The organism is Kitasatospora herbaricolor (assembly GCF_030813695.1).
GTDB lineage: Bacteria > Actinomycetota > Actinomycetes > Streptomycetales > Streptomycetaceae > Kitasatospora > Kitasatospora herbaricolor.
Genome location: NZ_JAUSVA010000002.1, coordinates 1,769,243 through 2,222,265, shown reverse-complemented (window position 1 = coordinate 2,222,265; position 453,023 = coordinate 1,769,243). Strand labels below are relative to the sequence as shown.

The window sequence follows — 453,023 nt, the reverse complement described above, 5'->3', positions numbered from 1 at the left end:
TGCCGCAGGGTGCCCGGCGTGGGCGGCATGTTGGGGATCAGGGCCTCCACCTCCGCGCGGCCGATCGCGTTGAGGAAGCCGCGGCTGAACCCGGTCATGGCCACGCTCCGGCCGAAGGAGGCGGGGTCGCTCACGCCGAGGTTGCTCCACAGGGTGAAGAGGTTCCGCAGGTACTCGTCGCCGTCGGTGTGGGCCCAGCCGGCCACCAGGACCAGGCGCCGGACCAGGTCGGGACGCAGGGCCGCGACGGCGGCGGCCACCGGGGAGCCCATCGAGAAGCCGAGCAGGTCCACCGGGCCGTCCGCCACCTCCTCGACGACGGCGATGACCTGGGCGGCGAGGCCCTCCACGGTCAGCGGCCCGCCGCCGTCGGTGGTCCGGTCGGTGCCGGAGAGGTCCGGGGTGACCACCGTGCGCCCGGTGAAGCGGGGGGCCGTCCGGCCCCAGGTGAGTTCGGCGCCGGCCGAACCCGTGCCGTGCACGAGGACGAGGACGGGGCCCGAGCCGGTGCTCCGGTAGTGGACCTGGGCGTCGGCGACGGTGACGGTGGCCATGTGCTGCTCCTTCGGTGCCCGGCGCCTGCGGCGTCGGTGCCCGGCGCCTGCGGCGCCGGCGGGGTGGTCGCCGGTCGTTCGCTCCGGCACCGAGAACACTGCCGCGGCCGGGTCGCGGCCGGGAGAGCCCCGCCGACCCTGGGACCGGCAGTCCCAGGCTGGGCGCGGCGGCCCCCGACCGGAGCCTGCCGCCCTGTCAGCTGCCTTTCTGTCCAGGGGAGAAGGCGCTGGTCACGGCCCCGGAGGATCCGGCAGGATGGGCGGTATGACGATCGACCGACGAGAGCTCGCCGACTTCCTGCGCCGTTCCCGGGACCGGGTCCGCCCGCAGGACGCCGGCCTGCCCGCCGGCCCCCGGCGGCGCATCCCGGGCCTGCGGCGCGAGGAGGTGGCCCAGCTGGCCGGGATGTCGGCGGACTACTACATCCGCCTGGAACAGGCCCGGGGCCCGCAGCCCTCGCCCCAGATGCTCGCCGCGCTGGCCCGCGCCCTGCGTCTGAGCACGGACGAGCGGGACCACCTGCACCTGCTGGCCGGTCACCGGCCGCCGGCCGGGCGGGTGGCCGGCGACCACGTCGCCCCCGGCCTGCTGCACCTGCTCGACCAACTCCCGGGCACACCGGCGCAGGTGCTCGGCGAGCTGGGCGACGTGCTGGCCCAGAACGCGACGGCCCGCGCGCTGCTCGGCGGGGTGTGCACGGTCTCCGAGCACGGGCGGAACGTGGTCTGGCGATGGTTCGCGGACCCGGCCGCGCGGGCTGCCTACCCGGCGGAGGAGCACGAGCACTACAGTCGGGTCCATGTCGCCGACCTGCGCGCGGCCGTGGGCCGCCGGGCGGGCGACCCGGCCGCAACCCGCCTGGTGGAGCGGCTCCGGGGGGCCAGCGAGGAGTTCGCCGGCCTCTGGGAGCTGCACGAGGTGGCGGTCCGCCGGCACAGCCGGATGCGGGTGCTGCACCCGGTGATCGGGCCGGTCGACCTGGACTGCCAGATCCTGCTCGCCCCCGAGGGGGACCAGCGGCTGGTCCTGCTCACCCCGCCGCCGGGGAGCGACACGGCGGACCGCCTGGCCCTGCTCCGGGTGGTGGGCACCGAGCAGTTCGCCGGGGTGGACTGAGCGGGGAGCCCGAAGGCCCGTCGGCCCCCGGGCGCGGGTCGACGCCGCAGTGCGCCGCGCCGAGCCGATCATGCTTGCCTTCGAGCGCACTCGAAGGTGCAGGCTGTCCCCGTACACCGGTCCCGTACCTGAAGGAGCATCAGTCATGCGTAGCAGCACACTCGGAGTCGGCGGTCCCGAGGTCGGCGTGGTGGGTCTCGGCTGCATGGGCATGACCTGGGCCTACGACCCCCGTGGACGGGACGACGCCACCTCCACCGCGGTGATCCGCGGCGCCCTCGACCTCGGGGTCACCCTGATCGACACCGCCGACGTCTACGGCCCCTACAGCAACGAGGAGCTGGTCGGCGCCGCGCTCGGCGGCGGCCACCGCGAGCGGGCCGTGCTGGCCACCAAGGTCGGCCTGGTGGTGAGCGACGGCGAGCGGCCGGTGGTCAACAACGGCCGGCCCGACCACATCCACCGCTCGATCGACGAGAGCCTGCGCCGGCTGGGCACCGACCACGTCGACCTGTACCAGCTGCACCGGGTCGACCCGCAGGTGCCGATCGAGGAGAGCTGGGGCGCCCTGGCGGAGGTGGTGGCGGCCGGCAAGGCCCGGCGGATCGGCCTCTCCGAGGTGAGCGTCGAGCAGATCCGGCGGGCCCAGGCCGTCCACCCGGTCGCCTCCGTGCAGTCCGAGCTCTCGCTCTGGACCAGGGACGCGCTCGCCGAGGTGCTGCCGTACACCGAGGAGCAGGGCATCGCCTTCCTGCCCTTCTCGCCGCTCGGCCGGGGGTTCCTGGCCGGCCGGTTCAGCTCGGCGGACGACCTGCCGGACGACGACTTCCGCCGGCGGCTGCCGCGCTTCCAGCAGGAGGCGCTGGCGGCCAACCAGGCGATCGTGGCCGGCGTCGGGAGGATCGCCGACCGGCGCGGCGCCACGCCGGCCCAGGTCGCGCTCGCCTGGGTGCTGGCACAGGGCCGCCTGGTGCTTCCGATCCCGGGCACCAAGACGCCCAAGTACCTGGAGGACAACGCGGCTTCGGCCGATCTGCTGCTCACCGCGGAGGACCTCGCCGAACTGGACGCGCTGCCCGCGCCCACCGGTACCCGGTACTGAGCCCGGACCCGGGCCCGGCGACCGCGCCGGGCCCGGGCGGCTCGCGGCTCAGGAGAGCACCAGCAGGTCCATCCAGCTGGTGGCGGGGTGCCCCGGCTCGGCCGCCGCGGTGGCCCGCAGCCGGGCCATGCCGCGCTCGAACTCCTCGTCGGTGAGGCCGCGCAGCTTGGAGTCGGCGTCCCGGCGGATCCGGGCGGCGAAGGTGCCCAGGTCGGCGGCGCTCTCCTGGGGCACGGCGCGCAGGGCGGTCCGGGTGAACCCGGCGGTGGCGAAGGCCGCGCAGACCTGCTCGACGGTCGGGTACCCCTCGATCAGGCGCTCGGTCCCGGGGAAGAACCGCACCCGCAGGTCCCGGTCGGCGCGGCCGGGGAAGATGTTGCGGATCAGCACCGGGGCCCCCGGCTTCAGCGCCCGTCGCAGTTCCGCGGCGGCGCCCGGCAGGTCGGGCAGGTGGTGGACGACGGAGCCCAGCCAGGCGGCGTCCGCGCAGCCGTCCGGGACGGGCAGGGCGTCGGCCCGGCCGTCGAGGACCTCGATGCCCTCCGTGCGGGGGATCATCGCGCGCATGGCCTCCGCCGGGTCGACGGCGAGCACCCGGACGCCGAACCAGTCGTGGAAGGCGGTGGCGAACGCGCCCGTCCCGGCCCCGACGTCCAGGACGGTGCTGCCGGGGGCGAGGGCGGTCTCGGCGGCGATGGCCGCGCGCCAGGCGTCCAGCCCGCTCCGGGGCACCTCCCGGGCGATCCGGTAGTCCTCGGCGGTCTGTCTGTCGTAGGCGATTCCTGCCATGGTTCCTCGGTCTCCCGGTGGTTTCTCGACGGGGTGGTGGGGGCGGCTCCGCGTCGGCGCCCGGCCGCGGCCGGTGGTCGGGGCGCGGTCGGGTCAGGACGGGGCGCCGGCCGCTCAGGACGGGGCGCGGTCCTGGACCCAGATCATCTTGCGGCCGGTCTCGCCGGGTGCGCCGACCGGTGCGGCGTCGGTCCGGTCCAGCCGGTAGCCGAGCCTGCGCGGGACGGCGGCGCTGCGGGTGTTGGCCTCGTCGCAGTGGATCTCCGCGCGGGTGATGCCCGGCAGGGCGAGCACGGCGGCGGTCAGCGCCCGCGCGGCGGCGGTGGCCAGACCCCGGCCGCCGTGGCCGGCGTCCGTCCAGTAGCCGATCTCCAGGGTGCCCGGGCCGACCCGGCCGTGCAGGCCGAACGCGCCGACCACGGCGGTGGGTTCGGCGTCGGGGACGAGCACGTACAGGAAGTCGGTGCCGGCCTGCCAGGCGCTGTCGCCGGCCCGGACCATCGCCAAGGTGGCCTCCGGGTCGGGTGCGTGGCCGGCCCAGGGCATCCACGGGCGCAGGTGGTCGAGGTTGGCCCGCACCAGCGCGTTGAGCGCCGGCGCGTGGACGGCCGCGCGACGGTGCAGGGAGTACCCGTCGGCGACGGTCAGCAGCTCGGGCGGTCGGGCGGTAGTGGTCTGAACCAAGGTCTGGACCACTGTGTGGGGCGTTCGGCTCATGGCCGCGAGTATCCCGCCCCGCCCGGGCCGCCGACCAGCGGATTTCCGGCCGTCAGAGGCGGACCAGGATCTCGTCCAGCTCCTTGCGCCGCAGGTCGGGGACGCGCGCGTCCGCCGCCGGGTAGCCGACCGGGATCACGTACGCGGCCCGCTCCTCGGCGGGGCGCTCGCAGACCTCGTTCAGGAACTTCATCGGGCTCGGGGTGTGGGTCAGCGTCGCCAGCCCGGCCTGGTGCAGGCAGGCCAGCAGCAGGCCGACCGAGATGCCCACCGACTCCTTGGTGTAGTAGGGGCGGGGGCTCCGCGGCCCCTTGTGCACCTCGAAGACCACGATCACGGCGGGGGCGTCCTCCAGGAACGGCTTCCGCCAGTCGGTGCCGATCGGCGCCAGCGCGGCCAGCCACTCGGCCGAGGCCCGGTGGTCGTAGAACTCGCGTTCCTCCGCCTCGGCGGCCTCCCGCAGCCGCCGCTTGCGCTCCGGCTCGGTGATCACCACGAACCGCCAGGGCTGCACGTGCGCGCCGCTGGGCGCGGTGGACGCCGTCCGGACCGCCCACTCCAGCACGCCGTCCGGGATCGGGCGGGTCGAGTAGTCGCGGACGGTCCGGCGCCGGGCCATCACGTCGTGGAAGGACCTGCTGCGTGCCTCGGCCTCGTGGGCGGGCACGGTCATGGGGCGGTGCGGGACGCTCGGGTAGGAGGTCCCGGCCGCTTCGATGTCAACCATGGTGGTCAGCACAGCACATGACGGCCCGTCGGCGGAAGGGCGCGGCCGGGGCCGGCCGGTCAGCTCTCGTGGACCAGACCACCGCGGACTTCGAGCCGCCGGTTGACGGTCACCGCCTCCAGCATCCGCCGGTCGTGGGTGACCAGCAGCAGCGTCCCGGTGTAGGAGGAGAGCGCCGACTCCAGCTGCTCGATGGCGGGCAGGTCCAGGTGGTTGGTCGGCTCGTCCAGCACCAGCAGGTTCACGCCGCGGGCCTGCAGCAGGGCCAGCGCGGCCCTGGTCCGCTCGCCGGGGGAGAGGGTCGCCGCCGGGCGGGTCACGTGGAAGGCCTTCAGCCCGAACTTGGCGAGCAGGGTGCGGACCTCCTCCGGGGTGAGCTCCGGCACCGCGGCCTCGAAGGCCGCCGAGAGCGGCTCGCCGCCGAGGAACAGCCCGCGGGCCTGGTCGACCTCGCCGACCACCACGCCGGAGCCCAGCGAGGCGCTGCCGCCGTCCAGTTCGAGCCGGCCGAGCAGGGCGGCCAGCAGGGTCGACTTGCCGGCGCCGTTCGCGCCGGTGATGGCGACCCGGTCGGCCCAGTCGATCTGCAGGTCCACCGGGCCGAAGGCGAAGTCCCCGCGCCGCACGGCGGCCCCGCGCAGGGTGGCGACCACCGAGCCGGAGCGTGGCGCGGCGGCGATCTCCATCCTCAGCTCCCACTCCTTGCGGGGCTCCTCCACCACGTCCAGGCGCTCGATCATCCGCTGGGTCTGCCGGGCCTTGGCGGCCTGCTTCTCGGTGGACTCGGACCGCATGTTGCGGCCGATCTTGTCGTTGTCGCTCGACTTGCGGCGCGCGTTGCGCACGCCGTTCTCCATCCAGCCGCGCTGCATCCGGGCCCGTGACTCCAGGCCGGCCTTGGTGTCGGCGTACTCCTCGTAGTCCTCGCGGGCGTGCCGGCGGGCCACCGCCCGCTCCTCCAGGTAGGCGTCGTAGCCGCCGCCGTAGAGGTTGACCTGCTGCTGGGCGAGGTCCAGCTCCAGCACCCGGGTGACGGTGCGGGCCAGGAACTCGCGGTCGTGGCTGATCAGCACGGTGCCCGCACGCAGGCCCTTGACGAAGGCCTCCAGCCGGTCCAGGCCGTCCAGGTCCAGGTCGTTGGTGGGCTCGTCCAGCAGGAACAGGTCGTAGCGGGAGAGCAGCAGCGAGGCCAGCCCGGCGCGGGCGGCCTGGCCGCCGGAGAGCGCCGTCATCGGCAGGTCCAGGCCGACCTTCAGCCCGAGCGAGTCGGCGACCTCCTCGGCCCGCTCCTCCAGGTCCGCGCCGCCGAGGTCCAGCCAGCGGTCCAGGCTCACCGCGTACGCGTCGTCGGCCCCGGCGCGGCCCTCCACCAGACCCTCGGTGGCCGCGTCCAGCGCCGCCTGCGCGGCGGCCACGCCCGTCCGGCGGGCCAGGAAGTCCCGGACCGACTCGCCCGCGCGCCGCTCGGGCTCCTGCGGGAGGTGCCCGACGTTGGCGGTCGGCGGGCTGAGCCTGAGCGAGCCGCCCTCCGGCGTGTCCAGCCCGGCCATCAACCGCAGCAGGGTCGACTTGCCGGCGCCGTTGGCCCCGACCAGGCCGACCACGTCGCCCGGGGCGACGACCAGGTCCAGGCCGGAGAAGAGGGTGCGGTCGCCGTGGCCGGCGCTGAGGTCTTTGACTACGAGAGTGGCGCTCATGATGCCCCGATCCTATCGGGGGCGCCGCCGTGCTCCCCGGCCGCGAGCGGGCGGTGGGCGGTGGTGACGCCGGCGGTGACACGGGCGGTGACACCACCGGTGACGCAGTGCGACGGCCCCGGGCCGCTGCGCGGGGCCGGGGCCGTCGTGGGTGGTGCGGTGCTACGCCGGTGGCGTCACTTCTTCGACATGAAGTCGAGCGCGTGCGCGGCCACGTCGTCCAGGTACGGGCCGGCCTGCCAGCCGCCCTCGTCGTTGCCGATCGAGGTGTCGCTGACCAGGGCGGGCTTGCCGTCCCTGGTACTGAACCAGCCGCCACCGCTGCTGCCGCCGGTGTTGCTGCAGCCGACGGTCAGCAGCGGCGGACGGCTCGCGTCCTTGGAGAGCCGCACCGGCTTGCCGCCCGCGCAGGTCTCCAGCTCGAAGCCGTCGTACGGCTCGGCGGCGGGGTAGCCGAAGGTGTTGATGCTCAGCTGGTCGCGCGGGGCGTTGAACCAGACCGGGACGGAACCGCCGACGGTCTCCTCCAGCGACTTGCCGCCGGCCTTGGGGTTGGCCACCTTGATGATCGAGAAGTCGTAGTGGATCGACCCGTTGAGCGCGCCCTCGGGCTCCGCCTCGCCCGCCCATTGCGGGGAGACGACGGCACCGACGGTGCCCCACTCGCCGTACGGCTCGGCCTGCTCGATGGCGCCCTTCTTGCCGCCGCTGAGGGTGGCGGCGCTGTTGAAGGCCGGGGCGAACATGATGTTCTCGTGGTAGCCGGCGCCCTTGCCCTCGTGGGTGCAGTGGCCGGCGGTCCACACCAGGTTGCTCTTGCCCGGGTGCGCCGGGTCGGAGATCACCGTGCCGGAGCAGACGTAGTCCTTGCCGCCGGACTGGAAGAAGACCTTGCCGTTGACGTGGAACTGCTTGGCGAACGGGTGCGCGACGGGCTTCGCCTCGATCCGGGCGGGCCGCGGGTCGTTGCCGCCGTCGGCGGGCTTGGCGCTGGGCTGGCCGCTCGGCTGCCCGGTCGGCTTGGCGCTCGGTGCCGGCGCGTCCGGTGCCTGCGCCGGCGGCTTGGCGTCGAGCATCCGCTGGATGTTCCAGTAGCCCGCGACGGCCGGCTTGACCACGTTCTGCTGGGCCCACTTGTCCCAGTCCTCGAACTTCCAGCTCTTCAGCTCGTCGAGGGTCGGCAGGTGCAGCGCGGCGGCGGCCCCGCCCCCGCCCGGGGTGCCGGCGGCGGACGCGGGCGGCGGCCCGTCCGGGACGGGCTCGCTGTTCTCCGGGCCGCAGGCGGTGGCCGCCAGCAGGGTCAGCGCGGCGACGGACGTGGTGAGCGCGGCGCGGGCGGTGCGGGCGCCTCGGCCGGTGCGGGCACTCTTCGCGTGCTGGTCGCGGGCAGCACGAAATACAGGTGACACGAGATCATTTCCCCCTTGGACTCCCCCGAACGGCCTCAGGCCGCCGGTAACGCAGCAGGGAGTCTCCCACGTCGGGTTCCGGCCACCGACAGGCACCCCCCGGTCGGTCCGGCCGGGCCGGTGGCCGGTGACGGATACGATCCGTGCCGCCGCGGCGCCGTGCGGGGACGGCCTGCGCCGGGCCGCCGGCCCGAAATCCGTTTGCGGGTCGGCGCGAGCCCCTCGTACCGTGGAACCCGTCGCCCCCGCCGGAACAGGAGAAGGCCGTTGCTCTACTGAGGTCCTGAGACACCGCCCCCGCGCCCTCGAAGAGCGCGGCGCGCGAGCGTGCGACCCCAGTGGTGAGCCGGCCCCGTAGGCCCAGGCAGCCCCGTAGGCCCAGGCAGCTCCGTCGACCCGGCCCGGCCGGCCGTCGCGGCATCCCCGTCGTGCCCCGCCGCACCCCGTCGTGCCCGCGGTGTCTCCCCGTGTTGCTACCTCCACCACCCCCAGCAACCGACCGGGAGGCCGACCATGGCTCAACCGACCACCACCTCCGTCCGCTGCACCGCCCTCGGCTTCGAGTGGCCGGACGGCACCACCGCCTTCGACGGCCTCCAACTGGCCGTCGGCCCCGGGCGCACCGGCCTGATCGGCCTCAACGGAGCCGGCAAGTCCACCCTGCTGCGGCTGATCGCCGGCGAGCTCGCCCCGAGCGCCGGCACCGTCCGGGTCGACGGCGAACTCGGCTACCTCCCACAGGGATTGACCTTGGACACCACCCTCAGGGTGGACGAGGCGCTCGGCATCAGGGCCGCCCGCGAGGCCCTGCACGCCATCGAGTCGGGCGACACCGACGAGCGGCACTACGACGCCGTCGGCCAGGACTGGGACGTCGAGGAGCGCGCCCGCGCCACCCTGGACCGGCTCGGCCTCGAACGGCTCGGCCTGGACCGCACCACCGGCGAACTCTCCGGCGGCGAGGCGGTGCTGCTACGGCTGGCCGCCCTGCTGCTGCGTCGCCCCGACGTCCTGCTGCTGGACGAACCGACCAACAACCTCGACCTGGCCGCCCGGGAGCGGCTGTACCAGGCCGTCGCGAGCTGGCACGGGGTGATGGTGATCGTCAGCCACGACCGCGAACTGCTCCAGCAGGTCGACCAGATCGCCGACCTGCGGGACGGCACGGTCACCTGGTACGGCGGCAACCTCGCCGACCACGAGCGGACCGTCGCCGCCCAGCAGGAGACCGCCGAGCGCCTCGTCCGGACGGCCGAGGCCGACGTCCAGCGGCAGAAGCGGGACCTGGCCGAGGCCAGGATCAGGCTGGAGCGCAGCGCCAGTTACGGCAGGAAGCGCTCGGTCACCCGCAACGATCCGAAGATCTTCGCCGGCACCTTCCAACGCCGGGCCCAGGAGACGGCCGGCCGCCTCCAGGGCATGCACACCGACCGGCTCGACGAGGCCAGGCAGCGGCTCACCGCCGCCGAGGAGGCCGTCCGCGACGACGCCGAGATCCGGGTCGACCTGCCGCGCACCTCGGTGCCGGCCGGCCGGACGGTGCTCGGCCTCGCCAAGGTCCGGCTGCCGTACGGCGTGACGGCCGACCTGGAGGTGCGCGGCGCCGAACGGATCGCCCTGGTCGGGCGCAACGGCTCCGGCAAGACCACCCTGCTGCGCACGATCGCGGGCGAACTCGCCCCGCTGGAAGGAGAGATCATCACCCCGGTGCCGCTGCGCCACCTGCCGCAGCGCCTCGACCTGCTGGACGACTCGCTGAGCGTCGCCGACAACGTCAAGGCCTTCGCCCCGGCCGCCGGCGACAACGCGATCAGGGCCAGGCTGGCCCGGTTCCTGTTCCGCGGCGGGCGCGCCGAGCAGCTCGCGGGCACGCTGTCCGGCGGCGAGCGGTTCCGGGCGACGCTGGCCGCCCTGCTGCTCGCCGACCCGGCCCCGCAACTGCTGCTGCTGGACGAGCCGACCAACAACCTGGACCTCGCGAGCGTCCGCCAGCTCACCCAGGCGCTGGCGGCCTACCGGGGTGCGCTGGTCGTGGCCAGTCACGACCTGCCGTTCCTGCGCGAGATCGGCGTCACCCGCTGGCTGGAACTGGACGGTGCGCTGCGGCCGGCCGCGCCGATGTGACCGGCCGCCCCGGCCAGGGGCCGGCCCGGTTCCCGCTCCGGCGGGGTACCGCGGCCGGTACCCCGCCGGTACCATCGGCGCCATGCCGGCCCTGAACATCGAGTACACGGAGCACGAACTCGCGGCCATCCGCGAGGCGGCGGCCGCCGACGGCAAGAGCGTGAAGGCGTACGTCCACGACCTGAGCGTGCGCGAGCAGCAGCGGCGGACCTTCGTCGACCACGCGGTGGCCTTCTGGAACGAGCACGTCGAGGAGTTCGACGCGGCCTTCCCCGAGGACGCGCCCCCGGCGAGGCCCGCCGCGGCGTGATGATCCTGCACGTCGACATCCGCTGGCTGCTCGACGTCCAGGAGCAGGCCTCGCCCGAGGATCTCAGCGTGCGGGACTACTCGGCGCTGCAGGCGGCGGTGGCCCGGCACCGGGTCAACACCGCCCAGCTCGGCCACACCGCCGACCCGGCCTGGTGCGCGGCGACGCTGATGCACACCATCGTGCTGCTGCGGCCGCTTCCGGTGCGCAACAACCTGTACGCCTGCATGGCGACCGCCGCGTACATGCACGCGGCCGAGGAGGGCATCGACCCGCCGTACGGCGCCCTGGTGGAGCTGGCCCGGGACGTGGCGGCGGGCACGGCCGACGTGTTCGCGGCGGCCGGCCGGATCCGCGCCTGGCGGATCTGAGCGCGGCGGGAACCCGCCTGGCCGCCGGGGCCCGGTGACGCCATGCGAGGCATCGCGCGCCGCCCTGCGGCGCGTCAGGTCCGGCCGGGAGCGGCCGTGTCCGAGCATGACGCCCATGACGAGAAGCACACGTGTGACCGCGGTCGTGTCCGCCGCCTGCGCCCTGGTCCTGCTGGCCGCCGTGCCCGCCTCGGCGGGCGGGGCCGAGCCCGGCGCGGCCGACGCCCCCGGCGCGGGCGATCCGTACTTCCCGCTGTCCGGCAACCGGGGGTACGACGTCCGGCACTACGACCTCGACCTCGACTTCACGCCCGCCTCCCACGAGTTGGTGGCCGAGGCGACCGTCACCGCGACGGCGGGGGAGCGCCTGGAGCGCTTCCGGCTGGACTACTCGGGGCCGCGGATCGAGAGCGTCCTGGTGGACGGGCGGCCCGCGGAGCACCTGCGCAGCGGCCAGAAGCTGGTGATCCGCCCGGCGCGCGCGATCCGCGCCGGCGCGGAGTTCACCGTCGAGGTCCGCTACCGGGGCGTCCCGGAGCGGATCAGCGACAGCGTCCTGGGCGACTACGGCTGGTTCAACACCGACGACGGCGCCGTGGCGCTGAACGAGCCGGACGGCGCGCGCACCTGGTACCCCGTCAACGACGACCTGCGGGACAAGGCCACCTACACCTTCCGTCTGACCACGCCGAACGGCGTGCGGGCGCTGGCCAACGGCGAACCCCGGGGCGAGCCGCGGATCCACGGCGACCGGACCACGACCGTCTGGGAGATGCGCGAGCCGATGGCCGGCTACCTGTCCACGGTGGCGATCGGGAACTTCACGGTGACGCGCGGGGACGCGGACGGCATCACGAACATCACGGCGTACGACCCGGCCGGCGGCGACGGCTCCTTCCTGCAGCGCAGCACGGCCGAGGCGGTGGCCTGGGAGGCCGAGCGCTTCGGCCGCTACCCGTTCGACTCGACCGGCGGCATCATCGACCGGGTCGGGGCCGGCTACGCCCTGGAGACCCAGAGCCGGCCGGTGTACGACGGCGCCCCGGACGAGCTGACCGTCGTCCACGAGGTGGCCCACCAGTGGTTCGGCGACAGCGTCACCCCCGGGACCTGGCAGGACATCTGGCTCAACGAGGGCTTCGCCACGTACGTGGAGTGGCTCTGGCAGGAGGGACACGGCGGTCCGAGCGCCCGGGAGACCTTCGAGGGCTACTACGCGACGCCGGCCGAGGACCCGTTCTGGCTGCTGAAGACCGGCGACCCCGGGCACGACGACATCTTCAACGGGGACGTGGTCTACACCCGGGGCGCGATGACCCTGCAGGCGATCCGCGACGCCATCGGCGACCAGGACTTCTTCGCGCTGCTGCGGGAGTGGGCCGCGACCTACCGGCACGGAAACGCCGCCACCTGCGACCTGCTCCGGCTGGCCGAGAAGATCTCGCACCGGGACCTCGGCCCGCTGTTCGACGCCTGGCTCTACACGGCGGCGAAGCCGGGGCCGACGGCCTGACCCGGGCGGTCGCGGACCCGGCGCCCGGGCCGCTCGCGCGATCGGCGGGGCGGACAGGACGAAGGGCGGTGCGGTGTCCGGGCCGGACACCGCACCGCCCTACGCGGGGCCGCGCTCAGGCCTCGGCCGGGACGGTCCGCCGCAGCTTGCCGGCGACCAGGGTGCCGAGCCGGTCCAGGCCGACCACGACGGCCGCGAGCACCACGAACTCGACCGTCAGCAGCACGATCTGGCCCCAGACGTAGCCGTAGCCCTTCTCGGTCGGGTCGAAGAAGAAGTACGGGTACGGGGTCGGGTAGTTGGAGAACAGCGCCGCGCGGGCCATCACGATGCCGGCGTAACCGAGCGGGAAGGCCAGCCAGAGCGGGATGTCGCGCCAGTGCGAGGCGTTGCGCGGGCGCAGGGTCAGCCAGTCGAGGATCACCAGCACCGGGGTGACGTAGTGCAGGAAGAACGAGGACCAGTGCTGGAGCTTGTCCGGTCCGTCGAACAGGCCGGGCAACGGATTGGCGCCGTGCTCCAGCAGGATGTGCGAGACCAGCCCGGTGATCAGGATGTAGAGGGTGACGGCGCCGCGCAGCCGGGGCGCGGGGGCGTCGACGGTGCCGCGCTGCTTCATCCAGTAGACCGCGCCGGCGAAGTAGGCCAGCACGAAGACGTTGCTCTGGATGGTGAAGTAGACCAGGGAGCCGGTGCCGAGGGTCAGGCCCGTGGCCGCCGATATCACGATGGCCAGGCGCCACCAGAGCGCGGGCCGGGTCCAGACGGTCATACTGTCACCTGATCTTTTCGGGAGGTATCGGACGGGAAGGTCGTCGCACTCTACTGGCTGGTAGGGGCGGGCGTGAAGGAGATCGTCCCGGGTCGGAGCCGCCGGGCCGGCGGTGTGCGGGGCGGCCGGCCCCGCCGGAGGTCCGGGCGGGGCCCTCGCCGCGGCGAGGGCCGGGTCAGCCGGGCAGGACGAAGCCCGACTCGTAGGCCGCGATCACCGCCTGGGTGCGGTCACGCGCGCCGAGCTTCGCCAGCACGGCGCCGACGTGGGTCTTGACCGTCTCGGTGCTGACCGCCAGCCGGCCGGCGATCTCCGCGTTGCTCAGCCCTGCCGCCATCAGCCGCAGCACCTCGCCCTCCCGCCCGGTGAGCCGGCCGACCGGGCCCGGGTCCGGGCGCCGCGCGGGGGCCTGCCGCCGGGCCAGCTCCCGGACGGCGGCCGGGAACAGCAGGGAGTCGCCGCGGGCCACCAGCCGGACGGCCTGCACCATCTCCTCGGCCCTGGCCCGCTTCAACAGGAACCCGGCGGCGCCGGCCCGCAGCGCGTCGTAGACATGGTCGTCGTGCTCGAAGGTGGTCACCACCAGGATCTTCGGCGGCTCGGCCATGGTCGCCATCAGCTGCTCGGTGGCCCGGATGCCGTCGATGCCGGGCATCCGGACGTCCATCAGCACCACGTCCGGCCGCAGCTCGCGCACCAGCGGTACCGCCTCCGCGCCCGAGGCGGCCTCGCCGACCACGGTGAGGTCCGGCTCGGCGTCGATCACCACCCGCAGTCCCAGCCGCACCAGCCGCTCGTCGTCCGCGACCAGCACCCGGACCGGCCCCGGGGCCTCGCGCGACGCGCGCCCGGCCGTTGCGCCGTCCGCCCGTGGGCCGTCCGCTGCCGGAACGTCCGCCGTCGGACCGTCCGTCGTCGTCATGTCGTAGCCCCCGTCATCGTGCCCCTCCCGTCGTTCCGCGGGTTCGCGGCCCGGCGGCGTCCGGCCGCCCCGGTGACGCCCGTCATGGCGTTGTCCCCGTCATGGCGTTGCTCCCGTCGTACGGCCGCCCGGTGCCGGGCTCCCCGCCGGTGCCTGGTCCGCCTCCGTGCGCAGCGGCAGCCGGACGGCCAGCCGCCAGTGCCCGCCGTCCGGGGTGGGGCCGGCCTCGCAGCCGCCGCGCAGGGCGGCGGCCCGTTCGCCGATCCCGCGCAGCCCCCGGCCCCCGCCCGGCGGCCAGCGGATTGGTCAGCTCCAGCTCCAGCCGGTCCACCCGCAGGTCGATGCGCAGCACGGCCGGCGCCGCCCCCGCGTGCCGCAGCACATTGGTCAGCCCCTCCTGGACGATCCGGTACGCCTCGCGGGAGACGGCCGGCGGCAGCCCGGGCAGGCCCGGCGGGAGCGCGGCCCGGACCGTGACGCCGGTCCGCTCCAGCTGGCGCAGCAGGTCGTCGAGGACGGCCAGGGTCGGCCCGGCCGGGGCCGGGTCCGCCGGCTCCTCCTCGCGCAACAGGCCCAGGACGGTGTCCAGTTCGCTCACCGCCTCGCGGGCCGTCCGCTCGATCGCCCGCAGTGCCTCGGCGGCGAAGGCCGGGTCGGTGACCAGCACCCGGGAGGCGGCCGCGGCCTGCAGGCCGACGGCGCTCAGCGCGTGCCCGACCGAGTCGTGCAGTTCCCGGGCCAGCCGGTTGCGCTGGGCCAGCACGGTGGCCCGCCGCTCGGCCGCCGCGAGCCGCTCGTCCGGGGTCGGCCCGAGCAGCGCCGGCGCCGACCGTGCGAGCAGGGCGCCGGCCCCGGCGTTGGCGGCCAGCAGCAGGAGGAGGAGCGCCAGGCCCAGCGCCGGGCCGCCGATCCACTGGTGCTCCCGCCACCAGGCGGGGGCGTGGTCCAGGGCGCCCAACGGCAGCAGCAGCGTGACGGCGGCGGGCGGGACGGCGAGCGACAGCCCGCTCACCACCCCGCCGAGGAAGAGGTGCAGCACGTACCAGGCGGCCGTCCGGCGCCGGGCCGCCCAGGTCCGGGCGGGGCCGGTGGACAGTTCCCCGGCCGCCCCGGCGCAGAGCACCCGGGCGGCCGTGGCCTCCAGCACCCGGACCATCGGCAGCAGCGCGGTGACCGCGGCCAGCGGCAGCGCGGTGCCGAAGGCGACGAACTGCAGGGCGACCCGCCGCAGCGGGTCGCTGCCCGGGAGGAGCGCGCCCAGCACCACCGAGGACAGCAGCCAGTACGGCATCAACAGGGCGCCGCCCAGCACCAGATGCACCCACCGCCGGCGCGGCCGCCGTCCGAGCAGCGCGCTGCCGATCCCCCGTACCCCCGCGTTCACCGGACCGACTGTACGTCAGGTGCTGGTCGGCCGACCCGGCGCACCGGGCGGCGCCGGCGTCGGCAGCCCGGGTGCGGGGCGCGGGCGGGGCGGGGCACGGGGGAGCGGGGCGCGCCGGCCGGTGGCCCGGTCCGCGGTCGGCGAGTGCCCCGGGACCGGGTGCGCGCCGCCCTTGTTACCGGCGGGTCGCTTATCTATCATCGCCAGTGTTACAGCTTTACTGTCAAACCGACGAAGGGGGCAGCAGGTGGACGGCGCGACCAACCCCGGCCCGCTGGCCGGCGTGCGGGTGGTGGAGCTCGCGGGCATCGGCCCGGGCCCCTTCGCCGCCATGCTGCTGGCCGACCTGGGCGCCGACGTGGTGCGGGTCGACCGCCCCGGCGCCGGGCCGCTGAGCATCGACCCGGCGTACGACCTCACCAACCGCAACAAGCGGTCCGTCCTGGTCGACCTCAAGTCCCCCGAGGGGCCGGGCCAGGTGCTCGGCCTGGTCGAGCGCGCCCAGCTGCTGATCGAGGGCTACCGCCCCGGCGTCGCCGAACGCCTCGGGGTCGGCCCGGGCGCCTGCCTCGCCCGCAACCCCGCCCTGGTCTACGGCCGGATGACCGGCTGGGGCCAGGACGGCCCGCTCGCCGCCCGGGCCGGCCACGACATCGGCTACACGGCGCTGGCCGGCACCCTCGGCATGATCGGCGACCCGGACGGCCCGCCGGCGATCCCCGCCAACCTGCTCGGCGACTACGCGGGCGGCTCGCTGTACCTGGTCGTCGGCCTGCTGGCCGCCCTGCACCACGCCCGCGAGAGCGGCGCCGGCCAGGTCGTCGACGCCGCCGTGGTGGACGGCGCCGCCCACCTCACCTCGATGCTCTGGGGCCTGCTCGCCGCCGGCAGCTGGCAGGACCGGCGCGGCGTCAACCTGCTCGACGGCGGCGCGCCCTGCTACGCCGTGTACGCGGCCTCCGACGGCGGCCACCTCGCGGTGGGCGCGCTGGAGCCCCAGTTCTACGCCGAGTTCGGCAAACTGCTGGGCCTGGAGGCGGACGCGCCGGGACAGTTCGACATCCCGCGCTGGCCGGAGCTGCGGGCCCGCATCGCCGCCCGGTTCGCCACCCGCACGCTGGCCGAATGGACCGCCGTCTTCGACGGCACCGACGCCTGCGTCGAGCCGGTGCTGACCATGCGGCAGGCGGCCGGCCATCCGCACCTGGTGGCGCGCGGCACCTACACCCGGGTCGACGGCGTCACCCAGCCGGCCCCGGCCCCGCGCTTCTCCGCCACCCCCGGCACGCTGCGCCGGCCCCCGGCCCGACCGGGCGCCGACACCGCCGAGGTCGCCCGCGACTGGGGCGTGCCCGCGCTCGCCCCCCGCTGACCGCCGCCACGGCTCCGACCGCCCCGAGAGGACACCGCAGTGCAGCGAGACATCTACACCGAGGAGCACGAGGCCTTCCGGGAGACCGTCCGGGCCTTCCTCGCCAAGGAGGTGCTCCCGCACCACGACCGCTGGGAGCGGGCCGGCATCGTCGACCGCTCCGCGTGGACGGCCGCCGGCGCGCAGGGCCTGCTGGGCCTGGCCGTCCCCGAGGAGTACGGCGGCGGGGGCAGCGCCGACTTCCGCTACAGCGCCGTCCTGGCCGAGGAGTTCACCCGGGCCGGCGCCTCCGGCCTGGCGCTCGGCCTGCACAACGACATCATCGGCCCGTACCTCACCTCGCTGGGGAACGAGGAGCAGAAGCGCCGCTGGCTGCCCGGCTTCTGCAGCGGCGAGCTCGTCACCGCCGTGGCGATGACCGAACCCGGCGCCGGGTCGGACCTCCAGGGCATCCGGACGCACGCCGTCGACCAGGGCGACCACTACCTGCTCAACGGGTCCAAGACCTTCATCTCCAACGGCATCATCGCCGACCTGGTCGTGGTGGTCGCCCGCACCACCCCGGAGGGCGGCGCGCACGGGCTGAGCCTGCTGGTGGTCGAGCGCGGGATGCCCGGCTTCGAGCGCGGCCGCAACCTCGACAAGATCGGCCAGAAGGCCCAGGACACCGCCGAGTTGTTCTTCAACGACGTCCGGGTGCCGAAGGCCAACCTGCTGGGGGAGGAGAACGGCGCCTTCGTCTCGCTGATGCGCAACCTCGCCCAGGAGCGGCTGGCCATCGCGGTGTCGGCGATCGCCGGGGCCGAGCACCTGGTCGAGATCACCACCGAGTACGTCAAGCAGCGCGAGGCCTTCGGCCGGCCGCTCGCCAAGCTGCAGCACGTCCGCTTCGAGATCGCCGAGCTGGCCACCGAGTGCGCGGTCACCCGCGCCTTCGTGGACCGCTGCATCACCGAGCACAACCGCTGGGCGCTCACCCCGGTGGACGCCTCGATGGCCAAGTGGTGGGCCACCGAACTGCAGAAGCGCACCGCCGACCGCTGCCTCCAACTGCACGGCGGATACGGCTACATGGCCGAGTACCCGGTGGCGAAGGCGTTCACCGACGGCCGGATCCAGACCATCTACGGCGGCACCACCGAGATCATGAAAGAGATCGTCGGCCGCTCCCTCCTCGGCTAGACCCTCCCGGAAAGGCACCCACCGTGACCACCGAAGCGTACGTCTACGACGCTGTCCGCACCCCGCGAGGCCGGGGCAAGGCGAACGGCTCGCTGCACGGCACCAAGCCGATCGACCTCGTGGTCGGCCTGATCCACGAACTGCAGGCCCGGTTCCCCGGGCTGGACCCGGCCGCGATCGACGACATCGTGCTCGGCGTGGTCAGCCCGATCGGCGACCAGGGCTCCGACATCGCCCGGATCGCCGCCATCGCGGCCGGACTGCCGGACACCGTCGCGGGCGTCCAGGAGAACCGCTTCTGCGCCTCCGGCCTGGAGGCCGTCAACCTGGCGGCGGCCAAGGTCCGTTCCGGCTGGGAGGACCTCATCCTGGCCGGCGGCGTCGAGTCGATGTCCCGGGTCAAGATGGGCTCCGACGGCGGCGCCTGGGCGATGGACCCGATGACGAGCTACCGGACCGGCTTCGTCCCGCAGGGCATCGGCGCCGATCTGATCGCGACCATCGAGGGCCTGTCCCGCACCGACGTGGACGCCTTCGCCGCCGAGTCCCAGGCCCGCGCCGCCAAGGCCCAGGCGGACGGGTACTTCGACCGCTCGGTCGTCCCGGTCAAGGACGTCAACGGCCTGGTCGTGCTGGACCGCGACGAGTTCATCCGCCCCGGCACCACGGTGGAGACCCTGGCGGGCCTCAAGCCCTCCTTCGCCGGCATCGGCGAGGCCGGCGGTTTCGACGCCGTCGCCCTGCAGAAGTACCACTGGGTCGAGTCCATCGACCACGTCCACCACGCCGGCAACTCCTCCGGCATCGTGGACGGCGCGGCCCTGGTCGCGATCGGCTCCCGCGAGATCGGCGAGCGGTACGGGCTGCGCCCGCGGGCCCGGATCGTGTCCGCCGCGGTGTCCGGCTCCGAGCCGACCATCATGCTGACCGGGCCGGCCCCCGCCACCCGCAAGGCCCTCGCGAAGGCCGGCCTGACCGCCGACGACATCGACCTGGTCGAGATCAACGAGGCCTTCGCCGCCGTGGCGCTCCGCTTCATCCGCGAACTCGGCTTCCGGCACGACCAGGTGAACGTCAACGGCGGCGCGATCGCCCTCGGGCACCCGCTGGGCGCGACCGGCGCGATGCTGATCGGCACCCTGATCGACGAGCTGGAGCGCCGCGACCTGCGCTACGGCCTGGCCACCCTCTGCGTCGGCGGCGGTATGGGCGTCGCCACCGTCATCGAGCGCATCTGAAACGGGAGACCTCCACCTCATGAGCAACACGACTGCCATCCGCTGGGAGCAGGACCAGGACGGTGTGGTCACCCTCGTCCTCGACGACCCCGCCCAGTCCGCCAACACCATGAACGCCGGCTTCACCGACGCCCTGGAGGCGACGGTCGAGCGGCTGAAGGCCACCGAGGGCCTGCGCGGGGTGATCGTCACCTCCGCGAAGAAGACCTTCTTCGCCGGCGGCGACCTGCGGCTGATCTCCGCGGCGACGCCGGAGAGCGCCGACCAGGTCTTCGCCAACTCGATGCGGATCAAACGCGCCCTGCGCACCCTGGAGACCCTCGGTCGGCCGGTGGTCGCCGCCATCAACGGCGCGGCGCTCGGCGGCGGGCTGGAGATCGCGCTGGCCTGCCACCACCGGATCGCGCTGGACGCGCCCGGCAGCAGGATCGGGCTGCCCGAGGTCACCCTGGGGCTGCTGCCCGGCGGTGGCGGCGTGGTGCGCACGGTGCGGATGATGGGCATCACCGACGCGCTGCTCAAGGTCCTGCTGCAGGGCAGGCAGTACCGCCCGGCGCAGGCCCTGGAGAACGGCCTGGTGCACGAACTGGCCTCCACCCGCGAGGAGATGCTGGAGAAGGCGCACGCCTTCGTGGCCGCCAACCCGGAGGCCGTCCAGCCTTGGGACGTCAAGGGTCACCGGATCCCCGGCGGCACCCCGAGCACCCCCGCCTTCGCCGCCAACCTGCCGGCCTTCCCGGCCAACCTGCGCAAGCAGCTGGCCGGCGCGGACTACCCGGCCCCGCGCAACATCCTGGCCGCCGCGGTCGAGGGCGCCCAGGTCGACGTCGACACCGCGATGGTGATCGAGGCCCGGTACTTCACCGAGCTGGCCTGCGGCCAGATCTCGAAGAACATGATCCAGGCCTTCTTCTTCGACATGCAGGCCGTCAACTCCGGTGCGGGCCGCCCCAAGGGCGTGGCGCCGCGCGAGGTCCGCAAGGTGGCGGTGCTGGGCGCGGGCATGATGGGCGCGGGCATCGCGTACTCCTGCGCCAAGGCCGGCGTCGAGGTGCTGCTCAAGGACGTCACCCCGGAGGCGGCCGAACGCGGGAAGGCCTACTCCGCCGGGCTGCTGGACAAGGCCGTGGCGCGCGGCCGCTCCACCGAGGCGCAGCGGGCGGAGCTGCTGGCCCGGATCACGCCGACCGCCGACGCCGCCGACCTGGCGGGTTGCGACGTGGTGATCGAGGCGGTGTTCGAGAACCCGGAGCTGAAGCACAAGGTCTTCCAGGAGGTCCAGCAGGTCGTGGCGCCGGACGCGCTGCTCTGCTCCAACACCTCCACCCTGCCGATCGGCCTGCTCGCCGAGGGCGTGGAGCGCCGGGCGGACTTCATCGGCCTGCACTTCTTCTCGCCGGTCGACAAGATGCCGCTGGTGGAGATCATCAGCGGCCCGGAGACCGGCGCCGAGGCGCTGGCCCGCGCCTTCGACCTGGTCCGCCTGATCGGCAAGACGCCGATCGTGGTCAACGACTCGCGCGGCTTCTTCACCTCGCGGGTGATCGGGCAGTTCATCAACGAGGGCGTCGCCATGGTGGGCGAGGGCGTCGACCCGGTCTCGGTGGAGCAGGCCGCCGCCCAGGCCGGCTACCCGGCCAAGGTGCTCTCGCTGCTGGACGAGCTCACCCTCACCCTGCCGCGCAAGATCCGCGGCGAGGCCCGGCGGGCCGTCGAGGAGGCCGGCGGCACCTGGACCGAGCACCCCGGCGACGTGGTGATGGACCGGATGCTCGACGAGTTCGGCCGCCCCGGCCGCAGCGGCGGCGCCGGCTTCTACGGGTACGAGGACGGCCGCCGGGTCCGGCTCTGGCCCGGCCTGCGCGAGCACTTCACCGGGGGCGCCGAGGCGCAGATCCCGTTCGAGGACATGAAGGAGCGGATGCTCTTCGCCGAGGCACTGGACTCCGTCCGCTGCCTGGAGGAGAACGTGCTGACCTCGGTCGCGGACGCCAACGTCGGCTCGATCCTCGGGATCGGGTTCCCCGCGTGGACCGGCGGTGTGCTCCAGTACATCAACGGCTACCGGGGCGGCCTGCCCGGATTCACCGCCCGGGCCAGGGAGCTGGCGGCGGCGTACGGCGAGCGGTTCGAGCCGCCGGCGCTGCTGGAGCGGCTGGCGGCCGAGGGCGGCCGTTTCGCGGACTGAGCCCGATCCGTCCGGACGGCGCCGCGCGCGGGGAGACCCGCCCGCGGCGCCGTCCGGCGTCGACGGGCCGGGGGCTGGTGGTTGGTGACGCGGTGGCCGAGTGGCCGGGTCAGCCTTCGGCGGGCCCGTCGGTCCGGTCGCCCAGGTCCTCGCCGAGCTCCTCGCGCAGCGAACGCTGGAACGCCGTCACCAGCGCCTGCGCGATCATCGGCTGGATGTGGTCGGTGAGCCCCTTCATCCGCTCCAGCTCGGCCGGCGCCGGGCCGCTCTCCCGGTACGGCTTCCAGACCGTCTCGCGGAACAGCCGGTGCAGCTCGTGCGCCGTCGCCCGGCTGTGGCCGAGCACCACGGCCCGGGCCGCCACCAGGGTCTCCAGCGGGATCGGCACGTCCAGCACCCGCACGCCCAGCGGGAGCAGACCGGGGTCGACCCGGAACACGTCGGGGTGGGCCGTCCGCTCCAGCGCCCCCATCGCGGCCAGCCGGGCGATGTCGGTGTCCGACAGCGCCCGCCCGGCCCGGCGCTCCAGCCGGGCCCGCCCGGTCTCCTCGGCGGTCTCCGGCATCCAGGACGCCACCAGCGCGCGGTGGATCGCGAGGTCGAGCGAGCTGATGTCCTCGGGCAGCCGGGCCAGGTAGCGCTCGATCGCGGCGAGGGTGAGGCCCTGTCGCTGCAGCTCCTCGATCAGCTCCAGCCGGTCCAGGTGCGCGACCCCGTACAGACCGACCCGGCGCGGGCCCAGTTCCGGCGGCGGCAGCAGCCCCTTGGTGCTGTAGAAGCGCAGGGTCCGGACGGTGACCCCGGCCCGCGCGGCCAGCTCGTCGACGGTGAGCCGCAGCGGGGGCGTGCCCGGGGTGCCGGGGGCGGCCGGTGCGGACACGGCCCCGGTCGGGCTTCCGGACAGGCCGGGCGTGGCGGGCGTGGCTGTCATGGCTCGGCGCCTTTGCTGCTCGGGGAACCTGTCGGCGGGAACCGGTCGGAACACTCTCGCTGTGACAGTAGCAGTGTGACACCGCCCGTAGCCGGTCTGTCCGCGTCCGGTCCGGTCCTGCCGCGGTCCCCGCCCGGCCCCGGTCCGGAGGCCGGCCGGCGGTTCTGCCGGACGGCCGGCGCCGGGCCGCTGCCGGGGGGCGCCGAACGGCGGGGCGTCCTTGCTTATACGCCTGAAACGCTCCGTCCGCAGGGGTTTCGGCAAACATTTCACATGTCCCGGCAAAGACTTCCGCCCGGGCCTTGCCCTACCCGTGGTTACCCGATGGGATGCGCGAGTCCTTCCGCCGATCTTGGCCGGCGTCCCCCGACGCCCGCCGCCCCGCCCGCTCCGGCCCGTACCCCCGGCCTGCCCTCACCGCCTCCCCGCTCCGCCCGCCGCCAGCGCCACCACGCTGCTCCCGGCTACGAGCGGCCGGCGGCCGGGCCGGCAGGTGACGCGTCCGGCAGCGCCGGCGTCCCCGATCGGACGGCGGACACCCCCCAGAGCGCCCGGACGATCCGGTGCGCGTGAAATTCGAACATCGAGGTCGGGCCCCATCGTGCGTCTCCACACCCCTGCCGCCGGACTCCTTGCCGTCGCGGTGCTCCCGCTGGCGCTGACCGCCTGCTCCTCCAGCACCCCGCAGGCCGCCGCCCCCGCGCCGGCCACCACCGCGGCCGCCCCGGCGACCCCGGCCGCGGCGCCGTCCGCCACGCCGTCCGCGGCCCCGGCCGCCGCCGACCCCAACGCCGGCCTGCTGACCGGTACGCAGCTCAAGGCCCTGCTGGCCCCCGCCACCGCCTTCGCCACCGGTTTCGCGATCGACGCCGCCAGCACCCGCGACACCGGCGACACCTACCAGCTCCCGGCCGTCACCGAGGTGCCCACGCCGGACTGCACCCGGCTCGGCGGGACGTCCTGGACGGAGATCACCGGCATCGCCGGGGTCTCCTTCGCCGAGAACGCCTACATCGACAAGAACGCCTCGGCCGAGTCGGCCCAGGAGATCGACGTGTACCGCGACAAGACCGCCCAGACGGTCGTCGGGGCGCTCGGCAAGCTCTCGCTGGCCTGCCCCGGCTACACCGACCCGCAGACCAACGGCAAGGTGACGGTCGCCGAGAAGGCGCTGCCCGCCGTCGGCGACGAGGCCTACGTGATCACCCTGACCAGCCCCGCCTGGAAGGGCGGCACCACCCTGGTGGCGGCCCGGGTGGGCACCGCCGTGGTGACGGTGCTGGCGAGCAGCGGCACCGACAAGGGGACGGCCACCGCGACCAAGCTGGCCGGCCAGCTGGCGACGGGGCTCAAGGGCAAGGCCTGAGGCTCCCGCCCGGCGGGCCCGGTCCGGTACGCCGGCCCGGGCCTGCCCCCGGCCCGGGCCCGCCCCCGGCGCGCGCCCCGCCGCCGCGGCACCGCCGACCGGGTCCCACCGGGGGCGCACACGGGCGAGGCGCCGGGGTCGCACGGCCGTGAGCGGCTAACTTGCTGCGGGGGCCGCCCGACCGACGCTCGCGGGAGAGCCATGACTTCGAACCAGTCCGGGGCCGGGGTGAGCGCCTGGCAGGTGCTGCGCAACCCCAAGGTCTGGGCGCTGCCGACGATCATCGTCGGGGCGGTCGCACTGCTGCTCTCCCTGCTCTACATGGGCGGCATCGTCAATCCGCGCGCGGATCTGCACCGGCTGCCGATCGGCCTGGTCAACTCCGACCAGGGGGCCCAGCTGGGCGGGCAGCAGGAGAACCTCGGCGCGCGGATCACCGCCGGCGTCCTCGCCGCGCCGGACCCGAACCAGCAGGTCTCCTGGCGGCCGCTCGACAAGGCCGCCGCGACGGACCAACTGGCCTCGGGCAAGCTGTACGGCGTCCTGGAGGCGCCGGCCGGCCTCACCGCCGCGGTGGCGGCGCTCGGCGCCGCGGCCCAGCCGGAGCCGGCCCGGCCGAGCATGCTCGTCCTCACCAATCCCGGGGTGGGCAGCCTGGCGTCCTCGCTGGCCTCGTCCATCTCCCAGGAGGCCGCGCACCGGGCCTCCCTGCAACTGGGCGCGAGCCTGAGCGCGCTGCCGGCGGCCCAGGGCGGCACGGCGACCAACGCGGCCCGGCTGCTGGTGTCCGACCCGCTGGCGGTGGTGGTCGAGGTGGGCCACCCGATCGGCCCGCACAGCGGGCTGGGGCTGACCGCGTTCTACTACACCCTGCTGCTGGTGCTCTGCGGGTTCCTCGGGGCCAACATCATCAGCAACGGCGTGGACGTCTCGCTGGGGTACGCGGCCAGCGAGCTGGGGCCGCTGCGCACCCAGCTGCCGCTGGTCCGGATCAGCCGCACCGGGACCCTGGCGGTCACCAGCGTGATGTCCGCCGTACTGGCGATGGTGACGTCCAGCCTGGTGATGCTCGCGACGGTGGTGATCCTGGACATGGACGCCTCGCACCTGCCGCTGCTCTGGGTGTTCTCGGTCTGTGCCAGTGCCGCGGTGGGGCTCGGGGTCCAGGCGCTGCTCGCGGCGTTCGGCGGGATCGGGCAGCTGATCGCCATGTTCATCTTCATCGCGCTCTCGCTGCCCTCCTCCGGGGCCACCATCCCGCTGCAGGCGCTGCCGACCTTCTACCGCGGGCTGGCGGTCTTCGAGCCGATGCGCCAGCTGAGCGACGGCGTCCGGTCGATCCTGTACTTCGGGGCGCAGGCCGACGCCGGGCTGGCCCGGGCCTGGGTGATGATCGCGATCGCGACGGTCGCCGCGCTCGTCTTCGGCTTCGCGATGACCACCTACTACGACCGCCGTGGCCTGCACCGGGTGCACCCCGAGTCGAGTTGAGCGGCCGGGCGGGCCGTCCCCCGGGTACCCCTCCGGGGCGCCGGGCGGCGGCTGGCATGCTGGGCGCATGGCGGAACTCAACGGCAGGCCCGTCGGGGCGGACGAACTGCAGGCGCTGGCCCTGACCAACTACGGCCACTTCACCTCGATGCGGGTGGAGGACGGCCGGGTCCGTGGGCTGGCGCTGCACCTGGAGCGGCTGGCCCGGGACTGCCGGGCGGTCTTCGGCGTCGAGCTGGACACCGGGCGGGTCCGCGAGCTGGCCCGGCGCGCGGCGCCCGCCGCCGGCGCCGGGGTGGTGCGGGTCACCGTCTTCGACCCGGCGCTGGACATCGGCCGGCTGGGTGCGGGCGGCCGCCCGCAGGTGCTGGTGACCACCCGGCCGGCCGGCGTGCTGCCGCTGCCGCCGCTGCGGGTCCGGTCGGTGGAGTTCGTCCGGGACGCGCCGGAGATCAAGAGCGTCGGCCTCTTCGCCTCGCTCCGGCAGCGCAGGGCGGCCCAGCTGGCCGGTTTCGACGACGCCCTGTTCGCCGACGCCGAGTCGGCCGTCTCCGAGGGCGGCACCTGGAACGTCGGTTTCGTCCGGGACGGGCAGGTCCTCTGGCCGGCCGCCCGGTGCCTGGTGGGCACCACGATGGAGCTGCTGAAGCAGGTGCACGGCAGCGTGACGGAGCCGGTCCGGCTCGGTGACCTGGCGGGTTTCGAGGCGGCCTTCGCCACCAACGTCGCGATCGGGGTCCAGGCGATCTCCGCCGTCGACGGGCTGGCGCTGCCGGGCAGCCACCCGGTGATCGACCTGCTGCGGCGCACGTACCTGGACCTCCCGGGCGACCGGCTGTAGCGGCGCCGCGCGCCGGGCCGCGCGCCTGCGGCCGGCGGCCCGCACCGGACGGGCTCCCGCAGGGCCGCGGCTCAGGCGGGCTTGCGGGCCTCGATCAGGTACCGGGTGGTGCTCGCCGTGAAGGGCCCCTCGGCCTCGATCCGCCGGTGCAGCTCCAGCAGGCGGTCCCGGTGGCGCTCGACGGTGAAGCCGGGCACCATCCAGATCACCTTGCGCAGGAAGTAGACCACCGCCCCGATGTCCCGGAACTCGGTGTGCAGCGATTCGAGGCGCAGGTCGACGACCTCCAGCCCGGCCGCCGCGGCCTCCCGGCGGGCGTCGTCGGGGTGGCGGCCCCGGCGGACCGCCTCGGGCTGCGGGCCGAGGAAGTACTCGACGAGTTCGAAGACGCTGGCCGGGCCGACGTGCTGGGCGAGGTAGCTGCCGCCGGGGCGGAGCACCCGGGCGATCTCCGCCCACCGGACGGTCACCGGGTGCCGGCTGGTGACCAGGTCGAAGGCCTCCGCGGCGAACGGCAGCGGGCCCTCCTCCGCGTCGGCGACCACCACCGCGCCGAGCGGGTGCAGCAGCCGCGTCGCCAGGGCGACGTTCGGCGGCCAGCCCTCGGTCGCCACCATCACGGGTGGCAGCTCGGGGACGCCGGCCAGCACCTCGCCGCCGCCGGTCTGCAGGTCCAGCGCGGCGTGCACCCGGGCCAGCCGCTCGCCGATCGTCCGCTGGTACCCCCAGGAGGGGCGCTGTTCGCTGGCGCGGCCGTCCAGCCAGGAGAAGTCCCAGCCGTCCACCGGGACGGCCTCGGCCTCCCCGACCAGCTCTTCGAAGGAATGTGACATATCCGAATTGTCGGGGTGTGCGGGTACGCCGGGCAACGGAATTTCGGCGGCGGGCCCGGGTGGCCCGGGCGGAGCCGGCGGTCAGGGCCCGGGCGGGCCGTCCGCCGGCGGGGGAGGAGCCTCGGCCGCGAGCCGGGCGGCCCGCAGGGTGAGGTGGTGCCGCTCCGCCAGGCTGGCCGTGCGGTCGGCCGCCGTCCGGAGGTTCTCGACGGCGCCGGCCGGGTCGCCGGCCTGCTCCAGCAGGTGCGCGCGGACCACGTACAGGCGGTGGTGGCCCGCCAGCCGCCCGTCCGCCTCCAGCTCCGCCAGGATGCCGAGCGCGGCGGCCGGGCCGTGCACCATCGACGCGGCGACCGCGCGGTTGAGGGTGACCACGGGGTTGGCCGAGACGCTCTCCAGCACCCCGTACAGGGCGAGGATCTGCGGCCAGTCGGTCGCGTCGGCGGTCGGTGCCTCGTCGTGCACGGCGGCGATCGCCGCCTGCAACCGGTACGGGCCGACCGGGCCGCGCGGCAGGGCGGCGGTGATCAGCGCGACGCCCTCGGCGACCAGGGCCGCGTCCCAGCGGGTGCGGTCCTGCTCGGCGAGCGGGACGAGTTCGCCGTCCGGGCCGGTCCGGGCGGCGCTGCGGGCGTGGGTGAGCAGCATCAGCGCGAGCAGCCCCGCCACCTCGCCGTCCTCGGGGAGCAGGGCGTGCAGCGCCCGGGCCAGCCGGATCGCCTCGCGGGACAGCTCCACCCGCTGCAGGTCGGGGCCGGCGCTGCTGCTGTAGCCCTCGTTGAAGATCAGGTAGAGCACGTGCAGCACGGTGTCCAGCCGGCCCGGGCGGTCCTGCCGGTCCGGCATCCGGAACGGCAGTCCGGAGGCCCGGATCCGCTGCTTGGCCCGGCTGATCCGCTGCCCCATGGTCGACTCCGGCACCAGGAAGGCGTCCGCGATCTCGGCGGTGCTCAGCCCGCCCACCGACCGCAGGGTGAGGGCGATCGCCGAGGCCGGCGAGAGCGAGGGGTGGCAGCAGAGGAAGAGCAGGGTCAGCGTGTCGTCGTGGCCGGCCGGGTCCTCCTCGTCGGCGGGCGGGGCCGCCAACCGGTCGGCCGGGACCTGCCGGGCGGAGAGGTCCTCGCGGCGGCGGCGCGCCTGCTCGTTGCGCACCTGGTCGACCATCCGGCGGGAGGCGACCTGGATCAGCCAGCCCCGCGGGCTGCCCGGCACGCCCTCCGCGGGCCACTGGGCGGCGGCCGCCAGCATCGCCTCCTGGACGGCGTCCTCGGCGGCGTAGAAGTCGCCGTGGCGGCGGGTGAGCACGCCGACGACCTGCGGCGCGAGTTCGCGCAGCAGGTCGTTGACGGTGTCCCCGGAGCGGGTCAGCGGACGGCTCCGCCCACGGCCCGGTCCCCGGCGGCGTCCACGGTCGCCGTCACAGGTGCGCTCCCGTCACAGGTCCGACGGCGGGCCGGACATCACCTGGCGGACCTCGATCGGCATGTTCAGCGGCTCGCCCTTCGGACCGGGGGCCGCCGAGATGGCCGTGGCGATCTCCACCGCCCGTCCAGGCTCCTCGCAGTCCACGATCCACCAGCCGGCCAGGAACTCCTTGGTCTCGGCGAACGGCCCCTCGGTCACCACCGGGGCGCCGTCCGCCCGCGAGCGGACGATCTTGGCGGTGTCCGGCATGGCCAGGCCCTGGGCGTCCACCAGCTCGCCGGACCCGGCCAGCTTCACGTTGGTGTCCCGCATGAAGCCGATGTGCGCCCGGAGCTCCTCCTGGGTCCAGCTGTCGATCGGCGCGAAATCGGCGCTCTCCCGGCTGAACTGCATCAACAGCATGTACTTCACGGCCTGCTCCTCTGATCGGTGCGCCCGGTGGGGCGCTTTCACGGACAGGTCGAAGCCGGCCCCGCGCTTTCGACGTCCCCGGCGGGATGCCGCGAAAAGAATTTAGCGCCCCTGGAACTCGGGCGGGCGGGGGCGCACCGGCACCCGCCCGCCGGACCGGGGGCGTCCCGGGTCCGGCGGCCGGGCGGGGCCGAGGCCGGCGGGATCAGGGGCCCGTCGGCAGGGCGTCGAGGTACACCCAGGCGCCGTCCACCCGGACGAAGCGGCTGTGCTCGCGCAGCACGTCCGGGGTCCCGTCGTCGGTGAAGTGGGCACTGAAGTCGACCGTGCCCTCACGGTGGAACGGCCCGCCCTCGGTGGTGGCGTGGACCTCCAGCCGCTGCCAGCGCAGCCCGGGGTCGAAGTCCACCGCGGCCGGCCGGGTCTGCGGGTGCCAGGAGCGCAGCAGGTACGCCTCGTCCCGGACGACGAAGGCGCTGTACCGCGAGCGCATCAGCCGCTCGGCGGTGGGCGCGGCGGCCTCGCCCCGGTGGAACCGGCCGCAGCAGTCACCGTAGGTGGCGGACAGGCCGCACGGGCAGGCGGCGGCGGGGGAGAGGGCGGGCGGCGGCTTTCGTCGTGACATGGGGCCAGCCTAGGGCCGCCCACCCGCCCGGGATCTACCGCGAGCCGCTCTCCAGCAGGTCGGCGTGGTGCCGGCGGGTCACCTCCGGGTGCGCCCGCAGGTAGCCCTTCAGCTCGTTACGGCCGAAGTCGGCGAAGAGCGGGTTGCCCGGGTCCTGGGTGGCGCCCGGCGCGTGGTGGGCGAGCGGGAAGTCCAGCGGTTCGATGTGGGCGTCCAGGCGCGGGTTGTAGAAGAACGGGACGGAGAACCGTTCGCGGGCGCCGGACGGGCTCACCACCCGGTGGTTGGTGGCCTTGAGGTACCCGTCGGTGGCGACCTCCAGCAGCTCACCGAGGTTGACCACGAAGGCCCCCTCCATGGGCGGCACCTCCAGGAAGGACCCGTCGGCACGCTCCACCTGGAGGCCGCCGACGCTGTCCTGCAGCAGCAGGGTGATGAAGCCGTAGTCCTTGTGCGCGCCGACGCCCTGGCCGGCGCCGTCGGGGGCGGTGCCGGGGTAGCGCACCAGCTTCAGCCGCAGGTGCGGGTGGCCGGCGAAGGCGTAGTCGTAGAAGTCGGCCGGCGCGCCGATCGAGGCCAGCAGCTCGTGCAGCAGCCGCTCGGCGACCGCGCTGAGCCGGTCGATCCAGTTCAGGGCGGCGGTGCGCAGCCCGGGCAGGGCCTGCGGCCACTGGTTCGGGCCCTCCAGCCACCAGTACGGCGGCTCGCCGGGGGCGGGGACGTGCGGCGGCAGCTCGGCGCCGATGTCCAGCTGGTCGCGCCAGTCCTGGCTGCCGCCGGTGCGCTCGTCCCCGGTGCGGGTGTAGCCGCGGAAGTGCGGGGAGTTCAGGTTGCTCACGGCCAGCCGGTCGGCCTCGGGGAGGGCGAAGAAGGCCCGCATCGCGTCGGTCAGCGCCGCGGTCTCCTCGGCGGTGATCCCGTGGCCGGTGAGCTGGAAGAAGCCGACCTCGGTGGCGGCGGCCCGCAGGTCGTCGTGCAGCCGGGTGCGGTCGTCCGCGTCGCCGGCGGCGAGCGAGAGGTCGATCACCGGCAGTCCCGCGGCGGGACGGCCGTCGGGGGTGGAGCCGGTGGGAGGGGTGGGTGCCTGCTGCGTCATGGGTGACATCCGCTGTGTCTCGTCCCGGCCGGGCCCGGTGGTGACCGGGGACGCCGAAGCCGCGCCGGGTAGGGCGGGGGCCGCGGGGCCGGAAGGGGGGATGCGGGCCCCCGGGGGGCCGCGCGGTGAGGGTGGGGGGAGGGTCAGCCGGAGCGTCGACAGGACATGCTCGTGACGCGGAGCAGGTCCACGTGGCGACGGCTGACGAGTATGAGCACGTCGTCCAGCCTAGATCACCCGATCGGCGGCGGGCGAGCAGCCTGTTGTGGGGTACGCCACGCCACCGGACGGGAATGGCCCGCCCCGAGTCCGTCCATCGCCGATCCTCCCCGCACCGGGTGGATTCTCAACGCCAGGCTCCGCGAGCCCGGACGGTTCGTCAAGAAGCCGGGCGCGCGGCCGGCGGGGGGCGAGGAGGGCCACGGAGGGGCGAAGAGGGCAACCTGGGAGTAGGGGGGCGCCCGCAGGTGACCCCAGCATGGACCGTCCGTCCGTCCGGTCGACCCCGCGGAGAGAACAGTCATGCCCCACATCAGCATCACCAACGGTCTCCCGGGCATCAGCGGCCTGATGGCCCAGCGCCCCGACACCGCCGCCCCGCTGAACCAGCTCGCCGAGACGCTGCTGCGCAGCCCGTCGTCGCTGAGCCGCGGCGAGCGGGAGCTGATCGCCGCGTACACCTCGGAACTCAACGAGACGGAGTTCTGCTCGGGATCCCACAGCGCCTTCGCCGCCGCGCAGCTCGACGGCGGCCCGGAGCTGGTGAAGGCGGTGCTGCACGGGCTCGACGAGGCACCCGTGACGCCGCGGCTGCGGGCGCTGCTGCGGATCGCCGGCGCCGTCCGGGGGCCGGTCCGGGCGCTGCCGCCGGAGCTGGTGGCGCAGGCCCGGGCGGCCGGCGCCGACGACGACCAGATCCACGACACGGTGCTGATCGCCGCGGCGTTCTGCCTGTACAACCGCTACGTGACCTGCCTGGACACCGAGCTGCCGGCCGACCCGGGCTACTACGAGGAGGGCGCGGAGCGGATCGTCACACGCGGCTACGCCCCGGCGGCCCGCTGACCGCGCACCGCTCGGCGGGCCGGTCGAGCACCGGGCCGCCGGTGGTAGGGGCCGATGGCGAGGACGGCCGGACGGCGCCCGGGTACCCGGGCGCCGTCCGGCCGTTCGTGGCGGGGCGGTCGGGCGGGCCGTTCGGGCGGGGGCGGCTCACCATTCGGCCGCGGATTGTGTAAGGGTGTCCTAACAAGAGCGCGGGTCCGGGCATAGGCCCGGACTATGGGTCCATAGGTTCAGCACGTCTACCGGACGGGCGCCGTCCGGGAAATCGTGGTCCCTGCAGCACCGGGCCGCCCGGCCCGCCCGGATCCGTCGCCCGCCCGCTCGCCCGCCCTGCCAGTCGGAGGAACACCCCCATGCCCCGTCCCATACGTGTGGCCATCGTCGGAGCCGGCCCCGCCGGGATCTACGCCGCGGACGCGCTGATGAAGTCCGACGTGGCCCAGGACCCGGGTGTGTCGATCGACCTCTACGAGCGGATGCCCGCGCCCTTCGGCCTGATCCGGTACGGCGTCGCCCCGGACCACCCGCGGATCAAGGGCATCATCACCGCGCTGCACCAGGTGCTGGACAAGCCGCAGATCCGCCTCTTCGGCAACGTCGACTACCCCGGCGACATCGGCCTGGACGAGCTGCACCAGTTCTACGACGCGCTGATCTTCTCCACCGGCGCCGACGCCGACCGCGACCTCACCGTCCCCGGCATCGAGCTGGACGGCTCCTACGGCGCCGCCGACTTCGTCTCCTGGTACGACGGCCACCCCGACGTGCCGCGTGACTGGCCGCTGGACGCCGAGAAGGTCGCCGTGCTCGGTGTCGGCAACGTCGCCCTGGACGTGGCCCGGATCCTGGCCAAGACCGCCGACGAGCTGCTCCCCACCGAGATCCCCGCCAACGTCCACCGGGGGCTGGCCGCCAACAAGGCCGTCGAGGTGCACGTCTTCGGCCGCCGCGGCCCCGCCCAGGCCAAGTTCAGCCCGATGGAGCTGCGCGAACTCGACCACTCCCCGAACATCGAGGTCATCGTCGACCCCGAGGACATCGACTACGACGACGGCAGCATCGCCACCCGCCGGGGCAACAAGCAGGCCGACATGGTCGCCTCCACCCTGGAGAACTGGGCCATCCGCGACATCGGCGACCGGCCGCACAAGCTGTTCCTGCACTTCTTCGAGTCGCCGGTCGAGGTGCTCGGCGAGGACGGCAGGGTCGTCGGGCTGCGCACCGAGCGCACCGAGCTGGACGGCACCGGCAACGTGAAGGGCACCGGCCGGTTCCGCGACTGGGACGTCCAGGCCGCCTACCGCGCCGTCGGCTACCGCTCCGCCGAACTGCCCAAGCTGCCCTTCGACACCCTCTCGGGAACGGTCCCGCACGAGGCCGGCCGGGTGGTCGAGAACGGCACCCACCTGCCGTCCACCTACGTCACCGGCTGGATCAAGCGCGGCCCGGTCGGCCTGATCGGCCACACCAAGGGCGACGCCAACGAGACGGTCGCCTGCCTGGTCGACGACTTCAAGAACGGCCGGCTGCGCGCCCCCGAGACCCCCGCCGAGGACGCCGTCACGGCCTTCCTGGAGGGCCGCGGCGTCCGGTACACCACCTGGGAGGGCTGGCACCGCCTGGACGCCCACGAGCGCGCGCTCGGCGAGCGCGAGGGCCGCGAGCGGATCAAGGTCGTCGAGCGCGAGGAGATGCTCCGCGCGAGCGAGCCGCAGGACGGCCCGGCCGGGGCCTGACCGGCCCCGGGTCGGCAGCGTCACCGGCCCCGGCACCGTTCCGTCCGGCGGCGGGGCTGACGGTGCGTCAGAGAGGCCGCCCCAGCCGGGCGGTGACGGTCTTCGGCCCGCTGCACCGTGAGCAGCGGGCCGAAGACCTCCTCCAGCACGGCCGGGTCTTCGCCCGGCAGGTCGGCCAGCACCCCCGCGCCCAGCGCCTGCCGGGCGTGCACGTCCGGCCGCGCGGGCTCCGGGAGTTCAGTTCCTGACGGCCCGTAGGATGACGAACTTCGGATCGCTGCTGACGACCTCGCAGTTGCCGAACAGCCGGCGCAGCTTCACGTGGTAGCCCAGGTGCCGGTTGCCGATCACCCAGAGTTCACCGCCGGGCCGCAGGGCGTCCCGGGCGCCGGTGAACATCCGCCGGGAGGTCGCCTCGGTGGTGGCCTGATGGGTGTGGAACGGCGGGTTGTTCAGCACCAGGTCCACCGAGCCGGCCGGCACGCCCGCCAGGCCGTCGCCGGTGAGGAACTCGGCGCCGGCGTGCGTGGCCGGGTCGGTGTTCGCCCGGTAGGTGGCCCGCGCCGAGGCCACCGCCTGGTGCGACTCGTCCACGAAGAGCACCTCGGCCTCGGGGTTGGCCAGCGCCGCCGCCGTGCCGACCACGCCGTTGCCGCAGCCCAGGTCGACGACCCGCTCGGGGCCGCGCCGCTCCGGCAGGTGGCGCAGCAGGAACCGGGTGCCGATGTCGAGCCGCTCGGCGCAGAAGATGCCGGCGTGGTTGACCACCGTGCGCCCGCCCGCCACACCGATGTCCTCGGGCAGCTGGTAGCTGTGCGGCCAGGGGCCGGGCGTGCGGGGGATCGCCGGGTCGGGCACGCAGAAGATCAGCCGGGCCTTCTTCGCCGCCAGCGAGGTGCGGGTGTGGCCGAGGATCCGTTCGAACAGCTTCAGCGTGGAGGTGTGGATCTCGGTGACCATGCCGGTACCGACCACCACGGTGCCGGCATGCACGCCGGGGGCCAGCCGGTGCAGCTGGTCCTCCAGGAGCGCCAGGCTCTTGGGGACCCGGACCAGCAGGACGTCGATCCGCTCCGGCGGCGCGTCCCGGGTGGAGAGCAGCTCGACGGCGCCGGTCCCGCCGGTCCCGCCGGGCCGGTCCGCGTCGCCGGAGCCGTTGCGGGCCAGGTTGGCGAGGGTGGCCTGCTGGCCGAGGTAGGAGTCGCTGATCTGGACGAGCCGGGTCGCCCCGGGCTCCACCCGCCCGGCGAGCGCGGTGACCAGGGCACCCCAGCGGTCGCCCAGCACCACGACGGTGCCGCGCAGGTCGACCGGGCGGGCCGCGGGCTGCTCGGCCGGGGCCCCCGGGCCCGGGGCCGCCCCGGTGACCGGCGCCGCGCCGGCGCTCGGAGCGGCGGCGGTGACGGCGGTGCCGTCGAGGTGCCGCAGCAGGTACTCGTCGGCGGCGTCCCAGGCACGGAGCTGGTCGCGCGGGTCCTCGGGGAAGCGGGTGAGGTCGTACTCGCCCCACGATGTGGTCAGACGGTTCATGGTCGACCCAGGCTATCCGAGGCGCTGAGCGGGCCCGGTCATCACCGCAGGCGGGGGCGCCCGCCGGCGGCCGGTGCCGGCCGGCCCGCGCCCGCCCGGCGCCGGATCAGCCCGTCCCGGACGTGTCGTCCGGTCCGTTCCCGGTGGGCCCGTTCCCGTCCGGTCCGGCGGAGGCGTCCCCGGCCGGTCCGGCGGCCGGCAGCCGCAGGTCGGCCAGCAGCGCCGAGAGCACCCTCCGGGTCACCGCCGCCATGTCGACGGACCGGGGTGCGAGCAGCCACTGCACCTGGAGGCCGTCCATCACGGCGACGACGGCGCTGGCCACGCCCTCGACGTCGAGCGCCGGGTCCGCCTCGCCCAGCTCGCAGGCCTCGCGCAGCGCCTCGGCGACCAGCGCCCGCAGGCCGTCGTAGCGGTCCCGGAAGAACTGCTGCGCCGGGTGCCCCTCGGTGACGCTCTCGGCGGACAGCACCGCGTACAGCCGCACGATGCCCTCCCGGGTGGAGTTCAGCCGGACGGTCTCCACCAGGTGGTCCAGGAAGGCCGTGCCGCGCGGACGCTCCGGGCCCAGCTGCTCGATCTCCGAGGTGTCCCGGAGCTCCAGGACACCGCTCAGCAGCGCCGTCTTGGAGCGGAAGTGGTGCAGCAGCCCGGCCTGGGTCAGGCCGGCCCGCTCGGCGATCTCGGCCAGCGAGGCGTTGTGGTAGCCGCGGGTGGCGAAGGTCTCGACGGCGATCCGCAGGATCTCCTCGCGCCGCTGCGCCCCGGCGGCCCGGCGGGCGGCGGTCGCGGGCGCCGGGCCGCCGCCGGTGGCCTCGTTCGTGCTTCTGGGTGTCACCGGGCGAAGTCTACGGGCCCGGCCGCACCGGCCCGGGGGCCGATCCTGAGCCTCCGGCGGCCGGATATGTCATGTCCTGAAAAAAGCCCGCGCACGATACTTACCAAGTGGTCGGTAGGTCTGATTTCATGTCAGCCGTCGCACCCGGCCGGACACGGCGTCAGGGCCCGTCCGGTCGGCGTGCGGGCCGCCGCACCCGTTCCTGGCATGCCGTCAGGTCAGCTCCCTCGGGCTCCGGTCCGCTGCTCGCAGCCCGCACCCCGTTCGCCGCACCCAGCTCGCGGCACGCGGTCCCACCCCGTTCGTGGCACCCCTTCGAGACGGAGAGACACCGGTGAAACCCCACCCCAACGGCACGACCGGCCGCGCCCGCCGCCGGACCCTGCTGGGCGGCGCGCTGCTCGCCGCCACGGCTCTGGCCGTCGGCGCGACGCCCGTCACCGCGGCCCAGGCCGCACCGGCCGGCCAGGAAGCCACCAGCTACCTCAACCCGCGACTGCCGGTGGAGCAGCGGGTCAGGGACCTCCTCGGCCGGATGACCGTCGAGGAGAAGATCGGCCAGATGACCCAGGCCGAACGCAACTCCGTCGAGTCGGACCAGAGCCGGATCACCAGCCTGGCGCTCGGCTCGCTGCTCTCCGGAGGCGGCTCGACCCCCACCCCGAACACGCCGCAGGCCTGGGCGGACATGATCGACGGCTACCAGAAGCGCGCCCTCGACACCCGGCTGCACATCCCGCTGCTCTACGGCATCGACTCGGTGCACGGCGACAACAACCTGGTCGGCGCCACCGTCTTCCCGCACAACATCGGCCTCGGCGCGACCCGTGACCCGGACCTCGTCCGGGAGGCCGCCCGGATCACGGCCGCCGAGACCCGGGCGACCGGCCCGCAGTGGGTCTTCGCGCCCTGCGTCTGCGTCGCCCGCGACGACCGCTGGGGCCGTACCTACGAGAGCTACGGCGAGGACCCGGCCTTGGTCACCCGGATGGAGACCGCGATCGACGGCCTCCAGGGCGACAACCCCCGGGACCTCGCCCGCCCCGACCGGGTGCTGGCCACCGCCAAGCACTTCGCCGGGGACGGCGACACCGCCTACGGCAGCTCCACCAACGGCGGGTACAAGCTCGACCAGGGCGTGACGATCACCGACCGCGAGCACTTCCGGACGATCGACCTCGCCCCCTACGTCGCGGCCGTCCGGGAGCACGGCGTGGGCAGCATCATGCCCTCGTACTCCAGCGTGGACTGGACCGAGGACGGCATCGGCAACCCGGTCAAGATGAGCGCCGACAAGGAGCTGCTGACCGACGTCCTCAAGGAGAAGATCGGCTTCGACGGCTTCCTGATCAGCGACTGGGACGCCGTCCACCAGCTGCCCGGCGACTACCCCACCCAGGTGCGGACCGCCGTCAACGCCGGGCTCGACATGTTCATGGAGCCGTACAGCGCCGACACCTTCGAGCGGACCCTGCTGGCCGAGGTGCGGGCCGGGCGGGTCACCACCGCCCGGATCGACGACGCCGTCCGCCGGATCCTGCGCGCCAAGTTCCGGCTGGGGCTCTTCGAGCACCCGTACACCGACCGCTCGGGCGCGGCCGCGATCGGCTCGCCCGCCCACCGGGCGGTGGCCCGCCGGGCCGTCGCCGAGTCGCAGGTGCTGCTGAAGAACGACGGCCACGCGCTGCCGCTGAGGCCCTCCCAGCGGATCTACGTCGCCGGCGCCAACGCGGACGACATCGGCAACCAGGCCGGCGGCTGGACGGTGACCTGGCAGGGGCGGTCCGGCGCCACCATCCCCGGCACCACGATCCTCCAGGGCATCCGGCAGAACGCGGCGCGGACCACCTACAGCGCGGACGCCTCGGCGCCGACCGACGGCTACGACGTCGGCGTGGTGGTGATCGGCGAGACCCCGTACGCCGAGGGGGTCGGCGACGTCGGCAACGGCCACACGCTGGAGATCTCGGCCGCCGACCGGGCCGTCATCGACCGGGTCTGCGGCGCGATCCGGACCTGCGTCGTCCTCGACGTGGCGGGCCGCCCGCAGATCGTCACCGACGAACTGCCCAGGACCGACGCCTTCGTGATGTCCTGGCTGCCCGGCAGCGAGGGCGCGGGGGTCTCCGACGTGCTCTTCGGCAAGCGGCCGTTCACCGGGAAGCTCCCGGTCAGCTGGCCGCGCAGCGAGGCCCAGGAGCCGATCAACGTCGGCGACAAGCAGTACGACCCGCTGTTCGCCTACGGGTTCGGCCTGACCACCCGGCGCTGACGACCCGGACCGGGCCCCGGCTCGGGGCCCGGCCGGACCGGCGCGCCCGGGGGAGCCGTCCCCCGGGGGCGCCGGTGCGGGAGTCAGCCCGCCGGGGCCGCCGGGGCCGCCGGGGCGACCGGCGCCACGGGCAGCCGGTCCAGTGTGATGCCGAACCACGTCCGGTACGCCTCCAGCGCCTCGCGCTCGTCGAGGTCGGTCTCCGTGCGCTCCTCGCCGGCCGTCCGGATCAGCCGGGTGCCGCTGAGCGTGATCCGGCCGTCCCCGGTCGGCAGCGAGCAGGTCAACCCCTTGGTGAAGGGCGACTCGGGCGAGGTGGTCTGCCACCAGCAGGTCGGCCCGAAGTCCGCCAGCGCGTACCCGCGCGGCTCCAGCCGGTACTGCAAGGATCCGTCCTGCAGGACATCGAGGTCCTCCCCGTGCTCCGACAGGCGGAACACGCCCGCGGTGTCCTGCTGGTCGCCGCGCTCGTCCAGCCGCAGCGGGGCCTGACTGAAGCGGCCGAACCCGACGTCCACCAGCCACGGCTCGTCCAGGTCGACCCGCAGGGCCAGGTGGTCCATCGGCGGCCCCAGCCGCTCGGCGAAGAACACCCGGGCCCCGAGCAGGGTCACCCGGTGGCCGAGGGCGGTGAGCAACGCGGCGAAGGCGCCGTTCAGTTCGTAGCAGAAGCCGCCCCGGCGCCGGTCGACCACCTTGGCCAGCAGCGCCTCCTCGGTCAGCTTCACCGGCTCGCCGAGATGGATGCTGAGATTCTCGAACGGGACCGCCCCCAGATGGGCCCGCTGCAGCACCCGCAGCGATTCCACGTCCACCCGCGCCGGCCGCTCCGCCCCGATCCTGGCCAGGTAGGCCTCAACCTGAGACTCGTCCATCGACAGCTCCAATCCCCTTGGTCCGGGTCCTTCGGCCGGCTTCCGGGTGCACCGGCACCGGACCATGATCCCCAACCGTCCGCCGGCCCGGCCGCCGGGCCCCCGGCGACGCGTCACCGGGGAGTCCGGCCGCACCTGGGCACCCGCTGCTCGCCGCAAGGAAGGTGAGGGACTGTCAGCCGTTCTCCACTCCTGCCCGGATGCCCCGGGCAGACCGGGGAGACCACCGGCCGGGTCTGTAGGATCGGCCCATGACATCCCAGGAACTCGTGGAAACGCACGGGGTTTCCGTCCTCCGCCTCGGCCAGGACGGCCCGACGCTCGACGACGGCAGCTCGGCCCTCGACCTGATCGGCGAGGCCATGGGATGTCAGGCCGAGGTGGTGGCCCTCCCGGTGGAGCGGCTCGCGGAGGAGTTCTTCTCGCTGCGCTCCGGGCTGGCCGGGGAGGTCGTGCAGAAGTTCGTCAACTACCGGCTCCGGCTGGTCGTCGTCGGGGACATCTCCGCCCACGTCGCCCGGAGCGACGCGATGCGCGACTTCGTGCGCGAGGCCAACCGGGGGAACCAGGTGTGGTTCGTGGCGGACCACGCCGAACTCGACGAGAAGCTGGCGCCCGCACGCTGACGGCAGGGCCGGCGGGGAGGCCCCGGGGCGCCTGCCCGGCCTTCCCGGCAGGCCCGCGTCCATCGCACGACGACCCCAGGAGGAGGCCGCGATGAGCCCCGGTCCGACGACCCACCCGGTCGACGCCGAGACCATGATCGCGCTGCCCGCCGGCGAGATCGTCCTGCGGGACGAGGGCACGCTGACCGAATGGACGGCCCCGGTCGACGCCTTCCGGCTGGCCCCGTACCCGGTGACCCGCGAGCTGTACGCGTCCGTGCTGGGCCGGGCGCCCGGGAGCGCGGCGGGCCCGCGGACGCCGGTGACGGAGGTCTCCTGGCAGGATGCCGTCCGCTTCTGCAACCTGCTCTCCCGGCAGGCCGGACTCCGGCCCTGCTACACGGAGGGCGAGGACCCCGACGCGCAGGACGTGCGCTGCGATCGGCGGGCCGACGGCTACCGCCTGCCGTCCGAGGCGGAGTGGGAGTACGCCTGCCGGGCCGGGAGTACCGGCGTCCGGCCCGGCGAACTGGACGCCACCGCCTGGTACGACGGGAACTCCGGCGGCGCGGTGCACGAGGTCGCCACCCGGGAGCCGAACGCCTGGGGCCTGCACGACATGATCGGCAACGTCTGGGAGTGGTGCTGGGACCTCTACGACCCCCGGGTCTACGGCGCGTACCGGGTGTTCCGCGGCGGCGGCGCCTACGACAAGCCCCGCTCCTGCCGGGCGTCGTGCCGCCGCAAGAGCCACCCCACGCTGCGGATCGACGACCTCGGGTTCAGGCTCGCCCGGTCGCTCTGAGCCCGGATCTCCGGACGCGGTCGCCCTGGACCCGGTTGTTCCGAACCCGGTAGCTCCGTGCCCCAACCCTGCGGGCCAGGGCACCGCCGTCCGGCCCCGGGACGGCCCGGCCGGAGAGGCACCCGGGCGCGCTGGCTAGAATCGCCGACCGTGGACACTGCCCTGATCGTCGTACTCATCCTGGTCGTCGCCCTCGGGCTGCTGGTCTCCGGCATGGAGAGCCGGCTCCGCCGGATGGACCGCCGGCTCACCGCCATGGACCGCAGGCTCGGCCTGATCATCGATCACCTGGGCGCCCACCCCGCCGACGCCGGCCCGGAGCCCGCCCTCCAGCAGGTGGCGGCCCTGCTGCGGGACGGCAAGAAGATCCACGCGATCAAGGCCTACCGGGAGATCACCGGCGCCGAGCTCCGCGAGGCCAAGGAGGCCGTCGAGCGGATGGCGCAGTGGCGCTGAGCCCGGGTGGTCCTAGCACCCGGGTGATCCTTGCAGGCGCGCCGCGCCCGTGACTGCGGGGGCGCGTCTGGGTGTACGGGGCGTCAGGACCGGCCCGCCGGCCCGAGGCGGGCGGCGAGGTTGCGGGCACCGAGGCCGAGCCGGGTGGCGGGGACGAGCAGAGCGGCCGAGCGCTTGATGCCGCGCTGTTTGGGGATCACCCGGGCACGGTGGGCGGCCTCGTAGCGGGCCAGCGCGGCGGCCGGGTCGGCCGGGTGCTCGGCGAGGGCCGCGGCCAGGGCGTGGGCGCCCGCGACGGCGAGGCTTGAGCCGTCCCCGAGCAGGGAGACGCAGGAGGCGGCGTCGCCCAGCAGGGTGACGCGACCCCGCGACCAGGAGGGCAGGTCGACGGTGCTGACCGAGTCGAAGTAGAACTCGTCGCTGCTCGCCACCCGGTCGAGCAGCGCGGGCACCCGCCAGCCGAGCCCGGCGTGGGACTCGGTCACGATCCGCCGGTGCAGCCCGGTGTCGTGGTGGTCGAAGGTGGTGATGTCCGGCCGCCGGAAGATGAAGGCGGCCAGGGCGGAGCCCCGCGAGGGGTGGACGGAGACCAGCCGGCCCGGGGCGTTGTGGATGTGCACCTCGTGCGGATGGTCCGCGGGTTCCCCGAGCGGCAGGGTGGCGACCAGGATCCCGGTGGGACGCACGAATTCGCGCTCGGGGCCGAATGCGAGGCGCCGCACGTGGGAGTGCAGTCCGTCCGCGCCCACCACCAGGTCGAAGCGGCGCGGCGCGGCCCGGTCGAAGGTGACGTCCACCCCGTGATCGTCCTGCCGGAGCGCGGCGATGCTGTCGCCGAAGAGGAACTCGGCCTCGCTCCGGGCCGCTCCGTGCAGGACGGCGGCCAGGTCGCCGCGCGGGACCTCGACCTCCCGCCGCTCGGCGCCCGCCCGGTGCCCCGGCAGGGGCAGCCTGGCGATCGAACGCCCGGAGGCGTCCAGCAGGCGCATCGCGGTGGCCGAGGTGGCGGCGGCGTGCAGCTGCGGCAGGACGCCCATGGCCTCGACCACGGGCAGCGCCTCGCCGCGGACGTCGACCGGGTTCCCGCTGGAACGCGGGTTCGCGGCCTTCTCCACGACGGTCGGACGGAACCCGTGCCGGGCCAGCCAGTAGGCGAGGGCGGGGCCGGCCACGCCGGCCCCGGAGACGAGGACGCTCCGAGGTGTCATGCCCGCCAGCATAGGTGCACTCGCTGCATTTCTGCAATGAGTGCAGAAATGCAGCGAGTGCAAACCTGCATCGCACGCTAAGGTGTCCGGATGTCCCTCCGTGACCGCAAGCGCGCCCGCACCCGTCAGGCCCTCGTCGACGCCGCGACCGAGCTCTTCCGGCGACAGGGCTACGACCGGACCACGGTGGCGGACATCGCGGCGGCGGCGGAGATCGGCACCCGCACGTTCTTCAGCTACTTCGCCAGCAAGGAGGAGCTGCTCTTCCCCGAGTCCGACACCCGGGTGCAGGCCGTGATCGCGGCCATCGACTCCCGCGCCCCCGGGGAGGGGCCGGCCGAGGTGCTGCTCCGAGCTCTGAGCGCGGTGCCGGACACCGGTGACGACCTGGTCGGCCCGCTGGCGGCCCTGCGCCTCGACCTCATCCGCACCGTTCCGGCGGTGCGCGGCCGGGCCCTGCAGATCCAGCTCGACGCCCAGCAGGAGATCGCACGCCGGCTGGCCGAGGCCTTCGCGGACCGGATCGACCTGGTCCGGGCGGCGGCGCTCACCGGCGCGTTCGTCGGCGCCGTCACCGGCGCCCTGCAGGTCCTCCTCGACGACCCGGAGCACCTCGCCGCCCCCGGCGACCTGCATGCCGCCGTCCGGGCGGCCACCGACGCCGCACTCGCCCCCTGGCTGCGGCCCGGGATCTGAGGGCGGACGGGGCCGGGGGCGGGTCGGCCGTCCGGGCGGCCGCTGGGCGCGCAGCCGGGACAGCGTGGCCGGGGTCAGGTGCCGAGCCAGCGTCTCCAGGGCGGTGGTGACCTCCTCGATGTCCGCGCGGTCGTCGGTGCCCAGGGCGGCCGCGAGCGCCGCGTCGACGTCCCGGTACGGATCTCGGCGACCCGGGCCGGTATCCGCCGGACCCTGGACGGGATCGTCCGTACCCACCGCGCCGAGGGCTGGGCCCCCGCCATGCGGAAGATCGCCGCCGCCGTCGCGCTCGACCCCTCGGGGATGGACGCCGAGCCCGGTTCCACGACGCCGCCGGCCACCGCGCAGCGGATCGCCAACATCGAGTTCTTCCTGTCCAACGACCTCCCCGAGCTGCGCGACAGCACCCTGTGCCCGGCCGACCTCGCGGCCCCGGCCACCCGCCGGGTCCGGATCGTGCCCGCCGCCGGGCGGACCTCGGGCCAGGCCTGGAACCACCGGTGCGCCGAGGAGCTGGCCGCACTGCTGGGCACGGGCGTCGCGGAGTTCCCCGGCGGCCACAACGGCAACACCACCCACCCCCGGGCGTTCGCGGCCCGCCTGCGCGAAGTCCTCGACGCGTCCCGGTGACGCCGCGGCCTTCCGGCGCTCCCGGGCGGGCGCTCCCGGACAGGCGCCGCAGGTGCGGCTCGCGTCAGCGCGCGGGTTCGTCGTCGAGTCCGGTGATCCGGCGGTCGGCGATCCGGACGGTGTACCTCACCTCACGGGTGGTGCCGTCGCCCCAGCTCTCGCCGAGGCGCACCGAGGCGTAACCGGGTACGGCCCCGACCTCCCGCACCGACCAGGCGGTCGGGATGCTCCGGGTGCGGAACACCGGATCCGCGCCGCTGCGTGCCGCCCAGGTGTCCAGGGCCAGGTTGAGGGCCGGGCCGAGGTACTTCTGCCGGACCGCCCGGGGCGAGTCGTCGATCTCCCCGAGCACCGCCAGCCGGTACTCCTCGAAGAAGGTGTTGACCTGCGTCTCGGCCGGACCGGCCCGGACGGCCTGGCTGATCGGCGGAGTGTCGCTGGGGGAGCGGGTGGCGGCGCCGGCCGGGGCGGCGGCGAGGCCGCCGCCGGCGGCCAGCAGGGCGGTGGCGCCGACGACGGCGGTGCGGAACCTCGGAGTGGGGAGCATGGGAGGGATCACATCATTCGTCGGCGAACCTCCGCCATCCCCGAAAGGTGTGGTTTGGCTTTGTGGCGGTCATATGGACGTACCGTCAGTTTGCGGACGGGCCCGCGGTGCCCGCGGTGCCCGCCTTCCGGCCCTTTCCGGGCGGGCCGGCGAAGGCCTGGGCGATCGGCAGCCAGGCCCGCGCGGTCGGGCCCGAGGCCGTCAGGGCGAGATCGTCCCGGTGCCGCCGCTGGGTGACCAGCAGGCAGAAGTCCAGGGCCGGCCCGGTGATCCGGTCCGCCGCCTCCTCGGGCCCCCACGTCCACACCTCCCCGTCCGGGCCGGTCAGCTCCACCCGAACCGGCTCCTGCGGCACGGGCAGGCCGTTCTGCACGAAGGCGAAGCCCATGGTCCGGACGCCGAGATGGGCCACCTGGCGCAGCCGGGCGGTCGGCGCCCGGGTCACGCCGAGCGCGTCGGCCACGTCCTGTCCGTGCGCCCAGGTCTCCATCAGCCGGGCGGTGGCCATCGAGGCGGGCTTCATCGGCGGCCCGAACCAGGGCAGCCGGACGTCGCCCGGCGCCGAGGCCAGCACCGCCAGCACCTCCTCCCGGCCGGCCCGCCAGCGGGAGAGGAGCCCGGAGGGCGGCCCGGCCGCCCCGATCGCCGCGCCTTCGCCGACCGGGTCGGTACCGGGGACGAAGGCCCGTTCCACCGCGCCGAAGAAGCCCTCCGGGTCGCAGGCCGAGAGCACCGTCCAGTCGTCGGTCCAGGCCAGGTGGGCGATCTGATGGGCGATCGTCCACCCCTCGGCCGGGGTCGGGCGGGCCCAGTCGGCCGGGTCGAGCGCGGCCACCAGGGCGTCCAGCTCGGCGTTCTCCGCGCGCAGATCGGCCAGCAGGCCCTCCGGGCTCGTCATGATCGTCTCCCCTTGGTCTCGGGCCGGGGCGGTCGACCCGCCGGCCCGGCGGCGTCCGCGGGCCGGGGGCCGCGGGTCTGTGGCACAGGCTACGGCCGCAGACTACGGCGGGAGGCCGACGGGGACCAGGGACGGCGGGGGACGACCGGCGATGAACAGGACCGACCGGGGCCGACCGGGGCCGACCGCCACGGCCGGGCCTGTCCGGCGCCGCGCCCGGCAGCCTGGAACAGGCCCTGCACAGGTCTCGCCAGCCGTCCCGGCGCGTGTGAGAATCGCGCGATGACAAGGGCTGCGGACACCCCCGCCCGGGCGGCCGACGGCCTCGACGCCCGGGCCGCGGAGCTGGTCAGATCGGCGGTGCTGGCCGATCTCGCCCGGCGGGTGGTGGCGGACTGCGGTGTGGACGTCGGCCTCGTCGGGGTCCCCGACCGGCCCCGGGGCGGCCCGGCGCCGGGGGCGGCGACCGCGGCCACCGCGACGGCTCCGGAGCCCGCCGGCGGCCCGGCCGGGATGGTGCTGCGGCATTGGTCCGGCACCCGGGCCGGCCTGCTGCACGACCTGGTCGTCCCCAGCGGGACCGGCCTCGGCGGCCGGGCTCTGGCCGAACGCGCGCCCACCTGGGTGCCCGACTACCGGGCCGCCACCACCATCTCCCACGAGCACGACGCCGCCGTCGACGCCGAGGACCTGTACGCCATGCTGACCGTGCCGCTGCTCCACGACGGCGCGGTGCACTGCGTGGTGTACGCGGCGTTGCGCGCCGTCGTCCCGTTCGGCGACGTGCGGATCGGGGCGGTCGCCGAACTCGCCGCCACCGCCACCCGCGCGCTGGCCGGGGCCGCCGCCTGGACCGGGCCGGCAGCCCGGCAGTCCGCCGCCCGGCCACGTCCGCGGTCCGGCGGGCCGGGCGGCCCGGCGCCGCACCGGCCGCCGGCCGGGCACCCGGCGGCCGACCGGCGGCCGCCCACCGGGCTGACCCGGCGCGAGCACGAGGTGCTCCGCTGGGCGGCGACCGGCCGGACCAATCCGGAGATCGCCGCCGAGCTGGGGCTGACCTGCAACACCGTCACGGGTTACCTGAAGGGCGCGATGCACAAGCTGGGCGTCCGCAACCGGGTGGAACTCGCCCTGGCGGCGCGGGAGTCCGGCCTGCTGGGCCGAGACGCCGCGCCGCCCGGTGGGAGCGGCCCGACGGGCGGGGTCAGTTGACCCCCCGCTCGCGCCCCTCCCAGTAGGGCTCGCGCAGGCGGAACTTCTGCAGCTTGCCGGTGGTGGTCCGGGCCAGCGCCTCCCGGAACTCCACCGAGGTGGGCGACTTGTAGCCGGCCAGCCGCTGCTTGCAGTGCGCGATGAGCTCCGCCTCGTCGGTGGCCCCGCCCGGCTTGAGCACCACCAGGGCCTTGACCGTCTCGCCCCACTTCTCGTCCGGCACGCCGATCACCGCGACCTCGGCGACGGCCGGGTGGTCGTAGAGGCAGTCCTCGACCTCGATCGAGGAGACGTTCTCCCCGCCGGTGATGATGACGTCCTTCTTGCGGTCGGAGATGGTGAGGTAGCCGTCCGCCATGGTGCCGCCGTCGCCGGTGTGGAACCAGCCGTCCTTCAGCGCCTCGGCGGTCTCGGCCGGCTGCTCCCAGTAGCCCTCCAGCACGGTGTTCGAGCGGATCAGCACCTCGCCCTGGGCGTCCACCCGCACCTGGCCGCCGAGCGCCGGGGCGCCGGCCTGGACCAGCTTCTCGGCCCGTTCGACGGCGGGCAGTCCGTCCCACTCGGCGCGGCCCCGGTTGACCGTGGCCAGCGGGGAGGTCTCGGTGAGTCCGTAGATCTGCATGAACTCCCAGCCGAGTTCGGACTCGATGCGCTGCACCACCGAGGTGGGCGGCGGCGCCCCCGCCACGATGATCCGCACCCGGTCACGGCCGGGCACCGGGCCGTCCCATGCGGCGGCGGCCTCCAGCACCATGGCGATCACGGCGGGAGCGCCGCACAGGAAGGTCACCCCGTGCCGCTCCACCCGGCGCAGGATCTCCGCGCCGTCCACCTTGCGGAGCACGATGTGCTGCGCGCCCAGCCCGGTCAGCGCGAACGGCAGGCCCCAGCCGTTGGCGTGGAACATCGGCAGCGTGTGCAGGTAGACGTCGCGGTCGCCGGCGCCGAAATGCAGGCCCATCAGCACGGAGTTGAGCCAGATGTTGCGATGGGTGAGCTGGACGCCCTTGGGCCGGGCGGTGGTTCCGCTGGTGTAGTTGATGGTGGCGGTGTCGGACTCGGCGATCTCGTACCGGTTCGGCGCGTTGTCGAAGTCGTACAGCAGGGCGTCGCTCTCCGCCCCGATCACGAAGGTGTGCCGGGCCTTCACGCCCGCCAGCGGTTCGGCGAGTTCGGGGTCGACCAGCAGGACGGAGGCGCCGCTCTGCTCGACGATGTAGGAGACCTCGTCCGCGCGGAGCCGGAAGTTGACCGGTACCAGCACCCGGCCGTGGCCGCTGACACCGAACATCGAGGTCATCAGGCGCGCCGAGTTGTGCGAGACGATCGCGACCCGCTCGCCCGGGCCGACGCCCAGGCGGTCGAGTCCGGCGGCCTGTGCGCGGGCGAGTTCGGCGACTCTGCGGTAGCTGAGCTCGCCCCAGGACGGGGCCGGCTGCAGCGGCTCGTCGACGATCCCGACCCGGTCGCCGTAGACCAGCTCGGCCCGGTCGAGGAAGTCCATCACGGTGAGTGGAGTCTGCATACCCTTCACTCTGCTACCGGCCCTGCCCGCTGCACACCCCCGAACGGGGGTGTCGTCACCCGGACGGTCGCGCCGTCGCCGCCGTGCCGGCCGCCGGTGCCGGCCTGTTCCGCTCCGGCGCGGAGGGCGCCGCTGCGGGCGCGAGGCCCGCACCGACCTCGTCCAGGGCGGCCGCCAGCCGGTCGCGGACCTCGCTCCGGGCGGCGATCCGCCGTTCGAGAACGGCCAGCCGCTCCCGGGCGATCCGCAGGGCCCCGGCGGACGGTGGCCCGGCCGTCACGTCACCGTCCAGGCAGGGCAGGAAGGCCCGGACGTCGTCCAGGGTGAGCCCGGCGGCGAGCAGGCGCCGGATGTTGCCGACCCGGACGGCGGTCCGCTCCCCGTACACCCGGTAGCCGTTGTGGGCCCGCTCCGAGCTGATCAGCCCGGCCTGCTCGTAGTGCCGCAGGGCGCGGGGCGAGGCGCCGGTGGCCAGCGCGAGTTCGCCGATCAGCACGCGCCCGCACTCCTTTCCCGTCAGGACACGACGGCTCCGCCGTCCACCGGCAAGACTACTCCGGTGACGAACGACGCCTGGGGGGAGGAGAGTCGGGTGATCGCCCAGGCCACCTCGACGGGCCGGCCGATCCGGCCGAGCGGGGTGTGGGCCAGCTGCCGGCGCCGGAGCGCCGCCTGCTGCTCCGGGCCGAACCCGGAGTGGTCCGCGATGGGCGTGGCGATCGCCCCCGGCGCCACCGCGACCACCCGGACGCCGCGCGGCGCCAGCTCCACCGCCCAGCTGCGGGTGAGCAGTTCGAGGGCCGACTTGGTGGCCGGGTACACCGCGTTGCCCGGCCAGCCGCGCTGGCCGACCGAGGTGGTGACGTTCACCACCACCCCGCCCGCCGACACCAGCGCGGGCAGCGCGGCCTGGGTCAGCAGGACGGGGGCGGTGAGGTTGGTGGCCACCTGCTCGTCGATCAACTCCTTTGTGTAGGAGCCCAGTCCGCCGCCGCGGACGATGCCGGCGTTGTTCACCAGGACGTCCAGGCGCCCGAACCGGTCCAGGGCGGCCCGGACGATCTCCTCGGGTGCGCCGGCGCCGGTGACGTCCGCCGCGAAGGGGTGGATGCGGTCCGGCGCCGCCGCCGCGGTCCCCGCCAGCGGGCCGGGCCGGCGCCCGACCGCGAGGACGCGTACGCCCTGGGCGGCGAAGGCCTGTGCGGTGGCCCGGCCGATCCCGCTGCCGGCGCCGGTGACCACGGCGACGCGCGACGCGGTCGCGGCGGGCGGGGAGCCTGGCTCCTCAAGGGGGGCGGAGGTGTCGACGGGCGGTGCGGAAGGGGCCGGGGGCCGGTTGCCGGTAGTCATGGCAGCAGCTTGGAACCCTGCCGCCGGTGACAAGGTCAAGCCGCCCGCCCAGGCCGGTGCGACGGCGGCCGCCCGGCCACGGCGGCGCCTGCCGCCGGTGACAAGGTCAAGCCGCCCGCCCAGGCCGGTGCGACGGCGGCCGCCCGGCCACGGCGGCGCGGGAGGGCCGGAGCGCCCGAAGAGGATCACCGCCTTCCACTCGGTGAGCCGACCGCGAACATGCCCGGCGCGAAGCCGGCGGCCGGGCATCCTGGGGTGACACCGACCTTGGGAGGGTCCGATGACCGGGGAGCAGAACCCGAGCGAGAGCCTGTACGACGCCGTCGGCGGGCTGGAGGCGCTCCGGCGCCTGAGCAACACCTTCTACGACGGCGTGCTGGCCGACCCGCTGCTCGCCCCCGTCTTCGCCGACTTCACCCGCACGCACATCGAGCACGTCGCCGTCTGGCTGGCCGAGATCTTCGGCGGACCGGCCGACTTCACCGACCGGCTCGGCGGCCATCAGGCGCTGTTGAGATCCCACCTGGGCCTGGCCATCACCGAGGAGCAGCGGGTCCGCTGGATGGAGCTGATGACCGTCGCGGTGCGCAAGGAGCTCCCGGACGACGAACTGCTGCGCCGCCGGGTGCTGGAGTACTTCGACTGGGGCACCAGGATCGCCCGCGACGTCTCGGCCGCACCGGTCGGCGAGGACCTGGGCGACCCCGGGCCCACGCCGCGCTGGGGCTGGGACGGTCTGCAGGGCGGGAGCTGAACGGCGATGACCACAGGGGGGATCGCCGGGCAGGTCGTGCTCCGGGCGGGGGCCGCCGGGTCCGGGCCGCCGCTGCTGCTCCGCAGGTGGACGGGTGCGGACGCGGACGCGCTGGTGGAGGCGTACCGCGATCCGGTGCTCCGCGCCTGGACCAGGCTGGGGGTGCCGGACGCCGGGGCGGCCGCCCGCTGGATGGAGGTCCAGCGGGCGGGCTGGGAGCGCGGCGACCGGCTGAGCTTCGCCGTCGTGGAGGAGGAGGCGCCGGGCGGCGGGCGGGTGGCCGGCAACGTGGTCCTGAAGCGCCCCGAACCGGCGGGCCCCGCCGGCGAGGTCGGGTACTGGACGGCCGCGCACGCCCGTGGCCGGGGCGTCGCCCCGAGGGCCCTGCAGGTGCTGACCGACTGGGCCTTCGAGACCTTCGCCGGCCAGGGGCTGGCGTACCTGGAGCTGATGCACCAGGTGGACAACACCGCGTCCTGCCGGGTTGCCGAGAAGGCCGGCTACGGCTTCGAGCGGGTGCTGCCCGTGGTGCCGCCGTTCCCCAGGGACGGTCACCTGCACCTGCGCTGGGCCGCCGGCGTACCGGTCCGGTGGTGATCCCGGGACGGAGCGGCCGGGGTCGGTGAAGGTCCGGAAAATCGATGGGCAGCCGGGCCCGGCCGGGGGATAGTGGGGATCATGGCTTCCCTTGTGCGACACGTGACCTTCGACTGCGCCGACGCCTACCGGCTCGGCAGTTTCTGGGCGGAGGTGCTGGGTGCCTCGGTGCACGAGGACGACAAGCCCGGCGATCCCGAGGCCCTGGTGGCCTCCGAGGGCGCGGTGCTGCTCTTCGTCACCGTGCCCGACACCAAGACGGTCAAGAACCGGGTCCATCTGGACATCCAGCCGCAGGACCGCACCCGTGACGAGGAGGTCGAGCGGCTGCTGGCCCTCGGCGCCGTCCTGGTCTCGGACCACCGGCGGGAGGACGGCCTGGGCTGGGCGACCCTGGCCGACCCGGAGGGCAACGAGTTCTGCGTCGAGCGCAGCGCGGCCGAGCGGGGCTGATCCCGGCTGATCCCGGCCGGCCCCGGCGGAGCGTCGGCCGGACTCGTCGGGCCCGGTGTTGATCCTCGGTCGGGGAATCCGTCCGGCCGACGGCCGCCTGCCGGCTCCACGAAGTGAGCCGGGGGCGGCCGTCGAGTTCGGCCCGCCCGGTCGACCGGAGCAGGACCTGGACCGGGTCGCCCGCCGGCCCCCGCCGCAACAGTGCGGCGGGGGACTGGGCGGGGAGCGGCGGGTGAGGCGCGCCCGGGGTCTTCAGCCGAGCTGGACGGAGCGCTTGGCGAGGCCCATCCAGAAGCCGTCGATCACGCTGCGCTGGGTGGCGAGGTCGGCCTCCCCGGCGCCCAGCGTCACGAAGAGCGGCGCGAAGTGCTCGGTGCGGGGGTGTGCGAGGCGCCCGGCCGGGGCCTTGCGCTCGAAGTCGAGCAGGGCGTCGAGGTCACGGGCCTCCAGGGCGCGCCGGCCCCAGTCGTCGAACTCGGCCATCACGGACGGCACCGTGCCGTCGGGGCTGATGGCGCGCAGGTTGTGGGTGAAGAAGCCGCTGCCGACGATCAGCACGCCCTCGTCGCGCAGCGGGGCGAGCCGGCGGCCGATCTCCAGCAGCCGCTGCGGGTCGAGCGTCGGCATCGAGACCTGCAGGACGGGGATGTCGGCCTCGGGGAACATCTCCACCAGCGGGACGTACGCGCCGTGGTCGAGCCCGCGGTCGGGAATGTCCTGCACAGGTGTGCCGGGGGCGCGCAGCAGCTTGCGCACGCTCTCGGCGAGTTCGGGCGCTCCCGGGGCGCCGTACTGCACCCGATAGTAGTGCTCGGGGAAGCCCCAGAAGTCGTAGACCAGCGGCACGGTGGTGGTGGCGCCGAGGGCGAGCGGGGCCTCCTCCCAGTGGGCGGAGATCATCAGGATGGCCTTGGGGCGCGGCAGCCCGGCGGACCAGGCGGCGAGCTGCCCCGGCCAGATCGGGTCGTCGGCGAGCGGCGGCGCGCCGTGCGAGAGGTAGAGGGCGGGCATGCGCTCGGGGGCTGCGGTGCTCATCGGGGCCTTCCTCGGGTGGTTCCGCCGGTGGTTCGGGGTGCTTCGCCACAGGGTAGTTCAAATTTGAACCTCGACACGTGAAGAGTACACCTTGGTTCGAATTCGAACAACGGGAGTACGATTCCCCCATGGACGAACCCCGCTGGCTGGACCAGGACGAGATGGCCGCTTGGCGGGGCTTCGTGGCCGCCAGCAACCTCCTCAACCGGCGCCTGGAGCGGCAGCTCAAGGACGACTCAGGGCTCTCCCACACCCAGTACGAGATCCTGGTCCACCTCTCCGCCGCCCCCGAGGGGTCCCTGCGGATGACCGAGCTGGCGGACCGGCTGATCACCTCCAAGAGCGGCCTCACCTACCAGGTCACCCAGCTGGAGAAGGCCGGGCTGGTGAGCCGCCGCTCCTGCCCCAGCGACGTACGCGGCATCTTCGCCGACCTCACCGAGCAGGGCCGGGAGGCCGTCCGCAACGCGGCGCCCGGCCACCTCGCGATGGTGCGCGAGCTGCTCATCGACGTCCTCAGCCGGGAACAGCTGACCGTCCTCGCCGACGGCCTCGGCGAGGTCAGCCGGCGCCTGCGGGCGGACGAGCGCGCCTGACCGTCCGGCCCGCTTCCCCCTGCGCGGACGCCGCCGCGCCGCCGCCCGGGGCACGGGACCGGTCAGGGTGAGTAGCGCGCTGAGTACCCGGACTCAGGCCCGCGGGGCCGAGCCACCGCCACAATGGGCGGGCGGCGGCCGCCCCGGCCGCGACGCACCCGATCCCGACCCCGAGGACCACCCATGCTGAGCGCCGTCGCCCGCGCCGTCGTCCCGGCCCTCGGCCGGTTCACCGTGACCACGGACGAGGCCGCCGTCCTGGCCCCGGGCAGCATCGTCGCGCCCAACCATTCTTCGCTGGTCGACCCCGGTGTGGTGCTCGCCGCCGTCCGCCGGCTCGGCGTCGAACCCGTCGTGCTGGCCACCGCCGGGCTGTGGCGGATCCCGGTGCTCGGCGGGGCACTGGTCCGCGAGGGCCACATACCCGTGCACCGCGGCACCGAGCGGGCCGCCCAGGCGCTGGAGGCTGCCGCCGCCGCGCTGGCCGCCGGCCGGGTGGTCGTCATCTACGCCGAGGGCCGGCTCCCGCGCCGGGTGGACGCCGCCGACAGCGCGCCCGGCCCGTTCCGCACCGGCCTGGCCCGGCTCGCCGCCGACGGCGCGCCGGTCGTCCCGCTCGGGCAGGCCGGCGCGCGGCGGATCAGCTCCGGGTCCACGGCGAAGCAGGTCGCGGGCCTGTTCACCGCACCGCTGCGCCGCCCCGGCGTGCACGTCCACGTGGGGGCGCCGCTGGTGCTCGGCGGCGACGTGGAGGCCGCCACCGCCCGGGCCCACGCGGCCGTGACCGCCGCCTGGCGGACGGCGGCCGGCCACCTGGCCGACCGCCGGGGCTGACCGCCGTCGGACCGGCCGCCGGGGGGGCGCCCGCGCCCTGCCGCCACGCACCCGGTGACGGCCCCGGTCAGCTCTCCAGGACCTTGAAGCCGATGCCCGCCGCGACCAGTCGCCCGGTCAGCGCCTCACCCATCGCGACGGCCGTGGTGACCTGGCCGGCGGTGTCCGGGAGCCGGTCGAACGCCAGGCAGAGCGCCGCCTCCGCGAGCATCTTCGCCGTCTCGCCGTACCCCGGGTCGCCGCCCGACACCTCGGTGACCACCCGCCGCCCGCCGCCCTCGCCGAGGAAGACCACCCGGAACCAGGACTTCGCCCGCTTCTCGGCGGACGGCCCCTCGCCCGGCCGCCGGCGGCCCAGCAGCCACTCCCGGACGGGCCGGACCTGGGCCAGCACCAGCAGGGCGCCCGCCCCGGCCACCAGCCCGGCCGCGGCCGGCAGCCGGCGGACCGCCAGGTGGTGGCCGTAGCGGAAGTCCGGGCCGTAGCGCTCCAGGGCGCGGGCGGAGCGCAGCACGATCTGCGGGTCGATGGTGGGGGCGGGCAGCGCCCAGGCGCCGATCCGCCGCTCCCGCCGGGGCAGGCCGGCCACCCCGCGCACCCGGCGGCCGGACGGTCCGGGCTCCGCCCGGTGGCGCTCCCCGGCCGCCCGCGCGCCCTGGCGCAGCCGGGAGAGCACGGTGAGCGCCGAGTGGAAGGTGCCGCCGGAGAAGGTCGCGGACGCGCTCACGAACCCCTGCACGGTGACCGGAACGCCCTGCGGCAGCTGCTCGACGGTGAACCGGACCCCCAGGTCGTAGGGGACGGAGTCGAAGCCGCAGCAGTGCACCAGGCGCGCGCCGCTGGCCACCGCCGTGGCGTGGTGCCGCAGGTAGCTGCGGTCGACGAACTCCGGCTCGCCGCTGAGGTCCAGGTAGTCCGTGCCGGCCGCGGCGCAGGCGCCGACCAGCGGGTCCCCGTGCCGCAGGTACGGTCCGACCGTGCTGATCACCACCCGGGCCGCCTCGGCGACCGTCCGCAGCGCGGCCGGGTCGGCGGCGTCCGCCGTCAGCAGGTCCAGCCCGGCGAGGGCGGGGTCGACGGCGGCCAGCCGGTCGCGGACGGCGGCGAGCTTCGCGGGGCTGCGCCCGGCCAGCGCCCAGCGGGTGCCGGCGGGCGCGTGCCGCGCGAGGTACTCGGCGGTGAGCTCACCGGTGAACCCGGTGGCGCCGAACAGGACGATGTCGTAGCTGCGGCCGGTAGGCATGCCGGAACCTTACTCATCGGTAATCAGGGTCGTCCAGAGCCCGAACCGGGCGCCGTGCCCCCTGGTTCAGCGCCCGGCCGGTGCGCAGAGCAGCGCGGCCCGCAGGTCCAGGCGGTCCTGCAGCCTGGCCAGGTTGCGGCCGGTCAGTTCCTCGATCCGGCGGATCCGGTAGTGCACGGTGTTGACGTGGATGTGCAGCGACTCGGCCGTCCGGGCCCAGGAGCCGTCGTGGTCGAGGAAGACCGTGAGGGTGCCGACCAGCGAGACGGCGTTCTCCCGGTCGTGCGCGGCCAGCGGGGCGAGCAGCCGGGTGTGGAAGGCCGCCGTCACCTCGGGCGGTATCCCGCGCAGCAGGCCGGCCAGCGAGTCCAGCTCGGCGGTGCTGCCGATCGGCCCGGCGGCCCCGGCCAGCACGTAGCGGGCCTGGACCAGGGCGGCGCGCAGCGGCCCGGCGACCGCCGGGGAGGCCGGCCCGACCCCGGCGCGCAAGGTGCGCCGGCCGGTCAGCCGGGTCTGCAGGGCCGGCCGGGCCCGCCGCAGCCGCTCGGCCACCCGGGCGGCGGGCGCGGCGACCAGCGCGGCGGTCCGGCCGGCGGGGTCGGTGCCGGCGGCGAACGGGACGCCCAGCGGGTGCAGCGCCTCCGCGAGGGCGTACGCCGCCCAGTCGTCCGGGCCGCCGTCGATCCGGGCGGCCACGGTGACCAGCGGGCCCTCGGCGGGCAGGGCGCAGGCGGCCAGTGCCTCGCCGAGGTCGGCCGGGCCGTCCGCGGCCAGCAGGCCGAGCAGTCGCCCGGCCGCCCGGCGCCGGGCGGCGGCCTCGGCGTGGGCCCCGGTGGCGAGCGGGGCGAGCAGGTCGGCCAGGCCGCGCAGCATCGGGGTGGCCGCGCCTTGGGCCGCCGGGCCGCCGTGCAGCAGCCAGCCGTCGAAGGGGGAGTTCTCCTGGGGGCCGACCGGCAGCGCGGAGCCGGTGCCGCTGCCGGTGGCCCGGTCGGCCGGCGCCGCGGCGGCCACCGCGGGCGGTTCGGCGATGACCCGACCGCCGGTGGTGCTCACCGAGCACTCGGGCACGCCGAGCCGGTTGACCGCGTGCGCCAGCACGTCGGCGGCCTGCCCACCGGAGTCGATCAGGCCGACCAGCTCCCGGCGGGCGGCCTCGGGGATCGCGGCCGCGTCCCGCACGCCGGCCTGCAGCCCGCCCCAGAGCCGCAGGTAGACCCGGTCGGTCACGGCGCGGAAGCTGGTGCCGGCCGGGACGGCGAGCACCGGGATGCCGTGGGTGCGGCAGGCCTCGGCGAGGCCCGCGGGCACGGCGCCGTGGGTGCCCTCGCCGGCCATCAGGGCGGCGACCCGGGCGCTGCGCAGGGCGGTGGCGAAGCGCAGGGCCGCCGAGCCGTCCTCGGGCTGCCACCAGACCAGGCCGGTCAGTACCAGCTCGCCGGGCTGCAGGTACCGGGCCGGGTCCTGGAGGTCGGTGGAGGTCACGCCGGTGATCCGGCGGGCGAGGAGTTCGGGCGTGCCCCAGGCCAACCGGATGTCCAGGTCGTCCAGGTGCAGCAGGTCTCCGACGATCATGCTCTTCGCTCCTTGTGCTCCGCGCCCGACTCCGCCTTGCAAGTGCAAGCGCGAAGTGCGCACAGGCATCGTAAATGCAAGGCGGGGAACCGGAATCCGCCTTGGTCGATCCTCCAGGAGGGGCGCCCTCGGACGGCGCTCGGATCCGGTCGTCCCTCACATTGCGCTCGTGCTCGAATCGGTGGGGGCGGCCCCGGCGGGCGACGCCGGGGGGAGTGCGCGGCCCGGTCCCGCGGCCCGGAGAGCTTCCGCAATTGCGAGGGCAATCAGGTGCTACGCCTTGCTGTTACGGCTGGTGGAATGATTCCACGGCCGCATGTGCGAATGGGCGACGGCCTCCTCGGGTACCACCCTCCAGGGCCGCACCCCGCGGGCCGGGAGGAGCATGCCGTATGAGACACCCAGCCACCGTCCGGCTGCACGGCCACCTGGACCGGCCCGCCGAGTTGACGGTCGGCCGGCTCCGCGACCTGCCGTCGCACCGGGTCGAGGTCACCTTCGACTGCCGCACGGAGGGCGAGCAGCGCCACGGGTACGAGGGGCCCACCCTCTGGGACGTGCTGTGCGCCGCCGGGCCCAGGGTGGACCTCGCCGCGCGCAAGCCCCGGCTGACGTTCCTGCTGGCCGTCACCGGCGCGGACGGCCACCGCGCGGTGGTCTCCTGGGCCGAGATCGACCCCGACTTCGGCGGCCAGCGGATCCTGCTCGCCACCAGTATGGACGGCGCCCCGCTGGACGAGAGCGGCCCGCAGCTGGTCGTTCCGGCCGACCACTGCGGCGCCCGCTACGTCAGCGGCGTCACGGCCGTCTGGCTGGGGCCGGTCCCCGCCCCGGAGCCCGTCGGCGGGCCCGCCGACGCGGAGCCGGCCGGCGCCGCCCGCGGCTGAACCCGGCCGCCCCGGGCCTGTGCCGCCCCCGTTCCAGGCTCGCCCGGCCGGCTCCTCACGCCCCGGCGGGGTCGTCACCCGGCAGCAGCGGGACGAAGGAGTCCCAGCGGGCGATCTCGCAGCCGTCGCGGCGCGAGAAGCGGGCGTCCACGGGCCGGCCGGCCCAGTGACCGGTCACCCGCGCGGTGGCCGGGCCGCCGTACTGCAGGGTGCAGACGGCGTCCGGCGCCACGGGCGTGAAGAGGTCCCGTCCCCAGACGGTGAGCGAGTCGAGCCGGTCGCAGGCCTCCTGCACGGCCGGGTGGTCACCGCCGGCAGGGTGGCAGAGGAGCTCGTGGGTACCGCCGGAGGCGGGCCCGTCGCCGTCGGAGACCGTGACCGTGAGCCGGTCCCCGGTGACGCCCTCCGGGAGCGGGGCCGGCTGGGCCGTGACGGCGTGGGCGAAGGTGCTGAAGGTGGCGGCGAACACGGCGGTGGCCGCCGCCGCGCGCCACCGGAAGGAGCTGATCATGTGTCAACAGCTACCGCCCGCGGCCCGGCCGCCCCGGCATCTCACCCGGACGAGGGCGTGGCGCGGCGCCGTCCTGTCCCGCCCTGACCTGCCACGTCCTGACCCGCTACGTCCGGGCCTGCCACGTCCGGACCTGCCACGTCCCGCGCCGACGCGCCGCCGGCCGACGCCGCCGAGCGGTCCGGTGTCAGACGGTCGCGAGCGACACCTCGGTCGACTTGATCAGCGCGACCACCGGGGTGCCGGCCGCGAGGCCCAGGTCCGACACCGCGTCGGCGGTGATCGCCGCGGTCAGCTCGCCGCCGTCCACGGCCACCTTCACCCCGGCCATCGCGCCGCCGGTCGCCACCTCGACCACGGTGCCCGGGATCTGGTTGCGGATGCTCAGCCCGGTCACCGGGCCGGTGGCCAGCGACACCTCGGTGGACTTCACCAGGGTGCGGACCTGGCTGCCCTCGACGAGGCCGAGGTCCTTCACGGAGTCCAGCGTGATGGCGGCCGTGACCTCCTGGCCGGAGCCCAGCCGTACCTTGACGGTGGCCATCACCTCGCCGGTGGCGATCGCGGTCACGGTGCCGGGGAGCTGGTTGCGGATGCTCAGGCTCATGGGTAACGCCTCGTTCTCGATCAGGGAATCGGATGACTTCCGATCGTGCCGATGCCCACCCTAGTGGCTGTAAATGCCCAGGTCAGGACCGGTTCTGACGAGACGTCGCAGATGCGGGCCGAACGGGCGGGCCGGGCTCGCAGCTGCCGCCCGCAGCGCCCGGTGGGCCGCCCGGAACCGGCTCGGGCCGGCCCGTCCCGCCGGGCGTGTCGCGGATGGCGGGACGGGCCGGACCTCAGCCGATCACGGCGGCCCGGACGCAGAGCACGTCCGGCAGGTGGGAGATCAGCAGGCGCCAGCTCGCGCCTTCGTCCGCGCTGGCGTGCACCTCGCCGTTGCGGTTGCCGAAGTAGAGGCCGGCCGGGTCCGCGTCGTCGGTGCGCAGCGCGTCGCGCAGGACGACGCCGTAGTGGTCCTCGCCCGGCAGGCCCGCGGCCAGCGGCTGCCAGCTGTCGCCGGCGTCCTCGGTGCGGAACACCCTGCAGCGGCGCCCCGGGGGCATCCGGCTGCCGGCGCCCTCCAGCGGGAAGACGTACGCGGTGCCGGTCCGCCGCGGATGGGCGGCGATCGCGAACCCGAAGTCGGCGGGCAGGCCGTCGGCGATGAACCGCCAGCTCTCCCCGGCGTCGTCGCTGCGGTACACGCCGCCGTGGTTCTGCAGGTAGAGGCGGTCCGGGTCGACCGGGTCGGTGGCGATCTTGTGCACGCACTGCCCGAACTCCGGGTACTGGTTCTCCTCCGGCAGGAACTCCGCCCGCAGGCCCCGGTTGGACGGCTGCCAGCTCCGGCCGCCGTCCTTCGTCCGGTAGACGCCGCCGCTGGAGACCGCGACCAGCAGCTTCTGCGGGTCGCGCGGGTCGGTGATGACGGTGTGCAGGCCCTGACCGCCGTAGCCCGCGCCCCACTCCGACCGCTGCGGGTGCGTCCACAGGGACTCGACCATCGTGAAGCTCTCGCCGCCGTCCTCGGAGCGGAACAGGGCGGCGGGCTCGGTGCCCGCCCAGACCACCCCGGGCGCCTCCTCGCCGGCCGGCTGGAGCTGCCAGACCCGGGTGAGCGAGGCACCGGTGTGCTCGGGGAACCTGATCGTGGGCCGCGGCGGCTCGAACCAGCTGGCGCCGAGGTCGTCCGAGCGCCAGACCGAGGGCCCCCAGTGGCTGCTGTCGGCGCCCACCAGCAGGCGGACCCGGCCCCCGCGGCGGTCCACCGACACCGAGTAGATCGCGTTCATCGGGAAGTGCGGCCCGCTGAACTCCCAGTCCAGCCGGTCGCGGCTGCGCCCGAGGAACAGGCCCTTCTCCGTCCCGACGGCCAGCAACACTTCGGTCATCACAACACACCACCTGGTCAGCGTCTCGGCCCCTGTGCCAGTGTCCCGCCGACCGGCCGCCGGGTCACCGAGCCGCGCCGGTCGTGCCGCGTCCGCCGGTCGCGCCCCTCCGCCCGGGGCCTGAGCGGACCGGGCCGGCCCGGGCCCCCGCGCACGGCGGGCGCCCGGGACCGGTGAGGGGTCAGCCCCGGCAGTCCTCCAGCAGGCGCAGCCAGACCTCGCTCATGGTCGGGTAGGAGGGAACCGCGTGCCACAGCCGGTCGATCGGCACCTCGCCGACCACCGCGACCGTCGCCGAGTGCAGCAGCTCCGCCACCCCGGGGCCGACGAAGGTCGCCCCCACCAGCACACTCCTGTCCAGGTCGAAGACCACCCGGGCCCGGCCGCGGTAGTCGTCGGCGTACAGCGAGGCGCCGGCGACCTTGCCCAGCTCGTGGTCGACCGCCTTCACCCGCAGACCCGCCCGTCCGGCCTCGGCCAGGCTCAGGCCCACCGAGGCGGCCTCGGGCTCGGTGAAGACCACCTGCGGCGGGCCCGCGGTGTCCGCGGAGGCCACGTGCGCACCCCAGCGCCCGGTGTCCAGGCGGCCGCCTCCGGCCAGCACGCCGATCGCGTTGCCGGCGATCCGCGCCTGGTACTTGCCCTGATGGGTGAGCAGCGCCCGGTGGTTGACGTCGCCGGCCGCGTACAGCCAGCCGCCCTCGACGCCGCGCACGGCGCAGCTGTCGTCCACCTCCAGCCAGGACCCGGGCTCCAGGCCGACCAGCTCCAGGCCGAGGTCGTCGGTGCGCGGCGCCCGGCCGGTCGCGTACAGCACCTCGTCGGCGGTGAGCCGCTCGCCGTCCGCCAGCACCACCGTCACCGGGCCGTCCGCCGCCGGGCGTTCCAGAACGGCGACCGACGCGCCGGTGCGGACGTCGACCCCGGCCCCGCGCAGCCCGTCGGCGACCAGCTCGCCGGCGAACGGCTCCATCCGCGGCAGCAGGCCGGCGCCGCGCACCAGCAGCACCACCTCGGCACCGAGCGCCCGCCAGGCGGTCGCCATCTCCACGCCGACCACCCCGCCGCCGACCACCACCAGGCGACCCGGCACCTTCGGTGAGGCGGTCGCCTCCCGGCTGGTCCACGGGCGGGCCTCGGCCAGGCCCGGTACGCCCTCGGGCAGCACGGCCCGACTGCCGGTGCAGACCGCGACCGCGTGCCGGGCGGTGAGCCGGCGCTCGGCGCCGTCCGGGCCGGTCACCGTGACGGTCCGCTCGCCGGTCAGCCGGCCGTGGCCGCGGACCAGGTCGATGCCGGCACCGTTCAGCCACTCCACCTGGCCGTCGTCGCGCCAGTGCGAGGTGAAGGAGTCCCGTCGGGCCAGCACGGCCGCGGCGTCCAGGGCGCCGTCGCCCACCGCCTCCCGGGAGCCGGCCACGGCCCGGGCGGCGGCCAGCGCGGCCACCGGGCGCAGCAGCGCCTTGCTGGGCATGCAGGCCCAGTACGAGCACTCGCCGCCGACCAGCTCGCTCTCGACGATCACCGTCCGCAGCCCGGCGGCCGTGGTGCGGTCCGCCAGGTTCTCCCCGGTCGGGCCGGCGCCCAGGACGATCACGTCGTACTGCTCGGGCTGCTCGCCCATCAGTGCTCCTCGGTGGTGTCGATCGCGACGCCCGCCCGCAGGGCGAGGGTGACGGGGGTGCGTTCGCAGATGTCCAGCAACCGGGCGCGCTGCGCCTGGTCCAGCTCACCGCCGAGGGTCACCCGGCGGGAGATCCGGCCGCTCAGGCCGTTGGTCTCGTACCCCAGCCGGACCTTGACGTCGGCGAGCGGCCAGCCCTTGCGCCCGGCGTACATCCGCAGGGTGATCGCGGTGCAGGAGCCGAGGGCGGAGAGCAGCAGCGCGAACGGCTCCGGCCCGCTGTCCGACCCGCCGCGGCGGACGGGTTCGTCGGCCGTGAGGTGGTGCGCCCCCGAGCGGACGTCCACGTGGTACGGGACGCCGGCGGCGCTGCCGGTCACCACGGCGGTGGTCACCCGCCGGAACTCCGGCGGGGTCTGCTCCGGGCCTTCGGACGGGCCTTCGGACGGGCCCTCGGACGGGCTCTCGGACTGGCTCTCGATGGGGATCTGGCTCTGGGTCATGACGGGCACACCCTCGCTCTCTCGGTCGGCGTCCTGGGGCCGGACGGGTCACCGGTTCGCGGCCCATCCTCCGTCGCCGGCGGTCGTCCGCGCAGGTGAACACGCTGACCCGGCCGGCTCCGGGGGCACCCTCGGCCACGGTCGTCCGTCCCCCGCCCACCACAGAAGTGGATCAAGGTTCAGGGTGATCATATTCCTGCCCCGGGACGTTCGGGCCGGCTCCCGGACGACGGACCACGGACGACCGACGACGGACGAGGGGCGAGGGGCGAGGGCTGACGGCCGGCCTAGGTGCGCGGGCCGGAGAGCAGGACGGCGAACAGTCCCCGCACGCGATCACCCTCCGGCGTGGTCCAGGGGCCGGCGACGTGTCCCGTCGCGTCGGCCGGCAGCAGCGGCTCGCCGTCCGGAGCGGGACGAAGGGCCCGGTACAGGCGGAGGACCGCACCGTGCGGTGCGGTCAGGTCGGTGCCGTCCCGGTGGTCAACGGCCGCGGCGGTGGTGAAGTCCGGGCGGGCGAGGCCGTCGCCGGCGCAGGAGCGGGTGACCTCCGGATCGGGGACGTCGCTGGTGTTCTGGTCCTGGGCCTGCGCCCGGCCCTCGATCAGCGCCGTCAACCGGCCGACCAGCACCGGGTCGTGGCAACCGTCGTAGGCCCAGCGCCGCCCCAGCACCCCGTGCTCCATGGTGCCCACCAGGGCGTGCTCCGCCCCGTCGAGCGGGGCGCCGCGATAGGTGAGCGGCACCAGGTAGGTGGCCGGGTGGGCGCCGGAGGTGTCGGTGATCACCATGAACTCGATCCCGACCTCGCCCTGCGGGTCGTCCAGCCGGAAACCGCCGGCCTTGGCGAGGTCAGGTCCGCCCGCGCCGCCGAGGTACCACGGCCGGGAGGGGAGCCAGGAGGTGAGCAGCTCCAGCTTGCCGGGCTTGAGGGAGGTGCGGTGGATGACGGCCATGCCAGGGGCTCTCTTCCGTCGGGCGGGCGGGGTCCGCACATCCTCCCAGCTGCCGGCCGGGCGGTCCGCGGCCGGTGGGCCCTGCCGTGCGGGCCCGGCGTACCCGGCCGGTGCGTGATGCGTCGCCGGTAAGTCCTGGCGGCGTCGCGGCAGTGCCCGGTGTCCGGGGTGTCCCCGCGCGGGAGCGGGGACACCCCGGACACCGGGGGCGCCGGTGGGTGGCCGGGGCTCAGTGCACGGCCGGGGCCAGTTCGTCGCGGTCCGGGGTGCCGAGCTGTGCGCCCGCCCGCATCAGCCGCTGGGGGCGCCGGACGAGCAGGTAGCCGAGGCCGGCCAGGACGACCAGGCCGACGCCGAGCAGGGCCGCCCAGACCTGGTACCAGGGGGCGCCCGGCGGGGCCAGGATGGTGCGCGGCCAGCAGATGTTGACCACTTCGAGGCCCGTCCACAGCACGGCCAGCGCGTTCAGCAGGGTGCCGGCCCGGCCGTACGAGACCTGGCCGGCCGGGGTCCAGGTGCCGCGCAGCCGGGCGATCAGGGCCGCCAGGCAGAGCAGGAAGAACGGGGCGAAGGTCGCGGCGGTGCCGAAGGTGATCAGGCTGCCGATCGCGGTGGACTCCAGGCCCAGCGGCAGCGCGGCACTGCTGACCAGCGTCGCCGCGACCAGGCCGCCGATCGGCGCCTTGTGCCGGTTGACCTTGCGGACCTGCGCCGAGAACGGGAAGACGCCGTCCCGGGCCAGCGAGTAGAGGCCGCGGGCGGCGCCGCCCTGCGAGGCCATCAGGCAGGCGGTGAAGGAGACCAGGACGACCACCACGAAGGGCTTGGCCGACCAGTCGCCGAAGCCGGTGACCACGGCGGTGGTCACCGGGTCGAGGTCGCTGCCGGCAACCACGGCGGCCGGGTCGGGGTGGGCGAGCGCGACGGAAACGGCGTTGAGGACGACCACCACGCCGACGCTGAGCAGGGCCCACCACATGGCGCGGGGCACCTGGCGCCCGGCGTCGCGGGTCTCCTCGGCGGTCGAGACGCAGGCGTCGAAGCCGATGAACGCCCAGCCGCCGACCGCGATCACCGCCAGGAAGGCCGCGCCGGTGGAGACCCCGGCGGTGGCCGGGGCGTCCAGGGTGTCGGTGAGCAGCGAGAAGCCGTGCTCCCGGAAGAACAGCAGCAGGGCCAGGCCCACCACCACGGAGGCCAGGGCCTCGGCGGCGATGCCGAGCGAGACGAAGCGGCGCAGCAGGTTGATGCCGTACGCGTTCACCAGTGTGCAGAGCAGCATGAACCCGGCCGCGACGAAAACGAGTTGGGCCGGTGAGGGGGTGAGGCCGAAGAGCGCGAAGAACCAGGGGGAGGCGAGGTAGGCGACAGTGGTGTTGGCGAACATGATGGCGAACTGCCAGAGCCAGCCGGTCATCCAGGCGAAGGAGGGCCCGGCGAGGCGCCGGCTCCACTGGTACGCGCCGCCGGCCAGCGGCCACTGCGAGGCCAGTTCGGAGTAGACGCAGACCACCAGGACCTGGCCGAGCAGGCAGAGCGGCAGGGCCCAGACCCAGGCGCCGCCTGCCACGCTCATCCCGACCTGGCTGACGGCGTAGAGGCCGACCACGGGGGAGACGACGGCGAATCCCATCGAGATGTTGCCGAGGACGCCCAGGCTGCGGCGCAGCTCCTGGCGGTAGCCGAGGGCGGCCAGCCGTTCGCTGTCGGAGGGGGCCGGGGTTCTCGGGGGGCTCTCGGTCATGGCTCGTCCACCTTGCCGTCGTCGAAAACTAACTTTGTTAGTTCCGGACCGTAGCCGCTGCACCCGGGGCAGCGGAAGAGGCCGACACCAGGCTGTAATAACGTTTGCCGGGTCGGCACAGACGTGAAGGGGCGGGCCGTGGGGAGACCGAGCAGAGCGCTGCTGAGCAGGGAGATCATCGCCCGGTCCGCGCTCCAGGTGGTCGACGAGCACGGCCCGGACGGCCTCACCATGCGGGCCCTCGCCGAACGCCTGGGCGTCAAGGCCGCCTCCCTCTACAACCACATGGCCGGCAAGGACGAACTGCTCGACGCGCTCGCCGACCTCGTCAACGCCGAGATCGACCTCACCCCGCTGGCCGGCCTCACCACCGCCGACTGGCGGCCCGGCCTGGCCGCCTACATCCGTGGCTACCGCGCGGTCTTCCTGCGCCACCCCCACACCATCGCGCTGCTCGCCCGCCGCCGGGTCGAGGCCGAACGCCAGCTGCTCGGCTACGACACCCTGCTCGCCGGCCTCGGCCGGATCGGCCTCGCCCCCGCCGACGCCGCCGAGGCCGCCGCCGCCGTCGACTACCTCGTCCTCGGCTCGGCCCTGGAGACCTTCACCGCCGGTTTCACCCGCGACCCGGCCGAGTACCGCCCCCGGCACCCCGCACTGGCCGAGGCCCTGGAGGCGTCGGCGCTGCGCGGCGGCGGCCCGGGCGGGCTCGACGACCGCGGCTTCGAACTCGCCCTGAGACTGCTGCTGGACGGGCTCGCCGCCCGCGGCTGATCCGGGGCGGACGCGGCCCGGGTCCGAAGCCCGGACCTTGAAGGAAGCCGGTCCCTGAGAGAAGTCGGGGACGGGCTGGGGACGGGCCGCGGAGCAGGCCGGGGCCCCCGAAATCTCCTTGCGGACCCCACCGGGGTCGGTGCGAGGATCGTCGGATGAGCCACCACATCAGGGCCGTCCGGCAGGAGGACTGGCCCAAGGTCAAGGAACTGCGCCTGGTCGCCCTGCGGGACCCGGTCGCCCACCTCGCCTTCCTGGAGACGTACGAGCAGGCCCTCGCCAGGCCGGACGAGTTCTGGCAGGAGCGCACCGACCGCGCCGCCCAGGGCCGGAGCACCCGGCAGTTCGTCGCCGAGCGGGCCGACGGGCGGTGGCTCGGCACGGTGACCGCGCTGGTCGAGCCGGCCGGTGAGAAGACCTTCTTCGAGGACGTCCCCGAGCAGTCGCAGACCCACGTCGTCGGCGTCTTCGTCCGGCCCGAGGCCCGCGGCACCGGAGTGGTGGACGAGCTCTTCCGGGCCGCGCTGGCATGGTCCTGGGAGCTCACCGAGCCCCGCGTCGAGCGGGTGCGGCTCTTCGTCCACGAGCAGAACGCCCGGGCCGAGGCGATGTACCGCCGGGCGGGCTTCACCCGTACCGGTGACTTCGTGCCTGCGCCCGGCGGGGCCCCGGCCAGGGACTACGAACTCGCCCTCGCCCGGAGCTGAGCCGCCGGCCGCGCTGCCCGGCAGGAGCCGGCAGGAGCCGGCAGGCCGGCGCGGGCACAGCGCGACGAGGGGCCCGGGGTGACCTGCACCCCGGGCCCCTCGCGTCCGGCGGCCGAACCGGCCGCCCCGGATCAGACCGTCCCGGCGGACTCGGCGGCCTTGCGCTTCACCTCGTCCATGTCCAGCTCACGGGCCTTGCCGATCAGGTCCTCGAAGACCGCCTCGGGGAGCGCCCCGGGCTGGGAGAAGACCAGCACGCCCTCGCGGATGATCGCCAGGGTCGGGATCGACTGGATCCCGAAGGCCGCCGCCAGCTCCTGCTGCGCCTCGGTGTCGACCTTGGCGAAGACCAGGTCGGTGTGCCGCTCGGCCGCCTTCTCGTACACCGGCGCGAACTGCCGGCACGGGCCGCACCACGCCGCCCAGAAGTCGATGAAGACGAAGTCCTTGCCCTCGGGGCCGGGAACGACCTCGTCGAAGTTCTCCTTGGTCAGCTCGACCGTGCTCATGTGCGAGTTCCTTCCTCCGGGCGGCGTCATCAGGCGTCCGCTGGCGTCAACCCGACCACCGTACGAGGTATTCCGCCCCGGGCCCCCACCCCAGGCCGCACCCGGTGCGCGAGCCCCCGGCGGGACGGTGCGCGAGCCCCGGCCGCGATCGCGGGCGCCGCCCCCGCGGTCCGCCGAAAAAATATCGCCGGACATTGAGCACCCCGGGCGCCCGGCCCGTACTGAAGGGTGTGGGCGCGGGGAAGGCGCCCCCGCCGCCGGGGATCCCCCGGTGGCGCTGTCCGGCATGTCCTTTGGGGGATACCACCATGCGCATCACCAGCCGAGCCGCACTCCTCACCGCCACCGCCGTCACCTCGCTGGCCCTGGTCACGGCCTGCGGCTCCAGCGGATCCGGTTACTCCGGGTCGACCGGCACGAGTTCCGCGCAGCCGCCCGCCGCCACCGCCCCCGCGAGCCCCGGCGGTGCGAGCGCGCCCGCCCAGGGCGGCGCCACCGCCCTGCAGGCGGGCACCGACGCCAAACTCGGCGCGATCGTCACCGACGGCGCGGGCTTCACGCTGTACCGCTTCGACAAGGACACCGCGCAGCCGTCCGCGTCCAACTGCAACGGCTCCTGCGCCACCACCTGGCCGCCGGTCGCGGCCGGCGCCGACGTGAGCGTCAAGGGCATCGACAGCAAGCTCGTCGGTACCGTCACCCGCGCCGACGGCAGCAAGCAGCTCACCCTCGGCGGCTGGCCGGTCTACCGCTACGCGCCCGACACCAAGCCCGGTGACACCAAGGGCCAGGGCGTCGGCGGTACCTGGTTCGTCATCACTCCGGACGGCAAGAAGGCGGGCGCCCCCGCGGCCCAGCCCGCCACGCCCGCGCAGCCCCCGGCCACCACTCCCGGCGGTTACGGCTACTGAACCGCCCGGCCCGTCGAGGGCCGGGGCGGGCAGCCCCGGCCCGGGCCGTCGAAGGAGACCACGGCCACCACCGGCCCGACGGGCGGTCCGGTGCCGGCCACGGACGGACATCGTCGAGCGGAACGGCGAGTTCTCGACCCGGAGGTACGGGTGCGCAAGGATAGCGCTGTGACCGATCAGCATTCCCGTGACGCCGAACGCGGCGGCGGGCCGCCGTACGGCCCGGGGCCGGACGAGGTGCTGATGCGCACCCTCTACCAGGAGCACGCCGGGCCGCTGTTCGGCTTCGTGCTGCGCCTGGTCGCGGGGGACCGCCAACGGGCGGAGGACGTCGTGCAGGAGACGCTCGTCCGGGCCTGGCGCAACATCGACCGGCTGGACGCGGCCACCGGTTCGCTGCGCCCGTGGTTGGTGACGGTCGCCCGGCGGATCGTGATCGACAACCACCGCAGCAGCCTGGCCCGGCCGCGCGAGGTGGACCCGTCGCCGCTGGAGCTCCTGCCCGCCGAGGACGAACTCGACAAGGCATTGAGGCTGATGACGATCTCCGACGCGCTCGACGACCTGACCGAGGCCCACCGGGCGGTTATCGTCGAGACCTATCTGAAGGGCCGCACGGTCACCGAGGCGGCCGCCGAACTCGGCATCCCCGCAGGCACCGTGCGGTCCCGGATCTTCTACGCGCTGCGCTCGCTCAAGCTCGCGCTCGAGGAACGAGGAGTGACATCGTGACGCCGCCAAGGGAAGACCACGTCGATGTCGGCGCGTACGTCCTCGGCGTACTCGACGCGGCGGACCGCGGCGCCTTCGAGAAGCACCTGGCCGGCTGCCCGCAGTGCGCCGAGCAGGTGGCCGAACTCGGCGCGCTGGAGCCCATGCTGGCCGAGTTCCTGGCCGCCGGCGGAGCGGACGCCGCCGACCCGGCCGACCCCGTGCCGCGCCCGGGGGACGAACTGCTGACCCGCCTGGTCGACGAGGTCACCGCCACCCGCCGGCGCGGTCGCCGGCGTCGGCTGGTGCTGGTCGCCGCGGCGGCCGTGCTGGTCGTCGGAGGGCCGGCGGTCACCGCCGCGGTCACCGCCGACTCGGGCAGCCACGCCCCGCAGGTGGTCGCCCAGCAGCAGTTCAGCGCCACCGACGCGACCACCGGCGCACAGGCCACCGTCGGTGTCGAGGGCAAGAAGTGGGGCAGCCAGATCAGCCTGCAACTCTCGCACGTACAGGGGCCGTTGAGCTGCGACCTGGTCGCCGTATCGCGGGCCGGGGAGCGCCAGACCGTCACCACCTGGACCGTCCCGCCGGCCGGCTACGGCACCACCGGCTCCCCGGACGCCCTGCGCACCAGCGGCGGGGCCGGGCTCCAGCTCAAGGACATCGACCACTTCGAGGTGCGCACCCTGGACGGCAACCAGGTCCTGGTCACCGTGCCGGTGGCGGCCTGACCGGCGGGCCCCGCCACCCCGCGGCCGCCGGCGGGGAACGTCCGCAGGTGCCGGGCCGGGCCCGCCCTGCCGCCCCGCCCGGCGGTCGTGGGGGCGGCGGGGCCCGCGGGTACGGTGGCGCCCATGCGTTCCTCCGTGATCGCGCCTCCCGCCCGCCGAAGCGGGTCGGCCACAGCTGACGGCGCGCCGGGCCCGAGGCGCGACACGCGGACCGGTGGCGCCCACGCACAGGACCCCACGACCACCTCCTGACGTCCGGAGGACGCACCCGTGTCCCGAACCGCCGCAGAACCCCTCCTGCCCGCCGACGGTCAGACAGGTCCGCAGCGCGCTGTGCCGCCGGCGCGGCGGCAGGGCCTCGTCGAGGACGATCGCGCGGTGGGTCAGGAAGCTGGCCGTCGAGGGGGCCCGGCGACGGACGGTGCGGAAGTGGTGGCCGGCGCGGGGCCGGTCGTGATCATCGGCCGATTCCGCCGCCGGAGGGTCACCGGACGCATCCGGGTTTCGGCGCCGGGCCACCGGGTGAGGTCCGCCGCGCCCACAGGGATCAGGGCCGGCGTCCGCCGGGGACCGGCCCGTCGGCCGGGGGCCGGTCATGCTTGGCATCCTGCCGGGCCGCTCCGGGGGCCCGACGCCCCGCGGGCCGCGATCCGGGCCACCACCCGGCCGCAGCGGCGGGCGAACATTCCCTGGGCGAGCGGGAGCAGCGGGCCCGCCGCGCGGGCGAACCAGCGGTCCGGGCGGCTGAAGGCGGTGACGGTGAACCAGACGGCCTTGTCAGGGCCCATCTCGACCAGGAAGGCCTCCTCGCCGCGGGCCAGGTGCCCGGGCCGGGTTCCGTACGCGAACCCGATCCGCTCCGGGGTGTCGACCGTCCAGACCACCTCGCAGGGCGCGCCGACCCGCAGCGGGCCGAGGCCGAGGGCGCACCCGACGGCGGCGCCGACGGTGGCCCGGTCCGCGGTGGTGGTGATCAGGACGCCGGCCGCGCGGTGCATCCGCCAGCTGGTGATCGCGGCGCCGGCGGCCTCCAGGGCGGTCCGGCCGTGTCCGATCAGTACGCGGTGGCGCAGGTGGCGGTAGCCGGCAGGGAGTGCGCCGGGCCGGGTGCTGGCCAGCCGCTCGGGGTAGCTGAGGGAGGTCGCGGACGGGTGCGGTCCGGTGCTGGGGCCGGTGTTCACGGGTGGGTCTCCTTGAGTCGGCGCCAGGCGAGCAGCGAGCAGAGGGCGAAGCCGAGCGCGTTGCCGAGGCCGTGGGTGGCGGCCATCCAGGTCAGGGTGGGGTGCGGGAGTCCGGCGGCCTCCCCGAGTGCCCACCAGAGCGCGAGCAGCATGGTGAGGGCGAGGACGGCGGCCGAGACGGCGAGCAGGGCGCCGGTGACGCGGTCGGCGGTGCGGTCGCGCAGGTCGCGCCAGGTGATCAGGCCGACCGCCCACATACCGGTGGTGAGGACGACCGCGCCGAGCAGTTCGGCCCAGTCGTCGACGAAGTAGCCGGCCAGCACGAGCAGGGTGCCGAGCGGCACGCTGAGCGCCGCGTACCGGGCGGCGGGGTGGTCGGGGGCGGCCCGGCAGACCAGTCCGGCGACCAGGGCGGCGGTGAAGCCGGCGTAGTGGAAGTGCGGGACGGTCAGGGCGAGGATGTCCAGGTCGAAGCCGAACAGCCGGTGGCCCGAGCGTTCGGCGACGAGGGCCAGTCCGGCCACGGCAGGGGTGGCCAGAGCGGTGAGGACGGCGATCTCCCGGGGCGCCGCCGAGCGGGTGCGGGCCAGCCGTCGCGGGGCCTGGACGGCGAGTGCGGCGGTGGCGAGCGCGTAGAGCGCGGCCAGGGTGGTGGCGGCCGGCCCCCGGGGGAGCCAGAGCGCGACGGCGCCGGGGACGGCGGCGGCCGGCCAGCAGCGCCGCAGCGCGGCCGTGCCCGGTCCGTCGATCAAGGTGAGGCCGACCGGGACGACGACGAGCATCCCGAGCATGACGAGGAGGTTCACCAGGGGGATCACGGCCGGCTCCGGCGGGGCGTGGGCCGATGGCCCGTGCTGCTGGGAGGCATGCTGTCACGACCTTGCTTGAACGTGTTCAAATCCTTCTGGCGCAGACCCTACGGGAGGAATTGAACGCGTTCAAGTCGCTGCTGGGGTTGCCCTCGGCCGCCCCTCTGGAATTCGGCGGGCACCCGGCGCACCCTGGAAGTGGTATCCGCTGGAGGTGGTCCGCATGCAGACTCTCGTCGGTTGGCACATCGAGATGGAGTTCCGCGAGGAAGGGTCGAGGACGGCCGCGGCCGCCCTGCTCAGGCTCGCCGACGGCTCGGAACTCCGTGCCCACGGCTTCACCAGCCGCCACCCCGCGGACTCGGAGCAACTGCGGGTCGGCGAGGAGATCGCGGCCGCCCGGGCGCTGAACGACCTGGCGTCCCAGCTGCTGACCAAGGCGCACGCCGAGATCCAGAGCAGCAGCACCGTCCCGACGCATCCACTGATGTGAGAGTGCCCGGCCCCGCGCCCGCCGCCCGGCCGCGGGCCGTACCGCCCGCCGCCGCGGTGCCTGCGGACTCCGTCGTACGGCCGCGGCCGCGAGGTGCGCGGGGGTGACCGGGTGGGAGGTGGTCCCATGGAACGAATCCCGCTGATCTGCCCGCGCTGCGGCCGCCCGCAACGCGTCGTGCCCGGCGGCGCCGGCCGGGTGGTCCGGGTGGTGCACTCGGACACCGGTCGTGAGGCCTGCGGACCGGACAAGGACGATTCCGCGCCCGATCCCCATGCCGGTCCCGATGGCGCCCCGGGGGACGGCCGGGCCGGCCCCGAGGGCTGACGTCGGCCGCCGGGGTCCGCCTCCACCGTCCGGCCGGGTCGGCGCGCCCGGACCGGGTGCCCGCTCCTGACGGGAGCCGACGGCTCCGTCTCCACCTTCCGGTGGGGGCGGAGCCGTTCTGCGTGTCCGGTCGGATGTGCGGTCCGGTGGTGTTGGTGGCGTTGGGTGTGGTGGGTGTTGCGGTGGGTGGTGGTTGTGGTGGGGGTCACGGTGGTGGGTGGGTGTGGGGGTGGGTTGTTGGGCGGTGGGTGGGGTGGTGGTGACGGTGGGTGGATGGTGTGGTGGGGCTCACGTGGGGTGGGGTGTGAGCGGGGGCACGTGGGGGGCTGGTTGGATCTTGGTTTTGGGGTGTTTTCGGGGGGTTCGGGGGTTTTTTCTTGATCGGTACGGTCGGTAACGGGCGGCTGGCCTGGGGGAACGTGGGATTGCTTGATGTAAACCTGCTGGGTCCGTAGCTTCGTTGTTGTCGGTGCAGCGAGCACCGCCCGGGTTCATCCCGCAGCACGGCCCCGCCGGGTTTCTTCCGGCAGGTTGCGTCCTCCGACGTGGCCGGGGTCGTTGCTCGTCCAGTCGAGGCGTGGAAAGTCGGCCCCTGTCGTAGGGGTCTGGTTCCGTGTGCCTGCCCGGGGTTCTGGAGAGGACTGTGCATGATCTTCCGTAACGAGACCGCCGCTGCCACCACCAGGACCGCCGTCAAGCGCAACCGTGTGCGGACGGCTCTGATGGCGGGTGCCGTGCTGGCCCTGCCGGTGGCAGGCCTCGTCACGGCCAACTCCGCCTCCGCCGCTCCGGCGTCGACCTGGGACAAGGTCGCGCAGTGCGAGGCGACCGGCAACTGGGCGATCAACTCGGGCAACGGTTTCTACGGCGGTCTGCAGTTCACCTCCTCCACCTGGGCGGCGTTCGGCGGCACCGCGTACGCCCCGCAGGCGCACCAGGCCACCAAGGCGCAGCAGATCGCCATCGGCGAGAAGGTCCTCGCCGCCCAGGGCCCCGGCGCCTGGCCGGTCTGCTCGGTCAAGGCCGGCCTCACCAAGTAGCACCCCCGGCGGCAGCCACCGCAGCCGCACCAAGGGGCCTGGTCCCGCTCGCACGAGCGGGACCAGGCCCCTTTTCGCCGTCCCCACCGCGGGCCCATCAGCCGGCCGACGAACCGGCCGGGCACCCGGAATGGCCGGTCCACGGCCGGTTCAGAGCCGGTTCAGGGCCGGGACCGTCTGCTCAGCCGAAGTCCAGGCCGCCGGTGCGGGTGCGCTTCAGCTCGAAGAAGGTGGGGTGGCCGGCCAGCAGGCGCACGCCCTCGAAGATCCGGACCGCCTCCTCGCCACGGGGTATCGCGGTGAGGACGGGGCCGAAGAAGGCGGCGCCGTCGATGTGCAGGGTGGGCGTGCCCACCTCCTCGCCGACCGGGTCCATGCCCTCGTGATGACTCTTGCGCAGGGCCTCGTCGTAGTCGTCGCAGTGGGCGGCGTCGGCGAGTTCGGCCGGGAGCCCGACCTCGGCCAGCGCCTCGCGGACGAGCGCGTCGGAGGCGGTCCGGCCTTCGGCGTGGATGCGGGTGCCGAGTGCGGTGTAGAGCGCGCCCAGGACGGCCTCGCCGTGGTGCTGGGAGGCCGCGACGCACACCCGGACCGGGCCCCAGCCGGTGGTGAGCAGCCGCTGGTAGCGCTCGGGCAGGTCGGTGCGGCCCTCGTTCAGCACGGAGAGGCTCATCACCCGGAAACGGAGATCGAGGTCGCGCTGCTGCTCGACCTCCAGGATCCAGCGGGAGGTGATCCAGGCGAACGGGCAGACGGGATCGAAGTAGAAGTCGACTCGGTTGGTCACCCGGCCGAGACTAGGCGCCGGGTGGACCAGGCTGAAGAGCCATTCCGAGCCGGTTTTCTTGGGCCAATCCTGCCATCGGCCGCCTGTCGGGCACCGGCCCCGTGGTCAGAACTGCCGCACCTGCTCCGGCCAGCCGTCCTCGTTGGAGCAGCTCTCGTAGTCGAACTCGGTGACGACGTCCCATTCCTCGCCGGTGACCTCCTCGTAGGCCTCCTCGGCCAGGTGGAGCAGGTCCTCGCCGTGCAGGGTGGTCGCGGTGTGCGGGGCGAACAGGGCGGGATCGGCCAGTACGGCCTCGTACTCCGCCCGCCCGGCCGCGACCACCGCGCACCGGGAGTAGAGGAAGGAGTCGCCGGACTGCGGGAACGGCTTTCCCGGGCTGCCCATGTCGATGACCGGCAGCGCCCCGAACTCGCGCCGGTCCAGCCGGTACAGGGCCTGCGCCAGGCGCTCCTCGAAGTCGACGATCCTGGCGGGCGGCAGCTCGGCCAGTGCTTCGGCCGGCGGCGTGATGTAGTCGCAGTGGCGCCGGTCGCCCAGCAGGCCGATCAGGCTCCAGAAGTCGTCCCAGGTCATCATGGGTGGCATTGTGCCCGCTGCCTCGCACACGCAGGTCCGCGGGCCCGGCCGGGGCCCGGACCGGGAGGTGCCGGACCCGGCTGCCGCCGCCGTCAGCAGCCCGCCCGGCTCGACGGCGGGACGAGGGTCGCGTCGATGGCGCGGTCGGCCTTCACCTGGACGGTGGAGGCCCCGCGATCGATCGGGGAGGACTCGAAGTGGAGCGAGTCCGGCAGCTCCGCGTCGGTGATCGGCTCCCCGAGATGGACGACGCTGAGCGTGCCCCGGCAGGTCTCCGGGGCGGGCGGACCGCTGCCGATGACGGTGCCGGCGCCCAGGGTGAGCGCCAGCGGAGTGGTGTTGATCAGCTGGTAGGTGAACGTGGGCTCCTGGCCGCCCCGGGCGGTCGGGGTGGGGTCGGTGCCCGTGCCGGGGAGCCCCGGCAGGGGCGGGAGCGTCCGCTTGCTGCCCGGGAGGCCGGGGATGCCGGACCGCCAGTCGTCGGGGTTGAAGGTGGCCTTGCCGCCACCGGTCACCACGACCCAGAAGTGGGTGACGTTCACGTACAGCGTCCTGCACGGCCGGTGGTCGACGGAGGGGTTGTAGTGCACCCCGTCGTAGGAGGTGTGCAGGCCGTTCAGCCCGCCGGTCTCGCTCGGCAGCTTGGCCAGGTAGTCGTGCAGCTGCTGCTGGCTGAAGGCAGCGGTGTCCGTGCAGTCCGCGACCGGCGGCGGGGTGTGGGCGGCCGTGGCGGTCGGGGAGGGGCTGGGGGAGGCCGACGGGCTCTGCGTGGAGGCGGAGACCGATGCGGACGCCGAGCGCCCGGCGTCCGCCGACGCGGGGCCGGGGTCGGAGCCCGAGCAGCCAGCGAGGGCCAGCCAGGAACAGGCCAGCAAGGGCCCCGTGCGCCGCCAGGACCACCGCATGCCCACTCCTCCGCCGTCGCCGCGCCCGATCTGACGTACCGTCACCGATGGTGGCAGAGGTTCCGACGGCGCGCAGCGTTACGGCGGAACTACCCGGGCGGGCGAGGGCCGCCCGCCCGGAGGGACCGCCCGGGTGACCTCAGAAGACCGACCAGCCGGTCGCCGTGGTGAAGGCGTCCAGCGCGGCGACCGCGCCGATCGAGTTGCCGGCCGGGTCGAGGGCCGGGCCCCAGGCGCAGAGGGTGCCGCGGCCGGGAACGACGGCCAGGATGCCGCCGCCCACGCCGCTCTTGCCGGGCAGGCCGACCCGGTAGGCGAACTGGCCGGCCGCGTCGTAGGTGCCGCAGGTCAGCAGGACGGCGTTGATGCGCTTGGCCTCGCTGCGGGTCAGCAGCCGGGAGCCGTCCGCGCGCAGTCCGTGCCGGGCCAGGAAGAGCCCGGCGAGCGCGAGGTCGCGGCAGCTCGCGGTGAGGGCGCAGTGGTCGTAGTAGTGCTGGAGGACGGTGGCGACCGGGTTCTCCAGGTTGCCGTAGCTGGCGATGAAGTGGGCCAGGGCGGCGTTGCGGTGGCCGTGCTCGGCCTCGGAGGCGGCGACCACCGAGTCGCTGTCGAGCAGCGGGTTGCCGGACTCGGCCCGCAGGAAGTCCCGGACGGCGGCCCGGGCGTCGCCGGTGAGGCTGTGCAGCCGGTCGGTGACGACGACCGCGCCGGCGTTGATGAACGGGTTGCGCGGGATGCCGTGCTCGGTCTCCAGCTGCACCAGCGAGTTGAACGGGCTGCCGGAGGGCTCGCGGCCGACCCGCTGCCACAGCTCGTCGCCGCCGACGGCGAGCGCCAGCGAGAGCGTGAAGAGCTTGGAGATGCTCTGGATGGAGAAGGGCTGTTCCCAGGCCCCGACGCCGTGCACCTCGCCGTCCACGGTGGCGAGCGCCAGCCCGAAGGCGGCGGGGTCGGCGGCGGCGAGGGCCGGGATGTAGTCGGCGACCCGCCCGGTGCCGAGCACCGGACGGGCCGCTTCCATGGCCTGGTTCAACTGGTCCTGAAGATCCACCAGGCCATCATTGTGCACTCGGCCGCTGGTGTCGCGGCCGGGGCGGGATCAGTGCGCGAGCACCGGGACGGCGTTGAGGTCCTCGTCGCTCGCACCCGCGCCGGCCGGGGCGCCGCCCTGGTGGCCGGTGTTGATGAAGGTGAAGGCGATGCCGGCGGCCAGCACCAGGATGCCGAACGACCACCAGATGGCGGTGGAGAAGCCGTGCACCATGGACTGCAGCTGCAGGGCCTGCGGCGAGCCGCCGGACGCCGCGTGCGCGGTGAAGTAGGCCGTGGTGGCGCTGGCCGCGATGGTGTTGAGCAGCGCGGTGCCGATGGCGCCGCCGACCTGCTGCGAGGTGTTCACCATGGCGGAGGCGACACCGGCGTCGCGCGGCTGGACGCCGTGCGTGGCCAGGCTCATGGCCGGCATGAACGCGGTGCCCATGCCGAGGCCCATCAGGACCAGACCGGGCAGGATCAGCGCCGGGTAGGAGCTGTCCGTCTTGATCTGGGTGAGGATCAGCATGCCGACCGAGGCGACCAGGAAGCCGGGGGCCATCAGGTGGCGCGGGGCCACCCGGGTCATCAGGCGGGCGCCGATCTGGGTGGAACCGGTGATCATGCCCGCGACCATCGGGAGGAAGGCCACGCCGGTGAGCACCGGGCTGTAGTCGAGCACGACCTGCAGGTAGTACGTCAGGAAGAGGAACAGGCCGAACATGCCGATCACGGCCAGGCCGAGCGACAGGTAGACACCACCGCGGTTGCGGTCCAGAACGACGCGCAGCGGCAGCAGCGGGGCCTTGACCACGCGCTCGACCACCACGAAGGCGGCGAGCAGGACGGCGGCGGCCACGAACAGGCCGATGGTGAGCGGGGCGGACCAGCCGTCGGACTCGGCCCGGGTGAAGGCGTAGACCAGCGAGACCAGGCCGGTGGTGACCAGCAGCACGCCGGGGATGTCCAGGCGGTTGCGGTTGCGGCCCTGGGCGGGCTCACGGATCACCATGACGGCGCCGAAGGCGGCGATGATGGCGAACGGGATGTTGACGAAGAAGGTCCAGCGCCAGTTCAGGTACTCGGTGAGCAGGCCGCCGAGGATCAGGCCGATGGCACCGCCACCGCCGGCGATGGCGCCGTAGATGCCGAACGCCTTGGCGCGCTCCTTGGCCTCGGTGAACATGACCGCGAGCAGCGAGAGCGCCGCGGGGGCGAGCAGGGCGCCGAACACGCCCTGCAGGGCGCGGGCGCCGAGCAGCATGGCGGTGTTGGCGGCGGCGCCGCCCAGCGCGGAGGCCAGCGCGAAGCCGGTCAGGCCGACCACGAAGGTGCGCTTGCGGCCCCAGAGGTCGGCGATCCGGCCGCCGAAGAGGAGCAGCCCGCCGAAGGCGAGGGCGTACGCGGTGATGACCCACTGGCGGTTGCCGTCGGTGATCCCGAGGTCGCGCTGGGCGGAGGGCAGGGCGATGTTCACGATCGTCGCGTCGAGCACGACCATCAGCTGGGCGAGGCCGATGAAGATCAGCGCTTTCCAGCGCCGGGGATCGGGCTGCAGGGCTGTTTCGGGCATGGGGGTACTCACTTTGCGGTGCGTGGCTTGCAAACTCAGGGCAGTTGGCGTGCGGAACGGTCGCCGCGGCGGGCTGCGCTCCGGCGGGCGATGTCCGACAGGTCGGGCTGGGCGGCCGCCGGTGGGCGGGCCGCGGGACGGGCTTCGGTCAGGTGCCTGAGGGGGCCGTCAGGCTGCGGTGCTCGGTCGGCGTGGTCAGGCGCCGGGTGTCGCGTCGGTGTGGTGCTGGAAGTCCTCGAAGGTGATCGCCCGGCCGGGCAGGGTGCTCGGGGCCGGTGTCCGCATGCCGTCCAGGAACAGCTGCAGGTGACGGTGGACGAAGTCGGCGAAGTTGACGCAGGTGGTGCCGGGGAGCGGTCGGGTGAGCTGGCTGATGGCGACGAAGACGTCCCCGGGGCCGACGTCCGGGCGCAGTGCGCCCGATCGCCGGGCGCGGTCCAGCAGCTCGGTGACGGTGCCCTCCAGCCGCGAGCGGGCTTCCACCAGCTCGGGGTCGAACGGGTCGAAGCGTCCGGACATCATCGGGCACAGGGCGCCGAGCTTCTCGTCGGCGGCCGCGTGCACGAAGTCCTGCAGGGCGTCGAACGGGTCCGAGCGGTCCGCCAGGGCGGCCTCGGCGTGCGCGACGATGCGGGTCTTCACGTGGAGGACGACGGCCCGGAAGAGGGCCGCGCGGTCCGGGAAGTTACGGTACAGGGTCGCGTTGCCCACTCCCGCACGCTTGGCGATCTCGTCGAGCGGGGCGTCGGCCCCGTGTTCGACGAAGGCCTCGCGGGCCGCCGTGATGATCCGCTCCCGGTTGCGTGTGGCGTCCGCGCGCAGCTTGGGCGCGCGCGGTGCAGCGGTGGCGGTCACGGTCTGCTCCTCTCGGGTTCCGGGGAAACCTTCCCCGTTTCGTCCTGCAGAAGAGCAAACGGGGAGTTGGTCCCCAGAAATTTCACGGCGCGATGTGATCCGGGTCACATCGCGCCGTTCCGGTCTCCGGCCGGGAACGTCAGCGGGCCGCCGTCGCGACGGGGGAGGCCGCGCGCACCGTGAGGGCGTGCTCGGACCGGACCATCCGGAGCATCGGGCAGCGTTCGTCGGCGGCGGCGAGCAGCGCCGCGGCGGCCTCGGCGGGGAGCGGGCCGCGCAGGTCGACGGTGGCGGTGAGGTCGTAGGGCACCGGCGGCGCGTCGGTCGGGACCTCGAAGAAGCGGGCGTCGTTGTTGCGGGCGGTGACGGCGACCTCCACCCGGTCCAGCGGCAGGCCGTCCAGCGCCGCGATGCACAGGACGGTGTGGGTCAGGCAGGTGCTGATCACGGCGCAGAGCAGTTCGGGTGAGGACGGCCCGAGTCCGTAGCCGCCGATGTCGGGGCCGCCGTCCCCGACGAAGGACCAGTCGCCGACCCGCACCTTGCGGACCCCGGTGGCGTCGTCGGCCACGCAGACCGCGCCGATCTCCTCCTCCCAGTCCTCGCTCGCGGGCCGGCGTCCGGCGGCCGCCCGCATGGCGGCGCCCTTGTCGCGCAGATGCTCGGCGAGCCCGGGCCGGCGGGGTTCCGGTGTGATCGTCATGCTCGGCAGCGTACGGGCCGGGGCGGGCGCCGCAGGGCCGATTTCGAACAGCCGGCCCCGGCCACCCGCACCGGCCGCGGGTCAGTGCTTGGAGTGCCGGCCGCGCCGCGCCGTGCCGGCGGTGGCGGGAGCGGGAGCGCGGCCGGCCGCCAGCCGGGCGATCAGCGCGGCCACCAGCAGCAGCCCGGCCGGCACCGCGATGTTCAGCATCTGCCGGATCCCGTCCGGGTCGTGCAGGGTGTCCAGCGGCAGGCCGATCCGGCCCAGCAGGTAGAAGGAGTCGTAGGTCGCCGCCAGGTAGGCCACCGCGCCGAAGAGCAGTGCGAAGGCGAGCAGCGGCAGGCTGCGCTCGCCCGCCGCGAGGGCCAGCACGGTCACCGCGACCAGCAGGACCGGCGTGGCCCCGTTGAAGAGCAGCAGTTCGGCCGTCTCCAGCAGCGCCGAGGGCCGGCGGAACCCCTCCCAGTGGGTGGCCGTCAGCCAGGCCGTCCCGCCGGCGAAGGCGGTCGCCGCCAGCAGCGCCGGCACCAGCCGGCCGAGCGTGCCGGCCCGCCGGTAGCGCCGGATCAGCAGGACCCCGCCGATCAGCATCGCCAGCAGGGCGTACGCCTCCAGCAGCCGCGGGCGCGGGAGTTGGCCGACGGTCAGCAGACCGCTCGGGGTCGAGACGCCGATCGAGCAGCCGCCGCCCGCGCAGGACGACCCGGACGTCAGGTACAGCGGTAGGGAGAGCAGCAGCAGCCCGCCGAACACCGCCAGAGCGAACCAGTACCGTCGCGTTGCCATCCGAGCCACCCGTCTGTCGCCTGGAGACCCTGCTTTTCGGCCGATTCTCCTCCGGCTGTCAAGCCCCGCCGGGCGCCCCGGCGGGGCTCCGCGGCAGCCGTCCGAAGCCGGTGCCCGGCGGGGCAGTTGGGTGCCGCCGACGGAGGGCGCGGGGGGCTCGGGCCCGGTGCCCGGCCGGGGTCCGGGCGGCGGGGCGCCCGAGGGGCCCGCGCCCGGTGCGGACGGGAGGAGAGGTCCGGGCAAGGCGCGTGCCGTGCCGCGCCGGGACCGGCCGGTGACCCTAGGCTGAGGGCGGCGGGCGGCCATGCGGCCGCCTGTTGCCGGGACCGGCCCGGCTCCGGGTCGAGGAGGTACCGCGAATGGGCAGCCGAACCGCCAGCGTGCGATGCGTGGCGGCCGCGCCGTGCTGGGTCAGCCTGATGGCGCGCGACCTCGACGCGGCGCAGGCCTTCTACGGGCAGTTGCTCGGCTGGGAATTCGAACCCGGACCGGACCGCTTCGGCCCGTACGTGCACGCGGTGGTGGAGGGGGAGGCGGTCGCCGGCCTCGGCGTGTCCGGCAGCGGCTGGGTGATGCCGGTGGCCTGGACCGGTTACTTCGGGACGGAGAGCGCGGACACCGCGGCCGACGCGGTGCGCGAGCGCGGCGGGACGCTCGCGGTGGGCCCGCTCGCCTTCGACGCCGGCCGGGTGGCCTTCGCGGCCGACCCGGCCGGAGCGGTCTTCGGCATCTGGGAGGGCCCGCCCGGCCCGGCCCGGCGGCTGGCCCTGCCCGGCTCCCCGGTCTGGATCGAGCTGCGCACCCCCGACCCGTTCGCCGCCGCCCTGTTCTACGGCGAGGTGTTCCGCTGGGACGACCGCGACCCGGCGCACTTCGAGGTCCGGTACGAGCACGAGCGGGTGGTGCTGCGGGTGGAGGGCCGCAGCATCGCCGCGCTGCGGGCGGAGAAGGCCACCGGGCCGGTGGGCACCCCGCCGCACTGGGAGGTCTCCTTCTCGGTGGCGGACGCGGACGCCGCCGCCAAGCTGGCCGAACGCCTGGGCGGCGGCCTGATCGGGCCGGTCCTCGACACCCCGTACGGCCGGGTGGCGCGGCTGTCGGACCCGGAGGGCGGCCGGTTCGCGGTGATCAGCCCTCCGGCTTAGCCGCCGGTTCCGCGGGGGGCGCGTCCGGCCGGATCTCCCGCCGGCCCTCCCGCAGCCGCTCGCCGAGCACGGCCAGCAGCTCCGGGGTCATCGCCGCGCGGACGGCCGGGAAGAGCCGTTCGTCCTCCTCGGCCAGATGGGTGTGGACGGCGCTGCCGAGGCCCTCCAGCAGGGGCGCGAAGGCCGGGTCGCCGGGGGAGAGGCCCTGCAGGTCGGTGAGGTACTGCCCGATCGCCAGGTGGTCGGCGAGGCTGGTGAACACCAGCGCCCCGCCGTCCGGCACCTGCTCGTGCACGGCGGGGAAGAGGTACTCCTCCTCCTCGGTGCAGTGGGTCAGCAGCAGGTCGGACAGCGCCTCGACGCGCGCCACCACGCCCGGGTCGGCGGTGCTGCCGGGGGCCGGGGGCGTGCCGGCGCCGTCCGGGGTCACGACCCCGTCGGGCCCGGCCTGCGGCGGTGCCTGGGGCGGTTCGGCCGCTCCCGGCGGCCGCGCGTCCTGCGGCCCGGCGGCGGGCGGTGCGGCCGTGCCGGTGCCCGTACCGGCCTGGCCCGGCGCGCCCTTCTCGATCCGCGCGAGCAGTTCCGCCACCGCGCGGTGGTCTGCGCTCAGCTCGTCCACGACGTCTGCCCTGCGGCTCATGGCTCGCCTCGTTTCGGTTCGCCCCGTCACCTCGGCCGGCCCGGCCCGCCGCGATGGGTGTCCGCTGAGCGGGTCGGGTGTATCCAGTATCCGGCGTCCGCCGGGTGAGCGTGCTCCGTTCCCGCGGGCCCGGCCCGGTCGCCGGGTGGCCGCAGGGCCGACGGGGGCGCCCGTGGGCCGGATCCGGACGGGCCGGGGGCCCTGCCGCCGGGCGGGGGAGCGGCCCGGTCAGGGGCCGTCCCGGCGTCCGGTGCGGGCGAGCAGCCGGGTGAGCGCGCTCGCGCCCTCCGGCACCGGCAGGGCGGGGGCGAACAGGCCGGTGCCGGCCAGGTCGCCCCAGCTGTCGATCTCGGCCAGCGCGAAGTCGACCAGCTCGCCGGAGAGGCCGGGGTCGGCGCCGAGGCCCTGGGCGAGGTCCCAGGTGTGCACCACGGCGTCGGCGGTCAGCTGGGCGCAGTAGCTGGTCGCGGCTACGTCGCCGAACGAGAGGTGCACGGTGACGTCGGCGGCCCCCGGCACCCGGAACGCCTCCTCGGCGGCCTCGGCGGCGTTCTGCCAGAAGGCGGCCGGGTCGTCGTCCAGTACGTCCCCGTCGAACCGGGTGCCGACCTCGGCGACGGTCGAGCCCATCAGCAGTTCGGGGACCCAGAGCTGCTCGGCGGTGAGGTGGTTGACGAGGTCCCGGACGGACCACTCGGAGCATGGGGTCGGGGCCGGCCACTGGTGCGGGGTGATCAGGCGCACGTGGCGGCCGAACGCCTCAAGGGCCTTCGGGAACAGGCGCAGCACGGGCGCCTCCGGTCGTTCGGACATGCCTCCAGCCTGCCCCCGATCGCGGCGTGTTGCCCGTCGGGCACCGGCTCCGGAGCGGCCCCGGAGCGGTCTCGGGGCGGCCTCGCGGAGTGCCGTCCGCAAGGTTGTTCAAATTCGAAAGGACAGGTACGGTCGACCCGAGTTATTCGAATTTGAACTACCGGATGGACGCACCAGGCCGCCCGGGCCCGCCGGGCTGCCCGGATCCACGACCGACCCCAGGAGACGGAATGCCGAGCACGACCGCCCCCGCCCCCGCACGTCACGCCGACCCGAACACCGCCGCTCCGGCGGGCTCCCCGCACGCGTACGACGCCGGACTCCTGCTGCTGCGCCTCGCGCTCGGCCTGACCATGGCCGTCCACGGCAGCCAGAAGCTGTTCGGCTGGTTCGGCGGCGGGGGCATCGACGGCACCGGTCAGTTCTTCACCGCGGTCGGCTACCCGGCCGGCCGCACGATGGCCGTGGTGGCCGGCCTCACCGAGACCTTCGGCGGCCTCGGCCTCGCGGCCGGACTGCTCACCCCGCTGGCCGGCGCGGCCCTCGTCGGCACCATGCTCAACGCCCTGGCCGTCCGCTGGGGCGGCGGTTTCGTCGCCCCCAAGGGCGTCGAGTACGAACTCCTGCTGACCGTCGCCGCCGCCGGCCTGACCCTGACCGGGCCCGGCCGGCTCGCCGTCGACCGCTACCTGCCCGTGCTGCGGGAGCACCGGCTCGGGTACGGCGCCACCGCCGTCCTGCTGGGCCTGGCCACCGCCGGCGTAATCCTGCTGGTGCGCCACTGACGGCTGCACGGCCGACCTCGCCGGCGGCCCCCACGCCACGGGCCCTCACCGGTCCGGCGGCGGACGGGGCGCGGTCCGGCGCAGGCCTCGGTCCGGACGGGACGACGATCCCGGCCGGGCCGAGGCCTGCGTGCGTCCGGGCCGGCCCCGGCGGGCGGTTGGTGGCCCGTTGGCCGCCCGTTGGTGGGTGCGGGCAGGATCGGGGGCAAGGAGCGCGGCCGGCGTGCCGATCGGGGGCGGCGGCCCCCGGACGCACCGCGATCGCTCCTCCCGGGCGATCGCCGGCCGGTGCGGGTCGGCCGGCGGGCACCGTCGGCCGCACTCCCTGCCGGCCGAACACCCCCTGGGCGCAACCGCCCTGAGGGCGGCCGGCCGCTGGGCCCCGACCCGTCGGACGTTCCCGCGCCCGGCCTCGGCGGCCCGTTGGCCGTCCGCCGTCGGCGTCGGCCACGATCGGGGTCGGGGTTCGTCCGCAGCCCGAGGAGAGGTGGGCCCGTGCAGGGACGTCGGGTCGGTGGTCCCGTCAGGAGCGACCGACAGGGGGAGCCGGGCGGGGCCCGGCGGAGCGGGACGCTCGCCGTCGTGGTGGGGCCGGTGGCCCTGGCCGCCCTGGGTCTCGCGGCCGGTCCGTCCGGCGCCGGGGACCAGCTCCGCCCCGGCCGCAGGGGCGGCGCCGTCGAGCTGCTGCAGACCGCGCTCAACAGCTGGTTCGACACCCCTCTGGTGGTGGACGGGGACTTCGGTCCGGTCACCCGGCGCCGGGTGACCGAGTTCCAGCGGAGCCAGGGCCTGGAGCCGGACGGGGTGGTCGGGCCGCGGACGGCCGGCAAGCTGCTCTGGATCGAACTGCGCCTTCCGCTCGGCGGGTGCCCCGACTACACCCGGGACAGCGCCGCGCCGGTCTGCTGAGCCGGCTCCGGGTGCGCCCCGCACCGGGTCGCTCCCGGTCGGGGTCACCGGCGGACGGGCTCATTCGCGGACGCGGACCAGGGCGAGGGTGATGTTGTCCGGCCCGCCCGCCTCGATGGCTGCCTTCCACAGCTCGAACGAGGCCCGGGCGTCGGCCCGTTCGGCGTCCTCGTGCGGCTGCGCGAGGACCGCGGCCAGCTCCTCCTCCGGGACGGGGTCGGTGAGGCCGTCGCTGCACAGCAGGAAGCGGTCCCCGAAGCCCAGCGGGGAGCTGCTGACGTGCGGCCGGACGACGGTCAGGGCGGTGGATCCGCCGAGGGTCTGGGTGACGAGCGAGGTGGTGCGCCGCCCGGGTTCGAGGGGCGGGCTGTCGTCGACGCTCAGCCGCAGCAGGCCGTCGTCGGTCACCCGGTAGGCCCGGCTGTCGCCCACGTTGAAGGTGATGACCGACTCCGCGAGCAGGACGACGCCCGCCACCGTCGTCCCCATCGCCGTCAGCTCCGGGTCCGCCCCGGCCGCCTCGAACACCGCCCGGTTGCAGGCGTGCAGCGCGTTCCGGACGTCCTCCTCGCTGCCCAGCCCCGGGCCGGCCACGGCCAGCCGCCGGACCACCAGCGCGCTGGCCACCTCGCCGCCGGGATGGCCGCCCAGTCCGTCCGCCACCGCGACCAGGCACGGGGCGCCCCCCAGCGGGAACAGCAGGGTCTGCGGGTTGCCGGTCACCGTGGCGCAGAGCGTCCAGGGCCCGGCCACCAGGCTGTCCTCGTTGTGCTCGCGGATCAGCCCCTCATGGCTCAGCGCACTCACCGCGATGTAGGGCATCGCCTCTCCGCCCTTCCGGGTCGGCCGTCGCTTCCCTCCATTGTGGGCGCGCCCGGCGCCGGCGCGCCCGCCGTGCTCCCGGGCCGGGAGGGGGAGGGTCCACCGGGCGGTGCGCCGGGCGGGGGAACAACGCGGGGAGGGGGAGTGCTACAGTGGTTGAAGTTTCAATGACATGGGATGTGGTGAGCAGTGGTGAACAGCATGCAGTTCGGAGTCTTCACCGTCGGTGATGTCACGCCCGACCCCACCAGCGGCCGGACGCCGAGCGAGCACGAGCGGATCAAGGCGATGGTGGCGATCGCCCTGAAGGCGGAGGAGGTCGGGCTGGACGTCTTCGCGACCGGCGAGCACCACAACCCGCCGTTCGTGCCGTCCTCGCCGACCACCATGCTCGGCTTCATCGCCGCGCGGACCGAGCGGATCATCCTCTCCACGTCCACCACCCTGATCACCACCAACGACCCGGTGAAGATCGCCGAGGACTTCGCGATGCTCCAGCACCTCGCGCAGGGCCGGGTCGACCTGATGATGGGGCGCGGCAACACCGGGCCGGTCTACCCGTGGTTCGGCCAGGACATCCGCCAGGGCATACCGCTGGCGATCGAGAACTACGCGCTGCTGCACCGGCTGTGGCGGGAGGACGTGGTCGACTGGGAGGGCCGCTTCCGCACCCCGCTGCAGTCCTTCACCTCCACCCCGCGCCCGCTGGACGGCGTGCCGCCGTTCGTCTGGCACGGCTCGATCCGCAGCCCGGAGATCGCCGAGCAGGCCGCCTACTACGGGGACGGCTTCTTCGCCAACAACATCTTCTGGCCCAAGGAGCACTTCAAGAAGCTGATCAACCTCTACCGCGAGCGCTACGCGCACTACGGCCACGGCACCGCCGAGCAGGCCGTGGTGGGTCTGGGCGGCCAGGTCTTCATGCGCCGCAACTCCCAGGACGCGGTACGGGAGTTCCGCCCGTACTTCGACAACGCCCCGGTCTACGGCCACGGGCCGTCGCTGGAGGAGTTCACCGACCAGACCCCGCTCACCGTCGGCAGCCCGCAGGAGGTGATCGAGAAGACCCTCGCCTTCCGCGAGAGCTTCGGCGACTACCAGCGCCAGCTGTTCCTGATGGACCACGCCGGCCTGCCGCTGAAGACCGTCCTGGAGCAGCTCGACCTCTTGGGCGAGGAGGTCGTCCCCGTGCTGCGCAAGGAGTTCGCCAAGGGCCGGCCCGTCGAGGTGCCGGACGGTCCCACCCACGAGGCGCTGGTCGCCAGGCAGGCCGCCGCGGCCGCACCGGCCGCGGGCAGCACCGTCCGACCCGGAACGAGCACGGAAGCAGAGAGGTGAGCACCATGGACGCCCTGAAACTCGTGGTCGTCTCGGCCGGGCTGAGCAAGCCCTCCTCGACCCGCATGCTGGCGGACCGTCTCGCCGCCTCCACGGCGCGCCGGTCGGGGGCCGGCCGGGTCGAGGTGCAGGTGATCGAGCTGCGGGACCTGGCCACCGGGATCGCGGAGAACCTCGTCACCGGGTTCCCGGGGGCGGCGCTGCGCGAGGCCGTCGAGGCGGTGGCACTGGCGGACGGCCTGATCGCGGTGACGCCGATCTTCTCCGCCTCCTACAGCGGCCTGTTCAAGTCGTTCTTCGACGTGATCGACAACGACGCGCTGACCGGCAAGCCGGTGCTGATCGCGGCCACCGGCGGGACGGGCCGGCACTCGCTCGCACTGGAGCACGCCGTCCGGCCGCTGTTCAGCTACCTGCGGGCGATCGTCGTCCCGACGGCCGTCTACGCGGCGACCGATGACTGGGGCAGCGGCGGGGACGCGCACACCGACGAGCTGCCGGCCCGGATCGACCGGGCGGCAGGGGAGCTGGCGGGCCTGATGGACCGCCGGCCGGTGGTGCCCGAGCTGGCCGCCGCGGTGGTCCCGTTCGCCGAGCAGCTGGCGGCGCTCCGGGTCTGAGCGCGTGCCCCCGGACCACCCCGGGTACCCCGAGGGCCTGGCCGAGGGACGCCTGGCCGAGGGGCGGCGACGGGCGGCGACCGCGACGGCAGGGGCCCGGTACGAGCATGCTCGTACCGGGCCCCTGCCGTCGCCGGGAGACCCGGCGGCGCCGGGCGGGCGGGCCCCGGGCAGCGTGACCGGGCGGCCCCACCCCGGGACGGCCGGAGGCCCGTCCGCCCGGCGCCGGCGGTCCGCCGTCCGGGGCCCGCCGCGCTCCGCCGAACGGGTGGGCCGGGTGGCGGCGGGCGCCCCGTCCCGGGCCCGCTGCCGGTCGGCGCGGGCCCGCCCGGCAGGCGCCGGGCAGGCCCCGGACCCCGGCCCCGTCCGGGTTCCTGCCACCCGCCGCAGCGGTGGCCGGGGCCGTGATCCGCGCCGATACTCGGCCGGAGGGCCGCCGTGACCGTGGCCTCTCGCCGACCCCCCCAGGATGTGTGCTGACATGACGCCGCCCGCGGGCCAGCCGGCCCGGAGCCCCGCCGCCCCGCCGATCGCCGACCTCCAGGCCGTGCTCAGCCCGCTCACCAGCGCCGCCGTGTTCCTGGTGGCCACGGTCACGGCCGGGGGCGAGGGAACCGTCCGTGAGCTGCTGCCCGAGCTGGCCGGGCTGCGCAGATCGGTCGGCTCCCGCGTCCCCGCCGCCGGGCTGACCTGCGTCACCAGCGTGGGCGCGGCGCTCTGGACGCGGATGTTCGCGGGCCCGCGCCCGGCGGGTCTGCACCCCTTCCGGGAACTCGTCGGCGCCCGGCACCGCGCCGTCTCCACCCCGGGCGACCTGCTCCTGCACATCCGCGCCGAACGGATGGACCTCTGCTTCGAGCTGGCCGCCCAGGTCGTCGACCGGCTGGCCGGTGCGGCCACCGTGGTGGACGAGGTGCACGGCTTCAAGTACTTCGACGAGCGGGACCTGATGGGCTTCGTCGACGGCACCGAGAACCCGGCCGGCCGGGCCGCCGAGGAGGCCGTCGTCATCGGGGCGGAGGACCCGGACTTCGCCGGCGGCAGCTACGTGATCGTGCAGCGCTACGTCCACGACATGAAGGCCTGGAACGCCCTGCCGGTGGAGGAGCAGGAGCGGGTGATCGGCCGCACCAAGTCCGCCAACATCGAGCTGGACGACGAGGCCAAGCCCGCCAACTCCCACGTCGCGCTCAACTCGGTGAACGCCCCCGACGGCTCGCAGCTGCAGATCCTGCGCGACAACATGCCGTACGGGACGGTCGGGCGGGGCGAGTTCGGCACGTACTTCATCGCCTACTCCCGCACCCCGGCGGTGACCGAGGAGATGCTGCGCAACATGTTCCTCGGCAAGCCGCCGGGCAACTACGACCGCATCCTGGACTTCTCCACCCCCGTCACCGGGTCGCTCTTCTTCACCCCCTCGGCCGCCCTGCTCGGCGACCTGCCCGGGCCGCCGGCCGAACAGACGCGAGGCCGGCACCGCACCGACCCGCCGGCCGGGCCGGACCCCGGGCCGGATCCCGCGCCGGACCTCGTGCCCGGCCCCGGAACCGGGCCCGGCCCGGCATCCGCACCCGACCGCGCGCCCGCGCCCGTACCCGCCGGCGCGGACGGCTCGCTCGGAATCGGCAGTCTGAAAAGGAGCACCGCCCGATGAACAACCTGCATCGTGAACTCGCCCCGATCTCCGCCGCCGCCTGGGCCGAGATCGAGGAGGAGGCCAGGCGCACCTTCAAGCTGCACGTCGCCGGGCGGCGGGTGGTCGACCTGCAAGGGCCGGAGGGCGAGACGCTGGCGGCCGTCGGCATCGGCCACCTGGAGGACATCGCCCCGCCGGTCGAGGGCGTCACCGCGCACGCCCGGCGCTCCAAGCCGGTGGTGGAGCTGCGGGTGCCGTTCGCGGTCGACCGGCGGGCCGTTGACGACGTTGAACGCGGCGCCAAGGACTCCGACTGGCAGCCCGTCAAGGACGCCGCCCTGACCATGGCCCGGGCCGAGGACCGGGTGGTCTTCGACGGCTACCGGCCCGCCGCGATCGCCGGCATCCGGGAGAGTTCCTCCAACCCGGCGCTGACCCTGCCGGCCGACGTCCGGGACTACCCGAACACCGTCAGCCGCGCGCTGACCGCGCTCCGGCTGGCCGGCGTCAACGGCCCGTACTCGCTGCTGCTCGGCGCCGAGGCCTACACCGCCGTCAACGAGACCTCCGACCACGGCTACCCGGTGCACAACCACCTGGCCCGGCTGCTCGACGGCGAGATCATCTGGGCGCCCGCGATCGAGGGCGCGCTGCTGCTCTCCACCCGGGGCGGCGACTACGAACTGCACCTCGGCCAGGACCTGGCGATCGGCTACCACGCGCACGACGACCAGAGCGTGCAGCTCTACCTCCAGGAGTCGCTGACCTTCCTGATGCACACGGCGGAGGCGGTCGTCACCCTGGACCAGAGCGGCCCGGCCTGACCCCGGCCCGGTCCTCCCCGCCGGCCGGGGACGCCGCACCCGCCGGCGCCTGCGCCGCGGCCGCCCGGGCGGTAACCCGGGCGGCGTCCTGGGCGGTCACCGGGGTGAGCAGCAGGACCAGCGCCGACGGGTCGTCGACCGGCCGGAACGAGGACAGCGACAGCCGGACCGGCCCGGCGCCCGGCAGTTCCACGGTGACCGTACGGGCGGTCAGCTCCGCGACCGACCGGCAGCCCCACCAGTGCCGCAACTCCGGTACGTCCTGGTCGAGACGGTGGTACAGCTCGGTGGTGCGCGGATCGGCGACGGCCGGCCCGGCCTGGGCCCGGAAGTGCTGGAAGACGTTCATCGCCAGCGGCTCCCAGTCGTGCACGGCGCTGCGCAGCCGCCGGTCCGCGACCATCAGCCACATCAGGTTGCGCCGCTCCTCGGAGACGGCCTCGGGCGCACCCCACACGGCGCTCCAGGCGGAGTTCCAGGCGAGCAGGTCGAAGTAACGGTCCAGCAGCACCGCCGGGCTGGCCGGCCAGGAGTCCAGCACCGGGCGGACGGCCGCGCCCAGCGCGGCGCGGTCGGCGGCCCCGGTCGGCGGGCCGGCCGGTTCGTGGAAGCCCGCCAGTCGCAGCGCGTGCCGCAGCGCGGGCGGGTCCAGCCGCAGCGTACGGGCGACCGCCTCCAGCACCTGCCGGGAGGCCGCCACCCGGCCCTGCTCCAGCCAGGTGTACCAGGCCAGGCCCACCCCGGAGAGCGAGGCCACCTCCTCCCGTCGCAGGCCCGGGGTGCGCCGGCGGGAGGTCGCGGTCAGGCCGACGTCGGCGGGCTTGAGCAGTTCGCGGTGGGCCCGGAGGAAGGCGCCCAGTTCCTGTCCGTGGGCGGGGGCCGGGCTCCGGGTGCCGGCCGCGGCGGCCGGACGAGTCGGGGTGCGGGCCGGGACGGGGGCACGGGACGGCCCGGAGGTGCGGGCGGGGGCCGGGGCATCGGGGTGTAGCGGCATGGCGGGGCGTTCCCATCGAGGGTGGCTGGGCCGCGCCCGGTACGGCGCGGGGAGACGGCGGCGCGGCCGGCCGCGCCATGGGCCGCCGTCGGACCGGGGACGCCGCGAGGCCTGCGGGGCTTCGGACCGGCCTAGGGCGGCCCGGGGGCCTGCCGGGCCCGGCCGAGCGGGCGCCGTCCGGCCGACGGTGTGCGGGCGGCCGGTCTGCGTGCGGTCGGCGGTCGTGCGGTCGGCCGGCGGTCCGGAGCGGAGGTTCCGTGGGGCGGTCAGCGCCCGGCGCGGGCGGGACAGCGCTCGTCGAAGCACCTGCGGTGCCACGAGCCGCCGATGCCGACCAGGGTGAAGTCGGTCCGCCAATCTGCCATGCCACCAGCCTATTTGGGTGCTTCGACGCAGGTCAAGGATGGTCCGAGGGCTGAGCGTCCGGCGCCGTCGGTCCTATGACCCCGGGTATCAGCAGAAACTCCTCACTGGTTGCCGCCGGCCCCGGTCCGGATCCTTCGTCACAGCGGCCGGCGGCCCCGTGAGCCGCGCCGGCGACCCGGGGCCCCCACCCGCCGGCCGCCCCGAGCCGCCTGACGTCCACGGACGTCCCCGCCACTCCGTCCCTGAGACCACCGCCGCCACGGAAGGACCGCTGATGCCCGCCCCAGCCCGCCGGAGTACCACCGGCCGGCCCGCCGGCCCGCCCCGGCGGGAGCACCGATGAGACGGTTCCTGCTCCGCAGGGTGCTGCTCGCCGTGCCCACCCTGCTCGGGGTCACCGCGCTGGTCTTCGCCACCGTCGCCCTCGTCCCCGGTGACCCGCTGACGGCCTTCCTCGGCCCCGGCGCGCCGCCCGAGGCCCGCCGGGAGCTCGCCGAACGCCTGGGCCTGGACGAGCCGTTGCCCCTCAGGTACGCCGTGTGGCTGGGGCACGCCGTCCGCGGCGACCTCGGCGTCTCGATCGCCGGTCAGCGTCCCGTCCTGCAGCTCCTGCTGCCCGCCGTCGGCCAGACCCTGCTGCTGACCGCGGCCGCCTTCCTGCTCGTCCTGGTGGGCGGCGTCCTGCTCGGCGCGCTCGGCGCCGGCCGGCCGCGCGGGGCCGCCGGCCGCCTCTCCGGCGCGCTCGGCACGCTGGCCGTGTCCGCCCCGCAGTACTCGGTCGCGCTGCTGCTGGTCGCGCTCCTCGCCGTCCGGTGGCGGCTGCTGCCCGCCGGCGGCACCCACGACGCCTTCGGCGGCGGCGGGACGGCCGACCTGCTGCGCCACCTCGTGCTGCCCGCCGTGGCGGCCGCCGTCGTCCCGCTCGGCCTGACCGCGCGGGTCTTCCGGGCCGCGCTCGGCGGCGTCCTGGCGGGCGACCTCGCGGACGCCCTGCGCTCCCGCGGCCTGAGCCGCGCCGCCGTCCTGCGGCACTGCGTGCACAACGCCTCCCCGGCCCTGCTCACCATCGGCGGGCTGCAACTCGCCTACCTGCTGGAGGGCGTGGTGTTCGTGGAGACCCTGTTCGCCTGGCCCGGCCTGGGCGGGCTGCTGTACGACGCGCTGTCGGCCCGCGACCTGCCGGTCGTCCAGGGCGGGGTGCTGGTCGTCGCGGTGGCCTTCGTGGGCGTGAACATCGTGGTCGACGCGGCGCACGCGCTGATCGACCCGCGGATCCGGAGCCCGCGATGACCGGCCCGCGTCCCGTCCGGGCCCGCCTCCGGCGGCCGGCCCGGCCCCGTCCCTCTCGGTCGGCGCTGCTGCGGACGGGCGGCCGGGCGCTGCCCGCCGTCCTCGCCCTGCTGGTGGTGCTGGTGGCCGTCGTCGCACCGCTGCTCGCCCCCTACGACCCGGCGGCCGGCTCGCTGCACGAGCGGCTGCTCGACCCCGGCGCCCCCGGACACCCGCTCGGCACCGACGGGCAGGGCCGGGACATGCTCAGCCGGCTGCTGCTGGGCGCGCGGCCGTCGCTGGCCTGCGGGATCGTGCCGGTGGCCGTCGCCACGCTGGCCGGCACCGCCCTCGGCGTCACCGCCGGGCTCGGCGGCCGGGTCACCGAACAGGTGCTGCTGCGCGCGCTGGACGTGCTCTACGCCTTCCCCGGGATCCTGTTGGCGATCGCGATCGCGACCCTGCTGAAGGGCGGCGCCGGCACCACCGTGCTCGCGCTGTCGGTCGTGCTCACCCCGGCGGTGGCCCGGGTGGCCTTCACCGAGGCGCGGCGGATCCGCTCCGCCGAGTACCTGGAGGCCGCCCGGGTCAGCGGCGCCGGGCCGGCCGTGCTCGCACTGCGGCAGGTGCTGCCGGTGGTGGCACCGGTCGTCCTGGTCTACAGCTCGTCGCTGGTCGGGCTGGCCGTCGTGTACGCGGCCGGGCTCTCCCTCCTCGGCATCGGGGTGGCGCCGCCGGTCGCCGAATGGGGCGCGATGCTCGACGAACTGCGGCCCAGCCTGCTGACCCATCCCTGGATCGCCGTCCAGCCGGCGCTGACCGTGCTCGCCGCCTCGGTGGTCTTCAACACCCTCGGCGAGGCCCTGCGCCACCGGATCGGCGGCGAACTCCACGACACCGGCGGACCGCACCACGCCTCCGGACCGCACGACACCGACGGCGCGTCGGCCTCTCGCGGCCGGCACCCCGCCCCGGAGGCCGCCCGATGACCCCGGCCCCCGCCTCGCCCGCCGCCCGGCTCCTGATCGACGACCTCGCGGTCGGCTATCCCACCCCCGACGGCCCGGTCCGGGCGGTGGACGGCGTTTCGCTGACCGTCGCGGCCGGGGACGCGCTCGTCCTGCTCGGCGAGTCCGGCAGCGGCAAGAGCACCGTCGCCCGCACCGTCCTCGGCCTGCCCGGCCGGACGGCCCGGGTCACCGGACGGGTCCGGCTCGACGGCACCGACCTGACGGCCCTGGACGAACGCGCCCTCGGCCGGGTCCGCGGCCGCCGGATCGGCTACCTCCCGCAGGACCCGGCCGGCGCGCTGGACCCGCTGCGCCGGATCGGCCCCCAGCTGGTCGAAGTCCTGCTCCGGCACCGCAGGGCCGCGAACCGCAGGGCGGCCCGGACGGCCGCCGCCGCCCTGCTCGCCCGGGCCGGCCTCCCCGACCCGGACCGGGTCGCCCGGAGCCGTCCGCACGAACTCTCCGGCGGCCTGCGTCAGCGCGCCGCGCTGGCCCTCGCGCTCTGCGGTGACCCCGGCCTGCTTGTCGCGGACGAGCCGACCACCGCCCTCGACGCCCTCGTCCAGGCGGAGGTGCTGGACCGGCTGGCCGCCCTGCGCGCCGAGCAGGGTCTCGCCCTGCTGCTGGTCACCCACGACCTCGCGGTCGCCCGCCGGGTGGGCGGGGCGGTGGCCGTGATGCGGGCCGGGCGCATCGTCGAGACCGGCCCGGCCCAGCAGGTGCTCGCCCGGCCGGCGCACCCGTTCACCGCAGCCCTGGTGGCCGCGCAGCCGGGAGCCGGCCGATGAGCGCGGGCGGACCGGGCTCCAGCCCCGGCGGACCGGGCGCTGCCCGGGCCGGCGGCGCCGGCACCGGTCGTGACCCCGACCGTGACCCTGGCCGTGATCCTGGCCGCGGCCCCGCGCCCGGCCCGGCACCGCTGCTGGCGGTCGAGCAGATCGTGAAGCGCTACCCGGGCGGGCACCTCGCCCTGGACGGCGTCAGCCTGCGGATCGCCGCCGGCGGGGCCACCGGCCTGGTCGGCGAGTCCGGCTCCGGCAAGTCCACGCTGGCCCGGCTCGTCCTCGGCCTGCTCGCGCCGGACGCGGGCACCGTGCGGTTCGCCGGGCAGGACCCGTACCGGTTGCGCGGCAGGTCGGCCCGGGGCGTCCGGGCCCGGCTCCAGTTCGTCCCGCAGAACCCGCGCGGCTCGCTGAACCCGGCCCTGCGGGCCGGCGAGGCCGTCGCCTTCGCCCTGCGGGTGCACGGCACCCCGCGACCGGAGCGGGCGGAGCGGGTCGCCGAGCTGTTCCGCCTGGTCGGCCTCGAACCCGGTCTGGCCCGGCGCCGCCCCCGCGAGCTGTCCGGCGGCCAACTGCAACGGGTGGCGATCGCCAGGGCCCTGGCGACCGGCCCCGACCTGGTGGTCTGCGACGAGCCGACCTCGGCGCTCGACCGCGGCGTCCAGGCCCGGGTGGTCGACCTGCTGACGGAGCTGCGCGAGCGCACCGGCCTGGCCTACCTGTTCATCTCCCACGACCTCGCGGTGATCCGGCACCTGGCGGAGCACGTGCTGGTGCTGCGGCACGGCCGGGTGGTCGAGGAGGGCCCGGCCGCCACGCTCTGGGACGCCCCCGCCGACCCGTACACCCGGGCCCTGCTCGCCGCCGCCACCGGCCGGACCGCCCCCGCGGCACCGCGGCCGACACCGCCCTGAGCGGCCGACCGCCACCCCCGAACGTCCCTCCCCCGTACCCGCACCCCCCGAACGGCAAGGAACCACCACCATGACGCACCATCGTCCGAGACGTCCCGCCGGGCCCCGCCGCACCGCGGGCCGGACCGCCGCCGCACCGTCCGCCGCCGCACTGGCCGCCGCCGCGCTGCTGCTGAGCACGGTCGGCTGCGCAGCCACCGGCAGCGCGGAGGGGGCCGGCGACGCGGCCTCCGGCGGCCGCGGCGGCACCCTCGTGATCGGCGCCACCGGCAAGCTGCCCAACCCCGACACCGTCATCGGCGGCGCCGGTTTCGAGGGCAAGCGACTGGTCAGCTTCCAGCTCTACGAGGGCCTCACCCGCTACGACCTGTCGACGACGGACGCCCCGCCGGAGATCACCGGCGCGCTGGCCGAGACCTGGACGGTCGCCGCCGACGCCAGGACCTGGACCTTCACCCTGCGCAAGGGCGTGAAGTTCCAGGACGGCACTCCGTTCGACGCCGACGCCGTGGTCTTCAACCTGGACCGCTACCTCGCCAAGGGCAGCGAGTTCTACACCGACGCCCTCGGCGCCGCGGCCAAGGAGTACGCGGGCGGCATCGTCCAGTACCGCAAGACCGACGCCGACCACGTGGAGCTGGTCACCAAGGACCCGAACGGCCACTTCCCCGAGGACCTCGCGCACGTCCTGATCGCCAGCCCCACCGCAGTGCGCCGTACCGGATCGGCCGGCTTCGCCCAGCACCCGGTCGGCACCGGTCCGTTCGCCTTCGCCTCGCAGACCGAGGGGCAGCAGATCGAACTGGTCGCGAACAAGGACTACTGGCGCGGGGCACCCAAGCTCGACAAGCTGGTGATCAAGCCGCTGCCGGACGTCGCCGCCCGTACCGCGGCCCTGCGCTCCGGCGGCGTGAACTGGATCGAGTACCCCAACCCGGACGACATCGACAGCCTCAAGGCCGAGGGTGCGCGGATCGCCACCAACAGCTACGACCACCTCTGGTACTGGATCCTGGACGGCTCGAAGGCGCCGTGGAACGACCCCCGGGTGCGGCAGGCGGCCAACTACGCCGTCGACCGCAAGGCCATCGCGGAGAAGCTGCTGCACGGCACGGCCGACCCCGCCTACCAGGCCGCGCCCCGGGCGACCTTCGCCTACGACCCGGCGGGTGACCTCTACTCCTACGACCCGGCCAAGGCCAGGCAGTTGCTGGCCGAGGCCGGCCGCGCCGACGGGTTCACCACCTCGGTGACCGTGCCGACCGCGGGCTCGGGCAACCTGCTGCCGGTGCCGATCACCGAGGCGATCCAGCGCGACCTCGCCGCGGTGGGCATCAAGGTCGAGATCCGGACCACCGACTGGTCCACCCTGATCGGCGCGGAGGCGAAGGGCGAGGTCGCCCTCGGCTCGGACGCCGTCGCCCAGTCGACCACGCTGTTCCAGTCCGAGGCGCTGCTCCCGCTGTTCATCGGCAGCAAGAGCCCCTTCTGGACGGGCCACTACAGCAACCCGAAGGTGGACCAGCTGCTCGGTTCGGCGGCCGCCTCGCCGGACCGGGCGGTGCGCCGGGCCGACTACCGGAGTGCCCTGGCGCAGGTCACCCAGGACGCGCCGTGGCTGTTCGTGGTCAACGACCGCAACCCGCGGGCGCTTTCGCCCAAGGTGCGGGGCCTGGTGCAGCCGCAGTCCTGGTTCCTCGACCTCACCACGGTGTGGGTCGGGAAGTAGCCCCACGCGGTGGACGGGTGCCGCCCCACGCTCCCGTCGCGCCCGTCCACCCCGTCGTCCTCCCGCGGCCGTCCGCCCCGCCGTCAGCCCGCTCGTCCCGCGCCGCCGTGCGCCGCGGCACCGTCCCGCTCCACCAGGAAGGGCCCCACCACCATGACCACCCCCAACGACGCCCCGGGCCGCTCCGGGCCGCCGGCGCCGCCCGGATGGGGCGTCACCCTGCCACTGCCCGGCCTCACCCTCGACCGGCACCGCTTCCTGGTGGAGCGGCTGCCGGACCTGGGCTACACCGACGTGTGGACGGCGGAGGGCGGCGGCACCGACGCCTTCACCCCGCTCGCGGCCACCGCCGCCTGGTCCTCGTCCCTCCGGATCGGGACGGCGATCGTCCCGGTGCAGACCCGGGGCCCGGCGGTGCTCGCCCAGACCGCCGCCACGCTCGCCCAACTCGCGCCGGGCCGGGTGCTGCTGGGGCTCGGGTCATCCGTCCCGGCGCACGTCGCCGACATCAACGGCATCCCCTTCGAGGAGCCCTTCAAGCGCACCCGGGACGTCCTGCGGTTCGTCACCCGGGCCCTGCGCGGTGAACACGTCGCCGGTGACTTCGACACCTTCTCGATCGCGGGCTACCAGCTGCCGCACCCGCCGGCCGCCCCGGTGAAGGTGCTGCTCGGCGCCCTGCGGCCCGGCATGCTCCGGCTCGGCTTCGGCGAGGGCGACGGCGCGATCAGCAACCTGCTCCTCCCCGAGGACGTCCCCAAGGTGCTGGCCGCCGTCGGGCCGCAGCCACCGGGCAAGGAACTGGTGGTCAAGGTGTTCGTCAGCCCCACCGAGGACGCCGCGCACGTGCAGCGCGCCGCCCGGCCCTTCCTGGCCTGGATCCTCAACCGGGAGCCGTACCGGAAGTTCCACGAGTGGCTGGGCAACGGCGAGTTGCTGCGCGAGACGCACCGGCTCTGGGCGGCCGGCGACCAGGAGGGCGCACGGCGGGCGCTGCCGGAGGAGGTGGTCCGGGGGCTGTTCGTCAGCGGCTCGCCCGAGGAGTGCCGGGACCAGATCCTGCGCTACCACCTGCCCGGGGTGACCACCCTGCAGTTGTACGTCTCGCTGCCGGCGGAGGTGCTGGCCGACCGGGACCGACTGCTCGACGTACTGGCCCGGCTGGGGCCGGCGGCGGGCCGGGTCCGGCCCTGAGCCCTGAGCCCTGAGCCCTGAGTTCTGAGCCCGGGCCCCTGGTTCAGCCCGGTACGGGAGGCGGCCGGCTCAGCGGCGGCCGGTGGCCGCGTCCGGGCCGGCGAGCATCGTGGTGAGGGCCCGGACCTGGGCGTCCCAGTCCTCGGCGGCGACCCGGTGGGTCTCCTGCCCCTGCGCACAGGGGTTCGCCGTGCTCTGCGGCAGGGCGGCGGCGAGGTCCAGCCGCAGCGGCAGCTCCCGCCCGCCCCGGGCCCGCTCCAGCGCGAGCACCTGGTCGTTGGTGACCGCCATCGACAGCGTCGCCTCGGCCGCTTCGCCGGTGGGGGCCAGCGGTACGACGGCGGGTACGAGGAGCCCGATCCACTGCGGGCCGCCGCCCAGGTGCTCGGCCCACGCCTCGCCGCCCAGGTGGACCTGGTTGCAGCCGGCGGACGCCAGGACGGTCTCCACCCGCAGGCGGAAGGTCAGCCGGTGCACGCCGAGTCCCGGCAGCAGGGAGACCGACCGCCCGGACTCCGGCGCGCCGATCCTCAGCAGGCCGCCGTCGGCGAATCGCAGGTCCAGCACCATCGGTCTTCCTCCTCCACGGCGGGCACGGCCCCGGCCCGGGGCCGCGGCGGCCAGCGTAGTGCCCCGCCCGCCGCCGGTCGCACACCACCTCCGTGTTGCCGGTGCCGGCCGGGAGTCGCCGGGGAACCGTCGGGGGAGCGTCACCCGAGGGCCGCCACCGGGGCCAGGAACGGGCTCGCCTCCCCGTGCCACGAGACGTGCAGGGCCTCCCGGGCCCGGGTGCAGGCCACGAACAGCAGGCTCAACTCGCCCAGGAGGTCCTCCTGGTGCTGCTGGGCGTCCACCTCGGGCGGGGTGAGTGCGTTGCGCATGGGAACCGTCCCCTCCGACACGCCGGCCACCGCCACGCAGCGGAACTCCAGGCCCTTGAGGCGGTGCATGGTGCCGATCCGGACCCCGGCCGCCGGCTCCGAGGAGGAGCCCAGGACCGTCGCGGGGATCGCGGCCCGGCCGAGGGCGGCGGCGATGTCCTTGCCGAACTGGACGAAGCGGACGGCGACGCCCACCTCCTCGGCCGGTACCGCGCTGTCGTCGATCCACTTCCTGATCTGCCCCACCAGGGCGTCGAGTTCGCCCACCTTGGTCGGATGGCCGCTGAGCACCGGCCGGCTGCCGTGGAAGGCGGAGCGGTAGTCACTGAGCCGGTCGTCGCCGCCGTCCATGTCGTCGACCGCCTCGCCGGTGAGCAGGGCGGCGGACCAGGCGACGATCTCGTGCGTCGAACGGTAGTTGATGCGCAGCCGGTGGGAACGCCCGGTGACGGAGATCCCCATGCTGCGCAGGGACACCTTGTTCCCGTAGATGCGCTGGTGGGGATCGCCGGCGAGGAAGAGGTCGTCGGGCCGGCCGAGTTCGGTGGCCGCGCGCAGCAGCCGCCACTGCCCGGGGTGCAGGTCCTGGGCCTCGTCGACCAGGACGTGGCGGAACAGCCGGGGCCCGCCGCCGGCGCTGCGCCGGTCGAGGATCCGCGCGGCCTCGTCGCACACCTGGTGGAAGGTCCAGGTGTCGGTGGACCGCAGTTCGTCCGTGAACGCCGTCACCGCGCGCCAGACCTGCGCGCGCTTGAGCGGGCCGAGTGCCGTGCCCCGCCCGGCCCGGGAGGCCTTCAGGTACTCGTCGGCGGTGCTGATCCCCTGCGCGAGGATCACATGGCGCCACTCCTGGTCCAGGAAGGCGGCGGTCCGGTCCAGTTCGAGGCGCCGGGCGATCCGGCCCCAGCGTGCCGTGACGTCGCGCTGGTCGGTGAGGATGCTGAGGCGGTCGGTGTTCCGGTCGCCGCGCAGGATCTCGGAGGCGAGGGCGTCGATGTTGACCACCCGGATGCGCCGGCGCTGCTCGGGATCGGTGACGAGAAGGTGCAGGCTGCGCCGGAGTTCGGCGGCGAGGTCACGGGTGAAGGTGGTGAGCAGGATCGCGTCGTCCGGCGCGTCGTCGGGGAGCGCGGCGGCGAGGTGGGCCGCCCGGTGCAGCGCGACCACGGTCTTGCCCGTGCCGGGACCACCGGTGACCCGGGCCGGACCGTTGTACGACGGGCGGTAGGCGATCCGGTGCTGGGAGGGGTGCAGGAAGACCCGCCAGGCGTCGAAGGGACGTTCCAGCAGGTCCATCAGTTCGGCGGGCCCGGAGACGAGGGCGATCCGGTCCTGGGCCCGGGACATGGCGGCGGCGAGGTCGTCCTGCGGGGCCCCCGCGCCGGCGGCGTCGGCGGCGCTTTCGAGGCCCGCGGCGAGCTGGGTCTGGACGATCTCGCGCCAGACCTCGTCCGCGCTCATCCCCACGGCGAGACCGAACAGCACGTCGTACTGGTGCTCGGGAAGTATCGGGCGCAGGGCGTCGAGCATGTCCTCGGTGTCGAGCCTGCGGGCGATCGGGAGGATCTGCGCGTCTATGCCGAGGCGGGTCAGGTCGGCGTCGGAGACGTGGCCGAACAAGGGCCTGGCCGCGCCCTGGGCCCCGACCTTCGCCAGCCCCGGGGCGAGTTGCTCCAGGGCGATGTCGTTGCGCAGCTCGATGCCCTCGGTGGCGGTGTTCACGCTGGCGCGGTGCTTGAGGGCCCACTCGATGGCGTCGTCGTGCGGCAGGACCTTGAGCAGCAGGAAGCTGTCCCCGCCGTCCGGAGCGAGCACCACCCCGCGGTAGAACTTGTCGATCCGGATGGTCTTCAGCCGCGGGTCGCGGCCGTGGCTCAGCTTCTCCAGGTGCTGCCCGGTCGCCGAGGAGTGCTCGAACTTGTCGAAGGCGTCGGCGACCTTCGTCCGGACCTTCTTCTCCAACTGGGCGAACTCCCGCAGGAAGTCCTTGTGGAGGCCGAGCGTCGGCATGCGAGGGTCCCTTCGGGGCGGGCGGCGGACGGGTCGGTGCTGGCGCTACCAGGGATGATCACCCTACTTCCCGCTCCGGGTACCACCGCCCGTCCCGCCGGTGTCGTTGCCGGCCCCTCGGTCGCCGGCGGGTCCGCCGTCGTGCCGTGCCAGCACCGCCCGCTCCTCCTCCGGGGTGAACCCGCTCCGCAGCGGTGGTTCGCCGCGCCCGCGGTCCCACGCGAGGACGTCGGCGGCGGTCACCTCCAGCGGCGTGGCGGTCAGGCCGGCGGCGCGGGAGCGGGCCGAGCTGCGTTGCTGGGTCGGCCAGTTGTCCCGTACGAGGGGGAAGAACGGCTCCACGCCCTCGGGGGAGACCGGCACGATCTCCACCCGGGTGCCGGCGACCCGGGCGCAGGCCCGGATCAGGCCGCCGAGGGTGACCGGCTCGGCCGGGCCCACCGCGTTGAAGGCGCCCGGGCGGTCGTCCGCGAGCAACTGCACGACCAGGCGGGCGAGATCGCGTGAGTCGACGATCTGGACGGGCTGCTCCGGGTCGCCCGGCAGGGCCACCCGGCCGCCGCGGGCGGCCCGCCGCACCCAGTAGGTGAACATGTCGGAGGGGTCGTGCGGGCCGGCCACCTTTCCGGGTCGCACGACGGTCGCCCGCGCGCCGTAGCGGGCCACCACGTCGTCCTCGCAGGCCGCTTTGAGCGGGCCGTAGGTCTCCTCGACGAGTTCTTCGGTGTCTCGCACGGGGGTGCGGCGCGGTGTGTCCTCGTCGGCGCCCGGGGCCACCCCGCTGCGCCGGTAGACCGCGTTGCTGGAGATGAACAGGTAGCGGCCGACCCGGTCGCCCAGTGCGTCCATCGCCCGGCCGACGTGTCGTGGGACGTAGCCGCTGACGTCCACCACCGCGTCCCAACTGCCTTCGCCGAGCGCGGCGTAGTCGTCGGTCAGGCGGTCGCCCACCAGCCTGGTCAGGCCGGGGAAGAGGTCCGCCCCGGTTCTGCCCCGGCCGAAGAGGGTGACCTCGGCCCCCGTCCGCAGCGCGTCCTCCACCACGGCCCGACCGACGAACGACGTACCGCCCAGCACAAGAAGTCGCATGGGTCCCGACCCTAGTCACGACCGGCGGCCGGTCCGACCGGTTTTCCCGAGGCGCGGGGGCCGGCGCGGGGCACCGCCCCGCGTGCCGGGCGCTCCGGTGCCGGGGCCGCGGTCCCGACCTTCAGTCCTCCACCCAGCCCCGGCGGTGGGCCTGCCAGCCGAGCTGGACCCTGGTCTCGGCGTGGGCCAGCTCCATGATGGCCTTGATCCGCCGCTGGACGGTGCGCAGGCCGAGGCCGAGCTGGTTGGCCACGGCCTGGTCGGTGGAGCCCGCCAGCAGCAGGGCCAGGATCCGGCGGTCGGTGCCGACCGGCTCGCCGGCCGGTGCCTCGCCGACCACCGGCAGGCCGGCCTCCAGTCCGAGCGGCTGGGCCCAGGCCCAGACCTGTTCGAACAGGATGGTCATCAGGTGCACCAGGCCGGGGGCGCGGACCAGCAGGGCGGCCGGCTCCCCGGCGTCGCCGGGTGTGCTGAGCGGGACGAGGGCGACGGATCCATCAGCGATGATCAGCTTGGTCGGGACCTGGTCGACCACCCTGATCCGCTGGTCCCGCCCGAGCGCCTCGAACAGGGCCTCGGCGCTCTGCGGGGCGCCGAGCGAGTGCCGTCCGACGACCACCCGGTAGGCCACCCCGCGCTCGACGGCCTCGGTCTCGGCCCCGGTGGCGTCGGCCGGGACGACGTCGTACTGGCCGGTGACCAGGGCCAGCAGTTCGTTCTTCGCGCCGCGCTGGACCTGCTCGACGCGGTGGCCGATCGCCGCCGGTCCGACCACGACCTCGACCAGGTCACGGTGGGCCTCGTCCGAGGTCGCGGCGCGGTAGGCCTCGGCCAGGGCGGCCGCCGAGAGCTCGGCCTGCCGCAGGGCGTGCCGCTGGCCGGCGAGCAGGGCCTCCAGGGCGACGGCGGGCGGCGCGGCGGAGTACCGGAGGGCGGGCGGCCCGGGCACGGCGGGGGAGGCCGCTTCGGCGGGGTCGGGGTCGGGGCCGGTGCCGGTGCCGGGGGTGGTGCCGGCACCGGGGTCGGCGTCGGGGGCCGGGCGGGTGCTGTCCTCGTGCCGGGCGGCGATCAGCCCCTGGGCGGCCAGGGCGGCGAGCGCGGCCCGGGTGTCGTCCGGTGGCGTGCCGGCCCGCCGCGAGAGTTCGACGGCGGTGGACGGGCCGTGGGTGACGAGGTCGGTGTAGAGCCGTTCGGTCAGGTCGGTCAGCCCCACGACAGCCAGCACCGCTTGTACCTCCCAGGCTCGCGCTCTTGGCACACGGCTGGCGGGATCCCGCCCCGGCATGGACCCGCCAGGTACATGATGACTGGCCAGCAGGTGTTTTTACCAGGGTTTGAAGATCGAATTCCGTGGGGCGGCGGTGCCGGGGCGCTCGTCCAGGGCCGGCCCGGCGGACGGGGCGGGCCGCTCCGGGGGCGGCTGTCCCGGTCGCCGGGCGGTCGCGGAGCGGTCCGGAGCCTAAGGGCTGTCCCGTAAATGATCTCCGAGTCGTCTCAGGCGTGATTGGCTTCGGTGTGGCCCGCTGAGCTATCCGGCGAGGGCCAGGTTGTGCATCCGGGCGATGCCGAGCATGGCATGGTGGACGCCGTCGCCTTTGAGGCGGCAGTCGCGGAGGATCTTCCAGGTCTTCATTCGGGCGAAGACGTGCTCAACCCGGGCGCGGACCTGCTTGTGGGACCTGTTGTGGTCCCCTTTCCAGTCCGGGAGGTCGGTCATCCCGCGCTGCCGACGGTGCGGGATGACCAATCCGGTGCCCGGGTAGCCGCCGTCGGCGATCGTGAGGGTCTTGCCGACGGCGGCCTTGGCGCCGGATTCCTCCCATGCCTTGCAGTCGTTGCGGTTCCCGGCGAGCGGCCGGCCGACCACGACGACCAGGCGGGTGTCTGCGTCGATGACGACCTGATGGTTGGTGGAGTACCGGTAGTTCTTCGACCGCTCGGCGATGGTGTGGTCGCGGGTGGGGACCAGGGTGCCGTCGACTATGAGCACGGTGTCCCTGGCGAACCGCTTGCGGGGCTGGAGAGCGAGCATCGGCCCTAGGTGGTCGATGATCCGGTCCGCCGCCGACTTCGACACCCCGAACAGCGGAGCGAGTTGCCGCATGGTGAGATTCGTTCGCCAGTAGGCCACGACCAGCAGGGCCCGGTCCTCCAGCGGAAGGCTCCACGGCCGGCCCTTGCGGACCGCGTCCGCACCCTGGCGCCGCAGAACCGTCACCAGCTTCCCGAAGGTGCGAGGACTCAGCCCGGAGAACGGGGCTATCCAGGAAGATTCCGACGCCGTGATCACACCATCCATGTCAAGATCGTTCCACGGGTGTGATCAGTGGTTCGGCCCACCTCTCAGTTGCCGCTCAGCGGAGACGTCCACGCGGGGTCGTGTCGGGATCTCCTCGCAAGGTGGGTCAGCAGATGCTCCGCCGCGAGGCAGACAGTGTCTTGCGGCGCACCGATTGCAGTCAGGGCGGTGATGAGCCTTGCCGATGCTGCTTCCGGCACGTCCGGATCGGTGAGGAGGGGAAGCAGCAGCAGGAAGCGGGTGACCGTGTCCTGGACGCCTTCGTCCGCAAGGGACGGGCCGTCAGCGATCCGGATCAGTTCGTGCCATGCCAGCCCAGTGCCCGAGAAATCTCCGTCCCAGCTGGCGATCTGCTCGGCGTAGCCTCTGCCTGGATGGGTGAGGAGATAGTCGGTGCCGTAATCGCCTTCCAGGTTGCGGTAGACCACCACGGCTCCGGGGCCCTCGTCTGCCGGCACCCTGAACGCTGGCCAGTGCGCAGGATCGAAGAGGACCTCGGACAGGGCATCGACATCGGCGCCGTCCTCACCGAACCACTCCGGAACCGGGCGCTCGGCACACCCCCCGTCGCTGCACAACGCCAAGAGGTAGTTCGACCAGAAGCCCAGGTGGACCAGCAGTGACTCGCCCGGCACCAACGGGCCGAAGTTGTATCCCTTGATCAGCACTCCTCGATCCTGTCACCAGCCACCGACGCGGTCCGATCCGGGATCGGCAAGAGGGCGCCGTCCAGTTACGGGACAGCCCTTAGGCTTGAGTCTCCTGCGAGGGGAGACCCCAGAGTGGCGGACATGGACGACGACAACCTCCGCAGCATCGGGGAGCTGGCCAGGCTGACCGGCCTCACGGTCAAGACCATCCGGTTCTGGTCCGATGCGGGAGTGCTGCCGCCGACCGACCGCACCCCCGCCGGCTACCGGCTGTACGGCCGGGACGCGCTGGCCCGGCTGGGCCTCGTCCGCACCCTGCGCGACCTCGGGGTCGACCTCGCCGCGATCCAGCGGGTGCTGGCGCGGGAGGTCGGCGTCGCCGAAGTCGCGGCGGTGCACGCCGCGGCCCTGGACGTGCAGATCCGCACGCTGCAACTGCGCAGGGCCGTCCTGCGCGCGGCGGCCGGGCGGGGGTCCACACCCGAGGAGATGGAACTGATGCACAAGCTCGCCAAGCTCTCCGACCGTGAACGCACCGGTCTGATCAACGACTTCATCGACCAGGCCTTCGAGGGCCTGGACGTCGGCCCGGAGTTCCTGGCCGGGCTGCGGGCCGCCGTGCCGCAGCTGCCGGAGGACCCCACGGCGGAGCAGGTGGACGCCTGGGTGGAGCTGGCCGAGTTGGTCCAGGACGCGGAGTTCCGGGCCGGCGTCCGCCGGGCCGCCGCCGACCAGGTCGGCTCCCGCGAGCTGGTGGGGGAGCCGGATCCGCAGGCGGCCGTCCGGCTGGCCGAGCTGGTCCGGGAGCGTACGGCCGCCGCCCGGGCCGCCGGCGTCGATCCCGCCTCGGCGGCGGCCCGGCCGGTCCTGGACGAGCTCGTCGCCGCCTATGCCCGGCTGTCCGGTCGGGAGGACGGCCCGGGGTTCCGGGCCTGGCTGCTGGAGCGGCTGGAGGTCTCCGCCGATTCGCGGTACGAGCGGTACTGGCACCTGGTCGCGGTGATCGACGGGCAGCCGCCCGCGCCGGCGATGGCGCCGGCCGTCGAGTGGCTGGTCGGTGCCCTGCGCGCGGTCTGACCCCGGCCGGTCCGTCCGGCCCCGGCCGCGGTGTCGTCAACCGAGCGCCCTGGGCCCTGGGCCGTGGGCCGTGGGCCGTTCAGGGGTTGCCCGTCCTCCAGGGTTGGGGGCGGGCAACCCCTTTATTCTTTTGTTCCTGTACGCAACCATCTACCGTGGCTGTTCGATCTCCGTCGGCGTGGACGCCGACGGACGGGTCCGGGTGTGGAACTGACGGGGACTTGGTCCGTACCAAGTGCCGATTTCTTCGCCCGACGGCCACATTCGAGGCACCCTCTGCACGCCCAGCATCGATTCGGTAAAGAGGTCTAGGCCTCTGTCCGCAGGTGGTGCACTCTGGCTCACGCGGCAGACGACGGTGGCCCGCAGCCTTGACCAGGCACTGGCGCACACCTCGTGGTCCCGCATGCTGCGGCCGCGCGCACGGCCGCACATCGCGCAGTCGAAAAGTTCAGTCGAAAAGCATCCGGGCGTTCGCGGACCGGCAGCGTCACCTCGGCCCCGATCCTGCCCGACCCCCACTCTTCGAAGCCCCTCCACGGGTGGCTTCAGGTCAACTCATAAGGCGGTAACTCCCATGAACCGATCTGTACTTCTCCTTTCGGCGGCCTGTGTGACCGGTGCGCTGGTGCTGACGGGTTGTGGCAGCAGTGGTGGTGGTTCGGATGCTTCGTCGGGTGGTACGACGACGATCAAGCTGGTGGCGGCGGACTACGGTGACTCGGCGGCGAACGGGTCGAAGGCGTACTGGGACGGCGTGGTGAAGGGTTTCGAGGCGGCGAACCCGAAGATCAAGGTCGATGTCCAGGTGGTCAACTGGAACGACATCGACAAGCAGGTGAAGACGATGATCCAGTCGGGGAACTACCCGGACGTGCTGCAGACGGGTGGGTACGCGGACAAGGTCGCGGACGACCTGCTGTACAAGGCGACGGACGTGCTGTCGCCGGCGACGCAGTCGAACTTCATCGAGACGTTCTCCAAGGCGGGTCAGGTGAAGGGGACGCAGTACGGGATCCCGTTCGTGTCCTCGGCTCGTGCGTTCTTCTACAACAAGGCGATTTTCGCGCAGGCGGGGATCACCGAGGCGCCGAAGACGTGGGACGAGGTGAAGAAGGACGCGGAGCTGATCAAGGCGAAGGTGCCGGGTGTGACCCCGTACGCGCTGCCGCTGGGCCCGGAGGAGGCGCAGGGCGAGAGCATGATGTGGGAGCTGGGCAACGGCGGTGGGGTGACGGACGCGTCGGGCAAGTACGCGCTGAACTCGGCGGCGAACGTGGAGACGTTCTCGTGGCTGAAGGCGAACCTGGTGGACACGGGTCTGACGTACCCGAACCCGGCGACGACGGACCGTAAGACGGCGTTCGCGGACTTCGGTGCGGGCAAGGCGGCGATGCTGAACGGGCACCCGTCGCTGATCCAGAAGTCGAAGGACGGGAAGGTGGACTACGCGGTGGCGCCGATCCCGGGCAAGGCCGGTCCGCTGAAGTCGACGCTGGGTGTGGCGGACTGGGTGATGGCGTTCAAGAAGAACGGTCACCAGGCGCAGGTGAAGGCGTTCCTGGACTTCGCGTACAACAAGGAGAACACGCTGAAGTTCGACGAGCTGTACAACCTGATGCCGGTCACCCAGGACACGCTGAAGGAGATGACGGCGAGCGGGAAGCACGCGGACCTGGAGCCGTTCTTCGCGCTGCTGCCGTCGGCGGCGTTCTACCCGCTGGGTGACACCAGCTGGGACGCGGTCTCCGCGGAGATCAAGAAGAGCGGTGGCACCGCCGTCGCCGGCGACCCCGGCGCCGTCCTCGGCGACCTGCAGAAGAAGGCCGAAGCCGCGGCCGCCGACAAGTAAGGCACCCTCGGGCCGGTGCCGGCCCCACCGCCGGCACCGGCCCGACGCACCGCACCCGCAGCACCCGCGGTCCCCGCACACGGGCACTTGCGCCGCAAGTGCCCACCGCACAACGCCCCACCGCCGCTCACGCACCCGCAAAGCCGCGCCTGCGAAGAGCCGCCACAGCCGACGGTCGCAGCCAGGACCGCGTACGCGACACTCCCGTACGCCGCCGTCCCCGCGCACCCGGCTCCCGCGCACACAGCATCCCTGTACTCCGTGCCGGCGCAGCGCACTCCCCGCGCCCCGCACGCACCGCGCACCACCACCGCACACCGTACGGCGGCCCACACCGCCGCACACCAAGGGAAGGCCTTACCCCGTGTCGCTCAAGACCGCCGAGCCCGGTGCCGACCGGGCACGCCGGGGCACCCCGGCGGGCAGGCGCTCCGGCCTGGCCAGGCTCGGTCCGCTGCCCTGGATCGCCCCGGCCGTCCTGCTCATCCTGCTCGTGGTGCTCTGGCCCGTCTACGAGATGGTCCACACCTCCTTCCTGCGGATCAGCACCACCGGATTCGTCCGGGGATCGGCCGGCTTCGACAAGTACACCAAGCTCTTCGACGAGCCGGACTTCGTCCCGGTGCTCGGCTGGACCCTGATCTGGACGGTCGTCGTGGTCGTGCTGACCATGGTGCTGTCGCTGGCCCTGGCCCAGTTGTTCAACCAGCAGTTCCCCGGCCGCCGGCTCACCCGCTGGGCGCTGATCGCCCCCTGGGCCGCCTCCGTGCTGATGACCGCCATCGGCTTCAAGTGGATGCTCGACCGCACCGCCGGCGTCCTCAACACCGCCCTCACCGACCTCGGGATCATCGACGGCCCGCAGGACTGGCTCGGTGACCCCGGCTCCGCCAAGCCCTGGATGGTCCTGGTCGCGGTGTTCGTGTCGCTGCCGTTCACCACCTACACCATCCTCGCCGGCCTGCAGACCGTCCCCGCCGAGGTCTACGAGGCCGCCAAGGTCGACGGCACCGGCCCCTGGCAGACCTACCGCCTGATCACCCTCCCGCTGCTGCGCCCGGCGCTGCTGGTCGGCCTGGTGATCAACCTGATCAACGTCTTCAACTCCTTCCCCGTCATCTGGGGCATGACCCAGGGCGGCCCGAACAGCGGTACCGCGACCAGCACCGTGTTCGCCTTCCAGTTGATGAACACCGACATCGGCGAGTCCGCCGCGATGTCCGTGATCAACTTCGGCCTGGTCGTGGTCATGGTGCTGCTCTTCCTCAAGGTCAGCCGCTGGAACGAGGGGGAGAACTGATGCCTCAGCACGAAACCACCGCCGCCGCACCCGTCGGCGACCCGGCACCCGCCGGAGCCGCGCCGACCGCGACCGCCGAGGCCGCGAAGCCCGGTGCCACCGGTGCCAGGGCCGGCAGGTCCCGCTCCGGCGAGGGTCGCCCGGCCGCCAAGGTCCGCAAGCCGATCCGGCCGCGGACGGTGGTCGTCGCGGCGGTCGCGTGGCTGCTGGCCGCGCTGTTCCTCGTCCCCTACCTGGAGATGATCGTCACCGCCCTGCGGCCCGCCGACGAACTGCGCGACGCCACCTACCTGCCCTCGCACTTCGAGTGGTCCAACCTGGTCAAGGTCTGGACCGACTCCACCCTCGGCGGCAACCTGCGCGTCACCCTGCTCGTCGCCGCCGGATCCACCCTGCTCGTCCTGCTCGTCGCCCTGCCCGCCGCCTACTACACCGCCCGCATCAAGTACCGCGGCCGCAAACTCTTCCTGCTGCTCGTCCTGGTCACCCAGATGTTCCAGCCCACCTCCCTGCTGGTCGGCCTCTACCGCGAGTTCTACCAGTTCGGGATGCTCAACTCGGTCTGGACCCTGATCATCTGCAACGCCGCCTTCAACCTCGCGTTCGCCATCTGGATCCTCACCGCCTACATCTCCTCCATCCCCGTCGAACTCGAGGAAGCAGCCCAGATCGACGGCCTCGGCCGACTCGGCGCCCTGCGCCGCGTCACCATCCCCCTCGCCATGCCCGGCATCGTCACCGCCCTCATCTTCACCTTCATCTCCGCCTGGAACGAGTTCGTGATGGGCCTGCGCCTCACCACCGTCCCCGAGAGCCAGCCCCTCACCGTCGGCATCAACAACTTCATCGGCAACTACACCGTCCAGTGGAACTACCTCTTCGCCGGATCCGTCGTCGCCATCCTCCCCGTCATCGTCCTGTTCGCCTTCATCGAACGCCAGGTCGTCTCCGGCCTCACCGCCGGATCCGTCAAGTAGGACGAGCACGGCCCGGCCGGGAGACCCGAACGGCCGCCCCGGCCCGGCTTCACCCGCTGCGCCACCTGCGCCCGCTGCGCCACCTGCCCCGTGCCCGACAACGAAGTCGGCCACGGGGCAGGCTCGTTCGGGCCGACGGCCGGACCGCCGGCCGCCCCGTACGTCCCGACGCGCTCAGGACGCGCCGGGGCGTGCGGCGTTCAGGGCGCGGCGTCCGAGAGGCGTACGAACCGGCGTCCCTCCTCCAGCAGCCGGGGGACGGCGGTGGCGATGCCCGCGGCCGTGCCGGCGGCCGGATGGTTCATGTGGGCCAGGACGATCGCCCCCGGCCCGGCCGCGGTGACCGCGTCGTGGACCTGCCCGGCGGTGAAGGTGGCACCGCCGTCCCCGTTGACCGTGAAGCCGGCGAAGCGCTCGCCGAGATCGGAGACGATCCGGGCCGCCACGTCGTCCAGGTAGGCGGTGCCCGAGCGGAAGAACCGCGGTGGGCGGCCCAGCAGTTCGGTGAGCCTGGCCCGGTTGCCGGTGATCTCGTCGACGACTTCGCCGACGTCGCGGGTGCCGGGGATGTCGTAGGCGGACCGCCCGGAGACCGACAGCGGGCAGTGCCGGGTGCCGTGGTTCGCGATCTCGAACAACGGGTCCGCGGCCAGGGCGCGGAAGACCGGCGGATTGGCGTCGATCCAGCGGGAGTTGAGGAAGAGCGTGGCCGGCACCCGCCGCTGCCGGAGGAACCCGATCAGCGCCTCGTCGTAGCCGTCGCCCTGGGGCCCGCCGCAGGCGTCGAAGGTCAGCGCGATCGCTCCGTCGTCGGCCGGCAGCCGGCTGAGCACGCCGGGCCCGTCGAACCCCCAACTGGTGGGCTCCGCCTGCCCGTAGCGGCTCACCAGGTCGGCCCGGGCGACCGCCCCGGCGCGGCTCGCGGCGCCGGGCGGCGGGTCGGCCGAGCCCGGCGGGCCGTCGGTGGCGGGGGCGTCGGGCGCGGATCCGTCGGCCGTGGATCCGTCTGGAGCGGCGGGGGCCGAGGTCCCGGGGGCGGAGGCGCCAGAGCCCTCCGGCCGGACCGGAGCGGCGGCCCGCGCACCCGTGCCGCCTCCGCCGGATGCCTGGCATCCGGTCAGAGCGGCGCAGGCCAGAGCGGCCAGCAGCTCCCGGCGACTGGGTGGCATCTCGTTCCTCCCGTGGTCCGGCGGTCCGGTCCGGCGGCCCGGTCCTGCTGCTCGACCAGGTGCTTCGCACCGGCTGTCTGCGCGGACGCCTGCTGTCGGCCGCCGGGTCCACGGACCGGCCGCCGGTCGTCCGCCCACCGTAGCGAGGGCGGGCCGGGCCTCCCCGGGCGGACACACCCCGTGCGCCCGCCGGGCCCACCCGGACGGCCCAGGGCGGCTCCCGTCCGGTGCCGTTCGGCGCCGCCCCGTCCGGTGCGATGCGGGCCCACCCCGGTTGCCGGGCCCATGGCGGCACCCGGCGAGAATGCCCGGAGGCCTTCGCGGCCGCGCTGCCGGACGCCCTGCACCGGCAGGACCCCGGCTCCGGCGCCGCCGTCCACGCGGAGCGCTTCGAGGCCGGGCTCACCCTGACGCGCACCGTGGCGGGGGAGGTCCTCCACTGGTCGGTGGAGGGCCTGCGCAGCCGGTCCGGGGGCGCCCCGGAGCGGGCGGCGGGGCTCGTCCTCATGGACACGGCGGGCGGACGCGCCTGATCGGCGGGGGTGCGGGCGGCGGCGGCCCGGCCGCCGGGCGGGCGCGGTCCCGGCCCGGGACGGCGCTGCGGCGGCGCGGGAAGCGTTGCGTCCACCACATGTGCAACTCGTTGCATAAAGGCGGACGGCGTCCTACCGTGTGGCGACACCGTCGTACGAGGAGTGACCGGATGAGCGCCTACCCCCACCTGCTGCGCCCGCTCGACCTGGGATTCACCACGCTGCCCAACCGCGTGCTGATGGGCTCCATGCACGTCGGGCTGGAGGAGGCCGAGCACGGCTTCGAGCGGATGGCCGAGTTCTACGCCACCCGTGTCCGCGGCGGCGTCGGCCTCATCGTCACCGGGGGCATCGCCCCCAACGAGCAGGGCCGGCCCTGGTCGGGCGGCGCCAAGCTCACCACCGAGGCCGAGGCCGAGGAGCACCGCCTGATCACCGACGCCGTCCACCGCGAGGGCGGCCGGATCGCCATGCAGATCCTGCACTTCGGCCGGTACGCCTACCACGAGGACCTGGTCGCCCCCAGCGCCCTGCAGGCCCCGATCAGCCCGTTCCCGCCGCACGCCCTCACCGACGAGGAGGTCGAACGGACCATCGAGGACTTCGTCGACTGCGCCGCCCTCGCCAGGTCGGCCGGCTACGACGGCGTGGAGATCATGGGGTCCGAGGGCTACCTGATCAACGAGTTCATCGCCGCCCGGACCAACCACCGCGAGGACCGCTGGGGCGGCTCGTACGAGAACCGGATGCGCCTGCCGGTGGAGATCGTCCGGCGGGTGCGCGAGCGGGTCGGGCCGGACTTCATCCTGATCTACCGGCTCTCCATGCTCGACCTCGTCCCCGGCGGCTCCACGCTGCCCGAGGTGGTCCGGCTCGCCAAGGCCGTCGAGGCGGCCGGCGCCACCATCATCAACACCGGCATCGGCTGGCACGAGGCCCGGATCCCCACCATCGCCACCTCGGTGCCGCGCGGCGCCTACACCTGGGTCACCAGGAGGCTGATGGGCGAGGTCGGCATCCCGCTGGTGACCAGCAACCGCATCAACACGCCCGAACTGGCCGAGCAGCTGCTCGCCGACGGCTTCGCCGACCTGGTCTCGCTGGCCCGCCCGCTGCTGGCCGACCCCGACTTCGTGGCCAAGGCCGCCGCCGGCACGCCCGAGGCGGTGAACACCTGCATCGGCTGCAACCAGGCCTGCCTCGACCACACCTTCAGCGGGCGGATCACCTCCTGCCTGGTCAACCCCAGGGCCTGCCACGAGACCGAGATCGTGCTCACCCCGACCCGCCTGCGCAAGCGGGTGGCCGTGGTCGGCGCCGGCCCGGCCGGCCTGGCCTTCGCCGTCTCCGCCGCGCAGCGCGGACACACCGTCACCCTCTACGACGCCGCCCCCGAGATCGGCGGGCAGCTCAACGTCGCCCGCCAGGTGCCGGGCAAGGAGGAGTTCGACGAGACGATCCGCTACTACCGCCACCAGCTGGCGGCCGCAGGGGTCGACGTCCGGCTCTCCACGCCCGTCACCGCCGACACCCTCACCGGTGAGGGGTACGACGAGATCGTCATCGCCACCGGAGTCCTGCCGCGCACCCCGGACATCCCCGGCGCCGACCACCCCAGCGTGGTGGGGTACCTGGACGTGCTGCGCGACAAGGCCGAGGTGGGGGAGCGGGTGGCGATCCTCGGCGCGGGCGGCATCGGGTTCGACGTGGCCGAGTACCTCACCGACCCGGGGGAGGAGACCGGGCGGACGCCCGAGGCCTTCTTCGAGCAGTGGGGCGTCGACACCGAGCACCGCGGCCCCGGCGGCCTGCGCGAGCCCGTCCGCCGCCCGGCCCGGCGGACCGTCCACCTGCTCCAGCGCAAGACCAGCAAGGTCGGCGCGGGCCTGGGCAAGACCACCGGCTGGATCCACCGCACCGAGCTCAAGCACCGCGGTGTCACCATGGTCGCCGGCGTGAGCTACGACCGGATCGACGACCAGGGCCTGCACATCACCCTGGACGGCGAGCAGCGGATCGTCCCGGTCGACACCGTGGTGCTGTGCACCGGGCAGGAGCCCCGCCGGGACCTCTACGAGGCCCTCAGGGCACAGGGGTTGGCGCCCCGTCTGATCGGCGGCGCGGACGTGGCGGCCGAGCTCGACGCCAAGCGTGCCATCGACCAGGGCACCCGGCTCGCGGCCGCGCTCTGACCGGAGGGCGCCGGCGTGGCCGTCCGGCCGGGGCGGACCCGCCGGGGCCCGGCCGCAGGTGCCCTGACCGGCCCGGTTCCGACCGGCCCCGCCGGGAGCCGCCGGACTAAGCTCCTCCCATGTCGCTGCCGCACGCCATCCTCACCGCCCTGCTGGAGAAGCCGTCCTCCGGGCTGGAGCTGACCAGGCGGTTCGACAAGTCGATCGGCTTCTTCTGGTCCGCCACCCACCAGCAGATCTACCGCGAACTCGGGAAGCTGGAGCAGGCCGGTCTGATCAGCGCCGTTCCCCAGCCGCCCTCCCGCGGGCAGCGCAAGGAGTACGAGGTCCTGCCGGCCGGCCGCGCGGAGCTGGCCGGCTGGACGGCCGAGAGCCAGGACCCGAAGGCCGTCCGCGACCCGCTGCTGCTCCGGCTGCGGGCCGCGACGGTGCTCGGCCTGCCCGGCCTGGACGCCGAACTTCGGCGCCATCTCGCCCTTCACCAAAGACAGTTGGACGACTACCTGGAGATCGAACAGCGGGACTTCCCGCCCGAGAAGGCGGCGGACGAGAACCGGCTGCAGCACGTGGTGCTGCGGGCGGGCATCGGGCTCGAAACCTTCTGGATCCAGTGGCTCGGCGAGGCCGTCGAGGGGCCGGCCGATCCGGCCGACGCGGCAGGCCCGACCGGTTGAGCGCGGTCGGCCGCGCCGCTGACGAGCCGCTGCCGCGCCGCTGCCGAGCCGCTGCCGCGCCGCCGGAGCGAACGAGGCGCGGACGAGGAGCGGGAAACGAGGACGCGCCCGGGCCGGGGTGGCGGCCGGTGTGTCCGGCCGAGGGCGGGGACACTCGGAGCAGCGGCCCGCCCACGGGAGGTTCCGCCCACGGGCGGTGCTGCCCGGGGCCGACCCCGGGCGGGGACCGGTCCGTCGAGGCCGGGGCCGCTGCCGGGACACACTCGCTCACGAACAGGGAGATACCGATGACCAGCGACGGCTTCACCACGTGCCTCTGGTTCGACGGGCAGGCCGAAGAGGCGGCCGCGTTCTACACCTCGATCTTCAAGAACTCCCGGCTGGGCCGGGTCGGCCGCTACACCGAGGCCGGTCCGGGGCCGGCCGGCAGCGTGATGACGGTCGAGTTCGAGGCCAACGGCCAGAAGTTCGTGGCGCTCAACGGCGGGCCGGAGTTCCGCTTCAACGAGGCCATCTCGTTCCAGCTCTTCTGCGCGGACCAGCAGGAGCTGGACCACTACTGGGCGAGACTGACCGAGGGTGGTGCCGAGGTCGCCTGCGGCTGGCTCAGGGACAAGTTCGGGGTGTCCTGGCAGGTGGTCCCGGCCGGGCTGGTCGAAAGGCTCGGCGACCCGGACCCGGAGAAGGCGCAGCGGGTGACCACGGCCATGCTCTCGATGGTCAAGTTCGACTTCGACGCCCTGGAGAAGGCCTACAGGGGGGAGTAGGCGCCGGGACAGGCCCTAGCGGGGACCGGCCGGGGAGGTCTCCTCGGAGAGCCGGCGGCGGAGGTTCACCCGGGCCCGGTAGGTGAGCGTCTTGACGGCGCCGACCCGCAGGCCGGTGCGCGAGGCGATCTCCTTGGAGCTGAGCCCGCCCCAGTAACGGAGTGTGACGGCCGTCCGCTGGTGGTCGTTCAGCGCGGCGAGCGCGGCGAATACCCGGTCGGCCTCCACGATGGCAATCACCAGTTCCTCCACGCGAATACCGGCATCGGTATCCGCGACCACGTCGAACGCCGACTCGCGCCGGGTCGAGCGGCGTTTGTCGTGGTCGTGCATGAGGTTTCGGGCGATGGTGATTATCCAGGCGCCCATGTCGGTGCCGGTGAACTGGTAGTTACCAATTCCCGTCATTGCCCTGACAAAGGTGTCCTGGGTCAGGTCCTCGGCCAGGGCGCGATTCCCCGTCCGCCGGACCAGGAAGGCGAGCACCCGCCCCTGGTAGAGACGGTAGAGCTCGGTCCAGGCAGCGCCGTCCCCGGCCTTGGCGGCGTCGATCAGCGCTGGTGTGACGGTCATGCCGGACCTCCTGGGTGTGGAAGGGCTGTCACGTTAGGAGCCTGCGTGCAGGCGTGCAAGCGATTCCGTGGAATTGACCCGTCCGCATTTCCTCAGGGTCGATCTGAACTGGTGTGATGATGAGGAAGGGGGGCTTGCGAGCATGCAAGTACGCGCCCTGGGGCGGGACACGCGATAGCCTGCGCGCCATGCAGTTGACAGGGGACACCTCGGACGCGACGACCCCGGCCCAGCGCTTCGGGGCGGTCGTCCACGAGGCCGCGCAGCGAGCCGGCTACGACCTCACACCCGGGACGGGCGGCCGTCTCGCCCTGGCCAGGGACACCGGAATGAGCGCCTCGGCGGTCGGCCGGATGCTGCGCGGCGAAACGCTGCCGAGGCCCTCCCAATTCCAGCGAATTGCCCAGGTGGTGCACCTCGACCTGCGGGAGCTGTTGGTCCGTGGCGGCATTGTTTCCGAGGATTCCGCAAATGATCTAGATCGGGGTGTACGCTCACCCATCACCCCCGAAGAAGCGTTGGACGCATGGGGCATCAGGCATCCCATGATCAGGAAATTCCTCCTCGCCACCATTGCGCAGGCATTCGCCCTGCAGCGGGAAAGCGAGCACGAAAGCCGCGGGGGAGGGGCTGCGCAGATGTAGAGGTGAGGCCAGAAATGCGGAGAATCCCGCCGAGGACGACCGACGGACTACGCGTCGCCGCCGCGGCCGCCGGAATCGCGGCGATCGTGATCGGTACGTACGACTCCCGCTGGATCCCCGTTCTCGGCTGCCTCGCCGTCATCGCCCTGTCCGTGACCGAGTTCGCGCTGGCCAGACTGCGTCGCTGGATCGCGGACGCCGAGTCCCGCAGCGAGCGGCAGCTCGCCCAGGTGACCGCCCGGCAGGGCGGGCGCGGGCGGGAGGCCGGGAGCGCTGCGCAGTACGGGGGGCCGGGGGACCGTTCCGTCCCGTCCCGGCGCCTGGGCCCGGCCACCGGGGCGACGACCCCGGTCTTCGCCGCCGGGCCCGACCTGCCCGCGGACCGCGGTACCGCCCCCGGTGCGACTCCTGAGCCGGTGTCCGACGGGCTGCTGCGCCTGCTCGAAGCCGTCCACCAGGAGTTGAACCTCGCCAACGAGGAGACCGCGCGCGCCAAGGCGGAACTGGCCGAGCTGACCCGCGAGTGGAACGCCCTCGTCCAGGAGTCCGTGTGCCGGCAGCTCGGCTTCTGCGGGCCGCCCGGCCCTGACCGGCCGTCACCGAGGGGCCGCCCCTGGCCGCCCGGCCGGCCGGCACCCCGGCCGCCCCGGCCGGGGACCGATCTCTGACGGTGCGCCGCGGCCGGGTGACGCCGCGTCGGCGGTCCGGGAGCTGGACCGCTCCGTCATCCGCACCTCGTCCGGCCCGGACCTCAGGGGGCCGTATCTGCAGGGCGGCCGGGGGGCCCGTTTCGTACACCTCTCCTGGGGGTCGGTCGACGCCGCCGGCGGCTTCGCCCTGTTCCGGCGGGCGAAGCCGATGCTGGACGCGGTCGGGCCCGCCGTCCTGGAGGACGCCGAGCGGTCCGGGCTGCTGGTCGCCCGGCCGGGCCTCGCCGACGCGAAGGGGCTTCCGCTCTGCGTCGCCGTCCGGCCACCACTGATCACCTGGTCGGCCGGGCGGCCGGTGCCACACGAGACGCCTGACCCCTCGTCCTGATCCCCCGTCCTGATCCTCGGCTGGGACCTTCCCGGTAGGTCCCGGCCGATCCCCCGCGCCCGGCCGGATCCGGCCGGATGGCTCCCTCCGTCCCAAGTCTTGGCGCCCGCAGCGCTGTTGACCCACCGACCGCTTCGGCTGCCCGGAGTTCCCCGGGCTCACTCCGGCCGGGCCGGCCGCCACCGCCCGGTGCTACCGGCCGGCAACTTCCTTCCGCAGAAGGCCTTCCACTCACCATGTGACGTATGCAATGGTACATGTCACACTCCCCACCGTGTGATGGTGAAGCCGCCCCACGGCTCGCCAACAACGGTCCTCACCTCCTTCACGGCCGCGCCCCTACGCGGTCGACCACTGGCCAGGAGGCCCCCCACGTGAGAACCGCCCGGATACCGAAGGACCTCGTCAGGCTGCTGCTGGTCGCACTGACGCTCTGTCTGGCGATCGGCGTCTTCAGCCCCAGGAGCCAGGCCGCCGCACCCCGCCCGGCCGACCGTGCCGCCGGCGGTCCGACGCCCGGCACCTCCACGCCCGCAGGGCAGGCCCCCAGGCCGGCCACCGGTACCGCCGACCAGGACGACAGCCACGCCGGCAGCACCCTCCCCACCAAGGACCGTGCCCCCCTGCCGCTGGACCGCAGCGCGCTGCGACGCGACTACGACCGGCCCGCGACGACCGCCACCTCGGGCGGCCCGGCCGCCCGTGGTCTCGCGGCAGCCGCCTGCAACACCTCGGACTTCACCACCCGTACCGGCAGCGCGCTCGTCCAGCAGATCAAGTCCGCCGGCCTGGACTGCGTCAACACGCTGTTCAACCTGACCGGCAACGACGCCTACGCCGCGTTCCGCGAGGCCCAGATGACCACCGTGGCCAACGCGCTCCGCGACGTCTCGGCCGGATACCCCGGCGACAACAGCACCTCGGCGGGCCAGCTGGTGCTCTTCCTGCGGGCCGGCTACTACGTCCACTGGTACAACGCGTCGACCGTGGGCACCTACGGCAGCACCCTGCAGACCGCGATCCGCGGCGGCCTCGACGCCTTCTTCGCCGCCCCGCGCTCCCGCGACGTCACCGACGCCAACGGCGCGACCCTCTCCGAGGCCGTCACCCTGATCGACAGCGCCGAGGAGAACGCCCGCTACCTCTCGGTCGTCAAGCGGCTGCTGTCGGGGTACACCACCGCCTGGAACAGCTCCTGGTACATGCTGAACGCCGTCAACAACACCTACACGGTGCTCTGGCGCGGCCACCAGTCGGACGCCTTCGTGGCGGCCGTCCAGGCCGACCCCAGCGTCACCGACACCCTGTACGCCTTCGGCACCGCCAACAACGCGCTGCTCGGTGGCGACCAGGGCTACCTGGTCTCCAACGCCGGCCGCGAGCTGGGCCGCTTCCTCCAGTACAGCGCCCTGCAGGCCAAGGTCCGGCCGCTGGTCAAGGGCCTGCTCGGGCAGAGCTCGATCACCGGCCGCACCGCCGCCCTCTGGGTGGGCCTCGCCGAGATGACCGACTCCTACGACAAGGCCAACTGCGCCTACTACGGCACCTGCGACCTGCCGGCCCGCCTCAAGGCGGCCGTCCTGACGGTCAACTACACCTGCAGTCCGAGCATCCGGATCGTCGCCCAGCAGATGGCCGCGGCCGAACTCGCCTCCTCCTGCACCAGCCTGAAGAACCAGGACGCGTACTTCCACGGCGTGGTCCGCGACAGCGGCGCGGTCGCCGGGGACACCAACACCACCATCGAGGTGGTGGTCTTCGACTCCAGCAGCGACTACCAGACGTACGCCGGCACCATCTTCGGCATCAGCACCGACAACGGCGGGATGTACCTGGAGGGCGACCCGGCCGCCGTGGGCAACCAGCCGCGGTTCATCGCCTACGAGGCGGAGTGGGTGCGCCCGGCCTTCCAGATCTGGAACCTCAACCACGAGTACACCCACTACCTCGACGGCCGGTTCGACATGTACGGCGACTTCGAGGCCGGTGTGACCACCCCGACCATCTGGTGGGTCGAGGGCTTCGCGGAGTACATCTCCTACTCCTACCGCAACGTCAGCTACGACGCCGCGATCGCCCAGGCGGCCCAGCACACCTACTCGTTGAGCACCCTGTTCGGCACCACCTACGAGAACGCCGACCAGACCAGGATCTACAACTGGGGCTACCTGGCCGTCCGATACATGCTGCAGTCGCACCGAGCCGACATCGACGCCGTGCTCGCCAAGTACCGCGCCGGTGACTGGGCCGGCGCCCGTAGCCTCCTGACCGGCACCATCGGCACCCGCTACGACGCCGACTTCACCAGCTGGCTCACCGCCTGTGCGGCCGGCGCCTGCGGCGGCACCACCAACCCGCCCGCCAACCAGGCCCCGACCGCCGCCTTCACCGCTGTCACCAACGACCTGACCGCGGCCTTCACCGACACCTCCGCCGACCCGGACGGCACCATCGCGGCCCGCTCCTGGAACTTCGGTGACGGCACCGGCTCCACCGTTGCCAACCCCGCCAAGACCTATCAGACGGCAGGGAGTTGGACCGTCACCCTGACCGTGACGGACGACAAGGGCGCCACCGCCACCGCCACCAGGGCGGTCACCGTGACCACCGTCCCGGAGTGCACCGCCGCCGACACCCGTCAGCTGGGCCAGAACTGCCGCCGCTCCAACCTCGCCGCGACCACCGGCAACTACAGCTACCTGTACCTGTACGTGCCGGCCGGCACCCAGCAGCTGACCGTCACCGCCGCCGGCGGCACCGGCAACGCCGACCTCTACTACAACGCCAACGGCTGGGCCACCACTGGCTCCTGGACCGCGAAGTCCACCAGCACCGGCAACACCGAGTCCCTCACCATCAACAACCCGCCCGCCGGGCCGGTCTACATCAGCCTCTACGCCCAGCAGGGCTTCACCGGCGCCACCGTGAAGACCCTCTACTGACCGCGCCTCCTCCGCACGTACCGGACCGCCCCGGCGGGGACGCGCCAGCGCCCCGCCGGGGCGGTCCGGTGCCCGCTCCCGGCAGCACGGGAACGGCACCCGTCCCGCCGAGAACGGGGTGCGGGCCGGCCCCGGGGCTTAACCTTGATCATGCGGCCGGAGGGGCGGCGACAAGGGGGGCATCACATGGCGGGACCGGAACGTCCGTATCCGACCGAGGAGTTCCTGCGAGCGTGCCGGGCGGAGATCGCCTCGGCCCGCCGGCACGACGGCTCGGCGCGCTCCGCCGACACCGTCCTGCTGCACAGCGGGCGGCAGACCGGCGGCGGGGACCCGCGCGAGTACGTCTTCCGCTGCAAGAACTGGCGGGACACCCTGGACGGCCGCGCCCTGCTGGTCCGCCCCGAGGGATCTCAGCACGACTGGACACCGGCCGAGGTGACCCGCGGACCGGACGGCGCCGTCCGGGTGCTGACCGCCGCCGACCTCGGCACCGACCGGGCCAGGGCCGAACTCCGTGAGGACGACGCCGGCAACTGGGTCGCGCTGGTCAAGCGCCTCGAAGCGGTCGGCGGCCCGGAGAGCCGCCTGGAGACCGCCATGGCCGGCCTGCTGCTCGACCAGGGGGACGCCGCGGTCGCCCAGGTGCCCGACCCGCACCGCTGGGTGGCCGGCTGGCACGGCCTGCAGCTCAACGACCGCCAGCGGCGGGCCGTGGCCCAGGCACTCGGCAGCCGGATCCTCTTCCTCTGGGGCCCGCCCGGCACCGGCAAGACCGACGTCGTCTCGTACATCGCCGAGGGCTGCTACCGGCAGGGGCACCGGGTGCTCTTCCTGGCACCCACCAACGTCGCGGTCGACCAGGCACTGGAGCGGATCTGCGAACTGCTGGAGCGGGAGAGCGGGTTCGACTCCGGCCTGGTGCAGCGCGCCGGCCGGCTCGTGGTCCCCAGCCTCGCCCGGCGCTTCGGTGAGCAGGTCGACGAGGAGCGGATCACCGCCCGGGTGAACGCCGAGATCGACGCCCGGCTCGCCCGGGCCAAACCGGAACTGGACGGCGTACGCGCCGCCTTGGCCCGCCACGACGAGGGCCGGCGGCTGACCGAGAGCCTGGACGGCGCCCGGGCCCGGCAGCGTGCGGCCGCGGCCGAGAGCGACGAGGCCGGCCACCGGCTGCTGGTCGCCGACGCCGCCGCGGCCGCCCTGCGGCTCCAACTCGCCCGGGCCGCACCGGTCCAGGGCCTGTTCGCCGACCGCAAGCAGGCCAAGCTGGACGAGCTGCGGGCGGAACTCGCCGGGCAGATCGAGGCCACCGAGGCCGCCGCCCGGACCCAGCGGGAGGCCGCCGCCCGCGCCACCCGGGCCGAGGCCGACATCCCTGCCCTGGAGGCGCAGCGGCAGCGGGCCGCCGCGGAGCTGGCCGGCACCCCGCCCCGGGGCGAGCTGGAGGCCCGGGCCGAGGCCCTGCACCAGCAGATCCAGGAGCTGGACGCCGAGCGGCGCCGGCTCCAGGACACCGTCCGGTCCCGCTGCCGGGTGCTCGGCACCACCGTCGCCCGGGCCGTGCAGTCCCGCCGGCTGATGGACGAGATCGACGTCGTGGTGATCGACGAGGCCGGGATGGTCGACCTCCCGTCCGCCTGGGTCGCCGCCGGTCTGGCCGGCAAGCGGGTGGTGGTGGCCGGGGACTTCCGCCAACTGCCCGCGGTCACCAAGGCGGCCGGCGACGACGCCGACAAGGACCAGCAGCCGCACTCGCGGCAGTGGGCCGCCCGGGACGCCTTCCACGCGGCCGGGCTGGTCGGCACGGACGGCGCCGCCCGCGGCGGCGACCCGCGGCTGGTCGGCCTGGACACCCAGTACCGGATGCATCCGGCCGTCTGCGGACTGGTCAACGCGGTCGCCTACCCGGACGCGCCGCTGCGCACCGGCCGCCCGGACGGCAGCCGGCTGCCGTCCTCGCCGCTGCTGCCCGGCCCGCTCGTCCTGCTCGACACCTCCGGGCAGCGGGTGCCCGGCGGCGGCCCGGGCGCCCACCGCACCAACGCCGTGCACGAGGCGGTGATCCACGAACTGGTCCGCGGCCTGCAGTACGACGGCGTGCTGCCCGCCCGGGTCTCCGGCACGGGGGACGGCGCGCCGGGGCCTGGTGCGCAACTGGCGGTGATCGCGCCGTACAAGGACCAGGTGCGGCGGCTGAGCGAGGGGCTGCGGCACCGGTTCGGGGAGGAGTACGAGGGCCTGGTCGACACCGTGCACCGGTTCCAGGGAAGCCAGCGGCCGCTGGTGGTGATCGACATGGTGGCCGGCGCGGGGGCCAAGCCGGGATTCTTCTACGAGGGGACGGGCCTGTCCTCCACCACCACCCGGCTGCTCAACGTCGCCGCCAGCCGGGCCCAGGACCACCTGGTGGTGGTCGCCGACGTGGCGCACCTGCGCGAGCACCTGGCTCCGCACAGCGAGGCGCTGGTGATGCTGGACCATCTGGAGCGGCACGCCGTCCGGCTCCCGGTGGAGGAGCTGGTGCCCGTCCGGCAGGCGGCCGAGCTGGCCGGCCTCGCCGAGGACGAGCTGGCGCGCCCCGCGTTCTTCCCCGCCGACGAGGTGGGCCGGGCGGTGTCCTGGGACCTCGGCCGGGCGGTCACCAGCATCGACGTCTTCTGCGCCTTCCTGAACGCCAAGGCCGTGGACCACTGGATCGGGCCGCTGGCCGAGCGGGCCGCCGCCGGGGTCACGGTGACCGTCCACACCAGGGACCACCGCGGGGACACCCGGGCGACCTGGCTGGTGGAGCGGCTCGGCCGGAGCGGCATCACGGTACTGCAGCGGGAGCGGATGCACGAGAAGGTGCTGATCGTCGACGAAACCGTGCTGTGGCACGGCTCGCTGAACCTGCTGGCGAAGATCGGGCCGACCGACCTGATGATGCGGCTGACCGACCCGGAGTCCTGCCGCCGGGTGCGGCGGATCATGGCGCAGGCCAGGCCGGCGGACGAGAGCCGCTGGGAGCGCCCCGGCGGCGACCCGCGGGCCCGGGCCGCGGCCCCCGGCACCGCCCCGGCTCCCGCGCCCGCCCCCGCTGTCGCCCCCGCGTCGCCGGCGCCGTCGGCGCCGGTGGCGGGCAGGGCGACCGGGGCGCCGGCGGGGACCGCCCCGGGTGACGTGGTCGACGGGCGGCTCTACCTCAAGGTGCCGTACCAGGAGAAGGACGAGGCCAGGCGGCTGGTCCGGGCCCGCTGGGACGGCAGGCTCAAGCTCTGGTGGGTGGACGCCGCCGGCACCGACCGGGCGGCGGTGCGGCGCTGGCTGCCGTAGGGCCTTCCGGTGGCAGATTCCGGCCTGCGCGGGGAAGGTGGGCGAGGGGTCACCAGCAGGGAGAAGAGATGCCTGAAGTCACTGATCCGTACCTGCCCGGCACGCCGTGCTGGGTCGATCTGATGGCCGACGACCAGCAGGCGGCGCTGGATTTCTACCGGGACCTGTTCGGATGGCAGGGCGAGATCGGGCCGGCCGAGTTCGGCGGCTACGCGGTCTGCACGCTGAACGGCAAGGCGGTGGCGGGCATCGGCCCGACCATGGCGCCCGAGGGGATGCCCAAACCGCCGGTCGCGTGGACCACCCACCTCGCCACCGACGACGCGGACGCCGCCCAGCGGGCCGTCACCGAAGCCGGCGGCACCGTGCTGGTGCCGGTGATGGACGTCGGCACCACCGGCCGGATGCAGATCGTGGCGGACCCGACCGGCGCGGTGTTCGGGATCTGGCAGGCGGTGGACTTCGCGGGCGCCGAGATCGTCGGCGAGCACGGCGCGCTGGTCTGGAACGACCTGCACACCGGCGACGTCCCCGCGGCGACCGCCTTCTACCGCGCGGTCCTCGGCATCGAGGTGACGCCGATGGAGGGCGCCGAGGGCTACTACTCGCTGAACGTCGCCGGCCGCAGCGTCGGTGGCATGGGCACCCTCGACATGGACCCGCCCGGGACACCGGCGCACTGGCTGACGTACTTCGCGGTGGACAACCCGGACAGTACGGTCGACCAGCTGGTGAAGAAGGGCGGCAAGGCCCTGCTGCCGCCGTTCGACATGGTGGCCGGCCGGATGGCGGTCGTCTCGGACCCGCAGGGAGCGGTCTTCGCGGTGATCGCGCCGCTGCCGATGTAGCAGCCGCCGCCGCGTTCCCGGCCGTGGCCGGGAACGCGGCGAAGCCGCCCGGGCGCCGGTGGTCCGACGCCGGGGCGGCTTCGTACGGTCACCCGGGGCTGCTCGGCCGGTGGCACGCACGGCGTGGCATTCCCACCGTGGCGGCCCCGTGGCACTCACTCCGCGCCGAAGCGCTCCCGCCAGGCTTCCAGGTTCTCGTCCGTGATCTTGGCGAAGAGCACCGGCGGGACGGTGAACGAGGTGCCCGCGCCGACGAACTCGAGCGCGCGGGCCTGCTCGGGGGTCACCCAGGCCAGGTCGGCCGCCGGGGCCTGCGCCGCCGGTCCCCCGTCCGGGAGGGCCTGCTCCGGGCGGGCGAACACGCCGCGCATGACGGCCGCGGTCGACGGGATGAACGGCTCCGAGACGACCCCGTACAGGTGGATCAGGTTCATCGCCGTCCGCAGGGTGAGGGCGGCCGCGGCCTCGTCGGTGCGGATCTCCAGCCAGGGGGCCTTCGCCTCCAGGTAGGAGTTGCCGGCGCTCCACAGGGCCCGCAGCGCCTGGGCGGCCTTGCGGAACCGCAGGGCCTCCAGGTGCCCCTCGTACTCGGCCAGCAGGCCGGCGACCTCCTCGCCCAGGGCGCGCTCGGCCTCGCCGGGCTCGTTCCCCGCCGGGACGCTGTCGCCGAAGCGCTTGAGGCTGAACGACAGCACCCGGTTGACGAAGTTGCCGAGCGTGTCCGCGAGGTCCTTGTTCACCGAGGAGGAGAACAGCTCCCAGCTGAAGCTGGTGTCGTCCGACTCCGGGGCGTTGGCCATCAGGAAGTACCGCCAGTAGTCGGCGGGCAGCAGCTCCAGGGCCGCGTTGGTGAAGATGCCGTGCTGCTGGCTGGTGGAGAACTTCCCTCCGTAGTAGTTCAGCCAGTTGAAGGCCTTGACGTAGTCGACCTTCTTCCAGGGCGCGCGGGTGCCGATGATGGTGGCCGGGAACATCACGGTGTGGAACGGGACGTTGTCCTTGGCCATGAACTCCGTGTAGCGGACGTCGTCGGCCCGGTACCACCAGGACTTCCAGTCCCGGCTCTCGTCGGCCGGCGCCGCGTCGGCCCATTCCTTGGTCGCGCCGATGTACTCGATCGGGGCGTCGAACCAGACGTAGAACACCTTTCCGGCGGCGGCCAGTTCGGGCCACACGTCGCCGGGCACCGGGACGCCCCAGTCGAGGTCCCGGGTGATCGCCCGGTCCGCGAGGCCCTCGGTCAGCCACTTGCGGGCGATCGAGGACGCCAGCGTCGGCCACTCCGAGCCGGTGGCGTCGATCCAGGCGGCCACCTCGCTCTCCAGCTTCGACTGGAGCAGGAACAGGTGGGTGGTCTCCCGGACTTCGAGGTCCCGGCTGCCGCTGACCGCCGAGCGGGCGTCGATCAGATCGGTCGGGTCCAGCAGGCGGGTGCAGTTCTCGCACTGGTCCCCGCGGGCCTTGTCGTAGCCGCAGTGCGGGCAGGTGCCCTCGATGTAACGGTCCGGCAGGAACCGGCCGTCGGCCTTGGAGTACACCTGGCGGACGGCGCGCTCCTCGATGAAGCCGTTGGCGTGCAGCTCGCGCGCGAACTCCTGGGTGATCTCCCGGTTCTGCGCCGAGGAGCTGCGCCCGAAGTAGTCGAAGGACAGCTCGAAGCCGTCGTAGACCGCCTTCTGCGCGAGGTGCTGCTGCGCGCAGAACTCGTCCACCGGCAGCCCGGCGGCCTTGGCGGCCAGCTCGGCGGGTGTGCCGTGCTCGTCGGTGGCGCAGATGTAGAGCACCTCGTGGCCGCGTCGGCGCAGGTAGCGGGAGTACACGTCCGCGGGGAGCATGGACCCGACCATGTTCCCCAGGTGCTTGATCCCGTTGATGTACGGAAGCGCGCTGGTGATCAGGTGTCGAGCCATCCTGGGATGCTCCTCTTCATGAGGTGGGCGCCGGGCTCGGCGGAGCCGGGCGCGGGTCGGCGGGCAGCAGCCGGGGCGCACGGCGGATGCGTACGCCACCGTCACCGGCCGTGGCGGCCGCTGCTACAGGCAGCCATCAGTTTATCGACTGCGCCGAGCCCCCATCGCCGGTGTCCGCCCGGCGAACAGGCGGTGCCCGGCGACGGCCGGCCCCGGCTCCGGCGATCCGCAAACGCAGAAGTGCCGGTCGAGAATTCTCGACCGGCACTTCGGTGATCCCACGGGGATCGATCTGTGTCCGAGGGGGGACTTGAACCCCCACGCCCGATAAAGGGCACTAGCACCTCAAGCTAGCGCGTCTGCCATTCCGCCACCCGGACAGGGTGTGTGCCTCGGGGTTTTCGCTTGCTGTTCCCCTTGGCGACAGAGAGAACACTACCAGGGTTCTGGAGCGCTTCTCACCTGCGTTTCTGTGGTCGGGGAGGGGGCCCGCCGCGTCGCCGGAGCGGGAGGGGGCGAACCGGGAGGATCCGGCCGAAGGGGGCGGCCGACAGGTGGTGCGCCGGGGTGCGCCACGGGGGCGTTCTCGACGCCGCCCAGGCGCGGTGACGGGTCCGGCGGTGGGTCCGGTGACGGGTCCGGCCCGGGTGGCCGGTCGCCGGCCGCCGGCCGGCCGGTGCGGCTGGGGGCGCACGGGGGCGCAGGGCGGAGAACGCATCTGCGCCGTGAACGATCCAGCCGCGCTCGATGCGGGATTTCTGGCAGATCTGCCACCGCAACCGATCGGAATCGGGCGCGAGCGGTCCGACACGGGCAAGTTGTCGACGCTGCCGTGGTGTCCGGCGTGGCTCTCCTAGCCTCTGGGGACCAAGGGAGCCATGAGTGGAACGCCTGATTCCCGACGTCGGCGGCAGCCGGTGACGCCTCCCGTTACCAGCATGAAGGGCGGCTTGACGTGGAACAGATCAGCGGGGCGGCCGAGCCCGGGGCGAGACGGCCCGGTGCCGGTCCGGTCGAGGGCGTCTGGCGGATCTCGGTCCTGGCCCAGGAGTCGTCCGTGCCGAGGACCCGGCACGCGGTGCGGGACAGACTGTTGGCCCAGGGCATGGCGGGCTGGCGCTACCAGGAGCTGATCGACGACCTGCTCCTGATCGTCTCCGAGCTGGTCAGCAACGCGGTGACGCACGCGGCCGTGCTCTCGCCGCAGGTCACCACGGAGCTGACGATCGGCGGGGGCAGCGTGCGGGTCTCGGTCGAGGACGGCCACCCGTACCGCCCGAAGGCGCTGGAGAGCGACCTGGGGCAGCTCGGCGGGCGCGGGCTGCTGCTGGTCAAGAGCGTCACCCTGCAGGCCGGCGGGGTCTGCGACGTCGAGCGGACGGCCTCGGGGGGCAAGGTGATCTGGGCTTCCCTGCCGCTCCCGGCGCCGGGAGCCGACGATGAGCCGCGGGCCCCGGAGGAGCAGGGGCGCCGCCCGCAGGCGCCGGAGCAGCCGAGGCCGCCGCTGGCCACGGCCACCGTGCAGGTGCTGACCGCGCTGCAGCCGTTGACCGCGCCGCAGCCGCCGGTCACGCCGCAGGCCGAGGGCGGGTCCCCGGCGCTCGCCTGACCGGTCCGACCCGACCCGGCCTGGCCGGCCGGGTCGGACGAGCGCCCGGGCCGCCTGCTACCAGTCGCGTCCGGCGATCTCGCGGATCCCGGGCAGGGCGGCCTCGAAGACGGTCCGGAACCAGACCGAGAACGGGCGCTCGGCCTCCAGCTCCTTGAGCTCCTCGGCGCTGACGAAGGCGAAGTCGTCCACCTCGTCGGGGTTCGGCCGCACCGGGGCGGTGACCAGGCCCACGAACAGGTGGTTCCACTCGCGCTCGATCAGCCCGGAGGCCTCGTCGGGCAGGTCGTAGCGGACGGTGCCGGCCTCGCAGAGCAGCGCCGGGGCGACCCCGAGCTCCTCCGCCGTACGGCGGGCGGCGGCCACGAAGGGCGGCTCGTCCGGGTAGGGGTGCCCGCAGCAGGTGTTGGACCAGACCCCGGGGGAGTGGTACTTGCCGAGGGCGCGGCGCTGGAGCAGCATCCGGCCCTGGCGGTCGAAGAGGAACACCGAGAAGGCGCGGTGCAGCCGGCCCGGCTGCTGGTGCGCCCAGAGCTTCTCGGCCGTCCCGATCGTGACGCCCTCGTCGTCGACCAGCTCCAGGAGGATCTCCGGGGCGCCGGTCCCGCCGGCCGGTTCGGCGATGTCGGTCTCGACGTCGAGACCGGTGTCGATCTCGGAGGCGAAGTGCGTCGGGTTGGTCGGGGGACTCTGCGGCATGAGGCCTCTTTCGGGAGCACCGGTGGCGTCGCGCCCCAGTCTGCCGTATGGGCGCGCAGGATTGCCGCCCGACGCATTGTTGGCCGGGTCCTGCGCTTTCGAATAGGAAATCCGTTCGATCGCGACAATGGTTCGATCACTTCCGATCATGAGCGCCTCCCGGCGCCGGCCCGCCCGGGCCTTGCCCCGGCCTCCCGTCCCCGTCCCCGTCCCCGGCCTCCCGCCCTCGGCCTCCGTCCGTCCCCGGCCCCGGCCTCCCCGGCCCCGTCCGCGGGCCCGACCGCCCCCGGACCGGCCCCGCCCGCGGCCGAGGACCGGGCGCGTTCGGGCTGGTCGCCGCGGTCGCCTACCATCACCAGTACGGCGTACCGCCCCCGCGGCGGTACCGGAGCGCCACCGAGAGTGGCCGGCGCGGGCATCCGGCGGGCAGGTCGGCCGGGTGGTGCGGGGTCGCTCCCGCGTGATCACGCCCGCGCGGCCGCGCGCACCCACCTCGTGCGCGGCGCTCGACAAGCGGAGCACGACGGATCAGGAGACACCGCATGATCGGCCTCGTTCTGGCAGCCGGCGCCGGCCGCCGGCTGCGCCCGTACACCGACACCCTGCCGAAGGCTCTGGTGCCGGTCGACGGGGAGCGGACCGTCCTGGACCTCACCCTCGGCAACTTCGCCGAGGTCGGTCTGCGGGAGGCGGCCGTCGTGGTCGGCTACCGCAAGGAGGCGGTGTACGACCGCAAGGACGCCCTGGAGCAGAAGTACGGCGTCAAGCTCACCCTGGTCGAGAACGACAAGGCCGAGGAGTGGAACAACGCCTACTCCCTCTGGTGCGCCCGGGACCTCTTCGGCGAGGGCCTGCTGCTCGCCAACGGCGACACCGTGCACCCGGCCTCGGTGCAGCGCACCATGCTGGACGGCAACGACCGCCTGGCCAAGGAGGGCCGCGCCCCCGGCATCCTGCTGGCCCTCGACACGGTGAAGAAGCTCGCCGACGAGGAGATGAAGGTCGTCGTGGACCCGGCCGCGGGCATGCGCCGGATCACCAAGCTGATGGAGCCCGCGGAGGCGACCGGTGAGTACATCGGCGTCACGGTCATCAACCCCTCCGCCGCCCAGGACCTCTCCGACGCCCTGCGCACCACCTTCGAGCGCGACCCGCAGCTGTACTACGAGGACGGCTACCAGGAGATGGTGAACCGGGGGCTGCGGATCGACGTGCAGCCGATCGGCGAGGTCTCCTGGGTCGAGGTCGACAACCACGAGGACCTGGCCAAGGCGCGGGAGATCGCGTGCCAGTACTGACCCGTCTGGTTCCGTCGCCGGTCTTCGTGGAGATCCGTCCGGGGGCCCTGGACTCGCTGGCCGGCATCCTCGCCGACCAGCGGCTGTCCGCCGCCGGCCGGATCGCGATCGCGATCAGCAACGGGTCCGGCGCGGCGCTGCGGGCCCGGCTGGAGCCGGCCCTGCCCGGCGCCGACTGGTACAACGTCGACGACGGCAGCCTGGACAGCGCGGTGCGCCTCGCCGACCGGATGCGGGCCGGGCACTACGACGCCATGGTCGGCCTCGGCGGCGGCAAGATCATCGACGCCGCCAAGTACGCCGCCGCCCGGGTCGGCCTGCCGGTGGTCGCGGTGGCCACCAACCTGGCCCACGACGGCATCTGCTCGCCGGTCTCGACCCTCGACAACGACGCCGGACGCGGCTCCTACGGGGTGCCGGGGCCGATCGGCATCGTGGTCGACCTGGACGTGATCCGCGAGGCGCCGCAGCGCTTCGTCGCGGCCGGCATCGGCGACGCGATCTCCAACATCTCCTCCTGCGCGGACTGGGAGCTGTCCCAGGCCGTCACCGGCGAGAAGGTCGACGGACTGGCCGTCGCGATGGCCCGTACGGCGGGGGAGAGCCTGCTGCGCCATCCGGGAAACCTCCAGGACAAGGACCTCCTTACGGCCCTGGCGGAAGCCCTGGTACTGTCCGGCATCGCGATGAATATCGCGGGCAGTACCCGGCCCTCCTCCGGTGCCTGCCACGAGATCTCGCATGCCCTGGACGTGCTGTATCCCAAGCGATCCGCCCAGCACGGCGAACAGGTGGGCCTCGGGGCCGCCTTCGCCAGCTTCCTGCGGGGCGAGCGCGAGCTGGCCGGTCTGATCGTGGAGTGCCTGGCGCGCCACGGCCTGCCGGTGACCGCAGCTCAGATCGGCTTCACCGAGGCGGAGTTCACCGAGGCGGTGCACTACGCTCCGAACACCCGTCCGGGTCGCTTCACCATCCTTGAGCACCTCGACCTCTCCCCATCAGCCATCAGGGACGCGTACGCCGACTATGTCCAAGCCGTCAACGACTGACCGCCCCGCGGTCGACCTCACGGTCCGGCCCTCGATCGAGGAGCTGCGGGCCGTCATCCACCCTGAGGGCATGCTCCAGCGCCGGAGCGCGGAGCACTGGGCGGGGCGCCTCTACATGCGCAGCATCTCGCTGCGGATCACCCGGGTGCTGGCGCCGGTCACCTTCATCACGCCCAACGGCCTCACCTACCTGATGATGCTCACCGGCATCCTGGCCGGTGCGGCACTGGTCGTCCCCGGGCTGGCCGGTGCGGTCCTCGGCGCGCTGCTGATCCAGGTCTACCTGCTGCTCGACTGCGTGGACGGCGAGGTGGCCCGCTGGCGCCGCCAGACCTCCCTCACCGGCGTCTACCTGGACCGGGTCGGCCACTACATGTCCGAGGCGGCGCTGCTCACCGGTCTCGGCCTGCGGGCCGCCGACCTGTTCCACCGCGGCGGCGGCGGCTCCAAGTGGGAGTGGGCCTTCCTGGGCACGCTGGCCGCGCTCGGCGCCATCCTGATCAAGTCGGAGACCGACCTGGTGGACGTGGCGCGGGCCCGCAGCGGCCTGTCCGCGGTCGAGGACAGCGCGGCGGTGCCGCGCTCCTCGGGTGTGGCCAAGGCCCGCAAGGCCGCCGCCTTCCTGAAGTTCCACCGGCTGGTCGGCGCGGTCGAGGCCTCGCTGTTCGTCCTGGCCGCCGGGGTGGCCGACGCCGTCCACGGCGGGCTGTTCTTCACCCGGCTCGCGGTGGTGGTGCTGGCGGCCGTCGCCATGCTGCAGACCGTGCTCCACCTGCTCAGCATCGTCCTTTCCAGCAGGCTCCGATGACCGCCCCGGCCGCCGGCGCCGCCGCGACCCGCCCCGAGGACTTCCGCCTCGGTGCGGTCATCATCACCATGGGCAACCGTCCCGCCGAGCTGAACGCGCTGATCGAGTCGGTGCTGGCGCAGCAGGGCCCGGCCGTCGAGCTGGCCGTGGTCGGCCAGGGCGCCGCGCTGCCGCCGCTGCCGGCGGGCGTGCGCTCGGTCGAGCTGCCGGAGAACGTCGGCATCCCCGGCGGGCGCAACGTCGGCATCGAGCTGTTCGGCCCGAACGGCCGGGACGTGGACGCGGTCCTCTTCCTGGACGACGACGGGCGGCTGCCCGGCACCGACTCGGCCCGGCTGCTGCGTGAGGCCTTCACCGCCGACCCGGGGCTGGGCATCGTCAGCTTCCGGATCGCCGACCCGGAGACCGGTGCCACCCAGCGCCGGCACGTGCCCCGGCTGCGGGCCAGCGATCCGCTGCGCTCGTCCCGGGTGACGACCTTCCTGGGCGGCGCCAGCGCCGTGCGGTGCACGGTGTTCGAGCAGGCCGGCCAGTTGCCCGCGGAGTTCTTCTACGCCCACGAGGAGACCGACCTCGCGTGGCGGGCGCTGGACGCAGGCTGGTCCATCGACTACCGGGCGGACGTGGTGCTGCACCACCCGACCACCTCGCCCGCCCGGCACGCCACGTTCTTCCACAACGTGGCCCGGAACCGGGTCTGGCTGGCACGGCGGAACCTTCCCGCCCTGTTCGTGCCTCTTTACCTGGGAACCTGGTTCCTGCTCACGCTGGCCCGCCGCCCCTCCCCCGAGGCGCTCAAGGCCTGGGTGGGCGGGTTCCGGGCGGGCTGGAGCGAGCCCTGCGGCACGCGCCGGCCCATGCGATGGCGTACTGTGTGGCGGCTGACCAGGTTGGGCAGACCGCCGGTCATCTGATCGCAGCGGCCGGCGACCACACCGCCGGCCGGACCTCCCCCGTGATCCCAGTGGATCCCCTTCCGGCGGACGTCCGGCGTACCCCGCCGACCGGCCGCCCGACTCCTGATCCCGCGAAGGACGAATGTGTCGACAGTGAGTGAACCCGTTAGCCTCTCGGCCCCGAGGGGGGCGGACGCGGGCCTGACTCCCAAGCAGCTTGCCAACAAGTACGGCCTGACCATCAGCGGCAAACGCCCCGGTGTGTTCGCGTACAGCCGGCAGCTGTGGGGACGTCGGCATTTCATCGTGGCCTTCGCCACCGCCCGCCTGGTCGCCCAGTACACGACGGCCAAGCTCGGCCAGGTCTGGCAGGTCGTGACGCCGCTGCTGAACTGCGCGGTGTTCTACCTGGTCTTCGGCGTGATGCTGAAGAACCGGGACATCCCCGAGTACATCCCGTGGCTCTGCACGGGTGTCTTCATCTTCCAGTTCACCCAGAGCGCGGTGCAGGCCGGCACCCGGTCGATCTCCGACAACCTGGGCCTGATCCGCGCGCTGCACTTCCCCCGGGCCAGCATGCCGATCGCGTTCACCGTGATCCAGCTCCAGCAGCTGCTGATCTCGATGGTCGTGCTGATCGCCATCGTCCTCGGCTTCGGCATCACGCCGGGCGCGAGCTGGGTGCTGATGGTCCCGGCGCTGTTCCTGCAGTGCGCGTTCAACACCGGCCTGGCGCTGATCATGGCCCGGATCGGCGCCAAGGCCAGCGACATGTCCCAGCTGATGCCGTTCATCCTGCGGACCTGGATGTACGTCTCCGGCGTGATGTACAGCATCCAGGGCAGCATCGCGGGCTGGCCGAGCTGGGCCCAGCGGCTCATGGAGCTCAACCCGGCCTCGGTCTACATGGAGCTGATGCGGCACTCGCTGATGCCGCAGATCTTCGACCCCGCCCTGTACCCCGAGCACTACCAGACCCTCCCGCAGCACATCTGGGTGATCGCGATCGCCTGGGCCGTGGTGCTCTTTGTTGCCGGATATGTGTTCTTCTGGAAGGCCGAGGAGGAGTACGGCCGTGGCTGAGACGACGACCATCACCGAGGACGACACCATGACGCGGGACGCTGTGGCAGCCGCCGACACCGCCAGGGTGCCCACCGTGATCGTGGACGACGTGCACATCGTGTACAAGGTGCACGGCGCGTCGGCGGGCAAGGGCAGCGCGACCTCGGCCCTGAGCCGGCTGATCGCCCGCAAGCGTTCGCCCGCCATCACCGAGGTGCACGCGGTGCGCGGGATCAGCTTCACCGCGTACAAGGGCGAGGCGGTCGGGCTGATCGGCTCGAACGGCTCGGGCAAGTCCACCATGCTGGCGGCCATCGCCGGCCTGCTGCCCACCGAGAAGGGCGGCATCTACACCAACGGCCAGCCCTCGCTGCTCGGTGTGAACGCCGCTCTGATGAACGAGCTGACCGGTGAGCGCAACGTGGTGCTCGGCTGCCTGGCGATGGGGATGACCCCGGCCGAGGTACGGGCGCGCTACCAGGAGATCGTCGACTTCTCGGGGATCAACGACAAGGGCGAGTTCATCAACCTGCCGATGCGCACCTACTCCTCCGGGATGTCGGCGCGGCTGCGCTTCTCCATCGCGGCGGCCAAGACGCACGACGTGCTGCTGATCGACGAGGCGCTCGCCACCGGTGACCAGGCGTTCCAGAAGCGCAGCGAGGACCGGATCCGCGAGCTGCGCCAGGAGGCCGGCACGGTGTTCCTGGTCAGCCACAACAACAACTCGATCCGCGACACCTGCGAGCGGACCATCTGGATCGAGACCGGCGAGATGGTCATGGACGGACCGACCGAGGAGGTCGTCCGCGCCTACGAGAAGGGCGAGCGCCCCTAGGGGCGTGTCCGTACGGCCGGTCCGAGGGGCCGGTGCCGGGGTCGGCGAGGCCGCCCGGGCACCGGCCCCTCGGCTGTGCGGGTGAGGCGGCGGCGGGGCGGCCGGGGCGGTCTTTCCCAGCGCGCCCGGTGGTGTCAGTCTGTACACGGGGGAGGGGTGTGCCGCAGGGGACATTCCCCGGGCGGCCCTGCGCCGCAGGCGTTCCGGGTCCGCCGCCGGGTGGCCGTGCCCGGCCCCGTACCGGGGGGTGCCCCCGGTATCGGACGCGTGTCCGGGCGAGGTCGGTGGTCCGGACGGTGTAGAACGGGGGAGTGACAGCAGTGTCGGCTTCGGCCCATCCGAGAGTTGAGTCAACGGACCCGTCAGCAGGGGTGACGCTGGACAAGGCGGACCTGGAGAACTTCCCGGTCGCCCCGTTCTTCCTGCCGGCCGCCTGGCGCACCGACCTGATGGCGGTGTACGGCTTCGCCCGGCTGGTCGACGACGCCGGCGACGGGGACCTCGCCGACCCCGCGGGCACCGCCCGGCAGCTCGACGTCGCGGCGGCGGCCCCCGCGCGCCCGGCCGCGGGCGCTCCCGCCGGCCCGCCCGCTGCCGAGGAGACCGCCTTCCGCCTCGCCCTGCTGGACGGCCTGGAGCGGGACCTCGACCGGGTCTTCGAGACGGCCCTGGACCCGGCGTCCGCCGACCGCCCCCGGCACCCGCTGATGCGCTCCCTCGTCCCGCTGGTCGGGCGGCACGCGCTCACGCCGGAGCCCTTCCGGCGGCTGATCGAGGCCAACCGGGTGGACCAGACCACCGCCCGCTACCCCGGCTACCAGGACCTGATCGACTACTGCCGGCTCTCCGCCGACCCGGTCGGCCGGCTGGTGCTCTCCATCGCCGGCGTCTCCACCCCCGAACGGATCGCCCTCTCGGACGCGATCTGCACGGCGCTGCAGATCGTCGAACACCTCCAGGACGTCGCCGAGGACCTCGCCCGGGGCCGGATCTACCTCCCCGCCGAGGACCTCGCGCGGTTCGGCGTCACCGAGGCCGACCTCGCCGCCCCGAGTGCCGGCCCCGCCGTCCGTGAGCTGGTCGCCTTCGAGGCGGACCGGGCCCGGACCCTGCTCGATCGCGGCGCGCCGCTGGTGGGTACGGTTCGGGGGAGGCTCCGACTGCTCCTGGCGGGATTCACCGCCGGCGGCTACGCGGCCCTGGCCGCCGTCGAGGCGGCCGGGTACGACGTACTCGCCCAGCAGGCGAAGCCCGACAAGCGCCGCCTCGCAGCGAAGGCGGCGGCAATCTTCGCGAAGGGAAGGTGAACGCCCGAGTGGCGGCATCACCACTGGCGTCGGCGCAGGTCCTGGCGGCCTATCGGTACTGCGAGGCGGTCACCGGCCTGCAGGCCCGCAATTTCAGCTACGGGATCCGGCTGCTGCCGGAGCCGAAGCGGCTGGCCATGTCGGCCCTCTACGCCCTGGCCCGCCGGGTCGACGACATCGGCGACGGCGAACTGCCCCCCGAGCGCAAGGCCGACCAGCTGCTGCGCACCCGCGACCTGCTGGACGAGATCAGGGCCGGCGAGGTCGCCGAGGACGACACCGACCCGATCAAGGTCGCGCTGGCGGACGCCGCGCGGCGCTTCCCGATCCCGCTGGGCGGCTTCGACGAGCTGATCGACGGCGTCGAGATGGATCTCAAGGGCGCCGAGTACCGGACCTACGAGCAGCTCAAGGTCTACTGCCGCTGCGTGGCCGGCTCGATCGGCCGCCTCTCGCTCGGCGTCTACGGCTGCGAGGACCCGGTGCGCGGCGCCGAGTACGCCGACACCCTGGGCCTGGCGCTGCAGCTCACCAACATCCTGCGCGACCTGCGCGAGGACGCCGTCAACGGCCGGACCTACCTGCCCGCCGAGGACCTCGCCCGGTTCGGCTGCGAGCAGGGCTTCGCCCTGGCCAGGCCGCAGGCCGGCGCCGACTTCGCGGGCCTGGTGGCCTTCGAGGCCGCGCGGGCCCAGCAGGCCTTCGCCGAGGGCCTGCGGCTGCTCCCGCTGCTGGACCGCCGCAGCCGCGCCTGCACCGCCGCGATGGCGGGCATCTACCACCGGCTGCTCGGCCGGATCGCCTCGGACCCCGAGTCGGTGCTGCGCGGCCGGGTGTCGCTGCCGGGCTGGGAGAAGGCATACGTGGCACTGTCGGGGCTCGCCGGAGGGCGTTCTTGATTCTCACGTCAGTTATGTCACGCTTTGTCAACGCGGAATCACACACGGGCGGATTCGCGTCGAGCACCTGCTTCCCGTGCGCCGACGACAGGGGGGAGGGCTGATGAGCGTGCGATCCGACACCGCCCGGCCCACCGCCGTGGTGGTCGGCGGCGGCCTGGCCGGGATCACCGCCGCCCTGCGGCTGGCCGAGGCCGACCACCGCGTCACCCTGGTCGAGGGCCGCCCCAGGCTCGGCGGCCTGGCCTTCTCCTTCCAGCGCGGCGAGCTGACCGTCGACAACGGCCAGCACGTCTTCCTGCGCTGCTGCACCGCCTACCGCGGGCTGGTCGACCGGCTCGGCGCCGGCCGGCTGGTCGACATCCAGCCCCGGCTGGACGTCCCCGTGCTCGCCGTCCGGGGCTCCGGGCCGGCCGCCCGCCGGACCCTGGGCCGGCTGCGTCGGGCGGCCCTGCCCGTCCCGCTGCACCTGGCGGGCAGCCTGGCGGCGTACCCGCACCTGGGCCCGGCCGACCGGCTGCGGGTGGTCCGGGCGGCCCTGGCGCTGAAGGGCCTGGACCTCACGGACCCGGCCCTGGACGAGATCTCCTTCGGCGACTGGCTGCGCGGCAACGGTCAGAACGCCGCCACCCTCGCCGCGATGTGGGACCTGGTGGGCGTGGCGACCCTGAACGCCACGGCGGACCAGGTCTCGCTGGCGCTGGCCGCGATGGTCTTCAAGACCGGGCTGCTCTCCGACCCGGGCGCCTCGGACATCGGCACGGCCGCCGTCCCGCTGGGCGCGATCCACCACGACGCGGCGCTGGCCGAGCTGGAGCGCGCCGGCGTGCGGGTCCTGCTGCGTGCCCGTGCCACCGAGCTCAAGCCCGCCGGCCAGCACGCCGTGCGACTGGACGGCGGCGAGCTGCTGGCCGCCGACACGGTCGTCCTCGCGGGGGCCCAGGACACCGCCGCCGCCCTGCTCCCGCCGGACGCGATCGAGGGGCAGCAGCGGCTCGCGGGCTTCGGCACCGCGCCGATCCTCAACCTGCACGTCATCTACGACCGCAAGGTGCTGCGCCGCCCGTTCTTCGCCGCGCTGGGATCGCCCGTGCAGTGGGTCTTCGACCGCACCGCGCACTCCGGGCTGGCCGGCTCCGGCCTCGGCGCCGCGCACCCGGGGGCCCAGTACCTGGCGGTCTCGCAGTCCGCCGTCCAGGACGAGATCGACCTGCCGGTGGCCGAGCTGCGCCGCCGCTACCTGCCCGAGCTCGCCCGGCTGCTGCCGGCCGCGGCCGGCGCCGAGGTGCTGGACTTCTTCGTCACCCGCGAGCGCACCGCGACCTTCGACCCGGCCCCGGGCAGCGCCGCACTGCGCCCGCACGCCCGGACCAGGGTCCCGGGCCTGCTGCTGGCCGGCTCGTGGACGGCCACCGGCTGGCCCGCGACCATGGAGAGTGCCGTGCGCAGCGGCCACGCGGCGGCCGACGCCGCACTGGCGGACGGCGCCCGCCGTCCCGTCGACCGAGGTGACGGGAGGTGGCCCAGGTGACCCCGGGCACCGTCCGCGCCGGCGCCGGGGGAACCGCCGCCGACACCGCAATCACCCGGCCGTCCAGCACGGCCCGGCACCACCAGGGAGAGGGAACGTCCGTGGAGTCACGCATCGGCAGAGGCGCGGGAGGCACGGCGCAGGCCGAGCCGGTCTCGGTGCCCGAGCTGCTCGCCCACGCCCGCACGCTCTGCGCCGCCCCGCTGCGGGCCTCGGTGGCCCGTCTGGTGGCCCCGATGGACACCGTCGCGGCCTACCACTTCGGCTGGATCGACCGGGACGGCACCGCCGTCCAGGGCGACAGCGGCAAGGCCGTGCGCCCCGCGCTGGCCCTGCTCTCGGCCCGGGCGGTGGGTGCTCCGGCCGAGGTCGGCGTGCCCGGCGGGGTCTCCGTTGAACTGGTGCACAACTTCTCCCTGCTCCATGATGATCTGATGGACGGTGACGAGACCCGACGGCACCGGGCCACCGCCTGGACGGTCTTCGGTCCGGCCCAGGCGATCCTGGTCGGCGACGCCCTGGCGACCCTCGGGACGGAGGTGCTGCTGGACGCCGCCGTGACCGGTGGGGCCAGTGCCACCGACGCGGCCCGGGCCGTCCGACTGATCACCACCGCCACCCGCAAGCTCATCGACGGACAGGCCCAGGACCTCTCCTTCGAGCACCGCGACGTCGTCACCGTCGAGGAGTGCCTGGAGATGGAGGGCAACAAGACCGGCGCCCTGCTCGCCGCCGCCTCCGCGATCGGCGCGGTGCTCGCCGGTGCCGACGACCGCACCTCGGACGCGCTCCAGCGCTACGGCCACCACCTGGGCCTCGCCTTCCAGGCCGTCGACGACCTGCTCGGCATCTGGGGCGCCACCGAGGTCACCGGCAAGCCGCACTGGGGCGACCTGCGTCAGCGCAAGAAGTCCCTGCCGGTCGCCGCGGCCCTCGCCGAGGGCAGCGCGGCCTCGCGCCGGCTGGCCGAGGAGCTGGCCGACCCGAAGGGGCGCGGGGAGGAGAGCGAACCGCAGCTCGCCGCCCGCGCGGCACTGATCGAGGAGGCGGGCGGCCGGTCCTGGACCCAGGACGAGGCCCGCCGCCAGCACAAGACTGCCCTCGCCGCCCTGGACGAGGTGCCGATGGCCGACACGGTGCGTGAGCACTTCGTCGCACTCGCCGAATTCGTGGTGGTACGAGAGAGGTGACGTCAAGTTGACAGCAACTGCGGACGGCCGGCTCGACCCTGAGTACGATTCCGAGCCGGTCGCGGTGGGCGAGCGCCCACCGGCGCCTGACCGCCCGAAGGGGCACCAGGCGCCGGCAGCGGCTCCGTCCCTGCCACCCGCGAAAGCCGGGCGGTGGGAGACCGACGGAAGTCAGCCGGTCCGACAAGCTGATGGACCTACTACCGGTGGCACCGGCCCCGCCTCCGCCCAGGAGGCACTGTCCCGCGCCACCACCCACCTGCTGTCACTGCAGAGCTCCGAGGGCTGGTGGAAGGGTGACCTGGAAACCAACGTCACCATGGACGCCGAGGACTTGTTACTGCGCCAGTTCCTCGGCATCCGGGACGAAGAACTGACCAAGGCCACCGCCGAATGGATCCGCTCCCAGCAGCGGGACGACGGCACCTGGTCCACCTTCTACGGCGGGCCCGCGGAGCTCTCCACCACCGTCGAGGCGTACGTCGCCCTGAAACTCGCCGGGGACGACCCCGGCGCCCCGCACATGCAGGCCGCCGCCCGGCACATCAGGGACAGCGGCGGCATCGCGGCCACCCGGGTCTTCACCCGGATCTGGCTGGCCCTGTTCGGCTGGTGGCCGTGGGAACGGCTGCCGGAGATGCCGCCCGAGATCATGTTCCTGCCCCGCTGGCTGCCGCTGAACATCTACGCCTTCGGCTGCTGGGCCCGGCAGACGATCGTCCCGCTCACCGTGGTCTCCGCCCACCGCCCGGTCCGCCCGGCCCCGTTCGCCCTCACCGAACTGCACACCGACCCGGCGAACCCCTTCCCCCAGCGCCCGCTCGCCCCGCCCACCAGCTGGGACGGCATCTTCGAGCGGCTGGACAAGTTCCTGCACGCCTACCACCGCCGGGCCGTCCGCCCGCTGCGCCGGGTCGCCCTCGCGCAGGCCGCCCGCTGGATCGTGGAGCGGCAGGAGGCGGACGGCTGCTGGGGCGGCATCCAGCCCCCCGCCGTCTACTCGCTGATCGCCCTCCACCTCCAGGGCTACGAGCTGGAACACCCCGTCATGCAGGCCGGCCTCGCCGCCTTCGACCGCTTCACCGTGCACACCGAGGACGGCATGCGCTGGCTGGAGGCCTGCCAGTCCCCGGTCTGGGACACCTGCCTGGCCACCATCGCGCTGGTCGACGCCGGCGTGGGCGCCGACCACCCCGCCCTGGTCTCCGCCGTCGACTGGATGATCGGGGAGGAGATCACCCGGCGCGGCGACTGGTCCGTACGGCGTCCGTCGCTCGCCCCCGGCGGCTGGGCCTTCGAGTTCGAGAACGACAACTACCCCGACATCGACGACACCGCCGAGGTGGTGCTGGCCCTGCGCCGGGTCGCGCACCCGGACCCCGGCCGGGTCTCCGGCGCGGTCGGGCGGGCCGTCGACTGGAACCTCGGCATGCAGTCCAAGAACGGCGCCTGGGGCGCCTTCGACGTGGACAACACCAGCACCCTGCCGAACAAGCTGCCCTTCTGCGACTTCGGGGAGGTCGTCGACCCGCCGTCGGCCGACGTCACGGCCCACGTGGTCGAGATGCTCGCCGAAGTCGGCATGGCGGACGACCCGCGCACCCGCCGGGGCGTGCAGTGGCTGCTGCGCAACCAGGAGAAGGACGGCTCCTGGTTCGGCCGCTGGGGCACCAACTACATCTACGGCACCGGCTCCGTCCTGCCCGCCCTGGTCGCCGCCGGGCTCCCGGAGGACCACCCGGCGATCCGCCGGGCGGTCCGCTGGCTGGAGGACCGCCAGAACGCCGACGGCGGGTGGGGCGAGGACATGCGCTCCTACGAGGACCCGGAGAACTGGGCCGGGCGAGGCGACTCCACCGCCTCGCAGACCGCCTGGGCACTGATGGCCCTGCTCGCCGCCGGCGAGGGCCCGCAGGGCCGGGCCAACCCCGCCGTCGAACGCGGCGTCGACTGGCTGGTGCGCACCCAGCTGCCCGAGGGCACCTGGGACGAACCACAGTTCACCGGCACCGGATTCCCCTGGGACTTCTCCATCAACTACCACCTCTACCGCCTGGTCTTCCCCGTCACCGCCCTCGGCCGCTACCTGCACGGCACGCCCGGCATCGGCACCCTGGCCGGCAGCCTGCCCCGGATCGGAGCCGCCCGATGAGCACGGCCCCGCTCCTGGTGCTCTGCGCCTTGGGCCCCGAGGTCTGGGCCCTGCGCGGCGGGGACTGGTCGGGCGCGGCCGGCGGCCCGCCCGTGCTGGTGCGCACCGGAATGGGCCGGCGCCGCGCCGGACTCGCCGTCAGGCGCCTGCTGACGGCCGCCCCCGGCGGGTACAGCGCCCTGGTGGTGGCGGGATTCGGCGCCGCCGTCGCACCGGGAATAAGCCCCGGGGACGTCATCGTTGCGGACGGGGTGCGCGATGCCGAAGGCAACCACTTCGCGATCGGCTCCGGCCCGACCCTGGCCAAGGCCCTCCAGGCCCACGGCCTGACCACGCACATCGGTGTGCACCACACCGCCGACCACGTCGTCCGCGGCCTGGAGCGCCGCGCCCTGCACGCCCAGGGCGCGCTGGCCGTCGACATGGAGGCCGCGGCCGTGCTGGCCCGGCTCCGGGAGCTCCACCCGGCCGCCCGACCCGGCGGCGGCCCCGACGCCGGCCCGCTGCCCGCGGCCGTCCTGCGGGTGGTGGTCGACACCCCCGAGCGAGAGCTGGTCCGCCCCGGCACCCTGCCGGCCGGACTGCGGGCCTGGCGCACGCTGCGCGCCACCGTACCCGCCCTGGTGGCCTGGCACGCGCAGGCCTCCGCCACCGCCGGTGCGGCCCCGGCCGGCGCCTCCCGCGCCGGCCAGCACCCCCCCGTTCACCCCACATCCTCGACGCTCCCTCAGGAGGCGAGCTAGCCATGGCCATGCCGCTGCGCCAGACCGTGCGGGTCAGCACCTACCTCATGCAGCAGAAGCTGCTCAAGCGCCGGGACAAGTTCCCACTCATCGTGGAACTGGAGCCGCTGTTCGCCTGCAACCTGGCCTGTGAGGGCTGCGGCAAGATCCAGCACCCGGCGGGGGTGCTCAAGCAGCGCATGCCGGTCGCCCAGGCGGTCGGCGCCGTGCTGGAGTCCGGCGCGCCGATGGTCTCCATCGCCGGCGGCGAGCCGCTGATGCATCCGCAGATCGACGAGATCGTCCGTCAGCTGGTGGAGCGGCGCAAGTACGTCTTCCTCTGCACCAACGCCCTCCTGCTGCGCAAGAAGCTGGACAAGTTCACCCCCTCGCGGTACTTCACCTTCACGGTGCACATCGACGGCCTGCGCGAGCGGCACGACGCGTCGGTGGCCAAGGAGGGCACCTTCGACGAGGCCGTGGAGGCGATCAAGGAGGCCAAGCGGCGCGGCTTCCGGGTCACCACCAACAGCACCTTCTTCAACACCGACACCCCGCAGACCATCATCGAGGTGCTCGACTACCTCAACGACGACCTCAAGGTCGACGAGATGATGATCTCCCCGGCCTTCGCCTACGAGAAGGCCCCCGACCAGGAGCACTTCCTCGGCGTCGAGCAGACCAGGGAGCTCTTCAAGAAGACCTTCGCCGGCGGCAACCGGCGCCGGTGGCGCCTCAACCACAGCCCGCTCTTCCTGGACTTCCTGGAGGGCAAGGTCGACTTCGAGTGCACCGCCTGGGGCATCCCCAACTACTCGCTGTTCGGCTGGCAGCGCCCCTGCTACCTGATGTCCGACGGCTACGTGCCGACCTACCGCGAACTGATCGAGAAGACCGACTGGTCGAAGTACGGCCGCGGCCGCGACCCGCGCTGCGAGAACTGCATGGCGCACTGCGGGTACGAGCCGACCGCGGTGCTCGCCACCATGGGGTCGCTCACCGAGTCGCTGCGCGCCGTCCGGGAGACCATCGGCGCCAACCGCCAGCACTGACCCGCCGCCCGGCACGGGCTCCCCGTGCCGGGCACCCGTCCCTTCCCGGCGGCCCGGGCGCGCGGTGCTCGGCAGGCGGGCCGGCCGTTCCCACGGCAGGCTGGACACCCCGCTCACCGGTCGGACGAGCCCGAGCCGGCCGGCCCCGAGCCGGGAACTCCGCGTCGTACCAGCCTTGAGCCGTACCAGCCCTGAGCCGAACGAGTCCTGAGGTGAATCCATGTCACTCCTGCCCGCGATCAAGGGACCAGCGGACCTCAGACAGCTTCCCACGTCGGACCTGCCCCTCCTGGCCGAGGAGATCCGGGACTTCCTGATCGACGCCGTCACCCGGACGGGCGGCCACCTCGGCCCCAATCTCGGCGTCGTCGAACTCACCATCGCCCTGCACCGGGTCTTCGACTCCCCGTACGACCGGATCGTCTGGGACACCGGGCACCAGAGCTACGTGCACAAGCTGCTCACCGGCCGGCAGGACTTCAGCCGGCTGCGGGCGAAGGGCGGCCTCTCCGGGTACCCGTCGCGGGCCGAGTCCGAGCACGACCTGGTGGAGAACTCGCACGCCTCCACCGCGCTCGCCTACGCCGACGGCCTCGCCAAGGCCACCCAGCTGCTCGGCCAGCACGACCGGCACACCGTCGCCGTGATCGGCGACGGCGCCCTCACCGGCGGCCTCGCCTGGGAGGCCCTCAACAACATCGCCGAGGCGCAGGACCGGCCGCTGGTCATCGTCGTCAACGACAACGAGCGCTCCTACGCCCGGACCGTCGGCGGCCTGGCCCACCACCTCTCCACCCTGCGCACCACCCAGGGCTACGAACGGTTCCTGGCGCTCGGCAAGGGCGCCCTGCAGCGCACGCCGCTGGTCGGACAGCCGATCTTCGACGCGCTGCACGGCGCCAAGAAGGGGTTCAAGGACGCCTTCGCGCCGCAGGGCATGTTCGAGGACCTCGGCCTGAAGTACCTCGGCCCGATCGACGGGCACGACATCGCCGCCGTCGAGCAGGCGCTGCGCCAGGCCCGCGGCTTCGGCGGCCCGGTCATCGTGCACTGCCTGACCGTCAAGGGCCGCGGCTACCGGCCCGCCGAGCAGGACGAGGCCGACCGGTTCCACGCGGTCGGCCCGATCGACCCGTACACCTGCCTGCCGATCTCGCCGAGCGGCGGCACCTCCTGGACGTCGGTCTTCGGCAGCGAGATGCTCGCCATCGGCACCGAACGCCCGGACGTGGTCGCGATCACCGCGGCGATGCTCCAGCCGGTGGGCCTGGCCAAGTTCGCCGAGGCCTTCCCCGAACGGACCTTCGACGTCGGGATCGCCGAGCAGCACGCCGTCACCAGCGCCGCCGGCCTCGCCACCGGCGGCCTGCACCCGGTCGTCGCGGTCTACGCGACCTTCCTCAACCGGGCCTTCGACCAGGTGCTGATGGACGTCGCGCTGCACAGGCTCGGCGTCACCTTCGTACTGGACCGCGCGGGCGTCACCGGCACCGACGGCGCCTCGCACAACGGCATGTGGGACATGTCCGTCCTGCAGGTCGTCCCCGGCCTGCGCCTGGCCGCCCCGCGCGACGCCGACCAGCTCCGGGCCCTGCTGCGGGAGGCCGTCGAGGTCACCGACGCCCCGACGGTCGTGCGCTTCCCCAAGGCCGACATCGGGCCGGCCGTCACGGCGCAGGAGCGGATCGGCGGCGTCGACGTGCTGCAGCGCACCGGCCCCGCCCCCGAGATCCTGCTGGTCGCCGTCGGCACCACCGCGCCCGCCTGCCTGGACGCCGCGGCGCTGCTGCTGGCCGAGGGCTTCACCACCACCGTCGTCGACCCGCGCTGGGTCAAACCGGTGGACCGGGCGCTGGTCGAACTCGCGGCCGCCCACCGCCTGGTGGTCACCGTCGAGGACAACGGCCGGGCCGGGGGCGTCGGCGCGGCCGTCGCCCAGGCCCTGCGGGACGCCGAGGTCGACACGCCGCTGCGCGTGCTCGGCATTCCCCAGGAGTTCCTCGCGCACGCCTCGCGCGGCGAGATCCTGGAGGAGATCGGCCTCACCGGCACCGGCGTGGCCGCCCAGACCGCCGCCGTCGCCAAGCGGCTGCTACCGACCCGAGGAGCGAACCAGCGCCATGCCGGCTGATCCCCGCACCGAACCGGCCCCCGACCGCCCGGCCGCCGGGCCGGCCTTCGACCTCGCCGCGCTGCTCGCCGAACGCGGCGCCGAGCGCTACGAGCTGCACAGCAGGTACCTCAACCCGCAGCTGCCGCGGATGCTGCGGACCATCGGCTTCGACAAGTACTACGAGCGCGCCGAAGGGCCGTACTTCTACGACGCCGAGGGCAACGAGTACCTCGACATGCTGGCCGGCTTCGGCATCTTCGCGCTGGGCCGGCACCACCCCGTGGTGCGGGCCGCCGTCCAGCAGGTGATGGACCTCTCACTGCCCGACCTCACCCGCTTCGACTGCGCCCCGCTGCCCGGCCTGCTCGCCGAGGAACTGCTCTCGTACACCCCCGGACTGGACCGGGTGTTCTTCGGCAACAGCGGCACCGAGGCGGTCGAGACGGCGCTGAAGTTCGCCCGGTACGCCACCGGCCGCCGCCGCGTCCTCTACTGCGACCACGCCTTCCACGGGCTGACCGCCGGCTCGCTCTCCGTCAACGGCGAGAGCGGGTTCCGCAAGGGCTTCGACCCGCTGCTGCCGGACACCGCGATCCCGCTCGGCGACCTGGGCGCCCTCGCCCGCGAGCTCAGGAAGGGCGACGTGGCCGCCCTGATCGTCGAACCGATCCAGGGCAAGGGCGTGCTCGCCCCGCCGCCCGGCTGGCTGCGCGCCGCCCAGGACCTGCTGCATGCCGACAAGGCCCTGCTGATCTGCGACGAGGTGCAGACCGGGATCGGCCGGACCGGCGAGTTCTTCGCCTACCAGCACGAGGACGGCGTGCTGCCGGACCTGGTCTGCGCGGCCAAGGCGCTCTCCGGCGGGTACGTGCCGGTCGGTGCCACCCTCGGCAAGGGCTGGATCTTCGAGAAGGTGTACTCCTCGATGGACCGGGTCCTGGTGCACTCGGCGAGCTTCGGCTCCAACGCCCAGGCGATGGCCGCGGGCCTCGCCACCCTGCACGTGATGCGGGACGAGAAGGTGGTCGAGAACGCCCGGCGTACGGGCGACCTGCTGCGCGAGCGGCTGGCCGCGCTGACCGACCGGTACGAGCTGCTCGCCGAGGTCCGGGGCCGGGGGCTGATGATCGGGATCGAGTTCGGCCGGCCGAAGTCGCTCAAGCTGCGCACCGGGTGGACGGCCCTGCAGGCCGCCCGCAAGGGCCTGTTCGCGCAGATGGTGGTCGTCCCGCTGCTCCAGCGGCACCGGATCCTCACCCAGGTGTCCGGCGACCACCTGGAGGTCATCAAGCTGATCCCGCCGCTCACCGTCACCGAGCGGGACGTCGACCGCTTCGTCGACGCCTTCACCGACGTGATGGACGACGCGCACCGGGGCAGCGGCCTGATGTGGGACTTCGGGCGGACGCTGGTCAAGCAGGCGGTCGGCAGCAGGTGAGCCGGGCGCGCCGCCCCGCACCCCGGCCCGTCCGGGCGGCGCGGGGCGGCGCGCCGGGGCAGGCGGTCAGAGTTCGGTCTGCCGGCGGTGCAGCACGACCAGCAGGTCCACCAGCGCGACCACGGTCAGGACGGCGCAGGCGACGGCGAACCCGATCAGGGTGCCGCGGGACGGCGCGCCGTCCGGTGCGGCCCGGGCGGCGAGGACCGCGAAGCCGGCGGTGCAGAGCGCGAAGAACGGCGTGAAGGTCAGGGACAGCAGCAAACGGAGTTTGAGGTCGCTGCGGGCGGTCGCGGGCTCGCTGCCGCTGCGCCAGCGCCGGGGGGCCGTCGCACGCACGGTCCTCACCTCCTCGCGGCGGGCACCGCCCCGGCCGTCCGGCCCGGGCGGGTCTACGATTCCAGCGTACGTCCGACCGGAAGGGGGAACCGCGATGACGGAGGAGAACACCCGGGACTTTCCCGGGCTGTCCGTCGAGGCCGCCGAGGAGCTGGCCCGTGAACGCGGCTGGGCCGGCGTCCGGCTGCTGGAGCCCGGCGCGATGATCACCATGGAGTACCGCGAGGGACGGCTGAACCTGGTGGTCCGGGACGGGGTGGTGGAACGCGGCTGGGAGGGCTGACCGCCGCCCGCCCCCGCTGCACGGGCCGCCGCAGGTAGTCCGGTGCCGCGGTCACGGGCCGGTGCGCGCTCAGGGGCCGGCGTGCGGGCGGTCGGGCCGCCGGGCCCGGCGGTGGGCCGCGATCCGGACCGCCGCGGAGGCCAGCAGCGGCTCGGCCAGCGGCAGGGCCAGCAGGACCAGCAGACCGGCCGCCCACCCCGCGAGGACGTCGCTCACCCAGTGCGTGCCGAGGTACACCGTGGTGAGCCCGATCGAGCAGGCGGTGGCGCCGGCCAGCACCGCTCCGGTCCGCCGCCAGCGGGCCGCCAGGTAGGCCAGCACACCCCAGGTGACCACGGCGTTAGCGGTGTGGCCGGAGGGGAAGATGGTGCCACCGGAGAAGAGCTCGGCCGAGCCCACGTAGTGGGCGTAGTGCGGGCCCAGCCGGCCGGTGACGATCTTCACGGTGCCGACCGTGACGTTGAGCAGCAGCAGGGCCGTGCCCATCACCAGCAGCGGGCGCGCGTTGTGGGTCCGGCAGGCGCGCCAGACCAGCCAGCCGCCGGCGGCGATCGCGGACGGACCGCGCTGGCCCGCCACCACCCAGGTGCTCAGCAGCGGCTCCAGTTCGGGCCACCGGTGGTAGGGCCGCGCCAGTCTGGCCCACCAGTCGAGGTCCACCAGGGCGGTGTCCAGGAGCACGCCGGCGATGACGATCAGATACGCCAGTGCGGTCAGGCCGAGCAGGGTGGCCTGCGTCCGGTTCAGCGGGGGCCAGGCGGAGTAGGCCGTGACCTGCTCGGCCGGCGGCCGGCTCGGGGCCGATGAGGATTCGGTCTGGGCTTGCACGGAATGGAGATTACCCGTGCCAAGAATTCATGAGTCATTTTTCCCGAGGAAAAGGCCGCAGGTCACAGTGTGTGCTAAGCAGGCTTCTCGTCAGGTGTTCATGTCGCCGGGGCGGCCTCCGCAGCGAAAGTGGAGATTTTCTCCGATCACTCCTGCGGGTTATTTTGATTCGAATTGATGACCGATGTTCGAGATTGAATTCCGATGGTCGTCCCCGTCGTTCCCGCCCGTCCGGCAGCCCTACGACTCCGCCGCGCGGAGCCCCGCCAGGATCGCCGAGGTGGCCGGGTCGGCCGGCAGGAAGGCCTCCAGTTTCAGCTCGGCCAGGGTCACGTCCGCGGCGGTGGCGAAGGTGGTGACGGTGGTGATCAGCCGCAGCAGGCCGTGCCGCGAGTGCAGCTCCAGCGGGACGGCGAAGCCCAGCGGGGCCGCGGCCGGGGCCCGGGCCGGCAGGTAGGTGCGGAGTTCGGCGTGCAGGGCGTCCAGGCGCTGGTCCGGGTGGCGCTCCGCCTCGCGGCGCAGGCCGTTCAGCACGTGCTGGGCCCACTCGGCGAAGTTCCCGATCCGCGGTGCCAGACCCCGCGGATGCAGCGCCACCCGGTAGACGTTGGTCGCCGGGCCCAGCAGATCGGCCGGTACGCCCTCCGTGAGGAGCCCGAACGCCGCGTTGCCGGCGACCAGTTCGCCGTACCGGTCGACCACCACCGCGGGATAGGGCAGATGGCCGGTCAGGATGTGCTCCAACGCGTCCAGTACCGGGGCGAGTTCGGGGCTGCCCAGGGCGCCGCTCGGATAGGCGGGGGCGAACCCGGCGGACAGCAGCAGGTCGTTGCGTTCGCGCAGCGGCAGCTCCAGCGACTCGGCCAGCCGCACCACCAGTTCACGTCCCGGCGTCGAGCGCCCGGTCTCGATGAAGCTGAGGTGCCGCTGGGTGGTGCCGGCCCGGTCGGCGAGTTCGAGCTGGCTGAGGCGGCGTCGGGTGCGCCGCTCGCGCAGTGCCTGAGGGAAGTCCACGCCCCAGTTCTACTGCCGGGGTCGAGGGAATCGCCATTCCCCGCAGGGAATTGCCCGGCCCACCGGCCCGGCGCAGGCTGGCACCCATGACGGACGAGATGCGTGTGGGTGTGGTGCTGCCGACCGGTGCGGCGCAGTGGGACGGATCCGGCGGGCCGCGCGGACTGCTCGGACTCGGGGCGCGGGCCGAGGCGTTGGGCTTCGACTCGCTCTGGGTCGGGGACACCCTGCTCAAGCCCATGATCGAGCCGGTCACCCTGCTCGGCGCCCTGGCCGCCCGTACCGAGCGGGTCACCCTCGGTACGGCCGCCCTGCTGCCCGCCTTCCGCCGGCCGGTGCAGACGGCCCAGGCGCTCGCCTCGGTGGACCTGTTGTCGGGCGGCCGGCTGGTGGTGACGGTGGGCGCCGGATTCCCGGGCCGGTCCGAGCGCGAGTACGCCGCCTCCGAGGTGCCCTGGGAGCGCCGGTTCGGCCGGCTGGACGAAACCGTGGCGCTCTGGCGCCAGTTGTGGAACTCCACCGGTCCCTCCGCGTTCCACGGCAAGGTGCTGCACTTCGACGACCTGCCCGGCGGGCTCGCCCCGCACCGGGCCGGCGGCCCGCCGGTCTGGCTGGGCGGCGCCACCCCCGCGGCGCTGGCCAGGACCGGCCGGCGGTACGACGGCTGGCTGCCCTACCCGCCGGACCACCGGGCCTACGGGCCGGGCCTGGCCGAGGTCCGGCGCGCGGCCGCCGAAGCCGGGCGGGACGAGGGCGCCGTCGCCCCCGCCCTCTACACCACCGTGCTGATCGCGCCCGACCCGGCGGCCGGCCGGAAGGCACTGGACGCCTACACCCGCACCACCTACGGGGTGCCGCTGGAGGTGGCCGAGACGATCCAGTGCCTGATCGCCGGACCGGTCGAGCACATCGCCCGGGAGCTGGGGCGGTACGCGGAGCAGGGCGCGCGGCACCTGGTGTGCCGGATCGGCGCGCTCGACGCCGCGGCCCAGACGGAGCAGCTGGAGGGGCTCGCCGCACTGCTGCCCGCCCTGCGGGAGCCTCGCGACCGAGCCGGTTCCGCGGAGACCGGCCGGGCCCGGTGACGGCTCGGGCGGAGCCCCCGGGGCCGCGGCATGACCATGGTGCGCACGGGAGCATGCTCATGCCTATATAGAGGAGAGCCCGGGCCGGTCGCGCACGGGCGGGCCCGGCGGACGGAAGGCGCCCCCGGCCGGCCGAGGGCGCCCGTCCGCCGGGGCGGCTCAGTCGAGCGGCCCGCCGGCGACGTAGACGACCTGGCCGGACACGAAGCCCGCGCCCTCGCCGGCCAGGAACGAGATGGTGTTGGCGATGTCCTCGGGGACGCCGACCCGGTTGACCGGGATCTGGGTGGCGGCCGCCGCCTTGAAGGCCTCGAACTCCATGCCGACCCGGGCGGCGGTGGCCGCCGTCATCTCGGTGGCGATGAAGCCGGGCGCGACGGCGTTGGCGGTGATGCCGAACTTGCCCAGCTCGATCGCCAGGGTCTTGGTGAAGCCCTGCAGGCCGGCCTTGGCGGCGGAGTAGTTGGCCTGGCCGCGGTTGCCCTGGGCGGAGGAGGAGGACAGGTTGACGATCCGCCCGAAGCCGGCGTCGACCATGTGCTTCTGCACCGCGCGGGTCATCAGGAAGGCGCCCTTGAGGTGCACGTTCATCACGGTGTCCCAGTCGGACTCGGACATCTTGAACAGCAGGTTGTCGCGCAGCACGCCGGCGTTGTTGACCAGGACGACCGGGGCGCCGAGCTCGGCCGCGATCCGGTCGACGGCGGCCCGGACCTGCTCGGCGTCGGAGACGTCGGCCCCGACGGCCAGGGCCCGGCCGCCGGCGGCGACGATCTTGTCCACGGTGTCCTTGCCGGCGGCCTCCTCGAGGTCGACCACGGCGACGGCGTAGCCGTCGGCGGCCAGCCGCAGTGCGGTGGCGGCGCCGATTCCGCGGGCTGCTCCGGTGACGACCGCGACCCGGGGGGCGGTGCTCTGCTCGGTCATGCTCGGTCTCGTCTCTCTCGTGGGGTTACGGGCCGGGCTGCGCGAAAAAAATCGTGAAGGCCGGCCGGAGGGTGGCGTTGAGAGCGCTTCGCCGACACCTTACCGACGAGTAGTCTGGTGAACCAGAGGACAGAGCCGCAGGTGACCGAGGGTAAGGACCGGTCGGTCGGCTTTCTGCTGCGAGCGGGTGAACGACACCCCGGCCGGGCGTGTAAATATGCCAAGTTCGCCGAAGTTGCGTCTACTATCGGCCCCCGTCTGCCAGCAGGGCCTTGGCGTTTGTATAGTGTGCGCCAGCAGCCACCGGCTGCACGGCTGGCGCGCCCTCCCTCATAGCGGGACGCCCACACGCCGTTACTGCCCCACCCGGGTGTCCCACACACACCGGGTGTGACATCGGGACGGATACATGGTGCTGGGGGAGATCCCGACGACCCGCGTGTCCGCGCGACTGCAGCAGTCGCCCGGACACCTCATCCGCGTTGCACAGCAGGTCCACACCCGTTTGTGGTCCGAGCACGTCGGGGCCGACCTCACGGCTCCGCAGTTCGCCGTACTGCTGGTTCTCGCCCTCGAACCGGGCGCCGACCAGCGCACGGTGGGGGAGCGGGCCTCGCTCGACAAGGCCACGATGGCCGAAATGGTCGCCCGACTGGTGCGGCGCGGCCTGGTGCTGCGGCGCCGCGACCCCGCGGACGGCCGGCGCAAACTGCTGGCGCTCTCTCAGAACGGCGCGCAGGCGGTCCGCGAGGCCACCGGCGGCGTGGTTCGTGTGCAGCGCACGCTGTTCGAGCCGCTCAGCCCTGAGGAGCAGCTGGAGATCGTCCGGGTGATGGCGAGGATAGCCAGGCTGGAGCCGGCCGCGGTGGCCGTTCTGACCGATGCCCGCCCGATGCTCGACGCCCAGCGTGCGATCGGCTACCTGATCCGCGTCGGGCAGCAGGTGCACACCAAGCTCTGGTCGGAGCACGTCGGTTCGGAGCTGACGGCGCCGCAGTACGCGGTGCTGGACGCGCTGGAGCTGGAGCCGGGCGCCGACCAGCGCACGGTCGGCGAGCTGGCCTCGCTGGACAAGGCGACGATGGCCGAGATGGTCAGCCGGCTGGTCCGCCGGGGCCTGGTGCTCCGCCGCCGGGACCCCTCGGACGGTCGCCGCAACCTGCTCTCGCTGTCCTCGGCGGGCCAGGATCTGCTGCACCGCTCGGCGGCGGGCGTGCGCGAGGTGCAGCGACTGCTGCTCTCGCCGCTGGAGGAGCACGAGCACGAGGACGCCCTCGCGCTGCTCGCCAAGGCGGCTCGTCTGTAGACCAGCCAAAACGATTCGCCTGAATTCTGCGGGCCGTCACCCCGATCCCGGGGTGACGGCCTTCGGCATTGACGCGCCGTCAGCATTCGATCGTGCCCGTCCGGGCCCGTCCTGGCCGGGCCCGGACCGGCTCGTCCCGGCCGACCCCGGCGCGGACGGTCAGTTCCAGTCGAAGCCCTGCGGGTCCGGGCCGAGGCGCACGCCGGTCTCGACGCCCTCGATCGCCGCGAAGTCCTCGGCGTCCAGCTCGAAGCCGGTGACGTCCAGGTTCTCCTTGATCCGCGAAGGGGTGACCGACTTCGGGATCGCGATCACGCCGCTCTGCAGGTGCCAGCGCAGCACCACCTGGGCGACGGTCCGGCCGTGCTTCTCGGCGATCTTCACGAGCGCGGGCTCGGACAGCAGGCTCTTGCCCTGGCCCAGCGGGCTCCACGCCTCGGTGGCGATGCCGTGCTGGGCGTGGAAGGCGCGCAGCTGGCGCTGCGGGAAGTGCGGGTGCAGCTCGACCTGGTTGAGCACCGGCACCACGGAGGACTCCTCCAGCAGGCGGGTCAGCTGCTCGGGGCCGAAGTTCGAGACGCCCACCGACTTCACCCGGCCGTCCGCGAGCAGCTGCTCGAAGGCCTTCCACACGTTGAGGTAGCTGCCGTGCATGGGCCGCGGCCAGTGGATCAGGTACAGGTCGACGTAGTCCAGGCCCAGCTTGTCGAGCGAGCTGTCGAAGGCCCTGAGCACCGCGTCGCGGCCCTGCTCGCCCGTCCAGTCGGCGGTGCCCGAGTTCCACAGCTTGGTGGTGATGTAGAGGTCCTCGCGGCGGATGCCGCCGGCGACCGCCTCCGCGACCGCCTGGCCGGTGCCGACCTCGTTCTCGTAGATCGCGGCGGTGTCGACGGAACGGTAGCCCGCCTCGATCGCCGTGCGGACCGCGGCCGTCGCCTCGGCGTCAGGGACCTGCCAGACGCCGAAGCCGAGCTGCGGGATGTGCGCCCCGTTGTTGAGCGAGACGGTGGGGATGGTGCTCACGGGAAGGGGTGCCCTCCTGGTCGTCCGATGGTTCCGGATCTTGCCAACCAGACCGGCGCCGTCGATGTTCCCGGCCCGGAGGGGAAAGTCGGCGGCCGCCGGACGGCCGGAAAACCTGTTGCGTACGTCACACCGCTACGGGCAGGCTCGATTCCCATGACGTCGTGAACCCAGCCCGCCGTGACGCCTCCGGCCCCCGCCCCCACGTGCCGCCCGCCGGCGTACCCCCGCCCGAGCCGCCCTCCGTACCCCTGTGCCCGCGTGCCCCGGCAGCCGCGTACCCACGTGCCCGCCGGTACCCCCGGCCGCGTCCCGTGACCCGGGCCGCGCGCCACCCCTCCCGTGCCCGTACACCCCGCAACGGAGCGTCATGCCGCTCAAACCCCTGCCGCTGCCCGATCCCGGCAGTCCCGATCTCTCCTCGCCGCTCGCCTTCCTGCGCTGGCTCCAGCGCAGCCAACGGCGCGGCCAGGTGCTCTCCACCTGCTGGGCGCTGCTGGAGATGGGCTGCCGGGCGGCCCTGCCGCTGCCGCTCGGCCAGGGCGTCCAGGCCGCCGTCGACGGCGACGCCGCCGGAATCTGGCGGGCCGGGGCCTTCGCCCTGGCGCTGTCGGCCGTCGCCGCCGGCGGCACCGTGCTGCTGCACCGCCAGGCCGTCTGGAACTGGATCACCGCCGCCACCCAGGTCCGCCAGCTGGTCGCCCGGCAGGCCTCCCGGCTCGGCGCCGGCCTCTCCCGCCGGATCGCCACCGGCGAGATCGTCGCGGTGGGCAGCGGCGACGTCGAGAAGATCGGCTGGTACGTCGAGCTGGTCGCCCGGGTCCGGGCCGCCGTCCTGGTCTGGCTCGGCGTGAGCGCCGTCGTGCTCACCGTCCAGCCGCTGCTCGGCCTGGTGGTCCTGCTCGGCGTGCCGGTGCTGGCCGCTTCGGTGTGGCCGCTGCTCGGGCCCTTCGAGAAGCGGTACGCCGAGCAGCGCGCGCTCGGCGGCAAGGCCACCGAGCTGGCCGCGGACACCGTCGCCGGGCTGCGCGTGCTGCGCGGCATCGGCGGCGAGGAGCTCTTCCTGGCCCGGTACCGCGCCGCCTCGCAGAAGGTCCGGGCGGCCGCGGTCCGGGCCACCCGGCTCTCCTCGCTGATGCAGGCCCAGCAGGTTCTGCTGCCCGGGCTCTTCGTGGTCGGCGTCACCTGGTACGGCGCGCACCTGGCGGCCACCGGGCGGATCGGCATCGGCACCCTGGTCTCGGTGTACGGCGCGACGGCCTTCCTGGCCGCGCCGCTGCGCATCCTCGGCGAGGCCGCGCACGCCTGGAGCGTGGCCCGGGTCTCCGCCGGGCGGGCCACCCGGGTGCTCGCGCTGACCCGGACGAGCGGCACCCCGGACGCCGCGCTGGCCCGCCCCGAGCGCGCCGACCTGCACGATCCGCTCACCGGGCTGACCGCCCGCGCGGGCGAGCTGACCGCCGTGGTCTGCGGCGACCCGGACTTCGCCGGGGAGCTCGCCGAGCGCCTCGGCGGCCACGTCCCGCCGGCCGAGGGGGACGCGCCGGCGCCCGAGCAGCACGCCGTGCGGCTCGGCGGGACCTCGCTGGACGCCGTGCCACTGGCCGAGGCCCGTGCCGCGGTACTGGTCCACGACAAGGAGCCGGTGCTGCTCTCCGGCACGCTGGCCGAGTTGCTGGACGTGCCCGCCTCGGGCCGGATCGAGCCCGCCGAGGCACTGGCCGCCGCCCGCGCCGAGGACGTGCTGGACGCGCTGGTGGACGGCTCGCCCGACTGCGGGGGAGACCCGATGCGGGCGGTGATCACCGAGCGCGGACGCTCGCTCTCCGGCGGCCAGCGCCAGCGTCTGGCCCTGGCCCGCTCGCTGTTCGCCGACCCGCCGGTGCTCGTCCTGGACGAGCCGACCAGCGCAGTCGACGCCCACACCGAGTCGCGGATCGCGGCCGGCCTGCGCCGCAGCCGCGCCGGGCGGACGACCGTCGTGCTGGCCACCAGCCCGCTGCTGCTCGACCAGGCCGACCGGGTGCTGCTCGTCCACCAGGGCCGGGTCACCGCCGCCGGCACCCACCGGGAACTGCTGCACCGCGAACCGCTCTACCGGGCCGTGGTCACCCGCGAGGAGGACCCGGCGCCGGTGGCGGCGGTACCCGCGAGCGTGCGGGAGGCGGTGTGAGCGCCGCCACGGCCGGCCGCGTCCCCACGAGGACCGTCCGAACTGCGCGCACCCGCACCGAGAGCACCTGTACCGAGAGCACCCGCACCGAGCCCGCCCGCACCGAGCCCGCCCGCGTCCGGACCGTCCGTGCCCCCGCCCCCCGGCTGGGGTCCGGCCGGGGCCGCGGCGGGTCCGCCCGCCCTCGCCCGAGGAGTACCGAATGAAGCCCCCCGCCCGGTCGGAGAGCGGTCCGGCGACGATGCTGCCGGTCGGCTCCCCGGCGGCCGTCCGCAGCTACGTCCGGCTGCTCGCCCGGCGCCACCGCGGCAACTTCGGCGCGGTCGTCGCGCTGCACGGCGTCGCCACGGTGGCCGGGCTGGTCGGGCCGTGGGCGCTCGGCCGGCTGGTCGAGTCGCTCGCCACCGGCAGCGCCGAGGGCGCCATCGCCGCGGCCGTCGGCTGGTACCTGCTGGCGCTGCTGGTCCAGTCCGCCTTCACCTGGTGGTCCCGGCTGCGCGGCGGGGTGCTCGGCGAGGAGGTGCTCGCCGACCTCCGGGAGGACTTCCTGGTCCGCTCGGTCGCCCTGCCGCCCGGTGTCCTGGAGCGGGCCGGCACCGGTGACCTCGTCTCCCGCGGCACCACCGACATCGACCGGCTCTCCAAGTCGGTCCGCGAGGCGGTGCCCGAGCTGGCCGTCGCCGTGGTCTCGCTGGTGCTGGTGCTCGGCGCCCTGGTGGTCACCTCGCCGCTGCTGGCGCTCACCGCGGTGATCGGCCTGCCGCTGCTGCTGGCCAGCTCCCGCTGGTACTTCCGGCGCGCCCCGCAGTCCTACCGTTCCGAGTCGGCCGGGTACGCGGCCGTCAACACGGTGCTCGCCGAGACGGTCGACGCGGGCCGCACGGTCGAGACGCTGCGACTGGGCGGGGACCGGATCCGCCTCACCGACCGCAAGCTCGGCGAGTGGCTGGCCTGGGAGCGCTACACGCTCTGGCTCCGGTCGGTCTGGTTCCCCACCATCGACGCCGTCTACACGCTTGCGGTGCTGGGCACCCTGGTGCTCGGCGGGCTCTTCACCCTCCGGGGCTGGATCAGCGTGGGCCAGCTGACCACCGGCGTGCTCTACGCCCAGGCGCTGACCGGCCCGGTCGACCTGATCCTGCGCTGGTACGACGAGCTCCAGATCGGCCAGGCCTCGCTGGCCAGGCTGGTCGGGGTCCGGGAGGTGGAGGACCCGGAGACGGACGACTCCGTCCACCCGGACGGTCGCCGGGTGGAGGCCACCGAGGTGCGGTTCGGCTACCGCGAGGGCGCCGACGTGCTGCACGGCATCAGTCTGGACGTGGCGCCGGGCAGCCGGGTGGCGCTGGTCGGCCCGTCCGGGGCCGGGAAGTCCACCCTGGGCCGGCTGCTGGCCGGGATCTACGCCCCGGGCCGGGGGAGCGTCACCCTCGGCGGCGCCGCGCTCGCGCGGATGCCCGCCGAGCGGGTCCGGGCCCGGGTGGCACTGGTCAACCAGGAGCACCACGTCTTCGTCGGCACCCTGCGGGACAACCTGCGGCTGGCCGCGCCGGAGGCCGACGACACCGAGCTGCGGGCCGCGTTGGACGCGGTGGACGCCGGCGAGTGGGTGGACGCCCTGGAGGAGGGCCTGGACACCGAGGTCGGGTCCGGCGGTGCGGCCCTGACCCCGCCGCAGGCCCAGCAGCTGGCGCTGGCCCGGCTGGTCCTGGCGGACCCGCACACCCTGGTGCTGGACGAGGCGACCTCGCTGCTCGATCCCCGGGCCGCCCGGCACCTGGAGCGCTCGCTCTCCCGGGTGCTGGAGGGCCGGACGGTGATCGCCATCGCCCACCGCCTGCACACCGCGCACGACGCGGACGTGATCGCGGTGGTCGAGGGCGGCCGGATCAGCGAGTACGGCAGCCACCCGGAGCTGGTCGCGGCCGGCGGCCCGTACGCGGCCCTCTGGCGTTCCTGGCGGGACGAGCGCTAGTCCTACCGCGCCCGCGCCGGCCCGCCACCTCGGGCGCGGCCCGGCGCGGGCGCCGTCCTGCCCGTCCGCCGTCCTGCCCGTCCGCCGTGCTGCCGGGCCACCGCCTTGCCCCCGCCCCTGTCCGGCCCGGCCGGAGCCACACCGGCCCTCCCGGTCGTCGGTCCGCCCGTCCCGTCGTTGGTCCGCCCGGGCCCGTCCGCTGGGCCGTTCGGGTGGGGCGGCGGGACCGGGCGGGTCAGTCCCGGCCGGGCGAACGGACGAACCGGCGGCCCGGCACCCAGACTGCCGGGGTGACCAAAGTTTCGGACGGTTCGTCGTCGGCAGGCCCCGGGAAGCGCGAGATCGCCGGTGTCCCCGCCCGCTACCTGGCGATCGGGGCGATCGTCGTCCTGGCGGTGTGGTTCCTCTTCGCCAACCTCGACAAGGTGAAGATCCAGTTCTGGGTGTTCACGGTCACCGCGCCGCTCTGGGTCGCGCTGCTGGCCACCCTGCTGGCCGGGGCCGCGCTCGGCTGGCTGCTCAGGGGCCGGCAGGCCAAGTGACGGACCTCCTCGACCCCTGAGGAGGGATCACCCAGGTGAGCACCGCTGTCTTCACCCCGCTGATCGAGCTGAGCGGGGTCAACAAGCACTTCGGCGACCTGCACGTGCTGCAGGACATCGACCTGACGGTGGGCCGGGGCGAGGTGGTGGTGGTGATCGGCCCGTCCGGTTCGGGCAAGTCCACCCTCTGCCGGACCATCAACCGGCTGGAGCCGATCGAGAGCGGCAGCATCCGGATCGACGGCGAGCCGCTGCCCGCCGAGGGCAAGGGCCTGGCGAAGCTGCGGGCCGAGGTCGGGATGGTCTTCCAGTCCTTCAACCTGTTCGCGCACCGGACGGTGCTGCAGAACGTCTCGTTGGCGCAGGTGAAGGTCCGGGGCCGGGGCCGGGCCGAGGCGGACGCGAAGTCCCGGGCGTTGCTGGACCGCGTCGGGCTGGCCTCGCAGGAGGACAAGTACCCGGCGCAGCTCTCCGGCGGCCAGCAGCAGCGCGTCGCGATCGCCCGGGCGCTGGCGATGGACCCCAAGGCGCTGCTCTTCGACGAGCCCACCTCGGCGCTCGACCCCGAGATGATCAACGAGGTGCTGGACGTGATGCGTCTGCTGGCCCAGGAGGGCATGACCATGGTGGTGGTCACCCACGAGATGGGCTTCGCCCGGGCCTCCGCCAACCGGGTGGTGTTCATGGCCGACGGCCGGATCGTCGAGGACCGCAGCCCCGAGGACTTCTTCGACGCCCCCGAGAGCGCGCGGGCCCGGGACTTCCTCTCCAAGATCCTCAAGCACTGAGGGGCGCCATGACGACCGTCCGACGCGCCCTCGGCGCCCTCGCCGTGCTGGTGCTGCTCGCCGCCTGCGGCAAGCCCGGCACCCCGCCGCCCAAGGGCCCGCAGCCCGGCGCGCTCCCCTCGTACCAGGTCCGCACCGGGGAGGCGATCAACGGCTCGCCCACCCTGGACGCCGCCCGCGGCCGCGGCCACCTGGTGGTCGGCGCCAAGGAGGACCAGCCCTACCTGGGCCAGAAGGACCCCGCCACCGGCGTCTACTCGGGCTTCGACATCGAGATCGCCAAGATGGTCGGCGCCTACCTCGGCTTCGGCCCGGACCGCATCCAGTTCCGGACCATCGCCTCCGCCAACCGGGAGACCGCCCTGCAGAACGGCCAGGTCGACTACTACGTGGGCACCTACACGATCAACGCCAACCGGAAGAAGCTGATCGGGTTCGCCGGGCCCTACTTCGTCGCGGGCCAGTCGCTGCTGGTCCGCCGCGGCGACGACAGCATCCACGGGCCGCAGGACCTCGCCGGCAAGAAGGTCTGCTCGGCGGCCGGCTCCACCCCGTTCCAGCGGATCGAGAAGGACTACCCGCAGGCGGACCTGGTCGCCTACGACACCTACTCGGCCTGCGTGGACAACCTGGTCACCGGGCAGGTCGACGCCGTCACCACGGACAACGCCATCCTCCAGGGCTACGCCGCGAAGGTGCCGGACGAGCTGAAGATCGCCGGGGAGCCCTTCTCCGCGGAGCCGTACGGGATCGGGACCCCGCGCGAGGACACGGTGCTGCGACTCGCCCTGGACGACGCGCTGGCCGTGCACGAGAAGAACGGCGACTGGAAGAGGGCCTACGACGCGACGCTCGGCCTGTCCGGGGTGCCCGCCCCAGCCCCGCCGCCGATCGACCGGTACTGAGGAGCGCGCGTATGAAAGTCCTGACCGACAACTGGTCGATCTACTGGCACGGCTTCGTCGGCACGCTGGAACTGACCGTGGTCGGTTCCGCGCTGGCCCTGCTGCTCGGCGCGCTGATCGCGAGCTTCCGGGTCTCGCCGATCCGGGCCCTGCGGGCCTTCGGCACCGGCTGGGTGACGATCCTGCGCAACACCCCGCTGACCCTGCTGTTCTTCATCGTGGTGCTCGGCCTGCCGCGCTTCGACATCGTGCTGCCGTTCTTCACCTTCTCGGTGCTGGCGCTCGGCTGCTACACCTCCGCGTTCATCTGCGAGGTGCTGCGCTCGGGCATCAACACGGTGCCGCTCGGGCAGGGCGAGGCGGCCCGCAGCCTCGGGATGACCTTCGGTCAGACGCTGGGCCTGGTGGTGCTCCCGCAGGCCTACCGCTCGGTGGTGGCGCCGATCGGCAGCGTGCTGATCGCGCTCGCCAAGAACTCGGCGATCGCCGGTTCGTTCAGCGTGGTCGAACTGCTCGGCACCTACCGGACCATCAACGAGCTGGGCTACGGAATCGTCTGGACCTTCGTCTGGATCGCCGTCGGATACCTGGTGATCACCCTGGCGATCAGTGCCGTGTTCAACGTCCTCGAACGACGGACGGCGGTGTCCCGGTGACCGCTCCCCCCTCCGTCCGCCCGGCCGTGCGCCCCTCCGCGCGGCGGTCCGCGCCCGCCTCCGCCCTGTACGACGTACCCGGCCCGAAGGCGGTGGCCCGGCACCGGCTGTACGGGGTGCTCGCGCTGCTGGCGATCGCCGCACTGCTCGGCTGGGTGGTCCACATGCTCTTCCACACCCAGCAGTTCACCTATCAGAAGTGGATGGCCTTCGAGTACCGGGGCGTCCAGGAGCTGCTGCTGCGGGGTCTCGGACGCACCCTGGAGGCCTTCGGCTGGACGGTGCTGTTCGCGCTGCCGTTCGGCGCGCTGTTCGCGGCCGGCCGGCTCTCCGACCACCGGCCGGTGCGCTGGGTGTCCACGCTGGTGGTGGAGTTCTTCCGGGCGATGCCGCTGCTGGTGATGATCTTCTTCATCTTCGTCGCGCTGAAGGTCCAGCCGCTCTGGGCCCTGGTCGCCGGTCTCACCCTCTACAACGGCTCCGTGCTGGCCGAGGTGTTCCGCGCCGGGGTGCTCGCGGTGCCCGCCGGACAGCGGGAGGCGGCGTACGCGCTGGGCATGCGCAAGACCCAGGTGATGGCGGCGGTCCTGGTGCCGCAGGCCAACCGGGCGATGCTGCCGGCCATCATCAGCCAGCTGGTGGTGGCCCTCAAGGACACCTCGCTCGGGTTCCTGATCACCTACGAGGAGTTCCTGCACGCGGGGAAGCTGATCGCCACCAACCTGGACTACGACCTGCCCTTCATCCCGGTGGTGATGGTGATCGCGCCGGTCTACATCGGCCTCTGCCTGGCCCTCTCCTGGCTGGCCCGCCGGGTGGAGCGCCGCAGCCGGCACAGCCCCCGGGCCAGGGGCGGCGCGCCGGTCGCCGAGGCCGGGGTGGTGCCCGGCCTGCCGCCGGGGGTGCCGCCGGAGGCGCAGCAGTAGGCCCGACGGGAGGCCGGGCCTCCCGCGCTACTCGTTGTGCAGCACCTCGGCGATGGTCAGCCGCGCCGCCGACCGGGCCGGCAGCAGCGCGCCGAGGATCGCGATCAGCACCCCGGCCAGGACGAGCAGGGCCAGGCCCGCCGGATGCCAGACGGCCTTCATCGCCTCCGGGAACAGCACCGACCCGACGTGGTCCACGATCAGGCGGTGCCCGGCGATCCCGAGCGGGACGCCGGCCAGCCCGGCGACCGCGCCCGGCGCCGCCACCGAGGTCACGGTCATCAGCACCACCTGGCGCGGCGTCATCCCGACCGCCTTCAGCATGCCCAGGTCCCGGCGGCGCTCCCGGGTGTTCAGCAGCACCGTGTGGAAGACGCCGAGCGCGGCCACGAGGGTCAGCAGCACGGTGAACACCGAGGCGAAGGCGACCACGGTGGTGGTCGCGGTGTTCCCGGTGTCCGCCGGCACCGGGTACAGGCCGGGTTCGGCCGCCCGGACGGCGTCCGCGAACGCCTGGACGTCGCCGCCCGGGGCCAGCTCCACCTGGTAGTTGACCGGCACGGCCGCCGGTGCGAGCGCGGCCAGGGTCGGCCAGGTCGACCACATCCGGTCGCCGCCGCCGCTGATCAGCTCGCCGACCACGGTCACGGCTGTCCGCCGGCCGTCCAGCTCCATGGTGGTCCGGTCGCCGACCGCGAGGCCGTGCTGCTTCAGGAACATCGGCGGGGCCACCACCTCGCCCGGCCCGGCGAGCCAACGCCCGGTCACCACCTGGGCGGCCATGCCCGGATCGTCGTCCCCGCGCTGGAAGAAGACGCTGTCGGGCTGGGTGTACCCGTCGAGCCGGACCTCCACGACCGCCTGCGAGGTCACCCTGGTCACGCCCGGCCGGGAGCGCACCAGCGACTCCAGCTCACGGTCGCCCAGCCGGGGGACGGTCTCCCCGAAGGCGGGCCGCCCGACCCAGACCACCACCTCGGGGCCGCCGGCGGCGGTCTGTGTCCCGCTGTAGGCCACCATGGTGCTGGTCAGCCCGGTCGTCAGGGTCACCGTGGTGACGCCCAGCAGGACGGCGGCCAGGGTCAGGGCGGTGCGCGCCGGGCGGGCGAAGGGCTGGCCCAGGCCCAGGCTGACCGGACGCGGCAGCCGGCTGCCGCCCAGCCGGCGCTGTACCGTCAGCCCCCGGCCGGCCCGCGGGGCGCTGCCCGCGCTGATCGCCTGCGCCGCGGAGAGCCGGTGCGCGCGCAGCGCGGGCACCAGGGCCGCCAGCAGGACCAGGGCCGGCATGCCGAGCAGGCAGACCACGGACACCCAGGGCGCGATCTCGACGACGGCGCTGCCCCGCCGCACTCCCTGGAAGGCGGCGTCCAGGACCGGCTCCGCCAGCAGGCCGCCGGCCAGCGTGCCCGATGCGGCGCCCGCCACGGCCGGCAGCGAGACCATCACCAGGTGGACCGCCACCACCTGGTTGGGGGTGAAGCCCAGCGCCTTGAGCACGCCGATGTGGCGGAACCCGGAGACCACCGCCCCGCCGACCACGTTGCCGACGATCAGGACGGAGACCGCCAGGCCGAGGGCCCCGAACAGGGTCATGAACGGCAGGTAGTCCCGGGCCGTCCCGGCGTAGTCCTCCTTGAGGGTCAGATGGGACTGCGCCGACACCAGCGCACCCGCCGGGAGCCCGGCGGTGACGGCGTCCAGGGCGGAGCGGACCTCCGGCGCGGTGCCGGCGGCGGTGAAGCGGTAGAGCATCTGGACGGCGTCCGGGTGAAGCGCGCCGATCTGCTCCGGCACCACCCAGGCGTCGGCCGAGCGGCTCATGCTGGTGGCGAGGCCCACGACGGTCAGCGGCGGGCTGCCGGGCGCGTCGATCCGCGTCCCCAGCAGGTCCCGCAGGACCAGACCGGTGTAGTCCTGGTTGAGCACCAGCTCACCGGGAGCGGCGGCCCAGCGCCCGGCCAGCAGCGCGGGCCGGTCCACCGCGGCGGTGGCCGGGTCCGCCCGGCCGACCACCTTGAGCGTCCCGGCCGGGAACCCGGGCCAGCCCTTGACGACCTTGACCGAGCCCTGGCCGAACGGGCCCTCGGCCGCCTGCACACCCGGTCGCCGGGCGGCCTCGGCCAGCCCGGTGGCCGACACCCCGGCCGGGTCGTAGGTGACCACCGCATGGGCGCCGCGCTGCCGGCCGAAGGCCTGGTCGAACGGGGCCGAGACGGCGTCCAGCAGGCCCAGCGCGAGCATCACGGTGGTGGTGGAGCAGAGCACCACCAGGCCGATCACCACGCCCTGCAGCCGCCGGCGGCGCACGGCCGCCAGCGCCGCCCGCCAGACCGCGCTCACGAGGAACGCTCCAGCACGCTCTCACGGGCCACCCGGCCGTCGGCGAACTCGATCAGCCGGCCGGCGCACCGGGTGGCGAGCCGCGGGTCGTGGGTGACGATCAGCAGGGTCTGGCCGATCTGGTTGAGGTCGATCAGCAGGTCCATCACCTGCTCCCCGGCCCGGCTGTCCAAGGCGCCGGTCGGCTCGTCCGCGAGCAGCAGGGCCGGGCGGTTCATCAGGGCGCGGGCCACGGCGACCCGTTGCCGCTCGCCGCCGCTCAGGGTCGCCGGGTAGGCGTCCTTGCGGTCCGCGATGCCCAGCTCGTCGAGGAGTTCGAGCGCCCGGCGGCGGGCCTGGCGGGCCGGGGTCCCGGTCAGCTGGGCGGAGAGCGCGACGTTGTCCAGGGCCGGCAGGTCGTCGATCAGGTTGAAGAACTGGAAGATCATGCCGACGTGGCGGCGCCGGAACAGCGCCAGCCCGGTCTCGTTGAGGCCGCCCAGATCCTCCCCGGCGACCCGGACGCTGCCGGCGGTCGGGCGGTCCAGGCCCGCCACCATGTTGAGCAGCGTCGACTTGCCGCAGCCGGACGGGCCCATCACCGCGACCGCCTCGCCGGCCCGGATCTCCAGCGACACCCCGTCCAGGGCCGTCGCCTCGCCGTACTCCTTGCGCACGGCGTCCAGCCGTACGACGACCGGCTGCGCACTGTCGTGGTCTGTAGTCATGGCACGAACCTAGAAGCGCCGCCGGGGCCCGGCATCAGCCCCCCGGTGTATCCGGTGCGGGCCGTCATCCTGCGGATGTACGGCGCCCGTCCCGCAGAACGATGCGGAGTGCCGCGCGGCCTGCCAGAGTGATCTTGTGTGGAGATCCGGGGTGGGGCCGCTGGTGACGGGGCTGGTCGTGGCGTGCGTCGCGGCCTGCTGGCTCGGCGCCGCGCTGGCGCGGGAGCGGCGGGCGCACCGCACCGCGCTGGCCGACCGCGGCTGGCTGCTGGAGCGCGAGCGGGAGAGCGCGGCGGTTGCCGCGGTGGACGCCGAGCGGGCCCGGATCGCCCGGGAGCTGCACGACATCGTCAGCCACAACGTCAGCCTGATGGTGGTTCAGGCCGGCGCGGCCCGTGAGGTGCTGGCCACCATGCCCGAGGAGGCGGCCACCGCGATGCGGGCGGTCGAGGCGGCCGGCCGGGGCGCGATGACCGAACTGCGGCACCTGCTCGGACTGCTCGCCCCGTCGCCGGACGGCGAGGACGGCGACGGCGGCCCCGACGGCCCGGGCGCCGGCCGCCTGGAACCGCAGCCGGGGCTGGGCCGGCTCGGCCCGCTGGTCGACCGGATCGCCTTCGCCGGCCTGCCGGTCGAGGTGCGGATCTCGGGGGAGCCGCGCCCGCTGCCCGCCGGCATCGACCTCACCGCCTACCGGATCGTCCAGGAGGCGCTGACCAACGCCCTCAAGTACAGCGACGGGGGCCAGGCCGAACTGACGGTCCGGTACACCGACCGCTACCTGCGGGTGGAGGTGCTGAACAGCGGGCCGAGCGTGCTCGCCGGCGGAGGCCGGGGCGGGCGCGTCACCCCGGCGGCGCGCGACGGCGCGGGCCGCGGCCTGCTGGGGCTGCGCGAGCGGGTGGCCGTCTACGGCGGTGACCTGGACGCCCGCAGGCGCCTCGGCGGGGGCTACCGCGTCCGCGCCCGGATCCCGCTGGACCGGCCGTGACCGGCCCCGTGACCGGTCCGGGCCCCCGGGCCGCGACGGGCGCCGGGCCGGCTGCGGCGCCGAGCGTCCCGCAGGGCTTCCCGTCGGCCGTCCAGCCGTCCGCCGGGCCGGTGCCGCAGGCCGGACCGTCCGCCGAGCCGGTGCCCCGGGTCCTGATCGCGGACGACCAGGAGCTGGTCCGCACCGGGTTCCGGCTGATCCTGACCGCGCGCGGCATCGACGTGGTCGGCGAGGCCGCCGACGGCGCGGAGGCGGTGGCCGCCGCCCGCGCCCTGCGGCCCGACGTGGTGCTGATGGACATCCGGATGCCCGGCATGGACGGCCTGGAGGCCGCCCGCCGGGTGCTCGCCCGGGACCCGCACTGCCGGGTCATCATGCTGACCACCTTCGACCTGGACCACTACGTCTACGCCGCCCTGGCCGCAGGGGCCAGCGGGTTCCTGCTCAAGGACGTCACCTCCGACCACCTGACCGCGGCCGTCCGCCTGGTCGGCACCGGCGACGCGCTGCTCGCCCCCTCGATCACCCGTCGGCTGGTGGAGCGCTTCGCGGCCGGCGGCGCGGACCGGGGTGCCGGGGGCGGACCGCGGCCGGGCGCCGGCGGCCCGGCGGTCCACCGGGACCTGGCCGCCCTGACACCCCGTGAGCACGAGGTGCTGACCCTGATGGGCGGCGGCCTGTCCAACGCCGAGCTGGCCGCCGTACTGACCCTGAGCGAGGCGACCGTGAAGACCCATGTGGCCCGGATCTTCGCCAAGCTCTCGCTGCGCGACCGGGCCCAGGCCGTGGTGCTGGCCTACGAGACCGGGCTGGTGTCACCGGGCGACACCTTCCCGCGGACCGGCGGCTGACGGCGCCCCGGACGGGAGGGGCGCGGGCGGGGGGCAGAGGGACGGGCGGGGCAGGGGGACGGGCGGGGCCGTGGGGGCCCGCGGATCCCGGGGGTCCGCGGGAAACCCAAGGGAAAGGCGGGACCTGCCCGACGGGCCACAATATTTGCTTATGCTTCGGGAGTGTTCGACACCCGTCACATCAAGACCTTCCACGAAGTGGTGCGGACCGGCTCCTACTCGGCGGCGGCCCGCGAGCTCGGCTACACCCAGCCGGCCGTCACCCAGCAGATGAAGGCGTTGGAACGTTCCGTCGGCGTACCGCTGTTCGCCAGGTCCGGCCGGGGGCTGCGGCTCACCGAGGCGGGGGAGGCCCTGGCCCGGCACGCCGAACTCATCCTCGGCAGCCTCTCCGCCGCCCAGCAGCAACTCACCGCCCTCGCCCGGCTGCGGGCCGGCCGGGTCCGGGTCTGCGCCTTCCCGAGCGCCACCGCCACCCTGATCCCCTCCGCCATCGCCCGGCTGCTCGCCGAGCACCCGGGCGTCCGGGTGGAGCTGCACGAGGCGGAGCCGCCCGACTCGGTCCGCCGCCTGCTGCGCGGGGAGTGCGACATCGCCCTGGCGTTCAGCTACCCGGGCCCGGCGGCCGGGCCGCCGGAGGGGGTCGAGGAGATCCCGCTGATGGAGGACCTGCTGACGGTCCTGCTGCCGGTCGGCCACCCGCTGGGCCGCCGGCACGCCGTCCGGCTGGCCGACCTGGCCGAGGAGCGCTGGATCGCCGGCTGTCCGCGCTGCCGGGCCAACCTCCTGCACGTCTGCGCGGAGCAGGGCTTCGAGCCCGACGTGGTGTTCAGCACCGACGACAACCTCGCCGTGCAGAGCCTGGTGGCAGCCGGGGTCGGCGTCGCCCTGATGCCCGCCCTGGTACTCAGCTTCATGTGCCATCGCAAGGTGACCGGCCGCGCCGTCGAACCGCACCTGCGCCGCAAGGTCAGCGCCTTCGTGCTGCGCGAGCACCGGGCGATCCCGGCGACCACGCTGGTGCTGGACAGCCTGCGGACGGCCGCGGCGGCCCGGTCCGGCTGCTGACCCGGCCGGCCCGACCGTCGAACCGGCCGGCCCGGACCTCGGGTCCGGCCCGGGCCGCGTCCCCGCCCGGCCCCGAGGTCCCCGAGCGTCGCCCCGATCCATAAGCCCTGCCAGGGGAAACCGAAGAAACCGTCGTTGGACGTCGCCGGCGGCCGGCCCGACGCTGCGGACATGACCACTTCCGCGACGGTCGACGCGACCGTCCTCACCGAGCGCATGCGGGCCCTCGTCGGCGAGATCCGCGAGGTAGTCGGCCGGGGCCTGCCGCCCGAACTCACCGCCTACCTGGTGGGCGAACGCCTCGCGCCGCACCTCGGCGCGGGGCACCTGCTGACCGCGGCCCAGCAGGAGGCGGACCCGCAGCGTTACCGGCAGCACGTGCTGCACGCCGAACCGGACGGCAGCTTCTCGCTGGTCGCCCTGGTCTGGCTGCCCGGACAGTGCACACCCATCCACGACCACGTCTCCTGGTGCGTGGCCGGCGTCCACCAAGGGCAGGAGAGCGAGCGCCGCTACCGGCTGGTGTCCGACGGCCGGACCGGCCGCCTGGTCGCCACCGAGGACGTGCTCGGCCCGCAGGGCAGCGTCGCCGCCTTCGCCCCGCCCGGCGACATCCACCAGGTCCGCAACGCCGGGACCACCCTCGCCGTCTCCCTGCACGTCTACGGCGCCGACGTCGGCCGCCTGGGCACCAGCATCCGGCGTGTCTACCGGCTGCCCGCGGACGAGGGGTGAGCCGGGCGTGGCCCTGACCCTGCGCACCCACCCCCGGGCCGCCGCCCGCCCACCGCTGCGCGGGGACGCCCCCGGCCTGCTGCTGGCCTGCCTAGGTGTCGCGGCCGCCCTCGGGGTGCATCAACTTGTGCCGGCCATACCCAAGTTGACCGCCGCCGTGCTGCTCGGCACCGCCGCCGCCCACCTGCCGGGGCTGCGCACCGTCGTCCGCGGCGTGGCCCGGCCGGGCCTGTCCACGGCCGGGCGCCGGCTGATGCGGCTCGGCATCGTCCTGCTCGGCCTCGCCCTCAGCGCGGACGACGTGCTCGGCCTCGGCTGGGCCACCGTCGCGATGGTGCTCGCGGTCGTCACGCTGACCTTCACCGGCACCTGGTGGCTCGGCCGCCGGCTCGGACTGCCCGGAGACCAGTCGCTGCTGGTGGCGACCGGCTACTCGATCTGCGGCGCCTCGGCGGTCGGCGCGGTCGGCCAGGCCGCCGGCAGCGAGGAGGAGGACATCGCCGCCTCGGTCGCCCTGGTCACCCTGTGCGGGACCCTGGCGATCGCCGTGCTCCCGCTGCTGCACCATCCGCTCGGGCTCGACGACGCCGGCTTCGGGCGCTGGGTGGGCGCCGGCGTGCACGACGTCGGCCAGGTGGTCGCCACCGCGCAGAGCGGCGGACCGGTGGCGCTGCGCGAGGCCGTCCTGGTGAAGCTGATGCGGGTGGTGCTGCTGGCGCCGCTGGTCGCCGGGGTGGGCCTCGCCGCCCGGCGGCCGCGCCGGGCCCCCGGGACGGCGAAGGACGGCGCAGCCGTCGGGGCACCCGGGGCCGCCCGCGCGCGGTCCGGCTCCGGCGCGCGGCCGCCGGTCGTGCCGCTGTTCGTCGCCGGCTTCCTGCTGATGATCGCGCTGCGCAGCACCGGAGCCGTCCCGGCCGGCGCCCTGACGCTCGCCCAGGACGCCCGTGAACTGCTGCTCGCCGCCGCCCTGTTCGGCCTCGGCAGCGCCGTCCACCTGCCGACCATGATGCGCACCGGCGGGCGGATCGCCGCCCTGGGGCTCGCCTCCTGGGTGATGATCGCCGGCGTGTCGTACGCCGGGGTGCTGCTCACCTCGTAGAGCCGGACCCCCGTAGTTCCCCGCAGGACCGGCGGGTCGCCCCCCGCCGTAGCTCCCCGCAGGACCGGCAGGCCGCCCCCGCCGTAACTCCCCGCCGGGCCCACCGGGCTCGGATAGAGTCGCCCACGTACCACCGCTGACACGTGAGACCCAGGGGAACCGCCATGACGACCGCACTGCCCGACCGGGACGGATCCGATGCCGTCGACACCCTCGACCGGCGGGAAGGCCCGTACGGCGAGGTGGTGTTGCGGCGGCGCGGCGAGCACTACGAGATCATCGCCAACGGGTGCTTCCTGATGGACACCGCCGACGGCCGGTCGGAGCGGCTGCTGGTCCAGGCCGCCCTGGACGCCCTCGGCGCCACCGCCGACCCGGCGGTGCTGATCGGCGGGCTGGGGGTGGGCTTCTCGCTCGCCCACGCCGCGGCCGAGCCGCGCTGGAGCCGGATCGCCGTGGTCGAGCGGGAGAGCGCGGTGATCGACTGGCACCGCGAGGGACCGCTGGCCGCCGTCTCGGCAGGGGCGCTGGCCGACCCCCGGGTGCGGGTGCTGCACACCGACCTGCTGGAGTACCTGGCCGCCGAGGGGGAGCGCTTCGACGCCCTCTGCCTGGACATCGACAACGGCCCGGACTGGACGGTCACCGACTCCAACTCCGACCTCTACGGCTCGCGCGGACTGGCCCGGCTGCAGGGCCGGCTCCGGCCCGGCGGGGTGCTCGCGGTGTGGAGCGCCCAGCCGTCCACGGCCTTCGAGGAGGCGCTGCGCACGGCCGGGTTCGCCGAGGTCCGGACCCACGAGATCCCGGTCGCCCGCGGCGTGCCGGATGTCGTGCACCTGGCCCGGCGCCCGGCCTGAGCCGGCCGCCGGGCCGCCCGAGCCGGCCGCCGGCGCGGCGCGACGTGACGGTGCCCGCCGCCCCTGGCCGGGGTGGCGGGCACCGTCTCCCGATCGGCCCGCTACTTCAGGCCGTTGTCCACGGCGGCCATCAGCTCGCCGTTCGCGGTGTCGCCGTCGAAGGACCACACCATCGCGCCCGCCAGGCCCTGGGACTTGATCCAGGCGGTCTTGCGGGCGATCTCGGTCGGGTCGTCGTAGGTGTAGAGGACCGAACCGTTGTAGATGTACGCGAAGCCGGCCACCGGGTCGCGGTAGATGGTGTAACCACCGCTCGTGGCCATGTCCTTGAGCTTGTGGTAGTCCTCGTACCCGGCCTCGTAGGTGCCCGGACCGGGGCCCGTGCCGGTCTGGAAGAGGCCGTTGGTGGTGCCGCGCGGCACGCCCGTCCAGCCGCGTCCGTAGAACGGGATGCCCAGCGTCAGCTTGCTCTTCGGCGCACCGCCGTTGACGTAGGCGTTGATGGCGATCTCGGAGCTGAACTTCCGGTCGGCCGGGCTCGGGTCGCCCGCCGGGAGCTTGATCGCCGACTGCTGGTTGGTGCCGGTCTCCCAGCCGCCGTGGTAGTCGTAGCCCTGGATGGTGGCGAAGTCGAAGGCGCCGAACAGGCCGGGGATGTCGATGCCGGCGGTGACCTTCAGCGGGTCGGCGGGCAGGAACGCGCTGAGCGTGTAGTGCTTGCCGTTGGTGGCGCCCAGGGCGTCCAGCTGGCGGCGGAACTCCTGCGCCAGCAGGGTGTAGTTGGCCTTGTCGGCGGGCTTGAAGACGTTGCCGAGGTGCCCGTCGGAGTTCGGCCACTCCCAGTCGAGGTCGATGCCGTCGAAGATGTTCGCGGCGCTGCCGGGGCCGCCCCGGCCGTCGATCACCGGCAGGTTGCCCTTGATGTACAGGTCGATGCAGGAGCTGACCAGCGCCTTGCGGGAGGCGTCGGTGGCCGCCGCGTCGGAGAACCACTTGCTGTACGACCAGCCGCCCAGCGAGATCTGGATCTTGAGGTTGGGGTACTTGGCCTTGAGCTGCTTCAGCTGGTTGAAGTTGCCCGCCAGCTGCTGGTCCCAGGTGTCGGTGGTGCCGGCCACCGAGCTGCCCGCGTCCACGCCCCGGCCGTAGTCGGCCCAGGCGTCGCCGGCGCCGTCACCCGCGTTGGGGTCGGAGTCGTTGCCGGCCGCCTTGTTGGTGAGGAAGCACTGCTTGGTGGTCGGGTGGATGTTGGCGAAGGCGTAGTTGAGCGTGGTGAGCCGCCCGGCCGAGCCCGAGGTGTCCAGCTTCTTCACGCTGTAGCCGCGGGCGTAGATGCTCCACTGGGTGAAGTACCCGATCTTCAGCGCCGGTCCGGGATCACCGCCGCCGACCTGCGTCCTGGCCGTCACCGGGGCCGAGGCGGCCGAGACGTTGCCGGCCGCGTCGCGGGCCTTGACGGTGAAGGTGTACGCGGTGTCCGGGGTCAGGCTGCCGACGCTCGCGGCGGTACCGGTCACCGTGGTGGCCAGCGCGGTGCCGTTGTAGACGTCGTACGCGGTGACCCCGATGCTGTCGCTGCTGGCGGCCCAGCTCAGCGCGATGCTGGTGGAGCTGGTGGAGGTCACCGCGGGGGTGCCGGGCGCCGACGGCGGGGTGGTGTCCGGCACGGTGGTCGGCGGGGTGGTCACGGCGAGCGGCCCGGCGGCGGCCGAGCGGTTGCCGGCGGCGTCCAGGGCCTGCACGGTGAACTGATACGTGGTGGCCGCGGCCAGGCCGGTCAGATTGGCCGAAGTGCCGGTCACCGTCTGGACCTTGGCGCCGTTCTGGTAGACCTCGTAGCCGGTCACGCCGACATCGTCGGTGCTCGCGTTCCAGGCCAGGGCCACCGTGGTGGAGGTGCTCCCGGTGCTGCGCAGACTGCCGGGGGTGCTCGGCGGGGTGGTGTCCGGCCCGGTCACGCCGCCGCACGGGCTGCCGTTCAGCTTGCAGTTGGCGAGCGCCTGGTAGCTGCCCGAATAGGCGATGTTGAAGCCGAAGTTGTACGAGGCGCCGGGGGCGATGGTGGCGGCCCAGCCGGGGTTCTTGACCGTCACGTGGGAGGCCGCGGTGGTGTACGTGGCGTTCCAGAGCGAGGCGACGGTGTTGGCGGCCGGCAGGTCGAACTCCAGGGTCCAGCCGTTGAGTGTGCTGGTGGAGCCGTTGGTGATGGTGTAGCTGCCCTCGTAGCCGCTGCCCCAGTCGCTGCCCTTGGCCAGGGTGGCGGTGGGGGAGGCGGCGTGGGCGGCGGTGGCGGGCAGCGCGACCGCGATCAGCGGGGCGAGCAGGCTCCCGGCCGCGAGCAGGGGGATTCGGATCCGACGTCTGCGCATGGATGTGGCTCCTGTCTGGGGGCGCGTCCGGACGGGACCGGAGCCACCCCGTTACCTGTGGGGAGGTGTCAGGTGCGTGGAGCGGTGTGCGGCTCCGGCCAGGGGCAGCGCGGAGCGGGGACCTCGGGCCGTCGGGTTGCCGTGGAGGTCCTGTGCTAAGCGAGGGTAGGGAGCGTGACGCCACCTGGCAATAGGTCTGTACCACTTGGCGTCGCGGACCTGACACGGTGGGTGACCCGGTCCGCGGCGCCGTGGCGGTCGCACGCAGAGGCGGCGTGCGGGAGCGGCACGGGGGTCGTACCGCCACCGGGGCGGCGCGGAACTGCTCGGCGCCGCAAGGCGGTCGGCGCCTCAGCCGCTGCCCGGCGCCGGCCGTTCGCTGCGGAAGGTGCGCCGGTAGGCGTCCGGGGGCACGCCCAGGGTGCGGTGGAAGTGCCGCCGCAGGGTGGTGGCGGTGCCCATCCCGGTCGCGGCGGCGATCGCTTCCACGCTGTCCTGGGTGGTCTCCAGCAACTCCTGGGCACGGTGGATCCGTTGGGCCAGCAGCCAGCGCAGCGGCGTGGTGCCCGTGGTGGCCCGGAAGTGCCGGGCGAGATTGCGCGAGCTCATGTTGGCCTGCCGGGCCAGGTCCTCCACCGTGATCGGCCGGTCGAGCCGCCGCAGCGCCCAGGCGAGCAGCTCGGCCAGCGGGTGCGCGCCGCGCCGGGCCGGCATCGGGGAGGGGATGAACTGCGCCTGGCCGCCGGCCCGGTGGGGCGGAACGACCAGGACGCGGGCGACCGCGTTGGCGGCGGCGGTGCCGTGGTCGAGCCGGACGAGATGCAGGCAGAGGTCCATCGCCGCGGCCTTGCCGGCCGAGGTGAGGACGCTGCCCTCGTCGACGTAGAGCACGTCGGCGTCGACCCGCACCCGGGGGTACCGGGCGGCCAGTTCCGCGGCGTGCAGCCAGTGCGTGGTGGCCCGCCGGCCGTCCAGGAGCCCGGCGGCGGCCAGTACGAACGCCCCGGTGCAGAGCGAGGCCACCCGGGCGCCGGCCCGGTGGGCCTCGCGTACGGCCTCCAGCAGTTCGGCCGGGGGAGCCGCGTCGAGGTCGGCCCAGGCGGGGACGATCACCGTGTCGGCCAGCGCCAGCCGGTCGAACCCGTGGTCGGGTTCGAGCCGGAACCGCCCGCCCACCTGCGCGCCGGGCCGGCCGCAGACCGCGAACCCGTACCAGGGATCGGCGATGTCGGACCGGTCGACGCCGAAGACCTCGCAGGCGGCGGCGAGTTCGAAGTGCATGACGCCGTCGGTGACGGCGATCGCGACGGTGGGCATGTCCGAAACTGTACGGGGTGCGGCAGTACGGACACTCCCGGACGCCCGAAGTCCTCGGCAGGATGTCCGTCATGGACCTCGTGGACAGCAGTGCAGACGGCCGGACGGCCGTGGTGGTGTTCGGCGCCTACGGCCACACCGGACGCTTCGTGGTGGCGGAACTCCTGGCGCGCGGGCTGACCCCCGTCCTCTCCGGCCGCGACGCCGGGCGCCTCGCGGCGCTGGCGCGGGCCCACGGCGGCCTCGACGTCCGGCCCGCGTCGGTGGACGACCCCCACTCGCTCGACAGCGCCCTGGCCGGGACGGCCGCCGTGATCAACGCCGCCGGCCCCTTCGCCACCACCGCGGCACCCGTGGTCGAGGCGGCGCTGCGCGCCCGGATCCCGTACGTGGACGTGGCCGCGGAGCTGGAGGCGGTCGCCGACACCTTCGCGCACCACGCGGACCGGGCGCGCGCCGCGGGGACACCGGTCGTCCCCGCGATGGCCTTCTACGGCGGCCTCGGCGACCTGCTGGCCACGGCGGCGATGGGCGACCGGCGCGCGGCGGACGAGGTGCACATCGCCTACGCGCTGAGCAGCTGGCACCCCACGACCGGGACCAGGGAGTCGGGCCGGGTCTCCCGGCAGCGGCGGGGCGAGCGCCGGCTCGTCTTCGCCGGCGGCCGGATGGAAGCCCGGACGGCACCGGCCCGCCCCGCCCGGTGGGCCTTCCCCGACCCGGTCGGCGAGCGGTCCGTGGTGGGGGAGTTCACGATGGCGGACAGTGTGACGATCCCGCGCCACCTGGGCGTGCGCGACATCCACACCTACATGTCGACCGAGGCGGTCGCGGACCTGTCGGCCCCCGACGCGTCGCCGCCGGCGCCGGTCGACGAGCGCGGTCGCTCGGCGCAGACCTTCCTGGTCGAGGTGGTGGTGCGCGCCGAGGGCGGGGAGCGCCGCGCGGTGGCCCGCGGCCAGGACATCTACGCCGTGAGCGCGCCGCTGGCGGTGGAGGCGGTCCAGCGCCTGCTCCGCGCGCCGGGGCGTCCGGGCGGGGTGCTGGCGGCCGGCGAGGTCTTCGACGCGGCGGACTTCCTGCGGGCGCTGGCGCCGCACATCCTGGTCGAGCTCCACCCCGAGGCCGGGCCGGCCGGCGGCCGTCACTGACCGGGCAGACCGTACGGGGAGCCCTACGGGAGCCTTGTGCGCGGGGCCCGGGCGGACGCGTGCCCGGGCGGACGGGTGCCCGGGCGGACACGCGGCGGCGGGGCCGACCGGAGCCGGCCCCGCCGTGGGGTGGAGCGTTGGTGCGGTGGAGCGTCGACGCACTGGGCTTCCCCGCGGTGGCCGGCCCGGGAAGCGGCCCGCCGTGCGGTGGATCAGCCGAACGGGCTGGTCTCCGGAGCGGCCGGCGCCGCCTCCTCGGCCTCGGTGGCCGGGGTGGCCATCGGGGCGAAGGGGTTGAAGTCCGGCGGCGGGATCCGCACCGGCGTGCCCTTGGGCGCGGCCCCGTCCGCCGGGGCGGCCGGAGCCGGCACGGCGGCCGGCGGCGTGGTCGGCATCGGCGGGGCGGCCACCGGCGCCGGGGCGGCCGACGGCAGCGTGGTGCCGAACGGGTCGCTCTGCTGAGGGGTCGTCACGGTGCCGAAGGGGTCGGCGGCCTGGGCCGCGGCCGGAGCGGCCTGGGCGGCGGCCGGGGCCGGCTCGGCCGGCAGCGGCGCGAAGGGGTTGAAGTCCGGCGGCGGGATCCGCACCGGCGTGCCCTTCAGCACCGGCTCCTCCTCGGCCTCGGCGGCCGGGGCGGCCATCGGCGCGAAGGGGTTGAAGTCCGGCGGCGGGATCCGCACCGGGGTGCCCTTCAGGACCGGCTCCGCCGAGGCGAGCTCGGTGGCGGCGCTCCCGGCGGCCGGCGCCGGAACGTCCGGCTGCGGGGCGAAGGGATTGAAGTCGGCGGGCGGGATCCGCACGGGGGTGCCGCGGAGCGGCTCGGGCTCGCCGGGCGGTGCCACCGCGACGGCCGCGGCCTCGACCGCCGCGCCGGCGGCCTCGACCACCGAGGGGGCCGGCGCCACAGGGGCGGCCTGGGCGGCGACCGGCGCGCCGGTGTGCCCGGCCACGCCGTCCCAGGCGAACTGGACGCTCTTCAGCAGCTCGGCGAAGACGCCGGTGTACAGCTCCCAGTCCTGGCGGTGGGCGGTGGCGAGCTGGACGCAGAGCACCGAGGCGCCGTCCGGTAGCGGCACGAACGCCTCCACCACGGAGGACACCGCCCAGTGCCGCAGGCCGTCCGCGGCGAGCCTGCCCGGCACCGGGACGCTGCGTCCCTCGACCAGCACCGTTGCCGGCCCGGCCGGCAGCAGGACCGTCCACACCTCGGCGTTCGGGCGGGCGGTGGCGAGTTCGGTGGCCAGCACCTGGATCGGGCCGGCGTGCCGGGAGGTCGAGACGACCAGCGAGGCGTCGGACGGACGCCCGTCCACGGTCAGCGCGGACAGGCCGGCGAAGCTCACGCCGGCCGCCGCGGTGAGGTCCGCGAGGGTGGCGCCGAGGACGGCGAAGTCCCGGCGCTGCGCCGGGCCGGTGCCGCTGAACAGCTCCTCCGCGACCTCCGCCAGGTGGACGGCCAGGTCGGCGCCGGGCTCCGGCGCGGTCAGCGGGTGGAAGACCGGCGGGACGACCAGCCGCGCCTCGGCGCCCGCACCGCCGGCCAGTTCGGCCGGCAGGCGGGTCTGCCGGCCGCTCGCCAGCTCGGCCAGCGCGGGGGTGAACTCCGGGCGCAGCGTCGGGTCCGCGGCCTCACCGGTCACCGGGAGTTCGAAGTGCGCGGCGGACAGGCCCTCGGGGCCCGGCGTGACCCCGCGGACCTGCTCGCCGCCGAAGCGGGCCAGCAGGGCGGCGGTGGCGCTCGCGGAGCGCGGCGCGGGGGCCGGTCCGGCCGTGCCCGCGGCGAGGACGGTGCCCAGCCGGTGGACCGTCCGGTGGGTGTGGCCGGCGCCGGCCGGACGGACCGTGAACAGGGCCTCGGCGTCGGCGTGGGCCCGGCCGCCGAGGGCGGTGAGCGAGGCCAGCGGGTAGCGTGCGGTCCGGTGGTCGAGCAACGCCTCGGCGAGGCTGCCGAGCGTCGCGGAGACCTGCTCGGCCGCCGCGAACGGGGCCACCTCCACGCCGGTGTAGCCGTCCTGGGTCATGGTGGCGAGCCCCCCGCTCTACTGCGTTCGTGATCGTCTGAGATGCGCTCAATTTCTATCAGACGCCGCCGTCCCAGCTGAAGCCGAAGCAGCCCGGGCGGCCGTGGGCGGGCGGCGCCGCGCTGCCGTCCGGCGGGTGGTCAGCCGGCCGGCGGAGCGGCCAGCCGGGCCACCGTGTCGGCCAGGCCCGGTACGGCGAACAGGCCGGCCAGTTCGCGTACCAGCCGGCCGGTCGGGCCGTCCGGGCGCTCCTCCGCGAAGTACCCGGCCAGTTCGAGGGCCAGGGCGGGCTCCCGGGCGGCGGTGAGGGTCAGCGAGGCGATGAACTCCTGCACCAGGCGCAGCTGCAGGTCCTCGCGCGGGACGGCGCGGTCGGCGAGCCACTCCAGCGAGGTGATCTCCGCGTTGGCGATCCAGGCCCGGACGGTCAGCCGCAGGCCGGCGCTGGGCTCGGCGACGGCCAGGTGCAGCAGGATCTGGTCGTGCGCGGCCCGCCGGACCTGGTCGATCACGGCGTTGGTCCCCGGGCTGGCGGCCACCGACCCGCCGCGCAGCAGCGCGGCGAAGCCCGGGCCGTGGCTGTCCACGTAGTCCAGGTAGCGGCCCATCACCCGGTACAGCCGCTCCGACAGCGGGCCGGCGGCCGGCTCCTCGAACCGGCCTGCCAGCTCCTGCCCGGCCCGGCGCAGCGACTCCTCGTACAGCGCCTGCTTGCCGGGGAAGTAGTGGTAGACCAGCGGCCGGGACGCGCCGGCCGCCGCCGCGATGTCGTCGATCGACACCTCCTCCGGCGGGCGGAGGCTGAACAACTGCAGGGCGACGGCGATCAGCTGCTCGCGGCGTTCGTCCACGCTGAGCCGGCGGCGCGGGCGGTCGGCCCCGCCCGGCGCGGCGCCGGTGGGAGCGGTACCCGCCGCGTCGGTGCCGGCCGGGGCGGCGGCGGTCGCGAGGGTGCCGGCCCGGCCGGGGCCGCCGTCGACCGGCGTGCTCGTGGACCTGGGCGCCACCGGCGGGGTACGGGAAGCCATGTCGTCACCCTAATTCGTCGGCGGCGGATCGGGGGCGCCAGGGGGCGGTTGCCGGCCGGTCCGCGGCACGGGGGGCGCTGCGGGCCGGTCAGGTCCCGGGGGCGAGGGGACCGGTGGGGAGGGAGCCGGTGGCGAGGGGGCCGGCGGCGGTAGGGCCTGGTGGCAGGGGGCCGGCGGTGAGGGGGCCGGGGCTGAGCCCTCGGCGGGCGAGGGCGGCCAGGACGAGGGGGAGGGCGTCGACGGTGTTCCGTCGTCCGGCGTCGTGCAGCAGGACGACGTCTCCGGGCCGGGCCGCCGCGACGGCCCCGGCGATGCCGGCCGGGTCGGCGCCGGCCCAGTCGCGGGTGTCCACCGTCCAGAGGACTTCGGTCAGGCCGGCAGCGGTGGCCGCCGCCCGGACCACCCGGTCGCTCTCGCCGTAGGGCGGTCGGAACAGGGTCGGCCTGGTGCCGGTCAGCCGGGACAGGGTGCGCTGGGTGCGTTCGATCTCGGCCTCGATCTCGGCCGGTCGCAGGCCCGTCAGGTGCGGGTGGCCGAAGCTGTGGTTGCCGATCCCGCAACCCGCGCGGTGGATCTCCCGGACCAGGCCGGGGTGGCGTTCGGCCTGGTCGCCCCGGAGGAAGAAGGTGGCCGGGAGGCCGCCGGCGGCCAGGATCGTCAGCAGGGCGGGCGTGGAGTCGGGGTGCGGCCCGTCGTCGAAGGTCAGGGCGACGGTGGCGGGTGGGGGCGAGGGGTTCATGCTGCCTGCCCGAGGGGATGGGGACGGACCGGGGTGGTGGCCGGCGGCGCGGTGCGGTCGGGCCCGGGCGGGCGGACCCGGTCCGTGACGGCGACGGACGGCGCAGCGGGATCGAAACTTTCGGGACGGTTTCTCGAAGGCGGGGTGAAGGCGCGGTCCTGCGCGCCGCCGGATTGAGGCCTCCCGCGTACGGGCGCCCCGGGCCCGTCCCCGGGAGCCCTATTGCGGCGGCGCCGCGGTACTGCTCCGGACCACCAGGCTGGTGGCGATGTCGACCCTGGTCGCGGCGGGTCGCCGGCCGCGGCCGAGATCGACGGCGAGCCGGGCGGCGGTCTCGGCCATCTCGACCAGGGGCTGGCGCACCGTGGTCAGCGGCGGCCCGACCCAGCGGGCGAGCGGCAGGTCGTCGAAGCCGACCACGCTGAGGTCCTCCGGGATCCGCAGCCCGAGTTCGCGGGCGGCCTCGTACAGGCCGAGCGCCTGCAGGTCGTTGCCGGCGAAGACGGCGGTGGGGCGGTCGGGGAGCGTCAGCAGCTCCCGGCCGGCGGCGTAGCCGGCCTCGTGGTGGAAGTCCCCCTCCCGGACCAGTCGCGGGTCGAGCGGGATCCGTGCCGTCTCCAGCGCGGTCCGGTAGCCGTCCAGGCGGGCCCGGCTGCACATCATGCCGGACGGCCCGCCGACCATGGCGATCCTGCGGTGTCCGAGTTCGAGCAGGTGGCGGGTGGCGGCCAGGCCGCCGTGCCAGTTGTTGGTGCCCACCGAGGGCACGCCGTCGGCCGGGTCGCCGGCCGGGTCCATCACCACGAACGGGATGCCGCGGCTGGTCAGTTGGTCCCGCTGGCCGGCGTCGAGGTCGGACAGGACGAGCACCACTCCGGCCGGGCGCCGGGCGAGGACCCCGTCCACCCAGGTCTGGCCGGGGGTCAGGCGCCCGGCCGATTCGGAGAGCACGATGCTCAGGTCCTCCGCGCGGGCGACGTTCTCCACACCGCGGATCACCTCCACCGCCCAGGCGCTGTCCAGCTCGTGGAAGACCAGGTCGAGCAGACGCGACGGCTGCGCGGTGCTGCGCCGGCGCTGGTAGCCGAGCTCCCGCAGCTGCTCCTCCACCCGGGCCCGGGTCTTCGGTGCGACATCGGTGCGCCCGTTGAGCACTTTCGAAACAGTCGGAGCCGAGACGCCGGCGGCGCGGGCGATCTCCGACAGCGTCGGTGTGCTGTCCGAACCCTCGACGAGGTCGATCACCTCGCCGCTTCCCAACTCGATCTCTCCAGCGCTCATGGCAGGAATGGTAGCCCCTGGGCCGGTCGCGGGGGCCGGGCCGGCGCTTCTCCGTCGATCCCGCGCGGTCGTGTCATGGCTCTTGACTCCGTCCGGGCGGCGCCGTAGCTTTCCCGAAACGTTCGAAAAATCGCTGAAACATTCGCGAGGCGGATTCGGGTCCACCGCCTCGAATCCCCGGTGTCAGCCGGGCTCCGGAGCCTCTGAACTCCGCCGCCCGGGTCCCCACGGTTCATCGGCTCCACGGCCTCTCGGCCCCGGTTTTCCGGGATCCGGAGGCTCGACGTCGGCTGCCCGGTCCAGCTCGGTCCGGGCGCCGGCGGCTCCGCACGTCGACGGAACATCGAAACTTTCGCACATGAGCGACTGTCACGGAGGAAGCAATGTCCATTCGCAGACGTACGTACGGCGCCCTGGTCATGGCGGCGTCCCTCGCCCTGGTCACGGCCTGCGGCAGCGGCGGCAGCACCGGGTCGGACGCCGCCGGCGGCGCGACGACCTGGTGGCACAACGGCACCCAGGACCCGCTGAAGTCGGTCTGGGAGCGTGCCGCCGCGGCCTACGAGAAGGCCCACCCGGGTGCGAAGCTCGACGTGGTCCCGATCCAGAACGAGCAGTTCCCCACCAAGGTCCCGCTCGCCCTGCAGTCGGACAACCCGCCGGGCGTCTACTTCAACCAGGGCGGCGGCCTGCTGGCGACCCAGGCCGCGTCCGGCCGGGTCGCGGACATCACCGACCGCACCAAGAGCTGGATCAAGGACCTCGGAGCGGCGGCCCAGGGCTGGGCCTCGGACGGCAAGCAGTACGGCGTCCCCTACGCCTCGCACGTGGTCGGCTTCTGGTACCGCAAGGACCTGTTCGCCAAGGCCGGCATCACCAAGGCACCGGCCACCATGGACGAACTGAAGTCCGCCGTCACCGCGCTGAAGGCCGCCGGCACCGTCCCGATCGCCCTCGGCGGCAAGGACCGCTGGCCCGACGCCTTCTACTACAACTACTTCGCCGTCCGCGAGTGCAGTGTCGAGACGCTCAAGTCCTCGGTGGCGAAGGCGAAGTTCACCGATCAGTGCTTCACCAGGGCGGGCCAGGACGTGATCGACCTGATCGCCCTCAAGCCCTTCCAGCCCGGTTTCAACGGGACACCCGCCCAGCAGGGCACCGGCAGCTCGGCCGGCATGGTCGCCGCCGGCCAGGCGGCGATGGAACTGCAGGGTGACTGGAACCCGGGCGTGATGCAGGGCCTGACCTCCGACCCCTCCTACAAGGCCGAGCTCGGCTGGTTCCCCTTCCCCTCGATCGCCGGAGCGGCGGGCGACCCGTCGGTCGCGCTCGGCGGCGGTGACGGCTTCTCCTGCACCACCAAGCAGGCCGACGCCTGCGTGGACCTGCTCAAGTACCTGACCAGCGCCGAGGTGCAGACCGACCTGATCAGCTCCGGGGCGGCCACCATCCCGGTCAACCCGGCGGCGGAGGCCGCGATCAAGGACCCGGTGGTCAAGGAGGTCTTCAGCTACAACTCCAAGGCGAGCTACGTCCAGGTGTACTTCGACGTCGCGCTGCCCACGGCGGCCGGCCAGGCTCTGAACGACGCCGTGGCGAACCTCTTCGCCGGCCAGGGGGACGCCGGATCGGTCGCCCGGGCCGTGAACTCGGCAGGCTGACCATGACCACCCTCGACCACGCGGACGCCGCCCGCACCGGCGCCCGCCCGGGACCGCCCGGCGCAGTCGCGGCGGCGCCGAAGGGCAGGAAGGGCACCGGACGCCGGCTGAGCGTCCGCAGCCGCTGGGAGCTGGCCCTGCTGCTCACCCCGGCGCTGGTGCTGTTCGTCCTGTTCGTGCTGGTGTCCATCGCGGCGGCCGTCTACTACAGCTTCTTCGACTGGAACGGCTTCGGGCCGCCGACCAAGCTGGTGGGCTTCGCCAACTACACCAAGGCCCTGGCCGACCCGATGTTCCAGGGCGCCGTCCGGCACAACCTGCAGTTCGCCGCCCTGTCGGTCGTGGTCCAGCTGCCGCTGACGCTGGGGCTCGCCCTGCTGCTCAACGGCCGCCTCCGCGGCCGGGCGGTCCTGCGGCTGATCGCCTTCACCCCGTACGTGCTCTCCGAGGCGATCACGGCCGTCGCCTGGCTGGTGATGCTCCAGCCGGGCGGCGCGGTGGACCAGGGCCTGCGCGGCGTCGGCCTGGACGGCCTGGTGCACGAGTGGCTCGCCGACCAGCACCTGGTGCTCTACACCCTGTTCGTCGTCGCCACCTGGAAGTACATCGGCTTCGGCGTGATCCTCTTGCTGGCCGGCCTGCAAGGGGTACCGGCCGAGCTGCGCGAGGCGGCCGCCCTGGACGGCGCCACGCAGTGGCAGACGACGCGCAAGGTCGTCCTGCCGCTGCTGGGCCCGACCATCCGGATCTGGATCTTCCTGTCGGTGATCGGATCCCTGCAACTGTTCGAACTGGTCTGGATCATGACGCTCGGAGGCCCGGCCGGCTCGTCCGCCACGATGGCCACCTACGTCATCGACCGCGGCTTCCGCCGGTACCAGTTCGGGTACGGCAGCGCGGTCGCGGTGCTCCTGTTCGCGGTCTGCTTCGTCTTCGCCCTGCTCTACCAGCGCTTCGCGTTGCGACGCGACACCGCCGGAGCCCTGTCCGGAAGGGTCGACTGATCCCCATGGCCCTCACCGCCCCACGCCGGGCGTCCGCGCCCGGCCGCCACCTCGGCACCCCGCTCTCCACCGCCGCCCGCTACCTGGCCGCGCTGGCCGTGGTCGGCGTCACCGCCGTGCCGCTGCTCTTCGTCGTCCTGGGAGGCTTCCGCACCAACGCCCAGATCAACGCCCACCCGACGGGCTGGCCGCACCCCTGGGTGTTCTCCAACTACACCAGGATCCTCGGCTCGTCGTCCTTCTGGCGGTTCCTGTTCAACAGCACGATCATCGCGGTGACCGCGACCGCCCTGACCGTGGTGCTGGGAGCGATGGCGGCCTACGCGCTGTCGCGGTACGTCTTCCGCGGCCGGGAAGGCCTGTACACGCTGTTCGCCGTCGGGCTGCTCTTCCCGCTGGGCGTCGCCTCCCTGCCGGTCTACCTGCTGCTGCGCCAGCTCCACCTGCTGGAGACCTGGTACGGGGTGGCCCTGCCGCAGGCGGCCTTCGGGCTGCCGGTGACGATCGTCGTGCTGCGCCCGTTCATGGCGGCGATCCCGGGCGAGATCGAGGACGCCGCCGCGGTGGACGGCTGCACCCGGCTGGGCTTCTTCTGGCGGATCCTGCTGCCGCTGGCCCGCCCGGCGCTGGTCACCGTCGCGGTCCTGGCGTTCCTCGGCAGCTGGAACGGCTACCAGCTTCCGCTGCTGGTCTTCAACGACCAGTCCCACTTCACGCTGCCGCTCGGCGTGGCTACCTTCCAGTCCCAGTACTCGCAGGACACCGCGAGCATCCTGGCCTTCACGGCCCTCTCGATGCTGCCGGCCCTGGCGTTCTTCGTCTTCGCCGAGCGCCGGATCGTCGGCGGGATGACCGGGGCGGTCAAGGGCTGAACCGGCCGCCGCCCGCCGTCCTTTCCCCGTGCCGCGCCCCGTGACGCGCCGTCCACCGTGCCGCGCCCCGTGACGCGCCGTCCACCACCCCGTCGTCGACCTCGACAACGTCCCCCGAGAGGAACCCCATTCGATGGCGATCCATCCGAGCCCTCCCGTGCCCGTACCCGCGGCCGCGGGTGCCTGGCGCGATCCCTCGCTCGCCCCGCAGGCCCGGGTCGACGACCTGATCGGCCGGATGACCCTGGAGGAGAAGACGGCCCAGCTGTACGGCGTCTGGGTGGGGGCCGACTCCGCGGGGGACGGCGTCGCCCCGCACCAGAACGCGATGTGCGACCCCGTCGACCTCCCGGCCCTGATCCCCCGCGGCCTCGGGCAGCTGACCCGGCCCTTCGGCACCGCGCCGGTGGACCCGGCGGTGGGCGCCCTCGCCCTGTCCCGCGCCCAGCAGCAGGTCGTCGCCGCGGGGCGGTTCGGCATCCCCGCCCTCGCGCACGAGGAGTGCCTGGCGGGCTTCACCACCTGGGGTGCCACCGCCTACCCCGTCCCGCTCGCCTGGGGCGCCACCTTCGATCCGGGCCTGGTCGCCGAGATGGCCTACCGGATCGGCCGGGACATGCGCGGCGTCGGCGTGCACCAAGGGCTCGCCCCGGTGCTCGACGTGGTCCGCGACCTGCGCTGGGGCCGGGTGGAGGAGACCATCGGCGAGGACCCGTACCTGGTGGGCACCATCGGGACGGCCTACGTCCGCGGCCTCCGGTCGGCCGGGATCGTCGCCACCCTGAAGCACTTCGCCGGCTACTCGGCCTCGGCGGGCGCGCGCAACCTGGCGCCGGTCCGGGCCGGCGCGCGGGAGATGGCCGACGTCGTGCTGCCGCCCTTCGAGATGGCCGTCCACGAGGGCGGCGCCGACTCGGTGATGCACTCCTACTCCGAGGTCGACGGCGTCCCCGCCGCCGCCGACCCGGAACTGCTGACCGGACTGCTCCGCGACACCTGGGGCTTCGACGGCACGGTGGTCGCGGACTACTTCGGGATCGGGTTCCTGGAGACCCTGCACCGGGTCGCCGCGGACCGCCCCGACTCCGCCCGCCTCGCCCTGACCGCCGGCGTCGACGTCGAACTCCCCACCGTCCGCGCCTACGGCGAGGCGCTGATCGGGGCGGTCCGGGGCGGGGCCGTCGCCGAGGGGCTCGTCGACCGGGCGCTGCGCCGCGTGCTGCTGCAGAAGTGCCGGCTCGGGCTGCTCGACCACGACTGGTCCCCGCTGCCGCCCGCGCTCCGGGCCGCGGACGGGCCCACCGACCCGGAGGCGGTCCGCGGCAGCGTCGACCTCGACCCGCCGCACAACCGGGCGCTGGCCCGGCGGCTGGCCGAGCAGTCGGTCGTACTGCTCGCCAACCGGGACGGAGCGCTGCCGCTGGCCGGAGCCGGCCGGATCGCCGTGGTGGGACCGCGGGCCGACGACCCCTTCGCGATGCTGGGCTGCTACTCCTTCCCCGGCCATGTCGGGGTCTCGCACCCTGAGGTGCCGCTGGGCATCGCGATCCCGACCGTGCTGGAGGCGGTCCGGGCCGAGTTCCCCGCCGCCGAGGTGACGTTCGCGCCGGGCTGCGACGTCGACGGGGCCGACACCTCGGACCTCCCGGCCGCCGTGGCCGCCGCCCGCGCCGCGGACGTCTGCGTGGCCGTGCTCGGCGACCGGGCCGGACTGTTCGGTCGGGGCACCTCCGGCGAGGGCTGCGACGCGGCCGACCTCTCGCTGCCCGGCGTCCAGGCGCAGCTGCTGGACGCGCTGCTGGCCACCGGCACCCCCGTCGTGCTGGTGCTGCTGACCGGCCGGCCGTACGCGCTGGGCCGCTGGGCCGGCCGTACGGCGGCCGTGGTGCAGGCGTTCTTCCCGGGGGAGGAGGGCGGTCCGGCCGTGGCCGGGGTCCTCTCCGGCCGGGTGAACCCGTCCGGCCGGCTGCCGGTCGGTGTCCCGCACGGACCGGGCGGTCAGCCGTGGACGTACCTGCAGCCGCCGCTCGGCCTGGCCAACGAGGTCAGCAACCTCGACCCGACGCCGCTCTTCCCCTTCGGGCACGGGCTCTCGTACAGCTCGTTCGACTGGGAGCCGGGCCCGGCGGGCACCGGGGACCTGCCCACCGACGGCAGCACGGACGTCGAGGTCACCGTCCGCAACACCGGTGACCGTGACGGCGCCGAGGTGGTGCAGCTCTACCTGCACGATCCGGTCGCCCAGACGACCCGCCCGGACATGCGTCTGGTCGGGTACGCGAAGGTGCCGCTGTCCGCCGGCGAGGCCCGGCGGGTGCGCTTCCGCTTCCACGCCGACCTGGCCTCCTTCACCGGGCGGGCGGGCCGGCGGATCGTGGAGCCGGGCGCGCTGGAGCTGCGGCTGGCGGCCTCCAGCACCGATGTCCGCCACACCGTCCGGCTGGACCTGACCGGACCGGAGCGGACCGTCGACCACCGGCGGCGGCTGATCTGCGACGTCTCGCTCGACTGAGACCCGGGTCGCCGGGCCCGGCGGGGCGGCTCCCGCCGGGCCCCCGCCCGTCGTGCCGGATCGGAGGAAGTGACGAAACCCTGACGTCCCGCCCCGGGGCCTGGCCCCGGCGTCGCCGACCTGGTCGAATTGAGAGGTGAACGACAGTCCCGCCGGTGACGGCACGCCGCCCAGGCCAGGTCCGCCCAGGCAGGGCCCGCCCGGGCCGGGCCCGTCCGCGGCACCCGGCTCCCCGGCCGGGCCCGCCGGGCCGGCCGGCCGCGGCGCGCCCGTCGGGCGCCGCGTGATCCTCGGCATGCTGGGCCTGGGCGTCGCCGGTGTCGCGGCCGGGCCCTACCTGCAGCGGGCGGCCGACACGGTGGTGTCGAAGGTCAGCGAGAAGGACCCGACCGGCCTGACCGGCCTGCTGCCGGGCGGCGGGTTCCGCTACTACTCGGTGGTCGCCTCCGTCCCCACCCGCACGGCCGAGGACTACACCCTCACCGTTGACGGCCTGGTCGACCGGCCGGGCACCCTGCGCCTCGCCGACCTGCAGGCGATGCCGCAGACCAGGATCGTGCACGACGTCCAGTGCGTCACCGGCTGGCGGGTGCCCGGCACCCCGTTCGAGGGGGTGCGGCTGTCGCACCTGCTGGACGCCGCCGGGGTCCGCCCCGGGGCCACCGCGGTGCGCTTCACCTGCTTCGACGGCAGCTACACCGAGAGCCTCACCCTCGACCAGGCGCGCCGCGACGACGTCCTGGTCGCGCTGCGGATGCAGGACGGCCCGGTGACCCACGAGCACGGCGGCCCGGTGCGGCTCTACGTGGCACCCATGTACTTCTACAAGTCCGCGAAGTGGCTCTCGGGCATCACCCTCACCTCCACCGTCCAACCCGGCTACTGGGAGCACTACGGCTATGACGTCGACGCCTGGGTCGGACGCTCCAACGGACGCGACGACGCCCCCACCGGCTGACCGGTTCGCCCGCTTCGCGCGCGCCGAGCGCTGGGTGCACCGGGGCACCTCGGCGCTGATGCTCACCTGCCTGGTGACGGCGGCCTGCCTGTACGTCCCGGATCTCGCCCAGCTGGTCGGCCGGCGGCGGCTGGTGGTCGTCGTGCACGAGTGGGCGGGACTGCTGCTGCCCGTCCCGCTGCTGCTCGGCCTGGGCTCGCGGGCGCTGCGCGCCGACCTCTCCCGGCTGGGGCGCTTCGCCCCGCAGGACGGCGAGTGGCTGCGGGCGGTGCGCCGCCGCTCCCCGCGCCGCCCGGCCGGGAAGTTCAACGCCGGGCAGAAGCTGTACGCGGCCTGGATCGCGGGGGCGGCCCTGGTGATGCTCGGCACCGGGCTGCTGATGTGGTTCACCCACCTCGCGCCGCTGGTCTGGCGGACCGGCGCCACCTTCGTCCACGACTGGCTGGCGCTGGCGGTCGGCCTGGTGGTGCTGGGGCACATCTGGATGGCCGTCCGCGACCCGGAGGCCCGGCGCGGCATGCGCACCGGGACGGTCGACCGGCTCTGGGCGGTGCGCGAGCACCCGGACTGGGACGGCGACGGGCCCGCCGGCCGGGGGCGCTGACCCGGACGCGGCCGGCCGGACCCCCTCCCCGTCCCGACCCACGCACGGGGGCCGGGGCCCAGGGATCCGTGCGGTCAGGAGGCGGCGAACTCCAGGTAGCGCCGGTAGGCCTCCCGGCCGTCCGGCACGAAGTCCCACTCGGTGAGCCGCGCCGCCAGCTCCGCCTCGGTCAGCCAGTCGTGCCAGGCGACCTCCTCCACCTGCGGCGCGACCGGGCCGTCCCAGACGGCCTCGTACACGTCGCACCACCAGGAGAGCCGGCCCTGCTCGAAGAGGTACTTGAAGAGCGGGCGCGGCCGGACGCCGCTCACCCCGAGCTCCTCCTCGGCCTCGCGCACCGCCGCGACCTCGTAGGTCTCCCCGGCGCCGACCACGCCGCCGACGAACATGTCGTACGCCCCGGGCGCGAACATCTTGGTGTCCGTGCGCCGGTGCACGAAGATCCGCCCCTGCGGGTTCCGGACCAGGATGAAGACGCAGCGGTGGGTCAGCCCCAGCCGGTAGACCTCGCGGCGCGGCGCCGTGCCGGTCACCCGGTCCTGCGCGTCGACGACGTCCAGCAGTTCTTCGGCGGGATCGGCGGGAACCGGGGACGCCCCGGCGGGGGCGGCGTCCGGCAGGCCGGCGGCGGGCGTGGTGTGGTCGGTCATGGCGATCACGGTACCGACGCCCCGGCCCCGGTGCGGGCAGGTCGCCGGGACGCGGTCCGGATAGGGTTTCGACCAGGGCGGCAGCCGGATCGTCGGATGATCGTTCGGTACGGCTACGGGCCGGGACCCGCGACGGCGGCCCGGACCGGCCGCCGCACCAATGGGACACGTCGGAGAAGGTGGCGCGGTGGAGATCTGGGGCGAGACGGCCGAGGGCTTCGAGCCGGTGCGCGAGGCGTTCACCCGGAACTTCCGCGAGTACGGCGAACTCGGCGCGGCCTTCGCGCTGTACGTGCGCGGCCGCAAGGTGGTCGACCTCTGGGGCGGCGACTCCCGCCCCGAGGTCGGCGGACGGCCCGCGCCGGCCGTGCCCTGGACGGCCGACACCGCCCAGGTGCTCCGCTCCGTCACCAAGGGCCTGACCGCGGCCGCCGCCCTGCACCTGGCCGAACGCGGGCTGCTCGACCTGGACGCGCCGGTCGCCTCCTACTGGCCCGAGTTCGCCGCCGAGGGCAAGGGCCGGCTGCCGGTGCACTGGCTGCTCTCCCACCAGGCCGGACTGCCCGCCCTGGACGTGCCGCTGCGCCTGGAGGACGTCCTCACCTGGGAGCCGGCGGCCGCCGCCGTCGCCGCCCAGGCCCCCGCCTGGGAGCCCGGCACGGCGCACGGGTACCACCCCTACACCTTCGGCTGGCTGGTCGGCGAGGTGATCCGGCGGGTCAGCGGGCGCACCGTGGGCCAGTACTTCGCCGAGGAGATCGCCCGCCCGCTGGGGCTGGACCTGTGGATCGGCCTGCCGTCCGGTGCCGCGCCCCGGGTCGGCAGGCTGGTCGACCTGCCCGCCCCGGAGGCCGCCCAGGCCGGGCCCTCCGGGCTGCGGGTGCGGCCCAAGCAGGCGGTGGTGGACGCCTACCGCGACCCCGCCTCGCTGACCGCCCGGGCCTTCGCCTCGGTCCGCTCGGTGGTGAACCTCAACGACCCCGCCGTGCAGGCGGCCGAGATCCCCGGCGCCGGCGGCATCGGCACCGCCCGCTCGCTGGCCCGCTTCTACGCCGCCCTGATCGGCGCCGCCGACCGGGACGGCTGGGCCTCCGGCGGGCCCTCCGCCGCGTCCGGCTGGGAGATGCCGCCGCGCCCGCTGCTCGGGCCCGCGCTGCTGGCCCGGGCGATCGGGCCGGCCGTCAGCGGCCCGGACAAGGTCCTGATCGTCAACTCGACCTTCGGCCTCGGCTTCTTCCGGCACGGACCCACCTCGCTGATGGGGTCGCCCGCGAGCTTCGGGCACCCGGGCCGGGGCGGCTCGCTCGGCTTCGCCGACCCGGAGCTGGGGATCGGCTTCGGGTACGTGACCAACGGGATGCAGCCGGGCGTGACGGGCGACATCCGCTCCCGCACCCTGATCAAGGCCGTCCGGGACTGCCTGGCGGCGACCGGCGGGGCCTGACGGCAGGGCCGGCCCCCGTACGCGCGGAGCCGGCCCGGGCCACGGCGGCCCGGGCCGGCCGCCGGGAGGAGCGGGGCAGGTCAGGCCTGGCCGGTCTCGAAGCGGGTGATCTTCCCGCCGTCGACCGTGAACCGCCAGGCGGTGCGCATCTCGCCCCAGGTGTCGTTGCGGTAGTCGGCGATCAGCGCCCGTCCCGCGGAGGACTCCGACCGGACGTCCATGTGCCCGCGCGAGGAGAAGATCTCCCGCTCGGTCCAGTCGTCGAGGTCGCGGTCGCTCCCGTCGTCGGACATCGTCGCGCCCGGCGCGAGGGTGTCGTGGAACGCCGCCCGGTCACCCGCGTTGATCGCGGCTACCAGGGCGCGGACCGCCGGGTCCGACAGTTTGTCAACGGCGATGGCCATCGGTTCTCTCCTTGGGGTCGGTGTCGCGCCCGGCCGGGGCCGGCGTCGCGCACGGTGGGCGGGCGGCCGCGCCCGGAAAGCGCCGGACACGGCCCCTCCTCCACGGTGAGGGCAGCCACCGCCGCAGCCGCGATCCGCGCGCGGCGCGTCGGCGAATCGGTCCGTTCGTGTGTTTCCATCCGCCTATGGGTGAATCGCGCGCCGAAGGGAGCCCGGCATGGGGCCGGCCGAACTGCTCGTCCTGACGTTCCCGCAGGAGACCATCACCATCGAGGCCGCGGCGGCCCTGGCCAAACTGAGCACCGGCGGCGACATCAGGGTGATCGACTCCCTGGTGGTCACCCGCCGCCCCGACGGCGAGACCACGTACGGCGAGCTCGCCGACTTCGAGCACCTCGACGGGGTGGTCCCCGGCGGCGGCGCCGAACTCCCGCTGATCGGACCGGAGGACGCCCAGGAGGCGGCCGAACTGCTGGAGCCGGGATCGGTGGCGCTGATCGTCCTGATCGAGCACGTCTGGGCGCAGGCCGCCGCCGACGCCCTGCGGGCGGTCGGCGGGCGGATCGCCTCCGGGGTGCGGATCCCGCCGGAGAACATCGAAGAGGCCGTCCGTGCCGCCGAGGCGCGCCGTGCGGCCGGGAAGTGAGGACGACGTGTTCGGACCCATGCGCCCGATCCGCCCGCTGCGGGTCCGCCGGCCGGTAGGGGCCCCGCTGGTCCGCGGGCTGGTGGTGGGCGGCGCGGTGTACGCGGCCGGCCGGGCCGCCCGCCCGGCGGAGGGGGCCGGCCGGCCGGCCCGGCCGCCGTACCCGGCGCCCGTCCCGGGCCCGGACGCCCCCGGCGCCGCCGGCCCCGCCGCGGCGCCCGGGCCCGACCTGGCCGACAAGCTGACCGAGCTCGGCCGGATGGTCGGGCAGGGCCTGCTCACCCCCGAGGAGTTCAGCACCGCGAAGGCCCTGCTGCTCGGCGCCTGACGACGCGCCACCGGCCTGGGCGGGCCGGAGTGCCCCGCCCAGGCCGGGGCGCTCCGGCCGTGTCCGTTAAGATCATCGGCACGGCTCCGGGGGTGACTCTCCCCGGACGACCAGCACGGGGGAGAACATGGCAGTCAGCAGTACCGCATCAGGCATGCCCGGAACACGGCTGAACAGCGCGCAGCCGGCCGACGGCGCGAGCGGCGGCATCAAGGTGAACCCGACGGCGCTCCGGCTGGCGGCCGGCGCCGCCCACGACATCGCGGTCGCGCTGGACGCCGCCCGCGCCCCCGAGGAGCCCAGCTACCGCGCGGCCGACAAGCTGAAGGCCCGGCAGTTCGAACTCGGCGCGGCCCTGGGCGACGCGGCCGAGCGCTGGCGCAAGCAACTGGCCTCGGTGACCGAGGCCGTCGACCTCACCAGCCGCAACCTCACCATCAACGCCGACGGGCACAGCGCCACCGAGACCGCCATCGCGAGCCGGATGGCCGAGATCGGCGCGCACTACCACTGAGCGGTCGTCGACCGACACCGGCAGCAGCACCCGCCCGCCGTCCGCGGGCCGACGACACACGACAGCTTCGGGGGAGACATGCTCAGCTACGAACAGGTGCTGGCCGCACCGCTGGAAGAACTGGCCGAGGCCGCCGCCAAGTGGCAGGCGGCGATCAAGCCGCTCGGGGAGCAGCAGGACGCCTACCGGGACCGGGTCGTCGTCCCGGTCCGCGACTCCGACTGGCAGGGCGCGGACGCCGACGCCGCCAAGCCCTTCATGGACAAGGTCTCCAAGGAGCTCCGGGACGCCACCAAGGAGGCCGAGGCGATCCACGGCGTCCTGGTGGACGCCCACCGCGAGATCGAGATCGCCCGCCTGGAGCTGCGCCGGCTCACCGACGTGGAGGCGCCGAAGATGGGCCGGACCGTCGGCCCGGGCGGCGAGGTGAAGCCGCTGCGCCCCGTGACGACCGACCCGGACACCTGGGGCGGGCGGATCGACTTCTCCCAGGCCCTGGAGTGGGAGGAGGACGTCAGCAAGCAGCTCTCCAAGGCCATCATCAACGCCCGGGCCCGGGCCCACGAGGCGGACCGGGCCGCCGCCTGGGCGCTGTGGCAGGACACCGGCGCCGACGACATGGAGTTCAACCCCGGTGGGTACGGGGACGTGACCGCCGCCAAGGGCGGGCTGGGGGAGTACAAGTTCCGGGAGTCGTCCGAGTTCATCTTCGGTGAGATGAGGACCAACAGCGCCTCCCCCGAGGTGGCGAAGATCCGGGGGCTGATGAGGACCAGCGAGGGGCCGCTGACCGTGATCTCGCCGGGGGCCGGGCTGGGCTCCCGTGGCACCGGCCTCGCGCTCTGGTACCAGCTGGTGAAGACCGGCGGCCCGTGGGACCACAAGCCGCAGCTGGAGAAGAAGTTCGACCTTCAGTCGAAGAACGACTTCTACTTCAAGGTGCCCGGCCGTGAGGTGTCGGTGTCGGACGACATCTACTCCAACATCCACTACGGCTACGTCGGCCGGGCCGCCGGCATCAGCCGCCCGGAGCTGATGGAGGGCGCCAACGGCGGTGTCGCCAGTACCGGGACCAACGACCCCGGGGACGACATGTCGATGAAGGCCGGGATGGACCTGTACGAGAAGTACGGCGACAGCATGACCAAGGAGCAGATGGACGCGGCGATCCTGAAGCTGGTCGACGACATGGAGGCCAGGCGGCGGGCCGGGGACACCGCCATGACGCAGGTGCGGCCCTGGCCGAACTGACCGGCCCGGCGCGGGCCGGGGCGGGCGGCCGCCACGGTCGCCCACCCCGGCCCGCCGCCCGTCGCCGGGTCCGGCAGCCTGCCGGGCGTCATGCCTCCAGCAGCCGGGAGCGGGTCAGGAAGCGCAGGCCGGTCGGGGTTTCGAGGGAGAACCCGCTGCCGCGGCCGGGCACCACGTCGATGGTGAGGTGGGTGTGCGACCAGTAGGCGTACTGGTCGCGGCCGATCCAGACCGGGATCGGGTCGAGCCCCTCCACCAGCAGCTCGCCGAGCAGGTGGTCGGCCTCCGAGGTGAGGAACTCCCCGGCCGGGTAGCACATCGGCGCCGACCCGTCGCAGCAGCCGCCGGACTGGTGGAACATCAGCGGGCCGTGCTCGGCCGCAAGCCGTCGCAGCAGGTCGGCGGCCGCGGTGCTGACGGCCACCCGGGAGGCGGCCACCCTAGAAGAACCCGAGGGCCTGCGGCGAGTAGCTCACCAGCAGGTTCTTGGTCTGCTGGTAGTGCTCCAGCGCCACCCGGTGGGTCTCCCGGCCGATGCCGGAGTTCTTGTAGCCGCCGAACGCCGCGTGCGCGGGGTAGGCGTGGTAGCAGTTGGTCCACACCCGGCCCGCTTGGATCGCCCGCCCGGCCCGGTAGGCGACACTGCCGTCGCGGCTCCAGACGCCCGCGCCCAGCCCGTACAGGGTGTCGTTGGCGATCTCGATGCCGTCGGCGAAGTCGTCGAAGCGGGTGACCGCGACCACCGGGCCGAAGATCTCCTCCTGGAAGATCCGCATGCTGTTGTCGCCCTCGAAGACCGTCGGCGCGACGTAGTACCCGCCGGACAGCGCGCCGCCGAGGTCCACCCGCTCGCCGCCGGCCAGCACCTTGGCGCCCTCGGCCTGGCCGATCTCGATGTACGCGAGGATCTTCTCCAGCTGGTCGTTGCTGGCCTGGGCGCCCACCTGGGTGTCGGTGTCCAGCGGGTTGCCCTGCCGCATCGCGCGCACCCGCTCCAGGCCGTCGCCGAGGAAGCGGTCGTAGATCGAGGACTGGATCAGCGCCCGGCTCGGGCAGGTGCACACCTCGCCCTGGTTGAGGGCGAACATCGCGAAGCCCTCCAGCGCCTTGTCGTAGAAGGCGTCCTGCTCGGCCGCGACGTCGGCGAAGAACAGGTTGGGGCTCTTGCCGCCCAGCTCCAGGCTGACCGGGATCAGGTTGCTGCTGGCGTACTGCAGGATCAGCCGGCCGGTGGTGGTCTCGCCGGTGAAGGCGATCTTCCGGACCCGGCTGCTGGACGCGAGCGGCTTGCCGGCCTCCACCCCGAAGCCGCTGACCACGTTCAGCACGCCGGGCGGCAGCAGATCGGCGACCAGGTCGACCAGCAGGAGGACGGACGCCGGGGTCTGCTCGGCCGGCTTGAGCACCACCGCGTTGCCGGCCGCGAGGGCCGGGGCGAGCTTCCAGACCGCCATCAGCAGCGGGAAGTTCCACGGGATGATCTGGCCGACCACGCCCAGCGGCTCGTGGAAGTGGTACGCCACCGTGTCGTCGTCGATCTGCGAGAGGCCGCCCTCCTGGGCCCGCAGCGCGCCGGCGAAGTAGCGCAGGTGGTCGACGGCGAGCGGCAGGTCGGCGGCCAGCGTCTCGCGCACCGGCTTGCCGTTCTCCCAGCTCTCCGCGACGGCCAGCTCCTCCAGGTGCCCGGCCATCCGGTCGGCGATCCGCAGCAGCACCTGGGCGCGGTCGGCGGGGGAGGTGCGGCCCCAGGCGGGGGCGGCGGCGTGGGCCGCGTCCAGGGCGGCCTCGACGTCCTCGGCGGTGCCCCGGGCGACCTCGCAGAATATCTCGCCGGTCACCGGGGTCGGGTTCTGGAAGTACTGGCCGCGGACCGGGGGCCGCCACTCGCCGCCGATCCAGTGCTCGTACCGGGGGCGGTAGGTGACGATGCTTCCGGGCTGCCCCGGGGGCTGGTAGACCGTCATGCTTCTGGTGACTCCTCGCTGCGACGGGCGCCGCCCCGGCCGGCCCGGGGCGGCGTGTCGGGCCGCGGGCGGCCCGGCGGAAGGACTGGCGGATGCTCGATCCGGGCACCCGTCCACCACGGTGGGGCCGGGTGCCCGCCGCCGCGAACACTAGCCCGGTGCGGCGCCTCCCGCCACGGTGCGTACGGGGACGCCCACGGAAGGTGGCGGTCCGCCCGTCCGCGCGCGGGGTTCAGGCCACCCGGTAGCGGCCGGTCCTGGCCTCCCAGTGGAGGTAGCCGGCGAGCCAGTCGGTCAGGCCCTGCGCGTAGCGCTGCGCGAGCTCCCGTTCGGCCGGGTCCAGGCCCAGCGCCAGGTAGGTCTCGGGGAGTTGGGTCACCAGTTCGGTGCAGCGGCCGATCATCAGCTGGGCCTCGGCGGTGACCAGCGCGCAGGCCGCCTCGGCCGAGCAGCCGTGCTCCCGCTGGACGATCATCACCAGGTTGTTGACGTCGCCGGTGGGGGCTTCCTTGGGGTAGGAGCGGACGTCGTTGCTGAGTGACGGTATGTCGGCCGCCAGCTGGCGGAGCTGGCGCAGCACCGGGTGGTGGTGGGCGGCCAGCGGCACCTGGAAGCGGCCGAGCCGCTCGATCATGTCGAAGATGGTCTCCATGGCGGCGGTCCCGCGGCGCAGCGCGAGGTAGCCGTCACGGTCCGGGGGTCTCTCGGAGATCCGGCCGGCCGCCTCGGCGGGGTGGCTGGCGAAGTACCACTCCCAGTTGTAGGCGGCGCGCGCTCTCCAGCGGGCGGGCATGTCGAGGACGCTGCGCTCCCAGAGGTCGGCGAACGCGGTCTCGGCGGGGGAGTGCGGATCGGGCTTCGCGCCGTGGAGGACCGCTGCGAGCCGGTCGCAGATGACCGCCACCTCGGCGGGACGGCGGCCGAGCGGTCCGTCGAACTGGTCGTCGAAGAGGAAGTAGAAGCCCATCAGGTCGGCGGCGAGGGCGAGTTCCTCGGGCCCGGCGTCGGGGTAGCCGAGTGCGGCGAGGTCGACGACCTCCCAGTGCGCGTAGTCGGTGTGGCCGACGGCGCCTTCGGCGTGGAGCAGCGGATGCCGCTCCAGCCAGGCCCGATGCAGTTCGGCGGCCTCGGCGGTGTGGGGACTGCGCCGGTGCGGGAAGGGATTGCGAAGTGAGCTGCCGTCAGACATCGGACTCCCAGTGTCGTGGGGGTTGTGGGTCACTTGCCGCAAGATCAACTGCGCCCCGCGGGGCTGAGGGTATCTGATGGAATGATCGGACGTTAGGGATAACAGGGCAATTGCCCTGGGCGCCGGTTCCGAACCCTCGATTCCCCCCTCCGCCTGCGCGAATGCCGCCCCAAGCGCCCCCGGCGGCGCTAGTGTCGGCGACAGGGCCATGGATCGGCAGGACCATGGATCGGCGAGGCGGAGGGTGCAGCGGTGGCCGAGGGAAGCGAACTGCGGAGCGGGAACGAGCGCGCGGACGGACGCGGGGCCGAGGGCGGGCTGACGGATCGTCGGACCGACGCCCGGCCCGGTCCCGAGGCCCGCGTCGAACCCGAGGGCCGCCCGGACGGGCCGCCCGCCGCCGGGAGCCGGACCAAGCTGCGCGACCGCGACTCCGAGGTCCACTCGGCCGAACTCGCCGTGGACAAGCTCTGCCGCGAGTTCGCGGCCGGCGGCACCGAGATCGGCGAACTGCTCATCTTCTCCGGCCAGGCGGGCCTCGGGAAGACCAGCCTGCTGCACGAGGTCCGCCGGCGCGCCCACACCCGGGAGCGCTGCACCGTGCTGTTCGCACGAGGCGGCGAGCAGCAGTACACCGAGCCGTACCACGTCCTGCGCCAGCTGCTCCAGCCGGTGCTCGGCGGGCTCACCGAGTCCGAACGCCAGGAGGTCTTCGGCAACTGGTACGACACCGTCGGCCCCGCGATCGGCCTGTTCCGCCCCGGCAGCGAGGCGGTCGCCATCGACCCGCAGGGCATCCGCGACGGCCTCGACTACGTGCTCACCCAACTCGCCCCGCGCCGGGCCCCGTTGGTGATGATCGTCGACGACCTGCACTGGGCCGACCTGGAGTCGCTCAGCTGGCTGTCGGCCTTCGCCGTCCGCTCCCGCGAACTGCCCGTCCTGCTGGTCACCGCCTACCGCGACGGCGACGAGTTCACCCCGGAGGCGCTCCCGTACCAGCAGGCCATCGCCGGACAGGCCACCCGCCGGCACGAACTGCGCCCGCTCACCCCCGACTCCATGTCGGAGATCGTCCGCGACGCGCTCGGCCCCGGGGCCGAGGAGCCGTTCTGCTACGAGGTCTGGTCGGTCACCCGCGGCAACCCCTACGACGCCACCGCGCTGATCGGCAAGGTGATCGACCAGGACCTCGAACCGGTCGAGGAGAACACCCCGATGCTCGGCGAACTCGCCGCCGAGGCCCGCGGGATGACCCTCAAGACCTGGCTGGAGAAGCTCGGCACCACCACCCTGCGCTTCGCCTGGGCCGCCGCCCTGCTCGGCACCGACATCAACCCCGACCTGGCCACCCGGATCTCCGCGCTGAGCCGGGAGGCCGCCCGCGAGTCGATCAAGGAGCTGCGCAAGCACCGGGTGCTCACCCAGGTGCCCGGCGGGAACCTGGAGTTCGTCCACCCGCTGATCGGCACCTCGATCTACAAGACCATGCCGGACGCCGCCCGCACCGGCATGCACGGCGTCGCCTTCACCGAGATCGAGAACGCCGGCCTCGGCCTGATCGCGGCCTCCCGCCACCTGATCGCCACCCACCCCGAGGGCGACGACCGGACGGTGCGCAAACTGCGCCGCGCCGCCGCCGAACACCTCGCCATCGGCGCCCCCGAGGCGGCCCAGGCCTGCCTCAAGCGCGCCCTCAGCGAACCGCCGGACGAGGACTACCGGGCCGAGGTGCTGTACGAACTCGGCTGCTCCGCGCTGCTCACCGACCCGGTCGCCACCGTCAACCAGCTGCGCCTCGCGCTCGACCCGGACGAAGGACTCCGCTCCGAACTGCGGGTGGACGCCACCTTCCGGCTCTCCGAGGCGCTGGCCCACAGCGGCCAGCTGATCGCGGCCGCCCAGGTCTGCAAGGACGAGATCGCCCGCACCAAGGACCCGGCGGGCCGGCTCCGCCTGGAGGCCGCCTCCCTCATGTGGCAGGCCGGGCAGAAGGCCGAGGAGGACGGACCGGCCCGCTCCCGGCGGCTGGAGGAGCTCTGGCGCGGGCTGCAGGGGCGCGGCACCGCCGAGCGCGCCGTCCTCGCGATGCGCGCCTGGGACCTCACCCTGCGCGGCGAGCCGGCCGCCGTCGCGCTCTCGCTGGTGGAGGAGGCGCTGGAGGACGGCCGGCTGCCCGACGGCCTGCAGTGGACCAACACCACCTGGGGCTTCGAGCTGCCCGCCATCATCGGGCTGACCTGCACCTACACCGACCGGCTGGCGCTCGCCGAACGCCTCTTCTCCGACGCCATCATGGAGTTCGAGCTGGCCGGCTGGAGCGGTGCCCACCGCGGCTTCGCCTACTTCCTGATGGGCCTCACCCGGTTCCGCCGCGGCCTGCTCGCCGAGGCCGAGGACTTCCTGCGCCGGAGCCTGCGGCTGTCCGAGCGGATCGGGCCCGGCCTGCCGCTCCAGTGGGACACCGTCGGCGTGCTGATCGACACCCTGCTGGCCCGCGGCCGGGTCGACGAGGCCTGGGAGCTGTCACAGAAGTACTCCTTCGGGCCGCCCTACCACCCGACCGCGATGGTGCTGCCCGACGCGCCCTCGCTGTACGGCAAGTTGCTGCTCGCCAAGGGCAAGCACGTGGCCGCCGCCGCCACCCTCACCCGGGTCGGCGGCGAGCTCGCCGAGCGCGGCTGGCACAACACCGTGTGGGCGCCCTGGGCCGGTCACCTCGCGGTCGCGCTGGCCCGCGAAGACCCGACCCGGGCCTGGGAGTTGGCCGAGGAGTCGGTCGCCAGGGCGATGACCTTCGGCGCCGCCTCCGCGATCGGTACGGCGTTGCGGTTGCACGCCGAGATCGCCGACGGGCCCAAGGCGGTCGAGCTGCTGGAGCTCGCCGTGACCCACCTCGGGCAGTCGCCCGCCGGCTACGAGCACGCCGTCGCGCTGGTCGACCTGGGGTGCGCGCTGCGCCGGGTCGGCCGCCTGGACGACGCCGCCGAGTACCTCTACCAGGGCATCGAGCTGGCCCAGCACTGCGCCGCCGACGGGCTGGTGGACCGCGCCCGCCGCGAGCTGGCCAAGTCCGGCCTGCGGCCGAACCGGCTGCGCACCGTGAGCAAGGACGCGCTCAGCCAGCCCGAGTGGGAGGTCGCCGCGCTGGCGGTCAAGGGCGTCCCGGCGCCGCGGATCGCGCTCGAACTGGGTGTGCCGCTGAGCCTGGTGCACCGCAGGCTGGCGGCCGTCCACCGAAAGGCGGGCACCGGTGCGGAGGGTCTGGCGGCCGCGCTCGGGCTGAGCGCCGAGCAGCCCGGGCCGACGGAGGACTGGGGCGGCGGAGGGCCGGACCGGGGCCCCGGCCGCCGGGGCGCGCGGGGCCGGTCGCGGCTCCTCGCGCCCCCGGCCCCGATAGGCTGTACCCCCCGATAGGCTGTGCGCCGGGAGCGACATGATCGCTCATACTCGAACAGATATCGACGCGAGGGCGGCCCTCCGGCCGGGCCTCGGCGGCCACTGAGGAGCAGGTCATGGCGATGCACCGGGCGGGCGGGCAGGACACCGGCGAGGGCGGCGGCGGAGCGGGGGCGGACGCGCCCGGGACGACGGTCGAGCACGGGCCCTTCGAGCCCGCGGGCGCCGGCGCCGCCTTCGAACGCTGGACCCTGCGGGCCGGCCCGTACGAGGCGAGCGTGCTGACGCTCGGCGCCACCCTGCACACCCTGCGGGCCCCCGACCGCACCGGCGCCACCGCCCAACTGCTGCTCAGCAGCGACGACCTGGCCCACGTGCTCGGCCCCGCCCGGCACTACGGTGCCACCGTCGGCCGCTACGCCAACCGGATCGCCGGCAGCCGGATCACCGTCGACGGCGTGGACCACCCGCTGATGCCCACCGGCAACGGCGTGACCCTGCACGGCGGCCCGGACGGCTTCGCCAACCGGATGTGGCAGGCGCAGGAGATCCCGGGCGGGGTCCGGCTGCACCTGCACAGCCCGGACGGCGACCAGGGCTTCCCCGGCGGGCTGGACGTCCAGGTGAGCTACACCCTCTCGGCGGCGGGCGAGTTGACCATCGACTACCACGCCACCTGCACCCACCCCACCGTGGTCAACCTGACCAACCACGCGTACGTCAACCTGTCCGGCGAGGGCAGCGGCGACGTACTCGGCCACCTGCTCACCGTCGACGCCGACGCGTACACCCCGGTCGACGAGCGGCAGATCCCCTACGGCCCGTACGAGCCGGTGGCCGGCACGCCGTTCGACTTCACCGTCGCCCGGCCGGTCGGCAAGTCCATCCACGACCACCACCCCCAGCTGACCGGCCCCGGCGGCTACGACCACAACTGGGTGCTGCGCGAGCGCCCCGCCGACGGCACCCCGGCCCGCGCGGCGCTGCTGGAGGACCCGGTCTCCGGCCGCACCCTGGAGGTCCTCACCACCGAGCCCGGCCTGCAGGTCTACACCGCCAACGGCTTCACCGGCGCGGTGACCGGCGCCGCCGGGGTGCCCTACGGCCCGTACTCGGGCATCGCCCTGGAGACCCAGCACCACCCGGACTCGCCGCACCACCCCGACTACCCGAGCACCGAGCTGCGGCCCGGCCAGGAATTCCGCTCGACCACCGTGCTGCGGCTGGGCGTCACCGACCGACCGACCGACTGACCGGCCCGTTCGGTGCCCGCCCCGGGTCCGGCCGCCGGGACCGGGCATCGGCTCAGGCCGGGTCGTCGTCCGGTCCCGGGGCGCCGGACGACCGGGGATCGCGCCGCATGCAGAGCCGCGGCCAGCGGTCCAGGCCGTGCGCGGCCTCCTGCCGGCGGATCTCCCGCAGCCCGGGAGTGATCTCCTCGGCGGCCAGCGGACGGAACCCGCAGCGCGCGTAGTAGGGGGCGTTCCACGGCACCTCGGCGAAGGTGGTGAGGGTCAGCGCGGTGGCGCCGCCGAGCTGACCCAGGTGGTCGATCAGCGCCCGGCCGAGGCCGCGCCGCGCGTGGTCCGGGTGGACCGACACCTGTTCGATGTGCAGGGCGCCGTCCACCGGCTCGGCGATCAGGTAGGCGACCGGCCGGTCGGTGGCGTCGACCACCACCAGGGCGGTGCCCTCGTCCAGGTGGCGGGCCAGCTCCGGCTCCGGCAGCGGCTCGTCGTCGGCGACCTCCGGCATGCCGATCCCGCGGAAGCACTCGCCGGCCGCCCGCTCGATCCCGCGGAGCAGCGGCAGCTCGTCCCTCGTCACGGTTCTGATGCGCATCCGGCCAGTCTCCCCGGCCGGGCGACGGGCGGGCCACCGTAATATGGGCCGCATGGACAGCAGCGACCCCGGTGTGCACAAGGCGCTGTCCGCGCCGGCCCGGCGGGCCCTGCTGGCGACCCTGACCGAGGCGTCCGGCCCGCTCGACATCGAGCAGCTGGCCGGAGCCCTCGACCTGCACGTGACCACCGTCCGGCACCACCTCACCGCCATGGTCGAGGCCGGGCTGGTGGAGGTGCGCCGGGCCGGGCCGGTGACCGGCCGGGGCCGGCCCCGGCTGCGCTACGCCGCCGCTCCGGCCCGGGAACAGCTGGCGGCCTACCGGGCCCTGGTGGAGGTGCTCTCGCTCGGCTACGGCGCGGACCCGGCCGAGCGCTCGGCCCGGGCGGAGCGGGCCGGCCGCAGCTGGGGCGGCGCCGCCGGGGACGAACAGGACCAGGCCGGTCCGATCCTGTCGGACCAGGTGCTGGCCGAACGGGTGCTGGCGGAGGCCGAGGGCTGGGGCTTCGGCCCGGAGCTGACGGCGGGCGGCGCGCGGGTGCTGCTGCACAACTGCCCGTTCCAGCAGAACGCCGAGAGCTATCCGGAGGTGGTCTGCGCCGTGCACCAGGGCATGCTGGACGCGATCGCCGAACGGGCCGGTCGCCCGGGCGGGCTGATTCTGCGGCCGTTCTCCGCGCCCGGGGTCTGCTCGATCGACGTTGCGCGGGCGGAGCCCGCCCCGCCGCCGGCGGCCTGAGGCAGGGCGCTCCGCCCCGGGCGCGAGCCGCGGGGCGGGCACCCTGACGGGCTGACGGGCTGACGGGCTGACGGGCTGACGGGGTGACGGCCCGACGGGGTGACGGCCCGGCAGGGCCGGTCCCCGGCGCGGCCCGTCAGCGCCCGGCGAGCCAGAGGTCGGGGCCGAAGACCTCGTAGTGGACGGCCTGCGCCGGCACCGCGCGCCGGAGCAGTTCGGTCCGGACGGCGCGCATGAAGGGGAGCGGGCCGCAGAGGTAGGCCTGCACCCCGGCGGGCAGCTCGACGGCGGCGAGGTCGACCAGGCCCGCTTCGCCGTGGCCGGCGGCGTCCTCCTCGTACCAGCGGTGCAGCACCCCGCCGGGCAGCGCGGCGACCAGCTCGGCGAGCTCGTCCGCGTGCGCGTGGTCGGCGGGGGAGCGGTCACCGTGGACGACGGTCACCCGGCGGGTTGAGCCGGTCCGGACGAGGTGGTCGAGGATCCCGGTCATCGGGGTGCAGCCGATGCCGGCGGAGGCGAGCAGCAGCGGCGGTTCGCCCCCGGGGCCGGCCGCGGCGTCCGGCTCGGGCAGGGTGAGGTCGCCGAAGGGCAGCGAGACGGTCAGCTCGTCGCCGGCCCGGAGGTGCTCGTGCAGCCACCCGGAGACCTCGCCGTCCGGGCCGGTCCCGCCGTGCACCCGCTTGACCGTGACGCGCCAGGCCTCCGCGCCGGGGGCGGCGGAGAGGCTGTACTGGCGGATCTGCCGGGCCCCGTCGGCGAGCCGGACGGCGACGCTCACGTACTGGCCGGGGCGGAAGGCGGGGGCCGGTCCGCCGGCGGCCGGCCGAAGGGTGAACGAGACGGCGTCGCGGCTCTGCCGGTGCCGTCCGACGACGGTCATCCGGTGCCAGACCTCGCCCGGTTCGACGCCGGCCTCCTGGTAGTGCTTGGCCTCCAGGGCGATGAGTTCGCCGGCCATCAGCCAGTAGACCTCGTCCCAGCCGGCCGCGACCTCGGGGGTGACGGCCTCGCCCAGGACCTGGCCGATGGCGCCGAACAGGTAGTTGTGGACGATCTTGTACTGGTCGGCGGTGATGCCCAGCGAGGCGTGCTTGTGGGAGATCCGGGCCAGCATCGCGCCGGGCCGCTGCTCGGGGTGCTCCACCAGCATGGTCGCGTAGGCCGCGATCGCCCCGGCCAGGGCGGTGCGCTGGGCGCCGCTGCCCTGGTTGCCCCGGTTGAAGAGGTCGCGTTCCAGTTCGGGGTGGTCGGCGAACATCGTCTCGTAGAACAGCGGCGTGATCTCGCCGATGGCGCCGCCGACGGCGGGCAGGGTCGCGCGGACGATCTCGGTGGACTCGGGGGAGAGCACGGTTCCTCCAGGACGAAGGGGCGGGACGGCGGGCGGGTCGCGGGCACGCCGGGGCAGCCCCGCGACGGTCCGCGGGGTACTGCCCGCTCAATATAAAGGATGAGCATCCTTTTTATTCACTGTCAGTGTCATGCCAACAAGCGGGCTGCAAGGGTGGACTGAAACCTTGCAGCGGGCGGTGCCCCTTGGTGGGCATGCCAAGCCGTCCGGCAAATCGGGACATTGCTCGGCAAAATCGTCGCCGTTGGACTACCGCACGGCTACGTCGAGGACACACGGACGTAACGATCCCAGGATCTTGCAGAAACTTGCTGCAAGACCTTTCCGCAGCGATTGCATCGCTGTTACGTTCCTCCCCAAGCCCGACGGCCGCAACGGCGCAGTCGGCACGGGACAGCCATTATGCGCGGTCCTCCACCATCTCGGGCACCCCCACCTTCCTAGGAGTTCTCATGCGGCGTGGCATCGCGGCCTCTGCCCTTGTTGCGGCCCTCGCGGTCTCGATGGCTGCTTGCAGCAGCGGCGGCTCCAGCTCCGACACCAAGGCCGACGGACCGGTCACCATCACCTACTGGGACACGTCGAACGCCACCAACGAGGCGCCGAACTACCAGGAGCTCGCCAAGAAGTTCGAGGCCGCCAACCCGAACATCAAGGTCGACTTCGTCAGCGTCCCGTTCGACCAGGCTCAGAACAAGCTGCAGACCGCCATGGGTGCCAAGGGCGCGCCGGACGTCTTCCGCTCCGAGGTCGGCTGGACCGCCGCCTTCGCCAAGGCCGGCTACCTGGAGGCGCTGGACGGCACCCCCGCCGCCGCCGACGCCAACGCCTTCCAGCCGAGCCTGATCCAGCAGGCCAAGTACCAGGGCAAGCTCTACGGCGTGCCGCTGGTCACCGACACCCTCGGCCTGCTCTACAACAAGGACCTCTTCACCAAGGCCGGCATCACCGCCGCCCCGAAGACCTGGGACGAGCTGAAGACCGACGCCGCCACCCTGAAGGACAAGGCCGGCGTGGACGGCTTCTGGATGCGCGCCGGTGACGGCTACTACGCGATGCCGCTGCTGTTCGGCGAGGGCACCGACACCGTCGACGCCGCCGGCAAGAAGATCACCATCACCTCGCCGGAGGCCGCCAAGGCCGTCGAGACCTACAAGACCCTCTTCACCGCGCCCGGCACCGCCAAGGCCGACGTCACCAGCGACTCCTACGCCCACATGATGGACGCCTTCACCAGCGGCAAGGTCGCGGCGATCATCCAGGGCCCGTGGGAGATCACCAACATCTACAAGGGCACCGCGTTCGCCGACAAGGCCAACCTCGGCATCGCCCCCGTCCCGGCCGGCTCCTCCGGCAAGGCCGGTGCCCCGACCGGTGGTCACAACGTCTCGGTCTACGCCGGCGCCGACGCGGCCCACAAGGCCGCCGCCGAGAAGTTCGCCGCGTTCATGACCTCGGCCGAGAGCCAGGCCTTCATCGCGCAGAAGAACTCCACGCTGCCGACCCGCGCCGACGCCTTCACCCCCGAGGTCAAGGCCAACCCCGGCATCGCCGGCTTCCAGGCGGTGCTGGCCAGCGCCAAGCCCCGCCCCGAGCTGGCCGAGTACAGCTCGCTGTTCGCCTCGCTGGGCACCAACCTCGGCAAGGTCGTCCAGGGCACCAGCACCCAGGACGGTCTGAGCACCATCGCCACCGACTACGCGAAGCTCCTCCCGGACTTCAGCAAGTAGTGGACCCCGGCCGTCCGGCCCGCCGCCGACCCGGCGGGCCGGACGGCCACCGGCCGTGGGGAGCAGGGCCCCACGGCCACCCTCGTTCGAACAGCAGTCGCCGAGTCAGGCTGCGGATCTCTCGAAAAGGTGTCAACAAATGGCAGTCGCCGTGCAGGGTGCACCCAGCAAGGGCAGCCGTGACCGCGAACCGCGTCCCGGCCTCGTGGAGCGTTTCAAGCGCTCGTACAGCAAGCACTGGTACGCCTATGTGATGATCGCGCCGGTCGTCCTGGTGCTCGGCGTGCTCGTGCTCTACCCGCTGATCGAGGGCATCTGGCTCACCCTCACCGACGCCACCAGCCTCAACTCGGCCCGCCAGATCGGCGTCAACAAGGTCCCGGCCACCTACAACTTCATCGGCCTGCACAACTACGCCGACATCCTCTGGGGCCCCGGCTCGTACGACCGCTTCTGGTCGCACTTCGTCTGGACCATCGCCTGGACCGTCCTGTGCGTCTGCCTGCACTACTCGCTGGGCCTCGGCCTCGCCCTGCTGCTCAACCAGAAGCTCCGCGGTCGCGGCGCCTACCGGCTGCTGCTGATCCTGCCCTGGGCCGTGCCCACCTTCGTGACCGTCTTCTCCTGGCGGCTGATGCTCTCCGACGGCGGCGCCGTCAACACCGTGCTCGGCGCACTGCACCTGCCCGAGCCCGGCTGGCTCGACGACCCGCTCGGCCAGAAGGCCGCCGCGATCCTGGTCAACACCTGGGTCGGCGTGCCGTTCATGATGATCTCGCTGCTCGGCGGCCTGCAGTCGATCCCCGCCGAGCTCTACGAGGCGGCCGAGATGGACGGCGCCACCGCCTGGCAGCAGTTCCGCCACGTCACCCTGCCCGGGCTGCGCACCGTCTCCAGCACCGTCGTGCTGCTCGGCGTCATCTGGACCTTCAACCAGTTCGCGGTCATCTTCCTGCTGTTCGGCAACGGCGCGCCGGACGCCCAGCTGCTGGTGACCTGGGCCTACCGGCTCGGCTTCGGCCAGCAGCCCCGCGACTACGCCCAGTCGGCCGCGTACGGCGTGATCCTGCTGTCCATCCTCATCGTCTTCACCTCCTTCTACCGGCGCTGGCTGGCCCGCAACGAGCAGGCGAACGGCTGACGGCCACCCCGTCGACCAGGCGTCCGTCCGACGCATCCCCGTGACCACGACGGCCAAGAAGGCAGGTACCCCGATGAGCACCACCACCGAACGACCGACCATCACCGTCCCGGGATCCGGCATCCCGAAGGCCCGGCCCGTGAAGACCCGCCGGCGCGGCGAACCGAGCCCGCTGGGGAAGGCGCTGTCGCACGGCGCGCTGATCCTGGCGAGCCTGATCGCCCTCTTCCCGGTGCTCTGGATCGTCTTCATCTCGCTCGGCCCGGACAAGACCGACTATCTGCACCCCGGCGCGATCCTCGACAAGATGACCACGTCGAACTACTCCACGGTGCTCTTCGACACCGACTTCTTCACCTGGTTCGGCAACGCGGCGCTGGTCTCCGGCGTCACCACCGTGGTGGGCGTGCTGATCGCCGCCACCACCGGCTACGCGGTCTCCCGGATGCGCTTCCCCGGCCACCGGCCGCTGATGTGGTCGCTGCTGGTCACCCAGATGTTCCCGATCGCGGTGCTGATCGTGCCGATGTACACGATCCTCTCCACCCTCGGCCTGCTGGACAGCTACCTCGGTCTGATCCTGGTCTACTCGACCACCACCGTCCCGTACTGCGCCTGGCTGCTGAAGGGCTACTTCGACACCATCCCGGTCGAGATCGACGAGGCCGGGCGGGTCGACGGGCTGAACCCGTTCGGAACCTTCTGGCGGCTCGTCCTGCCGCTCGCCCGGCCGGGCCTGGCGGTGGCCGCGTTCTACTCCTTCCTCACCGCCTGGGCCGAGGTCGCCTTCGCCTCCACCTTCATGCTCAGCTCCGACAAGTACACGCTGGCCGTCGGCCTGCAGACCTTCGTCAGCGAGCACGACGCGCAGTGGAACCTGATGGCCGCGACGGCCGTGCTGATCGCGATCCCGTCCTCCCTGCTCTTCTACCTGGTCCAGCGTCACCTCGTCACCGGCCTGACCGCCGGTGCCTCGAAGTCCTGAGCCCCCTCCTCTCGTCACCGCCTGTCGCCGCGCACCGGCCGCCTCACCCCGGCGGCCGGTTCGACACCTAGTCCCCAAGGGATGACTGTCCATGACCCAGAACCTGGCCGACACCTCCCGGCCCGCCGCCGCCGTCCCCGCTGCCACCACCGTGGCCGCCGACAACGCCGGCCGGTCCAGAGGCTGGTGGCGGGAAGCGGTCATCTACCAGGTGTACCCGCGCAGTTTCGCCGACTCCAACGGCGACGGCATGGGCGACCTCCCCGGTATCCGCAGCCGGCTGCCGTACCTGAAGGACCTCGGCGTGGACGCCGTCTGGCTGTCCCCCTTCTACGCCTCGCCGCAGGCCGACGCCGGCTACGACGTCGCCGACTACCGCGCCGTCGACCCGATGTTCGGCACCCTGCTGGACGCCGACGGCCTGATCCGGGACGCCCACGGGCTGGGCCTGCGGATCATCGTCGACCTGGTGCCCAACCACTCCTCGGACGCCCACGAGTGGTTCCAGCGCGCCCTGCGCGAGGGCCCCGCCTCCGCGCTGCGCGAGCGCTACCACTTCCGTCCCGGCAAGGGCGAGAACGGCGAACTCCCGCCGAACGACTGGGAGTCCATCTTCGGCGGCCCGGCCTGGACCCGCACCGAGAACCCCGACGGCACCCCCGGCGACTGGTACCTGCACCTGTTCGCCCCGGAGCAGCCCGACTTCAACTGGGAGAACGAGGCCGTCGCCGACGAGTTCCGCTCGATCCTGCGGTTCTGGCTGGACATGGGCGTCGACGGGTTCCGGATCGACGTCGCGCACGGCATGGTGAAGGCCGCCGGCCTGCCCGACCTCGGCTCGCACGACCAGCTCAAGCTGCTCGGCAACGACGTGATGCCGTTCTTCGACCAGGACGGCGTGCACGACATCTACCGCGTCTGGCGCAAGATCCTGGACGAGTACCCGGGCGAGCGGATCGGCGTCGCCGAGGCCTGGACCCCGACCGTCCAGCGCACCGCCAACTACGTGCGCCCCGACGAGCTGCACCAGGCCTTCAACTTCCAGTACCTCGGCACCCACTGGGACGCCGCCGCGCTGCGCGAGGTCATCGACGTCTCGCTGGACGCGATGCGCCCGGTCGACGCCCCGGCCACCTGGGTGCTCTCCAACCACGACGTCACCCGGCACGCCACCCGCTTCGCCAACCCGCCCGGCGGCACCCAGATCCGCACCGCCGGCGACCGGGAGCTGGGCCTGCGCCGCGCCCGCGCCGCCAGCCTGCTGATGCTCGCCCTGCCCGGCTCCGCCTACCTCTACCAGGGCGAGGAGCTCGGCCTGCCGGACGTCACCGACCTGCCCGACGAGGTCCGCCAGGACCCGTCGTTCTTCCGCCAGGCCGGCCAGGACGGCTTCCGCGACGGCTGCCGGGTCCCGATCCCGTGGTCCGGCACCGAGGCGCCGTACGGCTTCGGCCCGGACGCCGGCGGCCCCAGCTGGCTGCCGCAGCCCGCCGAGTGGGCCGGGCTCAGCGTCGAGGCGCAGACCGGCGACCCCACCTCCACCCTGGAGCTCTACCGCAGCGCCCTCGCCGTCCGCCGGGAGCACCCCGCGCTCGGCGCCGGCACCGAGGTGACCTGGCTGGACGCGCCCGTGGGCGCGCTGGCCTTCCGCCGCGACAGCGAGTCCGGTTCCTTCGTCTGCACCGCGAACACGGGCCCCGAGCCGGTCCGGATCGCGGCCCCGGGCCGTATCCTGCTCTCCTCGGCCGAGGCTGTCGTGCTGGACGGAGAGACCGTTCTGGCGCCGGACAGCACCATTTGGTGGGCGGTGTGACGTGGTTGCAATAGGCTCTGGGATCGTGACTACGGCGCGACTCTCGGACATCGCGGCGCAGGCGGGGGTCAGCGAAGCGACCGTCAGCCGCGTCCTCAACGGCAAGGCGGGCGTCTCCGCCACCACGCGGCAGACCGTGCTGGCGGCGCTCGACGTGCTCGGCTACGAGCGGCCCACCCGGCTGCGCCAGCGCAGTGCGGGGCTGATCGGGCTGATCACCCCCGAGCTGAGCAATCCCATCTTCCCCGCGCTCGCCCAGGTGATCGAGCAGGTGCTCAGCCGCCACGGGTTCACCCCGGTGCTCTGCACCCAGACCCCGGGCGGCTCCACCGAGGACGAACTGGTGGAGATGCTGGTCGAGCGCGGCGTGGCCGGCATCGTCTTCGTCTCCGGCCTGCACGCGGACTCCACGGCGGACCACGACCGGTACGCCAAGCTCATCGGCCGGCAGGTGCCGTTCGTGCTGATCAACGGCTACAGCGAGAAGATCGCCGCGCCGTTCATCTCGCCGGACGACCGGGCCGCCATGTGGATGGCCGTCCAGCACCTGGTGGAGCTCGGCCACGAGCGGATCGGTCTGGCCGTCGGCCAGCGCCGGTTCGTCCCGGTGCTGCGCAAGATCGAGGGCTTCACCGCGGCCATAACGGACCTGCTCGGGGTGACCCGCGAGGAGGCCGAGGGCCTGGTCCACCACACGCTGTTCAGCGTGGAGGGCGGCCACGCGGCGGCCGGCGCGCTGCTCGACAAGGGGTGCACCGCGATCGTCTGCGGCAGCGACATGATGGCGCTCGGCGCGATCCGGGCCGTGCGCCAGCGCGGCCTGGCCGTGCCGCAGGACATCTCGGTGGTCGGCTTCGACGACTCGCCGCTGATCGCCTTCACGGAGCCGCCGCTCACCACCATCCGCCAGCCGGTCGAGGCGATGGCCACCGCGGCCGTCGACGCGCTGCTGGAGGAGGTCGGCGGGAACGCCGCCCAGCGCGGCGAGTTCATGTTCCAGCCGGAGCTGGTGATGCGCGGCTCGACCGGTGCCAGGCCCAACCGCGGCGACTGAGCACGACCGGCCGTCGACCACGACCGGTGGTGGCGCGGCCCGACCCGAACGACAGCAGGGCCCCGAGACGTCCCGTCCAGGACGTGTCGGGGCCCTGCTGCTGTCCGCCGCTCGCAGGACCCGCTCAGCCCTCCTGGGCGGTGGGCCGGTCCGGGGTGACCCGGCGCCCGTCGGCGGCGTCCCCGGTCCGGGCCTCGGTCCGGTGCCCGCGGGCCAGGTAGTCACGGACGATCAGCTCCACCGCGTCCTGCGGGCTGCTGGTGCCGGCGAGCAACATCACCTCGATCGCGAGATCCGATTCGAGCGAGACGGTGATCCTGGCCATGGCGGCTCCTCCTCGGGTACGGAGGGCCAGCATGCCCGCTGGGCGTGGGGTTTGGCCATGACCCGGGAACGGTCCCCGTGCCGCCCCTCGGCCGCCCCTGCGCCGTTTCCGCGTACCCCGTCGCCGGGCACGCCGCCGCCCCGGGGGAGCGACCAGACTCTCCCGGGGCGGCGGCGGTGGTGCGACGGCGTCAGCCGCCGTCCCGCACCGTCCGGTCACACTCGTCCATCTCGGCTCGAACGGGGCCTTGACGGATCAGATCGGACGGTTCGGTGCAATGAGGGCGAAACGGATCCGGATCAGATCCGGCCGGCGAAGTCCGGCGCCCAGTTGGCGATGGTCTCGGTGCGGACACCGGCGCTCGGGTTGGCGGCCTCGACGTAGCTGCCGTTGCCGGTGTAGATCGCCACGTGGTAGACGCCCGAGTCGCTGCCGTTGTTGGACCAGAACAGCAGGTCGCCCGGCTGCAGGCTGTCCAGCGAGACGTGGGTGCTGGCGGCGGCCTGGTCGGCGGCCACGCGCGGGATGGAGATCCCGGCGGCGCGGAAGGCCGCCTGGGTCAGGCCGGAGCAGTCCCAGCCACCGTTGCCGGTGCCGCCGTAGATGTACGCCTGGCCGACCTTCGACTGCGCGAAGGAGACCGCGGCGGCCATGCTGCCGGAGGCGGCGGGGGCCGGGGCGGCGGCGGTCTCGGCGGCCGGGGCGGCGGCTTCGGCGGCGGCCGGCTTGGCCGAGGTGGTCTTGGTGGCGGTGGCCGAGTCGGACCGGTTGAACCAGTCGAACTTCTTGCCGGATTCCGAGCTGTCCGAGGACTTGGTGGCGCTCGCGTCGCCGCCGCCCAGGGCCAGGTGCTGGCCCGGGTAGATGGAGTCGGGGCCCTCGGTCAGGACGGACTTGTTGAGCTCGTAGAGACGCTCCCAGCCACCCTGGACGTGGTTCTTGTCGGCGATGGCGGACAGCCAGTCACCGGCCAGCACGGTGTAGGTGCGGCGGTCGTCCTTGGACCACTGGCCCTGGTGCGACCAGGACTTGTCGCTGCTCCAGGAACCGGCCGAGTCACCCTTGGGGCTGGTGCTCTGGGCGGGGGCCTGCGCGGCCGGCGCGGCGGGCTTCGCCGGGGCGGCGGGGGCCGGCGCGGCGGGCTTGGCGGCGGCCGGGGCGGCGGTGTCCACGGCGGCGGGGGTGCCGCCCTTGGTCAGGCCGGCCTGGACCGAGCAGACCGGCCAGGCGCCGGGGCCCTGCACCGCGAGGACCTTCTCGGCGGTGGCGATCTGCTGGTCCTTGGTGGCGAGGTCGGCGCGCGGGGCGTACGCGGTGCCGCCGAACTCGGCCCAGGTGCTGTTGGTGAACTGGAGGCCGCCGTAGAAGCCGTTGCCGGTGTTGATGCTCCAGTTGCCGCTGCTCTCGCACTGGGCGACCTTGTCCCAGGTGGCGACGGAGGCCGCGCTCGCGACACCGGAGGTGAGGCAGGGGATGGTGAGACCGACGCCTGCCACGCCAACGGCGGCGATCACGCGGCGGGCGGTGCGGCTGGACAGACGGGTGCCGTTGGTGGGCAGCATGAAGATGTTCCTCTCCCACGCCTGCGAGGTGAGCTGTCGGATTCGGGCTGGAGTTGCCCGGCCGTGCTGAGCACGGCTTCACCCCTAGCCCCTGAACCGGTCGTGGACCGGTCCGGGGCGACTTACCTGGGTCCCCCGCGCCTGCCGTGGTGCGAATTCGCGCTGCCAGCGCATCCGACGGCAGGCCTCGGCGTTGCGGATGAACTGGGTCCGTGTGACCACGAACGGGGAGCACGTTAAGCAGAGTTAAGTTCAAACTGCAAACATCTGTGATGCTCATCACATGACCCTTGAAGCCCTTCCGTCCCAGGGGTCGGCATGATCGAAAATGCCCGGTTTCGGGTAAATCCCGTGCTGTCGGAGCGTTCTGCCTGTCCTTCAGCAGGCCGGTCGGCGACCTCTCCGGGAGGTGCGGAGGGCACGGAACCACGACTGCCGGGAGCCCGCAACCGGAGGGCGGAGAGCCGCCTCCGGCGCCGAAGTCCCCGGGGTGCAATCTGGTACAAGGCGACGGTCCGGGATGGAAAGCGACATTTCTTCGTATTCGGGCATTTGCCCTCAAGGCGGTGTGTATCCCCCGACGTGCCGATGTGTTGGCTCAGGGGGAGGGGTGCGGCGGCCGCGACGGCGGGCCGGGGAGCCGCCTGGTCATTTGGCGGCAAATGACAGTAAAAGGTGCATAGCGCCTAAAAGTCCCACGCCTGTCGCAAGCTGAGCCCAGGTCACGGCAGCCCTGACCCCGGCCGGCCCTGCGCCGGCCCGGCGCCGGCACGCGAGGGCAGGGCGTCGAGCGGGAGGCGTCGGGTCACCCGTCTTCCGCGTCCGTGCGGATGGCACCGGGGCGGTCTGCCCTCCGGCGGCCGTCGCCCTGCCCCGGACGTGCCGTCACCGTTCCCCGGTGCATCGGGGCACTCGGAACCGTCCCCTTGTCATGAGGTCGGCCGAGCCGCCGGATTCGCGGCGGAGCCACCGTCACCGGCCGGGGCGCCTGCCGGGCCTTGCTGCCGCACCGCGGAACACGGTCGAAGGGGAGTCAGCTTCCGAAGCGGCATCAGCGGCCGCCCCCCGGGCGGCCACCTGCCGCCGGGGCGTTCCGCCGGTGCCGGCGCCGGGACGTCGCGGGGCACCCCGCCGCGCCGGCGGTCCGTCGGCGAGCCGCTCCCGGTCGCCCCCGTCGGGCCCTCCCCGACCTCGTCCCTGACCTCGACCTCGTCCCCGTCCCGGCCCCCGGCGTCCTCTCGTTACCGCCCGCCCGGCACCGTGCGCCGGACGCCCCGAAGCTCCGGGAACGCCGCAGGGGCCCCGGACGAATCCGGGGCCCCTGCGGGTCGTTCTCACGGCGTGGCGGTCACTCCGCGGCCTGCTCGTGCTCCGGCTCCTGCTCCTGGGCCTGCTCCAGCGCGGCCAGGGCGACCTCAAGGGCGGAGAGGTAGGTGGAGGCGACGAGCTGGCCGACCGTCGGGTACGCGCCGAGCGGGGCCGCGCTGGGGCAGCCGGTCTCCTCCGCGGCGGTGGCGAGCAGCTCGGGGTCGGCCTCCGGGCCGATCACCAGGGGTGCCAGCGCGGGCCGCTGCGAGCCGGTGGCGCGCAGGTGCTCGACGGCCGCGGCCACCGAGCCGGGCACGTCCAGCGCGGCGGAGACGACGGGCACGGCGAGCCGGGCGGCGAGCAGCACACCGGTGATGCCGGCGGCCGCCGCCGCGTCCTCGCCGCCGACGGTGGTGAGCACCACGCCGTCGGCCGCGGTGGCGATGGCGAAGAGTCGGGCGCGGTCGGCGCGGGCCAGCCCCGCCTCGGACAGCCGTACGTGGACGGCCTCGGCCAGCAGCGGGTGCGGGCCGAGCACGTCGGTGACGGTGGCCCCGCTGCCGGCGGCCAGCGCGTGCAGGTCGCTGAGGAAGTCGTGCGGGCCGGTCAGCAGCGGCACCACCACGGGCGCCGGCAGGCCGGCTTCGAGGGCCTGGGCGATCAGCTCGGCCACGGTGGGGCCGGACTCCTCGGCCGAGTCGTCGGCGAGGTACGCGGCGGCGGTCTCGACGCCGGACTGCTCGCTGCGGACGATCGACAGGAGTTCGTCGACGACGGGCCGGGACTCGGGGCCCGCGGTGGCGGGCACGGCGAGCACGAGGGCCGGCGAACCGGCCGGGATCTCGGGGCGCTCGGGTCGACGATGGCGCCCCCGCGCACGGGAGCCTGGAGTGCGGACGGGCAGTGGCGCGCCCGGGATGGCTGCGGTGCTCATGGCGGAGATCGTAGGACATCGGCCCGGCAGAGTCGCAGTCGGCTGCCGATGTCGACCGGCGGCCATGCCGTCATTTCGGGCATAGGGCCCCAAACCTGTCGGGATGGTGGTCTTGTCACCCGGATCTCCCGGGCCCGCGGGCGGCATCCGGGCCGGCGGGTGACATGTATCACACCGGCCGGGCCGACTGACTGTGGGTCACGGGAGTGCGACTCCCGGCAGTGGAAGATCAACATTGCGCGGGGAATTGCCTACGGGCGGTTATCGCGAGGTTTGTGGTTCGGTCAAGTTTGTCCGGTTACATACCGTCGGTCCGGCGGTTCCCCGGCCGGTTGCATCACGGTCGGTGCTTCCTCGTGCACCTGCAATGTCCCGTGCTGATGCACGTGCACTGCGGCTATCATCACGTCAAGTGAGGCGTGTGCCGGGCCGGCAGGGGGCCGGGCCAGTGGATCGCGGCCCGACGTGCCGCGCGCCGAACTGGACGACTACTCCGGTCTCTTCGGGAGATTTCTATGCACCACACGTACAACGGCATGGCGGCTGCGGACCTTGAGGGAGTGGTCTGGCAGAAGAGCCTGCACAGCAATTCCCAGGGCAACTGCGTCGAGTTCGCCGCACTGCCGGGGGGCGATGTCGCGATGCGCAACTCCCGCTTCCCGGACGGTCCGGCACTGATCTACACGCGGGCCGAGATAGCGGCGCTGCTGCTCGGCGCGAAGGACGGGGAGTTCGACCACCTGGCGCTCTGACGCCGGTTCACCGTCGCAGTGTTCCAGGGGGCCGTCGTGGGTGCTGACACCACGACGGCCGTTGTCGTAGGCGGGTGTCCCGGGATCCGTGCCCGGGGGAGACGGCTGTGGTGGCCGTCCCGGGCCCGCCGTGCGCCGGCTGAGGCTCCCGTGGAGCGCGCCGCCCCGTGGCCCGGCCGCCTCGGCGCCGTTCCGGTCGTGGCGTGACCGTACGGAGGTGCCCGCCGGGGAGTTGCCTTGCCGGCCCGCCGCGGCGTCAGGCCGAGCGCCGGTGCCGCCCGATGGCGTCCTGGGCCCGAGCGGCGGCCGGATCCTCGGCCTCGAAGAGCGCCCAGACCACCTTGCCCGCGCCGGCCAGCGGGTGCCAGCCCCAGGAGCGGCTGAAGGAGTCCACCAGGTGCAGGCCCCGGCCTGACTCCGCGACGAAGTCGGCCTCCCGGGCGACCGGCCCGGTACTGCTGGGGTCGCTGACCGCGCAGACCACCTGTGGTGCGCGGTGCACCAGGCTTATCCGGATCGGCAGCCGTCCGTCCATGGACTGCTGCGGTCCGCCCTGGGTCGGGATCGCGGCCAGGTCGGCGGCCAGGTGACCCGGATCGGGTCTGGCGCCGACGGCGTGCCGCAGTGCATTGGTCACCAGCTCGGAGGCAACCAGTGCGACGTCGTCGAAGAGGTCACCGAGTCCCCAGCGGTTGAGCGTCGTTCTGGCGAAGTCGCGCGCGGTTCTGACGGCTTCGTAGCGGGGAGCGAGCGTACAGGTGACCACGTGGGGGTCGACCGCCAAGGCCGTACCGGTGCTCATGAAGAGCTCCTCCCATAAGGGGGCCGACACGGCTGGACCCGCCGGGGTCATGCCGGTCACCTCCGACTCGCTCGGCCGTTGGGTTGCCACCTCGTACGGCCCTTGCGCGCACACAAGTGCCCGGTCGCGCCGCAGCGCTGCCGGGCTGGTGTGCGGAGTGGCGCGTGGGGTCGACGCGGTGCCCGCGGGAATGCCAGGGATGTGCAGGTGCACGTGCACCATGGTCCTCTGCGCTCACTGCAGATGCAAGAGTCGATTCACGTGCAGTCGCATCATTGGCATATGCATGCGCCGAATGCACGTGCATCCTGGTGCCCGAGGTGCAGAACTGATAGATACATCCGTCAGTACCGGCACCGAGAGCGCTCAACTGATGGCAGACTGTGCGCTGTTTGCCCAAGGTGGAGGTTTGGACCGCATGACCACAGTTCAGCCGGGCGGCGGCTCGATGGTTCGCCGGATCCTCCTCGGCTCCCAGCTCCGCCGGCTCCGCGAAGGCCGAGGCATCACCCGCGAGGACGCCGGGTACGCCATCCGCGCGTCCGAATCCAAGATCAGCCGCATGGAGCTCGGCCGGGTCAGCTTCAAGGAGCGTGACGTCGCCGACCTCCTCAGCCTGTACGGGGTCAACGACGGCGCCGAGCGCGAGGCCCTGCTCGGCCTGGTCCGCGAGGCCAACAAGTCCGGCTGGTGGCACAGCTACAACGACGTGCTGCCCGGCTGGTTCCAGACCTACGTCGGTCTGGAGGAGGCGGCCACCCTGATCCGCACCTACGAGGTGCAGTTCATCCCCGGCCTGCTGCAGTCCGAGGAGTACGCCCGCGCCGTCTTCGGCCAGAGCCGCCCGGTGATCAGCGACGAGGAGCTGGAGCGCCGGGTCAGTCTGCGGCTGCGCCGCCAGAAGCTGCTCACCGACGGCAACAGCCCCCGGCTCTGGGCGGTCATCGACGAGGCCGCGCTGCGCCGCCCGGTCGGCGGTCCCAAGGTGATGCGCGGTCAGCTCCAGTACCTGATCGACATCGCCGAACAGCCGAACGTGGTCATCCAGGTGATGCCGTTCCGCTTCGGGGCGCACGCGGGCGAGAGCGGCGCGTTCTCCATCCTGCGCTTCCCCGAGCAGGACCTCGCCGACGTGGTCTACCTGGAGCAGCTCACCAGCGCGCTCTACCTCGACAAGCGCGACGACGTCGACGCCTACATCCAGGTCATGGAGCGGCTCTGCGTGGACAGCCTCACGCCCGAGCGGACCATCGACCTGCTGTCCTCGATCCTGGCCGAGCGCTGACCCGGCGCCGGCCGGGCGCGTCCTGACGGCCCCGCGGGCGGCCGTCCGCCACCCGGCCCCACTGCCGGCATGCCCTGACGCCCCGGCGGGCGCCACGGTCGCCCGGTGCCCCGCCGCGGGCCGCTCAGGCCCGGGCCGGCGGTCTGCTGCGCTCCGGCGGTGTCGGCTGCGGCGGGCACCCCATCGACCAGGGCAGCCCGTACCGGCCGAAGAGGTCGGCCCGGATCGGCGCCAGCGCCAGCTCCGCGCCCGGCAGCAGCACCCCGATGCAGCCGCCCATCAGGGCGCTGCGCAGCACGGCGTGCTCGGCCGGCGGGTCCGGCGCGCCCCAGTCGCGCAGCAGCTCCTGCAGGATCGCCCCGACCCGTTGCTGCTCCGGGTCCTTGACGAAGGCCCCCACGTCCGGGTCCAGGATCAGCGCGAGGTGCGAGCGCATCACCCGCGGGTGGTCCATGGCCAGCCCCAGCACCGCGTCTATCGCGCGGGCCAGTCGCTCCTCGGGGGTGGCGGCCGGCGCCAGCCCGGCCAGGGCGGCGGAGAGCTCCAGGTGCATCAGCCGGTGGGTCGCCGACTGCATCAGCAGCCGCTTGCCGTCGAAGTAGTACGACAGCAGCCCCCGGGCGAGCCCGGCCCGTTCGGCTATGTCGGAGAGCGTGGTGCCGGCGTATCCGTGCTGGTCGACGAGTTCGACGGTGGCCCGCATGATGCGGCGACGGGAGCGCTGGCGCATTTCCTCGTTGACCGAATCCCCGCGAGGTGCCATCGTGTCTGCTCCGTACGTTCGTTGGCTCCCGGCCAATATACTGGCCGGGCGACGTGCCGAGGCCGCCGCGTCCTGGGCTCCAGGACAACGGCGGACCGGTTCCGTACGGAGGCGCCGGCTCCACCAACACGGGGGTTTGGTGGAGCCGGCGCCGTCCCCCGGCCGGGGTTCGCGGCCGGGGAGGGAACAGTTGCGCGGGTCAGCGCTTGGTCAGCACCTCGGAGCCGGCCTGGGCGGCCTGCTGCGCCGACGGGTAATCATAGTCGGCCACGGACACCGGGATTGACCTCTTCCGGCGGTCCGCCAGCACGCCGGCCGCGGCCACCGCGAACCCGGCCAGGGCCACCGCGGTGACCAGCCACAGCGCCGGGCGGTAGCCGTCCAGCTGGGCCTGTGCGCTCTCGCCGCCGCCGCTGCCCGCGGTGATCACCGCGGTGACGACGGCCAGCACGATCGCGCCGCCGATCTGGAAGGCGCTGTTCACCAGCCCGGAGGCCAGGCCCTGCTCCTCGTCGGCCACCCGTCGGTGGCGGCGATGTTCACCGAGGGGAAGGCCAGTGCGAAGCCGACGCCGAGCAGGATCATGCTCGGCAGCACCAGCGTCAGGTAGCCGCTGTGCTCGTCCAGCCGCAGGAAGCCCGCGTAGCCGAGGGCCAGCGAGAGCACGCCCGCGGGCAGCAGCCTGGCGGTGCCGAACCGGTCCACGATGGCGCCCATCCTGGTCGCGGAGAGGGCGACCAGCGCGCCGGCCGGCAGCAGCCCGAAGGCCATCTCCAGGGCCGACCAGCCGAGCAGCCGCTGCAGGTACAGCGTGGCGATGAACTGGAAGCCGGCGTAGGAGCCCATCAGGGTGAGGGCGATCAGGTTGGCCCTGGCCACCCCGCCGTTGCGGAAGATGCCGAGCCGGACCAGCGGGTGCGCGGTGCGCAGTTCGATCAGCAGGAACGCGGCGGCCAGCACCACCACGGCGAGCAGTGAGCCGATGGTGCGCAGGCTCAGCCAGCCGGCCCCCTGGGCCTCGGTGACGGTGAAGACCAGCAGCAGGACGGCCAGCGTGCCGGTGATCGCCCCGGCCACGTCGTAGCCGCCGGCGGTGCGCTCCTCGCGGGCCTGGCGGGGGAGCAGCCGGAAGGCGAAGACCAGCGCGAGCAGGGCGACCGGTACCGGCATCAGGAAGGTCCAGCGCCAGCCGGCCGAGGTGAGCAGGCCGCTGAGCACCAGGCCGAGCGAGAAGCCGCTGGCGCCGCAGGTGGTGTAGATGGACAGGGCCCGGTTGCGGGCGGGGCCCTCGGGGAACGTCGTGGTGATGATCGACAGCCCCGCGGGGGCGGTGAACGCGGCGCTGACGCCCTTGAGGAAGCGGGCGCCGATCAGCAGTCCGCCGTCGTCGACCAGGCCGCCGAGCAGGGAGGCGGCCGCGAAGACGCCGAGGGCGACGAGGAAGACCCGGCGCCGTCCGAGCAGGTCGGCGGCGCGTCCGCCGAGCAGCAGCAGGCCGCCGTAGCCGAGGACGTAGCCGCTGACCACCCATTGCAGGGTGGAGGTGGACAGGTTCAGGTCGGTGCCGATGGAGGGCAGGGCCACGCCGACCATCGAGACGTCCAGGGCGTCCAGGAACATGGCGGCGCAGAGGACGACGAGGCTGCCCCAGAGGCGGGGTGTCCAGTGTTGCTCGGAGTGCGACGGATGGTCAGACGGCTTGGTCGGGTCGGTGGTTGAGCCGGAGCGGCTTGGAGCGGTCATGGGGAGGAGACTACATGCATGTGCAATCAATGCAAGCAAATATAATGTGAACGCAATAAATTCCTTGGCATGTGCTAGTCTGACCCCGTGTCCGAACTCGACCCTGCCGCCGATGCGGCCCTGGTGGCCGGCTGGCGCGACCTGCTGGCCCGCCACGCCGCGACGGCCTGCGCCCTGGACCGCGAGCTGGGGGAGCGGCACGACCTCGGGATGAGCGAGTTCGAGGTGCTGGAACGGCTCGTCGAGAGCGAGGGGGCCCAGCAGGCCATGCTGCGGGTCCAGGAGCTGGCCTGCACCGTCCACCTGAGCCAGAGCGCCCTGTCCCGGCTGATCGGCCGGCTGGAGAAGGCCGGCCTGGTCACCCGGGCCATGTGCGAGAACGACCGCCGGGGCATCTTCGTGACGCTGACCGAGGACGGCCGCGAGCGCTACGAGCGGGCCCGGCCGCTGCACCGCGAGGTGCTGGCCCGGGTCCTCGGCGGCGCCCCCGCCGGCTCCGGCTGAGCCTGCCCCCGACCGACCGGCCGTCACCCCCCGAGGCCGGCGGGCCGCCGCCGCGCGGAGCCCCGCCGCCCGGCTCAGAGCAGGGCGAACAGGCCCGGCGCCGCCGCCAGCAGGACGGCCGCCACCGGCGCGGCCAGTGCCGCCACCGTCAGCCGCAGCCGGTGCGAGACCGGCAGTCTCGGGTGGTCCGACAGCAGCCGGTCCACCCGCTTCGGGGACTGTGCGAGCAGCCCGGGCGGGCAGGATCCGAACACCCCGCGCCCCAGGTTGAGTTCGGCCAGGGCCAGGGCGGTCGTGGTCCGGCCGTGCCGGCGTGCCGCCCGGTCGTCCGCGGCCAGCTCCACCAGTTCGCCCACCTGGTCGCGGAAGGCGCTGAACACCCCGACCCCCGGGAACCCGGTGGCCAGCGCCTGCGCGCACTGCGACAGCCAGTGGTGCCGCGCCCGGACGTGTCCGCGCTCATGGCTCAGTACGGCGGCCAGCTCCCGGTCGGTGAGCTGGCGGATGGCGCCGGTGGTGACCACCAGCCGGGCGCCGTGCCCGGGCAGCGACCAGGCCTCCGGACTCATGCTCTCCAGCACCACCAGCCGCTCACGGCCCTTGCGCCGGCCGCCCCTGCTGCTCATCGATGCCGGCAACTCGGGTGCCCGGTGGGCCAGTTCCGCATGACGGTGATCGCGCAGGGCGCGCGCCGAGCGGACTTCCCTGGTGAGCGCGAAGAGAGTCTGCAGTCCGCCCGCGGCCAGCAGTGCCGCGCAGAGCCGCCCCCACCCCTCGGCGCCCTGCAGCCCGTACGCGGCCTCCACGCCGTGCGGCGCGCCCGAGAACAGCAGCACCCGGAGCTCCGGCAGGGCGGCCGAGGTGGCCAGCAGGAGGGCGAGCAGGCAGCACAGCAGCACCGCGACCACCAGGCACTGCCACGCCAACAACCCCAGCACGGGCTCCCGTTCGACCCACCGGGCCCGGGCCAGCAGGCGCGGCGCGACGGTCGACAGCAGCAGTCCGAGCAGCAAGAGGCCGAGCAGGGCCGTCATGGCAGGGGCTCCCCCAGTACGCACGGAGCGCGACAGTGCGCTCCCCGCCAACCTATGCGCTCCCCGGCGCCCGTGGAACGACTTTCGGCCACCCGTGACCAACGACACCCGGCGTGCCCCGGTGACCGGCGGGCCGGGCGGTCAGCACCCGGCCGGCACCGGCGGCCCCGGGCCCCGGGCCCTCGCCCGGGGCCGCCGGTCAGAGCGTCAGCAGCATCGCGAACATGCCGATCCCCATGGTGAGCCGGCAGGCCTGGGGCAGCCCGGCGCTGCCGGTGTGCAGGACCCCGCCCGGGGTGGCCAGCAGCCGGCTGCCGGCCCAGAGCGTGTACCCGCCGAAGTACAGCAGCAGGCCGCCGGTGAGCAGCGGCAGCCCGGCGCCGGCCTGATGGTGGGCGTGCGCGGGCGCCCCGGCCATCGCCAGGGCCATGTACGTCATGGCCAGGGCGCCGATCGCGTGGTGCAGCCGGTGGCCTCGCCGGGCCGGCGAGTGCGGGGCGGGGGAGTGCGGGCCGGCGGCCTGCGGAAAGGCCGGGCCCAGGGCGGCGGACGGCAGGGTGGTGGACGGCAGCACCGGCGGGTGGCGGACGGGTGAGCGTGCGGTCCCCGGTCGGGGGGCCAGGGCGGCCAGCAGGAACCACGCGCCGGGCAGCCCGAACACCCAGGCCCACACCGCGGGCGGCACGATGCCGCCGGTGACGGCCATCGCGGCCGTCCCCAGCCCCATCAGCGCCTCGGCGGCGGCGGACTCGTGACTGAGCACCCCGCGTCGCGCGCCCGGCCCGGGCCGCTCGCAGGACGGCCCGCGCAGCCGGGTCAGGCAGTACGTCCCCGAGGTCGCGGTGAGTGCTGCCAGCAGCCAGGTGAGGACGGCTGGTCCGTGCATCGGCGCGCCCCTCTCGACCGGTGCGTGCGGGCATCCGTTCCACGATCACCGCTCGGGGGCGCACGCAGCAGGGCGCGCACGGGGGCGCACGGAGGTGACCTCCGGCGATCGCGGGCCGCTCTCAGCCCCAGCCGACAGGTTTGGCACCAGGAGGACGCTGCCGGCCCGCCCGCCACGGACGTCCCCCGGCACCCCGCGCCGACTGCTCCCGGCGGCCCGCCGCTCCCGTCGCCGGCCGGGACCCTCCCCGGCCGGGACCCTCCCCGGCCGGGACCCTCCCCGGTGGCGCCGGAGGACCGCAGGCGGCAAGGTCGGCGTACGGCACCGCATCGACCGGTACCGCATCGACCGGCGCCGCGGGGCGCCGCCGTCCGGCGCCCCCTGGCCGGCTTCCGCGCCGACGGCGAGCACCGCCGCGAGCACCGCGGCAGGCGGCACGGAACGGCTCCCCCCGGCCTCCTGCCGGGAGCAGCACCGCCGGGAGCGTGGCGGGAGGTGGACATCGACCCCGGGCGGCCGCCGGCCGGCCGCCGTCCCGGGCCTGCGGGGCGCGATCCGCAGGCCGGCCGGCGGCGCGCGACGGCCCCCGGCGGCACAGATCACCCCCGGACCCCCCTTGAACAGGAGAACCTCCTGTATCTATGGTGTATCCGTCGAAATAACTCCTGTTGAAGTGAGTCAGAGATGCAGAATCTTTCGCCAAGGCTCGCTGTGGCGGCCGATGCTCCCGAGCAGACCAACGCCGGCCACCCGGCCTGGCTGAGACTGAAGGACGCCGTCGAGGCGCTGCGCCCCCTGCAGTCCAAGGACGGCTCGATCGACCTGTCCGCCGTCCAGCGGCACACCGTCGACCCGCTGCTCGATGTCGTGCTGGCCGCCGTCGAGGAGCTCGCCCCGCTCTTCCCGCACGACGCCGCGTACCTCGCCGCCGTCGGCACGGATCTGCGCAAGTGGGCGGAGACCGGCTACCGCGAGCCCGACTTCCTCGACTCCCTGATGGCCTTCCAGCCCGCCGCGCAGCGTGAGGACGGCCTGGAGCACCTGGTGGTCTTCCCGATGTACACCCAGAACGGCAACCCGGACCGCAACCTGGAAGCCGTCCTGCTGCGCGTCGTGTGGCCCGACTGGCTCGCCGAGCTGGAGCGCACCCGCTTCGACAACCCGATGTTCGTACCGATCACCTTCACCGACTTCACGGCCGGGTACGACACCAACTCCGCCGTCCTCTTCCCCGAGACCGTGGCCGTCCGCAAGGCGCCGGAACGTTTCACCTGGGGCGGCATCTTCTGCGACCGCGAGGCGGCCCGCTTCCGCGCCGTCACCGAGCGAGCCGTCGACCTGCTCGGCCTGGAGATCCCCGCCGACGCGGCGAGCCTGCTGCAGGACCAGCAGCGCGCCCAGCAGACCTTCGTCCTGTGGGACCTCGTGCACGACCGCACCCACAGCCACGGCGACCTGCCGTTCGACCCCTTCATGATCAAGCAGCGCAGCCCGTTCTGGATGTACGGGCTGGAGGAGCTCCGCTGCGACCTGACCGCCTTCAAGGAGGCCGTCCGGCTGGAGGCCGAGGGCTACGAGCAGGGCCGCGACGTCCAGTACGCGATCCTCTTCGACCGGATGTTCCGCTTCCCCGTCAGCGGTGACCGGGTGCGCAACTACGACGGTCTCGGCGGCCAGCTGCTCTTCGCCTACCTGCACAAGCACGACGCGCTGCGCTGGCGCGACAACCGCCTCAGCATCGACTGGGAGCGCGTCGCCGACGTTACCAACGCCCTCTGCGGCGAGATCGAGACCCTCTACCGCGACGGCATCGACCGGCCCAAGACGGCCCACTGGATCGCCGCGTACCAGCTGGTCTCCCGCTACCTCACCCCGCACCCCGCCTCCACCTGGGCGAAGGGCCCCGACGCGCTGCCGCTCGACATCACCGAGGGCAAGGCGCTCAACAAGGCCCTGTGCGACGCCGTGCTGCCCGACGAGTTCCCGCTGAGCATGTTCTTCGAGGCCCTCTCCAAGAAGCTCAGCGGCGTCATCGCCGCCACCACCGGCATCACCGGCGCGGGCATCCAGGGGGCCGCCGCATGAGCGCCCTCAGCGGAAAGGTGATCGCCGTCGCCGGGGCCAGCGGCCCCGCCGGACAGGCGGTGCTCCGCCGGCTCGCCGCCGACGGCGCGACCGTGATCGGCGCCGACATCGACCCCCGGCGCCTGGAGACGGCGCTCGACGCCGTCCGCACCGCAGTGCCCGGCGCGAAGATCAGCGGCCAGGTCATCGACCTGCTCGACCCGCAGGAGGTCCACGACTGGGCCGACCACCTGGAGGCCGAGCACGGCCACGTCGACGGCGTCTTCCACCTGGTCGGCGGCTGGCGCGGCAGCAAGACCTTCTTCGAGACCCGCATCGACGACTGGGACTTCCTGCACGACACCGTGGTGCGCACCCTCCAGCACACCTCGCTGGCCTTCCAGCCCGCGCTGCTCCGCAGCGAGTCCGGCCGGTACGCGATCGTCTCGGCGTCCTCCGCCCACAAGCCCACCGCGGGCGGAGCCGCCTACGCCGCCGCCAAGGCGGCGAGCGAGGCCTGGACCCTGGCGATGGCTGACTCCTTCAAGAAGGAGACGACCTCCGGGGACGGCGTGCCGACCGCGGCGGCTGCGATCCTGGTGATCAAGGCCCTGGTCTCGCCCGAGATGCGGGCCGAGAAGCCGGACGCCAAGTTCGCCGGCTTCACCGACACCGCCGACCTCGCCGACACCCTGGCGGGCCTCTGGGACCGCCCGGCAGCAGACCTGAACGGACAGCACCTGTGGCTGACAGCCCGATGACCCCCGCCCCCGCCACCGACGCGGTCCGGCACCACGACCCGGCCGTCCGCGGCTTCGCCAGCGACAACTACGCCGGCGTCCACCCGGAGATCCTGGCCGCGATGGCGGTGGCCAACGGCGGACACCAGGTCGCGTACGGCGAGGACGACTACACCGCCCATCTCCAGGGCGTCTTCCGCAAGCACTTCGGGGACAAGGCCGAGGCCTTCCCGGTCTTCAACGGGACCGGCGCCAACGTCGTCGCCCTGCAGGCCCTGCTGCCCCGCTGGGGAGCCGTGATCGCCGCGCAGAGCGCGCACATCAACGTCGACGAGTGCGGTGCCCCCGAGAAGATCGCCGGCATCAAGCTGCTCACCGTCCCCACCCCGGACGGCAAGCTCACCCCCGAGCTGATCGACCAGCAGGCCTGGGGATGGGGCGACGAGCACCGCGCCCAGCCGCTCGCCGTCTCCATCACCCAGAGCACCGAGCTGGGCACGCTCTACACCGCGGACGAGATCAAGGCGATCTGCGACCACGCCCACCAGCACGGCATGCTCGTACACGTGGACGGCTCCCGCCTGGCCAACGCGGCGGCCTCGCTCGGCCTCCCGCTGCGCGCCTTCACCACGGACGCCGGCGTGGACGTGCTGTCCTTCGGCGGCACCAAGAACGGTCTGCTGATGGGCGAGGCCGTGGTGGTCCTCAACCCCGAGCGGGTCCGCGACATCAAGTTCCTGCGCAAGATGTCGATGCAGCTCGCCTCGAAGATGCGCTTCGTCTCCGTGCAGTTCGAGGCGCTGCTGGCCGGCGACCTCTGGCTGCGCAACGCGAGCCACGCCAACGCGATGGCCCGCCGCCTGGAGGCCGCCGTCCGCGGGATCGACGGCGTGACGGTGGTCCGGCCGGTCGAGGCCAACGCCGTCTTCGCACTGCTGCCCCGGGAGGTGAGCGAGCGGCTGCAGAAGCAGTACCGCTTCTACTTCTGGGACGAGCACACCGGCGAGGTGCGCTGGATGGCCGCTTTTGACACCACCGAGGCGGACATCGACGCCTTTGCGGCGGCGATCGCCGAGGAGATGGCCCGCTCCTGACCGCCCCCGCACCTCGGATCGTCCCGTCCCGGAGCCCCGGGACGGGACGATTTGCTTGTGCCGCCGGGCCTCCGTACAGTTCTCCGGGTTGCCCCGGTGGCAGCACGCTCCACCCGCAGGGATTCGGATTCAGGTTCGGATTCACCGGGGAAAAGCAGCCCGAGAAACTCTGGTAGAGTTCGGGAGCGCCGAAAGGCCGAAGCACATCGGATGAACGAAGCCCCGGAAAACGGAGCGGAAAGCGTCTGATAAGCTGGAAACACGAAAGAACGAAGCGCCCGGAGAGTTCACGAGAGTGGCTTGAAGGAAGTGTCCGTTCCTTGAGAACTCAACAGCGTGCCAAAAGTCAACGCCAGATATGTTGACATCCCCGGCCTCGATCTCTGATCGGGGTTGGAGATTCCTTTAGTAACAAAACACTAGCGAGGACGCAGTGCGCGGGGCCGCCCTATTCCGGTGGTTGCCGTGCCGCTCAACGCGAGTGGCCGCTCGATTACGAGCAGACATTCACGGAGAGTTTGATCCTGGCTCAGGACGAACGCTGGCGGCGTGCTTAACACATGCAAGTCGAACGGTGAAGCCCTTCGGGGTGGATCAGTGGCGAACGGGTGAGTAACACGTGGGCAATCTGCCCTGCACTCTGGGACAAGCCCTGGAAACGGGGTCTAATACCGGATATGACCTTCCTCCGCATGGGGGTTGGTGTAAAGCTCCGGCGGTGCAGGATGAGCCCGCGGCCTATCAGCTTGTTGGTGGGGTAATGGCCTACCAAGGCGACGACGGGTAGCCGGCCTGAGAGGGCGACCGGCCACACTGGGACTGAGACACGGCCCAGACTCCTACGGGAGGCAGCAGTGGGGAATATTGCACAATGGGCGAAAGCCTGATGCAGCGACGCCGCGTGAGGGATGACGGCCTTCGGGTTGTAAACCTCTTTCAGCAGGGAAGAAGCGCAAGTGACGGTACCTGCAGAAGAAGCACCGGCTAACTACGTGCCAGCAGCCGCGGTAATACGTAGGGTGCGAGCGTTGTCCGGAATTATTGGGCGTAAAGAGCTCGTAGGCGGCCTGTCGCGTCGGATGTGAAAGCCCGGGGCTTAACCCCGGGTCTGCATTCGATACGGGCAGGCTAGAGTGTGGTAGGGGAGATCGGAATTCCTGGTGTAGCGGTGAAATGCGCAGATATCAGGAGGAACACCGGTGGCGAAGGCGGATCTCTGGGCCATTACTGACGCTGAGGAGCGAAAGCGTGGGGAGCGAACAGGATTAGATACCCTGGTAGTCCACGCCGTAAACGTTGGGAACTAGGTGTTGGCGACATTCCACGTCGTCGGTGCCGCAGCTAACGCATTAAGTTCCCCGCCTGGGGAGTACGGCCGCAAGGCTAAAACTCAAAGGAATTGACGGGGGCCCGCACAAGCAGCGGAGCATGTGGCTTAATTCGACGCAACGCGAAGAACCTTACCAAGGCTTGACATATACCGGAAACGGCCAGAGATGGTCGCCCCCTTGTGGTCGGTATACAGGTGGTGCATGGTTGTCGTCAGCTCGTGTCGTGAGATGTTGGGTTAAGTCCCGCAACGAGCGCAACCCTTGTTCTGTGTTGCCAGCATGCCTTTCGGGGTGATGGGGACTCACAGGAGACTGCCGGGGTCAACTCGGAGGAAGGTGGGGACGACGTCAAATCATCATGCCCCTTATGTCTTGGGCTGCACACGTGCTACAATGGTCGGTACAAAGGGCTGCGATGCCGCGAGGCGGAGCGAATCCCAAAAAGCCGGCCTCAGTTCGGATTGGGGTCTGCAACTCGACCCCATGAAGTTGGAGTTGCTAGTAATCGCAGATCAGCATGCTGCGGTGAATACGTTCCCGGGCCTTGTACACACCGCCCGTCACGTCACGAAAGTCGGTAACACCCGAAGCCGGTGGCCTAACCCGTAAGGGGAGGAGCCGTCGAAGGTGGGACCAGCGATTGGGACGAAGTCGTAACAAGGTAGCCGTACCGGAAGGTGCGGCTGGATCACCTCCTTTCTAAGGAGCACATGGCCGAATGCGAGCAAATGTCTCGCACGGTTGCTCATGGGTGGAACGTTGACTATTCGGCACGGTTCGGTCTCATCGACCGCGAGTACTGCGCTTCGGCGCGTGGAAAGCATCTGATGGGGTTGGGTCGTGTCGGGCACGTTGTTGGGTCCTGAGGGAACGGCCGTATGGTCGTTGCTTCAGTGCCGGTCCTACTTGATGATCCTCGTTTCGGGGGTTTGATGGTGGGTGACTGGTCGTTGTTTGAGAACTGCACAGTGGACGCGAGCATCTGTGGCCAAGTTTTTAAGGGCGCACGGTGGATGCCTTGGCACCAGGAACCGATGAAGGACGTGGGAGGCCACGATAGTCCCCGGGGAGCCGTCAACCAGGCTTTGATCCGGGGGTTTCCGAATGGGGAAACCCGGCAGTCGTCATGGGCTGTCACCCATACCTGAACACATAGGGTATGTGGAGGGAACGCGGGGAAGTGAAACATCTCAGTACCCGCAGGAAGAGAAAACAACCGTGATTCCGGGAGTAGTGGCGAGCGAAACCGGATGAGGCTAAACCTGATACGTGTGATACCCGGCAGGGGTTGCGTATGAGGGGTCGTGGGAAAGTTCTTCAGTCGTCTGCCGGCGGCTGGGTGAGTCAGAAACCGTTGGTGTAGTCGAAGGACATGCGAAAGGTCCGGCGTAGAGGGTAAGACCCCCGTAGACGAAACATCAGCGGCTCACTTGAGCTTCTCCCAAGTAGCACGGAGCCCGAGAAATTCCGTGTGAATCTGGCGGGACCACCCGCTAAGCCTAAATATTCCCTGGTGACCGATAGCGGATAGTACCGTGAGGGAATGGTGAAAAGTACCGCGGGAGCGGAGTGAAATAGTACCTGAAACCGTGTGCCTACAAGCCGTGGGAGCGTCGGACATGCAGCTTGCTGTGTGTCTCGTGACTGCGTGCCTTTTGAAGAATGAGCCTGCGAGTTTGCGGTGTGTAGCGAGGTTAACCCGTGTGGGGTAGCCGTAGCGAAAGCGAGTCCGAATAGGGCGTTTCAGTTGCATGCCCAAGACCCGAAGCGGAGTGATCTAGCCATGGGCAGGTTGAAGCGGAGGTAAGACTTCGTGGAGGACCGAACCCACCAGGGTTGAAAACCTGGGGGATGACCTGTGGTTAGGGGTGAAAGGCCAATCAAACTCCGTGATAGCTGGTTCTCCCCGAAATGCATTTAGGTGCAGCGTCACGTGTTTCTTGCCGGAGGTAGAGCACTGGATAGGCGATGGGCCTCACCAGGTTACTGACCTTAGCCAAACTCCGAATGCCGGTAAGTGAGAGCGTGGCAGTGAGACTGTGGGGGATAAGCTCCATGGTCGAGAGGGAAACAGCCCAGAACACCGACTAAGGTCCCTAAGCGTGTGCTAAGTGGGAAAGGATGTGGAGTCGCAGAGACAACCAGGAGGTTGGCTTAGAAGCAGCCACCCTTGAAAGAGTGCGTAATAGCTCACTGGTCAAGTGATTCCGCGCCGACAATGTAGCGGGGCTCAAGCACACCACCGAAGTCGTGTCATTGCAGCAACAGGGCCAACGCCTGCTGTGATGGGTAGGGGAGCGTCGTGTTCCGGGTGAAGCAGCGGAGGAATCCAGTTGTGGACGGGACACGAGTGAGAATGCAGGCATGAGTAGCGATACAAGAGTGAGAAACTCTTGCGCCGATTGACCAAGGGTTCCTGGGTCAAGCTGATCTGCCCAGGGTAAGTCGGGACCTAAGGCGAGGCCGACAGGCGTAGTCGATGGACAACGGGTTGATATTCCCGTACCCGCTTTGAAGCGCCAACGTCGAACCTCTGAATGCTAAAGCCGCGAAGCCGGCCCGGAGTCTTCGGACAATGGGACGTGGTGGAGCCGCTGACCCGACAGGGTAGTAGGTGAGCGATGGGGTGACGCAGGAAGGTAGTCCAGCCCGGGCGGTGGTTGTCCCGGGGTAAGGGTGTAGGCCGAGTGATAGGCAAATCCGTCACTCATTAAGGCTGAGACCTGATGCCGAGCCGATTGTGGTGAAGTGGATGATCCTATGCTGTCGAGAAAAGCCTCTAGCGAGTTTCATGGCGGCCCGTACCCCAAACCGACTCAGGTGGTCAGGTAGAGAATACCGAGGCGTTCGGGTGAACTATGGTTAAGGAACTCGGCAAAATGCCCCCGTAACTTCGGGAGAAGGGGGGCCGGAACTGGTGATCGGATTTACTCCGTGAGCTGGGGCCGGCCGCAGAGACCAGCGAGAAGCGACTGTTTACTAAAAACACAGGTCCGTGCGAAGCCGTAAGGCGATGTATACGGACTGACGCCTGCCCGGTGCTGGAACGTTAAGGGGACCGGTTAGTCGAGATTCGTCTCGGCGAAGCTGAGAACTTAAGCGCCAGTAAACGGCGGTGGTAACTATAACCATCCTAAGGTAGCGAAATTCCTTGTCGGGTAAGTTCCGACCTGCACGAATGGCGTAACGACTTCTCGACTGTCTCAACCATAGGCCCGGTGAAATTGCATTACGAGTAAAGATGCTCGTTTCGCGCAGCAGGACGGAAAGACCCCGGGACCTTTACTATAGCTTGATATTGGTGTTCGGTTCGGCTTGTGTAGGATAGGTGGGAGACTTTGAAGCAGCCACGCCAGTGGTTGTGGAGTCGACGTTGAAATACCACTCTGGTCGTGCTGGATGTCTAACCTGGGTCCGTGATCCGGATCAGGGACAGTGTCTGGTGGGTAGTTTAACTGGGGCGGTTGCCTCCTAAAGAGTAACGGAGGCGCCCAAAGGTTCCCTCAGCCTGGTTGGCAATCAGGTGTTGAGTGTAAGTGCACAAGGGAGCTTGACTGTGAGACCGACGGGTCGAGCAGGTGCGAAAGCAGGGACTAGTGATCCGGCGGTGGCTTGTGGAAGCGCCGTCGCTCAACGGATAAAAGGTACCCCGGGGATAACAGGCTGATCTTCCCCAAGAGTCCATATCGACGGGATGGTTTGGCACCTCGATGTCGGCTCGTCGCATCCTGGGGCTGGAGTAGGTCCCAAGGGTTGGGCTGTTCGCCCATTAAAGCGGTACGCGAGCTGGGTTTAGAACGTCGTGAGACAGTTCGGTCCCTATCCGCTGTGCGCGTAGGAATATTGAGAAGGGCTGTCCCTAGTACGAGAGGACCGGGACGGACGAACCTCTGGTGTGCCAGTTGTCCTGCCAAGGGCATGGCTGGTTGGCTACGTTCGGGAGGGATAACCGCTGAAAGCATCTAAGCGGGAAGCCTGCTTCGAGATGAGTATTCCCACCTCCTTGAGAGGGTAAGGCTCCCAGTAGACGACTGGGTTGATAGGCCGGATGTGGAAGCCCTGTAAGGGGTGGAGCTGACCGGTACTAATAGGCCGAGGGCTTGTCCTCAGTTGCTCGCGTCCACTGTGTTGTTCTGAAACAACGACCCCGCATGTCCCGGGCCACGGGATGGTGCGGTGCGGTGACAGTTTCATAGTGTTTCGGTGGTCATAGCGTGAGGGAAACGCCCGGTTACATTCCGAACCCGGAAGCTAAGCCTTACAGCGCCGATGGTACTGCAGGGGGGACCCTGTGGGAGAGTAGGACGCCGCCGAACAATCATTGTGGAGAAGCCCTGCCGGGTAACCGGCAGGGCTTTTCTGCGTTTCCCGGGCCCTTTTCGGCGAAGGCCCGGTGCGACTTCTGCCGGCTTGTCCCATCACCTCGCGTCGGATGTGTCGGGCGCGCCGGTAGCGGCATGCAGGTGCGGGCCCGACCGGGGAGGTCGGGCCCGCATTGCGCCGCCGGATTGTGGTGCTGGCGGAAGGGGCCGGCTACTGCGCGGCCCGTCCCCAGACGGGCCGGCTCTCCCACTCCTCGGGAGTGTTGGTGACCTGGGTGACGGCGGAGCCGTCGGCCTTCATCGTGTAGACCTCGGCATTGGCGCCGGAGGGCGCCTGGGCGAAGGTGACCTGCTGGCCGTCGGGGGAGTAGGCGGCGACGCCGTAGAAGGTGTCGGAAGGCGCCGGTGTGAGCGCGGTGACCGCGCTGCCGTCCGGGTGGACGGTGTAGATGCCGCCGCCGGGCGCGTAGTCGGGGCCTGCGGGGTAGGTGGTGAAGAGGATGTGGGTCCCGTCGGGTGACCAGCTGGGGCGGTCGCCCGCCCGCAGGGCCCAGGGGGTGAGCTGGCGCATCCCGGTGCCGTCCGCGTTGATGACGAAGATCGCGGTGCTGTCCGCCGGCTGCCCGGTGGCGCCGGTGCGGTAGGCGAAGGCGAGCTGGGTGCCGTCCGGGGACCAGGTGGCGTTGTCGACCCGGCCGGAGTACGGCTTGTCGTTGGTGAGCATGGTGAGGCGCTGGGCGTTGCTGCCGTCGGCGTTCATCACGAACAGATCGGAGTACTGGATCTGGTTCTGCTGGTCGTCGAGGGCGCCCCAGGCCCGGCTGAACGCGATCAGCTTGCCGTCCGGGGAGAACGCCGGGGTGCTCTCGTCCTCGTTGAGGCAGTCGGGGGCATCGTCCTGGCAGATCTGCGGGACCTGCCGGGGCTCGCCGCCGGTGGCGCCGACGGTCCAGAGCCGGGCCTTGCCGGCGGCCGTGCGGCGGTCGAAGGCGATGGTCCGGCCGTCGGGCGACCAGTCGGGGTGGTCGTCGACCGAGTCCGCCGACGGCTGGGTGAGCTGCTGCTTCCCGCTGCCGTCGGGGGCGACGGTGAAGATGGCGCCGGTGGTGCGGCCGGGGTCGAGGAACACCCGGGTGGCGATGAGGCCGTTGCGGGCGGTGACCGCCTGGGCCGCCGGGGCCGCCGCGTCGACGACGGGGGCGGCGGAGGCCGAATCGGCGGGTGGGCCGTTCTCCGCCGCCGAGGGCATCAGGTTGCTGTCGGCTCCGCAGCCGGTGAGCAGTGATCCCAGGAGCAGGGAACAGGCTGCCGCCCCGTACGAAACTCCTCTGCCGCGCATGTGTCCGTCTCCGATCCAGGACGAGAGCCCGTGAGCGGGCGCCTGTCACTGTTGCAGACGGTGCCGGCACGGTGACGGACCGACACGCGACTGTCCGCGATCGAATGGCTACCGGAGGTTTCAGCAGCCGCCGCAGCGGGAAAAACGGGCGGTCATCGAAACGGTCATCGAAACGGTCATCGAAACGGTCATCGAAACGGTCATCGAAACGGTCATCGAAACGGTCATCGAAACGGTCATCGAAACAGCCTTTGGAGCGGCCGCGGGCCGGTCGGCGGATCCCCGGCCGCCAGCGTCGTGGCCGGGGGCGGCCGGTCCCTCCCGGTGCGGAGGGACCTGCCGTCCGGGCCGCTGCTGCCGTGGGCCTACTTGCCCTGCTCCTTGGCCGCTTCCTTCGCGGCGTGGCGCTCGGCCTTGGCCGCGGCCTCCGCCTCGTCCTCGGCCTCGGCGGCCTCCAGGGTGGGGGCGGTGCCGCCGAGCTGGGCGGGCAGCCACCAGGTGTCGTCCGGGCCGGCGGGCTTGGCGGGGTATTCGCGCTGGACCTGGTCGAGCATCTCGGTCATCGCGGCACGCAGGCGGCGGGTGACCATCACCGGCTTGTCGCCCGGGGCCAGCTCGATCGGCTTGCCGATCATGATGGTGACCGGGACGTGCCGCTTCGTGAGGGTCTTGGGGCGGCCCTTCGTCCAGAGCTGCTGGGTGCCCCAGAGGATGACCGGCAGCAGCGGCGTGCCGGAGTCGGCGGCCATCCGGGCGGCGCCGGTCTTGAACTTCTTCAGCATGAAGGACCGGCTGATGGTGGCCTCGGGGAAGACGCCGACCACCTCGCCGGCCCGCAGGGCGCGGACGGCGGCGTCGTAGGCGGGCTGGCCGTCGGTGCGGTCGACCGGGATGTGCTTCATGCCGCGCATCAGCGGGCCCGAGACGGCGTGCTTGAAGACGTCGTCCTTCGCCATGAACCGGGTCTTGCGCTTGCCGCCCCGGACGGCGCCGAGGCCGGCGAAGAGGAAGTCCAGGTAGCTGATGTGATTGCTCACCAGCACCGCCCCGCCGGTGGCGGGGATGTTCTCGGCGCCCACGATCTTGATGCGCACGTCGAGCGCGCGGAAGACGGTGAGCGCGGCTCCGATCACCGGCGGGTACACGAACTCTGCCACGGTCAGCCCTAACTTCCACGGGCCTGGGGCCCGGTCCGGCGGTACCCGCGACGTACGAGGGCCGACCGGAAGGCGCGGCACGCCGCGACGGCCACGGGTGATACAGGACGATGATCCCCCGAACGACTGCCGTCTGTCACGTGCGGACGCCGCCGGGCCGGTCCCGGACCCGCCGGGCCCGGGACCGGCCGCTGCCGGTGGTGCTCAGCCGGGCTGGGTGTGCGGCCGCACCTGGGCCCGGCGCAGGAGCAGGTACATCTCGCAGCCGAGGCAGTAGCCGAAGGCCGCGTTGAGGAAGGCAGCGGCCAAAGCGGCCGCGGTGGCGAGCAGGCCCAGCCAGGTCAGGCCGGTCAGGTAGCCGGTCGTCCCGACGACGGCGAAGCCGAGGCCGACGGCCTGGGCGAAGCGCGGCGGGCGGGCGTCCTCCGTCTCGCGGGGCGGCCCGAGGCGCGGGCGGACCAGAGTGCGGTAGAGCCGGCCGTACGGGGAGTACTGCAGGCCGGCGAAGGCGCCGACGGCGAAGATCACGGCCTGGACCGCGAGCAGCGCGCCGCTGCCGGTGATGAGGACGGCGGCCAGGACGAGGGAGGTGAGGACGGCGGCGAAACGGGGGCCGCGCGGGTCGATCTGCATGAGGGGGCTCCGGGGCGGGGCTCGGGCGGGCTGACGGAGGCGGGTCAGCGACAGCGCGAGGCCGTGGCGCGGCACAGGTCGACCACCCGGCGGGTGGTCAGGCGCGGCGGCGCGGGGCGGTAGGAGTCCACGTGCCGATGGTACGCGGGGCGCTGCCGGCGGGTCGACCCCCGGGACCGGCCGCCCCCGGGTGGGGACGGCCCGCCGGCGGGGGCCCGCGCCGGGTGGCGCACACTGGAGCGATGACCGGCTTGTGGGTGTGCGTTGCCGTGCTCGCGCTGGCGAGTGCGTTCGGACTGCTGCGCGCCAGGCGCGACGGGAGGCTGCGGTTGCGGACCAAGGACGACGCGGTACGGCTTTCCGCCTCGGAGCTCGGGACGGAGCTCGGTGAGCGCGCGACCCTGGTGCAGTTCTCCACCGCCTTCTGCCAGCCCTGCCGGGCCACCCGCCGGGTCCTCGACGAGGTCGCCGGCATGGTGGCGGGCGTGACGCACGTGGAGATCGACGCCGAGGAGAAGCTGGACCTGGTCCGGCGGCTGGAGATCCTGCGTACCCCGACCGTCCTGGTGCTGGACGCCACCGGCCGGGTGGTCCGGCGGGCGGCGGGTCAGCCGCGTCGTGCGGACGTGATCGCGGCCCTGGGCGAAGCGGTCTGAGGCCGCCTGCTGCCGTAGCCGGGCGGCCCGGGCAGGACCACGGCGAGCCTTTAGTTGATCAAGCTAGGGTGTGTCAAGACCGCAGCTGCTCCCGTCGCGGCCGGTGAATCTCACAGCCGATGTGCCGCCCAGTCAGGTGGTGTTCCGCCCCGGCTGGGGCAGGATGGGCGCAGACGGCGGTGCAGCCGTCCCCAGGCCCGCCCCGCGCGGGGATCACCCGAGGTCGCAGCGGGCCGGGGGGCGCTCGCCCGGAGGCCCGGCAGCGCTAAGCTACTGGCCAGTAGTGACGGCTAAGCTACTGGCGAGTATGCTGCCAGGAAGTTCCGGACGGGCACGGGAATTCGCTGCCCGGAGCGGGCACGTGGCGTAATCGCGCCCGCTTGCACCAGCCGCAGCCGCCGGACGAGACCAGTACAGGAGACAGGCCGTGAGCTTGAGGATCGTTGTCTGTGTGAAGTACGTGCCCGACGCGACCGGTGACCGGCGCTTCGCGGACGACCGCACCACCGACCGGGAGGGCGTCGACGGCCTCCTGTCGGAGTTGGACGAGTACGGCGTGGAGCAGGCGCTGCGGATCGCGGAGGCGCACGGCGACGCCGAGGTGACGGTGCTGACGGTGGGCCCGGACGACGCGAAGGACGCGCTGCGCAAGGCCCTGTCGATGGGCGCCGACAAGGCCGTCCACGTGAACGACGACGACATCCACGGCACCGACGTGATCGGCACCTCGGCGATCATCGCGAAGGCGCTGGAGCGGACCGGTTTCGACCTGGTGGTCGGCGGCATGGCCTCCACCGACGGCACCATGGGCGTGCTGCCCGCGCTGCTCGCCGAGCGCCTGGGCGTGCCGCAGCTGACCCTGCTGTCCGAGGTCGCCGTCGAGGGCACCACGGTCAGGGGCCGGCGCGACGGGGACGCCGCCACCGAGCAGGTCGAGGCGCAGCTGCCCGCCGTCGTCTCGGTGACCGACCAGTCCGGCGAGGCCCGCTACCCCTCCTTCAAGGGCATCATGGCCGCGAAGAAGAAGCCGGTGCAGTCCTTCGACCTGGACGACCTGGGCATCGACGCCGAGGAGGTCGGCCTGGCCGGCGCCTGGACCGCGGTGGAGGCCGTCACGGCCCGCCCCGCGCGCACCGCCGGCACCGTCGTCAAGGACGAGGGCGAGGGCGGCAAGGCGCTCGCCGCCTACCTCGCCGAGCAGAAGTTCATCTGACCCGCGGTCCCGCGCATTCACGACTTTTCAGGAGTAGACGAACCATGGGTGAGATTCTCGTCCTCGTCGACCACGCCGACGGTGTGGTCCGCAAGCCGGCCCTCGAACTGCTGACCCTGGCCCGCCGGATCGGCGAGCCGTCGGCGGTGGTGCTGGGCGCCGGTGACGGCGCCGGCGCGATCGCCGCGAAGGCCGCCGAGTTCGGTGCCGCCAAGGTGTACGTCGCCGACGGCCCGGAGTTCACCGACCAGCTGGTCGTCCCCAAGGTCGACGCGCTGGCCCAGATCGCCGGGGCCGCCGACGCCGCCGCCGTGCTGGTCACCTCCTCCGGCGAGGGCAAGGAGGTCGCCGCCCGGGTGGCGCTGCGCCTGGGTTCGGGGATCATCACGGACGCGGTGGACCTGGAGGCCGGTGAGGGTGGTCCGGTGGCGACGCAGTCGGTGTTCGCGGCGTCGTTCCAGGTGAGGTCGCGGGTGTCGCACGGTACGCCGGTGATCACGGTGAAGCCGAACTCGACGTCGCCGGAGGCCGCCGCCGCGGCGGGTGCGGTGGAGAGCGTGGTGGTGGCGTTCACCGGTAACGCGGCGACGGTGACCTCGCGTACGCCGCGGGTGTCCTCGGGTCGTCCGGAGCTGACCGAGGCCGCGATCGTGGTGTCGGGCGGTCGCGGTGTGGGTGCGGCGGAGGGCTTCGGTGTGGTGGAGGAGCTGGCGGACGCGCTGGGCGCGGCCGTGGGTGCCTCGCGGGCGGCGGTGGACGCGGGCTGGTACCCGCACACCAACCAGGTCGGTCAGACCGGCAAGCAGGTGTCCCCGCAGCTGTACGTGGCGGCGGGCATCTCGGGTGCGATCCAGCACCGGGCGGGCATGCAGACCTCGAAGACCATCGTCGCGGTGAACAAGGACCCGGAGGCCCCGATCTTCGAGCTGGTCGACTACGGCGTGGTCGGTGACCTCTTCACCGTCCTCCCGCAGCTCACCGCCGAGGTCAAGAGCCGCAAGGGCTGAGCGCAGCGATCCGCCCGGAGGGCGCGGACGGCCGAACAGGGCCGCCGCGCCCTCCGGCGTACCCCGGGCCGTAGAGTCGGCGCCAAGGACCGACGCGGAGGGGCTCATGAGTCTGTTGACGGCGCTTCAGGACGGGCACGGCGACAGCGCCGACGCCCTGCGGATCGACGGGGTCGCGCTCTCGCGCGAGCGGCTGCTCGGCGTCGCCACCGCCGTCGCGGACCGGGCGGCGGGCGCACCCGCGCTCGCGGTGCTCGCCCGGCCCACGGCCGAGACGGTGGCCGCGGTGGTCGGCGGCCTGCTGGCCGGCGTCCCGGTGGTGCCGCTGCCTCCCGACTCCGGGCCCAAGGAGCGCGCGCACATCCTGCGGGACTCCGGCGCCGCCCTGCTGGCGCTGCCCGCCGGAGAGCGGGCCCCGGAGGGCCTGGACGCGCTGCCCGGGCTGGACACCCTCCCGGTGGAGCTGACGCTGCGTTCGGCCACCTCGTACCCCGAGCCGGGCGAGGACGCCACCGCCTTCGTGCTCTACACCTCCGGCACCACCGGCGCGCCCAAGGGTGCCGTGATCCGCCGCGCCGCCGTCGCCGCCGACCTGGACGCGCTCGCCGAGGCCTGGCAGTGGACGGCCGAGGACACCCTGGTGCACGGACTGCCGCTGTTCCACGTGCACGGCCTGGTCCTCGGTGTGCTCGGCGCCCTGCGGACCGGCAGCCGCCTGGTGCACACCGGCCGCCCCACCCCGGAAGGCTACGCGCGGGCCGGCGGAACGCTGTACTTCGGCGTCCCCACCGTCTGGTCGCGGATCGCCGCCGACCCCGCGGCGGCGGCCGGCCTGCGCGCGGCCCGCCTGCTGGTCTCCGGGAGCGCCCCGCTGCCCGTCCCGGTCTTCGAGCGGCTCGCCGGGCTCACCGGGCAGGCGCCGATCGAGCGCTACGGCATGACCGAGTCGCTGATCACGGTCAGCACCCGCGCGGACGGCGAACGCCGCCCCGGCAGCGTCGGCCTGCCGCTGCGGGGCGTCCGGACCAGGCTGGTCGGCGAGGACGGCGCGCCCGTACCGCCGGACGGCGAGAGCGTCGGCGAGCTCCAGGTGGCCGGGCCCACCCTGTTCGCCGGGTACCTGAACCGGCCGGACGCCGACGCCGAGTCCTGGACGGACGACGGCTGGTTCCGCACCGGGGACGTGGCCGTGATCGGCGAGGACGGCTTCCACCGGATCGTCGGCCGGGCCTCGGTGGACCTGATCAAGAGCGGCGGGTACCGGATCGGCGCCGGCGAGGTCGAGGCCGCCCTGCGGGACCACCCGGCCGTCGCCGACGCCGCCGTGATCGGTGCGCCGGACGAGGACCTCGGCCAGGCCGTGGTCGCCTACGTCATCCCCGACGGCGCCGTGACGGGGGAACAGCTCACCGCCTTCGTGGCCGAGCGGCTGTCCGTCCACAAGCGGCCCCGGCGGGTGGTGCTCGTGGACGAACTGCCCCGCAACGCGATGGGCAAGGTGTTGAAGAAGCAGCTGCTCCAGGGGCCGACGGCGGGCGGCGCCGGGCACTCCTGACGGTCCGCCCGGCGGCCGGCCGGCCTGACGGACCCTCCGGTGCACGGGGCGCTTCTGCTGACGCCCAGTCACCGAGGGTGAACCACCCGTTGGCGGCGCTCGTTGCGCGGCGTGAGCGAGGGCGTGCTTAACGTGACCCCCAGAACTGAAACCCGGGTCGCCGCGCCCGCGCCGGACTCCCCGTCCGGCGGGCTCCACCGGACGGAGTGACGTCCGGACCAGGCGGCTTCCGGCTCGCGGCGGACGACCCGCCACGAGCCGCCCGGGCCCCACGTCAGCAGAGGAAGACGCAAGGAATGAACACCGTCGACACCGGCGCGCCGAGCGCCCCGCAGAGCGAGCCGACCACCGCCTTCACCTCCGCCACCGCCGAGCGGACCCGGTCCGGTGGGATAGCCCGCAGCGGACGGATCCGCCGGGGCCTCGGGGCGGTCGCCCTCGTCGCCGCAGGGGCGGGCGTGATCGGCCTCGGCACCGGCGTCGGCACGGCCGCCGCCGAGCCCGCTCCGGCCCACGCCGGCTGGGACGGCTCGAAGTACTGGTTCAAGGACGCCCAGGGTCACTGGCGCTGGACGAGCCACCTGGACGTCTACCAGGCGCGGACGGGTGGTGCGGCCGCCGGTTCGGCGGTGAAGGCCTCGTCGGCCGGCGGGATCACGCAGGGCTGGGACGGTTCGGTCTACTGGTTCCGCAACAGTCAGGGCCAGTGGCGCTGGACGAGCCACCTGGACGTCTACCAGGCGCGGACGGGTGGTGCGGCCGCCGGTTCGGTGGTGAAGGCCTCGTCGGCCGGCGGGATCACGCAGGGCTGGGACGGTTCGGTCTACTGGTTCCGCAACAGTCAGGGCCAGTGGCGCTGGACCAGTCACCTGGACGTCTACCAGCAGCGCACCGGCGCCGCCGCCCAGGCCGCCCCGGCCTCCTCGGACACCGTTTCGGCAGCGGCCGCCGAGAGCGGCGACTTCGAGGCGGCGGTCGCCTTCGCGCTCGACCAGCTCGGCAAGCCGTTCAGGACGGCCGGCAACGGCCCGGACGGCTACGACTGCTCGGGCCTGGTCCAGCAGGCCTTCCGGCGTGCCGGGGTCGATCTGCCGCGGGTCGCCAACGACCAGTACGCGGCCACCACCCCGGTCCGGGCGAGCGAGCTGCGCCGCGGTGACCTGCTGTTCTGGTCCGAGGACGGCACAGCCCGCGGCATCGAGCACGTCGCCATCTACCTCGGCGGCAACCAGTACGTGGAGGCCGCCCGCCCCGGCACGAACATCCGGGTCTCGGGCATCAGCAGCGGCTACTACCCGGACTTCATGGGCCGTCCCTGACCCTCCGCACACACCGCCACCAGGGTGCCGCCGGCCACGCGCCGGCGGCACCTCGGGGTGTGCGGCCGGACCGGCCCTGGCCCGGGAGTAGGGTCGGACGCTGTGAACAGCGAGCAGACCCTGGTGGCAGCCGTCGACATCGGCGGTACGAAGATCGCGGGGGCGCTGGTCGGCGCCGAGGACGGCCGGCTCTCCCGGCAGACCCGGCGTCCGACCCCGGCCGCGGCATCCGGCGAGAGGGTGTTCGCCGCCGTCGCCGAGGTGCTGGCCGAACTGGCCGAAGCCCCCGAGTGGGCCCGGGTCGAGCGGGTCGGACTCGGCAGTGCCGGGCCGGTGGACGGCCTCCACGGGCTGGTCAGCCCGGTGAACATTCCCGGCTGGCGGGACTTCCCGCTGGTCGCCCGGGTTCGCGGCCTGGTGCCGGGCCTGCCGGTCGTGCTGACCGGCGACGGCGTCGCGATGACCGCCGCCGAGCACTGGCGGGGCGCGGCCCGCGGGCACCGGAACGCGCTCTGCATGGTGGTCTCCACCGGGGTCGGCGGCGGCCTGGTGCTCGACGGGGCGCTCCACCCGGGGCTCAGCGGCAACGCCGGACACATCGGGCACATCAGCGTCGACCTGGACGGCGCCCCCTGCCCCTGCGGTGGCCGGGGCTGCCTGGAGGGCCTGGCCAGCGGTACCGCGATCGCCGCCCGGGCGGCCGCGGCGGGCTGGCGGCCGGCCGCCGGCGACGCCTCCGCCACGGCCGTCGCCGAGGCCGCCGGCCAGGGTGATCCGATCGCGCTGGCGGCCTTCGACCGCGCCGCCCAGGCGCTCGCGGCCGGGATCGCGGCGACCGCCGCCCTGGTCGAACTGGAGGTCGTGGTGATCGGGGGCGGCGTGGCGCAGAGCGGGGAGGTGCTGTTCGGCCCGCTCCGCAAGTGGCTCGGCTCGTACGCGACCCTCTCCTTCGTCCAGGGGCTGGAGGTCCGCCCGGCCCTGCTCGGCGGCGAGGCCGGGCTGGTCGGTGCGGCGGCGGCGGCGCTCCGGGCGGGCGCGCGCTGACCCGGTGCCGGCGGCCCCGACCGGCCCGCGCGGGGCGTCGCCGGGCCGCCGCAGGGGCCCTCGGCCGGGGCACATGCCGCTGACAACGGCCGAGGCCGGTAAGTGACGGCCGGAGCGAGGGCGAGGTATGGGGACCGCTCCGCAGCGGGTACCACCTTCACTGGCGCGGGCCGCGGATCGCCGGGCCGCGCGCCCGGGGGCGACCGCCGCCGGGCGGATCTAGGGCAGGGGACGTCGTGATCGTCTGGGTCAATGGCACGTTCGGCGCGGGCAAGACCAGCGCCTGTCGCGAGCTGGTGGAACTGCTCCCGGGAAGCCTGCTGTTCGACCCCGAACTGGTCGGGTACGGGCTGGCCCGGATGCTGCCCGCCGAGCGGGCCGCCGAACTGTCCGACTTCCAGGACCTGCCGTCCTGGCGGCGGCTGGTGCCGGAGTACGCCGCGGCGCTGCTCAGCGAGGTGCCGGGCCCGCTCGTCGTCCCGATGACCGTGCTGCGGGAGGAGTACCGGGACGAGATGTTCGGCGGCCTGGCCGCCCGCGGGCTCGCGGTGCACCACTTCGTCCTCGACCCTGCGGAAACGATCCTGCGGGACCGGATCGAGGGCCGGGACGCCTACCCCGGCCAGCCCGAGCGCAGCGCCCGGGTCAAGGAATGGGGCCTGGAGCACCTGCCCCGCTACCGCGCCGCCCGCCGCTGGCTCAGCCGCGACGCCGAACTGCTCGACACCGGCGCGCTGACCCCGCGCCAGACCGCCGAACGCCTCGCCGAACTGGTCAAGGACGGCGCGGCCCGCTGTCCGATCGTGCAGAGCACCGACAGCACCGGGGACACCGTCGCCGCCGCCGTGCTGCTCTTCGACGAGCAGGACCGGGTGCTGCTGGTCGATCCCGTGTACAAACCCGCCTGGGAGTTCCCCGGCGGTGTGGTGGAACGCGGCGAGGCCCCCACCGACGCCGCCCTGCGGGAGACCGCCGAGGAGCTGGGCCTGCGCCTGGACGCCACCGACCTGCGCCTGCTCGCCGTCGACTGGGAGCCCAGAACCGGCCCGCGTCGCGGCGGCCTGCGCCTGGTCTACGACGGCGGCCGACTGGACGCCGCCGCCCGGCACGGCCTGCGGCTGCCGGCCGACGAGCTGCGCGGCTCGCGCTTCGTCACCCTGGACGAGGCCGCCGGACTGCTCACCCCGGGCCGGCACCGCCGGCTGGCCGCCGCCCTGGACGCCCGCCGGCGCGGCGAGCTGCGCTACCTGGAGGCCGGGCTGCCGGCCGCCGAGGGCCTGCCGGCGGGGAGCCTGCCGACCGGCAGCCTGCCCGCCGCGGGCCGGGTGGGCGGTCCGGCCGGCGCGGTCGACGCGGCCTGAGGCGCCCACCGGGCCGTTCCGGGGCCGCCCCCGTGGGCCGGTCCGTCCGAGTGCCGGCCGCCTGACCGCCCGTCCGGTGGCCCGGGTGTCCGCCGCACCAGCCCCGTCCGCCGGTCCGCCGCGCCCCTCGGGCGCCGGCCACCGGCCCGCGCGGGCCCGTTTCCCCGGCGGTGGCGGGGCGGACCGGGCAGGATGGGGACATGCCGTTCACGCTCAGCCACGTCGCCGCCGTCCTGCCGTTCATGGACGGGGCCAGAGCCCGCGGCCCGCTGGTCGCCTCCGCGCTGGTGGCCGGGTCGATGGCCCCCGACGTGCTGTTCTTCGCGGACTCGCTGCTGCCGGGGGTCTACCACCACGGCGACCTGACCCACCGGTGGTGGGCGGTGCCGACGGTGGACGTGGCGCTCGCCGCCGTCCTGGTGGCCGGATGGCACGGGCTGCTGCGCGGGCCGCTGGTCGGGCTGCTGCCGCAACGCTGGGCCCGGGCCGTCGAGTCGGTCACCGCACCCGGTCCCGACCGGCCTGACCCGGCCCGGGCCGGCTGGTTCGCGGCCTCGGCCGCCCTCGGCGCGGCCACCCACGTCGGCTGGGACGCCTTCACCCACGGCGGCCGGTTCGGAGCCGTGCTGCCGGTCCTGAACGTCCGGGTGGTCGGCGGACTCCCGCTCTACACCGTGCTGCAGTACGGCTCCTCGGCCGTCGCCCTCGGCCTGCTGACCCGCTACGCGGTGCGCGAGGCCCGCCGGGCCGGGCCGGGCGTCCCCGTCGTCCGGCCGCCCGCCGCTGTCCGGCGGTCCGGGGTCGCCCTGCTCGTGGCCGCGACGGTGGCCGGCGTGGCGCACCGACTGGCCGGCACCGAGCGTCAGCTGATCGCCGAATTCTGCTTCGGGGCCGGTGCCGGCCTGACCGTGGGGGCGGCCGGGTACGCGACGGCCGCGCGGCTGCGGGAGCGGCGCGGCCGTCGGAAGGGTCCGCGGCCCCCCGCGCCGGACGGCGCGGGGGAGCGGACGCCGGTTCAGGCCCGGCGGGCCTCGGCGTAGTTCCGCAGGAAGAGCGCCTCGGTGAGGGCCATCAGCTCCAGCTCCCGCGGATCCACGCTCTCGTTCACCGCGTGGATCTGGGTGGTCGGCTCCTCGACCCCGATCAGGACGATCTCCGCCTCCGGGTAGAGCGTGCGCAGGGTGTTGCAGAGCGGGATCGAGCCGCCCTCGCCGGAGGCGACCATCTCCTTGCCGAAGGCCTCCAGCATCGCCGCGCCCATCGCCTCGTAGGCCGGGCCGGAGGTGTCCGCGCTGAACGCCTCACCGCCGCTCAGCCGCTCGACCCGCACCCGGGCGCCGAACGGCACCGCGGCCTCCAGGTGCGTCACCAGGGCGTCCTGGGCGGTGCCGGTGGCCAGGCCCGGCGGCACCCGCAGGCTGACCAGCGCCTTGGCGCTCGCCTGGACGGACGAGGTGGCGCCGATCACCGGCGGGGCGTCGATGCCGAGCACCGTGACGGCGGGCCGGGCCCAGAGACGGTCCGCGACGCTGCCCGTCCCGACCAGGCGCACGCCGTCCAGTACCTTGGCGTCGGCCCGGAACTGCTCCTCGGGGTAGTCGACGCCGGGCCAGGCCTGATCCGCCGCGAGGCCCTCGACGGTGAGCGCGCCCTGCTCGTCGTGCAGCGAGGCCAGCGCCCGCACCAGGGCCTGCAGGGCGTCGGGGGCGGCGCCGCCGAAGGCGCCCGAGTGCAGGTTTCCGGCCAGCGTGCTGACGGTCACCTCGACCACGGTCATCCCGCGCAGCGAGGCCGTGACGGTCGGCAGGCCCGGCGCGAAGTTGCCGGTGTCGCCGATCACGATGACGTCCGCGGCCAGCAGTTCGGGGTGTGCCTCGGCGTACCGCTCGAGGCCGCCGGTGCCCTGCTCCTCGGAGCCCTCGACGATGACCTTCAGGCCGACCGGGTACGAGCCGTCCGCCGCGCGCAGCGCTCGGAGCGCCGTCAGGTGCATCAGGATGTTGCCCTTGCAGTCCGCCGCGCCCCGCCCGTACCAGCGGCCGTCCCGCTCGGTCAGCTCGAAGGCCGGGCTCAGCCAGGCCGCCTCGTCCAGCGGCGGCTGCACGTCGTAGTGCGAGTACAGCAGCACCGTCGGCGCGCCGGCCGGCCCGGGCAGCTCGGCGTACACGGACCGGGTGCCGTCCGGGGTGTCCAGCAGCCGCACGCCCGTCAGGCCCTCGGCGGCGAAGGCGTCGGCGACCCACCGGGCCGCCTTGTCGCACTCCTCGACCGGGAACTGGCGCGGGTCGGCCACCGAGGGGAAGGCCACCAGCTCGGCGAGGTCGGTGCGGGCCCGCCCCATCAGCGAACTGACGGCGTCGGCCAGGGACAACTGCGGCATCGGGGTCTCCAGGTTCTCCGAGGGGGTGGTTCGGGTGAACACGACAAGGGGGATGGCCATGATCATAGAGGTGCGCCGGCCGCCCCCGGGAGGGGAATCTGACACGAGCGTGGTGGTGGGCGGCCGACCCGGCCGCCGGACCCATAGGATTGCTCGACGTGACAGACTCCGGTAGCTCCGTTTCCCGCAGCCCGCTCGGTGCAGACCGCCCGGCCGGTGCAGACAACCCGGTCGCCGCAGAACTCCCCGGGGCCGGGCCCGGGCCCGAACCGCTCGACGGCATCTGGGACGTGGTCGTGGTCGGCGCCGGTCCGGCCGGATCCTCCGCCGCCCACGCCGCCGCCGCGCAGGGCCGCCGGGTACTGCTCCTCGACAAGGCCGAGCACCCCCGCTACAAGACCTGCGGCGGCGGCATCATCGGCCCCTCCAGGGACAGCCTGCCGCCGGACTTCGTCCTGCCGCTGCAGGACCGCGTGCACGCCGTCACCTTCGCCTACAACGGGCGATTCACCCGCACCCGGCGCTCCAAGCGGATGCTGTTCGGCCTGGTCAACCGGGACGAGTTCGACCTGCGCCTGGTGCAGGCCGCCAAGCAGGCCGGCGCCGTGCTGGTGACCGGAGTGACCGTCAGCGGTGTCGAGCAGCGCGGCGGCGACCACCGCACGGTCGTCGTCACCGCCACCGACGGGCGCAGCTTCGAGGCCCGCGCGGTGGTCGGCGCGGACGGCAGCGCGGGCCGGATCGGCCGCCACGTCGGGGTGACCTTCGACCAGATCGACCTCGGCCTGGAGGCGGAGATCCCCGTCCCGGCGGAGATCTCCCGGCACTGGGCCGGCCGGATCCACCTCGACTGGGGGCCGCTGCCGGGCAGTTACGGCTGGGTCTTCCCCAAGACCGAGTCGGGCAGCCTCACCGTGGGCGTCATCTCCGCCCGCGGCGACGGCGAGCGCACCAAGCAGTACCTCGCCGACTACATCCGCCGGCTCGGCCTGGCCGGGTTCACCCCGAGCGTGGAGTCCGGGCACCTGACCCGCTGCCGCGCCGAGGACTCGCCGCTCAGCCGGGGCCGTGTGCTGGTCGCCGGCGACGCCGCGGGCCTGCTGGAGCCGTGGACCCGGGAGGGCATCTCGTACGCGCTGCGCTCCGGCCGGCTCGCGGGCGAGTGGGCCGTGAAGGTCGCCGAGGCGAACGGCACCACCGACGTGCGCCGGCAGACCCTCAACTACGCCTTCGCGATCAAGGCGGGCCTGGGCGTGGAGATGCGCGCCGGCAAGCAGATGCTGGCGGCCTTCGAGCGCCGCCCGCACCTCTTCCACGCGGCCGTCTGCCTGGTCGACCCGGCCTGGCGGGCCTTCGCCCGCACCACCCAGGGGCACACCACCTTCGCCCAGGTGCTGCGCCAGTACCGCGCGGCGCGACGGCTCTCGGCGCTCGCCTCGCGCTGAGCGGCTCCGCCACGTGGTCGCCCCGCCCCGCCCCGCCCCGGACGGTCCGGGCTCCGGCACCGGACGACCGTCCGGGGCCGGAGCCCGGGCCGGCGGTGGGACGGTCCGGGCGGGGCGGTACCGAGGGCCCTACTTCAGGCCGTTGTCGAGCGCGGTGATCAGGGTGCCGGTGGGAGTGTCGCCGGACATCTCCCAGATCATGCTGCCCAGCAGGCCCTTGGACTTCAGGTAGGCGGTCTTCTGGCCGATCGACCAGGGGTCGTCGAAGGTCCACCACTGGCCGCCGGCCCCGGTGTAGCCGTAGGTCGAGACCGACTGGGTGTCGTGGTAGACGGTCAGGTTGGGGACACTGGCCAGCAGGTTGTTGTACCCCCTGGTGCCGGCCTCCTCGGCGAACTGGCCCGGTGCCGCGCCGGTCGCGGCCTGCCATTCGCCGTTCGCCCCGCCGGCGGTGACGCCCTGCCAGCCCCGGCCGTAGAACGGGAACCCGATGGTGAGCTTGCGCGGGTTCACCCCGGCGGTGAGGTAGGTCTGGACGGCGGCGTCCACGCTGAAGTGGAAGGGATACGGGTCCTGGGCGTCGGCGTAGAGGTTGGCCTGGTGGCCGGCGCGGTTCGGCTCCCAGGAGTTGTCGCTGCCGGCGCCGTGGAAGTCGTAGCCCTGGACGTTGGCGATGTCCAGGTAGGTGAAGATCCTGGAGAGGTCCCAGCCCTGGTTGATCTTGACCGGGTCGGCCGGGGTGAAGGCGGTCAGCAGCTTGTGCGAGCCGCCCAGGGCGTCCAGCTGCTTGCGGAACTCGGCCAGCAGCAGGGTCAGGTTGTCCTTGTCGGCCGCGCTCCAGTGGTTGCCGGCGTGGCCGTCGGCCGAGCCGGGCCACTCCCAGTCGAGATCGATGCCGTCGAAGATGCCGGCTCCCACGCCCGGGCCGCCCGCGCCGTTGTAGAGCGGCAGGTTGCCCTTGATCCAGATGTCGAGGCAGGAGGAGACCAGCTTCTTGCGGGAGGCGTCGGTGGCGGCCGCGTCCGAGAAGTACTTGGAGTACGTCCAGCCGCCGAGCGAGACGACCACCTTGAGGTTCGGGTACTTGGCCTTGAGCTTCTTCAGCTGGCCGAGGTTGCCGCGCAGCGGGCCCCAGCCGTCGTCGGCCACCCCGTCCACCGACTGCGCCGCGCTCATCGGCCGGGCGTAGTCGGCGTCCGCGTCGCCCGCGCCGGTGCCCTGGTCAGGGTCCTGCGGGTCGGCGGTGGTGCCCTTGGTGACGCCGGCCAGGCAGGTCAGGTTGACCGGGTCGATGTTCTCGAAGGCGTAGTTGATGACGTCCAGCTTGGCCGCGCTGCCCGAGGTGTCGAGGTTCTTCACGAAGTACTGGCGGCCGTAGATGCCCCACTGGGTGAAGTACCCGACCCGGGCGTACTTGCCGGGGCCGACCAGGTCACCGGTGCTGACGGTCAGCGCGTTGGACGCGGGTGAGACGTTGTCGGCGGGGTCGCGGGCCTTCACCGTGAAGGTGTAGGCGGTGGACGGCGAGAGTCCGGCCACGGTCGCCGTGGTGGTGGCGCCGGTGACGGTCTGCGCCAGGACGGCGCCCTGGTAGACGTCGTAGGCGGAGATCCGCTGGTTGTCGGTGGCCGCCGTCCAGGCGAGGCTGATCGAGGACGAGGTGACGGCCGTGCTGCGCAGGGCGCCCGGCGCGGTCGGCGGCGAGGTGTCGGTGGCCGGGTCGACGGTGCGCGCCGCGACGCCCGCGCCGAGCGGGCCGGTGTTGCCCCGGGTGTCCTTGGCCCGGACGGCCAGGGTGTAGGCGGTCGCCGGGGTCAGGCCGGTGACCAGGACCGAGGTGGTGGTGGAGGTGGCCAGTACGGTGGCGCCGCTCAGCACCTCGTACGAGGCGACCGGGAAGTCGCCGGCGGTGGCGGCCGGCCAGCTGAGCGCGAGGCTGTGCGCGGTCGACTCGGTGACCTGCGGGGCGCCGGGGGCGCCCGGGAGGACGTCCGAACTGCCGTCGCACTTGTCGCCGTTGATCCGGCAGCCGGTCGGCGCGCCGATCGGGCCGTTGGCCACGAACCAGAAGCTGTAGGGCTCCGTGGTGCCGTGCGCGGCGACGTTGGCGTTGTAGTAGGCGTTCTTCGCGGTGACGTGGCGGCCGCTCACGGTGGCGTCGCCGTTGTAGCTGCCGCTGATGGTGACGCCCGCCGGGAGGTCGAACTCCAGCGTCCAGCCGGAGACGGCGGCGGCGTTGTCGTTGTGGACGATGTAGGTGCCCTTCCACCAGGAGCCGTTGTCGGCGCTGGTGAAGGCGGCGGTGAGCTTGCCGGCGGCGTGCGCCGGGGCGGCCAGGGCGGTGATCGCGGCGAGGGGCAGGAGCAGCGCGGTGAGCAGGGACGCCATCCTGCGGCGCGTTCTGCGCCGGCCGGCGTGGTGCTGTGCGGACATGGTTCTCCCTGTGGCAGTGGGGTTGGACAGGGCGGTTCGGAACCTTGCGCATGGCGCCCCCGATGGTGGGGGTGGGGGCATGGGAACTGTAGGAGGACTGGACCAATGCGTCAACAGGTCCATACCATTTGGGAGTTGGTGGACGGAGCGGTGTTGCTGCCGGCGGTTCGAGGGCCTGGCGGGGAGACTCCGGGCGGGGTCAGCGCCCCGCCAGTTCGTCCCCGAGCGCGCTCCGGGCGTACAGCACCGAGCGGCCGTGCCGGGCGCGGGTGACCAGGCGGGTGTCGAAGAGCACCGCCAGGTGCTGGCTCACCGCGCCGGGGGTGACGCCGAGCCGGCGGGCCAGCTCGGTGGTGGAGGCGGGCTCGGCCAGCAGGCCCAGCAACCGGGCCTTGGGGGCGCCCAGCAGCAGCTCCAGGGCGTGCGAGGTCGGCGGGGAGGCGGGCGCGCCGGCCATCGTCGCCTGACCGCGGGCCGGGTAGCTGATCATCGGCGGATGGTCGTCGCTGATCGAGGTGATGGCGCCCCGCGCGAAGAAGGTCGGCACCAGTACGAGACCCCGGCCGTCCACCGGCACGTCCCCGTCGAGGTTCTCCCACTTGCGGTGGATCGCCAGCACGCCGTCCGCCCAGCGCAGCCGGCTGTCCAGTTCGGCGAAGAGCGCCGCCGCCCCGTAGTGGGCCAGCACCCGGGAGCGGTGCACCAGGTCGGCCTCCAGCACCGCGCGGGCCCGCGGCCACCAGTGCGGGGCCAGGCAGCGCTCCCAGTACTCCTCGACCGCGTCGGCGATCCGGGTCAGCAGTGCGGCGGGGTCGTGCAGCCCGGCGGCGAGCAGTTCGGGGATCGTCCGGTCGTGCGGCAGGTAGGCCTGCTCCAGTTCGGTCCGCAGCCGCTCGGGCGGGGTGGCCCGCAGCACCGCCAGCTCGGAACGGAAGTCCGGGGCCGGGTTGGGCGGACGCGGTGTCAGGAAGTCCGGTACCCAGCGGTTGGTCGCGATCAGGGAGCAGAGCAAAGGCCCGCAGTCGAGCTGCTCGAAGGCCGGGCGGAGCCGCTCGAAGCCCGGGGTCTGCCAGACGTACACGCCGGGATGGGTCCACATCCGCAGGCTGAGCACCGTCTCCTGGAGCGGTGACAGGGCGAACGAGGTCGCGGCCAGATCCGCCGTGCCGAGCCGGAACCGGTGCACCTGGGCCTCCGCCTCGACGACGATGTTTGAGGCTCACCCTAAATCAATTCTGCTGCGGCAGCAGGCGCGGTGGGATCGGGACATGACCACCACACCCACCGGGGTGCCGGCCGCCACGAGCGAATCCGGTACCCCCGCCGCCGTCCCCGCCCGCGGTCCGTCCCGGCTGCTGCACCCCGACCCGATGGTGCGCCGGCTCGCCCGGCTCACCCTGCTCAACTGCCTCGGCAACGGGCTCTCGCTCGCCGTCGCGGTGCTGTTCTTCACCCGGGTGCTCGGCCTCTCCGCCGCCCAGCTCGGCTTCGGCCTCACCGCCGCCGGCCTGTGCGGGGTCGCGGCGAGCATCCCCGCCGGGCGGGCCGCCGACCGCTGGGGCATCCGGCGGGTGCTGGTCGTCCTGGTCTCCCTGGAGGCGGTCGGCACGGCCGGGTACGCCCTGGTGCACGGCTACGCCGCCTTCGTGCTGCTGGCCTGCGCGGTGACGGCCGCCGACCGGGGATCCTCGGCGGTCCGCAACGCGCTGTACGCCGAAGTCCTGCCGGCCGACCGCCGGGTGGCCGGCCGCGCGTACCTCCGGGTGGTCACCAACGTCGGGATGTGCCTCGGCACGGCGCTCGGCGCCGTCGTCCTGCAGGTGGACACCCGCGCCGCCTACGTCACCGCGATCCTGCTGGACGCCCTCTCGTTCGCCGTGGTGGCCGTCCTCTACGGCCGGATCCGGATCGCCCCGCCCGCCGGCGTGCCCACCGGGCCGGACGCCGGGGCGGCCGCGGGCGCGAAGGCCGGCCGGGGCACCGGTGCGCCGACCGGCGGGCGCGGCCCGAACCCCGCGCTGCGCAACGGGCCGTTCCTCGCCGTGACGGCGCTCAACGCGGTGCTCTGCCTGCAGTTCGCGATGCTGGAGGTCGGGGTGCCGCTGTGGATCGTCAAGGAGACGCAGGCGCCGCGCATCGTGGTGGCCGGCACCCTGGTGGTGAACACGGTGCTGGTGGTGGCCCTCCAGGTGCGCGCCACCCGGGGCACCGAGCGTCCGGAGCTGGCGGCCCGGGCCTGCGGCCGCGGCGGACTGCTGCTGGCCGGGTCGAGCGTGGTGCTGGGCCTGGCCCACGGACTGCCGGCCACGGCCGCCGCCGTGGTGGTGCTGGCCGGGATCGCCCTGCAGGCCCTCGGCGAGGTGCTCAGCCAGGCGGGCGGCTGGGCGCTCGGCTACGACCTCGCGGGCGAGGGTGCGCACGGCGCGTACCAGGGCGTCTTCAACGCGGGCACCTCCGCCGCGATGATGATCGGTCCGGCGCTGGTCAGCACCGCGGTGATCGGGTACGGCCTGGCGGGCTGGGCCGTACTGGGCGCGGTCTTCGCCGCGGCCGGGCTGGCGATGGCGCCGGCGGTCCGCTGGGCCGCCCGCCGCAGCCGGGCTGCGGCGGTGGCGGCCTGACGGGTCGACTGCGACGTCCCTGGGTCGGGGCGGCACAACGCACCTGCGGGAAGGACGCTCTGACGGGGCGGCAGAACGCGCCGCGTCGAAACCCACTGGCCGGTCGCGTCCCGCGGGGAGAGGCTGGGCCCATGACCACAACGTTGATCACCGCCGAGGCCATCGTCCGGATGGCCCTGCTGGGCCCGGACGGCCCGACCGGCGGCTACTTCGACCTGGCAGGCCCGATCCCCTGGTAGGCGACGCGCTCCGGACACGGCCGAGGACCCCGCTCGACCGTCCGCACGACCTCAGGGCGCCGGCCGGGCCAGCTTCAGCAGCACCTCGTCGTACTCCTCGTCGGGGCGCCGGCTCTGCTCGGTGAAGCCCACCCGGGCGTAGAACCGCCGGGCCGCGGTGTTCTTCTCGTAGACCTCCAGGGTCAGCGCGCCGTGCAGGAGCGCCGCCTGCCCGACCAGCGCCCGGCCGACGCCCCGGCCCTGGGCCTCGGGGGCCACGAAGAGGCCGCCGATCTCGGCGCCGAGGAGACCGAGCACCCCCACCGGGGCGCCGTCGAGTTCGGCGATCCAGTGGTCCGCCAGGACGAGGTACACCTCGCGCATCTTCCGCTCGCGGGCGCCCGTCCCCTCGTCCGCGAGGAAGGGGTGGGCGAGGCGGGCGGCCCGGGACCATATCCGCACCGCCGTGTCCTCGTCCGCCGGGGTGTAAGGGCGGACGGTCAGCCTGTCGGTCATGCGGCCGACCGTACCCCGGCGCTGTCGCGGGCGGCGGGGATTTTCGCGGCGGCGCCGCGTCCGGCCGCGGCGGTGCGAGACGGGCCGTGCGCGGTGACGGGCCGGCGCGCGGTGAGGGGCCGGTGCGGGGCGGGGTGATCATTCTGGTAATGTTCATCCCGTCGGAGAGAGATCTCCGCACACGCGTCGGTGGTGCTGGTGGAGCACGTCCTACTTTCAGTAGGAAGAGTCCGTTCGAATCGGGCCCGGCGCTCCAATTTTTTCCCCGCTCCTCCCCGCCGCCCGGGACGCGACCAGCGTCCCGGGCGGCGGCGTTCCAGCTGCCGCGCGTTCCAGCCGTGGTGCGCTTCGGCCGCCGGGCGGTCAGCGGACCACCTGCGGGAGCTCCCGGCAGAACCGCCGGTCGGCGTCGCGCAGCTCGCCGGCCGGGCCGGCCGCGCGCAGCACCACGTCCAGCACCGCGTCCGGGTCGCAGGCGTAACCGCCGCTGGCCCAGGCCGGATTGGCCTCCACCACGCTCCAGCTCGGTGTCGGGGCCGCCGCCGGCCCCGCGAGCAGCCCGATGTCGACCACGACCGCGCTCGGCAGGCTGCCGGCGCAGCCGGCCAGCACCTCGGCCGCGAAGGCCAGCGCCTGCTCGCGGTACGGGTCGGCGTCCAGCGGTGCCACGGAGAGCGCGCCGTCCACCGCGTAGCGGCTCGCCGCGTGCACCGCGCCGTCCAGGACGAACAGCCGGTACTCCCGCGCGAACGTGACGATGTCGCTGACCAGCACGAGGGTGCCGTCGTCCAGTGCGTCCGGGCCGGGCAGGCCGCTGCCGTCCGGGTAGATCCGGGCGGGGAAGAGCTTGTCCACGGGGGGCTTGAGGAACGCCGGACGGCGCAGCCGGCGCGCGTCGGCCAGCGGAAGGCACTCGATCCGGCGCCCGGTCAGCCCGGCGGGCAGGGTGGTCAGCCAGTCCGGTGCGGCGTCCAGCAGCGCGAGGCCCAGCTCGCGGCCGACCGCGTCGGCGAAGAGCGGCCCGCCGTACAGGTGGACGGCCGCGGTGGCCAGCAGGTCCTCGGGCACCGGGTAGGTGGGTGCCGTGCGGGCCGCCAGCCCCCGCCGCTGCGCGGTCGTGCGCAGCTGGAGTCCGGTCTCGTTGATCCGGGGCGCGAGCAGGAGCAGACGGGCGGCGGGCCCGGCCGTGACGGCGCCGGTCGCGGTGGCGCTGCCGGTCGCGGTGGCGCCGCTGGTCGTCGTGGTGGGGGCGGCCGGGCTGGTGGTCATGAGAGGCGATGGTGCCCCGTCGGGAGTACGGCTGACCAGTGGTTTTCGCGAGGGGATCTGGTGACCGGCCCCTCCGGCGTGCCAGAGTCCTCCCTGGACCGACCGGCGACGGGGGCGGGTGACCCGGCCCCCGAGCGCCGTCGTCCGAGGCAATCCGACCCACCCTCAGCCGGAAAGCAGGCCACCGCCGATGACCCGCGAAGTACCCTTCGTCCGCGTCAGCACCGCCGACGCCGTCACCACGCTCGAACTCGACTCGCCGCACAACCGCAACGCGCTCTCCACCCGCCTGATGGCCGAGCTCACCGCCGGGCTCGCCGCGGCGGCGGCCGACCCGGCGGTGCGGGCCGTGGTGCTCGGCCACACCGGCAAGGTGTTCTGCGCCGGCGCCGACCTCTCCGAGGCCACCGGCTCCGACCCCACGGTCGGGCCGCGCGGGCTGGTCGACCTGCAGCGGGCCCTGCTCGACTGCCCGAAGCCGGTGATCGCGGTGATCGACGGGCACGTCCGGGCCGGCGGCCTCGGCCTGGTGGGCGCCGCCGACCTGGCGATCGCCGGGCCCGCCTCCACCTTCGCCTTCACCGAGGTGCGGCTCGGGCTGGCGCCGGCCGTCATCTCGCTGCCGCTGCGCCCCAAGCTGCAGCCGCGGGCGGCCTCGCGCTACTACCTCACGGGTGAGACCTTCGACGCGGCCGAGGCGGCCCGGATCGGCCTGGTCACCGAGGCCGCCGAGGACGTGCCCGGCGCGCTGAAGACGCTGCTGGACGCGCTGCGGCAGGGCTCGCCGCAGGGCCTCGCCGAGTCGAAGCGGCTCGCCAACGCCGAGGTGGTCCGCTCCTTCGAGCGGGACGCGGACGAGCTGGTCGCGCTGTCGGCGCGGCTGTTCGGCTCGGCCGAGGCCCAGCAGGGGATGCGGGCCTTCCTGGAGCGCCGGCCGGCGCCCTGGGCGCAGTGACGCCGGCCGGTCGGGTGGCGCCGCCGGCCCGGTGACCGCGTCCGCCGCGGTCGCCGGGGCGCCGCCGGCCGGGGCCGGGTCAGCTCCAGGTGATGACCGCGGTCTCCCGCCAGAGGTCCAGCAGGCTGCGGTCGCCCTCGCACCCGACGTCCTCCGGCCGCAGCCGGTTCCAGAGCAGCAGGAACAGGTCGCGGGCCGGCCCGGTCACGGTGAGGTCGGCGGGGCCGTCCGCGAGGGCGACCGTCACCGGCTCCCGGGTGATGGTCACCAGCCAGGACGTGGGCCCGTCGGTGGGCCGGACCGCCAGCGTGCGGGGCCGCTCGCTGCGCAGCTTGGCGCGCGGGCGGACCAGCATCGCCCGGAGCAGCTCGTCGATGCCGTCCAGGGCCGGCCCGGTGCCGGCCGGCGGGCCGGTCGGACCGGCCGCCGCCTCGGCGTCGAAGCGGTGGACGGCCGTTTCGTGGGCCTGGCGGCGGGCCCAGAAGGCGAGCGGCGAGGGCGCGGGCAGGAAGGTCCAGCAGTCCAGGTCGGCCGGGGCCCCGCGGAGCGCGTCCAGCAGGCCGGCGTGGCCGGCCCGGAACCAGCCGACCAGCTCGGCGTCGGCCGGGACGGGCCCCCAGGCCGCCTCCTGCCCCGCTTCGTCGAGGGGTTCGGTGCGGGCCTGCGCGACGTGGGCGGCGGCCCAGCGGTGCACCTGGCCGGTGTGCAGGACGAGGTCGCGCAGCAGCCAGCCGGGGCAGGTGGGGACGGGCGCGCCGAGGTCGGTGGCGGCGGCCGCGTCGGCGAGGAGCGTGCCTTCCCGGTCCAGGGCTTCGATGTGCTCGTTGATCTCCATGGGGCGTCAGTGTGGCAGGACGGCGGTGTGATGTTGGCCGCCCCTCGGCCGGGCGGCCCGTACGGGCCGGTAACGTGAGCGCATGTCGATCATCCGTTCGCTGTCCTCCGCCGCCCGGACCGCCGGCCGTCGCGCCGCCGGGCGTCTGGTGCACCGCGGATGGCGGTGGGTGCAACGGGCCGGCGCCGTCTCCAACGACAACCCCGGCCCATACCGCTTCGGCGAGTTGGGGGACGGTACCAAGCTGGCCTTCCCGCTCGGCGCGGTGTTCAACGAGCAGTGGATCACCATCGGACCGTTCTCGATCATCGGCGAGCGGGTCACCATCAGCGCGGGCTTCCTGCCCGGACTCGACCTCGGCCCGGAGCCGATCGTGCGGATCGGCGGCGGCTGCGTGATCGGCCGGGACAGCCACATCGTCGGCCACCAGTCGATCGTGCTCGGCGACGACGTCTGGACCGGGCCCGGCGTCTACATCTCCGACCAGGCCCACGAGTACCGCTCGACGGACCTGCCGATCGGCAAGCAGTGGCCGCGCAACGAGCCGGTGGAGATCGGCGCGGGCAGCTGGATCGGCACCGGCGCGGTGATCCTGCCCGGCGCGCGGCTGGGGCGCAACGTGGTGGTGGCGGCCGGCTCGGTGGTCCGCGGCGAGGTGCCGGACCACAGCGTGGTGGCCGGAGCCCCGGCGAAGGTGGTCCGCAGCTGGACGCCGGACGAGGGCTGGCAGCCGCCCTTCCGCAACGACGCCCCGAGCCCGATCCCGGAGGGCGTCACCGCCGAGCAGCTGCGCGCCCTGGTCGGCTGGGACCTCCGGCTGCCCGGCGAGGGCGCCGCGCAGTGACCGCGGGCCTGCCGTACGTGCACCGGGTGACGAAGCACGACCCGGCCCACCGCGACGAGCGGTGCTGAACGGGGACGCAGGACAGCGGCCGCGACCACGGCCCGCCTTCTGAGCGGCGGCGTCGACCGAGCGGCGGTGTGGACCCGGCGCCGGCGGGTGCGATCGCCCTGGCGGTCCGGACGCCGGCGGCTCAGCCGGCCGGGCGGAGGGTGACCACGGCGGTGACGCCGTCCACCCGCAGCAGCTCGCGGCCGGGGGAGTCGAGCAGCGCGGCGTCGAAGCGACCGAGCCGCAGGCCGGCCGCGTCCAGTTCGGCGCCGCCGTCGAGGCAGACCAGCAGCACCGAGGTGCCCGCCGGCACCTCCACCGCACGCTCCCGGTCGGCGACGGCGACCTCGGCGGTCGCGCGGCCGCGCCGGGTCATCACGTTGAAGTCGACGACCGGGCCGCCCAGCAGCCGGCACCCGGTCTCGGCGTCGCCGGGGAAGGCGAACGGCCGGTACGGCTGCGCGAGGACGTGCTCGGTGCCCGCCACGCTGAGGGCCATACCGGCGCCGTCCACCAGGGTGATCACCCGGTCGACGCCGGGGAAGACCGAGAACGGGCCGCCCTGCCCGACGTCCGCGAGGCTCACCCGCCAGTCGAAGTCGGCCAGTCCGGAGCCCCCAGGAGCGCCCGCGACCTCGCGGGTGACGCCGCCGCCGTTGAGCCAGGCCGTCGCGGGCCGCCCGGCCGCCCGCAGTACTCGTACCGCCATGCCGTGCCTCGTCCCGTCGTCCCAGGTACCGGTCAAGGCGATCCTCGCACGTGGTGGGGGACCCGTCCGCCGTCCGGCCGGGGCAGCACCGCCCGCCCCCGTGGGGCACGACCGGCCGTCCCCCGGGGCAGCACCGCCCGTCCCCGTGGGGCACGACCGGCCGTCCCCCGGGGCAGAGCTGCGGGGTGCGGCCGGGCAGCGGGCCCGGCCCGATCGGGCGGGAAGAGCTGCCCGGCCGCGACCGGTTCAGTGGCTCGCGGCCGCCGGTCGCCGGGAGCGCACCGCGAACGGGAGCAGGCCGGCCAGGGCGGCCGCGCCGGCCACCGTGGTGAGGGCCAGCGGGAGGCCGACGGCGTCGGCCAGGAAGCCGATCACCGGCGGGCCGATCAGCATGCCCGCGTAGCCGAGCGTGGAGGCGGTGGCCACGCCCCGCGGACCGCCCGCCGCGCCCGCCTGGGCGATCGCCAGCGGGAAGATGTTGGCGAGCCCGAGGCCGACCAGCACCAGCCCGGCGAGGGCGGCCGCCACCGACGGTGCCAGCGCCACCACCAGCATGCCGGCGCAGGCGGTGAGCCCGCCGATCGCGATGAGCCTGGTCTGGCCGATCCTGATGGAGAGCCAGGTGCCGCCGACCCGGCCGGCCGTCATGGCGAAGGCGAAGGCCGCGTAGCCGGCGGCGGCCAGGCCCGCCGTCGCGTGCACGTCGTCGGTGAGGTGCAGGGTGGCCCAGTCGGCGATCGCGCCCTCGCCGTACGCGTCGAGCAGGGCGGTGAGGCCGAGCAGGACGACCAGCAGACGGACCGACCGGGCGACGCCCGGGGCCGGCCCGGCGGGGCTCTTCCCGGCGGTCCGGGCGGCGGCCTCGGCGGTACGCCGGGCACTCGGCGCCTGCGCCGGGTCGGTGGCCGGACCGCGCAGCAGGGCGGCGCCGGCGGCGGCGGTGACGGCGAGGCCGAGGGCGCCGCTCAGCGCCAGTGCCCAGGTGGTGCTCAGGGTGCCGGCGAGCAGCCCGCCGATGCCCGCGCCGAGCAGCCCGCCGAGGCTGTAGCCGGCGTGGAAGCTCGGCATGACCGGGCGTCTGAGCTCGCGGACCAGGTCGACGGCGGCGCTGTTCATCGCGACGTTCGCGGCGCCGTAGCCGGCCCCGAAGAGCAGCAGGACGGCGCCGAGCGAGAGCACCGAGTGGGTGTGCGCCGGCAGCGGGACGGCGAGGCTGAGCAGGGCGACCGAGGCGATCGTCACCGGCTTGGAGCCGTACCGGACGCAGAGCCGTCCGACCACCGGCATGGTGGCCACGGCGCCCGCGGAGAGGCAGAGCAGGGCGAGCCCGAGGGCACTGTGCGTGGCGCTGACCTGGCCGCGGATGTCCGGGATCCGGACGACCCAGGCGGCGAACAGGAAGCCGTCCATGGCGAAGAAGGCGGTGAGGGCGAGTCGGGCGGGCGACCAGGCGCTCCGCTTGCTGGGAGACTGGTAGGGGGCTTCCGAACGGGCGCGGGTTTTGTTTAGGAGCGGCACAAAGTAAGAATAGGGGTGTGCAGCACTCACCCACAAGCCCGAAGCCAGCACCGGACACCAGCCGCCGGGCCGCGCCCGACCGCGGACGCACGCTGCTCGGCCCGGCGCTCACCCTCATCCACACCGGTCAGGCGCCCACCCGGTCCGCCCTGACCAAGGCCCTCGATGTGACCAGAGCCACCGCCGGCGCCGTCACCGGCGAACTGGAGGCGCTGGGGCTGATCACCGTCGACTCCCGCCCCGCCGGCGGCGGCCGCGGCCGGCCCTCGCACCGGCTCGCCGTCGACCCGGCCGGCCCCGTGGTGGTCGCCGGGCAGATCCACTCGGACGGATTCAGCGTCGCCCTCGCGGGGCTCGGCGGCCTGCTGGAGCCACCCGTGCACCGGCCGCTGCCGGCCGCCACCGACCCCGTCCGGATGCTGCGCGCGGTCGCCCAGACCGGCGCCGAACTCGCCCGCGGCACCGGCCGCCGCTGCCTGGGAGCCGCCCTCGCGCTGCCCAACCCCGTCACCGAACCGGACGGCACCGCGCTCGCCGCCCTGCACTTCGCCTGGCCCAGCGGCACTCCCGTCGCCGACCTCTACGACGTGGAGGTGCGGCGTGCCGACCACGGCCCGAACGCGCCGGCCGCGCTGCCCAGCTTCGTCGCCAACGACGCCAACCTCGGCGCGCTGGCCGAGTACCGGCACGGCGCCGGTCGGGGGGCCCGGCACCTGCTGCTGGTCAGCTCCGGGCACCGGGGCGTCGGCGGCGCGCTGGTCATCGACGGCAAGCTGCACACCGGCAGCGCCGGGCTCGCCCTGGAGGTCGGCCACCTGACGGTGGACCCGCAGGGCCGGCTCTGCCAGTGCGGGAACCGCGGCTGCCTCAACTCCGAGACCGACCCCAACGCCCTGTTCGCAGCCGCCGGGCTCACTCCCGACCCGGCCCGCCCGCTGCTCGACCAGGCCCGCGAACTGACCCGGGCCGCCGCCCACGACCCCCGCGCCCGCGCGGCAGTGGACCACGTCATCGACCGGCTCGGTCTGGGCCTGGCCGGGGTCGCGAACATCCTCAACCCCGACCGGGTGGTGCTCAGCGGCCTCCACAAGGACCTCTGGGAGGCCGACCCGGACCGCCTGCGGGCCGTGGTCGCCGAGCGGTGCCTGTGGGGCCGCAGCGGCCGGGTGCCGATCGTCGGCGCCGCGCTGGAGCACGGCGCCCTGGTCGGCGCGGCCGAACTCGCGTGGCTGCCCTACCTGGCCGACCCGCAGGCGGTGACGGCCGACTGAGCTCCTGGGCAGGCCCCCGGGGGCAATGCCCGCGGGGCCTGCCCCCGAACGCGCGGGATCCGCACGCCGTCACCCGGGCAGGGGTGCCGGCGGGCGGGCCTAAGCCGCTGTTCGTCCAGGCCGTGGTGGGCCAGCCACCGGTAGTGCTCGCCGAAACGGATCCGCAGGAAGGCGTGCTCCCACTCGGCGTCGAAGTGCATCAGGCCCTCGATGTCGATCAGGACGGGCCGCCCCCGCCGGTCCACCAGGACGTGGTCGGGGCCGAGTTCGCCGTGCACCAGCCCCCACTCGGTGCGCGGGCCGACGGCCGCGCCGTGCGCCTGGACGAGCGCCGCCAACCGGTCCGCTGCGGCGTCCAGCCGGGCGTCCCGGGCGGCGGCCTCCGCCAGATCCGCCAGCGCCCGGTCGACCACCAGCCGCTCGCACGAACGGGCCTCGGGCGCACCGCCGTTGCCGCCGCCCGGGGCGGTCCGGCCGAGGTACGGGGCGCGGTGCTCCCGCAACAGGCCGAGGGCGTCGGCCAGCCGGGCCAGCACCGGCTCGGCGGCGCGCGGGTCGCGCCCGAGCAGGGTCTCCAGGTTCTCGCCGGGGACGTCCTCGACCACCGCCAGGTCGGCCTGGTGCAGCGTGCGGCTGCCGTCGGCCAGGTGCAGCCGGGGCGTGCGGACCCCGAGGGCGGCCAGGCGCCGGTGGGCGGCCTCGAACAGGTCGAGGCCGGAGGCGGGGGAGAGCGGATCCTGCGCCCGGTCGGTGTCGCCGGCGCCCGGTCCGGGCTCGTCGTCCGCCCCCGGCCAGTAGTTCTCGGCGGCGGCCCAGCGGTAGACGACCACGGTGGACGCGTCGTCGAGCGTCAGCCGGTACACGCCCTTCCTGCTGCCGCCCCGCAGCCGGGCGATCGTCACCGGCCTGCGCCCGCCGCCGAGCTCGGACCATGCGGGTTTCACGGGTTCGGGTTTCGTCGGTGGTTTCACCGACGGGAACAGGGGCGGTGCGTCGACGGCGTTCGCGGTGCAGTCGGCGGTGGCGGGTGCGGGGTCGGTGCGGATCCGCTACGCGAACGGGACGGGTTCGGCGATGACGTTGAGCCTGTCGGTGAACGGTGTGAAGGTGCGGCAGGTGAGTCTGCCGGCGACGGCGAACTGGGACACCTGGGGGACGAGCGAGCAGGCGGTGACCTTCGCGGCCGGGGCCAACACGGTGGCGCTGAGCTTCAGCACGGCCGACAGCGGCAACGTCAACCTCGACAACATCACCGTCACCACCCCCACCGCCCCGACCACGCCGCCCACCACCACACCGCCCACCACCACACCGCCCACCACCACACCGCCCACCACCACACCGCCCACCACCACGCCGCCGGCCGGCAGCCCCACCCACCAGGCGGAGGACGCGTTCTTCTCCGGCGGCCCGTCCCTCGCCACCGCCGCCACCGGCTCCACCGGCACCGGCTACCTCACCGGCTTCACCGCGCAGGGCGCCCGCGTCGTCTTCTCGGTCGACACCCCCGCCGCCACCACCTACCCGGTCGTGGTGCGCTACCGCACCGCCGGCACCGCGGCCGCCTCGATCACCCTCGGCGCCAACGGCCTGAAGGTGCGGCAGGTCGCGCTGCCCGCCACCGCCGGCGCCTGGAGCACCGCCACCGTCGACGCCCCGCTGCGGGCCGGCCTCAACACGGTGACCCTGCGCACCGAGGCGGGCGACGGCGGCAGCCCCGACCTGGACGGCATCTCCGTCACAGGGTCGGCCGCCAACGCCGCCCGGGGCGCCACCGTGCCGTACACCACGTACGAGGCGGAGAGCGGCACCACCAACGCCACCACCGTCGGCCCTGACCGCACCTACCTCACGGTCGCCGCCGAGGCCTCCGGCCGGCGGGCCGTGGTGCTCGACAGCACCGGCGAGTACGTCCAGTTCACCCTGACCAGGCCCGCCGACGCGCTCACCCTGCGGTACTCGATCCCGGACAACGCGGCCGGCACCGGCACCTCCGCCACGCTCAGCCTGTACGCCGACGGCAGCCAGGTCCGCGACCTGGACCTGAGTTCCAAGTACAGCTGGGTGTACGGCTCCTACCCGTACACCAACACCCCCTCGCAGGGCGCCGGGCACCACTTCTTCGACGAGACCCGGCAGATCGTCGGCGATTTCCCGGCCGGCACGGTGCTGAAGTTCCAGAAGGACGCGGGCGACACCGCCGCCTCCTACACCCTGGACCTGCTGGAGACCGAGCAGGTGGCCCCGGCCGCGGCCATGCCCGCCACCGGGTTCGTCTCCGCCGCCGCCCTCGGCGCCACCGTCGACGACGGCACCGACGACACGGCCGCGCTGAACAGCGCGGTGGCCACCGCCAAGTCGCAGGGGAAGGGCCTCTGGCTGCCGGCGGGGACGTTCGACATCTCCGGTCACGTCAACCTCACCGGGATCGCGCTGCGCGGCGCCGGCGAGTGGGCCACCACCCTCAAGGGCCTGAACGGCAAGGGCGGCCTGTTCGGCCAGGGCGGTACCAACACCGTCCAGGACCTGACCATCGCCGGCGACGTCTCCTACCGCGACGACGCCAACTTCGACGCCGGGATCGAGGGCGACTTCGGCAGCGGCTCGACCGTCCAGGACGTCTGGATCGAGCACACCAAGGTCGGCCTCTGGATCGACGCGCCCACCGACGGGCTGCTCGTCCACGGCCTGCGGATCCGCGACACCTTCGCCGACGGCGTCAACCTGCACAAGGGCACCGCGAACACCGAGGTCCGCCACACCAGCGTCCGCAACACCGGGGACGACGGCCTGGCGATGTTCTCCGAGGGCCAGGCGGTCCGCAACTCGGCGTTCCGCTTCGACACCGTCCAGTCCCCGCTGCTCGCCAACGCGGTCGGTGTCTACGGCGGCAACGCCAACCGGGCCGAGGACAACCTGCTCGCCGACACCGTCACCGGATCGGCCGGCATCGCGATCAGCAGCCGCTTCGCGCCGGTGCCGTTCAGCGGCACCACCTCCGTGCAGCGCAACACCCTGCTGCGCACCGGCGGCCTGGAGCCCAACTGGAACAGCCGGTTCGGCGCGCTGTGGATCTACGCCGACAGCTCGGACATCACCGCCCCGGTGCTCGTCCAGGACCTCGACATCCTGGACAGCACCTACAGCGGACTCCTGCTCTCGTACCAGAGGACCATCAGCAACCTGACGGTCCGCAACGTGCGGATCCAGAACACCGGCGCCTACGGCGTGGAGATCATCTCCAACGGCTCCGGGAGCTTCTCCGGCGTCACCGTCACCGGTACCGCCTCCGGCGGGCTCAGCACCAGCGGCACCTTCACCGTCGACCGGGGGACCGGCAAGACCGGTTGGTGAGGCCGCCGGCGGCATCCGGTCCACCCCGCCCCGTCCGCCGGGGTGGACCGGCCCAGCGCTCCGGTCCCCGCCTCCCGCGGGGGCCGGCTTCCGAACGATCCAGGAGAGGGACCACCGTGTCCGAGACCAACGCCCCCACCGGTACCGCATGGTGGCGGCACGCCGCGATCTACCAGATCTACGTCCGCAGCTTCGCCGACGGCAACGGCGACGGCACGGGGGACCTCGCCGGCGTCCGGGACCGCCTGCCCTACCTGCGCGAACTCGGGGTGGACGCGCTGTGGTTCAACCCCTGGTACCGCTCGCCGATGGCCGACGGTGGCTACGACGTGGCCGACTACCGGGACATCGACCCGATGTTCGGCACCCTCGCCGAGGCCGAGCGGCTGATCACCGAGGCCCACGGCCTCGGCCTGCGGGTGATCGTCGATCTCGTCCCCAACCACTGCTCCGACCAGCACGTCTGGTTCCGGCAGGCACTGGCGGCCGGGCCCGGCTCGCCGGAGCGGGAGCGCTTCTGGTTCCTTCCCGGCCGCGGGGAGAACGGCGAACTGCCGCCCAACGACTGGCAGTCGTACTTCGGCGGCGACGCCTGGAGCAGGATCACCGAGGCCGACGGCACCGCCGGCCCCTGGTACCTGCACCTGTTCGCGCCGGAGCAGCCGGACTTCAACTGGGAACACCTGGACGTGCGGGCCGAGTTCGAGTCGATCCTGCGGTACTGGCTGGACCGCGGGGTGGACGGGTTCCGGATCGACGTGGCGCACGGCCTGGCGAAGAAGCCCGGCCTGCCCGACGTCGGCCCCGACCCCGACGTCACCGACCTGCCCTACCAGGACTGCGACGCCGTCCACGAGGTCTACCGCGGCTGGCGCAAGATCGCCGACTCGTACCCGGGGGAGCGGGCCTTCGTCGGCGAGGTCTGGCTGCCCACCCCCACCCAGTTCGCCCGCTACCTGCGCCCGGACGAGCTGCACTCGGCCTTCAACTTCGAGTTCCTCTGCTGCGCCTGGGAGGCGGAGGCGCTGCGCGGGGTCGTCGACACCACGCTGGCCGCGCACCGGCCGGTCGGCGCGCCGCCGACCTGGGTGCTCTCCAACCACGACACCATCCGCCACGTGACCCGCTACGGCCGGGCGGACACGTCCTTCGACATGGGCGACAAGCGCCTCGGCGATCCCAGCGACCCGGTGCTCGGCCGACGCCGGGCCCGCGCGGCCGCGCTGCTGACGATGGCGTTGCCCGGCGGCGTGTACGTCTACCAGGGTGACGAGCTGGGACTGCCGGAGGTGCCGGACATCCCCGACCACCTGCTGCAGGACCCGACCTTCGTCCGCTCCGGCGGCCTCGACCGGGGCCGGGACGGCTGCCGGGTGCCGCTGCCCTGGTCGGCGGAGGGCGGCTCGCTCGGCTTCTCGCCCGCCGGCGCGGACGCCGGGCCGTGGCTGCCGCAGCCCCCGGAGTGGGCGCAGGTCGCGGTGGCGGCCCAGAGCGCCGACCCGGATTCGGCACTGGCGCTCTACCGCGCGGCGCTGGCGCTGCGGCGGGAGCGGCTGGTGCCGCTGGGCGAGGGCTTCGACTGGGTGGCGGCGGGGCCCGGGGCGCTGTGCTTCACGCGGGGCGGGGGGTTCCACTGCCTGGTCAACTTCTCCGACGAGCCGGTGGGGCTGCCAGCGGACTCCGTCGTCCTGCTCAGCAGCTCCCCGCTCGTCGGCGGTGTCCCCGGCCAATGGGTGGTCCCGGGCGACACCTGTGTCTGGTTCACGACCGGCTGACGCACCTGCGCCGCCGGCCGGCGCCGCTACGCGAAGGACGGCCGCCGGCCGAACGGGCGCCGCCGCACCCGGGTGACGGGCCGGCCGGCGGCCGGCGCGTCCTCGCGGGCGGTCATCCCGGCCAGCCGGTCGGCCTGGTGGCCGGTCAGCCGGGGCGGCGGGCCGGAGCCGCTGTCGGCATCGGTGTGCAGCTGGGTCAGAGCTGTGACGAGTGCGAAGTAGTCGCTCATTTCAGGGTTCCTTTCGGTCTTCATCCTCTGACCTCAAGGGTGACGTGCCGTCATGACGGCAGTTTTGCAGGCGGGTCTCGATCTGGTGGCCGTTGGGTGGACGTCCGGCCCCGGGCGTTACCGGCGGGCCGCGCGAATGTTACGGCCCGATAAGCGGAAGCTGGAATGCCGGTAACAGTTACTTATTGTAGTCAACTGTTACACTGGGTGCGGATGTGGAGCAGGATCCCTGCTGCGACGGATGTGCCTGCCAGAGGAGAGTGGCGATGACCGCCGGGAATGCCGCGACGACCGCCGGAACCATCGACGTGGACCGTTCGGACGCCGCCTACCGCAGTTGGCTCAAGGAGGCCGTCCGCAAGGTCCAGGCCGACGCCAACCGCTCCGCCGACACCCACCTGCTGCGCTTCCCGCTCCCGGCGGACTGGGGCATCGACCTCTACCTCAAGGACGAGTCCACCCACCCGACCGGCAGCCTCAAGCACCGGCTCGCCCGCTCGCTCTTCCTCTACGGGCTCTGCAACGGCTGGATCCGCCCCGGAAAGCCGGTGATCGAGGCTTCCAGCGGCTCCACCGCCGTCTCCGAGGCGTACTTCGCCGGGCTGATCGGGGTGCCGTTCATCGCCGTCATGGCCAAGAGCACCAGCCGGTCCAAGATCGACCTGATCGAGTTCCACGGCGGCAGCTGTCACCTGGTCGACAGTGCCTGCGAGGTCTACGAGGCCGCCGCCCGGCTCGCCGAGGAGAGCGGCGGCCACTACATGGACCAGTTCACCTACGCCGAGCGGGCCACCGACTGGCGCGGCAACAACAACATCGCGGAGTCGATCTTCGCCCAGCTGCGCCTGGAGCCGCACCCCGAGCCCGCCTGGATCGTCGCCACCGCCGGCACCGGCGGCACCTCGGCGACCATCGCCCGCTACGTCCGCTACTCCCAGCACGACACCCGGATCTGCGTCGCCGACCCGGAGAACTCCTGCTTCTTCGAGGGCTGGGTCGAGCACGACCCGGACGCCTCCTGCGAGAGCGGCTCCCGGATCGAGGGCATCGGCCGGCCCCGGATGGAGCCCAGCTTCGTGCCCGGCGCCATCGACCGGATGATGAAGGTCCCGGACGCGGCCTCGATCGCCACCGTCCGGGTGCTGGAGCAGGTGCTCGGCAAGAAGGCCGGCGCCTCCAGCGGCACCGGGCTGTGGAGCGCGCTGCGGATCGTCGCCGAGATGCGGGCGGCCGGCCGGCACGGCAGCGTCGTCACCCTGATCTGCGACCCGGGCGACCGCTACCTGGACAAGTACTACTCGGACGAGTGGCTGGCCGGCCAGGGCATCGACATCGAGCCGTACCGCGCGCGGCTGACCGCCTTCCTGGCCGGCGCCGCCTGGCTGGACTGACCGCCCCTCCGCCGGGCGCCTTCCGGTCGGACCGCCTTTCCGGACCGCCTTTCCGGCGCCGCCCGCCACGACCGACGGGCCGTCGGTCCCGCCCGGCCGTCGGTCCGGCCCGGCCTGACCTGGACACGCCCACGGGCGGCGCACTGACCGGCCCGTCGCACCCTCCCCGCCCAAGCTGGGACTCCCGGACGCCTGAGTCGCCGGGCGGAGCACCCCAGCGACGAGGTTCGAGGAGTCGGTTGCGATGGCCTGGCACGGGCGGACACTACGCAGGACCAGCGGTCTGCTGCTGAGCGCGCTGACGTTCGGTGGTCTTACGGCGGGTCCGCTCACGGTGCCCGCCGTCCCGGCGGCCCTCCCGACCGGCGGCACGGTGATCGTGAACGAGACCTTCGAGGGTGCCACCGTGCCGGACCCGGCCTGGGAGCCGCTCGGCCGGGCCTGCCTGACCGGCGCGCCGCTGGGCAGCACACCCCCGTCCGGGGCCGCCCAGATCCCCGCCTGCCCGGCGGCCGGTCAGGGCCCGCCCCCCACCCCGGGCGTGACCCCCGGTTATCTCCAGCTCAACGACGCGAGCGGCTTCGTCAGCGGCTCCCTGCTGTACCGGCGCCCGGTACCGGCCTCGGCCGGACTCTCGGTCACCTTCGAGCAGTACCAGTACGCCGGGACGGCCGCGCCCGGCGACGGCATCGGCTTCTACCTGGTCGACGGGTCGACGCCGCTGGACGGCCAGGGCGCGGACGGCGGCAGCCTCGGCTACGCCCAGCGCAACCTCTCGCCCGGCGTGGTCGGCGGCTACCTGGGCGTCGGGCTCGACGCGTACGGGAACTTCTTCAACGACGGGGAGTCGCGCGGCGCCGACTGCCCGGCCGGGCAGCAGTCGCCCGTCCAGGTGGACGGGCCGGTGGCGCCCAACGTGATCACCCTGCGCGGCCCGGGCGCCGGCATCTCCGGTTACTGCTACCTCGCCTCCACCACCACCCCGACCGCCGACCCGACCCGGTACGCCTCGACGCTGCCGGGCACGCTGAGCGCCGCGTTCGGGGTCACCGACCCGGCGGTCGCCAAGCGTCTGGTCAACGTGCAGATCACCCCGGCCCCCGCGTCGCGGGTGATCGTCCAGCTGGACTTCCAGGACGGCGCGGGCTGGCAGGAGGTGCTCAACCAGCCGGCTCCGTCCGGTCTGCCGCCGACCTACAAGTTCGGCTTCAGCGCCTCCACCGGCGGCAGCACCGACGTCCACCTGATCCGCGGCGTGAACGCGGCCACCATCGTGCCGCTGAGCCGCCTCGACCTGGTCAAGCAGGTCGACCGGACCGGCACCCCGCTGCCCGCCGAGATCACGGCCGGCACGGTCGTCCCGTACCAGTACGTGCTGACCAACGGCGGCCTGGACACCCTGAGCGGCCTACGGGTGACGGACGACCGGCTCGCGCCGGTCACCTGCCCCGCCACCAGCCTGCCGCCCGCGCCGGCCACCGGCAGCACCGTGGTCTGCACCGGCAGCTACACCGTGACCGACGCCGACGTGGCCGCCGGCAAGGTGGTGAACACCGCGACCGCCACCGCGACCGCCGAGAACGGATCGGCCGTCAACGCCCCGCCCTCCACGGTGACCGTCCCGCTGGTCTCCTCCGTCGGCCTCACCAAGACGGTGCTCACGCCGGCGCCGCAGACGGCCGGCCAGAGCATCGACTACGCGTTCACGGTCACCAACACCGGTGGCTCGACCCTCTCCACCGTGACCGTCCAGGACCCGCTGATCAGCCCGCCCGACGGGTCGAACCCGATCTCCTGCCCGGTCTCCGTGCTCCAGCCCGGCGAGTCGACCGTCTGCACCGCGAGCTACCTGCTGAAGGCCTCCGACCTGGCGGCGACCGGCACCTTCACCAACACCGCGACCGCCAAGGGCCAGACCGCCCTCGGGCAGAACGTGGTCTCGGCCCCCGCCCGCGCCACGGTCGGGCAGGTGGCCGACATCGGGGTCACCGTGACCGCCGACCCCACCGCCCCGCTGGTCGGCGGGACGGTCGCCTTCACCGTCACGGCCACCAACCACGGTCCGGACGACGCCTCCTCGGTGGTGATCTCCAACCCCGTGCCGGCCGGTTCCACCTACGTCTCCGCCACTCCGGGTGCTGGCACGAGCTTCGACCCGGCGACCTCGAAGTGGACCATCCCCGCGCTGCCGCTGAACGGCTCCGTGCAGCTCACCTTCGTGGTGCGGGTGGACGGCACCGACCCGGTGACGGACACCGCCACGGTCCTCTCCGCGGCCCAGACCGACCCGGTGGTCGAGAACAACACGGCCTCCGCGACGGTCACGCCGGTGCAGCCGACCGACATCGCGGTCACCAAGTCGGTCGACATCGCCGGCCCGCAGATCGGGCAGCAGATCACCTTCACGGTCGGGGCCGAGAACAAGGGCCCGGCCGCCGCCACCGGGGTCACCCTGACCGACGTCCTCCCGGCGGGGCTCACCCTGGTCCGGGCCACGACGCTGACCGGGACGTACGACCGGATCACCGGGGTCTGGACGGTGGGCAGCCTCGCGGTGGGGGAGAAGGCGACCCTCATGCTGACCGTGGTGCCCACCAGCACCGGGCTGCTGTCCAACAGCGCCTCGCTGACGACGGTCCAGCCGGTGGACTCCGTGCCCGGCAACAACGAGGCCTCGGCCGAGGTGCTGGTGCGGAACGCCAGCCCGAGCCCGTCGCCGAGTCCGTCGCCCAGTCCCTCGCCGTCGCCGAGTCCGTCGCCCAGTCCCTCGCCGTCGCCCAGCCCGTCCCCGTCGCCGTCCCCGTCGCCCAGTCCGTCGCCGTCGCCGTCGCCGAGCCCGAGCCCGTCGCCGAGCCCGACCCACACCCACAGCCCGAAGCCGAGTCCGAGCCACAGCCCGAAGCCCAGCCCGTCGGACGACTGCTCCAGCCCCGCCGCCGGTGGCTGGCCCGGTCACCACGCCGCGCCAAGCCTGCGCCCGGGCGCCAGGGCGCTGCCGCCGGCCCTGCCGGTGGACGTCCCGGAGGTTGCGCCGGCGAGTGCGCCCGGCAAGGACCGGCCGGTCGTTCCTGAGGCGGGCGAGCCCCGGGTGAGCCCGTCGGACGCCCCTGCCGGGGCGCCGGACGCGGCCGGCCTGGCGCACACCGGATTCTCGGTGGTGCCGCTGGTGGTGGCCGCCGGGCTGCTGATCCTGATCGGCGGGCTGTTCTCCGCCGGCGGGCGTCGCCGTAGGCACTGATCCGGCGGACCGGCGCCGAGACTGAAGCCGGTCAGCGCGAACGGCGGGCCACCCCTCCCGAGGGGTGGCCCGCCGTCGTTCGGGCGGGACCGGCGGCGGGGTCAGGCCGTCGCGGCGGTGGCGGGCCGGTCCGCGCCGGCGCCGGCCGGCTCGGGGCGCCGGTGCTGCTCGCCGAGGAGCAGCACGCCGGCCGTGGCGACCGCGGCGGCGGTCAGGCCGTGCACACCGAACGCGGTGGCCGCCGAGCCGTGGTGGCTCAGGACGACGAGCATGTCGCCGAGCGGGGTGAGCGACTCGACCAGCATCAGCCAGCCCAGGGCCCGGCGCTGCCGGGTGGCGAGCAGGGTGAGCACGGCCAGGCCGGAGACCAGGTCGCGGACGCCCTTGACGTTGAGGAACCCGGTGGCGTCGCCGCCGCGCGGCCAGTCGGGGAGCCCGAAGCTCGGCGCCGTGGCGGCCGGGTCCAGCAGGTAGCTCAGGCCGACGTAGCTGATCCCGAGGCCGGTCAGGACGGTGATGCCGGTGGCGAGGGCGCGCTTGACGGACATGGTGGTCTCCCCTTGCTCGGGCCGTCCGACCGGGTGGTCCCGGTCCCGGCCGGTGGTGTCTAGCGGCGCTAGGAACAAGAACGACGCTAGACCATTCATTGCTCCAATATCTAGCGGTGCTAGGATTCCGACCGTGTCCATCCAGCAGCGCCGTGAGCGCGACCGAGCCCAACGCCATCAACTGATCATCGACACGGCCCGGGAACTCGCCGAGGCCGAGGGCTGGGAGGCGGTGACCACCCGTCGGCTGGCCGAGCGGATCGAGTACAGCCAGCCCGTCCTCTACAGCCACTTCGCGGGCAAGGACGCCATCGTGGCGGCCGTCGCGGAGCAGGGCTTCGCCGAACTGGCGGCCCGGCTGGCCGCGGCGCGGGAGGGCGCGGCCGACCCGTCCGAGGCCTTCGCCGCACTGGCCGGCGCCTACTGCGCTTTCGCCCACGCCAATCCGGCCCGCTACGACGCGATGTTCACCATGGCCAGTGACCTGCCGTTCGGCACGGCCGAATCACCCGCCGCGCTGAAGGCCGCCTTCGGCGAACTGGCCCAGGTCTTCGGGCAGGTGGCGGACGGGGCCGAGGCGGAGGCGTTCACCGAGGTCGCCTGGGCGTCCCTGCACGGGCTGGTGACGCTCACCCGGGGCGGCCGGCTGCGTCCCGACCTGCGGGAGCGACGGCTCGACCTGCTGGTCCGTCGACTGCTCAAGGAGCCGCCGGCGGCCGGGTGACCGGGCAGCAGGGGAGGATCGGGTGGTGCTGGAGGGACGGGCGGCGGCGGGACGAGGCGGCCGGGCTCAGCCGGCCGGGGCCACCAGGACTTCGCGGACGTGCTCGCGAGCCGTCCGGGCGGCCTCCGCCGGAAGCGCGGCGTCCGTCACCCAGGTGTCGGCCTCGGCGAGTTCGGCGAAGGTGGACAGGCCGACCAGGCCCCACTTGGTGTGGTCGGCGACCACCACCACCCGGCCGGCCGAGTCCACGAACTGCCGGTTGGTCTCCGCCTCGGCGATGTTCGGGGTGGACAGGCCGGCCTCGGGGGACAGGCCGTGAGCGCCGAGGAAGAGCAGGTCGAAGCGCATCGAGCGGATCGTACGGTCGGCCACCGGGCCGACCAGCGAGTCGGAGGGCGTCCGCACCCCGCCGGTGAGCACCACCGTCGCGCCGGCGCCCTCGCCGCCGCGCCGGGCCCGTTCGAAGATCTCCGAGACCGGGACGGAGTTGGTCACCACGGTCAGCCGCTCGACACCGGTCAGGTGCGCGGCCAAGGCGTGGGTGGTCGTCCCGCCGGAGATCGCGACGGCCGAGCCGGGCGCCACCAGGGCGGCCGCCGCCCGGGCGATCTCCTCCTTGGCGGACAGCTCCAGCGCGGACTTCGCCTCGAAGCCGGGCTCGTGCGTCCGGGCCGCCTCGGCCGGGACGGCGCCGCCGTGCACCTTCTCCAGCACGCCGGCCCGGGCCAGGGCGTCCAGGTCCCGCCGGATCGTCATGTCCGAGACCTTGAGCCGTCGGGTGAGTTCGTTGACCCGGACCCCGCCGCGCCGCCGCACCTCGTCCACGATCAGCGCCCGCCGCTGTTCGGCCAGCAGATTGCTGTTGTCCGCCATCCGCGCGAGTCCGCCTCTCCGTGGTGGGTCAGGTGTTCGGGCCATCCTCGCACGGGCGTTCACCGGGCCGGGGCGGGCCCCGCCACCGGCCGGCTCCGGCGAAGGCCCCGCGGATCCGCCCGGCCGCCGCGGGCCCTACGGGCGGATCCGGTACAGCACGGCGTCGCGCAGCGGGCCCGACGCAACCTCCGGATCGGCGAAGTCGTCGGCGGGGTCGTAGGTCATGCCGATCCGTCGCATCACCGCCCGGGAGCGGTGGTTGCCGGCGGTGGTCACCGCCAGGATCTCGGGCAGCGCGAGCGTCCGGAAGCCGAAGTCCAGGACGGCCAGGGCGGCCTCGGTGGCGTAGCCGTTCCCCCAGGCCCGGCGGGCCAGCCGCCAGCCGATCTCCACCCCGGTGAACGGCATGCCCTCGTCCACCGGGTCGAGGCCGGCGAAGCCGACGAACTCGCCGGTGGCCGCGACCTCGACGGCCCACCAGCCCCAGCCGCGTTCGGTGAGCTCGGCCCGGAAGGCGGCCATCGAGGCGGCGCTCTGCTCCGGGGTGAGCACCTCGGGGAAGTGCTCGCGGACCTCGGGGTCGGCGTTCATCGCCGCCCAGGGGCCCAGGTCGGTGTCCTGCCACTGGCGCAGCAGGAGGCGTTCGGTGCGAAGTTCTGGCATGGCCGAAACGTACGTGACGGCCGTGGCCGGGGCGACCGAATTCCCGCCGGTCGCGCCGCCACCGCCGGCCTTACGGGTACCACGGGCCGTACCGGCCCGGCCGGCTGCCCGGGCCACCGACCGCCGCGGCTACCGGCCGTCGGCCCCCGGCAGGTCGGCCGGGACGAGCAGTTGGAGCTCCTCGGTGGACGGGTCGGCCAGGTGGGCCACCCGCATGGCGTGCCGCTCGACCATGGTCTCGAAGACCTGCCGGGCGGTCCGGCCGTTGCCGAAGCCGGGCCCGCGCTCCAGGCCGGCGAAGTGGTCGAGCAGCGCCCCCTCGGTCTCCGCGGCGAGGGCGTACTCGTGCTCGGCGCACTGCGAGCGGGCGATCTCCAGCAACTCGTCCGCGGTGTAGTCGGGGAAGGTGATGGTGCGGGAGAAGCGCGAGGAGACGCCGGGGTTGGCCGAGAGGAAGCGCTCCATCTCCAGCGTGTAGCCGGCCACGATCACCACCACCTCGTCCCGGTGGTCCTCCATCAGCTTCACCAGGGTGTCGATCGCCTCGCGGCCGAAGTCCCGGGCGCCGTCCTCGGGTGACAGCGCGTACGCCTCGTCGATGAAGAGCACCCCGCCGCGGGCGCGGTCGAAGGCGGCGGCGGTGCGGATCGCGGTCGAGCCGATGTGCTCGCCGACCAGGTCCACCCGGGCCACCTCGACCAGGTGGCCGCTCTGCAGCACGCCGAGCGAGGCGAGGATCTCCCCGTACAGCCGGGCGACGGTGGTCTTGCCGGTGCCGGGGGCGCCGGTGAAGACCAGGTGGCGGCGGAGCGAGGGCGCCTTCAGGCCGGCCTGCCGGCGGCGCCGGCCGACCGCGATCAGGTCGATCAGGGTCCGCACCTCCTGCTTGACGGTGGCCAGGCCGACCAGCGCGTCCAGCTCGGCGAGCGCCTCGTCGGCCGGCCGGCAGTCCGGGATCGCGGTGATCCGGGCGGCCTCGGCGGGCGGCGCGGCACTGGTCAGCCGGGCGGTGCGGGGCGGTGGCAGCGCGGTGGCGGTGGCGGCGGCCGGCGGGGCGGCGTGGGCCGGCGCGACGTCGTCCGAGGTGCAGTGCTCGACCAGCGGCCCGGGCTCGGAGAACTCGAAGCCGGCCCGCTGGTTCTGCTCGGCCCGGCAGCGGGTCAGGGCGGTCCGGCAGCCGTCGATGATGTGGAAGCCGAAGCCCTTGCCGTGCGAGACCCGGCAGTCCTCGAAGGTGCCGCGCCCCTGGGCGGAGATGTAGACGGCGGCCTCGGCGCTGCCGCGGACGGTGCAGTCCCGCAGCACCGGGTCGGCGCCCTTGGTGACGATCACCCCGGTGGCGACCTCGGAGATCTCGCAGCCGGTGAGCAGGCCGCCGCTGCCGTGGTCGCGGAACCAGAGCCCGGTGCCGGCCTCCTGGACCCGGCAGCCGGAGAGCGCGACGGTCGCGCCGCCGCTGACCGAGACCGCCGAACTGCGGATCCGGCTGAAGGAGCAGTCCTTGGCGCTCGCCCGGGACTCCCGGTCCAGGACGAACAGCGCGTCCGGCAGGTCGTGCAGCGAGCAGTCGGTCAGGGTCAGCCGGGCGCCGTCGCTGACCCAGAGCGCCGGGTAGTCGCCGCCGCTGCTGTGGATCTCGCAGGACTCGGCGACCGCCGTGGTGCCCAGGTCCCAGACCGACAGGGCGCCGCGCCCGAAGTCCCGGACGGTGGTGTGCGTCATGGTCAGCCGGGCCCGTCCGCGCAGGTCGGCGCCGTTCTCCGGCAGGTCGTGCACCCGGCAGCCGGTGAGGGTCAGTTCCGCCTCGCCGTCCAGGGTGAGGCCGTTGCCGGTGACCCGGTGGATGTCGCAGTCGGTGAGCCGCCCGTCCGCGTGCGCCTCGGCCTGCACCCCGCTGCCGCGGATCTCGTAGATCTCGCAGCCGGTGAGCTCGGCCGCGCTGCCCGGGTCGGTGAGCAGCACACCGGCCCCGCTCGCGTGGTGCAGCTTGCAGCGCAGCAGCGCCGCGGTGGCGCCGCCGAGCACGGCGAGCCCGGCCTGGCCGGCGTCGGCCACCTCGCAGTCCTCGAAGACGGCGGCGGTGCCCTCGCCGCGCAGGCGCAGGCCGAGGCCGGCCGGGTTGCCGACCACGCAGCCGCTGAGCGCGGGCCGGGCGCCGTCGAGGATCTCGATGCCGACGGCCGAGCGGGTGTCCACCCGGCAGCCGGTCAGCAGCGCGGCCGCGCCGGGGCCGGTGATCAGGACGGCCGGCGCGGAGCTGTCGTTGCCCTCGATCACCAGGCCGCGCACCGTGGCGGCGGCGGTCACGGTGAGCGGCACCCCGGAGGGCGGGTCGATCCGGACGCTGCCCGGGCCCTCCGCGGGGACGACCGTGACGGCCTTGTCCAGCACCAGGTTCTCCCGGAACGTGCCGGGCCTGACGGTCACGGTGTCGCCCGGTTCGGCGGCCGCGAGGGCCTCCGTGAGCGTCTCGTACTCCCCGGCGCGGCGGCGCCACCGGGAGGCGCTGTCCTGTGTGACCCGGACCCTGTGCTCAGCCATGACGCTCCGCCATCCCCACCTTCGTCGGCCCGGCCTCGCCGGGCCCGGGCCCACCGGGCGCGATCCCGCCGGGCCACCGCGGCCCGGCCCGGCTGTCGTCGGGCCCACTGTTGTCGAGCTGTTGTCGAGCCGGCGCGCGACGTGGCGCGCGGGCGTCCGCCCACCGTAGCGCGCTCGCGCGGTCCGGCCGGGCCGACAGCGCGCCCCCGGGGTCAACGAGCCCGCCGGCTTTCCGTTCCGGGCGGGTCCGCGGGCGCCCAGGGGGCCGCTCCGCGGTCGGGCCCGCCGGGCCGGGCCGCGGGCATCGGCTCAGGTCAGGGCGCCGGCCGGCCAGCGCGGGCCGGTCTCCAGCACGGTGACCCGGTCGCCGAGCCGCAGGGTGCCGAGCACGTCGCCGGTGACCCCCTCGGGTCGCTCCGGGATCAGGTTCTGCCCGAACGAGGCCTTCTGCAGCAGCCGGTTGTGCCGGGCCAGGGTGCGCAGCGGTTCCTTGCCGGTCCGGACGCCGGTCTCCTGGTCGGTGGTGGTGACCACGCAGCGCCCGCAGGGCTTGACCACCTTGAAGGTCAGCTCGCCGATCCGGATCCGGCGCCAGGTGTCCTCCTCCCAGGCCTCGGTGCCGTCGACCACCAGGTTGGGGCGGAACCGGGTCATCGGCAGGTCCTGCCCGCCGTCGCCGGGGTTCTCGGCGGCGATCAGCTCGTTCAGCCGCGTCAGCGAGGCGGTGGCGGTGAGCAGCAGCGGGAACCCGTCCGCCGTCGAGACGCTCTCGCCGGGCCCGGCCCAGGCCGGGTCGATCGGCCGCCGGCGCGGGTCGTCCAGGTGCACCAGGCGGAAGTCCCCGACGTTCTCGGCGATCCAGGCCTGCGTCTTGTCGTCGGCCTCGGCGGCCCGGAACCGGGTGCCCCAGACCTCGACCTCGGCGAGCCGGTCCCCCCGGGCGGCGGACGGCGCCGGTACGTCGACGGTGCCGCCGTCGGGGGTGCGCAGGGTGAGGGTGCCGTCCTCGGCGGGCAGCGTGCGCAGCCGGCCGAGCGCGGGCTGCTCCCGCTGGCTGACGAAGCGTCCGGTGGCGTCCACCAGCATCCAGCGCCGGTCGCCGGCCAGGCCCCAGGGTTCCACCCGGGCACTGTCCGGGCTCAACCGGTAGGTGGACTTGACGGGGTAGACGTGGAGTCCGGTCAACTGTGGCATTCCACCATCCTGCCAGCGTGCGGGGCGGAACGGGGAGCCGGGGCGGAGCGGGCCCCGGGGAGCGGGGCGTGCGGGGGCGGTCCGCGCCGGTGGCCGCGGGTGGGGGCCGGGCGTGGGCCCGGCGGTGACGGTGCCGCGCGGGCGGCCCCGGCGCGGCCGCGGCCGGAAAACGCGCACGGACCGTCCGGACACCGCGGTGGCGGTGGTCCGGACGGTCCGTGGATGACCCGTTTCTCCGTACGCCCGGCTCTTCGTCGCGCCGGGGTGTGCTCAGGTGGTGCGGGTGGGACCAGGGGCTGGGTTCAGTAGGCCTGGCCCTGGGACTGGTAGCCGGGCTGGGCGTACTGGCCCTGCTCGCCGTAGGGCGCGGGGCGCTGCGGCTGCATCGGACGGACCGGCGCGACCGGGGAGACGGCGGGGCGCAGCTGGTTGCCGCCGAAGCTCTGGTCGGACTGGTTCTGGAAGCCCTGGCCGGCCGGGTTCTGCCCGCCGAAGGACTGCTGCCCGCCGAACGACTGCCCGCCGAAGCCCTGCCCGTTGAAGCCCTGCTGGGCCTGCGCGCCGAACGGCTGGCCGCCGACGCCCTGCGGGGCGGTGGCGAAGGTGTTCTGGCCGCCGAAGCTCTGGCCGCCGGACTGGTACGACGGCGCCGGCTGCTGGAAGCCGCCGGGCATCGGGGCCTGCGGCCGGAACGGCTGCGGCGGGCCGCCGTAGCCCGGCACCGGCGGCTGCGGCACCGAGCCGTAGCTGGGCTGCGCCGGGATGTAGGAGGTGGCGGGGCCGGCGCCCGGGCTGCTGCTCGGCCCGGGGCCGAGGGCGAGCCGGGCGGGCGGCAGAGCGGGCAGGTTGCTGCCGGTGCTCTCGTACCCGGTGGAGTACCGGTTCTCGTAGGACGGGCCGAGACCCGAGCCGTAGCCGGTGGAGAGCGCCGGGGGCAGGGCCGCCGGCACGTTGATGGGCGCGATCTGCGGGACACCGCGTTCTGCGACGAGGCTGTCGTAGATGGGCGTGCCGGAGGAGAAGGACGGAGAGGGGTAGCCGACTCCGTCGTAGGAGCGGGGCGAGGTCATGGGGCATACGGTAAGCCCACAATGTGCCTGCTGAGGAGAGTGGGAGGGCGGGCAGTTCAAGTGTTTACACACTCTTCGCTCGCACAAAGGTCTCGAAAGTAGGAAGATCCGACATATCGGCGTCGACTTCAGGCCAGCTCGGCACGCCGAGCGACCGCTCGAACACGATTCGAGTGGCCGGATGTCCGCCCCCTGGGACTCGACCACCCGTTCGACCCGGAGCGTCCCGCCCGCCCGGTGCGTCCGGCTCCGTCCGGGCCCCCGCCCCGGGCCGGAGCCGAGAGCGGGGGCCCGGACGGAAAGCCCGCTGGTGGGCGCGGTCAGTGCCGCTGCAGCGGCTGCGCCGGGAAGCCCGTCCGGCCGACCAGCTCCGAGGTGCAGAAGGAGCAGCGGACCGCAGCGGTCGGGACGGGGCTCAGGCACTCCGGGCAGTCCGCCTTGGGCACCGGCACCGGCTTGGCCGACTCGAACCGGGACTGCAGCCGGCCGACCGGGACCACCACCACGAAGTAGATCACCGCCGCCACCAGGACGAAGCTGATCAGGGCGTTGACGAACACGCCGTAGGGGAAGCTGGTGCCGCCGACCTCGAAGGTCTTCTTGGTGAAGTCGCCGACCGCCCCCGTGGCGACGCCGATGAGCGGGGTCAGGAAGGCCGTGACGAACCCGGTGACCACGGCGGTGAAGGCCGCGCCGATGACGATGCCGACCGCGAGGTCCACCACGTTCCCGCGCAGCAGGAAGCTGCGGAATCCCTTGAACACCGGGCTGACTCCATATCCGTGCTGAGGGCGGCGTTCCGGCGGTTCCGATACGTGGTCCCGGCGGGCCGACCTGGTGAGGGTGGTGGGCCGAGGCCCTCCGGAGCGTCATACTGCCCACTCAACATGCTTGTGGTCCAACCGAGTTCACCCGATCCGCGTAACAGGCGCACCGAGGTCCGGGGCTCGAAAGCGCGTGCCGTGCCGGCGGGGGATCGGCGCCCGGGACTGCGGCTGTTAATGCGGTTGCGAGGGTGTCTGTGAGTGTGTCTGTGAGTGCGGCGGGGACGCCGGCGCCCGGCCGGACGGTCAGAACGCCTCCAGGTCACCGAGGCTGAACCGCCAGGACGCCAGGGTGAGCCCGGCGGGCAGCGGACCGGCGGCGCCGCGCGCCGCCAGCGTCATCCCGGTCCGCGGTGCGGTCAGGTAGCCGCTGCGCAGCGCCGTCCGGGCGGCCTCGGTGCCGGGGGAGAGGTGGGTCGCGACGTGGTCGCAGCCGGAGCGGGCGGCGGCCCGCAGCAGCCGGGCGGCGCTGACCCGGTCGCCGGGGCGGACCAGGATGTCGGCGAGGGTGAATTCGGTGAGCGGGCCGCGCCGCCGGGGCCGCCCGAACGCCAGCCCGGTCAGCTCCTCGCCGCGCCGGCAGGTCAGCACCCGGTAGTCCAGCCCGGGCGCGTCACCGTACCGCCACCGCAGGAACTCCGGGGTCCGGGCCACCGCCAGCCGCGGATCGGACCGGTCGGCGGCTGCCCGCTCGGCCAGCAGCCCGGCCAACGGGCCGCCCGCGCGGTCGGGTCGGGAGGCGAACCAGTCGGCGGCCGTCGGCAGCGAACAGCGCACCGGCACGTCACGGTCGGCGGCCCGCCGGGCCCGGGCCGCCCGGGCGCCGCGCGCGAAGACCGCCGGGTGCACCGGGCGCAGCGCCACCGGGACCTGGCCGAGTTCGCTCCAGCCCATCGCCCGATAGCCGGGCAGGCTGCTGCTGTTCGGGGTGTTGAACACCAACTCGGCTTCGCCGGCGACCTGTTCGAGGAGTTCCAGGGTGAGCCGGCGGAAGACCCCGAGCCCCCTGAAGTCGGGATGGGTGGCGGTGTCCACCGGCCGCACCGCGCGGACCGTCCGGCCGCTCGCCGCCTCGTGCCACTCCCAGCGCAGGAACAGCCGCACACCCGCCACCCGCCCGTCCGGGGCCTCGGCGACCAGGCCGGGGCTGGCCCCGAACGGCCCGCGCCGGTGCTTCCAGTCGAAGAAGTCCGCGCCGCGGCCACCGGCCGGGCCGCCCGCGGCGGAGGCGGCCAGCAGGTCGAGCACGGCCGGGGCGTCGGCGTCCTCCAGCGGGCGCACGGTCATCCGGTCCACGGTCGTCCGGTCCACGGTCGTCCGGGTCGCGGTCGTCCCGGGCTCCGTCGTCCGGGTCGCTGTCGGTCTGCGCTCCGTCGGTCTGCGCTCCGGCGTTCCGGGCTCTGTCGTCTGGGCGGGGGCGGGCAGGGCGCTCACGTCCGGCTCACAACTCCTTCGCGGGAGGGTCCTTCCGGGGGAAGGCCGTTCGGGATCTCGGTGGGGTGCGCGGCGGGCCGCCGCGGCGGGTCAGGGCCGTAGCACCCGCCGGTAGACCGCCTCGACCGCGCGCTGGGCGGCGGCCGCGCCGAAACCGGCGGCCCGCTCCCGGGCGGCCGTGCCCAGGCGCTCACGCAGCGCGGCGTCGGCGACCAGCACGGCCAGCGCGCCACCCAGGGCCGCCGGGTCGCCGGGCGGCACCAGCAGGCCCTGCACACCGTCGTCGAGCAGCTCGGGTGCCGCACCGGCCCGGACGGCGACGGACGGCAGCCCGCAGGTCATGGCCGCCAGCAGGGCGGCCGGCGGGGCATCGCGGCGGGAGTCGAGGGCGAACACGTCCAGGGCGGGCAGCAGGGCCGGGAGGTCCGGGCCGGCGAACACCACGTCGGTGAGGCCGAGCGCGGCGGCCTGGGCGCGCGGCCGCGGCTCCGGCGGGCCGGCGCCGATCAGCACCAGCCGGGTGCCGGGATCGGTGCGGCGCAGTCCGGCGTACGCGGCGAGCAGGGTGGCGTGGTCCTCGCCGGGCCTGCGGCCGCCGGCCGCGCCGATCACCACCGCGTCGGCGGGCAGGCCGAGTTCCGCCCGGGCGGCGGCCCTCGCGGGCGGGCCGGCGGGGGCGTCCGCGAGGTCCGGGCCCTGCGGGACGACGGTGACCCGGTCGCCGGCGCGCCGCCGTCCGGCCGGGACGGTCCGGCCGACGGCGTGCGAGCCGGCGATCACGGCGCCGTTGCGACGGTACGTCAGGGCGTCGGCCCAGCCGGTGGCGAGACGCCGGGGGCGCCACGGGCGCTGTTCGGTGTGCACCAGCCGCGGGGCGTTGCGTCCGAGGGTCAGCAGCCGCGCGGCGGCGGCCGGGACGGGCGTGAGGGTGTGCACCAGTCCGTACCGGCGCTCGGCGAGCAACCGGCGCAGCTGCCAGGGCCAGCGCGGGTCGGCCGGCCAGGCGGTGCCGGGGGCGCCGCCCAGGCAGTGCACCCGCAGGCCCGCACTCTTTAGCGCGGGGACCAGTGCGTCCCGGCCGGGCAGCAGGTAGGCGACCTCGATCTCGAACCGCTCGGTGTCGGCGTGCCGGGCGCGGTCGGCCAGCGACTGCGCGGCCCCGCCGGGGCCGAGGTCGCCGAGCAGCCAGAGGACCCGGGTGCGGCGCGGGCTCACCGGGCCCCCGCCCCGGGCGACGTGCCGGCGGGGAGGGCGGCGGCGGACCGGCTCCGGGCGGGTGGGCGGCCGGCCGGACGCCGCTCGTCCGGCCGCGGCGCGGTCGGGTGGTTGGCCGGTTCCACCGATGGGTTCCCCTCGCGTTGGTGGTGCCGTGGCGCCCTGGGGCCCGCTCCGGGAGCGGTCGGTCCGGGTGCCGTGGCGGAGCCCGGGGTCGGTGGCCGCGGGCGGGCGTCGGTGCCCGGACGGCCCGGCGCGGCCGCGCGGGACCGACCTGTGGACGGGCATGCCCGGGCGCGCGGAACACCGCGGCCCTCACCCCCACCCGCCGGTCGGCCCACCCCCGTCGGCCGTCCGGATCCCTCTGCGATGCTTGCCGCCCGCGAGGTGGGGCGCAACCGCTTTGGCGATTCTCGGAGGGCGCGTTGGGGCATCCGGCGCGCCCGGTCCGGAGGTCGCCGCAGGCGGCCGGGCGGCGGCCGTCCCCGGACGGGACCTGCCGGCGCCCTCCCGGGCCCGCGCCGGCGCCCTCCCGGGCCCGCGCCGGCGCCCTCCCGGGCCCGCGCCGGCGCCCTCCCGGGCCCGCGCCGGCGCCCTCCCGGGCCCGCGCCGACCCGGCCCGGACCTTCGCCGGACCCGGCCCGGACGCTCCCGGGTCCGGCTCAGACGCTGCGCAGCCGCAGCGACCGCTCGTAGAACTGCACCATCTGCCCCGTCACCTGATGGAGCGTGAAGGCGGTCAGGAACCGCGCCCTCGCCGACTTGGCCCGCACCCCGGCCGCCGCCCGGTCGTCCAGCGCCTCGGCCAGCGCCGCCGCCAGTGCGGTCGGCCGCTCGGGGGCGACCAGCAGGGCGTAGTCGCCCGAGCCGACCGTCTCCCGCAAGGCAGGCACGTCCGCGCAGACCAGCGGCACGCCGACGCCCATCGCCTCCATCGCGGCGCTGCCCAGGCCCTCCCAGCGGGACGGCACGGCGAAGGCGTCGGAGGCAGCCATCAGGTCGAAGACGTCCCCGCGCGGGCCGAGGAACCGGATGTCGGCGGCGCTCGCGGCGAGGGCCCGCAGCCGGGCGCTCTCGGGGCCCTCGTCGCCGGCCAGCAGCAGCACCGCCCCGGGTACCTCCCGGCGCACCTGGGGCCAGGCCTCCAGCAGGATGTCCAGGCCCTTCCGGTACTGCTGACGGGCCGCCGCCAGCACCACCGGCACGTCGTCCGCGAGGCCGAGCCCGGCGCGGACGGTGCCGCGCCGCTCGGGCGTGACCGTGCCGAGCAGCTCCGGGTCCCGCCCGCGCGGGACGACGTCGATCCGGTCCGCCCGGATCCGCAGCCGGCGGGACATCGCGGCGGCCACGTGCCGGGTCAGCGCGTGGAAGCGGCGGGTGCCCTGGGCCGTCGCGGCGTCGACCGCCTGGGCGGCCCGGACCTTCCACGGGCTGAGGCCGCGGGTCCGCAGGTGCTCGGGGCCGTACGCGGAGTCGACGAGGCTGGAGACCACCGGGGTGCCGGCCGCCAGCGCCGCGGCCCGGCCGAGCACGTCCGACTCGTACCGGGTGGTGTGCACCAGGTCCGGGCGGCGCTCGCGGACGAGTTTTCGCAGCGCGGCGGCCGTCCCGGCACGGGTGCCGTGGTGCACGCCGAACACCCCGGCGCCGGCCCCGGTCAGTTCGGCCTGCAGTCCGCCGGGCGACTCCCTGAGGTACGCGACGTCCAACCGCACGCCCGAGCGGACCAGTTGCGGGGCCATCGCGGCCAGGCTCTGCTCTGCGCCGCCGACCCGGTCCAGGCTGTCGATCACATGGAGCACGTGCACTGGCCAACCCCCGGGAATCCGGGGCGCGGCCGGTCTCCCGTGCCGGCCGGCGCCCTGAGTGCGGATCAGCATCGCAGCTGGGGCGCGCCGCCCGCCAGGGATTAGGGGAGGCCTGGGGGCGCCGGGGCGCGACCCCGGTCGCGCGCCGGGGCGGACGGGGGCGCATTCGAGGGCGCGCGAACGTAACGGCCAGGCGGTGCGGCCCGGTGCCGCCCGTGAGCGCCGCGCGAGGCCCGGACGCCCGGGCCCGTGCGCCCGGCCCGCGCCCCGTCCGGCCGGCGCTCCCCCGCGCACCGCCCACGGGCACAACTCGCTTACGCTACCGGCCTCCTGGGCCGAATTCACCGGAAGTACCGAACCGGACGGAACCCGTACGGTTTTGCGCGGAGGCGCTGTACGGCCCCCGCACCCTGTGCCAAGGTCGGTGCCATGCCCGACGCAGCGTCACATCTGCCCGCCGGAGCCCGCCCGAGGGTCCTGCACGTCATCGCCGACCCGCGCCGCCGGGGCGCGCAGAGCCTCGCCCGTGACCTCGACCGGGAGTTGCGCCGCCGGGGCCAGGCCTCCGCCCTGCGCGCGCTGGCCCCGCACCCGGACGACCTCGGGCACCCGGACGCCGCCCGGCGGGCGGGCGGCGCGGCGCCGGGCGGCGCCCCGACCGGCGTACTCGGGCCGGGCCGCCTGCACCCGCGCACCCTGCGCGCCCTGCGCGCCGCGGCCCGTACCGCGGACGTCGTCGTCGCGCACGGCTCCGGCACCCTGTCCGCCTGCGCCCTCGCGCTGGCCGGCACCCGCACGCCGTTCGTCCACGTCAGCCCCGGCGACCTCCGGCAGCGGACGGCGAGCCCCGCCCGGCGCCTGCACACCGGCGCCCTGCTGCACCGCGCCGCCGCCGTCACCGCCCTCTCCGAGGAGGCCCGCGCGGTGCTGCTGGAGCGGTTCCGGCTGCCCGGCACGGTGGTCCGCACCATCCCCAACGGCCGGTCCGCCGACCGGTACCCGCCCGTCCGGGACGCCGCCGACCGGCGGGCCGCCCGGGCCCGACTCGGCCTGCCGGCCGAAGGCCTGCTGGTCGCCTGGGTCGGTGCGGTCACCCGGAAGAAGCGCCTGGACCTCGCCCTGGACGCGGTCGGCAGGATGCCGGACGTACGGCTGGCGGTGGCCGGCGACGGCCCGTTGCGCGCCGCGCTGGAGTCCCGCTACGAGTGCGCCCGCGCGATCTTCCTAGGCGACCTGGCCGATCCCGCCGTGCTGTACCGGGCGGCCGACGCACTGGTGCTGACCGGTGACAGCGGGGGCGTGCCGGGGGTGCTGATCGAGGCCGGCCTGGCCGGGCTGCCGGTGGTCGCCCCGGACACCGGCCCGGTGCGCGCCGCCGTCCTGGACGGCGTGACGGGCGTGCTCGCCCCGCCCGGCGACCCGGCCGCGTTCGCCGAGGCGCTCGCCAAGGTGCTGGCCAGGGAGGGGCCGGCGCTCGCGGCGGCCGCCCGGGCGCACCTGCTGCCCCGGTTCGAGCTCGGGGCGGTGGCGGACGCCTGGCAGGGCCTGCTGGCCGAGGTCGCCCGGCCGGCGCACGCCTGACCGGGCACCGGCCGGCGGGAGCCGCCGCGCGGCCGTACCCGGCCGCGCCCGCCCGAAGCCCCGTCAAGTCCGTACGAGGGCATAGGCACCGGCCGCCCGACGGCGCATACTTTCGTCGCGGCCCCGCACCCGTCGCGCCAGGGCCGGCAGGGCCCGGCCCGGGCGCGCCGCCGGCGGGAGAGGTCGGCCGACATGGCGGTACTCGTGGGCATCGCGGTTCTCGGGCTGGCGTGGTTCGCCACCGGCTTCCGGGTGGTGCAGCAGTACGAGCGCGGGGTGGTGTTCCGGCTCGGCCGGGTGCGCGGGCGGGTCCGCCGGCCGGGCCCGGCCCTGCTGATCCCGCTGGTCGACCGGATGCGCAAGGTCAACGTCCAGGTCATCACCATGCCCGTTCCCGCGCAGGAGGGCATCACCCGCGACAACGTCTCGGTCCGGGTCGACGCGGTGGTCTACTTCCGGGTCGTCGACCCGGTGCTGGCCACCGTGGACGTGCAGAACTACACCTTCGCGATGTCCCAGGTCGCGCAGACCTCGCTGCGCTCGGTCATCGGCAAGAGCGAGCTGGACGACCTGCTCTCCGGCCGGGAGAACCTGCACCGCGGGCTGGAGCTGATGCTGGAGAGCCCGGCGGTCGGCTGGGGCGTGCACATCGACCGGGTGGAGATCAAGGACGTCGCGCTGCCCGACTCGATGAAGCGCTCGATGGCCCGCCAGGCCGAGGCCGACCGCGAACGGCGGGCCCGCATCATCACCGCCGACGGTGAGTTCCAGGCCGCCGCCAAACTCTCGCAGGCCGCCGCGATGATGGAAGGCACTCCGTCCGCGATGCAGCTGCGGCTGCTGCAGACGGTGGTCGAGGTGGCCGCCGAGAAGAACTCGACGCTGGTCCTGCCGTTCCCGGTGGAGCTGCTGCGCTTCTTCGAGGGCGCCACACCACGGGCCGCCCGGCCGGCGGCCGACGGCGCACCCGCGCCGGACGCCGGGGCCGACCCCGGCACGGCGGCCGCGCCGGAGCTGGCGGCCCCGGCCGCGCCGGTCCTGCCGCCGCCGCGCCCGGAGCACGCGCCCGCGCCGCGGGCGGACTGACCGGGACGGGCGGCGGGGCGGCCCCCGGTCACCCCTGGTCGGGCCCGGCCGGTCGGCCCCGGTCAGGCCCGGTCGGCCACCGGGTCGACCGCGGGCACCGGCAGCGCCACCGGCACCGCCACGGGTACGGCAGTGCCCGCCCGCCCCCGGGAGGAGCGGGACAGCAGCACGTACAGCACGGCCGCCACCGCCCCCGACAGCACGAAGCTCAGGTCGATCCCGCCGGTCAGCGGCAGCAGCGGCCCCCGGTACACGGGGGTGTCCACCGCGCAGAGGCCGACCGCGCTGCCCGCGGCCCAGGCGACCGTCGCCGGGACGTTCCAGCCCGCGCGGTACCAGTACACGCCCCCGCGCGTGCGCCGGTTCAGGACCTGCAGCGAGGCGCGGTCGTAGTCGCCGCGGCAGCGCCGGTACCCGATCAGGGTGATCACGGCCCAGGGCGCGCCGATCGCGGTCAGCACCAGCACGAAGGAGGTCACCGCCGACTGCGCGTTCCAGACGAAGTGGCCCAGGAAGACCAGCGTCACGGCCACCGCGGCGACCACGTGGGTGGCCTGCCGGCGGGTGGCCCGGGGCAGGATGGCGTCCAGGTCCAGGCCCATGCTGTAGAGCATCAGGCCGGTGTTGCCGGCACTGCCCAGCAGCCCGTTCAGCAGCAGCGGCACCAGGAACCAGACCGGGGCGCCGGCGATCAGCCCCCCGACGTAGTCCTCGCCGGCGCCGGTCGCGATCGCCGTGAAGGTCCCCAACAGCTGCGGGATCAGCAGGCCGACCAGCAGCCCCAGCGCGGTGGCCCCGAGCACCTTGCGCTCGCCGTGCCGGGCCGGTGAGACGTACCGGGTGTAGTCGCCGAGCAGGGTGATGAACGCGATCGGCCCGCTCAGCCCGGCCGCCACCACCGACAGCAGCCAGGTCGGCCGGAACCCGCCGAGCAGGTAGCTGCCGTGACCCGAGGGGTCGAAGTGCGGGGCGAAGGCGACCAGGCCCGCCAGCAGCAGCGCGGACATCGCCCACATCAGCCACCGCTCCAGCTTCAGCATCAGCCGGTAGCCGAACACCGCCGCGGTGGCGCTGAGCGCCGCCAGCACGGTGTACGTCGCCACGTACGCGGGCCCGCCGGAGGGCAGGCCGAGCAGCCGGTTCAGCGCCCCCACCACCACGTCCCCGCCGACCCAGAGCGACAGCGCGGTGTAGCCGAGCGACAGCAGCAGCCCCACCACCGAGCCGATCAGCCGCCCGCGTACGCCGAAGTGGGCGCCGCTGCTGGTCGAGAGGTTGGTCGCGGTGCGCAGCGAGACCAGTGCCAGCGGCGCGGTCAGCGCGATGCCGAGGACCGTCCCGAGCACCACGGAGCTCACGCTCGCCCAGAAGGACAGCCCGAAGGAGACCGGCAGCCAGCCGAAGACCACCACGCCGAACGCGAGATTGGAACCGACCAGGATCGAGAGCACGTCGCGCGGGCTGCTGGTGCGCTCGGCCTCGGGGATGGTGTCCACGCCGTGCTGTTCGATCATCGACGGCGCGGCGGGTGCGGGGGAGTGGGGCATCGGCACTTCCTGGGGCTCGACGCGGCGGTGCGTCGGGGCACGGCCGCCGGTGGTCCGGCGGTGCGGGCAGGGGGTGGTGCTGCCTCGGTGGGGTCCGCCGACCTTGCCATGATCCGCGCCCCGCCGGGCCCGGGACACTGGCGGATCGTCCACAGAGCGACTCGCGATGTCCGGACATGACTGTACGGACGGCTCGGGACGGCCGGGCCGACCCGGTTCGCGGGCCCGCCCGCTCCCCGCGGCGGGCCCGCCCGCTCCCCGCGGCGGGCCCGCCCGCTCCCCGCGGCCGGCCCGCCGCTCACCGGCTGCCCCCCGCGGACCGCCCGTCGCTGGGCCGTCCGGGCGAACCGACGGGCCGGCGGCCGGGAGTGACTGGTCGGTAACACCGGGTGGCCGCCAGACTGCCCGCGTGAAACCGCTGCTGCGCTCCGCCGTCCTGCTCGTCGTCGCCACCGGCCTCGCCGCCTGCCCCGTCCAGGCCGGCGCCGCCACCCACCAGCCGCCGGCCGAGGGCCGCCCCTACGTCCAGTTGCAGCATCCGCAGCCGGTCCGCGAGGCGGCGGCGACCGAGGCGGTGGAGTTCTTCTGGTACGACTGCGTCCACTCCCAGCAGCTGGAGCAGCCGTTGCAGGACTGGGCCCGGCGGCACCGCGCCGACGTCGTGCTGCGCCGGGTGCCGGCCGTCTGGCAGGGCAGTCCGGGCGAGGGCAGGCAGCTCGGCCACGCCCGGCTCTACTACGCGCTGGAGCGGCTCGGCGAGGTGGAGCGCCTCCAGCTCGCCGTCTACCGATCGGTGCGGGAGCACAAGGAGGACGTCACCACCGAGGACGCCGCCACCGCCTGGGCGGTGCGCCAGGGTGTCGACGAGGGCGCGTTCCGTTCGGCCTACCGGTCGGCGGAGGTCGGCCGGCAGACCTCGGAGGCCGCCGAGCTGTTCCGGCGCTACGAGATCGACGAGCTGCCGAGCGTGGTGGTGGGCGGCCGCTACCGCACCTCACCGACCCCGGCCGGTGGTGTCCGCGAGATGCCCGGGGTGCTGGACCGGCTGGTCGAGGCGGGCTGACCGGGCTCCACCGCCCGGGTCGCAGCGGTCCGGCGGTGCACCCGGGGGCGTGCGTCAGGCCGGGGGCGCCATCAGCAGTCCGGCCCGCGCGGAGTGCGCGGCCACCGCCGCCGCCCGGTCCGCGTCCCGTTCGGTGAGCGGCTCGCCGCTGATGAACCGCCGGTAGTAGAAGGTCGAGGACAGGGTCCGGATCACCTCCGACCGGTCGGTGCCCGGCGGGACGTCGCCGCGGGCCGCGGCGCGGTCGACCAGCTCGGCGCTGGCGTCCAGCCGGAAGGCGTAGAAGGCGGAGAGGGCCTCCCGGGCCTGCCGGTCGTGCAGCGCGGTGGCGAAGACCGCCTCGAACATCACCAGGTCCTCCCCGGACCGGAAGAGTTCCAGCAGGCCGCGGGCCAGTAGCCGCAGGTCCTCCTCCAGCGATCCGGTGTCGGGCACCGGCACGGTCCGCAGGGTCAGTTCGGAGAGCAGGTCGACGATCAGGCCGGGGACGTCCCGCCAGCGGGCGTACACGGTGGTCTTGGCGACGCCGGCCCGGGTCGCGACCTTCTCCACGGTCATCCGGGCGAGCCCGGTGTCGAGCAACTCCGCCCGGGTGGCGGCGAGGACGGCGGTGCGGGTGCGGGCGGTCCGCCCGCCGGGGCGCACGGTGCCGGGCTTCCCTTCCGGAGCCTGAGACAAACGAAACTCCTGTTGTGTTTGCACGAGGGGTTCTGCCACCATCAGGCTAATCCAACTCGGGTCCGCTTAGGGGAAGCGTGTGACATGACCGAACTGGCACTCCCGCACATCCGGCACCGCTACGCCGAGGTCGGCGGACTACGGATCTTCTACCGTGAGGCGGGGCCCGCCGACGCCCCGACCCTCCTGCTGCTGCACGGATTCCCGTCCGCCTCGCACCAGTTCCGCCGGCTGTTCGACGCCCTCGGCAGCCGGTTCCGCCTGATAGCCCCGGACTACCCCGGCTTCGGCTTCAGCGACAGCCCGCCACCCGCCGACTTCCGCTACAGCTTCGACGGCCTGGCCGACGTGGTCGAGGACTTCTGCCTCGCCCTCGGGCTGGACCGCTTCGCGATGTACATCTTCGACTTCGGCGCCCCCGTGGGGCTGCGGCTGGCCACCCGCCGCCCCGAGTGGATCACCGGTCTGGTGGTCCAGAACGGCAACGCCTACGAGGAAGGACTCTCCGACCTCGCCCGCGACTTCATCGCCGAGCGGCCCGGTGTCGAGGGCGCCGAGGAGCGGGTGCGCGCCCTGCTCACCCTCGACATGACCCGGGGTCAGTACGAGGGCGGCACCACCGACCCGGCCGCCGTCGCGCCCGACAGCTGGACCCTCGACCAGCACTTCCTCGACCTGCCGGGCCGCAAGGACATCCAGGTCGAACTGGCCCTGGACTACCACTCCAACCTGGGCCACTACCCCGCCTGGCAGGAGTGGCTGCGCACCGCCCAGCCGCCCACGCTGATCGTCTGGGGCCGCGGCGACGCCTTCTTCACCGAGCCCGGCGCCCGCGCCTACCTGCGCGACGTGCCCGGGGCGGACCTGCACCTCTTCGACACCGGTCACTTCGCGCTGGAGGAGAACCTCCCCGAGATCGCGCCGCTGATCGCCGACTTCCTCGACCGCACGCAGAAGTGAGGAGCACCATGCCCCACGAGATATCCGTCGCCGTCGCGTACCACAGCCGCTTCGGCCACACCAGACGGCAGGCCGAGGCCGTCGCGCGCGGCGCCGCCGAGGTGCCGGGCACCACGGTCACCCTGATCGCCGTCGACGGGATCACCGAGCAGGACTGGGCGGTGCTGGACGCCGCCGACGCCATCGTCTTCGGCTCGCCCACCTACCTCGGCGACGTCTCCGCCGGGTTCCGCACCTTCGTCGAGCAGACCAGCGGCCGCTGGGTCGAGCAGGCCTGGCGCAACAAGATCGCCGCCGGGTTCGTCAACTCCGGCTCGATGAGCGGTGACAAGCTCAACTCCCTGCAGTCGCTCACCATCGTCGCGGCCCAGCACGGGATGACCTGGGTGAGCCTCGGACTGCTGCCCGGCTGGAACCGCAGCACCGCCTCCGACCAGGACCTCAACCGGCTCGGCTTCTGGCTCGGCGCGGCCGCGCAGTCCGACGGGGACCAGGGCCCGGAGGGGATGCACCCCTCCGACCTCGCCACCGCCGAGCACCTCGGCCGCCGGGTCGCCGAGCAGACCCTCCGGATCACGGCCGGCGACGCCCTGCCGGCCGTCGCCGCCGGCTGACCCCGCCCGGCACCGGGCCGGTACCTCAGGGGGCCGCCCGGCCGCGTACGCACGTGCGGCCGGGCGGCCCCCGGCCGGCACCACGGGCACGGGGGAGCCGTCAGTGCGCCGACGTGCGCCGCAGCAGGAGGGTGACGAAACCGAGCGTCCCCCGGTAGCCGTGCAGCCATTCGGCCCGGTGGACGTCGGCCGCCGCCAGGGCGGCCGCGCTGTCCGGGTGCTCCGGGTGGTCCAGCGCCCACTCGGACAGCGAGCCAGTCCAGGACAGCTCGTAGTCGTCCCACTCCTGCCGGCTGCTGACATGGCCGTGGACGGGCGTCCAGCCCTCGGCCCGGACCAGGTCCAGGGTGCCGGCCAGGTCGGTGAAGTCCTCGCGGGCCGCGCCCAGCGCGTCGAGCGCCTCCTGGCCCGGCTCGCGCTCCCAGAAGGCGTCGCCGACCAGGAGCCGCCCGCCGGGCGCCAGGTGCCGGCCGGCCGCCGCCAGGGTGGGCGCCAGCCCCCCGAACGCGTGCGTGGCGCCGATGCTCAGCACCAGGTCGAAGGGCTCCTTGGCGGTGAACTCGGCGGCGTCCAGGTGGTGCAGGCCGATCCGCCGCTCCAGCCCCATCGCCTGGGCGGTCCGCCGGGCCAGGTTCAGGGCGGTCGGGTCCAGGTCGACCCCGACCGCCTGCCACCGGGGCTTCGCCGCCAGCGTCCGCAGCAGCCAGCCGGCCTCCCCGCAACCCAGGTCGAGGGCCCGCCCGGCCTCGGGCCGCGCGGCCCGGCCGATCAGCCGGGCCACCGCCTCGTCGGTGATCGGCGCGGCGATCGGATGATCGGTATGGGCGATGCGGGAGATCGTCTGGCGGTCCATCGGGCCAGTGTCGCCCACCGGGCCCCCGCCCGTCCTTCCTTTCGGGTCCCCGGGCCGGACGCGCTCCGGGGCGCTCCCGGCCGCGGCCCGGACGCTCCACGGACGCCCGTGACGGCCGGGCTCCCGGCGGCATCCGGTGTCATGCGGCGGATCGCATCCACCGTCCGCGTCGAGCGCCGCCCGGCCCGGACCCTTGCGGTCGCCCGGGCCCCGCGCACCCGCCGCCCGATCAGTTGTCCGGCAGACCCTGGTACGTCCGGCCCTTCCAGGCCGCGCCCCGGCCGCGCCGGTGCTGCACCGCCGAGTCGACCGTCATCAGCAGGTACAGGAACGCCGTGAACGGCAGCAGCGGCGCGGCCAGGGCCGGCTGATCGTAGTAGCGCAGCATCGGCAGGTACGTCCCCGCCATCAGCGCCCAGGCACCCGCGCCCGCCGCCGCCACGTCCGGCCGCCCCGCCGCGAGCCCCGCCACCGTCGCGGCCGGCGGCACCAGGTAGACCAGCGCCAGGCCGAGCACCGTGCCGAGCAGCAACACGGGCGAGTGCCGCAACTGCGCGTACGCGCTGCGCGAGACCATCCGCCACAGCGGTGCCAGCCCGGGGTACGGCCGGACGCTGTCCACCTGCTCGGCCAGGCCCAGCCAGGTCCGCCCGCCGGAGGCCTTCACCGCCCTGGCGAGGGACACGTCGTCGATCACCGCGCCGCGGATCGCCGCCACCCCGCCGGCCCGCTCCAGCGCCTGCGCCCTTACCAGGGAGCAGCCGCCGGCGGCCGCCGCCGTCCGGCTGCCCGGCCGGTTGCTCCGGCGGAAGGGGTAGAGCTGGGCGAAGAAGTAGACGAAGGCGGGCACGATCAGCCGCTCCCACCGGGTGCTCACCCGCAGCCGCGCCATCTGCGAGACCAGGTCGAGACCCGCGCTCTCGGCGGCCGACACCAGCTCGGCCAGCGACCGCGGGCCGTGCGCGATGTCGGCGTCGGTGAGCAGCAGGTAGGCGGGCCGGTCCGCCGGCCGTCCGGCGAGGGCCAGCTCGACGCCGTGGCGCAGCGCCCAGAGCTTGCCCGTCCAGCCGGCCGGCAGCGGCGGCGGGGCGGTGACGGTGAGCGGCAGCGCGCCGGAGCCGGCCAGGGCGGCCGCGAGCCCGGCCGTCCCGTCACCGCTGTGGTCGTCGACCAGGATCACCCGGGCCCGGCCGGGGTACTCCTGCGCCAGCAGTCCGGGCAGGGTGAGCGGCAGGACCTCGGCCTCGTCCCGGGCCGGCACCACGATCGCCACCTCCGGCCAGCGGGCCGGCGCGCGGCGCTCGGGCAGGGTCACGTCGGTGCGCCAGAAGAACCCGTGGCAGCAGGTCAGCCAGAGCCAGACCAGCAGGGAGAGCAGGGAGACCCACAGCAGGACCGTCACCCGGGCAGTCTGCCGTACCGGAGGCCGCCGGGGGTGGATCGACTAGAGTCGTTCCCCGTGAAGATCGCACTGCTGGACTCCGGAATCGGCCTGTTGGCGGCGGCCGCCGCGCTGCGCACCCTGCGGCCCGACGTGGACCTGGTGCTCTCCTCGGACCCGGACGGCATGCCGTGGGGCCCGCGTACGCCGGCGGGCGTCGCGGAGCGCGCTCTCGCCTGCGCGCTGGCGGCCGCGGCGCACGAGCCGGACGCGCTGGTGGTCGCCTGCAACACCGCTTCGGTCCACGCGCTGGAGGCCCTGCGGGCGGCCCTGGAGCCCGGACTGCCGGTGATCGGCACCGTCCCGGCGATCAAGCCCGCCGCGGTGACCGGCCGTCCGGTGGCGATCTGGGCGACCCCGCTCACCACCGGCAGCCCGTACCAGCGGGGTCTGATCCGTGACTTCGCGGGCCGGGCCGCCGTCACCGAGGTGGCCTGCCCCGGCCTGGCGGACGCGGTGGAGCGCGGCGACGACGCGGCGATCGACGCCGCGGTGGCCGCGGCCGCCGCGCTGACCCCGGCCGGCACCGCGGTGATCGTGCTCGGCTGCACCCACTACGAACTGGTGGCCGAGCGGATCCGGGCCGCGGTGGCTCCCACCGCCACCCCGGACCTGGAGCTGCTCGGTTCGGCCGGCGCGGTCGCCGCCCAGGCGCTGCGCCGGATCGCCGACCGGGACGGGGAGCGCGCGGCCGAGGCGGGCACGGGCGGGCTCACGGTGCTGCACAGCGGCCGTCCGGCCGTGCTGAGCCCCGTCGCGGCGCGCTACCCGGAGGGCCGCCTGGTGGCCGTCTCCCAGGCGCCGGCCCGGGCCTGACCGGCCGCCGAAGCCGACCGCCGAGCCGGCCGCAGGAGTCGGCCGCAGGAGCCGACCGCCGAGCCGGCCGCAGGAGTCGGCCGCAGGAGCCGACCGCCGCCGCCGGTCACCAGCCGCCCCCGCCCCGGGCAGGCGCCTCCGGACTCAGGCCACCGACTGCCCCCGCCAGCGGCGATAGGCCGGCTCGAGCCCCGACAGGATCGTGTCGAACCGCCGCGCGCTGGTCGTGGAGTCCACCTGGAGGCGGCTGATCTGCAGCGGGTGTCCCGGCAGCCGCGGCCCGAGCCGGTGGTCGGACAGGAAGCCGAGCCGGTATCCCAACTCGTCCAGCACCGCCTCGGCCCGGGGGTCGTGCCCGCCGTCGGGGTACGCGAAGGCGACCGGCGGCTCGCCGAGCCAGCGGGTCAGGGCGTCGTGCGCACCGGTGATCTCGGCCCGTACGGTCGCGGCGTCGCAGCGGCCCAGACAGGGATGCCCCTGGGTGTGGTTGCCGATCGCCACCCGCGCGTCGCGCAGGGCCAGCAGGTCCTCCGGGGTGAGCTGCTCCTGGCGCGGGGGGCGGCGGTGCGCGCTGACCCGGAGCTCCTGGAGGCTGCGGCGGCGGTCCGGGTCGGGCAGCGACTTGAGCCGGGGCAGCAGCTGGGACGGCCGGTCGGTGCGGATCGAGCGGGCCCGGCCGCCGTGCCGCGCGAGGAAGGCCGCCTCGTGCCACCAGAACGGCCGGTCCGTGCCGATCAGCTCGGAGATCACGAACGCCGCGGCCGGGATGCCGCGCCGGGTGAGTTCGGGCAGGGCATGGGTCAGCACGCTGCGGTCGGCGTCGTCGAAGGTGATCAGCACGCTGCGGGGCGGCAGCGGCCGCCGTTCGGCCACGGCCCGCTGGACGGCCTCCAGCGACACCGGCACGGCGAGCCGCCGCAGCCGGTCCAGCTGGGCGCCGAACGACCGCGGGTCCGTCACCCCGTGGTAGGCGAGGACGGCCAGCCGCTGGGCCGCCCGGGCCCGGAAGAGCGGCTGGACGGGTGCGAAGCGCAGCCAGTCGCCGGGCCGGCCGGGGTGCGGGCCGTACCCGTCCGCGCCGTCGGGCCGGGCCGCGGGCCGGCCGGCCCCGGCGGGGCGCACCTGGTTCGGGCGCACCGGATCGGGGCGCGTCGGAGCACCGACCGACGGGCCGGGTGAGCCGGTCGGCCGGGCTCGGCCGGGCGCCCCGGTCAGCCCGGACAGCCCGAGCGGCGCGAACGCCGACGGCAGGCCTCTGACTCTCGTGGTCTCGGAATACGGCACGGTTCCCCCTCGATCGCCCATGCGGCGTGGCGGTACCGTCGGAGGACTGAGCCCGGCCTCCGACACCTGGGCGCGGCGGCTCCGCCCCCTGGTTCTCCGGTCCTCGGCGGGGACTCCCAACCCGTACCGCGGACGGCTCCTGGATCGCTCGATGTAGGGGAGACCGATACGGGCCGAGGATGGTTGTACCGTCCGGGGCCCGATTTTCGGACGGGTCGGACGGGGCCGCGGCCCGGCGTCCGGGCCCCGGTCGCCGGGCCGTGTCCGCAGGGGCTGCTCCCGGGGCCGGGCGGATGTACCTTGGGTCTCATGGCAGACGCGGACCGTGATCATTCTCTGGCCCAGCCGCTCTCCCGGGCCGCCCGGCTCTGGAGCGGCGGAGCCCTGCACCGCCACCAGCTCCCGCTGACCGTGGTCGGCCTGGCCTGCCTCGCGGTCGGGATCGTGGTCGCCGTGGCCGTCCCCGACACCGACGGGCCGGCCTGGGTGATGGCCGTCGCCGGCTGCCTGGCCGCGGGCGTGCTGCTGCTCGGCCGGATCGCCTTCACGGTGATCCGCCACGGGCGCGGCGTCACCCTCTGATCCCGCTGATCCCGCTGATCCCGGCGGAGCGGCCCGCCGCCGGCCGGCAGCGCTGCGGGCCTGCCCGGCGGGCGGATCGCGGCGAAGCGGCAGAACCGGCCGGATTCCGGACGGTCTCCGCCCTTCTTCCGTACCTCCCGGCCGCAGCGCCACCCGTCCCCCTACGGTGAGACCGTCTCCGCGGGTCGCCGCGTCGGGGAGAGCACCGGGAAGGGGGAGCGCGATGCGCACGACCGCGCCGTACCGGGCGTCCGCCCGCCCCCGTACGCCGGTCGGGTGCCCGCCTGCCCGGCGCACCGCCGCCGCCGGGCCTGCCGGGCAGACCCGCCTCGTCCGGATCCGCCGATGAAGCGCGCCGGGGACCTCGCGATCATCGCACTGGCCGGGATCACCGCCCTCCCCCTGGGCCTGCTGATCGCCCTGCTGATCCGCTGCAGCACCGGCGGCCCGGTACTCGTCCGCCGGCCCCGGAGCGGCCGGCACGGCCGACCGTTCGCGATGCTCACCTTCCGGACCACCGGCGGGCCACAGGGCCCGGACGGGCTGGACCCCTCCCACGCCACCCGCCTCGGCGCCCTGCTGCGCCGCACCGGACTGGAGCAGCTCCCGCAGCTCTGGAACGTCGCCCGCGGCGAGATGGCGGTGATCGGGCCCCGCCCCGTCCCGCCGGAGCAGGCCCCGCCGTCCTCGGCCTCGCCGCGCCGGCGCGGCCGGCTCGACGTCCGGCCCGGCCTCACCGGCTGGGCGCAGGTCGGCGGCCGCGGCCAGGTCACCCGGTCGCAGCGCCTGGCGCTCGACCTCTGGTACGTCGAGCACCGCTCGCTCCGGCTCGACCTGCGGATCCTGGCCCTGACGGTGAAACGGCTGCTGCGCCCGGACGGCGGCCCGGCAGCCGTCCCCGCCGCCCGGTCGGGGCCGGCGCGCACACCGCCGGCCCCGGTGCCTCCGCCCCGGCAGGCCGCCGGACGCCCCGGGCCGTCCGGCCGGGAATGACGGCCGGTCAGTACGTCACGTCCGGGCGGCCGTCGAGGCAGCGGCGCCGAGGGAGCGGCGCCGACCGGGCGGCGCGGTGGCCCGGGCGTAGGGTTCGGGCATGGCTATTCCTCAGTTTCTCGCGGACCTCCGCTCGGTGGTCGGCACCGGGCTGCTCTGGCTGAACGGCGTCGGGGCGGTGATCGTCGACGACGACGGACGGATCCTGCTCGGGCAGCGGGCGGACGACGGCCGCTGGTCGATGATCGGGGGCATCCTCGACCCGGGCGAGCAGCCGGCCGACGGGCTGGTCCGGGAGGTGTTCGAGGAGGCCGGGGTGGTGGTCGTGCCCGAGCTGCTGACCTCGGTCACCGTCTCGCCGGTGATCGAGTACCCCAACGGTGACCGCAGCCAGTACCTCGAACTCACCTTCCGTTGCCGGCTGGTGGGCGGCGAGGCCCGGGTCAACGACGACGAGTCGCTGGACATCCGCTGGTTCGAGCCGGACGCCCTGCCCGAGCTGGAGCCGAGAGTCCTCAACCGGCTCCGGCACGCCCTGGACTGCAAGGGGGAGACCGCCTTCGTGCTGGACGGCGGCCCGGAGGCCCTGGCCGGCTAGGCCGGGAGGCCCTGGCGGCCACCCGGGCACCCGGGGGTGCCGGCGAGGCCCGGACCGGGAGGGTGCCGACGGAGCCGGCTGCGCAGGTCACGACGCGCATGGCCGAGGATCCCCCCTCTCCCGCCGGAGCCCGGCGGGAGACCGGGCCTGGAGCCGATAGTAGCCGCGCGGTCACCCTTGGTGGGGTGGTTCGCCGACAACGGTGCCTCCGGGCCCCGGGCTCGTGCCGGCACGGCTCGTGCCGCCCACCGGCTGCCGGAGCCGTGCCGGGCGGGTCCGGGTCAGTCCTTGCGCTGCCGGTAGGCCTCCTCGGCCGCGTCCAGCACCGCCGAGAGGTCCCCGCCGGCCGTCGCGGTGGCCACGGCGGCGACCGCCCCCTCCACGAACGGCGCGTCCGCGAACCGGACGGGGAAGGGCAGGCCGTGCTCGTCCGCCGCCGCGAGCAGGGCCCGGACGGTGCCGACCGCGCCGCCCAGGTCGGCCAGCACCACCACGCCGTGGCCCTGGTCGACCCGGCGGGTGGCCGCGGCGACCAGCACCGCACTGATCCCCGGGCCGTCCCCGAGCCCGCCGCCGGTGGTCGCGACCGGGGCCGGGTCGGCCGGCCCGGCCAGGGAGCGTGCCAGCGCGCCGGCCGCGGCGGCCAGCTCCTCGCTGTGCGAGACCAGCACGACCCCGACCCTGCCGTGCGCCGGCGGGCGGCCGCCCGAGGGCTTGGGGAGCTTGGCGGGCGAGATCGGCGCGCGGGGGGCCGGGGTGTGGGCCGAGGGGGCGTCGGAAATGGGGATGACGTCGGCGCGGGTGCCGTCCCGGCGGCTCATCGGCTGCTCCTGGGGAAACGGGTGAGCGGGCTGGCGGGCGGGGAGCGGGGAGTCGGGGCAGGTCGTGCTGGCCCCTGCTCGGTCTCACTCTGTCAGTCGGCCGGGCCGCGCGGGCTGAACCGGGCCCGTGTGTTCGCCTCCCGGACCCGCCCTGACAGGCCGTCGGACACCCGTCCCACGGCCCGCTGCCGGCCCGCGTCCGCCCCCGCCCCCGCCCCCGCGACGGAGGGGCCGCCTAGCACAGTCGGTGCGCCGCCGTGGCCCGGTCGCCGATGCGCGCCCCCGGCGGGGGCGTCCCGGCCCGAGAACGGCGTCCTGGGCGGGCGGCCTGGTTACGCTGGCCTCCGGACGACGTCGGGAGGAGACGCAGTGACGGTCGACAGCGGTACGGGCGTGGACACGGCCGGTTCGACGGAGGTCCTCGCGAACGGGCGGAAGCCCCGGCCGAACCTGGCGGGGGCCGTCTGGCAGTCCAGCAGCCAGGGGGTCGGCGACGTGCAGATCGCCTTCGTGGACGGGTACATCGCGATGCGGGACGGCCGCCAGCAGGACGGGCCGGTGCTGGTCTTCACCCCGGGCGAGTGGCGGGCGTTCGTGCTCGGCGCCCGCGACGGCGAGTTCGACCTCACCTGAGGCTCCGGCTCCACGTGAGGCGCCGGCCGCGCGGCGGCCGCGGCTCGAAGGAATGAGCGGGACCACCGGCATGAGCGGTCCGGTCCGGCGTGGCCGGGCCGCTCGGGGCGATGCCCGAACAAGCCGCAAAAGCTCCCAAAACTGGCGGAGAACGGCGTCGGAACGGGGTCGTGACCGAGCTGCGGCCCGGTTGATGCCGACACGTCATATTTTCCGTTGACTGTTCGACAAAGTCGATTCAGAGTAAGAGCAGGCAGACGCCGTGCCCACCGCCCCCACGCGGCCAGACACGGCGCCTGCTGTGCTCCCCGGCGGCGACGCCGGGCTCCTCCCGATGAATCCCCATCACACCAAGGTGCGTCGGCCGGTCCCGACCCCGCTAAGGGTCGGCAGTCGCAGGGAGGATGGAACCGGACATCCGAGAGCTACTCGGAAGTACGGCTCCGGTTTGCCCGGGGCCCGCACGCCCCCACGCGGCGGAGTCCCGGGCAGATCCGCGAGTGCGACGGGCCTGGGCCCCGCGAACCTGGTTCGTGTGTTTTCGAGCTGTTGGCTTGTGGTGTGCAGCTGCTGTGTGCGGCGATCGGCGAAGCTGGATGCTCTGCTGTTCGGCACGACGGTGTGCACAGTGAGGGATACGCGTGTGGGGTCGCGTGGCGACATGCCGCCCCCCGGAGGATGGAACCCAGAACGGCTGTCGTGCTGAACCGAACGTAGCCCGGACGGTTGCTCAGAGTCAACATTGGTCTCTGAGCGTGGATCTCCACATGCTGTCCGACCCACCTCGTGAACGTGGTGTGCCGGGCACGTACGATGTTGCCATGTCTTTTCTCCGCCGTCGCTCCGGCCAGCCCGCAGGCCCGGACTTCGACGTGCTCGCGATGGATCCGGGCGACTGGCCCGGTGATTTCGGCGCCGCCATGATGGCCGGCCCCGACGGCTCCTGCCAGGGGATCTTCCTTCGCTACGACCTGTTCGGCGGCCGCGGCCCCGCAATGTTCATCGGGAATTTGCCGGAGAACTCGCCGGCCCGCGACACCGGGGACAGCGTGCCCTTCGAGGTCCGGCAGTTGCTCGCGGCCCTGGAGAACAACGAGCCGGTGGATTTCGTCTCCGCCGAGGACTTCCCGGTGATGCTCGGGGACGACCTGCTGATCGTGAAGAAGGTCAAGGTCAGCGAGGAGCGGGTGTTCTGCTCGCAGTTCGGGCGCAGCGACGGGGTGCAGGTCACCATCGCCTCCTGGGACCGGCCGATTTCGGACGATCTCTACCAGTTGCTGAAGCCGCTGCCCGCCGACATGTTCCAGCAGGGCTGACCGCGAGGTTCGGGTTCGTACCGGCCCGGTGGCCGGGGTGTGCTTGACGGTTTCGATCATCGCTTCGTACAGTCGCGAGCATGTCGTGCCGTCCCCTGCTGCTGACCCGTCGCAGCTATCTCGACCTGCGGCGAACCGCCAGCGCGGCGTGTCCGGGCAGATGAGGGGGATTCGTCCCCCGGTGGCGGCTCAAGATCGGCTGGAATCGACCAGTCGGCCCTGATCCTCCGGGGATCCTCGTGTCGAGGCCGTCCCGGGCCGCCGCATCCGGTTCCCGCACGCGCGTAGAGCGTGCCGCCCGCATTTCGCCGAGCCACGCTGCCGCCCCGGAGGCACCCCATCATGACCACCACGACCGCCGACCAGTCACCCGGCGACGGGCCCTCCCCGGTGGCCGAGGCCTTCGCCCGGCTGCCCAGGGTCGTCGACCTGCTGGCCGCCCGGGCCGAGGAGCACGACCGGGACGCGACCTTCCCGTACCAGGGCATCGAGGCGGTGCACGAGGCCGGACTGCTCACCCTGACGGTCGGCCGCAGGTTCGGCGGGCCCGGCGGAAGCTTGGCCGAAATCGTTCGGGTGCTGGCCCAACTCGGGCGTGGCGACGCCTCGGTGGCGGTGGTCACCGCCTTCACCCTGCTCCAGCACGCCGAACAGGCGCGGACCGGCGGCTGGCCGGCCGCCGGCTACCGGAGGCTGCTGACCGAATCCCGCCGTGGCCCGGCCCTGGTGAACACCCTGAGAGCGGAGCCCGGGCACCCCGCCGGGCTGCCCGCGACCGTCGCCCGGCGGGACGGCGACGGCTGGCTGATCACCGGCCGCAAGACCTACTGCACCGGCGCCGAGGCACTCGCCTGGATGGCCGTCACGGCCCGCACCGACGAACCGGTGCCCCGGATCGGGACGTTCCTGGTCCGCGGCGACAGCGCGGGCATCGAGGTGGACCCCACCTGGGACCAGCTCGGCCTACGGGCCAGCGCCAGCCACGACGTCCTGCTGGACGGCGTCCGGGTGCCCACCGACCTCGCGCTCGGCCTCGGCGGCCGGGAGAACCCGGGCGCCGGCGCCGCGGCGGCCCTCACCCGGGCCTGGCACGACCTGGCGCTCGCGGCGGTGTACCTGGGGGTGGCGCGCGCCGCCCAGGACTGGCTGGTGCGCTTCCTCAACCAGCGCACTCCGGCCAATCTCACCGAGCCGCTGGCCGCGCTGCCGCGCTACCGCACCGCGCTCGGCGAGATAGAGGCGCTGCTGATCGGCGCGGAGGAACTGGTGAGCGGCCTCGCCCCGCGCGTGGACCTCGCCGAACCGGACGCCGTCGCCCGGACCGGGCCGGCCCAGCTGCTGGCCTCCCGCTCGGCGATCTCGGCGGTCCAGCAGGCCGTTTCGCTCACCGGGAACCCGGGTCTGAGCCGGCGTCACCCGCTGGAGCGCTACCTGCGCGACGTGCTCAGCGGACGGGTGCACTTCGCCCCCGACGAGACGGTGCTCGACGCCGCCGGGCGCGCCGCCCTGGACCGCGGCCCGGTCCGGGCCTGAGCGCGGCCGCCCCGGCGCCGGCCGGCCCGCCGGCGTCCAGTCCCCTGGCGCCCGGCCCGCCCGCGGTCAGCGGGTCCCCACCGCGGCGCGGACGGCCCGGCGGGCCAGCGCGGCGTCGTCGTACAGCCGGCGGATCATGATCCGCTGCTCCTCGCCGGCGCCCGGCACGTCGTACAGGCGGATCTCCCGCATCAGCACCAGCACCAGGTTGACCAGGAAGGCGTCCCGGGCGAGCGTCCCGCCGGACTGCGCGAGCTGGCTGATCTGACGCCGCGCCGCGGTGTCCCCGGACAGCACGCTCCACAGCACCGCCAGGTCGTAGCCGGGCAGGTACCAGCCGGCCTGCTCCCAGTCGACCAGCACCGGGCCGGACGGCGCCAGCAGCATGTTGCTGAGCAGCGCGTCGCCGTGGCAGAGCTGCAACGGGGTGTGGCTGAGCCCGTGCAGCAGCCCGCGCAGGTCCCCGGCGTCCCGGTCGGTCAGCTGGCCGACCGAGTGGAACCGGGCGATCTCCATCGGGTAGTCCAGCGGCGTGTGGAAGACGTCGGTGGGCGGCCGCCACAGGTTGAGGGTGCGGACCGCGCCGAGGATCGCCCGGATCTCGCCCGGCGTGGGCGCGTTGACCGGGTGCCGTTCGCGGGCGGCGGGCCGGCCCGGCACCCGCTCCACGACCAGCACGCACCGGTCGTGGTCGGCGGCCACCAGCCGGGGCAGCCGGACCGGCGGGCGGTGCCGGACGAACGCCCGGTAGACCGCGACCTCGTGGTGGAAGTCCGCCACCAGCTGCTCGAACTGGTCACCCCGGACGGCCTGCGGGGCCAGGCACTTGGCCACCACCGGAGCCCGCCCGATGGTGCCGGCCACCAGGATGTGGCGGCTGCCCTCGCGCAGGACCTGCCGCGGGGTGAACGCGGGACATATCCGCGCGATGTTGGCCAGCGCGGCCCGGACCGCCGGGGTCTGCAGGGCGGCCGGGTCGATCCGCTCGGCGACCAGGGGCTGGACCGGCCGGCCGCGCAGCATCCGCTCACCCGGCCGGACGGGGGCCTGCCGCGGGACCCCGCCGTTCAGGGCGGAGTCGGGGGTGCGCAGGCCCAAAGCCGTCCGTCCGGCCTGGCCCCGGGCGTCCGTGGAGCGGCCGTCGGTGCCGCGGGCGGCCGCCGGCCTGCTCTGCGGCACGGGCTTGGGGCCGGGACGGGTGCCCGCCGCGGTGGGGGGACGCAGCGCGGGGCGGGTGGCGGTCGGGGCGGGCGAGGTCGCTGAGGAGTACATGAGGGGTGGGTGATCCCTTCCTTGCCGTCGGCGGGCTGACCCCCGCTGTCGCGGGGGAGGGCTGGCGGTCGCTTCCTGGTGCGTCGCCTGCCCCGCTCGGTGCGGTCGTCTGGAGCGCGGGCGCCGGGCACGGAGGGGAGGGCCTGGACCCTCCCGGACGGCCGCCGGGAGCCCGTCCGCGTCCTGGGGAAACGTGGTCGGTCCGACTGCCGCTGCCGTGCCCGGCGCCCCCGCGCCACCCGGCCGCGCCACCCCCTCGGGAGAGGTCCCGGGGGCGCCGACGGAGTGGACGGGGGAGCACCCCTGGCCTGCCGGCGGCGCCCCCGACCCCGAGGGCGGGGTGGCGCACCTCTACATCACACCGAGATGCCACTGGCACACCATGTGGCGGACCCTGGCGAAGCCTGGCGAATGCTCGCTTGGCACATGACACCGCACTAGGGTCGAACCAGCCGAGGAACCTGGGGGCTTCACGTGAGCAGGGAACCCAACACACGACTGGCCGACCTCTTCGCCCTGACCGGATGGTCCAAGGGCGAGCTGGCGCGGCTGGTGAACCGGCGCGGTGCGGCGATGGGACAGCAGCAACTGTCCACCGACACCTCGCGGGTGCGCCGCTGGATCGAGCAGGGGGAGATTCCCCGCGATCCGGTGCCGCGGGTGCTGGCAGCCGTGTTCACCGAGCGGCTCGGCCGTGTCGTCACCACTGAGGACCTCGGTCTGGAACGACACCGGCCCTCCAGGTCCACGACAGCGCAGTCGGCAGAACCCTGGGAGCCGGATCGAACGGCCGCGGTCCTCACCGAGTTCACGGGAATGGACCTCATGCTCAACCGACGCGGATTGGTGGGTGCGGGCGCCGCACTCACGGCGGGAGCGGTCGTCGCCGACTCCCTCCAGGGCTGGCTCACGGGCGACGCGGTCGCGTACGCGGCCGGCCGGCCGGGGCCCAGGCAGGTGGTCACCCAGGCGGGCGCGCGGCCCGTCGTGGACGTGTACGAGTCCGGCCAGGTGGGCTTCGACGAGGTCGAGGCGCTGGAGCGCTCGGTGGAGGTGTTCCGCGCCTGGGACGCCTCGCGCGGCGGCGGCCTGCAGCGCAAGGCCGTCGTGGGTCAGCTCAACGAGGTCGGCGGGCTGCTGACGCACCGCCACGCCCCGGCGCTGGACCGGCGGTTGTGGATCGTCGCGGCCAACCTCGCGGTGCTGGCCGGCTGGATGTCGCACGACGTCGGTCTGGAGCCGACCGCGCAGAAGTACTTCGTGATCGCCGCCCAGGCGGCCAAGGAGGCGGAGGACCGGCCCCGGGCCGGCGAGGCCATCTCCCGGGCGGCCCGGCAGATGATGCACCTCGGGCGGGCCGACGACGCGCTCGACCTGATGCAGGCCGCCAACGCCAGCGGCGGCGGCGAGACGCGGCCCCGGACCCAGGCGATGCTGCACACCGTGGAGGCCTGGGCGCAGGCCGCGCTGGGCCGCTCGCAGGCGACCCGGCGGGTGCTGGGGGAGGCCGAGGACCTCTTCGTCCGGGACGACGGGGAGGCCCTGCCGTCCTGGATGCAGCTGTTCAACGAGGCCGAGCTGCACGGCATGCAGGCGCTGGTCTACCGGACCCTCGCCGAGCACGACCCGAGCGCGGCGCCGCTGGCAGTCCGGCACGCCAAGCTGGCGATCGACCTGCGTTCGCGCAACGGCCGGGAGCGCTCGGCGCTGCTGGACCGGATCACCCTGGCCTCGGTGCACTGGCTCTCCGGCGAGCCGGACGAGGCCCATGTGCAGGCCAAGATGGCGATGGCCTCGATCGGCCAGACCTCCTCGCACCGCACCTGGGACCGGCTGCGCGAGATGTACCGGCTGACCGGCCGCTACCAGGGCCTGCCGGAGGTGGACGAGCTGCGCGACGAGCTGCGCCAGGAACTGCGGGTGGCGGACGCCAAGCAGCGGCCCCGGCTGACCTGAGCGCGGCCGGTCCGCCCGGCCCGGGGGGCGGACGCCCGCGGGTGGCCGGATGTCGACGGTCCGATCCGGGCGGTCCGATTCCGACGGGTGGACCGGGTCGGGCCGGTCTTCGCGGACGGTCCCCCGAGTCCGGTTCCGCCGGCCGCTCCGGTCGGTGCGGCCCGGCCGGGTGAGGGCGCGGGCGGTGGCCGCAGGGGCCTCAGACCGCTCGCAGCAGCATCCGCAGCGCCGTGACCTGACCGTCCTCGTCGAGGACCGGTAGGCCCGCGCAGTGCACGAGCAGCTGGGGGCCGTCCGGGCACAGGATCCGGAGGGTGCCGGCCGGGGTGCGCCCGTGCACCAGGGCGTCGGTCATCATCCGCCGCAGGGCGGGGCGGTCCTGCTCGGGGAGCCGGGCCGGGAGCTGGTCGAGGGTGAGCGGGCCGAGGCCCGGATCGCGGCCGAGCAGCCGGAAGACCTCGGCGGACCAGCGGACCCGGTCGGTGAGCAGGTCCCATTCGGCGGCGCCGACGGCGGTGGTGGCCGGTACGGCGGGTCCGGAGGCGGCGGGAGAGGGGAGGCTCATCCGAAGGTCCCACGGGTCGGTGGTGGTGAGGTTGTGAGACGACTGTCGCACAGCGGTACCGGCGCTGTGAGGGATTTGGGCAAATTTCGCGGCAATGTCCCTGGCATATGCCCGAACGGGCCGGCGGCAGGACGGGCCCGCGGGGCCTCCCACCCGTACCCGCACAGGCCGAGCCGCCCGCGGGCCCGGCGGCGGCGCCCCCACGGCGGGCGTCGCCCGCCCGTCGCCCGCCGGCGATGCCCACGGCCCGGCGGCCCGCCGGCGGACGGCCGCCCCGGACCCTCCCGTCCGGCGCCGGCCCGGCGCGGGGCAGGGCCGGGCCCGCCGTCCCAGGCCCTGTGTGCGCCGGGCCCGTACAAGGGGTAACCTTCGGTGATTCCGGCGCCCGGGCGCCCACCGCAAAACCGACAAATGACCCCCGGCGACGGAAATCCCGTTGCCACTACGACCGCCGCAACGGATGCTGACCTCATGTTCGAGCCAGTGATAGCGCCCAGTGCCAGCCTCCTCGGCCTCCTCCAGCGAGGCCGCGGTGACGGGCAGCTCCATGCGCTGGCGGCCGACCGTACCGAGGCGATCTCCGCCCTGGAGGAGTGCGTCACCAACGACCCCCGCGCCGACTGGCAGGTCGAGAACCGCTCCCTCTACTACGCACGCCTCTACATGGAGCTCGAAGCGCCGCTCGACGGCATCGAGGACCACCTGCACGCCCCGGACGACCTGCTCGACCACGAGGACAACCGCACCGGCCTCGCCCTCTCCGTGCTCGGCCACCTCGCCGCCTACGGGCGCCGCGACGCCCTGCTGATGCTGCGCGAGTACGCCGCGACCGGCACCAACTGGGCCTGGGCCCTGGACGAGCTCGCGATGCGCGACGACGACCTCGGCCTGCTGGTCCTCGGCCCGGCCGTCCTCGACCGCTTCCCCGAGGGCCCCGAGGGCGACGCCGACCTGCGGGCCGCCGTCCGCGGAGCCTACGAGCCGCGGCCCTGGCGGCTGTGGGCCGCGCACCACCCCAGAATCGCCACCGCGAGCGAGCAGTCCCCCTTCGACCTGTGGCAGCGCCAGCTGAACCGCGGCGGGGTCACGCCCGGCTGGAGCGTGGCCGGCGTGCTGGCCTGGGCCGACGAGGGCGATCCGTTCGACGGCGCCGCCGCCTTCCACCGCTACGACCCCTCCGAGCCCTCCGAGCCGGACGCCGGCGCCCGCCGGGCCGCCGCGGCCGCCCGCTGCCTCAGCGCGGTGGTCCGCCCCGAGGACCGCGACACGCTGCTGGACGCCGCCCGCTCCGGACTGCCCGGCGCCCGCCGGGCCGCCCTGCGCCACCTGGTGGACGTGCAGGACCCGGCGGTGCCCGGGCTGATCGAGGCCGCCGCCGCGGACGTCGACGAGCGCATCGTGCGGGCCTCCCTGGAGGTCCTCGGCCGGATGCGCGGCCCCGAGGCGCTCGCCCACGCCCGCCGCTGGGCCGACCCCGCCACCGGCGGCGCCGACAGCGCCCTCGGTGAGGCCGCCGTCCAGCTGCTGGCGGACGCCGGTGAACCGGCCGACGGCCCGGTCGTGGTCGACGCGCTGCGGCGCTGGATCTCCGTCCGCGGGGTGACCGGCGTCGGGCTCGGGACGCTGGTCGACGGCGCGGGGCGGCTGGCCGCCGCCGCAGCCGTCCCGGCCCTGCGCCACGTCTACGGCGAGGCCGCCTCCTCCGAGCTGCGCGGTCGCGCGGCCCGGGCGCTGGCCGCCACCGACCGGCACTTCCCCGAGGGCCCGGCGGTCGAGTGCCTCTGGGACTGCGAGGAGGCCACCCGCGAGCTGGCCGCCCGCCATGTCGCCACCACCGGGGACGCCCGGGTGCTGGAGCGGCTTCGCCGGCTGGCCGCCGACCCGGCCGAGGAGGCCGAGGTGCACGCCGCCGTCCGGGGCCGGCTGACCGCCCGCGAGCGCGGCCGCTAGCACCGCCGCCACTACCGCCACCACCGCGACCACTGCCACCACCGCGACCGGTGGGCCCCTGTACCGGTGGAGACGCCTCCGGCCCCGATCGCCGTGACGATCGGGGCCGGAGGCTTCTGCCGGGCGGGGTCGGTGCCGGCCGTGGTGTCCGACCGGCAGGCTCTTTCCCGTGGGCCCGGTCGGGAGGGACCGTCGGGGTCAGTCGTCGGCTCCGGGGCAGGTGTCGAGCATCTGGCCGAGCGCGGTCTTCTCCGCCTTGGTGACACTGAGGTTGTAGGCGGTCTTCACATCCACCCAGGCCCGGGCGTACCCGCACCAGGCGGTCTTCATCGGCGGCTTCCAGTCCTCCGGGCCCTGGTCGCCCTTGGCGCGGTTGGACTCCGCGGACACGGTGAGCAGCTGGGGGTGGGTGAGGTCGTTGGCGAAGACCTTCCGCTGCGCGCTGGTCCACTTGTCGGCGCCGGAGCGCCACGCGTTCGCCAGCGGGACCAGATGGGCGGTGTTGGTCTTGGCCGGATCACGCAGGGTCAGGCCGTCGTAGACGCTGTACCAGGTGCCGGTGACCGACCGGCAGAGGCTGTCGATCTGCACGTCCTGGCCGTCGCGCTCCAGCACGCTCTCCCGGGTGTCGCAGGAGTTGCCCTGCGACATCCAGTGCGGGAACTTCTCCCGGGCGTACCCGTCCATCGTCTCCCACCGGTCGGCGATCGCCAGGGCGGTCAACTCCTTGCGGGCCGCGCTGATCGAGGAGAGCTGCGGGCCGGGCCAGCCGCCGGTGTGCGCGGAGGCCGCCGTGATCGGCGGGGCGGTGGAGGCGCCGGGCCTGAGGTCCGTGCCGGTGGCGGTCGCGGTGGCGCAGGCGCTGCCGGCGCCGAGGGTGAGCAGCGCCACGCCCAGACCTGATATGGGGCGCCGCAGACGGGATGTGGGAAGAGCCATTCCCCCTGCATACCCTCCCTGACGCCTCCATTTCAAATGGGCACGCGCGGCGCCCGGGCCCGCCGGGCGGCGACGGCCCCGGGGTGGCCGGCGCCGGGGCGGCTGAGGGCCCCCGGGGCCCGGTCGGTGCGGGCACGATCGACCCTCCCGGCCGGTGCGCTCCGACCCGCTCGGGGTGCTGACGGACGTTGACGCCGCAGGCCGGGGCCGGGACAGGTCGACGGCCCGTGACCTCCGGCGGGTACGCGTGCGTACGGGAGGTCACGGGCCGTCGGGGTCCGCCGTCGGGTGCGCCTACTTGGCGGCGACCACGCCGGCGTCGGGTTCGAGCACGCCGAAGGTGACCAGGCCGATGATCAGGACGCCGAGCAGGATCCGGTACACCACGAACGGCGTGAAGCTGTGCGAGGAGATGTACTTCAGGAACCAGGCGACCGCCGCGTAGCCGACCGCGAAGGCGATCAGGGTGGCCAGGATGGTCGGGCCCCAGGCGGGCGCCGGACCCTCGCCGATCTTGAACACCTCCAGCAGGCCGGAGGCCAGCACCGCCGGGATGGCCAGCAGGAAGGAGTACCTGGCCGCCGCCTCCCGGCTGTAGCCGAGCAGCAGGCCCGCGCTGATGGTGCCGCCGGAGCGGGAGACCCCGGGGATCAGGGCGAGCGCCTGGGCGAAGCCGTAGCCGATCGCGTGCGGCAGGGTCAGGTCGCTGATCGGCCTGGCGTGCCGGACGGCCCGGGTGCGGTCGGCGACGGCCAGGATGACGCCGAAGACGATCAGCGTGGTGCCGATCACCCGGAGGTCGCGCAGTGAGTTCTCGATGGTGTGCTGGAAGGTCGCGCCGAGGATGCCGATCGGCAGCGTGCCGATGATCACGAACCAGCCCATCCGCGCGTCCTGGTGCGAGCGCAGTGCGGGACGGAACAGGGAGAGCGTCCAGGTCTTCACGATCGAGGCGATGTCGCGGCGGAAGTAGATCAGCACGGCGGACTCGGTGCCGAGCTGGGTCACCGCGGTGAACGCGGCTCCGGGGTCGTCCCAGCCGAACAGGGCGGAGAACACCCGGAGGTGGGCGCTGGAGGAGACCGGCAGGAACTCGGTCAGCCCTTGGATCAGGCCGAGCACGGCCCCGTGGAACCAGTCGATCACCGGCTACCCGCCCGGGGTATCAGTCGGTCGATGCGCATCTGCGGTCCGTTTCGTCGTGCGGAGAGGCGGGCGGGGGCGTACCGGCGGCAGGGGGCGCGTACGTGGCGTACCTCCGTGCATGCCGGGGCCGGGCCCACCGCCCGGCGCAGGCGCCGCGCGCAGCCCGGCGCGGCCCGATAGTACGCGGTGAAGGTGTCGGGAAATCTTCCGCCCCCGGGCGGCTCCGCCTCGCTCCCGTGGCCGCGCGGCGGGTTGCCGGCCGGCCCGCGCCTGAGCCCGTCGCCGCCGGGGCGCTCCCGCCCGGCCGCTCCCGCCCGGGGCTCAGCGCAGCGGCACCGCCCGGGCCCAGGTCCCGTCCTCCGTCAGGTAGTCGTCCACCCGCAGCCCGCACTCGGTGAGCGCCAGCTCGAAGGCCTCGGGCGTGAGCGGCCGGGAGAGGAAGGTCTGGGTCCACCGGGCGTCCGGGAAGACGTACTCGACGTGGACGGCGTTCACCCCGGGGCCGGCCGGCTCCGCGGACACCACCCGGGAGAGTCCGTCGCCGATCCTGCGCTCGCGGGGCAGCCTGCTGTGCCAGTCCGCGCCCTCGCGCTGGATCAGGACGGCACCGTCCGGGGCGACGTGGCGCAGGCAGCACCGCAGCAGGCCCCGGCGTACCTCCGGATCGCCCGCGTGCACCAGGAAGGAGCCGAGCAGCACCACGTCGAAGCGCTCGCCGAGGTCCAGCCGTTCGATCGGGCTGCGGACCGTCCGGGCGCCGCGGACCCGCGCCAGCATCTCGGCCGACTCGTCCACGGCCGTGACCTCGAAACCGCGGCCGACCAGCGGGTGCGTCACCCGGCCCGCCCCGCAGCCCAGCTCCAGGATGCTCGCCCCGGCCGGCGCGGCCCGGGCGATCACCTCCGGCTCGTCCCCCACCGGGAGCCGCTCCCAGACCTCCACCGCGCAGCCGTCCGGCGTGATCGCCCCGGGCCCGGTCCCCTGGTAGCCCTTGCGTCGCTCTTCGCTCATGGCCCCATCGGAGCACGGGGGCCGGCCGACGGGAAGGCCTCGCGGCGGTGTCGGGAAGGCGTGAGGATGCTTTCCGGTCGTACCCGGACGGGCCGGTGCCGCGTGCGATGCTGACGGGATGTCACCATTCGCGCTGTCGTACGAGAGCTGGTTCAGGCCGATCGCCGTGTGCTGCGGCACGGGCCCCGCGCGGTCGGGGGCGGTGGTCGACGGCGGGCTGCTCACCGTCCGGATGGGGTGGGCCTTCCGGGCCGTCATACCGCTGTCCTCGATCGCGGCGGCCCGGGCGGACGCCGGCCCGGTCCCCGGCTGGGGTGTGCACGGCTTCGGCGGGCGGTGGCTGGTGAACGGCTCCGCGCGGGGCCTGGTGCTGCTGCGGGTGGAGCCGCGCTGCCGGGCCACCGCCGCACTGGTGCCGGTCCGGCTGCGCGAACTGCGGCTGAGTCTGGAGCGGCCCGAGGACTTTCTGGCGGCACTGGGCCGTCCGGCCTGAGCCCTCCCCGCCGGGCGGCCCGCCGGGCGAGCGGGTGGCCGGTGCGAGGTCCCGGCGCGAGGGTCCCGGCGCGGGGGAATGACGAAGCGGAAATACCCCCTGGGGGTATATTGTTGGCATCGACGAGCCGTGGAACAGGCGGCGCATCGGCATTCGGCATCGGCACCGGCGGAGGACGACATGGCAGACCCCGCGCAGCACGCAGCAGGCACCCAGGGTGCCGACGGAACCCGCCACGCCCACGGCGACGGTGGCGATCACGGCGGCCACGGCAGTCACGGCGGCCACGACGCCCACGGGGCTCACGTCCACCACCGGGGGCATGCCGGTCGCGCCGGCCACGGCCCGGCCGGGGACGCCGGCTGGCGGACGGCCGTGCAGGCCACCCTGCACTGCCTCACCGGCTGCGCGATCGGCGAGGTGCTCGGCATGATCCTGGGTACGGCCCTCGGCCTGCCGGGCGGAGCCACCGTGGTCCTGTCGATCGCGCTGGCCTTCGGCTTCGGCTACGCGCTCACCATGCGCGGAGTGCTGAAGGCCGGCCTGCCCGTGCGCCGGGCCGTCAAGGTCGCGCTGGCCGCCGACACCGTGTCGATCCTGGTGATGGAACTGATCGACAACACCGTGATGGTCACCGTCCCCGGCGCGATGGACGCCGGTCTCGGCAACGCGCTGTTCTGGGCCGCGCTGGCCGGCTCGCTGGCGCTCGCTTTCGTGCTGACCGTCCCGGTGAACCGCTGGATGATCGCCCGCGGTCGCGGCCACGCCGTGGTGCACGCCCATCACCAGCACTGACGCCCGGCCGGCGCCTCCCGGGAAGCTCCGGCCCGGCCCGATCCGCCCGGCCCGATCCGCGAGGCCCGATCCGGCCGGGCCGGGGTGCGCCGGATCGGGCCCTAGGCCTCGCCCGCCCCGCGGGCCGCGCGCCAGGTCGGGGAGTCCAGGAAGTGGTTGTCGAAGCGGTCCTGGGTCGCGAGCAGCTCCTCCAGGGTGGCCTCGCCCCGGCGCAGGCGTTCGAGGATGCGGAAGTACTCGAAGCGCTCCACGCCGGGTGTGATCACGATCAGCAGGTCGGCCCCCGAGGACGACGGGGCGGCGAAGGCGTGCGGCAGCTCGGGCGGCACCACCAGCAGGTCGCCGGCCCGGGCGGTGACGACCTCCTCCCCGGCCAGCACCTGGAGTTCGCCGTCGGTCACGTAGAACAGCTCGGAGGATCCGCCGTGGTAGTGCGGTGAGGCGCCGTCGGCCCCGCGGGCGAGCGTGACCCGCAGGGTGCTCAGGGCGCCGCCGGTGGCGCCGGCGTCGGCCAGCAGTCGTGCGGTCGTCCCGCCGAGGTCGAGGGTCTCGGCCTCCTCGCTCCGCACCAGTACGGCCTCGTGCCCGATCAGCGACATGGTGGTTCCCCGTTTCTCCGGTGTCACCCAGGTGAATCGTTCCGTGGTTGATAGTACTGCGTCGAACTATCAGATGCGAGAACTATCACCTGTCGAATAGCATGCGTGCCATGGACGAGGTCGACGTGATCGTGGAGCAGTGGCGGACCGAGCGGCCCGACCTGGACCTGTCGGCGGTCGGCACCGCCGGCCGGATCGGACGCCTGGCCCTGCTGGCGGGGCGCGCGGTCGACGACGTGTTCAAGCAGCACGGGCTGCAACGCGGGGAGTTCGACGTGCTGGCCGCGCTGCGCCGCTCCGGGGCGCCGTACGTGCTGACCCCGTCCGTGCTGGCGGCGGCGCTGATGCTGTCGCGTGCGGGGATGACCAGCCGTCTCGACCGGCTGGAGTCGGCGGGGCTGGTGGAGCGCCGGCTCGATCCGGGGGACCGCCGCAGCTTCCGGATCGCCCTCACCGAGGCCGGCCGGGCCGCCGTCGACGCGGCGATGACCGACCACGCCGCCAACGAGGCGCGGCTGCTGTCCCCGCTCACCGGCGCCGAACGGGCCGCCCTCGACGCCATGCTGCGCAAGCTGCTGGACGGCCTGGGGCCCGCCGGGTCGTGAACCCCCCGGGTGCCCGCCGGCCACGGCGGGGCGGTGGGCCGGGCGCGGCCGGGGGGTGTTCCGCCCCCGGTCTCAGACCTCCGGCCGCGGGTCCTCGGCCCGGTCGTCCAGTTCGGCGAGGGTGGCGGCCAGCCAGGTGAGTTCGGCCTGGGTGGTGGCGCGGGCGATCAGGAGCACGCCGCGCCGGAACGGGTCCTCGAACTCCTCCGCGCCGAGCGGGCGTTCGCCGTCGTAGAAGAAGCTGGCGGGCTGCTGGAGGAAGGCCAGCCGGCGGCGCAGCACGGCGGCCTGCTCGGCGGGTGCGTCGAGGTGGCGCAGGAAGGCCAGCACGGTGAACCAGCGGTTCTCGTCGCTGATGTCGAGGTCCTCGGGGGTGCGCAGGCGGTCCGTCAGGGCCGCCCGGCCCTCCTCGGTGAGGTGCAGGGTGTGGCGCGGTGCGGCGGTGGCGCCCGGCTCGGTCTCGCGGACGAGCAGCCCGTCGGCCTCCAGGCGCTTGATCGCGGGGTAGAGCGTGCCGTCGCTGATCGGCCGGACGTGGCCGGTGAGCGCGGTGAGATGGCGCCGCAGCTCGTAGCCGTGCAGCGGCCGCTCGTGGAGGAGTCCGAGGATGGCGAGCTTCAGCATGGCTCCACTCTTCCAGAACTCCGGTCTTCGTATATCGGGTTCGCTATACCTCGGCATCGAGGTATGGTGCCGGGGCGACCCCCGCCACGACCTGGAGGAGAGACGGCCATGCGGCACACCCCTGTGACCCCGAGCGGCGACCGGCTGCGGTGGGTGGAGCTCCCCGGCGCCGAACCGGCCCGGGTGTACATCCACGGCCTCGGCGCCAGTTCGCCGGCCTACTTCGCGGCCGCCGCCGCCCATCCGGTGCTGTCCGGCCGCCGCTCCCTGCTGGCCGACCTGCTCGGATTCGGCCTCAGCGACCGCCCCACCGACTTCCCGTACACCATGGAGGCGCACGCGGACGCCCTGGCGGTCGCCCTGCGCGCCGCCGGCGTGGCCGGTGCCGAAGTGATCGGCCACAGCATGGGCGGCACCGTCGCCGTGCACCTCGCCGCCCGCCACCCGGACCTGGTCTCCGCCCTCGTCCTGGTGGACGCCAACCTCGACCCCGCCACCCCGTCCCGCCGGTCCGGCAGCAGCGGCATCGCCACCTTCACCGAGGAGGAGTTCCTGAACGGCGGCCGGCGCGAGGTGCGGGAGTCGGTGAGCCCGTTCTGGTGGGCCACGATGCGGCTCGCCGGCCCCGAGGCGCTGCACCGCAGCGCCGTCCACCTGGCCCGGGGCGGCGTGCGCGAGCTGCTGCTGGACCTGCGGGTCCCACGGACCTTCCTGCACCCGGCCCCGGACGGTGAACCGGCCGGCGCCGCGCGGCTGCGCGGCGCCGGCGTGCGGGTGACCGCGGTGCCGGACTGCGGGCACAACATCATGATCGACAACCCCGAGGGATTCGTCCGGGCGGTCGCCGGGTCGCTCGCCCCCTGACCAACGGGCGGGCCCCCGGGCGGGGTTCAGCCGCGCAGCAGCACGAAGCGCAGCGGCGTGCCCGGCCGGGCCTGGGCGGCCGCGGCCAGGTCGGCGGGCGGCACCACGCCGACCACGGGGTAGCCGCCGGTGGTGGGGTGGTCGGCCAGGAAGACCACCGGCCGGCCGTCCGGGGGGACTTGGACCGCGCCCAGCACCATGCCCTCGCTGGGGAGTTCACCGCTGCGCGCCCGGTCGACCGGCGGGCCCTCGGTGCGCAGGGCGATCCGGTTGCTGGCGGCGGCCACCCGGTACCGGTCGCCGGCGAGCCGGGCCACCGCCCCCGGCTCGAACCAGTCGGCCCGGGGGCCGAGGTGCAGGCGCAGCACCAGCTCGGTAGGGGGCGCGGGCAGCGGGACCAGCTCGGGGCGCGGCCGCGGGGCCGGCGGCGGCCCGACGGGCAGGACGGTGCCGGCGGCCAGCGGCGGCGGGCCGAGGCCGGACAGCAGGTCGGCCGAACGGCTGCCGAGCACCGGCGGCACGGCGATCCCGCCCGCGACGGCCAGGTAGCTGCGGACCCCGTGGGTGGCCGCGCCCACCTCGACCAGCGCGCCGTCCGGGACGGCGAGTGCGGCGCCCCAGGCGGCGGGCCGCCCGTCCACCCGTACCGGCGCGGGGGCGCCGGTGACCGCGAGCAGGAGGGGCCCGAGCGCCCGCAGGGCGACCCCGCCGACGGTCGTCTCCAGTCCTGCCGTGTCCGGGTCGTTGCCGGTCAGCCGGTTGGCCGCCCGCAGGGCTGGCTCGTCCAAGGCGCCGGCCCGGGGGACCCCGAGGTGGGCGACGCCGCGCCGCCCGAGGTCCTGAACCGTCGTCAGCGGCCCGGGGCGGACCACCGCCAGCGCGCTCATCCGGGCCGCACCGCGGTGAACCGCACCCGGACGCCCGGCGCCAGCAGGGCGGCCGGGTCGCGTGCGGTGTCCCAGAGCGTCAGTCCGGTCCGGCCGAGCAGCTGCCAGCCGCCGGGGGAGGACCGCGGGTACACCCCCGTCCAGGGGCCGGCCAGGGCCACCGACCCGGCCGGCACGGAGGTGCGCGGGGTGGCCCGGCGGGGCACCCCGTACCGTTCGGGCAGGCCGGTCAGGTAGCCGAAGCCGGGGGCGAAACCGCAGAACGCCACCCGGTACCGCGGTTCGGTGTGGATCCGGACGGCCGCCTCGGGGGAGACGCCCCAGAGCTCCGCCACCTCGGCCAGGTCGGCGCCGTCGTAGACGGTCGGGACCTCCACCAGCGGGCCCTCGGGGCCGGACCCGCCGGCCGGCCGCCAGGTCGCCAGCAGGGCGGTCAGCGCCCGGACGTCCTCGGCGCCGTCCAGCAGGACGGTCCGGGCGGCCGGCACGATCTCGGCCACCGCCGGCAGTTCCCCGGCCTCGCGCAGCCCGGACAGCCAGGCGTACAGCGCACCGGCCTGCGCCGTGTCGGCGACCTCGGCGAGCAGCGCCCGCGGGCCGGCCCGGCGGACGGTCGGCCCGGGGCGGTCCGTGCCGCTGCGGCCGGCGCTCAGCTGAACGCCTCGACCCGGATGCCGGCCGAGGCCAGCGCTCCCCGTACCCGCCAGGCGAGTTGTGCGGCGCCGGGGGTGTCACCGTGCACGCACAGCGAACGGGCCTCGATCGCGACCGGCTCGCCGCCGATGGCGGTGACCAGGCCGTCGCGGGCCATGCCGACCGCGCGGGAGATCACCGCCTCCGGGTCGTGCACCACGGCGTCCGGGTCCCGGCGGGGGACGAGCGTGCCGGCCCAGGTGTAGGCGCGGTCGGCGAAGGCCTCGGCGACGACCGGCAGTCCGACGCCCTCCGCCACGGCGAGCAGCCGGGAGCCGGGCAGGCCGAGCACCGGCAGCGGGCCGTCGCACACCGCCCCGGCCCGCAGGATGCCGGCCACGACGGCCTCGGCCTGCTCCGAGTCGGCGACCACCCGGTTGTAGAGGGCGCCGTGCGGCTTCACGTACGAGACCCGCGAACCGGCCGCCCGGGCGAACACCTGCAGGGCGCCGATCTGGTAGGCGATCTCGTCGGCCAGCTCCTCCGGCGGGACGTCCATCGCCCGGCGGCCGAATCCGGCCAGGTCGCGGTAGGAGACCTGGGCGCCGATCCGGACGCCGCGTTCGGCGGCCAGCGCGCAGACCCGGCGCATCGTCGACGGGTCCCCGGCGTGGAACCCGCAGGCGACGTTGGCACTGGTCACCACCGACAGCAGGGCCTCGTCGTCGGTCAGTGTCCAGCGACCGAAGCCCTCTCCGAGGTCCGCATTGAGATCGATCACCGTATCGGCCACGCCCGTTCCGCCTCCCGTCAGCTCTTCAGGGCGATGGTAGGGCCTGCTCGTTACGCCCGACGCACCTGACCCGGACGCCGGGAGGCAGCTGGGGCGGGCGCGTCGGAGGGTTCCCCCGGTTGGCTCAGCGGGACGGCCTCCGGTGGTCGGTCAGGCCGTGGCGGCGGTGCCGGCGGCGGGCTGCCCGGCCTCCCGGCCGCGGTCGCGCCCGGTGCCCTGCCCGATCCCGCGCCCGGCGTCCCGTTCCCCGTCCCGTTCGTTGGCCCGCTCGGCGTCCCGCTCCTGGATCCGTTCGATCGCGCGGATCCCGCGCAGCACCATGAGCAGCGGGATCACGCCGATCACACCGAACGACATGTCGATGAATCGCCAGTACGGCGGGATGCCGCGGAGCGGCCCGCAGACCAGTGCCAGCGGGATGATCGCGCCGCAGGCGATGACGGCCCACCGGACCACCCATACGTTGCGGACCGGGTCCTTGATCGGCCCCCAGAAGGCCACCGCGATCACCAGGTGGGCGAAGGCCAGCCAGTCGGTGCCGTAGGCCAGGAAGGGGTACCGGTGGTTGGTGTCGGCGATGCCGTCGCGGACCTGCAGCAGCTTCGCCAGGAGTCCGGGGAGGCGCTCGCTGACGGAGGCGGCCGGGCCGGTGGCGAAGTCGGCCAGCCAGCGGGTCTCGGTCTCCAGTGGAAAGGCGGTCAGGCCGCTGAGCACCAGGCAGACCACGAAGATCCAGAGCCGGCGGCGGACCGTGCGCAGCGCGGCGTGCTCGGTCTCGTTCGGCGTCCTGCTCATCTGCGTACCCCCAGGCGGAAGGACGGGTGACGTTTCTCCCCACCCGTGCGGCACCGACTCTAGACCCAGAATTGAACGTGTTCAACATTGGAGGCGGCGGGCCCGGACGGGCCGGTGCCCGGTCGGCGGGCGGCCGACCGGGCACCGGGGAGGCGCAGGAGCGTGCGGGACTCAGGCGGTGTACGTGAACCGGTCGGCGGTGACCGGCGTGCTGGTGCCGCCGGGCGTCGTCACCGTCACGTCCACCGTGCCGGTGCCGGCGGGGGAGACGGCGGTGCAGGCGGTCGGGCCGCAGGAGACGTGGGTCGCCGGTACGCCGCCGAACGCCACCGTGCCGTAGGTCAGGCCGGTGCCGAAGACGGTGAGGTTGGTGCCGCCGGCGGCCGGGCCGCCGGTCGCGGTGCCGATCGAGGTCACCACCGGCGCGGCCGGGACGGGCGGCGTGCCGAGGTAGCCGAAGAGGGCGGGCGCGTCGGCGTGGCCGCCCGGCGTGACCACGGTGACCGGCAGGCTGCCCGCGCCGGCCGGCGCCGTCACGGTGCACGAGGTGCTGGTGCAGCTCCCCGTGGCGGGGCGGTCGCCGAAGAGCACGAAGCCGTTGTCGAGCGCCGTCCCGGTGACCGTCACGGCGGCGCCGCCGGCGGCTGGTCCGGTGGTGGTGTCGATCGCGGTCACGGCCGGTGCCGCCGGGGTCGCCGAGGCGATCGGACCGACGCCGATCGCGTAGCTGGTGACGTTGTCGGACAGGTCGGCGTCGTCCCGGTTGGAGGCCGTCACCCTGATCGTCCCGGACGGGCGGACGGTGCCGTGGGTGCCCAGTTGCAGCTTCATGAAGTCGCTGCGCCCGGGCCGGCGGGTGCCCTCGAAGGTGGCCTCCAGCCGGCGCCGGTCCGCCGAGACGGTCTGGGTGAAGGTGTAGTCCGGCGGGACCGAGTACATCAGCGCGCCGTCGGTGGTCACCCCGGGCGGCAGCTCGACCGTCAGGTGGGTGGCGCCGGTGACGTCCGCGGTGCCCGCGGACTTCCAGGTGACGCTCATGTTGGTGTTGTCGATCGGGAAGATCGGGTAGTTGCCGCTCTGGGAGACCGCCAGGTCGGGGCCCTGCACGGGGCCCGCGGCCGAGGCGGTGGTGGCTCCGGCGGCGCTGAGGGAGGTGAGGGCCAGCGCCGCGGCGAGACCTGCCTTTGCCAGTTTGATGATCATATCGACATCATGGTGACGGCCGGAGGGGCGGACTGCCGCTTCGCGCAAGCTGGCCGGGATCGGACCTACGCCCCCTGGGCGAAGCTCCCTAGGATGGCCGGAAGTATTCGAGCGGGGGAGAACTGATGAGGCGTCCGACCAAAGCCGTGGCCGCGGCCGGCCTGCTGCTGGCCCTGACGGCCCTGACGGCCTGTCAGTCGGGGGCGGCGTCCGGCAAGGTCCGGGGCACCGACGCCGAGTTGGCCTGCGCCGCCGTGGACCTGCTGCCGGCGACGATGCCCGACAGCAAGGCGGACGGCGAGCAGGCCTTCGACATCGCGACGGCCCGCCTCGCCGGGGCCGAGGAGCTGGCCAGGGCGGCCGCCAGGGCGGACGCCAAGTACCAGCCGCTCGCCGACACCCTGCGGGAGGCGCAGCAGATGATCTCCGTGACCTTCGACGCCCACCAGGCCGAACCCGCCGTCAAGAAGGCCCGGACGTACTGCTGACGGGCTCCCCGGCAGCCGGCCTCCCGTCGGCGGGCGCGTCGTGCGCCGGCCTCCCGGAGCCTGACCCGGCCAGCTCCGAGCGGTGGACCAGGCCGACGGCCCGCCCGTCCAGCAGTACCACCGCGGCCTCGTGCCCGGCGCCCAGCACCGCCGAGGCGGCCGCCACGGACTCGCCGACACCCACCGTCGGCAGGGCCGGGTCGAGCCGGTCGCCGGCCGGGTCCGCCGGGAGCGCCCGGCCTTCGGCGATCGCCCGCCCGACCGTCCGCGCGGAGAGCGACCCCAGCACCTCGGTGGCGCTGATCCCGTACGGCCTGGCCGGCCGGGCCGTGACCACCGGCGCGACCCCGCCCGGGGCCCCGCGCAGCAGGACCAGCGCCTCGGCCAGCGAGGCGTCGGACGGTACGGTGACCAGCCGGCGGCCGGACGGGTCCGGCGCGGCGGCGAGCGCGGCGCGGACGGTCGGCCCGTCGTCCTGCGGCTCCTCCAGGAAGCCCCACCGGCGCAGCCAGTCGTCGCTGAACACCTTCGACAGGTACGAGCGCCCGGAGTCGGGCAGGAGCACCACGACCAGGTCCTCCGGGCCCAGTTCGCGCGCCAGCCGCAGCGCGGCCGCCACCGCCGTGCCCGAGGAGGGGCCGACCAGCAGCCCCTCCTCGCGGGCCAGCCGCCGGGCGGTGAGCAGCGACTCCCGGTCCGGGATCCGCTCGAAGCGGTCCACCACCTCGCGCCGGTAGGACTCCGGCCAGCGGTCCTCCGCCGTCCCGGGGTGGACGAAGTGGCCGATGCTCTCCACGAAGTAGGGGCTGCCGTCCCCGCCGCCGTACACCGAGGCCTCCGGGTCCGCCCCGACCACCGTGACGGCCCCGCCGGAGACCTCCTTCAGGTAGGCCCCGGTGCCGCTGATCGTGCCGCCGGTGCCGACGCCGGCCACGAAGTGCGTCACCCGCCCGCCGGTCTGCTCCCAGACCTCCGGGCCGGTGGTCCGCACATGGGCGTCAGGATTGGCCGGATTGTCGTACTGGTTGGCCAGCCAGGCGCCGGGAATCTCCTCGGTGAGCCGCCGCACCACGTTGAACAGGTGGTCCGGGTGCTCGATCGGCAGCGCCGTCGGGGCGGTCACCACCTCCGCGCCGTAGGCCCGCAGGATGTCGGACTTCTCCCGCGCCGACCGGTCGGACACCCCGGCGATCACCCGGTAGCCGCGCCCGCGGCCGACGATCGCCAGCCCGATCCCGGTGTTGCCGGAGGTCGCCTCGACGATCGTCCCCCCGGGGCGGAGCAGGCCGTCCCGCTCGGCCGCCTCGATCATCGACAGCGCGGCGCGGTCCTTCACGCTCCCGCCGATGTTCAGGAACTCCGCCTTGGCGTACACCGGCGCGGCGATCCCGGCCCCCGACCGGGCCAGCCGGAACAGCGGCGTCCCGCCGATCGCGTCGACCACCGACTCGTAGACCGCCACGGCGGCCTCCTTCCCTGCGGAGCGGGCGGAACCGGCCCGGGGCCGGACAGCGCCGGCGGGGCCGTCGGCCGAGCGCCGGCCGTCGGGCCCACCGTATGCGCAGCACGGCCCGCCGCGCGGGCGAACGGCGCCGCTCGCGGCCGACGACGCGGGTGGCCCGGCCCCCGGGCACCCGTACCGCCCGGCCGGGCCCGCCGGCACCGGGCGGGGCCGGCCCGCGGCCCGCTCCCGGCCGCTCCCGGGCCGCCTCCCGGAGCCCCGCGCGGCGTGGCCGGGCGGTACGGGCCCGCCGCGGGCGCCCCGCCGTGGGTCGTCCGGGCACCCCGCCGCCCGTCCTGCGAGCGCCCCGCCGCCCGTCGTCCGACTCCTCCCGGAAGTCCCGTTTCGGTCGTTGTCGGTGCGAACCTCTAATCTTGTCCACCGTGACCGCCATCGCAGACCAGCCCACCGACCACGGGCTCCGGCCGCCCGCCGGGGCCGCCCGGCCCGCGCCCGGCCCCGCCGCCGACGAGGGCCTCGCCCGCCGGCTCAAGGCACTGGCCTGCACCGCGCCGCTGCACGACCTCGACAACCGCAAGGTGAACCTGGCCGGCGAGTACGGCGGGTACGCGATGGCGGAGGTCGGCCTGGCCGCGATCGACCTGGTCACCCTGCACATGGACTTCGACACCGGTGCCGACCGCGACATAGTGCTGGGCCGGATGCTGCCCAGGGTCGCCGCGCAGAACCCGCCGCGGCCGGCGGCCGAGCACGAGCGGGTGGCCCGTTGGGTGCTGGAGTCGCTGATCAACGTCGGCAGCGTCGACCGGGGCTTCCGGGCGGTGTACGGCACCTTCGGCCCGGACGGCGAGTACGTCCGGCGGGACTACGACTTCAAGCTGATCGAGGAGGTGCCGGGCCCCGACGGCGGCGTCTACCTGCGCACCACCGACGAGGCCGTGAACGTCCTGGTCGGGGCGCTGGACACGGACGTCACCTCGGCCCAGATCGCCGCCGAGGTCAAGCTGGAGGTGCTGATCCGCCGGGGCCGCCTGGCCGACGCCCAGCTCGCCGCCGAGCAGGCCCGCTACCGCACCGTCCAGTACGCCGAGACGCTGCGCCGGGCCCTCGACGCCACCCGCCGCAACGTCCGCGCCGTCGACTGGATGCAGGCCGTCCCCGACCTGATCGACGAGGCGCTCGACCACATCGCCGACCGCTACCGGCACGAGAACGCGATCCTCACCAACATCCGCAAGGTCCGCGACGAGAGCGAGCCGCACACCGCCGAGGGCGCCGAGCACAAGCGCCGGGCGGCCGAGCTGGTCGACATCGTCAAGGACTGCATCCGCCGCCACACCCAGCTGCAGACCCGCCTGCTGGAGGCCGGCCCGCTGTTCCGCGCCGAGCAGGACCGCCAGGCCTTCGCCTCCCCGGGCGTCCGCACCGGCATCGACCTGTACGGGCAGCTGCTCGCCCCGCTGCTGCGGCTGCCCGTCGAGCAGGCCGTCCGCCCCACCGACGCCTTCTTCGCCCGGGGCACCGGCCTGCGCACCCCGACCTCGGTCCGGGTCACCGACCTGGTCGACCTGCTGCTCACCCCGCCGGTCGAGCGCGAGCACCTGGGCGCCGAGCTCCCTGACCCGGACCTCGTCGCCACCCCCGACGACAGCCGCTTCTCGGAGGCCCAGCTGGAGGCCGCCCTGGAACTGCTCGACCTGCCCAGCGACGCCCCCCGCCGGCTCTCCGGCCTGCTCGCCGACGCCCGCAGACAGGACCCGGAACTCCCGTACCTGGTCGCCCTGCTCGCCGTGCACGCGGCCAGCCCCCCGGTCGGCACCGCCTACCGGCAGGGCGAGGAGCGCCTGCTCTTCGCCGTCGACGACGGCACCCAGCTGCGGGACGTCGAGTTCGGCGGCGCCGACCTGATCGTCGGCAACGCCCTGCTCGACGCCGCGGGCATGGCCGCCGATCGCAAGGACGCCGGCTGATGACGGACCGCCAGTCGCCGAACCACCCCGAGGAGCACCGCCCGTGACGACCCACCACGACGCACCCTGGGCGCCCGAGGCCGAACCCGCCCCGGCCGCGCTCACCCCGGCCGACGTCGCGGACGCCGCCCGGCTGGTCTCCTTCGGCCTGCAGGCCAAGCTGCTCCCGGCGCGCGACGCCGAGTACGCCGAACTGGTCCGCCGCCACCGGGAGGACCCGCCGTTCGCCCGGCTCGCCGACGCGGTCGCCACCGGCATGGGCCTGGTGGTGCTGGAGGTGTCCGCGCGGGCCGGCATGGCGGTCGCCGCCGCCGAGGACTCGGTCTTCGCCGTCCGGATGGGCGACTACTCGCGCCGGGCCGCCTCCGAGTCCACCGACCGGTTCCTGCACGGCCTGGCGCACCTCGCCGTCGCCGCGATGGCCTTCCCCCGCCCCGAGGACCTCGCCGACGACGGCTACCTCGGCCGGATCACCGTCAACGGCGTCGACGCCTTCGTCCGGCAGGCCTGCCGCCGGCTGGAGGAGCAGGCCGACGCCGTCGGCGACAACACCGACCCGCAGAGCGACGCCCCCGGCCTGGAGGCCGCCTGGCGGGTCTGGGCCCGGCGCACCGCCACCGGCGCCACCAAGGACGCCCGCCGGCTCTCCGGCTCGACCATCGGCATCGTCGGCAAGGCGGTGCTCTTCCTGGTCGACTCCGGCTTCCTGCAGAAGACCGCCGACGACGCCGGCGGCACCTACCGCACCACCGCCCGCTACCAGCTCCAGGTGCGGGACCTCGCGGCCAGCGGCGCGATGGCCGAACTGCTGGACCTCGGGGTCGTCCCGGTCAGCGACGGCAGCGCCACCCTGCTGCCCGCCGACCACAGCGAGGAGCTGGTGGCCGACGCCGGCCTGCCCTTCCACTCGCTCTGACCCCACCGCCCGGCACCCGCCCGGCACCCTGCGAACCGCCCGCCCCGGCACCCCGCGAACCGCCCGCTCCTCCCGAACCGCCCGCACTGGAGAACCGCCGCACATGTACGAGCTCAACCGGGTCCGCCTGTACTCCATCGGACCGGCCGGCGCCCGCTACGCCGACACGGTGCTCGACCTGCGCGGCGTCGGCGAGCCGGTCGCCGACCCCGCACCCCAGCAGCCCGGCCTCTTCGGGGAGGAGCCGGAGGGCCCGCAGCGCCGCCCCGCCCCCGCCGGCGTCCTCTTCCTGGAGAACGGCGGCGGCAAGTCCGTCCTGCTCAAGCTGATCTTCTCGGTGATGCTCCCCGGCCACCGCAACACCCTCGGCGGCGCCAGCTCCGGGGTGCTGCGCAAGTTCCTGCTCGCCGACGACTGCGGGCACGTCGCCCTGGAGTGGCAGCACACCGTCACCGGCGAGCTGATCGTGGTCGGCAAGGTCAGCGAATGGCGCGGCCGCCAGGTCTCCTCCGACCCGCGCAAGTTCGCCGAGACCTGGTACTCCTTCCGGCCCGGCCCCGGCCTCACCCTGGACTCGCTCCCGGTCGCCGAACGGATCAGCCTGGCCGGCGACCAGCGCGCCCGCGGCCGCCGCCGCACCATGAAGGGCTTCCGCGACGCGCTCACCGAGGCCGGCAAGACCCACCCCTACCTCGACCTCACCTTCGAGGACGGCCACGACCGCTGGACCGAACACCTCGGCGACCTCGGCCTCGACCCCGAGCTGTTCCGCTACCAGCGCGAGATGAACGCCGACGAGGGCGAGGCCGCCGGCCTCTTCGCGGTCAAGCACGACTCCGACTTCACCGACCTGCTGCTGCGCGCCGTCACCGACACCCGCGACACCGACGGCCTCGCCGACCTGGTGCACGGCTTCGCCGCCAAGCTCGGCCGCCGCTCCGAACTCACCGCCGAACGCGACTTCACGGGCGGCTCGCTCGACCTGCTCCAGCGCATCGTCGAGGCCACCGCCGCCCGCGAGTCCGTCCGCGAGACCCACCGCGGCGCCGAGCGGCGCACCCGCCGCCTCGCCCACGCCCTCACCTCCCGCAGCGCCGCCGAACGCGACCGCGCCCACGACCTCGCCGTCGAGGTCGCCGCCGCCGCGAGCGCCGTCACCGCCGCCGAGAGCGACCGCACCCGGCACTCCCTGATCACCGCCGAGCTGACCCACCGGCACGCCACCCTCGGCCTCGCCGCCGCCACCACCGAGGCCGCCGCCCTGCGCCGCGAACTCATCGAGGCCCGCACCCTGCACTCCGCCTGGCAGGCCGCCGAGGCGGTGCTGCGCCACCGCGCCGCCGCCGACCGCGCCGCGCGGGTCGCCGCCGCCATCCGCGAGGCCGAACTCGACGCCGCCCCCGCCCTCGCCGCCCGGGCCCGCGCCGCCGGCGCCCTCGCCCGCGCCCTGGAGAGCGCCGCCCTGGCCGCCGAGGAGCGCGCCGACCAGGAGGAACTGCGGGCCGGCGAGCTGCAGGGCGACGGCGCCAAGGCGCAGGCCGACGCGACCGCCGCCGCCACCGCCGCCCAGAAGGCCCGCAGCGAGGCCGACCACCTGCGCCAGCGCCTCGCCGAGGTCGAGCAGGAGACCCAGGCCGCCGTCGCCTCCGGCTGGATCGACGCCGACGCCGACACCATGGCCGACGGCGAGGCCGACCCGGCCCGCGCCGCCCTGAACGCCGCCGACGCCGAGAAGGCCGCCACCGCCGCCCTGGCGAAGGCCAGGACGGCCGCCGAGCAGGCCGCCGCGCTGGTCCGCGAGACCGCCGCCGCCGAGGCCCGCGCCGACCTCGCGGCCTCCCGCGCCGGCGACGCCCGCAAGGCCGCCGCCGCCGCGCTCGCCACCGAGCGCCGCACCGCCGCCCTGCTCGCCGCGGAACCCCGGCTCGCCGAACTGCTCTCCCTCCACCCCTACCAGGAGGGCGCCGAGGAGGCCGACGGCTTCCTGACTCCCGCCGCCCTGGACCGCTCCGCCGAGGCGCTGCGCGAACTGCTCGACCAGTCCGTGGCCACCGCCGAGCGCACCCTCTTCGACCTGCGCACCGCCGCCGCCGACGACTCCCGGATCCTCGCCGCCCTCGGCGACGGCGGTCTGCTCCCGCCCGGCCCGGACGTCCTCGCCACCGTCGAGTTCCTGGCCGAGCACGGCGTCCCGGCGCTGCCCGGCTGGCGCTACCTGGCCCAGTCCGTCGACCCGGCCGACCACGACGACATCCTCGCCGCCCGCCCCGAACTCGTCGACGGCGTCGTCGTCACCGACCCCGGCGCCCTCGACCGCGCCCGCGAGGCCCTGCAGGCCGCCGCCCTGCTGCCGCGCTCCACCGTCGCCGTCGGCACGGCCGCCGCGCTGATCGCCCCCATCACCGGCGCGCCGGCCTTCTTCCTGGTGCCGCCGAACCCCGCCATGCACGACGAGAGCGCGGCCGACGGCGAGCGCCGCGAACTGCGCGCCCGCGCCACCGCCCGAGAGGAGCACATCCGCGAACTCGCCGCCCGCCTCGGCGGCGACCGGGCGCTGGCCGCCCGCCTCGCCTCCTGGCACGCCCAGTGCCCGCCCGGCACCCTCGCCGAACTCGCGGCCGCCGCCGAGGAGTCCGCCGTCAGGGCCGAGGCCGCCGCCGCCGAACTCGCCACCCTGCGCGCCGAGCACGCCGAGGCCGAGAACGACCACGCGGCCGCCGCCGCCACCCACGAGGAGCACCGCGAGGCCGCCCAGCAGACCCGCCGCCGCGCCGACGCGCTGGCCGGTCTCGCCTTCCGGCTGCGCGAGCGCGCCAACTGGACCCGCGGCCTGCGCGAACTCGCCGAGGACGCCACCGAGTGCGACCGCCGCCAGGCCGTCTGCGCCGAACGCGCCCGCACCTGCGACGAGGACCGCCGCGCCGCCCAGCGCGCCGCCGACGACGCCCGCCGCACCACCCGTACCCTGCGCGCCGAACGCGCCGAACTCTCCACCACCGAGGCCGCCGACGCCGCGGAGCCGGCCGACCGCGCCCCCGCCTCGCTGCCCGCCCTGCGTGAGGCCTACCGCGCCGCCTCCCAGCTGTACGAGAAGGTCGGCGTCGGCGCCGACCTGCGCGCCGAGCAGGCCCGCGCCGAGAGCGACGAAGCCGCCTCGGCCAAGGAACTCGACCGCCTCACCAACAAGGTCCGCAGCCGCGCCGAGGAGCTGCTCGCCAGCCCCGACGGCGCCGACGGCCCGGCCCGCCAGGCCGCCGCCGCCCGCGCGGAGGAGCTGGTCGCCACCATCGAGGCCCGCTCCGCCACCGCCAGCGAGCAACTCGGCCGCCTGCGCGGCGAGGCCGAACGCTCCGCCCCCGCCACCGGCGAGGCCCACACCGAGCTGCCCGAGGACCTCGTCCCCACCGACCCCGAGCACGCCCAGACGCTGCTGCGCACCGCCACCACCCGCCTCGCCGAGCGGCGCGAACGACTGGAGAGCGCCCGCACCGAACTCGCCGACCTGCAGCGCACCCACCAGGCCTCGCAGAGCGGCGCCGCCGACTTCGAGGAGGCCGCCGCCCAGCTCCGGGACGGCCTGCGCGAGCACCCGGACGAGCCCGAGCAGCACGCCGAGCCGTACCTGGGCAGCCTCGCCGAGGCCCGCGCCGCCGCCGCCGAGACCCGCCGGACGCTGCGCACCGCCGCCACCGAGCTGTCCGCCGCCGAACTCGCCGTCCGCGACGCCTCGGACGGCCTGATCCGGCACGCCAACGCCGCCCGCTACGAGGCCGTCCGCACCCCGGCCCGCCAGCAGATCCGCGAGCTGCCCGCAGCCGCCCTGCCCGACCACGCCGCCGCCTGGGCCACCGCCTTCGCGCCCCGCCTGCGGGTGCTCACCGACGAGCTGGAGCAGCTGGAGCGCAACCGCGGCAGCATCGTCGACCGCCTGCGCGGCCTGGTCGAGAGCGCCCTCGCCACCCTGCGCGCCGCCCAGCGGCTCTCCCGTCTGCCCGAGGGCCTGGGGGAGTGGTCCGGCCAGGAGTTCCTCCGGATCCGCTTCGAGGACCCGGACCAGAGCGTCCTGGCCGAGCGGCTCGGCGAGGTCATCGACGAGGCCACCAGCGCCGCCGTCCGCAAGAACAGCGACCTGCGCCGGGACGGCATGTCCCTGCTGCTGCGCGGCGTGGCGGCCGCGATCGGCCCCAAGGGCGTCAGCGTCGAGATCCTCAAACCGGACGCGGTGCTCCGGGCCGAGCGGGTCGGCGTCGGCCAGATGTCCGACGTCTTCTCCGGCGGCCAGCTGCTCACCGCGGCCATCGCGCTCTACTGCACGATGGCCGCGCTGCGTGCCAACGACCGCGGCCAGTCCCAGCTCCGGCACGCCGGGACGCTCTTCCTGGACAACCCGATCGGCCGGGCCAACGCGACGTACCTGCTGGAGCTCCAGCGCGCCGTGGCGGACGCGCTCGGGGTCCAGCTGATCTACACCACCGGCCTGTTCGACACCACGGCGCTGGCCGAGTTCCCCCTGGTGATCCGGCTGCGCAACGACGCCGACCTGCGGGCCGGCCTGAAGTACATCTCGGTCGAGGAGCACCTGCGCCCCGGTCTGCCCGCCCCGCAGGACCCGGACGGCCCTGCCATCCACGGCGAGATCACCGCCACCCGGATGTTCAAGCGTCCGGCCGAGGTTCCGGCCCCCCCGTCCTGACCTCCGCCGTCGGGCAGGGCCCGGTGCCTCCCGGACGCCTTCCCGGGACGCCCGCCCCGTCCTAGGGTGGCGGCCATGCTGACCATCGCTCACCTCAGCGACATCCACATCGGCCAGGAGCAGGCGGGGCGGCTCGGCCGCCGGGACGGCGGAGCCAGGGCGCTCGTCCGGGCCGAGCGCGTGATGGAGTACCTGAACGGTCTGCCGGGGCCGCTGGACGCCGTCCTGGTGACCGGCGACATCGCCGACCACGGCACCCCGGCCGAGTACGAGAAGGCGGCGAAGCTGCTGGTCTCGCCGCACCCGGTGCTGACCTGCCCCGGCAACCACGACCGGCGGGCCGCCTTCCGGCGGGGGCTGCTCGGCCCGGCGGCCGGCGACGGCCAGGACGGCGAGGACGGCCAGGGCAGCCAGGACCCGGACCGGCCGGTCAACCAGGTCCGCCGGCTCCCCGGCGTGACCTTCCTGCTCTGCGACTCGTCCATCCCCGGCCGGGACGACGGCCTGCTGGACGACGGGACCCTCGACTGGCTGGACCGGACGCTGGGCGAGGGCCCGCAGGACGAGCCGGCCCTGGTGGCCTTCCACCACCCGCCGGTGGCGCTGCACCTGCCGTGGGTGGACCGGATCCGGCAGCACGGCGAGGAGCGGCTGGCGGAGGTGCTGTCCCGCAATCCGCGGGTCGCCGCGCTGCTCTGCGGGCACGCCCACACCGGGGCCGCGACCACCTTCGCCGGCCTGCCGCTGCTGGTGGCACCGGGCGTCGTCTCCACGGTGACGCTGCCCTGCGAGGGCGGCCCCGGGATCGCCTTCGACCAGCCGCCGGTGATCGCCTTCCATGTGCTGGACGACACGGGCCGGCTGACCACCCATTACCGCGTGGTGGTCTGAGGCCGCCGGGTCCGGGCGCGGTCAGGCCGGCGGGTGGCCCACCGGCTGCCGGCCGACCGCGGCCAGCACACTGTCCAGCAGCCCGGGGAAGAGCGCGGCCAGGTCCTCCCGCCGCAGGGTGCTCATCCGGGCGGTCCCGCGCCGGTGCTGGCGGATCACCCCGGCCTCGCGCAGCACCCGGAAGTGGTGGGTACTGGTGGACTTGGTGACCGGCAGGTTGAAGGCGATGCAGGACATCTCGCTGTGGCCGTCGGCCAGGTCGCGGACGATCCGCAGCCGGACCGGATCGGCGAGGGCGTGCAGGACGGCCTCCAGCCTGATCTCGGTGGGGGCAGGCTCGGGCAGTGCGGGGGCGGGCAGCGCGGGGGCGGGCCCCTCCGCCGGCGCCGGGGCGACGGCGGTCGCGGCCTGCGGTGCGGGGGCGGTTCGGTCGTCGCTCGGCCGCTCGGTTCCTCCGGTCATGCCGTCATGGTACGACGGTTGTCGGAGTAGGACTCGGAGTTCGAAGTTTCTCGTAGTACGGTGAATCTCGTACAACGATGTCCGGTGCCCCGAGGCCGGCCGTTTCGTCGAAGGAGTCGCCCGTGTCCGCCCTGTTCGAGCCGATCACCCTGCGTTCGCTCACCGTGCCCAACCGGGTCTGGATGGCGCCGATGTGCACCTACTCGGCGCAGCCGACCGGCCCGGAGGCCGGCGTGGCGACCGACTTCCACCTGACCCACCTCGCCTCCCGTGCCGCCGGCGGCGCCGGCCTGGTGATGGTCGAGGCGACGGCGATCAGCCCCGAGGGGCGGATCTCCCCCTACGACCTGGGCCTGTGGAACGAGCGCCAGCAGGAGAGCCTGGCCCGGATCGCCGCCCAGATCGAGCAGTTCGGCGCCGTCCCGGCGATCCAGCTCGGCCACGCCGGCCGCAAGGCCTCCACCGACCGGCCCTGGCTCGGCGGCGCACCCGTCCCGGCGGAGGAGAACGGCTGGCGGCCGAGCGGCCCGTCCACCGTCCCCTTCGGCTCCAACCCGCAGCCGCTGGAGCTCACCGTCGAAGAGATCCGGGGCATCGTGCGCGCCTTCGTGGCGGCCGCCGAGCGCGCGCTGGCGGCGGGCTTCAAGGCGGTCGAGATCCACGGCGCCCACGGCTACCTGATCCACGCCTTCCTCTCCCCGGTCGCCAACCACCGGACCGACGAGTACGGCGGCTCCTTCGCCAACCGCACCCGCTTCGCGCTGGAGGTGGCCACCGCCGTCCGCGCGGTCTGGCCCGAGGGCCTGCCGCTGCTCTTCCGGGTCTCGGCCACCGACTGGCTGGACGGCCAGGAGAGCTGGACGCCCGAGGACACCGTGCTGCTGGCCAAGCAGCTCAAGGACGTCGGCGTCGACCTGATCGACGTCTCCACCGGCGGCACCGCGAAGGACGCCGTCATCCCGGTCGCCCCCGGGTTCCAGGTGCCGTTCGCCGAGCAGGTCCGCGCGGCCACCGGTCTGCCCACCGCCGCGGTCGGCCTGATCACGGAGCCCGAGCAGGCCGAGCGGATCGTCGCGGAGGGCCAGGCGGACGCCGTCCTGCTGGGCCGCGAGCTGCTCCGCAACCCCTACTGGGCGCAGCAGGCCGCCCGTGCGCTGGGCGCCGAACGCCGCTGGCCCGTGCAGTACGGCTACGCGGTGGGCAGCCGGGGCTGACGGCCGCCCGGCCCGGGCACGCCGCCGGACGGCCCGGCCTGCGGGTACGGGTACGCGCCGGGGTGTCCGCGCACCGGGGGCGTGCGGGCCTGGGGCTGCGCCGGGGGCAGCGCCGCGGGCCCGCGCCCGCCCGCCATCGGCGAGGCGGAATGCGGCCCGCGGGCCCGCTGCGCGGCGATCTGACGGGAGATCAGGATCTCCAGCAGGCACCAGGCGGTGCCGAACACCCCCAGCCCCATCGCCGTCAGGGCCGGCGTCAGCGCCCCGCTGTGCGCGTAGGAGGCCAGCACCGCCACGATCAGGCCGACGAGGGTGCAGGCGAGACAGATCACGGCCCGGACGGCGGCGGAGCGCACCTCGTCGGGCAGTCGGCGGCGCTTGGCGGACATCGGCGACCCCCGGGCTCGGAACAGGGCGGCGTGCGCGGGCGCACCCTGCGCCCGTACGCACCACCCTGCCCCGGTCGACCGGAAGTATGCGTCCGATTCCCCTGGTCTGTCGGGGAATCGGACGATCTGCCCCTGATGTGCCCCGGCTCCTGCCGCGGGGCCCGGGCGTACCGGGCCGGGCCGCCGCGTCCGCCCGGGCGGCTCAGGTCAGCTGCTTGTCCAGCTCCTCCAGCGCCCCGGTCACGATCGTCCGCATCGCCCGCTCCGCGCGCTCCGGATCCCCGGCGCAGATCGCCTCCGCCACCTCGCGGTGCAGCCTGATCGCGTACGACTCGGGCTGATGCGGCATCAGATGGTACTCCGTCCGCCCGGTCAGCACCGCGCCGACGGTGTCGCCCAGGTGCGCGAACATCTCGTTGCCGGAGGCCTTCAGGACGGTCGCGTGGAACGCGATGTCGTGCCGCAGGAACGTCTCCAGGTCCGCGGCCCGCGCGGTGACGGTCAGTTCGACGGCGAGCGCGCTGAGCGCGCGGCAGTCGTCGTCGGTGGCGTGGGCGGCCGCCAGGGCCGCCGCCGCGGGCTCCACCGCCACCCGCAGCGAGCCGAGCGAGCGCAGTTGCGCCGGGCGGTCCGTGCCGGCCAGCCGCCAGCGGATCACCAGCGGGTCGAAGACGTCCCAGTCCGACTTGGGCTGCACCGTGATCCCCACCCGCCGGCGCGACTCCACCATCCGCATCGACTCCAGGATCCGGATCGCCTCGCGGACCACCGTCCGGGACACCCCGAACCGCTCCTCCAGTTCCTCGCCCCGCAGGACGGCGCCCTCGGGGATCTCACCGGAGGCGATGGCCGGTCCCAGATCGGCGAGGAGTCGGCCGGGCAGGCCCTGGATGTCCATCGGGCCAGCCTAGTCGCCACCCCCGGCCCGGCTCCGTACCGCCCCGCTCGCCGGGCACCGATCCGGCCGCGGCCGGGTGCGGGTGGGCGGGTCGATGCCCGGCCGAGGCCGCCCTGCGCACGGTGGGGCATAAAAGTATGACGATTTGGTTTCCTCCCCTTGAATAGGTCATACCTTTGGGGAGATAGTTGCCAGCGACCGCAGGCCCTGGCCCCGCCCACAGGCATCAGTGGCCTGGCAGAGAAGGAGCACCACCCATGGCTCTCAGCGTCGAGAACCAGCCCCCCACCGTCGTGGTGATGGGCGTCTCGGGCGTCGGCAAGACCACCGTCGCCCGCCTGCTGGCCGAACGCCTCGCGCTGCCGTACGCCGAGGCGGACGACTTCCACCCGCCCGCCAACATCGCCAAGATGTCGGCCGGCACCCCCCTGGACGACCAGGACCGGGCCCCGTGGCTCCGGGCCCTGGGCGGCTGGCTCGGCGAACGCGCCGAGGCCGGCACCGGGGGAGTGGTGACCTGTTCGGCGTTGAAGCGGCACTACCGCGACATCCTGCGCGCGAGCTGCCCGGGTGCCTACTTCCTGCACCTCAGCGGTGGTCACGAGCTGGTCGAGGACCGGCTCGCCCACCGCACCGGTCACTTCATGCCGGCGTCCCTGCTCGGATCCCAGTACGCCGCCCTGGAGCCCCTCCAGGACGACGAGCGCGGCGCCGTCCTGGACGTCGGTCCTGCCCCCGAAGAACTCGTCGAGATGGCCGTGGAGCTCCTGCGGCCCGTCAATGGAGACCTCGCGTGAGCCTGTCCCCCACCCTCCTCGCGGCCGCGCCGACGGCGCTCCCGCACACCAGCAGCGACGGCCGGCTGCTGCTGGCGGTGCTGCTCAGCATCGGCGCCGTCGTGCTGCTGATCACCAAGCTGAAGCTGCACCCCTTCCTGGCCCTCACGATCGGCTCCGGCCTGCTCGCGGTGGTGGCCGGCGCCCCCTTCGACAAGCTGCTGACCAGCTTCTCCACCGGCTTCGGCGCGACCGTCGCCGGCGTCGGCCTGCTGATCGGCCTCGGCGCGATGCTCGGCAAGCTGCTGGCGGACTCCGGCGGGGCGAACATCATCGCCGACACCGTCCTCGCCCGCACCGGCCGCAGGGCCCTGCCGTGGGCGATGGCCCTGATCGCGGCCGTGCTCGGCCTGCCGCTGTTCTTCGAGGTCGGCGTGGTGCTGCTGATCCCGATCGTGCTGCTGGTGGCCCGTCGCGGCAACCTGCCGCTGATGCGGGTGGGCATCCCGGCGCTCGCCGGCCTGTCGGTGCTGCACGGCCTGGTGCCGCCGCACCCCGGCCCGCTGGTGGCCGTCGACGCGCTGAAGGCGGACCTCGGCGTCACGCTGGCCCTCGGCCTGCTGATCGCCGTCCCCACCCTGATCGTCGCCGGACCGCTGTTCGCCCGGGTCGCCGAGCGCTGGGTCGGCCCGCTCAGCGTCCCCGAGGCGATCGCCCCGTCCGCGACCGAGGAGAGCGAGAAGCGGGAGCACACCCCGAGCTTCGGGGCCGTCCTGGTGACGATCCTGCTCCCGGTCATCCTGATGCTCGGCAAGGCCCTGGTCGACGTGGTGATCGACGACCCCAAGGCGATGCCCCAGCGGATCTTCGACTTCATCGGCTCGCCGCTGATCGCCCTGCTCGCCGCCGTCCTGCTCGGCATGCTGACGCTCGGCCGGGCGGCCGGCTTCACCAAGGCCCGGATCTCGTCCACCGTCGAGAAGTCGCTCGGCCCGATCGCCGGCATCGTCTTCATCGTCGGCGCCGGCGGCGGCTTCAAGCAGACCCTGATCGACGTCGGGGTCGGCAACGCCGTCAGCGAGTGGTCGAGCAAGTGGCACATCTCGGCCCTGCTGCTGGGCTGGCTGATCGCCGTCCTGATCCGGCTGGCCACCGGCTCGGCGACCGTCGCCACCATCACGGCCGCCGGCATCGTCGCCCCGCTGGCGGCCGAGATGTCGACCAGCCACGCCTCGCTGCTGGTACTGGCGATCGGCGCCGGTTCGCTGTTCTTCTCGCACGTCAACGACGCCGGCTTCTGGCTGGTCAAGGAGTACTTCGGGATGAGCGTCGGCCAGACGCTGAAGTCCTGGTCGGTGATGGAGACCGTGATCTCGGTCGTCGCGATCGCGCTGATCATGCCGCTCAGCCTGGTGATCTAGCCATCCGGGTGATCCCGGCGCCGGCCGCCGGGCGTACGGCGCGAGGAGGCGGTACCCGGGGCCCGGGTACCGCCCTCCGCCGTTCCCGCCCGAGCGGCACCCTCGCGACGCCCCGGGGACGCTCCGGGGGAGGCCCGGCCGGCTCCGGTCCGGGAAACTCGGGCGACAGCGGGCGGCGGGATCCCTAGCATCGGGCTGCTCCAGTCCCCGCTGCCGATCGGTTCACCATGAAGGCCCTGCTCCCCGCCGTCCTGCGCGAGGAACCGCAGTTCGCCCGCCTGTTCGCCGGGCAGTCGCTGTCCGTGCTGGGGGACCGGGTGTCCTTCGTCGCCGTGCCCTTCGCGGTGCTGGCCGTCGGCGGATCCGCCTCCGACGTCGGCCTGGTGGCGGCCGCGGCGCTCGTCCCCATGCTGCTCTTCACCCTGGTCGGCGGGGTGTGGGCGGACCGCTTCCACCGCCACCGGATCATGCTCGCCTCCGACCTGGCGCGGTTCGCCGTGCAGGGCACGGCAGCCGTGCTGCTGCTGGCCGGTGCCGCCGGGGTGCCGGAACTGGCTCTGCTGATGCTGCTGTTCGGCACGGCGGACGCCTTCTTCATGCCGGCCTCCACCGGGCTGCTCCCGCTGGTGGTGGCGCCCGAGCGGCTGCGCGAGGCCAACGCGCTGCGCGGACTGGTGCAGTCCGCGGGCCTGGTGGTGGGGCCGGCCGTGGCGGGCGTCCTGGTGGCGCTGGCCGGCCCGGGCGGCGCGCTGGCCTTCGACGCCCTGACCTTCGCGGCCAGTGCGGCCTTCCTGCTGCGGCTGCGGCCGCGGGAGAAGGCGGCTCCCGGCGGCGCGGGCGGTACCTTCCTCGGCGAACTGCGGGCCGGCTGGGCGCAGGTGCGGTCGCGGACCTGGGTCTGGTCCGGGATGGCGGCGATGGCGGTCTACCACGTGGTGGTCCTGCCCTCGGTGTTCGTCCTCGGGCCGGTCATCGCCGACCACGAGTGGGGCGGCGCCGCGAGCTGGTCCCTGGTGACGGCGGCGTTCGGCCTGGGCGCCGTCGTGGGCGACGTCTGCGCGTACCGCCTGAAACCGGCCCGCCCGATGGCGCTGGCGGCCGCCGCCCTGGCGGTGGCCTCCTGCCAGGCGCTGATCATCGGCTCCGGCGGCCCGGTCCTCCTGATCGCCGCTCTCGAAGCGGTCACCGGCGTGGGCGTGTCCCTCTTCTTCGTCCTCTGGGAGACCTCGCTGCAGACGCACGTCCCGGAGGACTCCCTCTCCCGGGTCAGCTCCTACGACCACCTGCTGTCGGCGGGTCTGATGCCGCTCGGCCTCGTCCTGGCCGGCCCGGTCTCCGCCGCCCTCGGGCTCCGGCCCACCCTGTACGCGATGACGGTGCTCGGCGTCCCCGCGGCCCTCGCGCTGCTCTGCCTCCCGTCCGTCCGGCAGCTCCCGGCGGACCGCCCGGTTGCCGACGATTCCGGGGCCCCACCCGCCGCCCACCTGCCCGCCCTCGCCGACGGCGCGGTCCACGATCGAGGCCATGACGTGCCGGCCTGACGGGGCGGCGGGCGGGCGACCGGCGGGCAGCCGGTCGGGCCCCCGCGGCGCGCCGGCCGGCCGCGAGAGTGCCAGGGCCCCGGCCGCGCGCCGTGGCGGGCCGCGTCGCGCCTTTCGGGCCGGCTCCGGCACGGGGTGGGCCGGAGCGCGAAGGGCGGGCACCCCCTTCCCCGGGGTGCCCGCCCTGTACGGCGCCGTACCTGCCGCCGCCGGTTTCTCGCCGCGGCTCCTCGCCGAGCCGCCGGCGCGGCCGCGCCGCTACTTCTCGCCGCGCTTCGCCAGGAAGGCCTCGACCTCCTGCTCGATCTCCGGCGTGGCCAGCCCGCGCACGGTCATCGTGGTGCGGCGGCGCAGCACGTCGTCCGTGGTGTACGCCCACTCGTTGTCGGCGGCGTACGCGACCTGGGCCCAGACGTCCGGGCCGTCCGGGTGGATCGGCCGGCCCAGCTCGGGGTTCTCGTCGATCATGCGGGCGATGTCGAAGGAGAGCGTGCCGTAGTGGCTGGCCAGGTGCTTGGCCACCAGCGGCTCCATCCGGGAGCCGGGCTCGCGGTCGATCAGCAGGCGGTGCGCCACCGCGTTCGGGGCGCCGACACCCGGCAGCGGCACGGTGTTGGCGATCGGCGACATGTCCTCGCCGAGGGTGGTGCCGGGGACGTGGGCGAGCTTCTCCAGCACGGTCCGGCCGATGTGCCGGTAGGTGGTCCACTTGCCGCCGGCCACCGAGAGCATGCCGCCCCGGCCCTCGGTCACCACGGTCTCGCGCTTGGCGGCGGAGGTGTCGCCGGGGCCGCCGGGGAGCACCCGCAGGCCGGCGAAGGCGTAGGTGATCAGGTCGCGGTCGAGGTGCTCGTCGCGGATCGCGTGACCGGCCTCGCCCATGATCTGGTCGATGTCGGCCTCGGTGGCGCGGACGTCCTGCGGGTCACCGGTGTACTCCTCGTCGGTGGTGCCGAGCAGGACGTGGTCCTCCCACGGGATGGCGAAGGAGACGCGGTACTTGTCGATCGGGATGGTGAGCGCGGCGCGCCACGGGGAGCGGCGCTTGACCACCACGTGCGCGCCCTTGGAGAGCCGGATGCTGGGCGCGGCGCCCGCGTCCTCCATCTTGCGCAGGTGGTCGACCCAGGGGCCGGTGGCGTTGAGCACCAGGCGGGCGCTGACACCGAACTCGGTGCCGTCCAGCCGGTCCTTCAGCTCGGCGCCGGTGACCCGGCTGCCGGTGAAGCGCAGGCCGGTGACCTCGGCGTGGTTGAGCACCACGGCGCCGGCGTCGACGGCCGCGCGGACGGTCATCACGGCGACCCGCGAGTCGTTCATCTGGTGGTCGCCGTAGACGGCGACCGAGCGCAGGCCCTCGGTGCGCAGCGCGGGCACCTGCTGGGCGGCGTGCGCGGCGGTGGAGACCCGGCCCATGCCGTCACGGAAGGCGGACAGCGCGGAGTACAGGAAGACGCCGGCGCCGAGCTTGGTGGCGCCGTGCGGGCCGCCCTTGTACACGGGGACGAAGAAGGTCAGCGGGTTGACCAGGTGCGGGGCCACGTCGGTGGCGAGGACCCGGCGCTCCTTGTGGTTCTCGGCGACGAGCTTGACCGCGCCGGTCTGCAGGTAGCGCAGGCCGCCGTGGACCAGCTTGGAGGAGGCGCTGGAGGTGGCGCCGGCGAAGTCGCCGGCGTCGACCATGGCGACCTTGAGGCCCGCCTGGGAGGCGGTCCACGCCACGGCGGTGCCGAGGATGCCGCCCCCGATCACCAGCAGGTCGTAGGTCGCCTTGCCCAGCAGCTCGCGGGTCTCGGCGCGGGAGGCGGTGTGGCCGGCGGTGCGCTCGGCACCCAGGGTCGGGATGGTTGCCATGGTGTTGTTTACGGCGTCCGGTGCGGGCGGCGCGCCGTTTCTCCTCTCGGTGTGCGGTCCGGCCCCGCGGGGGAGGCCGGGCGGGCCCTGGTCGTGGCCCGGGAACAGCAGGGCCGGTCGTGGCCCGATGGTGCCGTGGGCCGGTCGCGGCCCGCTGGTGCGGGGCCGGGAGTGGCCCGGGGAAAGCGAGGTGCCGGTCGGGGCCGGTGCGGCCCCGACCGGCCTGCGGTCAGCTCTGTTCGTCCTCCTCCACCCAGCCCATGGTGCGCTCGACGGCCTTGAGCCACTTCTTGTACTCGCGGTCCCGGGTCGCCTCGTCCATCCGGGGGGTCCACTCGGCGGCGCGGTGCCAGTTGGCCCGCAGGGTGTCCAGGTCGGGCCAGAAGCCGACCGCGAGGCCGGCCGCGTAGGCGGCGCCCAGCGCGGTGGTCTCGGCCACGTACGGGCGCTCGACCGGGGCGTCCAGGACGTCGGCGATGTTCTGCATGAGCAGGTTGTTGGAGGTCATCCCGCCGTCGACCTTGAGGGCCGTCAGCTCGACTCCGGAGTCCTTCTGCATGGCGTCGACGACCTCGCGGGTCTGCCAGGCGGTGGCCTCCAGGACGGCGCGGGCCAGGTGGCCCTTGGTGACGTACCGGGTGAGGCCGGCGATCACACCGCGGGCGTCGGAGCGCCAGTACGGGGCGAACAGGCCGGAGAAGGCCGGCACGAAGTAGGCGCCGCCGTTGTCCTCGACGGTGTTGGCGAGGGTCTCGATCTCGGCAGCCGTCGAGATGATCCCGAGCTGGTCGCGCAGCCATTGCACCAGCGAGCCGGTGACGGCGATCGAGCCTTCCAGGGCGTAGACCGGGGCCTGGTCGCCGATCCGGTACCCGACGGTGGTCAGCAGGCCGTGGTAGGAGTTGACGATCTTCTCGCCGGTGTTCAGCAGCAGGAAGGTGCCGGTGCCGTAGGTGCTCTTGGCCTCGCCCTCGTCGAAGCAGGTCTGGCCGAACAGGGCCGCCTGCTGGTCGCCGAGCGCGGAGGCGACCGGCACGCCCTCCGGTCGCCGACGGCGGTGCCGTAGACCTCGGCGGAGGAGCGGATCTCCGGCAGGACGGTGAGCGGCACGCCCATCGACTCGGCGATCTTCTCGTCCCACTCCAGGGTGGCGAGGTTCATCAGCATGGTGCGCGAGGCGTTGGTGACGTCGGTGATGTGGTGGCCGCCGTCGACGCCGCCGGTGAGGTTCCAGATCACCCAGGTGTCCATGGTGCCGAACAGGATGTCGCCGGCCTCGGCGCGCTCGCGCAGGCCCTCGACGTTGTCCAGCAGCCAGCGGATCTTCGGGCCGGCGAAGTAGCTGGCCAGCGGGAGGCCGGTCTCGCGGCGGAAGCGGTCCTGGCCGACGTTGCGGCCCAGCTCGCGGCAGAGCGCCTCGGTGCGGGTGTCCTGCCAGACCAGCGCGTTGTGGACGGGCTCGCCGGTGTTCCTGTCCCAGAGGACGGTGGTCTCGCGCTGGTTGGTGATACCGATCGCGCGGATGTCGTCCTTGGTCAGGCCGGCCTTCTCCAGAGCGCCGCGGACCACGGACTGGACGCGGGTCCAGATCTCGGCGGCGTCGTGCTCGACCCAGCCCGGCTGGGGGAAGATCTGCCGGTGCTCCTGCTGGTCGACGGCGACGATGCGGCCGTCGGCGCCGAAGATGATGCACCGGCTGGAGGTGGTGCCCTGGTCGATCGCGGCGATGTAGCTGCCGGTCGTGGAGTCGGGAGCTGTGGTCATGTCTGGGGCCTCGGCTCTGAGGAGGGGGATTGGGGGTCGGGACTACCGGTTTGCCTGACGCTGTCTCAGTCCCCGGGGGGATGCGGCAGGCAAACCAGGTGGGTCGATCAGAACGCGACGTTGAAGAGCACGCCGGCCAGCAGACCGCCGATGGCGGGACCGGCGACCGGAATCCAGGCGTAGCCCCAGTCGGAGCCGCCCTTGTTCGGGATCGGCAGCAGCGAGTGCACGATGCGCGGGCCGAGGTCGCGGACCGGGTTGATGGCGTAGCCGGTCGGGCCGCCGAGCGAGAGGCCGATGCCGACCACGGTGAAGGCGACGATCAGGATGCCGGTGCCGGACAGGCCGAGGCCCTTGGTGAGGCCCTGGGTGAGGATCGCCAGGCAGAGCACCATGGTGCCGATGATCTCGGTGAGCAGGTTCTGGATCGGGTTCCGGATCTCGGGACCGGTTGAGAAGATGCCCAGGGTCGGCTCCTCGTTGGCCTGGAACTGGCCGAGGTAGGTGGCCCAGACCAGTACGGCGCCGATCATCGCGCCGAGCAGCTGGGAGCCGAGGTAGACCGGGACCTTGCTCCAGTCGCCGGTGTCGACCGCGATGGCGAGGGTGACGGCCGGGTTCAGGTGCGCGCCGGACTTCGGGGCGGACATGTAAGCGGCGATCATCACCGCGAAGCCCCAGCCGAAGGTGATCGCGAGCCAGCCGGCGTTGAGGGCCTTCGACTTCTTGAGCGTGACGGCGGCGCAGACGCCACCGCCGAGGAGTATCAGGGCGGCGGTGCCGAGGGTTTCGCCGACGAAGATGTCGCCGTTGGAGAACGCGGACACAAAGACTCCTTTGTCCGTAAGGCCCGGAGCAGGTGGGGGAGGGGCACGGTGGTGGGTCACCGTGTGCGGCCGCTTCCCCGTCCCGAGGTCGCGGCCCTGACGATGGTGACCGTTTGGCTACGGCCACCGTTCGACAATGTCGACCGTCATGCGGAAGCTTCCCTCCCTGTTCGGGTTCGCGTCAAGGCCAGGTGACACACCTGTGACCCAGGACTCTCGGTGATCAGGAACCTTCGGCGAAGCTAACACTCAAATGGCCCAAAAACCTGACAAAACGCCAGGGTACGGGCCGGTCTGAGCCCGCCCGTGTGACGGGAGTGTGTCGAGGGGAGCCGGGAGAGCCGGGAACGCGGCGCGTCCGGCCGGCGCGTCCGGCCGGCGTGGCCGGACGCCGCCGTCGGGGCCGGACCCCGCGCTGCCGGGCCGGGCGGCCGGCGCGGCGGCCGGGGCCGGTCGGGGGGCGCTCCGGGTCCGGCGGCCCCCGTCCCGGGCCGGTCGCGGCGGGAGGTCGTAAAGGGGGCCCACGGGGGCCGGGGGTGGGGCGCATGCCGGGCCGAGGGCCCGGCCCGGGCGGTGGCCGGGGCCGGGCCCTCGGGGCTGCGAAGCGGGCGTCCGGTGCGGGTGCGGGTGCGGGTGCGAGTGCGGCCGTCCGGCCTCCGGCGCCCCGGCTCAGAACCGCCCGGCGCCGAGGTCCCGCGAGATCGCCCGCGCGGCGCTGCGCACCGAGGCCACCAGCGAGGGCCGGACGAAGCCGTCCTCGCAGACCCGCTCCACCGGGCCGCTGATGCAGACCGCGCCGACCGGGTTGCGCCGCCGGTCCTGGATCAGCGCGCCGATCGAGGCCACGCCCTCCCAGGTCTCCTCGACCGCGTCCGCCCAGCCGCGCTCACGGGTCAGTGCCGCCTCGGTGTCGATGTCGGCCAGGCCGGTGAGGGTGCGTGAGGTGTAGGACTCCAGTGGCTCCTCGCCCAGCTCGCCGCGCGCCACCGGGTCGTAGGCCAGCAGCACCTTGCCCAGCGCGGTGCTGTGCAGCGGTTGCATCGAGCCGACCTCCAGCACCTGGCGGGTGTCGTCCGGACGGAAGACGTGATGCACGATCAGGACGCCCCGCTGGTGCAGGACGCCGAGGTAGACCGTCTCGCCGGCCGCCCGGGCCAGGTCGTCGGCCCAGACCAGGGCGCGTGCCCGCAGTTCGTGGACGTCCAGGTAGCTCTGGCCCAGGCGCAGCAGTTCGGCGCCCAGTTGGTACTTCCCGCTCTCCGGGTCCTGCTCGACGAAGCCCTCCTGCTGCAGGGTGCGCAGGATGCCGTGCGCGGTGCCCTTGGCGAGGTCCAGGGCCGTCGCGACCTCCGAGAGTCCCAGGCGGCGCTCGCCGCCGGCCAGCAGGCGCATGATCGCGGCGGCCCGGGAGAGCGACTGGATCGGGCCGGGCATTCAGTACCTCCACGGACAGGCGGTCGACATTGTCGACCGCAGTGGTAACGGCAAGAGTCTGCCAGGCCGGAGCCGTGATGTGCACCTTCCTCGGCACCCGACGCCCGCCGCGGAGTGCCGCCGGCGCCGTCCGCGCCGGGCGTCGGTCCGGCCCGGCGCGGCTTTCGGCGGCCGGATCCCGTCCCTTGCCGGGGTCGGCCGTGATCCTCGGCACGGTCCGCGTCGGGGTCGGCTCGTCCCTCTGCCCCCGCTCGGTACGGCCGGGCGGGTCGGCGTCGCGGCGGGGTCCGCCCGCTGCCCGCCCGCTACCCGGTCGCGCTCGGTCGGGCGGGCGGTCCCGAGGTCCGTCCCGCGGCCGGTCCGGCGCCGGCCGCCCCCGTGAGGCGGGCCACCGCCGCCGCCAGGTCGGCGATCTCGTGCGGGCCGACCCGGCAGCAGCCGCCGACCAGCCGCGCGCCGTCCGCCAGCCACCCGGCGACCCGCCCCCGGTCACCCGCCCTCTCCCCGGCGGCGAGCGCGTCCTCGCCGGCCGTCCGGGGCCGCCCGAAGGTGGGCTCCCCGCGCCAGTCTCGGGCGGCCGGGTCCCAGTGCTCGCCGCTGTTCGGGTAGACCACGACGGGCTTGTCGCTCACCCGTGCGGCCAGGGCGACCGCCGCGTCGGCGTCCGCCGGCGAGCAGCAGTTCACGCCCACCGCGACCACCTCCTCGGCGTCGGCCGCCAGCGCGAAGGCGTCCGTGAGCGGCTGCCCGGCCCTGGTCCGGCCGCCCTCGACGCTGTACGAGAGCCAGGCCGGCAGGCCGAGCCCCCGCACCGCCCGCAGCAGCGCCACCGCCTCGTCGGTGTCCGGGACGGTCTCCAGCGCCAGCACGTCCGGCCCGGCCCCGGCCAGCACCTCCAGGCGGGGCCGGTGGAAGGCCTCCAGTTCGGCCACGCTCAGCCCGTACCGGCCCCGGTACTCCGAGCCGTCCGCCAGGACCGCCCCGTACGGGCCCACCGAGGCGGCCACCCAGCGCCGCCGGTCCGTCCCGGCCCGCCGCGCCGCCTCGCGCGCCAGCTCCACGCTCAGCCGCAGCAGCCGCTCCGTCCCGGCCCGGTCGATGCCGCGCCGGGCGAACCCCTCGAAGCTCGCCTGGTACCCGGCGGTGATCGCGACGCTCGCCCCGGCCGCGAAGTACGCCTGATGGGCCCGGACGACCGCCTCCGGGTCGTCCGCGAGCAGCCGGGCCGACCAGAGCGCGTCCGACAGGTCGTGCCCGGCCGCGGCCAGCTGGTTGGACATCCCGCCGTCGAGCACCAGCGGACCGGCCGCCAGTGCCTCGGCGAAGCCGGAGCGGCGGCCGGTGGGGTCGATGGCGGGCACGGGGCGCCTCCTCGGGCTGACGGCTGCCGGCTGCCGGCGGGCGGGGGTGGCCGGCGCCGGGGGCCGGTGCCTTCGAGGCCCAGTGTCGCGCGCCCGCCGCCCGGCCGGGGGCGTCCCTCGCGGCCCGCCGCAGAGGGCCGGCGAAATTCGCTGGCCGCTGTCGGCGCCGTGCGCTACGTTGTTCTCAGTCCGAGAATGACTCGGGGTGGAGGGGGCGGACGGGCCGAGCGGCCGGTCCGGAGGAGAGGAGCCGGCCATGCCCGAGAACCAGCCGTACGACCAGGCGGCCGAGCAGGAGTGGCTGGCCTCCTACGACCCGCACGCCTACACCCCGGTCGCGGTCACGGTGGACGTGGTCGCGCTCACCCTGCGGCAGGGCAGCCTGCACGTTCTGCTGGTCGAGCGCGCCGCCCCGCCGTACCAGGGGTGCTGGGCCCTGCCGGGCGGATTCCTGCGTGCCGGGCAGGAGGGGCTCGCCGAGGCCGCCGCCCGCGAGCTGGCGGAGGAGACCGGTCTGCTGGGCACGGCCGACGCCGAGGCCGCCCTCTCCCGGGTGCACCTGGAGCAGCTCGGCAGCTACGGGGCCCCGGAGCGTGACCCGAGGATGCACGTCGTCTCGGTCGCGTACCTCGCCTTCGCCCCGGACCTGCCCGACCCGCGGGCCGGTACCGACGCGGCAGCCGCCGCCTGGCACCCGGTTTCCTCGCTCGACCTCCGGCCGGCGGCCGGTCACCAGCCGGCCGGCGCGCCCGCCGAAACCCACGGGGGTGGATTCGACGGGCACGCCGGCGTCACGGTCGGGCCCGGCTCCGACGGCACCGCGCCGCCGGAGCCGGACCGCCCCAGGACGGCCCTGGCCTTCGACCACGCCACGATCCTCGCCGACGGCCTGGACCGCGCCCGCGCCAAGATCGAGTACAGCCCGCTGGCGACGGCCTTCCTCCGGCACGACTTCACCATCCCAGAGCTGCGCGCCGTCTACGAGGCGGTCTGGGACGAGAAGCTCCACCCCGGCAACTTCCACCGCAAGGTGCTGTCCGTCCCCGGCTTCGTCGAGAGCACGGGCACCACCGCCGAGCGCGGCGGCAGCCGGGGCGGACCGCGGGCGCGCAACTACCGCTCGGGGGACGCCGCCCTGCTGCACCCCGCCCTGCTCCGCCCCGCCCACGAGGACGAGATCCGGTGAGCGGCCCGCGCGCGGCCCGTCCGCCGGCCGGCCCGCGGACCTTCGCCGAGGCGCTCGCCGCCGTCGGTGCGGCCCGCGGCCCGGAGGACGTCTTCCCCGCCGAGCAGACGGCCGCGGCCCGCCGCTACCGCCGCCTGGCCCGGCTGCTCCACCCGGACACCGCGCCCGCCGCCCACCGCGACGAGGCGGGCTCGGCCTTCGCCGCCCTCGCCCTGCTCTGGCAACTGCACCAGGGCGGCGGGTCGCCCACCGCCGAGCCCGTCCTGACCACCACCCGCCACCTGTACCGGCTGGGCCCCACCGTGGCCACCGGGGACATCACCGTCCTGCGGGCCGCCCGCTGCGAGCCCCGGCCCGCCTACCGGGGTCCCGCCCTGGACGCCGTGCTCAAGATCCCCCGGGCGGCCGCCGACAACGACCTGCTGGAGCGCGAGGCCACCGCCCTCACCCGGCTCACCACCCACGGGGACGGCCGCCACCACGCCTACGCACCCACCCTGCTGGAGAGCTTCCGCCACCACGACGAGGCCGACCCGGGCGCCGAGCCCCGCCGGGTCAACGCCCTCGTCCGACTGGACGGATTCCACCCGCTGACCGACGTCCGCCACGCCTACCCCGAGGGGCTCGACCCGCGCGACGCCGCCTGGATCTGGCGCCGGCTGCTGGTCGCCCTCGGCTACGCCCACCGGGCGGGCGTGCGCCACGGCGCGGTGCTGCCCGAGCACGTGCTGGTCCACCCGGCGCAGCACGGGCTGGTGCTGGTCGACTGGTGCTACGCGAGCACCGGCGAGCACGCCCCGGCCCCGGCCCTGGTCGAGCGTCACCGTGCCTGGTACCCGCCCGAGGTGCCGGCCCGTCGGCCGGTCACCGAGGCCACCGACATCCACCTCGCGAGCCGCTGCGTCGAGCAGCTGATGGGGGAGCGGGCGCCCAAGGCGCTGCGCGCCTTCATCGCCGGCTGCACCCTGCCGGCCGAGGCCCGCCGCCCGCACGACGCCTGGCGGCTGCTGGCCGAGCTGGACGAAGTACTGGAGCGGCTGTACGGCCCCCGCACCTTCCGGCCGTTCCATCTGCCCCCGACCCCGCCCGCACCCGCGTAGCCCGTCCCCGGGGAGACCCGCCGGCGTCCGGACATCCGCCCCGACGTCACCCGCCCCTACGCCCCGCCACCCGCCGCACGACCGTCCGCCACACCGCGATCCGAGGAGCACCGCCATGGGCAGTGGAAGCTGGTCCACCAACGTCTACGACGCCGCCGCGCACTACCGCGCCGCCACCGGCGCCGGAGCCTTCGACTACAGCGACCGCGCCACCAGGGGCGCCCGCGACACCTGGCAGGCCCACCCCTCGCTCGCCCCCAAGGGCCTGACCGTCCGCGAGAGCCGGGACTCCGCCGAGCACCCCGCCTCGCTCCCCATCGCCGTCCTCTTCGACGTCACGGGCTCCATGCAGTCCGTCCCGCGGGTCCTGCAGACCAAGCTCCCCGAGCTCTTCGGCCTGCTGCTGCGCAAGGGGTACACCGAGCACCCGCAGATCCTGTTCGGGGCCGTCGGCGACGCCACCTGCGACCGGGTCCCGCTGCAGCTCGGCCAGTTCGAGTCCGACAACCGGATGGACGACGACCTCGGCAACATCCTGCTGGAGGGCGGTGGCGGCGGGCAGATGACCGAGTCGTACGAGCTCGCCATGTACGCCATGGCCCGGCACACCGCACTCGACAGCGTGGAGCGCCGCGGCCGTCGGGGCTACCTCTTCCTGATCGGCGACGAGAAGCCCTACGGCAAGGTCAAGGCCCGCGAGGTACGGGAGGTGCTGGGCGACGAGATCACCGAGGACATCCCGATCACCGCCGTGCTGGCCGAGCTGCGCCGCCTCTACGACGTCTACTTCATCCTCCCGGCCGGCACCGCCCACGCCGGCAGCGCCGACGTGCTGGGCACCTGGCGCAAGCTGCTCGGCCAGAACGTCATCGAGCTGGACGACCTCGGCGCCGTCTGCGAGACCATCGCGCTCACCGTCGGCCTCGGCGAGGAGGCCATCGACCTGGAGGAGGGCCTGGACGACCTCGCCGACATCGGCTCGGCCTCCGCCGCCAGCGTCGGACGGGCCCTCGGCGCGCTCGCCCGGCGCAGCACCGAGGCCGCCGTCCCCGGGACGCCGCTGCTCGACGCGGGCGACCGCGCCGCCACCGGCACCAGCCGGCTCTGACGGCGCCCGGATGACCCACCACCCCTCGGCAGCCCACCTCGGCCCCGGCGGGCCCCACCGCGCCGAGGGGCCCCAGCACCTCGACGGGCGCCGCCCGCCCGGCGGACAGCGGCCCATGGGCGGCGCGCCCGCCGGGCCGTCCACGGGCCCGGCCGCCGAGCACCTCGCCGAGCGTCAGGCCGATCACGTGATCGTCTGCGACCTCGGCTTCGGGGACGCCGGCAAGGGCACCGTCGTCGACCGGCTCTGCCGGGGCCCCCTGGGCCCCGGCGGCCGGCCGGTGCACGCCGTCGTCCGCCACAACGGCGGTGCCCAGGCCGCCCACAACGTGGTCACGAGGGACGGCCGTCACCACACCTTCGCCCAGTTCGGCTCCGGCACCCTGGCCGGCGTTCCCACCCACCTCTCCCGCTTCATGCTGGTCGACCCGCTCGCCCTGGCCGCCGAGGCCGGCCACCTCGCGCACCTCGGCGTCGCCGACCCGCTCGCCCTGCTCACCGTCGACCGCCGGGCCCTGCTCACCACCCCGTACCACGCGGCCGCCAACCGGCTCCGCGAGCAACGCCGCGGCGAGGCCCGGCACGGCTCCTGCGGCCTCGGCATCGGCGAGACCGCCCGGTACGCCCTGCTGCACCCCGCGGACGCCCCGACGGCCGCCGACTGCACCACCCCGGCCCGGCTGCTCGCCAAACTCACCCTTCTGCGTGAACGCCTCGCCGCCGAGCTCGGCCTCGTCCCCACGGACCTGCCCGCCCCGCCGCCCGCCGACTGCCTGCCCGCCTTCCAGGCCTTCGCCGACCGCGTACGGCAGACCGACGAGAGCCACCTCACCCGACTGCTGCGCACCGGCCCGGTCGTCTTCGAGGGCGCCCAGGGCGTGCTGCTCGACGAACGGCACGGCTTCCACCCCTACACCACCTGGTCCACCACCACCTTCGCCAACGCCGAGGCCCTGCTGGCGGAGTCCGGCGCCCCCGGCGCGGCCCTGCGCCTGGGCGTCCTGCGCAGCTACACCACCCGGCACGGCCCCGGCCCGCTCCCCACCGAGGACACCGCCCTCGACGTCCCCGAGCCGCACAACACCACCGGGAGCTGGCAGGGCGCCTTCCGCCTCGGCCACTTCGACGCCGTGGCCCACCGCTACGCGCTGGCCGCGGCCGGCGGCGCGGACGCCCTCGCCCTCACCCACCTCGACGCCCCGGCCCGCCACCCGGGCCTGCGCCTGTCCGAGTCCTACCAGCTCGACGGCGCCCGCCTGACCGACCTCACCACCGGCCGGCCCGGCGACCTCACCGCCCAGGCGCAGCTCACCGCCGCCCTGTTCCGCGCCCGCCCCGGCCCGCTCACCGACCCGGGGCCCGACCCCGACTCCTGGGCCGAGGCCATCGCCCACACCCTTCGGACGCCCGTCCTGATGGAGTCCTACGGCCCCACGGCGGATCACAAACTCCTCCGGGCCCTGCCCACCCCGGCCGCTACCATCCACTCCATGACCACTCACGAAGCCGCGGCCAAGGCGACGTTCGGGCCCCACTCCCACTGCCACTGGTGCGGGAGCGCCTACCCGCCCGGCACGGTGGCCTGGCCCCGGACCTGCCCGGGCTGCGCCGAGATCAGCTACCGCAACCCGCTGCCCGTGGTGGTCACCCTGCTCCCCGTCAACCTCCCGGACGGCGACCGGCAGCTGGTCGTGATCCGCCGCACCATCGAGCCCGGCTACGGCCGGCTCGCCTTCCCCGGCGGCTACATCGACTACGGGGAGAGCTGGCAGCAGGCCTGCGTCCGCGAGCTGCGCGAGGAGACCGGCATCGAGGCCGAGGCCTCGGACATCATCCTGGTGTCCACCGACTCCGACGCCTCCGGCGGGTTCCTCTGCCTCTTCGGACTGCTGCCGGCCCGCGATCTCGCGGACCTCCCGCCCTCCGTCCCCACCGACGAGACCGAAGGCTGGGAGCTCGCCACCGCCGGCACCCAGCTCGCCTTCCCCTTCCACACCCGGGTCTCGAACTCCTGGTTCACCGGGGAGTACGCCCACCTCTGACCCGCCGGTCCGGCCCTGGCGCCGGCGACGATCACGTGGCAGGGTCTGCACCGTCAGTGCCACCCGGACGGGCCCTGCCACCAGCACTCCCGTCCCCATCCTTCGGCCGGGAGACCACCACCGTGAGCACCCCACCCCAGGACCAGCCGCTCTGGCGGCCCAACCCCGCAAGCGCCGCCGCCACCAAGATCGTCGCTTTCCAGAACTGGGCCGCCGAGCACCACGGCGCCCCCGCCGCACCGCTCGCCCCCTGCACCGACGACGAGCAGGCGGCCACCCGCTACGCGGACCTGCACGCCTGGTCCACCGCGGACCTCGACCGCTTCTGGACGGCCGTCACCCAGTGGTTCGACGTCCGCTTCTCCACCGCGCCCGAGGCCGTCCTCGCCGACCGCGCGATGCCCGGCGCCCGCTGGTTCCCCGGCGCCCGCCTCAACTACGCCGAGCACGCCCTGCGCTACGGCGAGGACCAGGCCAACGCCGACAAGCCCGCGGTCCTCCACCTGGACGAGACCGCCGACCGGCCGCTCACCCTCACCTGGTCGGAGCTGCGCCGCCAGGTCGGCTCGCTCGCCGCGGCGCTGCGCGCCCGGGGCGTCGGCCCGGGCGACCGGGTCGGCGCCTACCTGCCCAACATCCCGCAGGCCGTGGTGGCCCTCCTCGCCACCGCCTCGGTCGGCGCCGTCTGGACGTCCTGCGCACCCGACTTCGGCGCCCGCAGCGTTCTGGACCGCCTCCAGCAGATCGAGCCGGCCGTCCTGTTCGCCGTCGACGGCTACCACTACGGCGGCAAGGACCACGACCGGACGGACGTCGTCGCCGAGCTTCGCCGGGAGCTCCCCACGCTGCGCGCGGTCGTGCACGTCCCGCTGCTCGGCGGCCCGGCCCCCGAGGGCGCCCTGCACTGGGACGACCTGGTCGCCGCGGACGTCGAGCCGGTCTTCGAGCAGGTCCCGTTCGACCACCCGCTCTGGGTGCTGTACTCCTCCGGCACCACGGGCCTGCCGAAGGCCATCGTCCAGAGCCAGGGCGGCATCCTGGTCGAGCACCTCAAGCAGGCGGCCCTGCACCTCGACCTCGGGCCCGAGGACCGCTTCCTCTGGTACACCTCCACCGGCTGGATGATGTGGAACTTCCTCGTCGCCGGCCTCCTGGTCGGATCCACCGTGATCACCTACGACGGCAGCCCCGGCCACCCCGACACCGGCGCCTTCTGGTCCGTCGCCGCCCGCACCCGGGCCACCGTTCTCGGCACCTCCGCCGCGTACGTGATGGCCGGCCGCAAGGCCGAGCTGCACCCGGGCCGCGACCTCGACCTGTCCGCCGTCCGCTGCATCGGCACCACCGGTTCGCCGCTCCCGCCGGACGGCTTCCGCTGGATCTACGAGGAGGTGAAGGAGGACGTCTGGCTCGCCTCGGTCAGCGGCGGCACCGACGTCTGCAGCTGCTTCGTCGGCGGCGTCCCCACCCTCCCGGTCCACCTCGGCGAGATCCAGGCGCCCTGCCTGGGCGCGGCCGTCGAGTCCTGGGACGTCCAGGGCCGCCCGCTGACCGACGCCGTCGGCGAGCTGGTCGTCACCGAGCCGCTGCCGTCCATGCCCACCGGGTTCTGGAACGACCCGGACGGCGAGCGCTACCGGGACAGCTACTTCGACATGTTCCCGGGCATCTGGCGCCACGGGGACTGGATCACCGTCACCGCGCGCGGCACCGTGGTCATCCACGGCCGGTCGGACTCCACGCTCAACCGCCAGGGGGTCCGGATGGGCTCCTCAGACATCTACGAGGTGGTCGAGCGCCTCCCGGAGATCGCCGAGTCGCTGGTCATCGGCCTGGAGGAGCCGGACGGCGGCTACTGGATGCCGCTCTTCGTGGTCCTCGCACCGGGCGCCGCCCTGGACGACGACCTGCGCGGCCGGATCCGCACCTCGCTGCGCGAACAGCTCTCCCCGCGCCATGTGCCGGACGAGGTCATCGCCGTGACCGGCCTGCCGCACACCCTGACCGGCAAGCGGATCGAGGTCCCGGTGAAGCGCCTGCTCTCCGGCACCCCCTTGGAGCGGGCCGTCAACCCCGGCTCGGTCGACAACCTGGACCACCTGCGCTTCTTCGAGCAGCTCGGCCAAGCCCGCCGCGCCTGAACGCCCGGCCGCGCGGGCCATCCGCGCACATGGTCCGCGCAGGTGATAGCCAGGTAACAAGGGGTGCAGGCAAGGAAGGGGCGCCGCCACCGTTCTCCGGTGGCGGCGCCCCTTGCCTGCTGTCCCGCGTCCGGGCTACTCGCCGGACAGCACCTGGTGCGCGGCGGCCCGCGCCTCCTCGGCGGTGTCGGTCGCCCTGGCCGCCGCGGCGGCCCGGCGGCACTGCGCCAGCGTGTACTTGGCGAGCGCCGTCCGCACGTAGGGGATCGACGCCGCGCCCATCGACAGGCTGGTCACGCCCAGCCCGGTGAGCACACAGGCGAGCATCGGGTCGGCGGCCGCCTCACCGCAGACCCCGCAGCTCTTGCCGGCGGCCTTCGCCGCATCGGCGGAGAACGCGATCAGGTCCAGCAGGGCCGGCTGCCACGGGTCCTGCAGCCGTGCCAGCGCGCCGACCTGCCGGTCCGCCGCGAAGGTGTACTGCGCGAGGTCGTTCGTCCCCAGCGACAGGAACTCCACCTCGTGCAGGATCGAGCGCGCCCGCAGGGCGGCCGAGGGGATCTCCACCATCGCGCCGAACTTCGCCTGCAGGCCCGCCTCACGGCACGCGTCGGCGAAGGCCTTGGCGTCCACCCGGTCGGCCACCATCGGGGCCATCACCTCCAGGTGGACGGGCAGACCCTCGGCCGCCTTGGCGAGCGCCCGCAGCTGGGTCTGCATGACCTCGGGGTTCTCCAGCAGCGTCCGCAGACCCCGCACGCCCAGCGCGGGGTTCGGCTCGTCGGCCGGCGTCAGGAAGTCCAGCGGCTTGTCGGCGCCCGCGTCCAGCGCCCGGACGACGACCCGGCCCTCCGGGAAGGCCTCCAGCACCTTCCGGTACGCCTCGATCTGCTTCTCCTCGGTCGGCGCCTTCGCCGAGTCGTCGAGGAAGAGGAACTCGGTCCGGAACAGGCCCACGCCCTCGGCGCCGTTCTCCAGCGCCGCCGGCAGGTCCGCCGGACCGCCCACGTTCGCCAGCAGCGGCACCCGGTGCCCGTCCGAGGTCTGCCCGGGCCCGGAGGAGGCGGACAGCGCGGCCTTGCGCTCGGCGGCCACCCGCCGCAGCTGGTCCTGCTTCTCCTGCGACGGCTCCACCAGCACGTCACCGGTGCTGCCGTCGACGGCCACCACGACGCCCTCGGCGAGGTCGGTCGCCCCGGGCAGCGCCACCACGGCCGGCACCCCCATCGCGCGCGCCAGGATCGCGCTGTGGCTGGTCGGCCCGCCCTCCTCGGTCACGAAGCCGAGCACCAGGGTCGGGTCGAGCAGCGCCGTGTCGGCCGGCGCGAGGTCCCGCGCGAACAGCACGTACGGCTCGTCGCTGTCCGGAACACCGGGCATCGGCACGCCGAGCAGCCGCGCCACGATCCGGTTCCGCACGTCGTCGAGGTCCGCCACCCGCCCGGCCAGGTACTCACCCGCGGCGGCCAGCAGGGCCCGGTACGCGGCGAACGCGTCGTAGACACCGCGCTCGGCGCTGCTGCCCACGGTGATCCTGCGCCGGACGTCGGCCATCAGCTCCGGGTCCTGGGCCATCAGGGCCTGCGCCTCCAGAACGGCCTGCGCCTCACCGCCCGCCAGGTTGCCGCGGGCGATCAGGTCCGCGGCAACCGCGTCGACGGCGGCCTGCGCGCGGGCCTGCTCACGGGGAGCGTCCTCGGTCGGGATCTGGGTCGCGGGAGGTTCGAGGACGGCCGTCCCCATGTGCCGCACCTGGCCGATGGCGACTCCGTGGCTGACACCCACGCCGCGCAGGGTCTGTTCCATGTCCAAATTCCTTTCACCCGGTCCAGTACGGACCGCTGCGCTCGGCCGGTCCTTCACCGCCGGGCAGGGCGTGTCCCTCATGAGTCAGTTCGGCGTCCGGTCCCCCGGACGCCCGGCAGCGCTGCTCCGTCCCACTCCGGTGGGAGGGGACGGAGGAGCGCTGCCCGTGTCGTGCTCGGCCGCGGCCGTGCTCAGTTCCAGACGAAGAGGTCGCCACCCGTGGCGACCTCGCCGCTCTCGGCCACCGTGCTCAGCGCGTCGGCCGAGGCCTCCAGCGCGACGATCGGCGAGATCGGCGACTTGCCGGCCGCCTCGACGGCGGCCGGGTTCCACTTGATGACCGGCTGTCCGCGCCGCACCTGGTCGCCCTTGCTCACCAGCAGCTCGAAGCCCTCGCCGTTCAGCTGGACGGTGTCGATCCCGAGGTGGGTCAGCACACCGTGTCCGTCGGCGTCCATCACGACGAAGGCGTGCGGGTGCATGGAGACGACGAGGCCGTCCACCGGAGCGACCGCCTCGGTCGGCTCACGCACCGGGTCGATGGCGGTGCCGGGACCGACCATGGCGCCGGAGAAGACAGGGTCGGGCACGGCGGCGAGCCCGACGGCGCGGCCGGCGAGCGGCGACGTCACAGTGGTCATGGTGGAGCCTCCCAAATGCGCAGTACAGCGTGCGGCCGCGGCAGCGGCAGGACATCGACTGAAGCCTAAATCATGTCAACTTCGGACATCTCATGACATACCAGCGCGCGATCGGCGGACCCTGGATCCCGGTCGCCCTGCGGTCATCACCACGGAGGGTGAGGCCAGGAGGGCGGTGGGAGACGGGCTCCGCGGCCGCAAGTGGTCTAGTCCTCTTGCTCGACGCGCCGCACTCTACGGCATTCGAGTGAGCGCAGACCATCGCTCTGAGCAGGGCCGAGGGCCTCCGGGCTGAGCCACTCGGGTGACACCCGGTGCAGCTCGATTAGGTGCTGGCCGCACGAAGGGCTATCGTTGCTCAGGTCGCCGCGAGGTGATGGTGAACTTCAGGTTTCAGACGCGAAACGCTCCGGTTAAAACCGAGTAAACGGTCTGCTAAGCTGAAAACACGAACGAAGCGCCCGGAGAGTTCACGAGAGTGGCTCGAAGGAAGTGTCCGTTCCTTGAGAACTCAACAGCGTGCCAAAAGTCAACGCCAGATATGTTGACATCCCCGGCCTCGATCTTTTGATCGGGGTTGGAGATTCCTTTAGTAACAAAACACTAGCGAGGACGCAGTGCGCGGGGCCGCCCTATTCCGGTGGTTGCCGTGCCGCTCAACGCGAGTGGCCGCTCGATTACGAGCAGACATTCACGGAGAGTTTGATCCTGGCTCAGGACGAACGCTGGCGGCGTGCTTAACACATGCAAGTCGAACGGTGAAGCCCTTCGGGGTGGATCAGTGGCGAACGGGTGAGTAACACGTGGGCAATCTGCCCTGCACTCTGGGACAAGCCCTGGAAACGGGGTCTAATACCGGATATGACCTTCCTCCGCATGGGGGTTGGTGTAAAGCTCCGGCGGTGCAGGATGAGCCCGCGGCCTATCAGCTTGTTGGTGGGGTAATGGCCTACCAAGGCGACGACGGGTAGCCGGCCTGAGAGGGCGACCGGCCACACTGGGACTGAGACACGGCCCAGACTCCTACGGGAGGCAGCAGTGGGGAATATTGCACAATGGGCGAAAGCCTGATGCAGCGACGCCGCGTGAGGGATGACGGCCTTCGGGTTGTAAACCTCTTTCAGCAGGGAAGAAGCGCAAGTGACGGTACCTGCAGAAGAAGCACCGGCTAACTACGTGCCAGCAGCCGCGGTAATACGTAGGGTGCGAGCGTTGTCCGGAATTATTGGGCGTAAAGAGCTCGTAGGCGGCCTGTCGCGTCGGATGTGAAAGCCCGGGGCTTAACCCCGGGTCTGCATTCGATACGGGCAGGCTAGAGTGTGGTAGGGGAGATCGGAATTCCTGGTGTAGCGGTGAAATGCGCAGATATCAGGAGGAACACCGGTGGCGAAGGCGGATCTCTGGGCCATTACTGACGCTGAGGAGCGAAAGCGTGGGGAGCGAACAGGATTAGATACCCTGGTAGTCCACGCCGTAAACGTTGGGAACTAGGTGTTGGCGACATTCCACGTCGTCGGTGCCGCAGCTAACGCATTAAGTTCCCCGCCTGGGGAGTACGGCCGCAAGGCTAAAACTCAAAGGAATTGACGGGGGCCCGCACAAGCAGCGGAGCATGTGGCTTAATTCGACGCAACGCGAAGAACCTTACCAAGGCTTGACATATACCGGAAACGGCCAGAGATGGTCGCCCCCTTGTGGTCGGTATACAGGTGGTGCATGGTTGTCGTCAGCTCGTGTCGTGAGATGTTGGGTTAAGTCCCGCAACGAGCGCAACCCTTGTTCTGTGTTGCCAGCATGCCTTTCGGGGTGATGGGGACTCACAGGAGACTGCCGGGGTCAACTCGGAGGAAGGTGGGGACGACGTCAAATCATCATGCCCCTTATGTCTTGGGCTGCACACGTGCTACAATGGTCGGTACAAAGGGCTGCGATGCCGCGAGGCGGAGCGAATCCCAAAAAGCCGGCCTCAGTTCGGATTGGGGTCTGCAACTCGACCCCATGAAGTTGGAGTTGCTAGTAATCGCAGATCAGCATGCTGCGGTGAATACGTTCCCGGGCCTTGTACACACCGCCCGTCACGTCACGAAAGTCGGTAACACCCGAAGCCGGTGGCCTAACCCGTAAGGGGAGGAGCCGTCGAAGGTGGGACCAGCGATTGGGACGAAGTCGTAACAAGGTAGCCGTACCGGAAGGTGCGGCTGGATCACCTCCTTTCTAAGGAGCACATGGCCGAATGCGAGCAAATGTCTCGCACGGTTGCTCATGGGTGGAACGTTGACTATTCGGCACGGTTCGGTCTCATCGACCGTAAGTACTGCGCTTCGGCGCGTGGAAAGCATCTGATGGGGTTGGGTCGTGTCGGGCACGTTGTTGGGTCCTGAGGGAACGGCCGTATGGTCGTTGCTTCAGTGCCGGTCCTACTTGATGATCCTCGTTTCGGGGGTTTGATGGTGGGTGACTGGTCGTTGTTTGAGAACTGCACAGTGGACGCGAGCATCTGTGGCCAAGTTTTTAAGGGCGCACGGTGGATGCCTTGGCACCAGGAACCGATGAAGGACGTGGGAGGCCACGATAGTCCCCGGGGAGCCGTCAACCAGGCTTTGATCCGGGGGTTTCCGAATGGGGAAACCCGGCAGTCGTCATGGGCTGTCACCCATACCTGAACACATAGGGTATGTGGAGGGAACGCGGGGAAGTGAAACATCTCAGTACCCGCAGGAAGAGAAAACAACCGTGATTCCGGGAGTAGTGGCGAGCGAAACCGGATGAGGCTAAACCTGATACGTGTGATACCCGGCAGGGGTTGCGTATGAGGGGTCGTGGGAAAGTTCTTCAGTCGTCTGCCGGCGGCTGGGTGAGTCAGAAACCGTTGGTGTAGTCGAAGGACATGCGAAAGGTCCGGCGTAGAGGGTAAGACCCCCGTAGACGAAACATCAGCGGCTCACTTGAGCTTCTCCCAAGTAGCACGGAGCCCGAGAAATTCCGTGTGAATCTGGCGGGACCACCCGCTAAGCCTAAATATTCCCTGGTGACCGATAGCGGATAGTACCGTGAGGGAATGGTGAAAAGTACCGCGGGAGCGGAGTGAAATAGTACCTGAAACCGTGTGCCTACAAGCCGTGGGAGCGTCGGACATGCAGCTTGCTGTGTGTCTCGTGACTGCGTGCCTTTTGAAGAATGAGCCTGCGAGTTTGCGGTGTGTAGCGAGGTTAACCCGTGTGGGGTAGCCGTAGCGAAAGCGAGTCCGAATAGGGCGTTTCAGTTGCATGCCCAAGACCCGAAGCGGAGTGATCTAGCCATGGGCAGGTTGAAGCGGAGGTAAGACTTCGTGGAGGACCGAACCCACCAGGGTTGAAAACCTGGGGGATGACCTGTGGTTAGGGGTGAAAGGCCAATCAAACTCCGTGATAGCTGGTTCTCCCCGAAATGCATTTAGGTGCAGCGTCACGTGTTTCTTGCCGGAGGTAGAGCACTGGATAGGCGATGGGCCTCACCAGGTTACTGACCTTAGCCAAACTCCGAATGCCGGTAAGTGAGAGCGTGGCAGTGAGACTGTGGGGGATAAGCTCCATGGTCGAGAGGGAAACAGCCCAGAACACCGACTAAGGTCCCTAAGCGTGTGCTAAGTGGGAAAGGATGTGGAGTCGCAGAGACAACCAGGAGGTTGGCTTAGAAGCAGCCACCCTTGAAAGAGTGCGTAATAGCTCACTGGTCAAGTGATTCCGCGCCGACAATGTAGCGGGGCTCAAGCACACCACCGAAGTCGTGTCATTGCAGCAACAGGGCCAACGCCTGCTGTGATGGGTAGGGGAGCGTCGTGTTCCGGGTGAAGCAGCGGAGGAATCCAGTTGTGGACGGGACACGAGTGAGAATGCAGGCATGAGTAGCGATACAAGAGTGAGAAACTCTTGCGCCGATTGACCAAGGGTTCCTGGGTCAAGCTGATCTGCCCAGGGTAAGTCGGGACCTAAGGCGAGGCCGACAGGCGTAGTCGATGGACAACGGGTTGATATTCCCGTACCCGCTTTGAAGCGCCAACGTCGAACCTCTGAATGCTAAAGCCGCGAAGCCGGCCCGGAGTCTTCGGACAATGGGACGTGGTGGAGCCGCTGACCCAACAGGGTAGTAGGTGAGCGATGGGGTGACGCAGGAAGGTAGTCCAGCCCGGGCGGTGGTTGTCCCGGGGTAAGGGTGTAGGACGTTGCGTAGGCAAATCCGCGCAACACATAGTCTGAGACCTGATGCCGAGCCGATTGTGGTGAAGTGGATGATCCTATGCTGTCGAGAAAAGCCTCTAGCGAGTTTCATGGCGGCCCGTACCCCAAACCGACTCAGGTGGTCAGGTAGAGAATACCGAGGCGTTCGGGTGAACTATGGTTAAGGAACTCGGCAAAATGCCCCCGTAACTTCGGGAGAAGGGGGGCCGGAACTGGTGATCGGATTTACTCCGTGAGCTGGGGCCGGCCGCAGAGACCAGCGAGAAGCGACTGTTTACTAAAAACACAGGTCCGTGCGAAGCCGTAAGGCGATGTATACGGACTGACGCCTGCCCGGTGCTGGAACGTTAAGGGGACCGGTTAGTCGAGATTCGTCTCGGCGAAGCTGAGAACTTAAGCGCCAGTAAACGGCGGTGGTAACTATAACCATCCTAAGGTAGCGAAATTCCTTGTCGGGTAAGTTCCGACCTGCACGAATGGCGTAACGACTTCTCGACTGTCTCAACCATAGGCCCGGTGAAATTGCATTACGAGTAAAGATGCTCGTTTCGCGCAGCAGGACGGAAAGACCCCGGGACCTTTACTATAGCTTGATATTGGTGTTCGGTTCGGCTTGTGTAGGATAGGTGGGAGACTTTGAAGCAGCCACGCCAGTGGTTGTGGAGTCGACGTTGAAATACCACTCTGGTCGTGCTGGATGTCTAACCTGGGTCCGTGATCCGGATCAGGGACAGTGTCTGGTGGGTAGTTTAACTGGGGCGGTTGCCTCCTAAAGAGTAACGGAGGCGCCCAAAGGTTCCCTCAGCCTGGTTGGCAATCAGGTGTTGAGTGTAAGTGCACAAGGGAGCTTGACTGTGAGACCGACGGGTCGAGCAGGTGCGAAAGCAGGGACTAGTGATCCGGCGGTGGCTTGTGGAAGCGCCGTCGCTCAACGGATAAAAGGTACCCCGGGGATAACAGGCTGATCTTCCCCAAGAGTCCATATCGACGGGATGGTTTGGCACCTCGATGTCGGCTCGTCGCATCCTGGGGCTGGAGTAGGTCCCAAGGGTTGGGCTGTTCGCCCATTAAAGCGGTACGCGAGCTGGGTTTAGAACGTCGTGAGACAGTTCGGTCCCTATCCGCTGTGCGCGTAGGAATATTGAGAAGGGCTGTCCCTAGTACGAGAGGACCGGGACGGACGAACCTCTGGTGTGCCAGTTGTCCTGCCAAGGGCATGGCTGGTTGGCTACGTTCGGGAGGGATAACCGCTGAAAGCATCTAAGCGGGAAGCCTGCTTCGAGATGAGTATTCCCACCTCCTTGAGAGGGTAAGGCTCCCAGTAGACGACTGGGTTGATAGGCCGGATGTGGAAGCCCTGTAAGGGGTGGAGCTGACCGGTACTAATAGGCCGAGGGCTTGTCCTCAGTTGCTCGCGTCCACTGTGTTGTTCTGAAACAACGACCCCGCATGTCCCGGGCCACGGGACGGTGCGGTGCGGTGACAGTTTCATAGTGTTTCGGTGGTCATAGCGTGAGGGAAACGCCCGGTTACATTCCGAACCCGGAAGCTAAGCCTTACAGCGCCGATGGTACTGCAGGGGGGACCCTGTGGGAGAGTAGGACGCCGCCGAACAATCATTCAGAGAAGCCCCCGCCGGGTAACCGGACGGGGGCTTTTCTGTTGTAGGGTCGTCGTGCAGAACTGTCGCAACTTACAGGAGGCCCTCGGGTGGAGGTCCAGGAGACGCGGGTCCAGACCGATCGCGTCCTCACCATCCCCAACCTGCTGAGCATGGGCCGGCTGGTCGGCGTGCCGATCTTCCTCTGGCTCATCCTGTGGCCGGTGTTCGACGGGCCGAACAACGACGGCTGGGCCGTCCTGCTGCTGATGCTGAGCGGTATCAGCGACTACCTCGACGGCAAGCTGGCCCGCAGGTGGGGGCAGATCAGCCGGGTCGGCCAGATCCTCGACCCGCTGGCGGACCGCCTCTACGTGCTGTCGACCCTGCTGGGGCTGACCTGGCGCGGCATCCTGCCCTGGTGGGTGACGGCGATCCTGCTGGCGCGCGAGGCATTCATCGTCTGCCTGCTGCCGATTCTGAACCGGCACGGCTACGGTCCGTTGCAGGTGAGCTTTCTCGGCAAAGCCGCGACCTTCAATCTGATGTACGCCTTTCCGCTTCTGCTGCTGGGCACCGGGGACACCTGGATCGCCGAGCCGGCGAACGTGGTCAGCTGGGCCTTCATCTGGTGGGGGACGACGCTCTACTGGTGGGCCGGCATCCTCTATGCGGTGCAGGCCCGGCAGATCGTGAAGGCGGACGCGGCCTCCGCCGTTTGAGACGCGATTGGGAGAAGTCGCACGACGACACGGTGCGTCGGACGATTTCATCCGGGTAGAGAAGCTCTGGAACGGTTTGATGGATCCGCAGGGTCCACCACCGCGAAGGAGGACGCACCCGTAATGAAAGCCGTTGTGATGGCAGGGGGCGAGGGCACTCGACTCCGCCCGATGACCTCGAGCATGCCCAAGCCGCTGCTGCCGGTGGCCAACCGGCCGATCATGGAGCACGTGCTTCGGCTGCTGAAGCGGCACGGCCTCACCGACACCGTCGTCACCGTCCAGTTCCTGGCCTCGCTGGTCAAGAACTACTTCGGTGACGGCGAAGAGCTCGGTATGCATTTGACATATGCCAACGAAGAAACCCCGTTGGGCACCGCGGGCAGCGTCAAGAACGCCGAGGACGCGCTCAAGGACGATTCGTTTCTGGTGATCTCCGGTGACGCCCTCACCGACTTCGACCTGTCCGACCTGATCGCCTTCCATCGCGAGAAGGGGGCCCTGGTCACCGTCTGTCTGACCCGGGTGCCAAACCCGCTGGAATTCGGCATCACGATCACCGACGACGAGGGCCGGGTCGAGCGCTTCCTGGAGAAGCCGACCTGGGGCCAGGTCTTCTCGGACACGGTGAACACCGGTATCTATGTGATGGAACCCGAGGTCTTCGACTACGTCGCGGCCGGCGAGTCGGTGGACTGGTCGAGCGACGTCTTCCCCCAGTTGCTGAAGGAGGGCAAGCCGGTCTTCGGCTATGTCGCCGAGGGCTACTGGGAGGACGTGGGCACCCACGAGAGCTACCAGAAGGCCCAGGCCGACGTCCTGGAGGGGAAGGTCGAGGTCGAGCTGGACGGCTTCGAGATCTCCCCCGGCGTGTGGGTGGCCGAGGGTGCGGAGGTGGACCCGGAGGCCGTCCTGCGCGGTCCGCTCTACATCGGGGACTACGCCAAGGTCGAGGCCGGCGTGGAGCTGCGCGAGCACACCGTGCTGGGCAGCAACGTGGTCGTGAAGCGCGGGGCCTTCCTGCACAAGACCGTCGTCCACGACAACGTGTACATCGGGCCGCAGAGCAACCTCCGCGGCTGCGTGATCGGCAAGAACACCGACGTGATGCGGGCCTCCAGGATCGAGGAGGGCGCGGTCATCGGGGACGAGTGCCTGATCGGCGAGGAGTCGATCATCGCGGGCAACGTCCGGGTCTACCCGTTCAAGACCATCGAGGCCGGCGCGGTCGTCAACACCTCGGTGATCTGGGAGTCGCGCGGGCAGGAGCACCTCTTCGGTGTCCGCGGAGTCTCCGGCATCCTCAACGTGGAGATCACGCCGGAGCTGGCCGTCCGGTTGGCGGGTGCCTACGCGACGACGCTCAAGAAGGGCGCGACCGTCACCATCGCGCGTGACCACTCCCGTGGTGCGCGTGCGCTCAAGCGGGCGATGATCTCGGCGCTGCAGACCAGTGCGATCGACGTCCGCGACCTGGAGAACGTGCCGATGCCGGTGGCCCGGCAGCACACCGCGCGGGGCAGCGCGGGCGGGATCTTCCTGCGGACCACGCCCGGGGTGCCGGACTCGTTGGACATCCTCTTCTTCGACGAGCGCGGCGCCGACCTCTCGCAGGCCGGCCAGCGCAAGCTCGACCGGGTCTACGCCCGGCAGGAGTACCGCCGGGCCTTCCCCGGCGAGATCGGCGACCTGCTCCACCCGGCCAGCGTCTTCGACTCCTACGCGGGCAACCTGCTGCGGGCGATCGACACCACGGGTGTGCGGGAGGCCGGGCTCAAGGTGGTGGTGGACACCGCGCACGGCAGTGCCGCGCTGGTGATGCCGAGCATCCTGGGCCGCCTGGGTGTGGAGGTGCTGACCGTCTCGGGCGGGCTGGACGAGTCCAGGCCGACCGAGGACGCGGAGTCGCGCCGGGCCGGCCTGGCCAGGCTGGGCGAGCTGGTGGCGTCCTCGCGCGCGGCCTTCGGCGTGCGGTTCGACCCGGTGGGCGAGCGGGTGTCCTTCGTGGACGAGCTCGGCCGGGTGATCCAGGACGACCGGGCCCTTCTCGTCCTGCTCGACCTGGTCGCGGCCGAGCGCCGGAGCGGTCAGGTGGCCCTGCCGGTGACCACCACCCGGATCGCCGAGCAGGTGGCCGCGTACCACGGCACCCAGGTCATCTGGACCACCACCACCCCGGACGACCTGGCCAAGGCGGCCTCCGCCGAGGGCACGGTCTTCGGCGGCGACGGTCGCGGCGGCTACGTGGTGCCGGAGTTCAGCGGTGTCCTGGACGGGGCTGCGGCCTTCGTCCGGCTGGTCGGCCTGGTGGCGCGGACGCAGCTGACGCTGAGCCAGATCGACGCCCGGATCCCGCAGGCCCACATCCAGCGGCGGGACATCGCCACGCCGTGGGCCGCCAAGGGCATGGTGATGCGCTCCGTGGTGGAGGCCGCCGGCAACCGCCGGCTGGACACCACCGACGGCGTGCGGGTCGTCGAGGCGGACGGGCGCTGGACGCTCGTCCTGCCCGACCCGGCGGAGGCCGTCACCCACCTCTGGGCCGAGGGACCGGACGACCAGGCGACCAGCCAGTTGCTGGACGAGTGGGCCGCGGTCGTCGAGGGCGCCGGGAGGTAGTCACCGGAAGGTGCGGAACAGGGGTGGCGCGGCGGTTGCCGCGCCACCCCTGTCCGGTTCGTCCCCTTGGTCACGATCCGACGGGCAATCCGGCTTCCTGGCGCAGGGGTTGTGGTCAAGGCACTCCGCCGACGTGGGACGATGGTCCGCATGCCAGCGACGCCGACGCCGAGTGCCAGGGACGGACGATACAACCGCCCCGACGCATCGATGTCCCTGCTGACCAGTGTGATGGACCACGGGTTGGACGAGGGTTACGCGGAGGCGGCCGCCGCCAGGGGCGACGGACGGGCCAGCCGGGTCCCGACCACCCGGCGCGGGCTGGTGACCCTGGGGCTGGGGCTCGCGCTGGTGGGTGTCGTCCTGACGATCGGCGCGGTGAACGCGCACGACGCCCAACCGGCCCTCGCCAAGGAGCGCGACGCGCTGGTCCACCGCGTGACGGACACCGCGGGGGCCGCGGACCGCTTGCAGCAGCAGGTCCAGGAGTTGCGGCGCAAGGTCGAGAGCACCCAGCAGCAGGCCCTGCAGGCCGCCGGTGACGGCGGTCTCGCCGACCTGGCCGGGGCGGTCGGGACCGGAGAGGTCTCCGGGCCCGGCATACGCCTGGTGGTCGAGGACGCGGCCGGCACCGGCGCGGGCGGGAACGTGGACCCCCGCCAGGCCGACGGCTTCGAGAACAGCGGCCGGCTCCGCGACCGCGACCTGCAGCTGATCGTGAACGGGCTCTGGCAGGCCGGCGCGGAGGCGGTCTCCATCAACGGGCAGCGGCTCACCGCGCTCTCCGCGATCAGGGCGGCCGGCGAGGCCGTCCTGGTGGACAACCGCCCCCTGGTGCCGCCGTACAGCGTGCTGGCGGTCGGCGACGGACCCAAGCTCGGCCCGGCCTTCGAGAGCGGGGTCGCGGGGCACTACCTGCACCTGCTGCAGGACAGCTACGGCATCAAGTTCAGCCTCTCCGTGCAGAGCAAGGTGACCCTCCCGGCCGCGGTCGGCGTGACCCTCCGGACCGCGCAACCCGTGCCTTCGGCGCCCGCCTCGTCGCCCGCCGCCGCGCCCGAGACCCCGGGCGGGGCCACCGGCCCGTCCGGCACGCCGGGCGCCGGTCCGTCCGCACCTCCGCCGTCCGCGGCCTCCCCGGGCGCGCACGCGTCGGGGGCGAAGCCGTCCGCCGGCAGGACCACCAGTACCAACTCGCCCAGAACGACCGGCACCTCGCCGTCCGCGACCGCCGGGTCGGCCTCCGCAGGGACAAGGAGCAACTAGACCGTGATTGCCGTACTGGGTCTCGTGATCGGGGTGGTCGTCGGACTCTTCGTCCAGCCCGAGGTGCCGGACGCCGTCGTGCCGTACCTGCCGATCGCGGTGGTGGCGGCGCTGGACGCGGTGTTCGGCGGTGTCCGGGCGATGCTGGACGGGATCTTCGACGACAAGGTCTTCGTGGTGTCCTTCCTGTCCAACGTGGTGGTCGCGGCGCTGATCGTCTTCCTGGGTGACCAGCTCGGGGTCGGCTCGCAGCTGTCCACGGGCGTGGTCGTGGTGCTCGGGATCCGGATCTTCTCCAACGCGGCCGCGATCAGGCGCCATGTCTTCCGGGCCTGAGCCGGACCGGGCGGGGACCGGGAGCGAGGACGTACCCGCACGGGGTGCGGGAGCGGCAGGACCGGGGGGAGTGGCAGGACCACCGGGATCAGCGGGCAAGTCAGGAGCGGACGTGGCGCAGGACGAGACGGCGAAGGGCCCCGGGAGCACCCCGGCCCCCGAGGCCGCAGGGGCCGCAGGTGTCGCTGAGGCCCAGCCGGCTGCCGGGACCCCGGAGCTTCCCGAGCCTTCGGCGACCGGTCCGGAGGACGCCGTCGAGCTGCCGGCCCCCGCCGGGCGACCGCTTGCCGACGTCCGGGCCGTGGACGCGGACGGGGCCGGCCAGGAGCCCGGGCCGGCGCCCGTCGCCGGGCCGGGGACGGGGACCGTCGGAGCCGTGCGGGCCACGTCGGGGAGCCGCGAGGCCGGGCAGGACGGGTCTGGCCAGGGTGAGCCGGGCCGGGTTCGGCCGCCGCAGGTGCGGGCGCCCCGGATCGAGTCGGACACGGTCGTGCTGGGCACGGCCGGGCCCCGGAAGGTCGAGCGGGCCGGCGCCGAGGCCGAGGCCCGCCCCCTCGTCGAGGGGGCGGGCGCGGCGGCTGCCGCGCCCGAGTCCGAGGCGGCCCCCGCAGGTGCGGCCGCCGGCGACGAGTCGGTACCCGCCGCTCCCGAGGTGCGGCCTGCGCCGATATCCGAGTCCGGGGCCGAGGCCGCTTCTGAGCCGCAGCCCGGGTCCGGGTCCGGGTCCGATTCGGCGTCGCAGCCCGAGGCCCGGCCGGTGCCGGCCGCCGTGGGCGGCCGCAGGCGGCTCCGGGCGGCGATGTGGCCGCCGCGGGTGTCCCGCGGCCAGCTGGTCGTGGCCCTGCTGCTGTTCTCGCTGGGACTGGCGCTGGCGATCCAGGTGCGCTCCACCAACGACCACGACCAGCTGCGCGGCGCCCGTCAGGAGGATCTGGTTCGCATCCTCGACGAACTGGACAGCCGTCAGCAGCGTCTCCAGCAGGAGAAGGCACAGCTCGAGCAGTCCATGGCCCAGTTGGAGAACAGCTCCAACCAGGCCAAGGAGGCCCAGGAACAGACCAGGAAGAAGTCGACGGAGCTCGGCGTCCTCGCCGGGACCGTCAAAGCCACTGGTCCGGGCATCGTACTGACGGTCGATGATCCCCAAGGGCAGGTGAAGGCGGATATGCTGCTGGACACCCTGCAGGAACTCCGAGCGGCGGGGGCGGAGGCGATTCAGATCAACGACGTGCGCGTGGTGGTGAACACCTTTTTCACCGACGCTCAGGGGGGCGGTGTGCAGATCGACGGCAAGAAGGTCTCCCAGCCGTACCGCTTCACCGTGGTCGGCAACCCGCAGGACCTGACGCCCGCGCTGAACATCCCCGGTGGTGTGGTCCGCACCTTGGAGAGCCACCAGGCCCGCGCCACCATCGCCGAGCAGCAGAAGATCGTCGTCGACGCGCTCACCGAGTTGCGCACGCCGCAGTACGCCAAGCCGGCGGCGAAGTGACAGGGCGCCTTTCGTACGGTCCGTCACCTGCGGGGAACCCCCGGTGGAGGCTGCCGCAAGGCGGTCAGAGACACTGGTTCGTGCCGCTGTTTGTCGGAGCACCACTCCCATCGGCCCGGCGATCAGCCGGGCTCGCAGCCTGTCCGAGGTTCTCACCCTGCCCCGCGGGCGGGTCTGTCACACGCAAGGGGATTCGCCCGTGAGTTTCTTCTCGAAGTTGTTCGGCCGCAACAACCGCAGTGGTGCGGCTGTCGAGGCGCCCACCGCGCGCCACCGCCGGGCCGACGAAGAGCCCGCCCTGCCGGGCATGCGCTCCGCTCCCGAGGGAGTCGAGTACGCGGCCGACCGGCCGCTGTTCAGGGACGGCGCCGGCGCCCCCCAGGGAGGGAATCCCGCGGGCTACGGCGCGTCGGTTGACCCCTCCGGCGCCCCGCGCATAGGTTTCCCGACAGGACCCTCAACCTCTGGTGGAGGGTTTGCCCCGGATCCCTACGCCGGGCACGACCCCTCGGGTCTGCCGCGCCAGGAGGCTGTGAACATGGGTGGCCCCACTCCGTGCCCCAGGTGCGGGAACCAGAACCCCGTCGCGGCCCGCTTCTGTTCCAACTGCGGCACCGCGCTGCGTGGCGGCCTGCACCCCGAGGGCGCCGCGGAGACCACCTCGACCATCTCGATCTCCGGTCTCGAGTCCTACGACCCCAACGCCACCCAGGCCGGCACGGGCACCCAGCCCGCGCTCTCGCCCGAGGTGCTGTCGGCGATCGACGCGCTGCCGCCGGGCTCCGCCCTGCTGATCGTGCAGCGCGGCCCGAACTCCGGCAGCCGCTTCCTGCTCGACTCGGACAAGACCACGGCCGGCCGTCACCCGCAGGGTGACATCTTCCTGGACGACGTCACGGTGTCGCGCAAGCACGTCGAGTTCCGCCGGACGCCGGGGGGCGGTTTCACCGTCGCGGACGTCGGCAGCCTCAACGGCACGTACGTCAACCGGGAGCGGATCGACGAGGTGTCCTTGAACAACGGCGACGAGGTGCAGATCGGCAAGTACCGGCTGGTGTTCTTCGCCAGCCACCACCGGGGGTACTGACCACGACTTCGGCAGGAGCCCGAGTGAGCGCGAACCCTCCCACATCTCTCGGGGCGATCACCCCCGCACACCTCGGCCCGGAGCCGGTGCCCCCGTCGCAGTCGCGGCCGGAGCAGGGTGTGCGGGGGGTGATCGCGGCCCCCAGGCAGCATGTCCGCACCGTCCACCGCCCCGGTGACCCCCGGCGGCGCGGTGAGGAACTGCTGAGCATCGGCGCGGTGCTGGCCCACCTCCGGGACGACTTTCCCGAGGTCACCATCTCCAAGATCAGGTTCCTGGAGGCGGAGGGCCTGGTTGAGCCGCAGCGCACCCCCTCGGGCTACCGCAAGTTCAGCCCCGCCGACGTCGAGCGGCTGGCGTACGTGCTGCGGATGCAGCGCGACCACTACCTGCCGCTGAGAGTGATCCGCGAGCACCTGGACGCGATCGAGCGGGGGGAGGCGCCGCCGGCGCTGCCCGCGCCGGAGGCCCGCCCCGGGCCGATGGAGGAGGCCGACCGCGAGCTGGTGGCCGCCTCCGGCGCGGCCTCCGGGGTCCGGCTCGGCCGCGCCGAGCTGCTGGCCGCCGCCGAGGCCGGGGAGCGCGAGCTCGCCGAGTGGGAGTCGTACGGCCTGGTCGTGCCGGGGCCGGACGGCGGGTACGACGGCGAGGCCCTGCAGGTTGCCCGGCTGGTGGCGGAACTGGGCCGGTACGGACTCGAACCGCGCCACCTGCGCGCCATGAAGGCCGCCGCGGACCGCGAGGTCGCGCTGGTGGACCAGGTGGTCGCCCCGCTGCGGCGGCACCGGAACCCGCAGACCCGGGCGCACGCCGAGGCCACCGCGCGCGATCTCGCCACGCTGTCCGTCCGGCTGCACGCGGCGATGGTCCAGGCCGGGATGCGGACCCGTCATTAGGCGGCTCCGGACGGCGGCCTCGCGGGGCCGGTCGCAGGGCTGTGACCAGCCCGGTCCTGGTTGCGCTTTCATATCCGGGGTGTGGGCCATAGGGTTGCGACTGTGAATGAGCTCGACGTCGTGGGTGTCCGGGTGGAGATGCCGTCGAACCAGCCCATCGTGCTGCTGCGCGAGGTCGGGGGCGACCGCTACCTGCCGATCTGGATCGGTCCGGGTGAGGCGACCGCGATCGCCTTCGCCCAGCAGGGCATGACGCCGGTGCGCCCGCTGACGCACGACCTCTTCAAGGACGTGCTGGAGGCCCTGGGGCAGCAGCTCACCGAGGTCCGGATCACCGACCTCCGCGAGGGCGTCTTCTACGCCGAACTGGTGTTCACCGGCGGGGTCGAGGTCAGCGCCCGCCCGTCCGACGCGATAGCCCTCGCCCTGCGGACCGGGACCCCGATCTACGGGAGCGAGGAGGTGCTCGCCGAGGCGGGCATCGCGATCCCGGACGAGCAGGAGGACGAGGTCGAGAAGTTCCGCGAGTTCCTCGACCAGGTCTCGCCCGAGGACTTCGGCGGCGGCCAGCAGTAGGCGCCGCCCGCCGGCTCCCCGCCCGTGCGGTTCGCACGGGCTTCTCGCTGTCCGCGGCCGGGGGCCCGGCCCCCCAGGCCCCTGTGCGGTCGCCGATGGCCGGTGGCTGCTCTGCCCCGTGCCTCGACGTGAACGGCCGCTCTACCCGCTGTGAGCCTCCGGCGCACCCGCGGCGGTCGGCCGCGCTACGGTCGGTGATCGGCCGCCGCACCCGTCGTGACCTTCGAAGCTGGTCCGGTGGGCCGTTCCGGCTGCTGGGGCCCGCCGTCGCGGTTTTGCCAAAAGTCGTCCACTTACCCACACTGGGGGCACGAAAAACCACTCTCCCGAGTGACGCGGTTTGGCGTGCCCGGCGTGGCGATCGTTGACGGGCCATGGGTGACTGCCTACCGTCAGGAGTGGCTGCGGATTGTCACGCGCGGCCGGGTTGCCCGCAGCACAGGTGGACGGAGGTAGGCATGACCAGCACCGGCGATGACGTGGCCGTGGGTGGCGTGTGCTCCGTGCATGTGCAGCGCACCGGCCGGACCGTGGTGGAGCGCGGCTGGGACGCCCGGCAGGCGGAGCCCGGCGGCGCCGAGCCGGCCCGGGCCGGGACCAGGATCGGGCGCTTCCCGGCCGTCCAGGGCGGCCAGCCGGACATCGAACGACTCGCCCCCACCTCCGCGCTGGTCGGCTACCGTGGCCCGACCGCCTGCGCGGCGGCCGGCATCACCTACCGCCAGCTGGACTACTGGGCGCGCACCGGGCTGCTGGAGCCGAGCGTGCGGTCGGTGTACCCGGCGAGCACGCACCGCCTCTACAGCTTCCGCGACATCCTGACCCTGAAGATCGTGAAGCGCCTGCTGGACGCGGGCGTCTCGCTGCAGAACATCCGGGTGGCGGTCACCCATCTGCAGTCCGCCGAGGTCGGAGACCTGGCGGGGCTGACCCTGATGTGCGACGGCGCGACGGTCTACGAGTGCAGCACCCCGCAGCAGGTGGTCGACCTGCTGAAGGGCGGTCAGGGCGTGTTCGGCATCGCGGTCGGCGCCGTCTGGAAGGAACTGGAGTCCTCGCTGGGACGGTTGCACGCCGAACGTACGGACACCGGCGAGACCCTGGTCGGCCAGGACCCGGCGGACGAGCTCGCCCAGCGGCGCAACCGCGCCGGCTGACCAGCCGCCCCGCACGGCGCTTCCGCACGGCGCCGCCCAGGCCACCGCCGCGCGGCGGGCCGATCGGTCGGGCGCCGCAGGCGGGTGGGCCCGCGACCCCACGACTCATCAGCGATCCGCACCACCGCGACCGGCCCGGACGGGGAACCGTCCGGGCCGGTCGCGTCGTCACCGGTGGTGAACCGATCAAGGAGGGGTCGTGCGGGTCATACGCTTCGTGCGGGTCGTACTCGGTGGGCCGGCCTGGCTGCGGCAGCGCCGTGGGCAGCGCCGCGCTTTCCAACTGCTCGTCCTGCTGTGCGTGGTGGCGCTCGCGCCGAGCGCCTGGCTCTGGGTCAGCACGGCGGAGCGGGTCCGCACCGTGGCGAGCGTGCCGCAGGCCCCCGTGGCGGTGGTGTTCGGCGCCGGCCTGCAGAACGGCACGCCGTCCCCGTACCTCGCGCACCGGCTGGACGCGGCGCTGGAGCTGTACCAGCGGCAGAAGGTCCGGGCGATCCTGGTGACCGGCGACAACGGGCGGGCCAGCTACGACGAGACCGACGCGATGCGGCGCTACCTGATCGAGCACGGGGTGCCGGAGATCCGGGTGGTGGGCGACTACGCCGGCTTCGACACCTGGGACTCCTGCACCAGGGCCCGGCGGATCTTCGGGGTCGACCGGGCGGTGCTGGTCAGCCAGGAGTTCCACGTCCGCAGGGCGCTGGCCCTCTGTCAGGCCGCGGGCGTCGACGCGTACGCGGTCGGGGTGCAGGAGTGGCACGACGTCACCTGGTACTACGGCGGCCTGCGGGAGATCCCCGGCGCGGGGAAGGCCGCGCTGAACGCCTGGCTGCGGCCGGACCCGGCCCTGCTCGGTCCGCAGGAGCAGGGCATCCCGCGCGCGCTCGCGGACGCGGGCGCGGCGCGCTGACCGGGCGCCGGGCGACGTGACCTCGCGCCGGCGGGCGTGACCATGAGCTGCCGGCCCTGGCGACCGGCCGGGCGCGCCGGGCCGGTCGCGCGGAGGCCTGATTGTCGGACCTCTGCGGCATGATCGGCAGGTGCGGTCACTGCCCAGCATCATCCACCTGGACATGGACGCCTTCTTCGCCTCGGTGGAGCAGGCGGCCAAGCCGAGCCTGCGCGGCAAACCGGTGCTCGTCGGCGGTCTGGGCGGCCGGGGCGTGGTCTCCACCGCCTCGTACGAGGCCCGCAAGTTCGGCGTGCACTCCGCGATGCCGATGGCCCAGGCCCGGCGGCTGTGCCCGAACGCGGCCTTCCTGACCGGCCGCTTCGAGGCCTACCGCCGGGTCAGCGACCTGGTGATGGGCCTGCTGCGGGAGCTGTCGCCGCTGGTCGAGCCGCTCAGCCTGGACGAGGCCTTCGTCGACCTGGCGGCCGGTCCGTACGGCCCCGCGCTCACCGCGGCCTCCGACGGCGCGGCCCTGGTGCTGGCCCTGGCGGAGGACCTCCGGGCCGACATCGAGCGGCGGACGGGGCTGACCGCCTCGGTCGGCGCGGCGGGCTCCAAGCTGATGGCGAAGATCGCCTCCGAGCAGGCCAAACCGGACGGGCTGGTGCTCGTCCCGCCCGGCCGGGAGCGGGCGGTGCTGGGCCCGATGTCGGTCCGGGCGCTGCCGGGCGTCGGCCCGGCCACCGAGCAGGTGCTGCGCCGGGCCGGTCTGATCACGGTGGCGGACCTGGCCGACGCCGGCGAGGCGGAGCTGGTGCAGCTGCTCGGGCGGGCGCACGGCGCGGGCGTGCTCCAGATGGCCCTGGGACTGGACGACCGGCCGGTGGTGCCCGACCGGGACGCCAAGTCCGTCTCGGTGGAGGACACCTTCGAGGTGGACCTGGCCGACCGCGACCGGATCCTGCACGAGGTGGACGTGCTGGCGGCGCGCTGCGTCGGCCGGCTGCGCGCGGCCGGGCGCTCCGGCCGCACGGTGGTGCTCAAGGTACGGCGCTTCGACTTCTCGACCCTGACGCGCTCCGAGACGCTGCGCGGCCCGACCGACGACGAGACGGTGATCACCGACACCGCGCGGCGGCTGGCGGCCCAGGTCGACGTCACCGGCGGGGTGCGGCTGCTGGGCGTCGGCGTCTCGCAGCTGGCGGACTACACCCAGGAGGACCTCTTCGCGCAGGCCGTGCGGGAGGCGGCGCGGGAGCAGGCCGAGCAGCGGGAGGCGGAGCCGGAGGACGGCTCGGAGCCGGGCGGGTCGTCGCCGGGGGAGCAGCCGGCCGAGGCGTCCGGTGAGCCGGGGGAGGCCGGGGAGGACGCCGAGGTGCCCGCCGTCCGGCGCTGGATGCCCGGGCAGGACGTGACGCACACCGAGCACGGGCCGGGGTGGGTGCAGGGCAGCGGGGTCGGGCGGGTGACCGTGCGGTTCGAGACGCCGTGGAGCGGGCCGGGCCGGGTGCGGACGTTCCTGGTGGACGATCCGGCGCTGGAGCCGGCCCGGCCGCTGCCGCTGCGGCAGGAGTGAAGGAGGCAGGAGTGAGGACGGCAGGAGTGAAGCGGCCGGCACGGCTTCCCCGGCGGGGCGGTGCGAACGACGGAGCGGCCCCGCCCGGAGTGTTCCGGGCGGGGCCGCGTGTCGGGCCGGGCCGTGGGTGATCGCGATGCCCTCGTCGATCCCCGGTGGCCCGGTCCCCCCGCGCCCTGTCCCTGGGCCCGGGGGAGGACGCCTCGTCAGGCGTCGGTCTTGACCAGCACGGGGCTGGAGTTCGGTGCGTCGGCCAGGTCGGCCGCGGGCGCGGCCGGCTTGATCCGGCGGATCAGGAAGGGCACGGCGCCGGCGACGAGGCAGACGGCCGCGGCGGTCCAGAACGCGTGCTGGTAGGCGTTCAGGGTCGGCAGGGCGACCGGCAGGCGCGGGATGGTGTCGCCGGTCAGGATGGCGGCCATCACGGCGGTGCCGATGGCACCGCCGACGGTGCGCAGCACGGCGTTCATGCCGTTGGCGATGCCGCTCTGCTCGACCGGGACCGCGCCGTTGATGTAGGCCGGCATCGCGGAGAAGGCGAGGCCGATGCCCAGACCGAAGATCGCCGAGGCGGTGTAGAGGTCACCCTCGTGGCTGTGCCGCATGGCCAGGTAGGACATCGCGACGGCGCCGAGGACACCGCCGAGCACCAGCGGCAGGCGCGGTCCTCGACGGGCGATCAGCACGGCGCCGAGCGGGGCGGCGACCATGCTGCCGACCGCGGACGGCAGCAGCATCACACCGGCGTGCAGCACGGTGGCGGTGAAGCCGTAGTGGGTGAGCCGCTCGGGGGTCTGGGCGAAGTTGCTGATCACCATGAAGGAGCCGTACATGCCGAACCCGATGAGCAGACCGGCCAGGTTGGTGAAGGCGACGGCCGGGCGGGACATCATCGACATGTCGACCAGCGGGTGCTTCACCTTGACCTCGATGATTCCCCAGATCAGGGCGACCACGGCGGCGACGGCGAACAGGCCGAGGGTCTTGTTGGAGGTCCAGCCCCAGGTGTTGCCCTGGCTGACGGCGACGAGCAGGGCGGAGAGCCAGCCGGCCAGGGTGATCGCGCCGAGCGGGTCGGCCCCGCCCTCGGTGTCGACGACCGGGTCCTTGGGGACGCGCAGGGCCACCAGTGCGACGGCGATCAGACCGAAGACCAGGCCCATCCAGAAGATGGACTTGTAGCTCCAGTGCTCCAGCAGCAGGCCGGTGGCCACCAGGCCGAGGCCGCTGCCGACGCCCATCGAGGCGCTGATCCCGGCGACGCCGCCGGTGACCTTCTCCTTGGGCAGCTCGTCCCGGACGATGCTGATCGCGAGCGGCAGCACGCCACCGCCGGCGCCCTGCAGGACGCGGGCCACGACGAGCCAGGTGAAGGAGTGCGTGCTCACCGCGAGGGCGGAGCCGGCGACCAGCCCGGTCAGCGAGATCAGCAGCATCGGCTTGCGGCCGCGCAGGTCGCCGAACCGGCCGAGCAGCGGGGTGAGGACGGCGGCCGAGAGCAGGTTGGCCGTCATCAGCCAGGTGATGTTGGAACCGGAGACGTTCAGTTCCTTGGCCAGCGAGGGCAGGATCGGGACGACCGCGGTCTGCACCACGCTGAACGCCAGCATCGCCAGGATCAGGGCAGGGAGTACCCGGGCACTGCTCTGCTTCTCTGCCGCGGTGGTGGGCTGTGGGGCCTCACTCACGGTGCTTCCTCCAGTACGTGTGCCCGAGGACGTTGCTTCAGGCGAATGAAAGTGAACTAGCTGAAGTAACTTTGGCGGCAGATACTTCACTGTGTCAAATATCGATCGGTGAAGCTTTGGCAAAGTGCAGGCCGGAGCGGGTCGGTCCGGTCCGTTGCCGGGCCGGCGGCCCGCCGCCGGTCATGCCTCGCGGCAGCGGTGTCCGGACATGCCGAGGACGGGCAGGCCCCGGACCTCGTACGGTCCGGGGCCTGCCCGTCCTCGGGACCAGCTGCTCAGCCCAGGGTGCGCAGCGGCTCGGGGCGCGACTGCGCGGCGGCCTGTGCGGCGGCCGGCGCCGCCGCCGAGCTGTCCGTCGGCCGGACGGCCGAGGGGGAGTCGGCGGGGGAGTCCGGCCGCATCGCCGAGGACTCTCCGGACGCGGCAGCGCCCGTGCCGCCCGAGGAGTAGGCGGCCTGGGCGGGCTGTGAGGCCCGGGCGGTGTGGCCGGCCGGGGCGGCGTGCGCGGATGCCTGGCCCGGGGCGCCGGCGGTGGAGCCGTCCTGGATCTCGACGTGCTCGCGGTGCAGTTCCTCGCGCACCACGTGATCTTCGGTGAACCGCTCGACCACCAGCCGCACCCGCTCGATCGGCACCAGGTACTTGCGCACCACCGGCCGCTCCTCGCGCAGGGTGACCTCCTCCACGGCCTCGGCGATCTCCTCCTGGGTCAGCGCGTCCCGCTCGCCCTCGGTGACCGGCACCCGCTCCACCCGGACGCGCTCGCGCACCACCGGTACGTGCCGCTCGACCGTCTCGCTGGTCACGTACTTGCGGAGCCGGGCCGTGTAGGTCACCTGCCACTCGGTGCTGATGTCGAGCCGCTCCTCGTGGCAGGTGATCTCGACCGGGCCGCCGGGTGCGGAGGTGGCGGCGTCCGCACCGGGAGCGGCGAGCGGCTCCGCCTCGGCCGGCTTGGCGTACATCGGGGCCGGGGCGGCCTGGCCGGCGGTGGGCGCGGGGGCGCCCACCGTGCGGACGTTGGTCTCCTCGGCGGCCGGCGACCTGCGCTCGGGCGCGGCGGCGGCGATGCCGACGGCGGTGGCCGGCGCGCCCGCCGCGGGCGGCTCGACGGGCCGCTCCAGCTTCTCCAGCTTCTCGGCCTTCTCCGGCGCGGGCGTCTCGCTGCCCCGGCCCGCCGTCGCGGCGGCCGCGCCGCCCGCCACCGCCGCACCGGCGGCCGCCGTCCCCGCCGTACCGGGTACGGCGCCGAAGTCCATGTCCGCCGGGCGGTCGTCGGCGCCGGTGTCCTTGGCCGAGCCGGAGCGGTTGTCCGCCGGGGTGTCGAGCCCGTAGTAGCGGTACAGCTGGAGCTCCTGGGCGGGGGAGAGGTGCTGGCCCACGCCGAAGTCCGGAGAGTCCTTCACCAGCGACTTGTCGTACGGGACCCGCAGTTCCTCGCCCGAGAACTCGCTGGTGGTCAGCGGGACGAAGGCGTCGCGGCCGAAGATGCCCGTCCGGACGGCCGCCCACTCGGGCTCGCCGGTCGCGTCGTCCAGGTACACCTCGTCCACGGTGCCGATCTTGTCGCCGTTGCGGTCGACCGCCCGGTGCCCGATCAGGTCTCTGGGGTCGATGTCGGTTTGCACTCAATTCCTCCGGTGCGGATGCTCCTGCGGAACTCCCGCAGGGGTACGGCTGGAGGGTCCGGCCCATCCGCCACTTCATACGAAAAGGCATGAACCGGGCGCCTGCGAGCGGAGCGCCGCCGTCCGGGCGGGCAGTCCGCCCGCCCGGACCAGTGCGTACTCCGATCCGGAGCCGGGGCGCACCCGTGATCGGGGCGGCTCCCGCTGGTACCCTGGGCGCGACCGCCGAGCCCGCTCGGGAGAGTCCCCGGCCGACGAGACGCCGGCGGGGGCGCCGAAGGAGCAACTCCTCCCCGGAATCTCTCAGGCATCCGTACCGTGTGGGATAGGTCACTCTGGAAAGCAGGGCAGGACCGCCGGCGAGGGAGCCGACGGCCACCACCCTCACCGACGGTGCAAGCCGACGGGGTGCTCAGGCATCCCGCGCGGGCGAAGCTCTCAGGTCCCGATGACAGAGGGGGAGGCCTGTTGGGTTCGTTCGCCAGGGCCGGCCCGCTGTCCGCAGCGGTCACGGCCGACCGGCGTGCGCGCCCCCGCCGGTCCGTGACCAGGAGGCCTCGACCATCATGAACGCCCAGCCGAACGCCGGTCGCCCGCTCAGCTCCGCGACCCTCACCGAGCTTGAGCAGGCCAGCCCCTTCGAGACCCGCCACATCGGCCCCGACTCCGGGGCCCAGGAGAAGATGCTCGCCCACGTGGGCTACGGCTCGCTGGACGAGCTGTCCGCCGCGGCCGTGCCCGAGGCGATCCGCTCGATCGACGGCCTCGACCTGCCGGCCGGCCGCAGCGAGGCCGAGGTCCTCGCCGAGCTGCGCGAGCTGGCGGCCGCCAACCAGGTGCTCACGCCGATGATCGGCCTGGGGTACTACGGCACCTTCACCCCGCCGGTGATCCTGCGCAACGTCATGGAGAACCCGGCCTGGTACACGGCCTACACCCCGTACCAGCCGGAGATCTCGCAGGGCCGCCTGGAGGCGCTGCTCAACTTCCAGACCGTGGTCTCCGACCTCACCGGCCTGCCGACCTCCGGGTCCTCGCTGCTCGACGAGGGCACCGCCGCCGCCGAGGCGATGGCGCTGACCCGCCGGGTCACCAAGGTCAAGGGCGGGGTGTTCCTGGTCGACGCCGAGACCCTGCCGCAGACCGTCGCCGTCATCCGGACCCGGGCCGAGCCGACCGGTGTGGAGGTGGTCGTCGCCGACCTCTCCGCGGGCATCCCGGCCGAGATCGCCGAGCGCGGTGTCTTCGGCGTGCTGCTGCAGTACCCGGGCGCCACCGGTGTGGTGCGCGACCTGGAGCCGCTGATCGAGCAGGCCCACGGGCTCGGCGCCGTCGTCGCCGTGGCCGCCGACCTGCTGGCGCTCACCCTGCTGAAGTCGCCCGGTTCGCTCGGCGCCGACATCGCCTGCGGCACCTCGCAGCGCTTCGGTGTCCCGATGGGCTTCGGCGGCCCGCACGCCGGCTACCTCTCCGTGCGCGCCGAGTACGCCCGCTCGCTGCCCGGCCGCCTGGTCGGCGTCTCGGTCGACGCCGACGGCAACCGCGCCTACCGCCTGGCGCTGCAGACCCGTGAGCAGCACATCCGCCGCGAGAAGGCCACCAGCAACATCTGCACCGCGCAGGTCCTGCTGGCCGTGATGGCCTCGATGTACGCCGTCTACCACGGCCCCGACGGCCTGGCCGACATCGCCCGGCGCACCCACCGCTACGCCGCCGCGCTCGCGGCCGGGCTGCGCGCCGGGGGCGTCGAGCTGCTGCACGACGCGTTCTTCGACACCGTCACCGCCCGCGTCCCGGGCCGGGCCGCCGAGATCGCCGCCGCCGCGCGCACGCGGGGCATCAACGTCCACCAGGACGGCGCCGACCTGATCTCGGTGTCCTGCGACGAGACCACCACCCGCGAGCACCTGGCCGGCGTCTGGGCCGCCTTCGGCGTGCCGCAGGCCGAGATCGACGAGAGCGCCGAGGCGCTGCCCGCCGCGCTGCTGCGCGAGGACGAGTACCTCACCCACCCGGTCTTCCACAGCCACCGCTCCGAGACCGCCATGCTGCGCTACCTGCGCCGCCTGTCGGACCGCGACTACGCGCTGGACCGGGGCATGATCCCGCTGGGCTCCTGCACCATGAAGCTCAACGCGACCACCGAGATGGAGGCGGTGACCTGGCCCGAGTTCGGCCAGCTGCACCCCTTCGCGCCGATCGAGCAGGCCCAGGGCTACCTGACCCTGATCCGCCAGCTGGAGCAGCAGCTGGTCGAGGTGACCGGCTACGACGCGGTCTCCATCCAGCCCAACGCCGGTTCGCAGGGCGAGCTGGCCGGCCTGCTGGCCGTCCGCGCCTACCACCACGCCAACGGCGACACCGGCCGCGACGTCTGCCTGATCCCGTCCTCCGCGCACGGCACCAACGCGGCCTCCGCCGTGATGGCCGGCATGCGGGTGGTCGTGGTCAAGACGCTGGTCGACGGCGACGTGGACGTCGACGACCTGCGCGCCAAGATCGAGCAGCACCGCGAGCAGCTCTCCGTCCTGATGGTCACCTACCCGTCCACGCACGGCGTGTTCGAGGAGACCATCACCGACATCTGCGCGGCCGTGCACGAGGCCGGCGGCCAGGTGTACGTGGACGGCGCCAACCTCAACGCGCTGGTGGGCCTGGCCAAGCCGGGCAAGTTCGGCGCGGACGTCTCGCACCTGAACCTGCACAAGACCTTCTGCATCCCGCACGGCGGCGGCGGCCCGGGCGTCGGCCCGGTGGCCGTCCGCGCCCACCTGGCGCCGTACCTGCCCAACCACCCGCTGCAGAGCGAGGCGGGCCCCGCCACCGGCGTCGGCCCGATCTCCGCCGCGCCGTGGGGCTCGGCCGCGATCCTGCCGATCTCCTGGTCGTACGTCCGGCTGATGGGCGGCGAGGGCCTCAAGCACGCGACCCAGGTCGCGGTGCTGAACGCCAACTACATCGCCAAGCGGCTGGCGCCGCACTTCCCGGTGCTCTACACCGGCCCCGGCGGGCTGGTCGCGCACGAGTGCATCATCGACATCCGCCCGCTCACCAAGGACACGGGCGTGACGGTGGACGACATCGCCAAGCGCCTGATCGACTACGGCTTCCACGCGCCGACCATGTCGTTCCCGGTGGCCGGCACGCTGATGATCGAGCCCACCGAGTCCGAGGACCTGCACGAGATCGACCGGTTCTGCGCCGCGATGATCGAGATCCGGGGGGAGATCGACAAGGTCGGCTCGGGCGAGTGGGCCGCGGAGGACAACCCGCTGCGCGGCGCCCCGCACACCGCCGCCACCCTGGCCGGCGAGTGGGCCCGTGGCTACTCCCGCCAGGAGGCGGTCTTCCCGGCGGGCGTGAACCCGGCGGACAAGTACTGGCCGCCGGTGAGCCGGATCGACGGCGCCTACGGCGACCGCAACCTGGTCTGCTCCTGCCCGCCGATGGACGAGTACGGCGCCTGACCGGTGCCGCGCCCGCGGGCGTGAGCTGACCCGGTACGAAGCAGCGGGCCCCGGCGGATTCGATCCGCCGGGGCCCGCTGCTGCTCGCCGTACCCGCCGCGGGGCTCCGCGCCACGCCGCCGGGCTGTCCTGCCGCACGGGCGGGGAGTCCCGCCGTACGGTGCGGCGCCGGTCAGGCCGCGAAGGCCAGGGGGCGGCGCGGGGCGATCACCCGGCCGTCGGGCAGGAGTTCGCCGGTGTCCTCGAAGAGCAGGACGCCGTTGCAGAGGAGGCTCCACCCCTGCTCGGGGTGGCAGGCCACGGTCGCGGCGGCCTCGCGGTCCTCGGAGTCGGCCGAAGGGCATTCCGGACGGTGCTGGCACATGGGTCGTACCCTCGCTTCGCTTGCGATCCTCCCCGTGATGCGGTTGCCGTCGGGATAGTCCGCCGGGAGCCGCCGCGGTAGCCGGATCCTGTCCCGCCGGCCCAGGTGTGAGCCGGCGATTCTGTGGGTAGGACAGGTGGTCCTTCCACGCTGGGTCCCAGTGTCGGCTTCCGTCGGCCTTCGCGCAGCAATTTGGTGACATGCGCCACAACTCCCGCGCATAGATCACCCATTCAGATGGCGCGGAGCAGAAATAAATGCCGGACGGGCCATGCCGGGCATGGCCCGATCGGGCTACCCGGGATGACCCGTCCGGAGCATCGGGGTGTCAGGAGACCCCGAGGACCATCGGCTTGGCCGGAGCGGGGGCGGCGAGCAGCGCCAGCAGGTCCGTCGCCGGGTAGGCGCGGTGCGCGGTGACCCCCAGCGGCGCCGGGGCCAGCGGGATCAGCAGGTCGGACGCCGGGGCCGCGTCGGGTGCGTGCAGCCACAGCGCGGTGGCGTACTGCCCGGGAAAGGTCAGCAGTCGCGGCTGGTGCCGGGCGCGCGAGGTCTGCGCGAGCTGCCAGGCCTGCCGCAGCGCCCGGACCGTCGAGTCCAGGTAGGGGCCGGCGGTGAAGTGCGAGAAGGTGTGCCCCTCGACGCCCTGGACCACCTCGGCCGCCGCCGCCACCTCGCTGCCGTCCTTGATCAGGAACCGCCAGCCCGTCCGGCGCGCGGCCGTCAGTCGGGGCCGGGGGCCGTCCAGGACGTGCACCGCGAGCGGGTGCGCGGGCAGCAGGGTGCCGTGGGGACGGCGCAGCGCGGCGGCGGCCGGCTGGCGCAGCGCGGTCTCCGAATCGAGTGCCGCCAGGACGGCGCGCAGGGCGCTGGGCGGAGGCTGGGGGGTCTGCAATGTCATGGCGGGGTCGCCTCTCCGTGAGAGATCGGCGTGCGAGTGCGGCATACCGGCGTGGCGTGTCTGGTGTGACGGGACCTGGGCCGTGTCCGGTTGTGCGTGATCGCGGTGCGGGCGCGGCCGCCACCGTAGGGGGCCCCGGTGTCGTCGTCGACGTCGGAGCGGTGGCAGGCCGGGCTTGAGCGCAGTGCGAATTCTACTCGAACAGGTGCGCAGGGTGACCTGTTTATCACGTTCAGTTGTGCAGGGCAAGTCGGTATTCGACTGATGGAGCGTCAGTTTCCTTGCTTCGTACGACGTTCGACCCCGTCGGGTATCGATCTTCGGGATGGGCATGATGCTTGCACGGTCGGCCTAGAGGAGGGGACCCATGGGCGAGAAGGTCGTGGCCACGCGCGCGGACCTGTCGGACCGGCAGATGTACCGCCGCAAGCTCCAGTCCTGTCTCGACGTGCTCGAACGGATGCTGCGCGAGAACCGCTTCGACCGGCCCCGGGCCGTGATGGGGCTGGAGATCGAGCTCAACCTGGCGGACGAGCAGGGTCAGCCGCTGATGCGCAACGAACAGGTGCTCGGCGCGATCGCCTCCAGCGACTTCCAGACCGAACTCGGTCAGTTCAACATCGAGGTCAACATCGCCCCGCACCGGCTCACCGGCCATGTGCTGGAGGAACTGCGCGAGGAGATCGACACCGGCCTGCGCTACGCCGACCGCAAGGCCGCCGAGGCCGGCGCCCGGATCGTGATGATCGGGATCCTGCCGACCCTGGAGCACGACCACACCGGCCTGGAGTCGATGTCCCACAACCAGCGGTACAGCCTGCTCAGCGACCAGATCCTGGCCGCCCGCGGCGAGGACATCGCGGTGGACATCGAAGGGGTCGAACGCCTCCAGCTGGAGTCGGTCACCATGGTCGCGGAGGCCGCCGCCACCTCGCTGCAGATGCACCTCCAGGTCACCCCCGAGCGGTTCTCCTCGGTCTGGAACGCCGCCCAGGCGCTCTCCGCGGCGCAGGTCGCGCTGGGTGCCAACTCGCCCTTCCTGTTCGGACGGGAGCTGTGGCGGGAGACCCGCCCGGTGCTGTTCCAGCAGGCGTGCGACACCCGTTCGGCGGAGCTCAAGGCGCAGGGCGTCCGCCCCATCACCTGGTTCGGCGAGCGCTGGGTCGACTCCGCGCTCGACCTGTTCGCCGAGAACCTGCGGTACTTCCCCGCGCTGCTGCCGATCTGCGACGACGAGGACCCGGTCAAGGTGCTGGCCTCCGGCGGGATTCCCAAGCTCGCCGAGATGCGCCTGCACAACGGCACCATCTACCGGTGGAACCGGCCGGTCTACGACATCGCGGACGGCGTGCCGCACCTGCGGGTCGAGAACCGTGTCCTGCCGGCCGGGCCGACGGTCGCCGACACGCTGGCCAACGCCGCCTTCTACTACGGACTGGTCCGGGTGCTGGCCGAACAGCCCCGGCCGATCTGGACCAGGCTGCCCTTCATCCAGGCCGACGAGAACTTCCACAACGCCGCGCGGCACGGGATCGACGCCGTGCTGCAGTGGCCGCGGGCGGGCTGGGGCGGCCGCGGCGGCGGGGTGACCGCCGTGCCGGCCGTCGACCTGGTGCTGAACGAGCTGCTCCCGCTCGCCCACCAGGGCCTGGACGAGTGGGGCGTGGAGCCGGCCGACCGGGACCGCTACCTCGGGATCATCGAGCAGCGCTGCCTGCGCCGGACCAACGGCGCGGCCTGGCAGAGCGCGACCTTCCACCAGCTGCGGGAACGCTTCGGGATGGACCGGCCGGCCGCCCTGGCGGCGATGACCCGGCGCTATGTCGAGTACATGCGCGGGGGCGAGCCCGTGCACACCTGGCCGGTCGGCTGACCCGGCCAGCGGCCAGCGGCCAGCGGCCCCCGGTCACGGGGAGAGGGGCCGGGGGCCGGTGCCGCGGCAGTCCGCGAGGGCCGTCGTCGGCCGAGGTGCGAGGGGCGCCGCGCGCCCGCGCGCAGGGAGGGGCGCCGCCACCGCGCGGGGCGGGTCCGATGGGGCCGTGCGCCCGTATGGAAGGATGATCGCCCCGGCGGTCGGCCGACCCCGGGGCGAAGCCCGCCCGCTGGAGCCGCCGTGAGCACCGTCTCGACCGAGCCCGGGCGCCTGCCCCTGACCCGCCGGCTGCTCGGCGCCGAACTGCTGATCGTCCTCGGCCTCTCGCTGGGTGCCAGCGGCCTCAGCGCCCTGATCAGTTTCGCCGGCTCGCTCACCCAGCCGCTCGCGCTCGGCCAGCAGGTCGCCACCCTCAACGGGTCCCGCGCACCGGGCCGGCCCTGGCTGGACCTGGCCTGGCAGCTCTACTACATCGGGCGCGGCCTGATGCCGGTCGTCCTGGTCGGCTACCTGCTGGTCCGCGAGGGCACCTCGCTGCGCGTCCTCGGCTTCGACCTGACCCAGAAGCTGCGCGACCTCGGCCGGGGGACCGCCGTGGCCGCCGCGATCGGCGGCTCCGGCCTGGCGCTCTACCTGATCTCCCAGGCGGCCGGCTACAACCTGACGGTCGCTCCCTCGGGGCTGCCCGACGTGTGGTGGCGGATCCCGGTGCTGGTCGCCTCGGCCTGGGAGAACGCGATCCTCGAAGAGGTCATCGTGCTCGGGTACCTGATCCGACGGCTCGGCCAACTCGGCTGGAGCTGGCCGGCGATCGTGATCGCCAGCTCGGTGCTGCGCGGTTCTTACCACCTCTACCAGGGGGTCGGCGGGCTGGTCGGCAACATGGTGATGGGGGTGGTCTTCTGCCTGGCCTACCGCCGGTGGGGGCGGGTGATGCCGCTGGTGACCGCCCACGCGCTGATCGACACGGTGGCCTTCGTGGGCTACGCCCTGCTCGCCGGTCACGTCAGCTGGCTGCCGACCGGCTGAGCCCGGACGGCCGACGTCCGTCACCCCTCCGGACGCGCGCCGCCGGCCACGGCCCGGCGGGCTCCGGTCGACGCCCCGCCGGCGTCGGCCCGTCAGGCGGACGCCCCGCCGAGGCGACGTCCCGGGAGCAGCCCGGCCCGGGGCGGCCGGGCCAGCAGGCGATCGACGTGCCGGCGCTCCAGCCCGTGGAAGGGGTCGACCGGCAGCAGCAGGCGATCCCGGCGAAGCAGCGCCCGGCGCACCAGCCGGCCGGGGATGACGTCGTCGACCCAGGCGAACGGCCGGCCCCGCGCGTACCGGAGGATCGGTGGCCACTTGCGACCGGAGATCAGCTGCATCAGCGGTACGCGCGGGTCGCCCGGTTGCGGGACGTACCCGGTGAAGCGGACCACCGGCAGCTCCGGCAGGCCGAGCAGCGGTGAGAGATGCCGGTTGGCCTCCTCCTCCCAGGTGGTGGCCCACACCAGCTGGTAGCCGCCGGCCAGCTCGCGCAGCCAGTCGGCGTGCCGGGCGGAGAGGAGCACGCGGTACCCGAGCAGGGCGTGGGCCTCGAAGCCCGCGTCAGGGTGGGGTGCGGCCGGGTTGAGCACCCCGTCGACGTCCAGGAACAGCAGAGGTTTCGGCATGGGGCGCCCCCCCGGGGGTTCGACATCGTCCTCACCCGTCCGGACGCGCGCCGCCGACCGCCGGTTGCCCCGCCGGGGCGGGGCGGCGCAGCGCAAGCGCGGGACACCGACCGGGACGGCAGCGCTCGTCCGTCCGTCCCTCGGACGGTCCGTCGCCGGCCGGTCCTCCGGCGACGGACCGCCCGTTCAGCCGACCGGTGCCGGCGTGGCGGCGGTCTCCACCGGGGCGGCCGTGCGCCGGCTCAGCCGGCGGACCTGCGGTTCGGCCAGGACCAGGACGCTGAGCAGGACGGTGACGGCTGCGCAGGTCCAGAGCGCGCCGCCGGTGCCCAGCGCCCCGGCGGCCGGGCCGGCCAGGGCGGTGCCGACCGGGGCGAGGGCCAGCGAGCCGAAGGCGTCGTACGCGGAGACCCGGGACATCAGCTCCGGCGGGATCTCCTGCTGCAGCGCGATCATCCAGTTCACCCCGAAGACGGTGACCCCGCCGCCGGAGAGGAACATCGCGACCGCCAGCAGCGGCAGCGGCGCGGCCACCGCGAGGGCGGCCGCGGGCAGTGCGAAGAGGAAGACGCCGTAGTTGCCGACCAGCAGGATCCGGCGGGGGCGCCAACGCGCCATCAGCAGGCCGGTGAGCACCAGCCCGGCGCCGTCGGCGGCGAGGGCGAAACCCCAGTCGCGGGCCCCGCCCAGCCGGGTCTCGGCGACGATCGGTCCGTACACGGCGTCGACCGCGCTGACGCAGGCCATCAGGACGGAGAACTGCAGCACGATCACCCAGAGCCACCGCCGCGAGGCGAACTCCGTCCAGCCCTCGCGCAGTTCGTGGATCATCCCGCTGCCCTGCGGCTGCTTCGCCGCGGGCTCGACCCGCAGCAGCACCCGCAGGGCGGCGGCGGCCAGGAAGCAGCCGGCGTCGACGGCGAGCACCCAGCCGGCGCCGACGGTGGCGGTGAGGGCGCCGCCCAGGGCCGCACCGCCGATCTGGGCCGCGTTCATGGCCATCCGGTAGACCGAGAAGGCGTGCGAGGCGTGCTCCGGGGCCACCGTCTGCATGATCATGCCACCGGAGGCCGGCCCGTAGAAGGCCTGCCCGGCGCCGCCGGCGGCCGAGAGCAGCACCAGCTCCCAGAGCCGCACCGTGCCGGTCAGCACCAGGGCGGCGAGGACCGCCTGGGAGACGGCGTTGAAGGCGTTGGCGGCGACCATCACGTGGTGGCGCGGCAGCCGGTCGGCGAGCGCGCCGCCGACCAGGAGCAGCAGGACCAGTGGCACCAGCCGGGCCGCGGTGACGTAGCCGATCTCGGTGGTCGAGCCGCCGACGGCGAGGACGGCGAAGGCGGTGGCGATCGGCGCACCGGCGTTGCCGAGCCCGCTGACCACCGTCGCGGCGGTCTGGATGCGGTAGTTGCGGCCGGCCCAGGCGAAGCGGCGGGGGAGGGGGGTTTCGCTGTGCACGTGCGCGACTATGACGGCTGTCCGGTCAGGTGTCTAACCGATATTTGGTCCTGCCGATCGGGTGGCCTGCTCGGTTGACCTGCTCGGGCGGCCTGTTCGGGGCCGGCCCGCGGGGCCCGGCGCCCGCGATCAGCCGAGATGCCCCCACAGGAAGCTGAGGGTCCGCCGCCAGGCGATCCGCGCCTGCAGGGCGTCGTAGTGGCCGCCGGGGTTCTCGTCGTTCATGAAGGCGTGCCCGGCGGGGTAGAAGTGGATCTCCGGGCGGCGGTCGGTGGCCTCCCCGATCCGGATCGCCGCCTCGTCCACGGCGGTCACCGGGATCGAGTGGTCCAGCTCGCCGTAGTGCCCCAGCACATGGGCGGTCAGCCCGCGGAAGTCGTACTCCGGGTCGGGCGGCAGTCCGTAGAAGGGCACCACGGCGGCGACCCGGTCGCCCTCCTGTGCGGCCAGCACCAGGGCGAGGCCGCCGCCCATGCAGAAGCCGGCCACGCCGATCGCGTCCCCGACCACCGCGGGATGTCCGAGCAGCAGGTCGACGGCGCCCCGCAGGTCCCGTGCGGCGCGCTCCGCCGGCAGGTCGCGCTTCATGCGGGCGGCCTCGGCGCGGTCGTGTGTGGTGGCGCCACCGTAGAGGTCGGGGGCGAGGGCGACGAAGCCCTCGGCCGCGAAGCGGTCGGTCAGGGTGGCGATGTGCGAGGTGAGCCCCCACCACTCCTGGATCACCACCAGCCCGGGGCCGGCGCCCTGCGGCGGCAGCGCGAGGTAGCCGTGCGCCTGCCGGGCGCCGCCGGCACCGGTCCCGCGGCCGGCACCGATCCCGCCGGAACCGATCCCGCCGTTCCCGCCGGGCGCGGCGTCGGTGCCGCCGGCGCCGGGGAAGGTGACGTTCTGCCGGGAGCCGCCCTGGTCAGGCATGGCTGTCCCTCCGTGGGACGGGCCGCGGCCGGTCGCGGCCCGGCGGGGGAGCGGGAGGTCGTCGGGCAGGGCGCGCGCCGGGAGCGGGCGTCAGCCCATCGACTCCAGGGTGCGGCCCTTGGTCTCCTTGATGCAGAAGGCCACGAACGGGATGGAGAGCAGCGCGAAGAAAGCGTAGATGACGTAGGTGGCCGACAGGTTCCAGTCCGCGAGGTCCGGAAAGGTGACGGTGATGGCCCAGTTGGCGATCCACTGGGCTGAGGCGGCGACGGACAGGGCCAGCGCCCGGATCCGGTTGGGGAACATCTCGCCGAGCAGCACCCAGACCACCACGCCCCAGGAGAACGCGAAGCAGAAGACGAAGACGTGGGCGGCGACCAGCGCCGTGGTGGCGTAGGAGTCCGCCAGGGTCGCGGTGTCGCCGGTGCCCTCCCGGAAGGAGAAGGCCCAGGCGGCCACGCCCAGCGAGATCGCCATGCCCGCCGAACCGGCCAGCGCCAGCGGCTTGCGGCCGATCCGGTCCACCAGGGTCATCGCGAGGACGGTGCCGATCACGTTGACGATCGAGGTGGAGAGGCTGATCAGCAGCGAGTTGCTCTCGTCGATGCCCACCGACTGCCAGAGGAAGGACGAGTAGTAGAAGATCACGTTGATGCCGACGAACTGCTGGAACACCGAGGCGCCGATGCCGATCCAGACGATCGGCAGCAGCCCGAACCGCCCGCCCAGCAGGTCGCGGGCCCGCGGCTTGTGGGTGGAGGCCAGCACCGCGCGGATCTCGGTCACCCGGGCGTCCAGGTCCACCCCTTCGCCCTCCACCTCGCGCAGCACCTCGCGGGCCTCGTCCTCGCGCCTGGCGGCGATCAGGAAGCGTGGTGACTCGGGGATGGCCAGTGCCATCAGCCCGTACACCAGGGCGGGCACGGTCTCCACGCCGAGCATCCACTGCCAGGCCTGGACGCCGGCCAGGTGCCCGGTGGACTCCCCGCCGGCCGCCTCGTTCAGCGCGTAGTTGGCGAGCTGCGAGACGGTGATCCCGAGCACGATCGCCATCTGCTGGAAGGACGCCAGCCGGCCCCGGTAGGCGGTCGGCGCGACCTCGGCGATGTAGGTGGGTGCGATCACCGAGGCGATGCCGATCGCGACGCCGCCGACCACCCGCCAGAGTGCCAGGACCTGGATGGTGGGCGGGAACATCGAGCCGACGCCGCTGATCGCGAAGAGCACGGCGGCCAGCAGCATGGTGCGGACCCGGCCCAGGTGGTCGGCCAGCCAGCCGGCCGCCACCGCGCCGGCCGCCGAACCGAGCAGGGCGATCGCCACCACGAAGGCCGTCTCGCCGTTGCCCACCTCGAAGTGCTTCTGGATGCCGGTCACGGCGCCGTTGATGACGGCACTGTCGTACCCGAAGAGGAAGCCGCCCATCGCGGCGGCGGCCGAGATGAACACGACATGCCCGAGGTGCGCCTCACCGGCGTCCTTGGGTGGGTGGGTGGTGGCCACGACGAGCTCCTGAGGGTGCGACGGCCCGCCGGCACGGCCGAGTGGACAGGATCCGCCTCACATTCGATCAGGTGGGTGACCCGTCCGCCCGGCCGGCAGCCCGTTCGGCGGCATGTCGCGGCGGACGCAACCCGTCCGGGCGAACCGCTCCACGGTCCGTCAGCTCCCGCCGGAGCGGTCGGCGTCCGTCCGGGCCGTCGCCGGCCGGCCGGAGGGCTCGTGGTTCGCGCGGCGGCTCAGCCCGCCGGGCAGCCCCCGGGGCGCGTCGCGGGCGGCTCGGATCGCTCGGCCCGTCCGGCCCGTCCCGAGGCCGGGGCGCCGGCCCGCCGCGCGTTGCGCCGCAGCAGCTGCGTCCTGGCGCCCTGGTCCAGCCCCTGCCCGCGCTCCGCCAGCAGCCCGGCGATCGCGAACTGGTCCGCGGCCGGCTTCTTGTCGTCGTACTTGAACTTGGCGCGCACCTCCCGGACGGTCAGCCGCAGCCCGCGCAGGCCGGTCAGCAGCGGGCCGAAGGGCTCGGCCCCGGGTACCACCCGGACCTCGGGCGTCTCCGGCTGGAAGTGCGCCAGCTGGCGGTTCAGGATGGCGGCCTTGCCCGCCGCGTCCTCCACGATCTCGGCGGTGCAGGCGAACTGGACCGAGGCGTAGTAGCTGGTCGGCGTGCCCGGTTCGCCGCGCCAGTGGCCGGGGGCGAAGACGTAGTCGTCCGTCACCGACAGCGTGACCTGCGGGTCGGCCCGCAGGGCCGCCCAGATCGGGTTGGGCGCGGCGAGGTGCAGCAGGATCTCGCCCGCGTCCGGGTCGAGGAGGAAGTGGGTCGGGACGAGGACGGGCCCGTCCCCGGGGGCTCCGTTGGCGGCGAGCAGCCCGAAGTCGCGTCCGGCGGCGAGCCATTCGCGCCATTCGGCCTGGTCGCCCCGGTCCCAGCTCCTGATCAGCATCTGCCCCTCCGGTCAGCGCAGTTCGCGCAGGTAGGCGGGCAGCGGTACGGAGCTGGAGGCGTCCGGCTCGGGGGTGCCGTGCACCGTCGACACGGGGACGACCCCGGCCCAGTACGGCAGGTCGAGGTCGGCCTCGTCGTCGTCGGCGCCGTCCGCGCGGGTCTTCGCCGACACCTCGTCGAGGTCCAGCCGGACGACGGCGGTGGCCGCGAGCTCCTTGGCGTTGGGCCGGCGCACGTCGCCCGAGCGGCCGGGGACGGCCTGGTCGACCAGCGCGTCCAGGGCGACGGTCAGCTCCTCGGGGTCGGTGACCTGGTGGGCCGTGCCGTGGGCCACCACCGAACGGAAGTTGACGGAGTGGTTGAACGCGGACTTGGTCAGCACCAGTCCGTCGACCAGGGTGACCGTGACGCAGACCGCGAGACCGGGGTCGGCCGCGCCGCGCAGCGGACGGCTGCCGGTGGAGCCGTGCACGTACAGGCGGTCGCCGACCCGGGCGTAGATGGTCGGCAGCACCACGGGCGCACCGTCGGCGACGAAGCCCAGGTGGCAGATGTACGTGCTGTCGAGGATCGCGTGGATCGCGTCGCGCTCCCAGGTGGCCCGGTCCTTGTACCGGGTCGGGGTGGTGCGCGCGGTGCGGGAGTAGGCGGTGCCGTCCGACATGACAACCTCTATGTACTAGTGCATAATTCTCTTTGTGCTAGGAGAATATACGATCAAGGGGCGCCGGGCCAGCGATATCGCGGCGGACGTCGAGGCCGCGGTCGGCGCCGGGCGACTGGCGCCCGGCGCGGCCCTTCCGCCGCTGCGCGAACTGGCCGAGCGGCTGGACGTCAACCCCAACACCGTCGCCGCCGCCTACCGCCTGCTGCGCGACCGGGGTGTGATCGAGACGGCCGGCCGCAAGGGCAGCCGGATCCGCCCCCGCCCGACGGTCGCCCCGCGCGACCGGATGCGCGTCCCCGTCCCCCCGCACGCCCGCGACCTGTCCGCCGGCAACCCCGCCACCGAGCTGCTCCCGCCGCTGGCCCCGGCGCTGGCCGTCGCGGGGGCGGCCGCCGACCGCGACCCCGTGATGTACGGGGAGCCGTCCGCCGACCCGGGGCTGCTCGACCTCGCCCGGGCCTCCTTCCTGGCCGACGGCGCGCCCGAGGGGCGGCTGATGGTGGCCTCCGGCGCCCTGGACACCATCGAGCGCGTCCTGGGCGCCCGGCTGCGCCCCGGCGACCAGGTCGCCGTGGAGGACCCGGGCTGGGGCAGCCTGCTCGACCTGCTGCCCTCCCTCGGCCTCAGGCCCGTCCCGGTCGCGCTGGACGAGCAGGGCCCGCTGCCCGCCGCGTTCGCCGCCGCGCTGGCCGCCGGCGCCCGCGCGGCGATCGTCACCGGCCGGGCCCAGAATCCGACCGGGGCCGTCCTCACCGCCGACCGGGCGCGGGAGCTGCGCGAGGTGCTGGCCGCCCGTCCGGGCGTCCTGCTGATCGAGGACGACCACGGGCACGGCATCGTCGACCAGCCGTTCCATTCGCTGGCCGGCGGGCCGCAGGGGGTGCCGGTCACCACGCACTGGGCGGTGGTCCGCTCCGCGGCCAAGGCCTTCGGCCCGGACCTGCGCCTCTCGGTGGCGGTCGGGGACGAGGAGACGGTGGCCCGGGTGCTGGGCCGGCAGAGCCTCGGCGCCGGCTGGGTCAGCCACCTGCTCCAGCGCACGGTCGCCGAACTCTGGCGCTCCGACGCGGCCCCCGTGCGGCGGGTCGCCGCCGCCTACCGCGCCCGCCGGGAGGAGCTGATCGGCGCGCTGGCCGCGCACGGCATCCCGGCGTACGGCGCGAGCGGCCTGAACGTCTGGGTGCCTGTCCAGGACGAGACCGCGACGGTGGTGGGGCTGGTGCAGCACGGCTGGGTGGTCGCGCCGGGCGCGCGGTTCCGGCTGCAGTCACCGCCCGGGGTGCGGATCACGGTGGCCGACCTGGCGCCCGGTGAGGCGGCGCGACTGGCGGCGGACCTGGCGGCGGTGCTGGCCACCGGCGGGGGAGACTCGCGGCCGGTCTGAGCGGCCGGTGCGGGCGGCCGGTGGGAGCGGCCGTTTTGAGCGGCCGGTGCGGGCGGTCGGTGCGGGCGGTCGGTGGGAGTGGCCGGGGTGAGCGGCCGGTCCGCGCGCACCGTCCGGGCGGCCGGTGCGGGGGCCGGCGGGCCTCCGGTGGGCCCGTCGAACCGGCGGGTAACAGGGCGAGAAAGTCGCTGCAGATACCTAGCGGTAACAAGCGCGCGCATGTCATGTTTCTCGCGCCACCGGCCGGCGGCCCACCCTCACCCCCGCGTCTCCCCGTCCCCATGCAACGGGCGAGACCGAACGCAGGAGTTCCGCCGTGCCCGAAAGCTGTCAGAGCACCGCCGCCGCACGCACCAGCAGAACACAGCGGCTGCTCGCCGCCGTCCTCGCACTTCCCCTGCTCGCCACCGGCCTGCTGGCCGCCGCCGCCCCCGCCCACGCCGCCACCGGCCCCACCGCCAGCGTGACCATGGGGGACAGCTACATCTCCGGCGAAGCCGGCCGCTGGAAGGGCAACAGCGTCACCACCTCCGGCAGTCGCGCCGGCACCGATCGGTCCTGGACCGGCAGTGCCTACGACCCGGCCCGGGTCTACGGCGCCACGTACGCGAGCGGGTGCGACCGCTCGGACGTCGCCGAGGTCCGCAGCGCCCCGACCCTGGCCCAGACCCAGATCAACCTGGCCTGCTCCGGCGCCGTCACCGCCAACGTGTACCGGGCCGCCAACGGCGGCCAGTCGTACAAGGGCGAGGCCCCGCAGGCCGACCAGCTGGCCGCCGTCGCGCGCGCCAACAACGTCAAGCTGATCACGCTCTCGATCGGCGGCAACGACCTGGGCTTCGCGGACGTGATCCAGACCTGCGTGAAGGACTACCTGATCTGGTACTCCTACTGCAACGACGACCAGCAGGCCGCCGTCGACGCCAGGATGGCCACCGCGATGGCGGGCGTGCGCAAGTCCGTCGACGAGATCCGCGCGGTGATGACCGCCGCCGGGTACGCGGCCGGCGACTACCGGATCGTGCTCCAGTCGTACCCGTCGCCGATCCCGCGCAGCTCCGAGATGCGCTACGGCGAGAGCGGCTGGAGCCGGGCCGACACCGGCGGCTGCCCGTTCTGGGACGGTGACGCCGACTGGGCCCGCGACTCGCTGGTGCCGCAGATCTCCGACGCGCTGGCCGCGGTCGCGGCCGCCAAGGGCGTGCAGTTCATGGACCTGCGGGACATGCTGCAGGGCCGGGAGGTCTGCGCCACGGCCACCAGGCAGGCGACCCCGTCCACCGCGCCCTCCGCGACCACCAGCGAGTGGGCCCGGTTCGTCGACGCCGGCCTGAGCGCCTCGCAGGGCACCGTCCAGGAGTCGATGCACCCCAACTACTACGGCCAGCTCGCCCTCGGCCGCTGCCTGACCCTGCTGGGTGCCAGGCCGACCGGCAACTGGAGCTGCCGCAACACGGCAGGCCAGGACACCGACGGGATGTACCTGACCGCGAAGTAGCCGCGCACGCCGCCGGCGCCCGCACCCCTCGACGGGGTGCGGGCGCCGGCGGACGCGTCCGGGCCGGTCAGCCCTTGGCGAGCAGTGCCTGGGCGTGCGCCCTGACCTGATCCTTCGTCAGATAGGCGTCGGTGTACTCGAAGTCTCGCAGCCGGGCGGGCTGGCGGGCGAGGAACCCGGTGCGGACGAAGTCGTCGCCGGCGGTCGCGTTGAGCAGCCAGTTCGCGCCGACCCGGAACTTCGCCGCGTTGGTCCGCATCGCCATCAGGTGGTACCCGCGCGCCACCAGCTGGGCGGGGACGCCCTCCAGCTCGATGCCGACCGGCTTTGAGACCGCGTCCTTGCCGCCGAGGTCCACCACCAGGCCCAGGTCCTTGTGGTAGTACGGCTCCAGGGGCCGGCCGCGCAGCGAGGCGATCAGGTTGTCGGCGACCGCCTTGCCCTGCCGGGCGGAGTGCTGGGCGGTCGGCGGGCAGACCGCGCCGTCGCCCTTGGCGAGGTCCGGGACGGCGGCCGCGTCGCCGAGCGCGAAGACGCCCTCGAACTGCGGCACCCGCATCTCCGCGGTGACCGCCACCCGGCCGCGCACCGTCTCGGCGTCCAGGGTCGCGATCAGCGGGCTCGCCGCGACGCCGGCCGTCCAGATCAGCGTCCGGCTGGGGAGCACCCGGCCGTCGGTGAACTTGACGCTCTCGGCGCCCACCTCGGCCACCGACACGCCGAGCGACACCTCGATGCCGCGGGCACGCAGCACCCGCAGCGCCGTCTCGCCCAGCGCGTCGCCGAGCTCGGGCATCAGCTTCGGGGCGATGTCGATCAGGTGCCACTTGATCTGCCGGGCGTCCAGCCGCGGGTAGCGCCTGGCCGCGGCGGTGGTCAGCCGCTGCAGGCAGGCCGCCGTCTCGGTGCCGGCGTAGCCGCCGCCGACCACCACGAACTGCAGCCGGGACTCCCGCTCGCGCTGGTCCAGGCTGGCCGAGGCGAGGTCGAGCTGGGCGATCACGTGGTCCCGGACGTACGTCGCCTCCGCGAGCGTCTTCATGCCGCGCGCGTAGTCGGTCAGGCCGGGGATGTCGAAGGTCCGGGTCACGCTGCCGGGGGCGAGCACCAGGTAGTCGTAGCGTTCGGCGACCACCTCGTCGGTGATCTTCCGGACCACGCAGACCTTCGAGCGCGGGTCGACGCCGATCGCCCCGCCCGGGACGATGTGCGTCCGCCGCAGGGTCCGCCGCAGCGAGACGGCCACCGACTGCGGGGTGAGCACACCGGCCGCGACGTGCGGCAGCAGCGGCAGGTAGAGCTGGTAGCTGAACGGCGTGACCAGGGAGATCTCCGCCTCCGCGGGCGTGAGCTTGCGTTCCAGGCGGCGCGCGCATTCCAGTCCGGCGAAGCCGCCACCAACGATCAGGATCCGAGGTCGTTCCATCGTTCATCCCTTACAGTGCTGGTCCGAGCCGAGCCGGGACAACCAGGCCCCCTTCGGCGCGGCACGTCCGGCCGGGCGGGGCCCACTGCCCGCCACACTCGCACGGACCAACCGGCCCTGCCACCGCAGCGGTGCGGACGGTTGACCTGACGGATCGGTAGGCTGTCCGGGTGCTCTCCGAGGTGACGGCGGTCCGTTATGTGACGCCACTACGTGAAGGCGGCTCGATGCCGGGCCTGGTCGAGGCCGACGACCACCGGCTCTACGCGCTCAAGTGGGTGGGGGCCGCGCAGGGCCGCAAGGCGCTGGTCGCGGAGGTGCTGGCCGGCGAACTGGGCCGGCGGCTCGGCCTGCCGGTGCCGGAGCTGGTCACCGTCGACCTCGACCCGGTGCTCGCCCGCAGCGAGCCCGACCAGCAGGTGCAGGACCAGATGCGGGCCAGCGGCGGCACCAACCTCGGGATGGCCTTCGTCAGCGGGGCGTTCAACTTCGACCCGCTCTGCTTCGAGGTCGACCCGCAGCTGGCCGGGCGGGTGCTCTGGTTCGACGCGCTGATCGGCAACGTCGACCGGTCCTGGCGCAACCCCAACCTGCTGGTCGCCACCGGCGGCCTGCGGCTGATCGACCACGGCGCCAGCCTGATCTTCCACCACCACTGGGCGGGCGCGGCCGGCTGGGTCCGGCGCCCGTACGACGCCGGCGACCACGCCCTGCTGGGGGCCGGGCCGGACGTCGCGGCGGCCGACGCGCTGCTGGCACCGCTCGCCGAGGAGGCGCTGGCCGGCGCGGTGGCGCAGATCCCCGAGGTCTGGCTGGAGGACGAGGCCGGCTTCGACTCGCCGGACGCGGTGCGCGCGGCCTACCTGGCCCAGCTCCGGGCCCGGCTGGCCGGCCCCCGCGACTGGCTCCCGGAGGTGTCCGGGTGAGCGCCGGCGGGACGCGTCAGGACGCCGGATCCGAGCGATCGAAGGAAACGCCGTGAGCACCACCGACGGAACGCTGCACGACTACGAGTACGCGCTGGTGCGGGCGGTTCCCCGGGTCGAGCGCGGGGAGTGCGTCAACATCGGCGTGCTGCTCTACTGCCGGCAGAGCGGCCACCTCGGGGCCCGCACCCACCTGGACCAGGCCCGGCTGCTGGCGCTCGACCCGGTGGCGGACGTGGCCGCGGTGCGCCGGGCGCTGCACGGCATCGAGGTGGTCTGCGCGGGCGGCCCCGAGGCCGGCCCGGCGGCGGCCGACGACCCCGGCCGGCGGTTCCGCTGGCTGACCGCCCCGCGCAGCGCCGTCGTCCAGCCCGGGCCGGTGCACACCGGCCTGACCGCCGACCCGGAGGCGGAGCTGCGCCGGCTCTTCGACCAGCTGGTGCTCTGACCCGGGCCCCACCAGGGGTGAGGTTGGACATTTGCGGTGGTCAAAGCTGGAGCAGGTGAACCTTCTACGCGTACGCTGGCCGCATGGGTTCGACACCGACGGCGACCGCCGCACCGACCACCGCCGAGCTGATGGAGGCGCTGGCCGCCGTCGGCGCCGCGTACTTCCAGGACTTCGCGGGCGCGGCGGCCCGGCACGGGCTCTCGTCCTCGCAAGCCAAGGCACTGGGTGCGGTGCACGAGCCGGTGCCGATGCGGGCGCTGGCGGGGCGGCTCGGCTGCGACGCCTCCAACGTGACCGGCATCGTCGACCGGCTGGAGGCCCTCGGGCTGGCCCACCGGGAGGCGGCGGCGGGCGACCGACGGGTCAAGATCGTGGTGATCACCGAGCAGGGCCGGGAGATCCTGGCCCTGATCCGGGCCGAGATGGCCCGGACCCACCAGGCCTTCGACGCCATGAGCGAGGAGCAGCGGGTGGCGCTGTACTCGATCTGCCACCAGGTGCTGCCCGTGCTCACCGGCCGCCCGGCGGCCTGAGGACGGTTCCGCCCGGCTGCCGCCGGCCGTGCGCTGCTGCGGAAGACGCCGGGACGCGGCCGTCCGGGCCGGCGGTGCTGGCCGCCCCCGCCGCCCCCGCTGTCCGGGGCCGGTCCGTGCGGCTGCTGCGCCGGGTGCTCGCGCGGTGACCGGGCGCCGCACCGGCGGCGCGCTCGGGGTGGTCCGCCGACGGTCCGGCTGACCTCGGCTGTTAGGCTTGCGAAGCGTGAGCGCGAAGCCCCAGATCCCCAATGTCCTGGCCTCCCGGTACGCCTCGGCGACCCTGGCCCAGCTGTGGTCCCCCGAGCACAAGGTGGTCCTTGAGCGCCACCTGTGGCTCGCCGTCCTGAAGGCCCAGCAGGACCTCGGCGTCGAGGTGCCCGCCAACGCCGTCGCCGACTACGAGCGCGTCCTCGACCAGGTCGACCTCGACTCCATCGCCGCGCGTGAGCGTGTCACCCGCCACGACGTCAAGGCCCGCATCGAGGAGTTCAGCGACCTCGCCGGCCACGAGCAGATCCACAAGGGCATGACCTCTCGGGACCTCACCGAGAACGTCGAGCAGCTCCAGATCCACCAGTCCCTGCAGCACGTCCGCGACCGTACGGTGGCGGTGCTGGTGCGCCTGGGCCGGCTCGCCGCGCAGTACTCCGAGCTGGTCATGGCCGGCCGCTCGCACAACGTGGCCGCGCAGGCGACCACCCTCGGCAAGCGGTTCGCCACCGTGGCCGACGAACTCCTGGTGGCGTTCAACCGCCTGGAGGAGCTGATCGCCCGGTACCCGCTGCGCGGGATCAAGGGCCCGGTCGGCACCGCCCAGGACATGCTGGACCTGCTGGGCGGGGGCAGCGAGGGCACCGCCAAGCTGGCCGAGCTGGAGCAGCGGGTGGCGGGCCACCTCGGCTTCGACCACGTGCTGACCAGCGTCGGCCAGGTCTACCCGCGCTCGCTGGACTTCGAGGTGCTCTCCGCCCTGGTGCAGCTGTCCGCCGCGCCGTCCAGCCTGGCCAAGACCATCCGCCTGATGGCCGGCCACGAGCTGGTCACCGAGGGCTTCAAGGAGGGCCAGGTCGGCTCCTCCGCGATGCCGCACAAGATGAACACCCGCTCCTGCGAGCGCGTCAACGGCCTGGCCGTCATCCTGCGCGGGTACGCCTCGATGACCGCCGAGCTCGGCGGCGACCAGTGGAACGAGGGCGACGTCTCCTGCTCGGTGGTGCGCCGGGTCGCGCTGCCGGACGCCTTCTTCGCCTTCGACGGCCTGCTGGAGACCTTCCTGACCGTCCTCGACGAGTTCGGCGCCTTCCCGGCCGTGATCGAGGCCGAGCTGGACCGCTACCTGCCGTTCCTCGCCACCACCAAGGTGCTGATGGGCGCGGTGCGCGCGGGCGTCGGCCGGGAGACCGGGCACGAGGTCATCAAGGAGCACGCCGTCGCGTCCGCGCTGGCGATGCGGGCCGGCGCCCGGGAGAACGAGCTGCTGGACCGGCTGGCCGCCGACGAGCGGATGCCGCTCGGCCGCGCCGAGCTGGACGCGCTGCTCGCCGACCGGATCTCCTTCACCGGTGCGGCCGGGGCGCAGGTCGCCGAGGTCGTCCGCCGGATCGAGGCGGTCGCGGCCGCCCACCCGGAGGCCGCCAAGTACGCGCCCGGTGACATTCTCTGACCTGTCGTCAGTTTTCTCAGGGCCCTGTCGCGTTCCCCGCGGCAGGGCCCCGAGGCGTTCCGGGGCGCTCGTGCCCCGGATCGATCGGCGGTCCGCAGGCGCCGCAGGACCAGGCCGCGTCCGGCTCGGCGACCGGGTGGTCCTCGGGGGCCAGCACGTTGCCGCGGACGGTGGCCAGCGCGAGCAGGCCGCCGGTGACCAGCAGTCCGGCGCAGATCAGCATCGAGGTCCGGAAGGCCGCGTCCACCGAGTCCGGCACCTGGTAGGCGTCGCCGCTCAGCCCGGACAGCGCGGGCAGCGCCGCGACCGCGAGCAGGCCGGCCGCCCGGGCCGCCGCGTTGTTGACGCCGCTGGCGATCCCGGCCCGGCGCACCTCCACCGCGGCCAGCACCGTCGCGGTGAGCGGCGCCACCAGCAGGACCATCCCGCAGCCCATCACGGTGGTGGCCGGCAGCACCTCCGTCCAGTAGGAGGCGTCCGGGCCGATCCGCAGCATCAGCAGCACGCCCGTCGCGCAGATCAGCGGCCCGAGGAACAGCGGCAGCCGGGGGCCGATCCGCTTGCCGAGCCGACCGGCCCGGGCGGACAGCGCCAGCATCAGCACTGTGATCGGCAGCAGGGCGAGCCCGGAGGTCAGCGGGGTGAAGCCGGAGACCGTCTGGAGCTGCACCACCAGCAGGAAGAACACGCCGCTGAAGGCCGCGTACACGCAGAGGGTGACCAGGTTCACCGCGGTGAACAGGCGTGAGGAGAACAGCTCCAGCGGCAGCATCGGGGACGCGGTGCGCCGTTCGACGGCGATGAACACCGCGCCGAGCAGCAGCCCGGCGGCGCCGGAGAGCCAGACCGCGGGGGAGAGCCCTTCGCCGGCGGCCGTCAGCGCGTAGGTCACCCCGCCGAGGGCGAGCGCGGCCAGCACCGCCCCCGCGATGTCGAAGCTGCCGGTGGCGCTCTCGTCCCGGCTCTCCGGTACGTGCCGCAGCGAGACGGCGAGCACCACGGCGGCCAACGGCACGTTCAGCAGGAAGATCCAGCGCCAGCCCGGGCCGTCCACCAGCCAGCCGCCCAGGAAGGGGCCGACCGCCGCGGCGACCCCGCCGAGGCCGGACCAGAGGCCGACCGCCGCCGAGCGGTCGTCGGGCCGGAAGGTCGCCTGCAGCATCGCCAGGGATCCGGGGGTGAGCAGCGCGCCGCCGATGCCCTGCAGGGCGCGGGCCGCGATCAGCACCCCGACGTTCGGGGCGGCCGCGCAGACGGCGGAGGCGACGGCGAACCAGCAGACGCCGATCAGGAAGACCCGGCGCCGGCCGTACCGGTCGCCGAGCGCCCCGCCGAGCAGGATCAGCCCGGCCAGGGTGAGCAGATAGGCGTTCAGAGTCCATTGCAGGGCGGCCAAGGAGGCGCCGAGGTCCTCGCCGATCCGCGGCAGGGCGACGTTGACGACGGTGCCGTCCAGCATGGCCATGCTGGAGCCGAGCACCGTGGCCAGCACCACCCAGCGCCCCTGCGGGGTGCCGATCCTGAGTGCGCCGGCGGCGTCGGTTTCCACGGCTCGATCCTGCGCCCGGGGGGCCTACGTGACAAGGGTCACCGGCGGCGCGTCCGGGTGGTGGCTGAGCGTGTGCGGTGGTGGACGCAGGGCCGAGAATGTCGGCGCAGGGGGGTCGGACGGTCGCTCAGCGCGATTGGATTGTGCACGTACTGCACAGTCGATCATTCGGAGAGTCACTGAATTCCCTGGGATTTTTGTGAATTTCCGGAGGTGAATGTGATCGACATTGATTAACCCGGGCCGATGGGCTTTGCTTCAGCGACCGCCCGGCCAATGTCCGGGTGGGCCCGCCGGGTGGAACGCCTAGTCCTGCCGCTGCCCGGGGGCTTCGAACGAACTCTGTACGGCAGGAGTGGGGGACCCACAGGTAAGTCGCCGTCCCGTCAGCCGGGACGGCTTGGGGTGAAGCCGCGCTTGCGGCCGGGCAACTCCAGCCCGAACCCGACAGCTCACCTCGCAGGCGTCGGAGAGGAAATACCCCATGCCCGCACAGGCAAAGCACCGTCGTAACCGTCTGCCCCGTCTCGCCCGGATCGGCATCGCCACCGGTGTGACCGGCGCGGTTCTCGCCCTTCCCCTGGTGACCGCCGTCAGCGCCTCGGCGCACGAGGTCCCGGCCGCCAAGTCGCAGTCCACCACCTGGACCGGTGCCACCAGCGCCGACGCCGTGGCCGTCAAGGCCGCCGCCGTCGAGACCGCCCCCGCCGCGGCCCCGGCCGCCGCGCCGGCCGCCGCCGTCGACGAGACCTACAAGGTGGTCGGCGGTGACACCCTGTCGAAGATCGCCGCGGCGAAGAACGTCGACGGCGGGTGGCACGCGCTGTACGAGACCAACCGCTCGGTCGTCGGCGCCAACCCGAACCTGATCTACCCGGGTCAGCAGCTCGTGGTCGGCAAGGCCGCCGCCCAGGCGCCCGCCGCCGCCCCGGCCCCGAAGACCTCCTCCGACTCCGCGCCGGCCAAGAAGGCCACCCCGGCCCCGAAGGTCACTCAGGCCCCGAAGGCCACTCAGGCGCCCAAGGTCGCCGAGGCCCCGAAGGCCACTCAGGCCCCGAAGCCGGTCGAGGCTCCCAAGCCCGCCGCCACCACCGCGCCGAAGCCGGCCGTCACCCCGGCCCCGGCCGCGGCCGCCAGCACCTCCGGCTACACCGCGCCGATCGCCGGCGCCCGCCTCGGCACCGCCTACGGCGTGGCCGGCTCCATGTGGTCCAGCGGCCACCACACCGGTGCCGACTTCGTCGCCGCCACCGGCACCCCGCTGAAGGCCGTCGCGGCCGGCACCGTCGTCAAGGCGGGCCCGGGCGGCGCCTACGGCAACGAGGTCGAGATCAAGCTGGCGGACGGCAAGTACGCCCAGTACGCCCACCTCTCCTCGATCGGCGTCAAGGTCGGCCAGACCGTGACCGTCGGCCAGCAGATCGGTCTCTCCGGCGCGACCGGCAACGTGACCGGCCCGCACCTGCACTTCGAGATCCGCACCGGCTCGGAGTACGGCTCGGACATCGACCCGATCGCCTACCTCCGTGCGCACGGCGTCAGCATCTGACACCGGGTACGAACCCTCGCGGCCTGATGCGCCGCGGTAGTTGAACACCGGCCGGGCCGGCAGCGAACGCTCATCGCTGCGGGCCCGGCCAGTTCGCGTTTCCTCGGGGGGGGGGGATTTCCGGCGGCACCTTTCCTCCGGTCAGGCCGGCACGCTCTCCCGGTGCACCTGGTCGTCCTCGTACAGTCTGGTCGCGATGGCCTCGACCGCGCGGTCGAGCCGGGCCCGGTCGGCGGGGTCGGTGACGTCCCAGTCGTCCAGGTGCCGGTCGATCCAGTGTCGCCAGGCCTCGGCGAGGCGCTCGACCTCGCGCTCGCCCCGGGGGGTGAGCGCCAGCACCCCGTGCTCGCTCTCGGCGAGGCCCGCGCGCAGGGTCCGCTCGGCCGCGGGCCGGACGACCTCCTCCGGCATGTGGTGCGCGGTCGCGATGGCCAGCAGGGTGGCTCCGCCCTGGAGCTTGGTGCGCCAGTAGATCTGACCGAGCATCCAGGCCTGGTCCGGGCCGACCGTGCTGCCCGAGTCGGCCAGCAGCCGGCGCCCGATCTCCGGCCGTCCCTTGGCCTTGCGCAGCAGGTTGGCGAGCGCCCGCTCCAGCTGCCGGTCGGCGTCCCCGCTGTCCGGTGCGCCGAAGGCCTCGCCCATGTCGGAGGCGCCGGCCCGGGCGCTGTCCCGCAGCGGCACCTCCTTCAGGAACCAGGCCACCACGAAGCCCACCAGGGCGACCGGCACCACCCACTGGAAGACGTAGTTGATGGTGTCGGCGTAGGCCTGGACGAACGGCTGGGCCACGTCGGCGGGCAGCTCCCGCAGCGCCTGCGGGCTCTGCACCGCGGCCGGCGGCACGCCGGGGGACTGCGCGAAGGCCTCCTCCAGGTTGGGGCCCAGCTGGTTGGTGAAGAGGGTGCCGAACACCGCCGTGCCGAAGGAGCTGCCGAGCGTCCGGAAGAAGGTGACGCCGGAGGTCGCGGTGCCCAGCTCGTGGTACGGGACGGTGTTCTGGACGGCGATGGTCAGCACCTGCATGGCCAGACCGATGCCGAGCCCCAGGACGAACATGTACAGGGACTCCAGCCAGACGCCGGTGTCCGGACCCATCGTCGACATCAGGTACAGGCCCAGCGCCATCACGGCGGTGCCGAGGATCGGGAAGATCCGGTAGCGGCCGGTGCGGCTCACCACCACGCCCGAGAGCACCGACATGCCGAGCAGGCCCACCACCATCGGCAGGGTGCGCACCCCCGAGCCGGTGGCCGAGACGCCGTCGACGAACTGCAGGTACGTCGGCAGGTAGGTCATCGCGCCGAGCATCGCGAACCCGACGATGAAGCTGAGCACCGAGCAGACCGTGAAGACCGAGTTGCGGAAGAGGTGCATCGGCAGCATCGGCTCCGGGGCCCGCAGTTCCACCAGGACGAAGGCCACCAGCAGCAGCACCGAGCCGGTGAACAGCCCGATGATCACGGGCGAGCTCCAGGCGTACTCGTTGCCGCCCCACTCCAGGCCGAGCACCAGGCCGCTGGCGCCGAGCGCGATCAGCACGATGCCGAGGTAGTCGATGACCGGGCGGACGGCGGCGCGGACCGAGGGGATCGTCCGGGCGGCCATCACGATCATCACCGCGGCGATCGGGATGTTGACGTAGAAGCACCAGCGCCAGGAGGCGTGGTCGGTGAACAGCCCGCCCAGGGTCGGGCCGACCACCGTGGTGACGCCGAAGACGGCACCCAGCGCGCCCTGGTACTTCCCGCGTTCGCGCAGCGGGATGACGTCCGCGATCAGCGCCATCGCGGTGACCATCAGCCCGCCGCCGCCCACGCCCTGCACCGCCCGGCCGATGATCAGCACCGCCATGCCGTTGGCCGCGCCGGAGACCACCGAGCCCGCGATGAAGATCACCGCGCTCACCTGGAAGACGATCTTGCGGCCGAACAGGTCGCCGAACTTGCCGACCAGCACCGTGGCGACGGTCTCGGCCAGCAGGTAGGCCGTCACCACCCAGGCCATGTGACCGCCGCCGCCGAGGTCCGCCACGATGGTGGGCAGCGCGGTGGAGACGATGGTCTGGTCGAGGGCGGCCATCAGCATGCCGAGCACGATGGTCAGGAAGACGACGTTCGTCTGGCGCCGGCTCAGCGAGGGTGGAGAGGGCGGCGCGGGCACGGCCTCGGTCACGGTGGTGTCGGACATGGCCGGGCCTCCTGGGCGGGGAGCAGGTCAACCCAGCTTTGGCGCGGTGCGGCGGGCCCGCCACCGGAGCGGGCGTCCGGGTGGCCGGCGGCGCCACCGGCCGGGACGGGCGGGGCGGCGGGCGCGGCGCGGCCCCGGACGGTCCTGCCGTCCGGGGCCCGGCCGCGGCGTCCCGCCGTCCGTCAGCCGATCACGGCCTGGGCGTCGATCTCCACCAGCATCGGCTCCTGCGGCAGCTCGCAGAAGATCGTCGTGCGGCAGGGCTTCACGCCGCCCGGCTTGATGTTCTCGTCGATGAACTCGGCGTACACCTCGTTCATCAGCGCGAAGTCGGAGCGCTTGGTGAGGTAGACGCGGAACATCACCACGTCCTCGACGGTCGCGCCGCCGGCCTCGACGATGGCCTTGACGTTCTCCAGCGTCCGCCGGGTCTGCGCCTTCACGTCGCCGGGGAAGAGGTACTCGGCGGTCGCCGGGTCCTGCGGGCCCTGGCCGGACACCTGGAGGATCGGGCCCTTGCGGACGCCCTGGGAGAACATCCAGGCCGGGGCGGGGGCGCCGTCGGTACGGATCTCGACCTTGTCGCTCATGGTGGGGTGCTCGCTCATCTTCGGGGGGTTCCTCGGTCGGTCGGGGCTGGTGCGGCGCCGGGTCGTGCGGGCGGCGCGGCGCGGACGGGTGTGGGTGGGGGGGCGGCCGGTTGGCCGGGTGAGGCTGGTCGGTCGGGTGAGGCCGGGTCAGGCGGTGCCCGGCGGCAGCCCGCAGTCGGCGGAGACCGCCCGGGCCGTGGCCAGCAGCTGGGGCAGCAGTTCCAGCACCCGCTCGTACGGGAGCACCACGTCGGGCACCGAGATCGAGGCGGCCGCCACCACCCGGCCGGTGGCGTCCCGGACCGGCGCCGCCACACAGTTGATGAAGGACTCGTGCTCGGCGTGGTCCTGCGCCCAGCCGCGGGCCGCGACGGTGTCCAGCTCGGCCAGCAGTGCCTCGGGCGTGGTCAGCGTGTTGGCGGTGTACGGGGTGAAGTCGATGCCCGCCACCACCCGGCGGCGCTCGGCCACCGGCAGGTCCGCGAGCAGCACCTTGGCGACCGCCGCGCAGTGCAGCGCCGCCCGCAGGCCGATCCGCGAGTACATCCGCACCGGGTGCCGGGAGTCGTACTTGTCGATGTAGACCACCTCGCCGCCCTCGTACGCGGCCAGGTGGACCGTCTGGCCGGTCGCCGAGTTCAGCGCCGCCAGGTGCGGTGCCGCCGCCCGGCGCACCCCGCGCTGCTCCAGCGCCAGGCTGGAGAGCGCGAACAGGCCGGCGCCCAGGTGGTAGCGGTACGCCGCGTCGCGGTAGACGAAACGCTCCTCCTCAAGGCTCTGCAGCAGGCGCAGCGCGGTGGTCTTGTGCACGCCGAGCAGCTCGGCCAGCTGGTCGAGGGAGCGCTCACCCTCGCCGAGCTCGGCGAGCAGGCGCAGGGCACGGGTGACGGTCTGGCTCATCTCGCTCCAACCACGGGGGACGCGCCCTGCCGGGACGGGAGCGCGGGAAGTACCGGGGACACGATGCCATCCGCCGAGACCCGGGTCGCGGCCCAGTCCCCGGCCGAGGCGTCCAGCAGGGCCGCGACCACCTCGCGCGCGGGCAGCTCGGCCTGGTCGCCGGGTGCGGTCAGGGCGCAGGCGGCGCTGAGGTGGCCCAGCCGCAGGCGGCGGCGCTGGTCCAGGCCGCGCAGGGTGCCGGCCAGGTAGCCGGCGGCGAAGGCGTCGCCGGCACCGGTCGCCTCGACCACCTCCACGGTCAGCGCGGCCTCGCCGACCGCCGTGCCGTCCCGGCCGACGGCGGTCACCAGCCGGTCGGCGTCCTTGACCACCACGGTGGCGGGGGAGGGGAAGCGGGCGCGCAGCGCCTGCGGGTCACCGGTCCCGAGGACGGCCTCGGCCTCGTCGGCGCCGAGCAGCAGGACGTCGGCGGCGTCCATCAGGGCCGGGAGCACGGCCGGGTCGCGGCCGTGCCACAGCGCCGGACGCCAGTTCAGGTCGAAGCTGACCAGCAGGTCGCGGGTGACCGCCGGGCGCGGGCGGACCAGCAGCGCCCGGACCAGTTCCAGGCAGCCGTCGGAGAGCGCCGCGGTGATCCCGGACAGGTGCAGCAGCCGGGCGCCGGCCAGCAGCCGGGCCGCCGCCGGCTCCGCGAGCAGGTCGGGGGAGAGGGCGGCGGCGGCCGAGCCGGCCCGGTAGTAGTGCAGCCGGCTGCGTCCGCTGCCGAGGTCGTACGGCTCGCCGGTGGAGCCGCCGACCTCCTTGAGGTAGATCCCGGTGGGGCGGGTGGGGTCGACCACGACCGCCGAGACGTCCACGCCGCGGGCGGCCACCCCGGCCGTCAGCCGCCGGCCGAACCCGTCGTCGCCGACCCGGCTGATCCAGCCGCTGCGCACGCCCAGCGCCGAGAGCGCGCCCGCCACGTTCGACTCGGCGCCACCGAGCGAGACCCGGAAGCCCTCGACGCTCTCCAGCGGGCCCGGCCGTTCGGGCAGCAGCACGGCCATCGACTCCCCCAGGCACACCGCCTCCGGGAGGCCGTCGGCGGCCTCCGGGTCCACGGTGGCCGCGGTGTCCTGACCTGCCATCTGGTGCGCTCCCTCATGTCATGCCGTCGACCCGTGACCGGTGCTTCGCCGACCGGTGCCCCGTGGCCCGGTGCCCCGTGGCCCGTGGCCCGGTCTTCCGAGGCCAGGGGCCTCGCCGCCCGGTGATCCGTTGACCGGTGTTCCGCGCCGATGCTAGAACCGTCTCATCAACATATGCAATAGTCGTTGCACATGTTGCAACCTCGCCGCCCGAGCCGGGACCGAGGAACAACCGGAGGCACAGGGTGAATCACACGCAGGCAAGCAGCGGAACCACGTACGCGAGCAGCAGCACCGGGCCCGGCATCGCCGCCGCCGAGGTCGCCGCCCTCGCCGAGGAGACCCTCGACTGGCGGTTCAAGGCACTGCCGGCCGCCGCCCGGGGCCTGACCGTCCGCGAGTACCTCGCCGGCCGGCCCGCCCTCGCCGACCTCGGCACCCCGCTGCTCACCCTCGACGCCGGCGCCCTCGACCACAACCTCACCACCATGGCCCGCTGGTGCGCCGAGGCCGGCGTCGCGCTCGCCCCGCACGGCAAGACCACCATGGCCCCCGCCCTCTGGCAGGCCCAGATCGAGGCAGGCAGCCACGGCATCACCCTGGCCAACCTCCCGCAGCTGCGGGTCGCCCGTGCCTTCGGCGTCGACCGGATCCAGCTCGCCAACACCCTGCTCGACCCGGCGGGACTCGGCTGGCTCGCCGCCGAACTCGACACCGACCCCGGCTTCGCCTTCACCTCCTGGGTCGACAGCGCCGACAGCGTCCGGATGATGGACCAGGCGCTGCGCGCCGCCGGCGCCCGTCGCCCGGTCGAGGTGCTGGTCGAACTCGGCGGCCCCGCCGGACGCACCGGCGCCCGGACGGTGGCCGAGGCCGTCCAGGTCGCCGAGGCCGTGCTCGCCGCACCCACCCTGCACCTGGCCGGCGTCGGCGGCTACGAGGGTGCGCTCGCGCACGACGCCGGCGAGCAGGCCCTCGCCACCGTCCGGGCCTACCTGCGCCGGCTCGCCGAACTGCACCGCGCCCTGACCGGCCGGTACGAGAGCCAGCGGCCGCTGGTCACCGCCGGCGGCAGCGCCTACTTCGACACCGTCGTCGAGGAGTTGAAGCCCCTCGACGACGCCCTGGTGGTCATCCGGGCGGGCGCCTACCTGGCCCACGACGACGGCTTCTACCGCGGCATCTCGCCGCTCGCCCGCGGTGCCGGCACCCCGCTGCGCCCCGCCCTGCACGGCTGGGCCCGGGTGGTCTCCCACCCCGAACCGGACCTCTCCCTGCTGGACGCCGGCAAGCGCGACCTGCCCTTCGACGAGGGGATGCCCGAGCCGCAGCGCGTCCGCACCACGTCCGGCGTCCGGAGCCTCGCCGGCACCGAGGCGCGGATCCGCCAACTCAACGACCAGCACGCCTTCCTGGTGGGGGCCGGCGAGCAGGCCCCGGTCGGCGCCGTCGTCCGGCTCGGCCTCTCGCACCCCTGCACGGCCTTCGACAAGTGGACGATGATCCCCGTCCTCGACGACGCCGACAGTGCCGAGCCGCGGGTCGTCGGCCTGGTCAGGACGTACTTCTGATGGCCCGGCCCGAGGCTCCCGCACCCCGGCCGGACCTGCTCTTCCGCGGCGCCACCGTGGTGGACGGCAGCGGCGCCGAACGCTACCGCGCCGACGTCCGGGTCACCGACGGGGTGATCGCCGAGATCGGCCGCCCCGACCTCGGCGGGGACCCCGCCGGCGCCCGGACCGTCGACGCCGACGGGCTGGTGCTCGCCCCCGGCTTCATCGACATGCACGCGCACTCCGACCTGCGGCTGCTGGTCGAGCCCGAGCACCCGTCCCGGGTCACCCAGGGCGTCACCTGCGAGGTGCTCGGCCAGGACGGCCTCTCCTACGCACCCGTCGACGACCGCACCCTGCCCGCGCTGCGCCGCCAGATCGCCGGCTGGAACGGCGACCCGGCCGGTTTCGACTGGGCCTGGCGCAGCGTCGGCGAGTACCTGGACCGCCTCGACCGGGGCATCGCCGTCAACGCCTGCTACCTGGTGCCGCACGGCACCGTCCGGATGCTCGCGATGGGCTGGGACGACCGCCCGCCCACGCCGCTCGAACTCGACCGGATGCGGCACCTGCTCGCCCAGGGGCTGCGCGAGGGCGCGGTCGGCATGTCCAGCGGGCTCACCTACACCCCCGGGATGTACGCCGGCACCGACGAGCTGGTCGCCCTCTGCGAGGTGGTAGCCGCCCACGGCGGCTACCACGCCCCGCACCAACGCTCCTACGGAGCAGGGGCGTTGGAGGGGTACGCGGAGATGGTGGAGATCGCCCGGAAGTCCGGCTGCCCGCTGCACCTCACCCATGCCACGATGAACTTCGGCGTCAACCGGGGCCGGGCCGGCGAACTGCTGGACCTGGTCGACCGGGCGATCGCGGACGGCTGCGACCTCACCCTGGACAGCTACCCCTACCTCCCCGGCTCCACCACCCTGGCCGCCCTGCTGCCCAGTTGGGCCACCGAGGGCGGCCCGGACGCCACCCTCGCCCGGCTCGCCGACCCCGCCGCCCGCGAGCGGATCAGGATCGAGGTGGAGGAGAAGGGCAGTGACGGCTGCCACGGCGTCGTCACCGACTGGGCCACCGTCCAGATCTCCGGCGTGGGCAACCAGGCCCTCGCCGCCACCGTCGGGCGGACGGTCGCCGACCTCGCCGCCGAGCGCGGACGCGGTGGCACCGAGGTCTTCTTCGAGCTGCTGCTGGACGACGGGCTGGCCACCACCATCCTCCAGCACGTCGGCCACGAGGAGAACGTCCGGGCGATCATGCGCCACCCCGCGCACACCGCCGGCAGTGACGGCCTGCTGGTCGGGGCCCGGCCGCACCCCCGGGCCTGGGGCACCTTCGCCCGCTACCTGGGCCACTACAGCCGGGAGTTGGGCGTCCTCACGTTGGAGGAGACGGTCGCCCGGATGACCGGCAGGCCGGCCCGCCGGCTGCGACTGGACCGGCGCGGCCTGATCCGCTCCGGCCACCACGCCGACCTGGTGCTGTTCGACCTCGCCATGGTCCGGGACACCGCCACCTTCGACGAGCCCAGGCTGCCCGCCGCCGGCATCGAGTACGTCTACGTCAACGGCGTCGCCGTGGTCGAGCGGGGCCGCACCACCGGTGCCCTGCCCGGCCGCGCCCTGCGCCGCACCGAACAAGGAGCCCGAGCCCTGTGAGCAACCCCAGCAGCCCCACCGGCACCGTCCTGGCCGACACCCGGGCCGCGCTGGCCGCGGACCCGGTGATCGCCGTCGTCCGCGCACCGCGGATACCCGACGCCGCCGCGCTCTGCGCCGCCCTCGCCGCCGGCGGCATCACCTGGGTCGAATTCACCTTCACCACACCGGATGTGACGGATCATCTGTGCCGCGCCGCGGCCGCCGGCTGGCGGGTCGGCGTCGGCACCGTGCTGACCGCCGGGCAGGCCGAGCAGGGCATCGGGGCCGGCGCGGCCTTCCTGGTCACCCCCGGCGTCCGGCCCGAGGTCGCCGGGGCCGCGCACGCGGCCGGCGTCCCCGTGGTGCTCGGCGCGCTCACCCCCACCGAGGTCGCGCGGGCGGCCGAACTGGGCGCCGCCGCCGTGAAGATCTTCCCCGCGAAGGCCTTCGGCCCCGGCTACTTCAAGGACCTGAACGGCCCCTACCCCGGCCTACCGCTGGTCGCCTCCGGCGGTGTCAACGCGGACAACGCCGCCGAGTTCCTCGCCCACGGCGCGCTCGCCGTCTGCGCCGGGACGGACGTCGTCCCGCCCGCCGTGGTCGCCGCGGGTGACTGGGCCGAGATCACCCGCCGGGCCAAGGTCTTCACCGCCGCCTGCCGCCCGAGCTGACCCTGCTCCGTCCGGCGCGCGGCCTCGTTCCGTGCGCGCCGCGGCAGCCGCACGGCACCTCGCCCGGTCGCCGGTGCACGACAGCCGGCCACGGTCGGCGGTGCTCGGCGGACGGTCGGCGGGCGCCCGCCCGGGGCGACCCGGGTGGACAGCTGCGGACAGGAGTGGACAGTCCCTGCCCGGCCCGGGCCTGGAATGTGGACACCGTCCGGCGCGAGGCTCTCCGCCATGAACCTCCTACGCATCCAGGCGGACCGGGCGGCCCCCGCGCCCCGGCCGGGGGCCGCGCTCGCGGCTCTCGCGGCGGCCCAGTTCACCGTCATGCTCGCCACCTCGATCGTGAACGTGGCGCTGCCGCAGATCCGGGCCGGGGTGGGCCTGTCGGACGGCGGCACCACCTGGGTCGTCAACGCCTACGGGCTGGCGTTCGGGGCGCTGCTGCTGGCCGGCGGGCGGACGGCCGACCTGCTCGGGCGCCGCCGGGTGCTGATCGCGGGCCTCGCGCTGTTCGCGGCGGCCTCGGCGGCGGCCGGCCTCGCCACCTCCTCGGGTGTGCTGATCGCCGCCCGCGCCGTTCAGGGCCTCGGCGCCGCCGCCGTCGCCCCCGCCGCGCTCGCCCTGGCGATGGAGCTGTTCCCGTCCGGTCCGGGGCGGGGCCGGGCCCTGGGGGTGTGGGGCGCGGTCTCCGGCGCGGGCGGGGCGGCCGGCGTCCTGCTGGGCGGCGTGCTCACCCAGGCCTGGGGCTGGCCGTGGATCTTCCACGCCGTGGCCCTCGGGGCGGCCCTGGTCCTGGCCGCCGTGGCGCTCCTCGTGCCGGGGGCGCCCGGCCCAAGGGCCGCCGGGCGCTTCGACCTGCCCGGCACCGCCGCCGTCACCCTCGCCCTGACCTGCCTGGTCTGGGGGCTGACCACCGCCCGCTCCGCCGGCTGGACGGACGCCCGGGTGCTCGGCGCCCTGCTCGGCGCCGCCGCACTGCTCGCGGCCTTCACCGTGGTCGAACTCCGCCGGCCGGACGCGCTGCTGCCGCCCCGGCTGTTCGCCACCGGCCGGGTCGCGGCGGGCAACCTGCTGATGGCGCTGCTGGGGTCCGTCTGGATCGCGCTGTTCTTCTTCCTGCCGCTCTACCAGCAACAGGTGCTCGGATCCAGCCCCTTGGCCACCGGAGCCGGGCAACTCCCGCTCGCCGCGGCCAACATGCTCGGTGCCGCGGTGGCGCCCCGGATCGCCCGGCGGATCGGCGCCGCCACCACCCTGACGGCGGCGCTGCTCACCGAGGCAGCCGGGATGCTGTGGCTGTCCCGGATCGGCGCCGACGGGAGCTACCGGGCCGACGTCCTCGGCCCGAGCATCCTGATCGGCCTCGGTCTCAGCACCGCCTTCGTCCTGCTCACCGCGCTCGCGGTGGAAGGCGTCCGGCCGCAGGACGCGGGCCTGGCCGGCGGACTGGTGAACACCACCCGCCAGGTCGGCGGGGCGATCGGCCTGGCCGCCCTGGCCACCCTGGCCGGCTCGGTCACCGCGCACGCGGCCACCCGGGAGCCCCGCCTGGAGGCGCTCACCGCCGGCTACCGCGCCGCCTTCACGGTCTCGGCCGCTGTCCTGGCCGCCACCGCACTCCTCGCCGTGCCGCTCGCCCGCCGCACCCCCCGGACGGCCGGGGACGGCCCCGCCCGCCCCGGGACGGCCACCGGGCCGACGCCGACGCCGACGCCCCGGCCGGGCCGGTCGCCCGACCACCTGCCCACCACCTGATCCACACCCCGGGGCCGGGCCACCGCGGGTGGGCCCCGGCCCCCTGACCATCGCCGATCCGCTCATCGCCAGCACCGACAAGGACACCCCATGCACACCATCGACACCACCGCCCCCGTCGTCGTCCGCCTGACGCGGGCGATCGACGCCCCGCTCGCCACCGTCTGGTCGCTGCACACCGACATCGACAACTGGCCGGTCTGGAACGTCGGCATCGACCAGGCCACGCTCGGCGCCCCGGTGGCGGTCGGCAGCAGCTTCACCTGGCGGACCCACGGGCTGAGCATCACCTCCACCGTCCGCGAACTCGTCCCCGGACAGCGGATCGTCTGGGGCGGGACCGTCGAGGGCATCGTCGGCATCCACAGCTGGACCTTCGAGCGGAGCGGCGACCAGGTCGTCGTCCACACCGAGGAGTCCTGGAGCGGCCGGCCCGTGGACGCCGCCCCCGACGAACTCGCCACGGCCCTGCGGGCCTCCCTGGAGAGCTGGCTCGACAGCCTCAAGGCCCGTGCCGAGCAGACGGGTTGAGGGCAGAGCCCGCCGCAGGTCACCGATGAGCACGACCGACCACGACCGACACGAACCTCGACCACGACCGACCACGACCCACACGACCCACACGACCCACACGACCCACGAGACCCGAGGACCCCGACCATGACCAGCAAGCCGTACCTGACCGGCCACTACACCCCCGTCGCCGACGAGATCACCGCCACCGGGCTCACCGTCGAGGGCACCCTGCCCCCGGAGCTGACCGGCCGGCTGATCCGCAACAGCCACAACCCCAAGCCCGGTGTCACCCCCAGCCACTGGTTCAAGGGCAGCGGCATGGTCCACGGCATCCGGCTGCGCGAGGGCCGCGCCGAGTGGTACCGCAACCGGTGGGTGCACACCCCGGCCCTCGACGGCGCCCCCTACCTGACCGAGCACGGACCGGACCTCACCGCCAGCACCGCAGGCACCCACGTCATCGAGCACGCCGGCCGGCTGCTCGCCCTGTGCGAGGCCAACGTGCCCTTCGAGCTGACCCCGGACCTGGAGACCGTCGGCGCCCACGACTTCGGCGGCAAGCTGCGCGGCGCGATGACCGCGCACCCCAAGGTCGACCCGGTGTCGGGGGAACTCCACTTCTTCGGGTCCTCGCCGTTCCCGCCGTACCTGACGTACTACGTCGCCGACGCCAAGGGCGAGATCGTGCACAGCGCCGAGGTCCCCGGCGCGACCGCCTCGCTCAAGCACGACTTCGCGGTCACCCGCCGCCATGTGGTGTTCGTCGAGGGCAGCGTCACCTTCGACCCGGCCGAGCACTCCGGCATCCCCTACGGCTGGAGCGACCGGCAGCCCTCGCGCATCGGTGTGATGCCCCGCGGGGCCGACGGCGCCGGACGGATCCGCTGGTTCTCCGTCGAGCCGGGCAACATGCTGCACGCCGCCAACGCCTACGAGGACAGCCGGGGCCGCATCGTGCTGGAGGGCCCGACCGTGGACCGCGAGGGGTTCGAGCTGTCCTGGAACTGGTGGGTCGGCGCGCCCGGCCGGGGGACCGAGCCCAACACCCGTTCCCACACCCGCCGCTGGGTCGTCGACCTGGCGGCCGGCACGGTCGACGAGCAGATCATCGACGATCTCGCGGTGGAGTTCCCGACCCTCAACGAGGACTACCTGGGCGCCGAGCACCGCTACCAGTACGCGGTGTCCTTCCCCGACCAGGAGGGCTACGGCGGTTACGGCGTGGTCAAGTACGACCGCGTCACCGGCGCCCGCCGTGTCCACCGGGTCGGTGACGCGCGGCTGCCCAGCGAGGCGGTGTTCGTCCCCGCGGCCGGGGCCACCAACGAGGACGACGGCTACCTCCTGACCGTCGTCTCCGACCTCAAGCAGGACGCCTCCCAGCTGCTGGTCCTGGACGCAGGCGGGCTCGACCGGGTCGCCACCGTCCACCTGCCCCGCCGGGTGACCGCCGGCATCCACGGTTCCTGGATCCCCGACGGCGACCTGGACGGCGGCCGGGGCTGACCCGCCGTCCCGGGGCGCGGCACCGCCCGCCCCCGGGACGCCCCCCGGCGGCCGGCCGGGCCGCGCTGTCGTACCGGCCCGCGATGGACGAGAATCCGTAGTCCGGCACCACCCCCGGACCCGGCAGGAGGACCCATCCCCGTGACCTCGACCCGCCCCGGCCCCGCCTGGCTGACCGACGCCGTCCTCTACCAGATCTATCCGCAGACCTACGCCGACTCCGACGGCGACGGCATCGGCGACTTCGCCGGCATCACCGACCGCCTGGACCACCTCGCCTGGCTCGGCATCGACGCGCTCTGGCTCAACCCGTGCTTCGCCTCCCCGTTCCGCGACGCGGGCTACGACGTCTCCGACTACCTGAGCACGGCGCCGCGTTACGGCGGCACCGACGATCTGGTGGCCCTGGTGGACGCGGCCCGCGCCCGGGGTATCAGGGTCCTGCTCGACCTGGTGGCCGGGCACACCTCCGACCGGCACCCGTGGTTCCTGGCCTCCGCCGACGACGCGGCGGACCACCGCTACATCTGGTCCGACCGGCCCGCCGAGGGCTTCGTCCGCTCGCCCGGCGGCCGGGCCGGCTGGTACCTGCCGAACTTCTTCGACTGCCAGCCCGCGCTCAACTTCGGCTACGCCCGCACGGACGCCGCCGAGCCGTGGCGCCAGAGCGTGGACGCCGAGGGCCCGCGCGCCAACCGGGCGGCGCTGCGCGAGATCATGGACCACTGGCTGCGGCTCGGCATCGCCGGGTTCCGCGTCGACATGGCCTCCTCCCTGGTCAAGGACGACCCCGGCAGGACCGAGACCGCGAAGCTCTGGACCGAGCTGCGGGACCAGCTGGACCGCGACCACCCGCAGGCCGCGCTGCTCGCCGAATGGGGCGACCCGGCCGCGGCCGTGGCGGCCGGGTTCCACGCCGACTTCTTCCTGCAGTTCGGCGGCCCCGACGACGGCCTGCCGCTGCGCTCGCTGTGGAACAACAACGCCGGCACGGTGCACGAGCAATGGCAGCAGGGCCCGTGCTACTTCGACGCGGCCGGCCAGGGCTCGCCGCGGTACTTCGTCGACGCCTGGCGGGCCGCCGCCGCCCTGACCGAGGGCTCGGGGCACATGGTGCTGCCCACCGCCAACCACGACTTCTCGCGGCTGTGCACCGGGCCGCGGACCCGGGAGCAACTCGCCGCCGCGTTCGCCTTCCAGCTCACCTGGCCGACCGTGCCCGCCGTGTACTACGGCGACGAGATCGGCATGCGCTACCTGCCCGGACTGCCCGACACCGAGGGCAGCGTGCTCGGCCCCCGCTACAACCGGGCCGGCTCGCGCACCCCGATGCAGTGGGAGCCCGGCCCGGGGGCGGGTTTCTCCAGCGCCCCCGCCGACCGGTTCTACCTCCCGCTCGACCCCGACCCGGACCGCCCCGACGTGGCCACCCAGCGGGCCGACCCGGACTCCCTGCTCCAGCTGGTCCGGCGTCTGATCGCGCTGCGGCGCGCCCACCCCGCCCTCGGCGCCCACGGCACGGTCGAGGTGCTGCACGACGGCTATCCGCTGGTCCACCTGCGCGGCGGCCGCTACCTGGTCGCCGTCAACCCCGGCCGGGAGCCGGTGGAGCTGCCGCTCCCGCTCGCGGCCCCGGCGGGAGCCCGGGTACTGGAGGCCAGGGGTGTCGGTCTCGGCGCGGGCACCCTGCGGGCGGACGGGTTCTCGTACGGGATCTTCGAACTCGGCTGAGCCGGCCGGATCCGCCGGTCCGATCGCCGGCCGGATCCGCCGGGGCGGCCGGCCGGTGCGAGACTGACCGGCCGGAAGCGGGTACGGCGGTGTCGGAGGAGCGGGCGGATGGACGAGCGGCGGGCGAGGGCGACCTGGGAGCAGCGGTTGCCGGGCTTCCTCCGCCCGCCGGCTCTGCTGGACACGCCGGGGAGCAGCGCGGACCGGGTGGTCACGCCGCGGCTGGCACTGTTCTTCCTGGCCGCGGCGGCCGTCCTGGTGCCGTGGACGACCTGGCTGTTCCTGACCCTGCCGGCCCGGGAGCAGGCGGAGCGCTGGAACGTCGCCTGGGGCGGTTTCGACGCACTGCTGGTGATCGTGTTCGCCGCGGCGGCGGTGCGGATCCTCCGGCTGTCGGTGAAGAGCGCGGCCGTGAACGCGGTGGCGGCAGCGTTGCTGGTGGTCGACGCCTGGTTCGACGTGATGCTGGCACCCCCCGGGGAGCTGCCGGTCGCCCTGCTGATGGCGGGGCTGGTCGAACTGCCGATGGCGTTCCTCTGCGCGCGGACCTCGTTGCGGGTGCTGTCACTGATGGAGCAGGCGCGGCCGTACCTGGTGGAGGCCGGGTTCACGGTCCGGCAGGGCCGGCTGGTGCCTCCGGAAGGCTGGGCGCCGGAGCGGCCCGCCGACGGCCCGGGCGCCGAACGGTTGTAGACTGCATCTGCAAAGGTTGCATTTACCAACCTTGGCTGATAGTTGCATTTACCACCTGAATGGAGGAGCGTCCCGCCCATGGCCGCAATCCCGGCCCCCGCACTGGGGCCCTCGCTCAAGCACCTCGCCGTCCACCTGCTCACCCCGCTGCTGATGTGCCTGGGCATGGCTCTCGCCTACCAGGGCGCCTTCCACCAGCCCGTGCCGCACCGCCTCGCGGTCGCGGTCGTCGGCACCACCCCGCAGGCCGGCGGACTGGCCGGAGCCGTCCAGGCCAAGGCCGGCCCCGCACTCGACGTACGCACCCTGGCCACACGGGACGACGCCGAGCGGCAGCTGCGCGACCGCGAGCTGACCGGCGCGTTCGTCCCGGACCCGAGGAGCCCGGAGCTGATCGTCGCCAAGGCCGGTTCCGACACCTCCGCCATGGCGGCCGAGGCGGTCTTCCGGGCGGTCGCCACCCAGCAGGGCGTCCCGCTGACGGTGACCGACATCGCCCCCACCGCGGAGGGCGACCCGACCGGCCAGGGCCTGTTCTTCCTGCTGGTGGCGCTGAGCATCGGCTCGTACGGGAGCGTCGCGGTGATCGGGGCGGCCGGGGCGGGGCTCGGCATGCGGGTGCGGGCGCTGGTCGGCCTGGTGACCTCGCTGGTGGTCGGCGTGATCGGGATCGTCACCGCCGGGCCGGTGTTCCACGTCGTCGACCACGACCTCGCGGCGGTCTGGGCGATGGGCTGGCTCTACTCGGCGGGCATCGTCGCGATCGGCACGGGCCTGCACACCTTCCTGAAGCGGTGGACCACGCTGGCGCTGATGGTGCTGTTCGTGATGCTCAACTTCACCACCTCGGGCGGCATCTACCGGCCCGAGCTGCAGAACGGTTTCTTCGGCGCCCTGCACTCCTTCTGGAACGGCGCGGGGTTCCTGGAGGGTGCCCGCGACGTGCTCTACTTCGGCGGCGGCGCCGGCCTCGGCGGCCGGCTGGCGGCGCTGGCGCTCTGGCTGCTGGCCGGCCTCGCGCTGCTGGCCGCGGCCGGGTGGTACGAGCGGCGCGGCCGGGCGGCCGACGCGACCGACCGGGTGCCGTCGCCGGCGGTGGCCGAGGAGGAGATGGGCGAGGCCGTCGGGGTCTGACCCCGCCGCACCCGCACGGCCTCGGGGCCCCGCGACCGCCCGGGTGACGGCGTGGCCCCGGTCACCGTGCGGCCGGGGGCCCCGTCCGGCCCTCGACCAGGCCGGTGAGGCCGTCGAGCAGCGAGCGGAGGCCGAACTCGAAGAGCGTGTCGAGGTCCAGGTCGTAGCCGCCCTCGACGGACCGGACCAGCCTGCTGAACACCGGGTACCGAGGGGAGGCGGTGATGGCTCGGAAGGCGGGCGCCTGCCGGTCCATCCACTCGTCCTCGGAGAGGCCGGTGGCGGCCTCGGCCTGGGCCTCGCGCTCCAGGTTGGCCGCGATGCCCTCGACATAGCCGTAGAGCAGCACGTGCACGTCGAGCATGGTCCTGGCGTCGAGGCCGCGGCCGTCCAGGGCCCTGAGCACCCACTCCGCGTGGACCATCAGGTCGGGCAGCAGCATCGGGCGGGTGAGCGATCCGAGCTGGGCCAGCCAGGGGTGCCGGCGGAACAGCGACCACAGCGTCCGCGCGCTCAGTTCCAGCTGCGCGCGCCATCCCTCCGGCGGGACGGCGGGGTACGCGGCCTCCCCGAAGGCGGCGTCGGCCATCAGCAGCAGGAGTTCCTCCTTGCTGCCGACGTACCGGTAGGGGGACATCGCGGCCACGCCCAGCCGGGCCGCGACCCCGCGCATCGACAGCGCGGCGAGCCCCTCGGCGTCGGCGATCTCGATGGCGGCCCGGACGATCCGGGCCCGGGTGAGGTCCTGGTCGCCCTCCGGGCCGTCCTGCTCCGCGCGGGCGGCCGGGGCCGGGTTCGAGCCCCGGCTCCGGGGTCGGCCCCGGTCGGGGGCCGGGGCCGGGGCGCCGGCGCCCGGAGCGACCACGGTGCCGACCCTGGGGCGGGACTCCACCAGCCCCTCCAGGCTGAGCGTGGTCAGCACCTTGGTGGCGGTGGCCAGGGCCACTCCCCACTCCTCGGCGATCCGGCGGGTCGACGGCACCCGCTCACCCGGGGCGAGTTCGCCCTCGGTGATGCGTCGGCGGAGTTCGGCGGCGATGCGCCGGAAGGGTGGATCGGTCTCCGGGTTCACGGCGGCGGGCTCCCAAGAATTTTTTTCGGACGCGCGAATCCTGTACTAGTGCAGATCCTAGCAGGAGCGACTCGGCCGGAAGGCCGGTCGTGGAGCTTCTGAGCTAGTACACAGCAGGGAAAAGGCGATTGGCAGGGCTGCACGTACGGCGTACATTCAGAACCGCGTACACCGTACCGCTTACACCGTACAAGGGAGCCTGCCATGAAGACCGTCCTGATTTCCGGCGGCGGGATCGCCGGGTCCGCCCTGGCCCACTGGCTGCGCCGCCGGGGCTTCGCCCCGACCGTGGTCGAACGCGCGCCCGCCCCGCGGACCGGCGGCCAGGCGGTCGACATCCGCGGCGCCGCCCTCACCGTCGTCCGGCGGATGGGCCTGCTGGACGAGGTGACGGCGCTGCGCACCAGGATGCGGGGGATGTCGGTGCTCGACGCCGACGGCAAGGAGCTCTCGCGCTCCACCGAGTCGACCTTCAGCAGCGGCCGGCTCGACAGCGACGACCTGGAACTGCTGCGCGAGGACCTGGTCGGCGTCCTGTACGAGAAGGCCCGCGCCGAGGCCGAGTTCGTGTTCGGGGACGCCGTCGCCGCACTCGACCAGGACGAGCACGGCGTGCAGGTCCTCTTCGAGAGCGGGCGGCGGCGCGCCTTCGACCTGGTGGTCGGCGCGGACGGCCTGCACTCCGCCGTCCGGCGGCTGGCGTTCGGGCCGACCGAGCAGTACCTCCAGCACCTGGGGATGCACCTGGCCGTCTTCGGCGCCGGCAACTTCCTCGGCCTGGACAACTGGCAGGTCTGGCTCCGGGACGGCTCGGCCGGCTACGGCATCTCCCCGGTGCGCGACAACACCGAACTGCGGATCACCTTCGGCTTCGAGTCGGGCCCGCTCGACCCGGGCCCTCGCGGCACCGACGCCCAACGGCAGCTGGTCGCCGACCGGATGGCCGGGCTGAGCTGGGAGACGCCGAGGCTGCTGCAGGCCCTGTGGGCCGCCCCCGACTTCTACGCCGACGCCATGGCCCGGATCAGCATGCCGAGTTGGTCGGCCGGGCGGGCGGTGCTGCTGGGCGACGCGGGCTACTGCGCCTCCCCGCTGTCCGGCCAGGGCACCAGCCTCGCGCTGGTCGGCGCGTACGTGCTGGCCGACGCGCTGGGCCGGGCGGACGGTGACCACCGGGTGGCCTTCGCCCGGTACGAGCAGCGGATGCGGCCTTTCGTCGAGCTCAACCAGGCGCTGGCGACCGAGAATCCGGGCGGGCCGGCCTCCGAGGCCTCGGTCGAGCGCGCCAAGAACGCGATCGCCCTGGACGACTGAGCCTGGACCAACGGGCCCTGGGCGAACGGGCCCTGGGCGAACGGGCCTTGATCGAAGAGGCCTGGGGCGACCGGGGCGGGGCGGACCGGTCGTCCGCCCGCCCCGGCGCGGCCGGCGGCAGGGGCGGTTCAGCCGCAGAGAGCCGCGTCCACCGCCACTTCGAGACGCTCCGTGACGGCGAAGTCGGACGGGACGCTGGTCACCGTGATGCTCGCGGCCCGGCCCTCGTCGGTGACCCCGCCCCGGGACTCGTACCCCGGGATGTCGCCGCCGTGGCCCCAGTAGACACCGCCGCACGACAGCGGCCTGCTGATGATGCCCAGGCCGTAGCCGGCGCCGCTGTCCCCGATGGGCACGGTGGCGCGCATCTGGGCGAGTTGGGCCGCGGGGAGCAGCCGGCCGTCGAGCAGTGCCGTGAAGAACTGGTTGAGATCGGCGTTGGTGGAGATCATCTGGCCGGCCGCCCAGGCCGGGGAGGGGTCGATCTCCGTGGTGTCGCGCGGCGGCGCGCCCGCTGAATCCACCTGGTAGCCCAGGGGGTGGGCCTCCCGGATCGTCATGTCGCCGGGAGCGGGGAAGGAGGTGTGGCGCAGCCCGATGCGGCGGATCACACGCCTGTCCACCTCCTCGGCGAGAGGGCGGCCGGTGACCTTCTGGACGATCAGCCCGGCCAGCAGGTAATTCGTGCTGCTGTAGCCGAACTTCGCCCCCGGGGCGAATTCGGACTTGTGCCGCAGGGCGATGTCGAGGATGTCGCGGGGCTCCAGGTACCGGTGCCGGCGGAGGGCGTCGTCGACGTCGCCCTCGTACTCGGGAAGTCCGCTGGTGTGCTGCAGGAGTTGGCGGACGGTGACGAGCCGCCCGTCGATCCCCTCCCCGCGGACGAGGCCCGGCAGGTAGGTGTCGACCGTGGCGTCGAGCTCGATCCTTCCCTCGCCGACCAGTTGCAGCACGACGACCGCGGTGAAGGTCTTGGTGGTGCTGCCGATCCGCACCTGGCCGTCCGCCGGGACCTTCGCCCCGGTGGACAGGTCGCCGACCCCCGCGGTGTAGGTCCGGGTGCGGCCGGCGCGGTCCCGGACGCTCGCCAGCGCGGCGGGCAGGCCGTCGTCACGCACCAGCGCGTCCAGCCGTTGCCGGACGGTGTCGGGCCTCGGGGCGGACACCGCGGGCGGCGCCAGGACTCCCGCCGTCAGGAGGCCGACGGCCACCGCCGCCGCGGCCGGCACGGCCCGTCGTCGGCCGGCGGGCCGGTGTGCGGAGGGGCGGGGCGGGCGTTCGGTCCGGTCACGCATGGGTCAACTCCTGTGGAGGGTCGGGGAAAAGCGGTGGTCGTCCGTGCCGGGCACGGACGGGGACGGCCGTTCGGGCGGTGCGCCCCGGGCCGGGAAGGCCGGCGGCGTCGCCGGACACGGCACGATCCTGGCCGCCGGGAGGCCGGCCGCACATCGCGGAGAGGCGGGAGAACACCCTCCCCCGATCGGGGGAGGCCCCCGACGACCTGCCCGGCCATACTGACGATCATGATCAGGGGACTCCGGCCGCTGCTGCGCGGCTCCACGTACACGGGTGTGCTGTTCGCCTACGCCGGCGCACTGGCCAGCCTTCCGCTGCTGCCCTTCGCGCTGGCGCCGGCGCTGGCCTGGCGGTCCGCCCCGGAGGCCGTGCAGATCGTGCTGGTGCTCCTGCTCTGGGCCGTACTGATCGTTTCGGTGGGGCTGGCCCGCACCACGCGGCGGGTGCTGGTCGTGGCCGCCCGCCGCCTGCTGAGGGTGCCGTTGCCGGATCCGGTGGCCGGCCGCCGGCGGCCCGGTACCGCAGCCGGGCCGTCCGCCGCGCCCGGTGCGGCGCCGTCCGGTGCCGGCCGTTGGCGGACGCCGCTCTGGCTGCTGCTGCACGTGCTGCTGGGGTGGACCGGGGCGCTGGTGAGCGGTCTGCTGATCCTCCTGGGCCTGAGCCTGCCGGGCAACCGGCTCGGCGGCCAGGTGGAGCTGAACCTGTTCGGCCGGCCGCTGCGGGTGGAGGGCGGCTGGCAGAGCTGGGTGCTGGCGCTCGGCTGCCTGCTGCTGGCGGCCGCCGCATGTGCGGCGGTGACCGGCGCTCTGCGGTGGACGGCGCCCAGGCTGCTCGGGCCGTCGCCGGCCGAGCGGCTCGCGCTGGCGGCCGAGCGGGAGCTGCTGCTGGCCGAACGCAACCGCCTGGCAAAGGAGTTGCACGACTCGATCGGGCACACCCTGACGGCCGCCACCATCCAGGCGGCGGTGGCGGGCGAGGTCCTCGCCGCCGACCCGGCGGCCGCCCGGGCCGCCATGCGCAGCATCGAGGAGTCGGCCCGGGCCGCGCTGGAGGACCTGGACTACGTGCTGGGTGTGCTGCGCGAGGAGGAGCCGGGGACGGCGCCGGCCCGGACCTTGAACGACCTGCCCGAGCTGCTGGACCGGTTGCGGCACGCCGGAGCGGTGGTGGAGCCGGACCTGTCGGGGGACTTGGCGCAGGTGCAGGGGACGCTCTCCCGGGCGGCCTACCGGATCCTCCAGGAGGGGCTGACGAACGCCCTGCGGCACGGGGCCGGCGGTCCGGTCGAGGTCCGGGTGGCGGCCGGGGCGGACGGGCTGGAGCTCAGCGTGGTCAACCGGACCGGCGCGGCGCCGGGCACCGGCCCCGGCGCCTTCCCGAGTACCGGGCGCGGCCTGCCCGGGCTGGCCGAGCGCGTACGGCTGCTGCACGGTGAGATCGACTTCGGTCCGGCGGGCCCCCGGCACTGGCGGCTGGCCGTCCGGCTGCCGGTCCGGCTGCCGGCATGACCGGCTCCGACCGGAGCGAAGGCCTCCCCGCCTTGGCCGCCGCCGGTCCCGCCCCCGGCCCCCCGGGTGCCCCCGTCACCCTGCTGATCGCGGACGACGACGAGGTGACCCGCAGCGGGCTGCGCACACTCCTCTCGGCGCAGCCGGGCATCACGGTGGTCGGGGAGGCCGCCGACGGTGTCGAGGCGGTCGAGCGGGCCCGGCTGCTGCGGCCGGACGTGGTCCTGATGGATGTGCGGATGCCGCGCCGCAACGGGATCGAGGCCACCCGGCTGCTGATGTCCGGCCCGGCCGAGCCGCCGAAGGTCGTGGTGATCACCACCTTCGAGAACGACGGCCACGTGACCGCCGCGCTCGGCGCGGGGGCCGCCGGATTCGTGCTGAAGCGGCTTCCGGTCCGGCAGATCGCGGAGGCGGTGCGGGTGGTGGCGGCGGGCGAGGCGATCCTCTTCCCCGCGGCGCTGCGCCGGATGGTCGCCGCCCGCCCGCTGGGTTCCGCGCAGGCCCTGCCGCGGGCGGCACTGACGGGGCGGGAGGAGGAGGTGCTGCGGCTGATGGCCACGGGGCTGTCCAACCCGGAGATCGCCGAGTCGCTCACGGTGAGCCTGGAGACGGTGAAGACGCACGTGGGGAACGTGCTGACCAAGCTCGGTGCGCAGAACCGGACGCACGCGGTGGTGATCGCGTACGAGTCCGGCCTGGTGGTGCCGGGCGTCCCCGGCTGACCCGGCCGGGGGCGCCGGGGAGCCGCCGGGCCTCGGCTGTTGGGCACCGGCCGCCGGCTACCGGCTCCGGCCGGTGGCGACGTCCAGCGCGGAGCGCGGCGCCCGGCCGAGCAGGGCGCGGAGGTCGCCGCCGGTCCGGTCCAGGAAGCCGGCCGCGACGGCCGAGCAGGTGCCGAGCACCATCGGCACCTGGAACGGCGCCGCGCCGGAGGCGGTCAGGCGCTCACGGGCCAGGGCCAGCGGCTCGGACTCGTAGACGACCCCCGGGCCGTGGGCGCGGGCGAGGTCCTCGCCGCCGACGGCCGCTTCGCCGACCAGCTCGTAGCTGCGCCCCGCGTGCGCGCCCGCCTCCCGGACGACCGCCGCCGCCGCGTCCGCGAGGTCCGCGCGGGCCACCGCGGCCAGCCTGCCCCGGCCCAGCGGGGCGGTCAGCCGGCCGTCCGGGGCCGGAGTGGCGAGCTGTCCCAGCAGTTCGGCGTACAGGCCGTTGCGCAGGATCGTCCAGTCCGCGGAGCCCTCGCGCAGCCGGCGCTCGGTCCAGCGGTGGGGGAGGGCGTAGGGCAGGTGGTCGCCGTCGCCGGTCAAGCTGGTGTAGACGATGTGCCGCACGCCGGCCCGCTCGGCCGCGTCGACGGCGGCCCCGTGGCGGGCGATCACGGTGTCGTCCTCGCCGTAGCCGGCCGAGACCAGCAACAGGACGTCCACCCCGGCGAAGGCGCCGGCCAGGGTGTCGGGCGCGTCGAAGTCGAGGTGGCGGACGGGCAGCGGCACCCGGACGCGCCCGGGTGCGCGGGTGCCGAGGACGACGTCCTCGCGGTCGGCCAGCCGCTCGGCGACGAGGGTGCCCAGGCCGCCGGTGGCGCCGGTGAGGAGGATCAAGATGTGCTCCCTGCGGGGTAGGTTCTCTTCGGTAACCAGCAACATCCTGCGGGTTCGCCGCACCGGGCATAAGGAGGCACTTCCATGTCGGTAGGGCACATCGGGATAACCACCGAGGCCGTGGTCAGCTGCGAGGAGCACGTGGACTGCGGCATCCGCGACGTCCTGGACCGGATCGGCGACAAGTGGTCCGTCTTGGTCGTCGTGGAGCTGGCGCAGGGCATGCACCGCTTCCGCGGGCTGCAGCGCGCCGTCCCGGGCATCTCCCAGCGCATGCTGACGCTCACCGTGCGCCGGTTGGAGCGCGACGGGCTGCTCACCCGGACCGTCCACCCGACCGTCCCGCCCCAGGTCGAGTACGAGCTGACGCCGATGGGGCACAGCCTGACCCACCTGGTCCGGGCGCTCGCCGACTGGTCGCTGGAGCACCGGGGCGCCATCGCCGTGGCCCGTCAGGAGTGGGACGAGGCGAACCCCGGTTCCGGGATCCGCTGACGGTCCGCCGGCCGGGTGGGCGGGGGCAGGGCGGCAGGGGGAACGATCGTCAGGAGTCCAGCCAGGCGGTGAGCTCCTCGGTGTGCTCGCCCAGGCGCGGTGGCCGCCGGTCGTAGCGGGGCGGGGTGCGGGAGAGACCGATCGGATTGGCCACCAGGTCCAGCGGGCCCTGGTCCCCGGCCACCGTGGCACGCGGCGACAGACCCAGCGACTCGGCCAGGCCGAAGGCGCCGGCCAGGTCGTTCACCGGGCCGCAGGGCACGCCGAGCGGGGTGAGCAGCTCGAACCACTCGGCGGCGGTCCGGCCGGCCAGCAGCGCGGAGAGCGCCTCGGCCAGCTCCACCACGTGCGCGACCCGGTCGGAGTTGGTCGCGAACCGCTGGTCCCGGGCGAGTTCCGGGGCGGCCAGCCCCTCGCACAGCGCGGCGAACTGACGGTCGTTGCCGACCGCCACCACCAGCTGCCGGTCGGCGGCCTCGAACACCTCGTAGGGGGCGATCGACGGATGCCGGTTGCCGAGGATCCCGGGCACCGCGCCCGCCAGGGTGTAACCGCCGGCCTGGTTCACCATGCTCGACAGCAGCGAGGTGAGCAGGTTGACCTCGACGTGCTGGCCCTCGCCGGTCGTCCCCCGCTCGCGCAGCGCGGCCAGCACCCCCACGGCGGCATGCAGGCCGGTGAGCACGTCCACCAGGGCGACGCCGGTCTTCACCGGCTCGCCAGGCCCCGGTCCGGTGACGCTCATCAGACCGCCGACCGCCTGCACCAGCAGGTCGTACCCCGGCAGCGCGGCACCCCGGCCGGGCCCGAACCCGCTCACCGAGCAGTACACCAGGCCGGGGTTGAGCTCGTGCGCCCGCTCGTACCCGAGGCCGTGCCGCGCCATCGTGCCGGGCCGGAAGTTCTCGAACAAGACGTCGGCCCGGCGGACGAGTTCGACCGCACGGGCGTGGTCGGCGGGCTCCCGCAGATCGAGGGTCAGCGAGCGCTTGTTGCGGTTCACCGAGAGGAAGTACGTCGCCTCGCCCTGGGCGTGCGGCGGCCCCCAGGCCCGGGTGTCGTCGCCGCGCGCCGGCTGCTCGACCTTGACCACGTCCGCCCCGAGGTCGGCCAGCAGCATGGTGGCGTACGGCGCGGCCAGCACCCGGCCGAAGTCGGCGACCAGGACGCCCGACAGCGGCAGGCCGCCGGCGCTCGCCGGCGGCCTGCCGTCAGCACTCGTCGCCGGCACGCCGTCGCCGGCGCTCATCGACGGCCGCCCGGTCGCGGCCCGGTCGCCGGCGGCCCGGCCGGCCCCGCTGTGCTTCCCTGCATGACAGCCTCCCAGTTCCGTACCTGCCGCCGCCCGGTGGGAAGGGCGGCGCCGACCGGGACCGGCTCCGGGCGGGAACGGTCCGTGGCGAACATTCTGGAGCCGCGCGGGCACCGGGGTGGTGGACGCGGTGTCCTGGCGTCGGGGTGTCGCCAGGACACCGCGTCGGCATGGCCGGGTGCCGGCGGGGTGTCGTCGGGTGTCAGCGGCGTGCCGGCGGGGTCAGTCGCGGTCCCCCGGGTAGCGCAGGCCGATCCGGCGCCGGACCGTGTCCAGGGTGCCCATCAGGGCCAGCGTGCCGTCCAGCGGGACGAGCGGCGACTCGGCCGCCCCGGCGCGCAGGCAGCGCATCACCTCCGCCGCCTCGTACCGGTAACCGTGCCCGGGCTCGCGCGGGAACCGGAACTCCTCCGGCTCGTGCCGGCGGCGGTGCAGCACGAAGGAGTCCGGCCGGTAGAAGTCGCGGGGGATCTCGATCCGGCCCAGCGAACCGCCGATCTCGGCCCGCTGCGCACTGTCCGAGACGATCGAGCAGGACAGCACCGCGTGCGCCCCGCCGGGGTGCCCGAGCAGGATGCCGGTGTTGTCGTCCACGCCGTCCGGAGCGATCCGCCCCCAGGCCTGGACGCTGTCCGGCGTGCCCAGCAGCAGCTGGGCGAAGGCCAGCGGGTAGACGCCGATGTCCAGCAGCGCACCGCCGCCGGCGGCCGGGTCGCGCAGCCGCCCGCTCCCGCCGGGCTCCGCGGCGAACGCGAACTCCGCCTGGACGGTGCGGACTTCACCGATCGCGCCGTCGTCGATCAGCTGGGTCAGGCGGCGGACCGCCGGGTCCAGGTAGGTCCACATGGCCTCCATCAGGAAGACCTCGTGCTCGCGGGCGAGGCGCACCAGGTCCTGCGCCTCGGGCAGGTTGAGGGTGAAGGGCTTCTCGCAGAGCACCGGCTTCCCGGCCGCCAGCAGGAGCGAGGTGGCGGCGTGGTGCTGGGCGTGCGGGGTGGCGACGTAGACGACGTCGACCTCGGGGTCCTTGGCGAGTTGCTCCCAGCTGCCGTACGCGCGGGGGATGTCGTGGCGCTCGGCGAAGCGCCGGGCGGACTCCTCGGTGCGGGAGGCGACCGCGGTCAGGCGGGCGTCCGGGAGCAGGGCGAGGTCCTCGGCGAAGGCGGTGGCGATGGCGCCGGTGGCGAGGATGCCCCAGCGGACCGGCGGGGTGCCGGGGCTGCCGAGGGTGCCGGCGGCGTGGGCGGCGGCGTTGGCGGGGCGGTGGGGGGTGGGGGCGGTCATGGGGCCCGTTCTGGTCGGGGCGGCCGCTCGGTGCGGTCTGCGTGTCCGTATCGGAGCATATGGGAGCGCTCCCACAGAATGATCTCGGGGGCCGATCAGGCCTGCCCGGAAGGGCCAGGTCCATCGGCGGCGAGCCCGGCACGGGACCGCCGCCGGCTCAGCGGACCCGGATGTGCCGGACCCCGGTCCAGGCCCGGCGCAGGCGCCCGCGCACCGCGCTGTCGGTGTTCGGGAGCAGGGTCAGCCCGGCCGAGGCCGCGATCAGGTCCGCGACCTGCGCGACCGTGCGGTCGCCGGTCTCCAGATGCTCGGCGAACTCCTCCCCGTGCAGCCGGTCCAGGCACAGATCGAGCCGGGAGCGGGCGAAGCTCTCGCGTCCGAAGGGGGCACCCCGGCGGGCGGCGAACCGCACGACGTGCCCCAGGCGTCGCTCGCGCAGCCGGCCCACGATCGTTTCCCGGTCGGCCAGCAGCGTGAAGTGCCGGACGTCGTGGCCGCGTTCCCGGAGCCGGCCCACCGTCTCCCGGAAGCAGTCCGGGTCCACGACGGTCATCGGTGCGATCACCACCCCGTCCTGCCGGCCGAGCACCAGGTCCAGCACCTCGTAGACGCCCTGCCGCCAGGCCGGGAAGTCCTGGAAGTCGCCGCGCAGTGCCGGCGGCGTCATCCGGTGCAGGCCGAAACCGACGTGTTCGGGGTCGCAGACCACGCTGCCCGGGAGCCGCCGACGGATCTCGTGCGCCGTCTGCGTCTTGCCGCCGCCGTAAGGGCCGTTGATCCAGAGGAGCATGACCGGAGCATACGGCGGGCGTGGCCCGGGCGTCGGATGGATGGAGGGACGGGCGGGCCGGGCCGGACCTCGCTTGTCGAGGTGGCGCCCGGGCCGGTCGCCGAGCTCCTCGGCCCGACGACCGCCGCGCTGCCGCGCGCCGCAGGCTCAGCCGCCCGCGGGGGTGTCCCGGCGGAGGCGGATCACCGGGATGTCGCGGCTGGTCTTCTTCTGGTAGCCCGCGTAGGGCGGGAAGACCTCCACCAGGCTCGGCCAGACCCGCGCCTTCTCCTCGGCCGGGAGCACCTCGGCCGTGGCGGTGAAGCGTTCGGGGCCGACCCGCAGCCGGACCTCCGGGTTCGCCGTCAGGTTCAGGTACCAGAGCGGGTGGTGGTCGGCACCGCCGAGCGAGGCGACCACCAGGTAGTCCTCGCCGTCGCGGCCGTAGATCAGTACCGTCCGCCGCCACTGGCCGCTCTTGCGGCCGAGGTGGTCGAGCAGCAGGCAGGGGGCGCCCTGGATGGTGGTGCCGGCCGTTCCGCCGGACTCCTCGTAGCGGCGGGCCTGATCGGCGACCCAGCCGGTGGGACTGGCCGTCGGCTCGTTCTCGCTCACGTTGCCTCCTCGTCGGGCCGGCGCCGTGCGGCGCCCGCTGCGGCCGGGCGCCTGCCCGGCGCCCGCCGGTCCACGGTAGACGAGCGGCGCCCGGCCGGGGCGGCGGCCACACCGGGGCGGGTCGCAGCCGGGCGGGTCGGAGCGGGGAGGGTCGGACGGAGCACGGGTCGGCGCCGCCGGCAGGACGGGGCCGGGGGCTGACCGGGCATCAGGGCCGCGTCGCCGTCGGCGCCGGCCGGGAGGCGTCCACGGCGGCGTCCAGCGGCACGTCCAGCAGGGTGGTCAGCTCGGCGACCAGCGTCGCGGTGCGTGGGCTGTCCAGACCGCCGAGCGGGGACAGGAGTTGCCCCAGCAGCCGCTGCACGACGTCGACGGCCCGGCGGGTGGTGTCCAGCCCCTGTTCGGTGAGCGACAGGCGGACGGCCCGGGAGTCGGCCGGGTCCTTCGCGCGCTCGACCAGGCCGGCCTCCTCCAGGGCGCGGGCCAGCTTCGACACGTACAGCGCCTCCAGGCCGGTGTGCTCGGCGAGTTGCCGCTGGCTGGGCTGCTGCCCGGAGCGCTGCATGCCGAGCAGGGAGGCGAGCAGCGAGTACTGCGCATGGGTCAGGCCCAGCGGGGCGAGGGCCCGGTCGACGGCCACCCGCCACTTGGTCGACAGCCGCCAGACCAGGAAGCCGGGGGTGGGCCCCGGGGATGCCTTGCTCATGGCAGATACCGTACATGGACACTGCATACATGGCTATCAATCTCGGGTGCGGGGCCGGGCCACCCGCCCCGGCCCCGCACCGCCGAGGGCCGACCCGGCCGGAGGCGGCTCAGGACCGGCCCGGCGGCGCGTCGAAGACGCAGTCGCCGCAGATGCCGGCCCGGGGGCCGACGCGGTAGTAGAGGCAGCAGCTGGTGCGGCGGAATGCGGGTACGGCGGCCGGGCCCGCGCAGGTCAGGGTGCCGGTGCCGACGAGCCGGCCGAGCACCAGCAGGTCGTCCGCGAGCCGGCGCGCGGTCCGGGCGGCCTCGGGCCGGCGGACGGCGGCCCAGCCGTGCAGCACCCGCAGCGAGCCGGCCAGGGCGGAGGCCGCGTTGCCCCGGAGCAGTCCCTCGGAGACGGGAGCCACGGCGCGCACGGCGGCCGCGAGCGGGACCAGGTTCTCGGTCACCACGGCGCGGTAGAGCCGGGCCGCCGTGGGCGGCTCGGTCGGCCCGGCCCCGGTGGCGGGCTCCGGCCGGTCGGCCCGGAGTCCCCCGTCCGAGGCCTGGTCGGCGGCCGGCCGCGGGAGCCGGAGCAGCAGCGGGCCCTGCGGCGGCAGCAGGGCCTCGACCCGGTCGGGGTGCAGGTCCAGCGTGGTGCCGCCCAGTGCGGCGGCGCCGAGCGCCACCGACCAGAGCCGGGAGGCCAGTCCGAGCTGCAGGATGGAGGCGGCCACCCGTGGCTCCGCCGTCCCCAGCCGCTCGGCGACCGCCGGGATCCGCTCGGCCAGCACGGAGCCGGGCCCGGTCGCGTACAGCTCCCGCAGCGGCCGCAGGCCGGGCGTCCGGTCCGGCTGCCCGGGGCTGCCGGTGAGGATCTCGAAGTACGGCCCGACCGCGGCCAGTTGTGCGGCGAGGTCAGCCGCGCGCGCGGTGCGGGGCTGGGTCACGGTGGTCCCCCTGGGGCGGGCCGACGGCGTTCGTACCGGCCGATCCTACGGCGCGCGACGGCGTTGGGGGCGCGTCCGGGCCGAGGGCGCCGGGCGGGTCGGCCGTACCCCCGGCGCCCGAACCCCGCCCGAAGGCCCCCGCCGGCCGAGCGGGCCGCCGTCCCGTCCGCCGAACGGGGCGCCGGCCGGTCAGGCCCGGCCGAAGCAGCGCCGCAGCTCGTCCAGGTCGTAGAAGTAACTGCCCTTGGCGATCGGCCGGCAGGAGGACTTGAAGGCCGTCTCCTGCTCGTTGTAGAGCATCCGGACCAGGTACGCCGGGGACTTGCCCGCGCCGCTCCTGCCCGCGCCGTCCTTGCCCGCGCCGCCGGCGTAGAGGTCCCACTGGACGTTCGCGGCCATCGGGGACACCTGCCCGCCGCGCCACTCGTCGTTCCGGTAGGTGTACGGCTCGTCCGGGGCCGCCGGCTCGGTGCTGCCGGGCAGGCCCATCAGCGCCGCCAGCGGCTCGATCTCCTCGGCGTGGGTGAACCGCAGCACGGCGCCGTCATGACCGGTGCCGGCGGCCTTCGCCTCGACCGCGGCGAACAAGTCGTCCAGCAGGGGCTGGGCCATCCGGTAGGTGACGGTGCGTCCGGCGAAGCCGGGGCCCTTCTGGTAGAACTCCTCGGCGTCGTCCAGGTAGGCGAACCACTGCGCGTCCCGGGAGGTCAGGTAGGGGTCCAGGTCGACGGCCGGCGCCTCCTCGGCGAGGTCGGGCGCGGAGCTGTACAGCTGGTGCAGGGCGCGCGCGAAGGCGATCCGGTCCTCGGCGGACATCGACGCGACGAACTCCGCGTCGAAGAGCCGCTCCGCGACGTGCCGGGCCGCCTGCTCGGTCCGCGGCGCGCCCTCGATCCCGGCCAGCACGGCCGCCAGGTCCGGGTCGTGGGCCAGGTAGGCCTGGTAGTCGGCGTTCTGCGGCTGCTTGTGGAAGTAGAGCAGGTTCTTGTCGGTGACCGGGGCCCTGATCAGTCCGGCCAGCGAGGGCTGCCCCTCGGTCAGTCCCGAGGTGAACGCGTTGGCGCTGGCCACCGTGCGGGCCACCCCCGAGGTCTCCACGACGACCGGTTCGTGCTCCGCCGCGATGGTCCGGAAGAGCTCGGGCAGGCGCTGCTCCATCCGCAGGGCGGTCTCCCGGTGCTCCCGCACCCCGCGGCCGGCCAGGTTGCCGTAGCCGACCGCCGAGGCGGCGCCGAGCAGGGTGCGCACCTGCGGCGCCAGCCCCGCGCCGAGCCGGTTCAGGGCACCGCGCTGCTCGGCGGTCCCCAGCACGGCCAGCACCAGGTCGCCGTCCTCGCTGTCCGTCATGGCCCGGGAGCCGTGCCGGGCGACGTTCTCGGTGAAGACCGGGAGGTAGCCCCCAGGCGCGCGTTCGTACTGCTTCGGCCGGCCCTGCGGCTCGTAGGGGGTCTTGGTCCCGTACGGGTACGACTGCCCGTCCGGGTGCCCGCCACCGTGCCGCCCCTGGGCGGAGGCCGGGCCACCGGCGAGCAGCACGGTGGCGGCGAGGGCCACCGACATGGTGGCGGAGACAGCGGCGGAGGGTTTCACGACCGGGGCCCTTCGAGAGCGGGACGACGCAGTGACCGAGCGGAGCGCCTCGCAGCCTGTTCCCGCCCGGTGAACCGCCGGTGGCCGGCCCGCGCGTCCGCGGTGAGCCGTGGATGAACAGGCACCGGGAGCCTTGGACGGACAGGCGCCGGGAGCCGTGGACGAACAGGCGCCGGGGCGGGCCCGGGTGCCCCCGGTCGAGCGGCCGCCCGGACACCGAGAAACCCCCGGACGGTGTCACCGTCCGGGGGCGTGGGTGGACCTGCGGGGTGGGGGTTGGCCTCCGGACTCAACCATCGTCCTCCGGCCGCTCAGTTCGATCGTCGACCGAGGTACCAGCGGCAGAACCTCGACCTGTCGCCACTGCCTCCTGCGGTCGAACTCCCTCGTCTACCTCGCAGGTCCACTTCCATCATGCGCCTGATCAGGGCGGGAATCCAGGGGTCAATGCGGCGGATTCTTGTGGAGGAACCGCTTCAGCCGCTGCCACGTCCAGGTGTTGATCACGTCCTCCGGGGTGAGCCCGCCGCGCTGCGCCGTGCCGATGCCGTAGCGCGGGTTGGCGAGTTCCCGCGTGGAGTGCGCGTCGCTGTCGATCGCGAACCGGACGCCGAGGCTCCTGGCCCGCCGGACGTGCTCGTCGCGCAGGTCGAGCCGGCGCGGGGCGCCGTTGATCTCCATCGCGGTGCCGGTCCGGGCGCAGGCCCGGAACACCTCGTCGAGGTCCACGTCGATCGGTGCCCGGCGCCCGATCAGCCGGGTGGTGGGGTGCCCGATCACCTGGACGTGCGGGTTCTCGCAGGCGCGGACCAGCCGCCGGGTCTGGGCGGCCCGGTCCAGCCCGAAGTGCGAGTGGATCGAGGCGACGCAGACGTCGAACCCGGCCAGGAACTCGCCCGGCCAGTCCACGTCCCCGTCCGGCCCGATGTTCAGCTCGGTGCCGTGCAGCACCCGCATCCTGCGGTACCGGCCGTCGAGTTCGCGGACCAGCGCGCGCTGGGCCAGCATCTTCTCGTCGGTCATCCGCTGCATGACCAGGTCCGGGGCGTGGTCGGTGACCGCGTAGTAGGCGTAGCCGCGTGCGGCGGCCGCCGCCAGCATCTCCTCCAGCGACGCCAGCCCGTCCGTCAGGTCGGTGTGGGTGTGCAGGTCGCCGCGCAGGTCCTGTTCGGTGACCAGCCGGGGGAGTCCGCCGCGCAGGCCGGCCTCGATCTCCCCGGTGTCCTCGCGCAGCGGCGGCGGGATCCAGGGGAGTCCGAGGGCCGCGTACACCTCCTCCTCCGAGGCGGACACCAGCTTGTCGCCGCCGGGGCCCGCCCGGAACAGCCCGTACTCCGACAGCTTCAGTCCGGCCTCGACGGCCATCCGGCGCAGCCGGATGTTGTGCGCCTTGGAGCCGGTGAAGTACACCAGCGCCGCGCCCCAGTCCTCCGGCGGGACGACCCGGAGATCCACCTGGAGGCCCTCGGCGGTGCGCACCGAGGTCTTGGTGGGGCCGCTGACGACGACCTCGGCCACGAAGGGGAGCGCGGTGAACGCGGCCGTCAGCGGCGCCGAGTCCTCGGCCGTGGCCAGCACGTCGATGTCGCCGACCGTCTCCCGCATCCGCCGCAGCGACCCGGCGTACGCGCAGCGGATGCACCCGGGGACGGCGGACAGCGCCGCCGCGATCTCCTCCGCCAGCGCGGTGGCCACGTCGATCCCGGTCCGGCCGCCCGCCTGCCGGCGCAGCTCGATGCCCTGGAGGATCCGCTCGGCGCTGCGCTCACCGAAGCCGGCCACCTCGCCCAGCCGGCCGGCCCGGGCCGCCTCGGCGAGTTCGTCCACCGAGCCGATGCCGAGGTCGCGGTAGAGGGCCATCGCCTTCTTGGGCCCGACGGTGGGGATGTCCATGATCTCGCGCACCCCGGACGGGATCTTCGCCCGCTGCTGCTCCAGCGCCTCGATCCGCCCGGTCCGCAGGTACTCGCCGATCTTCTCGGCGGTGGACTTCCCGACACCGGGGATCCCCTGCAGCCCCTTGAGGTCCAGCCGCGCGACGTCCTCCGGGTGGCCGCCGACCGCCCGGGCGGCCTTCTCGTAGGCGCGGGCCCGGAAGGCGTCCCCGCCGGTGATCGAGATGAGGTCCGCGTACTCCTGGAGCAGCGCCTTGACCTCGTCGTTGAGCCGGGGCATGGCGCCAATTCTAGGGCGGCGGGGCGCTCGCGGCCGGGTCGGACCCCGCCGTTCGGCGGGTCGGAACGGCACCGCGGCACGACGATTCCGGTGCGGGATTCACCCAGACTGGTCCGGTACGTCACGTCCTGTTCAGGTCCGCGCACTTCGCACCGGGTGAACTGCCGCTCCGGGGTGGTGCCGCCGCCGACGGCCGGTCCGGGCGGTGGGCCGATTCGGTGGGCCCGGTCGGGCGCCCGGGTCCGTGGGCCCGGGTGCTCTGCTGCGCCGAGCCGGGCCGGGTCGGGACGGAGGGGGCCGGCCGGGGGAGTCCGGCGGCCCGGACGGAATGTCTCACTGCGATGGGGAGCCGAGATGGCGCGGGGCAAGCGTTGGACCCTTCTGGCCGGAAGGTTCGGGCGCCGGTCCGGCCGGGGTGCGCCGATCGCCGTCCCGGAGGTGCTGGCGGCCGGTGCGCCGGAGCAGGCCGGCGCCGCCCGGGGCCCCGCCGGCTGCGGTGCGCCGCTGGGGAGGCCGGACCCGGCGGGGCGGGGGCCGGCGGGCTGCGGGGGCGAGCCGGGACGCGGGGCACCGCCCGCGCCGCCGCGCGTGGTGGCCGACGCGGCCGGCGCGGCCCGGCTGGCGGTCCGGACGGCGGCCGGGGGCGGACGCACCGCCGCGGTGCGGCTGCAGCTTCCGGCGGACCTGCCGCCGGTGTCCGCGGACGGCACGCAGCTGCGGCTGGCGGTGGCCGCGCTGCTGGAGCACGCTCTGCGCCGCCGCCCGCCGGGGACGAAGGTGCTGGTCCGGGCCGAGGCGGTGGCGGGTGCCGAGGGCGGGGGAGCGGGGCGGGTGGAGATCCGGGTCGTCGACCGGGGGGCGAGCCGGCCGGGCGAGGCGAAGTACTGGACGGCCGTCGAGGGCGCGGAGGGCGCCGCGCGGGCGGCCGGCGGACGGCTGCGGGTGGAGGAGACCCCGGCCGGCGGGCTGACCTTCGTCCTGGTGCTGCCGGCGGTCGCCGACGAGGGCCCCCCGCGTCGCGCCTGAGCCGGGGCCGCTTCGGCGGACCGGGCCTGCCCGCGGACCGCAAAGAGATTTTTGCAAAGAACTCTTTGCGGTTTAGGATTCCGGGCATGACAGACGAAGAAGCCGGCCTGCCCGCCGGGCCGCCGCGGCCCGAGGGAGCCGTGGTTCTCGACGCCAAGGGCCTGCGGGCGCTGGCCCATCCCGTCCGGGTCCAGCTGGTCGGGCTGCTGCGGACGCACGGACCGTCCACCGCGACCCGGCTCGCCGAGCGGATGGGCCTCACCTCCGGCGCCACCAGCTACCACCTGCGCCAGCTCGCCGCCGCCGGCTTCGTCGCCGAGGACACCGGGCGCGGGAACGCTCGGGAGCGCTGGTGGCACGCCGTCCACCGGAGCACCTGGTTCACCGACATGGGCCTCGCCGACCAGGAGCCCGAGGCCGCCCTCGGCTACCTGCAGTCGATCGTCACCGCGCACACGCGGACGGCGCAGCGGGCCCTGGGCGCGCTCCCCGCGATGCCCCGCCCCTGGCGGGACGTGTTCGACCTCAACGACTGGGCGCTGCGGCTGACACCCGAGGAGGCCACCCGGCTCGGGGCGGAACTCGTCGAACTCGTCGGCCGGTACCGGCAGGCCGGGCCGCAGGACAGCACCGCCGAGCAGGACGGCACCGGCCGGGTGTCGGTGATCGTCCAGCTGCTGCCGGAGCCGACCGAGGGGCCCGGGCCCGGCGCCGCCCCCGCGACCCCGGACGTGACCCCCGACGCCACCGCGGACCCTGCCGCCGACCCCGGCACCCCCGCCGGCCCCCTGGAGGACCGATGACCGCCGGCCACCCCGCGGCCGCCGGCATACCCGGCCGGGGCCGGACCCGGCCGCTGGCCGGACTGCTGGCGGCGCTGGCCGTCTCGCTGACCGGCACCCGGGTCTCGGCCATCGCACTGCCCTGGTTCGTCCTGGCCACCACCGGCAGCGCCACCCGGACGGGCCTGGTCGCGTTCTGCGAGATGACCCCGTACGTCCTGGTCAAGGCCTTCTCCGGGCCGGTGGTGGACCGGCTCGGGCCGCGCGTCGTCTCCTGGAGCACCGATGCGGTCAGCGCCGTCGCGGTGGGTCTCGTGCCGCTGCTGCACAGCCAGGGGCTGCTCTCCTTCTGGGCGCTGCTCGGCCTGGTCGCGGTGGTCGGCGCGGTGCGCGGGCCTGGCGACCTGGCCAAGGAGGTGATGATCCCCGAGGCGGCCGAACGCAGCCGGGTTCCGCTGGAACGGGCCACCGGGCTGAGCGGGGTGACCGAGCGGCTCGCCTCGACGATCGGGCCGGCGGCCGGCGGCGCGCTGGTGGCGCTCCTCGGGCCGATGTCCGGACTGGTGGTCAACGCGGTGGCCTTCGGCCTGGGTTCGGTGATCATCGCGATCGCGCTGCCGAAGGGCATGGGCCGCGCCACCGACCTGCCGCGACTGCCCGAGGGGGAGTCCGAGCCGGGCTACTGGCGGCGCTTCGGCGAGGGTTTCACCTTCCTGCGCGGGGAGCCCTTGCTGCTGGCCGTGATCATCATGGTCGGCGTCACCAACGTGCTGGACGCGGGCTTCATGACCGTCCTGGTGCCGGTCTGGGCCAAGGAGTCCGGGCAGGGCCCGGCCGGGATCGGCCTGGTCAGCAGTGCGTTCGGGATCGCGGCGGTGGCGGGCAGCCTGATCGCGGCGGCCGTGGCGCACCGGATGCGGCGCCGCGCGGTGTTCTTCGCGGGCTTCCTGCTGGCCGGCGCACCGCGCTTCCTGGTGCTGGCCTCCGGCTCGCCGATGTGGGTGGTGCTGGCGGTCTTCGCGGTGGGCGGCTTCGGCTCCGGGTTCCTCAACCCGATCCTCGGCGCGATCTCCTTCGAGCGGGTGCCGGCCAGGCTGCTGGGCCGGGTCCGGGCGCTGGGCGACTCGCTCGCCTGGGCGGGGATCCCGTTCGGCGGGCTGCTCGCGGGCGCGGCGGTGACGGCCGTGGGCCTGTCCCCGGCGCTGCTGGCGGCCGGCGCCGCGTACTTCCTCACCACCAACCTGACCGGCCTGCGCCCGGAGTGGCGGGAGATGGACCGCCTGCGCGGCCGCGGGCGGGCGGCGGACCCGGACGCGCCCACCGCGGCGGCCGCCCCCGCCGGCTGAACCGGGCCGCCGCCGCGGGCCGGGCCGGGGCGCGGGGCCGGCATCGTCCGCCCCCGCGCCCACCCGGGCGGCCCACCGCCGGGCCCCGGTCGGTCAGGACTTGCGGGCGACGGCCCCGTAGCCCGGGGTCCACGCCTCGGCGGCCTCCGGGTTCTCCGGGCGCCACTTCGGCGGAGCGACCAGGCCCGGTTCGACCAGCTCGACGCCTTCGAAGAACCGCAGCACCTCGGCGTACGGACGCGGGCTGACCTGGGCGGCGGCCTTCTGGTAGGCGGCCTTGCCGGCGACCGAGTGCTCCGGCGGGTCGAAGTCGCCGGTGGCGTGCGAGAGGATCAGGAAGCTGCCGGGGGCGAGCGCGTCCAGCAGGGTGCGGACGATGCCGTGCGGGTCCTGCTCGTCGTCGACGAAGTGCAGGACGGCGACCAGCATCAGCGCGACCGGCTGGTCGAGGTCGATCGCCTCGCGGACCCGCGGGTCGGTGAGGATCGACTTCGGGTCGCGCAGGTCGGCCTGCAGCACGGTGGTGGCGCCGTGGCCCGGGCCCGCCATCAGCGCGCGGGCGTGGGCCAGCACGATCGGGTCGTTGTCGATGTAGACGACCTTCACGGCGGGATCGACCTGCTGGGCGATCTCGTGGGTGTTTCCCGCCGTCGGGATGCCGGTGCCGATGTCCAGGAACTGGGTGATCCCCTCACCCGCCACGTACCGCACGGCGCGCTGCAGGAAGGCCCGGTTGGCGCGGGCGGCCGAGGGGGTCGCCGGGGCGAAGGCCAGCACCTGCTCGGCGGCGGCCCGGTCGGCGGGGAAGTGGTCCTTGCCGCCGAGGAAGTAGTTGTATATCCGGGCCGGGTGCGGGATGTCGGGCCGCAGATCGCTGGGCGGGCGGAAGTCCTCCGCCGTTCCGTCCATCCATGAGGTGTTCTCGGCCATGGCTGCCTCCGCGCTCCTTGATCACTCCCGGTCGGGATCAGGATAGGGGTGCCGGGCCCGGCGCGCGACGGCCGGTCCCGCCCCTTGGTCACGGCAACCGGCCTGACCTGCACCCGATGTGACACGCAGTCCGCTTCCGGTGCCCGGCGACCGGCGGGGCCGGCCCGCCGTACGGGCCCGGACACGGCCGTCCCGCCGGACCCGGCCCGTCACGTGGACGAGCGGGTACGGCGGGACGGGTGGCCGGCGGACGGGCCGCCGGGGCCGGGTCGGTCAGTGCTGCCAGACCCGGACGTAGTCGACCTGCATGTCGGCGGGGGCCACGATCTGGCCGCCTTCCGGGCTGACCGCGTTGTTGAGGATCAGGTACTGCGGCGAGGAGCTGATGCCGGACGTGATCTGGCCGACCTGCTTGCCGTCGTAGAAGTACGTGACCGAGCCCGGCTTCCACTCCGCGCCGTAGGTGTGCCAGCCGGAGTAGTTGCCCGGGGTGCAGCCGCCAGGGCCGCCGGAGGGCGAGTGGTAGTGGTAACAGGCGTCGCCGCCCAGGCCCTCCATGATGTCCATCTCACCGTCGGTGGGCCAGTTCTGGCCGTCGGTCCAGAAGGCCGGCCAGTTGGCGATCGTGCTGCCGGCGGCCGGCAGGTAGATCCGGGCCTCGAAGGCGCCGTAGGTGAACTGGGCCTTGCCGTTGGACTGCACCATGCCGGAGCGGTACGGGTAGGTCTTGCCGTTCGCGACCGTGTCCTGCTTGGCGGTGGTCAGGTGCAGCGAGCCGCCGCCGACGCTCACCTGGGACGGGGCGTAGGCCGCCGTCTCCGAGCCGGTGACCGGGGGCGTGGTGCAGGTCGGGCAGCCGAGCCAGTTGGGGGTCCACTTGGAGCTGTCCAGGCTGCTGCTGTTGAACTCGTCCGCGAAGACCGGGCGCCAGCTGCCGGCGATGCCGAGCGGGCCGCCGCCGGCGGGCGAGGAGGTGGCGCTCGGGGTCGGCGTCGGGGTCAGGGTGGGGGTCGGGGTGGGCGTCGCCGTGGGGGTCGGCTGCGCCGTCGGCGACGGGGTGAGGGTCGGCGAGGGGCTCGGCTTCGGGGTCGCCGTGGCGGTCGGGCTGGGCGTCGCCGTCGCGCTGGGCGTGGGCTTCGGCGTGGCCGTCGGTGTCGGCGTGCTGGTCGGCGTCGGGGCGGGCGCGACGGCGCCCGAGGTGAAGGTGCCGACCGGGGTCAGGTTCTTCCAGACGCCGCCGGCCTTGTAGGCCACGAAGTACGTGTACTTGCCGGCCGGGAAGGTCCGGCTGTCGGGCTTGAACGTCGTCTGCGAGGTGCCCAGGGTGGTCTGGATCGCCCCGGGGAAGTCGTAGTTGGCGCCGTTGGCCGCCCGTACGGCGACGGTCAGGCTCTGCAGGCTGATCCGCTTGCCGGCGTGGACCTTGGCGGTCGCGGTCACCGGGGCGGTGGCCGACGGCGTGTCCGTGGAGAGTGTCAGGGAGTCGACGACCACGGGGAGCGTGGCGGCCTGGGACTGGACCGCCCAGACGGCGGCACCGGTGGCCACGGTCGCGGTGGCGAGCCCGGCGGCGGCCGCGCGCTTCCAGGCGGCCGGCTTGCTGCGGCGGTGTTTCGCGTGATTGAGCATGCGGTGGGGGAACCTTTCCTACCCCCCCTCAACGTGGCAGGCCCCACCCGCGGCAGGAGCGGATGAGAGCCCGATGAAGGTGGAGCCTGCGGTAAGCAGCCGGTCCGGCGCAACCGTCGAAATTGGCATATGCCGCCCGTCGGGCGGCTCGTTCGCCGACAAAGTGCCTGGTCGGAGCGGGTGCCGGTAGTGTCGTGCGGGCCGATGTGACCTCCGGCACAGGTGAGACACCCCACAGCCCGCGCCGCCCGCCGCAAGGGCCCCGACAGGGCCCGGGTCCCGCGTGCGGGCCGCCGCCCGGCCGCTGTCCGCACCGGCCCCGCCGGCCGCGCGGCGGGGCCGGTCAGGGCAGCGGCCGGCCCGGCACCCGGGTGGGGCCGGAGGCGTACGTCGGCGGCGGGGTCCGGCCGGCCGCGGCGCGCCAGACGTCGGACAGCTCGGCGGGGAAGAGCCGGCCGCTGCGCACCAGGACCACCCCGGGCGCGAGCTCCAGTTCGTCCCCGGGCCGGAACCCCTGCTCGGTCCGCGGGGGCAGCGGCTGCCAGAGCCCGAGCCGCCCGCGCCGGTCGGCCCGCCGGATCCGGGTGCCGTAGGTGCTGACGTCCTCGACCCGGACGGTGCCCTGCCGCACCGAGACGCCGAGGTGCCGGCGGCTGACCCGGGCCGCGCGCTCGGCCGGGAGCAGGGCGTGCAGCGCGATGCCGTCGGCGCCCGGGCTGCGCCCGACCACGGTCAGGGAGCCCTCGTCCAGCGTGTAGCGGGCCACGCAGACGCCGTCGAGCACCGCCTTGAGCTGAGCCGCCCCGGTGCGGGGGCCGGCCTCCAGCAGCGCCGTGCCGTGCAGTTCGCAGGTGGGCACCCCGCGCCGCATCCGCGGCAGCAGGATCCGCCCGCCGCTGCGGGTGTCGTAGAGCGAGCAGCGCCGCTCGGGGCAGCTCCAGGAGCGCCGGACCACCTCGGCCAGCGGGGTCCGGCGGGCGTCCAGCAGGCCCTGCTTCTTCAGGGCGTCGAGCTCCAGCCGGCGGGAGATCTCCACCGCGCTGCGGTGGCCCATGTCCAGCGGGACGAGCACCACCACGCCGGGCCCGGGCAGCCGGCCGTGCCGCCGCTCGGGCTTGAGGAACTGCCAGGTGTTGCCCTGGAGCCAGGGGTGTTCGTCCCGGTAGGAGGCGTAGTGGTCGCCGGTGACCACCCGGGTGCCGGTCATCCCGGCGATCTCCAGCACCCGTTCGTCGGCGTCGCCGACCTCCTCCACCAGGCCCTCCGCGACCCAGTGCCGCAGCAGCCGGACGTCCTCGGGATCGCCGAACTCCCGTGCCCCGGCGAGCAGGCTGCGGTCGGCCACCAGGTAGAGCGTCACCCCGGGGTCCCCGGTGAGCGTGACCAGCGCCTTGACGACCAGCTCCAGCCGGTGCAGGGAGCGGGCGGCCGTCCCGCCGAGCGCGGTGTCCCGGACGATGTTGGAGAGGTCCACCAGGTAGTCGGCCCGGTCCGCCGAGGCTGTCAGGTGCTTCTCCACCGCGTCTCCAACCGTTCGCCGACGATGCGTCATGCCGGGCCCGGACGGCGGACCGCCGGTCACAGCGCACTGTACGCCGCCCGGTCCGCGGCCGGGGCGTCCTCCGGCCGGACCGGCCGGCCACCGGGTCCGGGAATCCGCTGCCGCCGTCGGTGCGGCCCAGTAGCATCACTCTGCGATCAGACCGGGGAGGGCGATCACATCAACGGCATGGGCGACGCAAGGTACTTGAAACCGCTGGGGCCCGACGACCCGCAGGAGCTGGCGGGTTATCCCCTGCTGGCCCGGCTGGGGGCGGGCGGGATGGGGGTGGTGTACCTCTCCTACACCCGTGGCCGCCAGCCCGTCGCGCTCAAGGTGATCCGCAACGAGTACACCCTGGACGAGGAGTTCCGCCGGCGCTTCCAGCACGAGGTGCGGGCCGCCCGTCAGGTGTCGGGCTACCACATCGTGCCGGTGGTGGATCACGACACCACGGGTGAACGGCCCTGGCTGGCCTCCTCCTTCGTGGCCGGCCTGGCCCTGGACGAGGCCCTCGACGAGGGCGGCCCGCTGCCGGTGGCCACCACCCTGCAGCTGGTCGGCGCGGTGGCGGAGGCGCTGCGGGCCATCCACGCGGCCGGGGTGATCCACCGTGACCTCAAGCCGAGCAACATCCTGCTCGGCGCCGACGGGCCCTGGGTGATCGACTTCGGCATCGCCCGGGCCGCCGACGCGACCAAACTCACCCGCAGCGGCGGGCTGATCGGCACCCCGGAGTTCATGTCGCCGGAGCACGCCGGCGGGGAGCCGCTGACGCCGGCGAGCGACATCTTCTCGCTCGCCCTGGTCGCGGCGGTGGCCGCCACCGGCCGGCACCCGTACGGCAGCGGCGGCACCATCACGCTGGTGGCGAAGATCGTCAACACCGCCTTCCGGCCGCCGGAGCTCGGCGGGTACCCGGAGCCGCTGCGGGGCATCCTGGAGCGCTGCCTGGCCGCCGACCCGGCGGACCGGCCGACCGCGGGCGAGCTGGCCGCGCTCTGCGCGGAGGCGGTCGGCCAGGTGCCGCACGACTTCGCCGGCTGGCTCCCCGAGCCGGTGCTGGCCGAGATCGCCCGCCGGGCCGGAACCGCACGGGAGGCCCAGGCCGCGGCCGTCCGGGCGGACACCCCCGGGGGCGTCCCGCTGGACACGCCCGCGGACGCACCGGTCACGCTCCCCCCTGCGAGCGTCCCGTCGGTCGCTTCGCCGAGCGCCCCGGCGCAGCCCGGGCCGTCCGGGAGCGCGCCCTCGACGGGCTCACCGCGGACCGGCCCGCACGCGACGGTCCCGCCGCCGGCCCACCCGCCGCAGCCCGGGCCGCCCGCCCACCCGCCGCAGCGGCAGACGCCGGACCGTCCCGCTGCGCCGCCGCGACAGCCGGCGCCGCAGTACGAGGCCCCGCAGCACCAGGTACCGCCGTACCAGGCCCCGGCGCCCGCCTACCAGCAGCAGCCCGGGCCGTACCCGCCTCCGTACCCCGGCGGTCCCGTCCCGCCGGTCGCCGGGCCGGCCGGGGTGTCGCCGGCCCCCGGGGGGAAGCGGAAGGTCCGGCTGGCGACGGCCGCCGTGGTGGCGGCGGTGGTCGCGATCTCGGCCGTGGGCTGGATCGTGAGCCAGGGGGACAAGGGCGGCGACCCGTCCGCCCGGGAGACCAAGGCCCCCGCGGCGGGCGCGAGCACCGCCGGCACCGGCGGCCAGCCATCGCCCGGCGGGGACGGCAAGCCCGGCGGGGACGCGGCGAAGCCCGTCACCTACACGCTCAAGTTCCAGGACAAGCCGCTGACCGTCAACGGCTCCGGCCACTCGCTCTACACCACGGTCGACTTCGACGCGCCCAAGGTGAGGAGCGGCCAGGACGTGTACGAGGAGGAGTGGGAGTACTTCCAGGCCGCCGACAAGAGCGAGCTGGTCTTCGAGGAGGGCACCGGCAAGAGCGCCGGCCGCACCCCCGAGCAGTGCCGGGAGGCCGCCGACGGCGCCCCGCTGCGCAGCCCCGTCACGATGAAGCAGCTGCCCACCGTGATGCCCGTCGGCTCCCTGCTGTGCACCGTCACCACCAAGGGCGACCTCGCCATGCTGGAGATCACCGCGCTCAACCCGACCGACGAGTTCTACGAGATCGTCGGCAGGCTGACGGTCTGGTCCCTGCCCGGCTGACCACCTCGTGGCGGCCCCGCCGGGAAGGCCGGCCGGGGGTCTGCGACGATGCGGAGCATGGACGCAGCTCGTACGGGTGAGGCGATCGTGGTGGGCTCCGGCCCCAACGGGCTGGCGGCGGCGTTGGTGCTGGCCCGGGCGGGGATCGCCGTCACCGTGCTGGAGGCCGAGGACGAGATCGGCGGCGGCACCCGGTCGGGCGAGCTGACCGTACCCGGCGTCCTGCACGACCACTGCTCGGCGGTGCACCCGCTGGGCGCCGGCTCGCCGTTCCTTCGCTCGGCCGGCCTGGAGAAGTACGGCGTCGAGTGGTGCCGGGCCGAGATCGACCTGGCCCACCCGCTGGACGGGGCCCCGGCCGGCGTGGTGGTCCGCCCGGTCGACCGGACGGCGGCGGGGCTCGGGGCGGACGGCCCGGCCTGGCAGCGGCTGTTCGGGCCACTGACCGCCGGGTTCGACGAGCTGGCCGAGGACGTCCTGCGGCCCGCCCTCCGGTTGCCCCGGCACCCGTCGCGGACTGCGGGCTTCGGACTGCGCGCGCTCCCGCCCGCCGACCTGACGGCCCGGCGCTTCCGTACCGACCAGGCCCGGGCGCTGTTCGCCGGTGCCGCCGCGCACGCCATGCGGCCGCTGAACCGCCCGATGACCTCGGCCTTCGCCCTGATGCTGCTCACCGCCGGGCACCGGTTCGGCTGGCCGGTGGCCCGGGGCGGCTCCCGGACCGTCACGGACGCCTTGGCGGCCGCGCTCCGGGAGTTCGGCGGCAGGATCGAGACGGGTGTGCGGGTCCGCTCGCTCGACGAGCTCCCGCCGGTCGCCACCGTGCTGCTCGACGTGGCGCCCGGCGCGGCCGCGGACATCTGCGGGGAGCTGATGCCCGCCCGGATCCGGCGCGCCTACCGGCGCTGGCAGCACGGGCCCGGCGCCTTCAAGCTGGACCTCGCCGTCGAGGGCGGCGTGCCGTGGAGCGACGAGGCCTGCCGCCGGGCCGGCACCGTGCACCTGGGCGGCACCCTGGAGGAGATCGCCTTCGCCGAGCGGGAGGTGCACCGCGGCCGGATGCCCGAGCGCCCGTTCGTCCTGGTCTCGCAGCAGTACCTCGCCGACCCCGGCCGCTCGGCCGGCGACGTGCACCCGGTCTGGGTGTACGCGCACGTGCCGCACGGCTACCAGGGCGACGCCACCGGGGCCGTGCTGGACCAGATGGAGCGCTTCGCGCCCGGCCTCCGGGAGCGGATCGTCGGCCTGGCCGGCCGTTCGCCGGCCGGGATGGAGCGGCACAACGCCAACTACGTCGGGGGTGACATCGGCACCGGCGCCAACACGCTGCGGCAGACCCTGCTGCGGCCGCGGGCCGCGCTCGACCCCTACCGCACCGGGGTCCCGGGGGTCTACCTGTGCTCGGCCGCGACGCCGCCCGGCGGCGGGGTGCACGGGATGTGCGGGTTCAACGCGGCCCGCTCCGCCCTGCGCGGCCTGGCACGCGCCGGGAGCTGAGCAGGGCCGCCCCGGGCCGGCCGTCCTGTCGCACCCACCACAGCAGCACCACGCTGACCAGCGCGGCCAGCGCGCACCAGGCGGAGGCGAAGGCCAGCCGCCAGAGCAGTACGCCCGCCAGCGCGCCGGCGCCGGTCAGCACGCCGAGCAGCCGCAGCACCCGGTCGCCGCTCAGCAGCAGCGAGCCCACCGTGGCGAGCAGGTACCCGGCGATCAGCACCGGCGCGTAGGGGACGCCGACCGCGTACGACAGCGCGTGCCCGTCGGCCTCGGCGGTGACGGGGTGCGTCGCGACGGCCACCGCCAGCGCCGCCGCGACCATGACCCCGAGGACGGCGAGGGCCGTGCGCCGCCCGCGCCCGGGTGCGCCGGGGACGGCGCGCAGGACGCCGACCGGTACCAGGGCGGGCAGCAGCGGCAGGGCGATCACCGCCCAGGCGGTGCGGGCCCACTGCGCGGGCCCGGGCCCGATCCGGCCGTCGACGCCGAGCCAGACCGCCGACTCGATCAGCTGGTGCACCCCCAGCAGCAGCGGGAGGGCGGCCAGCGGCAGCTGTCCGGCCCGCCGGACCTGCGTCAGGCAGGCCAGGCCGAAGCCGCTGACGACGACGCCCGCCACCAGGTCGGCCTCGGCGCTCCAGCACATCGGGGGCCTCCATGGTGGTGGTGACTTTCGCTGCGGTGATGCTCGCTGTGGTGACGGTCGCTGCGGTGATGCTCGCCGTGGTGATGCTCGCCGTGGTGACGGGGCCGGCCGGGCGGTCAGCTGCCGGGGCCGGTGCCCGGGCCGGAGCCGTTGCCGCCGCCCGCCCCCGGGCCGGAGCCGGGCCCGGGCCCGGAATCGGCACCGGGACCGGCCCCGGCCCCGGGATCGGCACCGTGGCGGTGCAGTGGGCCGTGGCGATGGCCGGAGCCGGGCATGGCCGGGTGACGGCCGATCACCACCACCCCGACCACGATGCAGACCAGCCCGGCGGCCTCCCAGGCCAGCGCCGCGGGCGTGACCCGTAACCGGTCACCGAGGAAGGCCACCGCGCAGGCGATCCCGGTGAGCGGCTGGGCCGCCGTCAGCGCGGGCAGGGACATCCGCAGCGGCGCGGCCTCGAAGGCGCTCTGCACCAGCAGCAGCCCCACCACACCGGCGGCCAGCACCGCGTACGGCTCCCAGGTGCGCAGCACCTCGCCGAGCCCGTGATGGTCCAGCCGCTGCGCGACCGTCCGGGTCAAGGCGTCCTGCAGGCCGTACAGCAGGCCCGCGGCCAGCGCGAGCAGGGTGGCCTCCTCCAGCAGCGGCATCCGGCGGGCGGTCGACACCAGCAGCAGGGTCAGCCCGACCACGATGCCCACCGTCAGCCAGTGCCGCAGCGCGCCCGCCTCCGTCCCGCCGCCCTGCGGTTTGCCGGCCACGATGAACATCGTCACGCCGGCGGCCAGCAGCAGCACCCCGCACCAGCCGGAGCGGCCGAGCGACTGGCGGGTCAGGACCCGGGCCAGTGCCATCGCGAAGAGCAGGTTGGTGGCCAGCAGCGGTTCGACCAGCGAGACCTCGCCCTTGTCCAGCGCGAGCGCGCTCAGGGCCAGCCCGCTGACCATGAAAGCGGTGCCCAGCAGCCACTGCGGCATCCGCATCAGGTCCAGCAGCAGCCGCCAGTGCAGCAGGTCGGAGCGCGGTGCGCGCTGGGCCGCCTGTTGCTGGAGGACGAACCCGAGACCCAGGCAGCAGGCCGCGCCGACAGCCAGGAGGAAGACCACCACGGAGGACCACCCAAAGGTCTGGTGGCTGCGCCGCATCCGAGCCGGTCCGGCCGGTCCGGTGCCACGGCGCGCTGCCGCCAGCCTACCGCCGGGGGCCTGGCCGGGGCCGGTCCACCGACGGCGCGCGCGTCGCGCGTCGCGCCCTCCCGCCAGGCTTGCAGCCGGGCCCCGCGCGGGCGCACGCTGGTGGGAGCGGGTGCGACGAGGGGGGTCTGCGCCAGGAGGTGCGGCATGCACAACCAGTGGGATGTGGAGCTGAGTTTCGAGGAGGACGGGGTGCACACCGAGTGCGAGGCCAGACTGGTCGGCGCGCGGGCGCCGGGTCTGAACGCCCACGGTGAGTCCGTCCGCAGCGCCGACGACCGGCCGCTGGCCCGGATCGGCGAGGAGATGGCGGCCGCCCGAGCGCTGGAGGAACTCTCCCGCAAGCTGCGCAGCCAGGTCGTCGGCGAGATCGACGACGAGGGGCACCGGCCCGCCTACCTGATCTACTGACGGATCCGCCGACCCGACCGGAGGAGCGCGGGGGCGCGGCCCGGCGGCCACGCCCCCGGTCAGGCCCGCCCCGGCCGGAACCGCACCCGATCAGGCCCCCGACCGGAACCGCACCGGGCCCCGGACGGCCGGCGGGTCAGACGCCCGCCGGGACGCTCCCCCGCTCCGGGACACCCGCCGGGGCCTTGCCGCGGATGCCCTTCAGCACCAGCACCAGCACCGCCGTGACCAGGGTGCCGGCCGCGATCGCCAGCACGTACAGGACGGGGTCGCCGATCAGCGGCAGCACCCAGATGCCACCGTGCGGGGCCCGCAGGGTGGACCCGAAGGCCATCACCAGGCCGCCGGCGGTCATGCTGCCGGCGATCGCGGCGGGGATCACCCGGAGCGGGTCGGCGGCGGCGAAGGGGATCGCGCCCTCGGTGATGAAGGAGGCCCCGAGGACCCAGGCCGCCTTGCCGTTCTCCCGCTCCTCCCGGGTGAAGAGCCGGGCCCGCAGCGTGGTGGCGAGCGCCATCCCCAGCGGCGGGGTCATGCCGGCCGCCATCACCGCGGCCATCACCTTGAGGCTGCCGGCGTCCGGGGTGGAGCCGGCCGTGGTGAGCGCGCCCGCGGCGAAGGTGTAGGCCACCTTGTTGAGCGGGCCGCCCAGGTCGAAGGCCATCATCGCGCCCAGCAGGATGCCCAGCAGGATCGCGTTGGTGCCGGAGAGGCCGTTCAGCCAGTCCGTCAGCCCGCTCATCACCGAGGCGATCGGCGAGCCCACCACCACGAACATCAGGAAGCCGATCGCCGCGACCGACACCAGCGGGATCACCACCACCGGCATGATCCCCCGGATCGCCTTCGGCACCCGCCAGCGCCCCATCCAGAGCACCAGGAAGCCGGAGGCCAGTCCGGACACCAGACCGCCGAGGAAGCCCGCGCCGACCGTCACCGAGATCGCGCCGCCGACGATGCCCGGCGTCAGGGCCGGCCGGTCGGCGACGGCGTACGCGATGTAGCCGGAGAGGATCGGCACCAGGAAGCCGAAGGCGGCCGAGCCGGCCTGGAAGAGCATCGCGGCCCAGCTCTGCTGGGAGGTCCAGTCGAAGTGGCCGACCACGGAGGGCGCGGACGAGATCTCGTACCCGCCGATCGCGAAGCCGAGCGCGATCAGCAGTCCGCCCGCCGCCACGAACGGGATCATGTAGCTGACGCCGGTCATCAGGTACTGCCGGAGCCGGCTGCCCCAGTGGTCCTCCCGCCGGGCCGCGGCCGGTCCGCCGCCGGCGCCCGCGTGGGCCTTCGCGCCGCCCGGCGCGGGGCCGCCCGGCGCGCCGGCCCGGGCGGCCCCGAGCGCCCGGGCGACCAGCTCGTCGGCCCGGTTGACGCCCGCCTTCACGCCCACGTCCACGGTGGGCTTGCCGGCGAACCGGCCGCGGTCCCTGACCTCCACGTCGTGCGCGAGGATCACCGCGTCCGCCGCCGCGATCACCTCGGGGGCGAGCGGGGTGGAGCCGGCCGAGCCCTGGGTCTCCACCTGGATCTCGGCGCCGGCCCGGGCGGCGGCCTGTTCCAGGGCCTGGGCGGCCATGTACGTGTGGGCGATGCCGGTCGGGCAGGAGGTCACGGCGACCAGGCGGGGCCGTGGCCCGGCCCCGGTCGTGGCGGTGGCGGTGCCGGGTGCGGCGCCCGCGGCCGGCGCGGCATCGGGGGCGGGGGCGGGGGCCGTCGGGGTGTCCTCGCCGTTCACCAGGGCGGCGACGGCGGTCGGGTCGGTGGCGGCCCGCAGGGCGCCGGTGAACTCCGGGTCCGTCAGTCGGCGGGCCAGCGCGGCCAGGATCCGCAGGTGGTCGTCGTCCGCGCCGTCCGGTGCCGCGATCATGAAGACCAGGTCGGCCGGGCGGCCGTCGGGGGCGTCGAAGTCCAGGCCCCGCGCGCTGCGCCCGAAGGCCAGGCTGGGCCGGGTGACGTGCGCCGACCGGCAGTGCGGGATGCCGATGCCCTCGCCCATGCCGGTCGGCGCCTGGGCCTCGCGGGCGGCGACGTCGGCGAGGAAGCCGTCGAGGTCGGTGATCCGGCCCTCGGCGAGCAGCCGCTGGGCGAGCGAGCGCAGGGCTTCGGTCTTCTCCTCGGGGGCGAGGTAGAGGTCGACGAGCGGGGGAGTGATCAGTCTGCCGGAGTCGTGCATGGTGGTGGTCCTTCAGCGGTCGGTGCCTGGTGGTTCCCGTTGCCCCCTGGTCCGTCCCGGCCGTGGTCCGCACACGGCCGGTGTCTGCGGGTCGCGCCTCGGGCGCGCGGTCAGCCGGCCAGCGGCCGCTCCAGCGGCAGGTCGGCGGTGACCGAGACCGCGTCCGGATCGAGGTCGGCCGGGGTCGGCATCGCGCTGCCCGGCAGTCGGACGGCGGCTGCGCCGTGCGCCAGCGCCGCGGCCAGCGCCCCGGGCCCCGAGCCGCCGGCACCGAGGAACCCGGCGAGGGAGGCGTCGCCCGCGCCCACGTCGCTGCGGACGGCGGCGACCGGCGCGGTGCCGAACCAGCTGCCCTCCTCCGAGACCAGCAGCATGCCGTCCGGGCCGAGGCTGGCCAGCACCTGCTGGGCGCCCTGCTTGATCAGGTGGCGGGCCGCCTCGAAGGCGTCGCCGACGCTGGCCACCTCCCGGCCGGCCGCCTCGGCCAGCTCCTCCCGGTTGGGCTTCACCACGTCGGGCCGGGCGCCGAGGACGGCGAGCAGGGCGGGGCCGGAGGTGTCGACCGCCGTCCGGGCGCCGCGGGCGTGCACCCGGACGACCAGTTCGGCGTACCACCCGGGGGCCAGGCCGCGCGGCAGGCTGCCGCAGCAGGCCAGCCAGTCCACCGGGGTGCCGGCGAAGTCCTCGTGGACGGCGGCCAGCAGGGCGGCCGACTCCTGCGCGGTCAGCTCCGGCCCCGACGAGTTGATCTTGGTGAGGGTGCGGTCGCCCTCGACCACGGTGACGTTGGTCCGGGTCTCGCCCCGGACCGGCACGGTCGTCACGTCGATCCCCTGGCGGAGCAGGAGGTCGGAGAGCAGCAGCCCGGAGAAGCCGCCGAGCGGCAGCACGGCCGTGGTCCGGTGGCCGGCGGCGGTCAGCGCGCGGGCCACGTTGACGCCCTTGCCGCCGGGGTCCACCCGCTCGGACGCGGCCCGGTTGACCTCGCCCCGGTGCAGCCGCTCCAGCTCGTAGGTCCGGTCCAGGCTCGGGTTCGGCGTCATGGTGACGATCATGCGCGGATCACCTCCGGTCCCAGGCCCTCGATCTCGGCGGCCTGCTCGTCGGTCAGCCCGGTGTCGGTGACCAGCACGTCGATCTGGCCGAGCGAGGCGAAGCGGGCGAAGTGCCGGGCGCCGTACTTGGCGGAGTCGGCGACCAGCACCACCCGCCTGGCGGCTGCGACCATGGCGCGCTTGACCGCGGCCTCCGCGAGGTCGGGGGTGCTGAGCCCGCCCTCGGCGTCGAAGCCGTTGGTGGCGATCACCGCCAGGTCGGCGTGGATGTCGGCGAGGTCGCGCAGGGCCCAGGCGTCGACGGCGGCCTGGGTGCGGTGCCGCAGCCGTCCGCCGATCAGGTGGAGGGTGAGGCCGGGGTGGTCGGCGAGCCGGGCGGCCACCGGCAGGGCGTTGGTCACCACGTTCAGGGTGCTGTCCGACGGAAGCAGGGCGGCGAGCCGGGAGACGGTGGTGCCGGCGTCGAGCAGCACGCTGCCCTCGGCGGGCAGCAGGGCGAGGGCGGCCCGGGCGATCCGCTCCTTCTCGCCGGCCGCCGTGCTGTCGCGCTCGGCCAGCCCGGGCTCCAGGTGGAGGCTGCCGGCGGGCAGCGCGCCGCCGTGCACCCGGCGCAGCAGCCCGGCCCGGTCCAGTGCGCTGAGGTCGCGCCGGACGGTCTCCTGGGTGACGCCGAACTCCTCGGCGAGCGAGGGTACGTCGACCCTGCCGCGCTGTTGGGCCAGCAGCAGGATCTGTTGCTGCCGCTCCGCTGCATACATGTGGTTTTGAGTCCGTTTCGTGTCCGGTTGCGCCTGATAAACCCAGACGATACGCGCGGTCGGCGGAAAGACAAAGGAAATCGGGCCGTCTCAGAATGCCCGAATCTGTTGACACGATCATGAAATCGGGCGTAGAACCAATCGAAACGCCCTTATCACGGACGTGAAACCACATCCGGACCCGGGTCCGTGCTGTGCCCCCCAGGGGCAGGCCCGGTCGTCACCACGCACCGGAGCCACGTCCCGCGTCCCGCCTCCGGCGCTCGGGAAGCCGCGCCCCGTAGCACCGGCCGCTTGCCCCCGAGGCCCCCGGCCTGTGCCGCCGCCCGACCTGTCGCCGCCCCGCCCGTCGCCACCAGCCCAGGAGGCTCCTGTGCCCCGACTCCTCGTCTCCATCGGTTCGCCCACCGGGCTGCACGCCCGCCCGGCCGCGCTCTTCGTCCGGGCCGCCGCCCGCCAGCCCGTCCGGGTGACCGTCCGCAGGCCCGGCCGGAACCCGGTGGACGCCCGCAGCCTGCTCGCCGTCCTGACCCTCGCGGCCTGCCACGGCGACACCCTGGAGCTCGCCACCGACAGCGACCACGCCCACGCCCAGGCCGCGCTCGACGAACTCGCGGGCCTGCTCGGCAGCGACCTGGACAGCTCGGACGGCCGATGAGCGGGCCCGCCGACGGCCCCCTCGGTCCGGGTCCTAGCATGTCGGGATGGACTTCCTGAGCCTGGCCGAGGTGGAGACGATCGCACGCCGGGCCCACGACGGGCAGGTGGACAAGGCGGGTCGGCCGTACGCCGAGCACCTGGCCGCCGTCGCGGGCGGGGTGCGTGAGCGCGGCGGCAGCGCGGAACAGATCGCCGCGGCCTGGCTGCACGACGCGGTCGAGGACGACGCGCTGACCCAGGAGTGGCTCGACGCGGCGCCGCTCCCGCCGGCGGTCAAGGCGATCGTGGCCGCCCTCGGCAAGCGGCCCGGCGAGGCCCCCGAGGAGTACGCGGCGCGGATCCTGGCCACCCCGGGCGCCCTGCTCGTCAAGCAGGCCGACCTCGCCCACAACTCCGACCCGGTACGGCTGGCCACCCTGGACCGGGCCACCGAGGAGCGGCTCACCGCCAAGTACGCCCGGATGCACCGCCTGCTGGGGCTGACCGGGCCCGCGGACGAACGACGTCCCGCCGGCTGAGCGGGCGGGTGCCCGGCACCCGAGCCGCCGGCACCGGCACCCGAGCCGCCGGCACCTGCGCGCACCGCCCGGTGGCCGCCCGGCACCGGGGCCGGCCGTTGTGAGCGTGAACCAATACACTCCCGTTCGCACTCATGAGAGAGTCGTGGTGCCGAACCGACGAGGGGGCCACGAGTGGCAGCAGGAAGCACCGAGCCCGAGCCGCGCCAGCCCGTGATGGCGGACGTGGCCCGGGTCGCGGGAGTGTCCCACCAGACGGTCTCCCGGGTCCTGAACGGTGCGCCGCACGTCCGGCCCGACACCCGGGACCGGGTGCTGGCCGCGATCCGCGAACTCGACTACCGCCCCAACTCGGCGGCCCGGGCGCTGGTCACCCGGCGTTCGCAGACCCTCGGTGTGGTCAGCTTCGGCAGCGCCCTGTACGGGCCCGCCTCGATGCTCGACAGCATCGAGCAGGCCGCCCGCAGCGCCGGCTACTTCGTGAGCGTCGCCAGCCTCCGCTCGCTCGACAGCCGCTCCGTGCAGGAGGCGGTGGACCGGCTGCGCGACCAGGGCGTCGAGGGGGTCGTCGTCCTCGCCCCGCAGATCTCGGCGGTCAGCGCGGTCGCCAAGCTGACCACCACGGTGCCGGTGGTCGCGATCGGTTCGGGCAGCCGCTCCCGGGTGCCGATGGTCGCGGTGGACAACGAGGCGGGCGCGCTCGCCGCCACCCGCCACCTGCTCGACCTCGGGCACGCCACCGTGCACCACATCGCCGGCCCGGCGGGCTGGCTGGAGACCACCACCCGGCAGGACGGCTGGCGCAAGGCGCTGGAGGCGGCGGGTGCCCGGGTGCCGGCCGTGCTGACCGGCGACTGGAGCTCCCGCTCCGGCTACGAGGCCGGCCTCCGGATCGCGGAGGACCCGCAGGTCAGCGCGGTGTTCTGCGCCAACGACCACATGGCCCTCGGCCTGCTGCGCGCCCTGCACGAGTCCGGCCGGGCCATCCCCGAGGACGTCAGCGTGGTCGGGTTCGACGACATCCCCGAGGCCGCCTACTTCACCCCGCCGCTCACCACCGTCCGCCAGGGCTTCGGCGAACTGGGCCGGCGCGCCCTGGAGCTGCTGGTCGCCGAACTGGGCGGCGCCGGTGGCGCGAGCCCGAGCCATGCCCTGGTCTCCCCGGAGATGGTGCTCCGCCGCAGCACCGGGCCCGCCGCGCAGCGCTAGGGCGGGCCCGGCCGGAGGTCCCCCGCTGCGCGGCAGCGGGGGACCTCCGGCGTGCGTGCTGGAGCAGTGCCGGCGTCGGCGTGATCGGGGCGTTCGCTCGGCTGCTCCCTCCGCAGTGCGAAGCCCCAGCCCACCCCCCTGTTCCACGCTGATTCAACGCTTGCGCCACCTATCGAAAATCGATAGATTCCCATCGCAACTCGATGGAGGGATGGTTCATGGGAAAGCTGACGGTGCGCGCGCTGCGCGCCATTCTCATGCTGGTGCTCGTCGGCACCGTGCTCGTTCAGGTGGGGCTGGGTTGGGCGTTGGCCACCGACCCCGAGGACGGCACGCTCCCGCTCACCGCGCTGCGCCTGATCACGATCCTGGGGCTGGTGTCGGTCCAGGTCGCCGTGGTCTGCGTCTGGAAACTGGTGGCGATGGTGCGACGCGGGACGGTGTTCTCGCACGCCGCCTTCCGCTACGTGGACGGTGTGATCGGCTCGATCGTGGCGGCCGCCCTCGTGTGGTTCACGGTCACCGCCGTCAACGCGCCCGGCCAGCGGGAGGACCCGGGCGTCACCGTGATCATGGCCGGGATCGGCGTGGCCATCCTCGGGGTCGCCCTCGTGGTGCTCGTGCTGCGGATGCTGCTCACCCAGGCCGTCGCGCTGGACGTCGAAGCGGCCCGGATGCAGGCCGAGTTGGACGAGGTGATCTGATGCCGATCACCGTCGACATCGACGTGATGCTGGCCCGGCGCAAGATGTCCGTCGGTGAGCTCGCCGAGCGGGTGGGGATCACTCCCGCCAACCTGGCGGTACTCAAGAACGGCCGGGCCAAGGCGGTGCGCTTCGCGACGCTGGCCGCGCTCTGCGAGGTGCTCAAGTGCCAGCCCGGCGACCTGCTGCGCTGGGAGGCCGAGGACGCCGCGGGGGGATGACGCGCCCCGCGGGGAGCCCGCCCGCGCCCGCCGGCCGTCTCGGGAGGCGGGTCAGAACAGCGACTCCTGCGCGCCCTTGTCCTCCGGACGACGCCGCACGCCCGTCGCCAGCCCCGTGCACGAGGTGGGGCCGGCGGGGGCGAGCGTCCAGCCGGTGAGCAGGCGGGTGTCCAGCAGCAACGGCGGATCCTGCGGCCCGGTGTCGAGGAAGAGGTGCCGGCCGATCGGCGGGCGGAGCGTCCCGGTCAGGGTGGCGCCGTGGTCGAGTGCGGTGACCTCGAGGTAGAGCGGCGGTGCGCCGGCGGCCAGCCCGAACAGCTCCACATGGTCGGCGAGCGGCTCGTCCGTCAGCAGTTCGATCGCGTGGCCCGCCAGCAGGCGCAGCACCGACGTCCGCAGCTCGGCGAGTTCGCGGCGGCGCGTCGCGGCGTCCGGCACCTCCCACCAGCAGGCCGACTTGGTGCGGGTGGTGAGCCGCTCGCGGGCGAGCCCGGCCTGGGCGACGGTGAGTTCGGCCCGTCGGACGCCGGGCAGCGGGCCGCGTCCGACGAAGGTCCAGCCGAGGGCGGCCTGCTCCAGGAGCCGGGTGGTGCCGCGCTGTTCGGCGGTGATGCCGACCTTCACCACCCCAGGCCCGAACCAGGCGAGGTAGAGCCGGTAGGTACGCCCGTTGTCCAGGATCTGGTCCCTGGCGAGGGCGAGCCCGGGGTCGGCGTCCTGGCAGGACTGGCACTGGACGGCCTTGCCGGCGGCCTCGACGACGGCCGTGAACGGGCACGGATGGTGCCCGCTCGAGGTCCGGACCCCGGTGCAGCGGCGCGGGCCGCCCATC

The 453,023-nt window shown here is 74.1% G+C and carries 389 protein-coding genes, 1 tRNA gene, 6 rRNA genes, 3 pseudogenes and 4 riboswitches (2 of these 403 running past the window's edge); of the genes and pseudogenes, 223 read left to right on the top strand and 176 right to left on the bottom strand.

Annotation, left to right across the window (positions count from 1 at the left end):
• On the bottom strand, window positions 1-554 hold the 5' portion of the coding sequence (locus J2S46_RS10080) for an alpha/beta fold hydrolase (protein ID WP_191293017.1). It extends 232 nt beyond the left edge of the window; the window shows 554 of its 786 coding nt (coding positions 1-554); its start codon is at window positions 552-554; its stop codon lies off the left edge, out of view.
• Between the two features lie 256 nt (window positions 555-810).
• On the opposite strand from J2S46_RS10080, the gene J2S46_RS10075 reads away from it, so the two are divergent.
• A complete protein-coding gene (locus J2S46_RS10075; protein WP_191293018.1) occupies window positions 811-1,671 on the top strand; it encodes a helix-turn-helix transcriptional regulator in 861 nt (286 codons plus the stop codon).
• A 145-nt stretch (window positions 1,672-1,816) separates the two neighbouring features.
• Window positions 1,817-2,773: an aldo/keto reductase gene (locus J2S46_RS10070; RefSeq protein WP_191293019.1), complete on the top strand. Its 957-nt coding sequence runs from the start codon at window positions 1,817-1,819 to the stop codon at window positions 2,771-2,773.
• A 48-nt stretch (window positions 2,774-2,821) separates the two neighbouring features.
• On the opposite strand, the gene J2S46_RS10065 is transcribed toward J2S46_RS10070, so the two are convergent.
• The 5 genes from J2S46_RS10065 to J2S46_RS10045 all read right to left on the bottom strand — a co-directional run bounded on the left by J2S46_RS10065 (window position 2,822) and on the right by J2S46_RS10045 (window position 8,112).
• A complete protein-coding gene (locus J2S46_RS10065; RefSeq protein ID WP_191293020.1) occupies window positions 2,822-3,562 on the bottom strand; it encodes a class I SAM-dependent methyltransferase in 741 nt (246 codons plus the stop codon).
• Window positions 3,563-3,676: 114 nt separating this feature from the next.
• On the bottom strand, window positions 3,677-4,279 hold the full coding sequence (locus J2S46_RS10060; RefSeq protein WP_307349521.1) for a GNAT family N-acetyltransferase: 603 nt from the start codon (window positions 4,277-4,279) through the stop codon (window positions 3,677-3,679).
• Between the two features lie 52 nt (window positions 4,280-4,331).
• Window positions 4,332-5,006: a nitroreductase family protein gene (locus J2S46_RS10055; protein WP_191293022.1), complete on the bottom strand. Its 675-nt coding sequence runs from the start codon at window positions 5,004-5,006 to the stop codon at window positions 4,332-4,334.
• A gap of 59 nt (window positions 5,007-5,065) precedes the next feature.
• Window positions 5,066-6,703, bottom strand: coding sequence for an ABC-F family ATP-binding cassette domain-containing protein (locus tag J2S46_RS10050; protein ID WP_191293023.1), 1,638 nt, complete (start codon window positions 6,701-6,703; stop codon window positions 5,066-5,068).
• Window positions 6,704-6,879: 176 nt separating this feature from the next.
• Entirely contained in the window at window positions 6,880-8,112 is a 1,233-nt protein-coding gene (locus J2S46_RS10045) for a trypsin-like serine peptidase (protein WP_191293024.1), read from the bottom strand.
• Window positions 8,113-8,625: 513 nt separating this feature from the next.
• On the opposite strand from J2S46_RS10045, the gene J2S46_RS10040 reads away from it, so the two are divergent.
• The 4 genes from J2S46_RS10040 to J2S46_RS10025 all read left to right on the top strand — a co-directional run bounded on the left by J2S46_RS10040 (window position 8,626) and on the right by J2S46_RS10025 (window position 12,430).
• Complete coding sequence (locus tag J2S46_RS10040; RefSeq protein WP_191293025.1) at window positions 8,626-10,236, top strand: ABC-F family ATP-binding cassette domain-containing protein; 1,611 nt, start codon at window positions 8,626-8,628, stop codon at window positions 10,234-10,236.
• 82 nt (window positions 10,237-10,318) lie between these two features.
• Window positions 10,319-10,546, top strand: coding sequence for a hypothetical protein (locus J2S46_RS10035; RefSeq protein ID WP_073925799.1), 228 nt, complete (start codon window positions 10,319-10,321; stop codon window positions 10,544-10,546).
• A complete protein-coding gene (locus J2S46_RS10030; RefSeq protein WP_073925770.1) occupies window positions 10,546-10,917 on the top strand; it encodes a toxin Doc in 372 nt (123 codons plus the stop codon). The genes J2S46_RS10035 and J2S46_RS10030 overlap by 1 nt, the downstream gene beginning before the upstream one ends.
• A 115-nt stretch (window positions 10,918-11,032) precedes the next feature.
• Window positions 11,033-12,430: a M1 family metallopeptidase gene (locus tag J2S46_RS10025; protein WP_191293026.1), complete on the top strand. Its 1,398-nt coding sequence runs from the start codon at window positions 11,033-11,035 to the stop codon at window positions 12,428-12,430.
• A 115-nt stretch (window positions 12,431-12,545) separates the two neighbouring features.
• On the opposite strand, the gene J2S46_RS10020 is transcribed toward J2S46_RS10025, so the two are convergent.
• From J2S46_RS10020 to J2S46_RS10010, 3 genes are all read right to left on the bottom strand, one after another.
• Window positions 12,546-13,202 carry a Pr6Pr family membrane protein gene (locus tag J2S46_RS10020; RefSeq protein WP_191293027.1) on the bottom strand — a complete coding sequence of 219 codons (657 nt, stop codon included), beginning with the start codon at window positions 13,200-13,202 and terminating at the stop codon, window positions 12,546-12,548.
• Between the two features lie 175 nt (window positions 13,203-13,377).
• A complete protein-coding gene (locus J2S46_RS10015) occupies window positions 13,378-14,124 on the bottom strand; it encodes a response regulator (RefSeq protein WP_191293028.1) in 747 nt (248 codons plus the stop codon).
• A gap of 82 nt (window positions 14,125-14,206) precedes the next feature.
• Window positions 14,207-15,508 (bottom strand): sensor histidine kinase, encoded by a 1,302-nt coding sequence (locus J2S46_RS10010; protein ID WP_307349516.1) that lies wholly within the window; start codon window positions 15,506-15,508, stop codon window positions 14,207-14,209.
• A gap of 247 nt (window positions 15,509-15,755) precedes the next feature.
• Between J2S46_RS10010 and J2S46_RS10005 the strand changes: the two genes are divergently transcribed.
• The 4 genes from J2S46_RS10005 to J2S46_RS09990 are packed head-to-tail and all read left to right on the top strand — an operon-like array spanning window position 15,756 to window position 21,488.
• Window positions 15,756-16,880 carry a CaiB/BaiF CoA transferase family protein gene (locus tag J2S46_RS10005; protein ID WP_191293029.1) on the top strand — a complete coding sequence of 375 codons (1,125 nt, stop codon included), beginning with the start codon at window positions 15,756-15,758 and terminating at the stop codon, window positions 16,878-16,880.
• Between the two features lie 39 nt (window positions 16,881-16,919).
• Window positions 16,920-18,062: an acyl-CoA dehydrogenase family protein gene (locus J2S46_RS10000; RefSeq protein ID WP_191293030.1), complete on the top strand. Its 1,143-nt coding sequence runs from the start codon at window positions 16,920-16,922 to the stop codon at window positions 18,060-18,062.
• 23 nt (window positions 18,063-18,085) lie between these two features.
• Window positions 18,086-19,300 carry an acetyl-CoA C-acetyltransferase gene (locus tag J2S46_RS09995; protein ID WP_073925765.1) on the top strand — a complete coding sequence of 405 codons (1,215 nt, stop codon included), beginning with the start codon at window positions 18,086-18,088 and terminating at the stop codon, window positions 19,298-19,300.
• Between the two features lie 19 nt (window positions 19,301-19,319).
• Window positions 19,320-21,488: a 3-hydroxyacyl-CoA dehydrogenase NAD-binding domain-containing protein gene (locus J2S46_RS09990; RefSeq protein ID WP_191293031.1), complete on the top strand. Its 2,169-nt coding sequence runs from the start codon at window positions 19,320-19,322 to the stop codon at window positions 21,486-21,488.
• 109 nt (window positions 21,489-21,597) lie between these two features.
• Here the strand turns inward: J2S46_RS09990 and J2S46_RS09985 are convergent, their stop codons facing one another.
• Complete coding sequence (locus tag J2S46_RS09985; RefSeq protein WP_191293032.1) at window positions 21,598-22,419, bottom strand: MerR family transcriptional regulator; 822 nt, start codon at window positions 22,417-22,419, stop codon at window positions 21,598-21,600.
• Window positions 22,420-23,020: 601 nt separating this feature from the next.
• Between J2S46_RS09985 and J2S46_RS09980 the strand changes: the two genes are divergently transcribed.
• The 3 genes from J2S46_RS09980 (at window position 23,021) to J2S46_RS09970 (ending at window position 26,117) form a co-directional block, all read left to right on the top strand.
• Window positions 23,021-23,785 (top strand): hypothetical protein, encoded by a 765-nt coding sequence (locus J2S46_RS09980; protein ID WP_191293033.1) that lies wholly within the window; start codon window positions 23,021-23,023, stop codon window positions 23,783-23,785.
• Window positions 23,786-23,986: 201 nt separating this feature from the next.
• Entirely contained in the window at window positions 23,987-25,276 is a 1,290-nt protein-coding gene (locus J2S46_RS09975; protein WP_191293034.1) for a YhgE/Pip domain-containing protein, read from the top strand.
• Between the two features lie 67 nt (window positions 25,277-25,343).
• Complete coding sequence (locus tag J2S46_RS09970) at window positions 25,344-26,117, top strand: aminotransferase class IV family protein (RefSeq protein ID WP_191293035.1); 774 nt, start codon at window positions 25,344-25,346, stop codon at window positions 26,115-26,117.
• A gap of 71 nt (window positions 26,118-26,188) precedes the next feature.
• Here the strand turns inward: J2S46_RS09970 and J2S46_RS09965 are convergent, their stop codons facing one another.
• The 5 genes from J2S46_RS09965 to J2S46_RS09945 all read right to left on the bottom strand — a co-directional run bounded on the left by J2S46_RS09965 (window position 26,189) and on the right by J2S46_RS09945 (window position 30,507).
• Window positions 26,189-26,950 carry a class I SAM-dependent methyltransferase gene (locus J2S46_RS09965; protein WP_191293036.1) on the bottom strand — a complete coding sequence of 254 codons (762 nt, stop codon included), beginning with the start codon at window positions 26,948-26,950 and terminating at the stop codon, window positions 26,189-26,191.
• A gap of 81 nt (window positions 26,951-27,031) precedes the next feature.
• Window positions 27,032-28,318: an RNA polymerase sigma factor gene (locus J2S46_RS09960; protein WP_191293080.1), complete on the bottom strand. Its 1,287-nt coding sequence runs from the start codon at window positions 28,316-28,318 to the stop codon at window positions 27,032-27,034.
• Between the two features lie 66 nt (window positions 28,319-28,384).
• Window positions 28,385-28,777 carry a YciI family protein gene (locus tag J2S46_RS09955; protein WP_229913195.1) on the bottom strand — a complete coding sequence of 131 codons (393 nt, stop codon included), beginning with the start codon at window positions 28,775-28,777 and terminating at the stop codon, window positions 28,385-28,387.
• Window positions 28,778-28,991: 214 nt separating this feature from the next.
• Window positions 28,992-29,411, bottom strand: coding sequence for a YchJ family protein (locus J2S46_RS09950; RefSeq protein WP_191293038.1), 420 nt, complete (start codon window positions 29,409-29,411; stop codon window positions 28,992-28,994).
• 34 nt (window positions 29,412-29,445) lie between these two features.
• Window positions 29,446-30,507, bottom strand: a complete 1,062-nt coding sequence (locus J2S46_RS09945; RefSeq protein ID WP_191293039.1) for an isopenicillin N synthase family dioxygenase — start codon at window positions 30,505-30,507, stop codon at window positions 29,446-29,448.
• 522 nt (window positions 30,508-31,029) lie between these two features.
• On the opposite strand from J2S46_RS09945, the gene J2S46_RS09940 reads away from it, so the two are divergent.
• From J2S46_RS09940 to J2S46_RS09930, 3 genes are all read left to right on the top strand, one after another.
• Window positions 31,030-31,572 (top strand): carboxymuconolactone decarboxylase family protein, encoded by a 543-nt coding sequence (locus J2S46_RS09940; protein ID WP_191293040.1) that lies wholly within the window; start codon window positions 31,030-31,032, stop codon window positions 31,570-31,572.
• 353 nt (window positions 31,573-31,925) lie between these two features.
• A complete protein-coding gene (locus tag J2S46_RS09935) occupies window positions 31,926-33,308 on the top strand; it encodes an FAD-dependent oxidoreductase (RefSeq protein WP_191293041.1) in 1,383 nt (460 codons plus the stop codon).
• A gap of 62 nt (window positions 33,309-33,370) precedes the next feature.
• Entirely contained in the window at window positions 33,371-33,556 is a 186-nt protein-coding gene (locus tag J2S46_RS09930; protein WP_191293042.1) for a hypothetical protein, read from the top strand.
• On the opposite strand, the gene J2S46_RS09925 is transcribed toward J2S46_RS09930, so the two are convergent.
• Both J2S46_RS09925 and J2S46_RS09920 read right to left on the bottom strand, forming a co-directional pair.
• The gene (locus J2S46_RS09925; RefSeq protein ID WP_191293043.1) at window positions 33,546-34,838 is read right to left on the bottom strand and encodes a methyltransferase; all 1,293 of its coding nucleotides are present in this window, start codon (window positions 34,836-34,838) and stop codon (window positions 33,546-33,548) included. The two genes, J2S46_RS09930 and J2S46_RS09925, sit on opposite strands and share 11 nt — an antisense overlap.
• Before the next feature lie 106 nt (window positions 34,839-34,944).
• Window positions 34,945-35,676, bottom strand: a complete 732-nt coding sequence (locus J2S46_RS09920) for a TetR family transcriptional regulator (RefSeq protein ID WP_191293044.1) — start codon at window positions 35,674-35,676, stop codon at window positions 34,945-34,947.
• Window positions 35,677-36,010: 334 nt separating this feature from the next.
• On the opposite strand from J2S46_RS09920, the gene J2S46_RS09915 reads away from it, so the two are divergent.
• On the top strand, window positions 36,011-37,948 hold the full coding sequence (locus tag J2S46_RS09915; RefSeq protein ID WP_370882180.1) for a glycoside hydrolase family 3 protein: 1,938 nt from the start codon (window positions 36,011-36,013) through the stop codon (window positions 37,946-37,948).
• Between the two features lie 83 nt (window positions 37,949-38,031).
• Here J2S46_RS09915 and J2S46_RS09910 read toward each other — a convergent pair whose 3' ends face one another.
• A complete protein-coding gene (locus tag J2S46_RS09910) occupies window positions 38,032-38,823 on the bottom strand; it encodes an arylamine N-acetyltransferase family protein (RefSeq protein WP_191293045.1) in 792 nt (263 codons plus the stop codon).
• A 251-nt stretch (window positions 38,824-39,074) separates the two neighbouring features.
• Here J2S46_RS09910 and J2S46_RS09905 point away from each other — a divergent pair, with 251 nt between their 5' ends.
• The 3 genes from J2S46_RS09905 to J2S46_RS09895 all read left to right on the top strand — a co-directional run bounded on the left by J2S46_RS09905 (window position 39,075) and on the right by J2S46_RS09895 (window position 40,689).
• Complete coding sequence (locus J2S46_RS09905; RefSeq protein WP_191293046.1) at window positions 39,075-39,449, top strand: DUF4180 domain-containing protein; 375 nt, start codon at window positions 39,075-39,077, stop codon at window positions 39,447-39,449.
• A gap of 91 nt (window positions 39,450-39,540) precedes the next feature.
• Complete coding sequence (locus J2S46_RS09900; protein WP_229913192.1) at window positions 39,541-40,233, top strand: formylglycine-generating enzyme family protein; 693 nt, start codon at window positions 39,541-39,543, stop codon at window positions 40,231-40,233.
• Between the two features lie 150 nt (window positions 40,234-40,383).
• Window positions 40,384-40,689 carry a ribosomal protein L7/L12 gene (locus tag J2S46_RS09895; RefSeq protein WP_229913193.1) on the top strand — a complete coding sequence of 102 codons (306 nt, stop codon included), beginning with the start codon at window positions 40,384-40,386 and terminating at the stop codon, window positions 40,687-40,689.
• Window positions 40,690-40,772: 83 nt separating this feature from the next.
• On the opposite strand, the gene J2S46_RS09890 is transcribed toward J2S46_RS09895, so the two are convergent.
• Window positions 40,773-41,897 (bottom strand): FAD-dependent monooxygenase, encoded by a 1,125-nt coding sequence (locus J2S46_RS09890; RefSeq protein WP_191293047.1) that lies wholly within the window; start codon window positions 41,895-41,897, stop codon window positions 40,773-40,775.
• Between the two features lie 90 nt (window positions 41,898-41,987).
• On the opposite strand from J2S46_RS09890, the gene J2S46_RS09885 reads away from it, so the two are divergent.
• Window positions 41,988-42,593, top strand: a complete 606-nt coding sequence (locus tag J2S46_RS09885; RefSeq protein WP_191293048.1) for a TetR/AcrR family transcriptional regulator — start codon at window positions 41,988-41,990, stop codon at window positions 42,591-42,593.
• 78 nt (window positions 42,594-42,671) lie between these two features.
• Complete coding sequence (locus tag J2S46_RS09880) at window positions 42,672-43,223, top strand: hypothetical protein (protein ID WP_191293049.1); 552 nt, start codon at window positions 42,672-42,674, stop codon at window positions 43,221-43,223.
• A gap of 64 nt (window positions 43,224-43,287) precedes the next feature.
• Here the strand turns inward: J2S46_RS09880 and J2S46_RS09875 are convergent, their stop codons facing one another.
• Both J2S46_RS09875 and J2S46_RS09870 read right to left on the bottom strand, forming a co-directional pair.
• Window positions 43,288-43,770 carry a hypothetical protein gene (locus J2S46_RS09875; protein ID WP_191293050.1) on the bottom strand — a complete coding sequence of 161 codons (483 nt, stop codon included), beginning with the start codon at window positions 43,768-43,770 and terminating at the stop codon, window positions 43,288-43,290.
• A gap of 85 nt (window positions 43,771-43,855) precedes the next feature.
• The gene (locus tag J2S46_RS09870; RefSeq protein ID WP_191293051.1) at window positions 43,856-44,668 is read right to left on the bottom strand and encodes a TIGR03084 family metal-binding protein; all 813 of its coding nucleotides are present in this window, start codon (window positions 44,666-44,668) and stop codon (window positions 43,856-43,858) included.
• Window positions 44,669-44,950: 282 nt separating this feature from the next.
• Between J2S46_RS09870 and J2S46_RS09865 the strand changes: the two genes are divergently transcribed.
• Window positions 44,951-45,880, top strand: a complete 930-nt coding sequence (locus J2S46_RS09865) for a helix-turn-helix transcriptional regulator (RefSeq protein ID WP_191293052.1) — start codon at window positions 44,951-44,953, stop codon at window positions 45,878-45,880.
• Here the strand turns inward: J2S46_RS09865 and J2S46_RS09860 are convergent.
• The 3 genes from J2S46_RS09860 to J2S46_RS09850 are packed head-to-tail and all read right to left on the bottom strand — an operon-like array spanning window position 45,873 to window position 48,755.
• Entirely contained in the window at window positions 45,873-47,405 is a 1,533-nt protein-coding gene (locus J2S46_RS09860) for an AMP-binding protein (protein ID WP_191293053.1), read from the bottom strand. The genes J2S46_RS09865 and J2S46_RS09860 overlap by 8 nt on opposite strands.
• Before the next feature lie 55 nt (window positions 47,406-47,460).
• Window positions 47,461-47,901, bottom strand: coding sequence for a MerR family transcriptional regulator (locus J2S46_RS09855; protein WP_191293054.1), 441 nt, complete (start codon window positions 47,899-47,901; stop codon window positions 47,461-47,463).
• A gap of 20 nt (window positions 47,902-47,921) precedes the next feature.
• A complete protein-coding gene (locus J2S46_RS09850; protein WP_191293055.1) occupies window positions 47,922-48,755 on the bottom strand; it encodes an SDR family NAD(P)-dependent oxidoreductase in 834 nt (277 codons plus the stop codon).
• A 280-nt stretch (window positions 48,756-49,035) separates the two neighbouring features.
• On the opposite strand from J2S46_RS09850, the gene J2S46_RS09845 reads away from it, so the two are divergent.
• From J2S46_RS09845 to J2S46_RS09835, 3 genes are all read left to right on the top strand, one after another.
• Entirely contained in the window at window positions 49,036-49,509 is a 474-nt protein-coding gene (locus tag J2S46_RS09845; RefSeq protein WP_191293056.1) for a group II truncated hemoglobin, read from the top strand.
• Between the two features lie 6 nt (window positions 49,510-49,515).
• Window positions 49,516-50,106 carry a GNAT family N-acetyltransferase gene (locus J2S46_RS09840; RefSeq protein WP_191293057.1) on the top strand — a complete coding sequence of 197 codons (591 nt, stop codon included), beginning with the start codon at window positions 49,516-49,518 and terminating at the stop codon, window positions 50,104-50,106.
• 81 nt (window positions 50,107-50,187) lie between these two features.
• Window positions 50,188-50,559, top strand: coding sequence for a VOC family protein (locus tag J2S46_RS09835; protein WP_191293058.1), 372 nt, complete (start codon window positions 50,188-50,190; stop codon window positions 50,557-50,559).
• A gap of 252 nt (window positions 50,560-50,811) precedes the next feature.
• Here the strand turns inward: J2S46_RS09835 and J2S46_RS09830 are convergent, their stop codons facing one another.
• Entirely contained in the window at window positions 50,812-51,594 is a 783-nt protein-coding gene (locus J2S46_RS09830) for a dioxygenase family protein (protein WP_191293059.1), read from the bottom strand.
• A 128-nt stretch (window positions 51,595-51,722) separates the two neighbouring features.
• Between J2S46_RS09830 and J2S46_RS09825 the strand changes: the two genes are divergently transcribed.
• Together J2S46_RS09825 and J2S46_RS09820 are read left to right on the top strand one after the other, a co-directional pair.
• Entirely contained in the window at window positions 51,723-52,190 is a 468-nt protein-coding gene (locus J2S46_RS09825; protein ID WP_191293060.1) for a MarR family winged helix-turn-helix transcriptional regulator, read from the top strand.
• Window positions 52,191-52,373: 183 nt separating this feature from the next.
• On the top strand, window positions 52,374-53,024 hold the full coding sequence (locus J2S46_RS09820; protein ID WP_191293061.1) for a lysophospholipid acyltransferase family protein: 651 nt from the start codon (window positions 52,374-52,376) through the stop codon (window positions 53,022-53,024).
• A gap of 67 nt (window positions 53,025-53,091) precedes the next feature.
• On the opposite strand, the gene J2S46_RS09815 is transcribed toward J2S46_RS09820, so the two are convergent.
• Entirely contained in the window at window positions 53,092-54,267 is a 1,176-nt protein-coding gene (locus J2S46_RS09815) for a saccharopine dehydrogenase family protein (RefSeq protein WP_191293062.1), read from the bottom strand.
• A gap of 66 nt (window positions 54,268-54,333) precedes the next feature.
• A complete protein-coding gene (locus J2S46_RS09810) occupies window positions 54,334-55,839 on the bottom strand; it encodes a PucR family transcriptional regulator (RefSeq protein WP_191293063.1) in 1,506 nt (501 codons plus the stop codon).
• 392 nt (window positions 55,840-56,231) lie between these two features.
• Between J2S46_RS09810 and J2S46_RS09805 the strand changes: the two genes are divergently transcribed.
• Window positions 56,232-56,726, top strand: coding sequence for a molybdopterin-dependent oxidoreductase (locus J2S46_RS09805; RefSeq protein ID WP_191293064.1), 495 nt, complete (start codon window positions 56,232-56,234; stop codon window positions 56,724-56,726).
• Window positions 56,727-56,781: 55 nt separating this feature from the next.
• On the opposite strand, the gene J2S46_RS09800 is transcribed toward J2S46_RS09805, so the two are convergent.
• From J2S46_RS09800 to J2S46_RS09770, 7 genes are all read right to left on the bottom strand, one after another.
• Complete coding sequence (locus tag J2S46_RS09800; protein ID WP_191293065.1) at window positions 56,782-57,237, bottom strand: SSI family serine proteinase inhibitor; 456 nt, start codon at window positions 57,235-57,237, stop codon at window positions 56,782-56,784.
• 187 nt (window positions 57,238-57,424) lie between these two features.
• Window positions 57,425-57,844: a TOBE domain-containing protein gene (locus tag J2S46_RS09795; RefSeq protein WP_191293066.1), complete on the bottom strand. Its 420-nt coding sequence runs from the start codon at window positions 57,842-57,844 to the stop codon at window positions 57,425-57,427.
• A 235-nt stretch (window positions 57,845-58,079) separates the two neighbouring features.
• On the bottom strand, window positions 58,080-59,174 hold the full coding sequence (locus J2S46_RS09790) for a WD40/YVTN/BNR-like repeat-containing protein (protein WP_191293067.1): 1,095 nt from the start codon (window positions 59,172-59,174) through the stop codon (window positions 58,080-58,082).
• A gap of 181 nt (window positions 59,175-59,355) precedes the next feature.
• Window positions 59,356-60,798 carry a dihydrolipoyl dehydrogenase family protein gene (locus tag J2S46_RS09785; RefSeq protein WP_191293068.1) on the bottom strand — a complete coding sequence of 481 codons (1,443 nt, stop codon included), beginning with the start codon at window positions 60,796-60,798 and terminating at the stop codon, window positions 59,356-59,358.
• Window positions 60,798-61,301, bottom strand: coding sequence for an OsmC family protein (locus J2S46_RS09780; RefSeq protein ID WP_191293069.1), 504 nt, complete (start codon window positions 61,299-61,301; stop codon window positions 60,798-60,800). Before J2S46_RS09780 ends, J2S46_RS09785 begins: the two co-directional genes overlap by 1 nt.
• Window positions 61,302-61,588: 287 nt before the next feature.
• Entirely contained in the window at window positions 61,589-62,257 is a 669-nt protein-coding gene (locus J2S46_RS09775) for a maltokinase N-terminal cap-like domain-containing protein (RefSeq protein ID WP_191293070.1), read from the bottom strand.
• Window positions 62,258-62,486: 229 nt separating this feature from the next.
• Window positions 62,487-64,001: an APC family permease gene (locus J2S46_RS09770; protein ID WP_191293071.1), complete on the bottom strand. Its 1,515-nt coding sequence runs from the start codon at window positions 63,999-64,001 to the stop codon at window positions 62,487-62,489.
• A gap of 138 nt (window positions 64,002-64,139) precedes the next feature.
• Between J2S46_RS09770 and J2S46_RS09765 the strand changes: the two genes are divergently transcribed.
• Together J2S46_RS09765 and J2S46_RS09760 are read left to right on the top strand one after the other, a co-directional pair.
• Window positions 64,140-64,775: a TetR/AcrR family transcriptional regulator gene (locus tag J2S46_RS09765; RefSeq protein WP_191293072.1), complete on the top strand. Its 636-nt coding sequence runs from the start codon at window positions 64,140-64,142 to the stop codon at window positions 64,773-64,775.
• 155 nt (window positions 64,776-64,930) lie between these two features.
• Window positions 64,931-65,482, top strand: coding sequence for a GNAT family N-acetyltransferase (locus tag J2S46_RS09760; protein ID WP_191293073.1), 552 nt, complete (start codon window positions 64,931-64,933; stop codon window positions 65,480-65,482).
• A gap of 131 nt (window positions 65,483-65,613) precedes the next feature.
• Here the strand turns inward: J2S46_RS09760 and J2S46_RS09755 are convergent, their stop codons facing one another.
• Window positions 65,614-65,991: a thioredoxin family protein gene (locus tag J2S46_RS09755; protein ID WP_073925722.1), complete on the bottom strand. Its 378-nt coding sequence runs from the start codon at window positions 65,989-65,991 to the stop codon at window positions 65,614-65,616.
• A 308-nt stretch (window positions 65,992-66,299) separates the two neighbouring features.
• Here J2S46_RS09755 and J2S46_RS09750 point away from each other — a divergent pair, with 308 nt between their 5' ends.
• From J2S46_RS09750 to J2S46_RS09740, 3 genes are all read left to right on the top strand, one after another.
• Window positions 66,300-66,902 (top strand): hypothetical protein, encoded by a 603-nt coding sequence (locus J2S46_RS09750; RefSeq protein ID WP_191293074.1) that lies wholly within the window; start codon window positions 66,300-66,302, stop codon window positions 66,900-66,902.
• Window positions 66,903-67,052: 150 nt separating this feature from the next.
• On the top strand, window positions 67,053-67,634 hold the full coding sequence (locus J2S46_RS09745; protein ID WP_079198028.1) for a sigma-70 family RNA polymerase sigma factor: 582 nt from the start codon (window positions 67,053-67,055) through the stop codon (window positions 67,632-67,634).
• Complete coding sequence (locus J2S46_RS09740; RefSeq protein ID WP_229913194.1) at window positions 67,631-68,344, top strand: anti-sigma factor family protein; 714 nt, start codon at window positions 67,631-67,633, stop codon at window positions 68,342-68,344. The genes J2S46_RS09745 and J2S46_RS09740 overlap by 4 nt, the downstream gene beginning before the upstream one ends.
• A gap of 593 nt (window positions 68,345-68,937) precedes the next feature.
• Here J2S46_RS09740 and J2S46_RS09735 read toward each other — a convergent pair.
• Together J2S46_RS09735 and J2S46_RS09730 are read right to left on the bottom strand one after the other, a co-directional pair.
• Window positions 68,938-69,525 (bottom strand): DUF1990 domain-containing protein, encoded by a 588-nt coding sequence (locus J2S46_RS09735; RefSeq protein ID WP_191293075.1) that lies wholly within the window; start codon window positions 69,523-69,525, stop codon window positions 68,938-68,940.
• Entirely contained in the window at window positions 69,522-70,343 is an 822-nt protein-coding gene (locus J2S46_RS09730; RefSeq protein WP_191293076.1) for a YndJ family protein, read from the bottom strand. The genes J2S46_RS09735 and J2S46_RS09730 overlap by 4 nt, the downstream gene beginning before the upstream one ends.
• Before the next feature lie 214 nt (window positions 70,344-70,557).
• On the opposite strand from J2S46_RS09730, the gene J2S46_RS09725 reads away from it, so the two are divergent.
• The 3 genes from J2S46_RS09725 to J2S46_RS09715 all read left to right on the top strand — a co-directional run bounded on the left by J2S46_RS09725 (window position 70,558) and on the right by J2S46_RS09715 (window position 72,194).
• A complete protein-coding gene (locus tag J2S46_RS09725) occupies window positions 70,558-70,827 on the top strand; it encodes a DUF1876 domain-containing protein (RefSeq protein ID WP_191293077.1) in 270 nt (89 codons plus the stop codon).
• 126 nt (window positions 70,828-70,953) lie between these two features.
• Complete coding sequence (locus tag J2S46_RS09720; RefSeq protein ID WP_190214465.1) at window positions 70,954-71,154, top strand: hypothetical protein; 201 nt, start codon at window positions 70,954-70,956, stop codon at window positions 71,152-71,154.
• A 647-nt stretch (window positions 71,155-71,801) separates the two neighbouring features.
• The gene (locus J2S46_RS09715) at window positions 71,802-72,194 is read left to right on the top strand and encodes a transglycosylase family protein (protein ID WP_307349532.1); all 393 of its coding nucleotides are present in this window, start codon (window positions 71,802-71,804) and stop codon (window positions 72,192-72,194) included.
• Between the two features lie 181 nt (window positions 72,195-72,375).
• Here the strand turns inward: J2S46_RS09715 and J2S46_RS09710 are convergent, their stop codons facing one another.
• The 8 genes from J2S46_RS09710 to J2S46_RS09675 all read right to left on the bottom strand — a co-directional run bounded on the left by J2S46_RS09710 (window position 72,376) and on the right by J2S46_RS09675 (window position 79,414).
• Complete coding sequence (locus J2S46_RS09710) at window positions 72,376-72,981, bottom strand: mycothiol-dependent nitroreductase Rv2466c family protein (RefSeq protein WP_191294336.1); 606 nt, start codon at window positions 72,979-72,981, stop codon at window positions 72,376-72,378.
• Between the two features lie 105 nt (window positions 72,982-73,086).
• On the bottom strand, window positions 73,087-73,560 hold the full coding sequence (locus tag J2S46_RS09705; protein ID WP_229913366.1) for a DUF4240 domain-containing protein: 474 nt from the start codon (window positions 73,558-73,560) through the stop codon (window positions 73,087-73,089).
• A gap of 92 nt (window positions 73,561-73,652) precedes the next feature.
• Entirely contained in the window at window positions 73,653-74,465 is an 813-nt protein-coding gene (locus J2S46_RS09700; protein ID WP_191294335.1) for a hypothetical protein, read from the bottom strand.
• A 139-nt stretch (window positions 74,466-74,604) separates the two neighbouring features.
• On the bottom strand, window positions 74,605-75,516 hold the full coding sequence (locus J2S46_RS09695) for a glutaminase (RefSeq protein WP_191294334.1): 912 nt from the start codon (window positions 75,514-75,516) through the stop codon (window positions 74,605-74,607).
• A 48-nt stretch (window positions 75,517-75,564) separates the two neighbouring features.
• Window positions 75,565-77,070, bottom strand: coding sequence for an MFS transporter (locus J2S46_RS09690; RefSeq protein ID WP_191294333.1), 1,506 nt, complete (start codon window positions 77,068-77,070; stop codon window positions 75,565-75,567).
• A gap of 195 nt (window positions 77,071-77,265) precedes the next feature.
• On the bottom strand, window positions 77,266-77,925 hold the full coding sequence (locus tag J2S46_RS09685) for a TetR/AcrR family transcriptional regulator (protein WP_191294332.1): 660 nt from the start codon (window positions 77,923-77,925) through the stop codon (window positions 77,266-77,268).
• Window positions 77,926-78,064: 139 nt separating this feature from the next.
• The gene (locus tag J2S46_RS09680) at window positions 78,065-78,628 is read right to left on the bottom strand and encodes an OsmC family protein (RefSeq protein WP_191294331.1); all 564 of its coding nucleotides are present in this window, start codon (window positions 78,626-78,628) and stop codon (window positions 78,065-78,067) included.
• 81 nt (window positions 78,629-78,709) lie between these two features.
• Complete coding sequence (locus tag J2S46_RS09675) at window positions 78,710-79,414, bottom strand: hypothetical protein (protein ID WP_191294330.1); 705 nt, start codon at window positions 79,412-79,414, stop codon at window positions 78,710-78,712.
• Between the two features lie 359 nt (window positions 79,415-79,773).
• On the opposite strand from J2S46_RS09675, the gene J2S46_RS09670 reads away from it, so the two are divergent.
• The gene (locus J2S46_RS09670; protein ID WP_191294329.1) at window positions 79,774-80,559 is read left to right on the top strand and encodes a VOC family protein; all 786 of its coding nucleotides are present in this window, start codon (window positions 79,774-79,776) and stop codon (window positions 80,557-80,559) included.
• On the opposite strand, the gene J2S46_RS09665 is transcribed toward J2S46_RS09670, so the two are convergent.
• Window positions 80,543-81,199 carry a hemerythrin domain-containing protein gene (locus tag J2S46_RS09665; RefSeq protein ID WP_191294328.1) on the bottom strand — a complete coding sequence of 219 codons (657 nt, stop codon included), beginning with the start codon at window positions 81,197-81,199 and terminating at the stop codon, window positions 80,543-80,545. The genes J2S46_RS09670 and J2S46_RS09665 overlap by 17 nt on opposite strands.
• A 228-nt stretch (window positions 81,200-81,427) precedes the next feature.
• A complete protein-coding gene (locus J2S46_RS09660) occupies window positions 81,428-82,012 on the bottom strand; it encodes a TIGR03086 family metal-binding protein (protein WP_191294327.1) in 585 nt (194 codons plus the stop codon).
• A 230-nt stretch (window positions 82,013-82,242) separates the two neighbouring features.
• Here J2S46_RS09660 and J2S46_RS09655 point away from each other — a divergent pair, with 230 nt between their 5' ends.
• Window positions 82,243-82,797 carry a DoxX family protein gene (locus tag J2S46_RS09655; RefSeq protein ID WP_191294326.1) on the top strand — a complete coding sequence of 185 codons (555 nt, stop codon included), beginning with the start codon at window positions 82,243-82,245 and terminating at the stop codon, window positions 82,795-82,797.
• Window positions 82,798-83,379: 582 nt separating this feature from the next.
• Entirely contained in the window at window positions 83,380-83,706 is a 327-nt protein-coding gene (locus J2S46_RS09650; protein ID WP_307349468.1) for a peptidoglycan-binding domain-containing protein, read from the top strand.
• Between the two features lie 60 nt (window positions 83,707-83,766).
• Here the strand turns inward: J2S46_RS09650 and J2S46_RS09645 are convergent, their stop codons facing one another.
• Complete coding sequence (locus J2S46_RS09645) at window positions 83,767-84,528, bottom strand: PP2C family protein-serine/threonine phosphatase (protein ID WP_191294324.1); 762 nt, start codon at window positions 84,526-84,528, stop codon at window positions 83,767-83,769.
• Between the two features lie 201 nt (window positions 84,529-84,729).
• On the opposite strand from J2S46_RS09645, the gene J2S46_RS09640 reads away from it, so the two are divergent.
• The 4 genes from J2S46_RS09640 to J2S46_RS09625 all read left to right on the top strand — a co-directional run bounded on the left by J2S46_RS09640 (window position 84,730) and on the right by J2S46_RS09625 (window position 88,949).
• Window positions 84,730-85,866 carry an LLM class flavin-dependent oxidoreductase gene (locus tag J2S46_RS09640; RefSeq protein WP_191294323.1) on the top strand — a complete coding sequence of 379 codons (1,137 nt, stop codon included), beginning with the start codon at window positions 84,730-84,732 and terminating at the stop codon, window positions 85,864-85,866.
• Between the two features lie 5 nt (window positions 85,867-85,871).
• Window positions 85,872-86,486, top strand: a complete 615-nt coding sequence (locus J2S46_RS09635; RefSeq protein WP_191294337.1) for an FMN reductase — start codon at window positions 85,872-85,874, stop codon at window positions 86,484-86,486.
• Between the two features lie 481 nt (window positions 86,487-86,967).
• Window positions 86,968-88,143, top strand: coding sequence for a Dyp-type peroxidase (locus tag J2S46_RS09630; RefSeq protein WP_191294322.1), 1,176 nt, complete (start codon window positions 86,968-86,970; stop codon window positions 88,141-88,143).
• On the top strand, window positions 88,140-88,949 hold the full coding sequence (locus tag J2S46_RS09625; RefSeq protein WP_191294321.1) for a family 1 encapsulin nanocompartment shell protein: 810 nt from the start codon (window positions 88,140-88,142) through the stop codon (window positions 88,947-88,949). Before J2S46_RS09630 ends, J2S46_RS09625 begins: the two co-directional genes overlap by 4 nt.
• On the opposite strand, the gene J2S46_RS09620 is transcribed toward J2S46_RS09625, so the two are convergent.
• Window positions 88,921-89,943 (bottom strand): helix-turn-helix domain-containing protein, encoded by a 1,023-nt coding sequence (locus tag J2S46_RS09620; RefSeq protein ID WP_191294320.1) that lies wholly within the window; start codon window positions 89,941-89,943, stop codon window positions 88,921-88,923. The genes J2S46_RS09625 and J2S46_RS09620 overlap by 29 nt on opposite strands.
• A 705-nt stretch (window positions 89,944-90,648) precedes the next feature.
• Between J2S46_RS09620 and J2S46_RS09615 the strand changes: the two genes are divergently transcribed.
• The 6 genes from J2S46_RS09615 to J2S46_RS09590 all read left to right on the top strand — a co-directional run bounded on the left by J2S46_RS09615 (window position 90,649) and on the right by J2S46_RS09590 (window position 97,207).
• Window positions 90,649-91,599 carry an ABC transporter permease gene (locus J2S46_RS09615; RefSeq protein WP_191294319.1) on the top strand — a complete coding sequence of 317 codons (951 nt, stop codon included), beginning with the start codon at window positions 90,649-90,651 and terminating at the stop codon, window positions 91,597-91,599.
• Window positions 91,596-92,567 carry an ABC transporter permease gene (locus J2S46_RS09610; protein WP_191294318.1) on the top strand — a complete coding sequence of 324 codons (972 nt, stop codon included), beginning with the start codon at window positions 91,596-91,598 and terminating at the stop codon, window positions 92,565-92,567. Before J2S46_RS09615 ends, J2S46_RS09610 begins: the two co-directional genes overlap by 4 nt.
• Window positions 92,564-93,376 (top strand): ABC transporter ATP-binding protein, encoded by an 813-nt coding sequence (locus tag J2S46_RS09605; protein ID WP_191294317.1) that lies wholly within the window; start codon window positions 92,564-92,566, stop codon window positions 93,374-93,376. Before J2S46_RS09610 ends, J2S46_RS09605 begins: the two co-directional genes overlap by 4 nt.
• Entirely contained in the window at window positions 93,373-94,284 is a 912-nt protein-coding gene (locus J2S46_RS09600) for an ABC transporter ATP-binding protein (protein ID WP_191294316.1), read from the top strand. Before J2S46_RS09605 ends, J2S46_RS09600 begins: the two co-directional genes overlap by 4 nt.
• 70 nt (window positions 94,285-94,354) lie before the next feature.
• Entirely contained in the window at window positions 94,355-96,013 is a 1,659-nt protein-coding gene (locus tag J2S46_RS09595; RefSeq protein ID WP_191294315.1) for an ABC transporter substrate-binding protein, read from the top strand.
• Window positions 96,014-96,166: 153 nt separating this feature from the next.
• Window positions 96,167-97,207: an LLM class F420-dependent oxidoreductase gene (locus tag J2S46_RS09590; protein WP_191294314.1), complete on the top strand. Its 1,041-nt coding sequence runs from the start codon at window positions 96,167-96,169 to the stop codon at window positions 97,205-97,207.
• A 69-nt stretch (window positions 97,208-97,276) separates the two neighbouring features.
• Here the strand turns inward: J2S46_RS09590 and J2S46_RS09585 are convergent, their stop codons facing one another.
• The 6 genes from J2S46_RS09585 to J2S46_RS09560 all read right to left on the bottom strand — a co-directional run bounded on the left by J2S46_RS09585 (window position 97,277) and on the right by J2S46_RS09560 (window position 104,154).
• On the bottom strand, window positions 97,277-97,777 hold the full coding sequence (locus J2S46_RS09585; RefSeq protein WP_191294313.1) for a hypothetical protein: 501 nt from the start codon (window positions 97,775-97,777) through the stop codon (window positions 97,277-97,279).
• A gap of 140 nt (window positions 97,778-97,917) precedes the next feature.
• Window positions 97,918-100,098 (bottom strand): UvrD-helicase domain-containing protein, encoded by a 2,181-nt coding sequence (locus J2S46_RS09580; protein ID WP_191294312.1) that lies wholly within the window; start codon window positions 100,096-100,098, stop codon window positions 97,918-97,920.
• 63 nt (window positions 100,099-100,161) lie between these two features.
• Window positions 100,162-101,187: an NAD-dependent epimerase/dehydratase family protein gene (locus J2S46_RS09575; RefSeq protein ID WP_191294311.1), complete on the bottom strand. Its 1,026-nt coding sequence runs from the start codon at window positions 101,185-101,187 to the stop codon at window positions 100,162-100,164.
• A 121-nt stretch (window positions 101,188-101,308) separates the two neighbouring features.
• Window positions 101,309-102,412 carry a helix-turn-helix domain-containing protein gene (locus J2S46_RS09570; RefSeq protein ID WP_191294310.1) on the bottom strand — a complete coding sequence of 368 codons (1,104 nt, stop codon included), beginning with the start codon at window positions 102,410-102,412 and terminating at the stop codon, window positions 101,309-101,311.
• Between the two features lie 303 nt (window positions 102,413-102,715).
• Entirely contained in the window at window positions 102,716-103,486 is a 771-nt protein-coding gene (locus J2S46_RS09565) for a transposase (protein ID WP_191294309.1), read from the bottom strand.
• Window positions 103,487-103,530: 44 nt separating this feature from the next.
• Complete coding sequence (locus J2S46_RS09560; protein ID WP_191294308.1) at window positions 103,531-104,154, bottom strand: hypothetical protein; 624 nt, start codon at window positions 104,152-104,154, stop codon at window positions 103,531-103,533.
• A 123-nt stretch (window positions 104,155-104,277) separates the two neighbouring features.
• Here J2S46_RS09560 and J2S46_RS09555 point away from each other — a divergent pair, with 123 nt between their 5' ends.
• The 4 genes from J2S46_RS09555 to J2S46_RS09540 all read left to right on the top strand — a co-directional run bounded on the left by J2S46_RS09555 (window position 104,278) and on the right by J2S46_RS09540 (window position 109,342).
• Window positions 104,278-105,213, top strand: coding sequence for a helix-turn-helix domain-containing protein (locus tag J2S46_RS09555; RefSeq protein WP_191294307.1), 936 nt, complete (start codon window positions 104,278-104,280; stop codon window positions 105,211-105,213).
• A 577-nt stretch (window positions 105,214-105,790) separates the two neighbouring features.
• A complete protein-coding gene (locus J2S46_RS09550; RefSeq protein ID WP_307349456.1) occupies window positions 105,791-107,065 on the top strand; it encodes an extracellular solute-binding protein in 1,275 nt (424 codons plus the stop codon).
• A gap of 364 nt (window positions 107,066-107,429) precedes the next feature.
• On the top strand, window positions 107,430-108,365 hold the full coding sequence (locus J2S46_RS09545; protein ID WP_307349453.1) for a carbohydrate ABC transporter permease: 936 nt from the start codon (window positions 107,430-107,432) through the stop codon (window positions 108,363-108,365).
• Complete coding sequence (locus J2S46_RS09540) at window positions 108,365-109,342, top strand: carbohydrate ABC transporter permease (protein WP_307349450.1); 978 nt, start codon at window positions 108,365-108,367, stop codon at window positions 109,340-109,342. Before J2S46_RS09545 ends, J2S46_RS09540 begins: the two co-directional genes overlap by 1 nt.
• Before the next feature lie 200 nt (window positions 109,343-109,542).
• Here the strand turns inward: J2S46_RS09540 and J2S46_RS09535 are convergent, their stop codons facing one another.
• Window positions 109,543-110,511: a polysaccharide deacetylase family protein gene (locus tag J2S46_RS09535; protein WP_191292222.1), complete on the bottom strand. Its 969-nt coding sequence runs from the start codon at window positions 110,509-110,511 to the stop codon at window positions 109,543-109,545.
• A gap of 257 nt (window positions 110,512-110,768) precedes the next feature.
• Here J2S46_RS09535 and J2S46_RS09530 point away from each other — a divergent pair, with 257 nt between their 5' ends.
• The 4 genes from J2S46_RS09530 to J2S46_RS09515 all read left to right on the top strand — a co-directional run bounded on the left by J2S46_RS09530 (window position 110,769) and on the right by J2S46_RS09515 (window position 114,677).
• Window positions 110,769-111,044, top strand: a complete 276-nt coding sequence (locus J2S46_RS09530) for a hypothetical protein (protein ID WP_194506027.1) — start codon at window positions 110,769-110,771, stop codon at window positions 111,042-111,044.
• Between the two features lie 170 nt (window positions 111,045-111,214).
• A complete protein-coding gene (locus tag J2S46_RS09525) occupies window positions 111,215-113,236 on the top strand; it encodes an oxidoreductase (RefSeq protein ID WP_191292224.1) in 2,022 nt (673 codons plus the stop codon).
• Window positions 113,237-113,355: 119 nt separating this feature from the next.
• The gene (locus tag J2S46_RS09520) at window positions 113,356-113,910 is read left to right on the top strand and encodes a PadR family transcriptional regulator (protein ID WP_191292225.1); all 555 of its coding nucleotides are present in this window, start codon (window positions 113,356-113,358) and stop codon (window positions 113,908-113,910) included.
• Between the two features lie 287 nt (window positions 113,911-114,197).
• Window positions 114,198-114,677 carry a VOC family protein gene (locus tag J2S46_RS09515; RefSeq protein ID WP_191292226.1) on the top strand — a complete coding sequence of 160 codons (480 nt, stop codon included), beginning with the start codon at window positions 114,198-114,200 and terminating at the stop codon, window positions 114,675-114,677.
• Between the two features lie 15 nt (window positions 114,678-114,692).
• Here J2S46_RS09515 and J2S46_RS09510 read toward each other — a convergent pair whose 3' ends face one another.
• Window positions 114,693-115,250: an RNA polymerase sigma factor gene (locus J2S46_RS09510; RefSeq protein ID WP_191292227.1), complete on the bottom strand. Its 558-nt coding sequence runs from the start codon at window positions 115,248-115,250 to the stop codon at window positions 114,693-114,695.
• A gap of 188 nt (window positions 115,251-115,438) precedes the next feature.
• Here J2S46_RS09510 and J2S46_RS09505 point away from each other — a divergent pair, with 188 nt between their 5' ends.
• The 6 genes from J2S46_RS09505 to J2S46_RS09480 all read left to right on the top strand — a co-directional run bounded on the left by J2S46_RS09505 (window position 115,439) and on the right by J2S46_RS09480 (window position 124,037).
• Window positions 115,439-115,894 carry a helix-turn-helix domain-containing protein gene (locus J2S46_RS09505; RefSeq protein ID WP_073925376.1) on the top strand — a complete coding sequence of 152 codons (456 nt, stop codon included), beginning with the start codon at window positions 115,439-115,441 and terminating at the stop codon, window positions 115,892-115,894.
• A gap of 14 nt (window positions 115,895-115,908) precedes the next feature.
• Window positions 115,909-116,562, top strand: coding sequence for a hypothetical protein (locus J2S46_RS09500; protein WP_191292228.1), 654 nt, complete (start codon window positions 115,909-115,911; stop codon window positions 116,560-116,562).
• Window positions 116,480-116,932 (top strand): DUF5990 family protein, encoded by a 453-nt coding sequence (locus J2S46_RS09495; RefSeq protein ID WP_307352741.1) that lies wholly within the window; start codon window positions 116,480-116,482, stop codon window positions 116,930-116,932. Before J2S46_RS09500 ends, J2S46_RS09495 begins: the two co-directional genes overlap by 83 nt.
• A gap of 374 nt (window positions 116,933-117,306) precedes the next feature.
• Window positions 117,307-119,874, top strand: a complete 2,568-nt coding sequence (locus tag J2S46_RS09490) for a collagenase (protein WP_229913063.1) — start codon at window positions 117,307-117,309, stop codon at window positions 119,872-119,874.
• A gap of 186 nt (window positions 119,875-120,060) precedes the next feature.
• Window positions 120,061-123,189, top strand: a complete 3,129-nt coding sequence (locus tag J2S46_RS09485; RefSeq protein ID WP_191292231.1) for an AAA domain-containing protein — start codon at window positions 120,061-120,063, stop codon at window positions 123,187-123,189.
• A 68-nt stretch (window positions 123,190-123,257) separates the two neighbouring features.
• A complete protein-coding gene (locus J2S46_RS09480) occupies window positions 123,258-124,037 on the top strand; it encodes a VOC family protein (protein WP_191292232.1) in 780 nt (259 codons plus the stop codon).
• A gap of 155 nt (window positions 124,038-124,192) precedes the next feature.
• On the opposite strand, the gene metG is transcribed toward J2S46_RS09480, so the two are convergent.
• Together metG and J2S46_RS09470 are read right to left on the bottom strand one after the other, a co-directional pair.
• On the bottom strand, window positions 124,193-125,947 hold the full coding sequence (gene metG / locus J2S46_RS09475) for a methionine--tRNA ligase (RefSeq protein ID WP_191292233.1): 1,755 nt from the start codon (window positions 125,945-125,947) through the stop codon (window positions 124,193-124,195).
• 295 nt (window positions 125,948-126,242) lie between these two features.
• Window positions 126,243-126,327, bottom strand: a tRNA-Leu gene (locus tag J2S46_RS09470).
• A 575-nt stretch (window positions 126,328-126,902) separates the two neighbouring features.
• Here J2S46_RS09470 and J2S46_RS09465 point away from each other — a divergent pair.
• Window positions 126,903-127,394 (top strand): annotated as a pseudogene (locus J2S46_RS09465) (ATP-binding protein); the annotation flags it as partial.
• Between the two features lie 219 nt (window positions 127,395-127,613).
• Here the strand turns inward: J2S46_RS09465 and idi are convergent.
• The gene (gene idi / locus J2S46_RS09460) at window positions 127,614-128,255 is read right to left on the bottom strand and encodes an isopentenyl-diphosphate Delta-isomerase (protein ID WP_191292234.1); all 642 of its coding nucleotides are present in this window, start codon (window positions 128,253-128,255) and stop codon (window positions 127,614-127,616) included.
• A 542-nt stretch (window positions 128,256-128,797) separates the two neighbouring features.
• Between idi and J2S46_RS09455 the strand changes: the two genes are divergently transcribed.
• From J2S46_RS09455 to J2S46_RS09385, 15 genes are all read left to right on the top strand, one after another.
• Complete coding sequence (locus J2S46_RS09455) at window positions 128,798-129,553, top strand: phosphocholine cytidylyltransferase family protein (protein WP_191292235.1); 756 nt, start codon at window positions 128,798-128,800, stop codon at window positions 129,551-129,553.
• On the top strand, window positions 129,541-130,602 hold the full coding sequence (locus tag J2S46_RS09450) for an iron-containing alcohol dehydrogenase family protein (protein ID WP_073925384.1): 1,062 nt from the start codon (window positions 129,541-129,543) through the stop codon (window positions 130,600-130,602). The genes J2S46_RS09455 and J2S46_RS09450 overlap by 13 nt, the downstream gene beginning before the upstream one ends.
• Entirely contained in the window at window positions 130,580-131,410 is an 831-nt protein-coding gene (locus J2S46_RS09445) for a CDP-alcohol phosphatidyltransferase family protein (RefSeq protein ID WP_191292236.1), read from the top strand. The genes J2S46_RS09450 and J2S46_RS09445 overlap by 23 nt, the downstream gene beginning before the upstream one ends.
• Window positions 131,407-132,324 (top strand): glycosyltransferase family 2 protein, encoded by a 918-nt coding sequence (locus J2S46_RS09440; protein WP_191292237.1) that lies wholly within the window; start codon window positions 131,407-131,409, stop codon window positions 132,322-132,324. Before J2S46_RS09445 ends, J2S46_RS09440 begins: the two co-directional genes overlap by 4 nt.
• A gap of 126 nt (window positions 132,325-132,450) precedes the next feature.
• Window positions 132,451-133,389, top strand: coding sequence for an ABC transporter permease (locus J2S46_RS09435; protein WP_191292238.1), 939 nt, complete (start codon window positions 132,451-132,453; stop codon window positions 133,387-133,389).
• Window positions 133,390-133,417: 28 nt separating this feature from the next.
• Window positions 133,418-134,209, top strand: coding sequence for an ABC transporter ATP-binding protein (locus tag J2S46_RS09430; protein WP_191292304.1), 792 nt, complete (start codon window positions 133,418-133,420; stop codon window positions 134,207-134,209).
• A gap of 371 nt (window positions 134,210-134,580) precedes the next feature.
• Window positions 134,581-135,516, top strand: coding sequence for a squalene synthase HpnC (gene hpnC, locus J2S46_RS09425; protein WP_229913064.1), 936 nt, complete (start codon window positions 134,581-134,583; stop codon window positions 135,514-135,516).
• An 8-nt stretch (window positions 135,517-135,524) separates the two neighbouring features.
• Window positions 135,525-136,415: a presqualene diphosphate synthase HpnD gene (gene hpnD / locus J2S46_RS09420; protein ID WP_229913065.1), complete on the top strand. Its 891-nt coding sequence runs from the start codon at window positions 135,525-135,527 to the stop codon at window positions 136,413-136,415.
• Window positions 136,416-136,518: 103 nt separating this feature from the next.
• Window positions 136,519-137,946 carry a hydroxysqualene dehydroxylase HpnE gene (hpnE, locus tag J2S46_RS09415; RefSeq protein ID WP_191292240.1) on the top strand — a complete coding sequence of 476 codons (1,428 nt, stop codon included), beginning with the start codon at window positions 136,519-136,521 and terminating at the stop codon, window positions 137,944-137,946.
• A 101-nt stretch (window positions 137,947-138,047) separates the two neighbouring features.
• Window positions 138,048-139,136, top strand: coding sequence for a polyprenyl synthetase family protein (locus J2S46_RS09410; protein ID WP_370882179.1), 1,089 nt, complete (start codon window positions 138,048-138,050; stop codon window positions 139,134-139,136).
• Window positions 139,137-139,266: 130 nt separating this feature from the next.
• A complete protein-coding gene (gene shc / locus J2S46_RS09405) occupies window positions 139,267-141,288 on the top strand; it encodes a squalene--hopene cyclase (RefSeq protein ID WP_191292310.1) in 2,022 nt (673 codons plus the stop codon).
• Window positions 141,285-142,031 carry a phosphorylase family protein gene (locus J2S46_RS09400; protein WP_191292241.1) on the top strand — a complete coding sequence of 249 codons (747 nt, stop codon included), beginning with the start codon at window positions 141,285-141,287 and terminating at the stop codon, window positions 142,029-142,031. The genes shc and J2S46_RS09400 overlap by 4 nt, the downstream gene beginning before the upstream one ends.
• Before the next feature lie 2 nt (window positions 142,032-142,033).
• The gene (gene hpnH, locus J2S46_RS09395; protein ID WP_191292242.1) at window positions 142,034-143,062 is read left to right on the top strand and encodes an adenosyl-hopene transferase HpnH; all 1,029 of its coding nucleotides are present in this window, start codon (window positions 142,034-142,036) and stop codon (window positions 143,060-143,062) included.
• Between the two features lie 220 nt (window positions 143,063-143,282).
• On the top strand, window positions 143,283-145,193 hold the full coding sequence (gene dxs / locus J2S46_RS09390; RefSeq protein WP_191292243.1) for a 1-deoxy-D-xylulose-5-phosphate synthase: 1,911 nt from the start codon (window positions 143,283-143,285) through the stop codon (window positions 145,191-145,193).
• Window positions 145,183-146,613 carry an aspartate aminotransferase family protein gene (locus J2S46_RS09385; protein ID WP_191292244.1) on the top strand — a complete coding sequence of 477 codons (1,431 nt, stop codon included), beginning with the start codon at window positions 145,183-145,185 and terminating at the stop codon, window positions 146,611-146,613. Before dxs ends, J2S46_RS09385 begins: the two co-directional genes overlap by 11 nt.
• A 66-nt stretch (window positions 146,614-146,679) precedes the next feature.
• Here the strand turns inward: J2S46_RS09385 and J2S46_RS09380 are convergent, their stop codons facing one another.
• A complete protein-coding gene (locus J2S46_RS09380; RefSeq protein WP_191292245.1) occupies window positions 146,680-146,952 on the bottom strand; it encodes a DUF6343 family protein in 273 nt (90 codons plus the stop codon).
• Window positions 146,953-147,046: 94 nt separating this feature from the next.
• On the opposite strand from J2S46_RS09380, the gene J2S46_RS09375 reads away from it, so the two are divergent.
• Window positions 147,047-147,235: an I78 family peptidase inhibitor gene (locus tag J2S46_RS09375; protein ID WP_191292246.1), complete on the top strand. Its 189-nt coding sequence runs from the start codon at window positions 147,047-147,049 to the stop codon at window positions 147,233-147,235.
• Window positions 147,236-147,304: 69 nt separating this feature from the next.
• On the opposite strand, the gene J2S46_RS09370 is transcribed toward J2S46_RS09375, so the two are convergent.
• Window positions 147,305-148,063: a phosphatase PAP2 family protein gene (locus tag J2S46_RS09370; RefSeq protein WP_229913066.1), complete on the bottom strand. Its 759-nt coding sequence runs from the start codon at window positions 148,061-148,063 to the stop codon at window positions 147,305-147,307.
• Window positions 148,064-148,303: 240 nt separating this feature from the next.
• Window positions 148,304-149,077 (bottom strand): helix-turn-helix transcriptional regulator, encoded by a 774-nt coding sequence (locus J2S46_RS09365; protein ID WP_191292247.1) that lies wholly within the window; start codon window positions 149,075-149,077, stop codon window positions 148,304-148,306.
• An 86-nt stretch (window positions 149,078-149,163) separates the two neighbouring features.
• On the opposite strand from J2S46_RS09365, the gene J2S46_RS09360 reads away from it, so the two are divergent.
• Window positions 149,164-150,162, top strand: a complete 999-nt coding sequence (locus J2S46_RS09360) for an LLM class flavin-dependent oxidoreductase (protein WP_229913067.1) — start codon at window positions 149,164-149,166, stop codon at window positions 150,160-150,162.
• 159 nt (window positions 150,163-150,321) lie between these two features.
• Here the strand turns inward: J2S46_RS09360 and fabG are convergent, their stop codons facing one another.
• Entirely contained in the window at window positions 150,322-151,089 is a 768-nt protein-coding gene (gene fabG / locus J2S46_RS09355; RefSeq protein ID WP_191292248.1) for a 3-oxoacyl-ACP reductase FabG, read from the bottom strand.
• A gap of 439 nt (window positions 151,090-151,528) precedes the next feature.
• On the opposite strand from fabG, the gene J2S46_RS09350 reads away from it, so the two are divergent.
• Window positions 151,529-152,395, top strand: coding sequence for a MarR family winged helix-turn-helix transcriptional regulator (locus J2S46_RS09350; RefSeq protein ID WP_266324379.1), 867 nt, complete (start codon window positions 151,529-151,531; stop codon window positions 152,393-152,395).
• Window positions 152,396-152,554: 159 nt separating this feature from the next.
• Here the strand turns inward: J2S46_RS09350 and J2S46_RS09345 are convergent, their stop codons facing one another.
• Entirely contained in the window at window positions 152,555-153,418 is an 864-nt protein-coding gene (locus J2S46_RS09345) for an aldo/keto reductase (protein WP_191292249.1), read from the bottom strand.
• 370 nt (window positions 153,419-153,788) lie between these two features.
• On the opposite strand from J2S46_RS09345, the gene J2S46_RS09340 reads away from it, so the two are divergent.
• From J2S46_RS09340 to J2S46_RS09310, 7 genes are all read left to right on the top strand, one after another.
• Complete coding sequence (locus J2S46_RS09340) at window positions 153,789-155,591, top strand: ABC transporter transmembrane domain-containing protein (RefSeq protein WP_191292250.1); 1,803 nt, start codon at window positions 153,789-153,791, stop codon at window positions 155,589-155,591.
• Between the two features lie 202 nt (window positions 155,592-155,793).
• Entirely contained in the window at window positions 155,794-157,566 is a 1,773-nt protein-coding gene (locus tag J2S46_RS09335) for an ABC transporter ATP-binding protein (protein ID WP_191292251.1), read from the top strand.
• A 290-nt stretch (window positions 157,567-157,856) separates the two neighbouring features.
• Entirely contained in the window at window positions 157,857-158,108 is a 252-nt protein-coding gene (locus tag J2S46_RS09330; protein WP_191292252.1) for a lipopolysaccharide assembly protein LapA domain-containing protein, read from the top strand.
• A 35-nt stretch (window positions 158,109-158,143) separates the two neighbouring features.
• The gene (locus J2S46_RS09325; protein ID WP_307349423.1) at window positions 158,144-158,896 is read left to right on the top strand and encodes an amino acid ABC transporter ATP-binding protein; all 753 of its coding nucleotides are present in this window, start codon (window positions 158,144-158,146) and stop codon (window positions 158,894-158,896) included.
• A gap of 8 nt (window positions 158,897-158,904) precedes the next feature.
• On the top strand, window positions 158,905-159,801 hold the full coding sequence (locus J2S46_RS09320) for a glutamate ABC transporter substrate-binding protein (RefSeq protein WP_191292253.1): 897 nt from the start codon (window positions 158,905-158,907) through the stop codon (window positions 159,799-159,801).
• Window positions 159,802-159,812: 11 nt separating this feature from the next.
• Window positions 159,813-160,457, top strand: a complete 645-nt coding sequence (locus J2S46_RS09315; protein ID WP_191292254.1) for an amino acid ABC transporter permease — start codon at window positions 159,813-159,815, stop codon at window positions 160,455-160,457.
• Window positions 160,458-160,483: 26 nt separating this feature from the next.
• On the top strand, window positions 160,484-161,383 hold the full coding sequence (locus tag J2S46_RS09310; protein ID WP_191292316.1) for an amino acid ABC transporter permease: 900 nt from the start codon (window positions 160,484-160,486) through the stop codon (window positions 161,381-161,383).
• Window positions 161,384-161,410: 27 nt separating this feature from the next.
• Here the strand turns inward: J2S46_RS09310 and J2S46_RS09305 are convergent, their stop codons facing one another.
• Window positions 161,411-163,723 (bottom strand): ABC transporter permease, encoded by a 2,313-nt coding sequence (locus J2S46_RS09305; RefSeq protein ID WP_191292255.1) that lies wholly within the window; start codon window positions 163,721-163,723, stop codon window positions 161,411-161,413.
• Window positions 163,720-164,430 (bottom strand): ABC transporter ATP-binding protein, encoded by a 711-nt coding sequence (locus J2S46_RS09300; protein WP_191292256.1) that lies wholly within the window; start codon window positions 164,428-164,430, stop codon window positions 163,720-163,722. Before J2S46_RS09300 ends, J2S46_RS09305 begins: the two co-directional genes overlap by 4 nt.
• Before the next feature lie 151 nt (window positions 164,431-164,581).
• On the opposite strand from J2S46_RS09300, the gene J2S46_RS09295 reads away from it, so the two are divergent.
• The 6 genes from J2S46_RS09295 (at window position 164,582) to J2S46_RS09270 (ending at window position 170,034) form a co-directional block, all read left to right on the top strand.
• A complete protein-coding gene (locus J2S46_RS09295) occupies window positions 164,582-165,421 on the top strand; it encodes a sensor histidine kinase (protein WP_229913069.1) in 840 nt (279 codons plus the stop codon).
• A 140-nt stretch (window positions 165,422-165,561) separates the two neighbouring features.
• Window positions 165,562-166,272: a response regulator transcription factor gene (locus tag J2S46_RS09290; protein WP_191292320.1), complete on the top strand. Its 711-nt coding sequence runs from the start codon at window positions 165,562-165,564 to the stop codon at window positions 166,270-166,272.
• 162 nt (window positions 166,273-166,434) lie between these two features.
• Entirely contained in the window at window positions 166,435-167,340 is a 906-nt protein-coding gene (locus tag J2S46_RS09285; RefSeq protein ID WP_191292257.1) for a LysR family transcriptional regulator, read from the top strand.
• A gap of 171 nt (window positions 167,341-167,511) precedes the next feature.
• The gene (locus J2S46_RS09280) at window positions 167,512-168,075 is read left to right on the top strand and encodes a cysteine dioxygenase family protein (protein ID WP_191292258.1); all 564 of its coding nucleotides are present in this window, start codon (window positions 167,512-167,514) and stop codon (window positions 168,073-168,075) included.
• 13 nt (window positions 168,076-168,088) lie between these two features.
• Complete coding sequence (locus J2S46_RS09275) at window positions 168,089-169,174, top strand: YeiH family protein (protein ID WP_229913080.1); 1,086 nt, start codon at window positions 168,089-168,091, stop codon at window positions 169,172-169,174.
• A 164-nt stretch (window positions 169,175-169,338) separates the two neighbouring features.
• Window positions 169,339-170,034, top strand: a complete 696-nt coding sequence (locus J2S46_RS09270) for a spermidine synthase family protein (protein WP_191292259.1) — start codon at window positions 169,339-169,341, stop codon at window positions 170,032-170,034.
• A 101-nt stretch (window positions 170,035-170,135) separates the two neighbouring features.
• Here the strand turns inward: J2S46_RS09270 and J2S46_RS09265 are convergent, their stop codons facing one another.
• Window positions 170,136-172,403: a glycoside hydrolase family 18 chitinase gene (locus J2S46_RS09265; protein WP_191292260.1), complete on the bottom strand. Its 2,268-nt coding sequence runs from the start codon at window positions 172,401-172,403 to the stop codon at window positions 170,136-170,138.
• 351 nt (window positions 172,404-172,754) lie between these two features.
• A complete protein-coding gene (locus tag J2S46_RS09260; protein ID WP_191292261.1) occupies window positions 172,755-173,720 on the bottom strand; it encodes a helix-turn-helix domain-containing protein in 966 nt (321 codons plus the stop codon).
• Between the two features lie 71 nt (window positions 173,721-173,791).
• Here J2S46_RS09260 and J2S46_RS09255 point away from each other — a divergent pair, with 71 nt between their 5' ends.
• Window positions 173,792-174,871 (top strand): saccharopine dehydrogenase family protein, encoded by a 1,080-nt coding sequence (locus tag J2S46_RS09255; protein ID WP_191292262.1) that lies wholly within the window; start codon window positions 173,792-173,794, stop codon window positions 174,869-174,871.
• Between the two features lie 212 nt (window positions 174,872-175,083).
• Here J2S46_RS09255 and J2S46_RS09250 read toward each other — a convergent pair whose 3' ends face one another.
• From J2S46_RS09250 to J2S46_RS09235, 4 genes are all read right to left on the bottom strand, one after another.
• Window positions 175,084-176,892 carry a hypothetical protein gene (locus tag J2S46_RS09250; RefSeq protein ID WP_191292263.1) on the bottom strand — a complete coding sequence of 603 codons (1,809 nt, stop codon included), beginning with the start codon at window positions 176,890-176,892 and terminating at the stop codon, window positions 175,084-175,086.
• A gap of 140 nt (window positions 176,893-177,032) precedes the next feature.
• Window positions 177,033-177,920 carry a TetR/AcrR family transcriptional regulator gene (locus J2S46_RS09245; RefSeq protein ID WP_229913070.1) on the bottom strand — a complete coding sequence of 296 codons (888 nt, stop codon included), beginning with the start codon at window positions 177,918-177,920 and terminating at the stop codon, window positions 177,033-177,035.
• A gap of 88 nt (window positions 177,921-178,008) precedes the next feature.
• The gene (locus J2S46_RS09240; protein ID WP_191292264.1) at window positions 178,009-178,659 is read right to left on the bottom strand and encodes a polysaccharide deacetylase family protein; all 651 of its coding nucleotides are present in this window, start codon (window positions 178,657-178,659) and stop codon (window positions 178,009-178,011) included.
• A 219-nt stretch (window positions 178,660-178,878) separates the two neighbouring features.
• The gene (locus J2S46_RS09235; protein ID WP_191292265.1) at window positions 178,879-179,940 is read right to left on the bottom strand and encodes a LacI family DNA-binding transcriptional regulator; all 1,062 of its coding nucleotides are present in this window, start codon (window positions 179,938-179,940) and stop codon (window positions 178,879-178,881) included.
• Between the two features lie 383 nt (window positions 179,941-180,323).
• Between J2S46_RS09235 and J2S46_RS09230 the strand changes: the two genes are divergently transcribed.
• The 6 genes from J2S46_RS09230 (at window position 180,324) to J2S46_RS09205 (ending at window position 187,551) form a co-directional block, all read left to right on the top strand.
• A complete protein-coding gene (locus J2S46_RS09230; protein ID WP_191292266.1) occupies window positions 180,324-181,601 on the top strand; it encodes an ABC transporter substrate-binding protein in 1,278 nt (425 codons plus the stop codon).
• A gap of 2 nt (window positions 181,602-181,603) precedes the next feature.
• On the top strand, window positions 181,604-182,605 hold the full coding sequence (locus J2S46_RS09225; protein WP_191292267.1) for a carbohydrate ABC transporter permease: 1,002 nt from the start codon (window positions 181,604-181,606) through the stop codon (window positions 182,603-182,605).
• A gap of 5 nt (window positions 182,606-182,610) precedes the next feature.
• The gene (locus J2S46_RS09220; protein WP_191292268.1) at window positions 182,611-183,477 is read left to right on the top strand and encodes a carbohydrate ABC transporter permease; all 867 of its coding nucleotides are present in this window, start codon (window positions 182,611-182,613) and stop codon (window positions 183,475-183,477) included.
• Window positions 183,478-183,610: 133 nt separating this feature from the next.
• Window positions 183,611-185,989 (top strand): beta-xylosidase/alpha-l-arabinosidase, encoded by a 2,379-nt coding sequence (locus J2S46_RS09215; protein WP_191292269.1) that lies wholly within the window; start codon window positions 183,611-183,613, stop codon window positions 185,987-185,989.
• A 136-nt stretch (window positions 185,990-186,125) separates the two neighbouring features.
• The gene (locus J2S46_RS09210) at window positions 186,126-186,947 is read left to right on the top strand and encodes a molybdopterin-dependent oxidoreductase (protein WP_229913071.1); all 822 of its coding nucleotides are present in this window, start codon (window positions 186,126-186,128) and stop codon (window positions 186,945-186,947) included.
• Complete coding sequence (locus J2S46_RS09205; protein ID WP_191292270.1) at window positions 186,889-187,551, top strand: cytochrome b/b6 domain-containing protein; 663 nt, start codon at window positions 186,889-186,891, stop codon at window positions 187,549-187,551. Before J2S46_RS09210 ends, J2S46_RS09205 begins: the two co-directional genes overlap by 59 nt.
• Before the next feature lie 74 nt (window positions 187,552-187,625).
• Here J2S46_RS09205 and J2S46_RS09200 read toward each other — a convergent pair whose 3' ends face one another.
• Entirely contained in the window at window positions 187,626-188,201 is a 576-nt protein-coding gene (locus tag J2S46_RS09200) for an NUDIX hydrolase (protein ID WP_191292271.1), read from the bottom strand.
• A gap of 160 nt (window positions 188,202-188,361) precedes the next feature.
• Between J2S46_RS09200 and J2S46_RS09195 the strand changes: the two genes are divergently transcribed.
• Complete coding sequence (locus J2S46_RS09195) at window positions 188,362-189,645, top strand: serine hydrolase domain-containing protein (RefSeq protein WP_191292272.1); 1,284 nt, start codon at window positions 188,362-188,364, stop codon at window positions 189,643-189,645.
• Between the two features lie 80 nt (window positions 189,646-189,725).
• On the opposite strand, the gene J2S46_RS09190 is transcribed toward J2S46_RS09195, so the two are convergent.
• Window positions 189,726-190,049, bottom strand: a complete 324-nt coding sequence (locus J2S46_RS09190) for a nuclear transport factor 2 family protein (RefSeq protein ID WP_191292273.1) — start codon at window positions 190,047-190,049, stop codon at window positions 189,726-189,728.
• Window positions 190,050-190,266: 217 nt separating this feature from the next.
• Between J2S46_RS09190 and J2S46_RS09185 the strand changes: the two genes are divergently transcribed.
• The 4 genes from J2S46_RS09185 (at window position 190,267) to J2S46_RS09170 (ending at window position 192,788) form a co-directional block, all read left to right on the top strand.
• The gene (locus J2S46_RS09185) at window positions 190,267-190,695 is read left to right on the top strand and encodes a DUF6325 family protein (protein ID WP_073925421.1); all 429 of its coding nucleotides are present in this window, start codon (window positions 190,267-190,269) and stop codon (window positions 190,693-190,695) included.
• A 7-nt stretch (window positions 190,696-190,702) separates the two neighbouring features.
• Complete coding sequence (locus J2S46_RS09180; RefSeq protein ID WP_229913072.1) at window positions 190,703-191,023, top strand: SHOCT domain-containing protein; 321 nt, start codon at window positions 190,703-190,705, stop codon at window positions 191,021-191,023.
• A gap of 154 nt (window positions 191,024-191,177) precedes the next feature.
• The gene (locus J2S46_RS09175; RefSeq protein WP_191292274.1) at window positions 191,178-191,537 is read left to right on the top strand and encodes a hypothetical protein; all 360 of its coding nucleotides are present in this window, start codon (window positions 191,178-191,180) and stop codon (window positions 191,535-191,537) included.
• A 78-nt stretch (window positions 191,538-191,615) separates the two neighbouring features.
• Window positions 191,616-192,788 carry a polymorphic toxin type 44 domain-containing protein gene (locus J2S46_RS09170; RefSeq protein WP_191292275.1) on the top strand — a complete coding sequence of 391 codons (1,173 nt, stop codon included), beginning with the start codon at window positions 191,616-191,618 and terminating at the stop codon, window positions 192,786-192,788.
• Window positions 192,789-192,876: 88 nt separating this feature from the next.
• Here J2S46_RS09170 and J2S46_RS09165 read toward each other — a convergent pair whose 3' ends face one another.
• The 3 genes from J2S46_RS09165 to J2S46_RS09155 form a co-directional block, all read right to left on the bottom strand.
• Window positions 192,877-193,212, bottom strand: a complete 336-nt coding sequence (locus J2S46_RS09165; protein WP_370882178.1) for a DUF779 domain-containing protein — start codon at window positions 193,210-193,212, stop codon at window positions 192,877-192,879.
• A gap of 16 nt (window positions 193,213-193,228) precedes the next feature.
• The gene (exaC, locus tag J2S46_RS09160; RefSeq protein ID WP_191292276.1) at window positions 193,229-194,752 is read right to left on the bottom strand and encodes an acetaldehyde dehydrogenase ExaC; all 1,524 of its coding nucleotides are present in this window, start codon (window positions 194,750-194,752) and stop codon (window positions 193,229-193,231) included.
• 232 nt (window positions 194,753-194,984) lie between these two features.
• Window positions 194,985-195,941 (bottom strand): terpene synthase family protein, encoded by a 957-nt coding sequence (locus J2S46_RS09155; RefSeq protein ID WP_191292277.1) that lies wholly within the window; start codon window positions 195,939-195,941, stop codon window positions 194,985-194,987.
• A 252-nt stretch (window positions 195,942-196,193) separates the two neighbouring features.
• On the opposite strand from J2S46_RS09155, the gene J2S46_RS09150 reads away from it, so the two are divergent.
• Window positions 196,194-199,358, top strand: a complete 3,165-nt coding sequence (locus tag J2S46_RS09150) for an ATP-binding protein (protein ID WP_307349405.1) — start codon at window positions 196,194-196,196, stop codon at window positions 199,356-199,358.
• 104 nt (window positions 199,359-199,462) lie between these two features.
• Window positions 199,463-200,593 carry an aldose epimerase family protein gene (locus tag J2S46_RS09145; protein ID WP_191292333.1) on the top strand — a complete coding sequence of 377 codons (1,131 nt, stop codon included), beginning with the start codon at window positions 199,463-199,465 and terminating at the stop codon, window positions 200,591-200,593.
• 52 nt (window positions 200,594-200,645) lie between these two features.
• Here the strand turns inward: J2S46_RS09145 and J2S46_RS09140 are convergent, their stop codons facing one another.
• The gene (locus tag J2S46_RS09140; protein ID WP_191292278.1) at window positions 200,646-201,182 is read right to left on the bottom strand and encodes a GNAT family N-acetyltransferase; all 537 of its coding nucleotides are present in this window, start codon (window positions 201,180-201,182) and stop codon (window positions 200,646-200,648) included.
• Window positions 201,183-201,234: 52 nt separating this feature from the next.
• On the opposite strand from J2S46_RS09140, the gene J2S46_RS09135 reads away from it, so the two are divergent.
• A complete protein-coding gene (locus J2S46_RS09135) occupies window positions 201,235-201,921 on the top strand; it encodes a helix-turn-helix transcriptional regulator (RefSeq protein WP_191292279.1) in 687 nt (228 codons plus the stop codon).
• A gap of 136 nt (window positions 201,922-202,057) precedes the next feature.
• On the opposite strand, the gene J2S46_RS09130 is transcribed toward J2S46_RS09135, so the two are convergent.
• Window positions 202,058-203,272: a globin domain-containing protein gene (locus J2S46_RS09130; RefSeq protein ID WP_191292280.1), complete on the bottom strand. Its 1,215-nt coding sequence runs from the start codon at window positions 203,270-203,272 to the stop codon at window positions 202,058-202,060.
• 452 nt (window positions 203,273-203,724) lie between these two features.
• Between J2S46_RS09130 and J2S46_RS09125 the strand changes: the two genes are divergently transcribed.
• From J2S46_RS09125 to J2S46_RS09105, 5 genes are all read left to right on the top strand, one after another.
• Window positions 203,725-205,002: an extracellular solute-binding protein gene (locus tag J2S46_RS09125; RefSeq protein ID WP_191292281.1), complete on the top strand. Its 1,278-nt coding sequence runs from the start codon at window positions 203,725-203,727 to the stop codon at window positions 205,000-205,002.
• A 139-nt stretch (window positions 205,003-205,141) separates the two neighbouring features.
• Window positions 205,142-206,143, top strand: a complete 1,002-nt coding sequence (locus tag J2S46_RS09120) for a carbohydrate ABC transporter permease (RefSeq protein WP_191292282.1) — start codon at window positions 205,142-205,144, stop codon at window positions 206,141-206,143.
• A gap of 73 nt (window positions 206,144-206,216) precedes the next feature.
• A complete protein-coding gene (locus J2S46_RS09115; protein WP_191292283.1) occupies window positions 206,217-207,128 on the top strand; it encodes a sugar ABC transporter permease in 912 nt (303 codons plus the stop codon).
• Between the two features lie 91 nt (window positions 207,129-207,219).
• Window positions 207,220-208,941, top strand: coding sequence for a glycoside hydrolase family 13 protein (locus J2S46_RS09110; protein ID WP_191292284.1), 1,722 nt, complete (start codon window positions 207,220-207,222; stop codon window positions 208,939-208,941).
• 25 nt (window positions 208,942-208,966) lie between these two features.
• A complete protein-coding gene (locus tag J2S46_RS09105) occupies window positions 208,967-209,995 on the top strand; it encodes a LacI family DNA-binding transcriptional regulator (RefSeq protein WP_191292285.1) in 1,029 nt (342 codons plus the stop codon).
• Window positions 209,996-210,119: 124 nt separating this feature from the next.
• Here J2S46_RS09105 and J2S46_RS09100 read toward each other — a convergent pair whose 3' ends face one another.
• The 3 genes from J2S46_RS09100 to J2S46_RS09090 form a co-directional block, all read right to left on the bottom strand.
• Window positions 210,120-210,320: a hypothetical protein gene (locus J2S46_RS09100; RefSeq protein ID WP_191292286.1), complete on the bottom strand. Its 201-nt coding sequence runs from the start codon at window positions 210,318-210,320 to the stop codon at window positions 210,120-210,122.
• A 299-nt stretch (window positions 210,321-210,619) separates the two neighbouring features.
• Window positions 210,620-211,882 carry a transglycosylase family protein gene (locus J2S46_RS09095; RefSeq protein WP_191292287.1) on the bottom strand — a complete coding sequence of 421 codons (1,263 nt, stop codon included), beginning with the start codon at window positions 211,880-211,882 and terminating at the stop codon, window positions 210,620-210,622.
• Between the two features lie 3 nt (window positions 211,883-211,885).
• Window positions 211,886-212,044: riboswitch (cyclic di-AMP (ydaO/yuaA leader) on the bottom strand.
• 1,186 nt (window positions 212,045-213,230) lie between these two features.
• Window positions 213,231-214,124, bottom strand: a complete 894-nt coding sequence (locus J2S46_RS09090; RefSeq protein ID WP_191292289.1) for a sirohydrochlorin chelatase — start codon at window positions 214,122-214,124, stop codon at window positions 213,231-213,233.
• 515 nt (window positions 214,125-214,639) lie between these two features.
• Here J2S46_RS09090 and J2S46_RS09085 point away from each other — a divergent pair.
• The gene (locus tag J2S46_RS09085) at window positions 214,640-214,876 is read left to right on the top strand and encodes a DUF397 domain-containing protein (RefSeq protein ID WP_191292292.1); all 237 of its coding nucleotides are present in this window, start codon (window positions 214,640-214,642) and stop codon (window positions 214,874-214,876) included.
• A 256-nt stretch (window positions 214,877-215,132) separates the two neighbouring features.
• Here J2S46_RS09085 and J2S46_RS09080 read toward each other — a convergent pair whose 3' ends face one another.
• Window positions 215,133-215,678 (bottom strand): ATP-binding protein, encoded by a 546-nt coding sequence (locus J2S46_RS09080; RefSeq protein WP_229913076.1) that lies wholly within the window; start codon window positions 215,676-215,678, stop codon window positions 215,133-215,135.
• A 418-nt stretch (window positions 215,679-216,096) separates the two neighbouring features.
• On the opposite strand from J2S46_RS09080, the gene J2S46_RS09075 reads away from it, so the two are divergent.
• Entirely contained in the window at window positions 216,097-216,963 is an 867-nt protein-coding gene (locus tag J2S46_RS09075; protein ID WP_073925441.1) for a Sco1979 family transcriptional regulator, read from the top strand.
• A gap of 124 nt (window positions 216,964-217,087) precedes the next feature.
• Here J2S46_RS09075 and J2S46_RS09070 read toward each other — a convergent pair whose 3' ends face one another.
• The gene (locus tag J2S46_RS09070; RefSeq protein ID WP_191292293.1) at window positions 217,088-217,726 is read right to left on the bottom strand and encodes a TetR/AcrR family transcriptional regulator; all 639 of its coding nucleotides are present in this window, start codon (window positions 217,724-217,726) and stop codon (window positions 217,088-217,090) included.
• 199 nt (window positions 217,727-217,925) lie between these two features.
• Window positions 217,926-219,469: pseudogene (locus J2S46_RS09065) on the bottom strand (MFS transporter).
• A gap of 87 nt (window positions 219,470-219,556) precedes the next feature.
• On the opposite strand from J2S46_RS09065, the gene J2S46_RS09060 reads away from it, so the two are divergent.
• Complete coding sequence (locus J2S46_RS09060; protein WP_191292294.1) at window positions 219,557-219,973, top strand: MarR family transcriptional regulator; 417 nt, start codon at window positions 219,557-219,559, stop codon at window positions 219,971-219,973.
• A 74-nt stretch (window positions 219,974-220,047) separates the two neighbouring features.
• Here the strand turns inward: J2S46_RS09060 and J2S46_RS09055 are convergent, their stop codons facing one another.
• A complete protein-coding gene (locus tag J2S46_RS09055; protein WP_191292296.1) occupies window positions 220,048-221,007 on the bottom strand; it encodes a M56 family metallopeptidase in 960 nt (319 codons plus the stop codon).
• Window positions 221,008-221,206: 199 nt separating this feature from the next.
• Window positions 221,207-221,893 (bottom strand): DUF5134 domain-containing protein, encoded by a 687-nt coding sequence (locus tag J2S46_RS09050; protein ID WP_191292298.1) that lies wholly within the window; start codon window positions 221,891-221,893, stop codon window positions 221,207-221,209.
• A 684-nt stretch (window positions 221,894-222,577) separates the two neighbouring features.
• Here J2S46_RS09050 and J2S46_RS09045 point away from each other — a divergent pair.
• The 6 genes from J2S46_RS09045 (at window position 222,578) to rrf (J2S46_RS09020) (ending at window position 231,438) form a co-directional block, all read left to right on the top strand.
• Window positions 222,578-223,978 carry a DUF6421 family protein gene (locus J2S46_RS09045; protein ID WP_191292300.1) on the top strand — a complete coding sequence of 467 codons (1,401 nt, stop codon included), beginning with the start codon at window positions 222,578-222,580 and terminating at the stop codon, window positions 223,976-223,978.
• Complete coding sequence (locus J2S46_RS09040) at window positions 223,975-224,718, top strand: SDR family NAD(P)-dependent oxidoreductase (protein WP_191292301.1); 744 nt, start codon at window positions 223,975-223,977, stop codon at window positions 224,716-224,718. Before J2S46_RS09045 ends, J2S46_RS09040 begins: the two co-directional genes overlap by 4 nt.
• On the top strand, window positions 224,715-225,791 hold the full coding sequence (locus tag J2S46_RS09035; RefSeq protein WP_191292337.1) for a threonine aldolase family protein: 1,077 nt from the start codon (window positions 224,715-224,717) through the stop codon (window positions 225,789-225,791). Before J2S46_RS09040 ends, J2S46_RS09035 begins: the two co-directional genes overlap by 4 nt.
• 506 nt (window positions 225,792-226,297) lie before the next feature.
• Window positions 226,298-227,821, top strand: a 16S ribosomal RNA gene (locus tag J2S46_RS09030).
• Between the two features lie 287 nt (window positions 227,822-228,108).
• Window positions 228,109-231,230: ribosomal RNA gene (locus J2S46_RS09025) — 23S ribosomal RNA — on the top strand.
• Between the two features lie 91 nt (window positions 231,231-231,321).
• Window positions 231,322-231,438, top strand: a 5S ribosomal RNA gene (rrf, locus tag J2S46_RS09020).
• The 16S, 23S and 5S rRNA genes sit together here, the layout of an rRNA operon.
• 217 nt (window positions 231,439-231,655) lie before the next feature.
• Here the strand turns inward: rrf (J2S46_RS09020) and J2S46_RS09015 are convergent.
• From J2S46_RS09015 to J2S46_RS09005, 3 genes are all read right to left on the bottom strand, one after another.
• A complete protein-coding gene (locus J2S46_RS09015; protein ID WP_191294853.1) occupies window positions 231,656-232,783 on the bottom strand; it encodes a TolB family protein in 1,128 nt (375 codons plus the stop codon).
• A 365-nt stretch (window positions 232,784-233,148) separates the two neighbouring features.
• On the bottom strand, window positions 233,149-233,940 hold the full coding sequence (locus J2S46_RS09010; protein ID WP_191294852.1) for a lysophospholipid acyltransferase family protein: 792 nt from the start codon (window positions 233,938-233,940) through the stop codon (window positions 233,149-233,151).
• Between the two features lie 204 nt (window positions 233,941-234,144).
• On the bottom strand, window positions 234,145-234,573 hold the full coding sequence (locus tag J2S46_RS09005) for a DUF4395 domain-containing protein (RefSeq protein WP_191294851.1): 429 nt from the start codon (window positions 234,571-234,573) through the stop codon (window positions 234,145-234,147).
• Between the two features lie 242 nt (window positions 234,574-234,815).
• Between J2S46_RS09005 and J2S46_RS09000 the strand changes: the two genes are divergently transcribed.
• The 8 genes from J2S46_RS09000 (at window position 234,816) to J2S46_RS08965 (ending at window position 243,768) form a co-directional block, all read left to right on the top strand.
• A complete protein-coding gene (locus J2S46_RS09000; protein WP_191294850.1) occupies window positions 234,816-235,229 on the top strand; it encodes a TlpA family protein disulfide reductase in 414 nt (137 codons plus the stop codon).
• 427 nt (window positions 235,230-235,656) lie between these two features.
• The gene (locus tag J2S46_RS08995; RefSeq protein WP_191294890.1) at window positions 235,657-236,442 is read left to right on the top strand and encodes an electron transfer flavoprotein subunit beta/FixA family protein; all 786 of its coding nucleotides are present in this window, start codon (window positions 235,657-235,659) and stop codon (window positions 236,440-236,442) included.
• Window positions 236,443-236,486: 44 nt separating this feature from the next.
• Window positions 236,487-237,449 carry an electron transfer flavoprotein subunit alpha/FixB family protein gene (locus J2S46_RS08990; RefSeq protein ID WP_307349383.1) on the top strand — a complete coding sequence of 321 codons (963 nt, stop codon included), beginning with the start codon at window positions 236,487-236,489 and terminating at the stop codon, window positions 237,447-237,449.
• A gap of 106 nt (window positions 237,450-237,555) precedes the next feature.
• A complete protein-coding gene (locus tag J2S46_RS08985; protein WP_191292434.1) occupies window positions 237,556-239,004 on the top strand; it encodes an acyl-CoA synthetase in 1,449 nt (482 codons plus the stop codon).
• 296 nt (window positions 239,005-239,300) lie between these two features.
• The gene (locus J2S46_RS08980; RefSeq protein WP_307349380.1) at window positions 239,301-240,323 is read left to right on the top strand and encodes a C40 family peptidase; all 1,023 of its coding nucleotides are present in this window, start codon (window positions 239,301-239,303) and stop codon (window positions 240,321-240,323) included.
• Between the two features lie 102 nt (window positions 240,324-240,425).
• Entirely contained in the window at window positions 240,426-241,367 is a 942-nt protein-coding gene (locus J2S46_RS08975; RefSeq protein ID WP_229913093.1) for an ROK family protein, read from the top strand.
• A 236-nt stretch (window positions 241,368-241,603) separates the two neighbouring features.
• Window positions 241,604-242,728 (top strand): NUDIX hydrolase, encoded by a 1,125-nt coding sequence (locus J2S46_RS08970; RefSeq protein ID WP_191292432.1) that lies wholly within the window; start codon window positions 241,604-241,606, stop codon window positions 242,726-242,728.
• A gap of 200 nt (window positions 242,729-242,928) precedes the next feature.
• Entirely contained in the window at window positions 242,929-243,768 is an 840-nt protein-coding gene (locus J2S46_RS08965) for a DUF4184 family protein (protein WP_191292431.1), read from the top strand.
• Here the strand turns inward: J2S46_RS08965 and J2S46_RS08960 are convergent.
• The gene (locus J2S46_RS08960; protein WP_191292445.1) at window positions 243,744-245,108 is read right to left on the bottom strand and encodes a dipeptidase; all 1,365 of its coding nucleotides are present in this window, start codon (window positions 245,106-245,108) and stop codon (window positions 243,744-243,746) included. The genes J2S46_RS08965 and J2S46_RS08960 overlap by 25 nt on opposite strands.
• Window positions 245,109-245,389: 281 nt before the next feature.
• Between J2S46_RS08960 and J2S46_RS08955 the strand changes: the two genes are divergently transcribed.
• Window positions 245,390-246,553, top strand: a complete 1,164-nt coding sequence (locus J2S46_RS08955; protein ID WP_229913099.1) for a geranylgeranyl reductase family protein — start codon at window positions 245,390-245,392, stop codon at window positions 246,551-246,553.
• 129 nt (window positions 246,554-246,682) lie between these two features.
• On the opposite strand, the gene J2S46_RS08950 is transcribed toward J2S46_RS08955, so the two are convergent.
• The gene (locus tag J2S46_RS08950) at window positions 246,683-248,986 is read right to left on the bottom strand and encodes a glycosyl hydrolase family 18 protein (RefSeq protein ID WP_191292429.1); all 2,304 of its coding nucleotides are present in this window, start codon (window positions 248,984-248,986) and stop codon (window positions 246,683-246,685) included.
• A 199-nt stretch (window positions 248,987-249,185) separates the two neighbouring features.
• A complete protein-coding gene (locus J2S46_RS08945; protein WP_229913092.1) occupies window positions 249,186-250,172 on the bottom strand; it encodes an ArsR/SmtB family transcription factor in 987 nt (328 codons plus the stop codon).
• Between the two features lie 82 nt (window positions 250,173-250,254).
• Between J2S46_RS08945 and J2S46_RS08940 the strand changes: the two genes are divergently transcribed.
• Entirely contained in the window at window positions 250,255-251,607 is a 1,353-nt protein-coding gene (locus tag J2S46_RS08940) for an MFS transporter (protein ID WP_191292428.1), read from the top strand.
• Between the two features lie 290 nt (window positions 251,608-251,897).
• Here J2S46_RS08940 and J2S46_RS08935 read toward each other — a convergent pair whose 3' ends face one another.
• The gene (locus tag J2S46_RS08935; protein ID WP_191292427.1) at window positions 251,898-252,341 is read right to left on the bottom strand and encodes a GNAT family N-acetyltransferase; all 444 of its coding nucleotides are present in this window, start codon (window positions 252,339-252,341) and stop codon (window positions 251,898-251,900) included.
• A 363-nt stretch (window positions 252,342-252,704) separates the two neighbouring features.
• A complete protein-coding gene (locus J2S46_RS08930) occupies window positions 252,705-253,610 on the bottom strand; it encodes an ATP-grasp domain-containing protein (RefSeq protein WP_191292426.1) in 906 nt (301 codons plus the stop codon).
• 190 nt (window positions 253,611-253,800) lie between these two features.
• Between J2S46_RS08930 and J2S46_RS08925 the strand changes: the two genes are divergently transcribed.
• On the top strand, window positions 253,801-254,565 hold the full coding sequence (locus J2S46_RS08925) for an enoyl-CoA hydratase family protein (protein ID WP_191292425.1): 765 nt from the start codon (window positions 253,801-253,803) through the stop codon (window positions 254,563-254,565).
• Between the two features lie 79 nt (window positions 254,566-254,644).
• On the opposite strand, the gene J2S46_RS08920 is transcribed toward J2S46_RS08925, so the two are convergent.
• On the bottom strand, window positions 254,645-255,400 hold the full coding sequence (locus tag J2S46_RS08920) for a maleylpyruvate isomerase family mycothiol-dependent enzyme (RefSeq protein ID WP_191292424.1): 756 nt from the start codon (window positions 255,398-255,400) through the stop codon (window positions 254,645-254,647).
• A gap of 82 nt (window positions 255,401-255,482) precedes the next feature.
• On the opposite strand from J2S46_RS08920, the gene J2S46_RS08915 reads away from it, so the two are divergent.
• On the top strand, window positions 255,483-256,244 hold the full coding sequence (locus J2S46_RS08915) for an acyltransferase (RefSeq protein WP_191292423.1): 762 nt from the start codon (window positions 255,483-255,485) through the stop codon (window positions 256,242-256,244).
• A 190-nt stretch (window positions 256,245-256,434) separates the two neighbouring features.
• On the opposite strand, the gene J2S46_RS08910 is transcribed toward J2S46_RS08915, so the two are convergent.
• Together J2S46_RS08910 and J2S46_RS08905 are read right to left on the bottom strand one after the other, a co-directional pair.
• On the bottom strand, window positions 256,435-257,001 hold the full coding sequence (locus J2S46_RS08910) for a HutD/Ves family protein (RefSeq protein ID WP_191292422.1): 567 nt from the start codon (window positions 256,999-257,001) through the stop codon (window positions 256,435-256,437).
• Window positions 257,002-257,247: 246 nt separating this feature from the next.
• The gene (locus tag J2S46_RS08905) at window positions 257,248-258,519 is read right to left on the bottom strand and encodes an MFS transporter (RefSeq protein ID WP_229913091.1); all 1,272 of its coding nucleotides are present in this window, start codon (window positions 258,517-258,519) and stop codon (window positions 257,248-257,250) included.
• 17 nt (window positions 258,520-258,536) lie between these two features.
• On the opposite strand from J2S46_RS08905, the gene J2S46_RS08900 reads away from it, so the two are divergent.
• Window positions 258,537-259,790, top strand: a complete 1,254-nt coding sequence (locus J2S46_RS08900) for an ROK family protein (RefSeq protein WP_191292421.1) — start codon at window positions 258,537-258,539, stop codon at window positions 259,788-259,790.
• Here the strand turns inward: J2S46_RS08900 and J2S46_RS08895 are convergent.
• Complete coding sequence (locus tag J2S46_RS08895) at window positions 259,754-260,734, bottom strand: phosphotransferase (protein ID WP_229913090.1); 981 nt, start codon at window positions 260,732-260,734, stop codon at window positions 259,754-259,756. The two genes, J2S46_RS08900 and J2S46_RS08895, sit on opposite strands and share 37 nt — an antisense overlap.
• On the opposite strand from J2S46_RS08895, the gene J2S46_RS08890 reads away from it, so the two are divergent.
• Window positions 260,622-263,144, top strand: a complete 2,523-nt coding sequence (locus J2S46_RS08890; protein WP_268255720.1) for a carbohydrate-binding protein — start codon at window positions 260,622-260,624, stop codon at window positions 263,142-263,144. The genes J2S46_RS08895 and J2S46_RS08890 overlap by 113 nt on opposite strands.
• A 116-nt stretch (window positions 263,145-263,260) precedes the next feature.
• Window positions 263,261-264,919 (top strand): glycoside hydrolase family 13 protein, encoded by a 1,659-nt coding sequence (locus J2S46_RS08885; protein WP_191292418.1) that lies wholly within the window; start codon window positions 263,261-263,263, stop codon window positions 264,917-264,919.
• 26 nt (window positions 264,920-264,945) lie between these two features.
• Here the strand turns inward: J2S46_RS08885 and J2S46_RS08880 are convergent, their stop codons facing one another.
• Entirely contained in the window at window positions 264,946-265,149 is a 204-nt protein-coding gene (locus J2S46_RS08880; protein ID WP_191292417.1) for a hypothetical protein, read from the bottom strand.
• Window positions 265,150-265,415: 266 nt separating this feature from the next.
• Between J2S46_RS08880 and J2S46_RS08875 the strand changes: the two genes are divergently transcribed.
• On the top strand, window positions 265,416-266,540 hold the full coding sequence (locus J2S46_RS08875) for a PLP-dependent cysteine synthase family protein (protein WP_191292416.1): 1,125 nt from the start codon (window positions 265,416-265,418) through the stop codon (window positions 266,538-266,540).
• Window positions 266,541-266,784: 244 nt separating this feature from the next.
• The gene (locus tag J2S46_RS08870) at window positions 266,785-269,778 is read left to right on the top strand and encodes a CLIPPER-2 domain-containing protein (RefSeq protein ID WP_191292415.1); all 2,994 of its coding nucleotides are present in this window, start codon (window positions 266,785-266,787) and stop codon (window positions 269,776-269,778) included.
• A 101-nt stretch (window positions 269,779-269,879) separates the two neighbouring features.
• On the opposite strand, the gene J2S46_RS08865 is transcribed toward J2S46_RS08870, so the two are convergent.
• Window positions 269,880-270,326, bottom strand: coding sequence for a DUF4267 domain-containing protein (locus J2S46_RS08865; RefSeq protein ID WP_191292414.1), 447 nt, complete (start codon window positions 270,324-270,326; stop codon window positions 269,880-269,882).
• A gap of 133 nt (window positions 270,327-270,459) precedes the next feature.
• On the opposite strand from J2S46_RS08865, the gene J2S46_RS08860 reads away from it, so the two are divergent.
• Window positions 270,460-271,050, top strand: a complete 591-nt coding sequence (locus tag J2S46_RS08860) for a TetR/AcrR family transcriptional regulator (RefSeq protein WP_191292413.1) — start codon at window positions 270,460-270,462, stop codon at window positions 271,048-271,050.
• A 66-nt stretch (window positions 271,051-271,116) separates the two neighbouring features.
• Here J2S46_RS08860 and J2S46_RS08855 read toward each other — a convergent pair whose 3' ends face one another.
• From J2S46_RS08855 to J2S46_RS08815, 9 genes are all read right to left on the bottom strand, one after another.
• Window positions 271,117-271,923, bottom strand: a complete 807-nt coding sequence (locus tag J2S46_RS08855; protein ID WP_073925324.1) for a DeoR/GlpR family DNA-binding transcription regulator — start codon at window positions 271,921-271,923, stop codon at window positions 271,117-271,119.
• 135 nt (window positions 271,924-272,058) lie between these two features.
• Window positions 272,059-272,586 carry a GNAT family N-acetyltransferase gene (locus tag J2S46_RS08850; protein WP_191292412.1) on the bottom strand — a complete coding sequence of 176 codons (528 nt, stop codon included), beginning with the start codon at window positions 272,584-272,586 and terminating at the stop codon, window positions 272,059-272,061.
• A 129-nt stretch (window positions 272,587-272,715) separates the two neighbouring features.
• Entirely contained in the window at window positions 272,716-275,127 is a 2,412-nt protein-coding gene (locus J2S46_RS08845) for a right-handed parallel beta-helix repeat-containing protein (RefSeq protein WP_191292411.1), read from the bottom strand.
• Between the two features lie 309 nt (window positions 275,128-275,436).
• Window positions 275,437-276,321 carry an MOSC domain-containing protein gene (locus J2S46_RS08840; RefSeq protein WP_191292410.1) on the bottom strand — a complete coding sequence of 295 codons (885 nt, stop codon included), beginning with the start codon at window positions 276,319-276,321 and terminating at the stop codon, window positions 275,437-275,439.
• A gap of 302 nt (window positions 276,322-276,623) precedes the next feature.
• The gene (locus J2S46_RS08835; RefSeq protein ID WP_191292409.1) at window positions 276,624-277,391 is read right to left on the bottom strand and encodes a DUF6643 family protein; all 768 of its coding nucleotides are present in this window, start codon (window positions 277,389-277,391) and stop codon (window positions 276,624-276,626) included.
• A 320-nt stretch (window positions 277,392-277,711) separates the two neighbouring features.
• Complete coding sequence (mscL, locus tag J2S46_RS08830; protein ID WP_191292408.1) at window positions 277,712-278,155, bottom strand: large conductance mechanosensitive channel protein MscL; 444 nt, start codon at window positions 278,153-278,155, stop codon at window positions 277,712-277,714.
• A gap of 306 nt (window positions 278,156-278,461) precedes the next feature.
• Window positions 278,462-279,502 carry a GNAT family N-acetyltransferase gene (locus J2S46_RS08825; RefSeq protein WP_191292407.1) on the bottom strand — a complete coding sequence of 347 codons (1,041 nt, stop codon included), beginning with the start codon at window positions 279,500-279,502 and terminating at the stop codon, window positions 278,462-278,464.
• Between the two features lie 237 nt (window positions 279,503-279,739).
• A complete protein-coding gene (locus tag J2S46_RS08820) occupies window positions 279,740-280,864 on the bottom strand; it encodes a glycosyltransferase (protein WP_191292406.1) in 1,125 nt (374 codons plus the stop codon).
• Window positions 280,865-281,526: 662 nt separating this feature from the next.
• Complete coding sequence (locus tag J2S46_RS08815; protein WP_191292405.1) at window positions 281,527-282,672, bottom strand: glycosyltransferase family 4 protein; 1,146 nt, start codon at window positions 282,670-282,672, stop codon at window positions 281,527-281,529.
• Between the two features lie 429 nt (window positions 282,673-283,101).
• Between J2S46_RS08815 and J2S46_RS08810 the strand changes: the two genes are divergently transcribed.
• Both J2S46_RS08810 and J2S46_RS08805 read left to right on the top strand, forming a co-directional pair.
• Window positions 283,102-284,253, top strand: a complete 1,152-nt coding sequence (locus J2S46_RS08810) for a glycosyltransferase family 4 protein (RefSeq protein WP_191292404.1) — start codon at window positions 283,102-283,104, stop codon at window positions 284,251-284,253.
• Window positions 284,254-284,445: 192 nt separating this feature from the next.
• The gene (locus J2S46_RS08805) at window positions 284,446-285,339 is read left to right on the top strand and encodes a slipin family protein (RefSeq protein WP_191292403.1); all 894 of its coding nucleotides are present in this window, start codon (window positions 284,446-284,448) and stop codon (window positions 285,337-285,339) included.
• A 62-nt stretch (window positions 285,340-285,401) separates the two neighbouring features.
• Here J2S46_RS08805 and J2S46_RS08800 read toward each other — a convergent pair whose 3' ends face one another.
• Window positions 285,402-286,886 carry a purine-cytosine permease family protein gene (locus tag J2S46_RS08800; RefSeq protein WP_229913088.1) on the bottom strand — a complete coding sequence of 495 codons (1,485 nt, stop codon included), beginning with the start codon at window positions 286,884-286,886 and terminating at the stop codon, window positions 285,402-285,404.
• Between the two features lie 409 nt (window positions 286,887-287,295).
• Here J2S46_RS08800 and J2S46_RS08795 point away from each other — a divergent pair, with 409 nt between their 5' ends.
• A complete protein-coding gene (locus J2S46_RS08795; RefSeq protein ID WP_191292402.1) occupies window positions 287,296-287,949 on the top strand; it encodes a thiol:disulfide interchange protein DsbA/DsbL in 654 nt (217 codons plus the stop codon).
• 54 nt (window positions 287,950-288,003) lie between these two features.
• On the opposite strand, the gene J2S46_RS08790 is transcribed toward J2S46_RS08795, so the two are convergent.
• Window positions 288,004-288,627, bottom strand: coding sequence for a TetR/AcrR family transcriptional regulator (locus J2S46_RS08790; RefSeq protein ID WP_229913087.1), 624 nt, complete (start codon window positions 288,625-288,627; stop codon window positions 288,004-288,006).
• Between the two features lie 84 nt (window positions 288,628-288,711).
• On the opposite strand from J2S46_RS08790, the gene J2S46_RS08785 reads away from it, so the two are divergent.
• The gene (locus tag J2S46_RS08785) at window positions 288,712-289,587 is read left to right on the top strand and encodes an alpha/beta fold hydrolase (RefSeq protein ID WP_191292400.1); all 876 of its coding nucleotides are present in this window, start codon (window positions 288,712-288,714) and stop codon (window positions 289,585-289,587) included.
• Between the two features lie 8 nt (window positions 289,588-289,595).
• Window positions 289,596-290,201: a flavodoxin family protein gene (locus J2S46_RS08780; RefSeq protein WP_191292399.1), complete on the top strand. Its 606-nt coding sequence runs from the start codon at window positions 289,596-289,598 to the stop codon at window positions 290,199-290,201.
• A 100-nt stretch (window positions 290,202-290,301) separates the two neighbouring features.
• Here J2S46_RS08780 and J2S46_RS08775 read toward each other — a convergent pair whose 3' ends face one another.
• Entirely contained in the window at window positions 290,302-291,054 is a 753-nt protein-coding gene (locus J2S46_RS08775; RefSeq protein ID WP_191292398.1) for an SAM-dependent methyltransferase, read from the bottom strand.
• 229 nt (window positions 291,055-291,283) lie between these two features.
• Window positions 291,284-292,456, bottom strand: coding sequence for a glycosyltransferase (locus tag J2S46_RS08770; RefSeq protein ID WP_191292397.1), 1,173 nt, complete (start codon window positions 292,454-292,456; stop codon window positions 291,284-291,286).
• 57 nt (window positions 292,457-292,513) lie between these two features.
• Between J2S46_RS08770 and J2S46_RS08765 the strand changes: the two genes are divergently transcribed.
• Entirely contained in the window at window positions 292,514-293,311 is a 798-nt protein-coding gene (locus J2S46_RS08765; RefSeq protein ID WP_191292396.1) for a glutamate racemase, read from the top strand.
• Between the two features lie 144 nt (window positions 293,312-293,455).
• On the opposite strand, the gene J2S46_RS08760 is transcribed toward J2S46_RS08765, so the two are convergent.
• On the bottom strand, window positions 293,456-294,448 hold the full coding sequence (locus J2S46_RS08760) for a polysaccharide deacetylase family protein (protein ID WP_229913086.1): 993 nt from the start codon (window positions 294,446-294,448) through the stop codon (window positions 293,456-293,458).
• A gap of 456 nt (window positions 294,449-294,904) precedes the next feature.
• Here J2S46_RS08760 and J2S46_RS08755 point away from each other — a divergent pair, with 456 nt between their 5' ends.
• From J2S46_RS08755 to J2S46_RS08745, 3 genes are all read left to right on the top strand, one after another.
• Entirely contained in the window at window positions 294,905-295,177 is a 273-nt protein-coding gene (locus J2S46_RS08755) for a hypothetical protein (RefSeq protein WP_191292394.1), read from the top strand.
• 345 nt (window positions 295,178-295,522) lie between these two features.
• Complete coding sequence (locus tag J2S46_RS08750; protein ID WP_191292393.1) at window positions 295,523-296,170, top strand: sugar transferase; 648 nt, start codon at window positions 295,523-295,525, stop codon at window positions 296,168-296,170.
• 100 nt (window positions 296,171-296,270) lie between these two features.
• The gene (locus tag J2S46_RS08745; protein WP_073925304.1) at window positions 296,271-296,768 is read left to right on the top strand and encodes an NUDIX hydrolase; all 498 of its coding nucleotides are present in this window, start codon (window positions 296,271-296,273) and stop codon (window positions 296,766-296,768) included.
• 281 nt (window positions 296,769-297,049) lie between these two features.
• On the opposite strand, the gene J2S46_RS08740 is transcribed toward J2S46_RS08745, so the two are convergent.
• Window positions 297,050-297,505, bottom strand: coding sequence for a PTS sugar transporter subunit IIA domain-containing protein (locus J2S46_RS08740; protein WP_229913098.1), 456 nt, complete (start codon window positions 297,503-297,505; stop codon window positions 297,050-297,052).
• Between the two features lie 453 nt (window positions 297,506-297,958).
• On the opposite strand from J2S46_RS08740, the gene J2S46_RS08735 reads away from it, so the two are divergent.
• The 3 genes from J2S46_RS08735 (at window position 297,959) to J2S46_RS08725 (ending at window position 301,071) form a co-directional block, all read left to right on the top strand.
• A complete protein-coding gene (locus J2S46_RS08735) occupies window positions 297,959-298,222 on the top strand; it encodes a DUF397 domain-containing protein (RefSeq protein WP_370882177.1) in 264 nt (87 codons plus the stop codon).
• 821 nt (window positions 298,223-299,043) lie between these two features.
• On the top strand, window positions 299,044-299,538 hold the full coding sequence (locus J2S46_RS08730) for a hypothetical protein (RefSeq protein ID WP_190212576.1): 495 nt from the start codon (window positions 299,044-299,046) through the stop codon (window positions 299,536-299,538).
• A 342-nt stretch (window positions 299,539-299,880) separates the two neighbouring features.
• Window positions 299,881-301,071, top strand: a complete 1,191-nt coding sequence (locus J2S46_RS08725) for an acyl-CoA dehydrogenase family protein (protein WP_191292391.1) — start codon at window positions 299,881-299,883, stop codon at window positions 301,069-301,071.
• Between the two features lie 66 nt (window positions 301,072-301,137).
• Here J2S46_RS08725 and J2S46_RS08720 read toward each other — a convergent pair whose 3' ends face one another.
• Window positions 301,138-302,343: an aminoglycoside phosphotransferase family protein gene (locus tag J2S46_RS08720; RefSeq protein WP_229913085.1), complete on the bottom strand. Its 1,206-nt coding sequence runs from the start codon at window positions 302,341-302,343 to the stop codon at window positions 301,138-301,140.
• Window positions 302,344-302,817: 474 nt separating this feature from the next.
• Here J2S46_RS08720 and J2S46_RS08715 point away from each other — a divergent pair, with 474 nt between their 5' ends.
• Complete coding sequence (locus tag J2S46_RS08715; RefSeq protein WP_191292390.1) at window positions 302,818-304,299, top strand: DNA-binding protein NsdB; 1,482 nt, start codon at window positions 302,818-302,820, stop codon at window positions 304,297-304,299.
• A gap of 199 nt (window positions 304,300-304,498) precedes the next feature.
• On the opposite strand, the gene J2S46_RS08710 is transcribed toward J2S46_RS08715, so the two are convergent.
• Window positions 304,499-304,864, bottom strand: a complete 366-nt coding sequence (locus J2S46_RS08710) for a PAS domain-containing protein (RefSeq protein ID WP_191292389.1) — start codon at window positions 304,862-304,864, stop codon at window positions 304,499-304,501.
• Between the two features lie 471 nt (window positions 304,865-305,335).
• Between J2S46_RS08710 and J2S46_RS08705 the strand changes: the two genes are divergently transcribed.
• On the top strand, window positions 305,336-306,814 hold the full coding sequence (locus tag J2S46_RS08705) for a HEAT repeat domain-containing protein (protein WP_191292388.1): 1,479 nt from the start codon (window positions 305,336-305,338) through the stop codon (window positions 306,812-306,814).
• A 198-nt stretch (window positions 306,815-307,012) separates the two neighbouring features.
• Here J2S46_RS08705 and J2S46_RS08700 read toward each other — a convergent pair whose 3' ends face one another.
• From J2S46_RS08700 to J2S46_RS08690, 3 genes are all read right to left on the bottom strand, one after another.
• Window positions 307,013-307,753, bottom strand: coding sequence for a GmrSD restriction endonuclease domain-containing protein (locus J2S46_RS08700; protein WP_229913084.1), 741 nt, complete (start codon window positions 307,751-307,753; stop codon window positions 307,013-307,015).
• A 294-nt stretch (window positions 307,754-308,047) separates the two neighbouring features.
• Window positions 308,048-308,896 (bottom strand): undecaprenyl-diphosphate phosphatase, encoded by an 849-nt coding sequence (locus J2S46_RS08695; RefSeq protein ID WP_229913097.1) that lies wholly within the window; start codon window positions 308,894-308,896, stop codon window positions 308,048-308,050.
• Between the two features lie 324 nt (window positions 308,897-309,220).
• Window positions 309,221-309,910: a class I SAM-dependent methyltransferase gene (locus J2S46_RS08690; protein WP_191292386.1), complete on the bottom strand. Its 690-nt coding sequence runs from the start codon at window positions 309,908-309,910 to the stop codon at window positions 309,221-309,223.
• A 118-nt stretch (window positions 309,911-310,028) separates the two neighbouring features.
• Between J2S46_RS08690 and J2S46_RS08685 the strand changes: the two genes are divergently transcribed.
• Window positions 310,029-310,403 (top strand): PH domain-containing protein, encoded by a 375-nt coding sequence (locus J2S46_RS08685; protein WP_191292385.1) that lies wholly within the window; start codon window positions 310,029-310,031, stop codon window positions 310,401-310,403.
• A 180-nt stretch (window positions 310,404-310,583) separates the two neighbouring features.
• Complete coding sequence (locus J2S46_RS08680; RefSeq protein ID WP_191292384.1) at window positions 310,584-311,198, top strand: DUF4396 domain-containing protein; 615 nt, start codon at window positions 310,584-310,586, stop codon at window positions 311,196-311,198.
• Window positions 311,199-311,299: 101 nt separating this feature from the next.
• On the opposite strand, the gene J2S46_RS08675 is transcribed toward J2S46_RS08680, so the two are convergent.
• Entirely contained in the window at window positions 311,300-311,797 is a 498-nt protein-coding gene (locus J2S46_RS08675) for a cupin domain-containing protein (protein WP_191292383.1), read from the bottom strand.
• Window positions 311,798-311,907: 110 nt separating this feature from the next.
• On the opposite strand from J2S46_RS08675, the gene J2S46_RS08670 reads away from it, so the two are divergent.
• Window positions 311,908-312,402 carry a MarR family winged helix-turn-helix transcriptional regulator gene (locus J2S46_RS08670; protein ID WP_268255719.1) on the top strand — a complete coding sequence of 165 codons (495 nt, stop codon included), beginning with the start codon at window positions 311,908-311,910 and terminating at the stop codon, window positions 312,400-312,402.
• A gap of 72 nt (window positions 312,403-312,474) precedes the next feature.
• Here J2S46_RS08670 and J2S46_RS08665 read toward each other — a convergent pair whose 3' ends face one another.
• Entirely contained in the window at window positions 312,475-313,026 is a 552-nt protein-coding gene (locus J2S46_RS08665) for a PadR family transcriptional regulator (protein WP_191292381.1), read from the bottom strand.
• Between the two features lie 108 nt (window positions 313,027-313,134).
• On the opposite strand from J2S46_RS08665, the gene J2S46_RS08660 reads away from it, so the two are divergent.
• On the top strand, window positions 313,135-313,890 hold the full coding sequence (locus J2S46_RS08660) for an alpha/beta fold hydrolase (RefSeq protein WP_191292380.1): 756 nt from the start codon (window positions 313,135-313,137) through the stop codon (window positions 313,888-313,890).
• A gap of 26 nt (window positions 313,891-313,916) precedes the next feature.
• Here the strand turns inward: J2S46_RS08660 and J2S46_RS08655 are convergent, their stop codons facing one another.
• The 5 genes from J2S46_RS08655 to J2S46_RS08635 all read right to left on the bottom strand — a co-directional run bounded on the left by J2S46_RS08655 (window position 313,917) and on the right by J2S46_RS08635 (window position 318,201).
• The gene (locus tag J2S46_RS08655; protein WP_191292379.1) at window positions 313,917-314,777 is read right to left on the bottom strand and encodes a 5-oxoprolinase subunit C family protein; all 861 of its coding nucleotides are present in this window, start codon (window positions 314,775-314,777) and stop codon (window positions 313,917-313,919) included.
• Entirely contained in the window at window positions 314,774-315,364 is a 591-nt protein-coding gene (gene pxpB, locus J2S46_RS08650; RefSeq protein WP_229913096.1) for a 5-oxoprolinase subunit PxpB, read from the bottom strand. The genes J2S46_RS08655 and pxpB overlap by 4 nt, the downstream gene beginning before the upstream one ends.
• Window positions 315,365-315,426: 62 nt before the next feature.
• Window positions 315,427-316,203, bottom strand: coding sequence for a LamB/YcsF family protein (locus tag J2S46_RS08645; protein ID WP_229913083.1), 777 nt, complete (start codon window positions 316,201-316,203; stop codon window positions 315,427-315,429).
• Window positions 316,204-316,353: 150 nt separating this feature from the next.
• Window positions 316,354-316,998, bottom strand: coding sequence for a hypothetical protein (locus J2S46_RS08640; protein ID WP_307349335.1), 645 nt, complete (start codon window positions 316,996-316,998; stop codon window positions 316,354-316,356).
• A gap of 171 nt (window positions 316,999-317,169) precedes the next feature.
• Complete coding sequence (locus J2S46_RS08635) at window positions 317,170-318,201, bottom strand: IPT/TIG domain-containing protein (protein WP_191292378.1); 1,032 nt, start codon at window positions 318,199-318,201, stop codon at window positions 317,170-317,172.
• Between the two features lie 125 nt (window positions 318,202-318,326).
• Here J2S46_RS08635 and J2S46_RS08630 point away from each other — a divergent pair, with 125 nt between their 5' ends.
• Window positions 318,327-318,689, top strand: a complete 363-nt coding sequence (locus J2S46_RS08630; RefSeq protein ID WP_191292377.1) for a hypothetical protein — start codon at window positions 318,327-318,329, stop codon at window positions 318,687-318,689.
• Here the strand turns inward: J2S46_RS08630 and J2S46_RS08625 are convergent.
• Window positions 318,664-320,151, bottom strand: coding sequence for a pyridoxal-phosphate dependent enzyme (locus tag J2S46_RS08625; protein WP_191292375.1), 1,488 nt, complete (start codon window positions 320,149-320,151; stop codon window positions 318,664-318,666). The two genes, J2S46_RS08630 and J2S46_RS08625, sit on opposite strands and share 26 nt — an antisense overlap.
• Window positions 320,152-320,573: 422 nt before the next feature.
• On the opposite strand from J2S46_RS08625, the gene J2S46_RS08620 reads away from it, so the two are divergent.
• The 4 genes from J2S46_RS08620 (at window position 320,574) to J2S46_RS08605 (ending at window position 328,621) form a co-directional block, all read left to right on the top strand.
• Window positions 320,574-322,121: a hypothetical protein gene (locus J2S46_RS08620; protein ID WP_229913082.1), complete on the top strand. Its 1,548-nt coding sequence runs from the start codon at window positions 320,574-320,576 to the stop codon at window positions 322,119-322,121.
• Window positions 322,122-322,164: 43 nt separating this feature from the next.
• Window positions 322,165-323,037, top strand: a complete 873-nt coding sequence (locus J2S46_RS08615) for a hypothetical protein (RefSeq protein WP_191292373.1) — start codon at window positions 322,165-322,167, stop codon at window positions 323,035-323,037.
• Between the two features lie 103 nt (window positions 323,038-323,140).
• Window positions 323,141-327,730 (top strand): hypothetical protein, encoded by a 4,590-nt coding sequence (locus J2S46_RS08610; protein ID WP_191292371.1) that lies wholly within the window; start codon window positions 323,141-323,143, stop codon window positions 327,728-327,730.
• A 75-nt stretch (window positions 327,731-327,805) separates the two neighbouring features.
• Window positions 327,806-328,621, top strand: coding sequence for a metallophosphoesterase (locus J2S46_RS08605; protein ID WP_191292369.1), 816 nt, complete (start codon window positions 327,806-327,808; stop codon window positions 328,619-328,621).
• A 21-nt stretch (window positions 328,622-328,642) separates the two neighbouring features.
• Here J2S46_RS08605 and J2S46_RS08600 read toward each other — a convergent pair whose 3' ends face one another.
• Window positions 328,643-329,083 carry an ArsR/SmtB family transcription factor gene (locus J2S46_RS08600; RefSeq protein WP_191292367.1) on the bottom strand — a complete coding sequence of 147 codons (441 nt, stop codon included), beginning with the start codon at window positions 329,081-329,083 and terminating at the stop codon, window positions 328,643-328,645.
• 122 nt (window positions 329,084-329,205) lie between these two features.
• Between J2S46_RS08600 and J2S46_RS08595 the strand changes: the two genes are divergently transcribed.
• The gene (locus J2S46_RS08595; protein WP_191292365.1) at window positions 329,206-330,297 is read left to right on the top strand and encodes an NADH:flavin oxidoreductase/NADH oxidase; all 1,092 of its coding nucleotides are present in this window, start codon (window positions 329,206-329,208) and stop codon (window positions 330,295-330,297) included.
• Here the strand turns inward: J2S46_RS08595 and J2S46_RS08590 are convergent.
• Window positions 330,273-330,686 carry a hypothetical protein gene (locus tag J2S46_RS08590; RefSeq protein ID WP_191292363.1) on the bottom strand — a complete coding sequence of 138 codons (414 nt, stop codon included), beginning with the start codon at window positions 330,684-330,686 and terminating at the stop codon, window positions 330,273-330,275. The genes J2S46_RS08595 and J2S46_RS08590 overlap by 25 nt on opposite strands.
• 202 nt (window positions 330,687-330,888) lie before the next feature.
• Window positions 330,889-331,584: a FadR/GntR family transcriptional regulator gene (locus J2S46_RS08585; protein ID WP_191292361.1), complete on the bottom strand. Its 696-nt coding sequence runs from the start codon at window positions 331,582-331,584 to the stop codon at window positions 330,889-330,891.
• A gap of 257 nt (window positions 331,585-331,841) precedes the next feature.
• On the opposite strand from J2S46_RS08585, the gene J2S46_RS08580 reads away from it, so the two are divergent.
• The 3 genes from J2S46_RS08580 (at window position 331,842) to J2S46_RS08570 (ending at window position 335,322) form a co-directional block, all read left to right on the top strand.
• The gene (locus J2S46_RS08580) at window positions 331,842-332,381 is read left to right on the top strand and encodes a gluconokinase (protein ID WP_191292359.1); all 540 of its coding nucleotides are present in this window, start codon (window positions 331,842-331,844) and stop codon (window positions 332,379-332,381) included.
• Window positions 332,378-333,781, top strand: coding sequence for a GntP family permease (locus tag J2S46_RS08575; protein ID WP_370882176.1), 1,404 nt, complete (start codon window positions 332,378-332,380; stop codon window positions 333,779-333,781). The genes J2S46_RS08580 and J2S46_RS08575 overlap by 4 nt, the downstream gene beginning before the upstream one ends.
• A gap of 227 nt (window positions 333,782-334,008) precedes the next feature.
• A complete protein-coding gene (locus tag J2S46_RS08570) occupies window positions 334,009-335,322 on the top strand; it encodes an MFS transporter (RefSeq protein ID WP_191292357.1) in 1,314 nt (437 codons plus the stop codon).
• Window positions 335,323-335,580: 258 nt separating this feature from the next.
• On the opposite strand, the gene J2S46_RS08565 is transcribed toward J2S46_RS08570, so the two are convergent.
• The 5 genes and pseudogenes from J2S46_RS08565 to mmuM form a co-directional block, all read right to left on the bottom strand.
• The gene (locus J2S46_RS08565; RefSeq protein ID WP_191292355.1) at window positions 335,581-337,176 is read right to left on the bottom strand and encodes a glycerol-3-phosphate dehydrogenase/oxidase; all 1,596 of its coding nucleotides are present in this window, start codon (window positions 337,174-337,176) and stop codon (window positions 335,581-335,583) included.
• A gap of 229 nt (window positions 337,177-337,405) precedes the next feature.
• Window positions 337,406-338,940, bottom strand: a pseudogene (gene glpK, locus J2S46_RS08560) (glycerol kinase GlpK).
• Window positions 338,941-339,047: 107 nt separating this feature from the next.
• Window positions 339,048-339,767, bottom strand: coding sequence for an MIP/aquaporin family protein (locus J2S46_RS08555; RefSeq protein ID WP_191292351.1), 720 nt, complete (start codon window positions 339,765-339,767; stop codon window positions 339,048-339,050).
• Between the two features lie 669 nt (window positions 339,768-340,436).
• The gene (locus tag J2S46_RS08550) at window positions 340,437-341,201 is read right to left on the bottom strand and encodes an IclR family transcriptional regulator (RefSeq protein WP_073925277.1); all 765 of its coding nucleotides are present in this window, start codon (window positions 341,199-341,201) and stop codon (window positions 340,437-340,439) included.
• Between the two features lie 305 nt (window positions 341,202-341,506).
• Window positions 341,507-342,562, bottom strand: coding sequence for a homocysteine S-methyltransferase (gene mmuM, locus J2S46_RS08545; RefSeq protein WP_370882175.1), 1,056 nt, complete (start codon window positions 342,560-342,562; stop codon window positions 341,507-341,509).
• 256 nt (window positions 342,563-342,818) lie between these two features.
• On the opposite strand from mmuM, the gene J2S46_RS08540 reads away from it, so the two are divergent.
• The 5 genes from J2S46_RS08540 (at window position 342,819) to J2S46_RS08515 (ending at window position 350,138) form a co-directional block, all read left to right on the top strand.
• Window positions 342,819-343,748 (top strand): NUDIX hydrolase, encoded by a 930-nt coding sequence (locus tag J2S46_RS08540; protein WP_191292347.1) that lies wholly within the window; start codon window positions 342,819-342,821, stop codon window positions 343,746-343,748.
• Window positions 343,745-344,848 (top strand): serine/threonine-protein kinase, encoded by a 1,104-nt coding sequence (locus tag J2S46_RS08535; protein ID WP_191292345.1) that lies wholly within the window; start codon window positions 343,745-343,747, stop codon window positions 344,846-344,848. Before J2S46_RS08540 ends, J2S46_RS08535 begins: the two co-directional genes overlap by 4 nt.
• 115 nt (window positions 344,849-344,963) lie before the next feature.
• Window positions 344,964-345,956, top strand: a complete 993-nt coding sequence (locus J2S46_RS08530) for a hypothetical protein (protein WP_191292343.1) — start codon at window positions 344,964-344,966, stop codon at window positions 345,954-345,956.
• A gap of 10 nt (window positions 345,957-345,966) precedes the next feature.
• Window positions 345,967-347,997: an adenylosuccinate synthetase gene (locus J2S46_RS40810; protein WP_370882174.1), complete on the top strand. Its 2,031-nt coding sequence runs from the start codon at window positions 345,967-345,969 to the stop codon at window positions 347,995-347,997.
• Between the two features lie 122 nt (window positions 347,998-348,119).
• Window positions 348,120-350,138, top strand: a complete 2,019-nt coding sequence (locus J2S46_RS08515) for an acetoacetate--CoA ligase (RefSeq protein WP_191292341.1) — start codon at window positions 348,120-348,122, stop codon at window positions 350,136-350,138.
• Between the two features lie 135 nt (window positions 350,139-350,273).
• On the opposite strand, the gene ptsP is transcribed toward J2S46_RS08515, so the two are convergent.
• Entirely contained in the window at window positions 350,274-351,944 is a 1,671-nt protein-coding gene (ptsP, locus tag J2S46_RS08510) for a phosphoenolpyruvate--protein phosphotransferase (RefSeq protein WP_191292340.1), read from the bottom strand.
• A gap of 191 nt (window positions 351,945-352,135) precedes the next feature.
• Window positions 352,136-352,585: a PTS sugar transporter subunit IIA gene (locus tag J2S46_RS08505; RefSeq protein ID WP_190212544.1), complete on the bottom strand. Its 450-nt coding sequence runs from the start codon at window positions 352,583-352,585 to the stop codon at window positions 352,136-352,138.
• Window positions 352,586-353,275: 690 nt separating this feature from the next.
• Between J2S46_RS08505 and J2S46_RS08500 the strand changes: the two genes are divergently transcribed.
• The 14 genes from J2S46_RS08500 to J2S46_RS08435 all read left to right on the top strand — a co-directional run bounded on the left by J2S46_RS08500 (window position 353,276) and on the right by J2S46_RS08435 (window position 371,021).
• Window positions 353,276-354,799 (top strand): 16S ribosomal RNA (locus J2S46_RS08500).
• A 287-nt stretch (window positions 354,800-355,086) separates the two neighbouring features.
• Window positions 355,087-358,208 (top strand): 23S ribosomal RNA (locus J2S46_RS08495).
• A gap of 91 nt (window positions 358,209-358,299) precedes the next feature.
• Window positions 358,300-358,416 (top strand): 5S ribosomal RNA (rrf, locus tag J2S46_RS08490).
• Window positions 358,417-358,512: 96 nt separating this feature from the next.
• A complete protein-coding gene (gene clsA, locus J2S46_RS08485; RefSeq protein ID WP_191292099.1) occupies window positions 358,513-359,124 on the top strand; it encodes a cardiolipin synthase ClsA in 612 nt (203 codons plus the stop codon).
• Between the two features lie 123 nt (window positions 359,125-359,247).
• Window positions 359,248-361,743: a mannose-1-phosphate guanyltransferase gene (locus J2S46_RS08480; RefSeq protein ID WP_191292098.1), complete on the top strand. Its 2,496-nt coding sequence runs from the start codon at window positions 359,248-359,250 to the stop codon at window positions 361,741-361,743.
• 150 nt (window positions 361,744-361,893) lie between these two features.
• Complete coding sequence (locus J2S46_RS08475) at window positions 361,894-363,009, top strand: DUF881 domain-containing protein (protein ID WP_307349316.1); 1,116 nt, start codon at window positions 361,894-361,896, stop codon at window positions 363,007-363,009.
• Between the two features lie 3 nt (window positions 363,010-363,012).
• On the top strand, window positions 363,013-363,345 hold the full coding sequence (locus tag J2S46_RS08470; RefSeq protein ID WP_073927316.1) for a small basic family protein: 333 nt from the start codon (window positions 363,013-363,015) through the stop codon (window positions 363,343-363,345).
• A gap of 652 nt (window positions 363,346-363,997) precedes the next feature.
• A complete protein-coding gene (locus J2S46_RS08465; RefSeq protein WP_370882306.1) occupies window positions 363,998-364,837 on the top strand; it encodes a DUF881 domain-containing protein in 840 nt (279 codons plus the stop codon).
• Between the two features lie 538 nt (window positions 364,838-365,375).
• Window positions 365,376-365,924, top strand: coding sequence for a double zinc ribbon and FHA domain-containing protein (locus tag J2S46_RS08460; protein WP_370882173.1), 549 nt, complete (start codon window positions 365,376-365,378; stop codon window positions 365,922-365,924).
• 203 nt (window positions 365,925-366,127) lie between these two features.
• Window positions 366,128-366,820 (top strand): transcriptional regulator FtsR, encoded by a 693-nt coding sequence (gene ftsR, locus J2S46_RS08455; protein WP_191292115.1) that lies wholly within the window; start codon window positions 366,128-366,130, stop codon window positions 366,818-366,820.
• A gap of 102 nt (window positions 366,821-366,922) precedes the next feature.
• Entirely contained in the window at window positions 366,923-367,396 is a 474-nt protein-coding gene (locus tag J2S46_RS08450; RefSeq protein WP_073927314.1) for a bifunctional nuclease family protein, read from the top strand.
• A gap of 458 nt (window positions 367,397-367,854) precedes the next feature.
• Window positions 367,855-368,553, top strand: coding sequence for a MerR family transcriptional regulator (locus tag J2S46_RS08445; protein ID WP_191292096.1), 699 nt, complete (start codon window positions 367,855-367,857; stop codon window positions 368,551-368,553).
• A 208-nt stretch (window positions 368,554-368,761) separates the two neighbouring features.
• Entirely contained in the window at window positions 368,762-369,463 is a 702-nt protein-coding gene (locus J2S46_RS08440; protein WP_370882305.1) for a SanA/YdcF family protein, read from the top strand.
• Between the two features lie 130 nt (window positions 369,464-369,593).
• On the top strand, window positions 369,594-371,021 hold the full coding sequence (locus J2S46_RS08435) for a DNA polymerase IV (protein WP_307349309.1): 1,428 nt from the start codon (window positions 369,594-369,596) through the stop codon (window positions 371,019-371,021).
• A gap of 206 nt (window positions 371,022-371,227) precedes the next feature.
• Here J2S46_RS08435 and J2S46_RS08430 read toward each other — a convergent pair whose 3' ends face one another.
• Window positions 371,228-372,709 (bottom strand): MFS transporter, encoded by a 1,482-nt coding sequence (locus J2S46_RS08430; RefSeq protein WP_191292094.1) that lies wholly within the window; start codon window positions 372,707-372,709, stop codon window positions 371,228-371,230.
• 275 nt (window positions 372,710-372,984) lie between these two features.
• Window positions 372,985-374,337, bottom strand: a complete 1,353-nt coding sequence (locus J2S46_RS08425; protein ID WP_191292093.1) for a PRC and DUF2382 domain-containing protein — start codon at window positions 374,335-374,337, stop codon at window positions 372,985-372,987.
• A 226-nt stretch (window positions 374,338-374,563) separates the two neighbouring features.
• Window positions 374,564-374,666: riboswitch (glycine riboswitch) on the top strand.
• Window position 374,667: 1 nt separating this feature from the next.
• Window positions 374,668-374,799: riboswitch (glycine riboswitch) on the top strand.
• A 104-nt stretch (window positions 374,800-374,903) separates the two neighbouring features.
• Between J2S46_RS08425 and gcvP the strand changes: the two genes are divergently transcribed.
• On the top strand, window positions 374,904-377,804 hold the full coding sequence (gcvP, locus tag J2S46_RS08420) for an aminomethyl-transferring glycine dehydrogenase (RefSeq protein ID WP_191292092.1): 2,901 nt from the start codon (window positions 374,904-374,906) through the stop codon (window positions 377,802-377,804).
• 172 nt (window positions 377,805-377,976) lie between these two features.
• On the opposite strand, the gene J2S46_RS08415 is transcribed toward gcvP, so the two are convergent.
• Complete coding sequence (locus J2S46_RS08415) at window positions 377,977-378,168, bottom strand: DUF5999 family protein (RefSeq protein ID WP_073927307.1); 192 nt, start codon at window positions 378,166-378,168, stop codon at window positions 377,977-377,979.
• Window positions 378,169-378,496: 328 nt separating this feature from the next.
• The gene (locus J2S46_RS08410) at window positions 378,497-379,069 is read right to left on the bottom strand and encodes a hypothetical protein (RefSeq protein ID WP_191292091.1); all 573 of its coding nucleotides are present in this window, start codon (window positions 379,067-379,069) and stop codon (window positions 378,497-378,499) included.
• Between the two features lie 367 nt (window positions 379,070-379,436).
• On the opposite strand from J2S46_RS08410, the gene J2S46_RS08405 reads away from it, so the two are divergent.
• Window positions 379,437-380,942 (top strand): glutamate-cysteine ligase family protein, encoded by a 1,506-nt coding sequence (locus tag J2S46_RS08405; RefSeq protein ID WP_191292090.1) that lies wholly within the window; start codon window positions 379,437-379,439, stop codon window positions 380,940-380,942.
• 240 nt (window positions 380,943-381,182) lie between these two features.
• The gene (locus J2S46_RS08400) at window positions 381,183-381,971 is read left to right on the top strand and encodes a CPBP family intramembrane glutamic endopeptidase (protein ID WP_191292089.1); all 789 of its coding nucleotides are present in this window, start codon (window positions 381,183-381,185) and stop codon (window positions 381,969-381,971) included.
• A 92-nt stretch (window positions 381,972-382,063) separates the two neighbouring features.
• On the opposite strand, the gene J2S46_RS08395 is transcribed toward J2S46_RS08400, so the two are convergent.
• The 6 genes from J2S46_RS08395 to J2S46_RS08370 form a co-directional block, all read right to left on the bottom strand.
• Window positions 382,064-382,597 (bottom strand): HAD domain-containing protein, encoded by a 534-nt coding sequence (locus J2S46_RS08395; RefSeq protein WP_191292088.1) that lies wholly within the window; start codon window positions 382,595-382,597, stop codon window positions 382,064-382,066.
• 186 nt (window positions 382,598-382,783) lie between these two features.
• Complete coding sequence (locus J2S46_RS08390) at window positions 382,784-384,052, bottom strand: MFS transporter (RefSeq protein WP_191292087.1); 1,269 nt, start codon at window positions 384,050-384,052, stop codon at window positions 382,784-382,786.
• Between the two features lie 129 nt (window positions 384,053-384,181).
• Entirely contained in the window at window positions 384,182-384,967 is a 786-nt protein-coding gene (locus J2S46_RS08385) for a dienelactone hydrolase family protein (protein WP_229913034.1), read from the bottom strand.
• A 90-nt stretch (window positions 384,968-385,057) separates the two neighbouring features.
• Window positions 385,058-386,470: a sugar porter family MFS transporter gene (locus J2S46_RS08380; RefSeq protein WP_191292086.1), complete on the bottom strand. Its 1,413-nt coding sequence runs from the start codon at window positions 386,468-386,470 to the stop codon at window positions 385,058-385,060.
• A 236-nt stretch (window positions 386,471-386,706) separates the two neighbouring features.
• A complete protein-coding gene (locus J2S46_RS08375; protein ID WP_191292085.1) occupies window positions 386,707-387,408 on the bottom strand; it encodes an FMN-binding negative transcriptional regulator in 702 nt (233 codons plus the stop codon).
• 12 nt (window positions 387,409-387,420) lie between these two features.
• Entirely contained in the window at window positions 387,421-388,074 is a 654-nt protein-coding gene (locus J2S46_RS08370) for a pyridoxamine 5'-phosphate oxidase family protein (RefSeq protein WP_191292084.1), read from the bottom strand.
• A 34-nt stretch (window positions 388,075-388,108) separates the two neighbouring features.
• Here J2S46_RS08370 and J2S46_RS08365 point away from each other — a divergent pair, with 34 nt between their 5' ends.
• Together J2S46_RS08365 and J2S46_RS08360 are read left to right on the top strand one after the other, a co-directional pair.
• Window positions 388,109-389,461, top strand: a complete 1,353-nt coding sequence (locus J2S46_RS08365) for an aminotransferase class I/II-fold pyridoxal phosphate-dependent enzyme (protein ID WP_191292083.1) — start codon at window positions 388,109-388,111, stop codon at window positions 389,459-389,461.
• Between the two features lie 316 nt (window positions 389,462-389,777).
• Window positions 389,778-390,959 (top strand): GDSL-type esterase/lipase family protein, encoded by a 1,182-nt coding sequence (locus J2S46_RS08360; RefSeq protein WP_229913033.1) that lies wholly within the window; start codon window positions 389,778-389,780, stop codon window positions 390,957-390,959.
• A gap of 67 nt (window positions 390,960-391,026) precedes the next feature.
• Here the strand turns inward: J2S46_RS08360 and J2S46_RS08355 are convergent, their stop codons facing one another.
• On the bottom strand, window positions 391,027-392,385 hold the full coding sequence (locus tag J2S46_RS08355) for an NAD(P)/FAD-dependent oxidoreductase (protein ID WP_073927297.1): 1,359 nt from the start codon (window positions 392,383-392,385) through the stop codon (window positions 391,027-391,029).
• A 170-nt stretch (window positions 392,386-392,555) separates the two neighbouring features.
• On the opposite strand from J2S46_RS08355, the gene J2S46_RS08350 reads away from it, so the two are divergent.
• The 4 genes from J2S46_RS08350 (at window position 392,556) to purB (ending at window position 395,961) form a co-directional block, all read left to right on the top strand.
• Window positions 392,556-393,311 carry a HipA family kinase gene (locus tag J2S46_RS08350; protein ID WP_191292082.1) on the top strand — a complete coding sequence of 252 codons (756 nt, stop codon included), beginning with the start codon at window positions 392,556-392,558 and terminating at the stop codon, window positions 393,309-393,311.
• Between the two features lie 52 nt (window positions 393,312-393,363).
• Window positions 393,364-393,759 carry a DUF3037 domain-containing protein gene (locus J2S46_RS08345; protein ID WP_191292081.1) on the top strand — a complete coding sequence of 132 codons (396 nt, stop codon included), beginning with the start codon at window positions 393,364-393,366 and terminating at the stop codon, window positions 393,757-393,759.
• A gap of 83 nt (window positions 393,760-393,842) precedes the next feature.
• Window positions 393,843-394,295, top strand: a complete 453-nt coding sequence (locus J2S46_RS08340; RefSeq protein ID WP_073927295.1) for a MarR family winged helix-turn-helix transcriptional regulator — start codon at window positions 393,843-393,845, stop codon at window positions 394,293-394,295.
• Window positions 394,296-394,521: 226 nt separating this feature from the next.
• Window positions 394,522-395,961 carry an adenylosuccinate lyase gene (gene purB / locus J2S46_RS08335; protein WP_191292080.1) on the top strand — a complete coding sequence of 480 codons (1,440 nt, stop codon included), beginning with the start codon at window positions 394,522-394,524 and terminating at the stop codon, window positions 395,959-395,961.
• Window positions 395,962-395,977: 16 nt separating this feature from the next.
• Here the strand turns inward: purB and J2S46_RS08330 are convergent, their stop codons facing one another.
• Window positions 395,978-397,510 (bottom strand): MFS transporter, encoded by a 1,533-nt coding sequence (locus J2S46_RS08330; RefSeq protein ID WP_229913032.1) that lies wholly within the window; start codon window positions 397,508-397,510, stop codon window positions 395,978-395,980.
• A 330-nt stretch (window positions 397,511-397,840) separates the two neighbouring features.
• Window positions 397,841-397,991, top strand: a riboswitch (cyclic di-AMP (ydaO/yuaA leader).
• Between the two features lie 3 nt (window positions 397,992-397,994).
• Between J2S46_RS08330 and J2S46_RS08325 the strand changes: the two genes are divergently transcribed.
• The gene (locus J2S46_RS08325; protein WP_191292079.1) at window positions 397,995-399,059 is read left to right on the top strand and encodes a M23 family metallopeptidase; all 1,065 of its coding nucleotides are present in this window, start codon (window positions 397,995-397,997) and stop codon (window positions 399,057-399,059) included.
• A gap of 141 nt (window positions 399,060-399,200) precedes the next feature.
• Here the strand turns inward: J2S46_RS08325 and J2S46_RS08320 are convergent, their stop codons facing one another.
• The 4 genes from J2S46_RS08320 to J2S46_RS08305 form a co-directional block, all read right to left on the bottom strand.
• Entirely contained in the window at window positions 399,201-401,246 is a 2,046-nt protein-coding gene (locus tag J2S46_RS08320; RefSeq protein WP_191292078.1) for an MDR family MFS transporter, read from the bottom strand.
• Window positions 401,247-401,428: 182 nt separating this feature from the next.
• Window positions 401,429-401,854: a RidA family protein gene (locus J2S46_RS08315; RefSeq protein WP_229913031.1), complete on the bottom strand. Its 426-nt coding sequence runs from the start codon at window positions 401,852-401,854 to the stop codon at window positions 401,429-401,431.
• Window positions 401,855-401,983: 129 nt separating this feature from the next.
• The gene (locus J2S46_RS08310; RefSeq protein ID WP_191292077.1) at window positions 401,984-402,736 is read right to left on the bottom strand and encodes an IclR family transcriptional regulator; all 753 of its coding nucleotides are present in this window, start codon (window positions 402,734-402,736) and stop codon (window positions 401,984-401,986) included.
• On the bottom strand, window positions 402,733-403,863 hold the full coding sequence (locus tag J2S46_RS08305) for a sugar kinase (protein WP_191292076.1): 1,131 nt from the start codon (window positions 403,861-403,863) through the stop codon (window positions 402,733-402,735). The genes J2S46_RS08310 and J2S46_RS08305 overlap by 4 nt, the downstream gene beginning before the upstream one ends.
• Window positions 403,864-404,108: 245 nt before the next feature.
• Here J2S46_RS08305 and J2S46_RS08300 point away from each other — a divergent pair, with 245 nt between their 5' ends.
• The 9 genes from J2S46_RS08300 to J2S46_RS08260 all read left to right on the top strand — a co-directional run bounded on the left by J2S46_RS08300 (window position 404,109) and on the right by J2S46_RS08260 (window position 415,062).
• Entirely contained in the window at window positions 404,109-405,434 is a 1,326-nt protein-coding gene (locus J2S46_RS08300; RefSeq protein ID WP_229913030.1) for an alanine racemase, read from the top strand.
• A complete protein-coding gene (locus J2S46_RS08295; protein WP_191292075.1) occupies window positions 405,434-407,077 on the top strand; it encodes an N-acyl-D-amino-acid deacylase family protein in 1,644 nt (547 codons plus the stop codon). The genes J2S46_RS08300 and J2S46_RS08295 overlap by 1 nt, the downstream gene beginning before the upstream one ends.
• Window positions 407,074-407,730: a bifunctional 4-hydroxy-2-oxoglutarate aldolase/2-dehydro-3-deoxy-phosphogluconate aldolase gene (locus J2S46_RS08290; RefSeq protein ID WP_229913029.1), complete on the top strand. Its 657-nt coding sequence runs from the start codon at window positions 407,074-407,076 to the stop codon at window positions 407,728-407,730. Before J2S46_RS08295 ends, J2S46_RS08290 begins: the two co-directional genes overlap by 4 nt.
• 228 nt (window positions 407,731-407,958) lie before the next feature.
• The gene (locus tag J2S46_RS08285) at window positions 407,959-409,482 is read left to right on the top strand and encodes an MFS transporter (RefSeq protein WP_229913028.1); all 1,524 of its coding nucleotides are present in this window, start codon (window positions 407,959-407,961) and stop codon (window positions 409,480-409,482) included.
• Window positions 409,483-409,572: 90 nt separating this feature from the next.
• Complete coding sequence (locus J2S46_RS08280; protein ID WP_191292073.1) at window positions 409,573-410,013, top strand: SRPBCC family protein; 441 nt, start codon at window positions 409,573-409,575, stop codon at window positions 410,011-410,013.
• A gap of 129 nt (window positions 410,014-410,142) precedes the next feature.
• Window positions 410,143-411,504, top strand: a complete 1,362-nt coding sequence (locus J2S46_RS08275; RefSeq protein WP_191292072.1) for a carotenoid oxygenase family protein — start codon at window positions 410,143-410,145, stop codon at window positions 411,502-411,504.
• A 141-nt stretch (window positions 411,505-411,645) separates the two neighbouring features.
• Window positions 411,646-413,235: an alpha-amylase family glycosyl hydrolase gene (locus J2S46_RS08270; RefSeq protein WP_191292071.1), complete on the top strand. Its 1,590-nt coding sequence runs from the start codon at window positions 411,646-411,648 to the stop codon at window positions 413,233-413,235.
• A 108-nt stretch (window positions 413,236-413,343) separates the two neighbouring features.
• On the top strand, window positions 413,344-413,928 hold the full coding sequence (locus J2S46_RS08265) for a hypothetical protein (RefSeq protein ID WP_191292070.1): 585 nt from the start codon (window positions 413,344-413,346) through the stop codon (window positions 413,926-413,928).
• Between the two features lie 78 nt (window positions 413,929-414,006).
• The gene (locus J2S46_RS08260; RefSeq protein WP_191292069.1) at window positions 414,007-415,062 is read left to right on the top strand and encodes an ABC-2 transporter permease; all 1,056 of its coding nucleotides are present in this window, start codon (window positions 414,007-414,009) and stop codon (window positions 415,060-415,062) included.
• Between the two features lie 61 nt (window positions 415,063-415,123).
• Here the strand turns inward: J2S46_RS08260 and J2S46_RS08255 are convergent, their stop codons facing one another.
• On the bottom strand, window positions 415,124-416,134 hold the full coding sequence (locus J2S46_RS08255) for a TetR/AcrR family transcriptional regulator C-terminal domain-containing protein (RefSeq protein WP_191292068.1): 1,011 nt from the start codon (window positions 416,132-416,134) through the stop codon (window positions 415,124-415,126).
• 204 nt (window positions 416,135-416,338) lie between these two features.
• Here J2S46_RS08255 and J2S46_RS08250 point away from each other — a divergent pair, with 204 nt between their 5' ends.
• Window positions 416,339-417,448, top strand: a complete 1,110-nt coding sequence (locus J2S46_RS08250; RefSeq protein WP_191292067.1) for an FAD-dependent monooxygenase — start codon at window positions 416,339-416,341, stop codon at window positions 417,446-417,448.
• A 128-nt stretch (window positions 417,449-417,576) separates the two neighbouring features.
• Here J2S46_RS08250 and J2S46_RS08245 read toward each other — a convergent pair whose 3' ends face one another.
• On the bottom strand, window positions 417,577-418,743 hold the full coding sequence (locus J2S46_RS08245; RefSeq protein WP_191292066.1) for a serine hydrolase domain-containing protein: 1,167 nt from the start codon (window positions 418,741-418,743) through the stop codon (window positions 417,577-417,579).
• 228 nt (window positions 418,744-418,971) lie between these two features.
• Here J2S46_RS08245 and J2S46_RS08240 point away from each other — a divergent pair, with 228 nt between their 5' ends.
• Entirely contained in the window at window positions 418,972-420,252 is a 1,281-nt protein-coding gene (locus tag J2S46_RS08240) for a sensor histidine kinase (protein WP_191292065.1), read from the top strand.
• Window positions 420,249-420,977 (top strand): response regulator transcription factor, encoded by a 729-nt coding sequence (locus J2S46_RS08235; RefSeq protein ID WP_229913027.1) that lies wholly within the window; start codon window positions 420,249-420,251, stop codon window positions 420,975-420,977. Before J2S46_RS08240 ends, J2S46_RS08235 begins: the two co-directional genes overlap by 4 nt.
• Window positions 420,978-421,034: 57 nt before the next feature.
• On the opposite strand, the gene J2S46_RS08230 is transcribed toward J2S46_RS08235, so the two are convergent.
• On the bottom strand, window positions 421,035-421,856 hold the full coding sequence (locus J2S46_RS08230) for an NAD(P)H-binding protein (protein ID WP_191292064.1): 822 nt from the start codon (window positions 421,854-421,856) through the stop codon (window positions 421,035-421,037).
• Between the two features lie 84 nt (window positions 421,857-421,940).
• Here J2S46_RS08230 and J2S46_RS08225 point away from each other — a divergent pair, with 84 nt between their 5' ends.
• Window positions 421,941-422,351 carry a winged helix-turn-helix transcriptional regulator gene (locus J2S46_RS08225; protein WP_191292063.1) on the top strand — a complete coding sequence of 137 codons (411 nt, stop codon included), beginning with the start codon at window positions 421,941-421,943 and terminating at the stop codon, window positions 422,349-422,351.
• Window positions 422,352-422,400: 49 nt separating this feature from the next.
• On the opposite strand, the gene J2S46_RS08220 is transcribed toward J2S46_RS08225, so the two are convergent.
• The 8 genes from J2S46_RS08220 to polX form a co-directional block, all read right to left on the bottom strand.
• Window positions 422,401-423,600 (bottom strand): CaiB/BaiF CoA transferase family protein, encoded by a 1,200-nt coding sequence (locus J2S46_RS08220; RefSeq protein ID WP_191292062.1) that lies wholly within the window; start codon window positions 423,598-423,600, stop codon window positions 422,401-422,403.
• A 285-nt stretch (window positions 423,601-423,885) separates the two neighbouring features.
• Window positions 423,886-424,947: a Gfo/Idh/MocA family protein gene (locus tag J2S46_RS08215; RefSeq protein WP_191292061.1), complete on the bottom strand. Its 1,062-nt coding sequence runs from the start codon at window positions 424,945-424,947 to the stop codon at window positions 423,886-423,888.
• A gap of 157 nt (window positions 424,948-425,104) precedes the next feature.
• Window positions 425,105-425,737 (bottom strand): AAA family ATPase, encoded by a 633-nt coding sequence (locus tag J2S46_RS08210; protein WP_191292060.1) that lies wholly within the window; start codon window positions 425,735-425,737, stop codon window positions 425,105-425,107.
• A gap of 147 nt (window positions 425,738-425,884) precedes the next feature.
• The gene (locus J2S46_RS08205; protein WP_191292059.1) at window positions 425,885-426,331 is read right to left on the bottom strand and encodes a nitroreductase family deazaflavin-dependent oxidoreductase; all 447 of its coding nucleotides are present in this window, start codon (window positions 426,329-426,331) and stop codon (window positions 425,885-425,887) included.
• A 208-nt stretch (window positions 426,332-426,539) separates the two neighbouring features.
• Window positions 426,540-427,037 (bottom strand): MarR family winged helix-turn-helix transcriptional regulator, encoded by a 498-nt coding sequence (locus tag J2S46_RS08200; protein WP_191292058.1) that lies wholly within the window; start codon window positions 427,035-427,037, stop codon window positions 426,540-426,542.
• Window positions 427,038-427,146: 109 nt separating this feature from the next.
• The gene (locus J2S46_RS08195) at window positions 427,147-427,968 is read right to left on the bottom strand and encodes a (2Fe-2S)-binding protein (protein ID WP_191292057.1); all 822 of its coding nucleotides are present in this window, start codon (window positions 427,966-427,968) and stop codon (window positions 427,147-427,149) included.
• 189 nt (window positions 427,969-428,157) lie between these two features.
• Complete coding sequence (locus J2S46_RS08190) at window positions 428,158-429,558, bottom strand: histidine-type phosphatase (protein WP_229913026.1); 1,401 nt, start codon at window positions 429,556-429,558, stop codon at window positions 428,158-428,160.
• A gap of 444 nt (window positions 429,559-430,002) precedes the next feature.
• Window positions 430,003-431,733, bottom strand: a complete 1,731-nt coding sequence (polX, locus tag J2S46_RS08185; RefSeq protein WP_191292056.1) for a DNA polymerase/3'-5' exonuclease PolX — start codon at window positions 431,731-431,733, stop codon at window positions 430,003-430,005.
• 354 nt (window positions 431,734-432,087) lie between these two features.
• On the opposite strand from polX, the gene J2S46_RS08180 reads away from it, so the two are divergent.
• The 3 genes from J2S46_RS08180 (at window position 432,088) to J2S46_RS08170 (ending at window position 434,887) form a co-directional block, all read left to right on the top strand.
• A complete protein-coding gene (locus tag J2S46_RS08180; protein ID WP_191292055.1) occupies window positions 432,088-432,759 on the top strand; it encodes a histidine kinase in 672 nt (223 codons plus the stop codon).
• 86 nt (window positions 432,760-432,845) lie between these two features.
• On the top strand, window positions 432,846-433,562 hold the full coding sequence (locus J2S46_RS08175) for an ArsR/SmtB family transcription factor (RefSeq protein WP_191292054.1): 717 nt from the start codon (window positions 432,846-432,848) through the stop codon (window positions 433,560-433,562).
• A complete protein-coding gene (locus tag J2S46_RS08170) occupies window positions 433,559-434,887 on the top strand; it encodes an MFS transporter (RefSeq protein ID WP_191292053.1) in 1,329 nt (442 codons plus the stop codon). The genes J2S46_RS08175 and J2S46_RS08170 overlap by 4 nt, the downstream gene beginning before the upstream one ends.
• Before the next feature lie 93 nt (window positions 434,888-434,980).
• On the opposite strand, the gene J2S46_RS08165 is transcribed toward J2S46_RS08170, so the two are convergent.
• From J2S46_RS08165 to J2S46_RS08155, 3 genes are all read right to left on the bottom strand, one after another.
• The gene (locus J2S46_RS08165) at window positions 434,981-435,817 is read right to left on the bottom strand and encodes an SAM-dependent methyltransferase (RefSeq protein WP_191292052.1); all 837 of its coding nucleotides are present in this window, start codon (window positions 435,815-435,817) and stop codon (window positions 434,981-434,983) included.
• 273 nt (window positions 435,818-436,090) lie between these two features.
• Window positions 436,091-437,446, bottom strand: a complete 1,356-nt coding sequence (locus J2S46_RS08160; protein WP_191292051.1) for a glycoside hydrolase family 16 protein — start codon at window positions 437,444-437,446, stop codon at window positions 436,091-436,093.
• 343 nt (window positions 437,447-437,789) lie between these two features.
• Window positions 437,790-438,965 (bottom strand): FHA domain-containing protein, encoded by a 1,176-nt coding sequence (locus tag J2S46_RS08155; protein ID WP_229913025.1) that lies wholly within the window; start codon window positions 438,963-438,965, stop codon window positions 437,790-437,792.
• A gap of 210 nt (window positions 438,966-439,175) precedes the next feature.
• On the opposite strand from J2S46_RS08155, the gene J2S46_RS08150 reads away from it, so the two are divergent.
• Together J2S46_RS08150 and J2S46_RS08145 are read left to right on the top strand one after the other, a co-directional pair.
• A complete protein-coding gene (locus J2S46_RS08150; RefSeq protein WP_191292049.1) occupies window positions 439,176-441,146 on the top strand; it encodes a serine/threonine-protein kinase in 1,971 nt (656 codons plus the stop codon).
• A gap of 57 nt (window positions 441,147-441,203) precedes the next feature.
• A complete protein-coding gene (locus tag J2S46_RS08145) occupies window positions 441,204-442,643 on the top strand; it encodes a phytoene desaturase family protein (RefSeq protein ID WP_191292048.1) in 1,440 nt (479 codons plus the stop codon).
• On the opposite strand, the gene J2S46_RS08140 is transcribed toward J2S46_RS08145, so the two are convergent.
• Window positions 442,594-443,289, bottom strand: coding sequence for a DUF6629 family protein (locus J2S46_RS08140; RefSeq protein WP_191292047.1), 696 nt, complete (start codon window positions 443,287-443,289; stop codon window positions 442,594-442,596). The genes J2S46_RS08145 and J2S46_RS08140 overlap by 50 nt on opposite strands.
• A gap of 116 nt (window positions 443,290-443,405) precedes the next feature.
• Window positions 443,406-444,398: a DMT family transporter gene (locus J2S46_RS08135; RefSeq protein WP_229913024.1), complete on the bottom strand. Its 993-nt coding sequence runs from the start codon at window positions 444,396-444,398 to the stop codon at window positions 443,406-443,408.
• Between the two features lie 231 nt (window positions 444,399-444,629).
• On the opposite strand from J2S46_RS08135, the gene J2S46_RS08130 reads away from it, so the two are divergent.
• Window positions 444,630-444,893, top strand: coding sequence for a dsRBD fold-containing protein (locus J2S46_RS08130; RefSeq protein WP_073927261.1), 264 nt, complete (start codon window positions 444,630-444,632; stop codon window positions 444,891-444,893).
• A 136-nt stretch (window positions 444,894-445,029) separates the two neighbouring features.
• On the opposite strand, the gene J2S46_RS08125 is transcribed toward J2S46_RS08130, so the two are convergent.
• The 3 genes from J2S46_RS08125 to J2S46_RS08115 all read right to left on the bottom strand — a co-directional run bounded on the left by J2S46_RS08125 (window position 445,030) and on the right by J2S46_RS08115 (window position 448,879).
• Window positions 445,030-447,066, bottom strand: a complete 2,037-nt coding sequence (locus J2S46_RS08125) for a PTS fructose transporter subunit IIABC (RefSeq protein ID WP_191292045.1) — start codon at window positions 447,064-447,066, stop codon at window positions 445,030-445,032.
• Window positions 447,067-447,176: 110 nt separating this feature from the next.
• On the bottom strand, window positions 447,177-448,121 hold the full coding sequence (gene pfkB, locus J2S46_RS08120; RefSeq protein WP_191292044.1) for a 1-phosphofructokinase: 945 nt from the start codon (window positions 448,119-448,121) through the stop codon (window positions 447,177-447,179).
• Window positions 448,118-448,879, bottom strand: coding sequence for a DeoR/GlpR family DNA-binding transcription regulator (locus tag J2S46_RS08115; RefSeq protein WP_191292043.1), 762 nt, complete (start codon window positions 448,877-448,879; stop codon window positions 448,118-448,120). The genes pfkB and J2S46_RS08115 overlap by 4 nt, the downstream gene beginning before the upstream one ends.
• 373 nt (window positions 448,880-449,252) lie before the next feature.
• On the opposite strand from J2S46_RS08115, the gene J2S46_RS08110 reads away from it, so the two are divergent.
• The 5 genes from J2S46_RS08110 (at window position 449,253) to J2S46_RS08090 (ending at window position 452,191) form a co-directional block, all read left to right on the top strand.
• A complete protein-coding gene (locus J2S46_RS08110) occupies window positions 449,253-449,537 on the top strand; it encodes an HPr family phosphocarrier protein (RefSeq protein ID WP_191292042.1) in 285 nt (94 codons plus the stop codon).
• Window positions 449,538-449,583: 46 nt separating this feature from the next.
• The gene (locus tag J2S46_RS08105) at window positions 449,584-450,057 is read left to right on the top strand and encodes an HD domain-containing protein (RefSeq protein WP_191292041.1); all 474 of its coding nucleotides are present in this window, start codon (window positions 449,584-449,586) and stop codon (window positions 450,055-450,057) included.
• Window positions 450,058-450,273: 216 nt separating this feature from the next.
• Window positions 450,274-451,266, top strand: coding sequence for a LacI family DNA-binding transcriptional regulator (locus J2S46_RS08100; protein WP_191292105.1), 993 nt, complete (start codon window positions 450,274-450,276; stop codon window positions 451,264-451,266).
• A 218-nt stretch (window positions 451,267-451,484) separates the two neighbouring features.
• On the top strand, window positions 451,485-451,970 hold the full coding sequence (locus J2S46_RS08095; RefSeq protein ID WP_191292040.1) for a DUF2975 domain-containing protein: 486 nt from the start codon (window positions 451,485-451,487) through the stop codon (window positions 451,968-451,970).
• Entirely contained in the window at window positions 451,970-452,191 is a 222-nt protein-coding gene (locus J2S46_RS08090) for a helix-turn-helix domain-containing protein (protein ID WP_190212959.1), read from the top strand. Before J2S46_RS08095 ends, J2S46_RS08090 begins: the two co-directional genes overlap by 1 nt.
• A 51-nt stretch (window positions 452,192-452,242) precedes the next feature.
• Here the strand turns inward: J2S46_RS08090 and J2S46_RS08085 are convergent, their stop codons facing one another.
• A protein-coding gene (locus tag J2S46_RS08085) for a DUF2797 domain-containing protein (RefSeq protein ID WP_191292039.1) crosses the window boundary here: on the bottom strand, window positions 452,243-453,023 show its 3' portion. The gene runs 146 nt beyond the window's last position; only the last 781 of its 927 coding nucleotides appear in the window; its start codon lies beyond the right edge, outside the window; the stop codon is at window positions 452,243-452,245.

What these genes read in the sequence shown, in the direction of transcription:
- J2S46_RS08200 (WP_191292058.1), bottom strand. Translation starts at nt 427,037, where the DNA reads ATGAGCAAGGCATCCCCGGGGCCCACCCCCGGCTTCCTGGTCTGGCGG.
- J2S46_RS09645 (WP_191294324.1), bottom strand. Translation starts at nt 84,528, where the DNA reads ATGCCCTACATCGCGGTGAGTGCGCTGAGCCATGAGGGGCTGATCCGC.
- J2S46_RS09360 (WP_229913067.1), top strand. Translation starts at nt 149,164, where the DNA reads ATGACGGACGAGATGCGTGTGGGTGTGGTGCTGCCGACCGGTGCGGCG.
- J2S46_RS09975 (WP_191293034.1), top strand. Translation starts at nt 23,987, where the DNA reads ATGACTTCGAACCAGTCCGGGGCCGGGGTGAGCGCCTGGCAGGTGCTG.
- J2S46_RS08095 (WP_191292040.1), top strand. Translation starts at nt 451,485, where the DNA reads ATGGGAAAGCTGACGGTGCGCGCGCTGCGCGCCATTCTCATGCTGGTG.
- J2S46_RS09800 (WP_191293065.1), bottom strand. Translation starts at nt 57,237, where the DNA reads ATGATCAGCTCCTTCCGGTGGCGCGCGGCGGCGGCCACCGCCGTGTTC.
- J2S46_RS08965 (WP_191292431.1), top strand. Translation starts at nt 242,929, where the DNA reads ATGCCGTTCACGCTCAGCCACGTCGCCGCCGTCCTGCCGTTCATGGAC.
- J2S46_RS08160 (WP_191292051.1), bottom strand. Translation starts at nt 437,446, where the DNA reads ATGCTCAATCACGCGAAACACCGCCGCAGCAAGCCGGCCGCCTGGAAG.
- J2S46_RS09655 (WP_191294326.1), top strand. Translation starts at nt 82,243, where the DNA reads ATGCCGAGCACGACCGCCCCCGCCCCCGCACGTCACGCCGACCCGAAC.
- J2S46_RS09635 (WP_191294337.1), top strand. Translation starts at nt 85,872, where the DNA reads ATGGACGCCCTGAAACTCGTGGTCGTCTCGGCCGGGCTGAGCAAGCCC.
- J2S46_RS08730 (WP_190212576.1), top strand. Translation starts at nt 299,044, where the DNA reads ATGTCTTTTCTCCGCCGTCGCTCCGGCCAGCCCGCAGGCCCGGACTTC.
- J2S46_RS09965 (WP_191293036.1), bottom strand. Translation starts at nt 26,950, where the DNA reads ATGTCACATTCCTTCGAAGAGCTGGTCGGGGAGGCCGAGGCCGTCCCG.
- J2S46_RS09615 (WP_191294319.1), top strand. Translation starts at nt 90,649, where the DNA reads ATGAGACGGTTCCTGCTCCGCAGGGTGCTGCTCGCCGTGCCCACCCTG.
- J2S46_RS08670 (WP_268255719.1), top strand. Translation starts at nt 311,908, where the DNA reads ATGGACGAGGTCGACGTGATCGTGGAGCAGTGGCGGACCGAGCGGCCC.
- J2S46_RS08800 (WP_229913088.1), bottom strand. Translation starts at nt 286,886, where the DNA reads ATGCCCCACTCCCCCGCACCCGCCGCGCCGTCGATGATCGAACAGCAC.
- J2S46_RS08125 (WP_191292045.1), bottom strand. Translation starts at nt 447,066, where the DNA reads ATGCACGACTCCGGCAGACTGATCACTCCCCCGCTCGTCGACCTCTAC.
- J2S46_RS09230 (WP_191292266.1), top strand. Translation starts at nt 180,324, where the DNA reads ATGTCCATTCGCAGACGTACGTACGGCGCCCTGGTCATGGCGGCGTCC.
- J2S46_RS09590 (WP_191294314.1), top strand. Translation starts at nt 96,167, where the DNA reads ATGACCACCCCCAACGACGCCCCGGGCCGCTCCGGGCCGCCGGCGCCG.
- J2S46_RS10015 (WP_191293028.1), bottom strand. Translation starts at nt 14,124, where the DNA reads ATGACGACGACGGACGGTCCGACGGCGGACGTTCCGGCAGCGGACGGC.
- J2S46_RS09605 (WP_191294317.1), top strand. Translation starts at nt 92,564, where the DNA reads ATGACCCCGGCCCCCGCCTCGCCCGCCGCCCGGCTCCTGATCGACGAC.
- J2S46_RS08755 (WP_191292394.1), top strand. Translation starts at nt 294,905, where the DNA reads ATGGCAGACGCGGACCGTGATCATTCTCTGGCCCAGCCGCTCTCCCGG.
- J2S46_RS09675 (WP_191294330.1), bottom strand. Translation starts at nt 79,414, where the DNA reads ATGGCAACGCGACGGTACTGGTTCGCTCTGGCGGTGTTCGGCGGGCTG.
- J2S46_RS09720 (WP_190214465.1), top strand. Translation starts at nt 70,954, where the DNA reads ATGGAACGAATCCCGCTGATCTGCCCGCGCTGCGGCCGCCCGCAACGC.
- J2S46_RS08700 (WP_229913084.1), bottom strand. Translation starts at nt 307,753, where the DNA reads ATGGCTCTTCCCACATCCCGTCTGCGGCGCCCCATATCAGGTCTGGGC.
- J2S46_RS08665 (WP_191292381.1), bottom strand. Translation starts at nt 313,026, where the DNA reads ATGCTGAAGCTCGCCATCCTCGGACTCCTCCACGAGCGGCCGCTGCAC.
- J2S46_RS09925 (WP_191293043.1), bottom strand. Translation starts at nt 34,838, where the DNA reads ATGAACCGTCTGACCACATCGTGGGGCGAGTACGACCTCACCCGCTTC.
- J2S46_RS08320 (WP_191292078.1), bottom strand. Translation starts at nt 401,246, where the DNA reads ATGTCCGACACCACCGTGACCGAGGCCGTGCCCGCGCCGCCCTCTCCA.
- J2S46_RS08405 (WP_191292090.1), top strand. Translation starts at nt 379,437, where the DNA reads ATGGGCGAGAAGGTCGTGGCCACGCGCGCGGACCTGTCGGACCGGCAG.
- J2S46_RS09260 (WP_191292261.1), bottom strand. Translation starts at nt 173,720, where the DNA reads ATGCCCACCGTCGCGATCGCCGTCACCGACGGCGTCATGCACTTCGAA.
- J2S46_RS09515 (WP_191292226.1), top strand. Translation starts at nt 114,198, where the DNA reads ATGACCAGCGACGGCTTCACCACGTGCCTCTGGTTCGACGGGCAGGCC.
- J2S46_RS10050 (WP_191293023.1), bottom strand. Translation starts at nt 6,703, where the DNA reads ATGAGCGCCACTCTCGTAGTCAAAGACCTCAGCGCCGGCCACGGCGAC.
- J2S46_RS08915 (WP_191292423.1), top strand. Translation starts at nt 255,483, where the DNA reads ATGTCGATCATCCGTTCGCTGTCCTCCGCCGCCCGGACCGCCGGCCGT.
- J2S46_RS08375 (WP_191292085.1), bottom strand. Translation starts at nt 387,408, where the DNA reads ATGCTGATCAGGAGCTGGGACCGGGGCGACCAGGCCGAATGGCGCGAA.
- J2S46_RS09870 (WP_191293051.1), bottom strand. Translation starts at nt 44,668, where the DNA reads ATGACGAGCCCGGAGGGCCTGCTGGCCGATCTGCGCGCGGAGAACGCC.
- exaC (WP_191292276.1), bottom strand. Translation starts at nt 194,752, where the DNA reads ATGACGGTCTACCAGCCCCCGGGGCAGCCCGGAAGCATCGTCACCTAC.
- J2S46_RS09905 (WP_191293046.1), top strand. Translation starts at nt 39,075, where the DNA reads ATGACATCCCAGGAACTCGTGGAAACGCACGGGGTTTCCGTCCTCCGC.
- J2S46_RS08540 (WP_191292347.1), top strand. Translation starts at nt 342,819, where the DNA reads ATGCCCGAGAACCAGCCGTACGACCAGGCGGCCGAGCAGGAGTGGCTG.
- J2S46_RS10020 (WP_191293027.1), bottom strand. Translation starts at nt 13,202, where the DNA reads ATGACCGTCTGGACCCGGCCCGCGCTCTGGTGGCGCCTGGCCATCGTG.
- dxs (WP_191292243.1), top strand. Translation starts at nt 143,283, where the DNA reads ATGTCACTCCTGCCCGCGATCAAGGGACCAGCGGACCTCAGACAGCTT.
- J2S46_RS08250 (WP_191292067.1), top strand. Translation starts at nt 416,339, where the DNA reads ATGAAGACCGTCCTGATTTCCGGCGGCGGGATCGCCGGGTCCGCCCTG.
- J2S46_RS09440 (WP_191292237.1), top strand. Translation starts at nt 131,407, where the DNA reads ATGACCGCCCCGGCCGCCGGCGCCGCCGCGACCCGCCCCGAGGACTTC.
- J2S46_RS09100 (WP_191292286.1), bottom strand. Translation starts at nt 210,320, where the DNA reads ATGGCCAGGATCACCGTCTCGCTCGAATCGGATCTCGCGATCGAGGTG.
- J2S46_RS09220 (WP_191292268.1), top strand. Translation starts at nt 182,611, where the DNA reads ATGGCCCTCACCGCCCCACGCCGGGCGTCCGCGCCCGGCCGCCACCTC.
- J2S46_RS09280 (WP_191292258.1), top strand. Translation starts at nt 167,512, where the DNA reads ATGACCACTTCCGCGACGGTCGACGCGACCGTCCTCACCGAGCGCATG.
- J2S46_RS08750 (WP_191292393.1), top strand. Translation starts at nt 295,523, where the DNA reads ATGAAGCGCGCCGGGGACCTCGCGATCATCGCACTGGCCGGGATCACC.
- J2S46_RS08690 (WP_191292386.1), bottom strand. Translation starts at nt 309,910, where the DNA reads ATGAGCGAAGAGCGACGCAAGGGCTACCAGGGGACCGGGCCCGGGGCG.
- J2S46_RS08950 (WP_191292429.1), bottom strand. Translation starts at nt 248,986, where the DNA reads ATGTCCGCACAGCACCACGCCGGCCGGCGCAGAACGCGCCGCAGGATG.
- J2S46_RS08340 (WP_073927295.1), top strand. Translation starts at nt 393,843, where the DNA reads ATGGGTTCGACACCGACGGCGACCGCCGCACCGACCACCGCCGAGCTG.
- metG (WP_191292233.1), bottom strand. Translation starts at nt 125,947, where the DNA reads ATGGCTCGACACCTGATCACCAGCGCGCTTCCGTACATCAACGGGATC.
- J2S46_RS09320 (WP_191292253.1), top strand. Translation starts at nt 158,905, where the DNA reads ATGACGACCGTCCGACGCGCCCTCGGCGCCCTCGCCGTGCTGGTGCTG.
- J2S46_RS09875 (WP_191293050.1), bottom strand. Translation starts at nt 43,770, where the DNA reads ATGCTCCCCACTCCGAGGTTCCGCACCGCCGTCGTCGGCGCCACCGCC.
- pfkB (WP_191292044.1), bottom strand. Translation starts at nt 448,121, where the DNA reads ATGATCGTCACCATGACGCCGAACCCGAGCCTGGACCGGACCTACGAG.
- J2S46_RS09090 (WP_191292289.1), bottom strand. Translation starts at nt 214,124, where the DNA reads ATGAGCACCGCAGCCATCCCGGGCGCGCCACTGCCCGTCCGCACTCCA.
- J2S46_RS09240 (WP_191292264.1), bottom strand. Translation starts at nt 178,659, where the DNA reads ATGAACCCCTCGCCCCCACCCGCCACCGTCGCCCTGACCTTCGACGAC.
- J2S46_RS09375 (WP_191292246.1), top strand. Translation starts at nt 147,047, where the DNA reads ATGACGGAGGAGAACACCCGGGACTTTCCCGGGCTGTCCGTCGAGGCC.
- J2S46_RS08395 (WP_191292088.1), bottom strand. Translation starts at nt 382,597, where the DNA reads ATGCCGAAACCTCTGCTGTTCCTGGACGTCGACGGGGTGCTCAACCCG.
- J2S46_RS08990 (WP_307349383.1), top strand. Translation starts at nt 236,487, where the DNA reads ATGGGTGAGATTCTCGTCCTCGTCGACCACGCCGACGGTGTGGTCCGC.
- J2S46_RS08220 (WP_191292062.1), bottom strand. Translation starts at nt 423,600, where the DNA reads ATGAGCGCCGGCGACGGCGTGCCGGCGACGAGTGCTGACGGCAGGCCG.
- J2S46_RS09085 (WP_191292292.1), top strand. Translation starts at nt 214,640, where the DNA reads ATGCACCACACGTACAACGGCATGGCGGCTGCGGACCTTGAGGGAGTG.
- J2S46_RS09225 (WP_191292267.1), top strand. Translation starts at nt 181,604, where the DNA reads ATGACCACCCTCGACCACGCGGACGCCGCCCGCACCGGCGCCCGCCCG.
- J2S46_RS08355 (WP_073927297.1), bottom strand. Translation starts at nt 392,385, where the DNA reads ATGGAACGACCTCGGATCCTGATCGTTGGTGGCGGCTTCGCCGGACTG.
- J2S46_RS08115 (WP_191292043.1), bottom strand. Translation starts at nt 448,879, where the DNA reads ATGTATGCAGCGGAGCGGCAGCAACAGATCCTGCTGCTGGCCCAACAG.
- J2S46_RS09095 (WP_191292287.1), bottom strand. Translation starts at nt 211,882, where the DNA reads ATGCTGCCCACCAACGGCACCCGTCTGTCCAGCCGCACCGCCCGCCGC.
- J2S46_RS09050 (WP_191292298.1), bottom strand. Translation starts at nt 221,893, where the DNA reads ATGCACGGACCAGCCGTCCTCACCTGGCTGCTGGCAGCACTCACCGCG.
- J2S46_RS08260 (WP_191292069.1), top strand. Translation starts at nt 414,007, where the DNA reads ATGGCCGCAATCCCGGCCCCCGCACTGGGGCCCTCGCTCAAGCACCTC.
- J2S46_RS09245 (WP_229913070.1), bottom strand. Translation starts at nt 177,920, where the DNA reads ATGGCTTCCCGTACCCCGCCGGTGGCGCCCAGGTCCACGAGCACGCCG.
- J2S46_RS08935 (WP_191292427.1), bottom strand. Translation starts at nt 252,341, where the DNA reads ATGACCGACAGGCTGACCGTCCGCCCTTACACCCCGGCGGACGAGGAC.
- J2S46_RS08825 (WP_191292407.1), bottom strand. Translation starts at nt 279,502, where the DNA reads ATGACCGTGCGCCCGCTGGAGGACGCCGACGCCCCGGCCGTGCTCGAC.
- J2S46_RS09205 (WP_191292270.1), top strand. Translation starts at nt 186,889, where the DNA reads ATGACGTCGACGCCTGGGTCGGACGCTCCAACGGACGCGACGACGCCC.
- J2S46_RS08090 (WP_190212959.1), top strand. Translation starts at nt 451,970, where the DNA reads ATGCCGATCACCGTCGACATCGACGTGATGCTGGCCCGGCGCAAGATG.
- J2S46_RS08475 (WP_307349316.1), top strand. Translation starts at nt 361,894, where the DNA reads ATGCCAGCGACGCCGACGCCGAGTGCCAGGGACGGACGATACAACCGC.
- J2S46_RS09665 (WP_191294328.1), bottom strand. Translation starts at nt 81,199, where the DNA reads ATGAGCCGCAGGGCAGACGTCGTGGACGAGCTGAGCGCAGACCACCGC.
- J2S46_RS09135 (WP_191292279.1), top strand. Translation starts at nt 201,235, where the DNA reads ATGGACAGCAGCGACCCCGGTGTGCACAAGGCGCTGTCCGCGCCGGCC.
- J2S46_RS09110 (WP_191292284.1), top strand. Translation starts at nt 207,220, where the DNA reads ATGACCCAGAACCTGGCCGACACCTCCCGGCCCGCCGCCGCCGTCCCC.
- J2S46_RS09250 (WP_191292263.1), bottom strand. Translation starts at nt 176,892, where the DNA reads ATGACCCAGGACGGCTACACCGGCGTGGAGGTGGCCCCGTTCGCGGCG.
- J2S46_RS08285 (WP_229913028.1), top strand. Translation starts at nt 407,959, where the DNA reads ATGAACCTCCTACGCATCCAGGCGGACCGGGCGGCCCCCGCGCCCCGG.
- J2S46_RS09075 (WP_073925441.1), top strand. Translation starts at nt 216,097, where the DNA reads ATGACCACAGTTCAGCCGGGCGGCGGCTCGATGGTTCGCCGGATCCTC.
- J2S46_RS08580 (WP_191292359.1), top strand. Translation starts at nt 331,842, where the DNA reads ATGGCTCTCAGCGTCGAGAACCAGCCCCCCACCGTCGTGGTGATGGGC.
- J2S46_RS09505 (WP_073925376.1), top strand. Translation starts at nt 115,439, where the DNA reads ATGCAGTTGACAGGGGACACCTCGGACGCGACGACCCCGGCCCAGCGC.
- J2S46_RS09315 (WP_191292254.1), top strand. Translation starts at nt 159,813, where the DNA reads ATGAAAGTCCTGACCGACAACTGGTCGATCTACTGGCACGGCTTCGTC.
- J2S46_RS09530 (WP_194506027.1), top strand. Translation starts at nt 110,769, where the DNA reads ATGCGGGCCCACCCCGGTTGCCGGGCCCATGGCGGCACCCGGCGAGAA.
- J2S46_RS09555 (WP_191294307.1), top strand. Translation starts at nt 104,278, where the DNA reads ATGGACGACGACAACCTCCGCAGCATCGGGGAGCTGGCCAGGCTGACC.
- J2S46_RS09430 (WP_191292304.1), top strand. Translation starts at nt 133,418, where the DNA reads ATGACGCGGGACGCTGTGGCAGCCGCCGACACCGCCAGGGTGCCCACC.
- J2S46_RS08960 (WP_191292445.1), bottom strand. Translation starts at nt 245,108, where the DNA reads ATGCCGCAGTTGTCCCTGGCCGACGCCGTCAGTTCGCTGATGGGGCGG.
- J2S46_RS08210 (WP_191292060.1), bottom strand. Translation starts at nt 425,737, where the DNA reads ATGCTCCTCTGGATCAACGGCCCTTACGGCGGCGGCAAGACGCAGACG.
- J2S46_RS10055 (WP_191293022.1), bottom strand. Translation starts at nt 5,006, where the DNA reads ATGGTTGACATCGAAGCGGCCGGGACCTCCTACCCGAGCGTCCCGCAC.
- J2S46_RS08680 (WP_191292384.1), top strand. Translation starts at nt 310,584, where the DNA reads ATGGCAGACCCCGCGCAGCACGCAGCAGGCACCCAGGGTGCCGACGGA.
- J2S46_RS09525 (WP_191292224.1), top strand. Translation starts at nt 111,215, where the DNA reads ATGAGCGCCTACCCCCACCTGCTGCGCCCGCTCGACCTGGGATTCACC.
- J2S46_RS09255 (WP_191292262.1), top strand. Translation starts at nt 173,792, where the DNA reads ATGGACCTCGTGGACAGCAGTGCAGACGGCCGGACGGCCGTGGTGGTG.
- J2S46_RS08660 (WP_191292380.1), top strand. Translation starts at nt 313,135, where the DNA reads ATGCGGCACACCCCTGTGACCCCGAGCGGCGACCGGCTGCGGTGGGTG.
- J2S46_RS08445 (WP_191292096.1), top strand. Translation starts at nt 367,855, where the DNA reads ATGACCAGCACCGGCGATGACGTGGCCGTGGGTGGCGTGTGCTCCGTG.
- J2S46_RS09215 (WP_191292269.1), top strand. Translation starts at nt 183,611, where the DNA reads ATGGCGATCCATCCGAGCCCTCCCGTGCCCGTACCCGCGGCCGCGGGT.
- J2S46_RS08880 (WP_191292417.1), bottom strand. Translation starts at nt 265,149, where the DNA reads ATGAGCGACTACTTCGCACTCGTCACAGCTCTGACCCAGCTGCACACC.
- J2S46_RS09775 (WP_191293070.1), bottom strand. Translation starts at nt 62,257, where the DNA reads ATGGCCGTCATCCACCGCACCTCCCTCAAGCCCGGCAAGCTGGAGCTG.
- J2S46_RS40810 (WP_370882174.1), top strand. Translation starts at nt 345,967, where the DNA reads ATGACCCACCACCCCTCGGCAGCCCACCTCGGCCCCGGCGGGCCCCAC.
- J2S46_RS09480 (WP_191292232.1), top strand. Translation starts at nt 123,258, where the DNA reads ATGCCTGAAGTCACTGATCCGTACCTGCCCGGCACGCCGTGCTGGGTC.
- J2S46_RS09805 (WP_191293064.1), top strand. Translation starts at nt 56,232, where the DNA reads ATGAGACACCCAGCCACCGTCCGGCTGCACGGCCACCTGGACCGGCCC.
- J2S46_RS08810 (WP_191292404.1), top strand. Translation starts at nt 283,102, where the DNA reads ATGCCCGACGCAGCGTCACATCTGCCCGCCGGAGCCCGCCCGAGGGTC.
- J2S46_RS09865 (WP_191293052.1), top strand. Translation starts at nt 44,951, where the DNA reads ATGACAAGGGCTGCGGACACCCCCGCCCGGGCGGCCGACGGCCTCGAC.
- J2S46_RS08410 (WP_191292091.1), bottom strand. Translation starts at nt 379,069, where the DNA reads ATGACATTGCAGACCCCCCAGCCTCCGCCCAGCGCCCTGCGCGCCGTC.
- J2S46_RS09235 (WP_191292265.1), bottom strand. Translation starts at nt 179,940, where the DNA reads ATGAGCGCTGGAGAGATCGAGTTGGGAAGCGGCGAGGTGATCGACCTC.
- J2S46_RS08310 (WP_191292077.1), bottom strand. Translation starts at nt 402,736, where the DNA reads ATGAGCCAGACCGTCACCCGTGCCCTGCGCCTGCTCGCCGAGCTCGGC.
- J2S46_RS09575 (WP_191294311.1), bottom strand. Translation starts at nt 101,187, where the DNA reads ATGCGACTTCTTGTGCTGGGCGGTACGTCGTTCGTCGGTCGGGCCGTG.
- J2S46_RS08150 (WP_191292049.1), top strand. Translation starts at nt 439,176, where the DNA reads ATGGGCGACGCAAGGTACTTGAAACCGCTGGGGCCCGACGACCCGCAG.
- J2S46_RS08845 (WP_191292411.1), bottom strand. Translation starts at nt 275,127, where the DNA reads ATGGCTGAGCACAGGGTCCGGGTCACACAGGACAGCGCCTCCCGGTGG.
- J2S46_RS09610 (WP_191294318.1), top strand. Translation starts at nt 91,596, where the DNA reads ATGACCGGCCCGCGTCCCGTCCGGGCCCGCCTCCGGCGGCCGGCCCGG.
- J2S46_RS08720 (WP_229913085.1), bottom strand. Translation starts at nt 302,343, where the DNA reads ATGTACTCCTCAGCGACCTCGCCCGCCCCGACCGCCACCCGCCCCGCG.
- J2S46_RS08780 (WP_191292399.1), top strand. Translation starts at nt 289,596, where the DNA reads ATGCCCCACGAGATATCCGTCGCCGTCGCGTACCACAGCCGCTTCGGC.
- J2S46_RS09660 (WP_191294327.1), bottom strand. Translation starts at nt 82,012, where the DNA reads ATGTCCGAACGACCGGAGGCGCCCGTGCTGCGCCTGTTCCCGAAGGCC.
- J2S46_RS08925 (WP_191292425.1), top strand. Translation starts at nt 253,801, where the DNA reads ATGACCCGCGAAGTACCCTTCGTCCGCGTCAGCACCGCCGACGCCGTC.
- J2S46_RS08240 (WP_191292065.1), top strand. Translation starts at nt 418,972, where the DNA reads ATGATCAGGGGACTCCGGCCGCTGCTGCGCGGCTCCACGTACACGGGT.
- J2S46_RS08605 (WP_191292369.1), top strand. Translation starts at nt 327,806, where the DNA reads ATGCTGACCATCGCTCACCTCAGCGACATCCACATCGGCCAGGAGCAG.
- J2S46_RS09810 (WP_191293063.1), bottom strand. Translation starts at nt 55,839, where the DNA reads ATGATCGTCGGAGACCTGCTGCACCTGGACGACCTGGACATCCGGTTG.
- J2S46_RS09840 (WP_191293057.1), top strand. Translation starts at nt 49,516, where the DNA reads ATGACCACAGGGGGGATCGCCGGGCAGGTCGTGCTCCGGGCGGGGGCC.
- J2S46_RS09845 (WP_191293056.1), top strand. Translation starts at nt 49,036, where the DNA reads ATGACCGGGGAGCAGAACCCGAGCGAGAGCCTGTACGACGCCGTCGGC.
- J2S46_RS08130 (WP_073927261.1), top strand. Translation starts at nt 444,630, where the DNA reads ATGCACAACCAGTGGGATGTGGAGCTGAGTTTCGAGGAGGACGGGGTG.
- J2S46_RS09670 (WP_191294329.1), top strand. Translation starts at nt 79,774, where the DNA reads ATGGGCAGCCGAACCGCCAGCGTGCGATGCGTGGCGGCCGCGCCGTGC.
- J2S46_RS09145 (WP_191292333.1), top strand. Translation starts at nt 199,463, where the DNA reads ATGCACCGGGCGGGCGGGCAGGACACCGGCGAGGGCGGCGGCGGAGCG.
- J2S46_RS08630 (WP_191292377.1), top strand. Translation starts at nt 318,327, where the DNA reads ATGAGGCGTCCGACCAAAGCCGTGGCCGCGGCCGGCCTGCTGCTGGCC.
- J2S46_RS10075 (WP_191293018.1), top strand. Translation starts at nt 811, where the DNA reads ATGGGCGGTATGACGATCGACCGACGAGAGCTCGCCGACTTCCTGCGC.
- J2S46_RS09835 (WP_191293058.1), top strand. Translation starts at nt 50,188, where the DNA reads ATGGCTTCCCTTGTGCGACACGTGACCTTCGACTGCGCCGACGCCTAC.
- J2S46_RS08245 (WP_191292066.1), bottom strand. Translation starts at nt 418,743, where the DNA reads ATGCGTGACCGGACCGAACGCCCGCCCCGCCCCTCCGCACACCGGCCC.
- J2S46_RS09945 (WP_191293039.1), bottom strand. Translation starts at nt 30,507, where the DNA reads ATGACGCAGCAGGCACCCACCCCTCCCACCGGCTCCACCCCCGACGGC.
- J2S46_RS09015 (WP_191294853.1), bottom strand. Translation starts at nt 232,783, where the DNA reads ATGCGCGGCAGAGGAGTTTCGTACGGGGCGGCAGCCTGTTCCCTGCTC.
- J2S46_RS09885 (WP_191293048.1), top strand. Translation starts at nt 41,988, where the DNA reads ATGTCCCTCCGTGACCGCAAGCGCGCCCGCACCCGTCAGGCCCTCGTC.
- J2S46_RS08600 (WP_191292367.1), bottom strand. Translation starts at nt 329,083, where the DNA reads ATGACCGGAGGAACCGAGCGGCCGAGCGACGACCGAACCGCCCCCGCA.
- J2S46_RS09005 (WP_191294851.1), bottom strand. Translation starts at nt 234,573, where the DNA reads ATGCAGATCGACCCGCGCGGCCCCCGTTTCGCCGCCGTCCTCACCTCC.
- J2S46_RS08840 (WP_191292410.1), bottom strand. Translation starts at nt 276,321, where the DNA reads ATGCCACAGTTGACCGGACTCCACGTCTACCCCGTCAAGTCCACCTAC.
- J2S46_RS09750 (WP_191293074.1), top strand. Translation starts at nt 66,300, where the DNA reads ATGCGCATCACCAGCCGAGCCGCACTCCTCACCGCCACCGCCGTCACC.
- J2S46_RS09055 (WP_191292296.1), bottom strand. Translation starts at nt 221,007, where the DNA reads ATGACGGCCCTGCTCGGCCTCTTGCTGCTCGGACTGCTGCTGTCGACC.
- J2S46_RS08315 (WP_229913031.1), bottom strand. Translation starts at nt 401,854, where the DNA reads ATGAGCGAGCACCCCACCATGAGCGACAAGGTCGAGATCCGTACCGAC.
- J2S46_RS09760 (WP_191293073.1), top strand. Translation starts at nt 64,931, where the DNA reads ATGAGCCACCACATCAGGGCCGTCCGGCAGGAGGACTGGCCCAAGGTC.
- J2S46_RS09690 (WP_191294333.1), bottom strand. Translation starts at nt 77,070, where the DNA reads ATGCCCGAAACAGCCCTGCAGCCCGATCCCCGGCGCTGGAAAGCGCTG.
- J2S46_RS09815 (WP_191293062.1), bottom strand. Translation starts at nt 54,267, where the DNA reads ATGCCTACCGGCCGCAGCTACGACATCGTCCTGTTCGGCGCCACCGGG.
- J2S46_RS09890 (WP_191293047.1), bottom strand. Translation starts at nt 41,897, where the DNA reads ATGACACCTCGGAGCGTCCTCGTCTCCGGGGCCGGCGTGGCCGGCCCC.
- J2S46_RS08165 (WP_191292052.1), bottom strand. Translation starts at nt 435,817, where the DNA reads ATGGCCGAGAACACCTCATGGATGGACGGAACGGCGGAGGACTTCCGC.
- J2S46_RS08585 (WP_191292361.1), bottom strand. Translation starts at nt 331,584, where the DNA reads ATGGACATCCAGGGCCTGCCCGGCCGACTCCTCGCCGATCTGGGACCG.
- ptsP (WP_191292340.1), bottom strand. Translation starts at nt 351,944, where the DNA reads ATGGAACAGACCCTGCGCGGCGTGGGTGTCAGCCACGGAGTCGCCATC.
- J2S46_RS09200 (WP_191292271.1), bottom strand. Translation starts at nt 188,201, where the DNA reads ATGACCGACCACACCACGCCCGCCGCCGGCCTGCCGGACGCCGCCCCC.
- J2S46_RS08370 (WP_191292084.1), bottom strand. Translation starts at nt 388,074, where the DNA reads ATGTCGGACGGCACCGCCTACTCCCGCACCGCGCGCACCACCCCGACC.
- J2S46_RS08550 (WP_073925277.1), bottom strand. Translation starts at nt 341,201, where the DNA reads ATGCCCGGCCCGATCCAGTCGCTCTCCCGGGCCGCCGCGATCATGCGC.
- J2S46_RS09910 (WP_191293045.1), bottom strand. Translation starts at nt 38,823, where the DNA reads ATGGACGAGTCTCAGGTTGAGGCCTACCTGGCCAGGATCGGGGCGGAG.
- J2S46_RS08775 (WP_191292398.1), bottom strand. Translation starts at nt 291,054, where the DNA reads ATGGACCGCCAGACGATCTCCCGCATCGCCCATACCGATCATCCGATC.
- J2S46_RS09820 (WP_191293061.1), top strand. Translation starts at nt 52,374, where the DNA reads ATGCTGAGCGCCGTCGCCCGCGCCGTCGTCCCGGCCCTCGGCCGGTTC.
- hpnH (WP_191292242.1), top strand. Translation starts at nt 142,034, where the DNA reads ATGGCCATGCCGCTGCGCCAGACCGTGCGGGTCAGCACCTACCTCATG.
- J2S46_RS08565 (WP_191292355.1), bottom strand. Translation starts at nt 337,176, where the DNA reads ATGGCAACCATCCCGACCCTGGGTGCCGAGCGCACCGCCGGCCACACC.
- J2S46_RS08910 (WP_191292422.1), bottom strand. Translation starts at nt 257,001, where the DNA reads ATGGCGGTACGAGTACTGCGGGCGGCCGGGCGGCCCGCGACGGCCTGG.
- J2S46_RS09850 (WP_191293055.1), bottom strand. Translation starts at nt 48,755, where the DNA reads ATGACTACCGGCAACCGGCCCCCGGCCCCTTCCGCACCGCCCGTCGAC.
- J2S46_RS08105 (WP_191292041.1), top strand. Translation starts at nt 449,584, where the DNA reads ATGGACTTCCTGAGCCTGGCCGAGGTGGAGACGATCGCACGCCGGGCC.
- J2S46_RS10060 (WP_307349521.1), bottom strand. Translation starts at nt 4,279, where the DNA reads ATGAGCCGAACGCCCCACACAGTGGTCCAGACCTTGGTTCAGACCACT.
- hpnE (WP_191292240.1), top strand. Translation starts at nt 136,519, where the DNA reads ATGAGCGTGCGATCCGACACCGCCCGGCCCACCGCCGTGGTGGTCGGC.
- J2S46_RS08590 (WP_191292363.1), bottom strand. Translation starts at nt 330,686, where the DNA reads ATGTCCGCCAAGCGCCGCCGACTGCCCGACGAGGTGCGCTCCGCCGCC.
- J2S46_RS09400 (WP_191292241.1), top strand. Translation starts at nt 141,285, where the DNA reads ATGAGCACGGCCCCGCTCCTGGTGCTCTGCGCCTTGGGCCCCGAGGTC.
- J2S46_RS09600 (WP_191294316.1), top strand. Translation starts at nt 93,373, where the DNA reads ATGAGCGCGGGCGGACCGGGCTCCAGCCCCGGCGGACCGGGCGCTGCC.
- J2S46_RS09755 (WP_073925722.1), bottom strand. Translation starts at nt 65,991, where the DNA reads ATGAGCACGGTCGAGCTGACCAAGGAGAACTTCGACGAGGTCGTTCCC.
- J2S46_RS08305 (WP_191292076.1), bottom strand. Translation starts at nt 403,863, where the DNA reads ATGGCAGGTCAGGACACCGCGGCCACCGTGGACCCGGAGGCCGCCGAC.
- J2S46_RS09175 (WP_191292274.1), top strand. Translation starts at nt 191,178, where the DNA reads ATGCCCGGAACACGGCTGAACAGCGCGCAGCCGGCCGACGGCGCGAGC.
- J2S46_RS09955 (WP_229913195.1), bottom strand. Translation starts at nt 28,777, where the DNA reads ATGCTGTTGATGCAGTTCAGCCGGGAGAGCGCCGATTTCGCGCCGATC.
- J2S46_RS09830 (WP_191293059.1), bottom strand. Translation starts at nt 51,594, where the DNA reads ATGAGCACCGCAGCCCCCGAGCGCATGCCCGCCCTCTACCTCTCGCAC.
- J2S46_RS08505 (WP_190212544.1), bottom strand. Translation starts at nt 352,585, where the DNA reads ATGACCACTGTGACGTCGCCGCTCGCCGGCCGCGCCGTCGGGCTCGCC.
- J2S46_RS08870 (WP_191292415.1), top strand. Translation starts at nt 266,785, where the DNA reads ATGGCCTGGCACGGGCGGACACTACGCAGGACCAGCGGTCTGCTGCTG.
- J2S46_RS09140 (WP_191292278.1), bottom strand. Translation starts at nt 201,182, where the DNA reads ATGCGCATCAGAACCGTGACGAGGGACGAGCTGCCGCTGCTCCGCGGG.
- J2S46_RS08850 (WP_191292412.1), bottom strand. Translation starts at nt 272,586, where the DNA reads ATGCCAGAACTTCGCACCGAACGCCTCCTGCTGCGCCAGTGGCAGGAC.
- J2S46_RS08295 (WP_191292075.1), top strand. Translation starts at nt 405,434, where the DNA reads ATGGCCCGGCCCGAGGCTCCCGCACCCCGGCCGGACCTGCTCTTCCGC.
- J2S46_RS09795 (WP_191293066.1), bottom strand. Translation starts at nt 57,844, where the DNA reads ATGAGCCTGAGCATCCGCAACCAGCTCCCCGGCACCGTGACCGCGATC.
- J2S46_RS09580 (WP_191294312.1), bottom strand. Translation starts at nt 100,098, where the DNA reads ATGCCGACGCTCGGCCTCCACAAGGACTTCCTGCGGGAGTTCGCCCAG.
- J2S46_RS08785 (WP_191292400.1), top strand. Translation starts at nt 288,712, where the DNA reads ATGACCGAACTGGCACTCCCGCACATCCGGCACCGCTACGCCGAGGTC.
- J2S46_RS08225 (WP_191292063.1), top strand. Translation starts at nt 421,941, where the DNA reads ATGTCGGTAGGGCACATCGGGATAACCACCGAGGCCGTGGTCAGCTGC.
- J2S46_RS09300 (WP_191292256.1), bottom strand. Translation starts at nt 164,430, where the DNA reads ATGACTACAGACCACGACAGTGCGCAGCCGGTCGTCGTACGGCTGGAC.
- J2S46_RS08215 (WP_191292061.1), bottom strand. Translation starts at nt 424,947, where the DNA reads ATGACCGCCCCCACCCCCCACCGCCCCGCCAACGCCGCCGCCCACGCC.
- J2S46_RS09445 (WP_191292236.1), top strand. Translation starts at nt 130,580, where the DNA reads ATGTCCAAGCCGTCAACGACTGACCGCCCCGCGGTCGACCTCACGGTC.
- J2S46_RS09340 (WP_191292250.1), top strand. Translation starts at nt 153,789, where the DNA reads ATGCCGCTCAAACCCCTGCCGCTGCCCGATCCCGGCAGTCCCGATCTC.
- J2S46_RS09510 (WP_191292227.1), bottom strand. Translation starts at nt 115,250, where the DNA reads ATGACCGTCACACCAGCGCTGATCGACGCCGCCAAGGCCGGGGACGGC.
- J2S46_RS10025 (WP_191293026.1), top strand. Translation starts at nt 11,033, where the DNA reads ATGACGAGAAGCACACGTGTGACCGCGGTCGTGTCCGCCGCCTGCGCC.
- fabG (WP_191292248.1), bottom strand. Translation starts at nt 151,089, where the DNA reads ATGACCGAGCAGAGCACCGCCCCCCGGGTCGCGGTCGTCACCGGAGCA.
- idi (WP_191292234.1), bottom strand. Translation starts at nt 128,255, where the DNA reads ATGCCGCAGAGTCCCCCGACCAACCCGACGCACTTCGCCTCCGAGATC.
- J2S46_RS08745 (WP_073925304.1), top strand. Translation starts at nt 296,271, where the DNA reads ATGGCTATTCCTCAGTTTCTCGCGGACCTCCGCTCGGTGGTCGGCACC.
- J2S46_RS09185 (WP_073925421.1), top strand. Translation starts at nt 190,267, where the DNA reads ATGGGGCCGGCCGAACTGCTCGTCCTGACGTTCCCGCAGGAGACCATC.
- J2S46_RS08145 (WP_191292048.1), top strand. Translation starts at nt 441,204, where the DNA reads ATGGACGCAGCTCGTACGGGTGAGGCGATCGTGGTGGGCTCCGGCCCC.
- J2S46_RS09625 (WP_191294321.1), top strand. Translation starts at nt 88,140, where the DNA reads ATGAACAACCTGCATCGTGAACTCGCCCCGATCTCCGCCGCCGCCTGG.
- J2S46_RS08865 (WP_191292414.1), bottom strand. Translation starts at nt 270,326, where the DNA reads ATGTCCGTCAAGCGCGCCCTCGCCACCGGCATCACCGTCCTGACCGGC.
- J2S46_RS08180 (WP_191292055.1), top strand. Translation starts at nt 432,088, where the DNA reads ATGGCGCGGGGCAAGCGTTGGACCCTTCTGGCCGGAAGGTTCGGGCGC.
- J2S46_RS09265 (WP_191292260.1), bottom strand. Translation starts at nt 172,403, where the DNA reads ATGCGCAGACGTCGGATCCGAATCCCCCTGCTCGCGGCCGGGAGCCTG.
- gcvP (WP_191292092.1), top strand. Translation starts at nt 374,904, where the DNA reads ATGAACGCCCAGCCGAACGCCGGTCGCCCGCTCAGCTCCGCGACCCTC.
- J2S46_RS08940 (WP_191292428.1), top strand. Translation starts at nt 250,255, where the DNA reads ATGACCACCACACCCACCGGGGTGCCGGCCGCCACGAGCGAATCCGGT.
- J2S46_RS09070 (WP_191292293.1), bottom strand. Translation starts at nt 217,726, where the DNA reads ATGGCACCTCGCGGGGATTCGGTCAACGAGGAAATGCGCCAGCGCTCC.
- J2S46_RS09985 (WP_191293032.1), bottom strand. Translation starts at nt 22,419, where the DNA reads ATGACAGCCACGCCCGCCACGCCCGGCCTGTCCGGAAGCCCGACCGGG.
- J2S46_RS08170 (WP_191292053.1), top strand. Translation starts at nt 433,559, where the DNA reads ATGACCGCCGGCCACCCCGCGGCCGCCGGCATACCCGGCCGGGGCCGG.
- J2S46_RS09335 (WP_191292251.1), top strand. Translation starts at nt 155,794, where the DNA reads ATGAAGCCCCCCGCCCGGTCGGAGAGCGGTCCGGCGACGATGCTGCCG.
- J2S46_RS08655 (WP_191292379.1), bottom strand. Translation starts at nt 314,777, where the DNA reads ATGAGCGCGCTGGCGGTGGTCCGCCCCGGGCCGCTGACGACGGTTCAG.
- J2S46_RS09785 (WP_191293068.1), bottom strand. Translation starts at nt 60,798, where the DNA reads ATGGGCGAGCAGCCCGAGCAGTACGACGTGATCGTCCTGGGCGCCGGC.
- J2S46_RS09715 (WP_307349532.1), top strand. Translation starts at nt 71,802, where the DNA reads ATGATCTTCCGTAACGAGACCGCCGCTGCCACCACCAGGACCGCCGTC.
- J2S46_RS08640 (WP_307349335.1), bottom strand. Translation starts at nt 316,998, where the DNA reads ATGAGCAGGACGCCGAACGAGACCGAGCACGCCGCGCTGCGCACGGTC.
- J2S46_RS09990 (WP_191293031.1), top strand. Translation starts at nt 19,320, where the DNA reads ATGAGCAACACGACTGCCATCCGCTGGGAGCAGGACCAGGACGGTGTG.
- J2S46_RS10070 (WP_191293019.1), top strand. Translation starts at nt 1,817, where the DNA reads ATGCGTAGCAGCACACTCGGAGTCGGCGGTCCCGAGGTCGGCGTGGTG.
- J2S46_RS08530 (WP_191292343.1), top strand. Translation starts at nt 344,964, where the DNA reads ATGGGCAGTGGAAGCTGGTCCACCAACGTCTACGACGCCGCCGCGCAC.
- J2S46_RS09825 (WP_191293060.1), top strand. Translation starts at nt 51,723, where the DNA reads ATGGACGAACCCCGCTGGCTGGACCAGGACGAGATGGCCGCTTGGCGG.
- J2S46_RS08235 (WP_229913027.1), top strand. Translation starts at nt 420,249, where the DNA reads ATGACCGGCTCCGACCGGAGCGAAGGCCTCCCCGCCTTGGCCGCCGCC.
- J2S46_RS09535 (WP_191292222.1), bottom strand. Translation starts at nt 110,511, where the DNA reads ATGCCACCCAGTCGCCGGGAGCTGCTGGCCGCTCTGGCCTGCGCCGCT.
- polX (WP_191292056.1), bottom strand. Translation starts at nt 431,733, where the DNA reads ATGCCCCGGCTCAACGACGAGGTCAAGGCGCTGCTCCAGGAGTACGCG.
- J2S46_RS08875 (WP_191292416.1), top strand. Translation starts at nt 265,416, where the DNA reads ATGACCGCCGGGAATGCCGCGACGACCGCCGGAACCATCGACGTGGAC.
- J2S46_RS08415 (WP_073927307.1), bottom strand. Translation starts at nt 378,168, where the DNA reads ATGTGCCAGCACCGTCCGGAATGCCCTTCGGCCGACTCCGAGGACCGC.
- J2S46_RS08675 (WP_191292383.1), bottom strand. Translation starts at nt 311,797, where the DNA reads ATGTCGCTGATCGGGCACGAGGCCGTACTGGTGCGGAGCGAGGAGGCC.
- J2S46_RS10035 (WP_073925799.1), top strand. Translation starts at nt 10,319, where the DNA reads ATGCCGGCCCTGAACATCGAGTACACGGAGCACGAACTCGCGGCCATC.
- J2S46_RS10040 (WP_191293025.1), top strand. Translation starts at nt 8,626, where the DNA reads ATGGCTCAACCGACCACCACCTCCGTCCGCTGCACCGCCCTCGGCTTC.
- J2S46_RS09640 (WP_191294323.1), top strand. Translation starts at nt 84,730, where the DNA reads ATGCAGTTCGGAGTCTTCACCGTCGGTGATGTCACGCCCGACCCCACC.
- J2S46_RS09035 (WP_191292337.1), top strand. Translation starts at nt 224,715, where the DNA reads ATGACCCCCGCCCCCGCCACCGACGCGGTCCGGCACCACGACCCGGCC.
- J2S46_RS09520 (WP_191292225.1), top strand. Translation starts at nt 113,356, where the DNA reads ATGTCGCTGCCGCACGCCATCCTCACCGCCCTGCTGGAGAAGCCGTCC.
- J2S46_RS09950 (WP_191293038.1), bottom strand. Translation starts at nt 29,411, where the DNA reads ATGTCACGACGAAAGCCGCCGCCCGCCCTCTCCCCCGCCGCCGCCTGC.
- J2S46_RS08805 (WP_191292403.1), top strand. Translation starts at nt 284,446, where the DNA reads ATGGCGGTACTCGTGGGCATCGCGGTTCTCGGGCTGGCGTGGTTCGCC.
- J2S46_RS09045 (WP_191292300.1), top strand. Translation starts at nt 222,578, where the DNA reads ATGCAGAATCTTTCGCCAAGGCTCGCTGTGGCGGCCGATGCTCCCGAG.
- J2S46_RS08610 (WP_191292371.1), top strand. Translation starts at nt 323,141, where the DNA reads ATGTACGAGCTCAACCGGGTCCGCCTGTACTCCATCGGACCGGCCGGC.
- J2S46_RS09620 (WP_191294320.1), bottom strand. Translation starts at nt 89,943, where the DNA reads ATGCCGCTACACCCCGATGCCCCGGCCCCCGCCCGCACCTCCGGGCCG.
- J2S46_RS09120 (WP_191292282.1), top strand. Translation starts at nt 205,142, where the DNA reads ATGGCAGTCGCCGTGCAGGGTGCACCCAGCAAGGGCAGCCGTGACCGC.
- J2S46_RS09270 (WP_191292259.1), top strand. Translation starts at nt 169,339, where the DNA reads ATGACGACCGCACTGCCCGACCGGGACGGATCCGATGCCGTCGACACC.
- J2S46_RS08175 (WP_191292054.1), top strand. Translation starts at nt 432,846, where the DNA reads ATGACAGACGAAGAAGCCGGCCTGCCCGCCGGGCCGCCGCGGCCCGAG.
- J2S46_RS10065 (WP_191293020.1), bottom strand. Translation starts at nt 3,562, where the DNA reads ATGGCAGGAATCGCCTACGACAGACAGACCGCCGAGGACTACCGGATC.
- J2S46_RS09595 (WP_191294315.1), top strand. Translation starts at nt 94,355, where the DNA reads ATGACGCACCATCGTCCGAGACGTCCCGCCGGGCCCCGCCGCACCGCG.
- J2S46_RS09700 (WP_191294335.1), bottom strand. Translation starts at nt 74,465, where the DNA reads ATGCGGTGGTCCTGGCGGCGCACGGGGCCCTTGCTGGCCTGTTCCTGG.
- J2S46_RS09195 (WP_191292272.1), top strand. Translation starts at nt 188,362, where the DNA reads ATGGGACACGTCGGAGAAGGTGGCGCGGTGGAGATCTGGGGCGAGACG.
- J2S46_RS09585 (WP_191294313.1), bottom strand. Translation starts at nt 97,777, where the DNA reads ATGGTGCTGGACCTGCGATTCGCCGACGGCGGCCTGCTGAGGATCGGC.
- J2S46_RS08100 (WP_191292105.1), top strand. Translation starts at nt 450,274, where the DNA reads ATGGCGGACGTGGCCCGGGTCGCGGGAGTGTCCCACCAGACGGTCTCC.
- J2S46_RS09680 (WP_191294331.1), bottom strand. Translation starts at nt 78,628, where the DNA reads ATGACGATCACACCGGAACCCCGCCGGCCCGGGCTCGCCGAGCATCTG.
- J2S46_RS08980 (WP_307349380.1), top strand. Translation starts at nt 239,301, where the DNA reads ATGAACACCGTCGACACCGGCGCGCCGAGCGCCCCGCAGAGCGAGCCG.
- J2S46_RS08920 (WP_191292424.1), bottom strand. Translation starts at nt 255,400, where the DNA reads ATGGAGATCAACGAGCACATCGAAGCCCTGGACCGGGAAGGCACGCTC.
- J2S46_RS09940 (WP_191293040.1), top strand. Translation starts at nt 31,030, where the DNA reads ATGCCCCACATCAGCATCACCAACGGTCTCCCGGGCATCAGCGGCCTG.
- J2S46_RS09125 (WP_191292281.1), top strand. Translation starts at nt 203,725, where the DNA reads ATGCGGCGTGGCATCGCGGCCTCTGCCCTTGTTGCGGCCCTCGCGGTC.
- J2S46_RS08685 (WP_191292385.1), top strand. Translation starts at nt 310,029, where the DNA reads ATGTCACCATTCGCGCTGTCGTACGAGAGCTGGTTCAGGCCGATCGCC.
- J2S46_RS09550 (WP_307349456.1), top strand. Translation starts at nt 105,791, where the DNA reads ATGAACCGATCTGTACTTCTCCTTTCGGCGGCCTGTGTGACCGGTGCG.
- J2S46_RS09500 (WP_191292228.1), top strand. Translation starts at nt 115,909, where the DNA reads ATGCGGAGAATCCCGCCGAGGACGACCGACGGACTACGCGTCGCCGCC.
- J2S46_RS09565 (WP_191294309.1), bottom strand. Translation starts at nt 103,486, where the DNA reads ATGGATGGTGTGATCACGGCGTCGGAATCTTCCTGGATAGCCCCGTTC.
- J2S46_RS08140 (WP_191292047.1), bottom strand. Translation starts at nt 443,289, where the DNA reads ATGTGCTGGAGCGCCGAGGCCGACCTGGTGGCGGGCGTCGTCGTCAGC.
- J2S46_RS09170 (WP_191292275.1), top strand. Translation starts at nt 191,616, where the DNA reads ATGCTCAGCTACGAACAGGTGCTGGCCGCACCGCTGGAAGAACTGGCC.
- J2S46_RS09385 (WP_191292244.1), top strand. Translation starts at nt 145,183, where the DNA reads ATGCCGGCTGATCCCCGCACCGAACCGGCCCCCGACCGCCCGGCCGCC.
- J2S46_RS09455 (WP_191292235.1), top strand. Translation starts at nt 128,798, where the DNA reads ATGATCGGCCTCGTTCTGGCAGCCGGCGCCGGCCGCCGGCTGCGCCCG.
- J2S46_RS08265 (WP_191292070.1), top strand. Translation starts at nt 413,344, where the DNA reads ATGGACGAGCGGCGGGCGAGGGCGACCTGGGAGCAGCGGTTGCCGGGC.
- J2S46_RS09725 (WP_191293077.1), top strand. Translation starts at nt 70,558, where the DNA reads ATGCAGACTCTCGTCGGTTGGCACATCGAGATGGAGTTCCGCGAGGAA.
- J2S46_RS08480 (WP_191292098.1), top strand. Translation starts at nt 359,248, where the DNA reads ATGAAAGCCGTTGTGATGGCAGGGGGCGAGGGCACTCGACTCCGCCCG.
- J2S46_RS09115 (WP_191292283.1), top strand. Translation starts at nt 206,217, where the DNA reads ATGAGCACCACCACCGAACGACCGACCATCACCGTCCCGGGATCCGGC.
- J2S46_RS08710 (WP_191292389.1), bottom strand. Translation starts at nt 304,864, where the DNA reads ATGAGCCTCCCCTCTCCCGCCGCCTCCGGACCCGCCGTACCGGCCACC.
- J2S46_RS09935 (WP_191293041.1), top strand. Translation starts at nt 31,926, where the DNA reads ATGCCCCGTCCCATACGTGTGGCCATCGTCGGAGCCGGCCCCGCCGGG.
- J2S46_RS08835 (WP_191292409.1), bottom strand. Translation starts at nt 277,391, where the DNA reads ATGACCTCGCCCCGCTCCTACGACGGAGTCGGCTACCCCTCTCCGTCC.
- J2S46_RS09900 (WP_229913192.1), top strand. Translation starts at nt 39,541, where the DNA reads ATGAGCCCCGGTCCGACGACCCACCCGGTCGACGCCGAGACCATGATC.
- J2S46_RS08570 (WP_191292357.1), top strand. Translation starts at nt 334,009, where the DNA reads ATGAAGGCCCTGCTCCCCGCCGTCCTGCGCGAGGAACCGCAGTTCGCC.
- J2S46_RS08325 (WP_191292079.1), top strand. Translation starts at nt 397,995, where the DNA reads ATGCCCGCACAGGCAAAGCACCGTCGTAACCGTCTGCCCCGTCTCGCC.
- J2S46_RS08930 (WP_191292426.1), bottom strand. Translation starts at nt 253,610, where the DNA reads ATGACCACCAGCCCGGCCGCCCCCACCACGACGACCAGCGGCGCCACC.
- J2S46_RS09630 (WP_191294322.1), top strand. Translation starts at nt 86,968, where the DNA reads ATGACGCCGCCCGCGGGCCAGCCGGCCCGGAGCCCCGCCGCCCCGCCG.
- J2S46_RS09000 (WP_191294850.1), top strand. Translation starts at nt 234,816, where the DNA reads ATGACCGGCTTGTGGGTGTGCGTTGCCGTGCTCGCGCTGGCGAGTGCG.
- J2S46_RS09860 (WP_191293053.1), bottom strand. Translation starts at nt 47,405, where the DNA reads ATGCAGACTCCACTCACCGTGATGGACTTCCTCGACCGGGCCGAGCTG.
- J2S46_RS08705 (WP_191292388.1), top strand. Translation starts at nt 305,336, where the DNA reads ATGTTCGAGCCAGTGATAGCGCCCAGTGCCAGCCTCCTCGGCCTCCTC.
- J2S46_RS08635 (WP_191292378.1), bottom strand. Translation starts at nt 318,201, where the DNA reads ATGATCATCAAACTGGCAAAGGCAGGTCTCGCCGCGGCGCTGGCCCTC.
- J2S46_RS09970 (WP_191293035.1), top strand. Translation starts at nt 25,344, where the DNA reads ATGGCGGAACTCAACGGCAGGCCCGTCGGGGCGGACGAACTGCAGGCG.
- J2S46_RS08385 (WP_229913034.1), bottom strand. Translation starts at nt 384,967, where the DNA reads ATGCCTGACCAGGGCGGCTCCCGGCAGAACGTCACCTTCCCCGGCGCC.
- J2S46_RS09485 (WP_191292231.1), top strand. Translation starts at nt 120,061, where the DNA reads ATGGCGGGACCGGAACGTCCGTATCCGACCGAGGAGTTCCTGCGAGCG.
- J2S46_RS09790 (WP_191293067.1), bottom strand. Translation starts at nt 59,174, where the DNA reads ATGACCGAAGTGTTGCTGGCCGTCGGGACGGAGAAGGGCCTGTTCCTC.
- J2S46_RS09080 (WP_229913076.1), bottom strand. Translation starts at nt 215,678, where the DNA reads ATGAGCACCGGTACGGCCTTGGCGGTCGACCCCCACGTGGTCACCTGT.
- J2S46_RS09540 (WP_307349450.1), top strand. Translation starts at nt 108,365, where the DNA reads ATGCCTCAGCACGAAACCACCGCCGCCGCACCCGTCGGCGACCCGGCA.
- J2S46_RS10030 (WP_073925770.1), top strand. Translation starts at nt 10,546, where the DNA reads ATGATCCTGCACGTCGACATCCGCTGGCTGCTCGACGTCCAGGAGCAG.
- J2S46_RS09770 (WP_191293071.1), bottom strand. Translation starts at nt 64,001, where the DNA reads ATGACCGAGAGCCCCCCGAGAACCCCGGCCCCCTCCGACAGCGAACGG.
- J2S46_RS09155 (WP_191292277.1), bottom strand. Translation starts at nt 195,941, where the DNA reads ATGTCTGACGGCAGCTCACTTCGCAATCCCTTCCCGCACCGGCGCAGT.
- J2S46_RS08280 (WP_191292073.1), top strand. Translation starts at nt 409,573, where the DNA reads ATGCACACCATCGACACCACCGCCCCCGTCGTCGTCCGCCTGACGCGG.
- J2S46_RS09190 (WP_191292273.1), bottom strand. Translation starts at nt 190,049, where the DNA reads ATGGCCATCGCCGTTGACAAACTGTCGGACCCGGCGGTCCGCGCCCTG.
- J2S46_RS09705 (WP_229913366.1), bottom strand. Translation starts at nt 73,560, where the DNA reads ATGATGACCTGGGACGACTTCTGGAGCCTGATCGGCCTGCTGGGCGAC.
- J2S46_RS09780 (WP_191293069.1), bottom strand. Translation starts at nt 61,301, where the DNA reads ATGACCCAGAGCCAGATCCCCATCGAGAGCCAGTCCGAGAGCCCGTCC.
- J2S46_RS08460 (WP_370882173.1), top strand. Translation starts at nt 365,376, where the DNA reads ATGGGTGGCCCCACTCCGTGCCCCAGGTGCGGGAACCAGAACCCCGTC.
- J2S46_RS08725 (WP_191292391.1), top strand. Translation starts at nt 299,881, where the DNA reads ATGACCACCACGACCGCCGACCAGTCACCCGGCGACGGGCCCTCCCCG.
- J2S46_RS08855 (WP_073925324.1), bottom strand. Translation starts at nt 271,923, where the DNA reads ATGGCGGACAACAGCAATCTGCTGGCCGAACAGCGGCGGGCGCTGATC.
- J2S46_RS09040 (WP_191292301.1), top strand. Translation starts at nt 223,975, where the DNA reads ATGAGCGCCCTCAGCGGAAAGGTGATCGCCGTCGCCGGGGCCAGCGGC.
- J2S46_RS08985 (WP_191292434.1), top strand. Translation starts at nt 237,556, where the DNA reads ATGAGTCTGTTGACGGCGCTTCAGGACGGGCACGGCGACAGCGCCGAC.
- J2S46_RS08275 (WP_191292072.1), top strand. Translation starts at nt 410,143, where the DNA reads ATGACCAGCAAGCCGTACCTGACCGGCCACTACACCCCCGTCGCCGAC.